Raw genomic sequence first — 461,373 nt, forward strand, 5'->3', positions numbered from 1 at the left:
TGTTCGCTCAAGTGCTTTCGACTTTCAGGGATCGTCGATTATGCTTGTTTGATACCTTTACAGGCATGCCCGATACCGATCCAGGGCATGATTATCATCGCAAAGGCGATTTTGCCGATACCAGTCTAAGCGAGGTAAAAGCACGAGTGGGTGACGCGCCCAATATCGTATATTATGCCGGTTTTATCCCTGAGTCGTTTCAAGGATTGGAGCAGACGCGAATTGCTTTCGCCCATGTCGATGTCGATATTTACCGATCGGTGAATGATTGCTGCGAGTTTATCTATCCTCGATTGGTTAGCGGCGGTTTTATGGTGTTTGATGACTATGGTTTTCCCAGTTGTCCAGGAGCGCGCGCTGCGGTTGACAAATTTTTCATAGATAAACCGGAATGTCCATTGGTGCTGCCTACCGGGCAGGCCCTGATTGTAAAACTCCCGTGACGCATTCATTGAATACAGCAAAACTATGGCCACTATTTTTGATGACGATTTTTTGTTACAGGGCGAGACGGCTCAGGCATTATATAAAGCGACTCAAACCTTACCTATCGTCGACTACCATAGCCATCTGCCCGTCGAGACGATAGCGATTAATCAACCCTTCGCCAATCTTTGTGATATTTGGATACGCGGAGATCATTACAAGTGGCGGGCAATGCGACTCAACGGTGTGCCGGAGCGTTACTGCAGTGGTCAAGCCAGCGATTGGGAGAAGTTTTGGGCTTGGGCCGCAACTTATCCATTGACGCTACGTAATCCGCTTTATCACTGGTCGGCCTTAGAGCTTAAGCAATATTTCGGCATCGAAACGCTATTGATGCAGGACACTGCCGTTTCGATATGGGAACATGCCAACGCTTTATTGGCGGGCAGCGATTTTAGGCCAAGGGCGTTGTTGCAAAAGATGAATGTGGAAGTGTTATGCACTACCGATGATCCGGCCGATACACTGGAGCATCATGCTCGTTTGCGGGCAGAGGGTTTCGAAGTAGCGGTGTTGCCGACTTTTAGGCCTGATGCGGCGCTGGCGATAGCCGACCGATCCCAATTTGGTGCTTGGTTGAATAAGCTATCTTCGATTACCGGAATCGATATAGGTAATTTCGATGCTTTGATCGACGCATTACGTATGCGTCATGATGCGTTTGCCGATGCCGGTTGTTGCATGTCGGATCATGGTCTTGAGCGATGCTATGTCGAGTTGTGCAGTGTTGCCGATATGCGGCGTATCTTCAACAGCTTCTTGTGTAATGCCTCTATCGATCACTTGGATATCGAACGCTGGCGTTCTTTTTTGATGAAGGAGTTCGCTCGTTGGAATCATGAAAAAGGTTGGACCATGCTTTTACATTTGGGGGCCACTAGAAACAATAATCGGCATGTTTTTGAAAGTGTTGGCCCCGATGCCGGTTGCGACTCGATCGGTGATTTCGACCAAGCCTATCGCTTAAATAAGTTTTTGAGTGACCTTGATGCTGAAAAACGCCTGCCTAAGACAGTGCTCTTCAATTCTAATCCGCGCGATAACATGCTGTTTGCTTCCGTCACCGGTAATTTTTTCGAAGACGGCGTTGCCGGAAAAGTGCAATTCGGCCCGGCGTGGTGGTTTCTGGATACCGCCCAGGGGATTTGCGATCAATTGAATGCGTTGTCGCAAGTCGGTCTGTTTGCTCGATTCATCGGTATGGTTACCGATTCCCGCAGTTTTTTGTCATTTAGCCGTCACGATTATTTTCGCCGAGTAGTCTGTAATATGTTGGGTGAAGACGTCAGGTACCGGCTGATACCGGATGATATCGAACAATTACAAACTCTATTGCAGGGCGTGTTTTATAAAAATGCCCGCAAATATTTTGGAGTTAAGTCGTGAGCGAGATGTTGAAAGATCATAAGCTAGTGATCATTGGCGGTAACAGCGCGATTGGCGAATGTTTTTTGGATGCTGCTATGGCTCAAGGTGCGGCATGCGCAGTAATCGGGCGAAGCGATCCGGGCAAAGACCTGCCTTTTTTTGTCGCCGATATCACTTCTTTGGATGAGCTAAGCGTTGCTGCCAATAAGGCGATTGGCTCGCTCGACGGGATCGATACTTTAGTTAATTTCGCTGGTACCCATCATGCACCGATGGATTTTTGCAAGGACGATCCGCAAAAACTGTTGAGTGAATACCACCGGGTTATGGATGTGAATCTGACCGGGGCCTTCTTGGCGACTATGATTTTTAGCAAGCATATGATTGGTCGCCGTCATGGGCACATTTTGCATCTATGTTCAAATGCTTCACGGTTGTCGCTTTACGGTTCCTATGCTTACAACATTTCCAAACATGGGTTGGAAGGGCTAATAAAAACGGCTGCTGCCCAGTTAGCTCCATTCGGGGTTCGTGTTAATGGCGTTGCTCCGGGAACCATCGAAACAGCATTGAATCGTAGCCTACTACGATCGGGAGAGAATGGTGGATACAGCCTTAGGGCGTCGGCGATTCTGGCCCATACTCCAACCAAGAAGTTCGCGACCTTGGATGGGATTGCGGAAACGCTACTCGCTACTTGTATTCCTCAGCGCCATTTGACCGGAAACGTGATCTTCTGTGACGATGGTTACAACATCGAAGGCCATTCCTGGCCAGCCGGCAATGCAGCGTTGTATAGTGGTGAAGAAGCTTTGCAAACGCTGTTTACTCACCTCAATCAAGATTATCCTCATGAACATTGATTCCGAATATTGCATGATCTGTGGCAGTGTCGAATTCGGGCCTGTTTGCGAAAAGTCCGGTTTTCGGTATGTCGGGTGTGCCCGTTGCCGATCGGTTAGGCAGTATCCTTATCCTTCGGATCAAGAGATTGCCGGCTACTATGCTGATTACCAAACTAAGAAATCTGGCGAGTCGGTATATCTGACCGATGCGGGATATGCCTGTTTCAAGCGTGACAAGACATTCACTTTTGCCGATTTAGGCTTAGGAAATGATGCCTTTGCTGGGAAGACGGTATTGGATGTCGGTTGCGGTACAGGACAGTTTCTGCAAATGATGGGGGATTTTCGTGCTGCTTCGGTGCTAGGTATGGATATTTCTCAAGAATGTATTGATCAGGCGCGGGCACGGGAATTGAATTGTGTGTGTGGCGATTTTCTTAGCCTTGGCGGACGCTACGACGTTATTAGTATGTGGCATTTGATCGAACATCTTCGAGACCCTCGCCAATATATCTCGCATGCTTACCGTTTGCTGAACCCCGGTGGTTGGTTGTTGATCGAAACCCCTGTGGTCGGCGTTATCTCTGAAAGTTTTGGTGCGGATTGGCGGTTTTTTATGCCGGTCGAGCATATCAATTTATTTTCTCAAGACGCCTTGTTTTGTCTGTGTGCTAAGGTCGGCTTAGATCTTCGCTCATGGGTAAGATTCGGTAGCGGTAATACTTCCGGTAGTATGCCGGCTTCCAACAAGCGAGCTATGGATATCATTGCTAAGAAACATGGCTTTGGCGATACCCTAGCAGCGCTCTTCATAAAATAATCATATGGACAGTTTTGTGACTAAAGAACCTCAAGATAGCTCAATCATTGTGGTTAGTGCCGGGATTATGCAAATTCCGGCTATCAAGATCGCCAAAGAGATGGGGTTGACGGTGATTGCCACCGACCGTAATCCACATGCCGTTGGTTTCGAATACTGTGATCATGGCATCGTGATCGATTCGAAAGATGTGGATGGTCATGTTCGTTTTGCCCTCGACAATCGGGAAAAATTCAATATCCGGGCGGCATTCGCCGGTTCGGATTGTGCTGTCACCGTTGCCGCGATCACTAATGCGTTGGGATTACCGGGAATACCTCTAGCAGTCGCACAACGTTCGAATAACAAAGTGTTGATGAAAGAACGCTGGCTTCGCGATAAGATTCCGACCCCATTCGGTGCCGAAGTCATGACTCTCGACGAGGCCAAGACGGTGCTTAACCACGTTGGGTTTCCAGCCATCGTTAAGGCGGTGGATAATGCTGCTTCGCGCGGCTCTATGCGGATAGATACCGAAAAGCAGTTGTTGCAAGCACTGGAAAACGCTAAGCAGGCGTCCACTACAGGTACCGCAATTATTGAAGAATATGTTGTCGGTGATGAACAGAGCGTCGAAACCATCGTTTGGAAAGGGCGACATTATCATGTCAGTATTGCCGATCGTATGTTCGGTTACCACCCCTATCATATCGAAACAGCGCATATTGACCCGTCTGTTTTGCCATCGGAGCAGCAGCAACGCATTTTTGAAGTGGTCGATGCCGCCGCCGATTCGCTGGGTATCGATTTCGGGCCGGCCAAAGCCGATATGATTTGGACCCGAAAGGGGCCGATGATTTTGGAAATGCCGGCACGGCTCAGCGGGGGATTTCATTCGCAGTACACAACGCCGCTAAGTTCAGGAAAAAACCCTATTCGAGCGGTGATGGAAATTGCATTAGGACGCGACCTTAATGAGGCGTTTATCCGAGGTACCCGCAACTTGACATCGATTTGTGCCGGTATTTTTCCGCCGAAAGGTCGCATTAATGCCATATTGGGTATCGAAGAAGCGAGAAAAATAAAAGGGGTTGAAGAAATCATTATTACCAAGTCGCCCGGAGATTATATCGAGGATTATGTCGATAACGCCCAGCGCTGTTGTTGGGTTATAGCGGTCGGATCTTCGAAGCAGCATGCTTTCGATATTTTCAATGCTGCGAAAAGTCTTATCCGTTTCGAGGTGACGTGATGACGGTACGATTTATCGCAGAGGTTTCCAGCAACCATTCTCAAGACTTGACGCGTTGTTTCGATTTTATCGATACGGCCGCCGCGGTGGGTTGTACGGCTATTAAGTTCCAGTTGTTTCGTGTCGATTGGTTGTTTGCGGAAGGGGCCTTGCCTAAAAGCGAGGTGACGAAACGCAAGAATTGGGAGCTACCGCTAGACTTTTTACCTGAGCTGGCTATGCGTTGTCAGGAGGTAAATATCGAGTTTTCCTGTACACCGTTTTATCTGGCCGCGGTTGCCGAGCTCGAACCTTATGTAGCGTTTTACAAAGTCGCATCGTATGAATTGCTGTGGGACGATTTATTGATGGCATGCGCCCTTACCGGCAAACCGGTAGTGCTGTCCACCGGCATGGCTACTATGGCGGAGATTCAACATGCAGTCGATGTGTTGAAAAATAACGGATGCGCTGCACCGGTTTTATTGCATTGCACTTCCTCTTACCCGACGCCTTACGCTGAGGCCAATCTCGCTGCGATCGAAACCTTAAGACGAGAGACGAGTTGCGAGGTCGGTTGGTCGGATCATACCGTTGAACCGGCAGTCATCCATAGGGCCGTTCACAAATGGGGTGCTAAGGTGGTCGAATTTCATCTCGATCTGGACGGCGAGGGTGAGGAATTTGCGGCCGGGCATTGCTGGCTACCCGATCAGATCGCTGCCGTAATAAAGGATGTGAATAAAGGTATCGAAGCGGACGGTGATGGCGTTAAGGAACCTGTTCCGTCGGAATTGCCCGATCGTATGTGGCGGGCAGACCCTGTCGATGGCTTGCGGCCATTGAAAGTAACTCGAGACCGATTGAAATAAAGTCAGCCTACCAATGAATGTTCTCATTGTATGCCATGCAGGAAGTAGGGTCGGGCTTGGGCATTTAACCCGGTCGCTAGCCGTTGCGCGTATCGTGCGGCAGGCGTTTGACGTCAGCATTCGCTTTTTGATTCAAGGCGATCCGATCGCACATCCTGAATTGCAGCAATTTGAGCACAGTTTTTTGTCGATTGGCGAGGATTTGACGAAAATGATCGAGAGGCAACTTGATACGTCGGTTCCGCAATTGATTATTTTCGATCTATTTCCAGAGTGGCTACCGACCGATTTAGCGAAACTCTTGAAAAATTTGCGAGCCAAGGCTTGCAAAATCATTGCCGTGGACGGTTTACTCAGTTATCGGGATCATTTGGATCTGATTGTCATGCCGTCTTTCCGTTGCCCACCAGAGGTTGTGAAGAGCCAAGGGACGCCGGTGATATATGGTTGGGATTGTTTTTTGCTGAATGCTAAGGCTTATCCTAGGCTTTGGTGTCGTGGCAGTCATGTGTTGGTTCTGAGCGGCGGTGCGGATGTTACGGGCTTGGGGCAGAGGCTTCCAAGGCTTTTGCTTAATACTTTACCGGATAATACACAAGTCAATTGGGTGACCGGTCCCTATGCTAAGCAACCCGACTTTCCCAAATCATCAACAGTAATGTTTAACAATCATCAGGCGCCCTCCAGTCTTGATGAACTGATGCTTGATGCGCACTATGCCGTTACGGTGTATGGCGTCAGTTTTTTTGAACTGCTCTATTACGGTATACCCACAGTGGTGTTTTCGCCCTATGGCAATAAGGATGATGACGAGCTAGGTCTGATCGCGAAGGAAAATATTGCTTTGGTGGCCCGTGATGAACTTGAGGCACTGGAAAAACTGCGGAACTTGATGGCGGATGATCAAATAGCCTCCGCGTTGTCTATCGCTGCTCAAAATAAAATGGCTGTGGCTAATGGCGGGCGGCTTGTGCAAGCGTTGAACGAGTTATTGGTTTAATGTCGCACGCATATCTTATTTTTCATTTGAATTTGGCTTTCTCGTCGATTCCAACGGAGGCTCGTCCAGAGGTCATTCGCAAGTGTTATTGGCCTTTGCTGGAATTGATCCGTAAAACCAAGGTTCCGGTCGGAATCGAGTTAACCGGGTGGACGCTTAATCAGATAGTTGAGATCGACCCTGAGTGGATTGATTGTTTTCGGAGTATGTTGCGAAACGGGCAATGCGAGTTAATCGGTAGCGGATGGTCGCAAATCATCGGGCCCTTGGTGCCTTACCTGATTAATGTCCGAAATCAAGCATTGGGTCTGGAGGCTTATCGGCAGTTATTGGATGTCGAACCGAACATTGCGTTAGTCAACGAAATGGCCTATTCGACGGGTTTGGTCGACGTTTATGCCGAAGCGGGTTACCGAGGCATTATCATGGATAGGGATAATGTCAGGCTCGCATTGGGGTTGGAACACCGCCCGCTATCTATGATGCCGACGCATGCGCAAGGGTGCGGTGAAGTTTCTTTGCCTGTTTTATGGTCCGATTCGATTTTATTTCAGCGTTTGCAGCGGGTGGTGCATGGGGATATTCCTGTAACGGAGTATACATCTTATATCAAGCGTCGTATCGAGCAGGGCGAAAAGATGTTGCCTATCTATTGTAACGATGCGGAGATTTTTGATTATCGTCCCGGCCGTTTTGCCGCCGAGTCCAGGTTGCACTCGGAAGGGGAGTGGTTAAGGTTCGAAAGAGTTTTGAAACAATTACAAAGCGAGTGCGAACTTAACTGGTTGAGTCCGAGCGAGGCGTTGTCAAAGCAATTTGGCGATGCGGAAAAAAAAACATCCAGGCTCACTTCGATAATCCAGCCCATCCCGGTCAAGAAACAGGCTAAATATAATATTAATCGTTGGGCGGTGTCGGGAAGAGATGATTTGTGGCTAAATACAGCTTGCCATCAATTATTTCAAGCGATGCAGAAAAGCGGCGAGGATTCTTCCGAATGTTGGCGGGAAGTTTGTGAGTTATGGGCTAGCGATCTTCGTACTCACATCACCGACTTGCGCTGGCAAGAAACGCTTGAGCAAATTGCCGGATTGAAATTGAAATGGGCGCTTGCCGATTCTGTGCCTCGAGAGCATCGAAAGCCTCAAAAGATATCGGAATCCGTGCTTATCGAGAGTGATGAGGAAGGGATTTTTCTTACAATAAACACGCCGGCATTGAAATTAGTGCTGAATAAGCGGCGTGGTATGACAATCCATACTTTGGCGTTCAAATCACAGGGCTTCGCTGCACTTATCGGGACATTATCTCAAGGATATTTTCAGACTATTGAATTAGGTGCGGATTTTTATTCCGGCGGGGTTTTGATCGAAATTCCAAGTCAGCATGCCCGGCTGACTGATTTAGAATGGGTAAGCCCTCAGGTTCAGCAGTTTGGTAGCGAATTGTCTATTTCTGCGGTAATCGCTTTTGATCAGGGTAAGTTGCGAAAAACTATTTTGGTGGATACCGTTGCCGAGAAAGTACGGTTACGTTATGAATTCGACGATTGGGAGAGACCATTAGGATCGGTGCGTGTGGGCAAGGTGACTTTGTTGCCTGAAGCATTTACGGGGGATTTGACGATTGAAAGTGTTAATGGGGGGGCTGGAAAGGAGTTGTTTTGTTTGAATCGAAATGTCGATTACGGTAAGGCGGCATCGGTGCTGGTGTCTAGTTCGTCGGCCTTAGCTTGTAGCGATGGCAGAGTCAGTATTCATGACGATATGGGCAATGGGGTCGAGTTGGAATGGCATCCTGCTGTTTCTGCGGCAATCGTAATGTTGCAGCATGTTCACACTCATGGTGCTCATTTGACACGATTATGGTTTTCATTGGCAGAACTGGACGATACTTCTCGCCGAGGCGGACGTTTATTACCCTTTGAGTTTGAAATAAAGCCATTAAAAAAATATTAAAGTAATTTTGTTGATTGACGATAACTCTAGTGAGTTTAGAAACTTCTTTTCAACAATCAAAATAGCATTGTTTCGGATTGAATTTACATCTGAAGCGAGGTGGAGGGTAACATCATGTCAATGGTCATTAATACAAACATCGGTTCGCTGAATAGTCAACGGATGCTGAACAGTACCAATAATTCGCTAAGAACCTCTATGGAGCGGTTGTCGTCGGGTTTGCGCGTAAACTCCGCAAAAGATGATGCGGCCGGATTAGCGATCGGCAATAAAATGACTTCGCAAGTCCGAGGGATGACAGTGGCTATTAGAAACGCCAATGATGGCATTTCGATGGCGCAGACGGCTGAGGCCGCGATGGGCTCGATTACGGAAACCTTGCAGCGGATGCGTGATTTGGCGGTGCAATCGTCCAACACGGGTGCAGTAAATGCTGCCGACCAAGCTAAGTTACAAACAGAGTTTGAGCAACTACAAAGTGAGATCGGTCGAATTATTACCAATACCGAATTTAATGGTAAGAAAATTTTAAATGGCGGGCTGTCCGGGCAGGTCTTTCAAGTCGGTGCCAACACGACTTCAGATAACCGGATTTCGCTTACTGTCAATAATCTATCGGCAGCAGCCTCAACAGGGTTGGGCTCTATACTAATGACATCTGTAGTAATCGGCGGCTCTGCCGGGACGAGTGCAGGCGCCACGGCAATAACGGCCAGTAATGTCGGAGCGGTCATCGATGGTTTGGATAGGGCGTTGAGTAGAATCGATACGTTTCGTTCTACTTTGGGCGCGATGCAAAACCGCTTTACCACGACGATTAGCAACCTGCAGTCTTCGATTGAAAATCAAAGCGCTGCGAGGTCGCGGATCATGGATGCCGATTTTGCCGCCGAAACCGCTGCTTTAAGTCGAAACCAAATTCTGCAGCAAGCCGGAGTCGCGATGCTTTCGCAAGCAAACCAAGCGCCTCAAACAGTGCTCAGTTTGTTGAGATAAAGTGGTAAGATGTCGGATGCCCTTCATCGGGCATCCGAAACAAGGGTGAGTTAGAGGTGGGTTATGAATAATGATATTTCAAATGTCACCAGGCTAGGTTTTACATCTTCACCACAAAGCGACGGCAATGCCGCCAAATTTCAGGCTGTTAAAAACAAGCATACAGAGCAAGTAGTCCCGCCAGATAATGTTCAACGAGTTACTAAGGATTCATTGGGCCGAGAGAAAGAAGCTGACGGTAAACAAACTGATAATTTGATTTCGTTGGAGGATGTCAAGCAGTTGGCGGAGCAAGGGAATAAAGTATTGGCAGAAGCTCAGCGTAATCTGCAATTTAAAGTGGATGAGACTACCAATCAAGTGGTGGTTAGCGTGGTCGACCAAAAAAGTGGCGAGGTTTTACGGCAAATACCCAGTGATGAGGTTTTGGCGCTAGCGAAGCGTTTGAAGGAACTGGATGGCGAGCAAGTGCAGGGCGTGTTTTTGAAGGAGCGGGCGTAGTTTTTATTCAAATTAGGAGTGTGTTATGGCAATCACATCTGCATTAGGTTTAGGTAGCGGAATGGATATCAATGGCTTGGTAAGCCAGTTGGTTAGAGCCGAAGGGCAGCCTGCTTTTAATGCTATCAACCGCCAAGAGTCGTCTGTTAAGTCTCGGCTAAGCGCCTTGGGAACTCTTAAAGGTGCTTTGTCGAGCTTTCAAACAGCGGCGAATAAACTCAAGACAGATGGCTTGTTTAGTAAGCATCAGGCATTTTCATCGAATGAAAACATAGCGACAGCAAAGGCGGGAACTCTTGCCACTGCCGGTAGCTATAGTCTCAAGGTTAACCAGCTTGCGACCTCGCATAAATTGATTACAGGCGACGGCGCCGGTTATTCAGGTTATAACGCCGAAGTGGGCACCGGCGAGCTGACGCTATCAGTGGGCAGTAACGAATTTTCACTTAACATCGGAGCTACCAATAATACGTTGAGCGGTATTCGAGATGCGATTAATAATGCGCAGGATAATACCGGGGTGACTGCAAGTATTATTAGTGTCGACGATGGCTTTAAACTCGTGCTGACCGGCAAAGAAACCGGTAGCGAGAATACGATAGCAATTTCTTCATCGGCTCCGGGGTTAGCGGAGCTGGCCGGCAGCATGCAAGAGCAGCGTGCGGCTAAAGATGCAATCATTGAAGTGGATGGGCAATTTGCCACACGCAGTAGTAATTCCATTTCCGATGTTATATCAGGCGTGACCCTGGATTTAAAGGTTGAAGATCCGGATACCGTATTCGCTTTGGATGTATCGATTGATAGCGAAGCCATTACCGATGCGGCGAATGATTTTGTCAAGGCATATAACGGTCTAATGACTGTGGTCAAGGATTTGGGAAAATACGATGCCGGATCGAACGTGGCCGGCGCGTTGATCGGCGATTCGACTCTGAGAAGTATTCAAAGCCAGATGCGCGGTGATGTATCGAGACCTGTCGATTCCGCCTCGAATGAATCGAATTCTTTAGCATTAATTGGAATAACCGTCGATCGAAACGGTGTCATGTCGTTGAATAATTCAATATTCAGTGAAAAATTGAATGGCAATCTAAAGTCGATCAGCGATATTTTTTCATCTTCCGACGGTATTGCAAATCGGTTAAGCGAACGTTTAACACAGTATTTGCAACCTGGCGGCACCTTGGATTCAAGAACCAAGTCTTTAAATAATCAGCTCAGAGGATTTGAAACGCGCCGAGAAAATGTGCAGGTTAGGCTGGATAATTTGGAGAGTTCCTTGATGAAGCAATTCATTGCGATGGATACGGCGGTTGGGCAATTTCAGTCGACTGGTGCTTTCGTTTCTCAGCAATTGGCGCTGCTTAATAAATAATCAATTAGGATTATAGATAATGAAAGAGGCTAACATGAGACCGAGTATGTACAGGAATAATGTCAATAAATATGCCGCTGTACAGAATGAGGCGGTTTTAGATGATGCGTCCCCTCATAAATTGATTCAAATGCTGATGAGCGGTTTTTTAATGCGTGTAAACGCGGCTAAAGGTGCGATCGATCGCGGCGATTTTGAGGAAAAAAGCATACAGATTTCTAAAGCCATTGCTATTGTCGGCGGTTTGATCGATGGCTTGGACGCTGAGCGAGGTGGAGAAATTGCCGAAAACTTGAGTAGTCTTTACGACTATATGAATAAAAGGCTTTTTCAGGCGAGCTCTGAAAACAGCATTCAAATTCTGGATGAGGTGAGTGGGTTGATGCGTGAGTTAAAAGAAGCATGGGATGCGATTCCGGAAGCCTATCAGCAATAAAAAATGGATTCCGTGGATGTAATGATCGATACTTTGAGCGGTTTTTCAGAGAAAATCGCGCAAGCGATTGGTTGCGAAGATTGGGACGGCCTCAATGATGTTTTAATGCATCGTCAAGAATGTCTCAAAGAGCTATTTAGCGCTCCGATTAAGCCAACACAACGTTCGGCCGTTATTGATTTGATGCTTAAAATTCAGCAGGAAGACAGGTTGTATATGGCGGGCGTGAAAGATCGAAAACAAGCCTTGCAAAAGCATGCGTCTTTGTTAACTCAGGGACGCAAAAGCGTTAAAGTGTATCAAAGTGAACAAGATGAATCGAAGTCGGATTAACTCCGGCTTTTATTTTTGTAGTATATCTCTTCTTTCATCATGTCTTTTACGATCAAAGCGTCCCTCAGAGCCCTTTCATTTTGCGGAACAATGAAAACTTCCTTATGATTGTTGTTGATTCTGATCTTTGAGGTCGGCAATTTTCTTTTTTAATAAAATGGCGGCTTCCAAGTCCGGAGTTCGATCTAGAATATGGTTGAGCATCATTTCAGCGGCATCGGGGATGTGGTTTTCAAGATAGAGATCGGTTAGTTTTAATTGGCATTGAAGATCTTCCGGAAATTGAGATAAATAGGTGTTATAGCTATCGATTGCAATCATCAGTCTACCCAGAATCCTGGCGGATTCAGCGTACAGAGGCAGGTAGATCGGGTTAATTTGAGCAAGGCACTCCAGAGCCATGAATGCATTTTCATCGTTAAGCTGTTTAAGGCTGATTGATGTAATTCTCAGTAATGCTTCTTCGATCAGCGGAGAGTTTTCCAAATTTAAAATAGCATCATAATTATTGAGCGCTTGATTGTCATCCGCTTCCAATTCGGCAATAAACGCTGAAATCAATAAGAGATAGGGTTCTTTGTCGGGTTCTTTGCTGTCGAGTTTCAAAGCATTGTACAGGTCTTTTAATTCGCCCGTTTTTTTGTGATTCAATAAAAGAAGGGCTCTTGTTTTTACTTCCGGTAATCGTGAAGAAGTTCTCGCTTGAGTATTTAGCGGTGTTACGCTATTCGTTAAAAATTCGTCGAACATTTTCGACAAAGATGCTATTTCATTTTTGGTTTCCGGGGATAAATATGCGGTTGGATGGCGCTCAAGCCATAACCTAGCTCGTTTATAGCTTTTGTCTTTGGTCCATTGATTGAATAGCAATGAAAAATCCGGTTTATCAATGAGTTCTTCTTGTCTGGATCGTGTACGGGAAAGAGCGTCTTCGACTTGTTTGATTAGGCGGGTCGAGCCAATTTGGAATGCTTCGTAATAGATACGTCCGATTTTTTTGGTGTACTCCGCATCCCAGTTATCTTTATTCGGTGCGGCGATTTTAAGAAAATTTCGTATCCCAAATCGTTTTACCAGTGCGCTGTAATCGCGATATTTTTGATGTAATCTCTTTTCAATCGTATCCAGATTGCGTTTGTCGCGATAATTTCCGATTTGCCCTTCCTGGTTGTACATATGGTCATTGATTTTTATAGCTTTTTTGGCAAGCGTTTTAATGCCTTTAAGATGATGCAATGCTTTTTCCAATTCCATGGAAATAGCGGCATAGTGCTCGCTTAGTTCCGGCTCCGATAAGTATGGAATCAGACGGGCCGCATACTCGTTCGGTGGAGTATCTAATTCGTCGAGTGTTATTTTTTCCGTGGGGATATGGTCGATGAATGCGACTTTAGCGGCTGTCTCTGCAAGATTGATGATTTTTCGGTTATCGGCCGTTATCGACTGGGCTTGTCGAGAAAGAATGGACAGCGCTGCATAATAATCCTGACCTGTGGGTCTTTTTTCTCCGCAATAAGTTTCGACTTGCAAAGAAGTTAGGTCGTATTTCGGGCCTGTTAGTTGTTCGTTACTGCCTTTCGCGTGTGTGATACCTTCTTTGGTAAAGCATAAATCGAATCCAGCCAGTAAGATTCGACTAAAGCCAAAACGGTGAGCTGTATTAAGCGCTGTATTGGTAACGGTTGGTCCGACGCTATTGATATTTTTTATGTTCAGTTTCGTCTTCCATGGGAATCGTTCGCCTAGGTAAAGGCTTTTGCCGTGCCATTGGTTGATCAGGGTCGGATAAGCGTGATGCGAATGGACAAAAATGGTGTTGTTGCCAAATTTAAACATTTCTTTGCTGACTTCAGCGCTATGCTCATAAGGGTCCACGGAAAAAACGAAATCAGGCTCTATGTTTGCCGAGATTAATTGTCTGGATACACGCGAAACTGAAAAAACCGTCAGTTTGTTTCGGTGCTGTTTTATCCAAGGCAATAGATCAGTTAAGGAAGGGCCGCCGGCCAAGATGATAACGGTTTGGCCGCGATACGCGTCTAGTAAGAGGCTTGCTGGCAATATATTGTCGGCGAGATTTTCCAATTGGCGGACTATAAATGCCTCGCAGCCGATGGCGACATTGTATTGCCAGTGCAACGATTGCAGTATTTCATTTAATTGCCAACTTAACTCGGGATAATCTTGAAGTGTTGCTTGTTGTGCGCCAATTGAATTATGTAGTTTGACCGAATTAATGTAGAAGTAATCGTTGATTTTGAAATCATCGCTTAGTTCTTGCCAATGTTCGAGGGTTGTGCAGGCGATTTCGGGGGGCAAAGTGTCAAACAAGTCTTGTTGCTCAATCAGCTTTAAGATTTCTTCCGGTTCAATAAATATATATCGAGTTCCGGAGGGTATTCCTTGCTGTTGAATGAACTTTGGTAATAAGCCTGAGTCGGTCCCGACAATGATATATAGCGAGTCTTCATTAAACAGTGCTTTACTGAAAGAGGCTTCGAAAACGACTTTTGCGCTGACTTTGTTGAAAGTAGCGCCATTGATGAAATAGAAATACTTGTCGCCGAAAGTATTGACGGCAAGTGTGGCATGTGCTGTGTTTGACAATATCATCGTGGGCTGTTCATGTTGTTTTCGATTTCGTCAGCAATTATAGGCTTGTTTTATTACGCCCTAAGTACAGAACAGTCGTTCGACTTTGTTAGAGGTGTAGTGCTTGTCGAGAACCGCCGTGAGCCCAGTACCTAAATTATCCAAGGGAACTAACTTATAGCCAATCGATTATGGAGTTTAGGTGCTGGGTGAACCCGTCTATTGTAGCTGCCGACATCCTCTCTAACCACTCTCTATACCTTCATAAAATCAGCTATTTTTTAGTATAAAGGGAGTAGCTCAATGATAAGGAGGCTATTGTAGTAACTGGAGAACCGATTGCTTCGATTGGTTGGCTTGGGCTAGCATCGCTGTTCCAGCTTGCTGCAGTATTTGATTTCTGCTTAATGCGGCGGTTTCAGCCGCGAAATCGGCATCCATGATCCGCGACCGCGCGGCGCTTTGATTTTCGATTGAAGACTGTAGGTTGCTGATCGTCGTGGTAAAACGGTTCTGCATGGCGCCCAGAGTTGATCGAAAAGTATCGATCGTGGTCAACGCTTTATCCAGGCCGTCAATAACTAGACCGATAGACACAGCGGTCTTTGGTGTGACGCCAGCGCTCGTTCCGGCTGAACCGCCGATCACTACGGAGGTCATTAGTATAGAGCCCAAACCGGTTGAGGTTGCTGAGGCTAGATTGTTGACGGTAATCGAAATCCGATTGTCCGAAGTCGTGTTAGCACCCACTTGAAAGACCATTCCCGAGAGTCCGCCATTCAAAATTTTCTTACCGTTAAATTCGGTATTGGTAATGATTCGGCTAATCTCGCTCTGTAATTGTTCAAATTCTGTTTGTAACTTGGCTTGGTCGGCGGCATTCACCGATCCCGTGTTAGAGGATTGTACCGCTAAATCTCGCATTCGTTGTATGGTTTCTGTGATCGAGCCCATTGCGGCCTCAGCCGTTTGCGCCATCGAAATCCCGTCGTTAGCGTTTCTAATCGCCACTGTCATCCCTCGGATTTGCGAAGTCATTTTATTGCCGATCGCCAATCCGGCGGCATCATCTTTTGCACTGTTGACGCGAAGCCCGGATGAGAGTCGCTCCATTGAAGTTTTGAGGTTGTTGTTGGTTTGAGTCAGCATGCGCTGACTATTGATAGAAGCGATGTTCGTATTGATTACCATGCCTGACATAGCGATTCTCCAAAATAAAAACGAAATTTAAGAAGTCATTTTGGAGTAAGCGATTGTTATGCCATGTTAATAAATAATTTATTTATCAGGTATTTATGGTTTTAATTGCGGTGGCTTTACGGGTGGGCGGCAAAATATTGACGCCTGGCAAATGGGTTGTTCAGTTTTTCGCCGATTCCGAGCGTTAGCGCTTTTGCAGAATGATCTCTAAAACCAACTTACTGCCGAAATAAGCTAGCAGTAGTAGTACAAAACCAGCCAATGTCCAGCGGATAGCAATTTGTCCGCGCCACCCGTATCGGATTCTGCCTAACAATAAACCGGAAAAAATGATCCAGGCGACGATCGATAACACGGTTTTATGTACTAAATGCTGGGCAAATAAATCGTCGATAAACAAGGCGCCGCTGACCAGCGAGATCGTTAGAAAAAAAAGGCCGGCTCCGATCATTTGAAACAATAACGATTCCATCGCCTGCAGCGGCGGCAGAGAGCGAATGAGGCGTTTAGGCTGGTGACTGCGAAGTTGTCGGTCTTGAATGGCCAAAAGCATGGCTTGTAAAGCCGCGACATTCAATAGGCTAAAGGCGGCGATCGAGGTTAAGATGTGTACGCTCATCGGCCAGTCATAGCGCAAGCTTGTCTGGGCTTTAAAGGGGAAGATCATATCCAAGCCGAGCAGTATCGCAGCCGTCGGAAAGACTGCAATGCCTAGTTTTTCCACCGGTTTATCGAAGGTGGCAAAAAGAATTAACAAGGCGACCAGCATGGATACTAGCGATGCCGTATCAAAAAAACCAAAGTTCAGTCCGCTTTGTCGTTCGATGATGACTAAGGTGTAGGCTCCATGGGCGGATGCACCGAGCCAACCTAAGTAAATCGAAGGTTTTTGTGTATTCTCGGTAACGGTTTCTCGAATCAAAAAGCCGGTTGCGGCTAAATAACCCAAAATGGAAAAGATACCTATGGCTGTTATGTTCATGGTCGCGTTGGCGAGAGATAAGGAATAATCGAAAGGCGATCTTAAAGGGTTATGTTAAACTATCCGACTGAATAGTTCTAACCGATTTGCGTTAGCGAACATCCGTTTGAATCATAAATAAAAGATGCCGATATGTTTGATAATTTAACCGACCGCCTAAGCAGTACGCTTAAAACGATTAAAGGTCAGGGTCGTCTGACTGAAACCAATATCAAAGACACGTTGCGCGAAGTCCGCATGGCGTTGCTTGAAGCCGATGTCGCGTTACCTGTGGTAACCGAGTTCATCGAGCGTGTTAGGGAGGGGGCGCTCGGGCAGCAAGTGCAAACCAGTTTGACGCCGGGACAAGCGATGATCAAGCTGGTTCAGTCGGAGTTGATCAAGGTTATGGGTGAGGAGAATGAAGGGCTTAATCTAAAAGCCAATCCTCCCGCTGTTATTTTAATGGCCGGTCTGCAAGGTGCCGGTAAAACGACCACGGCGGCAAAATTAGGCCGTTTTCTGAAGGAAAAGCATAAGAAAAAAGTCGGCGTGGTCAGTGCTGATATTTATCGCCCGGCCGCGATTAAACAATTGCAAACGCTGGCGGATGATTTGTCGTTGGATTTTTTTGCCAGCGACGCTTCGCAAAAGCCGATCGATATCGTCAATAATGCTTTGGATGCGGCGAAAAAGAAATTTCTTGATGTGCTGATTGTCGATACCGCGGGTCGACTGCATATCGATGATGAAATGATGGGTGAAATCAAAGCGTTGCATGCCGCGATCGATCCGGTCGAGACCTTGTTTGTCGTCGATAGCATGACCGGCCAAGATGCCGCCAATACGGCAAAAGCGTTCCATGATGCCTTGCCGCTGACCGGCGTTATTTTGACCAAGGCCGACGGCGATGCGCGTGGCGGTGCGGCGTTGTCGATTCGCCATATTACCGGTAAGCCGATTAAATTTATCGGTGTCGGCGAAAAAACCGATGCATTGGAGCCGTTTTATCCCGATCGTGTCGCGTCACGTATTCTGGGTATGGGCGATGTGCTCGGTTTGATCGAAGAGATCGAACAAAAGATCGATAAGAAAAAAGCCGAGAAGCTTGCGAAAAAAATTCAGAAAGGCAAGACCTTCGATCTAGAGGATTTACGCGAGCAACTGTTGCAAATGCAAAGCATGGGCGGTGTCGGTTCATTGATGGAAAAGCTGCCGGGTATGAATCAAGTGCCGCAGGGAATGAAGGATAAGGTCAACGATAAAGAGCTGGCGCGTCAAATTGCCGTCATTAATTCAATGACGATGCAGGAACGTCGTTATCCGGACTTGATTAAAGGTAATCGTAAGAAGCGTATCGCGGCCGGTTGCGGCCAAGAATTACAAGACGTCAATCGTGTTTTAAAGCAACACAAAGTGATGGAAAAAATGATGAAGCGATTTAAAAAAGGCAACATGGCCAATATGATGCGCGGTATGCAAAGCAACATGCGCGGCATGAGAATGTAAATTATCCTTCACTTATGCAAAAAAATGCGTAAAATAGGTCGATTAAATTTTTGATTAATGTTTTTTGAGGATTTTAGATGGTAACCATTCGTCTTTCCAGAGGCGGCGCGAAAAATCGCCCTTTTTATCAAGTCGTTGTCGCTGATAGCAGATGTGGTCGTGACGGACGCTATATCGAACGCGTCGGTTTTTTTAACCCATTAGCGCGTGGTAATGAGCAAAAGCTACAATTAGATATTGAGCGTGTTGCTTATTGGCAAGGTCAAGGTGCTCAGCCATCGGATCGTGTTGCCAGTTTGATTAAAACCGCTAAGAAAGCCGTAGCTTAAAATTTGACCGATCGGCAGTATATCCTTGTCGGGGAAATTTCCGGCGTTTTTGGCTTAAAAGGCTGGGTCAAAATTTTTTCTTACACCGAACCGCGGGAAAATATTTTGTCCTATCCGGCGTGGCAGCTAAGAAAAAATGCGGAGATCAAGTCGCTTAAAGTTAAAGAAGGGCAGCGACAAGGTAAAAATGTAGTCGCCCATCTTGAAGCTGTCGACGATCGTGATGTTGCGGAAAGTTTGATTGGTTGGGAAATTTATATCGAACGCGATCAGTTCCCTTCACTTGCAAAAGATGAATACTATTGGGCTGACCTTGTCGGTCTCAATGTCATCACGAAATCGGGTGTAGAATTAGGGGTGATCGATCATTTGTTCGAAACCGGCGCCAATGATGTTTTGGTGGTGAGCGGAGATCGAGAACGTTTGATTCCGTTTTTAATGGGGCAGACAGTCCTGGAGGTCGATTTGAACGGCAAATGCTTGACGGTCGATTGGGATCCTGACTTTTAGTCGGTGGTCGATGCGTTTCGATGTAATTACGCTGTTTCCCGAGATGGTCAAGGCAGCGTCAAAATACGGCGTTACCGGTAAGGCGATAGACAACGGTATGGTCCGGTTGGAGGCTTGGAATCCTCGGGATTATACTCACGACAAGCATCGGACAGTTGATGATCGGCCTTATGGCGGCGGCCCCGGCATGGTCATGAAGTATCAACCGCTATTTGATGCGGTTAGCGAAGCGAAAGAGAATGGCTTTGGCGATCATGCAAAAGTTGTTTATTTAAGCCCGCAAGGCAGGCCCATTACGCAAAGCTTGTTGAATGAATCGATCCATTGTGAGCAATTAATATTAGTTGCCGGGCGTTACGAAGGTATCGACGAGCGTTTTGTCGAAACGGTTTGCGATGAAGAATGGTCCCTGGGCGATTATGTTATCAGCGGCGGCGAGTTAGCTGCATTGATCGTTGTCGATGGGGTCTCGCGTTTATTGCCTGGCGTGCTCGGTGATGAGAACTCGGCCCTTCAAGATTCGCATATGGATGGCTTACTGGATTATCCGCATTTTACACGGCCGGAAAATATCGAAGGCCGAGTCGTCCCGGACGTTCTGCTTAGCGGTAATCATGCGGATATCGAGCGCTGGCGGCTTAAGCAAGCGTTGGGGCGAACTTGGCAGAGGCGTCCTGAATTATTAAAAAACAAGCAGTTGAGTGATGTGGAATACGAGCTGCTGCAAGAGTTTATTGTGGAATTGGTTTAATTAAGGTGTGGTGATGAGCAATATTATTGATGTATTGGAAAAAGAACAATTAAGAAATGATATTCCTGAATTTGGCGCGGGCGATACTGTAGTCGTCAATGTTAAGGTAAAGGAAGGCGATCGCGAAAGAATTCAGGCCTTTGAGGGCATCGTGATTGCAAAACGTAATCGTGGACTGAACTCTGCGTTTACTGTTAGAAAAATTTCTCACGGCGAAGGTGTCGAGCGGGTTTTTCAGACGCACAGTCCTATTATCAGCGATATCAAAGTTAAACGCCGCGGTGACGTCCGTCGCGCCAAGTTGTATTATCTGCGGAACTTAACCGGTAAAGCGGCTCGTATTAAAGAAAAAATTTAAGTCGAGATTTTGTTTTTCCGGCAATAAAAAAGGCAGCCAAGGCTGCCTTTTTTATTGCCGGAAAAACCTGGATTTCCTTGTTTCCACGCTTCAGCATACCGATCTTGCCTAGGCCGCTAAGGTATGGGCTCCCACGGAGGGTCGCTCATCGTTATACATAAATTGTAGGGTACGCTGCGCGTGCCAAAGCCGTGCCCTGACGGTTCGGTTGGCACATGAACATCGCGGGGTTACCATGGTACGCACAGCGTACCCTGCGCGGATCACCTTGCATTAGGTGTGGGATATCCGAGGGTGTTAAGTGACAATAAATTGTATAGAGGTCGTATTGGTTAAGGAGCAAGTAGTAGGGTATGCTGCGTGCACTATGCTAACTATAAACTGTCGAAAATTTTCGTGACTTTCGAGTATTTCGTGGTTCAATCGCTTTTTACAGGCAGTTAATCGATACGACAATTCTTTTAAGAATGGGAGCGCGATATGCCTTTCATCGTTCACTGGGTCAGCGAGTGCCAGGGTGCCAAAAATATTCGAATACTCCAAACGCCTGCCGGAAAACTGTCGGTACAGCGGTGCGGCGAGGTGATTTGCAGTATCGATTGGTTGCCCGGCGGGCCAGTCATGGTTTCCAGCCTCGATAACGACAATAAACAAAGCTTCGATCCGATTGAAAATTATTGGCGTGAACCGAATGCTATCGTGGAACTCAAGCTGTTACGGCGGGGTAGCCCGTTCTTGCAAACCGTTCAAGACGCATTACTCAGGATTCCGTTCGGGACGACGTTGACTTATAAGGATTTGGCTAAAATCTTAGATTCCGCGCCGAGAGCGGTCGGCGGCGCATGTCGGCGAAACGATTATCCGTTGATTGTGCCGTGCCATCGAGTCGTTTCGGTATCCGGCCCCGGCGGCTACTCGGGGCAAACACAAGGCGAGTCGATGGCTGTTAAACTCCAATTATTGGCTTTCGAAGCTTCGTTTAACCAATGAACCCAGGCGATTTGATCGATCAGTTCCTTGATGCGTTGTGGGCCGAGCAAGGCGTTAGCAACAATACCTTGTCTGCCTATGGCAGCGATTTAACTATTTTTGCGCAGTGGCTCAAGACCATGTCGCTGTTGGAAGTGGGGGGAGACGATATTTCTCGATTTCTGGCATTCAGATACAATCAAGGCATCGGTAGCCGTTCAAGTGCTCGGTTACTGTCGACATTGCGGCGTTTTTATGCTTATCAGCTTCGGGAAAACCGGATCAGCGTCGACCCGACCGCATTGATCGATATGCCTTATATCGGCAGAAAATTGCCGTCTTCATTATCGGAAAACGATGTCGAATCCTTGCTTAAGGCGCCCGAAACGTCGAACCCTTTAGGCTACCGCGACAGAACGATGTTCGAAATGCTCTATGCGACGGGGCTTAGGGTTTCCGAATTGGTTGGTTTGCGTTTGGAGCAGGTTAGTCTCCGGCAAGGCGTCGTCAAGATTACCGGCAAAGGCAATAAAGAGCGCTTGGTGCCGTTCGGCGAAGAGGCGATGGAATGGCTTGAAGGTTATTTGAAAACGATACGACCGGCGATTCTCGGAGAGCGGCAAAGCGCTTTTTTATTCGTGACGAATCGAGGCGACGGCATGACAAGGCAGGCGTTTTGGCATATCATCAAACGCCGCGCGAAAGAGGCCGGCATCGTCAAGGAGTTATCGCCGCATACGCTACGGCATGCTTTTGCGACGCATTTGCTGAATCATGGCGCCGATTTGCGCGTCGTGCAATTGCTGTTGGGCCATTCCGATTTATCGACGACGCAAATTTACACGCACATCGCGCGCGAACGACTGAAAGATCTCCACGCAAAATTTCACCCGAGAGGATAAGCCAAGATGGCGCAAAACATTCATCCGACAGCCTGCATTGCAGAAAACGTAAAATTAGGCGAAGACGTCACCATAGGACCCTTCGCGGTCATTGAAAGCGATGTCGAAATTGGCGCGCACTGCCGAATAGGCCCGCATGCAGTCGTGCAACGTTATGTCAAAATGGGCGAAGGCAATATAGTGCATCCGCATGCCGTGCTCGGCGGCCTGCCGCAAGACTTAGGGTTCAACCCCGAAACCGTAACGTGGCTCGAAATCGGCGATGGCAATCAATTTAGAGAGGGCTTTACCGCGCATCGGGCGACCAAGGAAAAGGGCGCGACGCGCATCGGTTCGGGGTGTTATTTCATGAATAACAGCCATGTCGCGCACGATTGCTCGATCGGCGACAACACGATATTCGCCAACAATGTCGCGATCGGCGGCCATGTCGAAATCGGTCGTAAAGTATTCATGGGTGGCGGCGTGGTCGTGCATCAGTTCTGCCGGGTCGGTTCTTACGCCATCGTACAAGGTACGACCGGGCTCAACATGGATGTGATTCCGTTCATGTTGATCGGCGGACGTCCGGCCAAACATTATCGTTTGAATACGATCGGTCTCAGGCGCGCCGGGATTACCGGAGAACGTTACAAGGTGCTCGAAACGGCGTTTCGCCGGCTTCGCAGTAAAAAGAGCCTCGACGATTTGGAAGAAACCGATGAGCTCAAAGAATTGAAAGAATGGTTGGCGGTCAAATCGAAACGTGGTTTGCATGGTTTCGTCGATCTGTCGGTTTGAGTTGAAATGTCGCCCGAGGCTTGAATCGACATGGTTTTCGCCGATTGAAAAGATGTCTGCCGATCAATTGCCGTAACCGATGCTACGAATGTCCATTAATATACCGTTTTCGAAAATCAGCTGTTGCTTGAGTCTTCTCGGGCCGAAGTTGTAGATCCATTCGTCGATAGTGATTTGCTGGTATTCGGATATGTCGAGCGTACCTTGCGGAAAACGAAAACGACTGCCCGAAACGCCTAAACGCTTATCGGCATAGTCGGGTTCGCCGCATTTTATTCGAACATCGCTGATATGGTCGCCGGTTTGGACGATCCGTTGTCCGCAGCGGAAGGCAAAGGCTTCGGGGGCTGAGGCGAACAAAAAGAATCCCAGCAACAAATAAATTTTTTTCATAAATACTCATCGAAACGGAAGAATGTAATTAAAGCTAACGCAAACCGATGAACCGAAAATGAATCGGTAAGGTACTTTTTACGGTTTTTATTTTACACTGTGGCTCGACTTTAAACCTTTTTAGGCGGTAGGAGTATTCGAATGATGTCACTACAGATAGAGCCGGAAACGCCCTATTCGCGCATGGCCTTACCGTATTATTTGACCGGACAGGTCGGCGAAAACGGCACGTACTTAAGAAAATCGCCGGATCATTTCGAGCGATTGGCTATCGAAATTGGCGAACACATTATAAAAAATTATTCACCATGAAGAACACGAAGAAAAAGGCTATAAAATCAAAAGTTTAATTATTTATGTTACCCTGCGGGACGGGTTATTAAACCCGTCCCCAGCGTTTCGGCTTGCTTCGGCCACGGTTGAAACATTCCAGACGGGCCCGCATCCGCTCTTTCCCAGGCTGAAGCTTGGGTGGCTTCAAACCTCCCGGATTGCGCTGCACTCCATCCGGGCTACGCAACTACCCATCTTATATTAACTGCCTACCAAGCTTCCGGCGCCGTAGGATGGGTAGCAGCGAAGCGGAAACCCATCGCTTTGTTTGAGCGTAGGTACGGTTGTGATAACGCTGCCATTTACTAAGCCCGCGATTCGCTTGTTCCCAAGCTCTTTGCTTGGGAATGCAGTACGAGAAGCTCTAGCTTCTCGAAACCGGTAAGCAAGAGCTTAAGTGAAGAGTTTCCCAAGCCGTAGAGGCTGCCAAAGTATTGGCGAACACATCATAAAAAAATGTATTCACCATGAAGAACATGAAGGCAATGAAGAAAAAGACTATAAAATTAAAAGTTTAATTCTTCATGTTACTTCATGATCTTCATGGTGTAATGCGTTATCTAGGTTTATCGTTTGGTAGGCAACATTTTACCAAAGTACGAAAGCAATTTACGCTATGGATCCGGCGGAGTTAACGCTTGAAATAATCGCTAAAAATGCCAACTAGCGAAAGCTCGTTTTTAGCCAGAGGTTTAATAATGGTCAACGCATCCGATAATATTTTAGTGGCCTTAGGTAGGTTGCTTATATTTTCGCGCACTAAAGTATAAGCGCCGAAAAGTGCGACAAAAAAGAATTGCTTCATCAATGAATAATGATTTTTGTTCAGGCCGGCCAATATCGCAATCGATTCTTTCGCGTTTACTCCGCCACGTTGCAGATATTTGAATACCGCATTTTTGAGTAAATCGTTGGACATCACGCCATAAAGCGCGTTAGCAAGAATGTTAAGGTTGGCGTTGGCGTATTGGCGGTCGCGGTAGTACGCTTCGATTTTTTGATAGATTAAATCGGTGTTGTTGAAATCGGGCATGGCCAATAAATGCGCGCTCAATATTTGTATGTCCGAAAATACCGCCGTCAAGCCGCCGCCGGTTAATGGGTGGCGCATGTTTAACGCATCGCCGAGCATGACCGCGCCTTTACGTATTTTCGGCTTGGCCGCCATGTAGTGATTGGGCATGACCTTAAGCCGGTCTTCTTGTAGGGCATGTCGGTAGCTTATCTGCATACCTTCGGGAATGTAAGGCGTAACATTCGCTTCTAAATGCGCCTGCAAAAATGCTTTTCTGGGAAATTGACCGCCTGGAAAGTCGATTAAAAGCCTGACTTCATTGCTTGAAATCGGATAACAAATGAACGGTGTTGGACCCGATAAAAACACATGACCATGTTTGGGCACAGGGGTTTCGCAGTCTTTTAAAATCAAACCGATAAAGTAAGAAGTAACGGTTTTTTCGTTGTTACTGAGAAGCTCTCTAAAATTAGAAAAAAAACCGTCGCTGGTAATGGTTAACGGAGCATAAATAGATTTGATCTCGTTCGAAACTGAGTCGCGGTAATTTACACCGATAATTTCGTTTTGTTCGTTCTCCAATAAACTCAAGGCTTTACCTTGAATTTTTGTAACCGATGAGTTTTGTAAGGCCGAGGCTCTGATTTGTTGCAGAAAGCGACCGTTATGTAAGCCCATGCCATGATTAGGCGATGGATAAGGTATGGTGGTTTGCTCATTGCCTTGCAGCAGCGCATAGCCTTCGACCGGTTGTGCGTCGATGCCGTCTAATAAATGCCCGAGACCTAATTGTTCCAGCGATAATACCGCACCGGGTTGTAAAAGCTCGCCGACAATCCGTTTTTTTTCCTTGTAGCAGTGATCCATCAACGCGATGTTGATGCCCTTGGGCGCAAGATAAGCGGCGATAGTCGCGCCTGCCATGCCCGCGCCGATAATGCAAATGTCGAAATTCGATTCCATCTTTAGTTACTTGATACGCATCATCATTGTTCTAATATCCTTAAATTATAGATCCTACAGTATCGGTTCAGCGCCCAAATAGGGAAAATATTTCTATAATTCGCATAAGTGATCATGCAATTATAGTTAAAGACGCCGGAAATATTTTCTTGGGGCCAGTCGCCTAGCTCGGTTTGTTTCTTCAATAAAACGTGGATACCTTTGTCGATAATCGATTTATCTTGAAAATTGCCTGACAGCAAGGCCAATAGTGCCCAAGCGGTATTGATCGATTGTGAGGTATCGGCTTCGGTATAAACCAATTCGGAACACGATTTGAAACTTTCTCCCCAACCACCATCGGCTTTTTGTTTGCTAACTAAAAAAGCGCAAGCTTTGCTGATGCTGTCGGCTAAAACCGTATCATCGAAATAACCTTTATTGAGCGCTTTGCTCAGAGCTTCTACGGCAAACCAAGTCGCATAGGTAAAGCAAACGGCCCATCCGCCATACCAGGAACCATCGGCCTTTTGTTGCTTAATGATAAAACCGAGCCCTGCGCTTATGGCTTTGCTTATTTCATCGTTTTTATAGGTCGGATAATCTTCTTGACTTTCAATCAGAGAAATTAGGCAAGCGGCGCTGCATTCCGTCCAGGAATAGTCGATCATTATATCGGCAAATACTTCAGAAGGGTTGAGTTTTTCCAGCCATCGAGGCGCGCGCGTCAATTCATAAGTCGACCAGCCGCCATTCGTATTTTGATAAGACAGAATGATGTCGATAGCTCGTTTCATCCGCTGCTCGTCGATAACCGCTTCAACCAGGCCGGAACGGTGTATGGCCAAAGCCGCGCTTAAGCCTTCCGCGGTGCAATCCGACACTGGCCAGCCGTTGTCTGCTGTCGAAAACGGCCAACTGCCGATCATCGGGTGGCGGAAAAACTCGGCATGCGTCGGGTGTTCGGACTTGATTTGCGAGCCTTCGATGAAGCGATAGCTTTTTTCGATGGTTTTCGGAAATCGTTTGCCCAAGTCGCTTTCCAAAATAGCCCGGGTCGCCAGTGCCGTATCCCAAAGCTGTGAGCCGTTGTAACCATTCATTTTCATGCCGTCCTCGGCAACCCATAAATAATCGTACCATCGTTCCACATGGTGTTGAAATCGTTCGGAATCCTTGCCGTAAGCATGCCAAATACAGATCGAATTGATCGCCTTGCTGACCGGACCGATATCGATGTATTGAGTTTGTTGATCTTCGGCGTCGAGGTATTTGAGAATGTAATCGGCCGTCTTTTGTCTGAGCCGGGAGCTGGCGAATTTTTCGTAAGTGTTAGTGAACAAATTCATCCATTTGAGTACGCCCGACGGCTTATAGTAGCGGTCTTTGTCGCATACGGCATCGCGTTGTTTCGGCCAGTCTATTGAGTCGAAGTTTTCATAAAGCTCTTCTCTCAAGCTTAGTATCAGCTCTTTTTCGGGGGCTTGAATCCGGTGCGCCTGGCAATAGGCCATCGGCAGGTACACCATTCGGCAATGGCACCAGTAGCGCGACGGATGCATCGGCAGCCATTTCGGTAGTAACCACATTTCCGGAAACAGGCTGTTAAAGCCGCGCCAATCGTAAAGATTCATCACGGCCAGGTAAAATTTGCCCCAGGAAGGAACACCGGCTGCCCCGCCGTTGTTTTTGATCCAGTTCCGGGCCTTAACGATGGCAGGGTGCTCTTTATCTACGCCGAGAATGCGTAGCGAAACATATTGCATGACCGTACCGAACATCGTCGATTCACCTTCGATATGCATGCCCCAGCCGGCGTCTGAGTTCTGATGGTTGAAAATATAAAGCTTCATCATTTCGCGGTGCGCCTTAGGGAATGGCGTGCCGCTAATATAGGAAGCGATCAATAAGCCCGGCAACAGAAATAGCGGGCCGCCGTAATCGCCGGGCCAATGTCCGTCTTCGCATTGCAAGTATGAAAAATAGTTTATGCCTTTGACGAGCGAATCGATAACGGCTTGGTCATCGGCGTATTTTGCTTGCGGTAAGAGGCCGTCGAAAGGCTGATATTGATTGCTGATTGCGCAATGCCGATAGACCTGGTCGGCGGAATTCGGGTTGATCGACGAATCGAAGCGGAAATCTTCGGCGAATTGTGCGATTTCCTCATCCGAAACAGATTCGGCATTGTGCAAGTGTTGGTCGATTTGATCGGAGGCGGGCTTGAATGCCCAGATATGTCGTCCATGGTCATTCAATAGACGCCATTTTTTCCAAGCGGGTTTTACAGTTAACATGGTTTTTTATTTTTATTACAAAATTGGAAATGAACCTATAAAAAGCATTTTGTCCAAAAAATATACGAAAATCGCGAAGCTATTTAATTGATTTCCTGGAGCGCTCTATTTTCGGTATCGTTGGTTCATTGGCTCGCGCAATTATAGGCTTCAAGTGTGAATATTACCTGAAGTGTTGAGTTTATAGCATACGGAAACCTGCACGCTAAAGAAGGGGTTCTGCATCGTACTCTGCGGGACGGGTTTTTAACCCGTCCTGCTAAATCCTGCCAACGGAAGGGGCAGAAATCGCCACGGCGCCTTTGCGTGAGTAATTATATTTCAACGATTGAATAAAGCGATTCGCACCATCGCAAAGAAACCTTTCAGTTTTTTCCCGAAGCTAGGCGGTTTACGCAGGCGCTCATGACCCGGCAACAACTGGCCTTTGGCCAACTTGCCGATTTTCCGTTTGACGGCCGGGTCGAGCTTGCCGTCGGCGGCTAATTCGAAGAATAAGGCTTTCACATTGCCCAGATCGAAAAAGTCGCGTTGCCATTCCCATTGATAATTGCCGCCGTAACGAAACCACGAGCCGCCGATGCCTTCGACTTGATAAGGCGTTCCGTCATCGCGCGAAGCAGGAGAGACTTGGGTCCATAAGCCTATTACTTCACCGATTTTTTCGTCGATCAGGATGCGGTGATAGGGATAACGCCATTCTTCGAAGCCTTCCATTTGCACACCCAAAGCCCATTCTTCGATTTCTTTACGGCTGCGCGCGACGAATTCTTCATTCGGGCCGATATTCCAACGGTACTCGGCGTCGTCGGTATACATCGGGCCGAGGTGTTTGGGCCAATTGCCTTCTTTTTCGGCGTCCCGGTTGGCCTGAAGCCAGCGTTCGACCATTTCTTCCAGTTCTTCTCTCGGATATGCAGGCATCGTCGCTCTCTATTTTAATTGAATTTTAATGGCTTGGGTCGGGCAATATTTTTCGGCTTGCTTGGCTTTGTTCAACAAATCCAGCGCCGGGTTTTCTTGTAACACGGTCAAGTTGCCGTCGTTATCGACCTGGAACAGTTCAGGCGCCTCGCTCATGCAAGTGGCGTGGCCTTGGCAAAGTTCCCGGTCGATGATGATCCGAAAGGATTCTCCGGTCGGGGTTTTTTCGGCCGTGTCGGCTTCCGATGCTTGGGGCGCGGTATCGTCAATGGCTTGACGTTTGCGGTAACGAACCCGGCACGGCGATACCGGTTGTACCACCATTTGCGTAAAGTCATCTTGATAATGGTCTTTGGCGTCGGTCAACTCGAAGGTATAGCGGCGCAGCAGCACGGCAATGATTGCTTTGAGTTGCAGCATCGCGAACGCATTGCCGGTACATTTATGTTTGCCGCCGCCAAACGCGATCCAGCTGAACGGCTTGGCGTCTTCTTGGCGCGCTTCGGTATAGCGCTCGGGATCGAATTTTTCAGGTTCGGGAAATATTTCCTCGATGCGATGCGATACTCGCGGCGACGTGCAGACATATTTCCCGGCCTTGACCGTGTAATCCTTGAAATGAAAATCCTGCATGACCTTGCGAATCAAGAATATCAGCGGCGGGTGCAGACGCAAGACTTCTTTGATGACATTTTCCAGCAGTGGCATTTCGCGCAGGGATTGAAAAGTGACTTCACCATCCGCGCCGAATAATTGATCCAGTTCGCTCAATACGGCTAGCATGTGCTCGGGCCTGCGTGCTAGCTCAAGCAGGGTCCATGCAGCGGTGCCTGCTGTGGTATGGTGTCCGGCGAAGATCGTGCCGATCAGCATGCCGGTAATTTCATGGGGCGACAGGCTGCTGCCGTCGTCATATCGGGCGTCGATCAAGAGTTGAAAGGCGTCTTCGCTCTTCTCGGTTTTTTGCGCGCGCTTGGCAATGATGCCGGTGACCAGTTCCTGAAGCCTGGTGCGCGCCTTGTCACGGCGGCGGAAGACCGGCAGCGGCAAATAGGGAAACACGAAGGCGAGGGGATTCACGCCTTTTTCGAGATCGTGATAGATTTGGGCGAATTCTTCATTCAATTCATAGCGGAATTCGTTGCCGAGCAGGCAGTGGCTAGACGTGTAAATCGTCAATTCCTTCATGAATTCCAATAAATCGATCTCGCCGCTGTCGCCCCAGTCGGCAACCATTTGCTCGACTTCGGCGACGATAATTTGCGCATAGCCGCGCATTGGTTTATCGCGCAACACCGGCATCAGCATTTTCAGTTGTTGATCCTTTTTATCCGGCGGTGCATCGAAAACCACGCCCTTGCCGAAAATAGGCGTCATGATTTTATAGGCCTGGCTTTGGTCGAGTTGCGTGTCGGGCGCGCGAAAAAACGCCTCGTTCGCCTCGGGGCCGGTCATCAGCACCATGCGTTGATGAAACATGCGGAATTCGCCGATTTCGCCGAGCGTATTTCTAAGCTTCATCATGTAGTTGAAGGGATTCTTGCCGAAGTCGAGCATGTGCCCGATCAGTGGCAACGCGCCGGGCATTTTAGGCGGTACCTTAGTGGAAGAAGCGGGTTTTTCGGAATTGATTGTATTCATGTCTTAGGTGGGAAAAATAATAAATTAACCATGCTAATAGCCGATGATCCGGGATGAGTTGAATTGAGACTGTAGCCTGGCGACAGCAAATGGTACGCGAAGTCTTGTCAGGAGGCCAAAAAACCGAATAAATCTTTAGGGTCGTCTACTTCGGGCAACATGACTATTTCGGTGCCAAACTTTAATTCGGTAGCAAGTTGGTAGACGATGCGAAGCATCGAAAAGTCTTCCAGAGCGAAACCTACCGAATCGAATAGCGTGATTTCTCGATCATTGTCACGCCCGATTTTCGTTCCGCAAACCAATTCCGCTAATTCGGCATGGATCAATCCGGCATCTCCTTGTTGAATTTCGCCTTCGATTAGGCTTTGCTGCGTATATTCGACGACGAGTTTGACTTGTCTTAGCAGTTCCGCCGGTAATTCGGTTTTGCCGGGGCAGTCGCCGCCGATTGCGTTGATATGTGTGCCTAGCGCGATATCTTCAAAAGCGAAAAGTATTTGTCGATGTTTGGCGGCTGTTGCTGTCGTTATAATATCGGCGCCATGCGCGGCTTCGGCGATACTGCCGCATGGCTTCAATTCGAAGGGTCGATTGGCCAGGTTTCGGGAAAACTTGGACATCGCCAGACTGTCGATATCGTAATATCGGACTGTTTTAAGCGCATAGTGCCCGGCGAAAGCGATCGTCTGGAATTCCGCTTGTGCGCCGCTACCGATGATAGCCAAGGATTTGACATCGCTCCGCGCGAGATAACTTGCCGCTAGTACGCTGGTAGCGGCAGTTCTTATCGCGGTTAGCAAGGTCATGTCGCAAAGCATCAAAGGGTAGCCGTTGCCTGCGTCGCTGATTTGGCCGATCGCGGCAACGCTGAGTTTACCGTTTCTAATATTACCGGGGTGTCCGTTGACATATTTAAAGGTATAAAATTCGTTATCGGCACAGGGCATCAATTCAATGACGCCTTGCGGATAATAGGTAGCATGACGCGGCGATAAGTGGAATGAATCCCAGCGGGAAAAGTCCTGTTTCAAGGCCTTAGTCGCTTTTTTAATAAAATGCTCAAGGCCAACATGGCGGGTCATGTCTCGAATGTCGCTTGCGGTTAGAATGAGCATATCGAATCTTGTAAGTGAATGACTGAAATACCTTGATTTGTGTTAGTTTACCGTTCATGAAGATCACTGTTAAATTATTTGCCGGTTTTATTGCCCGACGGCTATTCGGTCGATGCCGAAACATGGCTATTAAAAGAATCAGGGAGGTTGCTGAAGGTCCGTATGCACAGCACCTCCGATCGTGTGTTGGGCAAGCTTCGCTTGCCGCAGTTACGCGTTGAATTCGAGTTTGACGCGTATTCCGAACAGGATGTCGACGGTTTTATGTGTCGGCTTTTACGGCTATATCATCGAGGCGGCGGTTAGTGGAAGGCAAAACTTGCTGAACAGAGGATATTGAGCATCAGTGGCTTTCTCTCACTTAGCGTTAGGTGAGGGAAAGCCCCAAACGTCGGGCGGCAATATAGGGTATCGAGGTCGCCTTGGCTAAGGAACAATCATAAAAATTTGTCATCGATAAGGAGTTAGTACCATGCAAACTATTTTAGTTACCGGAGCCAATCGCGGCTTAGGTTTGGAATTTTGCCGTCAATATGCCGAGGCGGGTGACAGGGTTATCGCGGCGTGCCGGCATCCCGATAAATCCGAAAAACTTCAGGCTTTGGCGGCGAGGCATGCGAGTATTCGAATCGAAGCCTTAGATGTCGCCGATTTTGCGCAAATCGATGATCTATCGGCGCGACTGGCCAATGAAACCATCGACGTTTTGATCAATAATGCCGGCGTTTACGGCGATAAGTCGGGAGGCGGCTTCGGTAATTTGGATTATCAGGCTTGGTCGCATACCCTGCTGGTCAACACGCAGGCGCCGGTTAAAATGAGCGAGGCTTTTTTGCCGCAGCTTCAGCGTAGCGACAAAAAATTGATCGTGGCATTGAGCAGTCAAATGGGGAGCATTGCCGATAATTCCAGCGGCGGCAGTATTTTGTATCGTTCCAGCAAGGCTGCCTTGAATGCCGCGATGAAAAGCGTATCGATCGATTTGATGGATCGCGGGGTGGGTGTGCTGATTTTTCATCCGGGTTGGGTCAGGACCGATATGGGCGGACCGAACGGATTGATCGATGCCGACGAGAGCGTCACCGGCATGCGTAAGATGATCGATGCCTTTTCGCTTCGGCAAAGCGGTAGTTTCATCAAATACGAGGGGTTGACGATGCCTTGGTGATTCGTTGGCCGCTAAGTGGACTGGGCGCCGTGTTTGTGTTAATCGGTGTTCGGATCCTGAGCGAGTTGTAATTCTCGCAATTTCATTAAGGCATAGAGCGTTTCCAGGTGCGGGCAGGGTACGTCTTTTCGCCTCGCGGCATGTACGGCATTGCCGAGTATCGCTTCGGTTTCCATCGGACGGCCTTGTTCGTAATCGAGCAGCATGCTGGTTTTGTAGGGCGGCATCGTGTGCGTGTTGGCGATATTGCGTTCGATGATGTCTTCGGCCAATGTGTGTCTGCAGGCCGAGGCGATCGCGACAACTTCTCGCATGATGCCTCGCACCAAGGGTTCTTGTGTGCTGAGAATGTCTTGAGTCGCCAAGCCTCCGGATAACACCGACAGCGGATTGAATGGCGCATTCCAAACGCATTTTTGCCAGCGCGCGCCGATGATGTCGTCGGTAATTCGGCATTCGATGCCGGCCGCATTGAAAAAGGCGCCAAGCTGTTCGGCTTTGGGGCCAATAGTGTTGGTTAAGCTGCCCAAGGTCAATCGGCCGTAGGCCAAATGAGCTATTTGTCCGGGTCCGGTTCTGTTGCAACAGATGAAAGCCAAGCCGCTGATGATTTCGTTGTCTGGAAAGGCATCGATGAAAGCTTGTTCGGTTTCAACGCCGTTTTGTATAAAGACGATCGTGGTGCTATACGAAACTGCGGGACGGATGAGCTCGAGGTTTTCCGAAACATCGATCGCCTTGGTGCAGAGCACGACATAATCGGCTTGTTCCGGATAGTCTTCGGAATGTTGCAAGACATGGTGCGGCTTGAAGTGCCAGTCGCCCAGGTCGCGGCTTTCGATTGAATAGCCGGATTGTTCGATCAGGTTGAATTCGGACCGGCATACGACCGATACCTCGGCGCCGGCTTTCGCCAATAATGCGCCGTAAAAACCGCCGATCGCGCCGGCGCCGACGATAAGTACTTTAATCGGTTTCATCTTGACTGAGAAATTGTTTTAAAAAAGGCAGCGTCAATTTACGTTTTGCGGCCAGCGTTGCATGATCCAGTCGATCGAGCAAGCGCCACAACGAGGCTAAGTCTCGGGCATAATGATTCAGCAAAAAACGGCCGACCGTGGGATTGATTTCAAAGCCCATTTGTTTGGCTTTAAAGGCCAGAGCCTCAATGCTTTCTTGATCCGACAGTTCCTGAAGTTTTAGAGTCAATCCCCAGTTGAGCCGGGTTTTTAGATCGGGCAGTCGGATGGTCAGCCAATTGGGCGGACAATTCGAAGACAGTATTAACTTAAAGCCACGATCCCGGTGGCGATTATAGAAATTGAAAAATGCGAGCTCCCAGTCCGAGGTTTCGGCAATCGCATCGATATTGTCGAAGCAGACGACTTCGTAATCTTCAAGTCCGCTTAGAATTTCGGTGCTAGGCAAAGCGTCCGCTAAGAAAGAATAGTAAAACGTAGTTTTTTTTAACTCCTGGGCCAATTGACAGCAGGCTTGCAATAAATGGCTCTTGCCCAGGCCAATATTACCCCAAAGATAAATCTGCTGCTCTCCGGTACCGGAAACGCAATCTTTCAGGTGGCCGATAATTTCCCGGTTTTTGCCCGGATAGAAATTGGCAAAGGTCAGATTAAACTTGTGTTCGAAAAGTAACGGTAATTGCTCGGCCATGCATCAAGGCTTTTTTTTATGATAACGAACATAAAGGCTTGCGCCGACAAACAGCATTAAACTGAAGGTCACTTCCAGTAACGCATAAGGCCTTTGTAATGGATTGGCATAAGCTTCGACCGACCCATGGATAAAATAAAGCAAACTAATATAGGCTGCCCAGGCGCAGCTTCTCGCTTTACCCGCAAGCAAACCGCGCATCGGCAATAATAACGGCGAAACGCTCAGCAGCAATACCAATGCGGTAGGCAGTTGATCCGGCGGCGTCAATACGGTAGGCCAGGCCATCAACAAACCAAACAGCCCGAAAAAACCGGCTAAGGCGATGCGGTGATAATGTTTTGCAGTCATTGGCCGGTCTTAGTTATTAGTGTGAGCCATGTCGAGCCGGAACAAGTTATAAAATTTCCAGAACGTGTTCGGGAGGACGTCCGATAGCCGCTTTGCCGTTAGCTAGCACGATCGGTCGCTCGATCAATTTAGGCGTTGCGACCATGCCGGCTATCAAGGCTTGTCGGTCTAGCGAAGGATCGTCCATGCCGGTTTCCTTATACTCGCTTTCGTTGTTACGCATCAAATCGCGCGGCTCGATGCCAAGTAGATTGAGGATTTCGTTTAACTCATCTGCGGTAGGCGGGGTTTTTAAGTATTCGATTATTTCAATATCGAGACCTTTGTCCTGCAGAATTTGCAAGGTTTGACGCGATTTGCTGCAACGGGGATTATGATAAATTTTGACAGTCATCGTTATTGGCCATGCTCCAAGTTTAAAACAATACATGATTACGTAGAGCTTTTAGCCAAATCGACAAGACCCAAGTTGCCCATCATAACGGTATGGATTGCCGGTATCGAGTGTACAGGGAAGAACAATACTGGATCGGGTCTCATCCATATTCATGTGCCGGATAAGATTCCGATTTTAGCTGAAGCTCGTAATTAATCATGAAACATTATGATAACATCATTTATGCGGGCGGCAGATGGGAAACGAAGCGCCTACCTAAAGAGGCCGCTTAGGAACGAGCATGAAATAACTTCGACAACTGTTAGAAGGGGGTTCGGTGGCTCGATTGACAGGTGTCGGCGGCAGGGCAGATTTTTGCTCCTGCAAAATCTGCATTCATGCCATCCTTGGCAATCAGTCGCCGCCGTCAAGCCTACATGGATGTATTCACCCAGCACCTAAATCCAGCACCTAAATTCCATAGCCCATTGGCTATGTTTAATATCATGGCTAATTTAGGTGCTGGATGAATTCCATAGCTCATTGGCTATGGTTAAACTATCTTGGATAATTTAGGTGCTGGGTTCACGGCGTCCTGTCAAGCGAGTCACCGGACCGCCGCAAAGCCTACTACTTTGTAGCAATTATTTTGTGCAAATTCCTTAATTTTTTAAAGAGTAAGGCGCGCCGGCTAAAAGGTTGGGGTTTCGTTGTAATCGATTCGCCGTCCCTGCATTTTTTAACGTACTTAGGACAAAAAGGTAAGTCATTGAATACTCAAGCTATCGTCGACAGGGCAAAACTTTATTGGCGCCTGGCCCGATTCGATCGCCCGATCGGTATATTGATACTCTTATGGCCCACACTGTGGGCGCTTTGGTTAGCCTCGAGCGGTTCGCCGGATTTGAAAATTTTGACCGTTTTCGTGTTAGGTGTCATTTTGATGCGAGCGGCTGGTTGCGTGATCAATGACTATGCCGATCGCGAATTCGATCCTCATGTCGAGCGCACCAAACAGCGCCCGATCGCTACCGGAGAGGTGCGGCCTAAGGAGGCATTGGCGCTCTTCGTCGTATTGAGCCTTATCGCATTCGGTTTGGTTTTATTACTGAATACGATGACTATTTTGCTATCTATTGGCGGTGCTATTCTAGCTGCCGTCTACCCGTTTATGAAGCGCTATACCCATTTGCCGCAAGCCTTTTTGGGCATGGCTTTCGGTTGGGCCGTGCCGATGGCTTATGCCGCCGAAACGCAAAGTTTGCCGTTAGCGTCGTGGGTATTATATCTAGCCGTGATTTTATGGGCCTTGGTTTACGACACTATGTATGCGATGGTCGACAAAGATGATGATTTAAAAATCGGTGTGAAATCGACCGCGATACTATTCGGCGATAAAGATAGGGAGATTATTGGTGGCTTGCAGATCGTTATTTTGATGCTGTTGGTTATTGTCGGTCGATTTGAACAAATGGGCTGGATTTATTATGCGGGGCTAACCGCTGCCGCCGGATTTTCGGTTTATCAACAGAAGCTGATTGTTCATCGCGAAAAAGCCGATTGCTTTAAAGCGTTTCTCAATAATAACTGGTTCGGTTTGGCTGTGTTTACAGGTGTCGTTGTCGATTATTTAATGGGCTAATCGGTGCTCAAGACGATGGATTCGGCCTTTTATTGGGTGTCGAAACTGGTTTGGGACTTATTTGCTCCGGATCATTTGTTGTTGATTTTGCTGACTCTGGTTTGCGGGTTGTTTTGGTCGGGCTACCAACAAATAGCGCTTTATGGGTTCAGTGTCTTGGTTTTCTTATGCTGGTTGATTGCTTTATTTCCGGTCGGTAGTTGGCTGCTGCTTCCTTTGGAAACAAAATTTCCGGCGAACCCGCCGTTGCCGGAGCATTTGGACGGCATCATTATGCTCGCTGGCGCTGAAAAAATCGACGCCAGCTATGCCTGGCAACAGGTCGAGCTAAAAGCTTATTCGGAACGCGCGTTGACCTTCATGCAGATGGCTAGAAAATATCCTGATGCAAGATTAGTCTTTACCGGAGGATTGGGTAGTAAGCAGGATAAGAATTTTCAGGAAGCTGACGTAGCCTCGCAACTTTTCGAGCAGCAAGGCCTCGATGTTGGGAAAATCGAATTCGAACGGCGCTCGAGAAACACCTATGAAAATGCCTTGCTGGGCAAAGAATGGGTAAAGCCGAAAAAAGGTGAAAAATGGTTATTAATCACCAGCGCTTCACATATGTCTAGAGCGGTAGGCGTATTTTGTCGGGTCGATTGGCCGGTCATTCCGTATCCGGTCGATCACTGGACAGTGCCGGGCGAATCGACAAGTCTCGGTTTTGCGTTCGGCGAAAATTTAGAACAATTGACTTATGGCGTCCGAGAATGGCTAGGATTGGCTGCCTATCATATGACTGGTAAAACAAGTGCTTGGGTGCCGGGTACGTGTTCAAATGAGCCATAAACAGTAAAGAAAAATAAAAAATACTTGCAGCAAAAAAAATGTTCTGTATAATTTCGGCTTCTTCGCTGGTGTAGCTCAGTTGGTAGAGCAGCTGATTTGTAATCAGCCGGTCGCGGGTTCGAGTCCCATCACCAGCTCCAACAAATTCAAAGGCTTAGTCGGTTTCGACTAAGCCTTTTTTGTTGTTTTTCCAAAATACTGTCCAAAATTATCACGATCCAGTCGGTTTAACAATTTCCGGCTTGCGGTTGAGCGCAATGTTAGGCATTTAATTTTGCTCTGACTCCAGTTATTTCCTATACCAGCTCCATGCTGGCATAGGGCCTACATGAACGGCCCCGGTGCCGAATTTAATCTACGCTGGGTATCGGTTAATCTTAAAAAGAGCAGTTGAGATCCTCAAGCCACCGTTCGCTCTGAGCCCTGTCGAAGGGTGAAGGGTAGTTTGAGGCTTCACTAGGCCGGTGAAAGTGTTGTAGGTCCTTCATGCTTCGACTTGGCTCAGCACGAACGGTCTACAACACATGCCAACTGCCCTTTTCAGGTTAATTCCTCAAATGGCCGTTGCCATAGGCCACCCACTTGTAGGTTGTCAATTCATCCGGCCCGACCGGGCCGCGGGCGTGTAGTTTGTCGGTGCTGATGCCGACTACCGATCCCAAGCCGTAATCGCCGCCTCCCGATAATCTTGTGGAAGCATTGATCAATACCGAGGCTGAATCAACCTGATGCTCGAATTGTTGAGCCATGTTAAGGCTTTGCGTAACAATGACATCGGTATGCCCCGACCCATAGTGATTGATATGATCAATCGCTTCATTGATGCCGTTGACGATTTTTATTGAAAGTATCGGCGCCAGATATTCGCTATGCCAATCTTCTTCTGTCGCTGGGGCAATGCCTGGTAAGAGCTTTTGTGTCTTTTCGCAGCCGCGTAGCTCGATATTGTTTGCGTCAAATGCCGCCTGAAGCAGCGGTAGCATTTGTTCCGCGCATTTTTGGTCGATCAATAAGGTTTCAAGTGCGTTACAGACTTGAATGCTTTGGCATTTCGAATTGATCGCTAGATCGACCGCTTGAGCAGGGGCCGCGTCTGCCGCGATATAGAGATGACAGATGCCGTCGTAATGTTTGATGACAGGAATTCGGGTACCTTCGGCGATACGTTTGATCAAGTCCTTGCCGCCGCGCGGAATCAACACGTCCACATAGTCGTCCATCATGAGCAGTTCTCCAACAGCTTCATGGCCTGGCATGCGGATAATCTGTATCGCATGTTCCGGAAGTCCTGCAGCTACAGCGCCTTCAATCATCGCATCTGCCAGGAGCATGTTAGTTTGCAGTGCTTCCGATCCGCCTCGCAAGATGACGGCATTACCGCTTTTGATACAAACCCCGGCGGCATCGGTGGTGACATTAGGCCGCGATTCGTAAATGATACCGATGACGCCAAGCGGCACCGATTTTTTAAACACCTGAAGCCCGGCGGGATTGGTATGACCTTCGAGTACGCGATTCAATGGGTCCGGCCTCCGAGCGACTTTATTTAGCCTGGATATCATGTATTGAAAAACTTTATCGTCGATCATCAAACGTTTGACCAATGCATTGGACTGCCCGGCTTGCCGAGCTTTTTCGACTTCTTCGGTATTGACTTCCAAAACTCGGCGTTTAGCTGATTGAAGCGAGTCGACCATTTTTGAAAGCGCAAGATTACGCAGTGACTCTGATGTCGATGATAATTGACGTGCCGCAAGACGGCTTTGTTTGGCAATGGCTTGAACGGAACTGCTATTCACAATGGATCCATGGTTACTTTTTAAAGGCTGAAGGTTAGCAGTAAATCGATAGCGGCACAAAATCGATCAATTTGATTACGAGCTTCGAGTGGCTTTATTTGCTGTTGTTTTCTGAGTTTCTTTGCTCGGTGGCGACAAGTGAAAAGAATTACAAAGCTCAGTGTTGCGGGAGGTTGTGCCTTTTGCACTTCAAATTTCGGCGATGCTTAAGGAGGCGCCGGGGTGATCGGTCCCTCACCTAACGCTAGGTGAGGGATTGGCATAGAGTCTATATGGACGTATTCATCCAGCACCTAAATTCCATAGCCCATTGGCCATGGTTAATTGTCTTAGATAATTTGGGTTCTGGGTTCTGGGTTCTGGGTTCTGGGTTCTGGGTTCTGGGTTCTGGGTTCTGGGTTCACGGCGACTTTTGAGGGTCATCCCGGTGCCGAATTTTGATTTTTCGATGAGTATATTTTGTTTATTTTCACAAGATAAGTTTATTCCCATGGCGGCTCATCACCGCTATAGGCTACAAAGTCTTTATCTGTTGCATAGGTAATAACGCCCGAGCCGACGTTATTAGTTGTGTGGCTTCTTTTGGATGAAGCCGATCCAGTATCGGAAGCCACAGTCGACTTGGGTGCTGCGTCTTGTGATTGCCATTGCGCAAAAAGTGATATGTCTTTATTGCCTGGGACATACCATTTCTTTTGGGCAGGATCCCATCTTGCGCCGAGCGCTTTAGCCGCATCTTTTTGAGCATACGGCACATTCAGGTAAGTTTTTGATTCAGCCATTTTTTTCAGTAAGTACCCTAATGCGCTGTTTTATGCGAAGCTAGTCGGTTTAAAGTTGATTAAACTAAAGAAACGATCGCGTAGATTTGCATACGATTTTTGTATAGGCGACCAAATGCCTGGTAAGACACGAAGACAAAATGCAGCGATGTTCTCCCCTTCGGCCTCTTTAACAACAAAAATAAAATAAATAACGGTTAACACATAAATAAACTCTGACATATTTGCGTCCTGATAGCATTGATTGTTCTTGTAATTTTCCGTCTAAAATGATGATTCGGAATGTGCTTTCATTTCTTGTTGGCGAGTGAATATAGCAGAAGTTACTCAAAATAGGTAAGCGAATGTAATTCAGTTCATCGGGGAAATCAGAGCGGAGGGCAAAATATCACTGGACAATTGCTTGATACGTTTCATAGTTCTCAAATATCTGCTTGAAAATCATATAACCTTTATCCTAATTCTGTCGGTTGGATCCGGGGTAGGCGCTTCCGAGTCGTTCAAGAGATCGCAGTTCGTGGTGTGCTTAAATCAAGCCATAATGAGTTTGAGAAATGTATAGGTGTTAATGCCGGATCAAAACGCATTTCGACAAGATTTAAGGATTTGCTCAAAAATAACTTCTTTATTTTTCAATGTATACCCATCGCAGGTCAAAATTCGGCACAGGGGTGCCTCCTTAGGCACTGCCGAAATTTGAAGTACGAAAGTTATAGAGTAGGTAGGTTCGGTAACTCGATTGAAAGGTGTCGGTGGCTGTCAAGCGAGTTGCCGAATCCGTACCTAAGCACATAGGTTCAGAAAGTTATTTGTCACGAAATCCTTAGTACGAACAGAAGGTGTTAAAACTATTGAAATTTTATGTTCTAGGGTAGAGGTTATGGGTAATTGCGCATTGCCGGCTTGATGTTTTTCACATAATCTACCTGCATTCTGCAATTTTTAACGATAATCGATATAAGCAGCCACTATTATGGATAACAATACCGCTTCAGCAAACGAAGATTTGCTTGGCTATCCCGCAGGGATTGCCAAGGCGGCTCGCGCGGTTCTAAAAAAGGAAGTCAGGCATTTGCAGTTGATTCCGGCTGCAGCGATTAAATTACTTAAACTTACCAACGATGAAAACACCCGGGTAAAAGATCTATCGAAAGTGATCGAGACGGAGCCGGCGTTGGCGGCTAAAGTGCTAAGGATAGTTAATTCGGCGGCATTTTGTCTGCCTAAAAAAATCACTTCGATCAAGCATGCGGTCAATATGCTCGGGTTTTCAGCCGTTAGGCAGGCCGCCTTGGATCAGTTATTTTATAATCGGCTAATCCGGCATAAATCGAAGCAATCGTTCAATCAGATGTTTTTTTGGCAGCATTGTTTGTTCGTCGCATCGATGAGTAAGGCGATTGCCGTAACCTTGAAACATCCCGATCCGGATATGATTTATACAGGCGGTTTGTTGCACGATGTCGGCAAAGTCGTGTTGGAAAGTTACGGGCGTGTGTCTTATAGCGATTATTTAACGGCATACGATAAAAGCGATCAATCGCTGATGGAAAGCGAGAAAACTTTCTTCGGTTTAACGCATACCGAAATCGGTTTAGTTTTCTGCGCGACCTGGAACTTACCGCCTGCGATTACCGCAATGATCGGCTTTCATCACGAAATGCCGTCCGCCGACTCCCCGTATGCTCAATTTAAAACCGAGACCGCGATTATTTCGTTTGCCAATTATATTGCTTGGGTTCAAGGTGTGGGGTCTAGCGAAAAAATTTGTAGTCCGGATTTACAAGAAGAGGTCTTAAAAATTATCGATATCGATAAGTTGAATTTGGAGCAGTTACTTGAACATGTCGATCGCGAAATGGCCAATACCCGGGAGTTTTACGGTATTTCATTTCCCAATATTCATAAACTGAGAGCGACATTGGTGCAGGCGACGATTAAACTCAGCGTCATCGGCAACAAAACCCGGCATGAAAAATCGAATGGGGGCAATGCTGGGGTGGCCTCGAACGGTTCAATTCTAACGATCCCTCACCGGAGTCTCGATCCGGAAGAATTCTTACCGTGGACTTTAGAGGCGATTCAAAGCGATTTCGGTTTCGATCGAGTCATAATGTTAAATATCGACCCGAAACGCCGGGGCTTGATTGCCGCGCATTGGTGGCCGGAGTCGATTCTTGAAGACGAACTGCAACCGTTCGAAATTCCAATCGGTGAAGTCACCGGTAAATTGTTGGATTGCCTGCGCAACAAAAAGCCGGTCTTGATAAGAAAGGACGATAGTCTCGATCGGCAGATGCTTCATCGAATCAATGTCGACGAGTTTATCGCAATGCCTGTCTTACGGCATAACAAGTTGGTCGGTGTACTCTATGCCGATAATTCGTTGAGTGGTCGGGGAATGGATGAAAAGGTTCTCGGTGAAATATTGCCGATCGTTAATGAACTGGGTATCGCGTTGATGAATGCCAAGCAGTATACCTTAGCTAGAAAGGAGTCGCAGATCGATCCTTTGACGCAATTATTTAACAAACGTGTCATCAATGAGTTTTTAGCTCGTCTTTTCGAAAGCGAACCGCAGGTATTAACAAAAATCGCGGTAGGTTTTATCGATGTCGACCGATTTAAGCACTTTAATGATGTATGCGGCCACCAGGCAGGTGACGATGTATTGAAGATTGTTGCGGATATTTTGCGGAGCATGACGCGTCCAGGCGATTTGATCGGCCGCTACGGTGGCGAAGAATTTTTATTTGTGTTGCGCAATACCGATCAAGCTGGCGCATCAGGGTATGCAGAAAGAATACGGGGTGAAATAGAGCAGCGTGGTAAAGTCATGAGCGAGCGGTTTCATGATCATGAACTAACGGTTAGTGTCGGATTGGCTGTGTATTCTCCGGGGTATAAAAGTTATCCTGCGATGATCGAGGCGGCCGATAAGGCGATGTATCGAGCCAAACATAGTGGAAGAAATCGGGTGGTTGTTTATCAGGAGAATATATAACTAAATGATATATATAATAAATTACCGGGTATAATTCTTTTTTGCAAATCTCGAATGATGCTTGATGATGACAAATAATCTCGACTATCGGGCTTCGATATTGATCGCTATCGCTTTGGCTTCTGTGATTGTAATGTTTTTTTTTCCGGCAATTCCCCAAGACCGGTTTTATCATGAGTTTGCCGACCAAAGGAAAATACTTGGTATTAAACATTTTTTGAATGTGGCGTCCAATTTGCCATTTATCTTGGTGGGATTAATCGGTGTTAAGACTCTTTTTTTCGTCGATCGTTCTAAAATCGTCGTTGTCATTTTACCGTATTACATACTGTTTTTTAGCAGCGTAGCCTTGGTGGGATTCGGTTCGATTTATTATCATCTGGAGCCGAATAACCGCACGTTGATTTGGGATAGATTGCCGATGACCTTGGCATTTATATCATTTTTTTCGGTGATTGTCGGCGAGTATATATCTGAAGAGGTCGCATCTAAGTTACTGTATCCGCTACTGTTGACAGGGTTGGCTTCCGTTTTATACTGGCACTATAGCGAGTTGCAAGGCCGTGGCGATTTACGTTTATACGGTCTAGTTCAATTCTTGCCATTACTGCTGATGCCGTTAATATTAGTGATGTATAAACCCCGTTTTACCCATGGGCTGGCCTATTGGATTTTTTTCGGTTTATATGGTGTGGCGAAGGCTTTTGAAGTCGCGGATAGTAGTGTTTACTATTGGTTATATGGTATTAGTGGGCATACTCTTAAGCATTTGCTCGCGGCATTAGGGTGTTATGTTTTTCTTCGGCAAATCGCAGAAAGGCAACGGTTATCTTAATGCACCGTGGGCTAAGAACACTATTGTGGATTGGAATAAATTTTTTAACTCTTAATTTGAATTTAAGGACACTATAATAGATCTCCGAATCGAGTTTTTCCGCCAGGTAACCTAAAGATGTATAAAAAACTAGCTGTAGTCATTTTAATGCTAACCGGATGTTCCTCAACGGCTCAGCAGTACCCGCCGTTTCAGAAATCTGCCGATCAAGCGTCCGATCCGGTTGTTGCGAATCCGATTGCTAAACCCTTACAGCCTAAACAAATCGGTCCCTATCTTGCCGCGTCAGTTTCCGGAGATTATGCCGGGTATAGTGATTTGTGGCGTTTTATCGATGAAATGGTTCTAAAACACGGCTTCAATCGAGACTATTTAAACGGCTTATTTTCACAGGCCAAACGCAAACAATGGACCTTGGATTATTTGCATAAATCGGATCAAGCTTCAAAATCGAGAGCGGAGCCGGCGCCGGGCGGTTGGACGCGTTATCGCGCGAAATTCTTGGATGAACGCCATATCAATAGCGGTGTTTCGTTTTGGATGAAACATGGCGAGAGTTTGCGTCGCGCGGAGGATAAATACGGTGTTCCGGCAGAATATATTTTAGGTATTCTCGGTGTTGAAACCTCCTATGGCGGTTATATTGGAAATCACCGTATCATTGATGCTTTGACGACTTTAGCATTCGACTATAAAAGGCGCGGTGACTATTTTCGGGGCGAACTCGAAAACTTTCTGATTATGGCCGGCAAGGAAGGTTTCGATCCGTCTAAGCCGGTTGGTTCGTTTGCCGGCGCGATGGGCTTGGGACAGTTTATGCCGACCAGTTTTCTAAAATGGGCCGTCGATTTTAACGGTAATGGTCGCAAGGATTTATGGAGCCCTGAAGATGCTATCGGCAGCGTGGCCAATTATTTCGCGCAACACGGTTGGCAATCGGGGCAACCGATTGTGACGCCCGCTAAACTGAACGGTGCGCAAGCTCATACGCTTGAAACCGGTGTCAATCATCAATATACGCTGCCTCAATTCAAGCAAGCAGGCGTTATTCCAGCGCGCTATTGTCAATGCGATGGGCCGCTGCATTTAGTATTGCTGAGAAAATCTATTGGCGATGACTATTGGATTGGTCATCGCAATTTTTATGTCATAACTCGCTATAACCAAAGTTCTTATTATGCGATGGCGGTACACGATTTGGCGATGGCGATCAAATCGCGTTACCGGAAAACGCAAATGGTTTCCCGATGATTGGCAAATGAGTCGTTAAACGGTGAATAGGCTGAAATATTGGTTGGTATTTATCGGTGGATTCTGGAGCTTTGTTTGTGGCGCAACCGATGTCGCCCGCGAAGCCGATTATGCCGAACGAATTACCAAAACCTTGAGTGTCGGCGAAATGGTTTGGCTACAAGCGAATGATCGCAAATTCTTAAGTATCTATACCGAGACCGAATATCCGGACATCAAAGAAGCGGCAATTATATTGCACGATAAAGGCGCGCATCCGGACAGAAAACCATTGATTCATGAGCTTAGAACCGAATTACCGAAACATCGTTGGTCGACGTTAGCCCTACAGATGCCGTTAAGAGAATCTGGGGCCGAGGTGGAAGATTATTTTGACTTGTTTGTCGAGGCGACGGCACGTTTACGAGCGGCGGTAAATTTCTTGGAAAAAAAGGAATACGAAACTATTGCGATCGTCGGTCATGGTATGGGGGCATTGATGGCTTTGCAGGCTTACAATGATTTGCAAGACGATATTAAAGCATTGGCGATAATCGATATTCCGGCAACGCGTAATACAGCCGCTAGAACAGTGGAATGGATTAGGCGGGCCGAGCTTCCGTTGCTTGATCTATTGGTTAGTCGTGAGATACCGAATGAGGCCTTTAGCTCTGCGAAAAGGCGCTTGGCGGCTAAAGACAATACGCATTATCGGCAAGTTAGCATTAACGATGATGAAGCTATGATGGTCAAGCGGGTATATAGTTGGCTAAGGCGCACAATGGAGACGCTTGCATCAGCCGAGAATGACGAAGAAACTGCCGAAAAAGAATCTGCTAAAAACGAAGCCGATGCTCAAGGCATTTAGCCCCTTGGCAAGCCGTCCATGGCTGTGGATGCCTGTTTTAGAGGCATGTGGGAAGGGTTTGAAAGTTTAAAGTTAAGCGCTTCGAACCGGTTGATTAGCCCAAAACCGTTATTTTCGGTAAAGGCCGGCTTGTTGCGCCATAGGCCAAACAAAAAGCTACATCAATTGAATGGCAACCAATACAGTGACGGAAACAAGCTGTAACACCACCATCTTGATCGAACCGCTTCGGTCTTCACTTTTTGTCATTTGTCGAACGGCAACTTTTTTCATGATAATCCCCTTGAACAAGAGTAAATCGAAAATAACATGACCCTTTGAAAAGGAATCTAAAACAGATTACCTCGTAATCCCACAATTCCAAATTCAATTTAAATTAAGCAATATTACTGCCAGTTTTATAAACGAAGCATTGAGCTGGGCGCTAATGGGCTATATTCGTCATTGTATAAGGATTGGAAGTCTTATTGAAACAGCCTAATCGCAAAACTGAGTAGGAATGCTGTGTATCCGATTTGTCTTTTTTGCACCAACATAATGCGCTATTCGATACAAAAGCGTCAAAAGAGGTACTGAGTTTTTGCAAAAATACCGAGGGATAAAGGCGGGTAAAATGTGTGTTATTTCACATTATTGTTATGGCATATCACTCAGTTTTAAAAAAATGTTTTTATACAAATCAACCTGTAATCTCTCTAGTCCCCTAAGTTAAAAGGTTACATGCATAGTGGCATAGATATTGATTAGGAATTGAAGACGTCCGTTGGAAGCAAGGCGACAAACACCATTTGTTAGATTAATTTTGGTAGCAGACCGGCCGTCACAGTGCGTGAATAATTAAATTCCATCTAAGTGACATTAGTCGTAACGATTGCGGAAAGTGATAAATTTAAAGAAGTCCTTTTCCATATTTTAATGGAAAGATTAAGTGTTTACATATTAATGCGATGTCAAGTACTCACGCATTCGTTTAGGAAATAGCTACGAAACCTAAAACGATAAGGATTTGGTCGTAAATAACTTCCCTATTTTACGGAGGGTTCGGTTCCTCGATTGGCAGGTGTCGGCGGCAGGGCAGATTTTTGCTCCTCGGCAATTGCTCCTGCATTGCCCTAATACACGCCATCCATGGCGTAATGCAAAATCTGCATTCATGCCATCCTTGGCAATCAGTCGCCGCCGTCAAGCCTACACGGACGTATTCGCGGCGTCCTGTCAAGCGAGTTACCGAATCCTCAACAAAGCGCATAGTTCCAGGAAGTTATTTATCACGAAATCCTAATAATCAATAAAATAAAACAATGAGGTTGAAAGAATGAAGCATTTGGCACAATCTTTAGCAGTAGTCGGTTTGATAAGCGGCTTGTTCATGACGCCGGCTCAAGCCGCTAGTACATTACCCGTTGAAGGAATCATTTATAAAGTAGAAGAGGGAACAACTTTCGATACTTGGAAAATCGTGATGCAGTCGGCAGGAACATTTAAGGTTAATTTGTTGGCATACGAAAGTACGAGTAACTCGTTGGATGATGCAGTCGACTTAAATGGGGACGGCAGATTTACTTATTTAGATCCGGATACTCATTTTTACTTGGATAATGGTTCCGAAAATCCCCTGCTCAACGCTGCAAATCATTTGGCGCGTTGCGACGATATCAATAATAATTGTAATTCCATAAGCAACGATATTATTACGTTAAATAGTCTAAGCGAGGAAGAAGGCGCGGCAAACGGTTCTATTCATTTTCGCAGGGATCCCGCTTTCGAAGTTACATTGGCCGAAGGTAGTTACCTGTATCTTGTGGCGGATTATCGGTTGACAACCGATGAAGCCGCGGCAGGCATAAATTTAGGTGATTCCATAAGAAACAACGGAGACGATGGTAACTATCGAATCGATTTTAGTTCCGATACGATGGCTTTTAGCCGCTCCGGGAATACGATTACGGTTTCTGCTGTTCCGCTCCCGGGTGCAGTGTGGTTGTTCGGTAGCGCGCTACTAGGTGGCTTGGGAATGGTTAGGCGAAATGCACTTTGGGGATAAACAAAGTGAAAGCTTAATATACATAAGGGGTATTCGACTCCCTAGATAAATGGAAACTTGTGCGGGACGGGTTATTTAGTCCGTCCCAATGTCTCAGTTTGTCCCAAGTAATTCGGCTAGCTTTGGCCAAGGTCGAAACGTTTAGGTCTGGTTTGTAAACCCGGCCCCTGGCAAGGTTCGAAAATATGCGTAATAACAATTAAATCGTCGTCGAGGTTTCCGTTTTACGCAGCAGGTCATGATAGAGTCGGATACGGTCGATATATTTGACTGAATCCTTGCCGGCCGCATAGCCGTATTTCAGGTTTTTGAAATGTCGCCTTTCCGACAGCAGCGGCAATACTTGTTTGATATCGGCCCAGACATTCGGGTTTTTGCCCATTTTTCTGGCCAGTTCGCGTGCATCGTACAGGTGGGCGATGCCGATATTGTAGGCGGCCATCGCGAACCAGATGCGGTCTTCTTCGGCAACTTCTTGAGGAATTCTTTTCAGCAATTGCTGCATGTATTTTGCACCGCCCCGGATGCTTTGTCTGGGGTTGAGCCGGTCATTTACGCCCAGCGATTTTGCGGTATTGTTGGTTAGCATCATCAAACCGCGTACGCCGGTCGGGCTTTTCGCGTCAGGGTTCCATTCCGATTCGCCGTAAGCCTGGGTTGCCAATAGTGTCCATGGAATGTTGTAGTCGGCCGCAACTTGTTTGAAATAAGATTTGTATTTGGGCAGGCGTTTTTTGACGCGTTGCAAAAAAACCGCAGCATCATGGTAGTCGAACAATTCGGCATAGCCGTAATAGCGTTCGTTGATCGCTTTTAGCGTCGAGTCGCTTTGTATGCGCGCGAGCCAATTTCCGATGTATTGCCTGAGAGTTGAGGAATTGTTCGGCAATGCCCAGGCCAGTTTTTCTTCGGATAGCGTATAGGCGTTGATTAGATTAGGAAAATGCAGGCGGTTAACTGTAACGATATTCGATTCGACGACCGTGCAATCGACTGCGCCGTTGGCGACTTGTTCGAGAACTTGCTCGGTCGATAACGTCGTGGTGCTTTGCCATGATAGTTCAGGGTACTGCTGCCTGATTTCGGAGAGTTTTTCATCGCTACGGCTGTCGGCAATGACCAGCAGTGAATGATTCAGCAGGTCTTCATTGGTCTTCGGCAGTTTGCCGCGTTTGTTGCAGACGACTTGTTGTTCGACCGTTTTGTAACTCGGCCCGTACTGGAAATGTTTCGCGCCATATTCGCTAGGGGTCAATCCGGCTGCGGCGATATGGCCTTCGCCGGCCGCCAGCGCCGCCATGATATCGAATGTGTTGTCGTAGACCTTGTATTCGACGTCGATATTCAACGACTGCGCCAATTGTTGCGTCAGTTCGTATTCGAAACCTTGTTGCGTGGCATCGTCGTGGTAATACGTCGTCGGCGCGTGGCGAGTCAAAACGATTAGCTTGCCTTTTTCGCGAATGTCTTCCCAGATACTAACCGGTTTTCGACTCATGTCGGTGTCGTGAACCGGCAATTGGACGAATAGCGGGATGAATAACGCCTGTAGCTTCTTTTTCATAACAGTACCTTTAGAGTGATCAGTCCTTTTCCAACCGGTACTTCAAATCGATCCTTTGCGATTCTCCGGCACGGGTCTGCAGACTAAAATTTTGATTCAATTTTTGTTCCAAAATGACGGCATAGGTATTGGAAAATAGGCCTAATGAAAAACCTAGATATAAATCGGGATTAATGTATTTGCCGAGGCGCACGGCGGTGTCTTCGAGACGCTGTGCTTCCTCGACCTCGAACTGATCGAAGCCTAACTGGTTACTGAGCCACGAAAGTTCGCCGGCTCCATAGTTAATCGCGGCCTTAGCCAGCATGTTGGCTTGCGATTCGCCGGTACGTTGTAACGACCGGCCGGTCAGCAGATAGGCGAGTGCATCGGATTCCGGCATCGGCGGCCGGCTCGATACTTTGGTTTGCGGCGATTTGGCCGGCCCGGTCACGGTCAATACCGCAGTCACATCTTCGCCGGTGGCTTTGCGTGTCGCTTCGAAGTTTAACCATGGATTGTCCACCGGTCCGTTGAATAAAAATTCGCCTTTTGCGATTGTCAAATCCTGGCCGTAAGCCTTGTATCTCGCATCTTTCATCGCGACCCGTCCAAGCATGCGTTGCGTGCCGGGCGAGGAAGTATAACGCAGATTGCCGGTCAGCCGGGTATCCATGCCGTAGCCGGAGAAGCGCACCTGTTCGCCGAGCAAAATGCCGATATCGGTTTGCAGATTTAAAGCGGTTTTTTCCTCCTCGATAATTTCCCGGTTGATGATGATTTCATCGGCACTGGGCGCGATCGCGGTTTCCGGTAATTCGATCAGTTTCAACTCGGCGTTGTCGACGGTGACGTCGCCGGTGACTCGGATTACCGCTTCGCTTTGCTTGACCGTCAGGCGCGGTGAGACGCTGATTTCGGCTTCGGGAATTCGGGCTATTTCGAATTCGCTGCCGGTAATTGATAGTTCCGCCGGAAAACCCGTTTCCGGATTCAGCTCGAAGGTGCCGTCGAGATAGAGCGAACCTTTACCGGAATCGATGCGTCCGGACAAGGCCAATTGTTCGGGTTGTCCCGGTTGCCCCGACAATCTTAGGTTAATATTGTGCGGATGAATGCCGATTTCAGGTACATCGAGTTCGGCATTGCTGAGTTGCAGCAGGCCGCTGATTTCCGGACGTTCGGTGTCACCGGCAAGAGTCAGGTCGGCCGTGATCCGGCCTTTGAGGTTTTCGATATCCTGCACTAGCTGATCGACCAGGTTTAAGTCGGCAATCGACGCTTGCAGGTTGCCTGTCAAAGACTGAGCTTTTGTTGACATGAGTGGTGCGGTTTTGATTTGCGCACTGATGAAGTCATGGCCGGTCAATCCGATGCGCAACTCGGCATCGAGTCGTTCGTCGCCGTATTGCGCTTTCATCCGAGTTTCGGACAAAGCAAAAATATGGGTTTTCTCTCCGTCTCGGGAAAGTTTAAGCGATGAGTTGGCGACTCCGGCTTCGGCATCGGCCGTCAGGCGCGCGCCTCGTTTCAGTAATTTGGCGTTGGCATTGATCGCACCTTCTAGGCTCATGTTTTCGGGCACCCACAGTTTAGCCATGGCCAAATCGATATTGCGTAATTCGGCAGTGGCGCTCAGGCGGCGCTCGATCGAGCCGTCGGCGCTTAGGCAGATCGCCGCATCGGCTTGAATGAGACAGTTTTGCGGCAGGTTGACACCGATATCGTCGCCTGCGAAATCCAGCCGAATCGGCCAAGACCGTTCGAGTTGCCATTGCTTGAGTTGCGCTTGGTCGATGTCGAGTCTTTCCAGTGTTGCAAGCCAGCGTTGATTTCGTAGACTGCCATTGATTTCGGTATCGAGCTTGACGATGTCGGAACTCAATTTCGCGTCGAATTGATGATCGTTCAAAGAGCCCGCACCGTGCAGCTTCAATTCATCGATCGCTTGCCCATCCAACTCTAAGCCTTGCAGAACTAGGTCGAGTTGCGAGTGCTGGCCCAAGGCTTCGGCATAGTCGAGATTCAGCGCTAACTGGCTGAATCTAAAATCTTGGTAACTGAGTTTATTGGCATTTAATTGAGCTTTGACGGCAGGGTCTAAATAATTGCCGCGTACAGTGCCGTTGCCCTTGATCGAGCCGGACAGTCCCGGCCAAACCGCCGCGAGATTGGGCGCATCGATAGAAAAATCGAGATTGGAGCGGGTTTCGGCCAGAATGCCGTCGGCCGTCAGGCGATTAGCGGACGATTGCAGCTGTAGTTTGTCGATTGTCAGGCGCTGCTCGGCGAAAGCGAGTTTGCCTTGACCTTGAATCGGGCTATCGAAAAGCGTGCCATGCAGTTTTTCGATCGTGAGCATGCCGGTCAATTGTTCTTCGGCAAAGCGTCCGGATACGGCGGCTTGAAGATTCAGCGAACCGCTGATGTCGGGCGTAAAATCGCCCGGATCGAGCCGTTGGGCATTCAGGTCCAGCGCGAAATCTATCGCGTCGCGCCACGAAACTTGGCCTTTCAGGTCCAACCGTCCTTGTTTCGGACGTAGAGACAATTGATGTATATCGATCGCTTCGGTACTGCCTTGTCCGTTGAAAATTAGGTCGAACGGCGGCAATTGTTCCATTGCCAGCTTGGTATTCAATTCAATCCGGTAATCGTCCAAGGTTCCGCTCAAGTCGAAACGGCCTTGTTCGGTTTCGACCTGGGGCGGGCCGGATAGCGGCCATTGCAGCTTTTTCCAATCGCCGGTTAAATCGACGCTGATCGGTTCGTCTGACCACGCAACACGGCCGGCAACGGTCAAATGGCCTTGTTTGGGCGCCATTTCCAGCCGTTCGAGCGTCAACGAATCGCTATCGCCATAGCCTGCCAATTGCAATTCGAACGATTCCTGCTCGGCCGACAGTTGTGCGGCCAGATCGATGCGGTAATCGTCCGCGTTGCCGTCGATCGTGAACTCACCCTTAGGGCTTGCGATATCGGCTTTGCCGTCCAGCGGCCATTGCAATCGTTGCCAACGGCCGGAGACCGAAAAGACCGGCACGCTGTCGGCCAAATTGAGCCGGGCCTCGTGATGAAAGCGAAAAGGCCCTTCGGCATGACCGATCAGCATGAGTTCGTTGAGCGTGCCCAGTGCGGTCATTTCACCGTCAATCGCCGGTGTTTCCGGAAGATTCAATTGCCAAGTCAATTGCGCCGATAACGGAAAATCTGCTTGCAGTTCGACTTCCGCGCGTCCGTAAATGGCTGCCTCCGGCATTTCCAGCGCGAGGCCTTTCAGGCGCAACGTATTATCGATCAAGGCGGCGCGCAGACGAAAGCGGTCGATCATGATGTCTTGCTCGCCGCTTCGGTAACGTGTCGCCTGTAAGTCGATATCATCGATTAGGATAGCCAAAGGGATGTTCGGCATCGAAAAAGGCTCGTCATCTACGGACTCGGGAGCCTCGCCCGTTATCTCGATTGATAAGCCGTTCGTTGCAAGCCTGCCGATATTCAGTGTGCCGCTCAACAAGGCCGAGGGCTTCCAGCCGAAAACGAATGTGTCCAGCGTGATCTGTTCGGTTTCGCTACGGTAGACGAGTTTGTTTAGGGTTAGCTCGCCAAGCAGCGTACCGTCGATGCGCTCCACTTCGGCATCGAGTTCGGCGACGCTTAACCCAGTTTGTATTAGCCAGCGGCTGCCCGGTTCAGTGCCGAGTATCGCCAACAGTGCGATCGGTAGACTAAACAGCACACCGATCAGTGTCAGCACGAGCGCCTTGAAAAAAGCTTTTGCGGTCACAGCTGCGATCCCGCCGAGAAATGCACCTGAAACGACGAACCCGATTCATGAAAAGGCACTGCGAAATCGATCCGCACCGGACCGACCGGCGATATCCAGCGGATGCCGAGTCCCGCGCCGATTTTTACATCGATATCGCCGAAATCGTTATGCGCGTTGCCGCCGTCGACAAAGGCCGCAACGCCCCATTGATCGCCTATGAATTGTTCGTATTCGAGGCTCAACACGGACAGCATCTTGCCGCCGATTACCTGTCCGGCCGCATTGGTCGGACCGAGTTCTTTGTATTCGTAGCCTCGTATCGATTGCGCGCCGCCGGCATAATAACGATATGTTGTTGGCAAATCCTCGAAATTACTGACCAAGCTTGCGCCGACATCGCCGCGCATGATGAAGCGCCCGGACCAAGGCACGCCGGTAATCAATCGCGCGCCGGCGCCGGCTTGCACGAAACTCAGCGACGAGACGACCGATTCGTGCGCGCCGGCCAAAGAAAAATTCAAGTGATAACCTTCGGTGGGTCGGATCGGCGAGTTACTGCGCGTGTATTGCAGGCGAACGCCGGGTATCAATAACAAGGCGCTGCTATCGACATCGGCCGATTGGAACGACTCGTAAACGAGATCCAGAAAGCCGATTTGCTGCCAGCCGCTCGGTGCTATGCGTTGCCGTTGTGCCGATACTTTGAACATATTCGAAGTGAATGTATCCGGTTCTTCATGCTTAAAACCCGCACCGAGACTGAAAAAGTCGCTGGTCGGTTGTTGTAGCGGAATGTTATAGCGGCTTTCCGCGGTCGACAGCACTGGCGACAGGTCCAGCGTCGCATTGAAAGTATGTCCGCGCCTATTTAGCCGCCGGTTGGTATAACCTAAGCTGAACAGCGGACCGAAATTCGTGTCGTAACCGACGCCGACTTCGTAGCTGTGTTTTTTTTGAGGATACAGTGCGATGTCGACCGGCACTTTTAAATCGACCGCGTCATCGATACGAGGCCGGATTTCTATGGTTTTGAAATAGCCGCCCGCGGTTAGATTGTTGTAGGTGTTGGCGAGTTTTCGGCTCGAATAAGACTCGTCTTCTTCAAACGGAATAAAGCGTTGAACGAAGTCCAGATTCAGAATGTCTTGATCAATCTTGACTTCGCCGAAGAAATAACGCTGTCCGGATGCGAAATCGAGAATGATTTTGGCGCTGTTGCGTTCGGTATCGACTTTGATCGCGTTTTTCAGAAAGCGGGCGTCAAAATAGCCGCGTTCCTGGGCGAGCGATTGAAAACTGCTTTTGAACGATTCGTAGCGTCCATGATGCAGAATGTTGCCGGTTTTGATTGGGTTTCCGGTGAGCAATTGCTTATACGCCGTATCGAACTCCGCCTCTCCCGTGATACTGATGGCAAGTTCTTCGATGCGCACCGGCGGGCCGCGGGTGATTTTGAATTCGGCGTGCCAGCAGTCTTCGTTGAAGTCCAGTTTTTTTTCAACGCGGGTGTGATAGTAGCCTAGTGCCCGCATCGCTTTATCGATTTCGGTGTCGGCTTGCGCGAATAGGCGATTAATTCGCCATTGCGGTGCGTCGCAGGCTTCTTTCGACAGGCTCAAGAAGGCGCGCACATTGGCTTTTTGTCCGCTGCTGACGCCTGAAATGATGATCTCCGGAGTTTCGGGTTCAAAGACGTCGAACGGCAGCAGGCGTCGCAGCATGGCTTGAAAACCGCTTTCGCTTTCAGGTGTCGTAGCGGCGATGCCGTTGCAAGAAACAAGCAACAATGCCGGGAGACAGAGGCTTTTTCGGCACTTGAAGATGCTTATCATAAAAGTGAAGGCCGAAAATTTCGGCCCATGCTGTCAGGGATTGATTAATCGGACAACGGAAAGACTTCGATCGACTCGGCGGGTTGGGGCGCCGGGTAAGATGGATAAGCGCTTTCTTGAGGGCGACCGGTTTGGTAAAGCCTTTCGCCTTCTTCGAGTAGTTTTTTGCCTTGTTCGATCATGTTTTGGCCATCTTTGACTTGAAGCTCGCCTTGCGCGACCAGTTTCTTGCCTTCGTTAACCGTATCGCGGCCTTCAGCAATTCTTTTATTGCCGTCCTTGACCAGGCGGTTGCCTTCATTCCATTTAATGCCGGCTTCGATAAATGGACCGCCTTGTTTAATCATCAGATCGCCTTTGCTTGGTGCGGGCGTGTTGCAACCGGTCAATTGAGTAGCGAATACCGAAAGTACCGGCAATAGGATCGATAATTTGGTTTTTGACATGACTGGGCCTTTTGATTTGGAAAAAACGAGCCGGTATTATAACGTAATTAAGGAATTAGCGGGTTTCAGGAGGAGGATTCATTCGAAGGGCGAGAGGGATGAAAGCATTTTTGGGTTTGAGCTCAGATAGCGAAATAAAAATCCACTTGATGATTGTTACAATATAACGTATCTTATTGTTTTTTTATGGATCTCTTTGCTGTTTTGCGGAGAAATTTAAGAAATAGTCGCGATAAATTGCCGGTCAGTCTGAATTCATGCACAAATTATTTATATTATTGTTAGTTTCTTTCGCTTCGGTAGCTCATGCTGCCGATGAAAACAAAGCTTCGAAATCCATTATGTTGGATAAAATCGTTGTCAGTTCACCATTGCCGCAATCGGCTTCCGATACCGCTTTACCCGTGACTATTTTGAGCGGCGAAGAATTACGCCTGAAGGCGGGCAGCACGATCGGCGATACCTTGAAAAACGAGCCGGGCATTCATAGCCAATCCTTCGGTCCCGGTGTCGGACAACCGGTCATTCGCGGTCAAACCGGATCTCGGGCGCAAGTCCTGCAAAACGGCCTGGGTAGTCTCGATGCGGCCTCGATCAGTCCGGATCACGCGAACAGCACCGAGGGTTTTTGGGCCGAACGGATCGAGGTATTGCGGGGGCCGGCAACCTTGTTGTACGGCGGCGGCGCGATCGGCGGCGTAGTCAACGTGATCGATAACCGCATACCGGATCGGGTTCCGGACAAATTGATCGAAGGCGCGGCCGAACAGCGCTATAACTTCGTCAACGAAGGTAAGACCACGGCTTTCAAATTGGAAGGCGGCAAGGATTTCTTCGCCTGGCATCTGGACGGAATGTTCCGCGAAAGCATCGACATGCAGATTCCCGGATTGGCTGTCGACGAATCCGCCGAGGCCGAAAGCCATGACGATCATGACGATGAAGACACTTTCAATAGCCGGGGGCGATTGCTGAACTCGAACACGCGAGCGCGCACCGGAACCGTAGGTTTTTCCTTCGTCGGCGATCCCGGGTTTATCGGATTTTCCATCAACCATCTCGACAACAATTACGGGGTGCCGCTGGGTGCGCATGCACATCATGAGGAAGATGATCATGATGCAATGCCGGAGCGTGTGCGTATCGATCTTAAGCAAACCCGCTACGATATGAAAGGTGAAATCAAAGATCCGTTTTCTTTTGCAGATAGCCTAAGAGTTAGGCTCGGCTACAATGATTATAAACATACCGAAATCGAAAACGGGGAGAAGGGCACGGTCTATACCAACACCGGATTCGATAGCCGTCTTGAGCTGATTCAAAAACCTTGGTTACTGTTCGATCACGGCGTGGTCGGCGTGCAAACCAAAAATAGCGAATTCGAAGCAAAGGGCGATGAAGCGGTCGTGCCGCGTTCCGATATCGATTCGTTCGGATTTTTTACAATTCAGGACATTCATGCAGGGCCGATGACTTATGAATTCGGCGCTCGGGTCGAGCAACAATTCATCGATCCGGACGGCCAAAAGCAGAGCTCGCATACGCCAGTCAGCGGTTCGGCGTCGGCGCTCTGGCATTTTACCGATCAAGACTCGGTACGCTTGTCTTTTACCCATGCCCAGCGCGCGCCGGACGTACAGGAGTTGTTTTCCAACGGCCCGCATTTAGCGACCAACAGTTTCGATATCGGAAATGCAGGCTTAGAGGTCGAGGCTGCGAACAATCTGGAATTGGGGCTGCATTTCGAGCGCGACTGGGTTCATGCCGACTTCAATCTTTATCATAACTGGGTCAACAATTACATCGCGCAAATCAGAACAGGCGAGTTTTTCGATGAAGATCATGGCGAGATCGAGGATGAATGCGACGACGGTCATGAATGCTTGCCGGTTTTCCGGGCGCAACAGCGCGATGCGATCTTAAAAGGTTTCGAAGCGCAAGTGACCTTCCCGTTGCTGGAAACGCGTTACGGACATTTGGACAGTCAGTTTTTCGGCGATTATGTGCGGGGGCAATTCACCGACGGCAGCGATATTCCCCGTATGCCGCCTTTACGTTACGGCATGCAACTTTCGTGGGAGCATACGGCTTGGGCCGCGAATGTGCGCATTACGCGCGCCGAAAGACAGGAAAACCCGGGCGACAACGAGACCGAAACCCCCAGTTATTGGTTGTTGAACAGCACGGCGAATTATCGGATTAATGCCGGCGATACCGCCGATTTGTTACTCTTCGTCAAAGCCAGTAACCTGCTGAATCAGGATATCCGTAATTCGGTGTCTTATCTGCGCAATATCGCACCCGAAGCTGGGCGTGCCGTGGAGTTGGGTATTCGCGTCGCATTTTAGACGTTAAGGCCGTATATGCTTCGGATCTTGGTTCTAAACAAACTGCGCACTTCTTCCTCGTTCCCACCGCTCCAGCGTGGGAATGCATACCGATTCTGTTTCGGCAGCCAAAGTATGGATTCCCACGGAAGACCGCTCATCGTTATACACAAATATCGGGACACTTGCTAAACAGAGGTCATCGTATACCAGGGAACGGTGTTGTTTGATAAATCTGCGGATATTGAACGTTAGTGGCTTCGAAATCGCGATCTGGGGATCGCTCCCACAGAGTATCAGGCCCTCCCTTGTGGGAGCGACGCCTACGTCGCGACTATCGAAGCCGATATCGCTCAAGCACCAATAGTCTTTTCGGACGACACGGCAATCTAGCGCTCGGTCGCTACGTTTTGCACAAGTAGGTATTTTATACTTGTATATAAGGGCGAGCGGAGGACCGGGGGAACCAGAAAAACGATAAAAACCCGCGAAGTATATAATCTTATCTAATCCTGATTGCGTATAAGCTTCAGCCTATTTTAAGTCCAAACAAGGTTTTGTGTCGCTACCGCGACGTTTATGTGGAGTCGGTTCGCGGACCGACAGCCGCGATACTTTTCTTTGCTTGTCCAAAGAAAAGTATCCAAAAGAAAAGACACCCGGAGGCCGCTGTATCCTGCGCGCTGGCGATTCTGCCGAGGGTTTTCGGAAGGGCTATCCCTAGCCCTCCTAAAACGAGCGGTATCCCTGCCGCTCCCCTGGCGGGCTGTTCTCGGCAAAATCGCCAGTGCTCGGCGCGGCCTAACGGGGCCCGGGCGGGAGTTCTAAGCCAAAGCAAATTGGCTGAAGGTTCTAAGTAATCAGGTATCTAATTGACTTTAAGCATTCTTGCGGTAAAAGATCACGGATAGGTCGCGAAACAGTTGGCCGAGTTCTATTCGTGTACGCTAGCCGGGAGGAAAAATGAGCCGGATTCGAAGTGTCGAATTATTTTGGTTTTCTATCGGGCTTTTTTGCTCGTCTCAGGCTTGTGCCATAGAGCCCGACATGCAACTTTCGCTCAGCGTCGTCAAAGTGATCGCCCGAGATGCAGCCGGAAAAACTTATATGGGATCCGGCGTCATTATAGCGCCGGGCAAGGTCGCGACCAATTGTCATGTTACGCGAAATGCGGAGCAAATCGTCTTATTTAAATCGGGCCATGCTTATCCGGTATTGAAACAGGCCGCCCTGACGGAATTGGATGCCTGTATTCTCGAAACCGATTCCATTCCTTTACCAGCTGCGAAGCTGGCTTTATCCGCAGGCTACGCGGTTGGAACGCCGGTTTACATGTATGGCTATCCTTTCGCCTTAGGGATGCGCTCCAGACCGGCCTCGATTGTTGCCTTTCATCCTTATCATACCGGTCATGTATTCGAAATCGATGCCGGTTTCATGCAAGGAGCCAGCGGCGGCGGTATTTTTAACGAAGCAGGCGAATTGGTCGGCTTAATGACCTTTATCGGAAAGGAAGGCAATGATTTTCATTTTTATGCGATTCCTGCCGAGTGGCTGGTTAAGGCGGCGCAAGCGCCTTTCGTCGCGATCCATGCTTTCAAAGGGCTTAGCTTTTGGGAGAGCGGCTCTTTCAAGCCTGAAACCGAGCACTGATATCGTAATTATTTCCCCCCTATCGTTCCCACTCTCCAGCGCTTGCTGTTATACACATCTCTTTGAGCTAACCGGCTGGCCATCCAGCGCGGTGGTCAAATCACGCAATCGTCGGAACTCTGTAGGGTACGCTGTGCGTACCATGGCGCCCCGCCAATATTAACCTAAGCCCTTTGGTTTGACTTGGGTAGGGTTTCGGACCTTAGGTACGCGCAGCGTACCCTACAATTTATGTATAACGATGAGCGCAGAGCGTGAATTGCCGGGGGCTGGATAGTTACCTGATATCAGCTATCGAAGCGTGAAAAGGGTGTAATAAAAAGTACGAAATTGCAATATCTTAGGGGTATGTTATATTATAACAATCTATTTAAAGTGAAGATCCTTTCAATGTTGAGTAAACATACTCCATCCAAACTGCCTGTTACGGTTCTGTCCGGTTTTTTAGGGGCCGGTAAAACAACTCTACTTAATCACATTTTGACCAATCGGGACAATCTCAAGATCGCCGTGATCGTTAACGATATGAGCGAGGTCAATATCGATGCCGCGACGGTCAAGAACGAGATCGAACTCAACCGTTCCGAGGAAAAGCTGGTCGAAATGAGCAATGGCTGCATCTGTTGCACGCTACGCGAGGATTTGCTCGTCGAAGTCGGACAAATGGCTCGCGAAGGCCGCTTCGATTATTTATTGATCGAATCGACCGGTATTGCCGAGCCGATGCCGATTGCCGAAACCTTTACGTTTCGTGATGAAGAAGGGCGCAGCCTATCCGATATCGCGCGTCTGGACACGTTGGTGACCGTCGTCGATGCGGTCAATTTCATGCGCGATTACATGGAAGCTCAATCCTTGATGGAAATCGAAGCCGAATTGGGCGAGGACGACGAGCGTAATATCGCCGATCTGCTGGTCGATCAAATCGAGTTCAGCAATGTCATTCTTATTTCCAAGGTCGACCTGATCAGTCGCGACGAACTGGCTAATTTGACCGGGATACTGACCCATTTGAATCCAGATGCGGAAATTATCCCGATGATCATGGGGCAAGCCCCGCTCGCCAAAATTTTGAATACCGGCCGATTCGACTTCGACAAAGCGTCGCAGGCACCCGGCTGGCTACAGGAAATGCGCGGGTCGCATACGCCCGAAACCGAAGAGTACGGCATTGCCAGTTTTGTCTATCATGCCCGTCGCCCGTTCCATCCGGGGCGTTTCTATGATTATCTCCACTACGGCGATTGGAATAACGGCACGCTGTTGCGCTCGAAAGGCTTCTTTTGGCTGGCGTCGCGGCCCGAATGGGTCGGCACATGGTCGCAAGCCGGCGGCATCATGCAGCACGGTTGCGCGGGCCGCTGGTGGGCGTCGGTGCCGAAAAGCGAATGGCCCGAAGCCTATAAAGCCGATATCGAAGCGCAGTGGCAGCCGCCGTTCGGCGATTGCCGCCAGGAATTGGTGTTTATCGGACAGAATGTCGATGCCGTACAAACCCGGCATGAGCTCGATGCATGCTTATTGACCGATGAAGAGCTCGCGGCAGGAGCCGAAGCTTGGCAACATTATCAAGACGATTTTCCGCCTTGGCTGGAAACGGCCGCATCGGAAGTCGAAGAAATCATGTATTGAACGAGGTAAATCATGTCCGCCTTAGCCCAACACCTATTTCGCGCGCCTTATTCGGAAGGGGTGCGGTCCGACGATTTGGCCGATTTGAGCCGAATCTATCAGGATGACGTCAATCTGTGCGTGATCGAGCGCAGCATCGATCCGCGTATCGAGTCGTTCATCGATTCATTACTCGCAAGTCCTCAAGAAATCAGCGAGATTCATAATCTTTCGATCACCGATTTCGATTTCAGCGGCTTGATTCCTCATGCATCGAATATCGACGGCTATCTTGAGTTTTATCGCGACGTGGCGATGCTGACGACGCTGTTTTGCGACTTGTTCGAACTCGAGCGCGTCGGCTTGCGTTTGCGGACCCTCGACCGGCCGATGTGCCCGAAATTCCATGTCGATCATGTGCCGTGCCGCATGGTCTCGACTTACGGCGGTATCGGTACCGAATGGCTCGAAGACCGGGCGGTCGACCGCGCCAAATTGGGCATCAATACGCATGGCTTACACGATAGGCAAGCCGGCGTGATTTTGGACGAATCCTCGACTCATCGAATGCCCGCTTTTTCGGTCGGTCTTCTGAAAGGCAGCAATTGGGCCGGGAATGAACAGCACGGCGCTGTGCATCGTTCGCCGAAACCGAGCGAAGATTGCCCTCGGCGCTTGTTATTGACATTGGATTTTGCCTGATGAAATTTGCTACTGGTATTCCGTCCAGCTATTTATACTGCTGCTTGATTAGTTTGCCGAGGCTTCGTCTTCGTTGATGTTGCTGCCGATCGTCGCTGCAGGAGGATTGATTTATATTGCCGCGACTGACTTCATTCCGGTATTGCATGAACATTCGAGCCTACGAAATCTTTGCGGACAATCGTTCGTATTCGCTTTAGGCATCGGTTTTATGCAAGCGATCGTCGTGCTTGAGGGGAATTTATTGATACCGTGAAAAAGTTAGGCCAAGCTTTAAACCTGCTTTACGCGGAGGCCTGCTTGGATTGCGGCGGTAATCTGTCGTTTGTCGGAGGAAATGAAAACATCGGCTTGCAAGACGATGGCGCTGCCGATGTGTATGGCATCCATTCCTCGAAGTGTGTTGTTTTCTAAGCTGGAAACAGCATGCATCAATACTTGAGGAGACAAATCGCAAATCGCTGCGTCTTCGATGTCGGCCATTAAAAGCGATTTTAGTTGTCGGTATTGAATATCGGTGATTTTGTTGTCACGGTATAAACGACAAAATGCCGAGATGATTTCAGGCAAGGCAATGCCGGATAAACCGATTTCTGTTGCTTTGTCGCACCATTGCAACACGCTATCGGTTCCGTGCTCGCTGATGTAGCGCTTTACAAAAGCTGAGCTATCGAAAAATACGCGCATGATTAAAGTCGATCTAAAGCCCGGCTTCTCGCTCTTCAATAATCATCCGGCTGATCGAAACGCCATCGAGTACTAAGGGTTGGGCTTTTCGACGTCGCCAAGAAGGTAAATCCGCTGTGATTGGGATGATGTCGGCGATGGGTTTGCCGTTACGTAGGACCCGAACCGATTCGCCGGCTTCGACGATATCGAAATACATTTTTGCGTGGTTTCGAATTTCGGTGAAGTTTGCTTGTTTCATGGTTACCCTTATGAATAAAACGTACAAAATAATGCACAGTATAACGATGCTTGACCAAATGACTCAACCCTTGATTTCTTCTTCAGCAATCATTTAAGGAATTCGCACCATGCTGATTCGACTCAAAGGCGGGAAAGTTTACGATCCTGCGCAAGCGCTCGATGGCGAGATTCGGGATATTTATTTCCGAGACGGCGTCATCGTCGACAAACCGGAAGCCGGAGCCGTGATCGATGCCGATTACGACATCGCCGGCTGCGTGGTCATGGCTGGCGCGATCGATATTCACAGCCATATCGCCGGCGGTAACGTCAATACCGCGCGTTTGCTGCTGCCGGAACAGCACCGCAATTTCGTCGCGCGCAAACTCGGTCATCGGTTCAGCACCTCCCGTTGGTCGGCGACCGAAACCGGTTACCGTTATGCCCGCATGGGTTATACCACCGTCGTGGAACCGGCCATACTGCCGATCAATGCCTTGGATGCGCATTTGCAGATGGCCGACATTCCGATCATCGACACGGCGGGGCTCGCGATTCTCGGTAACGATGATTATTTGTTGCGCTTGATGCGTTGCGGCGCGTCTCAATCGCAAATCAACGATTACGTCGCCTGGACTCTGCACGCGACACGATGCCTCGGTTTGAAAGTCATCAATGCCGGCGGAGCGAATGCGTTTAAGTCCAATGCCCGTAGTTTCGATCTGGACGATGTCGTTCCCGAATACGGCGTCAGCTCGCGTCACATTTTGCAAACTTTACAACGTGCCGCATGCGAGGTCGAAATTCCACATCCGGTGCATGTGCATTGCAATAATCTGGGCATACCCGGTAATGTCGATACCGCATTGGCGACGATGGAAGCGGCTCAGGGCCTGCCGATGCATTTGGCGCACATTCAATTCTACGGCTACGGCAACGAAGGAGACCGGGGCTTTTCGTCGGCGGCCGCAAAACTGATCGACGGCTTCAAGAAACACCCGAACATTACGATGGACGTCGGCCAGGTTTTGTTCGGGCAAACCGTCACGATATCCGGCGATGTGATCGCGCAATACAGCCGCAGGAACGATGCTTCGCCGAATAAATGGATCGCTTGGGATGCCGAATGCGAAGGCAGCGGCGGCGTCGTGCCTTACCGCTACAAAGAAACGAGTTTCGTCAACAGTCTGCAATGGTTGATCGGCCTGGAAATCTTCTTGTTGGCCGAGGATCCGTGGCGCCTATTTTTTACGACAGACCATCCGAACGGCGCGCCGTTTACGATGTATCCTTACCTGATCCGCCTGTTGATGGATCGCGATTACCGTTTGCAATGCCTCGAACAATTGAACAGGGACGCGGTTGCGATGAGTCTGCTGAAGGACCTCGACAAAGAATTTACACTCTATGACATTGCAGTGATGACCCGAACCGCCGCCGCCCGTTTGCTAGGCTTGCCGGATCGGGGACATTTGCGGCTCGGCGCCGTGGCCGACATTGCCGTTTACCGCGAACAAGCCGATAAGGCGGCGATGTTTGCCGATGCCGAACTGTTGTTCAAAAACGGCCGGCTGGCCGTGCAAAACGGGACGGTCGTCGAACGATGCAACGGCACGGCACAAGTCGTTCAGCCGCTTTTCGATCACCGTATCGAACGCGATTTGCAAAACTATTACGACCGCTTCTACAACCTCGGTCTAGCCAATTTTATGGTTGGCGACGTCGGTGCAGGGCAGGCTGATAGCGAACGTTTCAGTGCGCATGCCTGCGGCCGTCCTTATTTGGCGGAGAATGCTCGGTGAATCAGGCTTCTTCGAAAGCAATTCAACGGATACCGGTGATCGTGCTGAGCGGTTTTCTCGGCAGTGGCAAAACAACGCTATTAAATCGTCTGCTCCGCGCCGAACCGCATTCGGCCGTTATCATCAACGAATTCGGTTCGACGCCGATCGATCAAGAATTGCTTGCGGAGCATAAGATCCCTTTAACAACGCTGTCTGGCGGTTGTTTGTGCTGCCAAGTGCGTGGCTCGTTGGCGCCGATGTTGAAAAATCTGCGCATGGCTTACGATGCCAAACCGGATAAACCGTTCAGCCGTATTTTTATCGAAACCAGCGGCGTGGCCAGCCCCGAGCCGATTCTCGATACGCTGTTGAACGAGCGCTGGTTGGCGCAGCGCTATCATTATCAAGGCATGATCACGACCGTCTCGGCGCTGGCCGCCGAAACGTATCTGGCGCGTTTTCCCGAAGCCCAAGCGCAGATCGCCTGGGCAGACAAGCTGGTAATGACCCAGGTCGATTTGGCTGCGGCTGCGCAAGTCGAACGGGTGCAAAATCGCTTGAACGAATTGGCGCCGTCGATTGCTTATCTTGAATCGGCACAAGACGCAGGTTTAGCGGAAGCGCTGCTTGATTTCGGTAGCCTATTTCGCCCTATCGCTCAACCTCGGTCGGACGATTTACCCGAGCACGGTTTCAATAGCGTGTCGTTGCAACTGGAACAGCCGGTTGCTTGGACGCGCTTGCAAGCGGTGCTCGAAGAACTGCTGGGTGACTCGCAAAGTACTATCGTCAGAGTGAAAGGCGTGCTTTTTACCGAAGAACACGACGGGCCGATGGCGGTCCATGGCATTGCCGGTAAATTGTTTCCACCGGCGCCTATGCCGCTACGGGAGAATGTCGATAACCGGGGGCGCTTGGTCTTTATCGCCGGCGGTGATATCAAAACCTTGGCCGAAACCGTAATGAACGCGTTGCGGCAATGAGGTGTCCAACGTTTAACCGATCCGGGCTATCAAAATTTATTTCAAGGAATTCATCGATGAACAATCAATCAAGCATCCCATCTTCGGAAAACGCTATCGTCGACGTGCAAGGCATTGCCGACACGCGGCGTATCGCGATTGACAAGGTCGGCATCAAGGCGATTCGCCATCCGATACGGGTCAAGGATCGGTCGGTCGGCGAACAGCATACGATCGGTTTATTCGATATGTATGTTAATTTGCCGCATGACTTCAAAGGCACGCATATGTCGCGCTTCGTCGAGATTTTGAATCAACACGACCGCGAAATCAGCGTCGAATCGTTCGGCTCGATGCTCGAAGAAATGGTGCAGCGCCTGGATGCACAGTCGGGCTATATCGAAATGCAGTTTCCTTTTTTTATCGACAAAGCTGCGCCGGTCAGCGGCGTGCGCAGCTTGCTCGATTATCAAGTGAGCTTGATCGGTGAAATTGCCGGCGGTGAAGTCCAAACGCGCATCAAAGTCGTCGTTCCGGTCACCAGCCTATGCCCGTGTTCCAAGACCATTTCGGACCGGGGTGCGCACAACCAGCGTTCTCATGTGACGTTGACGGTACTGATCAATGACTTCATCTGGATCGAAGAATTGATCGATCTGGTCGAACAAGAAGCTTCATGCCAAATTTACGGATTGCTGAAACGGCCCGACGAAAAATATGTCACCGAATACGCTTACGACAATCCCAAATTTGTCGAAGACATGGTGCGGGATGTCGCCGCCCGGTTGGAAGCGGAATCGAGGATCAGCGCCTATATTGTCGAATCGGAAAACTTCGAATCGATTCATAATCATTCGGCGTATGCCTTGATCGAGCGGGATAAGCGGTAGTTTCTGTTTGGCAGTTAGGAATATGCACAAAATAACTTCTTCAAGCATTACGCATTGTGACGGTTTGATGGCTTGCTTGGACGTCCCAGCGCCTAAATTATCCAAGACAATTAACCATGGGCCAAGGGGGTATGTAATTTAGGTGCTGGGTGAATGCGTCCATAAAGGCTCTATGTCGGCATCCAAGCTGGCCCCTCACCTAGCGTTAGTTAGGTGAGGGGCCGATCATTCCGGTGCCTCCTTAAGCATCGCCGAAATTTGAAGTGCGAAAGGTATAATGCCACTCGTTAAAGCACTTGATTCGTTATAACGTGAAACTGAGGCTCCCGGTATCGGTATGAAGAGATCGAGCAGGTTCTTAATCGGTGTCTGCAGTTCTTAGAAGGAAATGCTATGACATCCGGTGTGTGAAATATGTTTCGGGGATAAATCGGACATGAGTGCGTCCTCTCTCGATCTTAGTGTTTTAATATTTGGTGACTAGGCTTTGGCTTTAGAAAGATCGAAGATATGAATGGGTTTTTTTTAGAAATGTGATAAAAATGGGAAATTTAGATTTATCGATACTTTGTTTTATCGTAACGTTCATGAAGAGCTAGCCATCGTCCCGGCAAATGAAAGTGCGAGGGGCGGCTGGGTGCGGTCACTCGCCCGACAGGTCGCCGTGAATACGTCCATGTAGGCTCGACGGCGGCTCCCTGCCGCCTGTCGATCGAGCAACCGCACCCGCTTCGCGTACTTTCACAGTAAGTTTTTACTTTAATTGGCGCCCCGAACACGATTCGAACGTGTGACCTTCCCCTTAGGAGGGGGACGCTCTATCCAGCTGAGCTACCGGGGCTTTGACGACAAATTTTATCATAACTTTCTAATTAAGTTTCGTTGATTTCTAATGATTTCCCGTTCGAGTTTGGCAATGAAATTGTCGAGCTTTTTTTGGTTTTGGGGTGGTAGGTTAACAAAATAACCTCCAATTCGAGTCTTATTTTTTCGATTAGTTTTGGTAAAGCGGATCGATAGGTCGAAACGAAGTGTTAATTCATTCGGTAACTCGATAAAGCAATCTTTAATGACATCGCCGCGTGCGATGGCAAGTTTCCGATTGTCGGTAATATTGATACAGGCGCCGTTTCTCGAAATATCGAACACGGTTCCAAATAAAGATGTGCTGCTAAGGCATGAAGTAGTCCGAAATTTTAAAGCGGTTGAACGAATAAATATTCTAGGCGCTGTTCGCCTTTGCGGGTAGTAAATCCGCTTCGGAATGCTTGCTTTATAGTGAAAAGGTGCTGAGTCGATAATGTGTAATAGAAAGGCGAGATGAACGCCATTCAGAAACGTCGATAATTTTAGAACCCGTTTTTTGTGAAGAAGTTCGTTTCCCTTGTGTGGTCTAAGTTCGTCGAGAACAAGGTAGCCCTTGTCGGGTTGAAGTGCGATAATCGAGGTGGTGAAAGGCTTTTTCGATCCGCTAAAGGTAATCGTGCATAAATGCGGTGATGCAGCTATTGCATTGATTAGCTTTATAATCTGATCCGGATCGGTTAGAAAATTGGGATTGTCGTCGTTGTTTGATATTCCAATTTCTTGGGGGTGCTTGGTTTTGTGTTGTACAAATAGTTGACGTAACGTATCCAGCATGGCCCGTTTTCAGTTGAATTAAAACGCCGGATTATACTGAAAATAATGTGCCGGAAAATAAGTCCGACTTGGTATTGCCGTCAGGTCCGTAGGTATTGGTCGTTTGCGGCTTTCCTTTAAGGATGTTCAACGATTGTCGAGTATGACGTAGTAAGATTTCAACTGATGCCCCGTTTTGCTCGTTGAGTAATTGGCATTTTTCGGTCGTTTTAATGAGCGTTGTCCAGTTTTCGGTTGTTTGGGACGTATCGGAACCTGCCTGTAAGGCCCGCTCTAAATATTCGCTTAGGCCTGCTCGGGTGTTGGGTAATTTTTCCGTTTCGAGTATTTGCGCAAGTTGCTTGGCAAACAGGTTAAGTTCTTGAGCGAGTGGTTGTTTTTGGCGGGTTATTTCATCGAGCGTTTCGGTAAGCGCAGACTGCTTTAGCGTAATCGCCTCCTGTTGCAGTGCTTGATAAAGTTGTTCCGTTAATGATAAACCATTCACAATGAGTTTTTCAGCGATTGGAAATGTTTGGCTAATAAGGCTCATGGGCTGTCCTCGGTGCTCAATAATTCGAATTGACTGATTTTTTGCGCGATACGTTCCGGATCGATGGCATAGGTGCCTTCAGCCAGTGCTTGTTTGATTGAAGCGACGCGTTCGTTATCGACCACCGGAAGATTTGCAGCTGTGTCTAATGCTCTTTTTATTTGACCGGAATTGGCGGTAATTTCAATGCGGTCGTTATTTGGTTCCGATTGAACTTTTGCGGCGCCGGTTTCAATGCCGGGCTTTGCCGGGCTTTTGGTTGTTGCTGCGTTGGGTATACGACTTGCAATGGGTTCGATAGCCATGACAAATTCCTCAAATAATTGGTTTCAGTATTATTATCGGCAATGTTACCAATTTATTTAGCTTCATGACTTTAAATTATTGAATAATGGAAACTAAGCCGGGCTTGATCACTGTTGCGGTAATCGTGCGACCGGATGAAGCGTTTTTTACTCGAATCGATTGACCTTTAATGCCATCCATCATGGCCTTACCTTGCATGCGTACATTATAACCGGGTGACGAGGCGCTAATGGTTATTCTTTCTCCGCGTTTTATCAAGACAGCATCTGTAACATTGTTAAGAGTAATGACTGATCCTGCCGACAGATTGCGTAACGATTGTTTGTTTTCGACGGATTCGATTCGGCTGAAATAGCCGCCTCTAAGGCGGGCTTGGTTGCGTTTTTCGATGGCTAGCATTTGACGCGTCAAAATCTGACCGCGGCTGACCGGCCGAGTCAGGACTAATACGTCTTGCATGATTTTTAATGAGCCGGTGGTGTAAATCGACCAGGGTTTCGGTCCCTCGCTACAGCGAACGCCGACCGAGAAGCGTCCAGCTCGAAGCGGTTCGTTATGAGCGGTGAAGGCGGTTAATTGGTCTGCGCATTTCGGTAGTTTCAAACGGTTATCCAGCGGCGATATCTGAATGTCGTAGTTGGCGGACTCTCCAAGTTTACCTGTAACAAAATGAGTCACTGTTTGATAGATCGATGCATGCGTTTGATAACGCGGTGCGGCGAACCCGCTATGGTTCGCCGCGAGCATGGCGATTAGAGCAACGAATAGTTTGATGATCATGGTGTTCTGTCGGTTTTATGGCGTTGTTATAAGGCAAGCAGGAATAATGCCAGTCATTTATCTATAAGAAGTTTGATTGAAATTGATTATAATCCGTTCTGGTAGGCAGGAAACGGTGAATACTGGCTGAGGTTATATACCTCGCTCATGTCTCGCCTTGGCTTCGGCATTCGTTGCGATGATATTTACCAATAAGCTTGTTTCTCGCCGAGCCTGCTACTGTCTAAGGTTTTGAGCGCACTCAAATTAAATCTGGCTTCGGCCCCATAATTGGCGCTGAAAAAAGGTATAATTGCGCGCGCAATTTGGTATTGACCTATATTTCAATGCAAACTGTTTTCGATTATACCTTTCGTACTTCAAATTTCGGCAGTGCCTAAGGAGGCACGCTGGTGCCGAATTTTGATCTACGATGATATAGAAACCAATAATTATCGGAGTGATGTCAATGGCTGGAATTTTAGATGGGGTCGATCAGCGTACTCAGCTGGCAGGGCATAATCGCTTTGAGTTATTGCTGTTTAAACTTGGCGGACGACAGCGATTCGGCATCAATGTGTTTAAAGTTCAAGAAGTGATTCAATGTCCATCTTTGACGCAAATTCCGAAATCGCATTCGGTGATTTGCGGCGTCGCGCATTTGCGAGGAAAGACGATTCCGGTTTTGGACTTGTCAATGGCGATCGGTATGAGACCGATAGACCGTGACGAGAAATCTTATGTCATTGTTACTGAATACAACAGAACCATACAAGGCTTTTTAGTGGGGTCGGTAGATAGAATTATTAATATCGGTTGGGGCTCGGTAAAAGCACCCCCTTCGGGCTTGGGTCGGGAGGGTTATTTAACGGCGGTTACCGAGGTCGATGGAGACTTGATAGAGGTAATTGATGTTGAAAAAGTTATGAAGGAAGTCATTGGTTTACGCGAACGAGCCAGTGATGAGGTCATCGATAAAGATGTGTCGGGTGCCGGTGATCGAGTATTAATCGTTGACGATTCGATGGTGGCCAGAAATCAAATCAAAAAAGTTTGCGATCAGCTCAATCTTCAATACGATGTGTTGAAAGACGGCTTGGAAGCGTGGGAGCATTTGTCGGAGTTGATTCAGAATGATGTTGATTTGGAAAACTATTATGCGATGATTATTTCCGACGTGGAAATGCCGCGTATGGATGGTTATACGTTGGCCACCAAGATCAAAAAAGACCCTAAATTGAAGCAAATTTATTTGGTATTGCATACTTCGCTGAGCGGAGTGTTTAATTCGTCGATGGTGCAGAAGGTTGGCGCCGACGAATTTTTGGCGAAATTCGAGCCGGATGAACTGGTCAAAACCATTCAAAAACGTTTGCAGGTTTTTCATGCCTTAAAAGATCAGTAAGTAAGTAACGAGCATGAAATAACTTCGACAACTTCTGGGAGGGGGGGGGCGGTGGCTCGATTGACAGGTGTCGGCGGCAGGGAAAGCCGCCGTCAAGCCTACATGGAAGTATTCACCCAGCACCTAAATTCCATAGCTCATTGGCTATGGTTAACTATCTTGGATAATAATTTAGGTGCTGGGTTCACGGCGTCCTGTCAAGCGAGTCACCGAATCGCCGCAAAGCCTACTACTTGTAGCAGTTATTTTGTGCATATTCCTAAGTGGTCGATTAGCGAATTTTAATCGTTATGCTTGATTCGCAAAATTTGGGTGTAAGCGTTCAAATTCCACCTAGAAAGCGTCTGCCAGCGACTGGGAAAATAGGGATATTAAGTATCTTTAGATTTTATAAGGCCCTTTTCTAATGAGGGATGAGTGCTTATTCGGAAAGTAACCCATGGAAATGACGCAACAGGAATTTAAATATTTTCAGCAGTTTCTCGTTCAAGCATGCGGTATTGTTTTATCCAATAGTAAGCAATATTTAGTAAAAAATCGCTTGTCCGGACTGTTACCGCGATTCGGCTTGAGTTCGTTTTCCGATCTGCTTGCCGTATTGCACAGCGAGTCTCATGCATCTTCAAAAATCAAGGTAGCAGTCATTGAGGCGATGACGACCAACGAAACGTTTTGGTTTCGTGATGAAAGTCATTTTGCCGAATTGACTGGAGCCGTTTTGCCGTCCCTTGCGGCTAAACGGAGCACGATTAAAATTTGGTCGGCGGCTTGTTCTTCGGGGCAGGAACCTTATTCAATTAGCATGTGCGTCGATGATATGATCAAAAACCAAGGCAAATCATTGTCGGTGAGTATTGTCGGAACCGATATTTCGGAAACCGTGCTTAGGCAAGCTAGACAGGCCGTGTATTCCGCGGCGGCATTGTCCAGGGGGGTCGGTGCTATGCAGCAAAAGCGTTTTTTTGTACCGGTTGATGAGGGGTTTCGCGTTAAACCGGAAATTAGCTCACGGGTAAAATTTCAGCAATTTAACCTGCTTAAGCCTTTTTCGGTATTAGGACGCTTCGATGTGATTTTTTGTAGGAATGTATTAATTTATTTTTCCGACGCGTTGAAGCAAGATATTCTAACGCGCATGTCGCAAGCTATCGAACCGGGCGGATTTCTTTTTTTGAGTAGCAGCGAAGTGTTGCCTGCCTCGGTGTCCGGGTTTGAAACGGTGCGCGGCGAACGCGGTCGGTATTATCGAAAAATCGGCTGATGCGCCGGAGAAAAATTGGCAGTCGGATATTTTATTACTTACTTGCGTTTAGGATTTGGTCATAAATAACTTCCCTACTTTCTCATGCAAGGTAAGCAGGTTCGGTAACTCGATTGGCAGGTGGCGGCGGCATGAATGCAGATTTTTGCTCCTCGGCAATTGCTGAGTTACAAGGATGTAATGAATGCAGAAAATGCAGGAGCATTTTTCTGCCCTTCTAACTGAAAAATAGCTTGACAATACATTCAAGGGGTTGACAAGCTTTCCTCTTTCCTCTTTCCTCTTTCCTCTTTCCTCTTTCCTCTTTCCTCTTTCCTCTTTCCTCTTTCCTCTTTCCTCTTTCCTCTTTCCTCTTTCCTCTTTCCTCTTTCCTATAAGACCGGCGGTTAGATATTGCCGGTCGGATTTGTTGGTGGCGTGAAAAATTTGACGTGCTTTTTTATAAGATCATGATAGGTAAATAAAAGTAGCCAGTGGCATGCGATGTGCTTATTTACTAAGTAACAAGTGTGAGAGGCTACTACCATGACAATTAATTTCGATAAAGCATTAGGCATTCATTCCCAGGCATTGGCACTGCGCGAAAAGCGCGGGGAGGTACTTGCCTCCAATTTAGCCAATGCCGATACTCCAGGCTATAAGGCACGAGACCTTAATTTTCAATCGGTTTTAAAAACCGCGATGCCGGATGCGTTGCCGATGGAGCGCACGCGGACCGGACATATCTCGGCAAACAACACGCTCTTGGGCGCTTCTATGATGTATCGCACTCCAAATCAAGCTTCATTGGACGGTAATACCGTAGAAGGTCATGTCGAGCAGGCCAAGTATGCCGAGAATGCAGTGCAATACCAAGCCAGTTTGCGTTTTCTGAACGGTAAATTTTCGGGTTTAACGTCGGCCATTAAAGGAGAATAATCATGAGCTCATTCAGTATTTTCGATATCTCCGGTAGTGGCATGAATGCCCAGTCGCTGAGATTGAATCTAGTCGCTAGTAATATTTCCAACGCCAACAGCGTTAGCAGCAGCATCGATCAAACCTATAAATCGCGGCAACCGGTATTTGCGGCGGAATTGAAAAATATCATGGATAAGCAAAATGCCGCGAGTAAGGTCAATGTATTGGGCGTGGTCGAGAGTCAGGCGCCAGCGGTCATGGAATATGCACCGAATCATCCTATGGCCGATCAGTCCGGCTATATCTATAAGCCCAATGTCAATATCGTCGAAGAGATGGCCAATATGATGTCGGCTTCACGCTCTTATCAAAATAATGTCGAAGTGCTCAATACCGCGAAGGAGCTGGTATTGCAGACTTTACGAATAGGCCAGTAAAAGGAGAAACCAATGTCCATCAATTTTGACGCATTAAAAAATCTGGGCGTTAGAACGTTCGAAGATGCCCCTGTAAAAAAGCAATCGTTAGAGCAGGAGCAATTCTTGAAATTGATGACCACCCAATTGACTCATCAGGATCCCACCAAGCCGATGGAAAATGGTGATTTTTTGGGACAAATGGCGCAGTTCAGTACCGTCAGCGGGATTCAAGACTTGCAAAAATCGTTCGCCGAATTTGCCGGTTCGATCAGTTCGAATCAAGCGCTACAGGCTGCCAGCTTAGTCGGCAGGTCGGTGCTTGTACCCGGTTCGGAAGGCGTATTTTCGCTCAATGATAATATGAAAGGGGAAGTCGAACTGACCGGGCTTACCGATAACCTCATCGTCGAATTTCAAAATCGTAACGGTATCACGGTCAAGCAACTCAATTTGGGGCGGCAATCGGCCGGTAGTGTCGAGTTCGAATGGGATGGCCAATTAGATGACGGGACATTTGCCAATCCCGGTGTCTATCAAATCAAAGCCAGTGCGAGTATCGATAATAAAAATACTGCGCTACAAACCTATGTCAATGCAGGCGTCAATAGCGTCACTCTGGGCAATGGCAGCAACGGTATTCAATTAAGTTTAAACGGTCTTGACTCGGTGAGATTCAACGATGTCAGACGGATTTTTTAGCGTTATTTCATCAGGAGAGCGATCATGAGTTTTGCAACAGGATTAAGCGGCTTGAAGGCCGCATCGACCGACTTGAAGACTACGGGCAATAATATCGCAAATGCAAACACAACGGGCTTTAAAAAATCGCGTGCCGAATTTGCCGATGTTTATGCCAGCAGTTTCGGAGGGGTGCCGAAAACTCAACCGGGTTCCGGAGTACGAGTAACTGAAGTTGCTCAGCAATTTACCCAAGGCAATATCGAATTTACCGAAAATAGTTTGGATTTGGCAATTAGCGGGAATGGTTTTTTTACATTGGCCGATGATGTCAATTCACCGAGACCGACTAGTTTTACACGCAACGGCGCTTTTCAATTGGATAAGAACGGTTTTGTCGTTGATGATCGCGGGCGTTTTTTAATGGCCTATTCGCCGAATGGTACGACAGTCGAGGAAGGTTTCAGTCAAGGTGTATTTCAGCCCCTTTTTATCGATACTTCGCAAGGCTTACCTTCGGCAACTGAAAACATCAATACAAAGATTAATCTCAATGGCAGCTTGGACGCTCCTGCTGTTGCGACTTTCGATCCGACCAATCCGAACAGTTTCAACAATACGACATCGGTTACCGTTTTTGATTCGCAGGGCAATGCTCATACCGCATCGATGTATTTAGTCAAAACCGCGACGCCGAATCAGTGGAATATCCATACTTATGTGAATGGGAGAGGTATCGAGCCGGGCGGTGGCGTTACGGCTGTCGGCGTTACTCCGGCCGCTACACCGATAACCTTTACCGAGTCCGGAATATTGAATTATGTCGGATCGGCAGGAAATACCAGTGTGGACTATGGTCCTATCAACCTTTCATTGATCGACCCGAATATCGAAGTCGATCCGTTGTCGTTCGATATCGATTTTCTCGGTTCAACGCAACTCAGTAGTCCGTTCAGCGTAAACGAATTGAATCAGGACGGTTTACCGGCCGGAAATTTGACCGGTATCGATGTAACAAGCGATGGGGTTATGTTTGCCCGGTTTAGTAACGGTGGGTCAAGGCCGTTGGGTCAAGTTGCAATGGCACGATTTCCGAATGATCAGGGCTTAGCTAAGTTGGGCGATACATCCTGGGGGGAGAGTGCGGTTTCCGGGCAACCAGTGTATGGTGCGGCAGGCGCCAACAATTTCGGCGTCATGCAGTCGGCAGCCTTGGAAAGTTCGAATGTGGATTTGTCCGAGCAATTGGTGCGACTGATTATCGCGCAGCAGGCTTATCAGGCCAACGCGCAAACGATCAGCACTGAAAACACAATCACTCAAACTATTCTGAATATACGGTAATAATTACTAGCAGGAGCCCGTCATGGACCGCAGCCTTTATATCGCAATGAGCGGCGCCAAGCAAACCTTGCTGGCGCAGTCGGCTAACGCCAATAATTTGGCGAATTCGCAGACCGCCGGATTTAAATCCGATTTCGAGCAATTTCGCAGTATGCCGGTATTCGGTCCTGGCTTTCCGACGCGTGTTTATGCGATGTCTGAGAGGCCGGGCGTCGATTTAAGTGCCGGGCCGATGCAAATTACCGGCCGGGATCTGGATGTCGCGATCAACGGCGAAGGCTGGTTGGCGGTTCAAGGTCAGGACGGCAAGGAAGCCTATACGCGGGCCGGTGATTTGCGCTTGACACCGGAAGGCTTGCTACAAACCGGCGCCGGTTTGCCGGTGATCGGTAATGACGGCCCGATTGCAGTGCCTCCCGCTTCCAAGGTGTCAATCATGCCGGACGGCACGATTAACATCATTCCGCTAGGTGAAACGAACGCGGCGAATCAGGTTATCGTTGAACGCATTAAGATGGTTAATCCACCGCTCGACGATCTTGAAAAACAGAACGACGGTTTAATTTATATAAAGAATGGCGGCGTCGCGCAAGCCAGTGCCGATGTTAGGTTAACGCAAGGTGCCTTGGAAGGTAGTAATGTCAGTACGATCGGTGCGATGGTTGCGATGATCGAGCTGGCCAGGAATTTTGAATTGCAAACTAAGGTGATGAAGCAAGTCGATGATAATGCGGGCGTTAGCGCCAAACTGATGCAAATGGCGTAAATTATGCCTGGATCAGATAAAAGAGCCGGTAAAGACGGTAATTCGTCATCATAGGAGGTTATCATGACAGAAAGAGCATTATGGGTAGCTAAATCGGGTCTCGATGCCCAGCAAACACGGATGGCGGTAATCGCCAACAACTTGGCCAACGTTAATACGACCGGTTTCAAGAAGTCCAGAGCGATTTTCGAAGACTTGATCTATCAAAATATTCGTCAAGCCGGGTCGCAAACCAATCAAGGCAACGAGCTTCCCACCGGTTTGCAACTAGGTGCCGGAGTTAGAACTGTCGCTACCGAGAAATTGCATACTCAGGGGAATATGGTACAAACTGAAAACTCCTTGGATGTTGCAATTAGCGGGAGGGGGTTTTTTCAGATTTTGATGCCCAATGGTGACATTACTTATACTCGAGACGGTTCGTTCAAATTGGATTCTTTGGGCCAAATCGTCACGGCCGGCGGCTTGTTGTTGGAACCGGCGATTACCGTGCCGAACGATGCGATCAGTTTGTCGATTACACGGGACGGTACTGTTTCAGTTGTACAACCGGGAAGCCCGGCGGCGGTTCAATTGGGGCAGATTCAAACGGCTGATTTTATCAATTATGCAGGCCTTGAGCCGGTCGGCGAGAATCTGTTTCGCGAAACTGTTGCGAGCGGCCCTCCGGTACTGGGTATCCCCGGTGAAAACGAATTCGGCGCCGTGTTCCAAGGATCTTTGGAAACCTCGAACGTGAATGTCGTCGAAGAACTCGTCAATATGATCGAGACGCAACGCGCTTACGAAATGAATTCCAAGGCGATATCGACGACCGATCAAATGTTGTCCTACGTGACGCAACAACTTTAGGTGATCGTAATGGCGCATTTTAAATGGATAATATTCATATCCTTGTTTGCGGTAGCTTGTACTCCCTTACCGACGCGCGACCCGGCGTTCGCGCCGGTCGAACCCGCCGATTTGCGGGCTCCGGCCCAAAATAGCGGTTCGATTTATCAAGCCAATTACGATATGCGCTTATTCGAGGATCATACCGCCAAACGGGTTGGCGATGTTTTGACAATTCGCTTGGTCGAAAGAACGCAGGCGAAGAAATTATCTGATATGGAAGCTAGAAAAAATACTTCTTTGTCGGTAAAGGCGCCGTTGATCTTAGGAATGGAAGCGGCTCAATTGCTGGGGCATGATGTCGAAACCGAAGTGGCAACAAATCATCAATTTACCGGCGAAGGCGAGGCCAATCAAAGCAACAGTCTAACCGGCGATCTATCGGTAACAGTCGTAGAGGTATTGCCGAACGGTAATTTGAGAGTTCGCGGCGAAAAACGCGTCGCGCTCAATCAAGGCAGCGAATATGTGCGTTTATCCGGCATTGTTCGGCCGGTCGATATCGATGTCGCGAATAGCGTGCTGTCTAGCCGAGTAGCTGATGCGACAATCATGTATACCGGCGATGGAGCGGTTGCCGACGCCAGCAAAATGGGTTGGTTGGCGCGCTTTTTCATAAGTCCGTGGTTTCCGTTTTAACGCATGGAATTTTCCGGTTGTGAGGGCTGGCAATGAAAAAATCAAAGTATTTAATAGTGTTGGCTTTGCTCTGGTTCGGCTTGATGCCAACGGTTCATGCCGAGCGGATTAAGGATCTGGCCTCGGTAGCCGGTGTTAGAACCAACCAATTGGTGGGTTACGGCTTGGTTGTCGGTCTCGATAAATCCGGAGACAGAACCTTATTTACCGGTCAAGCACTGCGCAGTATGTTGGCGCGCTTAGGTTTGACATTGCCGCCGAATATCGACCCCAGGGCGCGTAATGTCGCGGCGGTTTCGGTCCATGCCGAATTGCCGCCTTTTTCCAAGCCGGGGCAAACCATTGACGTGACGGTATCATCGATCGGCGATGCGAAAAGTTTGCGTGGCGGTTCGTTACTGATGAGCCCGTTGAAAGGCGCGGACGGTCAGGTTTATGCTGTCGCTCAGGGGAATCTAGTCGTGGGCGGTTTGAGCGCCGGCGGTTTAGACGGGTCCAAAATTACCATCAACAACCCGGCTGTCGGTCGGATTCCTAATGGAGCAACGGTTGAGAGGGAGGTAGCGACGCCATTTGCCGACGGTCAGTTTCTGGTGTTCAATTTGCATAATGCCGATTTTACCAATGCCAACCGCATGGCCGCAGAAATTAATCGGACCTTCGGGCTGAATACCGCAACAGCGATTGATGCGACATCCGTCAAGGTCAGCGCACCCTCCGATACGTCTCAGCGGGTCATGTTTACCTCGATGGTCGAAAATTTGACGCTTGCGGCAGATGATGCGCCGGCTCGCGTTATTATCAATTCCAGAACCGGAACGGTCGTAATCAACGGAAAAGTGACGGTGCAACCAGCTGCCGTTACGCACGGTAGCTTGACCGTAACAGTTAGTGAAAATCCGCAAGTTGTTCAACCGGCACCTTTTGGTGCAGGCGAAACGGTGGTGGTTCCGCAAACCGATATTATCGTCGAAGAGGAAAATAATCGAATGTTTGTCTTTAATCCTGGTGTTTCGCTCGATGAAATCGTTGCTGCAGTCAATAATATCGGTGCCGCGCCGAGCGATTTGGTCGCCATATTAGAAGCGCTTAAGTCTGCAGGTTCCTTACGTGCGGAATTAATTGTCATTTAGCGGAGGTGGGGCGTGTTGAATCCAGGCAGTGCCGATGTCTATACCGATTTTTCCGGCTTGTCCCGGTTACGAAATCAGGCTAAACAAGAAACGCCGGGGGCGATCAATGAGGTCGCCAAGCAATTTGAATCGTTATTTTTAAACATGGTGTTGAAAAGTATGCGCGAGGCTAAATTGGCCGACAGCATGCTCGATAACGACCAGAGCAAATTTTACCGCGAAATGTACGATCAACAATTGGCCATACATTTATCAGGCAAACCGGGCGTTGGTCTAGCCGATTTAATCGTAAAGCAATTGGGCGGCGAAAAAACCGGCGAAACCGAAAGAATGACGCTTGACGATTATTTGAACAATCCGTTACAGCGATTTCCACCCGCAAATAAGGCTAAGAAGGATGCGTCGGATTCGATGCCGATTTCGTCCGAAGTCAAATCAAGGCTAATAAAAGAAAGCGATCGGCCGATACAATCATTAGAGTCAAAACCCATCGATCGTGAAGGAATAAAATCGCAGGAGCCAATTCGAACAACAAGGCAATTTGTCAAACGCTTGCATGGTTACGCCGAGAAGGCCGCCGCCGAATTGGGTGTCGAACCTAAGGTGCTACTGGCGCAAGCCGCCTTGGAAACCGGCTGGGGCAGGTCGGTGATCAAGCATAAGGACGGCAGCAGCAGTTTCAATTTGTTTAATATCAAGGCGGGATCTTCATGGACGGGCAAGCGGACGAATGTTGCCACATTGGAATACGAAAAAGGTATTCCTCAAAAGCAGATGGCCGGATTTAGATCTTATGATTCTTATCAGGAAAGTTTCGACGACTATGTCCGGTTAGTGAAAAATAGCTCCCGTTACAGTCAAGCATTGAAACATGCAAACAATCCGGGGCGCTACATGCAGGAGCTGCAAAAAGCCGGTTATGCGACCGACCCGCATTATGCGGATAAGGTGATGAGAATTTATCACAGCGATGATGTGGCGAGTTATCAACCGAATGTCGTTGTGGCGATGCAATAATTGAGAACAATGTAATGGTAATAGCAGGGCAATAAGATGAGTGGAATTTTAGGCACAGCAATTTCAGGGCTTATGGCTTTTCAACGCTCGCTGGACACAACTAGTCACAATATTGCCAATGTCAATACCGAAGGCTACAGCCGGCAGCGTACAGAGTTATCAACAATGCCGGCGCAATTTACCGGTGCCGGTTATATGGGCGCAGGTGTCCAGGTTGCCGATATTACCCGGAGTTACGATCAGTTCATTAGCGGGCAGTTACGCTCCAGTGCTTCAGGATTCGGCGAAGCTGATAAATTACAATCGATGGCTAGGCAAGTCGATTTTATTGTTGCCAACGATGAAACAGGGCTTTCGTTTTCATTAAGCGGGTTTTTTAAATCCGTGAACGATGTTGCAGGTGATCCGACATCGATTCCGGTCCGGCAAGTCATGCTCGGAGAAGCAGATTCGCTAGCGAATCACTTTAATATGATGGCGGGGCAATTGGATTCGTTGCGTAATCAAGTTAATGTCGATATGCAATCCATGGTCAATGAGATTAACTTGTTGGCCTCGGGTATTGCCGATTTAAATAAACGCATTGCTTCCAATATAGGCCAGGGTTCCGGAAGTAAAATGCCGAACGATTTGCTCGATGGCCGAGATCTAATGTTGCAAAAATTGGCAAAATTAACCAATGTTTCGGTGGTCGATCAGCAAGACGGTTCGGTTAGCGTATTCATCGGGCAGGGGCAATCGCTTGTATTGGGAATGAATGCATCGACCGTAAGTTTGAAGCCCTCCAATAGCGAGCCAGAGCGCCAGCAAATATTTATCGGCGATCAAAATGTCTCGAAGTTCGTTACCGGCGGACAATTGGCCGGAGTGACGCGTTTTCGCGATGAAATACTCAATCCCGCTCAACAGCAATTGGGCTTGGTTGCTGCGGGCTTGAGCGTACAATTCAATCATATGCATAAAGAAGGCTCCGATTTGAATGGCAATGACGGGCTGGACCTATTTTCGATGGGCACTCCGGAAATTGCTGTAATAGGGGATGATGCTTTTCCCGGAGGCGGTGCCGTCAGCGCGGTTTTCGATCCCGCAACGATTAATCAATTGCAAGCCAGTGATTATCGTCTCGATTATATTGGCGGGAGCTATAGTTTGACGCGCTTGAGCGACAACGTGAATATTCCTATTTCGGGTGCTTTTCCCGAGACGGTCGGCGGTATCGATATTGATGTGACGACCGCCCCAACCGGCGATGCCAGCTTTTTGATCCGGCCGACGTATAATGCGGCTAAAAATATCAAAACCGAAATAAAAGATCCCGCTTTGATCGCAGCGGCGGAGCAAGTACCTCCAGGTGGAACAGCATTGCCGGGCGACAATCGCAATGCATTGAAATTGGCGGATTTGGAGTCGGGTGCCTTCATGACCGGAGGCCGGTCGTTGACGCAGACTTACGGTCAACTGGTATCGCAAATCGGTGTTGCGGCTCATTCGGCTAACGTGAGCCGGTCGGCTCAGGAAATATTATTCAACCGAGCCAACCAAGCGAGAGAAAACCTTGCCGGAGTCAATCTCGATGAAGAAGCGGCTAATCTCATCAAGTATCAAAATTCTTATCAAGCTGCGGCGCAAGCCGTTAATGTTGCGCGCACGGTATTCGACACGATGCTGAACGCGTTCAGGTAGCAGAGGATTAGTCATGAGAGTTTCAACAGTGAATTCCCATCAGTTAAGTCTTAACTCGATGCTTAAACAGAGCGAGCAGCTCAATCAGACTCAGTTAAAGCTGTCATCTGGGAAGACAATTTTGACACCATCGGAAGACCCCGTTGCCGCGGTCAGAATTTTGGATTTTAAACAACGTATCGAACAAACCGAGCAATATCAACGTAATATCGGGACTGCGCGGCAAAGACTTTCTTTAGAGCATATTACGCTAGAAACCGTAACCGATGTGGTTTTTTCGATTCGAGATCTCGCCTTGCAAGGCTTGAATGCTATCAACAGTCCGGAAGAACGGCTTGCGATAGCGGACGAATTGGATAGATTGAACGAACAGTTAACAGGCTTGGCAAACACGAAAAATGCCAACGGCGAATATTTGTTTGCCGGATTGGCATCGCTTGATGCTCCGTTTGAGTATGACAGTGCAGCGACTGCCCCTCCTTTTTATGAATATGTCGGAGACAATACTCGGCGGTTGGTGAAGATCGGCGATGCAAGGCAGATTAGCGACGGCGATGATGGTGCGAGCGTGTTCGGCCCTTCTACACCCGGCGGAGTCGATAATCTGCTCGATATCGTTCGGAAGATGTCGGATGAGTTTAAAGATGATAATCCGCAATCGGCGACCCTGGGAGAAATGGATGTTGCTATGGATAGAATTGCATCCATACAATCATCTGTGGGGATTCGGTTAAACGCGCTGGATCGTCAAGAAATATACAATGACGATATTCTATTGAACATGAAAACGGTATTGTCCGAAACGGAAGACCTCGATTATGCCGAAGCCATTAGTCAATTCAATTTACAAACAATATCGTTACAAGCGGCTCAACAAACGTTTACTAAAGTACAGAGTCTCTCTTTATTCAATTATTTATAGCTTACAGACGAAGTCCAAACTCATTTATACATATCGCTTTAATGCGTTTGCGCTGTATCTTGAGCCTCCAAAAGAGACAGCGATCTGCCCGTATGGGATAATCCTCCTGTTTATTTAGCATAGTAACGTTAATTATCAAAGAGAGCTAACCATAACCAACAGATTATGGAATTTAGGTGCTGGGTGAATACGTCCATGTAGGCTCGACGGCGGCTCCCTGCCGCCGACGCCTGTCGATCGAGCAACCGCACCCTCTCCGGAACCGGTATTGTGTTGAATATCAAAAAATTAGATAAAGAATCCAAATCTACGAACTTTCACAGAAAGGTTTTCATGCGGCGAATTATTCTGCGTCTGCCGGGACGAAATGTCTGGTTGACTCTTCATCTTTACCTGGCGTTAAGCTTGGGTTTGTTATTCGTATTGATCGGGCTAACAGGTAGCCTTAGCGTTTATCGTGAGGAACTGGACGGTTTTTTGAATCCAAGCCTCAAGGTAGAAAACCAAGCCGGCAATTATTTGCCGCTCGATCGCATCATGGCTTCGGTCAAAGAGGCCCATCCGGCAAGGCATGGGCCATGGACATTGGAAATGCCGCAAACGTCGAGCGGCATGGTAACCGCTTGGTATGAAAAACCGCACGAGACTATCGGAGAACTCTATGCGCCATTGATGGTTTCGGTTAATCCGTATACCGGGGAGGTTGTTGCCAGTCGGTTTTGGGGGCGTACGCTAACGACTTGGTTGCACGATCTACACACGCAGCTTCGGCTTGATCGTCGCGGTTGGCGACTGGTCGGCTATCTCGGCTTGTTGTTCGGCGTTTCGATTCTAACCGGAATCTATTTATGGTGGCCGGGCAAAGGGCGATTTTTGCAAGTCTTTAAGATTCGTTATCATTCGGGGATTGTGCGTTTGGCATTCGATCTACATCGGATGATTGGCTTGGTCGGTGCGTTATTGTTACCGATGCTGATCGTTACCGGACTCCATTTGAGTTTTCCTTCCGTGTTGGAAAATTTGACCGGTTCCGATAATTTGGGGCATGGTGATCAAGGCCCCCCGATTCGCAGTACTGCCGTTCCGAATGACAGGCCGGTTACGATGGAAGAAGCTGTGTTATTGGCCCGCGGTCCGTTTCCGAAAGCGAAACTCAGGCGCATCACGACCCCGGCGGGAGCAGTCGGAATCTATCGGGTCGATTTGCGCCAAAATGAAGAAATCAATCGAAGACATCCTTTTACGACCGTGTGGGTGGACCGCTGGAGCGGCCATATTAAGGCGGCGCGCGATCCCTATAGTTTTACATCCGGTCAGGCATTGACCATTGCTATCTGGCCGATCCATACCGGCGAAGCGCTGGGGCCCTGGGGAAGATTTCTATGGTTTATAGTCGGGTGGCTTCCGCTGATACTTTATGTCAGCGGATTGATGGTTTGGTTACGTAGAAAAGGCTGGTTTAGAGACCGACCGGTGAACGTGCCGAATTTTCGCCCTTTGCGGTCTTATGTGCTAAAAATAGGGCAACGCATCGGTTTCGAGGGGAGGCGTTGGGCCGGTTTATTGGTTCGCTATATCGAGCGAAACGAGCCTCAATTTAGAGTAAAAGCGCAAAAGTTATGGCGGCGCTGCCTTGAATTTGGATCCGGGTTATCGAAATAAATAATTTTAGCCCGGAATATAAAGAATCATTCTAAAATCGGCAGTTTAACCATGTAGCCCGGATTGCGCTACGCTCTTTCATATTCTTCATGGTGAAATGCTTTTTCTAAGATCAATGGAAAAACCTTCGTTTAATAATCATTTTTTAGCAGAACATGCCGCCTTACTAGGCGATAGTTATAATCGCTTGCTCGGTAAACCGCTGATTAACGGCATTTGCGGGAGTCAGCAATTTGCCGAAGCTTTGTTTCATGCACCATTCGCCGTGGTTTCGCACGACACCGCCGAAGATCCCGGGTTTAATTATGCCAATGCTCAGGCATTGACCTTATTCGAAATGAATTGGGATGAATTTACTCGAACGCCGTCCAGGTTATCCGCGGAGCCGATCAATCGGCAAGAACGAAGCCGTTTGTTGAAGAAGGTAGCAGAACAGGGCTATATCGATCATTATCAAGGCGTGCGTATTTCGAGTTCCGGAGCCCGTTTCATGATCGAAAATGCCGTGGTTTGGAATCTGATCGATCGACACGGAAACTATAAAGGCCAAGCCGCCTGCTTCAGCGATTGGCGCTTCTTGTAAAGTAAACTTTTCACCGAATCTCAAAGCCGCCCGGCAGATCGATGCCCGCCAGTTCTTCTGTTTCGACATGATCGACCCGTGCCATGATCGGCCCTCTATGACACCAACGCACTAATTTTTCGACCGCCTCGTTGGAGCCGGCCGCGACTACTTCGACTCGCCCGTCCGGCAGGTTTTTCGCGAATCCTGACAGTTGATGCTTCTTCGCTTGCTTTTGCGTGAAGGCGCGGAAATAAACGCCTTGCACCCGGCCCGATACGAGTATTCTGACTTGTTTAGTCATTCGCTAATCCTCCAGCAATAATGAATCTTCGGATTTCTGGCAAAGTCTTCCGGAATCGTCGCCGGCGTAATGTCCTCTGTCACCAGGTCCGATAAAGCCTCGGTATCGAGTTTAAAACGCCTGAAATTGGTCGAGAAATACAGCACGCCGGCAGGCGCCAGCAAGGCTACGGCGTTTTCGATCAATTCGACATGGTCGTTTTGAATATCGAAAACGTCGTCCATGCGCTTGGAGTTGGAAAACGTCGGCGGGTCCAGAAAGATCAGGTCGTATTGACGAGCATAAGGCTGTTTGGCTTCATTAGCCAGCCATTCCAAACAATCGGCACGGATGAATTCGTGATCGCCGCCGGCGACATTCAAGGCCAGGTTCTGCTCTGCCCAGTCTAGATAAGTTTTCGACATATCGACCGTGGTGGTCGATTTCGCACCGCCGACCGCGGCATGCACCGTTGCGCTGCCGGTATAGGCGAACAGGTTTAGAAAACGCTTGCCTTTGGCTTCTTGTTGGATGCGCAGCCGCATCGGACGATGATCGAGGAACAAACCCGTATCGAGATAATCGGCGAAATTGACGCGCAATCGACAGCCGCCTTCCCGGATGACATGGAATTCGTTGTTGTCGCCTTGTTTTTCGTATTGATCGGAGCTTTTTTGCTTGCGCCGTATTTTAAGAAATACCTGTTCTTTCGGGATGTCGAACAAATTTGGAATTTCAGCCAAGACACCGGCCAAGCGTTGGTCAGCCTTGTCCGGGTCTATCGATTTCGGCGGTTCGTATTCCTGTACGACGATCCAAGTCTTATCGCCTTGGTACAGATCTACCGCGACCGCATATTCGGGCAGGTCGGCATCGTAAACCCGGTAACAATCGATCCGGTTTTGCTTGGCCCATTTGCTCAGTTTTTTCAGATTCTTTCTGACGCGGTTCGCGAACATTTCCGCCCCGGTATCGCCGCTGCCGGTCACGCTTTCCGCAATTTGCGCGAGGCGTTCGTCGCGGTTTTTCGGCTTCGGAATGAAAAAGGCCGTATCGGCTATCGTCATGCGCAGCAATTTACATTCGAGCGCGCCGTTATAAAGCGTGATCGGTTTTTGCGAACGAATCCCGAGGCGGAATCCGAGTTCGGGATCGCTGACGATCAGCGCGGCTTGCCAGCCGGCAAATCCGGCTTTCAAGGTGTTTCCGAAATTTTGATAGAGCTCGGCGGTTTCTTCCGCGTTGCCTAGGCGTTCGCCGTAAGGCGGATTACAGACCAATAAACCGGGCGTCCAGCCGGCGGCGGGCCGCGCATCGGCGATCTCGCGCCGTTCCAGATGAATCTTTCCGTTGAATCCTGCGAGCTCGATATGTAGCGCCGCCGCATTCAGGCTATGTCTGCTTTGATCGAAACCGACGATCATGGGCAATGTTTTCAATCCTTCGAATTTACGTCGTTCAGCCTCGTCGAACAGGGTTTGCCAAAGTTCGGGGTCATGCTTTTTCCAGCCGCTAAAACCGTAATGTTTGCGCAGCAATCCCGGTGCAATATCGGCGGCAATCATCGCACCTTCGAGCAAGAGCGTGCCGGAGCCGCACATCGGGTCGATTAGCGAGCCGCTTTGTTGCGCGATGGCGGGCCAACCCGAGCGGATCAGAATTGCCGCAGCCAAATTTTCCTTGATCGGCGCTTTGATGTTGATATCGCGATATCCGCGTTTATGCAAACTCTCTCCGGATAGGTCGATGCTTAATTGCGCCTTTTCGCCGTGCAGATAAACATTGATGCGTAGCGAAGGTTGCTCGGTGTCGACCGAGGGACGTTTGTTGAATTTCGCGCGCATTTGATCAACGATCGCGTCCTTGACCTTGAGTGCGCCGAAATGTGTGTTGTTGATCGCTTTCGAGTTTTTCGCGCTGAACGTGACCGCGATCGAATCGTCCGGCTTCATGTGTTCGAACCAGTTGATTTTTTTGACGCCGCGATACAGGTCGTCCTGGCTGTTGACATCGAAAGTATCGAGTACCAGCAAGACTCGGTTGGCGATGCGCGACCACAGGCAGACCCGGTAAGCCGTTTCAAGCGTACCTTCGAACGCGACGCCGGCAACGGTTTGTTTGATGTTTTGCGCGCCCAGCATGGACAGCTCGTCGGCAAGCAGTTGCTCCAAGGCTTTCGGGGATGTCGCGAACAGTGAAAATGAGGTCATTATTAAGTTAAGTTCCGTATGGGTTCGCACGCGAAAAGTGAGAACTGGGTAATAAAAAGCATAGTCTGAGCGAGTGCGTCGAGTATTTCAATTCCAAATGATCGGCTAAGACGACTAGAATAGCCTGAATAATTGTAAAGCATGCACTAATGTAAGTGGATTTTTTGCTCGTTCCCATCGCTTCAGCATGGGAGTGCATAAGGGTACGGCACGCAAGACCGAAAAATAACAACAAACTGAAGCGGGTTAATAAAACATGAAACCGGATAACCATTATAAACAACTAGGCTGCGCGGAATGTGCGGGCGGGGCCGGACTAGGTTTCGATTTCACGATGGCGTTTCAGCCTATTGTGAATACGACGACGCGGTCGATTTATGCTCATGAGGCCTTGGCGCGAGGCTTGAATAATGAACCGGCAGGTAAGGTGTTCGAGCAAGTTAACGATGCAAACTGCTATCGTTTCGACCAAAGTTGCCGTACCAAAGCAATTAAGTTGGCCTCGGAGTTGAACATGGATACTTTTTTGAGTATTAATTTTATGCCTAATGCGGTTTATCGACCCGAGTTGTGCATAAGAACAACATTGGAAGCCGCCAAAATCTACGGATTTCCGGTTGATCGTATTATTTTCGAAATTACGGAAGGCGAGCAAGTCAAGGATCATGCTCATTTACTCGAAATCGTTCGGTATTATCAATCGCAAGGTTTTAAAACCGCGATAGATGATTTCGGAGCCGGATATTCCGGACTCAATCTATTGGCCGAAATCCAAACCGACATCATTAAACTGGACATGGCCTTGATTCGTCATATCGACCAAGACCGTAATCGTCAAGCTATCGTCAAAGCGATCTTGCAGTTATGCAGTGAATTATCGATCATACCTCTCGCCGAGGGTATCGAAACTTATGAAGAGCTGAGTGTGTTGCAATCTTTTGGTTTGGAATTGTTTCAAGGCTATTATTTCGCGAAGCCGGCATTTCAATCGCTGGCGGCTTTGACGCCGAATGCGTTTGCCGGCCGTTGAACGCAAGGGAGAGCGGATCATAACGTTTTTATCGGAAAAATTTGCCAAATACTCTTCCGCCGAAATGTAGCTAGTAAAGGCAGCACTAAATACGAGTCGCAAAATTAACTTAACTAAGTGATAATCGCATATTTTCGCGCCGTGCTTGGTGTTTCTGTCGTTTGAGAGATTAAGGCCTGCCGTGTTGCATTTATTTAGTTAACGTGACGAACCATGACCCCCATTCAATATATCGATACTCCGCAAAAGCTTGACGAATTGTGCCGGCAAATCGCCAAGGAATCTTGGCTAGCACTCGATACCGAGTTTCTCAGAGAAAAAACTTATTATCCCAAATTTTGTTTGCTACAAATCGCAACGCCCGAATGGGTTGCTTGTGTCGACCCGATCGCTTTGGATGATTTAAGCGCGCTGTTCGAGGCTATCTATAATCCGGCGATAACCAAAGTGTTCCATTCCTGCCGGCAGGATCTGGAAATTTTTTATCAATTGACCGGTAAAATTCCGCAGCCGATTTTTGATACGCAAATTGCAGCCCCTTTATTAGGATTTCAGGAAAATCCCGGTTATGCGATGCTGGTATCGAGTTTTTTGAACATCAATCTCAGCAAGGCCCATACCCGCACCGACTGGACAGTTAGGCCGCTCAGTCAGGCCCAATTACAGTATGCTGCCGACGACGTGATTTATTTATGTCAAATTTATCAGACCATGCTCAAAAAATTGGCCGAGCTCAATCGTTTGGATTGGCTGGAAAACGATTTTGCGATGTTGAACGATCCCGAACTTTACGATATTTCACCGGAAAATGCTTGGCTTAAAATTCGCGGCAAAAATAAACTGACCGGTAAGCAATTATCAATCGTACAAACCTTGGCCGAGTGGCGCGAGCAAACCGCGCAAAAAGAGGATAGACCTCGAAATTGGCTGTTGCGCGACGATATGATGTTCGAGTTGGCAAAGCAGCAACCCGGTACCGTCGAAGAAATGTTGAAAGTCCATAATATCAATGAGCGCATGGTCAACAAGTACGGCAAAGTACTTTGCCAATTGATCAATGAAGCGAAGCAAAGGCCGCCGATACCGCTGCACGAAAATGGCCGATCCCCCAAAAAGACCCAGCAGCAAGAAGCTATTTTGGATATTTTGACGGCATTGGTACGCATTAGAGCAGACGAGAACTCACTGAATCCGGCTATATTGGCTGATCGTAAGGCATTGGAATTGTTATTGTTTGAAGATCCCGAATCATTATTGTTGAAAGGTTGGCGCTATGCAATGGCAGGCCGCGAGTTGATGGGATTATTGAAAGGCGAGCAAGTGCTCGGTATTGATGGAGAAAAAGTCTATACCATCGATAATCCTTGTAGTTGATTATCCACTCTACTTCAAATTTCGGCATTAGCTTATGGAGGTGCTGGGGAATCCAATTGCCATGGCTGGCAGGCTTTTCTGGTTTCCACGGTCCTACGCTCATCTTTATACATAAGTCAAAAATTACTCTTTTACAATCTTAGCTAATGAGACCTCGATAGCATTTATTGTCACTTAACAATCTCGACTTTCCCTCACCTAGCGTTAGGTGAGGGACGTCAGGGGATTGCTCCCACAAAGGGTGACAAAAGCGCTGTGGGAGCGACGCCTACGTCGCGACTATCGAAGCCGCTATCGCTCAAACACCAATAGCCTTTTCGGACGACACGGCAATCTAGCGCTTGGTCGCTACGTATTCCCACGCAGGAGCGGTGCGAGGAAACTGTACTTCAAATTTCGTTGATGCTTAAGGAGGCGCTGGAGGATCCAGTTGCCATGGATGACAGACTTTTTCGGATTATCCGATGTTGGGAGCGACACTCGATGCATAAAATAGTAACTATTTTGCTACGGTTTAGCGTTGCCGTAGTGTTAATCGCATTATTGATGATTCGTGCAACGCCACCCGGGCGGGAGCCGATTCGTATTGGTGTGATTTATTCGCTGACCGGCACGATGTCGGTCAGCGAGGCGCCATTGATCGATGCGATTAACTTGGCGGTCGACGAAATCAACAACGAAGGCGGGTTGCTGGGACGTTCCGTTGCAATGACAGTCGTCGACGGACGATCCGATTGGCAAGTGTTTGCTCATGAGGCCGAGCGACTGATCACGCAAGAGAAAGTCGATGTATTGTTTGCTTGTTGGACATCTGTTTGTCGTAAAGCGGTCAAACAGGTCGTTGAGCGCTTCGATCATCTTCTGTTTTATCCGGTCCAATATGAGGGACTTGAACAGTCTCCCAATATCGTCTATACCGGATCCGCGCCGAATCAACAAATCGTTCCCGGGACCCATTGGGCGCTCGAGCATTTCGGTAGTCGCGTCTATTTAGTCGGTTCGGATTATATTTTCCCCCATACGGCAAATATTATTATTCGTGATTTGATAACCGCTATCGACGGACAAGTATTAGCCGAACGTTATGTGCCTTTAGGCCAACAGAATGTTGCCGCGGTCGTTCGGGACATCCGGCAGCAAAGGCCCGATGTCGTACTCAATACTTTGAACGGCGACACGAATAAGGCATTTTTTGCCGGATTACTGGCTGCGGGTTTGGCTGATATACCGTTGATGTCGTTTAGTGTTAGCGAGGGTGAGATGCAAGCCTGGAGAGGCGATAAGCTCAAGCGGCATTTTACGGTAAGCAGTTATTTTCAATCGATAGATCGTCCTCAAAACAAACGATTCGTTAACGCATTCGGAGCGCGTTTCGGCAAAGACCGCTTGATTGGCGATGCGATGGAGGCGGCTTATGTGAGTGTAAAACTTTGGGCTCAAGCGGTACGTGATGCAGGGTCGGCCGAAGTGGCGCGCGTCAATCGAACTATCTTAAGACAAACGGTGAACGGCCCTTCGGCAATTAGGTCGGTTGATTTATCGACCCGGCATACTTGGAAAATGGTGCGCATCGGGCAGGTGAAGCCCGGAGGGCAATTTGAGCAGGTTTTTGCCACCGAAAAGCCGCTACGTCCTAAGCCTTGGCCGTATTATCGAACTCGGGAGCAGTGGTTCGAGGTGTTGGAAAGCGCGTCATCTAGAGATAAAGCCGGCGCGAGTCAAGGTTTGCAGGCCGATGTCGCATTCGAAGATCAGTCCTTGCAACACAAGGACAGCCAATGATTCTAGGTAAAATCATTCCTCGTTCTTTATTCATTTTTTTGATGGTGTCGCCGTTGCCGTTGGCGGGTTTGGCTTATTTGTTCGTCGGAACGTTCGAGCAAGAATTGACTAGAACGGTCAAGACGCATTTGTCTTCGATTGCCGATAAAAAACAGGATCAAATCGAGGCTTACCTAAACGAACGCTTGGCCGATGCTCAATTTTTAGCCAATATGTCTTTGACGAATCAAGCCTTGGACACGCTTTCGGCTTTATTCGACGGGTCGATTGATTCTGTGCAATATCGAAATGAAATACGCAAGTATCGAAGCGATTTTGTCAGATTTAAAGACAGTAGCGGATATTACGACCTGTTGTTGATCGATAAACTCGGTAATGTCATTTTTTCGATATTGCATGAAGGCGACCTCGGCGCTAATTTAAATTCCGGATTTTTACGCGATACAGCGCTGGCCGAAGCTCAGCGAGGCGCTTTGGCATTGCTCGATACACAAGTGACGCCAGTGGCGCTCTACGAACCTTCCGGAAATAACCCCGCTGTTTTTATCGTCACGCCGTTGCTGCGTGACGGCAGGCCGATTGGAACCCTGGCTTTTCAATTGGATCTCGATCGATTGACTCAAGTTACCGCCGACAACACAGGCTTAGGTGAGACCGGCGAGACCGTGTTGGCGCAGCGTGAGGGCGATCAAACATTGTATGTCGCCCCCTTGAGTCGAATTAGCGAGGCCGCTTTTCGCTATCACGTACCATTGACGGAAACCGCTAGTCCGATGCGATCAGCCTTATCGGGTGAACTCGGTATGGGCGTGACTCAGGATTACGTGGGCGTCGATATCGTTGCGGTATGGCGTTATTTACCCTCCTTGGATTGGGGGATGGTTATCAAAATGGATGTTGACGAAGCCCTTGCCTCGGCTCAGAGATTGCGTTTGTTCACTTGGGGGGCCTTGGTGCTATTGCTTGTTTTGTCGAGTATTACCGCGCTGTGGTTCGGCAGGGCTTTGATTTTGCCGATTCGTAGGGTGACTGAAGTCGCCGGGTTTATTGCCGGAGGCGATATCGATCGAAGAGTGCCGGTTGAAGGCTGGCAGGAACTGAAGGAGTTGGCGGGTAGTTTCAATCGTATGACCGACAGGTTGGCGGAAGATCAATTGCTGTTGGAACTCCGCGTCGATCAGCGCACTGCAGATTTGGAAAGCGCGAACCGGCGTTTGCAGGATTTGTTAACGCTGCATGCCGCGATACTCGATAATGCCGCGCATGCGATTATTGCGACTACACCGGAAGGGATCATTACCGTATTCAACCGTGCTGCTGAAGATATGCTGGGCTATCTGGCGGACGAAGTGATTGGCAAGCAAGACCTCGACATATTTCATGATTCTGACGAGCTAGAAAAGCGGGCCGAGGCGTTTTCCGAACAGTTGGGGATACCGGTAACGCCCGGTTTCGATACGATTATTGTTAAATCGCGTAATAATAAACCCAATGAGCATGAATGGCTCTATCGGCGTAAGGATGGCTCGGCGATTCCGGTTTTGTTGTCCGTTAGCACGATGCGTAATGTCGATCGGATGATTAGCGGTTATCTCGGGATAGCAGTCGATATCGGTAAATTAAAAAAGGTTGAGCAAGCGCTGTTGGATAGCGAAATGCGTTTTCGAACAATTTTCGAAAAAGCCAGTATCGGCATGGCTTTTGCCGATGCCGTGGGTAATTTGTTGCAGGCGAACGATAGTTTGGCTCGTTTTTTAGAATATTCGACGACCGAGTTATCGGATGTCAATTTCGCAAAACTGACTTACGCCGATGACTTGTCGATGGAAAAGGGTTTGGTTGAAGAAATCGTAGAGGGTCGAAGAGACGATTACCGGCTCGAAAAGCGATACGTCACAAAATCCGGACGAGTGGTTTGGGGGGATTTGACGGTAACAGTATTGCGAGACTTACAAGGGCAACCGATCAATTTTATCGGCATGATTATCGATATCAGTGCTCGTAAGGAGTCCGAGGCCGAGTATCGAACGATTCTCGAAACGACACAGGACGGTTTTGCGTTGTGTGACAGTCAGGGCCGTTTTATCGATGTCAATGACGCTTATTGCCGTTTAATCGGCTATGAACGGGATGAGTTGCGGCACATGACAATACTGAATATCGAAGCAATTGAAAGACCCGAAGAAACTCAACAGCATCTCGATAATATTTTTAAAAACGGGGCGGATCGATTTGAAACCCGGCATCGGCATAAAGATGGCCGATTATTGGATATCGAAGTTAGCGTCAATTATTTACCGGTTAGCGGAGGCCGATTGGTCGTCTTTTTGCGCGATATCGGTGCTCGAAAGGAAACCGAAGCGGCCTTAATCGAAGCCAAGCAAAGCGCGGAGGCGGCCAATCGGGCCAAGTCGGCGTTTCTTGCCAATATGAGCCATGAAATTCGCACGCCGATGAATGCCATATTGGGCTTGACGCAGTTGGTTTTGGAAACCGAACTCAATGCCCGGCAGAAAGATTTTCTGCAAAAAGTGCATGCTTCGTCGAAAGCCCTGCTGAGCATTCTTAACGATGTACTCGATTATTCGAAAATCGAGGCCGGGCGTCTTGAAATAGACCGGGTGTCGTTTCGGGTGGAATCGGTACTGACATCGGTCGCCGATCTGTTCGCCGCGCGTATAGAGGAAAAAGGCTTGGAGCTGTTTTTCGAAATCGATTCAGCGACCGGCCGTATCTTGCTCGGTGATCCGCTACGCTTGACTCAAGTGCTAAACAACCTGGTCGATAATGCGATCAAGTTTACCCATGAGGGCGAGATTCATATCAAAGTCGAAGCGATCGAACAGGGCGAGGATTCGCTGTTGTTACAATTTTTGGTTCGCGATACCGGCATCGGTTTGTCCCAGGAAAAAGCCGAGCTTTTATTTCAGCCGTTTACGCAAGCCGATAGTTCGATTACTCGGCAGTTCGGCGGAACTGGTTTGGGCTTGGCGATTTGCAGCAAGATAGTCGCATTAATGGGAGGCACGATCGGTGCTGCCGGCGTTGAAGGCGAGGGGGCTGTTTTTACGTTTACGGTTCGCGTCGGTATCGAAGCGGAAGCGCCGCAAAATCTCGATTTAAGCCGGATCCGAGCTCAGCGGGTACTTGTCGTTGATGATCAATCGACTTCCCGTTTGATACTCGAGTGTTTATTAACCGAGTGGGGGGTGTTCTGCGAAACATCGGATTCGGGAGAAGATGCTTTGCGCCGTATTTATGAGGCGGAACAAAAGAATTGTCCGTTTTCTACGGTGCTGCTCGACTGGCGTATGCCTGGAATGAGCGGAGCCGAAGTAGCCGACCGTCTCGAAAACGATTGTCGTAAGGGCTTGTTGAAACATCCGCTGACAGTGGTCATGATTACGGCTTATGATAAAGAGCAGCTTTTAGCTCAAGCCAATAGAATCCATTTTGATGAGATTTTGACCAAACCGGTAACGCCATCGGTGTTATACGAAACGCTTGCCGGGTATTCCGTGATTCCTAAGCCTGAAGATAAAGCGCTTGGCGCGATTCGCCTCGATGGTGTAAAAATTTTGGTGGTTGAGGATAATGTGCTCAACCAAGAAGTCGTCGTTGAAATTTTGCAAAATCGAGGCGCATCAGTCACGGTTGCCGAAAACGGTCTAGTAGCGTTAGACAAGCTTGAACAAGAAATCTTCGACATGGTGCTGATGGATTTGCAGATGCCGGAAATGGACGGTTTCGAAGCCACTCGCCGAATCAAGGCGATACCGGATTACCGTGCCTTGCCGGTTGTCGTGATGAGTGCGGCGGTAATGCCGGAGGAGCGCGCTCGGTGCCGGCTTGCCGGCGCGGACGACTTTGTCGCGAAGCCGGTCGATCCTAGCGATCTTGAACGGGTCTTGGTTAAATGGCTCAAGGGTTTGAGCGTCAAAGAGGACTCGCACAAAGTAAATTTGGGGTCCGGGGTTGCGAATGCCGTAAAATTGTTTGATTTGCCCGGCTTCGATATTGATCGGGCATTAAGGAGGGTCGATGGTAATGCCGTGTTATTACGCCGGTTGTTGGTCGGTTTTTTCGATGAATACAGCAATTCGCCGGCACAATTCGACCGGCTAATGCAGGAACAGCGATACGACGACGCGACAGCCATGCTGCACACCATTAAAGGGTTGGCCGGGCATTTAGGCTCGGATTCGTTGAGTCTCGCAGCCGCCGCATTGGAAAAGGACATACATGCCGGATCTAATTCCGACTTATACCGGTCATTTATTGTACAACTACAGCAGGCCGTTGACGCGATTGCCAATTCGTTAACGCAGCTTGAAACGAGCGGTGCCCAAAAACCGGATTCCGATGTAAAAGCGATCGCGCAAGTATTAAATGATTTGTTACCCTATGTCGAGGAGAGGGAGTTAATTCCCGAACACATTCTAGATGTATTATCGGTGCTTTATCGTTCCGGCCAGGCCGGCGAAATGCTGAAACGCTTGCGAAAGCAACTCGACAGATTCGACTACAGCGGCGCAATGACCACGATTGAACGACTTTTGACCTTGTTAAAGCAGGATAGTTAAATGATTCAGACGGTGGACGAAACCGGGAAGAAACCGCTCATATTGTTGGTCGACGATGTGCCTGCCAATATTCATGTTTTAGCGGCTGCTTTGAAAGCCGATTACCGTATCAAAATCGCCGTCAACGGTCCTGCCGCATTGGATTTGGCCGAGCGCCACGACAAACCTGAGTTGATTCTGCTGGATGTGATGATGCCCGGCATGAATGGTATCGAGGTGATGCGTGAATTGCGCGCGCGACCGGAAACAAAAAATATTCCGGTGATATTTGTCAGTGCGGATAGCTCCGAACAAAGCCAAGTCGCCGGACTGGATCTTGGGGCCGACGATTATTTAACCAAGCCGGTCGTGGTTCCGGTATTGATGGCTCGAGTGCGCAATATTTTACAACGCAAGTGCGCAGAGGCTCAATTACGCCTGGCGGCGCATGTGTTCGAACACAGCGGCGAAGCGATCATGATAACCGACCGGGACAATCACATTCTTAAAGTCAATCCGGCATTCTCGCGGTTAACCGGATATACGGTGAGTGAGGTTCGCGGAAAAAGCCCCAGTATCCTGGCTTCAGGTAAAACAACTCCCGACGAATATCGCGCGATGTGGCATTCGATCAATGAGGCGGGATTCTGGCAAGGCGAGATTTGGGACAGGCATAAGGATGGCTGCGTCTATCCGAAACTATTGACGATATCGGTCGTGCGCAGCGTATCGGGCTCGGTCGATTATTATATAGCCAGCTTCGCCGATATCAGTGCGCAAAAAGCCACCGAGGAAAAGATTCGCCATATCGCTCATCATGACCCGTTGACCGATTTACCGAATCGTTTATATCTGCAAATCAGTCTGAAGCAGACGATGTTGCTGGTTCGTCGCAAAGAAGAAGAGGCGGCGGTAATGTTTATCGATTTGGATCGGTTTAAGGTTATTAACGATTCGTTGGGACATCAGGTAGGCGACGGCCTGTTGATCGAAGTGGCGCATCGGCTTAAGGAAAGTGTGCGCGATAGCGATTTGGTCGTGCGTTTGGGCGGTGATGAGTTCGTGATTGTATTGACCGATAAAAATGCCGCGCATGCCTCAGCCCATGTTGCCGATAAAATATTAACCGCGTTGTCGAAACCTTATTTAGTTAATGGGATTAATTTACGTACCACGCCCAGTATTGGTATTAGTTTATATCCACATGATGGCGAGACCATCGAGTTGTTGATGAAAAATGCCGATACCGCGATGTATCATGCTAAAGCGGTCGGGCGAAACAATTACCAGTTTTTCCGGGCCGAGATGAAGCATCTCACTAATGACAGATTATTGTTGGAACATAGCCTGCATGAAGCGTTGGAAAAAGGGCAGTTGTATTTACACTATCAGCCGCAGGTTAAATCCGAAAATGACTATGTGATCGGTTTGGAAGTACTGCTTCGTTGGGAGCATCCCGTTTTGGGCAATGTTCCTCCCGATCAATTTATCCCTGTCGCCGAGGAAATCGGCTTGATAGGTCGGTTGGGCGAGTGGGTGCTCAATACCGCTTGTTCGCAATTACGGGATTGGCGCGGTCAAGGTTTCAAGGATGTACGCATCGCGGTGAATCTATCGGTACAGCAATTACGGCAAGCGCATTTGGTCGAACGGGTTGCTAGCGTTTTACGGGCAAACGAATTAGCGGGCGGCGATTTGGAATTGGAAATCACCGAGTCGGCGGCGATGCTAAACCCTGAAGTTGCAATCGAGATTTTCAAGGCTTTACGAAACATCGGTGTGGAACTTGCCATCGATGATTTCGGTACCGGCTATTCATCGTTGTCTTATTTAAAATTATTGCCGATTCAACGCTTGAAATTAGACCGTACCTTTGTCAAAGATATCGAAACCGATCCGAACGATGCGGCTATTTGTTCGGCAACGATTGCCCTAGCTCATGCGCTCGGTATCGAGGTGGTTGCTGAAGGCGTTGAAACCGAGGCGCAGCGAGACTATTTGCTGCATAGAGAAGCCGATATCATGCAGGGCTTTTTGTTTGCCAAGCCGATGCCGGCGGAAGCTGTTCCGGGGTTTTTGAATAGTCTTGGGGCAGTTTAGACGCAACGATCGAGCGACTCCTATCTGATTCGCTCCTTCCTAAGCTCTAGAGACTGTGAAAGTATTCAAAATTATGAAATAACCATGAAGAGCATGAAGTGATATGAAGAATTAGACTGTTGATTTTATAGCTTTTTCTTCATTGTCTTCATGCTCTTCATGGTGAAATATTTTGCAGTTACCCAAGCTCCAGCTTGGGTAACCTGTTCAGGAAGCTCTAGCTTCCCGAGAAACAAGAAAGATTGAACGAGCAAGTCGGGGTTGATTGATAATGTGTGGGGTGTGTTGGCCTCAGGAAGCTCTTGCCCTGAGCCCTTCGGCTGCGCTCAGGAGAGCCTTGTCGAAGGGGGAGCTTCCGGGGCGTCTTTCCCAAGCTGGAGCTTGGGAAAGAGCGAAGTTCGTAGATTTAGACTCTTTATCTAATTTTTCGATATTCAACACAATGCCGGTTCCGAAGAGGGTGCGGTTGCTCGATCGACAGCCGCCGTCGAGCCTACACGGACGTATTCACCCAGCACCTAAATTCCATAATCTGTTGGTTATGGTTAGCTCTCTTTGATAATTCATCCAGCACCTAAATAAGCCATGATTTTGAATCATTGCCAAAGACCTATGGAATTTAGGTGCTGGATTTAGGTGCTGGGTTCACGGCGTCCTGTCGGGCGAGTGACCGCACCCTCCGCTACCGAGAACTTTCATTTGCCGGGGCGATGGCTAGGCCTTCATGTTCTTCATGGTGAAAGATTTTTTATGATGTACTCGCCAATACTTTTACTGCCTCTATAACTTAGGAAACTACTCATAATCCGAAACGGGTGGGCAGGTGCATACTAAATGCCTATCGCCGTAAACATTATCGATGCGTCCGACCGGCGGCCAATATTTGTCGTCATGCTGATGATTGTCGGGGAAAAAGGCTTGTTGTTTGGAATAAGGCAGTTGCCAATCGTCCAATAGCAAGCGATGCGTATGCGGCGCGTTATGCAGCAGATTGTTTTCAGGATCGGCCGAGCCGCTTTCGATATCGGCAATTTCTTGCCGGATTGCAATCAGCGCGTCGCAAAAGCGGTCGATTTCGCGTTTCGATTCGCTTTCGGTCGGCTCGATCATCAGTGTGTCGGCGACCGGGAAGGCCACGGTCGGCGCGTGGAAGCCATAGTCGATCAAGCGCTTGGCGATATCCTCGACGGTGACGTTGCACGTTTTTTTAAAGCCCCGACAATCGATGATGCATTCATGCGCGACGAAACCGTTCTTGCCGGTGTACAAAATCGGATAATGCGGGGCCAGGCGATGGGCGATATAGTTTGCATTCAGAATGGCGGTCAGCGTCGCTTTTTTTAAACCGGTCGCGCCCATCATCGCGATATAGGCCCACGAAATCGACAAGATACTCGCCGAACCCCAAGGCGCGGCCGATACTGAACCGATCGTGCCGTGTTCGTTTTTATACGGGTTGACGCCTTTGACGACAGGATGATCCGGCAGATAAGGTGCCAGGTGCGCGCCGACGCAGATCGGTCCGACGCCCGGTCCGCCGCCGCCGTGCGGAATCGCGAAGGTCTTGTGCAAATTCAGATGCGCGACATCGGCGCCGATTTTTCCCGGGCGGCAAATGCCTGCGAGTGCGTTGAAATTGGCCCCGTCCAGATAAACCTGGCCTCCGGCGTCATGCACAATCGTGCAGATTTCACGAAAGGTTTCCTCAAACACGCCGTGCGTCGACGGGTAGGTGATCATCAACGCGGCCAGCGTATCGCGATACTGTTCGGCTTTTTTGCGCAGATCGTCGATGCTGACATTGCCTTGTTCGTCGCAGGCGAGTACAACTACGTCGAACCCGGCCATCACCGCGCTGGCCGGGTTCGTGCCGTGTGCGGAGGCCGGAATCAAACAAATGTTGCGCTGCCCTTGACCGTTGACTCGATGATATTTACGAATGACTAGAAGGCCCGCGTATTCGCCTTGCGAGCCGGCATTCGGCTGTAGCGAGATCGCGTCGAAGCCGGTCAGATCGCAGAGCATCGCTTCGAGTTCGTCGAATAATTGCTGGTAACCGTGAGTTTGCGATAGCGGCGCGAACGGATGCAATGCATTGATTTCGTGATAAGAAATCGTTTGCATTTCGGTAGCGGCATTCAGTTTCATCGTGCATGAGCCGAGCGGAATCATTGAGCGATCCAGCGCGATATCGCGCCGGGCCAGACGGCGCATGTAACGCATCATTTCGGTTTCGCTGTGATAGTTGCTGAATACCGGATGCTGCAGGATCGCATCGCTGCGGAGTAATGCTTTCGGTATGCAGTCGTCAAGTTGTGCGTCCAAGGCATTGATTTGCGGCAAGTCAGCCGGTTGTGCGGCGAATACTCGCCACAGGCTGCGGATAGTTTGGCGCGAGGTCGTTTCATCGAGCGACAGGCCGATCGCGTTACTGTCGATGAATCTAAGATTGATGCCGGCTTCCTGAGCTTTGGTGACGATGCGTTTCGCACGATTCGGCGTCTTGATCAAAAGCGTATCGAAATAGCAGCGTGTTTCGATGGTAAAGCCGAGCTGTATCAAGCCTTCGGCGAGAATTCGGGTGTAGCGGTGCACGCGACCGGCAATCATACGTAAACCGTTAGGGCCGTGATAAACGGCATAGAATCCGGCCAGCACGGCCGGTAATACCTGGGCCGTACAAATGTTGCTGGTTGCTTTGTCGCGGCGAATGTGTTGTTCACGGGTTTGCAGCGCCATGCGGAGCGCGTATTGGCCGTGCCGGTCTTTCGAGACGCCGATGATTCGCCCGGGAACCGAACGTTTGTATTCGTCGCGCGTGGCAAAGAACGCTGCGTGTGGTCCGCCGTAGCCCATTGGTACGCCGAAGCGTTGCGAATTGCCGACAGCGATGTCGGCTCCGAAATGACCGGGCGGTTTGAGCAATACCAGACTAAGCAAATCGCAGGCGACCGTGACTAAAGCCGATTGCTTGTGTGCGCTGTCGACGATAGGCGTTAGATCTCGGATTTCTCCGGTTGAACCTGGGTATTGCACGAGTACGCCGAAGCAGGTTTGTTTATCCAGGTCGTTGAAGACATCGCCGACGACTAACTCAAAGCCCATCGATCCGGCCCGGGTTTTGAGGACTGCGAGCGTTTGCGGATGACAGTCTCGGTCTGCGAAAAAAGTGCTCGATGAACTGCCGGACAGACGCTTGGACATGCTCATGGCTTCGGCCGCAGCGGTCGCTTCGTCGAGTAATGAGGCGTTGGCTAATTCCATACCGGTCAAATCGATTACCATTTGCTGAAAGTTCAGCAAAGCTTCGAGACGCCCTTGACTGACTTCGGCTTGGTAAGGCGTGTAAGCGGTATACCAGCCCGGATTTTCGAGGACGTTGCGTTTGATTGCGGCCGGCATCGAAGTGTCGTAATAGCCCATGCCGATTAATGAGGTTAAGACCTTATTGCGTTCCTTGATCTTGCGTAGATGTTCGATGACCGCTCTTTCGCTTATGGTTTCGGTTAGGCTTAACGGTTCGAGGTCGACGATATCCGCCGGAACTGCGGCACTGATCAAGTCTTCAAGTGCATCCAGACCTAGGGCTTCGAGCATTTTTTTGAATTCATCGGGATTCGAGCCGATATGGCGGTTGATGAAGCTGCCGCGCATTTCCAATTGGCTCAAAGCGGGGGCGGATGAGGACATGGCTTAACTCCGGTGATAGCGGTGGGGGACGAAAGGCAGATCGCAGACGGTGAGTTTGATCAGATTATTACGGACCCGTGTAAACAGTGTTGCACCGATGACGGCCGCTTCACTGTCAATCAAGGCTAGTGCGATCGGTCTGCCCAAACTAGGAGAAAAACTGCCGCTAGTCACGCGGCCGATTAATTGATCTTCGTTGTCGAAGACCGGCGCATTTTCACGAACCGGCATTTTGGCTTCGACGAGTAAGCCGGCGCGTTGTATTTCGGTGCCGTTTTGCATTTGGTTGAGCAGCGTGCCGGCTCCCGGATAGCTCTGGAGGGTATTTTTGATCAACCAGGACAGTCCGGCTTCGATCGGTGTGGTTTTTTCATCGAGTTCATGGCCGTAAAGACTGAGTCCGGCTTCTAGTCTCAGCGTGTCCCTGGCGCCTAAGCCTGCCGGTTCGACTTCAGGGAAATTCAACAGAATTCGAGCCATCTTTTCCGCGAACCGGTTCGGCAGCGAGATTTCGAAGCCGTCTTCGCCAGTGTAGCCGCTACGGCTTATCATACAGGGTATGGCGTCTATTTCGGTACGACAGGCCTGCATGAATTGCAAGCGGCAGGCTTCCGGTGCCAGTTGTTGTAATACTTGCGAGGCGGAGGGGCCTTGCAGGGCCAATAGGGCATGTTCGGTAAGTTCCTGCAAATGACAGTCATTCGACAGTTGTTTGCGCAAATGCTTAAAATCTTTTTCCTTACAGGCGGCATTGACGACGATCGTCAATTCCTGGCCGAGCCGAGTTATGACGATGTCGTCGATAATTCCTCCGTCCGAGTTTGTTAACACGGTATATTGCTGCCGGCCGGAACCGAGGCGGGAGATGATGGCCGGCGTTAGTTTTTCAAGGCCGATGACGGCTTTAGGCCCTTTAAGTAAACATTGACCCATGTGCGAGATATCGAATAGCGAAGCCTGATTCCGGCAATGCAGATGTTCGTGAATGATCCCTTTGCTATACTGCAAAGGCATTTGGTAATCAGCGAACGGAACCATTTTGGCGCCTAATTCGATGTGTAGCCCGTATAGTGCGGTTTTGTGCATTGTGGTCACTGTCGGTAAAGAGACGGTAGAGTAGGAAGCCATAGTTTAACGCCGCCTTGCGTGTATAACAAAATTCGGTTTTCCGGGAATGGTGCCGTTTGCGCCACTAAATTTAGATATATACCTATCGGAGATCAAAATTCGGCACCGGGGTGCCCGTCAAAGGACGCCGTGAACCCAGCACCTAAATTATCCAAGAGAACTAACCATAGCCAATCGATTATGGAATTTAGGTGCTGGGTGAATACGTCCATGTAGGCTCTATGCCAGCTCCATGCTGGCAAAGCCTTTGCCGAGCACCCCGGCGCCTCCTAAGACACTGCCGAAATTTGAAGTGCGAAAGGTATACTCATCATCGTAGATCAAAATTCGGCGTCCTGTCGGGCGAGAGATAGCATCCTCCCTACCAAACTTTCATTTGTTGGGGCGATGGGGGGTCTTCTTGAGCGTTAGGTTCTGGGTTTACGGCGTTCCTCGACAGGCATACCCCGCATACCTTGAATATGGCGAAATCCTTCAAACTGGGAATTACTGGGGCTACAAGTAAACTGTCGGAAATTATTTTCAGTAAGTGCTATAAAGGTCTATTTTTAGTAGAAGATTTTACGGTAATGAGATAGCGGGATGAATTGAGTGGCTAAAAAATATACACCTGAAAAATTAGTCAGCGGCGTGATCAATTTAGTCACGTTGCCCGAAATATGCCGAAAGATAAACCTGGTAATGGCCGATCCGGACCATAGTCGACAGGACATCGAGCATTTGGTTTCTCAGGACCCTGCTTTGACGATGAGAATATTGCGCATCGTTAATTCGTCCTATTATGCATTGCCTCGAAAGATCGACAGAGTCGATCAAGCGATATCGATTATCGGCGAGGACGATTTGAGCAATCTGATACTGGCGACCTCTGCCACGACGGTACTCAAGCGTTTAGCCAATCCGTTGATCGATTTTCAGGAGTTTTGGAGGCATAGTGTCGAATGCGGCTTAATGGCTCGAGCCATTGCAAAACAGTGTCATCATTCTGATTGTGAAACGCTATTTACCTCCGGTTTATTGCATGATGTCGGAAAAATCGTTTTGTACTATCAAGTGCCTGAATTGGCTCGCGCGGTGTTAGATGAGTCGAAAATGACCGGTTGCCGTATCGAAGAGGCGGAGCAGCGTTTATTGTCGTTTAGTCATGCCCAAGTCGGCGGTGCCTTGGCTAGAGCTTGGAAATTACCCGAAATTCTGTGCCGAAGCGTTGCTTTTCATCATCAACCCAATCAAGCGGAAGCATTTGCGATTGAAGCCGGCATGGTGCATATCGCGAATGTTTTATCGAACCGCCATGGGTCCTTGTCGGTTGATTCGAGTAAAGCTGAAATCGAAGATCTAGGTTTCGACCCGCAGGCTCTCGAATTAACCGGCTTGAGCATGAAAAAGTTGCTCGAGACTGTCGAGGCGGTGCAAGAACAAAGCCAGGAAGTTCAAACAATGATGTGCTCAGGCACCTGATCGTAATGTCAAATACCGGAAAGTTAGTATTCTCATTACCCATCGACAAGTATTACAAAAACAGGTAACAGGTTATGGATAAACAGGAACTCAATATCTTATTGGTCGAGGATAATCGTGTTTATGTCGAGCTCATTAAGAATACGTTGGAAAATGAGACGGGTTACCGTTTGACGATTGCTGAAAATTTGCAAAAAGCGCGCGAGTGCCTTAATGATAAACATCCCGACCTCATGTTGATCGATTTTTTTCTGCCCGATGGGTTGGCAACCGATTTACTTTCCGGTCATGTCGATCATTTGGATTGTCCTGTTGTGATTTTGACCGGGCCGGACGATGCTACGCCGGCGATGCATTCGATGAACGCCGGTGCTTGGGATTACTTGGTCAAAACCGAAAGTGCCTTAGCGGATATAACCCATGTGATTAGACGGGTTATGCGCGATTGGTTGCATTTTCTTGAGAAAAAACAAGCGACCGATATGCAGCAGCGTCTGATGTCAATATTGGAAGCGACACCCGATATGGTGGCTATTTTCGATGCAGACTGTTTCGCTCAATATATGAATTGCGCCGGTAGAAAGCTATTGGGGTTTAGTCAAGATCAAAATTTATCCGAGTTACGCTTGACCGACTTTTACCCCATTGAATGCGCGAAAATCATTCGTTCCGAAGCGATTCCGAATGCAATTCGCAAGGGGCAATGGTGCGGTGAAACCGAGTTGTTGACGCGAAGTAAGGATGCGATTCCGGTATCCCAGGTTTTACTCTCGCATTTTGGGGAATTTGGCGGCGTTGCTTTTTTTTCCACGATCATTCGCGATATCAGCGAATATAAAAGAGTTCAGGAAAAAATCGAGTTTTTGGCCTATCACGATTCATTGACCGGCTTAATCAATCGAACACAATTACATAATGAACTCGAGCGAGAAATTGCAAGGGCGTTGCGGCATAATGAAACAGGCGCGGTTTTGTTTATCGATCTGGATCATTTTAAAAAAATCAACGATACCCTGGGCCATCTTGCCGGCGATTCAGTATTGATGCAGATTGCATTGGCATTAAAAGCCAATGTCCGCCGCGATGATGTCGTGGCAAGATTGGGCGGAGATGAGTTCATTATTATTTTGAGCGGATTACCTATCGACAAAGCAAAGGCGGCTGAAAAAGCGGGAGAAATCGCCGAAAAATCCCGCCAGGACATCGCTAAGATTATTCATGCCGAAAGTCACAGAATTCAAGTGACTGCGAGCATCGGTATTGCATTATTTCCGTTACTCGAAGGCGGTTCGCACGAATTGATTCAACATGCCGATACTGCGATGTATCATGCTAAAGCGCAAGGGCGAAACGGTATCGCTTTTTACAAGCAGGGTATGAGTGATGCGGTGAGTCGGCAATTAAAGCTGGAAGTGGCATTGCGCAAAGCGATCGAGGAGCGCCAGTTTCGGCTTTATTATCAAGCGCAAGTCAATATCGACAGCGGACAGGTCAGCGGTGCTGAAGTGCTGATTCGTTGGAATCATCCCGAACTGGGTATTATTGCCCCCGATGAATTTATTTCGGTATTGGAAAGCAGTGCGTTGATTTCGATTGTCGGTCAATGGGTATTCGAAACCGCCTGTTACCAATTGGCTCAATGGGTCGCTGAAGGTATTTGGAAAGACAATTATCATCTTTGTATCAATATTAGTCCGCGCCAATTCAGAGATACCGATTTTACCGCCGGTATAGAACGAGTCGTGAAAAAAACCGGGGTACCGGCGCATTGCCTGGAAATGGAAATTACCGAAAATATCGTAATTTACGATTTGGACAAGGCCATAGAAATTATGCGGGATCTACATGGTTTAGGTATTCGTTTCTCGATCGACGATTTCGGTACCGGATATTCGTCGTTGCGCTATATCAAACGTTTGCCGGTGAATGTTCTGAAAATCGACCGCACTTTCATTCAGGATATGTGTACCGAGAAGGATGATGCGTCGATCGTCGATACGATTATTGCGATGGCGAGGCATATGGGATTGGAAGTTGTGGCCGAAGGGGTTGAAACTCTGGATCAACTCGAATTGCTCAAATCGTTGGGATGTCCGAATTATCAAGGGTACTATTTTAGTCCGCCGGGCACGGCCGATGAATTCAAGCAATTACTACTAGCCGCATAGAGCCTTTATCAACCATCGGAACGATATTGATAAAGGCTGTAGATACGCTACGCGTACCATAGTGACACCACCGTAGTTTAACGTGCCCTCATGCGTAAATACTTCTGGCAACGTTAGCATAAAAGCGAGGCCGGATGAACGCCCTAAAACGCCTAAAAGCCAAACCGTACCACCAGCGCCAAACCAGTGTCTCGGTAGGCGACTGGCAAGAAGTCCGACGCTGCATACGGTACTCAATAATGCCAGGTTAAAACGACGCTGGGGATTATGGCTTCCATCGGATTTTGTGACCATCTGAGGTCACTGGGTTCAACTGCCGGATGCGGAAAACCTCATGTCCGGTAGTGTGGGAGAGGTAACGGGCGCGATCCCGTTACCCCGACCCTGTGTAGGTGGGTAGATCCAATTGCGCAATTGAAAATCTATCGCCAAGCGCTACGAAATACAGCTATCAATGCGTCAAATTATCGGAATCGAACACCGCTTCTATCGTAGGCGCATCGATAATATTATCCAGCCATTGCTCTAATTCACTTCGACTTGCCTGTGCAATTCGATCATCCGCCCAAGCGGGTAAAGTTTTGAACCGGCGGGAAATTTGGCGCCTTAGCGTATTTTGCTCCGCTTCCAATCTTCCTTTTTCCAAGCCTTTTTCTAAGCCTTTTTCTAAGCCTTTTTCTAAGCCTTTTTCTAAGCCAATACGTTCCACGCTTGATATATATTGCATTTTGCCATGCTCCTCGAGTTCATGAATATTTTGCCACAATTGCCGTTCCAGCTCTTTCGGCAACCTCATCATCCAGTCGATCACCTGAAATAGATCAATGACACGCTGCTTATCCCAACCCCGCTCATAAAGCAAGCGTATCAGACGCCATTTGGCCTGAAAGCGGAAACTATCATCGCCTCGCGTTTGCTGAGTCAAAATATGGGCCGCCGTCACGATCGCAAATGGATTATGCAGAGTCAATAATGTTTCCAAGCGATCATGGTAATCGGTAATCTTTGCAACCGGAAACCGAATCGAAGTCTCGCTGCCCAGTACGCTATAGCCGAAACGATCGGGCTTCCAACTGGGATGCTCGTCCGCCAACACCGCCAAACTTGCCACGGGACGATCATAACGGTCGAAAATCCGGTAATTATAGGTAAACATGCGCTTGGCAAAGCGGGCTTGTTTTGAACCCTGCACTTCGACATGAATATAAACCCATTGCTCATCGCCATCGAGCAACGTCACTTGGACCAATTTATCGACGAAGCGTTTCCCTAGTGTCGCATCCCGAACGACCGCGCGTAATTCTTGATCTAAAAACGTATAGGCCTGATTCCAATCAATCAGATTCGCGGCATCCGCAAAATAAAACGCCATGAATTCCGGAAAGTAGCGCTCGACGGCTTCTTTCCAAGGACTATCGTATTCGTCAGGAGCGGATTCGGTCATAACGCTAAAATTCAAGTGATTCTTGGAATGGTTATTTTACGCCTATTTGGGTAAAAAGAATCAATGCGGGTCATGCCCCGACCTACCCAGCCACGTCTCTAAGGAACGAGCATGAAATAACTTCGACAACTTCTGGGAGGGGGGCGGTGGCTCGATTGACAGGTGTCGGCGGCAGGGCAGATTTTTGCTCCTCGGCAATTGCTCCTGCATTGCCCTAATACACGCCATCCATGGCATTCAGATGCCGCCGTCAAGCCTACTACTTGAAGCAGTTATTTTGTGCATATTCTTAAGCAACCAAATCTAAACCTGATAAAGAAAGATGATGAACATCTGTCCTATTACTAGCGTGTTCAACAGTTATTGCAACAATATTTCCTTTTGAATCGAGATCAAGCAACGTATTCGCATCAAGCTCTTTTGTCTCAACGATATCACTTTCCCGAAACACAATATATAAGGTATCCGTATCGTCAAAATAATTCATTTTCATGGATTATAACTCCGGTCGAAAAAGGTCATGTTACGGCTAACGCCTAATTTGACTTATCCGGCTTACCAGCAGGGATATGCGTTATATTTAGCTCAGTAGGATCGGTAGAAGCGAAGCGGAAACCCATGATGGGAACTGCTTTGTGCTTCGCGAAGCTAGAGCTTCGCGTACGGGTTTCCCAAGCCGGAGCTTGGGAAACAGCGGAAATATATAAGGTATCCGTATCGTCAAAATAATTCATTTTCATGGATTATAACTCCGGTCGAAAAAGGTCATGTTACGGCTAACGCCTAATTTGACTTATCCGGCTTACCAGCAGGGATATGCGTTATATTTAGCTCAGTAGGATCGGTAGAAGCGAAGCGAAAACCATCATGGGAACTGCTTTGTGCTTCGCGAAGCTAGAGCTTCGCGTACGGGTTTCCCAAGCTGGAGCTTGGGAAACAGGGGAAAAACAGTGAGTGTTGGAGATTGAGAGGCAGCGGGGTAGTGGGCTTAGGAAACAGCGGAACGACGAGCGGAGGACCGTGGAAACCGGAAAAACGCCTTTGTTACCAGCATTCCGCCACCGTACCGGTTCCCGTTTCGCCCCTTACTCCCGTATGCGTAAGCGATAAGGTTCCGCAACGTGGATCGGTATGGGTGCCGGTTGGCGCTGCATGCAGTGTGAAAGTTGCCGCCGTGGCAGCATTAATGGTTATGTTATAAAAATTCGCGGTCTGAGCGGGAATGCTATAAATTCCGGGTGTGCCGGTATCATTGGTGGCTTCGCCACAAGTGTTGGCGCCGCCTGCTCCGCCGGCGTCACAATAACTATTCGTCTCGGTAAAATGCCGCTCCATGGCATTAGCCAAGCCTAACAAAGACGCTTTCGCATCGGCCCGCCGGGATTTTCTTACGCTGTCTTGATAACTCGGATAAGCAATTGCGGCCAAAATACCGATCACGGCAACAGTGATCATTAATTCGATTAGCGTAAAGCCTTTTGTGGATTTCTTCATAGCTTCTTTCTCAGAATTTAGACTTGATTGATGCCGTTAAAGCAACTCAGGCCGGGTAGGGCTAAGCTGTAACTCGGCCTGTAGCGCGATCAACGTAATTGCCGCCAGGATTGCCTTCCCGACCCCCCTTCGACCGATTCCAAGGTCGTTTCCAACTCACCGGTGGAACCACTGGTGTATTTATACTCGACTTCGCCGGCACCGACCACGCCAGGCGATTTGATGATACCGACTTTCGATTTTTTACCCGAGGCAGATAATGCCTCATCGTCTCCATCGATTTTTCCATCCTCATTGGTATCCAACAAAGTCACCATGTCGTCCAAGTTGATATAGCCGTCGCCGCTGATATCGAACGGCGTTAAAACGAGGCGGTTACCGGTTAATGCCTCTAATTCCATCAACCAGCTATCGCCGCCATACCCGCACGGCGAGTCGTCCGGAATTAGCGTTACGAAAATAATGCGCCCGGCCCGCAATAAGGCCTGACTGACGACACGTTCGCCGGCCGGGCTGTTTAACGGAAAAGCCAGATCCATGTACCATCCTTGTTTAGTGCTTAGAAAGTTCGTCAGATCAGTGACATTTTTCGAAGTCACTCGGACATCGAAATCACCGAAAACGCCTTCGAAGATGATTTCTTGCTGCTGCAGATCGGCTCGTCCCGAGACCGGATTATTGTTGCAATTACCGGTAGCCCCCGCAGCCTTGACACACGAGTCCCTTACTCCATAAAACGTCTGCATTTGAGGGTTCACAACAGAATTGTCACCAGTTTCAAAATATTTACCGGTACCGAAATAAATCATAGTTCCACCGTTCGGATGCAACCCGGCTTGCGGTTTCGCGGTGATCGGTTGCACCGCGCCGCCGGCATCTTTCGCAACAAAAAGAGACTTGGGCGTGTTTCCTTGCTTGAATCCATAATCCCAATTATTGGGATTGCTGTTACTGACATCGAATTTCCATAAATTGCCGTGCAAATCACCCGCATAAATGGCATCGACGATACGATCGCCGTTCACATCGATCGCGATCGGCGTCGATAAACCGTTCGGATTGGCGGCACTGCCGACACCGGTGTCGAATGACTTGATCAAGGCTCCGGTTTTGATATCGACGATATACAAAACGGCTCGATGGTTCGCGCTGTTGTAGCCGTTGCCGAAAACCGCCGCAAATTCGCCGTTGGCCATTCTGACGATCGAGGCTTGACCAAGAGTAAAGCCAAGATCGGCAAAACCGGTCGTCGTAGAGTTAATTTCCCAGAGGACGCGATTCGCCGAAAAATTGGCTTCTGCAGTCTCGTAAGTACTATCCGATGGACTCAAAAAAGTCGTGTCCAAAGCAAAAATGCCTTTGCCGCCCGCTCCTAAAGTACCGACCAATACATTACGCCACTCCTTGGAGCCGTTATTGTCGACGTCGAAATAGGCATCGCCGGCAATCGGCGAGCCGTCGACAAAATATTGATGGTTGTAGTTAGGGTCGGTTAATGAAGCCAACTTGTTGTCCGCAAACAAAGTATGCGGTACATAGGCGAAGACTTCATTGCCGGCATTGGTTCCTATGATGTTAGCGTTGAAAACATGCAGCATACCGGCATTGCCGCCGATTGCAACTAGCGGCGTTCTGGCCTTGTACGCGGCGCTGCCACGATAAGTCAGATAAGCTTCCCCTTCGGTATCAGATAGTAAGCTATAACCGAAATTGATATCGCCGATGAACCAAGGATCGGAATTGATTAAATCACCCAACAAGCGGTTCGTTCCGATACGGTTTCGAAACGTGCCGCCGTTTTGTATTTCATTGCTTTGATTGCCGCGCAGATAATTAACCTGCAGTGCACTCAATTGAGATTGCTGAGTCGAGCTTAAATTACCGTGAAAAAATTCGACGCCGCCGGGCACACTCGGATTGTAACTGAATATCGATCGTCCGACCGGGCCTTGAGTGGTCACCTTTTGACCGGCATCCCATTCCGGTGTCGGGTTGATGCTGCCGTTCGGATTGATCTTGAAGGCCAAAAACTGACCGGTCCAATCGCGGCTGTCGAACTTGGCTTGATAGACGACGGTATTGGTATCCAGGCGGGTCGAATTAGTAGCGACCGAGGCCGAGGAGCCTTCGGTGCGAGCGACGATACTATTTAAGGTATTACTGAGTTCCGTGGCAAAAGTGTCGGGTTCGGCCGCGCTAAAATAACCACCGCGGGAATTGACTGCGGCATGCAAAAAATCGTTTTGTCGAGCAATGCAATTATCCCCTAAACAATTTGCATCATTGTATTGTGGGTTCCCCCAGTCGATGGCCGTGGCAGAAGCAATTGCGTCAAATGCTGTTACGGGGTCGATTGAACCTGAAACGCCTAGGCCGACCGAAAAAGTAATCATATGTTGCCAAAAAGCCTCATTTATTGGAGTGATCGGTACTAAGTTGTCGAGATCGGTACGCAGATCGCGTTTCCAATAATACATCGCTACGTCTGCTAGAGTGTTGCTCAGGTTGTCTTGAAAAGGATCGGTTGGAGTATAAGAAAAATTGGGGCCATCCGGATTGGTATTTGTGGTGGAATTCGCTGTCGAACCGTCATTGTTATTTGCCCTTGCCCCACTCGCGGCATTGCTGCTTCCTCCCGATGCATTGCCATCGGACATCAGGATCGTATAACTGTGCCGGCATTCTAAATCCTCGCCGCCAGATTGACCGGGGGTCGTACTCCATGGCCCGCTGGAGTCTGTCCGCGAGAAATACTGGCCGGCTCCCTGTAAAGCTGTACGTAGCGGCGTACCTTGGGGCGGAATGTTATTGGTATATAATTCATCATAAAAATCATTCCGACTGCTGCCTGAAAACGGGCGAACGCCTTTGATGACTGTCCCGGTAGCTTGGCCATCAATAGTCGTACTTCCTTTGTTTATCGTGCCATAGCCGACTCGTATCGAATTGGTTTGTGTTGAAAAAGCTTTACCTATTCCAAAGCGCGAGGCGAAAATTCGATTTCGGTGGTAGCTATACCAGTTGGCGAAATTTTGAATTTCTTCATTATAAGTGCAGCTTGGTGCGGCAGCACAGTCAGTTCGGTTTTCGCGGCCTTCCCCTGTGAATGGCGCATTGGCTGATTTGATTTCGGTTAAGGTGTAATGGTTGATGTCGTCCCATAATGCACTGTTGCTGTCGGCAATGGCGGCGCTTAAGTCGGCAATAGCCGGACCGGTATAAGTCGAGTAAACCGCCGGATAAAAAGTTCGTGACTCGCTATCATGATCATCAACTCTATCATCAACCCATCGAGCAGACTGAGTATTGTTTGTTGTTAAGTTACGCGTATCATGTTCCGGAAATAAAGGCCGATTCGGCGCTGCGCTTGGGTCGGCATTGGCCATTTGACTGCCGTCGGCGTTAAGCCAAGGACGATAGGTAATTGCCGGATTATAGTACAGGGTATTGACCAACGACGATCTGTAGGCCCTCCCCATAATAGAGTCACTTGTAAATGAAGGAACTCGAGTTGCATTAGAGTAATCACCATCGCCATGAAGACCGGCCCTTCTCGGGTATACCCACATGATGTAGTCTGTACAGCAGCCCTCATCAAAAAGGTTTGTTAGCCCATCCGGCATGGTCTCAAACTGCATCGACCCCGAATCATCCAAAATGAACATGATATTCGGATCGACACCGGGAGTCAGAAACAAAGGCGTTTGCGCAAGGTCCAGATCCGCCCGGACCGGCATCGATAAAAGTAAGCCGAATAATAGTCCCAATGTCCAATACAACAATGATCTTTTATAAATGCCAATCGTAACGTTCATGATGCTTTACCCCGCCTTGTTAAGACAAGGCCCGTCAAAATAAAAATTTCGTAGGGTACGCATCGCGTACCGTTTCCCAGAGGTTGCGAGTTATAGACTCCCAACAAAGTACGCGATGCCTGCCCTACAGAGTATCAATAGACCGATGGCCTATAACATGCAAATCCACGTTCCCCTATTCCGGCTTTCCGCTAATTGCTTACCGTTCACCACTTACCCAATCCAAACCTTTAACGCTTGTAAGTCGACTGAACTACCACGACCGCTGTTTCTGTTCCGCCGACACCGCGCGCGGTGACGCGGTACATCTCGCTTTGTCCGAAAGAGCCGGCATCGAGGCTATCGCCGCTGGCGACATTGGCCATGCGTTGGATAACGTAACGTGGGTCTTCTGCGGCTTGATCCGAAGCGGCGGCATAAGTTGCGGTATTGTTGGCCCAGCTATCGTAAGTTCCGGGCGGATTGCCGTTGATGGCATATAAGCCGTCGGTGCCGGTCGCCGTAAAATCAGGTAGTGTTGCTTGTGTTAAAACATTTTCGCCCGCTCTCAGTGCCGACTCGGCCGCTTGAAAAGCTATATTTCTATCGCGCATGTTACCGGCCATTTTTTCCTCGAGGCCGGTAGTTTGCATCGCGGTCACGCCGACGATCGTCAGCAATAAGAGCATGATTAAGCTGATTGCGAGCACCGCCCCGGATTGCTTACCCGGCCGATTCGTGTCTTGCATGACGGATAACCGACTTGGATGACTCCATTTATGACTAACTAACTCGGGCCGGACGGTTCTATTCGATTGCAGCTGCGTTTGCCGTTTCGACAGCAAGCGTTTGTCGGTCGAGTGAATTATCGTGCTCATAGCTTCATACCTTAAGGCAAGCGGTTACGCACCGCTATCGTGCTGTTAAAAACCCGCCTCAAGCGCCGGTCCGCAGGTGTCACGGTTGCGCCGTTATACGTGTAGTCTACCGGTTGCGCGGTTAGGTTATCATCAATGGATAGGGCCAATAGACTGATGCGAACACTGGCAACCGTATTCCAGATTCCTGCCGCATCTACCGCATCGGCTGTAATGTACTGGTTTACCGTTCCATCGCCATTAGTGTCAACGCCATAGCTAATATGCATTTCCTCGATACCCTCTACGAGTTCTTGCGCATCCTCCGAATTGATTCTGCGATAGAGGGCAGGTTGATTATTAGGGTTCGTTCTAATGTAATAACTGATTGTTTGAGCCAGAAAAAGCTCACCGCCTTCATAACTCTTTCCTAGTGCCTGAGTAGCATTACCCGGCCCTGGAGCCGGGCAAACATTTCCGGTGTTATGTACAACATTATTGTTATTGGCGGCATTGAAGTTCGTTATTTGAAATACCGCGGCAGCCTCGCAATCGGAAACAATCACGATATCGCAATCGTTCAGGCCAGGGTTGGAGCTTAATTTCAAGTCCGCTGAACCGGGCGGGTTACCTCCCGGGTGCTGCGAGACAGTCGCCCCATTCGGGTTTACCCTGCGAATAGTAATGATATCGGAGCCATTAAGTGGAGATGTAATGCTCGCATCTTCCAACGGATCCCATGTTGAATTCGCATCATCCCATTCAGAACCTTGGACGGGAATCGTGAAGTCATAGAGATAGTTACCTGGATCATTTAGTGTATTCGTAATAGTCGCCGAACGACTTATACATCCCAAATATCCTGCCATGCGAATATCATGCGTTAAAAATTCCAAAGCAAACCTCCCGTTTTCCTGAAGCCTGGAAAGTCCTTCCTGCATGCGATAGGTTTGTTTGGTATTAACGAAAATTTGTAGTACCCCGCCCAACAAAAACGCGCCTATCAACAACGAAATCATGATTTCGACCAGCGTCATGCCGGTTTGCGATGCTTTAAAGCCGGATTCCGGCACGAATGTTTTAACGTTCATGATGCGTAACAGCAAGATTGCAAACGGCAAACCATGAGCCTTGAGAACATGATCGATTGTCCGCAGGCCGGAGTAGATTCGTTTTATTCATAAAATTAACTCGGTTTTTGTATTGAATGGATCATCCGGCTTTTATCATTTGGAAAGCATAAGGCATTGAAATATATGTGACATTAATCGATGCTCTAGTACTCAGTCAATCTTGTCTTGACGGGTAAAAGTAAATCCGTTCGTCCTGAGCCCTTCGGCTACGCTCAGGAGAGCCCTGTCGAAGGATGAGCGGATTTACGCTGAGCTAAACGATTTTTCCCGACATTGTAAAAATGACTGAGTACTAGTACATGGTCATTGTATTTGCCACGGAAGGATTAAGGTTCCGCACCGAGACCGTTATACCGGTGTAGTCCGGATGTAGTGAAACGAAATCCGGGAAGGCGAGGCAAGGGAGTTCCCGGATTTCGCTACGCTACATACGGGCTACGCGCTTCTATTGCGCTGCACGACAGAGACTCTGCGATTCAGGGCCGTAATGTCATCACGAAGCGTTGATCCGATGCGCCCGACCTGTTGTCGTCCCACCAAACCTTGACCGCATAGGTCGTACCGTTGCCATCGCATGCCGGGGCTGCCGATGTTCCGTCTTCGGAGGTGCTATCGATACAGGCCACGCCGACTCCCCCAGGCAACTGATCGGCTAGCGCGGCATTCCATTGTGCGATGTCATAGCCTGCCATTTGGGCCGGCGTACAGGAGTTTGCTTCGCAATCGTTCGCAGTGGCCGCTCCGCTGTTGTATTCGCCGTTGGTTAAAGCGGCCCGGTTAACCCGCATGCGATCCGCTATGTCGTAAGCCAGTTGTGTCGCTTGACTGCGATGATAGGCGCTTTGGTTGTTCCGAAGACCGATTGCCTGTATGCCTGCAAGTCCCAATAATCCAATTGCTAAAACGACCATGGCGATAAGAACTTCGAGTAATGTAAAACCGTTTTTTTTAAACATTTCAAGTATAAGTGCTCTAATAAATTCTGTTATGGGCAAGCGATATCTCGTTGCGTATAGACTCTACCAACATTATTAAGTACTAGATTTATTCCCACATTGCCTATCCTGTCGTCACACACCTTAATCGTTCCAGCTTGAAATGCTCCATTAGCCTGACGACTCTGCCCGGTCGCAATATAAGATATATAATTAGCAACGCTTCCATTGCCAGCCATAGAAATATTGCTTACTTGATTTGTTTGGGTCTTTAAAAGAAGTTCACTTGCGCTGTCATATTCACCGTTATTGTTTTGATCGACAAAAACCAACCATCCACTTGACCAATCGATAGCATTCGTAGTTACACAAGAATTCCCATTTGAGCTTTTACATGCCGTGATACGGGTGCTTCGCTTTATGGCTTCACTTCGTGCTAAATTTAACGAGGTCAATAATTCATTGGTACGTGTCGTCAACCGGTTACTTCGAATCGTTTCCATGAAACTCGGAATCCCCAGCGTCAATATAATCGCTCCGATCGCAATGGTCATCATGAGTTCGATTAGAGTAAATCCAGTGTGTTTCATTAATTGTTCGCCAATAACCGGCAATGTCTAAAAGTAACTTCAGTCCCCCGGCAATTATCGTTCCCACGCTCTGCGTGGGAATGCCTGAGTACCGCTCCAGCGGTACGAGAAGCTAGAGCGTTTCGGTCTTCATTCCCACGCTGGGGCGTGGGAATGATAGGGGGATGTGAATAATTACGTCTAAAATGCTTGCCTGATGAAATGTTGGTACTAAAACTAGTCTATTTCTTGCAAAATGTCTGTGAACTTAAGCATAAATCGGTTTGTTGATGAAAAACCGATGCTCGGTATCGGCAATTCCCCTAAACGCAAAAAAGGCATCCCGACGTTAATCGGAATGCCTTTTGGGATGGCCGGATTGGGGTACTCTAATTATGCAGTGGTGCGATAATATTCGATCGCTGCCGCAACGCCGCTACCGGCTTTGATATCGAAGCCGTTATCGAGCAAGGCCATTTCGACGCCGGCGATGGCGCCGAGCATCGAGACATCGTTCATGTCGCCGACATGGCCGATGCGGAACACCTTACCCGCCACTTCGTTCAAGCCCGCGCCCAGAGAAATATTGTATTTGCTATAAGCTGTGGCGATCACGTCGCGAGCGTCCTTACCGGCCGGAACGACGACCGCCGAAACGGTATTCGACTCAAAGCCGGGTTTCGCACACAATTCCAGGCCCCATGCGGCAATCGCTTTACGCGTACCTTCAGCCAGGCGGTAATGGCGCGCATAAACGTTTTCGAGACCTTCTTCGAGCAGCAGGTCTAGGGCTTTGCGCAGTCCGTACAGCATCGGGATCGATGGCGTGTAAGGCGTGTAACCGTCTTTGTTGCTGGCTAGTTGGTCTTTCAGGTCGAGAAAGGCGCGTCTGCTTTGTGCAGTATCGCAAGCGGCTATCGCTTTTTGGCTGAATGCAACTAGGGCTGCGCCGGCGGGCAGCATGAAGCCTTTTTGCGAGCCGCTGATCGCGCCGTCGACGCCCCATTCGTCCATGCGGAAATCGATGCTGGCGATCGAGCTGACGCCGTCTACGAACAACAATGCAGGGTGTCCGGCTGCGTCCATTGCTTTACGAACGCCGCCGATGTCGCTGGTGACGCCGGTTGCAGTTTCGTTGTGCGTGGCTAGAATGGCTTTGATTTCATGTTGGCTGTCTTCTTTTAGGCGCGCCTCGAGATCGTCAAGCGGAATGCCTTCGCCCCAAGGTCTTTCGATGACAATGACTTCGAAGTCCAGGCGTTTGGCCATTGCTGCCCAGAGATGGCTGAATTGACCGAAGCGGTAAATCAAGACTTTATCGCCTGGGCTCAAGGTGTTGGTCAGGGCGATTTCCCAGCCGGCAGTTCCGGTTGCCGGAAAAATGAAGCTATGTCCGGTTTCGGTTTTGAAGACTTTTTTCAGGTCTTCGAGCAAGGGTTTGAAAAGCTCAGGGAAGATCGGTGAACGATGATCTTCGCTGGGGACATGCATCGCACTGAGAACTTCGTCGGGAATATTTGTCGGACCTGGAACATACAAATGATTACGGCCTGCCATGGTTTATTGCCTCTTTGAATTGAATGGTGAAAAAAGCGGGTTGATTCGTTTCGGGTGGGGCGTTGTTCCGGGAATTGCCGGTATTGCATTCGAGTATTGCAAATTTGCCCATTTTCGCTACGGCAACTGCATTGTAACTATTCAATCCCCCGGCAATTATCGTTCCCACGCTGGAGCGTGGGAACGATAGGGGGATGTGAATAATTACACTGTATTAATTAAAGAACGATGGATGAGTATTTCGATATCGATTCGTTGCCCTAAAAACGAACGCTAAAGGGCTCAATATTGCCATATTTGCAGTTAATCGGCAAGCGTCGGTTGCTGGATGTTGCGGGCAGCAGCGGCGAGTTGAGAAAGTTAAAATTGACAATATCGTTGCCAAAAGTACAATGTCCGATTTATTTTGCGCCCGGTTCGGGTCAAATTTAACCGAATCGAGGGTGATTTCGCCCAGCAAAAATTAACATATTGGAATAGGAAGACACAATGAGCCACACCTTGTATGAAGCGTCCGTGCAACGCGTTCAGCGCTGCGAGCTTGCTGTTCCGGGTTCGAATCCCGGTATGTTTGAAAAAGCGTTGAAAAGCGGTGCGGATTTCATATTTTTGGATCTCGAGGACGCCGTGGCGCCTGACGATAAACTGCAAGCCCGCAAAAATGTCATTGAAGCGATCAACGATTTGGATTGGAAAGGGCACGGCATCACAATTTCTGTGCGCATCAACGGCTTGGATACGCAATACATGGTCCGCGATGTCGTCGATCTGGTTGAGCAAGCCGGTCATAAACTCGACACGATTCTGATCCCGAAAGTCGGCGTTTATGCCGATGTCTACATGGTCGAGGCGATGGTCAATCAACTCGAAATGCAACAAGGCTTGAAAAACCGCATCGGCATCGAAGCCTTGATTGAAACGGCATTGGGCATGGCGAACGTTGAAGATATCGCCCGCAACGGCGCGTCGGGGCGTTTGGAAGCGTTGCATTTCGGTGTCGCCGATTATGCGGCCAGCAACCGGGCAAGAACGACTAATATCGGTGGATTGAATCCCGATTATCCGGGCGATCAATGGCATGCCGCGATCAGCCGTATGACGGTCGCATGCCGCGCCTTCGGTCTGCGTCCGATCGACGGGCCGTTCGGCGACATCAATGATAAGGACGGTTATAAAGCCGCTGCTAGGCGCGCCGCCGCATTGGGTTGCGAAGGCAAGTGGGCGATTCATCCGTCTCAAATCGAATTGGCTAACGAAGTCTTTACGCCGCCTGCGGCTGAAATCGAAAAGGCCAAGCGTATTTTGGCAGCCTTGAAAGAAGCCGCCGCGCAAGGCAAGGGCGCCGCCGCGCTGGACGGGCGCCTGATCGATGCCGCGTCCGAAAAGATGGCCAATAATGTCGTCAAGGCCGCCGAAGCAATTGCCGCAAAAGGCCAGTAAGGAATATGCACAAAATAACTTCTACAAGTAGTAGGCTTTGTGGCGGTTTAGTGACTCGCTTGACAGGACGCCGTGAATACGTCCATGTAGGCTTGACGGCGGCTATCCTTGCCGCCGACACCTGTCAATCGAGCCACCAAACCCCCTTCCAACAGTTGTCTAAGTTATTTCATGCTCGTTCCTAAGCAATTGGAATAGGCCCGCGCCGTTTTTCGGCGCGGGCCTTTCTTTACTTTTTTAAATAGAAAGAGGTTATGCTGTGGATATCCATGAGTATCAGGCAAAAGAAATTTTAACGGAATACGGCGTCAAGATCGCCGATGGCGGCCTGGCTTACAGTCCGGAAGATGCCGTGCAGCGTGCGCGAGAAATTGGCGGCAGTATTTGGGCGGTTAAAGCGCAAATTCATTCCGGCGCCCGTGGTAAAGCCGGCGGTATTAAACTGTGCCGGTCGCATGACGATGTCGCGAAAGCTGCCGAGGAGTTATTGGGCAAACGGCTCGTGACGCATCAAACCGGACCTGCCGGTAAAGTCTGCGGAAGGCTTTATGTAGAGGCCGGCACCGATATCGCTAAAGAATTGTATTTTTGCCTACTCGTGGACCGTAGCTCCGAACGCATCGTCATGGTCGGTTCGGCCCAAGGCGGTATGGAAATCGAGGAGTTAGCGCAAACCAGACCTGAAGCGATTACCAAAATCTACATCGAGCCTTCGGTCGGCTTGCAGGATTTTCAAGCACGGGCAATGGCTTTTGCATTGGGCTTGCCGGTGTCGATGATCAATACCGCCGTTAAAACTATCAACGGCTGTTACCGGGCGCTACGTGACAATGATGCGAATATGCTCGAAATCAATCCGTTAGTTGTGACCGGCAAAGAAGATTTGCTGGCCTTGGACTGTAAAATGGGTTTCGACGACAACGCCTTGTTTCGCCGTCACCGAATCGCCGAATTGCGCGATAAAACTCAAGAAGATCCCCGTGAAATGGCAGCTGCCGATCGCGGCCTGAGCTATGTCGGGCTGGACGGCGATATCGGCTGTATGATCAATGGTGCCGGTCTCGCGATGGCGACGATGGACATGATCAAGCTGGCCGGCGGCGAGCCCGCTAACTTTCTCGATGTCGGCGGCGGTGCGTCGCCGGAGCGGACCGAGAAAGCGTTTCGCTTGGTCTTGGCCGATAAAAACGTCAAGGCGATGCTGGTCAATATTTTTGCCGGTATCAATCGCTGCGATTGGATCGCTGAAGGTGTCGTACATGCAGTCAAGAAAATCGATATGAAGATTCCTTTGATCGTACGTTTATCCGGTACCAATGTCGAAGAAGGACGCCGCATCATCGCCGAGAGCGGCTTGCCGATCATTACCGCGGAAACTTTGGCGGAAGCGGCCGAAAAAGCCGTGCTGGCACGTAATGAAGTAGTGGCGAGAGAGGGCTGAGAGAAGACACATGGCAATTTTAATCAACGAAAATACACGCATTATCGTTCAAGGTTTTACCGGTAAAATCGGCACGTTTCATGCCCAGGACATGATCAACTACGGCTCTAAAGTCGTCGGCGGCATTACTCCGGGGAAAGGCGGTCAATCGCATCTTGGCCTGCCGGTGTTTAATACTGTTAAGCAGGCGGTCGATCAAGTCGGCGCCGAAGCGAGTATCGTATTCGTGCCGCCCGCGTTTGCGGCGGATTCGATCATGGAAGCGGCCGATGCCGGCATCAAATATTGTGTCGCGATTACCGACGGGATTCCGACTCAAGACATGATGAAGGTCAAAAACTTTCTGCGTCGTTTTCCTGAAGACGAGCGCATGATTCTGACCGGTCCTAACTGCGCCGGTACAATCAGTCCCGGGCGTTCGATGCTGGGTATCATGCCGGGTCATATTTACATGCAGGGTAATGTCGGCATCGTTGGACGTTCGGGTACATTGGGTTATGAGGCGGCCGATCAATTAAAACGGCTCGGCATCGGCGTGTCGACTTCGGTCGGTATCGGCGGCGATCCGATTAACGGGAGTTCGCATCGCGATATTCTCGAACATTTCGAGCAAGACCCGGAAACTAAAGTCGTCTTAATGATCGGTGAAATCGGCGGACCGCAAGAAGTCGAAGCCGGTATTTTCGCGAAAGAACACATGACCAAGCCCTTGGTTTCTTATATCGCAGGCCTAACCGCTCCTGAAGGACGTAGAATGGGGCATGCTGGCGCGATCATCTCGGCGGCAGGCGAAAGCGCGGCCGAGAAAGTCGCGATGTTAAAGGATTTGGGCGTTACAATCGCGCCTACGCCTTCGGCGATGGGGGAGACAGTTGCCTCGGTTTTGGCCAAATTGGCATGAACTTGGTGAACAGTAAGCGGTAAACGGAAAGCAGTTATGTGTAGGGTGCGCATCGCGCACCTGGGTCGGGTCTATCGTCGGGTTCGGAGCCGTGGAAAGGTGCGCGATGCGCACCCAACGATGCTAACGCTCACCACCATTAAGATAAGCCGTCACAGAATGAGTAATGCAGGCTTCAGGCTCGAATGTGCCTCAAAAGCTTGCCATCCATGGCACTGGATTCCGCCAGTCCATGGCGGAATGACGGGTTTCCCTTAACTTATACTTAGCGCGGCCACATTTTCTGGTAAGCTAACGCGCTCTTTTGTCCGGTAGCTGCGTTACCTACATGGATGTAGGTAAGGAGCGTGAGCAGGAGCGGAAGCTTGCGAAAACAGTTACATAGCTTGCTATGCGCCTGTTTTCGCGCCTTGCTACCGAACAAAATAGCATTGCCATAAAACCCGAAAACATGACCGCGCGAAGTATAATGGCATTGCACCTAACGCTAGGTGAGGGGAAGCCGTTTCTGTTCGATGTCTGTCAGCATTTTTCGAAGTCAGGCCGTTTCGTCATCGATAATTGCTTATCGGCAAGCTGCCGCTCATAACTCATAATGCCACAGCGGAGTCTTAGTAGATTCCCTGTGGTTTTGTTTTTTACGAAGGATTAATCACGCGTCATGAAACAATCGATGATATATGCGTTGGATTTCGACGGCGTTATTTGCGATAGCGCCGTCGAAACCGCGATAACCGGTTGGAAGGCCGCCGGACGGCTTTGGCCGGATATGACCGAAGACCGGCTTTCGGAGCAATTGATCGACCGTTTCCGGCGAATTCGACCCGCGATTGAAACCGGCTACGAGGCGATTTTGGCGATGCGTTTGATCGATCGGGAAGACGACGACCGAGCGGTTTTAAACGGATTCGAGCGGAATAAACAGAAGTTGCTCGATGAATTAAATGTCGATGTCGATTTTCTGAAGAAACTATTCGGTGAAACGCGCGATAACTGGATTGCGGCTGATTTTTCGGGTTGGATCGGAGTGAATCCATTGTTTCCAAGCATTGCCGATAAGCTTAAGCAACTGAATGAGCGGGCTACTTGGTATGTGGTGACGACGAAGCAGGAGCGTTTCGTCAAGAAAATTTTGAGCGCTAATGAGATTGAACTATCCGGCGACAACATATTCGGCCTCGAAAGAAATAGAAGCAAAGCCGATACGTTAATTGAGATTTTGGAAGGCCATCCGAATCAGCAAATTTATTTTGTCGAGGATCGTTTGCCGGCGTTGTTGACTGTGATGACTAATCCAAAACTTCAGTCGCTAAAGTTGCAACTGGCCGATTGGGGCTATAACACGGCACAGGATAGACAAGAGGCCGTGTACAAGGGTATTGAGCTATTGTGTATCGAGGGTTTTCTTAAGGCCAAATAAGCATCACAATCTCGGTAAATATTCAGTCCTCCTCTTTTCAAAGGGTGGATGCAAAGTTCCAACTTGTTATAATGCAGGGTTAATTAACTCGTGGCTTTGGTTTTAATAATGGTTGCTTTTTGCAATGCCTTACGAATTTTATGCTGTTACCCAAGCTCCAGCTTGGGTAACCTTTTCAGGAAGCTCTAGCTTCCCGACAATCAAGAAAGATTGAAGGAGTGAGTCGGGGTTGATTGAGAGTGTGCGGAGGTTGTTTCGGTCTCAGGAAGCTCTTGCCCTGAGCCCTTCGGCTGCGCTCAGGAGAGCCTTGTCGAAGGGGGAGCTTCCGGGGTGTCTTTTCCAAGCTGGAGCTTGGGAAAGAGCGTGAGGCAAATTTCCTACTTATTTTAATGCAGGGCCGATTAATTAACTCGTGGATTTGGTTTTAATAATGGTTGCTTTTTGCAATGCCTTACGAATTTTGTTAGTTTGACTGGGCAGTTAATGTACTTCGAAGGTAACTATTCGCACCCGCCTATCTTTCCAACGTAGAACGTGGGAACGATTAATTGCCGGGGGGTTAAATAGTTACCTTCAAAGCACTCATTATGTCTTTTTGGTTATCAATCGAAGTATGAGTTTTTAAAATAAATGAAACTTCATTTGAGGAGAATTTAATCGTTTATGCGTATTTACCCTTTCGCCCTTGCTTTTATGATGTCCATGACTACAGCTATTGCCGAACAAAAAGCATCGGTTCTAGCCGCAAATATGAATAACTATACCGTTTACGGTCATGTTGAGGAAGTGGCGTTGATACCAGGCGACATTGAAATTAAGGCGCGCCTCGATACCGGTGCGTCGAGAAGTTCGTTGAACGCTCAAGAGATCGAGTTGATTGAATCGGACGAGCAACCGATGGTGAGTTTTATATTCGATGATCGTAACGGTAATCAATATCCGATGACGCTGCCTTTGGTTGAAAAGATCGGTATCAAACAAGCTAGCGGCAGACAAGAGCGCTATGTCGTCGAAATAGGCTTGTGCGTCGGAGAGCATTATGAAAAAAATCTGTTTACGCTGGCCGACCGCAGTAGAATGACTTATCCCGTATTGGTAGGACGGAACTTTCTAAAGAATTCCGTTTTGGTTAGCTCGAAACATAAAATGACCGCAAAGCCGGTTTGCGAAATTGACGCTTAAGATTTCAGGATAAATAACTCCCTAGAGTTATGAGTTTTGTCGTGCAACCGAACGAGTACTCAGTCAATCTTGTCTTGACGGGTAAAAGTAAATCCGTTCGTTCCGAGCCCCTTCGGCTACGCTCAGGAGAGCCCTGTCGAAGGATGAGCGGATTTACGCTGAGCTAAACGATTTTTACCCAACATTGTAAAAATGACTGAGTACTAGCTTACCCTACATTAAAAATAGGGAAGTTATTCATGATCAAATCCTAGGTTAAGGAACAGGGCCGGCAGTCGAGAGCAAGTCTGAAATTCAAGAATGTTGCGGGTCGAAGTTTATAATGAGGCGTCGTCGATGAAATGTTGGATAATCGCATTAGGTTTTTTACTGGCATCCTGTAAACCCATTTCGGATACTATCGCCAAGGAACCTTATTTATTTCAGTCCGATGATGTCGAATTGGAGGCCGTTGCGATATATCAAGGCAAGGATTCCATTTGGAGTTTCGATTTTTTGCCCGACGGTAAAATCATCTTTACCGAAAGGAAAGGACGATTAAGGATATTCGATCCTAAAACAATGAATACCTCCGATGTGAGCGGTGTTCCTGGCGTTGCTGCGCGCAACCAAGGCGGTTTGCTGGACGTCTATTTGCATCCCCGATTTTCCGAAAACCGGCTTGTTTATTTAACTTATTCAGCCGATGTCGGCGACGGTATGACCACTCGACTGGCCCGCGCGGAACTCGATGCCGACACCTTGGTGAATCTGACCGTTTTGTTTAGCGCGGAGCCTCCGAACAATAGCGATCATCACTTCGGCTCCCGTGTCGTGATGAGCCGAGCCGGCAATTTATACTTGAGTGTCGGCGATCGCGGCGAAAGGGATCAAGCTCAAAATTTGGCTTCTCATTACGGAAAAATATTACGTCTGAAGCAGGACGGTAGCGTTCCGGACGACAATCCCTTTCTAACAGAGCCGGGCGCCAAACCTGAAATATGGAGTTACGGTCATCGTAATGTCCAAGGTTTGACGATACATCCGCGGACCGGAGAGATATGGGCGCAAGAGCATGGCCCGCGCGGCGGCGATGAAATTAATCTTATCAAAAAGGGCCGGAATTACGGTTGGCCGGTCGTAAGCCATGGGCGAGAATATTGGGGGCCTACAATCGGCGAGGGCGTTGAAAAAAAAGGCATGAAATCGCCGATTCATTATTGGGTGCCATCGATCGCACCGAGCGGGCTTAGCTTTTATAGCGGTAAAAAAATTCCACATTGGCAAGGAAGCTTGTTTTCCGGATCGTTGGTGCTGACTCATCTAAATCGGATGGTTGTCGACAACCATGACGTGATCAAGGAAGAACGTTTATTAAGCGCCTTAAATAAACGAGTCCGCGCTGTTAGGCAAGGTCCTGACGAATTGTTATATTTTTCAACCGATGATGGTTCATTAGTTCAAATTCGTCCGGTCGAGCCGGAATCGGATTTGTCCGATGACAAAGCCGATAGTTAACCTAGCTTTTTTACGGTTAATTTGGGTTTGCCAATTATCCAAAAAATCCACTAATCTAGGTAGACCGCCACCGATGACGAGGTTGTGATGCCTGGATTGTCTAATCCTTTTGCCAATTGGAAAAACTGGATCGAACAAATCTTCGATCCGCAGATTCCCGATGCCTTGCTGCAAGAAAAGCTTCAAGAGATTCGGCAGCGTTTGCCGCCGCCGGTGATTTGGTTGCTAGGCAAGACGCAAAGCGGCAAAAGCTCGATAATTCGAGTGCTGACCGGCTCGACTTCCGCCGAAATCGGTAACGGCTTTCGGCCTTGTACGCGCACGGCCATGCTTTATGATTTTCCCGATCCGGAAACCGCGTTTGTTCGATTTCTCGACACGCGCGGCTTGTCGGAGGTTGGTTACGATCCTACCGAGGATATGCATTGGAGCGCAAGTCAGGCTCATTTACTGATCGTCGTGGTCAAGGCAATGGATCACCAACAGCAAAGCGTTGTCAGCGCAGTCAATCAAATTCATCAGGCGCATCCTCGCTGGCCCATCATTGTGGCACAAACTTCGCTACATGAAGGTTATCCGAATCCCGCGATGCCGCATATTCACCCTTACCCGTTTAGCGACGGCAAAATCGCCGGTTCGATACCGCCCGATTTGCGCACTTCGTTATTAAAGCAACGCGACACGTTTGCCGGTATCGATGCCGTGTTCGTTCCGATAGATTTTACCTTGCCGGAAGACGGTTTCGAGCCTGTTGATTATGGTGCCGAGGCTTTATGGCAAGCGTTAGAAGAAGCCTTGCCGCTCGGTTTGCGCGACATGCTCGAGCAGCATCAAGAAATCGGCATGATCAGCGATGTATACAGGCGTGCGGCGCATCCGCATATTATCAGTTACTCGTTATCGGCCGGTATCGCCGCCGCCATTCCGGTGCCGGCCGCGAGTATTGCGACCGTGATCGCGATTCAGGCGAAATTGTTTCATAGTATCGCCAATGTTTATGGGCTGGAGCTGAGTAAGCAAAGTCTCAGCGAAATCGGCAGTGCGATCGGCATTGGCGTCATGGCCGGCATGGGCGGACGCGAGCTTTTGAAATTGATTCCCGTTTATGGGCAAACCGTCGCGCTAGGCGTTTCGGGTCTTTATACCGCAGCGGTGACCTATGCTCTCGGTCAGACGTTGTGTTTTTATTTCGCGCAAACCAAACGGGGCAAAGCGCTGACTCCGGAATCCTTACGCGAAGTATTCAAGACCGAATTCGCGCGCGGCCGTGAAATGTTGCGCGAAACCATGAAACGGGAAGGTTGATTATGCGTAAAGTGTTGCTGTTAATATCGGCTTTTCTGCTGGTTCTGCCATGGTTGGCGCTCGTTGCCGCGGGTATTTATTGGCTTTGGCAAAGCGCTTATTTGACTGAAGCGGTTGCCGGGTTTTGTGTTGTGTATGCGTTGGCTTGGCTGATGATTCGAGGTTTGCGCAAACGCCAGGGACTGCTGGTATTGCCTGACGTGAAACCCGATGATGCTTGGCCGCCGGCCGCGACCGAGATTTGGGCCAAGCTCGATAAAATGGCCGAACAAATCGACCCGAAAGAGTATCCGTTTACCGACAGTTTGCGCATACTGGAACTGGCCAAACGCGTCACGGTCGAGGTCGCCCGTCATTATTCACCGAAACACGACCGGGCCGAACTCGATGTGCCATTGCGGAACATTCTCTACATCGCCGAGCAGGTGTGCCGGGACATGCGGCAAATGCTCGACGAAAAGGTGCCGTTCAGTCATTTATTGACGGTCGGTAACGGCCTGGAGCTTTGGCGCTGGAAGGATCGTTTGGCAAGCGGACACATAGCCTATCGCGTCGGTAAATTGTTATTGAGTCCGATTGCTTCAATTCCGCGCGAATTGGGTCAATTTTTTGCCGGTAAGGCTTCGGCATACCCGAAAGGCATGATCGAGCGCTGGTTGCTGCAAACATTGATTAAAAAAATCGGTTATTACGCGATCGCGATGTATAGCGGGCAAGCGATTCCGCCGCAGATAGATTTTGCCGAATCGGAACCCAAGCTTGGATCAGTGGAGATGACGAAACGGCCGCTACGAATTTTGGTTGCCGGCCAGCTTAAAACCGGTAAATCGAGTCTGGTCAATGCCTTATTCGGCGAATTAAGGGCGCCGACCGATGTTTTGCCGTTGACCGGCGCGTTGACCGTTTACCGCTTGCAGCATGAAGGTACCGGCGATGTCGTTATCGTCGACAGCCCGGGCTATGGGGACCAAGAGCGATGGTTCGAGGAAAATCCCGAGCAGGCTTTCGGCGAATTCGATTTGATTGTATTGGTATGTTCGGCAACCCAGGCAGGGCACGAAGCCGATGCCGAGTTTTTGAGTGCGATGCGAACTTGGTTCGACGAACGCCTAGAGCGAAGGCAGCCGCCGATATTGTTGATCGTTTCGCACATCGATCAGTTGCGTCCGCTACGCGAATGGCAACCGCCTTATGACGTAAGTCATCCGCAAAATGCCAAGGAGCAATCGATTCGCGAGGCATTGGCCTATATTAGCGAGACATTATCGATTCCACTCGAGGATTGTCTTCCGGTTTGTTTAAAAGAGCGTTCCGTGTACAACATTGAAGCGGTTTGGACGGGCATTGCCGAGAAATTACCGGAGAGCCTGCGTGCACAGTATTTACGATGCCTGATAGCAGCCAAGGATAAGGAGAAGTGGGGTATGTTGCGCAAGCAATTGGCTAATGCGGGACGGATTGCTGTTGATCGCGTTAAGAAGATTAAGAAAGGTGAAAAAGGTGAAAAAGGTGAAAGGTGAAAGGTGAAAGGTGAAAGTAGCAGCGTAGCGCAATCCGGGAAGTTCGAAGCCATGCCGTTCCCGTATTCCGCTTCGCTGCACGGGCTACATGCTTTTTCCTCGTTCCCACCGCTCCAGCGTGGGAATGCATACTTAAGCGGAAAGATGAAAGAGAGTAATCAAGGCTAGCGGTTTCGTTTGGGTTAAGTGTTGTTCGGGTAGCGGTTGATATCGGTTTCTTGTAGGCGTTGATTAAGTTCCGGCAGGGCTTTGGATAAGGTCTTGATGTCTTGAGTCGTGAGCCGGAGCAGCGTGACGTATGTTTTGGCTCTGACCGTCGCGGTTCTTACGGCACGATCGTAAAGGGCGTGCCGGCCGATGAAGCTGCCTTTGCGCAGTTCGGCGATATGCACGCGCTGATTGGGGCCAGTATTTTGAAAAACATTGACTTCGCCGTTAACCAAGATATAGACCGAATCCCCCCTATCGTTTTCATTAAAAATCGTATCGTTTGGAAGAAAGCTGACGTAATGTGCGTTTTTCGCGAGTTTTTTTAGTACGTCGCGAGGCAAGCCGCTAAAAATCGGTACGCTATCCAGCCAATCGTCGCGTTTGGCAAGGCTCAACTCCGGCGCTAGGTCCGGTAATTGTTTCAAAGCTTCATCCAGACGTTTTTCCAGGCGCCGATAAATCTTTTCGGACAACTTGCCATGCTCAAAGTCTTCTGTAATCAGCTTCAACGAGTAACGGAGCGCGACTTCTTGAAATAGGCGGTATTCGAATTGAAAATAAAAGTCGTGGAATTGCTTACCCAGTTTTTTGAGCCGCCCTTGCCTTCTTTCCAAACGTTGCCGATAAATTTTTCTGATGATATTGAGCTTGTCGCTATGAAAATGGGGCTCTACTTGCTTCAGCGCCAACAGCGCTTCGTGAGCCATCAAAACCCCGGCCAGATCGTGGCGTATTAAGTTGGCAAAACGAATTTTTTGATAGCGAATTAACCAGTTGAGCGTCCATTCGTATTCGCTTAAAAATTTGATTATCGACATTTCAAAACGCAAGAACGGGTTCACGTTATCCTGGTTTCTATTGAAACGAATCATCTCGTCAATGCTTTTGGCTTTGTCTTTGCGGAGAATATCTTTAAAATTCAAATAAGTATAATAATTGACCAAGCCGATTTCATGGAGTCGTTGTAATTCCCTTTCTTCGACATTAAGTGCATGTAAATGAATTTGTCTGAGTTGCTGGGCTTCCGTCAGCGTCGCATGCGTCGGTGCGATTTTTCTGTTAAGCGATTGCAACACCGAATCTTGCATATCGCTCTCGAGCAAATGCAGCCTCGAAAACGAGTGTAGGCAGTCGTTGACCGATGTGGTTATTTGCTCCATGCCTTCTTGTAATTCGAGCCATTCGTCATCGTTCAAGCGATCGATTTTGAGTGCACGCATCAGGGGTTTGAGCGTCGGGCCGCTCATTACTAAGCTGATCAATACCATGCCGAGCGTCAGTTCTAAGAGTAGACCTTTATCGACGACAGTATCGGGAATCGCAAGCGCCATCGCGATGGCGATGGTTCCCTTTGAGCAACCCCACCACATCATATGGCGGCTATTCAGGTTGATTGCCGGTAAGCTGAATAGGCTCGTAGTCATTGGTATTAAACCATAGACGCTAATCATGCGCGCCGCGAATATCGCCAGGAGTACCCAGATCAATTGTTGCCAATGTATCGCAAATGCAAGGATATCGACGGTCAAGCCGATCAATAAAAATAATAACGAATTCAAAACCAGCGCGATGGAATCCCAACCGGCTTCGATATGGTGGGTCGATTCTCCGGAAAGCCGAGGCATTGCGACACCTTTGATGCAAAGTGCGGTTGCCAGTACCGACATGATGCCCGAGGCATGGAAGTTATGTTCCGCGACGATGAAACTCAAGTAGGCCGCGACGATCGATGCGACTACGACGAAACTCTGTTGACCGTGATACATCCTGACCATCATTTCGCTGATGACCAAGCCGATCAATGTCCCTATCAGCGCGCCGAGCAGGAAGTGTTCAGTGAAATAATAAATCATCGTCGGCGCGTCCATCAGCGCCGATTCGCCGTGAATCACGGCGCCAAGCACAATGTTGAAAAGTACGATCGCGGTCGCGTCATTGAATAACGATTCGCCTTCGACCAGGACAGTAAGGCGTTTCGAGACGCCCAGCTCCTTGAACAGTGCAATAACCGCAACAGGATCGGTAGCAGAAATAATCGAGCCGAACAAGAAGGCCAATATGAAGTCGAGATAAAAGAAAGTATTGAGGCCTGTCGCGACCAACAACGCAGAGATAAGCATGCCCGGTATGGCCATGACTAAAATCGGAAGTAAGTCCTTGATAAGCGTGCGCGCATCCAAGCTCAATGCAGAGAAGAAGATGAGCGCCGGATGAAAGATAAATAGAACCAGTTCGTCGCTGAGATGAAAGCCGCTTGGAATCGGGGCGAAAGGCGTGACCGTGGCCAATAAATTGATCGATACTCCAGTTACGACCAGCATGATGGTATAAGGGAGCGGCAAATGGCGACACAAGCCGGAAAGCAGTAAGGCCAGTATCAACAGCAGCAGGATGATGAATAAGGTTTCGGAAAGCGGCATGCTTGTCGGTGGCGGCCTTGGAAGCTATAAAAAAATGATATTTCAATTTTAGCTGTTTGGCATGGATTAAAGAAGGTGAAAGGGAAAAGAGGAAAGATGAAAGATGAAAGATGAAAGAGGAGTGTTCCGTTGTTTTCCACGCTCAAGAGACTGTAAAAGTATTCAATCTTATGAAATAATCATGAAGAGCAAGAATAATTAAATTTCTGATTTCATGGACTTTTATTCATAAAGTCAACCATTTTTCCTGATTAGCAAGTTTCTTCAGCTAAAGCCCAAAGATCAGCATATCCTTAGCAGGACGGGGTTCGCAAGCCATGCGCGTCAAGCTAAAACGGCCACCCCACATCACGCTCTTTCCCAAGCTCCAGCTTGGGAAAGACACACCGGAAGCTCCAGCTTCCTGAGACCGACACAACCTCCGCACATTCTCAATCAACCCCGGCTCGCTCGCTCGCTCGTTCAATCTTTCTTGATTGTCGGGAAGCTAGAGCTTCCTGAACAGGTTACCCAAGCTGGAGCTTGGGTAACAGCATATTTTAGTTTTTGCGACTACGACTAGCCCCTGCTCGGACACTTGGCTTCGGCAAGCTGAAGCATCTTGCTAATTAGGTCATTTTTTGAGTATAAAGGAAGTAGGATGATTCTTCTCAAACTCGATCGATCGCGACCTGGTTACGGCCGTTTTTTTTGGCCTGATAAAGCGCTCGGTCTGCGGCCCGGATCATCGATTCGAGCGAGTCGATATAAGCGCTTTGGCGACTGCAAATGCCGAACGAGAGTGTTGCCGGTATTCTTAGATGCTGATATTCGAACGCCTTACGTGCTACTTTTTCACGGATGCGTTCGGCTAAAACCAACGCCTGGTTTTCCGAGCTACCCCTCAGCAACATAATGAACTCTTCGCCGCCATATCGCGCCAGTGTGTCTTCGGTGCGCATTTCCTTATTCAGCATTTCAGCCAGGTCCCTCAAAACCTGGTCGCCGGCGGGATGGCCGAATGTATCGTTGATTTTTTTAAAATGATCGACATCGCACATGACTACGGTTAATGCGGTGCGATTGCGCTTACAAAAAGACAGCTCTTCTTGTCCGCGAATCACAAAAGCCCGGCGGTTGGGTATTTGGGTCAGAACATCGGTATTGGCAGCCTGGTATAAAGCTTGTTCAGACTGAGCTTCGCTTGGTTTTTTATAATCAATGCGCATGTAAGTCCCGCCGGCACGGATGCGCGAGAGTAAGGAAATCTTTTCTTTGTCGATTCGCCTTTCATCGATATAGGTGCCATTGGTCGAGCCGTAATCCTCAACCATAACGACGCCGGCTTTGACGATAAAGCCGCCATGACGTCGGGATATTTTGGGGTCAGCGATGATAATATCCGCATCGTGGCCTCGTCCGAATACGTTTTTTTGACGGGTAAGCTTAAATTGTTTACCGATGTGTTTGCCTGAAAGTATTACAAGATAAGGCTCAAGCGGAGCGTTTTCTGTAGTCCGCGAAGACAATGCCGTGTCGATCTGGGTATCCGATTGCAGACTATCCATTCGCGTTCCTCTAAATAAAGTTGTATATGCCGAATTTTATCAGGCACGGACTCCTTGCGCCGGATTATAGCCGTCATACAAATGAATATAATTTGGAGCGTTCAAATAGTGCGGGATTGGCACAGTGCTGCTTACTTAAATTGGGTTTTGATATCATCGATGATTTCGTATTCGCGTTATACAAGCTAATCGATCAATTCATTTTTCATGGTGTTCAAGTATTTTTCGGTTTTTTTAGCAAACCTTGCGAGGGCGGTAAGGGTGGTAGCCAGTGCATTGGTTTGCAGGAAGCTGTGCATCGTGTCGGTTACGCCGCCTTCGCTTTGGCTTTTCTTTCTATCACGCTCGGTACTTCCGTGCCCCTCTGAGGAGATTTGGCTCAAGCTTATGATTTTACTCTTCCTGAAGCGTAACCTAAAGCACATAAAGCGCAAAGCAGAGGTCATTTAGAGCATGAAACTTTAATTCTACTCCCTTTTGATTGAAAAACCGTCTAGGAATAAAAAGGCATGGGATATGTTTATCGAGGACCGCCGTGAACCCGTCCATGGGGGCTTGATGGCAGCGTTCCCTGCTGCCGACATCCTCGCTAGCCACACCCCATACCTTCATAAAGTTAACCATTTTTTGAGTATAAAGGGAGTAAAAAGAGCGGTTGAGGCTTTACCAAGCCGTTGAAAATGTTGTAGACCCTCCGCCACGTCTCGCACTTTCATTTGCCGAGGCGATGGCCAGACCTTCATGATCGTTAGGTTAATATCAAGTCCAGAGATAACATTGTTTCGATCGGCAAAAGATCGCTTACGTACAGATAAAATCACCGGTTTTTCCGTTTGGGTCGATCAAACCCGGTAAGGCGCCGCTTAACCAAAGACGGTGGGTGTTTTCGATGATGTCTTTTAGACCGGGTACCAGTTCGTAATGATCGAGTCGATCCAATGCAACCCAGCAAGCTTCAGAGACGTCGGAATTAGCGATGGGAGTCCGGCTTTCTCCGTCGAGAATCTCGACTAAAAAATCGGCAATGACATAATGAAAATTTTCGATATTGCGTTCGACAAGTGCTACGAGGCTGAGTACTCGGGTATTTTTAAGTCCGGTTTCCTCCTCGATTTCGCGTCGGCAAGCGTCGATCAGTGTTTCGCCCGGTTCCAACTTGCCGCCGGGAATCGACCAAAGGCCTTGTGCAGGAGCTTGATTTCGTCGGATTAACAAAACTTCTCGATGGCGGTTGAAAGCGATGCCGCTTACGCCGATCATGGGGATAGGTAGTGATTTTAATACTTGATGAGTCATAAAAATAACAAGTTACTGACAGTAGTGCCGATGAAGCGTTATAGTGACCAACACTGATTCGGAATTTTTCTAACTCAAAAATTCGATCATGTTTACCCTACCGATGCAATTAGGAGGAAACGATGAAAAAAAGTAATTTTTACAATTCGATCATGCTGTCATCCGTTTGTTTATTCGGCTCTTTGGTTTTCGATACTAACGCAATCGCCGCCGATGCAAAGGCAGGCGAGAATAAGGCGTCAGCGTGTACTAATTGTCATGGCCTGAACGGTATCAGTGTCGATGCTCAATTTCCTATACTGGCCGGCCAACGGCCCGAGTATATCGTGAAACAGCTCAAAGCCTTCAAGAGCGGTTCGCGCGAAGGCCCCATAATGAAGAATATGGCCCAGGGGCTTAGCGATGAAGACATGGCCGATCTTGCGGCTTATTTTTCAAGCCAACAACCTAGAAGTGCTGTTGTCGATCCAAAATTAGCCGAGTTAGGCGAGAAACAATCGGCGATGTGTCTAGGCTGCCATGGCAAAGGCGCAGAAGGGAGAATGCAATTTCCAAGGTTGGCTGGGCAACACCCTGATTACCTAGCCAAACAATTGAAAGCATTCAAGTCCGGCACGCGTAAAGGCAGTCCGATGAATGCTATCGCAAAAAATTTAAGCGAAGAAGATATCGAGGTCTTGGCTGCTTATCTCGGCTCTTTATAAATCAAACTCAATGATTCCCGGGAGGCTGGGGTGCTTAATAGACATTATCTTTTATTGTTAACTATTTTGTTTTCGATTTTTCAGTCGGGTCTGGCTATCGCTAGACAGCCAGAATCCTCCCCTGTGGAAAGCAGATCTAGACAGGTAGGCGAAACGAACCGGCGAAATGAACAAGATCAGGAGCAGAAGAAGACTAAACAAGAGCGCTTCGAAAATATGCGGCGGCGCTATCTCGACGATGCCGCGCTTCCCGAGCGTCGAGTCTATCGTAGGAGTAAGGATAATGCGAAACGTCCAATGAACCGATACGAAGATTTCGAACAAAAACGCGAGCGGCACCGAAAATATAATGAATATATCGAGCAGAATAATCTTGATAAACCGGCTGATCGTTGGCAATCAGGTGCCGAAGAAATTAATAGCGATTAAACGGAACAGTTATGGCGTTAAGCCTTATGGTAAGTCATTATCCAGGGTTACTGAATTCCGGCAATCCCTATTGGAGTAACATCTTTCATTGATCAAAGAGCAAACCGTAGTTTATTTTTGGCTATGTTCGCGTTGATAGTTGAAATTAATACTACATTAATCTCGAAACTTGAATACTGTAGGGTACGCGCAGCGTACCCTATAATTCACTTTGAATTTTTAAGTACTTCCGGTAGTGGTGGGTGTTTTCAACTATTACCGCATACAGAGCCTTATTTTTTTACGCATTTATCGGATGCTATGCGGAATTAAAAACAAATCCGCTTATAGTGCCGATAGACCGGTTGCCAGAAATTTTCTTCGATGCGTTCGAGTAATTGCTCATCGCTAATTTCAAGCGCCAAGTTTTGATTAAGCGCGACTTTGCCTACCGCGAAAGCGATGCATTTGCTCAGTTCCGGTAATTCCGTCAATGGCGGCAATAATTCGCCTTGTCCGGTGTTGGCCAAGGGCGATGCTGCGGCCAGAGTTTCGCTGGCGGCGATCAACATTTCGTCTGATATTCGTCTGGCTTGCACAGCAATAACACCGAGGCCGATTCCCGGAAAAATATAACTATTGTTGCACTGCGTGACATCATAGCGCTTACCGCCGTATTCGACGGGTGGAAAGGGGCTGCCCGCAGCTAATAAAACCCGTCCTTCGGTCCACTCGATAATTTGTTCGGGCGTAGCCTCCACTTGGCGTGGCGGGTTGCTGAGCGGAAAAATAATCGGCCAATCGCAACCTTGAATCATAGTCCGAATCACGGTTTCGGTAAAAATGCCGTGCTGGCCGGAAACGCCGATCAAAACGGTCGGTTTGGCGCATTGAATAACCTCAAGCAATGACGGATAGTCGCTTTCGATTGACCAATCCTCTAGTCGGTTTGGTTCGTGAACCAGTTTTTGTTGAAAGTCCCTAAGTCCTGTCATGCTTTTGGTGAGCAAACCGAAACGGTCGACCATGTAAACGCGATGACGGGCTTCGCGGTCGGACAGTCCCTCGGTCCGCATTTGCGCGATCACCTGCTCGGCAATGCCGCAACCGGCCGAACCGGCTCCGACAAAGACCACGCGTTGCTCGGACAACTTCCGGTTTTTAACTCGGCAAGCAGCCAACAGCGTACCGACCGTGACCGCGGCAGTGCCTTGAATGTCGTCATTGAAGCAGCACAGTTGGTCTCGGTAGCGTTGCAATATCGGCATCGCATTCGGTTGCGCGAAGTCTTCGAATTGCACGATAACATCCGGCCAGCGGTGCTTGACGGCTTGTAAAAAAAGGTCGATGAAAGCGTCGTATTCTGCTTGAGGAATTCTTCTATGACGCTCGCCCATATACATCGGGTCTTGTAATAGTTTTTCGTTATTGGTGCCGACATCGAGTACTACCGGTAAGGTATATGCCGGGCTGATTCCGCCGCAAGCCGTATAGAGCGACAATTTGCCGATCGAAATGCCCATGCCGCCGATTCCTTGATCGCCCAGACCTAAGACTCTTTCGCCATCGGTGACGACAATAATTTTGACATTGCGTTTGGTGGTATTACGCAAAATGTCGTCTATTTGTTGACGCTCCACGTAAGAAATAAACAAGCCTCGGCTGCTACGATAAATATCCGAAAATTGCTCGCAGGCATCGCCGACGGTCGGCGTATAAATAATAGGCAACATCTCCGGCAGATGATCCTGCAGGAGTCGATAAAAAAGCGTTTCGTTATTGTCTTGTATCGAACGCAAATAAATATGTTTGTTGATTGCGTTTTTAAAGCTCGAATACTGGAGATAAGCGCGTTGGACTTGCTCTTCAATCGTTTCGTATCGAGGCGGGAGCAATCCGGTTAAATTAAATGTTTGCCGTTCTTCTTTACTGAACGCACAGCCTTTATTCAGTAAAGGCATTTCCAGTAAAGCGGGGCCTGCATAAGGGATATAAAGAGGAGTTTTCGACATTGCTGTCATAACGGAAGTTTCCTTAGTCAACCTGGCTTTGAATGTAACATGCGCGAAATAATTTGAACAAGTGACACTCGCCCTCCGTGTATGAGTGTTCAAGTTATTTCTTACCTATTGCAGCATGATTATACTCTTAACGACTCAAGTTTCGGCATCCCGGAGTCGAATTCTGATTAACAATCGGTATAGTCCTGTCATGGCATTAGTATTGCATTTTAATTCAATAGACTGTTCACCCTATACGAGAACGACAACTATGAAACAAAATCATTACCCAGTGACCACCGACGACATTAAACGAAATTTCTTTCGCAATTTAGCTAATGTGCAAGGCAAATTTCCTGCATTGGCCAGCACCTTTGACTATTACATGGCCTTGTCCTATACCGTGCGGGATATGTTGATGGCTCGCTGGGTCGGTACGGCGACCGAATATGTCGAAAAAAAATCGCGCACCGTGGCGTATTTGTCGGCCGAGTTTTTGATGGGGCCGCATCTGGCATCGAATTTGTTGAATCTGGGCATGGCCGAACTGGTCACTCAGGCCATGGCGGAATTGGGGCTGAAATTGGACGATTTACTAAGGGAAGAGCCGGAGCCGGGTTTGGGGAACGGCGGATTGGGACGTTTGGCGGCCTGTTTTCTCGATTCGATGGCGACGATGAACATTCCTTCGGTCGGTTATGGAATCCGTTATGAATTCGGTATTTTCGAGCAGGTCATTTTCGACGGTTGGCAGGTGGAAAAGACCGATAAATGGTTGTTTCGCGGCAATCCCTGGGAGATCGTTCGGCCGGAGTGGGCCGTCGAAATCAAATTGGGCGGTCATACCGAACGCTTTGTCGCCGAAAATGGAGAAGCGCGCGTCAATTGGATTCCCGGTTGGTCGGTTAAGGGTGTGCCTTACGACACGCCGATTTTGGGGTACCGCAACAATACCGCGAATACCTTGCGTTTGTGGCAAGCTGTTGCGCCGGAGTCGTTCAATTTCGGGCGTTTCAATCAAGGCGATTATTACGGCGCGGTTGAAGAAAAAGTCTCTTCGGAAAACCTAACTAAGATTTTGTATCCGAACGATGGACCATTGCAGGGCAAGCAGTTGCGTTTGGAGCAGCAATATTTCTTCGTTTCGTGCTCATTGCAAGACATGCTGCGCATCATGAAGACCCAGCGCATCCGCTTGGAGCAATTTCATGAAAAGTTTGCCGTTCAGTTGAACGATACTCACCCCGCCATTGCGATAGCCGAGTTGATGCGATTGTTGGTCGATGAGCACGACATGCCTTGGGATACGGCTTGGAACGTGACGAGACGGACTTTCGCCTATACCAATCACACGCTGTTGCCGGAGGCGTTGGAATGTTGGCCGGTGGAATTGATGGAAAGCTTGCTGCCGAGATTGATGGAGATCATCTATGAGATCAATAGCCGCTTTCTCGAACAAGTCAGGGCGCATTGTCTCGGTGATACTGCCAAAGTCATCCGCATGTCGATGATAGACGAAAATGGGGCAAGAATGGTGCGCATGGCGCACCTGGCTTGTGCCGGCAGTCATGCGATCAATGGTGTCGCCGCATTGCATACCGAACTGCTCAAACGCGATGTGTTGAAGGATTTTTATAGTCTTTGGCCTGATAAGTTCAGCAATAAAACCAACGGTGTGACGCCAAGGCGTTGGTTGGCATTATGTAATCCGAGGCTCAGCAAGGTCATTAGCGAAGCGATCGGAGATACTTGGGTGAGAAATTTGGGAAAACTGCAAGATCTTCAACGCTTTTCGGACGATGCGGTATTTTTAAATCGTTGGGAAGATGCCAAGCGGCTCAATAAACATGATTTCGCGCTGAATCTCTATAAGCGCACTGGTGTCAGCGTCGATCCGGAATCGATTTTCGATGTGCAGGCCAAGCGCATTCATGAATACAAAAGACAGCATTTGAATATTCTTTATGTGATTGCTCTTTACCGGAAGCTGAAAACCGATCCGCATTTCGATATTCATCCGCGCACCTTCATATTCGCCGGCAAGGCCGCGCCCGGTTACCATTTGGCCAAGCTTATTATTAAGCTGATCAATGAAGTGGGGCGCGTCGTCAATCACGACCCGGTGACGAAAGACCGTCTCAAGGTTGTGTTTTTGCCGAATTTTAATGTCACGAACGGTCAGCAGATTTATGCCGCAACCGAGGTGTCGGAGCAAATTTCCACGGCCGGAAAAGAAGCTTCCGGAACCGGCAACATGAAGTTTGCGATGAATGGAGCATTAACTATCGGAACGTTGGATGGTGCGAATATCGAAATTCGCGAGGAAGTCGGTGAAGAGAATTTCTTTTTATTCGGCATGACAGCAGAAGAGGTGCGCTTAACTTATGAGCGGGGTTATGCTCCGAATGACGCGTATCAGCAAGATGCGATTTTGAAAGATGCCATCGATCTGATTCGAAACGGTTTTTTTTCGCACGGCGATACCGGTTTGTTCCGTGATTTGACCGATAATCTGATCTACAGCGATCCTTATTTGGTGTTGGCCGACTTCAATGCGTATCGGGAGTGTCAGGATTCTATTGATACGGTGTATCGCGACAGAACGCGTTGGAATCGGATGTCGGTACTGAATACGGCGAGATCCGGTAAGTTTTCATCGGATCGAACGATTGCCGAATATTGCCGCGATATTTGGAAGGTCGAATCGGTACCGATCGATGTTCCGGAAGTGGACCCATTTAGGCTTGTTTGAGCTGTAAACTGCGCACACTGTCATTCGAAAAAGTCTCGGGCAAAAAAAATGCGGCTAAAAAGCCGCATAAAGGATATTAGAAGGATATAAGCTCTTAAAAAAATAGCAGTATTTGAAAGTTTGCATCTCAAGAGTTGTGCATAGTTTATGCAAGATATCCGGCTTTGAAAATGTGGCAAATTGTCGCGTGGCGGATTGTCGCAGTTTATTTGTTGTCTTTTATTAGGTAGCGGCTCAATGCCGCGAAGTCTTCAAGCGACAAAGTTTCGGCGCGCACGCTCGGGTCGATGCCGAGTTCTGCTATTTGTTGTTCGTCAAGCAGATTCCTTAATGAGTTGCGAATCGTTTTACGGCGTTGAGAGAAGGCATGAACGACAACTTGATTCAAGTCTTCGACCGAATTGACCGAAACCGGGGGCTTTTTATGAGGAATCAGACGGATAATCGATGAGGTTACTTGCGGCGCGGGGTCGAAACTTTCCGGCGGGACGTCGAATAAATGTTCCGCCGCACAATAATAGTGCGTCATTACGCTCAGGCGCCCGTATTTTTTGCTGCCGGGCTCGGCACAAATCCGATCCACGACTTCTTTCTGCAGCATGAAATGCATATCGGCGATGCAGGATGTGCTTTCCAATAAATGAAACAACAATGGCGTGGAAATATTGTAGGGGAGGTTACCGATAACTCTAAGCGGTTTGCCGTCCGTTGCCAGCGCTTGGAAATTGAAACTCAATGCATCGGCGCTATGAATCGTTAAGCGTTCGTTGTCGCCGAATTTCTTTTTCAACAGACTCACTAGGTCGCGGTCCAGTTCAACGATATCGAGCCGGATGGCATGATTCAATAATGGCGCCGTCAACGCACCTTGCCCGGGGCCGATCTCAACCCAGTGTTCGCCCGGACGGACCTGTATATTGCCAAGAATCTCTTCGATGATCGAATAATCGGTTAAAAAATTCTGGCCGAAACGTTTGCGGGCTTTATGCGTCATGGGTAGTGCGGTTTGGGGAAGATGAGGACATTGCCAGTGCCGTTGCCAAGGCATATTCGATGCTGCCCGTGTCGATAGAACCTGTCCCTGCCAGATCGAGCGCGGTGCCGTGGTCGACCGAGGTGCGTACAATCGGTAAGCCCAATGTGATGTTTACGGCGTTGCCGAAGCCTTTATATTTCAACACCGGCAAACCCTGATCGTGATACATCGCCAGTACTGCATCGGCCGTATCGAGATATTTTGGCGTAAACAACGTATCGGCCGGCAATGGGCCAATTAGGTCGAGACCTTGTTCGCGTAGATTTTCCAATACCGGTTCTATGATCTCTTTCTCTTCCAGTCCCAAATGGCCGTTTTCGCCGGCATGGGGGTTTAAGCCGCAGACTAGTATCTTCGGGTTAGCCAGATTGAAGCGCGTCTGCAGATCTTGGGCCAGGATGCGCAAAACGCTTCTTAGCCGGTTATGCGTAATCGCGGCGGCGACATCGGCAAGCGGGAGATGGGTCGTAACCAGTGCGACTCGGAGTCCCGGTGTCGCCAGCATCATGACCGGATGGCCGCCGGTAATGCCTGCAATATATTCGGTATGGCCGCTGAAAGCAATGCCGGCATCGTTGATGACGCCTTTATGTACCGGTCCAGTCACCATGGCGTCAAACAACCCGTCTAGGCAGCCTTTTGCCGCGCGCGTGATTGTTTTGAGGACATAACGGCTATTTTCCATGTTGAGTTGGCCGCATTGCGCCGGGGCACTCATTTTAACCGGCAAGACGCTGATAGAACCTGCCCTTTGTTCGACGAGTTCCGATGACGGGTCGAATGACTTGATCTTGAGTTTAAAACCCAGCGATTCAGCGCGTTGCATCAGCAAATCGGGGTCGGCGATCGCAACGAGTTCGCAGGCATGGCTTTGTTGTGCCAGCATGATACAAAGGTCGGGGCCGATACCGGCCGGTTCGCCGGGGGTGATGGCGATGCGCTTCAATGTAGGGGTTGCGTCCATGGGGTATTTTAGGAAAAAAGATTATTCTACCGTAATCGATTACATTTCGCGCGCTCATGCACTGTTACAACGTGGTCAAAGAATATCTTCCCGGTGCGCACCCTCAAGTCAATTCGTTCCCGCAGAACGATGGGGCAATTTGTGGAAGTTAATTTTGAACTTGTCCTAAGATGTCTTGATCAGCAAAGTTAATTCATTGAGTTTTATACATTCAAACAACAAGTTGTCGACCGACTCTTCGCAATGATCCGTGTATTGGAGCCCGCATTCATTATTGCTGAATTGATGTTTTAACATACCGTGAACGGTGAACGGTTCACCCGATTCGGGGAGATGCATGGTGATTTTTATTTTTTCGCTGACATCAGGTGCTAGTGGTTTTGTAAGTTTGATTCTTATCCCGCTTCGGCTAATATCGATAATGTCGGCGCTTAACGGAAATTCCAGGTCGACTCCGTCATTTACCATGACTCCTGCGCTCAATCCTTTAGGTTTGATTCGGCGATGCGTGCGTCTTTCGGTTGCCATGTGGTTCCTTTGATTTGAAATAAGTTAAAATTAATTGCTTGTATAGTTCAAATTGATAAAAATGCAAATCCGGAGCTAAAAATTATTGCCTAATCGGACGGATTCACGGCGTCCTTTGACGGGCAACCGGGGCCGAATTTGCATCTACGATGGGTATAACTTTACACAACAACACAAATGATAGGATGATTAATCATGCAAAAAACCGATGAAACGCCTCTTTGGGTATTTTTGGCCTTTTCAAGTATAGAAACACGTCGAGGAGCTTTGATTTTACTCTGGAGCTCGCTGTTGTTTACTGTTTACTGCATACCCTGGGTAACTCTCTTTCAAGGCCACGAGTGGGTCGAAACTCTATTTTTGATCGATGATTGGAGTTGGGTGGCGATGATGTTACCGATGTCGGTTTGGTATTGGTTGTGTTTACGGTGGGTTGATAAAAAAAATGGTTGGGTTATTTGAAGCCCACACCGGCTTTGTTGTTCATTTGCCGTCTGTTCGCGTAAAATCTTCAATAATTCAATTGAGACGGGAAATACGATGAAACAGGTTTTAATAGTAGCGTTCTTTTTGATTTCCTTGTCCGCTCGAGCGGACGATGCCAAAAACGAATGGCATGACACCACGCTGTCCGACGCGACGATCAAGAAAATTCAAGAGTCGCAATATCATTATAAAAAATGTATTGCCAACGAATTACAAGTTACTTCGGCAAAGCCGCAAGATGTCAGAAAAGGTACCGAAGCCATCGTTAAGAAATGCGAGAATGTTCTGGCCGATATGAGAAATGTGTATCTCGAGGAAAAAGTACCTGAAGTGATTGCCGACCGGCATTTAAAGCAAATGCGCATTCAAACCACGCGCGATGTGCTCAGAGAAATGATGTTCATCGAATCCGCGCGAAAAGCCGGACAACAATAATCAAATCAGTACGGATGTTATGAATACGACCTATACGATAGATTTAACCCTAAAGCCGACCACCTTCGATTTATGGCATGTTTGTTTGGCGGGAACGGTGGCTTTATTAGCGATTTTGCTGATCGTGTTGTTAATAGTTATGTTGATCGGAATCGCCAGAGGTAGAAAAAAACTGCTTGAGGAAGTCTTACGCGAGTCTGCCGCCTCGCTGGCCGAAACCGTCAAGATACCCGAGCCTGAAGTCAAAGTCGTCGAGAAGATCGTCGAAGTCGAAAAAGTCGTTCAAGCGCCGGCACCGGAGCCGGTCGTATTAAAAGAAGCGACGCCGGATGCGGCGTTACAATTGTTGAGTTTATTACAAAAAGAAGCACGCTTCATCGACTTCATTAAAGAAGATATTACCGCTTACAATGATGCCGATATCGGTGTGGCCGCAAGGGTTGTTCATGAAGGTTGCAATAAGGCGATCAACGAACACTTTAAACTCGTGGTCATCCATGAAGGTCAAGAGGGTAATAAAGTGTCTTTGCCAAAAGGATTCGATGCTGCTTCGATTAGACTGACCGGCAACATTATCGGCGAAGCGCCCTTTACCGGAACATTGATCCATAGAGGTTGGCAAGTGACCGACATTCGCCTGCCTAAATTAACTGCTGGACATAATGCCAAGATTATTGCACCGGCCGAGGTAGAATTATGAAAAGTTTGTTCGGACATTTACGCTCGGAAAATCCCGGAGAGGGAGCGCTTAATGCGGACGTGAATCAAAATGAATCAAACGAAGATAATCCACTGGAGGACAGCAATGACGAGCAAGCCTCGGTCGAGCATTCCGGGCCTCGTTTTTCGGTTGGAATCGACTTGGGAACGACGCATTGCGTGTTGTCTTATGTCGATTTAAGTCAAAGCGATGAGGATGGTCATGCTCAAGAAGTCATGGCGATACCTCAGTTAACTTCGCCGGGTGCGGTCGAGGAATTGATGCAGTTGCCGTCTTTTTTATATCAGGCGCATCATTCCGAATTGGCGGAAGGCTCGACGGCTTTGCCTTGGACCTCGAAGCCTGAATTTTTAGTCGGCGAGATCGCGCGCAGTTTAGGGAGTAAAGCCCCGATTCGACTGGTTTCTAGTGCCAAAAGTTGGTTGTGTCATGCCGGAGTCGATTGTAAGGCACCAATTTTGCCGGCTGAGGCGCCTGAAGAAGTCGAGCGGGTTTCGCCTTTTCAAGCGACCGTCGCCTATTTACAGCACATACGCGATGCCTGGGCGCAACTGCACCCCGATGCGCCGTTGGCAAGTCAAGACTTGACAATTACGGTGCCGGCGTCGTTCGACCCTGCGGCTCGCGAATTGACTGTCGAAGCGGCGCGCTTTCTCGGTTTGGAACAAGCGCTCTTGCTCGAAGAGCCACAATCGGCATTGTATAGCTGGATCGAAAGAAGTAACGGAGAATGGCGAAAGCAAACCGAAGTCGGCGATATTTTATTGGTTATCGATATCGGCGGCGGTACGACCGACTTATCGTTGATCGCGGTTACCGAACAGGACGGTAATTTAGAACTCACGCGAGTCGCGGTCGGAGACCATATATTGCTCGGTGGCGATAATATGGATCTAGCCTTGGCTTATACCGTCAAAGCCAAGCTCGAAAAGGATGGTAAGCGTTTGGAATCCTGGCAAATTCAAGCCTTGACCCATGGCTGCCGCGAAGCGAAAGAAAAGATTTTCAACGATCCATCGTTGGATGTGATGCCGTTGGTCGTTCCAAATCGCGGTTCGTCGTTAATCGGGGGTTCGTTGCGTACCGAATTGACTCGCGATGAAATCAATAATGTGTTGGTAGAAGGTTTCTTTCCGCGAGTCTCTGCGGCCGACCGTCCGATCAGCCGTCCTCGTGGCGGTTTGCGTACGGCGGGCTTACCTTATGCGCAGGATGCCGGTATCACACGGCATTTGGCGGCGTTTTTGGCCAAACAACTTAACGCAACCGACGACTTAAAAGATATCAATCTACCAGAGCATGCATCGTTTTTGCATCCGACTGCTGTGTTGTTCAATGGCGGCGTCTTGAAAGCCGCGCCGCTGGCTGATCGCTTGATGGAAGTCCTAAACAGTTGGTTGGTTGGCGAACAAGCGCCCGAAGCGCGCTTACTCGAAGGCGCCGATCTCGATCTGGCGGTCGCTCGCGGTGCGGCTTATTACGGTTTTGTGCGCAAAGGTAAAGGCGTCCGGATTAAAGGCGGCACGGCGGCTTCTTATTATGTAGGTATCGAAAGCGCAATGCCTGCGGTGCCCGGTATGCCGCCCGAAATCGAAGCGCTTTGTATCGCGCCGTTCGGCATGGAAGAAGGCACTGAAGCAGCACTGCCCGATGACGAATTCGGATTGGTCATCGGCGAACCGGTGCGTTTCCGTTTTTTCAGCTCGAATACACGCCGCGAGGATCAAGTCGGTACCCGGCTGGAGTATTGGACCGATGAAGAGCTCGAAGAGTTGGATGAAATCGAGATTACCTTGCCTGAAGAAGGCAGAAGAGTCGGGGAGGTTGTTCCTGTGCATCTGACTTCGGCTGTGACCGAAGTCGGTACCCTCGAATTGCATGCGGTCTCGCGCCAGGACGACAAGCGTTGGAAAGTGGAGTTCGACGTTCGGGCCGGCGAAGAGGATTGATTCAATTCGGGTATGGGTTCCCACGGAGGACCGTGGGAACCAGAAAATTATCTCGCACAGAGGCGCAGGGGCGCCGAGAAAGCATCTCACTCAATGTAATGGATAAATTTGCCTCAATGCCCTTTGGCGGCAGAGGTCTAGTAGCAACGAACAAGCTTCAACTCTCTGCGACCTTGCGCCTCTGCGCGAGAAACGAAGTAAAGCCATTTATAACGCTTTAACAAATAACGAGAACGTGCAAAAACAAAATCCTAAATTTATGGTCGGTATCGATCTCGGCACGACGCATACGGTCGTAGCCTTCGCGCGCGCCGATCAAGCAGACTCCGAAATCCGAATTTTCGATATCGAACAATTGGTCGCGCCGGGCGAAGTCGCGGCGCGGCCGTTGCTGCCGTCGGTGCGCTACCATCCGGCCGAGGGCGAATTGTCCGAGGCAGACTTGGCGTTCTTGCCGAACGAAGACAAGGCCGTGATCGGCGAAGCGGCGCGCGTGCTCGGCTCGAAAACGCAGGGCCGCTTCGTGACTAGCGCGAAAAGCTGGCTGTCGCATCCGTCGATCGATCATACCGCGGACGTTTTGCCGTGGGGCGGTAGCGACGACATTTCGAAAGTGTCTCCGCTCGAGGCCAGCGCGAGTTATCTGGCGCATATCCGCAGCGTCTGGCGGCACAAATTTCCGGACGCGCCGCTCGAAGATCAGGATATCGTCATAACCGTCCCGGCTTCGTTCGACGAAGGTGCAAGGTCTCTGACGATCGAGGCCGCCAAATTGGCCGGGCTCAAGCGAGTCAAATTGCTCGAGGAGCCGCAAGCGGTTTGTTACGACTGGCTCCGGCGTCATGACGGCAGTATCAAGCAGGAATTGGCCGACGTGCGTTTGTTGTTGGTTTGCGATGTCGGCGGAGGCACGACCGACTTGACGCTGATCAAGGTCGAACCGGCCGAACCGGAACCGAAACTGACGCGGATCGGCGTCGGCGATCATTTGATGCTCGGCGGCGACAACATCGATCTGGCGCTCGCGCATCTGGCCGAACAACGCATCACTGTCGGCGACAAGCGTCTATCGGCGGCCGATATGTCGCAATTGATCGAACAATGCCGCATCGTCAAGGAAAAACTCTTAGCCGACGAGGCGCCGGAACAACTCGGCGTCACGTTGCTCGGTGGCGGTTCGAAACTGATCGGCGGCACGCGCTCGGCGATGTTGACGCGCGTTGAAGTTCGGAGCATCGCGTTGGATGGTTTCTTTCCGTTATCGGGCTTGAATGACTTACCGGACCGCAAGCGCAGCGGAGTCGTAGAATTCGGCCTGCCTTATGCGGCGGAACCGGCGGTCAGCAAACATATCGCAGTGTTTTTGAAATTGCATAACCAAGCCGCGCTCGATGCTTTGAACGGCGAGGGTGCCGTGCCGGATGCCTTGTTGCTGAACGGCGGAGTGTTTCGTAGCCGCCCGCTGACCCAGCGGATTCTCGATTTGATTGCATCCTGGCGAGGAAATGCGCCGAGACTTTTGGAAAACAAACATCCGGAATTGTCGGTTGCGTTGGGTGCGGTTAGCTACGCGCAGGCAAGGCGAAATAAACAAGTCCGTATCGGCGGCGGTGCGGCGCGCAGTTATTTCTTGATTGTCGATACCGAGCGCGGCGAACAGAAAGGTGTCTGTATCTTGCCGCGCGGCAGCGAGGAGGGGCACGAGGTCGTCTTACAAGACCGGCAATTCGCGTTGCGATTAGGGCAGCCTGTGCGATTCCATCTGGCTTCGACAACGGGCGACACCGAATATAAGCCAGGCGAGTTGGCTGTAATCGACGATGAGCGTTTTCATTCGCTGCCGCCGCTGGCGGTCGCGTTGTCAGACGAAGAGAGGTCGCTTGAAACCAAACAAGCAAAATCGTCTACTTCCGAAGTGACTGTACAATTGGCCGTCATGCAAACTGAAGTCGGCACGCTGAAGATTCAGTGCGTTTCAGTGCAAGACGCAAGCAAGCGTTGGGACGTCGAATTTCAAATCCGCAAAAAAGCGGATGCGGGTGTGCAGGCCGAATTGCCGGCGCAATTCGACAGGGCGGTCGAGTTGGTGCAGGCGGTGTTCGGTTCCAAGTCCAAACAAATTAATCCGAAAGCGGTCAAAAGTTTGCGTGCCGATCTCGAAAAACTGCTTGGTTCTCGCGCAGATTGGGAAACGCCGTTATTGCGAGGCTTGTTCGGCGCTTTGCTCGACGGTATCAAATACCGCAAACGTTCCGAAAATCACGAACGGGTTTGGTTAAGCCTGACCGGTTTTTGTCTGCGCCCAGGCTTCGGTTATCCGCTCGATGATTGGCGCGTCGAACAATTATGGAAGATTTACGATCAATCGATACAGTATGTCAACGAAGCGCAAATCTGGAGCGAGTGGTGGACGCTCTGGCGGCGCGTCGCCGGCGGCCTCGATGCGGCCAAGCAGGAAAAGATATTTGCCGACATCGGCAAATATCTGAATCCGGCTTCGGCGCGGCAGTCGGCCGTCGCGAAACAGCTCAAAACACGCGCTTACGACGACATCGTGCGCCTTGCTGCCGTGCTCGAACGCTTGTCGGTCGATAAAAAAATTCAACTCGGTGAATGGCTGTTGAAACGTTTGCAAAGTCCGGGCGAGTCCGAGCAAACCTGGTGGGCGGTCGGCCGAATCGGCGCGAGGATTCCGTTTCACGGTAGTAGTCATAACATCGTACCGTCCGTGACGGCATCCGACTGGCTCAAACAGATCATGCGAATCGACTGGAAGAAAACGCCCCAGGCCGGATTTGCTGCGACACTGATCGCGCGCATGAGCGGCGATAGAAGTCGTGATATCGACGACGCGTTACGCCTCGAAATCGTCGAGCAATTGAAAGCAGCCAAGGCGCCGACGTCGTGGATTGCGATGGTCGAAACGCTGAAGGAACTCGACGAAAAAGAAGAGAAACAAATCTTCGGCGAAGCCCTGCCGCCGGGTTTAAAGTTGATTGGTTGATTCAAGAAATATACCCGTCGTAGATTAAAATTCGGCGCCTGGGTGTCCGCTAAAGGACGCCGTGAATACGTCCAGTAGGCTCTATGCTGGCAAAGCCTTTATCGGACGCCCAGGCGCCTCCTCTGGCACTGCCGAAATTTGAAGTGCGAAAGGTATAATTTCGCGCAGAGACGCAGGGTTCTTTTTCGGATTCTCACGGTCCTCCGTGGGAATCCATACGTTGGTTGCCGGGGTAAGAACGGTATGCATTCTCACGCTCGAGCGGTGGAAACGAGGAAAAACTCCGCGCCCCTGCGGGAGTAAAAAAATCAGGATAGGCATTGAATCCAAATAGATAGGAGCACCAGCATGGGGTTTTGGAACAAGCTGTTCGGCGAATTCGTCGATGTGATTGAATGGACCGACAGTTCCAGTGATACGATGGTATATCGCTTCGAACGCTTCGGCAACGAAATCAAATACGGCGCGATGCTGACCGTCCGCGAGTCGCAGACGGCGATACTAGTCAGCGAAGGACGCGTGGCCGATTTTTACGAGCCGGGTTTATATCAGCTCGAAACCCGTAACATGCCGATTTTAACCACGCTCGAAAGCTGGCCACACGGTTTCAAAAGCCCGTTCAAAGCCGAAGTCTATTTTTTCAACATGCGCCGCTTCACCGATTTGAAATGGGGCACGAAGAATCCGATCATGCTGCGCGACAAGGAATTCGGGCCATTGCGGTTGCGCGCGTTCGGCACCTATTCGGTCAGAATTAATGAACCGCTAGCGTTCATTAAGGAAATCGTCGGTACCGGCGGGCACTTCCGCACCGACGATATCAGTTCGCAATTACGTAATCTGATCGTATCGCGCTTTTCCGACATCATCGGCGAATCGGGCATTCCTGCCTTGGATCTGGCCGCGAATTATGACGAGCTCGGTGCTTATATCACAGAACGCATTGCGCCGGAATTTTCCAAATACGGGCTCGAAGTATTGCAGTTGTTGGTAGAAAACATTTCACTGCCGCCCGAAGTCGAAAAGGCGCTCGACAAACGCACCAGCATGGGCATCATCGGCGATCTTCACCGTTATACGCAATTCCAGGCCGCCGAGGCCATGGCTGCGGCCGCGCAAAATCCGTCAGGCGGCGCTTCCGAAGGCATCGGCATGGGCATGGGTTTCGCGGTCGCGCGCGAATTGGGTAAGTCGCTCTCCGAACAGCCATCTACTCAGCAAGCCACGCCGCCGCCGATTCCGACTTCGACGGTCTATTTCGTTGCGATAGCCGGACATCAGGAAGGCCCCTACGCGCTAAAAGTCATCGAGCAAAAAGTCCGCAGCGGCGAAATCAATCGCGACACCTTGGTTTGGAGCGCTGGAATGGCGGAATGGAAGCCAGCCGGTCAAGTGCCTGAGTTTTCCGCGGCGTTTGCTCATGTGCCTCCGCCGTTGCCGGGGTGATTCGTGAGTAGTCAGCAGTGAGCGGTTAGCAGAGAAAGGTGAAAGGTGAAAGGTGAAAGGTGAAAGGTGAAAGGTGAAAGGTGAAAGGTGAAAGGTGAAAGGTGAAAGGTGAAAGGTGAAAGGTGAAAGGTGAAAGGTGAAAGGTGAAAGGTGAAAGGTGAAAGGTGAAAGGTGAAAGGTGAAAGGTGAAAGGTGAAAGGTGAAAGGTGAAAGGTGAAAGGTGAAAGGTGAAAGGTGAAAGGTGAAAGGTGAAAGGTGAAAGGTGAAAGGTGAAAGGTGAAATCGGCGCTTGACAAGCGATTTAAATGCTGCATCATTTTATCGCTTATCGCTTATCGCTTATCGCTTATCGCTTATCGCTTATCGCTTATCGCTTATCGCTCACCACTAACATTGGATTGCTATGAATAGTTGCCGTGCCAAAATTTAAGGCGTCTTTAAAACCCGGTGTCGAGCGTTTTCCGTGCGGGCAGTGCGGCGCGATTTTGAAATATGCGCCCGGTACCGAGCATCAGGTCTGCGAGTATTGCGGATTCGAAAATCATATCGAGCCAAGCGCCGCGCCGATTCAGGAATACGACCTGCAGCAAGCGTTGCGGCAGTTGGCTCAACCCCAGGCTGAGACGCTTAAGGCGCAGATTCATTGCGACGAATGCGGCGCCGGGTTTCAGTTCGATAGTCATATTCATGCCGGCGAATGCCCGTTTTGCGGTACGCCGATCGTGACGACGACCGCGCAAGCCAAGCCGATTCAGCCGAAATCGCTGCTGCCGTTTGCAATCGGCGAAGCTGAAGCTAAACAGCATTTTCAACGCTGGATCGCGAAGCTATGGTTCGCGCCGAATGCAGTTAAAAAATACGCCCGTAGCGATACCAAGTTGACAGGGGTTTATTTGCCTTATTGGACTTTCGATAGCGACACCGAGACCGATTATGTCGGTGAACGCGGTGATGTCTATTACGTCACGGTACCGGTTCAAGTGGTACGAAATAACCGCACCGTCACCGTTATGCGACGAGTGCCGAAGATACGTTGGACGCCGGTTTCGGGTCGCGTACGGCGTTTTTTCGACGATGTATTGGTGGGCGCGAGCAAGTCGCTGCCGCGTAAGATTCTGGATGCTTTGCAGCCTTGGGATCTCTATAACCTGATGCCTTACGACGAAAAATATTTGAGCGGTTTTCGTAGTGAATATTACCAAATCGAAATCGATGAAGGCTTCGATGCGGCTAAGCAAATCATGGATAGTGTGATTTACCGGGATATCGCGCGCAACATCGGCGGCGATCATCAGCGTATCCATCAGGCAAGAACGAGGCACGACAAAACGACTTACAAGCATTGTTTGCTTCCGGTCTGGTCGGCGGCGTTTCGCCATCGGGATAAATCTTATCGTTTTGTAATCAACGGTCGGACCGGCAAAGTGCAAGGCGAGCGGCCTTATAGTGGGTGGAAAATAGGCTTTGCGGTGCTAGCCGCGCTGCTGACGGCTGCCGGTATTTATTATTATCTCGATGCCAGCGGCATGCTACAGAATATTCAGCAAAGCGATTATGATGTCGCGCCTTATCATCAGCAATGGTGAGGTGATTTAGAGGGGGCTTGGAATCATGAAGACGGCGAATGGGTGGGCTGTCGAAAAAAAAGCCATTTTAGCTAATGTCTGTGTTCCCGCTTTTTAATCCCAAAATATCTTGGAAATTGTTTGTGATCATAGCTATAGAGCGACAGGCGTAGGGTGCGCATCGCGCACCTGAGTCGGGAAATAATGGGTTCGGCGCCGTGGAAAGGTGCGCGATGCGCACCCTACGGCTGCCGAAATTTCAAGTGCGAAAGGTATAAATACCCTCAAGACAAAGGTTTTTCGGAATCAGGCAAACAATTTTGCGTTAAATGAGGGTTGCGATTACAATCATTCTATGTTTTAAGTTTCATTTAATTTAAATCTATTGGGTGAAAGAGCGCCGAGTTCAAAAATAACAATGAATAATGCATACATCGGTCGCACAGTCAGCGAAACTCCGTTTCAACTCGAACTACTTGCGGCAAAGACAAGGCAAGCGATAGCTTGTGAATTCAGCAACGCGTGTCGACTCGGTAGCGATACCGATAACGATGTTCAGATAACTGGAGACGGGGTTTTACCCCGGCACGCCAAGATTTTTGTTAGTGAAGATAGCGCATTATTCATTGCTGCGATCGACGATGCGCCAATTACCGTTAATGGCACGCTTGCAGACAAACCATTGATGCTGAATAACGGAGATTGGCTTTTATTCGGTTCCACGCCTTTTCAAATCAAGTTTCAATCCAGTCAAGCCGCTGATGAGGTTTTGTCCGGCGACGATGCATCGGCCGGCATTGCACTAACCGGAAAGTCGGTGCTGACGATAGGCCGATTACCTCAATGCGATATTACGATACCTTCGCCGTTGGTGTCCCGCGAACATGCCAAATTAACCAGGGAGCCTACGGGATGGATTATCGAGGATTGCGGCAGCACCAACGGAACCTTTGTCAATGCGGTGCGAATCAGCGGTAAGCAACCGGTGATAGCCAATGACTGGTTGAGCTTTGCCGCATTCGACTATCGGTTCGACGGGCATGCTATTTTTCCATCGAACCAAGACGGTCAAGTCAAGATAGAAGTGTATCGGTTGACCAAAGAGGTCAAGGAATCGTCGGGCCAGGCTAAACGTTTGTTGGATAGCTTGAGTTTTGCGATTCATCCGGGCGAATTCGTCGGTATTTTCGGCACCAGCGGTTCGGGTAAATCGACGCTGTTGGATGCGCTGAATGGTCGACGTCCCGCCACCAGCGGTGAGATTTTATATAACGAAATCGATTTGTACGGCGCGTTCGATTTGTTTCGTGCGGCGATCGGTTATGTGCCTCAGCAGGACATCGTGCATCGTAAAATCGTTATGCAGCATGCGTTGAAATTTACCGCTAAACTGCGTTTGCCGCCCGATACCTCGGATATTGAAATGGATGAAAATGTCCTGAAGGTGCTTGAAAAGGTCGGGTTGGCCGAGAAGGCGGGATTGGCTGTCGATACGCCGACACCTTTGAGCGGCGGCCAACTGAAACGCGTCAGTCTGGCGGTGGAATTGGTCGCCAATCCGAATGTGTTATTTCTGGACGAAGTGACTAGCGGGTTGGATGCAGGTACCGATAAAAAAATGATGCAATTGTTTCGGAGTTTGGCCGAGGACAAAAAAACGGTTGTTTGCGTGACTCATACGCTGGAAAATATCGATACCTGTCACCTTGTCTTATTACTGCACCAGGGGCGTTTGGTTTTCTATGGACCGCCTCAAGCCGTGATCGGTTATTTCGGGATCGATCGCTTATCCGATGTCTATGAACTGCTCGAAAGTCGATCGGCTTCGTATTGGGCAGATAAATACCGAGCCTCGAATTTTAACGATACTTATGTCGAGAAGCGTTTGAAACTATCGGAGCAACACGACAATAAAGATGTTCTAAAATCAAACACGCGACCGACGAATATCAAATGGTTGCAGAGTTGGCGCCAAACCAAAACGTTAATGTCGCGTTATTGCGAATTGATTTTGTCGGATCGTAAAAATCTACTAATTTTAATCTTACAGGCGCCGTTGATCGCGTTGATCGTCAGTTTGGTATTCGAGATGGACGATCAGATAGCTCTGCGAGCGGCCAAGCAAAGCCAGATTCTGTTTATCATGGTGTTGTCCGCGATTTGGTTCGGTTGTCTTAATTCCGCACGGGAATTAGTTAAGGAGTTGCCTATTTATATTCGCGAACGCTCGGTAAATTTAGGCTTGGGGCCTTATATCGTTAGTAAATTGATTCCGTTATCGTTGCTTTGTTTTGTGCAATGCTTCTTATTATTAGGCGTGATCGCGTTATCGATATCGGTGCCGGGCGATCTGGTGCAACGTTTTTTGATTTTGTTCGCATCCGGCATGGCGGCGACCACGATGGGTCTTTGCGTGAGCGCCTTTGTCAATTCCAACGATAAAGCGGTTGCGACGGTGCCGATTTTATTGATTCCGCAGGTCATTTTATCCGGTGCAGTGGTCAATCTTGAAGGCGCCGGGCTCTGGATAGCTAAAACATCGATGATTTCTTATTGGTCTTTCGATGCGATGAAATTGACGCTCGGCGAGGAAATTCGGTCAGTCAAGGATTTTACCGGAAGCACGGTCGTATCGATCGCAGGAAGCACAGGGAGCGATTTGGCGGCGATTGCCGGATTGGGTTTATTTTTTCTGATCGCGACGGCAATAGGTCTGAAACTCAAGGATGCTAAAAAATAACCGAAGCCGATTTGAACGTATATGAATGAAACAGCACAAGAACAGCCCCGTACCTGCCCCAAATGCGATCACCCGGATTCGGCCGATGCGATCGCGCAAAATAAATACCGGTGTACGCAATGCCAATACGAAATAGCGCATATCGATACCGCGCCTAACGGCTCGATACGCGGTATTTTCGGTTGGTTGAAAGGCGTCGGCGATTTGATTGGCGATCGCTATATTATCCAAACAGTGCTGGGAAAAGGCGGTTTTGGCGCGACTTATCTGGTCGAAGACCAACGCGTGAAAGGAAAACGTTGGGCTCTCAAGGAAATTCCAGAGATGCTGTTCGATGAATATGAAGTCTCGTTGTTGAGCAACCTCGATCATCCCTCGATTCCGATCATTGTCGACCGTTTCAATGAAAAAGGTATGGTTTATCTGGTGTTGAAATTCGGCGGAAGCCGAACGTTGGCCACCGAATGCAAGCGGCTCGGTAGAATTGTCTTTAAGGACCTGAAGGACTGGGTCATTCAGGTCGGGCAGGTGCTCGAATATCTGCATTCGCGAAATCCGCCGATTATCCACCGGGATTTGAAGCCGGAAAACGTGTTGCTGGACGATGAAAATAGAATCATGCTGATTGATTTCGGCATCGCCAAGGAGTCGTCACCCAACGAAATGACCCGCACTTTGGGAAGAGCCGCCTCGTTCGGTTTCAGTCCGCCCGAACAGGTCATGGGCACCGGTACCGACGTTCGGTCCGATATTTATTCATTGGCGGCCACGGTTTATTTTGCCGTGACCGGTCAAACACCGGTCGCGGCGCATGAAAGGGTGTCCGGTAAAACCCTTACGCCTCCCAAACAAATTGCGTCCGAATTGCCGGATGCCATTAACAGCATGATTCTCAAAGGTTTGAGTCTCAATGTCAACGAGCGCCCGCAGACCGTGGCGGAATTCATCGGCGTATTTTCAGCCGGCAGCCCAGTTGACGAGGAGGCTTTGCTGTCTGGTAAAACGGTGCAAATTTCGGATCTGCAATTCGGGCCGGTTATTAAGACCCAAGGGAATCGTTCGCAGCCGATCCCAAGTTCAACGACTCACTATGCCGAAGCCGACAATAGCTCCATAAAAAAGCTGGCGCTTGTGCTTGTCGTTGTCGTAGTGCTGTTTTCTGCGTTTGCCGGCGGTGCCTATTGGCTGTTTTTCAAAGACGCATCGGATGAGGCGCCGATTGCGATCGTCGGACCCGAACCCGAGTCTTTACCGCGTGAGACCGGAATTGCCGAAGAGACGGTTCCTGCCGCAATGGATTCGCCGTTTTCCGCTCCCGCCGTCGTCGCGGAGCCAGCCGTGCCTTCGGCAACGAAGCAACCGGCCGACTCTGGTTTGTCGGCGCTGGAAATATTGAATAAACGCAGGACCGTTCAGCCGGAATCCGATAGCAAGTCTTCGGTCAATAAAGCTTCGCAAACACTCGATTCGAATCGCGTTGTTCAGCAAGCAAGCACGCCTCCAAAACCGGTTGCACGGCCGAAGCCGAAGCCGAAGCCGAAACCGCAACCTAAACCGATAGCCAAAACCGAACCCAAGGAAGATAATTCCGGCTGGGTTATTATTCCGGGACAAACACAAAAAATACGTTAGGCGGGCATTCCGGAACCGAAATTTCACTAGCAAAGGGTATAAAAAGGTTAGTCGTTGTTTATGGGGGAATCGGACATTGAGTCCGATGGGTAAAACACTACTTTATAATGAGGAGTCTACGTCATGATGAAAAATTCAAGACAAACGCAACAGACCGGCAAAAAACGGTTTAACGGGGCAGGAAGCTTTATAGTACCTGTTTTGGTTTTAATGCAAGCCTTGTTTCTTGCGGGGCCTGCGAATGCCGGCGGCTACGGATTTGCTGCGCCCGGCGGTTACGGCGTTAAGGTCTATCGGGTAAATTATGCCTTGTATCCGTTTGTACAATTGTATATTCGGACTTTCGATCAAAACATGCAGCCTTTGGTGAATCTCAATGAAATGAATATCGGACTGATGATCAAAGGCAAAAGCTACGATCCGATGAAACGCCAATACGGTATTCAAAGCATACGCAATCGAAGTGAGGCGACACGTTCCGTTTTAGTAATCGATGCCAGCAAGTCGATGGCGGGAACGGCATCGGAAACTGCGCTCAGAGCCGCTGCCCGCTTTATCGACAGTAAACGGCCCCAGGATGAGGTGGCGATCCTGGCGATACGAGATACCAAAGAAGGCTATGATCTGGTGTCTCAATTCGAAAGAGATGCGGGCGCCCTTGCCAGAAGGTTGGCTGATATTCGAATCGATGGTATGAAAAGCCGTATTTACGATAGCATCGGGGCGGCGATTCAGATGTGCGGCATGTCGGCGCAAGGATCTTCGGTAGATCCTTCGGCCGATAATGTTATTGCTTCGTGTTCGGTTGTCGTTTTTTCCGACGGACGAGACGAAGGCAGTGCGCTTTCTCGCGAAGAGCTGAATGGCCGAATTACTTCGATGCGGATTCCCATACCCGTGTATTCGCTTGCTTACGGCAAGAGTTCAGTGGACTATTTTAGAAATCTCGAATCCATATCGAAAAATTCGTTCGGCATCTATTATTCATTAGGTGAAACCTATGACAAGATGCAGCGCATCGTCGAAGAAATCCAAAACATTCTACAAAGTGACTACGTCGTGACTTTTCGTTCTTATATTCCGGTTGACGGCGAGCAGCACTCGTTCAAGGTCGGTATCGAATATCCGACAGGTAGCGGTAAATATTATTACGACAATGGCCAATTCGAAGCGATAGAGCCGCCGCCTATCCAAGCGATTGATAACTATCTCAACCTATTAAATCAAAAAATTCCGCGTCTGCCGGATAACGATCCTTTTTACAACAGGCCATCCGTTCAGTAGCAGCGCTAATCTAATGAGGATTTCATCATGAATCATGCGTTCCCTAAAACAGCCCTAAGTGCGGTTGTATGCGCCAGCCTGATCACGGGATGTGCGACTACCCCGGAAAATCAACAAGCGATTGGTGCGGGGTTAGGCGCGGTGGCAGCCGGGTTGACGACCGGTCTGTTGACCGGTAATGTCGGCTACGGTTTAGCGGCGGCGGCCGGCGGCGCCGCACTCGGTTGGGGCGCCGTCAAATTAGCGCAATACAGTTCGCAACAGGTGCGCAGTCCTGCCGAGGACCAATCGCTATACGGGTTTACGCCTGCCGCCAATACCGTGCTGGTCCGTTTGAATAAAGGCACGGCTTCGCCGGATACTGTGACGCCAGGGCAGCAAGTCATGGTTGCCAGCGATTATTCATTATCGGTACCGCAAAATCAAAGCATAGCCTCGGTCGAGGAAACCTGGACCTTAAAAAAGGACGGGAAGGTGATTTTCGAAGCTCCGCCTCAAAATGTGCAGCGTTCCGCCGGCGGTTATGCCGTCAATGCGACGATTCCGATACCTAAGAATGCATCGGCCGGTACTTATGTCGTCGAAACCAAAGTTCAAGCCGGCACCAGCAGCGATATCAATCAGGCCGTATTTATCGTTCAATAAGTGCTACTCCCTTTTGATCGAAAAACCGTCTAAGAAAAAGGTATGGGATATGTCTATCGAGGACCGCCGTAAACCCATCCATGGAGGCTTGACGGCAGCAATCCCTGCTGCCGACATCCTCGCTAGCCACACCCCATACCTTCATAAAGTTAGCCATTTTTTGAGTATAAAGGGAGTAATGTTCCGCTTGCGGATAATGAAAAGAAGTGCGCCAAGGACGATAGCAGGGGTGTTTTTTTATTTGCTGATCGGTGGCTGTTTGATTTTAAGGTCGGCTTGGGCAAATTGCTCCGGTGAACAGCAGCATTCCGCGAAAGCCGCCTATCGCATAGAACAGGAATGGCCGTTAAGGCCGAGCCAAGACATTGTCAATCAATATTTGCAAACCCTCGGAGAGCGTCTTCTTCCCCGAAGCGGGCCTTGGCTAACGCGGTTTAAGCCAATCGATTGGCCGGCTTCGGGATGGCGCTTTTTTACAGTCAGGGATAGCTCGGTCAACGCGTTTTCGATTGGCGACGGACGCACTTATATCACCGAAGGCAGTTTTCATTTCGTCAAGAACGAAGCCGAACTCGCTGCGATATTGGCTCATGAAATGGGGCACCAGTTAGCCGGTCATTTTTGTCTTCGGCCAGGTCGATCTGTCAAAGAGCATAGGCAAATAGGCACGCTGGTGCAAATCATCGATATCGATAGAGAGATCGAAGCGGATGCGATCGCATCGGATATCTTGCAGGCAGCCGGTTTTCCGCCCGACGTTTTGCTGAATGTCATTGATCGCTTGCCGGTAAAAGGCGACTCACAGCAGCATCGAACTCGGCTAAATAAACTATCGAAGCGATTGGAGCCGGGAGTCAATGATGATTTTTCAAGTTCCGCAGAGTTTTTTCGGATCAAGCAATTATTATCCGATTAGAGAGCGAACATGAAATTCGATCTATTTAAACGATTTATTCATGACCAAGCCGAAAAATCCGATAGGTCGAGTATTCAATTTAGTTGTTTTACTCATCCGGGTAAAGCTAGAAGCAATAACGAAGATAGTTTTTTAATGCTGCCTGAAATGGGTATTTGGGCCGTTGCAGACGGCATGGGCGGACATAATTGCGGAGAAGTTGCCAGCGCGGTCGGGTTAATGACCTTGCATCGCGAGTTGGCTTCCGGAGCAAAATTGATCGAAGCTATTCAACGCGCGCATCTCGAAATCAAGGAGCAAGCTTTCAAAGATGCAGAAGCCCAAGGGATGGGAATGACCTTGGTCGCGGTACAAATAGAAGAGGGGCGTTATCAAATTGCCTGGGTCGGTGATAGCCGCGCCTATCTCTGGCGGAATAATGGGTTAAGGCAATTGACCAAGGATCATAGCTATGTACAAATGCTGATTGATCAAGGCTTAATCGATGAAGAAAGCGCCAAGATCCACCCCTATAAAAACGTTATCACACAAGCGATCGGCAGCTCCGACAAAGAAGTCGTGCAAGTGGATGTGGTCGAGGAAAAACGCGAGAAGAAGGATATTGTATTACTTTGCAGCGACGGCTTGACCGGTCAAGTGCCCGATTTAACAATCGCGACCATACTTTCCGGGGAAGAGAGCTTGGATAATAAGGCCGAGCAGCTTTTGACAGAAGCGTTGGCGAATGCGGCCGACGATAATATTACATTGATTTTGTTGGCGGAATCCCAGACGAACTGTCCGTAAAACCCTAAAGGCTGTCGTTGTATACCTTTCGCACTTCAAATTTCGGCAGTGCCGAATTTTGATCTACGATGGGTATAAAGTTAAATTTACAATAATTCCTTTAACTGATGGAAAGGAACCGGCTTGCCGAACAAATAGCCTTGCACGGTGTCGCAGCCGTATTGTTTGACATAGTCGTATTGAGTTTCGGTTTCGACGCCTTCGGCTACGACCTTTAAATTCAGATTGTGCGCCATTGAGATAATGGTTCGCACGAGCGTTTCGTCATCGGCGTCATGTCCCAGGTCATGCACGAATGAACGGTCGATTTTCAGCGTATGTAGCGGAAGTTGTTTCAAACGGCTCAGTGATGAATAAGCGGTGCCGAAATCGTCGATGCTTAGCTCGATGCCCAGTGTACAAAGCTGCTCCAAAATTGTACAGGCGTCTATACTGCCGGGGCCAAATAGGCTTTCGGTAATTTCCAGCTCCAATTTGTCGCCGGGAAAGCCTGTTCGTTGCAAGATTCCGGAGATTACTTCGACAAGGTCTTCGCGAATGAACTGGGCCGGAGACAGGTTGACCGCGAGCCGTAAATCGGCTTCGCCGCCGGTGCAGCACGCGAGCATTTCGCGGCAGGCGTTTTCGAGCATCCATTCGTCGATTGCAGCGATTAGGCCGCATTCTTCGGCCAGCGGAATGAATTCCGAAGGAGCGATTGGGCCTTCTTCAGAATCGTTCCAGCGCGCGAGCGCTTCGACGCTGACGATCGCAAGACTGAGCGTGTCTCTTCTGGGTTGATAATGGATGTTGAATGCGCCCTCTGCAATCGCTTTACGCAACTTGTTTTCGAGAGCCAGACGGCGCACCGCGCGATCATTCATGTCGGACGAGAAGAACGTAAATTGATTGCGGCCCCGGTCTTTCGAACGATACATCGCGGTGTCGGCATTTTTGACGATAGTTTCGGCGTGGTTGCCGTCTTCCGGAAACAGGCTGATGCCGATGCTGGTCGTGATGTGCAAACTGTATCCCTCGATCGGTATCGGTTCGGCGATCGCAGCGATCAGTTTGCTCGCCACTTCGGCGGCATCGGTGCCTTGGCGAATTTGCGTGAGTAAAACCGCGAACTCGTCGCCGCCGAGACGGGCCAGTGTATCGCAGTCTCGAATGCAGGCCAGAAGGCGTTGCGAAACTTGCATGAGTAACTTATCGCCGACCGCATGTCCCAGCGTGTCGTTGATCGTTTTGAACCGGTCGAGATCGAGAAACATCACGGCGAGCCTCTGTCCGTGGCGCCTGGCCTGGTCGATAGCGAGCTTCAAATGGTCGTCGAAAGTGATACGGTTAGCCAAACCGGTCAGCATGTCGTGATAAGCTTGATGTTCCAATTGACGAGTCAATTCGGTTAGTTCGAGCGTGCGTGCTTCGATTCGTTCCTCCAATTCATCGCGCGCCTTCTGCAGTTCGCGGTCACGCAACTGGATTTGCCTCAGCATATCGTTAAAGTCGTCGACTAGCGTGCCGATTTCGTCCGATGAGATTTTTTCCGCGCGCAATCCGTAATCCTGGCCCTCCGAGACGCGGCGAGCGGTCTCGGCGAGTTTTAATATCGGCTCCGAAACCAGTCGTTGTAGGCGGCTAGATAGCAGGAGGGCGGTCGACAGCGACAGCAATAATACGCCTAAGGCAATGATCAGGTGGAATGTTTGGCGCTGTTCCCAATGACTTAGATCCGAAATCAGCAGAATGTTGCCGATCTGATGACTGTCGAGCAGTATCGGCGAAACGACGAAAAAATTCCCGTCGATGCGGCCGGTTTCTTCGGCGGGAAAGGCGGGAGGAATGCTGTGCTCGTCGCGATCGAAGTGAGCGAACATGACGCCATCGCTCGAAAACAACACTGCAGAAACAATGTCTGCTTCATTCTTGAGACTCGCGAGCGTTTTGTCTGCCGATTCCGCGTCGCCGAACGTCAACGCCGCAATCGAGTTATGGCCGATGACGCCGGCTTGAGCCTGCAAACGCTCAAATATCGCGCTACGCATCGACAGCCAATCGTTTACAGCAAAACCGACGGCCGACAACAACAATGCGCAACTACTGGTCAGCAGCAACATCAGCATTAGTTTTTTTCTGATTGAATTTTTACCGAAGAGCTTCATGGCTTCAGGGGGCTTCGTCGACGATTGTCGCCAATTTCAATAATTGCGAACTCATTTTCAGCCCGGCTTGGCGCGATCGGGTGAGATTAATTTCAAATCCGATGCGCGTGTCGTCTCGCACTAGGCTGATCATGATGTCGCTTCCCGCGTGCAATAATGAGTCGGATTCGGTCAGGTCGGCGATCGTCAAGAGTGGAATGGTCGGGCCGAAACGGGCTTCTTTGAGGTAGCTCCGGAGTTCATTATGAGCGATCAGCAGAATGTGACAAGAGTCGTTCTCGTTTAGGCTGTCGACTCGGGTTATCGAAACATGGCGTCCGCTAACCATTTCTCCTTGAATCAAATCGACTGCTTGATGGATCGGATTGCTGCGATAGAGACAAAGCAATAGCTGTTCGTCCTTGCTTTCGAATGCCTCGGGCGGCCATGAGACGAAACGAGCAATATTCAGGACGAATGCAGCCTTGATACGGTTGACCCTATCGGATTGGGGGTCCGCAGCGGCATTGGCAGTGAACAAGAGCCACGCGAACGCGACAATCAGCTCGATACGAGGCCGACAAAGGCGAGGGCTCGTCTTAAAACCGTGGAATTGGGTCTTGATGCCGTTTCTGATCGGTTGCTCAGTCAAGGATCAAAACTCCATTTAAGTTGCCCCCAGATTTCGCGTTCGCTTCGCTCGGTGTTGTACTGTGTGCCGAAATCAGCTGCCGGATCGAAGACCCGGGTGTCGAACACATTATCGATTCCGAAGGCATACGAAAGGTTTTGTGTAATACGGCCGGAGCCGAAAACATTTGCGATCAAGAATTCTCTCGAGTCGTCTCTTCTGAAGGCATTGGTGTCCGGACGGTTGCTGGTATAGAACAGCGAAAAACCAAGATTTTGCCGCTCATAGTAATTGTAATTCAGATTGAAACTGCCGTTCCAAGAGGCGAGATAGGGCACGTTGCCCGTACCCCGGTCCTCGGCCTGCAGATAGGAACCGCTCAAACGCAGATTTATAGCATGGATCGGTTGCATGTGGAAAACCGCTTCGGCGCCGTGTTGCTGCCATGTGTCGGGGCTGTTGCGAAAATATTCGTCCGCACCGTTCGGAGTTGGTGTTTCATGGATGTAATCATCAACCTCGTTATAGAACAGCGTGACGTTAATATTGGCCTGTTCCCATTGATAGAGATAACCGAGTTCCAGCGATCGTATGCGTTCAGGATCGGGCACCGGCGCGACGAAGTCGGTGCCTTCCAACACCTTCAGATATTCGCGAAAGGTCGGTGTGCGAATCGCCGTTCCATAGAGCAGTTTTATGGTTTGATGGTCGGTCGGCGTATACACGAGAGCCGCGCGGTAATTAAAGAAATCGCCGAATTCGTCGAAGCGGTCGTAGCGTCCGCCGAGCGTCAAATCGAGTTGTGATGCGATGCTCCATACGTCCTGTACGTACACCGCAAAGTCGTCATTAGTGACATTCGGATTAGTCAATAAGCTTCCGGTTTCCGGTGTATCGAAAAATCCGCGATCGAAACGGAAACGGCGCTCGAAGTCCATATTCGTTGCTTCGGTTCGCAACCAATTGAACCCGAGTGCGAATACATGATCGTCGAAAAGGCGTTTGAAACCGGTCACTGTAGCGCCGGCCATTGCAGCATTTTGATGTTCTTCGTAGCCGAGTTGTTGCGTCTGCTGTTCTTTTTCGAACTCCCGGGCTCTATCCCAGTTGTAGAAAAAATTCGCCTGTATTTTGCCGCCATCGAGGTTGCCGGCTTCATAGAGCGCGGCCAGTGTTAGCGAATCTTCTTCGATAAAGGCATTCTGCGTATCAGGAATAAACAGGAACGGAGTGTTATTACGATAATAATCGGCGGTCAGCGTCAAGCCTTCGAATGGAGCCGCCTTCAAAAACAGGTTCGCATAATCCTCGTCGAGGGGTTGCAATGTTTCGCTGCCAATGAAGCTATTGCGGTCGCTTCTGAACGGAGCATCCTGCTCTAAATAACTGCCGAAGACCTGTAACTGTTTGCTGTTGTAAAGCAGCGTGCCTTTGCCGCGCGCATTACTGCCGCCTTCGGCAGTCGCTTCGATGCGTGAACTCTCGGCGAATTTGCGCGTCGTGACCGAAATGATGCCGCCGTAAGCATTGGCTCCATAGAGCGTCGACGCAGGTCCTAGAATGATTTCGACTTTTTCGATTTTTTCCAATGGAAAGTTGTCGCCGAGTGAGAAATTGCCGTAATAGACATGCTGCCTGCGGATGCCGTCGACCATTAGTACCAGTTTGTCGTTAAAGCGGTCCAGCAAGCCGCGCGCCCAGATTGCTCGGTGCCTTTTGCGATGTTGATTAAGTTGCATTCCGGGGACGAAGGCAAGGAGATCGTCGAGACGCCGGATGCCGAGTCGGACGAAGGAATCGCGGTTGAAGCTATAAACGGTGCCCGGTGCCTTTGAATATTCTGTAGGTAACAGCGACGCGGCATTGAACACTTCAATATCCATCAATTCCTTGAGCGACATGCCGGTCAAGTCGGCTTCGTCGAGGTCTTTGTCCGAGTCGGCTAAGGCGCCGGCATTCGTGAGCAACATCAGGGTAAATAGTCGCGCGCGAGCGTTGAAAAACCTTCCAAAGCGAAAAACGAGCGGCGGATATTCCCTGTTCTCAGAAAGCGGTGGGGGCAAGCGGAAATTCATCTTTATTCTTAACGGCCTTTTAATGCTTTAGAGTCGAGAGAAGCTATCGCAGTAAGGTCAACTCGGTCGATTGCTGAATAAAAAGTCATTTTACAGGCATAGGAAAGCTGGGTGGGCACCGAAAAATAGTTGCGGGGCAGCATTCCGGAGGTTGTTTTATTCGGGCCGAGGTGTTTTCTGTTCCGGTTGAATAGCATGATGCGGACCGTTCTTCGAACCGCCGAGTGAGAGACTCCGAGCAGTTCATGATTCGAATGTGAATGCGGTATGAGTTTAAGCGAATCATCGTTTGCATTGAAAATAGAAAGATTGTGTCATGTTTAGTATTTTTTGATGACAGCATGGTCGATTGGTTCGAAGCGTCAATGATTTTAGATTGTTAAGTATAGTATTTACTGCGAAATTTAAAATAGAAAATGCAATCCAATGATATATAAGGTTATTCTACGTCTTAATTGTGTAAAAAATCTTACGACTAGATTGAAGGCATGAGGTGTGTGTTTGTCGGAGGCGTCTATTCCTTAAAATCGATCCAGCACTAAAATATGTGGAAATTAGGTACTGGATGAATCTAACCATGGGGACTTGGTAGGAGCTTCCTGCTGACAAGCCCCACTTTTTTGCTATGTTCGCGTTAGCAGTTGAAGCAGTTCTCTTATCTGCTAAATAAGGCAGTTAGGAAATAGTCAAAATAATTTTTTTTGATGCACCGGTAAAGCTAAGAGCTTTAAGGATTTCGTGAAAAATAACTTCCTGGAAATATGAATTTTTTCAATCATTAGGCAATGAGACCTCGATACCATTTATTGTTACTTAATACTTTCGGCCTCGAAATCACAATCAGGGGATCGCTCCCACTTAGCGTCCGCTGCTCTCTTTGGGAGCGACGCCTTCGCCGCGATTATCGGAGCCGTTAACGCTCAAACACCAATAGCCTTTCCGAATAACGCAACAATTTAGCACTCGGTAGCTACTTTTGCACAATAGATATATTTATACTTGTGTATAACGGCGAGAGCACCAGCTTGGGAAACACGCCCGGGAAGCTCCAGCTTCCTGAGCAGGTTGGAGCTTGGGTAACAGTATTAACCAGGACTGGAGGTCGAGATGCGCATTTCAGATCGTAGATCGATTATAAATCCAGGGCTCGGCAATATACGGAATGATAGAGGATACCCTTCCTTGCCGCCGACACCTTTTTTACCCTCAAATTGGGAATTGCTGCAATCGGGAAACCGAACCTGCCTACTCTACGAACATTAAAAATAGAAAAGTTATTTTTGACCAAGTTTTAAAATTTTTATCGCCGCGAATAAATCTTCAAAAGCCGATTCGTTTTCGGTGTCGATCTGTATAGTCATGTTTTGTTCCGGTTCCGTTAATGGCTCGTCCGAGCCGATTTGTAGTTGCAAAATAGATGGGGTGGCTTCGGAGGGGTCGTTGCGTTGCTGTTGCCTAGACTCGATCCGCTCGATTAAGGTTTGTAGGCTTGCTTTAAAATCCAGGATGAGTAGCGGAGCATCGATTTTTTCGGCTAATACAATAAAGTCCGCGCGTTGAGCGTGTTTAAGAAAGGTGGCGTCGACAATGACGCTGAACCCTTCGTTCAGGATGGCATGAGCCGTATCGATCAAGTGCCGATAGGTAATGCGACCGGCTTCGGCGTTATAAATGCCGCTTCCCGTTTCGGAGTTCGTTGATTCTTGCGGAGCGAAACCATACAGGCGTTTACGCTCGATATCCGATCGCAGGTGGATTGTGCCAAGCTTTTCCGACAATTTTTCGGCAAAAAAGGATTTGCCGGACCCCGAGAAACCATGCGTGATTAATAACATTGGACCTGATGCTTGTATATGACGTTCGGCCAAATCGGCATAGGCTTGGTATTCGGCGTGTATGCTATTGCGGTTGCTTGGGTCGGAATCTTGTTGCATTCTCAACAATGCTACCTTGGCGCGAACCAAGGCTCGGTAAACCAAATAATAGCGCAGCAAAGCCAAGCCTTGATAATCGCCGGTTTGTTGTAGATAACGATTGAGCAGTCGCCATGCTAATAGTTTGAATTGGCGGTGAATCAAGTCCATGAAGATAAAGGCTATTTCGCTGGAGACATCGATCCAGCGCAGCATTGGATTGAATTCAATACAATCGAAGGGTGTCACCTGACCGTCGAACAGCGCGATATTGCCTAAGTGCAAATCGCCGTGACATTCCCGGATAAAGCCTTGGCGTTTACGTTGACGCATGAGTTCGGCCTTCTGTTGCCATTCGTTTCGAGTCCAGGCATGCAGGCTTTTCAGTCGGCGAATTTCCGCTATGTCGTCCAGCAACGGTTCTATGTGTTGAAAATTTTCTTCACTCCAATGTTTGATATCGTCCGGTTCGCCATAAGGCGATTCAAGACTTGCCGTTTCGGTGTCGGTATGAAATCGGCTGACGATTGAGGCGATGCCGTCGATATCATCGGTTGTAAGCAGGCCGTTTTCGGCGCGCACACTCATGAGTCCTTGTTGATCGAATTGCCGCATTTTTACAGCATATTCGATTGCCATTCCTGTCCCTCCCATCTCGGGTTTTTTGGCGTTCCCAGTTATCGAAACGACGTCCAAATAAAGCGATGACGCAAAGCGGCGGTTAAGCCGTAATTCTTCAAGGCAACAAAATCGACGTTTTTCGAGGGTTGAAAAATCCAGAAATCCGAAATCAACCGGTTTTTTAATTTTATAAGCGAATTCGCCGGTCAGCAGTATCCAAGAGATATGCGTTTCCAATAATTTAATCGTTGCGGTTTCGTGAGGATAGGCTTGACCATCGAGAAGGGAGTGGATTAAACGTGTGTCAATGGTTTTCGAATTCATGGTTAAGCCCGAAGCAGTTTTTTCTGTATGATACCGTTTATTCGCATCGTAGATCAAAATTCGGCACCGGGGGCCCATCAAAGGCCCCTCACCTAACGCTAGGTGAGGAGCCGGTCACCCCGGTGCCTCCTTAGGCACTGCCGAAACTTGAAGTGCGAAAGGTATATATCAAGCAGGACAATCCTTTGTCTTTGTCGGTGCGAGGTTGAGGGTTTGTTCGAGATTAATGTTTACTCGGGGCAAATGCGTTTTTTACTTCTTTTGTGATCGAAGACCGTGTAAGAATAAACCTTGGACTTGGCAGTTTAATCATGAAGCACATGAAGTCTTTCAACTTTCGCTGAAAATCTTGGAAACGGAGCGCTAGCGAAGTGAAGATTTTTAGTCCCCGATAGCCGTAGCGCCGGGTGTTTTGCCGGAGTCTGCGCGAATAGCGCAGGCGGAGGCAAAATACAAGGCATCGCGACACGGCGTAAAGCCATTTGTGGGAGTGCTACGGAGCCGCATCGAGTTGACGATGATGTGGCGTAGTGGCACGGACGCAGGGCGAATCGGGGCCGCCGAAGGCAATAATCGCCAAGTCATTTTTCGCTGCTGAAATCGGACGGACCCCATTTCAGCTTTCGCGAAAAATCTTGGCGCGCTTGTGATCCCCAAAATGGGACTTGCTGGAATGATTGGCTTCGGTTGACATTGTTTGTTGCAACAAGCATTATCAGCCGAATTTATTTTAATTAAGACTCACATGAGTAACGACACGTTACAAATTCGTCGTATCGGTATCGATACGTATCATGAAAACGTTGCCTATTTAAACCGGGAATGCGCGTTTTACCGAGCCGAGGGGTTTCAGGCATTGTCGAAAATCAAGGTTTGCGCGAACGGCAATAAACTGTTGGCAGTACTCAATGTCGTGGACGATAGCTCCATCGTGCATTCCGGCGAGCTGGGTCTTTCTGAGCAAGCTTTTCAAAAACTCAATGTTGACGAAGGCGCATTAGTTACGGTTGAACATGCCGAGCCGCCCGTGTCGATGGATGCTGTTCGACGTAAGATTAACGGCGAGCGCTTGAGTCAGGATGATTTTACTAGTATTGCCAAGGATATTGCCGAGACACGCTATTCTAAAATGGAAATGGCTGCTTTTTTGGTCGCGACCGGTCAAAACAATCTCGACCGAGACGAACTCCTATATTTGACGCGAGCAATGCTGGATTCTGGCGAGCGCATGAATTGGCACGAATCGCTGGTGGCCGACAAGCACTGTATCGGCGGCATACCGGGTAATCGAACTTCGATGTTGGTCGTGCCTATCGTCGCCGCACACGGCATGTTGATCCCGAAAACGTCGAGTCGGGCGATTACGTCGCCGGCCGGTACCGCCGATACGATGGAAGTTTTAGCCGAAGTCAATTTATCTCCTGAACGTTTACACGATATTGTGCGCCAGGAACGCGGCTGTCTAGCATGGGGCGGTACCGCGAAGCTGGCGCCGGTCGACGATCTGTTAATTTCGGTCGAGCGCCCGCTCGGGATCGACTCACAAGGGCAAATGGTAGCCTCGATTCTATCGAAAAAATTGGCGGCGGGTTCCACGCATTTGATCGTCGATATCCCGGTCGGGCCGACCGCAAAAGTTCGGCACATGCGTCAGGCGCTTGCTTTACGCAAGTTATTCGAGTTTGTCGGCGACCAGCTCAATATTCACTTGGAAGTCATGATTACCGATGGTCGCCAACCGGTCGGACGCGGCATCGGGCCGGTACTCGAGGCCCGCGATATCATGCAGGTGTTGGAAAATAATCCCGATGCGCCATTCGATTTGCGCCAAAAATCGCTGCAATTAGCCGGAAGAATTATTGAATTCGATCCCGATGTTAGAGGCGGGCAGGGCTATGCGATTGCGCGGGATATTCTCGATTCGGGCCGAGCAATCGCCAAAATGAACGATTTGATACAGGCTCAAGGCGCAAAAACCATAGACTTTACGCCCGGTATTTTATGTCATGAGGTTTGCGCGGATAAGGCGGGTATCGTGACCCATATCGATAATTTTCAAATGGCCAAGATTGCCCGTATTGCCGGCGCGCCGATGGATAAGAAAGCCGGCGTCGATCTGTTGAAAAAAATCGGCGAAAAGGTACAGAAAGACGAGCCGATTTATCGTGTCTATGCAGGTTTTTCGGCGGATTTCAAATTCGCGAAAACGCTAGCGACCGATGATAATGGTTATCGTATCGGCGTCGAGGGACATGTATTGAAACCGTTGGTGGCTTTCTAGATAATATGCTGATACTGGCCTTCCCCGATTATTGCGCACCAGCCGAGAGGCTGGCTTGTAGGCTTAATGCGCCGTTCGAGCTCATTGAGTTGCACCGCTTTCCCGACGGCGAAAGTTTGGTTCGGCTTCCGGCTGTCTTGCCCGATCATGTTATCGTTTGCCGAAGTCTCGATCGGCCGAATGACAAGCTGGTCGAATTAATGCTGTTTGCCCGAACGGCTAGAGAATTGGGAGCTAAGCGAGTTACCTTAGTAACGCCATACCTTTGTTACATGCGACAGGATATTGCTAACCGCCCCGGTGAGGCAGTTAGTCAACGCATTGTCGGCCGGTTGTTGGCTGATTTATTCGATGATGTTCTAACGGTCGATCCGCATCTCCACCGTATTTCTCATTTAAATCAAGCGATTCCGCTTGCAAATGCGGTTTGTTTGTCCGCTGCCGGCGCAATTGGCGATTACTTGAGCAATCGGTTCGAAGATGCGATTCTGCTCGGTCCGGACAGCGAATCCGAACAATGGGTATCCGGTATTGCCGCACAAATCGGTTTTGACTATGCGGTAGCCGATAAAATCAGACGCGGCGACCGAGAAGTCGACGTTACCTTACCCGATAAGGAGTTTAAGGATAAACTTGTCGTTATCATCGACGATATGGCCAGCACAGGAAGGACACTGGCTCGAACGATCGGTTTATTGCAAAATGCCGGTGCGCGTGCCGTTTATGCCGCGATTACGCATCCGTTGTTTTGCGGCGACGCCGAGGCGCATATTCGCGCGGCAGGCGTCAAAGAAATTTGGAGTACGGACAGTATCGAACACCCGACATCTTGCATCAAGCTCGATGCGTTGTTGAGTGAAGCGGTCCGGTCGATTTTATAGTCCCAGTTGCATTAACAATAAGGTGATTTCATGCCGACTAAAAAAACTTTGGATAAAACCAAACTCGATCAAATCGTTCTCGATGCACGCCGCGGTCAGGCCGAACGGGAAAAGGGTTACCGCGAAAAAGCGCTGAAAATGTATCCGTGGATTTGCGGCCGTTGCGCGAGGGAATTCGATCACAGCAATGTCAGGGAATTGACTGTGCATCATCGCGATCACAATCATGATAATAATCCGGCGGACGGCAGTAATTGGGAGTTATTGTGTCTGTATTGCCATGACAACGAACATGCCCGCTATGAGCATGCGCATTATAATACCGGTTCAGCCAAAGACAACGGTAAAACTGCGACTTTCAATCCTTTCGCGAATCTCGAGAGTTTGTTGAAAGGAAAGCAGTAACGCAGGCTGCTTTGCAAGTTGGCCGGAGCCCGGCTGTCTCTATCGCACTTCAAGTTTCGGCATTAGCGTCCTTGCTTTGCGATGTTTCGAAAGCGCCTTTTTGTTCGGGTAAGGCTTGCACTGGTTAAGGCAATTTCTTTAAATACTCCATGAGCTTCATGGTTAAATTACCGAATTTAGGATAATCGGTTCACCTTGTCGAGAAACCCAGTCGGTTTTTAACCACCATACCATGTTTAAAAAATTCCTAAGCAAAATGACTTCGGCTCAAGCTAAGCAGGATGCCGGTGAGTCGTTGCTCGTTGAATATCGATGGCGGGTTGAACAAGGTCTTATCGAGTATGATCCGGCCCAGGTCGAGGCATTGCATTATCTTCAGGAAATGCTGGATAAATTGACATCCGAAAATCGGTCAGGATTTTTGAGGCTGCCTTCGACGCGCGGAAAACTTTGCAAGAATTTGTATATCTACGGCGGCGTCGGACGAGGCAAGTCGATGTTGATGGATTTATTTTACGACCATTGTCCGATTCAGGAAAAACGCCGGGTTCATTTCCATACGTTCATACTGGAAGTTCATGAGTTTTCTCATCGTTGGCGTCAGGAAAAAAAACAGGACGTCATTCATTCGCTGGCCGCTGAAATTAATGCCTCGACAAAACTGCTTTGTTTCGACGAGTTTCATGTGATTGATGTCGCCAATGCCGTTATTTTGGATCGTTTGTTCAGCCGTTTATTCGATCTCGGTACCGTCGTTGTGACCACTTCAAACCGGCATCCCGATGATTTATACCAAGGCGGATTAGTTCCGGAGCTGTTTTTAAAGTTCATCGAGCTGTTGAAGGCTTCGGCAGATGTCGTTGAGCTCGTTGCCAAACATGATTATCGCTTGACTCGTATTCACGGCGCTGAAAAAACCTATTTTTACCCGCTTGACGAACACGCGGCTTCGGCTTTAGAGCAGTGTTACCGCGAAATGACCCATTCGGCACCGCTAAAGCCTTACAGTCTTAAGGTGTTGGGTAGAAATGTCGTACTGAGAGCCGCTCATGGCGATGTGGCGTTGACCACCTTTGATGAAATGTGCCGGCAGCCTTTAGGGCCGGCCGATTATTTGAAAATCGTGCAAGCTTTCAGGGTCGTGATTGTATCCGGCATTCCGAAATTCGGTTTTGATAATCACGACGAGGCCAAGCGTTTTTCGACATTGGTCGATGCTTTGTATTTTCATAAAGTCATTCTTATTTGCAGTGCCGAGGCTCCGGCTAGAGAGCTCTATGACGAGAACATACGCGCATTTTTCCTGAAGCGTACTGTTTCGCGATTGATCGAAATGCAGTCAGATTATTATTTAAAGCGGTGAGGAGTAAGCAGGAAAGAGGAAATTAGGACTTGACAAGCGTATAAAATGCCGCATCATTTCGCTAACCGCTAACCGCTAACCGCTAACCGCTAACCGCTAACCGCTAACCGCTAACCGCTAACCGCTAACCGCTAACCGCTAACCGCTAACCGCTAACCGCTAACCGCTAACCGCAAATTAAATCTCCCAACTTGCAATAACTTTAGTCAATTACTCATTGGAATATAAGGAAATTTGTCTCGATTTATAGCAATTCAAGGCATCAAGTCATTAAATTTACAGAAAAAATGATGACTTTTCGGCAATATGGATGTTCAAACTCCTGTGATATAATCGCGCTTTAGCTAAATCGTATCGATGCTTCCATTCCTCTTCATGAATTTAAAGACTTTTACGCGCCTTTTTATACTGTTTCTGGTTGTTTCCCAAGCGGTTAAAGGCGACGATGGATTTGTGGTCGATAATATTCAGGTCAATGGCTTGCAGCGAATTTCTGCGGGGACCGTCTACAATTATCTTCCGGTCAATGTTGGCGAGTTTTTATCGGAGGATCGAATTCCTGAGGCGGTTAGAGCCTTATTTAAAACCGGATTTTTCAAGGATGTTTCGCTGGCGAGGGAAGGTTCGACGCTGATCGTCAATGTTACGGAGCGGCCATCGATCGCTAAAATCATCTTCGAAGGCAATAAGGATATTAGCTCCGAAGACTTGCTCAAGGCATTGAATAATATTGGGCTTGCCGAGGGCAAGGTATTCAATCAACAAATGCTCGAGAAGGTCGAGCAAGAATTGAGCCGCCAGTATTTTAGTCACGGTAAATACGGCCTTAAAATCGATACCGAAGTTTCTCCGTTAACCCGCAATCGTGTGGGTATTCGCATCAACATTTCTGAAGGCCGAGTAGCGAAAATCAAGGAAATCAATATTGTCGGCAATCGATCCTTCGACAACGACGATTTGCTCGATAATTTCGAATTGAGCACGGGCAATTTATTGTCGTTTTATACGAAAGACGATCAATATTCCAAACAAAAATTATCGGCAGATCTCGAGCGGCTGCGCTCATATTACCTTGATCGCGGCTATATCAATTTTTCGATTGAATCGACGCAAGTTGCCATTACCCCTGATAAAAAAGAAATCTATATCACCGTCAACGTCAAGGAAGGCGATGTGTTTATGCTGGAGCAAGTCAAAGTCGCCGGTAATCTGATCATCGATCCCGAAGAAGTGGTTAAATTGGTGCAAGTGGGCCCGGGCGAAATTTTTTCCCGCAAGAATGCGACCGAAACTTCTAAAGCGATTTCCGATCGCTTGGGCGATGAAGGTTATGTGTTTGCGAATGTCAACATGGTGCCTGAAATCAACGATGTCGATAAAACGGTTGCGATGACTTTTTATGTCGATCCGGGTAAACGCGTCTATGTCAACCGGATTAATTTCAAGGGTAATACCAAGACGCGTGATGAAGTGCTGCGCCGAGAAATGCGGCAAATGGAGTCGAGTTGGGCGTCGACGAGAAAGATCGAGCGGTCGAAGGTGCGTCTCGAGCGTTTGGGATATTTCGAAGAGGTGAATGTCGAAACACCGCCTGTTTCCGGCACTGCCGACCAGATCGATGTCAATTATTCGGTCACCGAAAGGCCGGCCGGTAATTTGACGGCCGGTATCGGTTTTTCGCAAGTGCAAGGTATTATCGTTAATGCTAATGTTTCCCAGGATAACGTTTTCGGTTCCGGTAAGCGGCTTAATTTAGCGTTTAACAACAGTGATATTTCGACCAATTATCGCTTCGGTTTTTACAACCCTTATTTTACCTTGGATGGCGTTAGTCTCGGCTACGATATCGGTTACCGGACCACCGATGCGCAGCAGGCGAACATCTCCAGCTATTTGACCGACGTGGCGAATGCCGGCGTGAATTTCGGTATTCCGTTGAGCGAATTTAACCGGTTAAATTTCAATGTCGATCTAAGGCATACCAAGCTCAAGTCGACGTCTTTCTCTGCGAATGAAGTCAAAAATTTCATAGATCCGGGCTGCGTTGAGAGGACGGACTGTAAGGATAGCGATAGCGAGTCCTACCTTACGCTGGCGCCGTCGATAGGCTGGACCTACGACACACTGAACCGGGCGATCTTTCCGACCGACGGCGGCCAGTACCGACTATCCGCGTTAGGCACGGTGCCGGGCAGCGATTTGGAGTATTACAAAGTCAGTTATAAGCAGCAGCAATACTTCCCGCTCGCGAAGGATTTAACGTTTAGTTTAAGTGCGGAATTGGCTTATGGCGACGGCTACGGTAAGACCGACGACTTACCGTTTTTCGAGCATTATTTTGCCGGCGGCGTGCGTTCGGTGCGCGGCTTTAACGACAATACCTTGGGTCCGCGAGACAATCGGGGACGACCATTCGGCGGTTCGACCAAAGTAACCGGCAGCGCCGAGGTGTTTTTTCCGATTCCATTCATGAAGGATCTCAAGTCGGTTCGGCTCGGGACTTTTCTTGATGTCGGTACGGTTTCCGACAGCCCTAGCAATATCGGAGAAGATATGCGTTACTCGGTAGGCATATCCGGAGAATGGTTGTCGCCGTTCGGCGCGATCGCGGTCAGTGCAGGTAAACCACTGAATCTTAAAGAAGGCGATGACGAGAGAATCTTCCAGTTCTCTTTCGGTTCCGGATTTTAACCCTGCTTTAACATTTGTCGTACATAAGACATTGAATATTAAGGTAATAAAAATTTTATAGCACTACAAAGCCATTTTTGGCGCGTTTTTTAATTCTTATGCTTCAATAATTTAGACCGTAGGTACTACATTTGTTAAGGCTGGGTTAACAGAAGTATATTTTTGGTTTAAGCGGGTTATCACCTATAATTTGGCGGTTACATCGCAGGTTTGTCCGTTTATGGACACTATTTTTAATTTAAATTTACGAGTTCGATAATGAAAAATAAATTTGTTTTATTTTTGGGTTTACTGTTGAGCGCCAATATGGCTTGGGCGGATTTGAAAATCGGTTTTGTCAATATTCCGGCAGTTTTGGAAAAGGCGCCTCAGGCTGAAAAAGCCAAAAAACGTTTGGAGCAAGAATTTTCTCCGAGGGACAAGCAGCTTGTTGCTCAGCAAAACGATATCAAGAATCTTGAGGAAAGATTGAACAGGGATGCAGCGGTCATGGGCGATTCCGAAAGAAGAAATCTGGAAAAAGACATTCTTAATAAACAACGCGAATTTAAAAGAAGCCAGCAAGAGTTCAGTGAAGATTTCAATATTCGCCGCAATGAAGAGCTGGGCAAATTACAGCGCAAAATTGTCGAAGCGATCCGCGAATTGGCCAAGAGTCAAAGTTTCGATTTATTGCTGACCGAAGGGGTTATTTATGCGAGCGAAACGGTCGATGTCACCAATCAAATTCAGCAAAAACTGTCTGCAATGCCTGATTAATTCAGGCGTTATGAAAGTAAAAGGCTAAAGTTGCCGGAATCACCTATCAACCAATAATAACACTTTATCATTCATGTCTATCAAGCTAGATATTTTACAAATTCAAGAGTTTTTACCGCATCGCTATCCCTTTTTATTGGTCGATAAAGTGGTCGAATGTGAACCCGGTGTCAGATTGTTGGCCGTTAAAAACGTGACTTACAATGAACCCTTTTTTCAAGGGCATTTTCCGCATTTGCCCATAATGCCCGGTGTGCTGATTTTGGAAGCGTTGGCGCAAGCGACCGGCTTGTTGGCGTCGGAAACAGATCCTAATTTGGGAAAAGGTATGACTTATTATTTGGTGGGTATCGATAATGCTAGATTCAAGAGACCGGTGAGTCCCGGCGACCAATTGATGCTGGAAGCCAAATTCGTTAAAAGTAAACGCAATATATGGTCGTTCGATTGTCGAGCCGAAGTGGAAGGCGAATTTGTCGCCAGTGCCAACATCATGTGTGCCGCAGCGGTGGATTGATTTTGATAGATACAAGAGCAGTCATACACGAACGTGCCCAATTGGCCGATGATGTCAGTGTCGGTCCTTACTCGATCATAGGCCCGGATGTCACCATTGGCGCAGGTACGGTTATAGGGCCTCATGTGGTCGTCAATGGCCCGACTAGTATAGGCAAGGGTAATCGGATTTATCAATTTTCCTCGATAGGTGAAGATCCTCAAGATAGAAAATATGCTTCCGAGGTAACCCGGCTTGAAATAGGCGATAGGAATGTCATTCGAGAATTCGTGACGATGCATCGAGGGACTTTGCAGGACCGCAGCGTAACGCAGATCGGTTCGGATAATTTGTTCATGGCTTATACCCATGTCGCACATGATTGCGTGATCGGCGATCACGTGATCATGGCTAACGGCGCGTCGTTAGCTGGTCATGTGCATTTATGCGACCACGCAATACTAGGCGGTTTTACGCTGGTCCATCAGTTTACCCAAATCGGACAATACAGTTTTTCGGCGATGGGTAGCGCGATTACGCAGGACATACCGCCTTTCGTGATGGTTGGCGGTCGTCCAACGCGCCCGCATGGCATCAACTCGGTAGGTATGGAGCGCAATGGCGTGTCGCCGGAAGCCGTTCGGCAAATCAGAAAAGCCTATAAAATTCTTTATAAAATGAACCTAAAGCTCGAGGATGCGATCGAGGAAATGGAAGGCATGGCCGGCGATAGCGACGAGTTGTCGACCATGGTCAGTTTCCTGAGGAACGTGACTCGGGGCATTCTACGATAACCGTGCAAAGAGTTGCCGGAGTCGACGAAGTCGGTCGAGGATGTCTAGCCGGTGCCGTATTCGCGGCGGCTGTCGTTTTAGACCCGAATAAGCCGATTGCTGGTTTGAAGGATTCGAAGAAGCTTTCCGAAAAGCAACGTGAAGCACTAGCGTTGACCATCAAGCGGGATGCGCTATGTTGGTCCGTGGCGCGGGCGGAACCGAGCGAGATCGATCGCATCAATATTCTGCACGCGGCGCTGCTGTCGATGGCGAGAGCGATCGCGATGATCGATCCGGTTCCCGATTGGATTATCGTGGACGGCAATCGCTATCCCCCGATCGATTTACCAGGAGAGGCCATGGTCAAAGCCGATTCGCAGGTGCCGGAAGTTTCCGCGGCTTCAATCTTGGCCAAAGTCGCTAGAGACAGAGAAATGCTGTTTTTGGAGCGACTTTATCCGGGCTATGGTTTCAATTTGCATAAAGGCTATCCGACCCCGCTGCATCGGCAACAATTAATGCAGTTGGGTATTACGCCGTTTCACAGAAAATCTTTCGCTCCGGTAAAGGCCTTGATTAAATAATTTTAGTCTCGCGCAGGGGCGCGGAGATTAAGTTATAGCTATCACACTCAAATTTCAGCATTAGCTTATAGATGCTGTTATAGAACCTAAATGGGCTTATTCACCCGGCTCCGAAATAAGGTATAAAATCTATTTCGCGTTATTAAGTTCATGGCTAGCAGAGCTTAAGCTCCCTCAAATCTCCGCGCCTCTGCGCCGCGCGATAATACCCCATCCACATGCAACCTTCATTCGTTCATCTTAGACTTCATACCGAATTTTCCCTGGTCGACGGCATTGTTCGAATCAAGCCGCTGATTAAAGCCTTGGCCGACATGAACATGCCGGCCGTCGCAGTCACCGAACAATCCAATCTTTTTTCGTTGGTCAAGTTCTACCGAGCAGCACTTGGGCAAGGGATAAAACCCGTTTCCGGCGCCGATGTGCACATCTTCAATCCAGACGATCCGTCATCGCCTTATTGCTTAACGCTGTTGGCTAAAAACCTTAATGGTTATACGACGCTGACCGAATTGATTTCAAAGTCCTATCAGGAGGGGCAGCATCAAGGCGTGCCTATGGTGCAGCGTGAATGGATCGCCGACAATCATAATGGGCTGATCGTCTTATCAGGAGCCATGAGCGGCGATATCGGCAGGGCCTTGTTGGCGGAAAATGTCGACGAGGCCAAACGCCTGGCCGAGGGATGGAGTCATTTATTCGAAGATTCCTTTTATCTCGAGTTGCAACGTGTCGGTAAAGCCGAGGAAGAACGCTATGTGGCGGCGGCTGTCGATTTAGCTCAACAAATGGATTTGCCGGTCGTCGCGACTAATGATGTCCGGTTTATTCGTCCGGAGGATTTCGATGCGCATGAAGTCAGGGTGTGTATTCATCAAGGACGGGTTTTGGATGACAATCGGCGGCCGAAAGATTATACCAATCAGCAATATCTGCGTAGCAGTGAAGAAATGCAGGAGCTGTTCGCCGATATTCCCGAAGCCTTGGAAAATTCGGTCGAAATCGCCAAGCGATGTAATCTGGAGTTGACCCTCGGCGAAAATTATTTACCCGACTTTCCGGTTCCGGAAGGTATGACAATCGATGATTATCTAATCGAAGTGTCCCGCCAGGGGCTCGAAGAACGCTTTCAACAACATTCGGCTTTCGGCTCAGGTAGCGAAGAAGAAAACCGCCGGGTTTATCACGACAGGCTCGAGACCGAGCTGAAAGTGATTACGCAGATGGGGTTTCCGGGCTACTTTCTGATAGTTGCCGACTTCATCCAATGGGCCAAGAACAACGCGATTCCGGTTGGGCCGGGCAGGGGGTCGGGCGCGGGCTCGCTGGTTGCTTATGTATTGAAAATCACCGATCTCGATCCGATCGAATTCGACTTATTATTCGAACGCTTCTTGAATCCGGAGCGGGTTTCGATGCCCGACTTCGATGTCGATTTCTGCATGGACCGGCGCGATGAAGTCATCGACTATGTTGCGCGGCATTATGGTCGCGACCATGTTGCGCAGATCATTACCTATGGTTCGATGGCGGCAAAAGCGGTAGTGCGCGATGTCGGCCGGGTGCTTGGCTTTTCCTACGGCTTCGTCGACCGCTTGGCGAAACTGATTCCGTTCGAAATCGGCATGACGCTGATCAAGGCGCTGCAGGATAGCCCCGATCTCAAGCAGTTGTACGAGAACGAAGAGGAGGTCAAAACGCTGATCGACATGGCGAAATCGCTCGAGGGGATTTCGCGTAATGCCGGTAAACATGCCGGGGGGGTAGTCATTTCGCCGACCAAGTTGACCGATTTTACGCCGCTTTATTGCGAGCAGGGCGGCGGCAATCTGGTCACGCAATTCGACAAGGACGATGTCGAGGCTGTCGGTCTGGTCAAGTTCGACTTTTTGGGGCTTCGGACGCTGACGATCATCGATTGGGCGCTCGAGACGATCAATCGAAAAAAACAGCAAATAGGCGAAGCTATCGTCGATATTAGCACGATTCCGCGCGACGATTCGGCCTCCTATGAACTATTGAAGAAAGCGCAGACGACCGCGGTATTCCAGTTAGAGTCGCGCGGCATGAAAGAGTTGATCAAAAAGCTCAAGCCCGATTGTTTCGACGATATCATCGCCTTGGTGGCTTTGTTTCGGCCCGGTCCGCTCGAGTCTGGCATGGTCGACGATTACATCAACGTCAAGCACGGTGCAAAAGCCGAATATGCCCACCCCATGTTGGAACCGATTCTTAAATCGACCAACGGCGTTATTCTGTATCAAGAGCAGGTCATGCAGATCGCTCGTGAACTGGCCGGCTATACCCTCGGTGGTGCGGACATGCTGCGTCGCGCGATGGGTAAGAAAAAACCCGAGGAGATGGCCAAGCAGCGCGAAATTTTCACAGAAGGTGCGGTCGCGAATAACATCGAGGAAAGCGTCGCGACTTATATCTTCGATTTGATGGAAAAATTCGCCGGCTACGGTTTCAATAAATCGCATTCGGCAGCCTATGCCTTGGTCGCTTATCAAACCGCCTGGCTGAAGGCGCATTATCCTGCCGAGTTTATGGCGGCGGTGCTGTCTTCCGATATGGACAATACCGATAAAGTCGTGGTGTTGATTGAAGAATGCCGCGAAATGAAATTGGCTATTTGCCCGCCCGATCTCAACGAATCGAATTATCGTTTCACGGTCAACGACAAAGGTCAAATCGTGTATGGAATCGGTGCAATCAAGGGGGTTGGCGAATCCGCGATCGAGGATTTATTAAAAGAACGCGAAGCTAACGGATCTTTTGCGGGGCTGTACGATTTATGCAAGCGCGTTGATTTGAGGAAGGTCAATCGTCGTGTGCTTGAGGCATTGATTAGGGCGGGTGCGTTCGATCGGATTGATGCCAATCGAGCGGCGCATTTGGCGGAATTGCCTATTGCGTTACGGGTGGCCGAACAGTACGGCAAGATGGCCCAAACCGGACAAAACGACTTGTTCGGTTTGGGCATGCCCGATGAGGACGATAAGATACAGGAGGACGTCTATACGACTCAAGCCGAGCCTTGGACCGAATCGGAGCGATTGGCCGCGGAAAAGCAGACCTTAGGCTTGTTCTTGACCGGACATCCGATTACGCAATACGAATCGGAATTAAAGCATATCGTGCATGGCAAGATTGCTAAGATCTTGGGTGATGTCGAGCGCACGCGAGGCAAGATGGAGGCACGCACCGCAGGATTGGTCGTGGAATTACGGACGCGGCAAAATAAAAACGGCAAAACGATGGGGTTTGCGACCTTGGATGATCGGTCCGGCCGTCTTGAATTGGCAATCTTCGGCGATAGTTACGAAAGATACCGCGATTTATTGTCCAAGGATGCGTTGCTGGTCGCAGAGGGCGGTGTTGCGATTGACGATTTTAGCGGCATGCTGAGGTTGACGGTCGATAAACTATACAGTATTGAAGACGCACGTAATCAATATGCCCGATGTCTTGCATTGCAGTGGGCGAATACCGATGAAGAGAGCGATGCGAGGTCGTTCGTTGATAAGCTCGATGAGACGTTGCAACCGTTCAAAGGCGGCTCTTGCCCTATTGTACTTGCTTATCGTTCCGTAACAGCCAAGTCATCGCTACAATTCGGCGATAAATGGCGCGTGCATCCGTCCGATGAATTGGTCGTTCGATTAAAGCGTTTGTTGGGGGCGGATGGCGTTGAGGTTAGGTATAGGTGAAAGGTGAAAGGTGAAAGGTGAAAGGTGAGCCCCTTTTTCTGGATGTTTGGGGGGTATACTGGAAATCGTTCAGTTTCATTGAAGTTAGGATTTGGTCATAAATAACTTCCCTATTTTTAATGCAAGGTAAGCGAGTTACCGAACCCGCTACAAAACTTTTATAGCTCCAGGAAGTTATTTTTCACGAAATCCTTAAGGGCTGCCGTGGCTCCGGGACTTTATGTGCTAATGCCGAATTTTAGCTGCGATATAGAAATCACGGTTGCCAAAGGCTTTGGCCCGGCAACCGTGAGTTTAAAAGGGATTAATGTTTAGGCGTCTGATTCGCTTTCGGATTTAACAACGGGTTTGCTGTCGGTATTGTTGTCCGGTTTAGCGGCGGTAGCGTCCTGTTCACGGCGAGGCTTCTCGTCTTGTGTTTTAACCACTTCTGCCGATTTCGGGCTTTCATCGGCTTGAGTCGGAACATTCGGTCCGCTGGTTTCGCTCTGTTGTGAGGATTCCGGTTTTCTGTAATTCGGGTTCCGAGGGCGGCGTCGATTCGGGCCTCTTCTTCCATTTCTGGATGGCGATTTTTTTACCGGTTGTTCGACAGCTTCATTCGTAGTTTTGTCCGGCTCAACCGGTTGTTGAGCGACTTCTTCGGTAATGGTCTCTTTCTGTTCGTCAGGTTTTGTTTCACGCTTATTGACGGGTCTTTTAGGTCGGTTGTTTCGACTTCCCGGTCCACGTTTGTTATCGCGTTTTTTGCCCGGCGTTCTTTCTTCGCCTTCTTTTCGCTCCTGTTTTTTGGCTGGCTGGGGCATGGCCGGCGTTTCTTCTTTACCGCCGACCAATTTTTGCCAAAAGCGCTTAATCAGGCTGGCCGAGGTGTTGCGGTTTTGTACCGGCGCAGGTGCATCGGGTAGAAATTCCTTAATAGCCGCTTGTTCGGCTTTAGGTTTGATCTGTTGCGCGAATTCAGGAAGCGGAATATCTTCTTCCTTAATTTGTAGATAGCTAGGTTTTTCCTCGATCGCATCCTTGGCTTTGATCCGGTCGATCGTGTAAGCCGGCGTTTCCAGGTGTTTGCTCGGCAGAATCACGATGCCGACTTTTAATCGAGACTCGATCAATTCGATAGCTGGCCGCTTTTCATTGAGCAGGAAAGTCGCGCTTTCGATCGGCAAATGCGCGATGACTTTTTCGGTGCCGGGTTTCATCGCTTCTTCTTCCAGTACCCGCAACACTGCCAACGCGACCGATTCGACATTACGAATCGTCCCTTGGCCTTTGCAGCGAGGGCAGATCAGTTGCGTAGATTCACCTAGCGAAGGTCGAAGTCGTTGTCTAGACATTTCCAGCAAACCGAATCGCGAAATCCGGCTGGTTTGTATGCGAGCGCGATCGATTTTTAACGCATCGCGTAAGCGGTTTTCGACTGCGCGTTGATTTTTATTAGCCATCATATCGATGAAGTCGATAACGAACAAACCGCCCAAATCGCGAAGCCGTAGCTGACGAGCGATTTCATCGGCGGCTTCAAGGTTGGTATTCAAAGCGGTTTCTTCGATGTCGCTGCCTTTGGTCGCGCGTGCCGAGTTAATATCGATCGAGGTCAATGCTTCGGTATGATCGATCACGATCGAGCCGCCGGATGGCAGCGATACTTCGCGTCCGTAGGCGATTTCGATTTGCGATTCGATTTGATAGCGACTAAACAACGGTACCGAATCCTGATAGAGTTTCGCTTTGGACAAAAAGTGCGGCATGACCTGTTTCAAAAACTTTTGCACCAGGTGAAATGCTTCTTCCTTGTCGATCAGGATTTCATCAATGTTACCGCGTAGATGGTCGCGTAAGGCCCTGATGATGACATTGCTTTCTTGGAATATCAAAAAAGGTGCCGAGTGCTCGCTAGCCGAACGCTCGATCGCTTCCCAGAGTTGTAATAGATAATTCAAGTCCCATTGCAGTTCTTCGGCGCTCTTGCCGCATCCGGCGGTACGGACGATCAGGCCCATAGTGTCGGGAATCTCCAGCGCCGTCATAACTTCACGCAATTCATTTCGCGTATCGCCTTCAATGCGCCTGGAAATACCGCCGGCTTTCGGGTTGTTCGGCATCAATACCAAATAGGTTCCGGCGAGGCTGATGTAGGTGGTTAATGCCGCGCCTTTGTTTCCGCGTTCTTCTTTTTCGATTTGAACGACGATTTCTTGGCCTTCCTTGATTTGATCTTTGATCGATGCTCGTCCGCCTTCGGAGGTGTCTCCTTCCGCGCGTTGCCGGAAGTTCGGAGCGATTTCTTTAAATGGTAAAAAGCCGTGTTTTTCGGAGCCGTAATTCACGAAAGCGGCTTCTAGGCTGGGTTCGATACGGGTAATAATGCCTTTGTAAATGTTTGACTTTTTTTGTTCTTTTGAAGGGACTTCAATGTCAAAATCATAAAGTTTTTGACCATCTACCAAAGCGACACGCAGTTCTTCAGGTTGCGTGGCATTGATAAGCATTCTTTTCATTTAAGGTATCCTTGATTATTCCTGCTTAATTATTCCTGTCCCATGGTTAGAATTTTTTTAAGACATTCAGGTTGCACATCGGCGTTAGACCTTAGTATGGGCTGTTACGATGCCGCGGCCTTTAGGGTCGGGACGGATATTTGTGCCGTCCTATGATTGGCGGTCTCGCTTGCTTTCGTTCATTCGTTTAAGTTATGAAAAGCAAAAGAATATGCATTGTTTATTCAGCATGATTTATTCGATGCGAATAGATGTGCGCAAGCCTGTCTTCTTGTAAAATCCTTCCTAAACAGGAATTATTATATTTCGCTCATCACGGGTCGAACGATAAAACCCAAAATTCCAATGACTGAACAGTCGTTTAGTAACTGTTCAGCGAATAATTTTTTAGGGCTCCTAATCGCATAAGGCGGACGGAGCGTTTATTTTAGTTGTATAAACTGGCCTAATATATCAATGTTAACGGCACTCATCAATTTAAAGAATCATGTCATAAAATATACTGGTATCATTATTCGATGAAACCAGTACAGCAAGAAACGCATTCAGGCGTTCAATTTATTGAAGTTTTTGAAGAAAACTGCGATCAACGGCTTGATAACTTTTTGATTGCCAAGCTGAAAGGCGTGCCTAAAAGTCGGATTTATCGGATTGTTCGAAAGGGCGAGGTGCGCGTCAATAAGGGCCGTGTGGATGTAAAATATCGCTTAAAGGAGGGCGATGTCGTCAGAATTCCACCGATACGCGTTGCCGAGACCGAAAATGACGCATTTGTACCGCAATCATTAAGACACAGTCTAGAGCATGACATTTTGTATGAAGACGATGTGCTGTTGGTGCTCAATAAGCCGTCCGGTTTTGCCGTGCATGGCGGTAGCGGACTGGATTCTGCGGTCATCGAAGGGCTTAGGCAATTAAGACCTGCTGCGCCGTTTCTAGAGTTAGTGCACCGCTTGGATAGGGATACTTCCGGTTGTTTATTGATTGCGAAGAAAAGGAGTGCTTTGCGAAAACTGCATGAACTGTTTCGCGGCGACGATATTCAAAAAACCTATTTGGCCGTGTTAGCGGGTCGTTGGGCGCGAAAAAAGTTGGTGGTTACAGCCCCGTTGCAAAAAAATGTTAACAAAGGCGGCGAGCGTATGGTCGAAGTGAGTCGATCGGGAAAAGAAGCCGAAACTTTTTTCCGACGCATTAAGCTATTGCCTAATGCGACTTTGGTCGAAGCGTCACCTAAGACCGGACGAACACATCAGATTCGTGTTCATGCCGCCTGGCTAGGCCATCCCATCATCGGCGACGAGCGTTATGGCGACTTCGACGTTAATAAGGCGTTCAAAAAATTGGGTTTTAAGCGAATGTTTTTGCACGCTTACCGATTGGAATTCGTCCACCCTGTTACCGGTCAACGATTGCAGATTACCGCGCCCGTGCCGAAGCTAATGGAAGCATTAATTAACAATAATGATAATGACTAAGGAATATGCATAAAACAACTTCTCGAAACAGTAAGCTTTGTGGAGGTTCGGTGACTCGCTTAACAGGACGCCGTGAATACATCCCTGTAGGCTTGACGGCAGCTGTCCCTGCTGCCGACACCTGTCAATCGAGCCACCGACCCCCCCTTCCAACATTTGAAGAAGTTGTTTGATGTTCGTTCCTAAACGCTTTGATTTGATTATTTTTGATTGGGATGGAACACTGGTCAATACGATCGATTGGATCGTGCATTGTTTGCAGGATGCCGCTGTTCGTTGCCGTTTTGAGGTGCCTGAGGATCAAGCGGCAAAGGATGTGATCGGATTGAGCATCGATAATGCTGTTCGCCAGCTGTTCCCGGAAGCCGATAAGGACGCCAGGAATACGTTTATCGAGCATTACGGCAGGGCGTTTTTTGCCAAGCAGCTGAGCCGAGCCGATTTGTTTAAGGGCGTGTTCGATATGCTAAATGTCCTGAGAACCAATGGTTATCGATTGGCGGTGGCTACTGGAAAGGGTCGGAAAGGCTTGCAGAAGGCTCTCATGCAAACCGGTACCGAGCATTTGTTCGACATCACTCGTTGCGCCGACGAAACCGCGTCCAAGCCGGCTCCTGTCATGTTGCAAGAAATCATCGATTGCCTCGAAATTCCGGCCGAACGAGCCTTGATGGTCGGCGATTCGATTCATGATTTGCAAATGGCTCGTAATGCGGGAATTGTTTCGGCGGCCGTTGCTTGCGGTGCGCATAGTCCGGAACTGTTACGGCAATACGGCCCTCTATTTAATTTGGCACAAACATCACAATTACTGAAATTTATTTGAGGTTAACAAGTGGAAAGCAATAATGACAGCCAGGCCGTTTCTAAATCGGAACGGAAAGACGGTTGGGAGCGGGAAACGATAGAAAAATTAGCTTTTGCGGCGATAACGGAACAAAGAAGAGCAAGGCGCTGGGGCATTTTTTTCAAAATGCTGACTTTTTTGTATTTGGTCGCCATTTTTGCGGCAATTATGTTTCCAAAGTGGAAGGACGACATCGGGATGGGGTTGGACATTAAGGGGCATACCGCGGTGATCGATGTGGTCGGCATGATTGCCGAGGATAAGGATGCCAATGCGGGCCGCATTATCAAGGGGCTGCGTCAAGCCGCGAAAGACAATAGTACGCGCGGCATCATTCTGAATGTCAATTCACCGGGTGGGAGCCCTGTGCAATCGGACTATATCTTTCATGAAATCAGGGAATTGAAGAAAGAATATCCCGACTTGCCGATTATATCGGTCGTGGGGGATATCTGTGCGTCCGGCGGCTATTACGTCGCTTCGGCAGCCGATAAAATTTATGTGAATCAAGCCAGCCTGATCGGTTCGATCGGCGTGTTGATGAATGGTTTCGGCTTTGTCGATACGCTCGATAAGCTGGGGGTAGAACGACGTCTACTAACGTCCGGGGAACATAAAGGTATGCTCGATCCTTTTTTACCGGTAGATGAAGAAGAAATTCAGCATATGCAGAAATTGCTCGGCCAAGTGCACCAGCAATTTATCGATGCGGTAAAAGAAGGACGAGGAACACGTTTAAAGGAGACTGACTTGATATTTTCCGGTATGGTTTGGACCGGGAAAGAGGGGGTTGAATTGGGCTTGGCCGACGATTTCGGTAGTGCTAATTATGTTGCCAAGCATGTTATCGGCGCCGAAAAATTGGTTAATTTTACGCCGCCCGAGCGCTTACTCGATAAGTTGGCGGGTAGAATCGGTGCGTCGTTCGGTAAGTCGCTAGGCGTCTTTAGCGAAAAAATGCTGATTCAATAACCTTTTATTCAGTAAGGGTTCAGATGAACCCTTTAAGCTCGGTCTACTTCATTGCCTTGGTCGCTTTTAAGGCAAATGCGAATATTAATTTAAGGTGCTGGATTAGCAATGACAAATTTAATCAAAGTGGTATTGATGGCCGCATTATTACCTGTCTCGGTTTCATTCGGGGGCGAACTTATGGTCGCGATGGTAAGTTTGGATGAAGCGACCAAGCAAGTTCGTCAGGATAGCAGAGTCAAAGTGCTGGGGGCTAAAACCGAATCGATTGAAGACCGAAAGGTTCATGTCATCAAAATCCTGACACCCGACGGCAGAATACAATATCAGCGTATCGATGCCGAAACAGGGCGATTATTAGGTAGGGATAGGTAAAAGGGAGTGACTGATGCGTATTTTAGTCGTTGAAGACGAATTAATTCTGTGCGAACAAATCAAAAAATTTTTGACCGATAAGGGCTTTGCCGTCGATACGGCTAATAAAGGCAGTGACGGTTATTATTTGGGTAAGGAATACCCGATCGATGCGGCCATCGTTGATATAGGTCTTCCCGATTTTTCAGGTATCGAATTGATTAAACGTTTGCGTAAAGATGAGGTGGTTATCCCAATATTGATCTTGACCGCAAGAAGCCGCTGGCAGGAAAAGGTGGAAGGCCTTGAAGCCGGCGCCGATGATTATTTAGTCAAACCTTTTCATTACGAAGAATTGTTAGCTCGTCTCAATGCCTTGATTAGGCGCTCCGGAGGCAAGGCCCATCCTGTTTTAAAGCACGCGAACATCGAGTTGGATACTGCCGCACAAGAGGTCAGGGTATCCGGCGAGAGGCTCGAATTGACCGCGTTTGAATACAAAGTGCTTGAGTACCTGATGTTTCGTAAAGGCGAAGTCATATCAAAGTCGGTATTGACTGAACATATTTATGAAGAGGATTTCGATCGGGATAGTAATGTGATCGAAGTCTTTATTGGTCGTTTAAGAAAAAAGCTTGATCCCGACGGGACAAGTAAGCCGATCGAAACATTGCGCGGGCGCGGTTATCGTATCCCACAAGAGTAGGGCTAAGCAGGCTGTTGCTTGCATAATTTTTCATCCGATATGAGTAAAAAAACGAAAACAGCCTTCGTATGCGAGGAGTGCGGCGCCGATTATCCTCGCTGGAACGGGCAATGCACGGCCTGTGGAGCCTGGAATTCCATTAAAGAAGTGCGGCTGGGTGCAGGCAAATCCGAGCGGAATAAAAGAACGGATGGCTATTCCGGGATTAGGTCGTCCGTGCAAGCATTGTCCGATGTTGATTTGGCTCAGGCGGAGCGACTGTCGACCGGGATTTCCGAGTTCGATCGAGTTTTGGGAGGCGGTGTTGTCAGAGGCAGCGTAACGCTGATCGGCGGCGCGCCGGGAGCCGGAAAGAGTACCATATTGCTCCAGGCAATTGCCGATATGGCCCGACGCGGGATTGATGTTCTCTATGTTTCAGGCGAAGAGTCTTTGCAGCAAATCGCCGAGCGGGCCCACCGACTGAATGTGTCAGGCGAGCGGATCAACATGCTCGCGGAAACTTCGGTGCAGAACGTGTGCGATGTGCTGGACGAAATCAATCCGCAGGTTTTAGTGGTCGATTCGATACAGGTCATGTATACCCAAGAGACCGACTCGGCACCGGGTTCGGTCTCTCAAGTTAGGGAGTCGGCAAGTTACCTGACTCAATATGCCAAGCGGCATAATGTTTCGGTGTTTTTGGTCGGGCATGTCACGAAGGATCAGTCGTTAGCGGGGCCGATGACGCTCAGTCATATTGTCGATACCCAAGTGGTCTTGTCGTCGACTAACGATGCTCGATTTAGAGTGCTTAGAGCCGATAAGAATCGTTTCGGTAGTGTTGGCGAATTGGGTTTTTTTGCGATGGACAGTACCGGTCTCAAAGAGGTTAAAAACCCTTCCGCGATGTTTCTAAACCGGGCCGAAAAGCCGTCCTCGGGCAGTGTTGTGACTGTGTTGTGGGAGGGGACTCGGCCACTGTTAGTTGAAATTCAAGCATTGGTCACCGAGTGTCAATACGGAAATCCACGACGCTTGGCAGTAGGCTTCGATCAGAACCGTTTGGCGATGTTGCTGGCGATATTATCGAGACACGGCGGTATATTTACCGCCAATGATGAAATTTATGCGAATGTGGTCGGCGGCATCAAGGTTACCGAAACCAGTTCCGATTTGGCGATTGTGGTCGGGATCGTATCCAGCTTGAAAGATAGAATCATTCCGCATGATACATTTTTTTTCGGAGAGCTGGGTTTGAATGGCGAAATTAGACCGGTTGCGAACGGTTTGGCGCGAATCAACGATGCGGCCAAGCACGGCTTTAAGAAGGCGGTGGTTCCGAAGAGTAATGCCCCTAAAAAAGCTATCGAAGGTTTAAGGATTTACCCGGTTGCTAATTTGGCCGAGGCATTGGATGTATTAGGTGAGGTTGAATGCTAATACTCCCTTTTGATCCAAAAACCGTCGAAGAATAAAAGGTATGGGATGTGACTATCGAGGGCCGCCGTTCACCCAGGCGCCGAATTTTGATCTACGACGAGTATAAAGGGAGTAACTTGTTCTGCGCGCTTATAGCCTGGAGGCTACTCAAGGCTCGAGCTCGCTCAGCGCAAGTAAGTCTCGTTCCAATAATTCACTATCGCCAAGGTTCAATTCAACGAGGCGTCTCAGGTGTGTGATGCTATCGATGTCGATGTGTTCGCATTTAAATCCGGCAGTGTCATCGACGATATGCGATATGCTTAGCGCCATTGCAATGGTGTAGTCCTCGGAAAGGCTGAATGTGAGCATATAAATCTTATCCAAGTCGCCTTGCCACGGGCCATCGAATCGAAGCAGGCAACCCTTCAATGAAAGGTCGACCAGTCTGCACGGCTGTTTTATTTCGTCGCAGCTCAATTGTGCAGGGGTGTCGTAAAAAATACGATGATAACGGCGTTTGTCGGTGGGTGAGGTGGTCTTCATTTATTTGGATTTTGAAAAAACTGTAGGGTGGTATTATCGATGACAATCAGGTCGTTGTTATTCAGTTTTACGGTTTTATCGCCCAAGGGCTGATTATTGATCGTCATGCTCGAATTGTTTTCCAGCGACGAAATGAAGTAACCTTCTTTTCGTCGGGCGATAACGGCAATTCCTCCGCCGTTTCGTCCTAACCGAGTCATGGCTTTTTTCATGGGGAGAATTCTTCCGATATGCTGTCCGTCCATGACCTGAAGGTTAGCTTCGGGCAGGTTCAGGTTTTGCCCGATTTCTTGATTCAGCTGGCTAACCTCGGGGCTTTCGTGCTTGGGTATTTCAGCCACCGACTCTGTGGTATTGAATATCAGGGAATATTTTCCAAGGGTAATGCGGTCGTTATTATTAAGAAGGGATTCTTTAAGCTTTTCGCCATTGACGATCAATGGAAAATCATCGTTGAGTTGTTTGATTAGGCAACCGTTTTGCTTAATGATCGCGGCAGCATGTGCTGGAGCTACCGCCAAGCTGTTGAGTGTCAGATCATTGCTTTCGTCGCGACCGATATGCATAACGCCCGATTCAAACAATACCGAATCGATCGCTTTATCTTTGAAAAAAACGGTGAATTTTGCCATGGTATCCGCGAGTACTTAACTATCAGACATAAAGTATAGACCGTATTAATTCTGTTGCCCAAAAAATAGTGTTAATGATGACCTGTCTTGAACGGAAGAAATTTGACTTGTGTGACTGAGTTTTTGTTACGTTTGATGATCTCCACCGGATAGCCGTGCAATTTTAAGCTGGTTCCCGGTTCCGGGATGGTTTCCATGAACTCGATAATCAATCCGTTGATTGTTTTAGGGCCTTCGGTAGGGAGCTCCCAATTGGCGATGCGGTTTAATTCCCGTACGGTCAAGCTGGCATCGACCAGGTAACTGCCGTCGGATTGCTTGAAGACACCCAAGTCCTCGTTGACCAATTCGCCCACGATTTCTTGCAATAAATCTTCTAGTGTAACTAGCCCTAAAACATCGCCGTACTCATCTACAACCAGTCCGATACGGATCCTTTCGTTCTTGAAATATTGCATTTGCGTGTGTAAAGGCGTGTTTTCAGGAATGAAATAAGGCTTGATAAGGTTTTTGGTAATATGTTGCTTGTCGAATTCAGGCTGCTGTGTGAACGACAGCGCCGTTCGTAAATGCAAAAAGCCGAGTACTCTATTGATGCTTTTTTTATAGACGGGTAAACGAGTATGTTTGCTATTTTGAAGGACCTCGATAATCGTTTCTATAGGGTCTTCTAAGTCGATGCCGATGATTTCATTGCGCGGCGTCATAACATCTTCGATCGTAGCGGACTCCAAGTTCAAAATACTCAGCATCATGTTGTGATAACGGGTGGGCATTAAGCTATCGGCCTCCGACACGATGCTTCTAAGTTCTTCTTTATTAATGGTTTCTTGTCTGTTTATTGAGACATGAATGCCGAATATTCTAAGTAATAGGTTGCAGATGAGATTGACGACCCAAACGATCGGATAAAATATTTTTAATAACGGTACATAAATCCATGCGGATAGAAAAGCCAACGATTCAGGTCTGATCGCGGCTAAAGTCTTTGGCGTCACTTCGGAAAAGATTAAAATGGCCAAGGTCAGCGCGCCGGCGCCGATGGCAATGGCCGATTCACCGCCCAAGCGAATGGAAATGACGGTAACAATAGAAGAAGCTAGGACGTTAACGAAATTGTTACCCAATAATATTAGTCCGATCAGGCGATCGGGACGCTTGAGAAGTTTGTGAGCTTTAGTTGCCCCGCGATGGCGTTTTTTTACCAAATGTTTCAGCCGATAACGGTTGAGAGTCATTAGGGCTGTTTCCGATCCGGAAAAAAACGCAGAGAGTAAAAGAAGAATTGCCAGTGTGCCGAAAAGTATACTAAGGGGAATATCGTTCAAGGGGGTACTCTAATTTTAAAAAACTGCTTTAGTTTCTCTAATAAGGAAATTTTGTCAAGTCTGAAACCGATGTTTTTGTTTTTTGCGCCCATGGGTTTGAAATCTTGACGATACAGCTTAGTTCGAACTGAAAAATCGTGTAATTTAGTAATGGTGGGCTTATGTTTGTCGAGGTGTTCATTGGGTGGGCTTAAACGCATAATTGCTAACTATACCATCGAAGATCAAAATTCGGCACCGGGGTGCTCGATCCCTCCTTAGACACTGCCGAAATATGAAGTGCGAAAGGTATAAACAAAAAATGTATAGGATTTTTTTACAATGGCTTGGTTTTAGATGGTGCAATTCATATCGTTTGCCATGAATTGTTAAGGATTTTTTATCAAAATAGGCTAATCTTCTTACCGCATGAAGATGATTTTTTTGGCATCATGCGAAAAAACCTTCATTCTACGTATTTTCTAGTCCAAATTTTAGAGCGCGGGATACTCGCGCAAAGATAGACGGATATTTCAGGTAAAAAAAGAATTATGGCTTGGCCGTGTATTTTATTGATCGATGACAATCAAACCAGAGCGCTTCAATTCAAAGCGGTATTTGAATTTATGGAGCATCGGGTGGAAATGGCTCTTCCAGTCGCTATTACCGAGGGTATCGAACGTTGCGGCGAAGATTTAATTGCCGTTTTTATTGGCGATTCGATCGATAAGCAAGCTTCGGTTATAAAATCCGTTTTGGAGAAGACCGAGCGAGCGCCGGTGGTTTTGTTGAAAAATAAGAATGTTGCCGGGGCGCTGCCTACGGCAGTCGAAGATATGCTGTTTCAACATTTGGAATGGCCGATCACTCATGCCGCATTGAAGAAATTATTAGATGAAATATTAGCTTCGATCTATAACGGACAAATACCCCGCCATGCCCTTGATCGACGGGTTTACGACCGGCGTTTATCGTCGAAGCAACGTCTCAAAGGCAATAGCAAGGCGATTGTCAATGTGTGTAAACTCATTGATCAAGTTGCCGAGTCCGATGCGACAGTATTAATTCTGGGCGAATCGGGTACCGGTAAAGAAGTTGTCGCTAGGACTGTACATGACTGGTCGCTACGCAGCAAACAGCCATTCGTGCCGATTAATTGCGGTGCAATTCCGGGCGAATTGTTGGAGAGCGAGCTATTCGGGCATGAAAAAGGCGCTTTTACAGGTGCGTTGTCGACCCGGCAAGGCCGTTTTGAATTGGCCGAAGGCGGTACGTTATTTCTCGACGAGATCGGGGATATGCCGATGGCAATGCAAGTCAAGCTATTGCGAGTACTGCAAGAGCGGACATTCGAACGGGTCGGTAGCAATAAAACAATGCATTGTAACGTTCGTATCATTGCCGCGACGCATCGAAAATTGGATGACGAAATTAAAGAAAATCGATTTCGGGAGGATTTGTTTTACCGGTTGAACGTTTTTCCGATCGAAATGCCGGCATTGAGAGATAGGGCCGAGGATATACCTTTATTGGCAAAGGATTTGATAGCGAGAATGGCATCCGAAAATCGCGGTTCCGTGCGTTTGACCGATACGGCGATAGCGCTATTAATGCAACATCAATGGCCGGGTAATGTGAGGGAGCTGGCTAATTTGATCGAAAGACTCGCGATAATTAAGCCGAACGGTTTAATTGACGCAGAGGATTTGCCGGAAAAGTTTCAGCATTATGTGGTACCGGAGAACATAAAAATCGTTACGGAAGAGACATTCGAGCCGGAAGCGGTTCGCAAGAGTAACGACCCGGTGGGAGAAACCTCGGGAGTCCTTCAATTACCGAAGCAAGGTATCGATTTGAAGGAATATTTAAGCGACATGGAAAGCGATTTAATCCGTCAGGCTCTGGAAGAATGCAACGGCGTGGTTGCGCATGCCGCCAAGCGCTTGAAAATGCAGAGAACGACGCTAGTCGAAAAGCTTCGTAAATACGACCTGCAACGATAAAGTCGACAGCTTTTTGACGAAGGGAATGAGAGTCTGATGATAAGTCATTGAATATAAATATGAAATAAAGTGGTCCGTATTTTGCATTGAACTGATTGAGCCATCCGGAGCAATCAGTTTATGTCTTCATCAACGATTTCACAATCCCACAACAAAACCGAACAACTCGCCGATGCCTTTCGACTTTTTAACGAGTTGTCTCAAGATTTGACGGTTTCCTATCAAAATTTGGAACGGCAAGTCGCAAAGCTGAGTGACGAGTTAGCTGCAGCACGTAGCGAGAGACTTAAAACGCTATTGGAAAACGAGAAAATCGCGGCCCGTTTACGGCAAATACTCGCCGCTTTACCGGCCGGTATTTTGATTATCGATCCTTCCGGCAAAGTCGCCGATTATAATCCCACAGCGCTCGACTATTTAGATGAGCCATTATTGCAAAGGCCGTGGTCTGAAGTCGCCGGGCGCAGTCTTAAAGCGGTTTCCGAGAATCCCCACGAGCGACAATTGCCGAACGGTAAGCGTGTCGGCTTGAGTTATAACGCATTGACTGAAGGCGCGGGACAACTGGTCTTGTTATCCGACGTAAGCGAAATGCGGGCCCTGCAAGATTTGGTCGATCGGCAAAATAATTTATCGGCCATGGGGGAAATGATCGCGAGCTTGGCCCATCAAGTCAGAACGCCGTTATCAACCGCTATTTTGTATGCTTCGCAAATGTCAAGGCCCGGTTTAAGTGAGAACAAACGGCAACAATTTTCAAGCAAGATTCTCGAGCGCCTGCATTATTTAGAAAGACAGGTAAACGATATGCTGATTTTCGCGAAGGAAGGGCGTTTGTCGATGGCGACTTTCGCGCTGCATGACTTGCTCGGCAATGTCGAAGACTCAATGGCGGACCGCTTGGCGGCCTGCAACTCTGTTGAATTTAGCATCAACAATGAGGCGGGTTTCGAGATATTGACAGGTAACGAGCCGGCGTTACGTGGTGCGATTATGAATTTATTGAACAATGCCCTTGATGCCTGTGCCGGACAAGGTGTTGTTACGTTGACGGTGGTTCGGTCTTCGCGACAAAAACTTATCTTTACCGTTCGCGATACCGGGCCGGGTATTGAAAAAGCTCTTTATAAAAGGGTCTTTGAACCCTTTTATACCACAAAAAGCAGCGGCACAGGTTTAGGGCTTGCCGTTGTCGACAGCGTCGTTAGAGCGCATCACGGCAAGGTGAGTTGCGACTCGGTGCCGGGTATGGGGACTGTGTTTGAATTGGAATTGCCGATTGCCTGGGAGACGAAACCGGCGTTACCCGGTGGGTTTTCAGGAAGGCAAGCTAAGTTCGAGGAGTTATATGATGAAGCAATATGATGTATTGATTGTCGAAGATGATCCCGATCTATGCGAGGCGCTTTCGGATACGCTAGAACTTGAAGGATACCGGGTGTTAGCGGCGCATAATGGAACGGAAGCATTGGCAAAACTCGGGCGTAACAGAGTAAAGTTGGTTGTTAGCGACGTGCAAATGCCGGTGATGGACGGCTTCGAGCTGTTGCGCAACATACACGCTCTGCATCCGGGGCTTCCGGTATTGTTGATGACGGCTTATGGAACGGTGCCTAAAGCGGTAAGGGCGATGCAGGAAGGTGCAGTCGACTATTTGGTTAAGCCTTTCGAGGCTTCGGCTTTAATCGATAAAGTTGCCGCATTTGCTGTTGCCGATGCGCCGGCTGCGGATTTTACGATAGGGCAGGATCCGGCGATGCAAAAACTTTATCGTTTGATAGAGCGCGTTGCGCAAACCCATGTCACGGTGCTGTTGCAGGGAGAAAGCGGTACCGGTAAGGAAGTTGTTGCACGCGCCATACACGAGCAATCGCCGTATCGCGGCGGGTCCTTTGCCGCGGTCAATTGTGCCGCAATTCCGGACAATATGTTGGAAGCGATGTTGTTCGGCTACGAAAAAGGCGCTTTTACCGGCGCGGTGCAATCGATGCCGGGGAAATTCGAGCTGGCTCAGGATGGCACATTGCTGCTGGATGAAATAGCCGAGATGGATTTGGGTTTACAAGCTAAATTACTGCGCGTCTTACAGGAAAAAGAAGTGGAACGCATCGGTAGTCATAGAAAGATTGAATTGAACGTCAGAATTTTGGCGGCAACCAATCGAAAATTGAAGCAATCTGTCGAGCAGGGCTTATTTAGGGAAGATTTATATTATCGTTTGAGTGTATTTCCACTGAGGATACCGGCATTACGAGAGCGCCCCGGCGATATTGTGCCGTTGGCTATCGAGTTGTTGCGGCGTCATGGTTTCGACGCGGCATGTGAGGCCGTTTTCGATCGTGAAGCAATAGATAAAATGCAAGCTTATTCATGGCCGGGTAATGTAAGAGAACTGGAAAATGTGATGCAGCGAGCGTTGATTTTAAAAAGCAGTAAGCGAATCGTAGTAGAAGATTTAATCTTCGAGGAGAATGTAGATCTGCATGCCATGTCTGAAACCGTCATTGAAAACGCTTGTGTCGATAGCTCCGAAGACACGTCTTCTTTAGGCGATCAAGTGCGTTCGGCTGAGGAAAAAATGATCCTGCAGACGTTACTGACCGAAAACGGTAGCCGTAAAACCACGGCCGAAAAATTGGGTATTAGTCCTAGAACACTACGCTATAAAATTGCCAGAATGAAAGAATCCGGCATTGCTATTCCTTGTTCGGCCTGATGGCTCGAATAATGCTAGTTCTTTTGGAAGTCGTGTCGAAATAATTGAGAATGGTCATGAGTGAGATGAATGTCAATCAGGTGCTGGCACAAATGCGTCAGATGTCTATCGAGGCTGGGGCGGGTGTAAAGCCGCAAGCGTTGGAAAGTAGCGATCAGGCTAACTTCGCTTCGTTGTTGAAACAATCGATCGACTCGGTGAATACGCAGCAAGCAACAGCGAGTGCGATGTCGACAGCATTCGAAACCGGAGAATCAGATGCCAGCTTGGCTGAAATGATGGTAGCCATGCAAAAAGCCAGCGTGTCTTTTCAGGCCATGGTTCAGGTTAGAAATAAACTGGTCGATGCCTATAAAGATGTCATGAATATGCCGATATAGACAGGCAGTGAATTAAGATGAGCGAGCAAGGTGCAAATGAATTAGTCGGAACGTCCACTCCTCATGCAAGGGAAGTGGACACCGGTAATCCGTTGTTGAAAGGTTTGACTGGGCTGACAATGGCTCGTCAGATAGGTTTGATGCTCGGATTTGCTTTCAGCGTTGCCGTGGCCGTGGCGATCGTGCTGTGGTCGCAAGAACCCTCCTACAATTTATTGTTTGCCGGCATTGCCGAAAAAGATGCGGCGGAAATTATCGAGGCCTTAGATAAAGAGGGCGTTAAGTACAAAGTCGAGTCCGGTTCGGGAGCAATCATGGTCCCGGGGGCCGATGTTCGCGAATTAAAACTGAGACTGGCTGCCCAAGGCTTACCGCGCAGTACCAGCTTAGGTTACGAGCTACTCGATCAAGAGCAAGGCTTCGGTACCAGCAAGAATATTGAACAAATGCGTTTTCAGCGAGCATTGGAAGGTGAAATTGCGCGAACGATCATGACTATTCAAAGTGTTAAGGCGGCAAGGGTGATATTGGCGATGCCAAAACAGTCGGTATTCGTTAGGCAGCAGAAAAAACCCAGCGCCTCAGTCATGGTCAACCTATATCCCGGCAGAACCTTGGATAAAGGGCAAATCGAATCGATTATTCATCTAGTCGCTTCCAGCGTTCCCTTAATGGAAGCAGGGCAAGTGACGGTCGTCGATCAAACCGGGCGTTTACTCAATGCTAAAGGAACCGATTCCGATATCTCACTGACTTCAAAGCAGTTCGAATACAAGAAAAATATCGAAGAACATTTAATGGCGCGCATCGAAAATATTTTGACGCCATTGGTCGGCGCCAACGGTTTACGTACGCAAATATCGGCCGATGTCGACTTTTCCGTGACCGAAAGAACCCAAGAAATGTTTAACCCCGACCTGCCGGCGCTACGAAGTGAGCAGACTCAAGAGGATCTTAGTTCCATGGGAGCCATTCAGGGTGTGCCGGGGGCGTTGACTAACCAGCCGCCACCCGCCGGTATAGCGCCTGAAGTGGCAGCCGGTGAAGGTGCCGAAACGCCGGCGGAATCGTCAGGGTCTTCTAGCAAGAGTGCCACACGGAATTATGAACTCGATAAAACTATTACTCACACCCGTCTTGCCAGCGGTGTGCTCAAACGGTTGTCGGTGGCTGTGGTTGTCGATAACCGTTCTGTCGTTCGCGAAGATGGGAGTATCGCTAGCGAACCTTATCCTCAAGAAGATATCGTTCGCCTGAGCAACTTGGTCAGACAAGCGGTCGGTTTTGATAGTAGCCGCGGCGATCAAGTGACCGTATCCAATGTCGCATTCAAAGTGTCGGATGAATTCGAAGCATTGCCCGATGCGCCTCTTTGGGAGCAAGCTTGGATTATTGACGCCTTGAAACAGTTGGCGGCTGCGGTGGTTATTTTATTTTTGATTTTTGGCGTTCTAAAGCCGACCATGCAAGGGTTGATAGGCCGTACTGAAGAAGAACGGAAAGCCGCGGCATTAGCGCTGGCAAAAGCGGAAGCCGAAGCTATGGGCGGCGCTGTTGCATTCGACGAAAAAGGGGTGCCGTATGCGGTGCCTGCCGATGAAGCGGCAAGGCAGCAACTTGGCATGTCATCGGAGACCGAAGATCTGTTGTTATTGGAAGCACCTCAGAGTTACGAGAAACGATTGGAATATGTACAAAAATTGGTTGACGAAGACCCTCAATTAGTCGCGCAAATCCTTAAGAATTGGGCCAAGCAAGATGTCTGATAAGGAACTCGATTTAACTCAACCGCAACGGGCCGCGCTACTACTTTTAGCAGTGGGACAGGATCGTGCATCGGCGGTGCTGAAGCACATGGGGCCTAAAGAGGTGCAACTGATCGGGTCAACGATGGCGGGGCTTGGCGCTATTTCACCGGAAATGGTGGATGGCGTGCTTGAAGAATTCATTACGCGAATCAAGGATGAAACCGGCTTGGGAATTAATTCGGACGAATTTATTCGCAATATGCTGACTGGAGCCTTAGGCGCCGATAAGGCAGGGAGCATCATCGATAGGATTTTGCTCGGCGCCAACAGCAAAGGGATTGAGCAGTTGAAATGGTTGGATACGCGCTCGATAGCCGACCTCATCCGTTTGGAGCATCCGCAGATTGTTGCGATCATTTTATCGCTGTTGGATAGTGACCAGGCCGCCGATGTTTTAGCTTTATTACCGGAAAACATGCGTTCGGATATTCTGATGCGTATTGCGACGATGGAAGGTATACAGCCTGCGGCATTAAAGGAATTGGATGAAATCATGGAAAAACAATTGACGGGCAGCGATGGCATGAAATCGTCATCGGTCGGCGGCGTCGATACCGTGGCCAATATTCTGAACTTCATGGAAGGTTCGGTTAGTGAGCAGATCATGGAAGATATCAATGATAATAATGCCGTGTTGGGGCAGGAAATCATGGATAAGATGTTTGTCTTCGAGGATCTCTCGACAGTTGACGATAGAGGGATTCAGACGCTATTGCGAGAAATATCGACCGATCGGTTGCTACTGGCATTGCGTGGTGTCGATGACAGTTTGAAAGCCAAAATATTCGGCAATATGTCGCGTCGAGCTGCCGAAATGCTGAAAGACGATTTAGAGGCGGCGCCGCCGGCGAGACTCAGCGAGGTCGAATCGGCGCAGAAAGAAATACTCGGAATCGCGAAGAAGCTGGCCGATGCCGGAGAAATTATGTTAGGTAGCGGTAGCGGCGATGAGCTCGTCTAAACTGCCGGGTTTCACCGATGACGAACTGGATGCGTTGCGCCTTTGGGACATGCCCGATGTGTCGGGACGCGAACGCGCGAAATCTAGCGAAGGGAGTAAATCGCGCAGTCCACTGCTGACCGTTCAAGATATTGAAGCGATGCAACAGCAAGCCTATGAGGAAGCCTTCGCTAAAGGCAAAGAAGAGGGTTTTACGCAGGGTTACGAAGAAGGGCGGTCGAAAGGTTACGAGGAAGGTTTGAAAAAAGGGTATGACGAAAACGTGGATCGACTGCGCGAACAAGGTTTGCAATTAGCCGAAATATTGGAGACGCTCAGCGAACCTTTAAATGCACTGGATGAAGAAGTTGAAAAAGAGCTGGTGGATTTATCGATAGCGATAGCTAAACAGCTGGTTCGCCGAGAAATTAAATCGGATCCGGGGCAAATTGTGGCCACGGTTAGAGAAGCCGTCAATGTATTACCTATCGCAACGCGGGAAATAACACTAACTTTACATCCTGAAGATGCGGAATTGGTACGATCGGTGTTTTTGTTGAACGAACGTCCGGCGCCTTGGGATATCAAAGAGGATCCTCTGCTCAGTCGCGGCGGTTGCCATGTGGATGCGGAGCAGTCTCATGTGGATGCCTCGGTCGAAAGACGTCTGGCGGCCGTTATTGCTCAAGTGCTTGGTGATGAGCGGATTAGGGACGAAACATCATGAGGTCTACGCTAGATCGAAACGAGATTTGGCTTGGTAAGTTAAAACCTTACGCCAAGCGGTTGGTTCAGCCTCCGGAACTGATCGTCGAAGGCAAGTTATCCAGAATGGTTGGGTTGACACTCGAAGCTGTCGGTTGTAGGGCGCCCATCGGTTCTCGTTGTCAAGTGCAAACCAAAACGGGCAGGGTTATTGAAGCCGAAGTCGTCGGTTTTTCCGGCGATCGCTTATTTCTAATGCCGACAGGTGATCCTTATGGTTTGGAGCCGGACTGCCGCGTCATTCCGATGAACAAGGAATATTTGGCTAGAGTCGGTTTTAGCTTGCTGGGTCGAGTATTGGATGGGGCGGGTAATGCTCTGGATGGTAAGGGACCTTTGAAGACCGATGCGCAAGTGTCGTTAACCGGTGTTCCGGTCAATCCGCTTAGCCGAAAGCCGATTCGCGAAGTGCTCGATGTCGGTGTCAGAGCGATCAATGCTTTGTTGTGTGTAGGGCGAGGGCAAAGGATGGGCTTATTTGCCGGAACCGGCGTCGGCAAGAGCGTTTTGTTGGGGATGATGACTAAATTTACCAATGCCGACGTCGTCGTGGTAGGGCTTATTGGTGAACGGGGGCGTGAGGTTAACGAATTCGTACAAAAAATTCTGGGTGCCGAAGGGCTTAGTCGCTCTGTCGTTGTCGCGACGCCGGCAGACTATCCGCCATTGATGCGGGCGAATGGAGCGTTGCTGGCGACCAGTATTGCCGAGTATTTCCGCGATCAGGGTTTGGATGTTTTACTGCTGATGGATTCGTTGACTCGTTATGCTCAAGCCCATCGAGAAATCGCGCTCGCAATCGATGAACCGCCTGCTACTAAAGGTTACCCGCCTTCGGTATTTGCTAAGTTGCCTCGGTTAGTTGAGCGGGCAGGAAACGGCGATGAAGGAGGCGGTTCGATTACGGCTTTTTATACTGTATTGACCGAAGGGGACGATCCCAACGATCCTGTAGCCGACTCGGCTCGCGGCGTATTGGATGGGCACATCGTGCTAACTCGAGAGCTGGCGGAGTCCGGGCATTTTCCCGCGATCGATATCGAGGCATCGGTCAGTAGGGTTTTGCCGGATATCGTCGATGACGATCATTTACGAATGGTGCGCAAATTGAGAGGATTGTATTCGCTGTATCAGCAAAACAGAGACCTCATCAGCGTCGGCGCATACAAGCCCGGTTCAAATCCGAATATCGATTTGGCGATTGAGAAAATATCGGCAATTAGGAATTTTTTGCAACAAGACATGAATGAACCGGTGGACCTGAGTCGAAGTATCTTGGAATTGTCCGATTTGCTTGGGAATGAGGGTGAAAGGTGAAAGGGGAAAGGGGAAATTAGAGCTTGACAAGTGATTAAATGCCACACTATTCACCGCTAACCGCTAACCACTCCCTTTGTCAGGATAGTTGTTCAAGTTATTTGATGCGCGATTCTTAGCTACGGTAGTTATCAATAAAATGAAAAAATCCGAACGCCTGAAAACGATTGTCGAGTTGAATGTTGCCCAGGAAAAAAAAGCCTTGGAAACATTCGGGCAAGTGCAAAAAAAACAAGTTCAATTGCAAATGCAGCTCGATCATTTGATTAATTATCGTCAGGAATACCAGGAAAAATTCGACGCTTTCTGTAAAACCGGCGCTAGGGTCGGACAATTGCTGGAGTTTAGGTCTTTTTTGGATAAACTCGATCAAGCGATTAACGGACAAGAGCAAGCGCTGCATTCATTGGAAACGGAACTAAGTCGGGTGCGCGGAAATTGGATAGGACTGCATAATCGAACTAAGAGTCTTTCGAAATTATTTGACGCGGCGCAAGCCGATGAAGTTAAACAATTAGATAGGCGCGAACAAATCGAACAGGATGATAGAGTGGCTTCAGGGCGGCGCGGCGGCACGAAAAATGCTGGATAAATCCGTAACAGTTAAGAGGAAGAGTATATGAACGCTTTAAATTTATTGACGATGTTATCCGGTTCGATCGGCAAAGAAAATTTAAGCCGGCTTTTTCAAGGAGAAGATAAGGCATCCGGTGACTTTGCCGAAACCTTGATGACTCAGATCGGTTTGCTTTCGCAACCCGAATCGCAGGAAAATTTAACGTTGCCAATGATTGATTTAGCGGAATTAACCGAAGAATTAGCGCAGTTGACAAGTTTTGATTCCGAACGAATGAGTTCTTCGACCATGCAAGAAATTGCCGGTTTGTTGGGCAATAAATTGCCGTCCTCGGAGCATTTTGATCAAGAAATCGATCTAGAGAAAACGATGCAGAAGTTAAGCGAGGTACTCGCTCATATTGAGGCCGCGACCGAGTCGTTGACTAATTCGACTGGTATGCCCGGCAATGTCGAACGCGCCGTAACGGATGAAGCGAAGTTGCTCGATCATTCTGCTGAGGAAACCCCAGCTGCCATTCCGTTAACGACAATGCCTCTGAATATTATCGAAAACCCGGATAAGACGATACTGGCGGTCGATGCGAATACTAAGCTACCGCTTGAGGATCAGAACGATACCGGGATTACCGATAGTGAAGGAAATATTCCTAAATTAATCAAAAATATATTACAAAACGGAGAGGAGCTGAGCAATGGCAAGTCGCTGATCGAAGAACAGCGTCTTGCTGGGGAAAGCAAAGTATCGACTGACGGAAAGGCTGTTGACCTGCATGCCAAGACCGATTCCAAAACCGCAAGTATTGAAAAAAAATTAGCGCCTTCTACGGCTGTTGAGAAACCGGTTCCGAAAATAGCGTTGGATATGGCTCAATTACACCGGCAAATTGCCGGTCAAACAAAAATCGAAGCACCGGCAATGAGCAAGCCGATGGCGCATCCCGAATGGGGCCAGGAGCTAGGCGAACGGATTGTTTGGATGAATAATCGGGCCATGCCGTTTGCCGAACTTAAACTAAATCCTCAGCATCTCGGGCCTATTTCAATTCGTATCGATATGAATCAAGATCAAACTACAATCGCATTTTCCGCTCAACAAGCTGCGGTAAAAGAAGCCATAGAAGCCGCGATCCCGAAGTTACGTGAAATGATGGGGGTTCAACAGTTGAATGTAGCTGAGATTAGCGTGACTCAAGCTTCGCTTAACGAACAAACTAAGTTACCGGGATTTGGTCAAACCGCTCAACATCAAAACGAAGGTGGACAAAAAAATAGCCGTGGAACCAGGCCTTTTGAAAACTCGGGCAGTGCGGCTAATGCTAGCGAAGATGTTGATAATGCAAATGCGGTAACCAGTTCAGGAATATTGAGTATTTTTGCATGATGGGAGTGTAATTTGTTAATCCTAAAGAGCACGGTTGGCGTGTCTTTTAGTACGCCATGCTTCGACTTGGCTCGGCGCGAACGGTTATCTGTTTTTTCCTAGAAATGATTCTGCCGTATCATGCTCCAGTCTTAATTGTAAAAGCTGTGGGAAATGGTCGTTGTTTTTAATTTATAATTCAACGCCTTATGTCAGTAGGCATTGCATTTGATAAGGCTGGATTAAGGGAATGAATAAATTTTCGATTTTTGCTCTCGATTGCTCGGAAATTATTTAAGAAATCGGGTAATGTTCTTTTCAGAGATAAAAAATTTATTCAATTTCAAGAGGATATTTATATGGATTCTCAGCTTCTAACTCAACAGCGCGCACAATTTATTGACCGAGTGCATCAGGAATTTTTAGTTATGACAGGCTACGGTGCACATGTTCATGTCAATACACATGGCATTTTGATGTTATTCAATCAATTTTTAAACCAACAAAGACCGGAGAGAGAATTTATCAGAGCAGCGATTAGTTCTCTGAAGCGGAAATAATTTTCCAGTCTTATTCTTCGCGCTGTCAGGGCTACTTTTCGATGCTTACAAGGAAACCGTTGGTAGACTAGCACTCAGTCAATCTTGTCTTGACGGGTAAAGGTAAATCCGTTCGTCCTGAGCCTGTTGAAGGATGAATGGATTTACGCTGAGTTAAATAATTTTTATCCGAAATTGTAAAAATGACTGAGTATTAGTCATGAATTGGCAGTCGACGCTTACAGCGTAATCGGCACGGTTTCTGTGATTAGATAGACTCAAGCTTTAACCGCTACGCCAAATAGAAAAGAGTAACCAAATTCCGCCCAATAATGCGCCGACGAAAGCGGTCAAACCGATCAACGATGAGGCACCGCCTTCAACGGTCGAGACAATAGAGCTGCCGATAATCATTGCCGCAGTAACTAAGCTGACGGAAATTCGATTGACCACACGGTCGAGCTCCTTGCCCAGCCATTCCGGTCGCGTGATGTCCAATCGAACGCTCAACGCACCTCGTCGCAAATCCTCCATAATTCGGTGCATATCTTCCGGTAACTCGCTTAGCATTTCAACGAGTCCGGCCGCCGATTTAAAACCGCGACGCGCCATGGCTTCGGGATTGTACCGGAGTAGAAACGCCCTTTTGAGTAGCGGTGTTGCCGTCACGACCAAATTAAATGACGGATCGAGTTGTCGTCCCAAACTTTCCAATGTAATGAATGTTTTGATTAATAATGTCAGATCGGCCGGCAAGTTTAGCTGATGGTCGCGTAGTAAATTCGTTAAATTAAATAGCAACTCTCCTATGTGCAGGTCTTTCAATGGGATATCGTGGTATTGGTCGATAAAATTGTCGATTTCCAGCGTTAATGCGTCTTTATTTGCCATCGACTTATCGGCCCATTTCAAAAGAATTTTGACGACGATATCCGGATCGCGCTCCACTAAACCGTGCAACAGATTGACGACTTGATTCCTCCGTTCGTCGGTGAGTCTGCCGACCATGCCGAAATCGATAAACGCGATGCGATTGCCGGAAAGAAAGAAGCAATTCCCGGGGTGAGGGTCGGCATGAAAAAAACCGTCTTCTAGAATCATTTTAAGCACCGCATCGGCACCGGTTTTAGCCAATTTTTTCCGGTCTAAATTTGAGTAATCGATGCGATCGATATCATGACCCGAAATGCCGTCGATGTATTCCTGAACATTCACGCGCTCAGAAGTCCATTGCCAATATACTTTGGGAATGATGATAGTGCGGTTTTTTTTAAAGTTGGCGCGCATGCGTTCGCTATTGCGCCCTTCGATGGCCAAATCCAGCTCTCGGCGCATCGATAATGTGAATTGACGTACGATTTCCTGTGGATTATAACGACGCAGATCCTTGATTTCCCGAGCTGCAACCTCGGTCATTTGGTTGAGTAGGCGCAAATCCGCTTCGACGGTAGGTCGTATGCCGGGACGGCGGATTTTGACAATAACCTGAGTGCCATCCTCCAGCGAAGCTTTATGAACTTGGCCAATCGAAGCGGCTGCTATCGGCGTTTTGTCGAAAGTTGCAAAGACTTCGTGCGGCGGGGCGCCCAGGTCTTCCTCTAGCTGTGCCAAGATTTTATCGATCGGTGCCGGACGGGCTTGGTCCTGCAGTTTTTCGAACTCGGCAATCCAGGTAGGGCTGAACAAGTCGGGGCGAGTTGCGAAAATCTGGCCCAGTTTCACGAAAGTAGGGCCCATTTCTTCCAGAACTCGACGAATGCGTTCCGGTGGTTCCATACTGGTCAATTCGTCGATTTCATGCCAGTGCAAAACATGGCCGGCGCGCTCAACAAGACCAACAATGCCGAGTCGGCGGACAATATCGCCGAAACCATAGCGGATCAAAATCGAAGTGATTTCATGAACGCGTCCGAAATCTCTAGCGACGGAAAAGGTTTCCAATATCATTATGTTGGTATGCTGACGGTTAGGTGGCGGAAATGAATGTCAATATGGGAGAGGGATATCTCGGTAAGTCAATGGTTCATAATTTATATAGTTAGCAGTTAGCAGTTAGCAGATCGTTAACTTTGGGTTGAAATTCATGTCTGCGTCAAGTTCATATATACCCGTAGTAGATCAAAATTCGGTGCCGGGATGTCCGCCAAAGGACGCCGTGAACCCAGCACCTAAATTCCATAGGTCATTGGCAATAATTTAATATGATGGCTAATTTAGGTGCTGGGTGAATACGTCCATGTAGGCTCTATGCCGACCCCTCCTCCGGCACTGCCGAAATTTGAAGTGCGAAAGGTATACAAAGAACATGAATAATCGGGAGATTCATATTTGTTATAAAAGTTTCATAAGCCATCGGTCGTAACTTTATCGGCCATATGAATAGCCAGCCAAATCGTGTCGCTGTTTCGATCGGTCCATTCTACCCGATGTAAGGTATGCGCCGGGATTAATAAATAATCTCCGGGATTTAAAACAATATCTTCGGGGCGGTTTTTATAACGTAGTTTCGCTTGCCCTTGAAGGAGCAGTACCCACTCGTCCCAGTCTTGATCGTACCAATGGCCGGCTTTTGTCGAGTGATTCCTAGAGACAATCCGCTCAATGCAGACATGATCGGTTTTTAACACGGTTTCGAAGAGTTCTTCGGGTAATCGACTTGGAATGTTTGCGAAAATATTGGAATAGCTTACGGACATCGTTAATATGATTCCAGTCAAAAAGCGATAAATATAGCAAAGGTGAAAGGTGAAAGGTGAAAGGTGAAAGGTTAAAGGTTAAAGGTTAAAGGTTAAAGGTTAAAGGTTGCTGTTTGCTGTTTCCCAAGCTCCTGCTTGGGAAACACTTGCGCGAAGCTCTAGCTTCGCGGTGCAAAAGTTAATGTGGGGGCGGGGTAAGCAACCTCGATTTAAACGGTCAAGTCTATACTTTTTTACCGAATGCCTCGAGGCCTCTCAATACGGTAATGCCAAAATTTGGAGTGCGAAAGGTGTATATTTTAGCCGTCGATAAATTTTAGGTGGAAGACTGAGCGCTAATTATTGTCGCTGATTTGAAGTTATACCTTTCGTACTTCAAATTTCGGCAGCGCCTGAGGAGGCGCCTGGGTGTCCGATAAAGGCTTTGCCAGCATGGAGCTGGCATAGAGCCTACATGGACGTATTCACCCAGCACCTAAATTAGCCATCATATTAAATTATTGCCAATGACCTATGGAATTTAGGTGCTGGGTTCACGGCGTCCTTTAGCGGACATCCAGGCGCCGAATTTTGATCTACGATGGGTATACAACGATCATCAACCAACACAGAGAGGTAGTATCATGAATTTAAAAGATATTGATTGGCAAGCGGGATTTGATAAGGGTGTTGTCGGAATGCGATGGGCTTTAAGGGGCCTGGATAAGCTTAAGTGTCTCGACTTTATCGCGCCTTTGTTGTTACGTCTTTATCTCGTTCCGGTACTCTGGATGGCCGGGTCGAAAAAATTCGCCAATTTTTCCGATACGGCGGCATGGTTTGGTGATGAGCAGTGGGGATTGGGCTTGCCATTACCTTATTTGCTGGTATTCCTAGTAGCATTGATCGAAGTATTGGGATCGGTTTTTTTGTTGATCGGATTCGGAGTCAGATTGATTTCATTACCGTTGATGATCGTAATGGCGGTGGCGGGAGTTCTGGTGCATCTCAAGAACGGCTGGCTCGCGATTGCGACCGGTTCCGGATTATTGGCAACCGACCGTACGATCGGTGCGGTAGAGCGACTGGAACAGGCCAAATCGATCTTACAGCAATACGGCAATTACGACTGGCTGACTGAAAACGGGGCCTTCGTCGTATTGAATAACGGAGTCGAATTTGCCGCAACTTACTTTATTATGTTGTTGGTATTGTTTTTTATCGGCGCCGGACGGTATGTCAGCATCGATTATTGGCTGGCGGCAAAATACTCAGAGGAATAGCTATATGTTGATTAAATCCAAAGCGGTCGTCTCGGAAAACGATGTGACCGACCGGACAGTTTTCGAAGCCCGCAGAAGCATTATTAAAGCCGCACTGACGTTACCTTTGGCGGGAGCGCTACCGAGTATTTCGGAAGCCAAAAACAAAATATATACCGAGGTTCCGGTCGGCCCCTATTCGGCGGATCTTGAGCCGAATAAATTTGAAGATGTCGCCAACTATACTAATTACTATGAATTTTCGACCAATAAGACCGACTCGACAGTCCTGGCGCGGCGCTTGGTAACAAGGCCTTGGTCGGTCGCCGTCGAAGGCGAAGTCGAAGCGCCCGGCGTCTACGACTTGGAGGATATTCTCAAGGCCAATCCCTTGGAACAGCGAATTTACCGATTCAGATGTGTCGAGGCTTGGTCCATGGTTGTGCCGTGGATCGGCTTTCCTTTGGGGAAAATGCTGAAACAGTTCAAACCGACCTCGAAAGCTAAATATGTCGAATTTACGACATTATATAAACCCTCGATCATGGTCGGTCAGAAAAGTAGTGTATTGGAATGGCCTTATGTCGAGGGGTTGCGTATCGACGAAGCAATGCATCCCCTAGCCTTCATCGCAACCGGAATGTACGACGACGTTTTGCCGAATCAAAACGGCGCTCCGTTACGTCTGGTCGTCCCGTGGAAATACGGATTTAAGAGCATCAAGGCAATCGTCAAGATTCGCTTTCAAGAAGACATGCCAAAAACGGCCTGGAATAAAAGCGCACCGCATGAATATGGTTTTTTTGCCAACGTCAATCCAGACGTGTCGCACCCGCGTTGGAGTCAAAGCCGCGAACGCGTTCTCGGCGCAAGTATTTTCACACCAAAACGCAAAACCGAGTTATTCAACGGGTATGGCGAAGCCGTCGCGTCTTTATATGCGGGTATGGATTTGACGAAGAATTTTTAACCCTAAATTCGAGATGAAGGATTGCAAGCGGCATTCCTGCTGCCAGCATCCTCGTTAGGTACTTTTAGTTCCTTGATGTTTTCCGTTAAAAGGGCGGGCGTTGCTCTCAATGGAATCAAGGCATCTCGGCCGGGCGTGTAAACACGTAATCGGTTTTTTCGGCCTTGGCATGACAACCGGCGCATTCCTGCGCGAAATTGGCGTTATCACCGTAAGGTTTCAGTTCCTTGCCGACCCAGCGCGCATAGCCCCAGCCTTGAGTCGATTGGTATTTTTTGCTGTCTTTGATCATGAATTCGAAATGTTGCACATCGCCTGGAACGGTTGCGGCTTCCCACAACGGGTGCTGTCTGTCTTTCCAGACCAGTTTGGCCAGTATCGCGCCTTCCGGCCACGGATTGATATTGCCGCTGCGGGCGGCTTTGACTGCGATGCTATTGCCGAGAATTCCCCGCAGCGAATGGTTATCGGTCCGGTGAGCGACACCGATGAATTGCCAGTTTTGGTAATTTTTCGGCATTTCGATGCCGTTCGGCGTGGTTGCCGGTTGTTTAGTTTCGGCATAAGCGCTGAAAGATATCGACAGGCTGATGGCGATCGTTGAACACAGTCGTAATGGTAATGTGTATTTCATGGATTATTCCTCTTCACGTTGGTTGATATTTGATGATCTTAAAAAGCATTTCACCATGATGATCATGAAGAATAAGAAGCAAGTTCAGTAACTTCTTATTTGTTGGTAGTAAGCGGTAAGCTTATTCTAAATTTGCTGCCTTTGTTTACATGGGATTCTACCTCAATCTTACCGTTGTGGTTTTGGATGATTTTATAGGATAGCGATAAACCCAATCCGGTTCCTTGCCCAACCGGCTTCGTCGTAAAAAACGGGTCGAAAAGTTTAGAGCGGATTTTTTCAGGAATACCTTTGCCGGTGTCTTCGATTTCAATCCAAATGCGGTCTTTTTCGGTCCCGGTTCTTATATAAATAGTACCGAATGTTTCGATGGCGTGAGCCGCGTTGACCAATAAGTTCATGAAGACCTGATTCAACTGTGCGCCAATGCATAGATAAGGTTCTAATCCGGTATATTCCTTGACAATTTTCGCTTTGTATTTGAGTTCGTTTTGAATGATATTCAAAGTCGCGTCGATGCCGGCCTCGATGTCGAATCGTTCCATTTCCTGCTTGTCGATTCGAGAGAAATCTCTAAGATCTTGAACGATCTTACGCGCGCGCGTCGCCCCTTCGATCGATTCGTCGACCAGATCCGGCAAGTCGGTTTTTAGATAATCGATATCGATTTTTTTCTTGAGCCGATGATAAGCAAGAACTTCGCTGTTATCGGCGGGCAGTTCTCGAGCAAGATTTTCGGCGGTCTCCGAAAACTGCAGGATATCGTTCAGGTATTGTTTCAGGCTATTGAGGTTGGAAAAAATATAACCTAACGGATTGTTGATTTCATGAGCGACACCGGCAGCTAGTTGCCCGATCGAGGCCATTTTTTCGGATTGAATCAGATGGGCTTGGGTTTCTTTTAGGCGAGCATTCAGCCGGACTTGTTCGTCTTTTTCCGCTTCCAAGGTTTTGTTGGTATTGAGCAACTGCTGCGTTCGTTCCTCGACTTGTTCCATCAATAGCTGATTGATACGGGCGATTGTGATTTCGGCATTTTTTTGATTGGTAATATCCATGCCGCAGCCCATGAGTCCTGCAAAACTGCCGTTTCTTCTGATTCGCGGGACGCCGGTTTCCAGGATCCAGACAATACTTTCATCTTCTCGACGCAAGCGGTACTGAATTTTGAATTTTTTTAAGTCGGACGCGGCATGGGCATAGGTGTCCGCAACTTTATCACGATCGTCGGGATGAATCCTATCCAACCATTGCGAATGGTTGCCGGAGCCAAAGGGGATATTGAATTTTTTATGCCGGTAACGATTGCAGAAGACCGGAATGTTTTTGGCATTGGAAATCCATATCAATGCCGGTAAATTATCGGCCATTTCCTTGAAGCGGTCTTCGCTTTCCCGTAAGGCCGAATAGAGATTGCTTTGCATGATAATGCCGGCTTGGTCGATCTTGGCCGCATCTGAAATCGGCTTGCCGAGAATGCAATCGGCCATTTTTTTATCGGTGCCGAGTATGTGCCGGTATAGCCAGTCGAAAAGAAAATCGAGTAAGTGATGCAGTAAAAAAGATGCGTTGTCCGGTTTCTGGTTGCGCGCTTCGACGATTGTTTCGACAAATTGTCGATGTTCGTTTTTGTGCGATGTGAACAATGCTTGCTCGAAGTCCGATTGTTGCATCAATTTCTCTTCTTCGTCGAAATGATAGCGTGTGTAATCGATCAAGTCGTCGAGAAGTTCGGTGATTGTATCGGGGGCATGGCCTAAGGCTACGGCTTCGTCGAGGCGGTTGATCAGCTCTAAGAGTCGGCGGTGCTGATTGTCGACGCTGGCTATGCCTAATTTAAGACTATCGTTCCAAGTTAAAATGTTGTCCATATTAGTTGAATCGGTTGACTAGGTGAGATGATGAATCGGGAACGATATTGAGAAAGTGTCCAATTATACCTTTCGCACTTCAAATTTCGGCAGTGTCTTAGGAGGCGCCGGGGTGCTCGGCAAAGGCTTTGCCAGCATGGAGCTGGCATAGAGCCTACATGGACGTATTCACGGCGTCCTTTGACGGGCACCCCGGTGCCGAATTTTGATCTCCGATAGGTATAATATTCTCTCATTAGCGGTATAGCCTAAATTTTCCGGTTCCCACGGTCCTCCGTGGAAACCCATTCCTTGGCTGCCGAGGTAAGGTCGGTATGCATCCCCACTCTAGGATTGTTGCAAAATATGCCGTGCGAGCTATATGTCGCTTTGGCTTTTTTGAAGTATAACCTAAAGTTGAATTATTTCGTTCGTTTGGCGTAGACTGGCGAAAGCGTATCGGAGCCAGCGACTCATTTCATGGGCGGTGGCTATACTGAATGTTTGAATCACTTTCTAAGGCCATGGCTCAATACGACGAAAGCAGTCAAAAACTGACGATCAAGCTGGTTTATTACGGCCCGGCCCTCAGCGGCAAGACGACTAATTTAATGCGTCTGCACGATATTTTAACGCCCGATATGAAAGGCGAGTTGATGATCATGGAAACCGCCGACGACCGAACCTTGTTTTTTGATTTATTGCCGTTGGGTTTTCGCGCGCCGTCCGGTTTATTGATCAAATTCAAGGTTTACACGGTGCCGGGACAGGTGATACACGACAGTACGCGCAAGGCCGTGTTGTCCCGGGCCGACGGCGTCGTGTTCGTTGCCGATTCGCAGCGGACGCAAAGCGTCAATAACGGCGAGTCGTTTGAAAATTTAGCCGCGAATGCCGCGCGCGTCGGGCTCGATTTTCAGCAATTGCCGTTGGTCGTGCAGTTCAACAAGCGCGACTTGCCGGCAATTCTAAGCGAACAGGAAATACTGGAACGTTGGGAAAAAGCCCCTTGGCCGGTCTTGTTTAGTTCTGCATTGACCGGAGAAGGCATCATCGAGACCTTCAAGGCTTTGTTGACAGTCGTATATCTAACCTGCGATCGGCTGTACCGCTTGCAATCGGATCATGGTCTCGATTGCGATAGCTTTATCGCGCAAACGTTGGGCGGTTCATTATCATCGGCAAAAGGTTGAGACGATGTACGACTTTCAATCGGGGGGCGATTTCGAACGCGATTTGAATCTTGATGAGCTCTTAAAAGGTATAGACAAGAGCCGCTTGATTTCGGCATTGAATGTCTTATTGGACACGACGGTCGGCGTCGTGGACGATACAGGCGCAAGCGTAATCGGCGACAACAGCTCGAAGACGGTTGACAAAGTGCCGTTGCATGGCGAGTTGGAACCTGTCGGTTTTTTGCAGACACGAACCGCCGTCCCGCCCGAGCGTTTGCGTGCCGCGGCCGATTTGATGCAGCTGATATTGCGCTGCAATGCGCGCTATTTGTTGGCATCCGATATTCATCTACAAACTCAGCGCGACGATTTTGAGGAGTTACAGCGCAGAAATGTGGCCTTACAAGCGTCTGAAGCGCGCTACAAAAAACTGTCCGAAAGTTTGGAAATCCGCGTCAAAGAGCAGGTTCAAACGATCGAAAAGGCGCATTTGAAGCTTTACCGGAATGAAAAGCAGGCTTCGGTGGGCCGTTTGGCGGCCGGTGTCGCTCATGAAGTCAATAATCCTCTCGGCTTTATTCGCAGCAATGTGGCTACCGCCGAATCCTATCTGGAATCGTTTTACGAGTTCAATACCATGATCGATAACGGAGTACCGCCGGAGGCCTTACGAAAAGCTTGGAGTGATCGAGAATTGCCGTTATTGCTCGACGATTTCAAGGATTTGATGAATGAAAGTCTCGAAGGTCTCGATCGTATCGCTAAGATCGTTATTGCATTAAAGGGTTTTTCGCGTATCGATCAGACCGAAACCGAACGAGCCGATATCGATACGATCGTTCGGCAAATCTGCCAGGTTGCCGAATCGCAATGGCGACAAAAAGCGAAACTCGTTTTGGAGCTGTCTTCGGAAACGCCGATTCAATGTCAAACCGCGCAATTAGGCCAAGTCGTATACGGGCTGCTGGGTAATGCGGTAGATGCGATCGAAAAAAACGGCATTATTCGTATCCGCACCGCTGTTCGAAACGGGGTTGTCGTGCTCGAAGTTCAAGATAACGGACGTGGCATTCCAGAGACGGTTTTGGCGCATGTATTCGAACCGTTTTTCACGACCAAAGAGGTAGGGCAAGGGACTGGGCTAGGCTTGACCGTTTGTCATGATATAGTCAAGGAGCACGGCGGCACGATCGATATCGTGAGCCAGGTAGGTAAGGGGACTCGGGTAACGGTTAACTTACCTGTGCAGAATGCTATTCAGTAATCTAATTGAGTCTTAATAATGTCGTTTTATGCCTCATTGTTTACCGGTGGCCAAAATACCGACGCCACGGACGAGCAAAACGATACGCAGCAAGCATCCAAGTCGTACGGTATCTTACTGGTCGACGACGAACCCAACGTACTTAGTGCGTTACGGCGCGTGTTCCGTCAGGAGAACTACCGCGTCGAAGTCGCCATGTCCGGCGACGAAGCTTTACATACGCTCGCGAACGGTCAATTTCAACTCGTTATTTCCGACTATAAAATGCCGGGGATGAATGGCGCCGAATTGCTACGGCGCGTCAAAATGCTTCATCCCGACATTATTCGGATCATGTTGACCGGCGAGGCCGATACAGGCGCGGTGCTCGGCGCGATCAACGAAGGCGCTGTCTATAAATTCATTCTCAAACCCTGGAATAACGACGATTTGCGTATCACGGTCGGCTTGGCGTTGGAACAGTACGACCTGATCGAAAAAAATAAAAAGCTCCAGCACGACAATGTTAATCAAACCAAGGAGATTAAGCGGCTCAGCAAGCTGGCAGTGTCCGATAGCGCCCAAATTGCGATCATGCTGCATAAAAAACAGTTGCTCAGCGACCGGCAACTTCAAGAGTTATATAAAATCAAGCAAACTCGCAAAGATCCGATGCTCAAATTAATATTGGAGCGCGACTGGGTGGCCGAGAAAACGATTCGCAGCATTTTACGTAAGGAACTGCTCATCGAAGAAGTCTCGCTGCCGGAATTTCAGGTCAATCCCAGCGCGGTCGAGCTGCTGCCGCGTTCGGTGTGCGAACAGCATTGCGTATTGCCGTTGAAAGTCGATCAACGCCAATTGTTACTGGTCATGGCCGACCCGCTCGATATGGGTTTACAGGCGGAATTACGCTTCATGACCGGCTTGACGATTGAAACCGTGATGGCCGATATTGCCGCGATCAAGAAAAAAATCAATGCCGTTTATGGCGACGAACCGAGCTTTGGCGATATCGAAACCATTGTTTCGGCCCTCGATCCGTTCGAAACGATCGAAGTCGTCATCGATCATGAAGACGATATTTCGCTCGAACAATTGCTGCAGGAAACGGCCGAACCGCCGGCAATACGCTTGGTCAATTCGATCATCATCGAAGCGATACGTCTAAAAGCCAGCGATATCCATATTCAACCGCGAACAAAAAGCATCGTCGTTCGTTACCGAATCGACGGTATATTGTTCGATAAGATATATATTCCGAACCAATTGCACAATCAACTCGTTTCGCGCATCAAGGTCATGGCGGAGATGGACATCACCGAGCGGCGTAGGCCTCAGGACGGACGGATTACCGTCAAAACGCCGATGCGTATCGTCGATCTTAGAATTTCGACCCTGCCGGTCATTAACGGTGAAAAGGTCGTGATGCGAATTCTGGACAGAAACGCGCAGATTCAAAGTATCGATAATCTTGACGTTGAGGAATCAGAACGGGAGAAGTTGCTGCATCTGATCAACAAACCGCAAGGTATCGTACTCGCGACCGGGCCGACCGGCAGCGGCAAGACGACTACGCTTTATGCCTTACTGCAGCACGGCGTGACACCGACAAAAAACTATATAACGATCGAAGAGCCGGTCGAATATTTTCTCGATTCGGCCGGTCAAGTCAATGTGCGAGAAAAGATCGGATTGACTTTTCCGATGATATTGCGGGCCATTTTACGGCAAGATCCCGATGTGATTTTGTTAGGAGAAATCCGCGATCTCGAAACCGCCGAAGTGGCGTTTCAGGCAGCTTTAACCGGTCATTTGGTGTTTTCGACACTACATACTAATTCCGCACTGGCGACGGTGGCAAGGTTGATCGATATAGGCTTGAAACCGTTCATCGTCGCCAGCGGGCTGGAAGGCGTGATCTCTCAGCGGTTGGTGCGCAAGCTTTGTACACAGTGTCGGGAAGCCTGCTCGCCCGACCCTGAAGCCATGCGCATGCTCGGTCCATTATTCAATACGAACGCTATCGATGTATACCGAGGCAAAGGGTGCGAACACTGCAGCAATACCGGCTATAAGGGCCGGGTTTGCTTGATGGAGATTTTGGCACTCAACGAAGCCATGCGCGATTTGATAACTGCACAGGCTAGTTTCAGCGATTTGAGAACCTTGGCGGTTGAAAACGGCTATCGAACGTTGATTGAAGATGCGTTCGATAAGGTTGTTGCGGGTACGACGACCTGTGAGGAAATATTGCGCGTTCTCGGGCCGCAGAGTTTATCCTGAGTCGTACGTTGAAATAAAGGACTACGATAATCATCAACCTAGAAAAAACATTTCACTTTGAAGATCATGAAGAATAACCAGTCAATTCAATAGCCCGCCATGCTTTTGCAAAATAATTTCGCTCTCCTGAAAGGCTGCGAAAAGTTAATGAATATCTTATTGTAATACTCTAATAACTTCATGTACCTCAAGGTTAAATTGCCGAATTTAGGCTTATAGGAATTTATTTATGACTGACCTCGAATCGCCATCGGAGCGAGTGCTCTTACTCGTCGACGACGAAATCAATATCCTCAAAGCTTTGAAACGGTCCTTACGTAGAGATGGCTATCAAATTTTGACAGCCAATAGCGGTGCCGAAGGATTGGAATTATTGGGTCGACAACGTGTAGGCGTTATCCTTTCCGACCAGCGCATGCCGCACATGACCGGCGCCGAGTTTTTAAGCGAAGTCAAAGTTCTGTACCCCGACACGATGCGCATCATGTTGTCCGGTTATACCGATTTGGAGTCGGTTACCAATGCGATCAATGAAGGGGCGATTTATAAATTTTTAACCAAGCCGTGGGAAGACGATTTGTTGCGGGACAATATCCGTATTGCGTTCGAACATTATGAAATGGCTTTAGACAATCGGCGTCTGACCGCCGAGTTGCAACATGCCAACGAGGAACTCCAGCAATTCAACCGGGAATTGGAGCGCCAGGTCAAAGAAAAGACACGAGAAATTATACGCAATGTCAATCTGCTGCCGGTCTCGCAAGAGATCCTCGAGCATTTGCCGGTAGCTGTGGTCGGTATCGATGAACAAGGCATGATCGCCGTCGCGAACCGCGAGTCGAACAGATTGCTTCGTGGTTCGTCCCTAGGCGGACTTGTCGGTTTGCAAGCAAGCGAGGTAATGCCGTCGGAAGTCATGGGCTGGGTAGGTCAATGTTTCGGCGGTGCTTTACCGGATAATAATGCCGCACGGATCTTAACTCTAGGAGGCGTCGAGATGACGGTCTCGGTGCGGCCGATGGTTTTTTCCAGCGGCGCCGGAGGGTCCATTGTTGTGTTAACCCAGGTTTAAGTTATGATCTCCAATGATTTCGGTTACCGGTTCAAAGATTAAGCCGATCTCACCGGAAGAGCATTGTTACAAACCACGCTTGGTATGGGAACGCCGGCAAATTAAAAAACCGTAGGGTACGCTACGCGTACCAAAGCCGTGCCCGGGCGGTTCGAATAGACAGCGAAGTTTGTACGTGATAAAGAATGCTTATCGGTTAAATAGCCTACCCCTCACCGGGATGTTTGTTAAACCATTAAAATCAATAAATTCTTGTCAAAAGATGTAAAGAATTGAGGTATAAGAGGCTAAAGCAAGTTTTGGAGACGCTATGCTGTTCAATGAAAATAAGCAATTGCAATGGATTAACGAATTGTATCAATTGGGTCAATCCGATTCATTACAAGAAAATCCCGGTCAATTTTACCGAGATATCCTTCGCTTTATTTTGGAAGGGCTCGATGCCGATACCGGTTCGTTAATCATGCTTGACAATGAACGCTATGTCATCAAATCCGGAGTCGGATTGCCCGAAGCGTGTATCGGACGGCCGATATCGGATCAAAGTGCCGTCATTCGTTGGGTGTTGGATAACCGGCGCGCATTATTGCTCAAAGGTAAAATCGATCAAGATCCCCGCTTTAAGAATCATGGTCCGAGATCAGATTCGCGTATTCCGGCGGCGGCCCTCTGTTGGCCTCTGATTTTGGGACAACGCTCGATCGGTACGATTTGCGTAAATAAATTAAATGAACCTTCGGCATATACCGAAGCAGATCTGGAAAGTGGCCAATTAATGGCCAATGCGATCGCGCTGGCGATCGACAATATGCTGCTGAACATCGACCGACGCAAGCACATTCAAGAACTGGCCGGTGCTAACCGCCAGTTGCAGATTATCCGGCGACGCTATGAAGAGTCGGAAAAACGTTTGCATGACATCCTAAATTCATTGGACAGTGTGGTTTGGTCGATGGAGCCCGGAACATTGAAACTCCTCTATTTGAACGATGCGGCCGAGGACATTTCCGGCAGACCGGTCCGGGATTTTTTCGAAAGTCCGGATTTATGGTTGTCCATCGTTGATCCTAAGGACAGACAAAACGTCGAAAACCGGTTAGCCGATTTACCCGCGACCGGTTCCCATAAGCTCGCCTACCGTATCATACGTCCCGACGGCGAACAGCGCTGGCTGTATCAATCGATGCGTTATGTTCGCGATGAAAACGGAGAGCCGCTACGTATCGACGGTATCACGGCCGATATTACCGAGCATAAAAAGGCCGAAAACTTGCTAAAACAGCGTAATACGGAATTACAGCAAGCATTGACACAACTTCAAGAGCTGCAGCAGCAATTGATGCAATCGGAAAAAATGTCGTCAATCGGTCAGTTGGCGGCCGGTGTCGCTCATGAAATCAACAACCCGATCGGCTACATCAATTCCAATCTGACAGCTTTGAAAAACTATATAGAGGATTTACTCGAGCTGGTGGAAATGTATGAAAATCTCGATTCGGTTTGCAGCGATGCGGAACGGGTCGGTCCGTTACAGGCATTTAAACGGCAGATCGACTTGCCTTTCTTGAAAGAAGACGTGCTCGACTTGTTGAACGAATCGCGGGAAGGTGCGGATCGGGTCAAAAAAATCGTGCAGGATCTCAAGGATTTTTCTCATGCCGGCGGAGACGACGACTGGCAATGGGCGGATTTACAGGCTTGTTTGGATAGTACGTTGAATATCGTGCATAACGAGACCAAATACAAAGCGGACATTACAAAGGAATACGGCAATCTTCCTCGGGTCTGGTGTTTGCCGCATCAACTTAATCAGGTGTTCATGAATTTATTGGTTAACGCCGCGCATGCCATTGAAGACAAAGGCACCATCACGATTCGTAGCGGGACCGAAGACGGCGGACGGGTATGGATCGAGATTACGGATACCGGCAAAGGCATTGCGCAGGAGCACATTACTAAAATTTTCGACCCGTTTTTTACGACCAAACCGGTCGGTAAAGGAACCGGCTTAGGGCTTTCGGTTTCGTACAGCATCATTAAAAAACATGACGGCGAAATTCGATTGGACAGCCGAGTCGGCGGAGGCACCACGTTTCGGATTGTGTTACCGGTAGAACGTAACACGCCGGGCAAATGAATGCCGAGTCCATTTCTTGACGCTAACGTATTTCGATAGATCCTATCATCCTAAATCGGCAATTTAACCATGAAGTCCATGCAGTCTTTCAATGGCTTGTCCTAAAGCTTTGAATGACCTTTCAGGAGAGCGAAACTGTATTGTAAAAGCATAGCAAGCCAGCTTTAACATTTTCCAATCCTTAAGGTCATGGGCGCTGCATTAAAAAAATTCCACATCGCCCGACTCAGGGCTTTGCGGTGCTTTTTCAATTAATCCTTGCTCAAGTAGTTCTTCATAGACGCGGATTTGGTTTCTGCCGTGCTCCTTAGCATAGTACAAGGCCTGGTCGGCGCAGGCGATCGCTTCGGACGGGCTGTCTTGATTCGTGACTTGCATGATGCCGATGCTTACCGTCACATGCCCGAGTTGCGGAAACTCTTGGTTCTCGATGTTTTTTCGCAAACGTTCGAATACAGATTTGGCCTCTTTCATTTCATAAGCTTGTAGCAAAATCACGAATTCTTCACCGCCAAAGCGGTATATCAGATCTTCGTCGCCGCGAATGTCGCTTTTCATTTGCCTGGCCACTAAGATCAACACTTCATCGCCGAATAAATGCCCGAACCGGTCGTTTACGGCTTTAAAATGATCGATGTCGACAACGCCTAGCCAAAAGCCAAGCGGGTTTTTTTCGCGTTTGATCCGGCGCCGGCAGTTTTTTTCATTGTTTCGGATCAGGATACTGATGAGCTCTTTGTCGAGGGTTTCCCGGTTGAGTAACTGAGTCAATTTGTCCCGTTCATTGTTGTCGATCAATTCCAGATAATTGGCATAGACCTTGAGCAGGCCGTGAGCATAACGAAGAATATCCAAATCGGGCGTTTTCTTGCATTCTTGGATCAAGACGGCAAAGACATCGTTGTTATGATCGATTGCCGGGTAGATGTAGTGCGTGACTCTTCCGTCTTTGTCTAAAACTTGCTCTAAACTACTGAGTGAAACGGTGGCTTCAATGCCCGCGTTCAAGTGCTCGGGAATACAATGTGTTTTAGCATATTTTCCTGCGGTATCGATTACGCTATTGACCGAATAGGCGAGCATGCCAAGCACGATTTTGGGTTTTGCTTCGATGACTCTATACAACCGAAATTCTTGTCCTGTCGTCAGTTCATCCAATGTTTTTAATAAGCTTTTTTCGATGATTTCACGGTCGTGATGCCGGGTCATTTCGGCCAAGCTATCGATGATCTGAATGGTGCTGATTTTATTCATCACTGGGCTCGTCGGTTAATTTCGGGGCATTTGATGCTCTTTCATGTCGTACTGTGGCATCTATGACTAAAGAGCTCAATATTTTTACTTGGCAGGATGAGGTTTGTAACCCCGTTCCGCACGAAGTATCCATGCTCTAGCAGCGTAGCCCGGATGGAGCGTAGCGCAATCCGGGGCGTTCGAAGCCACGCCATTCCCGTATTCCGCTTCGCTGCATACGGGCTACGTGCTTTAATAGCGTACCCTACAATTTATGTATAAAAAACGAGCTTAGAGCATGCGGAGTATTTGGGGTAAGTTGTTTATTACCATATCCTTAGCGCTGTTCATCACAAAAAATATAGCGAAAAACACTTCTGCGGGACGGGTTATTTAACCCGTCCCCAACGTTTCGGTTTGCCCTAAACATTTCGGCTGACTTCGGCCAAAGTCAAAACGTTTAGGACGGGGTTGCAAACCCCGTCCTACTAGGGCACATATGTAATCTATGGACGAGCCTCTTGCATTGCGCACAGCGTACCTACATCGACTTGGCGTAGTATTAATTGCAACTATTAACGCGAACATAGCCTAAATTAAGGCTTATTTGCCGATATTCATTCGGTCGTATTCGACGCGATGCCTAAACGTGTTCCGGTTGAAGAATTAACGATGAGTTCAGGTATCGAATGTAAAGGCAGAGTTTTGGAGACGCCGCCGAGTTTCACCGCTTCCTTGGGCATGCCGTATACGATGCAGGAGGCTTCGTCTTGCGCGACGGTGAACGCGCCGGCATCGAACATTTCTTTCATACCCTTCGCGCCGTCGTCTCCCATGCCGGTCATGATGATACCGACGGCGTTCGGGCCGGCTGATTGGGCGCAGGAGCGGAATAAAACGTCCACGGACGGCCGGTGCCTGCTGACCAACGGCCCGTCCTTGACTTCGACGCGATATTGCGCGCCGCTACGGCGCATTAGCATGTGTTTGCCCCCGGGGGCGATCAGAACTTGTCCGGGAATGACCCGGTCGTTGGTTTCGGCTTCCTTGACGGAGACTTGGCAAAGGCCGTCAAGTCGCTTTGCGAAGGCAGCGGTAAATGCCTCGGGCATGTGCTGTACAACTACCAGTCCCGGCGAGGTTCGAGGGAGCTTGGTTAGTACAAACTCCAAGGCCTGAGTTCCGCCCGTCGAAGTACCAATGGCAATCACCCTATCGGTCGTTTCCGATAGGGGCTTTAAATGCGAAGGGGCGATGACTGCATCGGCATTTTGTTTCGGTTTGGGCTCGGTACTTGACGGCATGCTTTTTATTTTACCAACCCGGGCATGGGCCGCGGCTTTCACTGCATCGATAATCAGCGTGTTGGATTCTTCAAGGAAGTGGCGTAGGTTGACCTTGGGCTTAGTGATGATGTCGACCGCTCCGGCACTCATCGCCTGCATGGTCACTTCGGCGCCTTTTTCGGTTAAGGTCGAGCAAATAACGACCGGAGTTGGGTGTTCGTGCATGATTTTCTTGAGAAAGGTTACGCCGTCCATACGCGGCATTTCGATATCCAACACGATCACGTCCGGCCATTCCTTTTCCATTTTTTGCAGGGCAAAAATCGGGTCAGGCGCCGATCCGATAACTCTGATGCCGGCAGTGCCTTCGAACAATTGTGTAAGGACCTGTCTAACAACCGCCGAGTCGTCTACGATGAAAACTTTGATGATATTCATGCTTTGTATTTTATATTTATAAGTGGTTAGGCAAAAACCAGTTGGTTGCCTTACCAAAATTCCACGTCCGATTTGATTTTTTCTTGTGCATCGATGCGTTTTTTCCAAAAAGAGCGCTCTTGTTTTTCCAGTTGTTGTGTGAGCGCGGTTTCGATGGTTTTGACGTATACCGAAAAATCGCTACTGACGAAATGAATGCTACGGCCTACTGTGCCTCCGAAGCTCGCCGCCAGTATCGGTATTTTTTCTTGTGCCAAGAATGTTTTGATAAACTCGATGTTGACTTCTCCGACGGATAGTTTATCGGTTTTGTCGCTACGTAAGTGTAGTACATTGCCGCCACCGAAACATTTGGCTTTAATTCGCGATTTTTTTGCCCCCTTTTTCATCATATCGTTGATCAAAAGCTCCATGGCATAAAGTCCGTAACGGCCTTCCTCGGTTTCGATAATCGGACGGCTTCGGGAATGATGCTGATAGGCGAGTAAAAAGTGATTCATCCCCGCTATTTTGTTGACCGGATCGAAGAGGCATGCAGCGACGCAAGAACCCAGCAGGGTCGATATTAACTCGCCGTTGGTGCTGACATAGTATTCGCCGGGTTCGATAATCACGCGGCGAGTTTCCTTATAAGGTTGAACGATCATTTTTTCTGAAAATCGACGGTTTGATCATTTCCAGATCGCAGGTTACTCGATGCAGGCTTTCGGAGTGGCTGATGAAAAAATAGCCGCCCGGTTTCAGCGCTTTGATTATGCGCTCGACAACCGCTTTTTTGGTATTTTGATCGAAATAAATCAAAACATTGCGTAAAAAAATCACGTCGAAGTGTTTGGTAAGCTGGTTAGGTAGCGATTGCATCAGGTTGATTTGCTCGAAGTGCGTTCGGTCGATCAACGACTCGTCGACCCGAAAAAAGCCTTCTTGCGAGCGCACGCCCCGCAAACAGTATTTTTTTAGTAAGGCGGGGTCCATTTGTTCCAAGCGGGCCATCGGGTAGATGCCGTTTCGAGCGATGTCGAGTACGCGCGTGCTCAAATCGGAACCTAGTATAGTCCATCTCTTTCGACCCAATGTCTCCGCCAGAATCATAGCCAACGAGTAAGCCTCTTCCCCTGATGAACAAGCCGCGCTCCAGGCGTTAAAGTTTTCTCCTTGCCAAGATTTTAAAAGAGTTGTTCGCAAAAATTCGAAGTGTTTGGGTTCGCGAAAAAAATAAGTTTCATTAGTGGTTAAAAAATTAACCATGATTTGAAATTCATCGGCAAATTCGGGTTTGCTCAGTAATCGAAAATATTCCCCGTAGCTAGTCAGTCCATGAAAATGCAGGCGTTTGGCGAGCCTTCCGGCAACCATGACTTTTTTTTCGGGGGCTAAATAGATGCCTGCGTGCTCGTAAATTAAGCGCTGGAAGCAATCGAATTCTTTTTTAGTAATAGGTGAAATGCTAATCTTTGTATCCTTGAGTCATGCGCTAATCGGTCATATCTCGTCATGAAAGAACGTTGATTGTATTGTGTGCCGTAAAACCATACTATAATTGATAACTTAACAGTGCCAAAAAAGGAAGTATTTCATGTCTTTTTCCGATAACACGCCAAGTATTGCCGCAAACGGAAAATTCGCCTTCTATAGCATGCCAACAGGTTTGGGTTTGCTTGGGGGAGGGGTAGCTGTCTGGCAAGGCGCATTCAATCTCGTCGGCTTTATCGCAATGGGAATTCTTACGGCAACCGGTTTCGTTATTGGGTTGACATTGTTTAAGCGTCAACAAGAGAGTTTGAAGCGCTTGGATGACCAGTGGAAAAGCGATGAAAGCGCCAAGCTGAACGACGCAAATGCATATTCGATCGAGTTGGAAAAGCTGATTATGGAGGTTGTACCGATCGTTATTCGTCAAGTCGGGACCTCCCGTGCTCATACCGAGCAGGAAATTACCACGTTATCGGTTCAATTTTCAAGCATGGTTTCGCAAATCGACGCGTTAAGCGGCCTGACGCAACAAGGTCATCAGGAAGATCATATCGATTCCTTGCTTAGCGGAAGCCGCACGACTTTGGAAGGCGTTATCCAAAACCTTAATCAGATCAATCAGGCTGAACGGGTCATGATCGATCAGGTTAGAGAGCTATCAACGTACACCAATAGTCTCGATAGTATGGCGCAAGAAGTTCGTAAAGTCGCCGAGCAAATCAATTTGCTGGCTTTGAATGCCGCGATCGAAGCGGCCAGAGCCGGAGAGCACGGGCGCGGTTTTGCGGTCGTTGCCGACGAAGTTAGGAAGCTGGCAGGCTTTTCATCGACGACCGGCGAAAGAATTAGCCGGACGGTCAATGAAATTATTGCTGCGATGAATGCAACGTTGAGAACGGCCGAGTCGTCGACGGAAAGCGACGAACAAAATATTTATTCCGCCGATCACGCGATCAACCAAGTCCTGTCCGATATCAAATCGACTTTGACGGCTTTTAAAGATGATGCAGTCGAATTAATGGATAATAGCGCACAAATCCGCGATCAAATTTACTCGGTTTTAACAGCGCTTCAATTTCAGGATCGAGTCACTCAGATGCTTGATCATGTCGAACATAATTTAGAGCACCTGCAAAAAGCCGTTGAAAAAACTCAAGGAGTCGGGGAGATGCGTCATGCCGATATGATTAGCGTCGAACAAACCCTGTCGACAATGGAGTTGAGTTATACGATGCCCGAAGAGTTGATTAATCATGCTTCGGCTACGGCTTCTCATGACCGGTCGACCTATTCAGACGATCTTACTTTTTTCTAATTCAAGGAGAACTTCTAACATGGCAAAAACGATCATGATTGTCGATGATTCCGCCTCTATACGGCAGGTTGTCAGCATTGCGTTGAAAAGCGGCGGTTACGACGTTTTAGAGGCGTGCGATGGTAAAGACGCGCTTAACAAACTGAAAGGGCAAAAAATTCATCTGATTATCACCGATGTCAACATGCCGAATATGGACGGTATTACGTTTGTGCAAGAAGTCAAAAAATTATCGGATTATAAGTTTACGCCGATGATGATGTTGACTACCGAAGCCGCCGAAGATAAAAAACAGGCCGGGAAGGCGGCCGGTGCTAAGGCGTGGTTGACTAAGCCGTTTCAGCCGCAGACCTTAATGACGGCGGTATCGAAATTGGTTTTACCTTAGTCAGAGTATGGATTTGTTAAGCGATAGAATCTCTGCTACCTTTCATCCTAAAATGATCATTGTGAGACTTCACCAAGCCGGTGAAAGTGTTGTAGACCGTTCATGCTTCGACTTGGCTCAGTACGAACGGTCTACGATATATGCCAACTGCTCTTTCTAGGTTCATTCATTGTCAATATAAATGTCCGCTTTTCACCGTCAGTTACCGGGAGCATGCCTTTGGCCATACAAGTCAGCGAAAAAAACGGTATAACGATTATCGCGATACAAGACGATATGACTATCTATACCGCGAGCGAACAAAAAGCCAAGCTCTCGAAATATTTACATTCGGGCCGCGAGCTGCAGATTAACTTGGCTGGCGTTTCTGAAATGGACAGCGCAGGCTTGCAGCTTTTGTTATGGCTCAAGCAGGAAGCGGGCCAGAATGCGATTAACTTGAGTCTGGTTAAGCATAGTCAGGCAGTTGTCGAAGTGTTGGAGTTGTTGAATTTGACGGGGCACTTCGGCGATCCGGTAATTATTTCGGCCAATTGGAATGCATCATGAGCGAATTAGACGCGGCAATACAGACTTTCGTTCAAGAGGCGGACGAACTGCTGGCCGAAATGGAATTGGCATTGCTTGGCCTGGAAGATAACCCGGATGATAGCGAAAGCATCAATAGCGTATTCAGAGCAATGCATACGATCAAAGGCAGTTCGGGCTTGTTCGGGTTCGATTCTATCGTCGCTTTCGCTCACGAAGCCGAAACGGTCCTGGATCAAGTCAGGCGAGGCCAACGAGCGATTGATGGTGCGTTGATCTCGACATTACTGAATTGTAAGGATCATACTTCCAAACTGATCGAGCATTGTTTAACGGAGGCGGAACAAGAGTTGCCGCAAGAATTGAAGCTGACGGGCGAGTCTTTAATCAAGCAATTAGGCGGGGCTACGACAAAGCCACAAAGCATGCCGGTTGAAGCAGGCTCGAAGAACGGGACTTCCGAAACGTCTGAAACCGAGGGTGATACGAACGGAAACGATTGGGTGATTCTTCTGGAATTCGGACCCGATGCCTTGCGTAATGGCATGGATCCGTTATCCTTTATTCGGTACTTAAAAACGCTAGGAGACATCGTCGATATCTTGACTTCGACACCGGATTTACCGATCGGCGAGGCTATGGATCCGGAGAGCTGTTATCTGCATTTTAAAATCGTATTTCGGGGTAATACCAATAAACAGGCAATTGAAAGCGTTTTCGAGTTTGCCGAGGACGACTGCGAAATTAGAATTATCCCGCCTCATTCGCAAATCGAGCATTACCTAAGTCTGTTGGCCGAACCGTCCGACGAAGACGGCGCTCAGGTCGAACGCTTGGGTGAAATGTTGATAAACATCGGCGCATTGACACCGAAGGAAGTCGCCAAGGCTTTACAGCGGCAAAGCGAAGATAAAGCCGAATCGCCCGAACAGGCGAAACCGATTGGCGAGATTTTGGTCGAGCAGCAACTGGCTGAACAGCCGGTTGTCGAACAAGCGCTCAAAAAGCAGCAAAATGTCAAACAAAAAATAGCAGCCGAAGCCAACTATATTCGAGTCGACTCGGAAAAGCTCGGTAAATTGATCAACTTGGTTGGCGAATTGGTGATTTCCGGTGCGGCGATGCGCATGATGGTGGACCGGCACGGCTTGAGCGATGTCGAAGAAGTCGCGGTCAGTATGAACGATCTTGTCAGCGAAATTCGCGATACTGCGCTCGAACTCAGAATGGTCGCGATCGGCGAAACATTTTCACGATTTCGGCGCGTGGTGCGTGATGTCAGTAACGAGTTGAATAAGCAGATTGAACTTAGAATTACCGGCGGCGAAACCGAACTCGATAAAACCGTCGTTGAGAAGATCAATGACCCGTTGACTCATTTAATTCGCAATTCACTCGATCACGGCATCGAAATGCCGGAACAGCGTAGGGCGGCCGGCAAGCCGGAACAAGGCACCGTACATCTCAATGCCTATCACGATTCGGGACATATCGTCATCCAAATCGCCGATGACGGTGCCGGGTTGAATGACGAAAAAATTAGAACTAAGGCCATTGCCAACGGTTTGATAACGGCAGATCAAGTATTGACCAAGCAAGAAGTTTTTAACTTGATTTTCGAGGCCGGTTTGAGCACGAAGGATGAGGCGAGTAATTTATCGGGACGCGGCGTCGGCATGGATGTCGTGCGCCGCAACATCGAAGCGCTAAGAGGCTCGGTGAGTCTTGATAGTGAACCGGGTCAGGGTACGACGGTCACGATTCATTTGCCGTTGACCTTGGCGATTATCGACGGTTTCATGGTCGAAGCCGAACAAGAGTGTTACATCATCCCGCTCAGCATGGTTGAGGAATGCGTTGAAATGAGTCCCGAAGAATGTGAAATCGACGAGATTCAACACTATGTCAATTTGCGAGGTGAAGTGATGCCTTATTTGAGGCTTGGCGATTATTTCAATAATCGCACACAGCATAGCAATATTCACCGGGAAAGCATGGTCGTGGTACGTTTCGGCCAGACTAAAGTCGGGTTCGTGGTCGATAAACTGCACGGCGAGCATCAAACGGTCATCAAACCGCTAGGTAAGGTCTTCGAGCAACTAAAAGGCATCAGCGGCGCGACGGTATTGGGTAGCGGCGATGTGGCATTGATTTTGGACGTGCAAGGTTTGGTGCAGTTCGCGACAAGAGATAAGAGTCGTGCGTCAATCGGTTTAGCCGGTTGAGGAATGCCCCGCCAATGTATACCCATCGTAGATCAAAATTCGGCACAGGGGTGTCCGTCAAAGGACGCCGTGAATACGTCCATGTAGACCCCTCGCCTAGCGTTAGGTGAGGGGTCGAACACCCCGGTGCCTCCTTGGGAACTGCCGAAATTTGAAGTGCGAAAGGTGTATCATCAGTAAAGGAGCTGATTTATGAGTAATTTAGTCGTCAAAGGAAAAAGCGGTCAGGAGTTAGCGGCGGGGTCGGCCGATCAATTTCAACAATATTTGACTTTTTTGGTCGGTAAAGACAATTTCGCGATCGGCATTCTGGACGTCAAGGAGATTATTGAAATCAGCAATATTACCCGCGTGCCAATGACGCCTGATTACATCAGAGGCGTGATCAATCTGCGAGGTAATGTCGTGCCGGTAATCGATTTATCTGCGCGTTTGGATCGTCATCCGAGTGAAATTTCCAAACGCAGCTGTATTGTTTTGGTCGAGGTCGAAACGCATGGCGAAGCCCAAGTCATCGGCATGTTGGTCGATCAGGTCAATGAAATTCTCGATATTCCGCAAGCCAATATTCAGCCACCTCCCGATTTTGGCGCCGATATCAGAACCGAATTTATTCAGGCGATGGGTCGGGTGGACGATAATTTTATTATCTTGCTGTCCATTAACCGAATTCTCTCGATCGACGAACTGTCGCAATTACAGCATGTTGTTAAGTCGCAAAACAGCGCCTCGCAAACCGATACCTCGGAATTGGCATAATTTTCACGAATAGGGACTCATCTCATGGCTATCAATGATCTAAAAGTAAAAACAAAAATATTAAGCGGTGCCATGTTGTTAGTGGCGATAACGGTCGTTTTCGGCATTTTGGCCCAGGTCTATATGGGGCGTGTTTCCGGCGCGTTGTTCGGCATTACCGACCATGATGCCAAAGCGGTCGAATATGCGACCGGTGTCGAACGAATGGCTCTATTGACGATCATGGAAGAAAAAAATTATTTGTTGTTCGAGCGGGACGAGATTCATCAACGTGCCGAAGACAATGTGAAGCAATTGTTCGGCTATCTGGACAAAGTGGATGAAGTCGCCAAACAATTCGACAATAAGAGTTTATTGGAGCAATCCCAAGTCGCTCGCCGAGATACGACCCGTTATGCCGAGGAATATCGAAGAGGGGTGGCGGCGCTGAAAAACAACCGGGATGCAGTTCGGCAGATGGTTGATCGAGGTGAAATCGTCATTAATTCCGCTGCACAATTCATGGTCATGCAACGCAACGCCTATACCGATGCGATGGGACAAGGTGCCGATGCTCGAACCCTGGATCAATACGTGCAGCGCTATATCCTAACTACAAATATTCGGATAGTAGCTAACCAAATCATTCGCTTTGAAAAAGAAGAGGTGAATTATAAGGATCGAAAAGGCTGGAATCAAATGACTGTGTTGTTGCCGCAATTGATGCGCTTATATGACGATCTGCAGCAAATCACCACTGCGCAAGCAGAATTACGCTTGATCGAGGATGCCCGCCGCGCGACGACAGAGTATCGGCAAGCGGCGGAAAGTTGGATCAAAAATGACGACGAATTGAAGCAGATTCTGCAGCGCATGGAAGAACTAGGGAATACCGTGATACAACAAGCCCAGGATGCAGAAAGTGCGGGTGTTGCGCAACTAGCTGTGGCCCGCGACCAAGCCAATACTTTAGTCCAGGAAGCGAATATGATCATCATTGGCACGATTATCATTGCGGTAATTTTAGGTGTGATGATTGCCTTGTTCCTTGCGTCGCTGATCACGAAACCGATTATTAAAGGGGTTATTTTTGCGCAATCGTTGGCGGAAGGCGATTTGACCACGACGCTCGATATCGACCAAAAAGATGAAATCGGAATCTTGGCGGATGCCCTGAAATCGATGAGTCGCCAATTCAAGGAGGTCGTGCAAGGGGTACGTTTGAATGCCGATGGTTTGGCTAGCGCCTCTCATGAGATTAGCGCGACCGCTCAAACCTTGAGCCAGTCGGCGATGGAACAGGCTTCTAGCGTCGAGCAAACGACGTCATCGGTCGAGCAGCTCAATGCATCGGTTCAGCAGAACGTCGAAAACGCCAAGGTGACCAATGACATGGCAAATTCTTCGGCGCGCGATGCGGCATCCGGCGGTGAAGCGGTCAAGCGGACCGTTTCCGCTATGAAGGAGATAGCCAGCAAAATCGGTTTGATCGAGGATATTGCTTACAAGACCAACTTACTGTCGTTAAACGCGGCGATCGAAGCCGCGCGAGCCGGGGAGCACGGTAAAGGTTTTACTGTCGTTGCGGCCGAGGTGCGTAAACTAGCCGAGAACAGCCGCGTGACCGCACTCGAAATAAATGAGTTGGCGACCAAGAGTGTGAGTATCGCGGAAGAAGCCGGTAAATCGCTTGAAGACGTCGTGCCGAATATTCAAAAAACGGCGGATTTGGTCGAGGAAATCACAGCATCATCGGAAGAACAAGCGCAAGGCATCAGCCAAATCAACGATGCGATGAGTCAGTTAGATCAAGCCACGCAACAAAACGCTTCGTCTTCGGAAGAATTGGCCGCGACGGCGGAGGAAATGAGCGGTCAAGCGGAACAGTTACAGCAAGCCGTAGCGTTCTTCAAGGTCGATAATGTGGCGACGAATAGCGTTAATGTCAGAAAGGCCTCGATGCATAATAAACCTTCCGTATCTCGACCTGTTGCAAAAGCTACTATATCTAACCCTCGGCCTTCGGGAGGAGTATCGAGCGCCGATCCCGATTTCAAGGATTTCGAAAAGTTTTAGCTTGTTTGTTACCATGAAGATCATGAAGGAAAGAGTATTGAGCGCTTTATGAACCGTTCAGATATCACGGATGAACTTATTAAATATACTCATCGTAGATGAAAATTCGGCCTCGGGGTGCCCGTCAAAGGACGCCGTAAATACGTCCATGTAGGCTCTATGCCAGCTCCATGCTGGCAAAGCCTTTACCGAGCACCCCGAGGCCTCCTCCGGCACTGCCGAAATTTGAAGTGTGAAAGGTATAAATTCAATGTAGTCACACAGCGTTTTCAAAACCAGTTAATGACTAAAAAATATCAAAACGATGGCGGGACTGGAGTGCAGGCTTCGCCTGCACTCCAGTGGTGTAATTATTTACACCCCCTATCGTTCCCACGCTCCGGCGCTCATCGTTATACATAAATTGTAGGGTACGCTGCGCGTACCAAAGCCGCGCCCTGACGGCTCGGTTGGCACATGAACATTGCGGGGTTACCATGGTACGCACAGCGTACCCTACGCGGATCGCTCAGCGCTAGGTGATCCGCGAGTGTTAAGTGACAGTAAATGGTATCGAGGTCTCATTGGCTAAGATTGCAAAAGGGTAATTTTTGACTTATGTATAACGATGAGCGCAGAGCGTGGGAACGATAATTGCCGGAGGACTGAATAGTTACCCAGTGGTAATATTGATGACACAGGCTGTTAATGGTTGGTCACTCAATTAAATTAAAAACATTGTATCTTCAAGTTCTTCATGCTCTTCATGGTAAAAAATAAGTGACATTTTTTGGAATCAGCACCCGTTTATATAGCTTTTGTTCACCCGAGAGTTTAGCGGGGAAATTTGGGTAATCTTTTGAAATACTTTATGAGCTTTATGGTTAAACTGCCGAATTTAGGCTCATGCTTTTTGGGTGAATATCGTTTTAAAGCTTAGGTTTGCTGCTTAAACGGCAGATGCTTTTCGGCCTGCAAGCGGTATTTTTGGATTTCAGCGGTTTCCCATTCAAGAAAATCGTCGATGGCAGAGGCAAAGCGCCGGTCTTTGATCCAGTGTGCCGAATAGGTGTAAACCGGCTCGAAACCGCGGGCGATTTTATGCTCGCCTTGCGCGCCGGAATCGAAGCGTTTTAGATTATTAGCCAGGCAATAGTCCAGTCCTTGATAGTAGCAAGCTTCAAAATGCAAACTATGATAATCCTCATTACATCCCCAATAGCGTCCGTAAAGCGTATCGTTTCCGATAAAACTGAGCGCTGCGCCTATGTAGTCGCCGTCTTTTACGGCAACGATCAATAGTAAATTTTGCGGCATCGTTTCGGCGATTTCCAGAAAAAATCCGATGTTCAGATAAGGCTGCATGCCTCGCTTGAAATAAGTCATTTGATAGAAGCGATAAAAAGCCTCCCAGTCCTGCTCCGATATATCTTTTCCGGAAATTTGCAGAAATTGAACGGATTGTTCCGCAATGCGCCGGCGTTCGCGTTTGACTTGTTTGCGCTTGCTCGCCGAAAAGCCATCGAGATAGTCGTTAAAATCCCTGTATCCTTGATTAAACCATTGGAATTGAATGCCGGTCCTAAGACTCAAACCTTCGGACACAAGTTGTTCGGCCGTGGGAAAATCGGGAAACAGACAATGCCAGGAAGAAACGCCGGTATCGGCGATTGTTTCTTTTATGTAAGAAGCAATGAATGAGACGATGCGCCGTTGGTCCGCGCCGGTTTTGATCGCGATACGCGTTCCTTGGCAAGGCGTGAATGGGATAGCGGTTAGCCACTTCGGATAATAAGCCAAGTGGTGGTTATGATAGGCTTCGGCCCACTGATAGTCGAAGACGTACTCTCCTCGCGAATGAAATTTAAGGTACAAAGGCATTAATGCGACCGGCTCGTTTTGTTCGTAAATCAACAAATGCCGGGGCTGCCAGCCGGTTTCGGTGCTAGCCGAACGGCATTCCAAAGCCGATAAAAATTCATGGCGCAAAAAAGGGTAGTTTGGGCCAGCTAAACTATTCCATTGGTCTCGGTCGATTTGAGTAAGGCTGTCGAGCTGAATCGCTTTCATGAGGCAAAAAATAGCATGAAGTATGTCGAATAGTGGAGTTCATTTGTCATTCAGCCATTCCGATGCATGATTAACTCACCATTTAGGCGATAGGGAAAGGTGCGATATGAACTTTATTAAAAGATTATTTATTTTGTCGGTTTTGTTGAGTGTTTCGGCTTGCGCGCGACAAGGTTTTTATCGGCAGTATGACGGGCCGGTGGTTGTCGAAACAGGACGGTCTGTCAGTTATGTTGTCGAGCGTCCTTATCCGGTTTATGTACAACCAAGAAGGACGGTCGTCAAGACGATCGATTATCGACCGGCACACAATTCGGGAAAATATGTTCCAAGTCACAGGTCGGCTCCTAAAGCGTATCAAAAACCGCAGATAAGGTCTCGACAGGCTGTTCGTGTGCGCACTGCCGAGCCTCGCGCTGCCCGCCCGGCTTATAAAGCAGGAAATAGCTCAAGGCCGGAAAGAGTGGTTAACTATAAACCAAAAACCGAATCAACGAGACGGGCATCTTACGATCGACCGGAACCCCGGCGTTCGCGTCAAGCTTCCCGATCAGAACAAGTTTCCGGTGAGCGAGGCAAAAGAAGAAAAGCCGATAGAGATTTCAATAGCCGAGACGAGCGTTCGAAAGACAGTCAAAGATCACGCGACTATACTGAAATGCGGCAGCGGGAGCCGGAACGAAATACCGGTGCGAATGACCGGGCTCGGCGATAGCGACCTGTTGGGCCATTCTCAGAATAACTAGACAACAGCGGATTTCGTTAGTCAAACCGAATTATCTGATTATTCTACCCAATCAGGATGCATCATTAAGGGGGCAGTACTTGAGTCATTGCCATAAAAGCCGAAAACATGACCGCGCAAATTATAATATACCCTTAGATCAAAACTCGGCACAGGGGGCTCGTCAATGGCCCAGCACCCCGAGGCCGAATTTTCATCTACAATGAATGAGTATACTATCGCTAAGAAGACTTTTTTAAATGCCGTTTACGGTAGCGGTTGACGCGATATTTTTCATGGAAATAGCGAACAGAGCTGAGCAGCGATTGTTTATTGATCGCTTTACGGGAGCGGATCATGCTGTCATGCGGTAATGACTTCAACGGTACATGATGCCGTTCGATGTGCTGGCTGAGAACAGAAAATAAATTATAGTCTTCCAAAACCCGGCGACGGGCTTCAATAATGTAGGGTAATCGTTTTTCGTATTCGTTGTTTTCGATGGCGTTCTTAATGATGCGGTAGGATTTTTCTACATCGAAAATATCGATATAAAAGAAACTTTCCTTTGGAAAATAATCCTCGACATTAGTACAGCCGTAGTAAAAGGGGAGCGTAAAGCCTAAAAACGCATCGGCCAGTTTTTCGGTCCAGTGATGGTCTCCGACGAAATTTTCAATCGCGATATGATAGCGGTAAGCATCTAGCGCAACGGCTTTATCATCCATATCGCGAACACCGTGACCGAATATCTCCAGTTCCGGGAGCCGCTCTTTGAGCGCCTGAGTGAATCGATAGCGTTGGTTATGCAGCGTATGTTTTTGCTGTTTGCTGGAGCAGACCGTTGAAATGGTCTGGCTTTTGTCAGGCTGCATGGACAAGAGCCGGTCATAAGGTATTTCGCTGTTTTTGCCTATTCCGTAGAACCAAATCAACGCCGGTTGCGAATATATTCTATTGCGATGCGGTAAAGCGAATTCCTCCTGGCTCGTCAAAACATAATTGAATTGGGATGTATAAGGACTTCCATATACTTTAATTGTGGAAGGCTCGGTTGTAATTAGTAGCGTGTGTTGTTTAGGACAATGCAGCTTTTTAACGCACGAAGAAAATCGTTCTCCGCCGACTTTAGGCAAGTCGTCATAAACGACAAGCCAATCATAATCTTGCAAATCAGGGTCGAAATTAAACTGGCAACGTCCCCAAAAAAATGAGTTCCCAGGTAATTGCCTGGTAAACATGCGGTGTTCTGCCTTGGTTAAAAATTTAACGACAATGGGGGATTGCGGGATAGATGGTTTCATGATCGTTAGATTTTATTGAATTGAAAGGTTGGCTTTTAAAAAATGGCATTGAATAGAGGGCATGTAGGGATATTACTCTATAAATTATGGAATTAAAAAATCATCAATTATACTTATTCTCCACGAAATTCGAACCTTTTGCCTTATAAAGATAATTAATCTCAATAGGTTTAATTTAGAACGATCAGGAATAACGAATTTGAACAAAAAGGTTAAAACTTGTTGGGTATTGACGCTGGGAATACCCGGAATGGACAATCAATCGCTCGGCTTGGCCCAAGCATTAGGTTTGGAAATCGAACAAAAGCGGATTTGCTTGACTTGGCCATTGCAGCATCTGCCGTCGCGTTTTTGTTTTTCGCCATTGCGTTTTTTAGGGGCGGGTAGTTCGGACTTCAGTCCGCCCTGGCCCGATGTCGTGATCGGCACCGGTCGACGTACGGTGGCCGTGGCTCTAGCAATAAAAAAAGCCAGTGGCGGCAAAACCTTAAATATTCGAATACAAGATCCTTACTATGCCTACGATAAGTTTGATGTCATTGTTGCGCCGAGACATGATGGCTTGTCGGGATCCAATATCGTGAACAGCATCGGCGGACTCCATACGATTACACCGACTCGTCTCAAACATGCCGCCGAGCATTTTGCGTCGCAATTTGCCGACCTACCGCGGCCTTTACTTGCCGTAATGGTGGGGGGATCCAATAAATGCTATCGAATTACGGAGCAAATTGGTAGACAGCTCGGTGCGAGGCTAGCGGCATTGTCAAAAGAAACCGGAGCGGGCATTTTATTGACGACTTCCCGGCGCACCGGCGCCGACGTCGAAGCCGTGTTGCGTGAAGAGCTGAGCGATACGCCTTCGTTTATTTGGGACGGTTCTGGGGAAAATCCGTATTTGGGCTTTCTAAGCTTGGCGGATGCGATTTTGGTGACCGCCGATTCGGTCAATATGGTTTCCGAAGCGTGTACGACCGGAAAACCGGTTTATATCATAGGACTTGAGGGCGGCTCGGATAAATTCAATCGATTTCATCAAATCATGGAATCGGAAGGCTATACCCGGTCTTTTAGAGGAAAGCTGGAAAACTGGACTTACACGCCGCTCGACGATGTCGGCAATGCAGCGAGGGAAATCGGTCGGCGGTTGAACATGAAAGCCAACTCAAAAATTGACTAACCTTAATCTAAAAAGATCATTTGAGACTTCACCAAGCCGGTGAAAGTGTTGTAGACCCTTCATGCTTCGACTCAGCTCAGCACGAACGGTCTACAACACATGCCAACTGCTCTTTCTAGGTTTAATGAAGATATATGGGGTGTATCTAGCGAGGATGTCGTTAGAAGGCAGCTGCCGTTAAGACCCGTAGATGGGGTCATCCAGCCCTTATGTTCTAAATGTTTTAGTTGCCGGAACGAATTGCGATTATTTGGGGCTGGATTCCTCGACAGGCATACTTCTCACCCTAAATCCGACAGTAAATGCTCTAACTGGGTATTACTGTCAAGTTAATGTTATTTTTCATGACTCTAGTCTTTTTTGATTGAGTGCTTGCTTTAAGTTTCGCGAGAGTTCCGTCGCGTAAAACAGAGCAAACCGATCAGCCCGCTCACAAAAAGCCAGCTTGCTGCGGGAATGGGTACGGGGTGAACGATAATATTCGAAGATTGATAACTATAAGCAATTTCGTTAATGCCTATGCTATATCCATCCGGCCCGAATAAAATAAGAAATCCGACAGACGATACGGCATTGACAAAAATGTCCAACCCATCGTTTCCAGTAACTAGCGGTGTTCCGGCCAAAATGTTGGTATCGGTTTCTAAATCGAACACGCTAAATTCAACATTGCCTTCGCCGCTCCCGTAAAATCCAAGAAAAAAACTCTCCAGCATTAGGGTAGTGTTCTCTTCGGTTACCGAAAGTTTCAAAGCACAGTTTTCACCGTGCCAACAAAACGCGGCGCCTTTTCCGGAATAGCCATCATTAAAAACGATAAGCTCTCTAAACCAATCATTGTATGGATCCCAGTCTAATGATACAGGCCCATTGCTGCCGAAACCCGGTGCCTCTTTCTCAATAATCGTCCAATCGGCAAGTCCCATATCTTCAACTTTTACGATGGTGGATGTCGCGTTAGCAACATTGATAGGGATCAAAAAAATCAGCAATACCAGGCTTTTCCACAGATTGGAAAATGAGTTACTTAAGAATATTGAAAATTTCATAAAATACTCAACTTGATTTCATTTAGGCGAAGACCAAAAACCTAACTAAGAAAAAAGCAATTATCAGGCCTAAAAAATTATGTGTTTGATATGTAGTGTATCCATCGTTCCCAAACTCTACGTCATTGCCATTAAATTAAGCCGTCATCTTTAGGCTCTTACTCGTTTCTACCGCTCCAGCGCAGGAAAACGATCTTGCCTCGGTAGCTAAGGTTTTGGTTCTCACGGAGGACCGTGGGAACCAGAAACGGCTGTCATCCGGCAGATGGATTCGATTCCGGTAATCCCTACAGGAATGGCGTGTTTGCGTAAACTAACATAATGGCAGTGCTCCTCTACGTGGGAATGCACCCTAAAACGCTTTGCGGTTCGTGGACTCAGTTTGGAGAAATTAATTTTTACCGCATCTTTAGGTAACGACCTAAAGATCTTCTCATAGCTAAATAATGCAATTTTTAGGCCTAAAAAAATAAGTACTTGATATGTAGGCGTATGTTTTACCATGAGAATTGGATGTTCGTGAAGATGTAAAAAATCCTGACAGAATGAAGTGTGTTATTGAAATCCAAAGAGTCAAATCCGAGAAAAGGTGTGTTTAAAACCCATAAAAATCAAACTAAGTCACTGGTTGAGAGTGGAGGAGTATATGGAGAGTAAGTATTCAGTCCCCTCAACTCCCCGAGAACTTTCATCATCCGGGGTGATTGCCAGTCCTTCATAAACGTTAGACGGAAAAGAGAGTAAAAAAAGAATGTGTAAAATATTTCGACAAATTTTTTACATATTTTGAAAGCAGTAATGATTTTCCTGATTAGCAAGATGCTTCAGCTTGCCGAAGCCAAGTGTCCGAGCAGGGGGCAGTGGTAGTCGCAAAAACTAAAATATGCTGTTACCCAAGCTCCAGCTTGGGTAACCTGTTCAGGAAGCTCTAGCTTCCCGACAATCAAGAAAGATTGAACGAGCGAGCGAGTCGGGGTTGATTGAGAATGTGCGGAGGTTGTGTCGGTTTCAGGAAGCTCTTGCCCTGAGCCCTTCGGCTGCGCTCAGGAGAGCCTTGTCGAAGGGGGAGCTTCCGGGGGCTTTCCCAAGCTGGTGGAGCTTGGGATAGAGCGTGGTGTGGGTTGGCAGTTTTTAGCTTGACGCGCATGGCTTACGAACCCCGTCGTGCTAGGGGCATGCTGATCTTTGGGCTTTAGCTGAAGAAACTTGATAATCAGGATGATTTTTATCGGTGGATAAACTCAGTGGCATACTTAGGGTTTCGTGATAAATAACGCCCTGGAACTATGCGCTTTGTTGAGGGGGGGCGGTAACTCGCTTGGCAGGACGTCGTAAATCCAGAGACTAAATTCCATAGCCTATTGGCCATGATTGATTACATAGATAATCTAGGTGCTGGGTAAATGTAATTATTCAGTCCCCCGGCAATTATCATTCCCACGCTGCAGCACTCGCCGTTATACACAAGTATCGGTAAACTTGCTAAACAGAGTTCGTCGTATACCTGGAAACGGTGCTGTTTGATAAATCTGCGGATATTGAGCATCAGTGGCTTCGAAATCGCGACGAAGGCGTCGCTCCCACAAGGGGCGGATGCTCTGTGGGGGCGATCCCCAGATCGCGATTTCGAAGTCGGGAACGTTGGGCGACACAAAATGGTATCGAAGCCTCATTAGCTAAGATTGCAAAACAGTTATTTTTGACTTATGTATAACGATGAGCGCTGTAGCATGGGAACGTAAGGGAGTGTAAAGCATTACGGGTAAATACGTCCTGTCGGGCGAGTGACCGCACCCACCATAGCTCGCATTTTCATTTGCCGGGTCGATGACCTGGCCTTCATGAACGTTACTATAAGTTACTGCGATATCACGAATCCCGGATCCAATAGTTCTTGATACACCTTCAGTGTTTCCGAACACATTTTATCCAGCGTGAAGAGCGAATTAGGCTGAATCGTATGCGGTTCGCCGTGGAGCAATTTTTTTGTGGCATCGGAGGCTTGTTGAATATTCCCGACTTCAATATTACCTTGCGGAAATAAAAGATCCAGTTGCTCTTTGACGCCTCCATGACTATAAGCAATGACGGGAACGCCGAGACTTAAAGCTTCAGTAACGGTGCGGCCGAAGGATTCCGGTTCTTTCGATAGAGAAAACACGGCTTTAGAGATGGCGATGATGTTTTGTAAATCGCTGCGATGACCAGTAAGCGTGACGTTATCGCCGAGTTGCGTTTCGTTGATCAATTGTTCGAGCGTTTGCCGGTATTCGGTTTTCTTCGGATCGGTTTCGCCGACGATCAATCCGTGAAAGTGTAAGTTCAATTGTTTTAATTCGGAAAGAATGGCAATGAAGTCTTCGATGCCTTTACGCCTCGATAATCGCCCGGCAAACGTTAATAGAGGCTTCCCTTCAGTTTGCGGATAAGTGCTAAACCATTCTTTTAGCCAAGACTCATTCGGTCGGTAATCCGGATTATAAATAGATGTATCGACACCGCGATAAATTACCTTGATCTTGCCGGAGGCGACATTGGGGTAGGAATGCAAAATATAATCGCGCATCATGTTAGAAACTGTAATGATGCGCTCACTCCTAGTCATGATTGCGCTATAGCGGTTAACCGAATGTTGTCCATGAAAAGTCGAGACCAGTTTCGGTCTTTCATGGGCCGGCATACTTTTCCAAGCCAGATAGACCACCCAAGCCGGGAGTCTCGATCGAACATGAACGATATCCGGTCGGATTTCGCGTATAAGTTTTTTGAACCATGGGATATATTTTAGCGTCGATAGACTTTTCGCGCCGATATCGGCTTCGATATGCCGGCTGCCCTCGTCGATGAGTTGTGGGACCATGCGCCCGCCTGCAGAAACGACGATCGATTCGTGACCTTGCTCTACTAAATAATGGCCTATTTCAAGCGTACCTTTTTCGACGCCGCCGCTGTTTAATGCGGGTAAAACCTGGATTACCGTGATTTTTTTATTCGACATGAAGGGGCTAATTATAATTATCGAACGCCGTTATCGTTTCGATCGGCAGTTTTTGCCCGAAGTGTACTGTGCCTGCCGTTAATGCTCAAGTATAAGGTGCGTCGGTTGACCGGAAATAACGTGCGAATGCTAAATTTCGTTTGCTTTGGGAAGTTTTTCGTTGGGTTGCGATTTCGAGATTGTCATCGTTCCTTTGAAAGCAAAACTTTTCTGTTTTTCTTGTTTATCTGTCTTCTTTTTTATATCGGTGGCGCTATCGATAACGATACGGCACGCGGAGAATCCAATTAACAGATCTTCCTGTAAAACGACTCGCTTAAGCTGCCCGTCGGTTTTCAATGCTTTTGAACGGACCCAGAATTTATTTACAGGGAAGCCTTCTTTTGATAATGACGCCAATCCCCAGCCCGATAAGTACTGGCTGTTGTCTGATTTCGGTTCTTCATAGAAGTGCTTTAATCGAAAATATGGATAGGGGCTAGGAGTGTTATTTTGCCCTAAGACAATTGCACTGCCTTGTATCGATAGAAGAGTCAATTCGCGGTTAATATGAGCAGTCCCGGAGAATTCCGATATGAGCGTTTCTTTTAGTTTGTTGTTTTTTGCTTGCTTAATCGTGAAGACTTGTCCAAGAAAGGCATCGGGTTCCTCCGCTATTGCATTGAGAATAAGTGGGTCCGATTTTCCGGGAGAAACGATTTTGATAACATTGGTTACCGGTTTGTTGATTGCACCATCGGCACTAATCTCTATCGAATAGTCCCCCTCGACCGATTCGCAGCCGGTAGCGAGAGCGGCGGATTTGGCAATATCCATGGCGCTATCCAAGAGCATTAGGCTTGTTAATTCCTCGGTCTTAAGGTTTATGGCAGTCATTGCTGCAGGACCTTTGTCAAATAGGCTCGGTGCTTTTAGAGGCCCCCCGTCTGCCTGAGTTATTAGGCTGTAGCCTAAAGTTGTTGCGAATAAGATGAGGGGGGAAAGCTTCATGGTTCGGGCCTATCGATTAATGCGAATAAAGATGAGCGTGTATGAAATAAATTATCAAGTCGTTGTTCCGTTTTTTTACAGGGAAAAGTGAGAGTCTGCTTTAGCTGTACTGAGCTTCATTGTGACGATGTTGATTAGGCCGCCTTCTCATCAGGCTTTTCTTAAATTTGATCAGATATCAATAAAAGGGCGGGGACATTCAATTTTCCGCTTAAAATTTACATCTTAGAGAGTAGGAAGTCGGTGGGTTAGGAGGGTTTCTTGGTTAACAATCTTATTATGCCCTCTTTCTTTTCAAAGAGGGCATAAGTCCACGAAAAGCTACGGATTAAGCTCATCGACCGGATCACCGGGGATTGCTGATTCGACGGTAATATGGCCTTGTTGTGAAATAAAATCCGTATTGTTATAGCCGGTTGTATCGATTGTAATTCGGCATGATGTGGGGAGGGTCAATAAATCCCTAACTAAGATTGTTCGCCCTTGATCATTACTATGGCGTTGAAATTTAATGCGTTCCCAGTATTTTGAATGGGGGAATTTTTGATTGGAAAGCGAGCTCATGCCCCAGCCGATGTTAGTGACGTACTCCTCTTGTATTTCATCAGAAGAGTTGTTGCTAAAATTGGTTATGGCTAGTGTGCTAAATCGATGAGTTACCGAAATGAAATCTCTTAACTCCAAATTTCCGGTCATTGACATCATTTCACCAGCTCCGTCAAATGTATATATAGCCCGGTAAATATCGATTGGAGTGAATTCATACGAGGTTGGGCCTCGGGTGCTAACTACATAAACACCTGATGCATCGGGCATATTTTCATAGTTTGCGCCAGCTAATAAATAGGTCGTATTGCCGGGAAGTTTGGCTGATACCATGTTGTTTTGCTTTCGTTGGTCGTCAGCCCCAGTCGCAAATAAGGTAATTTGATATTTGCCCCTCATGATAAAACAACTGCTTGCATTTATTTTGGCGTTCACGATGTCCATAATGCCTTCATACAAAGAAACAGCGGTTTTTTCCTGTGGCGATAGTACTACCGGCGTTGTTACATCGGAATCGTCGGTAATATTGGCTTCGGAAGTAGGTTCGGACTCATCGGCAGTGGCTTCGCCAGGCATTAAGTTAAGCTCAGTTACAATTTTTTCGTCGGCAGTTGAGCCAAGCTCCTCCGTATAGGCAAGGTTAGATAAGCCAAGTAAAAAAGCAAAGCTAGCCATGAGAATAGCGTAACGTTTCATAAATTTCCCAAAATATTATTGTTTTAGTCAATCTATAAAATTTTTGGTTTTATAAATTGCATGGGTCCTAGGGCAATCTCATTATCGGTATTAACAACCGATATACCGGTAGGAAAAAACAGTGTTTAGTCAATAAATAGTGCTAGTTTATCCGGTAAGAGAATTACAATTATTTTATAGAAAAAAGTATTAAATTATTCTTGCTTATTGGCTAAGTTCCAGTATCTGGAGCTCAAATAGAGCCATGGCTGAAAAGCGTACTATTACCTCAATATTCCAATGTCCAATACCGATATTTTATGTCTGAAAGGTGTGTATATACTGAAATAAATTTAAAAAACAAATAGTAAATTACAAGCCTATTCGATCGGTTATAGTTAAGTATGCAATTTAATATTTATGCTAGTAGATATAGCTATTGATGCTTGACTTTATTAAAACCACCCGGTTCAGTACCGAGTGGTTTTAATTCAGTCGTTAAGTTAATAATTAATTGCCAGCAGTAGTGACCAAGCTGCAGCTATTCAGTTCGGTATCAGGTGCGCTAGGAGTCACCTGAGAAACGGTCAAATTACCGTCTTGCCAGAACAGGCCGGGTTGACTGTAACCTACAGTTGACAGCGTAATGCGGCATGCGCCGACACCCACTAAACGGTCTTTTTGGAATACGGTACAGCCTTGTTGGCCGTTGTCGCGAACCGCTTTGGATTTTTGCCACCATTTGTTGACCGGATAGCCGGATTTTGACAGGACTTGCAAGCCGTAATCATAGATTTCATAAAATTCACCCGGACCGTAAGTGTTGCCGTGGTAAAAGTCTTTGATGGCAGCGCTATAGAATGTGTCAGGTCTTCCGTTTTGGCCTGCAACTCTTAAAGAGGTTCTTTCGTTGACCATCAAGTTATTAAGATGGTTGTAAGTGTATCTTCCGCGCAGGCTATCTACGGCAACGTTGTTCAAGATCCCAGCAATTGGAGCTTGTGTGACGTCGATGTTTTGACCAAAACCGGGAACCGGTGCTTGCAGGGCTGCTTCAAGTCTTACGCCGTTAAAAGAATTGACTTCGAGTTGATTGAAAGTGTGGCCGTCGACATAGGCGCTGACCGGCACCGAAAAAGGCGTGCATCCTTTTACATAAACAAGCGCTTCGGTGGCTTGCATGAGGCCTTCGTAAAGAGCGAAAGCCGCTCTTTCAGTGTCTCTCATATTGGTCATATTCAACAGAGGGGCTGCAGGTCCATTGTTGTATATGGCAGGAGCACCTGGAGGGTTGGCGCTGGCCAGAGTTGAAATGCCGAGCAATACGGCTGCTGCTGTGGTGGTGATTTTAGTTTTCATAAAAAACTCCTTTATTTTTTAAAGTATTTTTTGCCATGGTTGTTAAAATAATTGTTATATGTATGGCAATCGTTTTGGTTTTAACGAACACGAGCTCTATTCAATAAATGAATATTAAATAACAACTATCGATCAATCATTTTGTAATTTAATACCCATAAAGCTCGATTAAGGCAGAAAATACCGCCCGGTATTAAATCGGGCGGTTATAGGCTTGGTTATGGCGCCTGAATCAAGCTGCAGCCATTCAGTTCGGTATCAGGAGCGCTTGGAGTCACCTGAGAAACGGTCAAATTGCCGTCTTGCCAGAACAAACCGGGTTGACTGTAGCCTACGGTTGACAGAGTGATTCGGCATGCACCAACACCCACTAAACGGTCTTTTTGGAATACGGTACAGCCTTGTTGGCCGTTGTCGCGAACCGCTTTGGATTTTTGCCACCATTTATTCACAGGGTAGCCGGATTTCGATAGGGTTTGTAAGCCGTAATCATAGATTTCATAGAATTGGCCCGGCCCATAAGTGTTGCCATGGTAAAAGTCTTTGATGGCAGCGCTATAGAATGTGTCAGGTCTTCCGTTTTGGCCGGCAACTCTTAAAGAGGTTCTTTCGTTGACCATCAAGTTATTAAGATGGTTGTAAGTGTATCTACCGCGCAGGTTATCTACGGCAACGTTGTTCAAGATCCCAGCAATTGGAGCTTGTGTGACGTCGATGTTTTGACCAAAACCGGGAACCGGTGCTTGCAGGGCTGCTTCAAGTCTTACGCCGTTAAAAGAATTGACTTCGAGTTGATTGAAAGTGTGGCCGTCGACATAGGCGCTGACCGGCACCGAAAAAGGCGTGCATCCTTTTACATAAACAAGCGCTTCGGTGGCTTGCATGAGGCCTTCGTAAAGAGCGAAAGCCGCTCTTTCAGTGTCTCTCATATTGGTCATATTCAACAGAGGGGCTGCAGGTCCATTGTTGTATATGGCAGGAGCACCTGGAGGGTTGGCGCTGGCCAGAGTTGAAATGCCGAGCAATACGGCTGCTGCTGTGGTGGTGATTTTAGTTTTCATAAAAAACTCCTTTATTTTTTAAAGTATTTTTTGCCATGGTTGTTAAAATAATTGTTATATGTATGGCAATCGTTTTGGTTTTAACGAACACGAGCTCTATTCAATAAATGAATATTAAATAACAACTATCGATCAATCATTTTGTAATTTAATACCCATAAAGCTCGGTTAAGGCAGAAAATACCGCCCGGTATTAAATCGGGCGGTTATAGGCTTGGTTATGGCGCCTGAATCAAGCTGCAGCCATTCAGTTCGGTATCAGGAGCGCTTGGAGTCACCTGAGAAACGGTCAAATTGCCGTCTTGCCAGAACAAACCGGGTTGACTGTAGCCTACGGTTGACAGAGTGATTCGGCATGCACCAACACCCACTAAACGGTCTTTTTGGAATACGGTACAGCCTTGTTGGCCGTTGTCGCGAACCGCTTTGGATTTTTGCCACCATTTATTCACAGGGTAGCCGGATTTCGATAGGGTTTGTAAGCCGTAATCATAGATTTCATAGAATTGGCCCGGCCCATAAGTGTTGCCATGGTAAAAGTCTTTGATAGCAGCGCTATAGAATGTGTCAGGTCTTCCGTTTTGGCCGGCAACTCTTAAAGAGGTTCTTTCGTTGACCATCAAGTTATTAAGATGGTTGTAAGTGTATCTACCGCGCAGGTTATCTACGGCAACGTTGTTCAAGATCCCAGCAATTGGAGCTTGTGTGACGTCGATGTTTTGACCAAAACCGGGAACCGGTGCTTGCAGGGCTGCTTCAAGTCTTACGCCATTGAATGTTTGAACTTCGAGTTGATTAATGCCGTTGCCGTCAGAGTAGGCCGATACGGGCACCGAGAAAGGCGTGCATCCTTTTACATAAACAAGCGCTTCGGTGGCTTGCATGAGGCCTTCGTAAAGAGCGAAAGCCGCTCTTTCAGTGTCTCTCATATTGGTCATATTCAACAGAGGGGCTGCAGGTCCATTGTTGTATATGGCAGGAGCACCTGGAGGGTTGGCGCTGGCCAGAGTTGAAATGCCGAGCAATACGGCTGCTGCTGTGGTGGTGATTTTAGTTTTCATAAGAAACTCCTTTACTTTAAATTTAAAGTATGGTTGCCATGATTGTTATGGTAATCGCCGCATCCATGGCAAATGCGGTGATTAAAAGAGCTAAGTGCTCAATTTTATTAATTTATTTTTTCTGAGATTAATTTCCGGCTGATCCAGGCTGATAATCTGTATTACGCTTGAATGCCTTCGATTTCATTGTTTACATTACGCTAACTTTCTGCGCCAGGAAGTCACCAGTCCGATCATTGCTGTGCCCATCAGCCAAATAGCGCCTGGAACAGGTACATGGCTAACTGGTGCCGAGCATGAAGTGCAACTAGTGCCCATTACTTCAAAAAGATACGGCGATCCGTGTGCTCCAAGTGGATTCCAATAAGCGGCATAATACTGGCCGTCATGGCCGGCACCGTTATAAGACCATTCTATAGGAAACGACAGGCTTTCATTGCTGAGAAAGAGCCAATAGGCTGTGTTTGGTTGTAAAAGCGCGGCTTCATTGGGATCTTGCGAAGGTGCGTCGAACCAAACGTCATTGCCGCCAAAGTGTTCCAGCTGCACAAAGCTGTCGGGAATCGATAAGTCGAACAGCTTGTCTCCGGGAATGTGAGAATCCCCTCCCAAAAAGTTGTTGCTATAAACAGCTAGCGATATGCCGTCGTTTCCGGACGAATCCTTAAGAGAGACTAAGTCGCCTGAAAAGTGACCGCCGGACGCTAAAGATAGGCGGACGCTGTCTAATAAGCAGCCATTAGGGCAGTTAAAAGGATCTACCGTAAATCGGCCGGCTGCCCAATCAGGTTCGCCGCCCTCAAAAAAGGGCGCTACAAGCGATTCGCCGCCGGAATATCCAAAAGGGAAGGTGTCGTAGATAGAAACTGATGCAGAAGCGGTACCGGCAAAAAGGCCCAGTGCAACGGCAGCGCTTAATTTTTTTAACGGTGCTTTAATTTTCAACATAATTACCTCTAATATGTTTGAAATTAAGTGCGGCCAGACTATCTGATGGAAAATGGAGAGTATCAGACTCTTGGCTTTCCGCCCCCGCCTCGCGACGGGTAAGGCTTTTAACTTAATCGAGCTAAAAAATCCCTAGTGATTCAAGTTGTCTGGCTCGAGCAATTAAATGTGAGTATCGCCGAACCGTCCATAATCCAGGCATTATCCCAAATGCCTCATAAATTATTCGTTAGTTTCGTTAAAAAGCGCTTAAGGTAGAAAGTATTTCATACGTTAAATGCGCTTTGGCTTGCCATATAGTAGGTGCTTGTAATTGACAAGGTATTTTTTTGTTTTCGCATAAAACACGTGCATAGAGCGTGCCATCAGTCGATTTTGTTCTTTCAAGGCATTGAATTGTCAATTAAATAAAATGCATTTTGTGACGGAAGGCGCGTTTATTTTGGAAGCTTCATTTCGTGATGTAAAAATTATTGACAGTTTTATGTCTTAACAAAAGCTTAAAACGATTAAATCCGCCAAACGCCAAGAAAAGAAAATATGCATTGTTAATGAGAAGTATCAGCGTTTGTAGGGAAAAATTTGTAAGCAACTGAAAGACAAGGAAAGTATGGGGCGTCATTACAGGCTGTTTTATTCTTTGGGGCGCTTAGGCTTGCCGAAGGGCTGGGGGAAAAGGATGATGTAAAAAATTTTGACGAATGATGCAATAAATTGATCCAACTTAAAAACTGGATCTTATTTTGCTTGTAAAAGAATAAAGACGGATGTTAGTCGGTTTGTTTTTTTGCCTATCCGTTAATAAATTAATGTACGGAAAAACAGATACATATGAATGGCGGGGTATTTTTGGGAGTCTTGAAAGGCTAAATGATTTGCTTTGAGGTAAGTGTTAAATATTCTGACATAAGGCCGTATAAGAGAGGCTTATCTCGATACGGATAAAAGATTTTGACTCGTAAGGGCTTGGTTATTTCATAGTATTGAAATAGGTTATCATTGGCCTTGGGGCTTATCTTTTATTAACCTCAGCTTTAATTGCACCCATGGTTTATAATCTGCCCGAATCTATATAGCCAGGACTGTTCAATGGATTACTCAATTGCCAAGTACGCGCCTGAATACCATCCCTTTCTTAGTTATCTACAGCACCAAGATAAATTGACCGATGCCGAGCTAAAAAAGGTCGATCGGGTCATGCAGTCGACGGTGGCCGAAACCTTGCCGCATTTATTGATTAAGCTCGGTATTTGTTCGGAAAGCGATATCGCGGAAGCTTTTGTTGTAACGCATGACGTAGAAAAAGTCGGGGTCGAGGATTACCCGCTTGAAACGCCTCTGCCCAATCATGTGTCCCTGCGATTTCTGAAACAATTTCATGTAATCGGTTTGCGCAATACCGATGATGCAATTCATGTTGCGGTAATGGATCCGGAAAATCGCTTTGTGTTGGATGCGTTGCAACTGGCTACCGCTAAGCCGATTATTGCGAAAGTCGGAGTGATGTCGGAAATCGATGCCGCGCTCGAACTGCAATACGGCGAAGGTAAATCGCAAATGGATAAGCTATTTGCCAATCTCGAGACAGACGAGATCGGCGAAGAGGATCTGGAACACCTTAAAGATATGGCGAGTGAAGCGCCGGTGATCAAAATGGTTAATCTGATCATGCAGCGCGCGATTGAGAGCCGAGCTTCTGATATCCATATCGAGCCGTTCGAACAGCGCTTGAAAGTCCGCTTACGCGTCGACGGCGTGCTGCAAAATATCGATGCGCCGCCGGTAACATCGACCGCGGCCGTGCTTTCGCGCATAAAAATCATGGCCAAGCTCAATATCGCCGAGCGCCGATTGCCGCAAGACGGCCGAATCAAGCTGCAAATGCTGGGCAAGGAATTGGATTTGCGGGTCTCGACGATTCCCACCTTATATGGCGAAAGTGTCGTAATGCGCCTATTGGATAAAGAGGCGACGGTATTGGATTTTAAAGCCCTCGGGTTTGCGGGTAGGCAATACGAAAAATTTATCGAAGTATTGAGTCAACCGCACGGCATTATTCTGATTACCGGGCCGACCGGCAGCGGTAAATCAACTACCTTATATACAGCGCTTAAACAACTGAACACGGCCGAGCGTAAAATCATCACCGTCGAGGATCCGATCGAATATCAATTGGAAGGCATCAATCAAATTCAAGCCAAGCCGCAGATAGGATTGAATTTTGCCGCGGCGCTACGGTCCATCGTCAGACAAGACCCCGATGTAATCATGATCGGCGAAATGCGCGATATCGAAACCGCACGAATAGCCGTGCAATCGGCGTTGACCGGACATTTGGTATTGTCCACTCTGCATACCAACGATGCGGCAGGCGGTGTGACGCGTTTATTGGATATGGGCTTGGAAGAATACCTGCTGAGCTCGACGGTCAACGGAATTTTAGCGCAACGCTTGGTCAGAAAACTTTGTCCTCATTGTAAAACCGCTTATTCGGTCGATTCCGCATTGGCCGAAGAATTGAAGTTGAGACATTTTCAACCGGACGGCGATTTGGTCCTCTATAAAGCAACCGGCTGTCAGGCCTGCAACGGCCTAGGATATAAAGGGCGGATGTCGATCATCGAATTTTTGGTGATGACCGATCCCATTCGTCGATTGATCATGGCGCATGCGGAAGCCGGGGAAATTCACCGGTTGGCAATTGGCGAGGGAATGCTTACCATGTATGAAGACGGGTTGGTTAAAGCCTTGCAGGGCTTGACCACTCTGGAAGAAATTTTACGCGTGACGACGGAATCCTGATGGCACTCTATGCGTATAAAGCCGTAAACAATAACGGCGAAGTTGAAGAAGGTTTGCGTGAAGTCCCCGACGAAGGGGTTTTGATCGCCGAATTGCAAACGGAAGGTTTTATCCCGCTTCACGTTTCTTTATCGAAAGGCAGAACATTTCTCGGGTTAAGACTGGGGGCTAAACAGCTTAGGCTGTCGCAAAAAGAGGTATTGATGTTGACCGGCGAGTTGGCCACCTTGCTGGATTCGGGACTACCTCTCGACAAATCGCTTTCGGTGTTAATCGATTTGACCGAGGAAAATGAAAAACTGAGCAAATTGCTCGCGCGCGTATTGGAAAAAGTCAAAGGCGGGACGTCTCTTGCCGATGCCTTGCAGAGTCAAGCCGGCGTGTTCTCCAAATTTTATCTGAATATGATACGAGCCGGAGAAGCGGGCGGTAATCTGGGCGGCGTCTTGGTGCGCTTGGCTGACTATCTCGAGCGTTCGCGGGAGCTTAGGGATACGGTGAGCACCGCACTGATATACCCGATCATTTTAATGGTCATGTCGTTTGCGTCGTTGTTTGTGATGCTAACTTTTGTCGTGCCTCAATTTACCGAGATGTTCGAAAGCGCCGGCCAGGCATTGCCGGTGCCGACTCAGATTGTCGTGGGCTTGGCCAATTGGCTACAAAACTACTGGTGGTTATTGTTGGCGATAATAGTATCGGCCTATATTTATATGAATCATCAACTTGCCGAGCCTGCGTCTCGAAAAGGGTGGGATGCCCGGTTTCTAAAAATGCCGTTGGTGGGCAACATTTTGCTCGCGATGGAAACCGCCAACATTACCCGTACGCTCGGCACGCTGTTAGGAAACGGCGTATCGATCATCAGCGCGTTGACGATCGTCCGCGAGACCGTGTCGAACTTAACGCTGGTAGACGCGGTCAGAGATGCCGAAGAGCAGCTCAAACAAGGTCGTCATATGTCCGATGCTTTACTCGACAAGGGCGTTTTACCTAAAATGGCGATGCAAATGATCCGGATGGGGGAAGAAACCGGTCGTTTGGAAGAGATGCTGTTGCGTGTCGCGACGATTTACGACAAGCAGCTCAAAGTATCGATACAGCGTATGTTGGCGCTATTGGAGCCGGTGTTGATCATAACCTTAGGGCTCATGATTGCCGGTATCATTATTTCAATCTTGTTGGCAATTTTGAGTGTAAACGATTTGGCCTTTTAGGAAAAAAACATGAAACGATTGGGAATAAAACAATTGGGAATAAAACGACTAAGGAATATGCACAAAATAACTTCTACAAGTAGTAGGCTTTGCGGCGGTTTGGTGGCTCGCTTGACAGGACGCCGTGAATCCGTCCATGGAGGCTTGACGGCGGCTATCCCTGCCGCCGACACCTGTCAATCGAGCCACCAAACCCCTCCAGCAGTTGTCAGAGTTATTTCATGCTCATTCCGAAGAATTAAAAACAGCGGTTTTACCTTGCTCGAATTACTCGTGGTATTAGGCATTATTGCGATGTTGGCCGGTGTTGTCGGTCCGCAGGTCATGAAGCATATGGGGGCGTCGAAAACCAAGACCGCCATCGTTCAAATCGCTGATCTTTCAGCCGCGCTCGATATGTATAAGCTCGATGTCGGGCGTTATCCGACCACCGAACACGGTTTGCAGGTGCTGATCGAAAAACCTAATGACGTGGACCGTTGGAACGGTCCGTATTTACGGAAAAACCGGATTCCTTTGGATCCTTGGCAACAACCTTATTTTTATAAATCGCCTGGCGAGCATGGCAAATTCGATTTGTATACGTTCGGTGCCGATCAAAAAGAAGGGGGCGAAGGCGAGGATCAAGATATTGTCAGTTGGCAATAACGTTGCCCGGTGAGTATTTATTCGAGGTTGCCGGCGTCCTTTACAAAGATAGGATCGTACCCAGCGAATCGCGGGTTCACGATGATCGAACTGGCCGTAGTGCTGTTTATCATGGTGCTGGCCTTTGGCGCGGTTGGGATATCGATTTCATCCGGCAACGATGCCACGACGATTAAAACGGCGGCGCGAGATATGATTTCGGCCCTGCGTTATGCGAGAGGGCAAGCCTTGATGCTCGGCGAAGAGACGACCGTGACGATCGATTTCGGCGACAACACCTATTATATAAGTACTCGCGATAAGGTTTACCAGATTCCGCAAAATATCCAAGTCAGGCTTGTGACGGCGGAAAGCGAGTACAGCCAGGACGGTCGAGCCAGTGTCCGTTTCTTCGGCGATGGTTCTTCAACCGGCGGACGGCTGACGATGGAATTGGAGCAATGGGTGTGGCGCATCGAAATCAATTGGTTAACCGGATTGATCGATCTGACCGATGCCTAAGGAATATGCACAAAATAACTTTCCGAAACAGTAAGCTTTGTGGAGATTCTGCAGCAATTCCCAATTTTGAGATCAAAAAGGGTGTGGGGTATGCTTGGTGGCATCTCCCTGCCGCCGACACCTGCCAATCGAGCCGCCGAACCCCCTTCCGACATTTGATGAAGTTATTTCATGCTCGTTTCTAAGCAGCAAGGTTTCTCATTGATGGAAATACTTGTGGCCTTTGCAATTATGGCGATGGCCTTAGGTGTTTTGCTTCGGATTTTCTCGGGCGGTATCAATACCGCAATTGTTGCCGACGATTATTCGTCGGCCGTGCAAATCGCGGAATCTTTAATGGCGCGAGCGGGCGTGGAAACGCCGCTGCAAGCCGGTCAATTTTCAGGTACGGAATTCGACCGTTATGAATGGCTAGTTATCATCCGTCCGGCCGATTTTCAACTGCAACCTTCCGGTAATCAAAACGAATTGCCGCTATTGTATCGCATCGATGTTAGGGTTAGTTGGTCAGAAGAAGGTGCCGAACCGCGCGTTTTTGAATTAAAAACGCTACGTTTAGGACAGGCGGAAGCCGCAAGCAGTCGATAGCCGCCCATGTCTAAAACTCATTGCACATCGAAAAGCACTCATCACGAAGGTCGTGACAGCCAAGATGCTGTTACAATTCCAGCAGGGACTTTTTCACCGTTCCCTCGGGCCACGCTAACGGTTTCGAAGAATCAAGCCGGTTTTACTCTAATAGAAATTATGTTGGCCATGACCTTATTGAGCGTCATGATGGTCTTGCTATTCGGTACGCTCAGAATCAGCGCGCAAAGCTGGGAGGCGGGCGAGGGTAAAGTGGCTCAGAGCGGCGAAGCCGCGTTGGTCTATCAATTTTTTCGCAGGCATTTGGGCGTCACGCAACCGTTGTGGCAAGACTTTAACCCCGATCAAGAACGAGCCTTTTCGTTTGTCGGCAGAGCCGATGCCCTTCAGTTCGTATCGCCGCTTCCGGCCAGTGCAGCTCGCCCCGGCTTGCAGATGTTTAGCGTGTATTTACGGCAAATGGGCGGCGGTAAGTGGTTGACTGTTTCGGTTCAACCCTTCTTTCCGGAAGCGGAGGAGCAAGCGGCGCAGGATGAAGGTGTCGTAATTCTTAAGCATGTGAACTCTTTCCAGGTCAGTTATTTCGGGATGGACCCGGTTTCCGGAACGAACGGGTGGCAGGATGAGTGGGTGGATAGAGAAGCGTTACCGCGTTTGGTCAGAATTAGGATTGTCCGCGACAACGAATTATATTGGCCGGACATGTTTATCGCCTTAAAAGCCGCGGCGGATACCGCCGTCGGTCCCGAATTTTCGGACGTCATTGACCAGGGGTTCGATTAATGCGGCAAAAGGGTTTGGCATTGGTGTTGGTGCTTTGGGTGCTGACGTTGTTAACGATCATGGCCGGAAGTTTTGCGCTGAGTATGCGCCGGGAATCGTCTATAATGTTCGGTATGAAGACTAGGGCCGAGGCCCAAGCTTTTGCGGAGGCCGGCATTGCGGTGGCGGAATTGATGATGCTGGAAGAAGACCCGCTAAAACGTTGGGATGCCGACGGCCAAATTTATGAATTTAGTTTCGATGAGGCCGTGATTCGAGTCCGCATTCTTGCGGAAAACGGCAAGGTTGACATTAATCGGGCGGAATTGGATTTGTTACTCAAACTTTTGAGGTACGCACCGATAGAGGTCGATATGCAAACGCGGGTCGCCAACGCCATTATCGATTGGCGCGACCAGGATGACGAAGCACGAGAAGACGGCGCCGAGAAAAAAGAATATCAAGCGGCCGGCTTGAGATATGCCCCTCGTAACCAAGCATTCCAGTCTCTCGAGGAATTGCAAATGGTTTTAGGCGTGGATGCCGTGCTCTATGACTGGTTGGAGCCGTTTATTACGATCGACTCCGGTCAAGCGAGTGTCGATCTTGACAAGGCTTCGGCGGAATTGCGATATATGCTGGAAAGCGAGGACGACTTTGCCGTCAAGCCGATAACGGGCGAATCCGATGCCGAGAATGCCGTTCCTAGGGTCAGATCTTTTTCGCCGACTGAGCAGGGTGGCGAGATGCCGGGAGAATTCGAAATGCTGGGCGACGAGCAAGCGCAGCCCGGTACGCAGTCAAGCGGCGCGTTGACTATCGTTTCGGAGGCCATGGTCGGCGAGGGCGTCACGGCGGGTTTAAAGGTTTTGGTTAGGCGTTCGGATAACCCGGGCGAACTTTTTTCGGTGGCTCGATGGCAACCGATACATTCCAAAGTCCACTCTTTATTCGCCTATGAAATGGAAAATTATTGATGAGGGCCAAGCGCCGTGGCTTGCATAGGTCACGGTCAAAACGTGTAGAAGGGGTTTACAAACCCTGCTTGCCAAGGCCTACGGTTGATAGATGCCGAGCCAAAGCTCGTAACGGAAAAGACGCAAAATAACTTCCCCCTTTGAAAAAGGGGGATTGAGGGGGGGATTTATTTAAAAACCCAGTCCCGCCAAGGCGTCATTCCGCCAGGGATTGGCGGAATCCAGTGCCACGGATGGCAATGCAGGGCTTCATCATTGCGGGACGGATTATTTAACCCGTCCTGCCAAGGCCGTAGGGTGCGCATCGCGCACCTTTTCACGGTACCGTGCCTGACGATAAGTCCCGACCCAGGTGCGCGATGCGCACCCTACTATTGATGGACGCCGAGCCAAAGCTCGTGTAACGGAAAAGACGTATTATTGTCATTTTTTTCTTATAACCTAAGCTGTTTATGTAACACGGACAAATCGACTTTCATGAGACAGCTCGCCAGTCTTAACTTTAAATGAACAGTTCGTATTTTTACCCACTGAAACTCAACTAGAAACAAAACATGACCAATGCTGAATCTTGATGCGAACATTGATCTGGATGTAAAAAAGTTTTTTCGTTGGTGGGGAAGCGAGCTTTCTCATTTATTGCCTGAAGAGATCAAGAAAATTCTTGATCAGCAACAAAGTAAACTGATTTTACGGCCTCATGCCTCCACATTCTCGTTAACCTATGAAGTCGGCGAAGCGTGCGAAAACCTTGGCGAATTTTCAAGGGATGCGGCGGGAGTCGAGGCGATCAAGAAAATTTTGGCAAAAGATGCGCGCTACGAGAAAACCCAATTCATCGTGCGGCTTGCGCCTTCCGATGCGATTAGCAAGGAACTGACCTTTCCGATTGCCGCAGCGGAAAATTTACAGCAAGTGATTGCTTACGAAATCGATCGCCTGACCCCTTTTAACAAAGATCAAGTTTATTTTTCGGTCAAACTGGTCGAAAAAAACAAGCAGGCCGGCATCGTACGCCTCATTTTGGTGTTGACGCCAAAGGACAAATTGGATGCCGTATTGGATGAATTGACCGCATTGACGCTGCATCCGTCGCTAATCGACTACGAACCGGTAAGCAATCAACCGGAATCGGACGTCTCCCATTATAATCTCTTGCCGGAACACCGCCGGGAAAACAAAATACCTTGGCACAGCTATGTACACGGCGGTTTGGTCGCGTTGTTTTTTTTACTGCTAACCGTCGCGATGGTCTTGCCGGTTTGGTTGGAAAGCCGGGCTGTAGCGGCTCTCAGGGACGACATTGCGGTTATCGAAAAAGAAGCGAGAGTCGTTGAAAACATTCAATCGGAAATCGATACCATTATTGCGCGAGCACAACAATTGATCGCCAAAAAAAAGCAGTCGCCGGCAATCGTCGATATATTGAACACCCTCAGCGAATTGATAGAAGACGATACCTGGCTCAATTATTTGCGTTTTAACGAAGGTCGGCTACAGTTTCAAGGCCAATCGCCGGCTGCATCGGCACTCATCTCAAAATTGGAAAAATCGGAGTTATTTGTCAATGCCCGTTTCGTGTCGCCGGTCACTCGGGATAGATTGAGCGGTTTAGAGCGTTTTCAGCTATCCGTGGACATTAAAGCTAGGAGCGATGATGACACTACTCGATAAATACCCGCCGCAACGCCTAGCCGCCGTAGGCTTGTTGATTGCGGTCGTATTGATGGTGATCGGCTTTCTGGTGGTGCCCTTGATCAATGCCGCCTTGGACTTACGCGAAGAAAAACACGAGCTGCTGTTTCGTTTGGACCGCTATCAACGGATAACCGACAGAAAAGAAGCCGTGGCAGCCAATGTCGAAAAAATCAAGCAGGCCAATGCTGCACAAAGTTTTTTCAGCCGACACAAATCGGAGGCCCTGGCTTCCGCGGAATTACAGCAGTCGGTTAGAGCCGCGATTGCCAATGCCGGCGCCGAATTGATTAGTACTCAGGTTTTACCGAGTAAAACCGAAGGCCAATATAGTCGAATCGCGATAAAAATCAGAATGAACGGCGATATGGAAGCATTCCGCTCGGTTTTGCTGCAACTCGAATCGGCCGTGCCCTTCATAATGATCGACGACCTTGATATCCGTCCCGAACGAGGCAGGCGCAACCGGATAACCCGAAAGATCGAGCCTAGCAATAAAATGAACATCAGCTTTCAGGCTTCCGGCTTCATGGGTAAAGAGCCATGATCAATCCGGCATTAGTCAAATTACTGGGCGCTGCCTGCGCGGTTTTAATCGTTATTATTGCCGGCGAATGGTGGTATTGGGGGCAGGCGAACGGCATACCGGCCGGCGAAGTCCAAACCTTACCGACAGACTATGAGGCATTGGCGTTTCCGCAATTTCAAAGCGATCGGCAGAGCGAAGACCGATATAACGATTTGGTCAGTCGCCCGCTATTTATCGAAGGCCGGCGCCCGGCGCCCGAACCGGAACCGGAAAGAGAGTCGGAAACGAGTTCGGAAACCTTGGATTGGGAGCTGACCGGTATCTATACTGTTCAGCAGAAGCCCCATGTATTGTTACGAAGAATCAAGCCGCTACCCGATCAAAAAAACCATAAAAAAATGCCCGTGGAAGAAGAGGTCGACGGTTGGCGCTTAGTTGAAATTTTACCGGATAAAGCGATATTCGAAAGAGGCATGGAGCGGCAAGAATTGATTTTGAGAAAACCGAAACAAAAAGAACCGCCTCCCGGAAGACGCCCGCTTAAACCGCCACAGCGTCCGGCAGTGCCGCAGCTACCGCCGGCAGCTCCTCAAGCAACGCCGGACAACGGCTTAAGTGAACCTGATTCAGCAACAACTACACAAGATGAATAAAGTAAACCGAATCCACGCGACTGTTTTGGCATTGTTAACCCTATCGGTTACCGGGTGTGAATTGTTAGGCCCTCAGACCCGGCAAAAATTGTCTTTGCAGCAGCCCAAAGTCGACGACCTCGAAGCGCACCAAAAGTTTTTCGAACAATTGGGGGAAGAAACCAAAGCAGAAGATAAAGACAAGCTGCATGCCGAAATTTATCCAGGTTCCGGCCGTCCGGTCGGCGATACGATCGGGCGGCCGGGGCCGGCCAGAGGTCCGGGTTCTTTTAGTTTGAATTTCGACGAAGCTGACCTTGGCGAGGTCGCGAAGGTCATTATCGGCGACATTTTGGGGAAGAATTATGTGTTGAGCCCTAAAGTCGCCGGCAAGGTCACCCTGCAAACGACCCAGCCGTTGACCCGCGAGCAAGTGCTGCCGACGCTGGAAATGTTGTTGAGCATGAATAGCGCGGCCTTGGTCAAGGACGAGGGCGGCGTTTATCATATCGAACCGGCAGCCGATGCCCTCTATACCTCGGCCTTGTCGCTGGCCGATCGGCGCGGGCGTGTATTGCCGGCCGGTTATCAAGTCAGCGTCATTCCGGTCAGGAACGTCGGCGTCGACAATATCGTCGAAATACTCAAGCCGCTGATGCAAGAAAAAACCCTGTTGCATGCCGACCCTTCCAGAAACCTGTTGCTGGTGGGCGGCACCGCGGCCGAGTTGTTGCGCGTACAAGAAATCGTCGGGATTTTCGATGTCGATATGATGCGCGGTCGGTCGTTCGCGCTGTTTCCGTTGACGCATGTCGACCCGCCGACCTTGATCGAAGAACTGGAACAAATTTTCGATAAAAAAGCCAAGGAGGATGAAAGCCAATTTTTCCGCTTCATCGCGATCGAGCGCATGAATGCGATTCTGGCGATCACGCACCAATCGCGTTATCTGAGCGACATCGAAAACTGGATCATCCGGCTTGATCGGGCGCAGTCGGCGACCGGCGGCGGCGTCAATGTCTATAAAGTACAGCATGTAGATGCCGTGCAATTAGCCGCGACCCTGAGCGAAATCTACGGCGTCCCGGCTTCCCAAGTCGGCATGGGGCAGGCTTCTGTCGCGGCGGGGCGAAGATCGGTGGAAGTCACCAGTCGTCCGCAACAGAGTGGCGGACTAGGAGGGCGAAGCAGCCAGATTCGCCAAGTACAACGTCCGATGCAAACGCCCGGCATGGCTGCAGGTACCGGGGTCAAGGTCAAGGGCGTCGAGGACGTGCGCATCATCCCCGACGAAATCAACAACTCGCTCGTGATCGTCGCGACCGCGCAGGAATACAACGTGATCAAAGGCGTGATCAAGCAATTGGACGTGATGCCATTACAGGTCTTGATCGATGCGACGATTGTAGATGTGACTTTGACGGATAGGTTGCAATACGGCATACGATGGTTTTTTGAACATGGCGATGGCGCTGTTAGTGGAGGCGGGGCTACGAGTATTGTTGATACTGTTACTCCAATTGCTTTAGGCGCGGTATCGGGCGGATTCGGCTATGCTTTTTTGGCAAAGGATGTTAAAGCGGTTTTGAACGCAGAAGCCTCTAAAGGCAATACCAATGTCATTGCATCTCCATCATTAATGGTGCTTAATAATCAGGAAGCGTCGATACAAGTCGGTAGAGAGATATCGCTGAGAACGGGCTCGACAACCCCTGTTGGTCCTGGCGCAGGGGGGTTAGATGCTGCGCTTATTCAAACCCAACAATTGCAGCAGCGGCAAACCGGCGTCAAATTGAAAATCAAACCCCGGGTCAATGCCGGCGGTCTAGTCATCATGGAAATCGAGCAGAGTGTAGAAAATGTCCTCATAGGTGAAGCAAATACTAGTACCACAGGCAATCCGGACATACAAACCCGAGAAATCATGAGTTCGGTCGCGGTACAAAGCGGTGAAACACTTGTGTTGGGTGGTCTAATACAAGAGGATAATGGTTTTGGAAAAGCGGGGGTTCCTTGGTTGCATGAATTGCCGCTGATTGGGGCTTTATTTGGTAGTACATCTTATGATAATACAAAAACCGAATTGGTTATCCTATTGACCCCTCGAGTCGTCACCGGACGCCAAGATGCTAGATTGGTCACCGACGAATTCAAGCGCAAACTGACCGGCATTTACCACATCGAACCAATCGAGTAGGCTGCGCATCGCGCACCTTGCCACGGTGCCGAATCCAACGAAACGTCGCGGCACCGAATCCGGTGCGCGATGCGCACCCTACATTTAACGAAATCATTTATTTGTGGAGGATGGTATGGCCGATTATCGGCGCTGTTATGTGCCAGGAGGAACCTATTTCTTCACGGTGGTTACAGTCCGTCGCGCGGAAATTTTGGCAAACGACCGGGCAAGGGATTGTTTGCGTAACGCGATCCGCTATTGCCGTTCGGAGCTACCCTTTCAAATCGATGGATTGGTAATGTTGCCGGATCATGTTCATGCAATATGGACAATGCCGGCAGACGACTGTGATTATTCGAAACGTTGGGGTATTGTTAAAAAACGCTTCACACAAATTTGGTTGGAATCTGGCGGCCCGGAGCAAACAATCAGCGCTTCGCGTTTACGCAGACGAAGACGCGGCATTTGGCAGCCGCGTTTTTGGGAGCATCTCATACGCGACGAACGGGATTACCACAATCATTTCGATTATCTGCATTTCAATCCGGTGAAACATGGTTTGGTTGAGAATGTGGTTGATTGGCCGTATTCATCGTTCCATTATTGGGTAAAACAAGGCGTTTATACTGCCGATTGGGGGTCGAGCGCTAAAGAGCATGAGGTGCTCTCAAGCATACAATGCGAAGGTGAATAACCGTAGGGTGCGCATCGCGCACCATTTGACGGCGTCGAACTCCATTACACAGTACCAGACCCAGGTGCGCGATGCGCACCCTACCTTTAACGAAATCATCGCGAAGATATCCATGCCTAATCGCCCCTATCCCGAAATAAATTACGGTAAGCGTGCTTAATTGTTATAAAATAATGAGTTTTTCAACGACTCGATATTTTTCAATGGTAATCGGCGATTAAATTATGCGATGTCCCTTTTGTTCGGCGCAAGATACCCGAGTGATCGATTCCAGATTGGCGAATGAAGGCGATCAAGTCCGAAGGCGCCGCGAATGCTCGGTCTGTAAGGAACGTTTTACGACTTTCGAACAGGCCGAGTTGAGTCTGCCGCGCGTGATCAAACGAGGCGGCGCAAGAGAGCCTTTCGACGAACAAAAACTTCGCGCCGGTATGTTGCGTGCCTTGGAAAAGAGGCCGGTGGACAGTGATGCGATCGAGCAGGCCATTAGTCGGATCATCAAAGAGTTGGCGACGAAAGGCGAGCGCGAGATAAAGGCTCATGAATTGGGTGAAAAAGTCATGAAGGAGCTCAGCATGCTCGATCATGTCGCCTATGTCAGATTCGCTTCGGTCTATCGAAGTTTCGAGGATGTCAGCGAATTTACCGATATGATCGAGCATTTGAAGCGGCAATAAGATGACTTCAGTGTGGCATCCGGACGAATTTTACATGGCCCGGGCGATTCAATTGGCGCATAACGGCCTGTACACGACGCAACCGAATCCGCGTGTCGGTTGCGTGTTGGTCAAGGATGGCTCGATTATCGCCGAAGGTTGGCATGCTCGGGCCGGCGAAGGTCATGCCGAAGTCGAAGCGCTCAAGCGAGCGCAAAGTCCCGAAGGGGCGACGGTTTATGTTACCTTGGAGCCTTGCAGTCATCACGGGCGCACCCCGCCTTGTTGCGAGGCCTTGATCAAAGCCGGCGTAGTCCGAGTTGTTGCGGCCATGCAAGATCCTAACCCTCTGGTTTCCGGTCGAGGTTTGACGAGATTAAATGACGCCGGTATCGATGTGCGCTGCGGTGTTTTGCAAAACGAAGCGATGAAACTGAATCCGGGCTTCATTAAACGCATGCAAACGGGTTTGCCGTTTGTACGCGGCAAGTTGGCGATGAGTTTGGACGGACGCACCGCGATGGCTTCCGGCGAGAGTAAATGGATCACTTCGGATCAATCCAGAGCCGATGTACATCGATATCGCGCCCGCAGTTCGGCGATTTTGACCGGTATCAATACGGTGTTGGCCGACGATCCGGCCTTGAATGCGCGGGTCGAATTCGAAACCCTGCAGCCGGCCAGAGTCGTGCTCGATACCCGTCTTAGGATGCCGCCGACTGCGCGTTTATTGACATTGCCGGGCCGCAATGTGCTTGTGACTTGTTCCCAGGACAGAAGTAAAATCGATGCGCTGCAACAATTAGGCGCAGAAGTGTATTGCGTTGCCGAGCGAAGCGGCAAGGTCGATTTGTCCGCCGTGATGGATTTGTTGGGGCGATTGCAGTTTAACGAGATATTTATCGAAGCAGGCCCGACCTTGAGCGGGGCTTTGTTAGCCGAAAATCTTGTAGACGAATGGCTCATCTACATGTCGACTAATGTATTGGGTGATGAAGGCCGAGGGTTGTTCCGTTTGCCGGGGCTTGAAAAAATGGCCGATAAAAAACATTTAAGCGTATGCGATATCAGACAAATAGGGCCGGATATCAGGCTGACGCTGAAGCCGGATTGAAAACACGTAGCCCGTATGTACTGTAGTGAATTACGCGAAGTTCTTTGCCTAGGCCTCACTGCCATTAAGTTAAGCCATCACGGAATTAAGTAATGCTTGTATCCAGGATCTACTTTGCCTCAAAAGCTTGCCATCCTTGGCACTGGATTCCGCCAGTCCATGGCGGAATGACGGGCTTCCCTTAGCTTAATGGCAGTGGTGCCTAGGCCTCCCGGATTTCGTTTCACTTCATCCGGGCTACTACGCCTTTTTAAGCAAGTCGGTCGAGCCAAGTATTGCACAACGGCCTAAAATGCGTTTATCTTTTCACTATTCACTATTCACTATTCACTATTCACTATTCACCGCTCCCCTATGTTTACAGGTATTATTCTGGCAATCGGCAGCATTGCCGCGATCGAACCTAAAGCCGGCGATTGCCGACTTAAAATAAGCACCGGCAAGTTGCCGCTGGCCGACGCTCAATTGGGTGATAGCATTGCAGTCAACGGTGTTTGCCTAACTGCGGTCGAGTTGGGCCGGGATTATTTTTATGCCGACGTATCGAACGAAACGTTGGCGCGCACGACCTTGAAAACGGCTAGGGTGGGCACGCGGGTCAATCTGGAATTGGCATTGATGCCGTCGACACGCATGGGCGGGCATATTGTTAGCGGTCATGTCGACGGTATCGGTACGGTACTCGATAAACACTCCGACGGCCGCTCTTATCGTTTTCGCTTCAAGGCGCCGGACAATCTGGCGAAATATATCGCTGAAAAAGGTTCGATTTGTATCAACGGCATTAGCTTGACCGTCAATGAAGTCGACGGCGCGGTGTTCGGCGTCAATATCGTGCCGCATACTCTACAGGAAACGACGCTTGGCGATACCGAAGCCGGTGATAAAGTGAATCTCGAAGTCGATTTGCTGGCCCGCTACCTGGAGCGCTTGATGGCCGGCGATTCGGCGGCGCGCTGCAAGGGCGGCGTGACCGAACAATTATTGAAAAGCAGTGGTTTTCTAAACTAAATGAATACAATCGATGAAATTATAGAGGACCTGCGCCAGGGCAAAATGGTTATTATCATGGATGATGAAGACCGCGAGAACGAGGGCGATCTGGTCATGGCGGCGACTTTTACTCGTCCTGAGGATGTCAACTTCATGGCCCGCTACGGGCGAGGTTTGATATGCCTGACTTTAAGCCGGGAACGTTGCCGGCAGTTGCGCTTGCCCTTGATGGTCAATGAAAACAAGACTGCGCATTCGACCAATTTTACCGTGTCGATCGAGGCGGCTAAGGGCGTTACGACCGGCATTTCGGCGGCCGACAGAGCGCGCACGATCCAGGCTGCGGTCGCGTCCGATGCGCGCGCCGAAGACTTGGTGCAGCCCGGTCATGTCTTCCCGTTGATGGCGCAGTCCGGCGGTGTATTGAATCGCGCCGGTCATACCGAGGCCGGTTGCGATTTGGCGCGTTTGGCCGGTGTGGAACCAGCTGCAGTGATCGTCGAGATTCTAAACGACGATGGCAGTATGGCTAGGCGGCCGGATCTCGAGAAATTCGCCGAGCAGCATCAGTTGAAAATCGGTACGATAGCAGACTTGATCCATTACCGCATTCAACATGAAAATACGCTCGAGCGTATTAGCGAATGCGATTTTCCGACCGAGTTCGGCGATTTCCGTTTGTATGCGTATCAGGACCAAAATGACAATAAGCTGCATTTGGCCTTGGTCATGGGGCAGGTGGCGGGCGACGACCCGGTTCTAGTTCGAGTGCATGGCCGTAATTTATTGGACGATTTGTTTTCGTCGAAACGTAATGAAAATAGCGTATCCTTGCGCGATGCGATGCGGATTATCGCCGATGAAGGGCGAGGCGTGATTGTCGTGATTCGGCAAAACGAGGACAATAAGTCGTTAGTTGAGCATATTCACCAGTATCAAATGCAGGATAACGGCGTGGTGAATCCGGCATCGACAGACAGCGTCGGCGATTGGCGCTCGACCGGAACGGGGTCGAGAATCCTTGCGGATTTAGGCGTGCACCGCTTAAAGGTGATCGGCACGCAGAAAAAATATATCGGTTTGGCGGGCTTCGATTTGGAAGTCGTCGATTATGTGGGTAAGAACGGTATTTAAATTTAGTCGCGACGAAGGCAGAGCGCTCTTCATTCCCACGGAGAACCGCTCATTGTTATACATAAAATGTAGGGTACGCTGCGCGTACCAAAGACGTGCCCCTGCCGGCTCGGTTGGCACATGAATATTGCGGGGTTACCATGGTACGTACAGCGTACCCTACGCGGATCGCCTAGCGCTAGGTGAGGGATGGCCGAGAGTGCCAAGTGACAGTAAAGGGTATCGAGGTCTCATTTCCTAGCTCTCACGGGGGTATCCGCTCATCGTTATATATAAATTGTAGGGTACGCTGCGCGTACCAAAGCCATGCCCTGGCGGTTCGGTTGGTACATGAGTATCTTGGGGTCACCATGTTACGCACAGTGTACCTTACGGGGCTACCGATCCTACTTCGGCAACCCATATATTGGTGTCTACGAAAGACAGTTAAAACCGGAAAATAAGTCATGCTTGCTTTAGGCTCCTGTGAGTCTCAAAAGCATGCCATCCATGGCACTGGATTCCGCCAGTCCATGTCGGAATGACGGGTTTTTCATCATTCCCGCGCGCCGTTAAAACGGCGATTACGGATCTCACGGCAATGTGTGAGAAGTTAACGGAAACGGTCTTGACAAGATCGTTTCTATCGAAAAACAAGAGAAAGAGAGTTTAGATGTCGGCTATTAAAACCTATGAAGGCCATTTGTCAGTAAAGGGCGGGAAGTTTTGCATCGTTGCATCCCGCTTTAACAGTTTTATCGTCGAGCAGCTAGAAGCCGGCGCTATCGATGCGTTGGTCCGTCACGGCGCCAATCGAGACGATATTTGTCTGGTCAAGGCGCCGGGTGCATTCGAACTGCCGATGGTGGTGCAACGCATTGCCGCCGGTAAACAATACGATGCGATCATTGCCTTGGGCGCGGTGATCCGAGGCGGCACGCCGCATTTCGAATATGTCGCCGGCGAGTGTGTCAAAGGCTTGGCGTCGGTTTCGCTGCAATACGATGTGCCGGTCAGTTTCGGCGTGTTGACGGTCGATACGATCGAGCAAGCAATCGAGCGTGCGGGAACCAAGGCCGGTAACAAAGGCGCGGAAGCGGCAATGTCGGCATTGGAAATGGTTAATTTGTTCCAGCAGTTGGAAGCCTGATGAGTCAAGCGCGTACCAATGCGAGAAAAGCCGCCGTGCAAGCGTTGTATCAGTGGCAAATGACCGGTCAAAACCTCAGTGCGATCGAAATGCAGTTTTTGGAAGAAGAGCGCTTGAAAGATGCTCAAAAAAGCTATTTCAACGAATTGTTTCATGGCATTCCGAAAAGCCTCGATGTCATCGACGAAACGTTGACGCAATTCGTCGATCGTCCGGTCGAGGCGATCGATCCGGTCGAGCGGGCAATTTTGAGAATCGGCGTGTATGAGCTATTGAATCGGCTCGACATGCCTTATCGTGTCGTACTTAACGAGAGTATCAATCTAGCCAAATGCTTCGGTGCCGATGGCAGTCATCGTTATGTCAACGGCATACTCGATAAAGTGGCTCAACAAAAACGGGCCGTGGAAATTCAAGCAAAGAATAAAAAAGCCTCGGATGCCAACGGCTGAATTTGACCTGATCGAGCGATTTTTCGCCGGGAAAAAATCGTTGAATGCGGTAACCGAGTTAGGCATCGGCGACGATTGCGCATTGTTAAACGTGCCGGCCGGTTGTCGATTAGCGGTAACCGCCGATACGATGGTCGAGAATGTGCATTTTCTGGCCGGTGCCGATCCATGCGATTTAGGTTATAAATTGCTGGCAGTCAATTTGAGCGACTTGGCCTCGATGGGTGCCGAGCCGATTGCCGTAACCTTGGCGTTAACATTGCCTGACGTCGACGAATCCTGGCTCGAACGATTCGCCGAAGGTTTTTTCGAATTGGCCGCTCATTACCGCATCGATCTGGTCGGAGGCGATACGACATCCGGTCCGTTGACGCTAACGGTACAGGCCATGGGCGTCGTTCCGGAAGGGCAAGCTTTACGGCGCTCGGGCGCGCGTCCCGGCGATGGTATCTATATGACCGGTAAGCTCGGCGATGCCGGGTTAGGTTTAAAAATTGCCCAAGGTGATTTTTGCAATACTCAGCGGCATGATTCGCTCGAACGATTTAACCGGCCGAAGCCGCGTGTCGAGGAAGGGCTGGCATTACGCAATATCGCGGGAAGTTGTATCGACGTGTCCGACGGTTTGGCGCAAGATTTAGGTCATATTTTGAAACAAAGCAGCGTCGGCGCTTGTCTCGATTGGGAGAGTTTGCCGTTTTCGGGTGCTGTTAAGGCTTATATCGAGACAACCGGCGATTGGACTATGCCGCTACGTGCCGGAGACGATTATGAATTATGTTTTACCGTGCCGGCTGATAAAGCGGCATCATTGACAGGAAGCTATACGCGTATCGGCGTTATCGAGGATAGCCCGGGACTGAGAATTCATCGTCTCGGCACGACGGAATTGTTGAGGGTACAAGGTTTTGAGCATTTTTCTCACTGAAAAGATAGGTAAAAATCAATTAACGGCTAAGACAATATTGACCGATCCGGTGTTGTTTTTGGCTTTCGGTTTCGGTTCGGGCTTGTTTAAAAAAGCGCCCGGAACGATGGGAACGGTGGCGGCCATTCCGGTTTGTTGGTTGTTTGCGCTTGCCGGTAATTATTTTTATTACGCTTTGACGCTGGCGGCCGTGATCGCGGGTGTCGGAATTTGCGGAATGGCCGCTAAGAAATTAGGCGAACATGATTTCGGCGGTATCGTCTGGGACGAAGTTGCAGGCTTGTTGGTAACGATGTTTTGGGTGCCGTTTAGTTGGCCGGCGTTGCTTGTCGGTTTCGTGTTGTTTCGGTTGTTTGATATAGTGAAGCCCTGGCCGATTATCTGGGTCGATCGCAAGGTAAGCGGGGGCTTAGGTATCATGCTCGATGATATTTTGGCCGGCATTCTGTCCGGGGTTATTCTTTTGATTATCGTGGATATGGGCTGGTTATAAGTTTTATTGCGAGGCGTTGGCTGGGCTGTCGAAAAACGCCATTTTAGCTAATTTCTGCATTCCCGCTTTTTAATCTCAAAATATCTTGGATATTGTTGGTGATCATAGGCTATAAAGCGACAGGTGTAGGGTGCGCATCGCGCACCTGGGCGGGACTTCCCGTCGGGTTCGGCTCCGTGGCAAGGTGCGCGATGCGCATCCTACGATGCTTTCACGGCTGTATTTTCGGTTTGATGGCGGCATAAAGTCGTTTAATTCTCTTAAACCTCACAAATAACTTGCCAAATTCAAAAATGTGTTTATAATGTACCAAATCAATCGCGGGGTGGAGCAGCTTGGTAGCTCGTCGGGCTCATAACCCGAAGGTCGTAGGTTCAAATCCTGCCCCCGCTACCAGATTAAAAAAGGCCCCTTTTGGGGCTTTTTGTTTTTTGGGCGTTTGGATCGTTGGTTGTTTAACGAATATAGACTTTAAGGAAGAGCCATTGGCTCTTTTTTTATGTGCGTAAATAAGTGAGGAAAAATGAAGCAGGCACCTGAACATTTGGTTAATTTGATTCAGCCGATTGTTGAAGGCTTGGGTTATGAGTGCGTCGGGATTGAATATAATCCGCATCCTCGTAACGGCTTATTACGAATTTATATCGACAACGAGCAAGGAATTTTAGTGGAAGATTGCTCGAAAGTCAGTCATCAGGTCAGCGGGATGCTCGATGTCGAGGATCCAATCCAGGGTAATTATCAACTGGAAATATCGTCTCCGGGTGACGATAGGCCGCTATTTTCTATTCAACAATTCGAGCGCTTCATTGGGCACATGGTCTCGGTTAACTTATTTAAACCGATTGAAAAGCGCCGCAAAATTTCAGGCGTAATTCAATCAATCGACAATGACACCGTGTTTATCCAGGAAGGCGATCGGGTTTACGAGATTCCATTTCAAGCGATGAGTAAGGCGCGACTGGTGCCTGAGTATTTAATTAATAAAGGAGTGCACAGTGGCAAATAAAGAAATTTTATTGGTAGTGGATGTTTTTTCGAATGAAAAAGACATCGATAAGGAAATCGTTTTCCAGGCAGTCGAGTCTGCGCTTGAAGCGGCAACGATAAAACGCTATGGTAACCAAATCAAAGCGCGCGTTTCGATCGATAAAAAAACGGGCGATTATACGACGTTTCGCAGATGGGAAGTCGTCGAACCGGATGATGATTTCGAAAACGGTCTCGAATTTCCCGATGCCCAGATTTTGTTGGACGATGCGCGGCAAAAAAATCCCGACATCAATGTTGGAGATTTTTTCGAGGAAGAAATCGAGTCGGTCGAATTCGGACGAATTGCCGCACAGACCGCCAAGCAAGTGATGATTCACAAAGTTCGCGAAGCCGAGCGCAGCAAAATTGTCGAAGCCTATACCGATAGAGTCGGCGAATTAATTACCGGCATCGTTAAGCGTATAGAAAAAGGCAGCGTTTACTTGGACCTTGGCGGGCATGTCGAAGCCTACATCACCAAAGAAGATATGATCCCGCGCGAGTCGTTTAGAATCGGGGATCGGGTTAGAGGTTATCTTAAAGCGGTTCGCTCGGAACCGCGTGGACCGCAATTGTTTGTGACTCGCGCAGCACCGGAGTTGTTGGTTGCGTTGTTCCGTTTGGAAGTTCCCGAAGTCGGTGAGGGTATGATCGAAATCAAGGGTGCGGCCCGAGATCCGGGTTCGAGAGCCAAAATAGCGGTCAAGGCAAACGATCCTAGACTCGATCCGGTCGGCGCCTGCGTCGGTATGAGAGGCTCACGCGTTCAAGCGGTATCGAACGAGCTTGCCGGCGAGCGTATCGACATTATTTTATGGCATGAAAGCGAGGCCCAGTTTGTTATCAATGCAATGGCGCCTGCCGAAATCGAATCGATCGTAATCGATGAAGATAAGCACAGTATGGACTTGGCGGTTAGTTCGGATAATTTGTCTCAGGCGATAGGCCGAGGCGGTCAGAATGTTCGCTTGGCAACCGAATTGACAGGGTGGGAGCTGAACGTGATGGATGCGTCGAAAGCGCAAGAAACCAGCGGTGCTCAAGCCAATATAACCAAACAATTATTTATCGATCAATTAGGCGTCGACGAAGAAATCGCTACGATTTTGGTCGAAGTCGGATTCGATTCGATTGAAGAGATTGCTTATGTTCCGGTTAATGAAATGCTGGAAATTGAAGAGTTTGATAAAGAACTGGTCGACGAATTAAAAGGTCGGGCAAAGGACGCGCTGTTAATTAGTGCAATTGCATCGGAAGAAAAAATCGAGACGGCAGAACCTACGCAAGAACTGCTGGAGATGGAAGGCATGGATGAGGCCTTGGCTTATGAGTTAGCAGGCCAGGGCATCGTAACGTTGGACGATCTCGCGGATCAGGCGGTTGATGATTTACTGGATGTAACCGGTGTGGATGAAGAAAGAGCGGCAAAATTAATCATGAAAGCGCGTGAGCGATGGTTTGCCGAGGACCAGGGCGAATTAGGATAGGGGGCAAAATATGAGTGATAAAACAGTAAGGCAGTTAGCGGAGGTAGTGGGTATACCTCTAGAGCGATTATTAGAGCAACTGAAAGAAGCCGGATTATCCGTGCATGCCCCTGATGACGTAATTAGTGAAGATGAAAAAGTTAAGTTGCTGGCTCATTTACGTAAGCGGCACGGTAAATCGACAGGGGAGACGGATGCCGCTCCGAAACGCGTAACGTTAAAGCGTAGGACGGTCAGCGAGCTGAAGCAAAGCAGCGCTCCGGGCAGCTCGGCAAAAACCATCAGTATCGAAGTTCGCAAAAAGAAGACCTACGTTAAACGCACTGAAGTCGCGCCCGTAGGTGATGAACCGAAGGAGTCGGAAGAAATCAAAAAAACAGCGGAACAGGTTCAGGCAGAACCGACGCCGGTAAGCACCGAGCAGCCGCTGGTTAGCGCTGTAACGGAAGAAAAAGCGGTCCAAGGCGAAGAAGAATTATTCGAGCGGGAGCAGCCGGTTGACGAAGCAGCTACGGCAGAGGCTTCTCAGGATGATATGGGTGTAGCCGAATCCGAAGCGACCGATAAAGAAGCGTTAACCGAAGCTCAAGCCATTGAGATCCGCAAGGAAACCGAGCGAAAAGCTAGACTTACAGAAACCGAAAGAAAAAAAGAGGAAGAGAAAAAACGTCGCCTCGAAGCTGCGGTAGAAAAAAATGCCGAAAAAGTGCGGCAATTAGCAGCAGCCAGAATGGAAAGTCAAAAGAAAAAAAGACAAGGAGGACAAGCTGCCGGGAAAGGTAAGAAAAAAGGCAAACAAAAGGACAGGAGCGGTGCTCAGGCCGATTTAAAGCATCAATTCGAGAAACCGGTTGCGCCGGTCATCAGAGATGTCACTATTCCTGAACATATTATCGTTTCCGATTTGGCGCAAAAAATGAGCGTCAAGGCCGCCGAAGTCATCAAGCAATTGATGAAAATGGGTATGATGGCAACGATTAACCAGAGTATCGATCAGGAAACGGCGGTGCTGCTAGTCGAGGAAATGGGTCATAAAGCCATCATGCAAAGCGATGACGATTTGGAAGCCGAAATTTTGGCAGCTCTGAAGGAAGAGAGTAGTCAGGAAATGTCTCGCGCACCGATCGTTACCATTATGGGGCATGTCGATCACGGTAAAACTTCCTTGCTGGACTACATCCGTGAAACTCGCGTGGCCGCAGGTGAAGCAGGCGGTATTACCCAGCATATCGGAGCTTATCAGGTTGTTACCGATCACGGTTCGGTAACCTTTTTAGATACGCCGGGGCATGCCGCATTTACCGCGATGCGTGCTAGAGGCGCCGAATTGACCGATGTGGTTATTGTCGTAGTCGCGGCGGATGACGGTGTGATGCCTCAGACTAAGGAAGCTGTCGAGCATGCGCGTGCGGCCAATGTGCCGATCATCGTCGCGATCAATAAAATCGATAAGCCGCAAGCCAATCCGGAAAAGGTTATGCAGGAAATGTCCACGATCAATGTGGTGCCCGAGGAATGGGGCGGCGATGTGCAGTTCATCAAGGTTTCGGCTAAAACCGGCGAAGGCATCGATGATTTGATCGAAGCGTTGATTTTGCAGGCCGAGATTTTAGAATTGAAAGCACCCTCGGAAGGGTCGGCTTCGGGTATCGTTGTCGAGTCCAGGCTGGATAAAGGCCGTGGCGCGGTTGCAACGATTCTGGTGCAGCGCGGCATGCTGGAAAAAGGACAATTCGTTTTGTGCGGTCATGAATACGGTCGTGTCAGGGCAATGTTTAATGAGAACGGTAAAGCCGTTAAAGAAGCCGGTCCGAGTACCCCGGTTGAGATTCTAGGTCTGTCGGGCACCCCGAATGCCGGCGACGAATTTTTGGTCGTGCAAAACGAGCGTGCGGCGCGGGAATTGGCCGAGCATCGTGAAGATAAGAGCAAAATCAGCCGCATGGCCGCGCAGCAAGCCGCTAAATTGGATCAAGTGTTCTCAAAAATGGCGACCGGCGAAACGGCTAGTTTGAACTTGGTGATTAAAACCGATGTTCAAGGTAGTTTGGAAGCCTTGCGCGAATCTTTGATCAAGCTGTCCTCGGATGAAGTCGAGGTTAAGGTCGTTTATGGCGGTGTCGGCGGCATCAACGAAGGCGATGTAAATTTGGCTCTGGCTTCCGGCGCGATTTTGATCGGCTTTAATGTTCGTGCGGACACCGCCGCGCGTAAATTGATTGAAGAAAAGGATGTCGATTTACATTACTACAGTGTAATTTATCAGGCGATCGATGAGGTGAAAAGTTCGATCAGCGGCATGCTGGCGCCCGAGATCAAAGAAAATATCGTTGGTTTGGCCGAAGTCCGGGATGTGTTTCGTTCGCCGAAATTCGGTGCGGTGGCTGGCTGTATGGTCGTCGAAGGTTTTGTCAAACGTAACCTGCCGATTCGCGTATTGCGTGAAAACGTCGTTATTTACGAGGGGCAACTGGAATCGTTACGCCGCTTCAAAGACGATGTTGCCGAAGTTAAAATGGGCATGGAGTGCGGTATCGGCGTTAAAAATTATAACGATGTCAAAGTCGGAGACCATATCGAGGTTTTCGAGCGTGTTGAAGTGAAACGGGAGTTATAAACGCCATGGCCAGAGAATTTAGCCGTAGCGCACGGGTTTCGTCCCAAATCCAAAAGGAGCTGGCGCTGATTCTACAGCGAGAGTTTGACGTGAAGCGGGTAGGATTCGTTACGGTTAACGAGGTTGTTATCAGCAAGGATTTGGCCGTTGCCAAGATCTATGTCACGGTGCTTAATGCCGACGATCAGGGGAAAAAAGACAGTATTAAGTCTCTGAACGATGCGACGCCCTTTATTAGAAGCGAATTGTGCAAGCGCATGCGCTTGCGCAATATACCGGAGTTACGTTTTTATTATGACGATAGCTTTGAGACCGGTATGCGCGTGGCCGAATTATTGAGCGAATCGAAGGATAAAAAAGAGGATTGAGCGGAATGGCAAAGCGTAAAAACGGGCGCGATATTCACGGGATATTGCTGCTCGATAAACGCCTCGGTGTTTCGTCGAACAGAGCCTTGCAGGAAGTCAAGCACTTGTTCAATGCGAACAAGGCCGGGCACACAGGCAGTCTTGATCCTTTGGCATCGGGATTATTGCCGATTTGTTTCGGCGAAGCGACCAAGGTTTCCGGGTTCATGCTCGATGATGACAAACGTTACCGGGTGGTTGTTCGTTTGGGAGTGGTTACCGATACCGGAGACGCGGAAGGTCAGGTGATTAAAACGTGTCCGGTACCGTCTCTATCCGATGATGAGATTCTGGCTTGTCTGGAAAACTTCGTAGGCGATATCGAACAGGTGCCGCCGATGTATTCGGCGCTTAAGCTCAACGGCAAAAAACTTTATGAGTTGGCCAGGCAAGGCAAGTCCGTCGAACGCAAGGCTCGTCCGATTACAATATACAAAATCAATTTGTTGGATCGTCAAGAGACGCTTCTGACGTTGGATGTTTGGTGTTCGAAAGGCACTTATATCAGAACCCTGGCGGAAGATATCGGCGAGCGTCTCGGTTGCGGGGGAACGGTTATCGAACTTCGCAGGCTGGCTTCCGGCCGCTTTGTCATCGACGAAGCAAAGTCGATCGAGCAATTGCAGGAAATGAGCGAAAACGAACTGCTGAATTGCTTGGTTCCGGTCGATAAACCGATTGAATCGATACCTGCCGTGGATTTGTCCGAAGAACAGGCAAATTCAATCAAGCAAGGGCAAAATTTGACGCTTAAAAATTCGTTGGAGGGTCCTGTGCGAATGTACACGGGACGGCAATTTTTAGGTTTGGGCGAAATGTTAATGGATGGTAAACTGGCGCCTAAAAAAATATTTAATATGAGTCCTTCTTAATATACTTCGCGCGGCCACATTTTGCTGTTACCCAAGCTCCAGCTTGGGTAACCTGTTCAGGAAGCTCTAGCTTCCCGATAATCAAGGAAGATTAAACGAGCGAGTCGGAGTTGATTGAGAATGTGCGGAGGTTGTGTCGGTCTCAGGAAGCTCTTGCCCTGAGCCCTTCGGCTGCGCTCAGGAGAGCCTTGTCGAAGGCTTGCCCTGAGCTTGTCGAAGGGGGAACTTCCGGGGTGTGTTTCCCAAGCTGGAGCTTGGGAAAGAGCGTACATGAGTCCTTCTTATACCTTTCGCACTTCAAATTTCGGCAGTGCCAAAGGAGGCGCCGGGGTGTTTGGCAAAGGCTTTGCCAGCATGGAGCTGGCATAGAGCCTACATGGATGTATTCACGGCGTCCTTTGACGGGCACCCCGGTGCCGAATTTTGATCTCCGATGGGTATAATATACTAATTTCCGAATAGTTTTGTTTCTGCACCCTATTGCGGAAACACATTATCCTGGCATCGAACTCGGTGCTTTGTATTTTTTATTAACAATATTAATCTTATAGGGGTTAAACAGAAATGCCATTTACCGCGGAACAAAAAAAAGCAGTCGTTGAAGAATATCGTTTGAGTGAAACCGATACCGGATCTCCGGAAGTGCAAGTCGCATTGCTGACGGCGCACATTCTTCATTTGACGCCGCATTTTGCCGAGCACAAAAAAGACAATCATTCCCGTCGCGGTTTACTGCGGATGGTTAATCAGCGCCGCAAGTTGTTGGACTATTTGAAAAAGAAGGATATTAACCGTTATCGGTCATTGATCGAGCGCTTAGGATTGCGTAAATAATAATAAAAAGAACGGCCTGAAATTACTATTCAGTGCCGTTCTTTCATTTGTAAGGATTTGGTCATAAATAACGTTCCTATTTTTGGAGGGTTCGGTTGCTCGATTGGCAGGTGTCGGCGGCAGGGAAAGCCGCCGCCAAGCCTACAAGGACGTATTCACGGCGTCCTGCCAGGCGAGTTACCGCACCCTCGACAAAGCTCATAACTCCAGGAAGTTAATTTTCGCGAAATCCTAAGTAAAGCAATAAACCGATTTTGATAACAACCCTTAACCTATAGGAACCGTATAGTGAATCCGATTCGGAAAGAATTTCAGTATGGCGATCAGCTCGTTACACTGGAAACCGGTGAGATAGCTCGTCAGGCGGACGGCGCTGTAATGATCGACATGGAAGGAACCACCCTTCTAGTGACAGTCGTTGGAAAAAAAGAAGCAAACAGCGGCGGAGATTTTTTTCCATTGACTGTCAATTATCAGGAAAAATCCTTTGCCGCGGGTAAGATTCCAGGCGGCTTTTTTAAACGAGAAGGCCGGCCGAGCGAAAAAGAAACGTTAACCTCCCGCCTTATTGACCGTCCTATCCGCCCCTTATTTCCGGATGGCTTTACCAACGAAGTTCAAATTATCGCCACCGTTCTTTCACTGAATCCCGACATCGATCCTGAAATTCCTGCCTTGATTGGAGCTTCCGCAGCGTTATCGATTTCAGGGTTACCCTTCAACGGTCCAGTCGGTGCGGCGCGAGTGGGTTATAAAGAGGGTCAGTATTTATTGAATCCGACGCCTTCTTTGTTGGCTGAATCGCAATTGGAATTGGTTGTTGCCGGTACCGAACATGCGGTGCTAATGGTCGAATCCGAAGCGCAATGCTTGTCCGAGGAAGTGATGCTCGGTGCCGTGTTATTCGGGCATGAGCAAATGCAAACGGCAATTGCAGCGATTAAAGAACTTGCCGCTATGGTTAACAAAGCGCCGATGGCGTGGCAACCGGAGGCTGCTAACACCGAGCTGGAATCTTTGGTTATAGCTGAAGTGGAAGCCGGAATTAAAGCGGCTTATCAAGTCCCTGAAAAACTGGTCAGACAAGAGCAACTGAAAGAAATTCGAAATGCTGCTGTCGATAAGTTGACGGCTGATGAGCAATATAGCGAATCCGACATTCGCGGTATCATCGAAAATCTCGAAAAGAAAATCGTACGCGGCTCGATTCTTGATGAAGGCAAGCGTATCGACGGACGTGACCTGAAAACGGTTAGACCTATTTCAATTCGTACCGGCGTATTGCCGAGAACTCACGGTTCGGCGTTGTTTACCCGGGGCGAAACGCAGGCCTTGGTTGTCGCGACTTTGGGCACCGAACGTGACTCGCAGATTATCGATGCTCTGGAAGGCGAATATCGCGAAAGTTTCATGCTGCATTATAACTTCCCTCCTTATTGTGTCGGTGAAACCGGTTTTGTCGGTTCTCCGAAACGCCGGGAAATTGGTCACGGTCGCTTGGCAAAACGCGGCGTTCAAGCTGTATTGCCGAACATGGATGAATTCCCTTATGTCGTGCGCGTCGTTTCCGAAATTACCGAGTCGAACGGTTCAAGTTCCATGGCGTCGGTGTGCGGCAGTAGCTTGGCGCTGATGGACGCGGGCGTGCCGATTAAGGCGCCGGTTGCGGGTATCGCGATGGGTTTGATTAAAGAAGGCGATCAATTCGCAGTCTTATCCGATATCATGGGTGATGAAGATCATTTGGGCGACATGGACTTTAAAGTCGCCGGTTCAGAGGAAGGCGTAACCGCGCTACAGATGGATATCAAGATCGACGGCATTACCGCCGAGATTATGAAAGCCGCACTCGAACAAGCCAAGCAAGGCCGCTTGCATATTTTGGGCGAAATGAACAAAGCGTTGTCCGAGACTCGCGGGCAAATGTCCGATTTTGCGCCGCGTATTATTTCGTTCAAAATCGATCCTAGCAAAATCCGCGAAGTCATCGGTAAAGGCGGTGCAACGATTCGCAGTATCACCGAACAAACCGGTGCAAGCATCGATTTGACCGATGACGGCGTCGTCAAAGTCGCTTCCGTCGATAAACAAGCCGGAGAAGAAGCACGTCGTTTGATCGAGGAAATTACCGCGGAAGTCGAAGTCGGAAAAACCTATGAGGGCAAGGTTGCCCGATTGATGGACTTCGGCGCATTCGTGACGATTCTGCCGGGTAAAGACGGTTTAGTGCATATTTCTCAGATTTCGGACGAGCATGTCGACAAGGTTAGCGATAAGCTATCCGAAGGCGATGTCGTCAAAGTCAAAGTGCTGGAAATCGATAGACAGGGTCGTGTCAGATTGAGCATGAAAGCTGTTGATATCGAAGAGTAATTCGTAAGAAAAACTGACGAATTGAAAAGGGCCCTAACGGGCCCTTTTTTATGGCCTACTGAATTGCCAAGGTTTCAATTAAGGGTAAATTCATTTGCCAGGACGATTCGATGGCTTCGATATAAGCCGCGGGTGTCGAGCATCAGTGGGTGGTGTGAGGGGCGATGAAGGGGGGCGCTCGCTACTACAGAGGATGACGGATACACTGTGGGAGCGATCCCCAGATCGCGATTTCGAGGCCGAGAATTCCAAGTCACATTAAATGGCATCAAGGTCAAAAAGACTAAAATATGCTGTTACCCAAGCTCCAGCTTGGGTAACTTGTTCAGGAAGCTCTAGCTTCTCGTCAATCAAGGAAGATTGAAAGAGCAAGTCAGGGTTGATTGAGAATGTGCGGATGTTGTGTCGATCACAGAAAGCTGGAGCGTGGGAAAGAACGTGAACAGAGATTGGCGGAATCCCTGGCCTGGGATGGCAATGCGTAGCTTCTTCCCATCAATATTAGTGCATACAGAGTCTTTTTTATTCCAGAAATTCATTGGTTAGTCTCCGGGCCAAGCTCCAAATTAACCGTTCGTTTTTCAATAAAGCTCGGGCGAACGGTAATTTGGAGTGTTCAATCGGGCCTGTTTAGCCAACCTTAAAAATGTAGTGTCCATGGTCTAAGGTATTGAATTATAGAATAAAATCAGCCTTTATCATTTGTAGTGACTATGGGTTGTGCCATTGCATATTATCATTAATTTTCAATTCCTTATGCTCGCCAAATGGTAAGGCTGGGTTAAGCCAAAAGACAGGTTTTGCGATTCAAGTCGGAAAAACCGGATCATTCATGCCATTGCTATTTCCTTGAAAATGGCGTAAAAACTAAGCTCCATCGTTGATGGTTACTAGGCGGGGCTGCTTTGTCCCTCTTAATTGTCCGGATTAAAAAACTCAGTAGGGGTGTTAATAATAACTCAAGATTTCCGCTACTGATTCCTGACAAGAATAATTTGTATATTTAGGAGAGTCACATGAGTAAATCTTTAAAAATTGCTTTATTTTCTGCGCTGTCGTTAACTGCGGTAGGCGTTGCTCAGGCCAATGACGTTTTTAATAAAAATTGCGTAGCTTGTCATGCCGGCGGTAAAAACGTCATGAATCCGGATAAAACTCTCTCATCTGAGAGTTTGGAAAAAAACGGCGTGAATTCTTTGGATGCAATCAAAAAACTGGTTTCAGAAGGCAAGTCCCCAATGCCGGGCTTCGCCTCGACTTTGAGTAAAGAAGAAATCGAAAGCGTTTCGGCCTATGTGCTGGAACAGGCTAAAAAAGGCTGGTAATTGTCAGGAAGGTCGGGGAGCGCTCCGCGCGCCCTGGCCAATGCAAATCCAAAAAATTGATGCTTTTTGTATCGTAACGATTGATGTGTCGTTGCGTGAGACAACCCATTAAATAACTTCTTATTTTCCATGGTGGAATGCTTTTTCTAGGATCAGGCACCCTTTCAAAATCGCTCAAAGAAACAACTCTTGCAGGAGCGACGCAGCAATTCCCAGTTTGAGAAATTTCTCCGTGTTCAGGGATACCCCACACCCTAAATCCAGTGAGAATGCTCAAACTGGGAATTGCTGGGGTAAGGGCATAAGTTGAATCTTGCGCAAATATTCTGAATACTATAAATTGCCGCCTTTCCAGGCTACCTTTGTTTTGTATGAATCCGATTTTGATTTCTATCGCTTTGTTGGTTTGCAGTAATGTGTTTATGACATTTGCCTGGTACGCGCATTTAAAGGAGCTGAACGGTAAACCGTGGATCATTGCTGCAATGTTGAGTTGGTCTGTGGCCTTGTTTGAATATTTGCTTCAAGTGCCGGCGAATCGGATCGGTTATCAGGCATTGAATATCGGACAACTAAAAATCATGCAGGAAATCATTACCTTGAGCGTGTTCGTGCCGTTTGCATTTTTTTATTTGAAGGAACCTTTGAAACTCGACTACCTCTGGGCGGGCTTATGCATTTTGGGTGCGGTGTTTTTTATGTTCAGAGAAAAACTGTTTTCGTGATTAGGATTCGGTCATAAATAATTTCCCTATTTTTGAAGGGTTCGGTTGCTCGATTGGCAGGTGTCGGCGGCAGGGCAGATTTTTGCTCCTCGGCAATTGCTCCTGCATTGCCCTAATACACGCCATCCATGGCGTAATGCAAAATCTGCATTCATGCCATCCTTGGCAATCAGTCGCCGCCGTCAAGCCTACATGGACGTATTCACCCAGCACCTAAATTCCATAGCCTTTTGACTATGGTAACTATCTTGCATAATTTAGGTGCTGGGTTCACGGCGTCCTGCCAGGCGCAGGCGAGTTACCGAGTCCTCGACAAAGCTCATAATTCCAGGAAGTTATTTTTCACGAAATCCTTAGACGGAATTAGTACTTCCAAAACCTTATTTCAATTCCCAGGCGGAGCCCGTGCATTCTTTATATATCGTAGTCGATCGCCTGGAAGACTGGGCGCCTTATTATCCGAGTAGCGACCTTGTTACGGTCGAGGCTTATCTGACATTGCCGGAAAGTAAAAAAGCCGGTAAGACACAGGTAATCAATCTATGCCGAGATTATGATTACCTCGGCACCGGTTATTATTGTTCGCTGTTGGCCGAAGCGCGGGGCCAACGGGTAATTCCGTCGATTCGCAGCATCAACGATTTGGCCAATCATCATTATTACCGTCTTTACGATAATAATCTCGATAAATACTTGAGTAAACATCCGGCAGGTTACGGGCAACCCGATACGGAATATTTCGGGATAAAAATTTTCTTCGGTAGGGTGTCTTATCCGCCGCTTGAAAAATTGGCCAGGCGTTTGTTTGAGCTCTATCCCAGCCCGATTTTAAATGTCGAATTCAAGCGAGGCGAACGTTGGGAAATCGTTGGGATTACGCCGGGCAATCTAGCCGAATTGAATGAAAACGAACAAAATCAATTTGCGGAAGCGATCGATGCCTACAGCCGTAAGATTTGGCGCAAACCTCGTTCGCGTAAACGGTTTCGCTTCGAAATGGCGATTCTCTACAATCCGCAAGAGGAGTTTCCGCCGAGCGATACGAAAGCCCTGAAAAACTTCATCAAAGCCGGAAATGAGTTGGGTTTGGATGTCGATCTGATCGATAAAAACGATTTCGCGCGGCTTTTGGAGTACGATGCCTTGTTTATCCGCGAAACTACAGCGATCGATCATCATACCTACCGTTTTGCCAAACGGGCGGAGAGTGAAGGTTTGGTGGTGTTGGACGATCCCGATTCGATTCTGAAATGTGCGAATAAGGTATTTTTGGCTGACTTATTGAGTGCGCATGGTGTTCCGACGCCGAAAACGCAGTTGATCATACGCGACAAGCCGTTGGATTTCGACGAATTGGAACAGCGCTTCGGTTATCCGCTCGTACTCAAGATTCCTCACGGTTCGTTTTCGCGCGGCGTGGTAAAGGCGCATGGCCGCGACGAGTTGGAAAAACAGTGCCGCGAATTATTCAAAGAGTCCGCCATATTGTTAGTGCAGGAATATGTGTTGACCGACTACGACTGGCGAATCGGTTTTTTGAACAACCGACCGATTTATGCCTGTAAATATTTCATGGCGCGCGGACATTGGCAGATCTACAACCATAGCAGCGATAAAGCCAAAGGCAAAAGCGGAGGCTTTGAAACGCTCGCTGTCCACGATGTGCCGAAGGATGTTATCAAAACAGCGACCAAAGCGGTTAAACTGATCGGCAACGGATTTTACGGCGTCGATATGAAACAAGTCGAAGGCCGTAACGTGATTATCGAGATCAACGATAATCCGAGTATCGATAGCGGTGTTGAGGACGATTATTTGGGCGAGGATTTGTATCGCATCATCATGGAGGAGTTTGTCCGCCGATTGGAGCGTAAACATAGTGCTTATGCTTGAGACGGGAAAATTCAAGCTGGCTTAGGATTTCGTGATAAATAACGTCCGGGAACTATGAGCTTTGTTGAGGGTTCGGCATACCTTTCGCACTTCAAATTTCGGCAGTGCCTAAGAAGGCGCCGGGGTTCTCGGCCCCTCACCTAACGCTAGGCTAGGGGCTGGCATAGAGCCTAATGGATGTATCCACGGCGTCCTTTGACGGGCCCAGGTGCCGAATTTCGATCTACGATGAGTATATGTTCTGTGGGAGCGATCCCCAGATCGCGATTTCGAAGTCGTGTGCTTTAGGTAACAAAAAATGATGTCGAGGTCGCAATAGCTAAGAGGTAAGTAGCGTAGCCCGGATGGAGCGTAGCGCAATCCGGGAAACTCGGAGCCACGCCATTCCCGTATTCCGCTACGCTGCATACGGGCTACGTGCTTTAATAGCAACTTGGGAAAGAGCGGATATGGGTTGGCTGTTTTTAGCTTGATGCGTATGGATTCGGTAGGAGCCGAAATTGGTTACGCGCAACGTACCCAACGCGTCCCTTATTATTTTCAGCAAACTGGATGAGTACATTATGCCGATCAATTACGACTTGGAATGCTTTTCCACAGACTATTTCGACGCACGCGACAAGTTTCTGTCCGCCTGTTCTATCCAGCCAGGGCATTTGAGGCGTTTTCAGCATTCATTGTTAGCCGGCGACAATCAACCGTTGTCGACCGAGGTGTTTTGGCTTGGTGAAGAACAGGTTAGTAAGGTGTTGGTCATTATCAGCGCGACCCATGGCGTCGAAGGCTTTTGCGGTTCTGCAGCGCAAATCAATTGGCTCAGACACGCACCGATGCCCACTGGCGATACCGCAGTGTTGTTCGTTCATGCCTTGAATCCATTCGGCTTTGCTCATTTGCGCCGCGTCAACGAAGATAATGTCGATTTGAATCGGAACTTCATCGATTTTTCCGATAGCCCTGTCAATCTAGGTTATCGAGAATTGGCCGATGTATTGCTGCCGGAGCATTGGTCCGACGCGAACGAAAAAAGCGTATTGCAAACAATCAACGATTACCGGAAGCTTTACGGTCAACGCAAGACCGAGGAAGCGGTCAGCAGCGGTCAATACGAGTATCCGCAAGGCTTGTTTTATGGCGGCGTTACTTCCACTTGGTCGAGACAAGTGGTCGAAACCGTGATGCGCGAATTTGATTTGGCGAATCGGCAACGAGTCGCGATTGTCGATATCCATTCCGGGCTCGGCCCCTATGGTTATGGTGAAGTTATTTCGGATCATCCGCCTGGCTCCAAAGCTGCGACATTGGCGAAACGGTGGTTCGGCGACAGCGTCACCGAGCCAGCGCTAGGGACATCGACTTCGGTGCCGAAGCTGGGTTTGCTCGATTATGCCTGGCATAAGGCTCTGGGTGATCGCGGCTGTTATATCACGTTGGAATTCGGCACTTATTCGCTCGATGCGCTGTTCCAGGTGTTGCGCAAAGAAAATTATTATTGGCACAGAAATCCGGAAACAAGGCAGCTTAATCATCCGATACGGCAACAAATCCGGGATTATTTTTATCCGGACAAGAGAGATTGGCAGGAAATGGTGCTGTTCCGTAGCGAGCAGGTGTTAACGCAGGCGCTCGAAGGATTGGCGGATAATGACTGATTCTGCAATCGCCGAAGAAACGCCGAAAATCGTGTTTCGTAGCGCGGTCAAAAATGACGTTCGGCAATTATTGGCGATTGAAAATGCTTGTTTTACCCAGGATAGATTAACCTCGCGCAATTTTCACTGGATGCTGGAAAGAGCCAATGCCGATATCATCCTGGCCGAAATCGAAGATAAAGCAGCGGGATATGCACTGTTGCTGTATCGCAGAGGCGCATCGTTGGCGCGGCTTTATTCGTTCGCGGTGTTACCCGAATACCGCGGGCTCGGTATTGGCGTGGGCCTGCTCAATCACTCGGAAGCACGCGCACGAGAGCGCGACTGCGTGTATTTGAGGCTCGAAGTTCGTCCCGATAATCAACAAGCGATCGCGTTGTACCGAAAACAAGGTTATCGGCAATTCGATACCAAAGAAGATTATTATGAAGATCACAGCGAGGCGCTGTGCTTCGAGAAACGAATCATCTATCCGCATCCGGAAACCCGCCTGACCGTGCCGTTCTACCGGCAAACGACTGATTTCAGCTGCGGCCCTTCCGGCTTGTTGATGGCGATGGCGGGACTGAATCCGGACATCGAATTGTCGCAGGCGCATGAACTGCAAATTTGGCGCGAATCGACGACGATTTTTATGACCTCCGGACACGGCGGATGCGGACCTCACGGTTTGGCTCTGGCGGCTTGGCGGCGAGGTTTTGCGGTCGATGTGTATCTGAGTCATCAAGATGTGTTGTTTATCGACAGCGTGCGCAGTCCCGAAAAACGCGAAGTTATCAGTCTAGTGCAAGAGGATTTTTTGCGCCAGCTCAAGCAAACCGACGTGCGTATGCATTTCGATAAAATCACGCTCGAAGCATTGACCGGGCATCTGGATGCGGGCCATATTCCATTGATTTTGATCAGCACTTACCGGATCAATCGCAACAAAGCGCCGCATTGGGTAGTCGTGACCGCACATGATCCGCACTTTATTTATTTGCATGATCCCGATGTCGATACCGAGCAGCATGCCAGCGAAGCGGATAACTTTTATGTGCCGGTGCCGAAAGCCGAATTTTTGGCGATGTCCCGCTTCGGGCGCAGCCAGCTCAGAGCCGTCGTGATCATCGCGCGGCGCGAATGACTAGAGGACTAGAGGAAAGTTATGACCAGCGATCGCCCTATCAGGCACTGTTTAACCGTTTGCCTTGCGCAATCCTTCGATTTTCCGGCTTTGCGCGAGAAAATGTTGATGTCGGGGCGAGTCAAGGGGTTTAGAAACTCCTTGGTTGTCGACTATAAAAGCGGCTGCTCGATCGTATTCGCTTACGGCGTCGCCGTGCATTGGAACGTGAGTTTGGACGAGCAGCGCAATCTTCATGATTTGTTACTAGACTTCGCGATCAAGCCCGATGCCGAGCCGCAGGAAGACAATTTCAGCTACGAAACGAACTCCGAAAAATACCGGATACAAAGCGATCATATCGAACTGATCGATGCCGATCAGATGGTGCTCTTGGCAGTGTCCCATGCAATGGCTCAGTCGATCAAACTGGCCGCATTCGAAAGCCATGCGATCAATACGATCCGCGAAACCAGTCATTTGCCCGAATCTTTGGCCAGGGAAGGGAAGATACAACTCGGCAGAAAAGCCACCGCGATGATCCGAGGGCAATTATTTCTGACCAAGAGCGATATTATTTTGAATTACGATCTGCTCGATACGCCCGAGTTCTTTTGGGAGCATCCGGAATATCAAGGAATTTATTCGATGGCGGCCAATTATCTCGAAATTCAGCCGCGCACCGAAGTGCTGTCGAAAAAACTCGAGACGATACACGAATTGTTGGAAATGCTGGCCGACGAGCAAAAACATCAGCATTCGTCTTTTCTCGAGTGGATCATTATTTATCTGATCGCGGTCGAGATCGTGATGTCTTTGGTAGACAGGTTTTTTTGATGCATCGGTAAGATACTCTAAACCACTGCCCTAGTTAAATATTTGAAATGGCAGCAGTTGGTTCGCGAGCCGATTTCAAAAAGGCGCCACCCCATTATCCTAGAAAAAGCGTTTCACTATTTATCGTTCCCACGCTCTGCGTGGGAATGCCGCTTTAGACGCTCCGCGTCGACTGCGGCTGTTAAGTTGGATTGAGAAATTGTAGAGAGCGTATTCGTGCTCTTGCCTGTATTATCGATCGCTAGGGACGCAGAGCGTCCCGGGATGCATTCCCACGCAAAGCGTAGGAACGATGAATATCCTATGTGGGAGCGATCCATTGATCGCGATTTCCAGGCCGAAAATTGGCTAGCAAAGGGTATAGAGTCAAGCCCCTTTATGATCTTCACTGAAAATCGGCAAGGATTTCAGCAATGCGACTACGCCGAAAATCAAGGTCGCATAGATCAACGTCGATTTGATATAGGCCGGGTAAAAATTCGCCATTTTGCTCAGTTTTTCAGGCCAGTCCAATGCATCGTGACGGCCGGACAACAAATAGAAGCTGAATTCGGAAATCAAAAACGCAAGCGTCGTTGCCGCGAGCAGAATTGCGAATTGTTTCAATAGCACCGAAGGGCTCAGCTCTTTGAATTGGCCACACATTTTGCCGCCAAACCAGACTGCGGCATAGGTCGGAATCAAAAAGACATAGGCCGGTGAAACGCAAAAGCTACTGACGCCGAAGAATTGAATCACGACAAAATCGATCAATGCTGCTTCGGCCAATAAAACGGCAAAAAAACGGTTGCCGCCGAACCAAAGCCCGGCCAGAAAAAATACCGCTAAAGAGGCGTCGGGGAGTTGAAAAGGCGTGCCGATATGGCTAGAGCGCGTGGCCGCCATCAACAACATCAAAGCGATCGCGCCGGGTTGAATCGGTAGGTTTTGGACAGGTAAGCGTTGTGCGATATTCATCGTCATTTCTCCAGGAAAATTAAGTTTTAGATATTATAGCGAATCGAAACGAAAAAGTTTCGATCGACTGTGTTATAGGTATCGACCAATTGATATTGTTTATCCAGCAGATTATTCAATTGAGCGCTGACGGTCCAGTTTTTATTGATGTGATAGGCCGAGCGTAAATCGATGGTCGCATAACCGCTGACTTTGGTCGTGTTGGCGGCATCGTCGTAGCGATAGCCCTCGGCTAATAGGAAAGCACCGACGTCGACGGGCCCGAACGATCTGGATAAGTCGAATGATAACATTCTATCGGTGCGGCGTGGCAGACGATTATTCGTTTCCCGGTCGACCGGACGTAGCAAATTCATGCCTAGTTTGGCGTTCCAACCGAAAATTTGTGTGCCGATTTCGGCTTCGAGACCGTCGACTTGGGCCTTGCCGATATTTTCGGCGGATAAGCTAAAATTCGCCGGATCAAAGACATAGACGATCAAATTATCCAGGTTGGTATGATAAGCGCGAATCTCCCACTGTAGCCAGTCATGGTTGCCCGCGAGTCCGACTTCGACCGATTTCGATTCTTCGGCCATCAAGTTGGGGTTGCCGAAGCCGGGCCAATAGAGTTGGTTGAAGCTTGGAGCCTTGAAACCGTTGCCGAAATTGGCGAATGTACTGATGCCGTAATCCCAATTGGCGCGCCAGCCGATGCTGCCGGTGACGAAGTCGCCGAAGGCTTCGTTTTCATCCCAACGAATAGAACCATTGAGATAATGGTTGTCGAAGAATCGTCCGTGCCATTCGCCGAATACGCCGACATCGTAACGCGATAGCTCGGTATAATCGGTCGTGCTATTCGCTTCATCCAAACGGTAATCGGCCCCGAGCGTCAGTTGATGATCGTCCGACAATTTAACCGCATTTAACCAACTGGCATTCCAACGCGTGCTGTCGAAACGGCTGAAAAACGAGCCGTCCGGGCTGAAATTGTCGGCATCGTCTCGGCTTTGCCCTAACCGTAAGATCGAGCGCCAGTTGTCGATGACATCGATGGCGCCACTCAGGCCGATGACCTGATTGACGAATTCCATTTTATTCGGGGTTCCGTCGAAGTCGTTGCGTCCTTCCGAGCGCATGTAGGTGGCTTCCATCTCGGCATTGTTATCGAAGCGGTGGCCCAAGCGCGCATTGAGTCCGGTATTGTAGAAACCGTCTTTATCGGGCTCATCCACCCCGGCAGTCGGTTGTCGCGCATCGAAGCCTTGCGAATTGAAATGCGACGCGCCGAGGGTATACCAACTATTTTGATAACGCCCGCTGATCGTGCCGGAGGCCTTGGCGGTATTAAACGAACCGCCGCCGGCATCGATCGTGATCGTCGGTTTTTCTTCTTGTGCGCCTTTACGGGTGAAAATTTGGATAACGCCCCCCAAGGCTTCGGCGCCCCAAAGGCTGGACTGCGGACCGCGAATGATCTCGACGCGTTCGATTTGATCGATCGGCAATAGTTCGAATGGCGAAGTGCCGGAGGTTACCGAACCGAAGCGGATGCCGTCGACCAGGACCAACACATGGCCGGAACCTGTGCCGCGTATGAAGACGCTGGAGTTTTTACCGTATCCGCCTTGTTGCGTGATATCGAGGCCGGTTGAGCCTCTTAGCAATTCCGGCAAGGTGTTGACCTGGAGGCGTTCGATGTCTTCCCGCGTATATACGGTGCTGGCGGTTGCCAGATGGTCTTTGGGACTGTCCGACCGAGTTGTCGTGATCAGCATTTCGGGTAAATGTAACGGCGTCTCGTCCGGAGTTGAGTCGGCCAAGGCTGAAATAGGGAAGCCGGTGAATAACAGTGGGCTTAGATAGAATATTCGCATGATGTCCTCTGCGCCGCCCGCGCATGAAAGGTTGTAAAATTACAACGCAAGGGCGTGCGGCGAAAAGGCGGAGCATGGCTCGACCGTTTCGTTAACAGCCCTCCGCTGTATCGAATCGCTATCGGGCCGGTCTCCGGGCTTATAAGTGGCCATTGGCCTGAATCATCGCCTTCCCATGTCATTGCACACAGTGGCAAATTGATGATTCTTTACTTATCTACCGTTGCGGGGGCAGCGCCGGCTTTGGCTTGATGACCTGACCGGCTTCCCGTTTAACCCCGCCCTAGAATCGACAGGTCGATTCTAGGGCGGGGCACCTGAAAGCAAGGAGGGCATTATAGGGATTTGCCGGCTGAATGCAAGTGCAAGAAAAATATAGAGGATTAAATCTATTTATTGGGCAGGACGGAGTTTGCAACTCCGTCCCTAAGCGTTTCGACCGTGGTTAACGCGACTCAAAACGTTCGGGGCGGGTTACATAACCCGCCTCGCGTGGTGGCCATATCCTTATTTCATCTGCAGTTTCAATCCGGCACTGCAAAAAAAGACGCGATCGGAATGCCGCCCCATCAATTGTGCGGCTTTGCCCGATAAATCGATGAACTGCCGGGCCAAGCGATTGTCGGGCATGACACCGAGACCGACTTCGTTATGAATCAAGACCAATTCGGCGGGAAGTCGCAACACGGCGTCCAATTCCTGCAGGATGTCGGATTCGGGAATTTGATGGTATAAGGCGTTGTTCAGCCACATCGTCACGCACTCGACCAATACCGGGCGGTCCAAGCCTTGCAATGCGGCGAGCAGTTTGACCGGTTCCTCGACCGTAATGAACGAATCCTCCCGGCGCTGTTGGTGAACGGCCACTCGGGCCTTCATTTCGTCGTCGAAAAATTCGGTCGTCGCCAGATAATAAGGCTTTTCATCCCCGCATTTCTGCAAAATATAGTCTTCCGCCAAACGCGATTTACCGCTTTTGACGCCGCCGATGAATAAAGTCTTCATGATGGCTCCTGTAAGGCTTCCAGGATCAATGACAAATCCAGATTGGCCTCGACCCGGTCGGCAAAGCCTTGAATTTGGGCATTGCGGTATCCGGCGTAGTAATAACCCCGATAATCGGTATGTAGGGCTTTGAAATAATCGGTTCGAAATGCGTCGTTGTCGAATATGCCATGCACATGCGTGCCGGCGACAGCGCCATGCCGATAAAACAGCGGGTATTGAGTCATGCGCCCGCAATGAATTTCATAGCCATTCAACGCCGGATAGTCGAACAGATCATAGCTTCCTCGCCGGACGATCTTGGGGTGTTGATAAAGCACCTCATCATCGATATAACCGAATCCGGATTCGCTGCCGGGCAGGTCATGCTCGATAGCCTCCGGGTCATTCAGCATTCGGCACAGCATCTGGTAACCGCCGCAAATACCGAACACCGCTTTGTCGAAACGCTCGATTTCGGCGAACAAGCCTTGTTCCTTCAGCCATCTCAAATCGCGCAGTACGGTTTTGCTGCCCGGCAACAGCACCATATCGAAGCCGCTCAAGGGGCGGTAGGCTTGAATCAATTCGACATGCAGCTCTTCGTCGGCCATTAACACGTCCAGATCGTTATAATTGCTCAAACCCGGATAGGCGATCGCAGCAATGCGAATCTTGACGTCGTTCAGGCGTTGCCGGTAATTATTGAGCGATTGCGAATCTTCCATGTCGATATTGAGCGGCTCGAACGGCAATATGCCGAGCACCGGTACACCGAAGCGCTCTTTAATGATCGTTTCGCCGTCGTCGAAAAAACGCCGGTCGCCACGGAATTTGTTGATGACGACGCCGATCAAGTTTTCGCGCATGATCGGATGCATCAATTCCAGCGTGCCGTAAATCGACGCGAAGACGCCGCCGCGTTCGATGTCGGCGACTAGAATGTTTTTCGTGCGAAAGGTATTGGCGACAAAGCTGTTCGATAGGTCTTTATGCAATAGATTGAGTTCGACCGGAGAACCCGCGCCTTCGGCGATGACTAAGTCATGGGTCTGCCGGAGCGTCGTGAAGGCTTGTTCGACCTGTAACTTAAGGCCGCCTATCGAATCGTAATAGTCCGCGATAGTTTGATTTTGATGAACCAAGCCGTTGACGATCACTTGCACCGAACCGTTGCCGTGCGATTTCAGCAGCACCGGATTGAATAAATGATTCGGTTCGACCCGCGCGGCTTCGGCTTGCAGGCATTGAGCGCGGGAGATTTCGCGGCCGTCCGGGGTCACCGCCGAATTGTTCGAGACGTTTTGCGCCTTGAACGGCGCGACGCTGAGTCCCTGGTCTGCAAAAATCCGGCATAAGGCCATCGCTATCGTGGTTTTGCCGGCGTCCGAGCTGGTGCCGAATATCGCTAAAGGTTTCATAGATTGAGATAGTGAATGTAGGTGTATTGATGGCTGTATTGAAATTTATGCAAAGAGCCATGATCGACGCGGAATTGAAAGGCGGCGGCGGGCGACAGCTTCAAGATATGAGCCAGCAGGGCGCGAATTACGCCGGCATGGGTCACGACGACGGCTTGCGAAAGGCCAGTCTCGATGAGTTCCTGCCAAAAACTGCCGGCACGGCGGCATAAACCGGTAAAGCTTTCTCCGTTCGGCGGCGGGACGTCGACGAAATTTTGTGTCCAATGGTTTAGGACTTTTGCGTCGATTTCATCGAAAAACACGCCTTCCCAATCGCCGAAATCCAGCTCCAAGAGCCGTTCGTCGGTGACGACCTCATCGGATAGAGAATCGGCCAATTGTTTGCAACGGCTCAGTGCGCTGCTATAAAACCGGCAATCTTCGGACAGTTCAGGCAATTTTTGCCGAAGCGCTTCGGTCTCCTGGGCAAAGCTGTCCGCCAGGGCAATGTCGGATCGTCCGTAACACAAGCCTTGTGCGGCAGCGGTTTGGGTATGGCGAATCAAATATATGTCCATAGGATTTCGTAATAAATAATGTCCAGGAGCTATGAGCGCTGTTGAGGGTTCGGTAACTCGCTTGACAGGACGCCGTAAATACGTCCGTGTAGGCTTGACGGCGGCTTTCCTTGCCGCCGACACCTGCCAATCGAGTTACCGAACCCTCCGTAAAATAGGGAAGTTATTTACGACCAAATCCATAGCCCGCCGAGGAAAAGATAAAAAACGGTTTCGGTAATTTGTTGGCTAGCCCCCAAGCAATCGCCGGTATAGCCGCCGATATGGCGATGAAAATAGCGGCCGAGCCCTAGCGTAATCAGCGCCATCGGTATCAGCGCCGTGAGTGCTGAAGGCGGTAGAAGCAGAAGAGGCAGTATTGCCGGTATGCCGGCCAGTAGTAAGGTTTTCGCATCGGGCTTGAATACCGCGCCGGATGACTTGCTAGGTTGCGTACGGGCGTAATCGTAGCGGAACATCAAATACAACGGAAACCAGCGGCTGAGACTATGTCCCGCCAACAAGGCGATAGGAACCTCATTCATCGGTAAACCGGCCAAAAGCCTGAATTTTAACAGCAACAGCAACAATAAGCCGAGCACACCATAGACGCCGATCTGCGAGTCTTTCATTATGTCCAGAATGCGCTGTTTGTCATAGCCGCCGCCGAAACCGTCGCAGACATCGGCAAAACCGTCTTCGTGAAAAGCCCCGGTAAGCAAGATGCCGGCGATCAAGGCGATAACGACCGCAATGTCTTGCGGCCAGACTTGCAAAGCGATCCAGAAAACCGATGCGGAAAACCCGCCGACCAACCAGCCGATCAACGGTAGATAAGTACAGGCAAAGGACAAGCGTTGATAATCAAGTTTGGCCGGGCAGGGCAGCCGAGTATAAAAGCCGACGGCCAGAAGAAAATCGTGTAATGAAGGCATGGAAAGTTTTGCTTGAATTAGGCGGGATGTGTCCTTGGCATGTCTAATTCTACTCCCTTTTGATCGAAAAACCGTCTAAGAAAAAAAGGTATGGGATGTGTCTATCGAGGACCCTGAATACTAAGAAAGTTTTCAAACTGGGAGTTGCTGCAATTTCAACCCCCATCCACGCCCGCTTCGGCAAAGCTGGCCATTTCGTTCAGCATCGCAACCGCCGAGGCTATCAAGGGATAGGCCAGTGCCGCGCCCGAGCCTTCGCCTAGGCGTAATTCAAGATCAAGCAAGGCTTGCGCGCCAAAGTGATCGAGCAGCGCTTGATGGCCTTGTTCGTCCGAGACATGGCTGAATACGCAATAATCCAAGACCTCGGGATGGCATTTTGCCGCGGCCAATAATGCACAGCCGGCGATAAAGCCGTCGACGACGATCAACATACCCCGTTCGGCGGCTTTCAGATAAGCGCCGGTCATCATCGCGATTTCAAAACCGCCGAAGATGGCTAATACCTGTAATGGGTCATGTATGTTTGGATGTTGTGCCAAGGCTTGATTCAATACCGACAATTTATGGCCGAGTTGCGCTTCATTCAATCCCGTCCCGCGTCCGACGCATTGCGCCAGCGGCAAGCCGGTCAAGCAATGCATCAACAGCGAGGCGGACGAGGTATTGCCGATGCCCATTTCGCCGAAGCCGATACAATTGCATCCGGTCCGGTGGCGTTCCTGTACGATGTCGGCGCCGGCCTGTATGGCTTGGGTGCATTCGCTCTCGGTCATTGCCGGCGCATCTAAAAAATTACGCGTGCCTTTGCCGATTTTGGCATCGATTAATTTAGAGTGGGGGCTGAGTTTGGCATTGACGCCGGCATCGACGATCCACAGGTCGAGGCCGTTGTGCTTGGCGAAAACGCTGATGGCGGCCCCGCCTGCCAAGAAATTAGCGACCATTTGCGCCGTGACGCTTTGCGGATAGGCGCTGACTCCGTTTGCTGCGATGCCGTGATCGCCGGCAAAAATCACGATAGCCGGGTTAATCAGCGTTGGCGATAGCGTGTTCTGTATCAAACCGATGCGTAGCGCCAGTGCTTCCAAACGGCCCAGCGACCCCAGGGGCTTGGTCTTTTGGTCGATTTTGGCTTGCAGCGCGTCGGTGAGCTCGGAGTCTACCGGCTTGATCAAAAAGTGAGTTTGCATGGCTTGTTCCAGGCGTTTTCAAATAAACAATCGTTCAATTCCAAGCGCGATGCCCACTGTTCTTGTTGCAATAGCGGCTCGTCATAAAAGTGCTCGACATGGCCCAGACATAAAATCGCGAACGGTTGGCTGTCATCGGGCATCGTCAATAATTGCTTCAGCGCTTCCGGCTCGAACATCGATACCCAGCCCAAACCCAGCCCTTCGGCCCGGGCGGCCAGCCACATATTCTGGATTGCGCAAGATAACGAGGCCAAGTCCATTTCCGGTAGGGTGCGCCGGCCGAAGATATGCTCTTCTCGTCGGTCGCTCAACGAGGCGATGAGGATTTCGGCGCATTCCAGGATGCCTTCGACCTTGATGCGCATGAATTCGTCTTCGCGCTCCTCTAAGGCGCGGGCGGTTTGCAGGCGCTCCAGCTCGACCAGATCGTGTATGGCTTCGCGTAAATCCGGGCGGGTAATGCGTATGAAACGCCACGGCTGCATGAAGCCGACGCTCGGGGCATGGTGCGCCGCCGCGATGATGCGCGCCAGCCTATCGGGCTCGACCGGGTCGGGCAAAAAATGGCGCATATCGCGGCGCTCGTAAATGGCGCGGTAAATGGCGGCACGTTCGGCGTCGGAATAGCGATGATCAGGCATGGGCGGCGTTTCGGTGTTGTACGAGCAGGTCTTTAAAAACGAACGGGTCTTTGGGTTGGCTCAGGGCGGCCGAGCGATTGCTGTAGCGGTGTACGAGGCGCGACAGCCAAAAACGCAATGCGGCGGCTCTGAGCATGCGGTTGCAATGCTGATGTTCGATTGCCGATAAAGGCCTTAGGGTTTCATAGCCTGAGAGCAGCGCGGTTAATTTTTGCGTATTGAAAATACCGTCGTCGCAGCACCAGTCGTTCGCGCTGACCGCGATATCGCGTAGCCAGTGGTCGCTGCAGGCGCTGTAGAAATCGAGTATGCCGCTGATTTGTCCGTCGGCGAATAAGGCATTATCCCGAAATAAGTCGCCGTGAATCACGCCGGCGGGCAGGGTCTGTTGTTCGTGCTTCGCCTGAAATTGCAGTTCGCCCAGAATCAATTCGCGGTCGTCGGCGGACAGTTGACTCTCGACTTGCTCGAACAAGGCTTTGATCGACAAAACGTCATGATGGCTTGTGATCGGAAAGGAATAATCACGCGTGTCGAGATGCAGCCTAGCCAGTTCTGAGCCGATTTGCCGGCATTGATCGGGTGTGGGCGAAACGATGGATCGGCCGGCCAAGCGTTTACAGACCAGTGCCGGCTTGCCGTTGAGGTTTCGCAATAGCCGGTTTTGTTGGTCGGCCTGCGGATTCGGATACAGCGGGTTACGTGTCCCTAAGCGTTGCATCAGTTCGATCACCGGGGTCAGTTCCTCGTCATTCTGAGCTTCGAACAAGGTCAAGACATAGTTGCCTTGCGTGGTCACGACCGCATAATGACTGTTTGCGATACCTTCGGGAATGCCAGCAGAATCGACTACCTGGCCGAGATCGTAAGCGCCGAAAAAGGCGTCCAGTTGTGCGAATGTGACTGAGGTATAAACGGACATCGGTTGATCAAGACAGCAAGAAACCAACGGCCAATAGGCCGAGGATCGTGAAATCAATGGGTGTTTTCATGGACAATGCTTTCGATAGCGTGGTTTTAGTGACCGGCACGATGGCATCGCCCAGCGCCGGTTTGGTTTTTAGTCGGCCATGGTACATCGCATCGCCGCCCAATGCCACGCCCAAGGCACCCGCCATCGCGGCAATCGGCCGGCCGGCATTGGGGCTTTCCAGTTTATCGGCGTCCCGCCATAAGCATTGTAAAGCCCGTTTTTTATCGGCCGACACTAAAATAATCAATAAGGCCGTCAAACGGGCCGGAATAAAGTTGGCGAGATCGTCGAGTTTGGCGGCGATTCGGCCGAAATGAAGATAGCGGTCGGTTTTATAGGCGATCATCGAATCTAAAGTATTGACGGCTTTGTAAACGGCCAAGCCCGGTAGGCCGAATAAGACCAGATAAAACAGCGGTGCGATGACGCCGTCGCTGAGGTTTTCGGCCCAAGTTTCAATCGCCGCCTTATAGACCTCGCTATCGCTCATCGTTTCGGTATCGCGGCTCACCAGGTAACGCAAGGCTTGCCGAGGCTGCCGTGCGGTCAAGAGTTCCGATACGCTGGCATGCAGCATGTGCATCGCCAGGCCCGTCGATGCGATGACGGCCAAAACGGGTAGGGCGAGCCAATAGGGTAAAGCTTGGCAGGCGTAAACGATCGAGAGGCTTACGATCAGGGTCAAGGTAAATAGACTGGCGACCAATATCGTGCCCGATAGAATAGTGTCGCGGTAATAACGCCGTTCATACCCTTCGATAAAGCGGCCCATCAGCACGACCGGGTGGGTCGTGCGGAATTCGCCGAAACGCAGGTCGATCAAATAGGCCAGCGCCGCCAATTCAAACATGTTGCAAACACTCGGCAAGCCGGGCGATCGATTCGGCATCTTTAACCGCGAAGCGCACATGGCGTTTATCCAGGCCTTCGAAATTGTCGCACACGCGAATCAAGATTCGCGCCTTTTCCAGGTGACGCTGCAAGGCTTGGCCGTCGATTTTCGCCAAACGGGCGAGGATAAAATTGGCTTGACTCGGATACACCCGGTCGAACAGGTTGGAACCCTCCAGTACTTGTCTCAATGATTCGCGAAGCCGTGTCGTTTGCCTGCGCGTGTTGTCGGCGAAGGTATCGTTAGAAAGGGCTTGTTGCATGTAGGCAATATCGAAACTCGACAGTTTCCACGCCGGTTCGAGTTGTTTCAGTTTTGTGATTGCCGTTCTCTCGGCGGCGACGAAACCGATGCGGACGCCGGCGCTGCCGTAAAATTTACTCAAGGACTTGATCAGATAAAGGTTCGGAATTTGCCCTATCCTATCGCTGATACTTGCCGTGGAAGCGGTAGGGCAGAAGTCCAAAAAAGACTCGTCGATTAGGATCGTGCATCGAGCGGCTTGCCATTGGGTCAGTAAATCGTGCAGGTCGTAAAGCGTGCCGTCGGGCGTGGCCGGGTTGACGAAAATGACGGTGCTGTAGGGCGGAATTTCCGTCTGTTCAAAACGACCGAAACGGTCGATGCAGTGAATTCGGCAACCTAATTGCCGAGCGATGCGCGCATATTCGACGTACATCGGCGTATAGAGTACAACTTCCTCGGGATGGAGCCTGCGTAATAACGCAAAAATCGCCGCGCTCGCGCCGTTGAAGGGTTCCAGGTCGGCAGGATCCGGCAACGGGTAGCGATGACGAAGCACCTCTTTCAAGGCGCTGTAATCCGGATCGGCGTAAGGCGACGGGTCGAATTGCAAGGTGCGCCAGTCGATGGCCTGAACGGGATTGATGTTGGCTGAAAAGTCCAAGACCTGATCCGACCGGCAGCCGATGCGTTCGGCAAAACTGTAAATATTACCGCCGTGTTTCATTCAGCAATGCGAGTTGTACGAAGTCAAAAGCCGGTTATTTTAAACCAAACAGGGCGTCGGGGGTGAGAATATCGGCGGGAATCCCGCCGTCGCAGCAGCCCAATCAACTGCTATCCTTCAAGAAGGTGCGCCGGGCGATAAAAATCGCCGACAACGGCATCGCCAATCCCAGGAACATCACGATGAAAAATAAGCTGCCTAATTGGCTGTAATCGGCGGCGGTGACGACCGAACCGGTTGTAGGGTCTTTGATTTCGCGGCTGATCACGAACACTTGATTGAGCGCCTTGGTCAGCAATTGAGACAGCGAAAGCGCCAAGTTGACGAATGCGGCCATGACTGCGAAATAGGTCGCCTTGAGTCTGGGAGGTGCGGAGTTGGCGATCCAGGCCAGCATCGGAATCATCGCGATCTGTCCGAGGGGAGATTCCAGCGCGGTATCGATCAAGGCAATGAAGCGCGCATCGACCACGCCCCCTGTATGGGCCTGCGTCCATTCGTGAAAACCGTAAAACAGCGCGATGTTCGGTAAATACAATGCACTCAACGCTATCGTCAAGACCGCAATCACATGGGTGATCGGGCGTTCGGCCATGAAGCGCCGGAATAGAAACATGCCGAACAGAGTCAGTCCGCTAGTGACTAACGATAGTTGCGCAAGAAACTGTTGATCGAAGGCGAGCACATCGATCATCCACCACGTTTCTCCTGCGCCGGTCGTCGGCACGGCCCGAAAGGCGAATATCACGAAAGCGATGCCGTACAGCTGATTGCGCTGGGTGGGTTCCAAGTCCAGCGTCAGACGCCAAATCAAAAACATGACGATAGCCAGCGAACCGATGAAGACGATTGCATCGCTATTCGGAATATCGCTCAAGCCCATTAAGACCGCGAACAACACGAAACCGAGTCCGCCGCCGAGAATCCACCAGTTGATTTCGGGCAATTCATCTTCGGGTCGGGCCAGTAATCGGTTAATGTCTTCGCGTTCATAACCTTGCGCCGCCAAGCGCCATTCTTGTTGAGATCGCAGATAGGCGGACAGCAATACCCCGGCTATCGAAATCAAGGGTATGACCAAGGCCCAACGGTAAACCGACAAATACACCGCCGCTTTTTCGGTTTCGCTCATCAAGTGTACGTCATCAAATAGAATGACATTGGCGGCCGCGACCAGCATCGTCCCGCCGATAATGGCGACCCGGCCCAAGGTCTGCATCGTCGTATGCGCTAATTTGATTTGCGCTTCGGGTAGCGGCCTGCCTTGTTCGTCGAAACGCGGTACCGCTTCGACCGTCATCGCATCGGCCACGGTATCCTGTACGACATAACCGATCGGCGCCAGCAATACCGATAAGACAAACCAGGTTTCGGCAGGCAGGATGTGCGTCATGTAGTCCCGGTCAGCCAAGAGATTGATCATGATCAGTAAGCTAGCAGCGATCAGCGCCGCGCCGAGATAGATCAACTTGGTTTTATGCCGCCACAGTAAATCGACCAAATGGCCAACCGGCATTTTCAGCGCCCACGGCAGCATCACCCAGAAGCCTAACATGGCCAAAAACTCGGCCGACAAGCCGAGATATTCCTTGACGAAAAAGGTTCCGACGATGCCGGTCAAGCCGGAAACGCCGGCTGCCAGATAGACCATTAACGGCGGGACGTAGCTAAGGCGCATTTGTCGAGCCAGATCGTAAACATTGCGGTCTAGCCAGTTTTGCCATTGGCGGTTCGGTTTTGTATTCATAAGTTCATTGTCGATGAGTGAGGCGTTACGCAATGCTTAATCCTAACCCGGACTAGTCCGGAGCCAAAGCGGAAATCGTTTTCGCCATAGTGTTATGACTTCGATACCGTTGTGCGTTTTTTAGCATTGTCGTCTTCGACGATCGAAAGTGTTAAGTATACCTATCGGGCGAGTGACCGCACCCAGCCGCCCCTCGCACTTTCATTTGTCGGGGCGATGGCTAGGCCTTCATGAACGTTACTTTGAAACCGCTTCGCACCCATCTTGGTTTTTATGATTAAATGCGTTTTTACTTATGCTATTAGGTCATTGTCTATGAAACTCCGAATCTTGGCTAAGAAGCCGCTGTTATTTTCGATCATGATTATCGCTATCGTTGCCGGTTGCGCGTTTCAAAAACCTGATTATCTGACTATGATCAGTACTGAAGAACTCAATCGAATCATGCAAAATGAGTCTATTGTTTTAATCGATGTTCACATTCCCGAACAGCAGCATATCAAGGGGACTAATCTTTTCATTCCTTACAACGAGGTTGAGCAATATCAAGATAAATTGCCTGCCGATAAAAATACCGCTCTTTACTTGTATTGCGAAGGCGGGCCTATGGGCAATGCTGCCGCGCGGTCTCTTTATGAATTGGGTTACCGTAATTTATACAATCTTGAAGGAGGAGCTAAAGCTTGGCGGCAAGCGGGGTTGGCGTTTGAATGATGTGAAAGGTGAAAGGTGAAAGGTGAAAGGTGAAAGGTGAAAGGTGAAAGGGGAAAGGTGAAAGGTGAAAGGTGAAAGGTGAAAGGTGAAAGGGGAAAGGTGAAAGGGGAAAGGGGAAAGGGGAAAGGTGAAAGGGGAAAGGTGAAAGGGGAAAGGGGAAAGGGGAAAGGGGAAAGGGGAAAGGGGAAAGGGGAAAGGGGAAAATAGGACTTGACAAGCGCATGAAGTGCCGCATCATTTCACTATTCACTATTCACTATTCACTATTCACTATTCACTATTCACTATTCACTATTCACTATTCACTATTCACTATTCACCTCCAACTCCCCAGCGCTTTTTTTAGCTCGGCCTCGGCGCGTAATGCGTCGAAACGTGCTGCGATATCGCGCGAATGCGCTTTGTCGCGCGCGACTTCGGCCTCGATATAACGCGTGACCGTGGCGGCGCCGGCTTGGCGTTGTTGGTTGACCAAGCGCAAGGCTTCCTCGGCCGATGCGATAGCCGCACGCGTCACATTGAGGCGTGCCAACGCTTCCCTGAATTTCAAATGCGCGGTTTTGACTTCATTTTCGATTGCGAGCTTGGTCTGGGTATGCGCTTTTTGCGCTTCGTTCAATTGATGCTCGGCTTTTTTAACGGCTTCGCTGGTACCGAAACCGTTAAACAAATCCATTTCAACCATGACGCCGGCCGTGACATTGTCGCGGTTAGTGGAAAAATCGATATTCTTGCTGTCCGAGCCGTAGCTGACATACGCATTCGCGCGCGGCAGATGCGCGCCTTTGGCCGCGCTCAATTTGCGTTCGGCGATTTCGACTCGTTTGTAAGCCGCGGCGATTTCCGGGCGCTCCTTGATGGCGCGGTTCAGTAAATCGTCGAACGATTCATGATTTTCCGGAATTTGCAGCGCCGCCGAGACTTGTTCGAATTCGAATGCTTCGTCGGCATTGAGACCGAGCAGCGTTTTGAGTCCGGTCCGAGTCAGTTCGATCGCATTCGCGGCTTGAATCTCGGCGTCTTGGGTTTCGGCCAATTGCACTTCCAACGATAAGACATCGGATTTCAATAGCGCGCCGGCTTCGTATTGGTTTTTGCTTTGCCGCAGTTCACTGTCGACCGCCTTGATCGAATTCAAAGCGACTTTATGCGCCTCGGAGCTTGCCAGCAGGCCGTAATAAGTCGAGGTTACCGCTTCGATCAATTGATTGCGGACCGCCGACTCTTGCAATTCTGCTGCCTCAACGCCGAGTTCGGCGGCCTTGGCCGCTTGATAGTCTTGACCGCCGCGAAACAGCGAATAGGTCGCGACGACTTCGGGCCGGTAATTATCGGTTCCGCCCGGTTGATTGAAATTGGTAGAACCGTCGAGATTCAGCCGCCGCTGAGATATGATCATGCCGAACGCGCGCGAGGGATTGTCAGTATGCTCGTAAGACATGCGTATTTGAGCTTGCGGGTAAAACGCGGCGAATGCTTCGCCCAATTGCGCTTGAGCTTGGCCGATACGCTCATGAGCGATTTGCAGATCCGGATTGTTTTGCAATGCCAGCGATATGGCGTCTTCCAAGGTATAAGTCGGTCGGCGTTCGAGTTCCGAAGATTGTGCGTAAGCCCGAGCTTGCGGCAGTATTAGTAAGCAAGCCAGAACGGCTGTTTTGGTCAATTCAAGCATAATGGCTTTCCGTTGAGGTAATTGGAATCATGCCGGCTAGTATATAAGAAAATACTAATATTATATAGAGTTCGGAACAAACCGATAATACCGTAACGTAAACTGCTGATGTCAAGGATATCACTCGGCTTCTATTCTCGTCGGCGACGCTAGGATGTTACTAATTTCAATGACTATTTTTTCCGGAGAGTCGCTAAAATCATCGTGTAGTTCGTAAAACGCTTTTTCGAGTAGAAACAGGTCGATCAGACCGCGCGGAGTTGCATTTTTTGCAAACAAGTCGCTACTGCTTACCGCTTTATCATAGGCGGCGAGGAAAGTGCGTTTAACCTCGGTCTCCCAGTCGCGCATCATGGGTTCTAATTTGGCGATATCATTGGGCCGTTCAATGCTGGCGAGCGTCATGGCTTTATGGGCCGCATGGTTCAAGGATCTTAGCACATCCGCCACATCTCTTAACGGCGAATGTTTTCGATGTTGTCCGGCGCGTAATGGCGCCGGATCGCTCTCAAAGTCGGTAAATAAGAAATCGTTTTCGGTCAGTAGCACATGCCCCAGATTAAGATTTCCATGATAGCGGATTTTAATTCCTTTTGCCGGTTCGGAAAGACAAGCGTTCATTCGTTCAATTAGCGCCTCGCGTTGTTCGAGTAAAGGGCGTAGCGCCGTTTGAACTGTTTCATCAAGCTCGTTCAGGCGATGTTCGAGTAAATCCAGCGTTGATGCTGCTTCGGTTTGCGCTTGCCGCACCCAGTCCGATAGGTCGTCGTCGCTGACCGGCTCGGGATCGAAAGCGGGAGTATCTGTTACCGTGCCCAATGCATGATGCAGTTCGCCGGTGCGCCGACCGAGCGTTTGAATGAGCATGAGATAAGCGCTATGCTTCTCTGCGGCAAGACACGGCTCAGGTTCTGTCGTGAGGCATTCTTCCAGAAATCTTTCCAAATAATCGAGCGTGTAGCTCCAACCGTCGCCCTGGTTCTTGACATAGCCTTGCAACACGGCAAGGGTCATGACACCGCCATTCTCGTCCCGATACTCGATGAAACCGGCGATGGGCGGCGTATTACGGAATTTTACCGTATTGCTCAAAAAGCATCCTATTTCAATTTCCGGATGGCGTCCGATTTGAAGACGTCGATAACCTTTCAAAAATAACCGATTGTTCAGGGCGACGGTCGTTTTATTATCTTTCGTATGAGGCGGATGTGCGGCTAGTTTGTCCGTCTTTTTTCCAGCGCATTCGTCAAATGCATCGGTCGGTGAACAGTGGATGACTCCTTGTTCGCAGGCGATTGTACGGTCGGCGCCAATGGCCTGGACAAGTGCTTGGCAAAATGCCTCGTCTGCAAATGCATCGCCTAAAATGCCGACTTGAGATTGCTGGCGTACTTTAGCCACGGTGAAAGGCGTTAAGTCATGTAAGCGTTTCTGATCGTGATTCTCCCATGCCAGCGCGAGCGGTAAAAAACAATGAAAAGGCTCTACGGACTTGTGTTCGATACGGGCTAGGGTGAGTAGCCAGGTATTGTCTTCCGGTCCCCATTCGGCATAATCGCTAATATGCACACGGTCGAGCGATTCGCTGCTGATTTCACGATGCCAGTTTTGTGCGGCGACAAAGCCCGGTAACGCGTTTTCTTCGAGTTGAGTGCGCGCCTTTTCGGACATGGCAATACGCCAGGATTCGTCTTGGTTTCGAAAAAAACTGTGCCAGCCGTCGAATAGCACTAGCGTCGGTAACTCCTCGGGTAATAAGTGTTCTTCGTGCCAAGCCGGCACGTCTTCGCTACGGGCCAGCCGGAACCAATAGTAATTATAGCCGGGCAGGGTAAGCAGGTACGGTAATTCGCCGATAGGCGGAAAAGTCGTGTGTCCGAGCATTTCCACCGGCACGCATCCTTTATAAGCCGAAAGATCCAATTCGACCGCCTGCGCGGCTCGCGATAAGTTGCTGACGCATAGGATGATATCGTCTTCGTATAACCTGAGATAGGCGAGGATTTTTCGATTGCCGGGGTGTAAAAAAACCAGTTCGCCGCGTCCGAATGCCTGGTGGTTTTTGCGCAAAGTTAAAACATGCTTCATCCAGTTGAGCAGCGAAGAGCGGTCGCGCAACTGCGCCTCGACATTGACCGCCCCATAGCCATAGATCGGGTCCATGATCGGGGGCAGGTACAGGCGTTGCGGGTCGGCGCGGGAGAAACCGCCGTTACGATCCGGACTCCATTGCATGGGGGTCCTGACGCCGTTGCGGTCGCCAAGGAAAATATTGTCTCCCATGCCGATTTCGTCTCCGTAATAAATGATGGGCGAGCCCGGCATGGATAGCAGTAAGCTGTTCATCAGCTTGATTTTATCCAGCTCGTTATCCATCAGCGGGGCCAGGCGGCGCCGAATTCCGACATTCAAGCGCGCTCGAGGGTCGCTGACATAGATTTGATACATGTAATCGCGCTCCTTGTCGGTGACCATCTCCAGGGTCAATTCGTCATGATTGCGCAGGAATATGGCCCATTGACAGTTTTCGGGAATGGTCGGAGTCTGCCGCATGATGTCCACGACGGGGTGGCGGTCTTCTTGCGCGATAGCCATGTAAATTCGAGGCATGAGCGGGAAATGATAGGCCATGTGGCACTCGTCGCCGTCACTGAAATAATCCCGGACATTTTCCGGCCATTGATTGACTTCGGCGAGAAACACGCAATGCGGATAGTGTTCATCGACAATCGCCCGCATTTGTTTGATCACGTCATGCGTTTCCGGTAAGTTTTCGTTGTTGGTTCCCTCTCGAACGCATAGATAGGGAATAGCGTCCAGGCGCATGCCGTCAACGCCTTGATCCAACCAGAAGCGCATCAATTTGATGACGGCTTTGACGACCTGCGGGTTATTGAAATTGAGATCCGGCTGGTGAGAAAAAAAGCGATGCCAGTAATAGGCATGAGCCTCATCGTCCCAAGTCCAATTCGAGTTTTCGGTATCCTCAAAAATAATTCGCGTTTCGGGGAATTTTTGGTTGGTTTCGCTCCAAATATAAAAGTCGCGTTTGCCGGAACCCGGCGGCGCTTTTTTCGCAGATTGAAACCACGGATGTTGGTCCGATGTGTGATTGATAACCAGTTCCGTGATGACCTTGAAACCGCGGCGGTGGGCTTCTTTCATGAAACGCTTGAAATCGTCCATACAGCCGTAATCGGGATGAATGTTTCGATAGTCGGCTATGTCGTATCCGTCGTCGCGCAGCGGCGAAGGGTAAAAAGGCAGTAACCAGAGCGTGTTTACCCCGAGATCTTGCAGGTAATCGAGCTTCTGTAGCAATCCTTCGAAATCGCCCATGCCGTTATTGTCGCTGTCGAAAAAGGCCTTAATGTGCAGTTCGTAAATGACAGCATCTTTGAACCACAACGGGTCGTTTTCCCAGTCCGGTTTGTCGCCGTTTAACGGTTGTTCAAATTCACTGCCTTCTGTTTTAGTCATGGCCTTTTCCTGCAGTAGTAAAAGGGGAGTCAAAACCAACGCCCCGACGCTTACCGGTAAATATAAAACAGCCGGCGATTCGGCTCAATGCGGTTAATGACAGTTTAGCACGCGCGTCTTTATCCTAACGCGCTCGGTTGCCCTTCGCCTAGCGTTAGGTGAGGGGCATCGCTATCACAAAGGGTGATTAGTACTGTGGGAGCGATCCCCAGATCGCGATCATCGAAGTCGAAAATGCCGAAAAACGCACAACGGAATCGAAGTCGCAACGCCCAAGCTCCGAAAAAAAGGCGGCTAACCGTTGCAGGCATCGGAAGAGATATTTCGGGTTCCCACGGCCCTCGGTGGAAACCCATGCCTTGTCAGCCGAGGCAAGATCGGTATGCATTCCCACGCTGGAGCGGTGGGAACGAGGAAACGTAAACGACGGCGTCGCTCGCACAAAAGATTCCAACAAAAAATTGCCGGACGGTCATAAATAAAAGCCATGCGGATTTTGAGTTTTTTGTCCATACCTGCCAGTGATACAATACAACTTTCCAACCACGCCATTACCTAGGATGTCAGTGGATTCCGAACTCTCCCCCTTTCTCGACGATGCGTCGCCCGAGCGGCTGCGCGAAATTCCCTATAACTATACCTCTTTTTCCGACCGCGAAATCGTCATTCGATTGCTCGGCGAGGAAAATTGGCAGATCATCGAATCGCTTCGCGACGAACGCATGACCGGTCGTTCCGCGCGGATGTTGTTTGAAGTGCTTGGCGATATCTGGGCGGTTCAGCGAAACCCTTATCTCGAGGACGATTTGCTGAACAACCGCAAACGCCGTAAGGCTCTGCTCGACGCCATGCGCCACCGTCTTCGGCAAATGGAAAAACGCCATGCCGAATACGAAAACGAATATCCGGACCGGGCCAGACGAGTGGCGTTGCTGATCGAAGCGACGCATCAGGCCGTGAACGAATTCGAGGCGCATTTCGATCGCACCCGCGAAATGCGCAAAAAAGCACTGGCTGCGTTCTCGAAGCATACGCATAAAGACAACATCGGTTTCGACGGATTTGCCCGCGTGTCTCATGTAACCGATGCGACCGACTGGCGGGTCGAGTATCCGTTCGTCGTGTTGTATCCAACTAGCGAAAAAGAAGTCGGCCAATTAGTGCGCGATTGCATCAAACTCGGCCTGACCATCATTCCTCGCGGCGGTGGTACCGGCTACACCGGCGGTGCGGTTCCGCTGACGCCTTACTCGGCCGTAATCAATACCGAAAAATTGTTGGACATGGGGCCGATCGAACCGCAATCCCAATTACCGGGCGTCGAGCAGACTTATGCGACGATACATACCGGTGCGGGCGTCGTAACGCGGCGCGTAATGGACATGGCCGAAAACGCCGGCTTGGTGTTCGCCTGCGACCCGACTTCGGCCGATGCTTCGTGTATCGGCGGCAATGTCGCGATGAACGCCGGCGGCAAAAAGGCCGTGCTGTGGGGGACCGCGCTGGATAACTTGGTATCCTGGCGCATGGTGACGCCGGACGGCAATTGGCTCGAAGTCGAGCGTATCCATCACAATTTCGGCAAGATTCACGACCAGGAACTTGTTACCTTTGCCTTGAAGCGTTTCGATGCCAAAGCCAAGGAATTGTTGTCCGAAGAGCGGCTCGAGATTCCCGGCGCGACATTCCGCCGGGACGGCTTGGGCAAGGATGTGACCGATAAGTTTCTCGGCGGCCTGCCTGGCATACAAAAGGAAGGCTGCGACGGCATCATCACTTCGGCGCGCTGGATATTACATAGAATGCCGGCCTATACGCGCACGTTTTGCTTGGAGTTTTTCGGCCAGGTCCGCGATTCGGTGCCGGCCATCGTCGAGATTCGGGATTTCCTGGCGGCCTTGCCGAAAAGCGGCAACGACCGGGTGATGCTGGCCGGGCTCGAACATTTGGACGAACGTTATGTCAAGGCGGTCGGCTATGCCGGCAAGGCCAAGCATCGCGGCCGGCCGAAAATGGTGTTGATCGGCGACATCGTCGGCGATGACGATCATCAAGTCGCGTTGGCGGCTTCGGAAGTGGTTAGGCTGTGCAATGCACGCGGCGCCGAAGGCTTCGTTGCGGTCAGTCCCGAATCGCGCCGGACCTTCTGGCTCGACCGGGCGCGTACTGCAGCGATCGCAAAACATACCAACGCCTTTAAAATCAATGAAGACGTCGTGATACCGCTACCGCGCATGGGCGATTATTGCGACGGCATCGAACGCATCAACATCGAATTGTCGTTGCGTAACAAACTGCGCTTGTGCGATGCCTTGATCGATTTGTTCGAAGGCGATCTGCCCTTGCGTTCCTATGAGGACAGCGTCGATAAAACCGATTTGATCGGCGAACGGCGTGGCCATGCCTTGATGGTAGTCGCTGAAGTTCGCGAACGTTGGCAATGGCTTTATGACAATTTGGACTTGCCGTTGCTGCAGGCCGAAGCTTTATTTTCCCAATACGGCATCGTTGTCGGCGAACTGACCAACCTTGCCGAGCAGCCGACCTTGTTTCATCGCCTGCAGGATTATTCGCTGCGGGTGTCCTGGAAACAGGAATTGTTGCCGCGTTTAAAAGAGATTTTCGAAGGCGACAATTTTCGGCCGGTCGTCGAACGCATCGAAGCGGTGCATAAAGAGGTGTTGCGCGGAAGGGTATTCGTGGCTCTGCACATGCACGCCGGCGACGGAAACGTGCATACCAACTTGCCGGTCAACTCCGATAATTATGAGATGCTGCAAGAAGCCAACGCGGCGGTGGCGCGTATCATGGCCTTGGCGCGCTCTTTGGGCGGCGTGATTTCCGGCGAACATGGCATCGGTATCACCAAATACGAATTTCTGACCGACGAGGAGCTGGCCGGCTTCCACGATTACAAGCAGAGCATCGACCCGGAAGGCCGCTTCAATCGCGGTAAATTGATGCCCGGTTCCGATCTGAGTTCGGCTTATACGACCTCGTTTAATCTGATGGGCTTCGAGTCGCTGATCATGCAGCAAAGCGACATCGGCGCAATCTCCGATTCGGTCAAGGATTGTTTGCGCTGCGGTAAATGCAAGCCGGTCTGTTCGACGCATGTGCCGCGGGCGAATCTATTGTACTCGCCGCGTAACAAAATTTTGGCGACGTCGCTGTTGATCGAGGCTTTTCTGTACGAGGAGCAGACCCGGCGCGGCATTTCGATCACGCATTGGAAGGAATTCGAAGACGTATCCGATCATTGCACGGTGTGCCATAAATGTTTCAATCCGTGTCCGGTCGATATCGATTTCGGCGATGTGTCGATGAATATGCGCAATCTGTTGCGCAAAATGGGCAAGCAAAGCTTTAATCCGGTCAAGACCGCGGCGATCGCGTTTTTGTCGACCGGACGGCCGAGCAGCGTCAAGCTAATGCGCAAACTATTGATCGAATGGTCTTATAAAGCGCAGCGCTTGGGTAATTTTTTCCTCAGGCCTTGGGGCAAGGCGCAGCTCAAGCGCCCGCCGTCGTCGACCGGCAAGCCGGAAATGAAAGAGTATGTGATTCATTTCACGAACCGGAAAATGCCCGGCAAGTTGCCATCGAAAACGTCCAGAGCCTTGCTCGGCATCGAAAGCGATCAAATCGTGCCGATCATCCGCGACCCGAACAAGACCCGGACCGATTCCGAGGCGGTGTTTTATTTTCCCGGTTGCGGTTCCGAGCGCTTGTTTTCGCAAGTCGGCCTAGCGACGCAGGCGATGCTTTATGAAATCGGCGTGCAGACCGTGCTGCCGCCGGGCTATTTGTGCTGCGGTTTTCCGCAGCGCGCGGCCGGTCAATTCGACAAGGCGCAGCAAATCACGACCGACAACCGAGTGTTGTTTCACCGGGTCGCGACCACGCTGAATTATCTCGATATCAAGACCGTCGTGGTCAGTTGCGGCACCTGTCTGGATCAGTTAGTCGATTATGAATTCGAAAAGATTTTCCCCGGCTGCCGCATGATCGACATTCACGAATATCTGCTTGAGAAAGGTGTCAAGCTGGAGGGTGTCAACGGCCGTCGTTATCTATACCACGACCCGTGCCATAGTCCGATGAAACAACAGGACGCGATGAAGACCGTCAACGGATTGCTCGGCGCGCCGGTCAATAAATCCGAGCGTTGTTGCGGCGAATCCGGAACCTTGGCAGTCGCGCGCCCCGATATTTCGACACAGGTGCGTTACCGTAAATCGGTCGAGTTGCACCGCGACACCGCGAAACTGCGCGCCGACGATTATGATGGTCCGGTCAAGATGTTAACCTCGTGCCCATCCTGTCTGCAAGGCTTGCAGCGTTACAAGGGCGATGTCGATCAGCTTGAAGTCGACTACATCGTCGTCGAAATCGCCCGGCATGTTCTCGGCGAGAATTGGATGAAAGGCTATATCAAGCAAGCGGCCAAGGGCGGGATCGAGCGGGTGTTGGTTTGATTTTGGTGAGCGGTTAGCAGTAAGTAGGGGGCAGATAGCAGGGAGCTGATGGCAGTCGTTTCCGCGAGACGTGTTATTCAACCCGTCCCCAGCGTTTCGGTTTGGCCTAAACATAAACATCTCGGCTTGCTTTGACCTCGATCGAAACGTTTAGGACGGAGTTGCAAACCCCGTACTGACATGGAGCTCTACGGCAAAGGGTGAATAGTAATGTGGGAGCGATCCCCAGATCGCGATTGTCGAAGACGGTAATGCCGAAAAACGCACAATGGTATCGAAGCCGCAACTTTCAAGCCTCGAAAAAGAGCGGCTAAGCGTTGCAGGCTTCGAAAAAGATAAAGACAACTTAAACGACGCCGGCCGTCCCTCACCTAGCGTTAGGTGAGGGACGACGAAGGCGTCGCTCCCACAAAAGATTTTTCTCCTGCGTGATGAGTTGTTTAACCCGCCCCCAACATTTCAAACGGGGTTGCAAACCACTTTCTTCCAAGGGCCTGCTAAGAATGGATGTCACCTGCGGTGTCTGAAATAATGAATTCAGCGTCTTAAATCGAACGCCTGCCAAACATTGTCGATCAGCAGTTCGATCGGTTGGTATTCGATCTTATAGGCCATTTTTTGGCAATCTTTGATCCAAAAACCCAGATACAGCCAGTCTAGTTTCAATTGCTTGGCCCATTCGATCTGCCAGAGCACGGCATACATGCCGGGGCTTAAATGCGAGAAATCCGGGTCAAAAAAGGTATAGACCGCCGATAGCGCGTTATCAAGCCGGTCGACGGTCGCGACTGCGATCAATTGTTCGTCAATCAAAAATTCCACGAAAAAAGTATTGCACCAGCGGCTGCCCAAAAAATGTAAATATTCCTCCGGGCTGGATTTGGCCATGCTGCCGTCGCTATGGCGGCTGTTTTGATAGCGTAAATACAAATCGTAATGCGCTTGCTCGAATTGGGCCGGTTTAATGACGGTTTGCGTGTTTTGGTTTTTCTTTAAGCAGCGCTGTTGATTGCGTTTGGGTTTGAATTGGGCTACCGGAAGTCGGGCAGGGGTGCAGGCTTGACACTGCGGGCAGCGAGGGGCGTAAACATAATCGCCGCTACGACGGAAGCCGCGCTCAATCAAGCGCGAGTAGAATGCGCTGTTGAGTTCGAAGGAAGGATGCACGAATGCCGAGCAGGCAATCCTGTCGTCCAGATAACTGCACGAATGTTTCTCGGAAAGAAATAATGGTATCGTGGTCGTCAGTTTTGCCATGCGTCTGTCGAAGGTTTTGCCGGGCAATAGCGTTTAAGCAATTCGGAAAAGTCGGTACGGGCGATTTCCTCAGCGCCCAGGCTCAGCAAATGCTGAGTTTGAACTTGGCAGTCGACGAGTCGATAGCCCCATTGTTTTAATTGTCCGGCCAAGGTCACGAAGGCGACCTTGGAGGCATCAGTTCGCTTATGAAACATCGATTCGCCGAAAAAAACTTGACCGATTGCGACGCCGTACAGGCCCCCGGCCAGCTCGCCTTCGAACCAAGTCTCTACCGAATGAGCCAAGCCTTGATGATGTAAATCTTGATAGGCTTGCATCATTTCATCGGTGATCCAAGTCCCTGAAGACGCTTGGCGCGGCTCGGCGCAGCAAGCCATGACTTGGTCGAAGGCACGGTCGAATGTAACGGTAAAAAGTCCTTTACGCAAGGTTTTGGCAAGGCTGCGTGAGATATTGACTCGGTCCGGAAACAAAACCAATCTCGGGTCGGGCGACCACCAAAGGATTGGCTCGCCGGGGTTGTACCACGGAAATATTCCGTTTCGATAAGCATTGAGCAGACGTTCGGTAGACAAACACCCGCCTAGCGCTAGTAAGCCGTTAGGTTCTTCGAGGGCTTTGTGTAACGGAGGGAACGGCTGATTCGAACGAAACGGGTCGAGTACGGTCAATTGCATGGTTTCATGGTTTTATCGAATGATTGTCCTTAAGGTTCCGTCGGTTTTTTATAGTTCCCATGTTCTGCGCTCATCCTTATACATAAATCGTAGATATACCTTTCGCACTTCAAATTTCGGCAGTGCCTAAGGAGGCGCCGGGGTGCTCGGCAAAGGCTTTGCCAGCATGGATGCTGGCATAGAGCCTACATGGATGTATTCACGGCGTCCTTTGACGGGCCCCTGGTGCCGAATTTTGATCAACGATGAGTATACCGTCTTGCCATCTTAGCTAATGAGGCTTCGATACCACTTTTTGTCGCCCAACGTTCCCGACTTCGAAATCGCGATCTGGGGATCGCTCCCACAGAGCATCCGCCCCCTTGTGGGAGCGACGCCTCCGTCGCGATTTCGAAGCCACTGATGTTCAATATCCGCAGATTTATCAAACAGCACCGTTTCCAGGTATACGACGAACTCTGTTTAGCAAGTTTACCGATACTTGTGTATAACGGCGAGAGGAGGGCCATGGGAACCAGAAAAACTTTCCATCCATGGTACTGGATTCCGCCAGTCCATGGCGGAGTGACGAGTTCATTCATCAATCGAACGAAACCCAAGATTGCCGTATTACTCCATTTCGTCCAAGTATTTCTCGGCATCAAGCGCCGCCATGCAGCCTGCTCCGGCCGAGGTAATGGCTTGTTTGTATACGGCATCCATCACGTCGCCGGCCGCGAATACGCCCGGTACGCTGGTTGCCGTCGCGTTGCCTTGCAGGCCGGTTTTAACCTTGATGTAACCGTGTTCCATCTCGAGTTGGCCTTGAAAAATGTCGGTATTGGGCGTGTGGCCTATCGCGATGAATACGCCATGCACATCCAATTCCTTGGTTTCTTCGCTCTTGGTACTTTTGATTCGGATACCGGTCACGCCCATGTCGTCGCCGAGCACTTCGTCGAGCGTATGATCCCATTCGATCACGACATTGCCGTTTTTCGATTTTTCGATCAGTTTGTCGGACAGAATTTTTTCCGAACGGAATTTGTCGCGGCGATGCACGATTGTCACTTGCGAGGCGATGTTGGACAGGTATAGCGCCTCTTCGACTGCGGTATTGCCGCCGCCGATCACTGCAACGGGTTTGTTTTTATAGAAGAAACCGTCGCAGGTCGCGCAGGCGGACACGCCTTTGCCCTTGAAGGCTTCTTCGGATTCCATGCCTAAATACTTGGCCGAAGCCCCGGTTGCGATGATTAATGCGTCGCAGGTATAAACGCCGGAATCGCCGGTCAGTTTATAAGGGCGGGCCGATAAGTCGGCGGTATGGATATGGTCGAAAACGATTTCGGTGTTAAAGCGCTCGGCATGCTTGCGCATTCTTTCCATTAATTCGGGGCCTTGCAAGCCTTCGACATCGCCGGGCCAATTGTCAACGTCGGTGGTTGTCGTCAATTGACCGCCTTGTTCAAGGCCTGTGATCATAACCGGATTAAGATTGGCGCGTGCCGCATAGACGGCTGCAGTATAACCGGCGGGGCCGGAACCCAAAATTAAAAGGCGGCAATGTTTGGTGTCGGTCATTAAAATGTCTCCTGCAATTGAGCTATATCGAAAATAGTCCGATTATAACTGTCCGAATAACTTCTGTCTGTAATGCTAATGAAGAGCTTATTTGGTGGGATAAATTTCAATGACTTATCATTTGGTTAGCAGTTAGCAGTTAGCAGTTAGCAGTGAATAGTGAATAGTGAATAGTGAATAGTGAATAGTGAATAGTGAATAGTGAATAGTGAATCGGCGCTTCGATGTATGGCCGGCTATTTGCTTTCCATTGTCCTGATGAAAGCGTTCGCTTCGTTGATCGATTGTTCCATTGCGGTAATTAACGCCGAAACGTCCGATTGTATCGACCCCAATTCGCCTTTGAGCGAGGCGATTGCCTGCGCGTTCAGATTATGCTTTAAGTACATCACCTGATCCTTGAACACCGACAAGACCGGCTCGATTCGGGATTCGGCTTGTTTCATCGCATTGATGAGTTGCTGATAATGCACTTTCGTCGCATCGAGTTTTTGCTGGCTGTTTCGTTTCAGCGCGGCGCTGCTGTATTCTCCGATTTCCTGTTCCCATTCGCGGAATAGCGCGCCGGATACGTCCTCGATGTCGCTGATACGTTTGTTGACCTCTTTGGCTTTTTTTACGCTGGCTTCGTATTCGCCGTTAAGATTTTTATAAGTGGATTCGAGATTGCCGCCTTTAAAGTCGGTCAATGCGGTAAATTGCTCCAGCGCGGTTTTAAATTGTTCCTTGGTTTCCTCTTGGGTGTCGCGGGCTTTCTCGACGCGGTGTACCATAACATCCCGTTTCGGAATGCCGATTTTTTCGAGGCCACTGTAATACAGGCTCGAGCAGGCCGACAGGCTCATGAATACCATAGCGGCGATCAAGCGATATAAAACGGTCATAACTATCTCCATTAATGGGTTCTTTTTCGGTGTTTCATTTAAGGCTACCTCTACCGGCCAAGCCACTTTGCGCCATTATATTGAAAATACAAAGGAATTGATAATACGGTATAATTTGCCGTTTTTATCCCATCTTTATTTATTGAACATCCATGTCAGAGTTACTTTCAGAACTGAGCCGCAGACGTACCTTCGCGATTATTTCCCATCCCGACGCCGGTAAAACCACGATCACCGAAAAACTACTGCTGTTCGGGGGCGCGATTCAGTTGGCAGGTTCCGTCAAGGGGCGCAAAGCGGCGCGCCATGCGACTTCGGACTGGATGGAAATGGAGAAAGAGCGGGGTATCTCGGTCACGACCTCGGTGATGCAGTTTGAGCATAAAAACAGCATTATCAATCTACTCGATACGCCAGGACACGAAGATTTTTCCGAGGATACTTATCGTACCTTGACCGCGGTCGATTCGGCGTTGATGGTGATCGACGTCGCGAAAGGCGTCGAGGACAGAACGATCAAGCTGATGGAAGTCTGCCGCCTGCGCACGACGCCGATTTTGACCTTTATCAATAAGCTGGACAGGGAAGGGCGCGAACCGATCGAATTGCTCGACGAAGTCGAAAGCGTCTTGCAAATCGAATGCGCACCAATGACCTGGCCGATCGGCATGGGCAAGCGATTCAAAGGCGTTTATCATCTGTACAAGGACGAAATTCATTTGTTCAGCCCGCAGCATGGCGGCAAGATCGCCAAGGCCGAAGTGATCAAAGGGCTCAATAACTTTCATCTGGACGATTTGCTGAAAGATCAGGCCGACGAATTGCGCGAGGAAATCGAGCTAGTCAAGGGCGCCAGCCACGAATTCGATATGGACAAATATTTGCGCGGAGAGCAAACGCCGGTGTTTTTCGGTTCGGCGATCAACAACTTCGGAATTCTCGAATTGCTCGACGCATTCGCGGAGTTCGCGCCGGCGCCCTTGTCGCGAGAGACCGAACAGCGGGAAGTGCGTCCTGATGAGGATAAGTTCACCGGTTTCGTTTTCAAGGTTCAAGCCAACATGGATCCCGCGCACCGCGACCGCATCGCGTTTTTACGCGTTTGTTCCGGCAAGTTCGACAAAGGCATGAAGATCTATCATGTTCGTGCCGGAAAAAATGTCCAGGTCCCCAATGCGCTAACCTTCCAGGCCGACAGCCGCAAAAACGTCGAAGAAGCCTATCCGGGCGACATCATCGGCTTGCATAATCACGGCACGATACAGGTTGGCGATACCTTCACGCAGGGCGAAACGCTCAAATACGGCGGTATTCCGTATTTTGCGCCGGAGCTTTTTAGGCGCGTCGTGCTGAAAGATCCACTACGCGCAAAGGCTTTACAAAAAGGCCTGATCCAATTGACCGAAGAGGGCGCGACGCAGTTGTTCAAACCGCTCAAAAACAACGACTTGATACTCGGCGCGGTCGGCGTGCTGCAGTTTGATGTAACGGCACACCGCTTGAAGACCGAATACAATGTCGAATGCGTCTATGATAACGCGCCGATTTCGACGGTGCGCTGGGTCAGTTCCGATAAGCCGGCCAAGCTCGAGGAATTCAAGAAAAAAGCATTCGAGAACCTCGCCGAAGACGGCGGCGGTTTCTTGGTTTACGTTGCCAGTAGCCGCGTCAATTTGCAATTGACCGAGGAGCGTTGGCCGGATATTAAGTTTAGTGCGACGCGGGAGCTATGACATCGCTTGGGATTTGGTTGAAAACAAAATATGAAATTCGCCATTCAAATCAACAGTAGTCCCACTGAGTCAAGCAGTGCCTATCATGCTTACCGATTTGTTTGCTCAGTATTGGCCGAAGGGCATTCGGTATTTCGCGTATTTTTTTATCATGAAGGGATTTACCATGCCTTCAATTGTGCGATGCCTCCCGACGACGAACTTAATTTTCCGAAACTGTGGAGTGCGTTGGCAAAACAATACGCTATCGATCTGGTAGTTTGCATTTCCGCTGCGCAAAGGCGTGGGTTGCTACATGCCGACGAAGCTAGCCGAGTCGGCAAACAGGATAACGATTTAGCCGACGGTTTTCGTATTTCCGGCCTAGGACAATGGGTCGAAGCAACCCTCGAAGCGGACCGTTGCATCGTGTTCGGGTAGTTTATGCATAAGAAATTTCTGTTTGTCTTGCGTAAACCTCCTTTCAATGGAGTCTCGGTGCAAGAGACGCTAGATAGCGTATTGACGATCGCGGCATTCGATCAAGCGGTTAGCCTATTGTTACTGGACGACGGCGTTTTTCAACTGAAGAATGGGCAGCAGCCGGAACGCTTTGGCATGAAGGATACCGCGGCTGTGTTTGGCGCGTTAGAAATTTACGATATTCACGATATCCGGGGCGAAGTCGAGTCGTTGCAGGAGCGCGGCTTGAAGCCGGGCGACTTAAGTTTGCCGGTGCGAGAGATCTATCGCAAAGATGTGGCTGCGTATATGAAAGAATTCGATGTGATTCTTGCGGGCTAATTTCATCGGACCATCGCTGCGAACACGCCTATAAAGTAACATGGGCAAGCGCCGTGACGCTGGGGCATCTAGGATGGGGTGCTGCGGAGTGTTCTTCGATCGTAGAATGCGCACTGCGCACCCTTTTCTTCTAAAAATGATATTTAAGCTGAAAGCGTACGTGGTCGTCGGCGCTGAACATGATTAACGGGTCGGTGACCGGGATTCCTCGGAATAATCGGACTTGAAGGTCCGCAGTCCAGTCGTTGCCGATGCGCCTACTGGCTTCGATGTTGTATATTTTGGAGTTTTGAGTGCGGTCGAATATGACGCCGGCAAGCAGCTGGGTGTTTTGAATATCGTTAAAGCCCAGGCGGACTGCGGCTAAGAAGTCGTCTTGAAATAGGGCTTGTTGGGTCAATGCCTGAAAGTTATTGTAACCTCGGCTGTCGTACATGTATTCGGTTATCAGCCCTAGGTCGACGCCCGATTCGAAGAGGTCGAAGAATGTATATTCGACCCCTCCAGTCGCCGCGTAGAATCGGTCGCCCTGACCCGAGCGCATTAATGCTTCGAGCTTCCATAGCCAGCTGCCTTTGATCGTTTGAACATCGATGCTGGTTTGATTGATGTTTTCATAAAGCGGGATGATTCGTTCAATTTCGCCTAACTGATTAAAGCGAGGGAGCATCGTCGGTTGGCGGGCGGTGCCGTAAAAATGAGCGAGTCCGACATCCCAATCGCCGAAGGAATGAGAATATCTCCCGGCGTAAGCCAAGTGTTTTTCGACGCCTTCTCTTTCAAATTGGGCGTCTCCGACTGAGGTCACCGGGTGCGTTCTTAAACGGCCCTCGTGTCCGGCAAAGGTTCTTTCGCGGAAACCGGTCAGTAAAAACAAATCGATGGTGCCCCAGTCTTGAATCAAGGCAAGATTGATCATCGGTTGGCCGAGTTTTTGTTCGCCGTCGATGTTTTCGACAAAGTCGGCTTGATTGATGATGTCGATCAGATGAAAGCCTTCGGTGACGCCCCAAAATACTTGACGGAAGCCGACTCGTAGTTCCCAGTCGTAGGCGGCTTTTAGCCACGTTAATTCGCGGATGTCGAAATGGGTGCGGCGGCTGTCGTGTTGCGAGTAACGATAAAAAGGCGAGAAAGCAAAGCTTTGCGATCCATTATCCCAGCTGCGATAGATTTCTGGGTTTATCGCGCCGGAAATATAGTGGCTATGTTGTTGATTGTCTTGCGGGGTTTGAAAAAAACCCAGGCTTTCCACTTCGGCATAGCCGGAAATTTCCCAATCGGATATCAAGTCGTTAAAAAACGATTCGTCGCCCGATGCGCCGATCCGGTTTTCTTCGAAATTCCTAGGATACGAGTTCTTGGTAGGCTGTTGGGGCGCGATTAAATCGTATTTTTTGGGTTCGCCGCTTGAGACTGTATCATTCGATGGTGCGAATGTAATCGGGTTTTGTTCCCGGGCTAAAGCCGCTGTGTCTGTTAGGATGATCCGATACGAGCCGTGGGCGTTTGAATCCGTATCCGTATCGAGAGTGTATCCGTGTGTGCCGGTTTGATTTTTTAAATCGAATACAAGCCGGAGCTTGTTTTTATTGTGAGGCGAGCTGCGTAAGCGTTGAAAATACGGATGATCGGATGATGGCTGGCTAAGTGGTGCCGAAGGTTTCAAGTCTTTTAAATCGAGTACTAGGCGAGGCGGATTGTCGAGTAGAAATGCCTTGAATTCGGGTGTTTTCCGGTTCCCACGCTCTTCCGTATGAACGATGCTAAGATCTATCACGGCTTGACGGGGTGCCGATTGATAGGCAATCGAATCCAACACTATTTGTTGTGCATCAGCTTCCGAAAATGCCAAGCAAGTTGCCAAGCTAATATATTTAAGTCGGGTGTTGTGCATAAGATTTTTAGTGTTGTTGCCTAATAGACTTCTTGGGTGCTCTTGTATTGTAATATTTCAGCCTCCTGTATTAAAGCCGGTTAGTAGCCGGGTTTTTTCCAAGCGGAAGCTTGGTAAATAGCAGGATAACTTCCACCTCCCACATGGTTCTCATGCAGAACGCTCATCGTTGTACATAAGTCGTGTATAACCATCTTGCCATTTTAGCCAATGAGGCCTCGATATCATTTATTTTTGCCTAACGCACTCGGCTTTCCCTCACCTAGCGTTAGGTGAGGGACGATCAGGGGATCGCTCCCACAGAGTATCCGACCCCTTGTGGGAGCGACGCCTTCGTCGCGATTTCGAAGCCACTGCCGTTCAATATCCGCAGATTTATTAGATGAGCGCAGAGAGTGGGAATAATATACGCAAATGGGTTAAATAATGGCGCTAATGCGTTAATTGTATGCAATTTCCTAACATCCTCGACGAAGTATAATTGAAAACTAGCGCGCGCGCTTTAAAGTATTTTGATCGAAATCGCGCTCGGTGAGTCCGGTGCGAAATTCGATGCTCTCAATCAATAGGCTGGTACTTTTGCCGTTTTGATGATTGGTCATCAACATATCGTGTGCTCGCCAGTATTGGTCGAGGTGTTGACGATAATCTTTGTTTTCTAGCGTCTTCAATAGGGCGTTTCTTCTGTCGTAATATTCGACTTTTAATGGGATATAGCGATCCTTGTCTATCCACGATATCTGCCGGGTATATCCGGAATGTTCATATTGAGGATCAAGTTCGACAACGAAGCAATCAATGCTGTCTACTGCTTCGTCGCGAAGGTAGCGGTACTCATACTTCGGAATTTCAAACGATGTCAAATCCTCGAATGCAAATTCGCTGCCGAGAAAGGGGCCCGATTTGTTGTTCGACGAAATACGTCTAACTCTTCTCAATGCCGGTAAATATAGCCATTGATCGTCCGGTTCGAGCGCATGGGTATAACTTAAAAAAGCCGTTCCTCGCACATCGCCCGGGCTATCGAAAATAGTCAGGCTTTTGTCACCGTCGCCGGTGACTTCTAACGTGTTGATTCTGAGTAGGCGAACGGCTTCGCCCCCGCTTCGGGTTCTTAGGATCATTTTCATTTCGGCTTGGCTGTCTTGCCAGCCTTTATTGCGTTTGACCATTTCTTCGATGATTTGCAAGCCTTTTTCTTGATCGTTTTGCGCTAGACACTGCGATGTAATGAAGAAAAGACCAAGTAGTAAAAGTATGTTTTTCATTTTTAATGCCAAGGTGAGTTTTTGAATAAATCCCCTTTGCTCGCTAAATTCGGCGCTGGGGGACTCGTCAAAGATCCGGTATCAAAATTACCGAAGATTATTAATGATAGTCCATGACCGATGGAATTAAGTTGCTAGGTAACGCCATCTTTAGCCGACCGGACCTGGTTGCCTTGTTCTCCGAGAAGAGCTCGTTCGTGTCGCTTAAGGATAGGGTGCTTTTTATACCGCTGTCAGGAATTTTTACACTGAAGTAAGCAATGAAACCGCTTCTGTTTTTTTGCGGATGCTGATAAATCTGTCAGGTAGTGTAGGCAACGAATAATTTTAGCTCGGGGTAGGAAGGGGTAGATTAGCTAAATAAATCTCCCTTTGTCAAAGGAAGATGTCAAAATATCAACGGGTTTGAAAAACAGGGCGCTCAATATTCATAGGCGCCAACTTAAGGAAAAAGCGCGTCATTCCGCCAGGGATGGCAATGCGTAACATTCCATCTATGTTCCCATCGATATGGACAACCCATGGCGAGATAGAACAAATTGATCATAGGCAAACCATGGCCTGTCCTTAAAATTGTAAATGTAGCCTCGTAAACTTAATGTAGTTGCCGACCTCGTGCCTGGGAAGGGAAGGCCGTCGCGCGGGCGAGTTGAGAATGGAAGGCATACTTGCGGACTGTCGTTTGTATTCAGTGGCTCCTTGAAAAAGAGGGGATGAGGAGATTTTTAAAATAAATCTCCTTTGTCATAGGGGCTCGGCGGGACGGGTTATTTAACCCGTCCCCAACGTTTCGGTATGCCCTAAATGTTTCGGTATACTTTGGCTATACTCTAAACGTCCTTGGTAAGGGGTAAAGTATTAAATAAACCCGCCCCCTTTTTTGAAAAAGCTTTTTGGCCGAAGCATTGCTGCGGTAGAATCGTCGGACGCATCTAACCAGACAGAGGAGATACTGCATGCATCTCGCTATCCAGCAATATCAGCCCGCCATCGCCGAACTGTGCCGGCGTTACCACGTTCGCAAACTGGAGGTGTTCGGTTCTGCCGCGCGCGGTAGCGATTTCGACCTAGCCTTGAGCGATGCCGATTTTTTGGTGGAATTTGCCAGCGAAGGACAAGCGCCCTCCTTGCATACCTTTTTTGGCTTACGTCGGGAACTGGGGCAACTTATTGGCCGTGAGGTGGATCTGGCCGAAACCGCTGCTCTCCGCAACCCTTACGTGCGCGCCAAAATCGAACAAGGCCGAGAGTTGGTTTATGCAGCGTGATGCCCGCGCCTTTTTGTGGGACGCCTGCTCCGCAGCCGAAGCCATTCTGGAATTTGTGGCCGGTAAATTGATTTGAGTGATTAGCTAGACTAGGTGCTTTTAAGGAGAATGTAATGCAAACTGTAAATATGTTACAAGCCAAGTCTTCTCTGTCCCGCTTAGTAGAAGCCATTGAGCAAGGGCAAGAGCGTGAAATAGTGATTGCGAGGAATGGCCGCCCAGCTGCTAAGCTTGTTCCGATAGATACTGCGCCATCCGGGAAGCGGATTGGAGTAGCAAAAGGCTTGTTCGTGGTGCCGGACAGCATTGATACACATAACGACGAAGTGGCTCGGTTGTTCATGGGCGAGGTGCAAAATTGAATCTGCTGCTGGATACTCACGTTGCACTATGGGCTTCACGGATAACTCAAAACTGTCACAAAATGCGCGTGATTTGATTGCATTGCCCAAAGCAACCGTTTGGGTCAGCGCGGCGAATGTCTGGGAAATTGCAATCAAGCACTCGCTAGGTCGAGGCGACATGCCGGTTTCTAGCCGAGACGCGATGCGCTATTTTCAGGAATCTGGATATCGCTTCCTCGCTGTTGAGGCGGAACATACGATAGCGGTCGAAGAACTGCATTTACATCACCAAGACCCGTTCGACCGCATACTTATCGCTCAGGCGCTCGGAGAACCGATGCGTTTAATGACTCACGATACCTTGGTAGCGCTCTATAACGACACAATTATCAAGACTTAAATTTGATTAGAGAAAAAGGCAGAAAAGGGGGCCGGGTCTGAGGTATCCCCACAAAACGCTCGTTCCCACGCAGAGCATCACTGCCATTAAGTTAAGGGAAACCCGTCATTCCGCCATGGACTGGCGGAATCCAGTGCCATGGATGGCAAGCTTTTGAGGCACATTAGAGCCTGAATGCAAGCATTACTTATCTCTGTGACGGCTTAACTTAATGGCAGTGGCGCAGAGCGTAGGAACGATGATAAAAAATAAATATATCTATCAACCAATTTTCAGCCAAAAAATTGTTTTATTTGGCTATTTCGTGGGGATACCTCAGGGGCCGGGTAAATTATTAATTCAACCTGACCCCTTTTTCTGACAAACCTGTTTCCTTATTTATCTGTGCCGCGCTCTCAGGCAGGTTCAAGAGCAGCTATTAGCAAAACGTAAGGTAGATCAAATTATGAGACGTACGAATGTTAAGGCAATTTTATTGCCGGGTTAACTTAGTGGTATTAAGGGCTGGTCCATTGTTTGTTAAATTTTATCAATTGTAAATAATAAGCCTCCTGTCAACCGCGTAAATATAGATCATGAATCAAAATATTAATGCAGCAAAAAATAAATAGTTCCGACTTAATTTTCATTCAACTTTTGGGGATAGTTAAATGCGTTTAATTAATTTTAGATATTGCAAGATAAAGATACTTCTCGGCGCTGCTATGATGGCGAGTGGATTTGTCGTAAATGCAGCGAAGTATGATGTCCATGACTTAGAAAAAGACAACTTTTTTTCATTGGACGAACCGATGTTCGATGGTAGAACTCAAGATTTTTTATCGGAACCTGAAGGCTTTGAGAAACAAAATGAATTGCATATTCGGCAAGAAATGCTTTCTATTCTCCAAAAAGCTAATAATAATCAGTTGGCTGAAGCAAAAAAGCAAGTCCAGGATTTAATCAATAAAAACCCTAATGTCGTCGATTTATTTATGTTGAAGGCGGCGATTGAGCTAAAAGAGAAAAATTTTCCTTCAGCTAAAGCGAGTTTAAGGCAAGCTTTAAATATCGACAAAAGCAAACAGGCTGCAATATTAGGTTTGGCTTCGATTGAATATCAGGAAGGAAATGTTTCGAAGGCAAAGCAGTTTATAGAACAAGCTCTTGCAGCTAATGATAAATTGGCTGATCCATATTTGTTGTTGTTACAAATCGAGGCTGATAATAATAACCCCGACAACATAAAGGAGGTAATCGATAAAGCGCTGAACAAGATTAAAGGGAGTGTTGATGAAGAAGCGAAGATGATTTTGAATGCAAGTAAATTTTATGTTCGTATAGGACAGTCGCAGAAAGCTTTGTCGCATGCTCAGAATTTAGTCGATCGTCATCAAGATAGTACAGTCGCATTGTCGCTATTGGCGTCAATTCAAATAATGAGTAATCAAGGCGATGAGGCTATCAAGACTTTACGAAAAATAATTAATATTGACCGGCAAGATGTGCGAAGCCGGATGCTTTTAGCAAACATACTAGTTAGGAGAGGAGAAGAGGGGGCTGAAGTCATTGATTTGATGAGGCAGGCGTCCGAAATATCGCCAAAAAATCTTCAGCTTAAGATTCAGTCTGTCGACTTGATGATTCAATTGCAACGTTTCGATGAGGCGTTGGCTATTGCTAAGCGCGTAGCAGAGGTTGTGCCTAAAAGCGGTCTTGGCAAGTCTATGGAGGGTGATGTTTATTTGGCGCAAAGAGATCTTGAGAAAGCTTATGCCGCCTATTCGGAAGCTTACAACATGCAGCCTAATGAAAAGTTGCTAGGAACGATAGTGGATCTTTTGGGTACTCAAGGAAAACAAGATGAAGCGTTAAGTTTGCTCAAAAGCGAATTGCAGAAAAACGATAAAAATATGATGGCACATATAAGAATGGCCGGATTTGCGCGGCAACGAGAAGATTATGCTGAGGAGGAAAAGCATTATAAGGCCGCTTTAAGTGTTCAGCCCGAAAATCCATTTATACTCAACAATTTAGCATGGCTGTATTACGAGAAAGCTAATCCGAAAGCGCTTGAGCTTTCCCGAAAAGCATTTCAATTAGCGCCGAAGAATGGTGATATCGCCGATACTTTAGGGGTAATATTATTACAGCAAGGCAAAATCGATGAGGCTGCGGTTGTGCTCGAAAAAGCTGTTGAATTGAAATCGGACGATTTGAATATCAAATACCACTTAGCAAAGGCTTATGTAGCCGAGGGAAATCGAAAAGAAGCCGAAAAGATTTTAATAGAGCTTCTTCAGACTGATGCTATCTTTGAGTCAAAAGAAAAAGCAGGGCTATTGCTGGAAGAAATAAAAAAGCATTAAAAACATAAAATAAAACGAAAGAAAAAAGCCCTCGTTATGAGGGCTTTTGTTTTTCTGTATGGTAAAAGCAACTAAGAATTAAGCGGCTTTTTTGCGTAGTTTTGCACCGAAACCCAATAAACCCAAACCTAAAAGTGCGACGGTTGAGGGTTCTGGAACGGCTTGGAATGTAACGCTGCCGTCGTGGTTACTAGTAATGGTGATACCTTCTGGATTTCCATTGCCGTCATCTCCAAATGGAGTGACGGTTGCGAGAGCGGGGTTAGTATTTTGATCGACGATAAAGACGATTTCGAGCGGTGGAACTTGCTGCCAAGCATCGTAAAAAGATGTGCCGTCAGCCAGACGGAACAGATCCTCAAATCCGGCGTCGACATTTGTAAAATCAACAAGGCCTCTAAGCTCCAGGTTAGCACCGCCGGTTAAGGCGCTGCTAGTTACTTCTAAATCCATGAAGTTGTTAAAAGTCGTTCCGTCGAGAGAGTAGAGCATTTCGATAGTTCCGCTGGTATAGTTCAGCGTTGGAAAGGTGCCTGCAAAGCCGTTGACAGTACCTGCCAAATTGGTGAAAGAAAAGCTGAGTATCCAGTCGTCACCAAAGCCGTTATCGGCAAAGCCTGTTCCGCCAAGAGTTTCGCCAGGGTTAAGGGAAGTAATGCTATTGAACGGTAAAGTACCAACGGCCAGTCCGCCGGATGTGATGATGCTGTCGCCGACTTGAATTCCAGCAACAGGGTTGCTGAAAAAGATATCGGTGGACGATTGATATTTAACCGTCATTTCATCTTTCAGGGATGTACTTGTAGCATTGACTTTAGTCGGCGGCGCGGTATCGGGAGCAAAATTAACGCCATTGTCGATGTAGAACTGACCGGCTTGCGCTGTCGAAGTCCCGGCAGCAATCAGAGCGGATACTGCTAATAGTTTAAAGTTCATGGTTTTTCTCCAAAAGTTATAGAATTGTCTCAAGGTAAAAAATTGGCACTGCATAGTACTATGCGGTCTGTCAGTATTAAGCAGGATCCATGCCTGAATTTTTATATCATTGATAATATGGGTATATATCTAGTTGGATGTGGTTTTGGTTGATCGCGGCAACGCAGATTGTAAAAAAAATCGACATATTTGCCCAATTGGTTGTTAACTTACATAGCAAGTTGTAATTTGTTGAAATTGAAAGAACGATCTTTAGGCGGTTATGCTTTGGAATACTAGTGATTTAAAGTTCAATACAGGTTACGGTCAAAAAACCGTAAATTTGCAGTCGCATATGACGACTTACATCGAGTTAGGGCAGGGGGTTCCTTTAATCCTGATTCATGGATTTCCCTTCGATAGTCGGCTTTGGTTTCAAAATTTAGAGATCCTCTCCGCTAAGTTTAAGGTCTATGCAATCGATTTATGGGGATTTGGGCAAAGTTCGCGTAATGTAAAAAAACCTGACTATCGTCTTTATTCCGAGCAATTGCTTGCATTTACTAATTATCTTGGATTACAACGCGTTCATTTAGTTGGGCATTCGCTTGGGGGTGGTGTTTGCATCAAGTTTGCACAAGATCATCGAGATCGTATTGATAAGTTGGTTTTGGTTGCGAGCGCCGGTTTGCCGGTAAAGCAAACATTTACGGTCCGTTTTATGAAATGGCCGGGTGTTGGCGAATGTATGTTGAATTTCCCGGGGGGGTTTGTTCGAAAAAAAATGTTGATCGATTATTTTATATACGATCAAGGTATTTTGACAGATGCTGTGTTCGAAAGTTTGTTTTTGAGTCATCGGATAGCGGGAACGACGTGTCAGATTTTGTCTGTCATGCGTAGTGATTTTCCCAATGCGTTGGAACAAGAGATTGCGCGGCTTGCGTCATTTTCAATTCCGACCCAGTTGATATGGGGACAGCACGACAAGAGTATTCCTGTTGAAATAGGTCTACAATTTAAGGCAATGCTGCCGGTAGCGGAATGGCATGTGCTAGATAAGTCCGGCCATCTTCCGCAATTAGAGCAGGCGGAATATTTTAATCGGGTAGTGTTAAATTTTTTGACACCGCCGCATAATGAGGGGGAATAGGGGATAACTATGGTCGAATTCAATTATGACGAAGCTTTTTCCCGCAATATCGGTTGGGTGACGCGAGAGGAATTCAAGCTGCTAAAAAATAAAAAAATTGCTGTCGGCGGTTTAGGCGGTGTCGGAGGGAGTCATTTGATTGTATTGGCGAGGATGGGAATAGGCCGTTTCCACATTTCCGACTTGGATACCTTCGAACTTGCCAATTTTAACCGTCAATACGGCGCGTCCATGAGTACTTTGGGGCAACCGAAATCGGAAGTCATGGAACGGACGATTCGAGATATCAACCCGGAGGCCGAAATCGTCAATTTCAAACAAGGCATTACGCTTGAAAATCTGGACGATTTTTTAAAGGATGTCGATATTTACGTCGATAGCTTGGATATTTTTGCGTTGGACATTCGGCGTGCCGTATTTGCACGTTGTTATGAGTTGGGGATTCCGACGATTACCGCCGCGCCGATGGGTATGGGGACGGCAATGCTGGTGTTTATGCCGGGGAAAATGAGTTTCGAGCAATATTTTGCGCTGGATGGTTATTCGTTTGAAGAGCAAATCATGCGCTTTGTAATCGGAGTGTCGCCGACTGTGATGCAAAGGAAATACCTGGTAGAGCGGACTTCGGTCAATTTTTTGAAGAAAAAAGTGCCGTCGACGCCGATGGGTATTGAGTTGGCTGCCGGCGTGGCTTGTACGAATGTATTGAAAATTCTACTAAATCGAGGCGATGTTATTTGCGCGCCTTGGGGTTTGCATTTCGATGCCTATCGTAATCAGTTGAAAAAAACTTGGCGACCCGGCGGCAATCGCAATCCGTTGCAGCGCTTGATGTTTTGGCGGCTGAAGCAATTGCTTGGGGTGGAATGATGTATTGGCGTTTTCAGTTTCGACTAATCTATTATGTATCGTTGAAATATTACGCCATGTCCAAATGAAGATTACTATTTGCGTTAAGCTGTCCAAGGCTCTGAAGTTTGTTTCCCGGCGGGTATAGGCCTTTAGTAGAAGCAATTGACTAATCGGTTCGTTTTTTGAAATGTTTAGGAGAAGTTGAGCATGCGCAATGACACAAGCGTATCGCGGTCGATGTTGTTTATAGTCGAGCGTCCTTGGATAACGGTAGTGTTTTGTTTTGTTATCGTGCTTATTTCGGCGCTAGGGATGCCCCGCTTGACGTTCGATAACGATTACCGGTCTTTATTCGGCGAAGACAATCCTCAATTGCTGGCGTTCGATAAAATTCAGTCGACTTATAACAAAAGCGATAATGTGTTGTTTGTAATCGCGCCATCCGGTAATGATGTCTTTACTCCGGAGGTATTGTCGGCAATTGCGCTATTAACCGAAAAAGCATGGCAACTGCCATTTTCGAGTCGAGTCGATTCGATTACTAACTTTCAACACACGAGCATCTCGGATGGCGAGTTGGTCGTTGCTGATTTAGTGCTGGATCCCGGTGATATCAGTAGTAGCGACTTAGGCGAAATTAAAAAGATCGCGCTTAATGAACCCTTATTAGTAAACCGTTTGGTGTCTCGACAAGGGCATGTGGCGGGTGTGAATGTGACTGTTCAGTTACTCGAATTAGACCCGATGGAGGTTACTGAGGTGGCGGCGGCAGCACGAGGCATGGCCGAGGAAATTAAGACTTTGTACCCGAAGCTTGAGATTCATTTGACCGGCATGGTAATGATGAATAATGCGTTTGTCGAGTCTACATTGGCTGATAGTCAAAAGATGACGCCGATTATGTACGGCATGATTATATTGGTATTGCTACTTTCCTTGCGCTCCTTTAGCGCAACCTTCGGTTCGATTTTGCTTATCATTTTTTCCCTATTGGCGGTTATGGGATTTTTTGGATGGTTGCGTTGGCCGATTACACCGGTATCGGTAACGGCGCCAACCATTATCATGACAATGGCGGTGGCTGATTGCGTTCATCTCTTAGTGGCGATGCTTCAGAATATGAGGCAGGGACAGGCTAAAAAAGAAGCACTGTTAGATAGTTTGAAAATCAATTTTAAGCCCATGTTGTTAACGAGTATAACAACTGCGATCGGGTTTTTAAGCATGAATTTTAGTGATGCGCCGCCTTTTAGGGATTTGGGTAATATTGTGGCATGTGGGGTACTTGTTGCCTTTTTGTTAACAATGACTATCTTGCCAGCAATAATGATGATTTTGCCGGTGAGGGTAAAGCGCTGTGATGCATCAAAACAAAATTGGATGGATAAATTGGCTCTGTGGGTTATTCGGCGGCACAAGTTTCTTTTGGTAGTCAACGGCGGATTGGTTTTGATATTGACGTCAATGGTGGCGCTGAATGAGTTGAATGACGAGTTCGTCAAGTATTTCGATGAAACGGTCGAATTTAGGCGCGCTACCGATTTTCTCGATCAAGAAATGGGTGGGTTTTATACTATCGAGATTGCTTTATCGGTCAGTGAAGAAGGCGGCTTGAATGAACCCCTGGTTCTGGAAAAAGTTGAACAATTGAGTCAATGGTTACAGCAACAGCCCGAAGTGTTGCATGTAAATAGTATCACCGATACCTTTAAGCGTTTGAATCAGAATATGCACGACGGTAGTCAGGACGAATATAAACTGCCGGCTGCACGAGATTTGGCGGCACAATATTTGTTGATGTATGAAATGTCCTTGCCGTACGGTTTAGATTTAAATGACCAGGTTAACATCGATAAATCCGGAACTCGGATGATTGCAACATTGAAAAGCTTGAGCTCAAATGAAATGTTAGTTGTGGAATCGCGTTTGCATAATTGGTTGAAAACTAATATGCCTGATATTGATGCCGAAGTTGCTAGCCCGGTTTTAATGTTTTCTCATATTGGCAAGCGGAATATTGCCAGCATGATGGGAGGGACTTTACTGGCATTGGTGTTGATTTCCTTCATTTTGGTTGGCGCATTTCGGTCGTTTAAATTAGGTTTGTTGAGCTTAGTGCCAAACTTAGCGCCTGCCGGTGTTGCATTTGGCGTTTGGGCTTTGATAGATGGGAATGTTGGGCTCGGTTTGTCGATTGTGACGGGAATGACGTTGGGAATTGTCGTCGATGATACTGTGCATTTCATCAGTAAATATCGTCATGCTAGGGTTGAGCGAGAGGCCTCCTGTGATGAGGCGGTGCGTTATGCTTTTTCAACGGTAGGCAGTGCAATGTGGGTCACTTCGGTGGTTTTAATTAGTGGGTTCGCTGTCTTGAGTTTTTCGCATTTTACAGTGAATTCGGACATGGGTTTATTAACTGCAATTACAATAGGAATTGCTTTGTTCATGGATTTGTTATTGCTCCCGCCCATTTTAATGGGTCTGGATAGGAAGTAAATTGATCGTTGCTTTCGGTTACGAATTGTTCGTCTTACGCTGATTTACACACAGATAAGGGAAAACTATTTTCAATGTTACACACTGCTGCTAACCCTAAGGCCTTACAACAGATCCACATTGATGTCGTTCGTAATGCCACCGACGATTTTAATTTATTTCACGATGCGGAATATTGGCGGCGGATTCGAAATAATCCGTTTAAAGGGCCGATCGCTTTGGGATTTCAATTGGAATCGATGGTCGAGCACGAGTTTGTGCGCTATCGGCAAGGTACTAATGAAAATGAATTGATCGACGAATACAATTTACGTTTTAGTAATTATCAATTTTCCTTCGTCAATGCGGTTAAGCCCGGGCAGGCGGTTGACATTGATATCAAGAAGCCTCAATTCAATCCGGATGGGGAGGGCATTCTCAGTCATCGCGTCAGTGTGAAAGCCGACGGTCAATTGGCTTTGGTGGGTTATAAGAAAGAATCTTCAGCGCCGTTGTTTTTAAATAACCCGGAGTCTCTTCAATTCGATGGCTTAAATCGTTATCGGGACCGCAGTTTTTTGACGCCGAGCGGTTTTTTTCTGAAGCGTAAGTTTATGAATGTCAGTAATGCGAAAAATTTTTTGTGCGGCTCTTTGGCGGATCAGCGGCTTTATTTCGATGACATAACGGACACGGCGATTTTCCCTGAAATTTTTCCATGCAGTTTGATTTCATGCGCGCTGTTGGAGAAGGCAAAAATGGAATCGCTCGATTTTGAGAACCAACCGATGGTTTATACCACACATAAAATCAGTATCGACCGTAAGGTGTTGTCGACTATTTCGAGTAACGATGTCTTGAATATTTTGGTTAGGCGCGTTGATGACTTTGATAAAACGGCTCAATCGGTTGATGCGGAGTCTGTTCAGACTTACGAATGTTATGGTTTGGTCGAGGATGGGCTTATCTTATTTAGAGGATTGATCGGACTGACATCGTTGGATAGTATTTTGAAAAGTATCGGCGGTGCGTGACCTTGCGAATTTTTACGTTTTAATACCAGGCAGTTTTAGCTGGGTACGATGCTTGCTTTGATCCATTGATACAATTCTTTCAAATCGGGGTGCATGTGCGTCAAAGCCGATTCGGTGGTTATAAAGTAAGGGGCTCTTGTTCCATGGTAGTCGATATCTTGACCGGCTCGCTGAAACATAATCCCGGAACGGTGCATCAGGCGAGGCAAAAACGGCTCCATCATCGCGAATACGCTTGTCCGCTCGGTCGTTTCGGTGAGTACGGTAGCCGCTAAAAAGCAGGCAACGGCAATCAGGGAAAAAGTTCTTTGTTCTTGCCGAGAAAAATCAAGCGAGCTTGGTTCACCGAACCGGGTTGAATGTTCGCCCGGACGGCGTCTGAATATTCCGTCGACAGCGAGTCTTGAGATTTCACAGACATGTTGCCGGTCGAGCGCTAATTGTTCGATAAAGCTTTCGTCTAGACTATTCAGGCAATGTTTTTCAAAAGGTAGAGGGTCTTTTTTGCGGTTGTCGAAAGTTGGTACCAGGCGCACGCAACCGGCAGGTAAACCGCTATTTTGATGAATGATTAGGCAGTGTTTCGAGCGTTCGTCGAATTCGTCATATTCGAGTTCTTCCTTGTTCGGTTTTTCGTAATGAAATTCTTGGCAATAAACCCGGTAGCGGATTCCGAATGCCAAGTTTTTTTGTACTTGAGTCTCCGCGAGCTCGACTGAAAAGTAGCGCTCGAAGTTGTCTACTAAGGATTGTTTTTCATTATTATCCATTTACAGTCTCCGATTAGAGAGAGGCGCCATTAAATAAAATTTCCTGAGTGTCATTGTGTTTGCTTAAGTCACGGAAATGTCATTATTATCGTTTATTTTGAAAAGCACGTAAGCTTTAAGTTGGTTTGGAGAAGGAATTAACGGTATTTTCCGTTTGTTTTTATGCTCAGGCTTATTTCTAACTGTTTGCTTGTAGCGCCAGTTGAGTGGTTTGTCTTAACTTTTTTGTTTGATCTTGCTTGATTATATACAAATATCTAAAAGTTCTAGCTTTTTTCTATTTAGTGTAGAGGTCTTAGCAATTTTTTTGTTTTTTAAGCTGAGCTTAATAAGATAGGTTTATCGTATATCCTAAAATCTAGGCTTGGTACGAATTAGCGGTCGAAGCTGTTCTTATGCCTGAAATGCGAGGCCTTTAGGATCCTTTCTAAAGTTTAAGTTGGAAACTTCTTTGTAAGGCGCTATTAAGCCTGTATTCTAGCGAAAAGGATTGTTTGGGTTTTGCAAGGAGAAAAATAGATTGGCATAGTCAATGATATTGGACGAGCGGAGCGTGTTGATATGCGCAATAGGGGCTCATCTCTGGAAAGCTTTGTTGCTACATTTTGTTAATTTAGACTGCGCTACCCGGAAAAGTCTACGCTTTCGTCGCTGTTATAGATTTTGAAAGTTATTGGTGGTTCAATCTAGTTTTAATATTAGCAGATACTTTATTTCTTGCTTTTAGGCGTAAGATTTGATGCTTCGCCCAATTTCAAGATAGTTTCAAAGATTTATTTTTTAAAGCCCGGTACTGCTGTAAGGTGTATTTTATGATGTTCGATGATTATTTTGACGTTTATCTTGCCGATAACGATGAGTCAAAGCAGATCCATTACAATATCCGTTATCAAGTTTATTGTGAGGAGATGGGGTTTGAAAAAACATCAAACGGTGCCCAATTAGAAATGGATGAGTGGGATAAGTATTCGGTTCATTTAATAGTGAAAAATAAATTAACCGGCCACTTTGTCGGTGCTATGCGATTAATCTTACCGGAGCTAGGCTATTTGCCTCTGGAAAAACATTGTAGGCTTAGCAATGGGGTTATCAAGTCGGATTTACATAGATCGGTGGAGATATCCCGGTTGTGCGTAATTAAAGAAATTCGGCGGCGTTCCAGTGATGGCGAGCCACCGACAGGATTGACTGAAAAACATGGCGCGAATGATGACGTTGATTACTTGTGTAATCAACGTCGTTTGAGCCGTAGTGTCATATGGGGTATGTTCCGTGCCGCATCTTTGTATTGTGCTGAAAATCGAATTCACAACTGGTATTTTTTAACGACAAAGATGTTATATCGCTTGATCACTAAAGAAAATTTTAAAATGGATCAAATCGGCGATTCGTGTGAATTAAATGGGCAGCGTTTCCCTTATAGAATTCATATGAATGAGATTTTGCAAAATCCAATTTGGAATCAAGGGTTTCAATCGCACTACAAATATTACTCGGCGAAGGATAATGATGTTCTTAAGCAATGTGCTTGAGTTCAATTATTTGTTGTTATGCGTGTGGTTTTGACTATAAGCTAGACGTCGGATGTGAAATTTTCTAAGTCGTAGAAGGGATGCTGCGCGTACCTATGTCGTCATCTACCGAATCCCAACGTAATCCTAAGCGTTTCGACCGTGGCCAAAAGCAAATCAAAGCGTTCGGGACGGGTTGAGTAACCCTCCCTGCGTGAAGCTAGAGCTTTGGAGCGAGCAAAGTGATGGATAGCTTTTTCATCGCCAGATCGCAGCAAGATCAATGTTGAAACTGTAGTCGTGAATTGTGAATTCAGCTTTTTCATCTGAATAATCCCCTTTTTTGATAAATCCTTGTGCATCATTACGATAGACTTTTGCTAGACGGTTCTCTGGATAAACAAGGATGTAGTAGGGTGGCCCTTCACGCTGATAGAGATCACGCTTTATGATCTCGTCTCGTTTTACGCTGGTTGAAGATACAACCTCGATGATTAGATCCGGCGTTACCAAGACTTTTTCGTCGATATCCTGACAAATCACCATGACATCGGGTCTTACGACAGTATCATTGGCTATTTGCCAATCGGTTTCCAACAAGATAGTACATCGATCGGAACAGTTGGTTTTCTGGTTTTTAAGGCATTCTTGATTGATGTTACTATGTTAAAAGCAACTATTTGGTGAGTAACTGAGGGCGATGGAGTCATCGTATAAGGCATGCCTTCGATTAATTCCCAATTGCCTTCCCATTGTTGATAGTCGTCAACAGTGTAATGTTCTTGATAGGCTAAAGGCATTTTATACTCCTAAAACAAGCAGCGTTCGCTGTTACCCAAGCTCCAGCCCTCATCGTTATACATTAAGTCATAAATTATTCTTTTGCAATCTTAGTCAATGAGGACTCGATTCCCTTTATTGTCTCTCGGCCTTCCCTCACCTAACGCTAAGTGAGGGAAGATCAGGGGATCGCTCCCACAGAGCATCCGCCGCCCGCTGTGGGAGCGACGCCTTCGTCGCGACTATCGAAGCCGCTAACGCTCAAACACCAATAGCCTTTCCGGACGACACAACAATTTAGCGCTCGGTCGCTGCTTTTCGCACAATAAGTATACTTATACTTGTGTATATCGATGAGAGCTAGAGTTTGGGAACGAGGCTGAGTTACGCTACGCTAAAACCCGACCTACCTGGCTGGTCTGCGGTGTCAGGCCCTATAAATACGAATACGCCCAGTTACTCCAACAGCGCTTCTAAACTTTCAGCCGTTAAGATTCGTTCAGCCCAGTTTTCGAGTTGTTCGGTGTCGGCTTGCTCGATTTTATGTGCCGCCCAGCTAGGGAATTCGCCGTACTTCAAGCGGATCTGTTTACTCAACAAGCGAACGGCCTCTTTTTTCTCGCCAATTTTCTCGCCTTTTTTCTCGCCTTTTTTCTCACCTCTTTTCTCGCCAATTTTCTCCCCTTCTTTTTTCCATTGTAATGTCCAATCGGTCAAGCGTTCGGCTAACATGGCATTTACCTCGGTCAGTTCTTGATATTCAGGTATGGATTTTTCTTTGAATTTTACGCGCAATAATCGGCTTAGCCAAATAGCAAAGGAGCGTCGAATCGGTTGGTACCGCGCTGCTTTGAGCTTATGCTGCAAAAGCTGGATATGTTCCCTAAGCTCGTCGGGCGTGGAACACCACTCCAAGGCGATTAAATGCCCCACTAAATTATCCGGGTGTGCTTGGCTATAGCCTTTCGGCGTGGCATTTTCTTGCAGTAAAAAATAGCTCAGCTTCGGTGTGTAGGCTCGAAGAGCCGGATGCACCGGGTCGATTAATGCCGATATTTCGATGGGCCCGCTCCAGTTGGACGTGCCATTGTAAATGACGATTGGTAAAACAGGCGGCAGTTTATCGCCTTTCTTTAAGGCTTGCGTGCGAATGATATCCTGATACAGCAGGCCGGTATAAGTCATGATCCGATTGGCCATAAAATAATCGTCGCTGGATTGAAATTCCAACAACAAATAAAGATAAAGCCAGGTGTCTTTGAATTTCAATCGCCAGATACAATCATCATGGCGTTGGCGCAAGTCGTCGGTAGCAAAGCTGGCTTTGACCGGGTCCAGGGTTTTAAAGTCTATGCTGTCCAGCCATTCGGGTTGCACAAAACCGGTGATGAGATCTTGTACGATTCGCGGATGGCTAAACAATAACTTATAGCCCGTATCATGCGGCATTGTATCTTCTGCGCCGTGGTATTTAGATGGTGCCGATTTCTTTGCCATAGGTATCGTTTAAGCAATCAAAAGGTAAGTATTCGGTCCTCATCTTTGGAAAAGATGGGCTAAGGGACATTTTTTTAAATAAATTCCCCTCAATCCCCCTTTGTCAAAGGCTATGTTCGCGTTAGCAGTTGAAACGGTCCTCTTTCCTACTCTAAATAAACCCATTAGGAAATAGCCAATGATTGCTTTCCGATACACTGAGCGTAGCAGAGGGTACGATTACTCGCTTGACAGGACGCCGTGAATACGTCCATGTAGGCTTGACGGCAGCTCCCTGCTGCCGACACCTGTCAATCGAGCAACCGTACCCTCCTTTCAACCATTGGCGTGATATTGAAAAAAGGAAAGTGACTAAGAGTTGTATCCTTGGGTTTCATGTTGGCTTTCAGTTCATAAAGTATCAACTATTAACGCGAACATAGCCTTGTCAAAGGGGGAGGTCATGTCTTTAGCCCTTCACCGACTTCGCAAACATACTGCGAATTATTTCCCAGCTTTGCCCTTCAACGCATGACTCGCCAAGTTTTTGCCTAAATCCCAGATCGTGCCCGGGACTTGATGGGTTGCAGCGATGGTTTGGTCGAAGGCATTGACGATATGATCGCGGTCTTTTTGCGTTAAGGTCAGCGGTGGCAGCAGTTTGACGACGTTCATGCCGTGTCCGGCGACTTGGGTTAGAATCCGGTGATCCTTGAATAGCGGGATCGTGATCATTTGACAGAACAGCCCTTTGTTGGCGGCTTCCAGCATTGCCCAGGCGGCTTTTAACGTCAGGCTTTTCGGTGCGTGGAATTCGATTGCGATCATCGAGCCTTTGCCGCGCGCTTCTTTCAAGAATTCGTATTTTGTCGACAGTGCATTCAGGCTGGCGATGATGTCGTTGCCGACTGTCGCGCTTTGTTCAACAAGATTTTCCGATTTGATGACTTCAAGCCCGGCCAGTCCTGCGGCCATCGCCATGTTGTTTTTGGAAAAAGTCGAGCCGTGCACGACTGCGCGGTCCATGCGATTGAAGACGGTGTCCATGATGTGCTGCGTCATCGCGACTGCGCCGACCGGGACGAAACCGCCTGATAGGGCTTTGGACATCAGGATCATGTCAGGTTTAGCGCCGTAATGATCGATCGCCCAGAATTTACCGGTGCGGCCGATACCGGTTTGGATTTCGTCGGCGACGAATAGCGTGCCGTATTTTTTACAGAGGCGTTCGACTTCGATCAAGTAGTTGTCGTCGGGCAGGTTGACGCCTTTGCCTTGTATCGGTTCGACGATGAAGGCCGCGACGTCTTTATTGCTTAGGGCTTGTTCGAGTGCCGCTAAATCGTTGAACGGTATCGCGATGCAGTCGGGCAGGAGCGGGCCGAAGCCTTCGCGGAAGATCTTTTCGCCGTTCAGCGAAAGTGCGCCCATTGTTAAGCCGTGATAACCGTGTTCGCAATAGACGATTTTCGAGCGTTTGGTGGTGTAGCGCGCAAATTTGATCGCGGCCTCGACCGCTTCGGTGCCCGAGTTGCAAAAAAACATTTTTTCGAGATTTTCCGGCGTCGTCGTCAAGATTTCTTTGGCCAGTAAGCCGCTCAATATTGAGACGTCTAGCTGTACTAGGTTGGGTAATTCGAGAGTCAAAGTTTCTTGTAATGCACTGATCACGGTCGGGTGGTTGCGGCCAATCGCGAATACGCCGAAGCCGCTTAACAGGTCGAGATATTCGTTGCCTTGTTCGTCGTAGAGATATTGGCCGACCGCGCGTTTGTAATTGCGGTCGTATCCGATTGTTTTTAAAACGCGAACCATTTGATTGTTCAAATGTTTTTCATGCAACTCAAATTTATCTTCACTGTGTTGCGCTAATAGCTCGGCTATGCTGAAAGACATAAAAAGACCTCTAAATTTATATTTTGTGCCGGCTGAACGCAGGCAGCACGATTAACGTGCAAATGATGGTAAAGGAAATGCCGATCGCCAGTAACAAGCCCATGCTGGATGTGCCTGGATGAGGCGTGAAGGCAAGACTGGAAAAACTGCATAAGGTTGTTAAAGAACTGAATAAGACGCCTCGTGCGGTGCTGCTTTGCAGTAGGTCGACGCCGTTCGACCAGTGGCTGTGCAGTCGGTGCACGACATGAATGCCGCTGTCGACGCCCATGCCCATCAGCAGCGGCAGGGCGATGATATTGGCGAAATTAAACGGATTGTTGAGCAAGACATTGGTCGCTCCGGTCAATAAGGTCGCAAGCAGAAGCGATCCAATCATCAATAGCGTATCGCGGATGTTTCTCGTAATGATCAGCATCAGCACGACGATCGCCGCGAATGCGCAAGCGAAGGCTTCGACAAATGATTGTATGATCGCGTTGCCTGAGGCTTTATCGATAATCGGTAAGCCGGATACGCTAGTATCGATGCTTTGTACGTCATTGACGAAGGCTTGCCGGTGACTGGCAATGTTCAGGTTTTTATCCGGCGTGATCATGATTTTATAAAGGCCGGTTTTACTTTGCCAATGGTCGCTTATGTAAGGCGGTAGGTCTTCCAGGTCGTAAGTTTGGGCGGTCAAACTGATGCTCAAGCGCTGCATCGTATATGGTAGTAGGCCCAATATGTTTTGTTCCAATTGGCTGTATTCGGCATCCGGTTGGGGTTGTCGGTCGGCAAATTCGATATAGCTGTTGATCCGTGCGAGTAGGGTTTCCAGTACCGGAATCGGGACGGAGGTCGTTGATTCATCGATGGCTTTTTGTAGCGTAACGGCGAACCGAATTGCGGCATCGCGCTGATCGTTGGCAAGCAACGGTTTGCCGAATTGTTTGAGTTGGGCGCCGAGAATCATGTCCAGCTCTTCGATTCGATAGAGTTTGTCCTCTTGATCGCTGGCGACAAAGCTCGATAGGGTGAGCGCTTCATGAATCGTCGGCAAGGCGCGCAACGCTTCGGCGCGTCGGTCGGCCTCCGCTAGGCTGTCTGCAAGGCCGGTTAGCGAATAAGGCGATTCATTGCGTGACGACAAGAGCTCTTTGAATGTCGAGGCCGATTCGCGGCTGGGGTCGCGTAAGTTGAATGTGCTGGAATCGAACTCCAATTGTGTAAGTACTGCGGCCGAGGCAATGGCAAGCAGTACGCTGACGATTCTGATCGCTTTGGCATGACGAAACGGAAAATGGGCTATGACCGATGATAGTTGCGAGGATCTAAACGGGGCTGTTTTACCCAGCGGCATGACTTTCAATAAAGCAGGTACGATCGATAATGAAAGCCCCAGGCCGATGAACATGCCGGCGCTGGAAATAATGCCTAATTCGGATACGCCGGAGTAGTCGGTCGGAATGAATCCGAGAAAGCCGATTGCGGTGGTCAATGCGCATAAAAACAACGAGAAACCGATGCTGTTGATGCTTTCGGTAATTGCGCCTTCATTGTTCATGCCTGCAGCACGGCATTCTCTGTAGCGTAGGCACAAATGCGTGGCGTAGTCGACGCCGAGTCCGATATACAAAACGGCAAAGGCCACTGAAATAATATTTAAATGTCCGACCGCGATCGTGGCGAAGCCGGCAGTCAGAATCAGGCCCATGATCAGTGCGATCAATGTCGTCAAGAGTAGTTTGACGGAGCGGAAACTCAACCATAGCGAGGCACAAACGAGAAGCAGCGATAATATGCCTGAAATAATCGCGCCTTCACTGACCGTTTCGAGTTCTTCGTGTTGTAAAGCGGTTTCGCCGGTAATTCGAATGCGGACTGCAGGGTTTTCTTGCATGATCGATTGACTTACGGATCGCGCGGCCGAAAGTGCATAATCGGCGGGCATGATGTCGGTAAAAATCAGTTTAGGTTTGGCAATGACGATCGAGCGTTTAGACTCGGTGTTGAGTCGGTGGTCGGCCAGTAGGTTTTGCCAGGATAAATATCGAGGGTTCTGATTGAGTCGACGGTCGATTGTGTCGTCTATCGCAGTCAGCAGCGGCGTAAGATTCATCGGTAACGACTTATCTTTTTCCTCGAGTGCTTGGCGAATGATTTCGAATAAGCCTTCCAGGTTGTAGTGTTGCGCGAGATAACCGATGAACGGTTGAGCATCGGTCAGTTTTTTCGACAGGTCGTCTAATTCGTCAAGGCTGAGAAATAATAAAGCGTGTTGCTTAAAAAATGCATTATCGGTAGGTATTATTGCCGACTCGAAGTGTTCCTTGTCTCGGCTTAGACGCTGCGCGAGTTCGGCTGCGGCCTGCGAGATTTGTTCCGGAGTTTCGCCGTCGACCACCAGCATGATAGCGGCGGCATCTTCGGGAAAGGCTTCGTTTAGACGAAAGCGATTGATCTGAAAGGGTAAATCCGGCGACAACATTTGCGTCGTATCGGTATTGAATCCGAGGTTGTTGATCGTGTAATGCAGACTAAAGCCGGACAAAGTCGTGGTCAGAATCAGCAAAGTCCACGGAAAACGTAAGACTTGGCGGTCCCACCATAGTAATAATCTGTGAATAAGGGTGTCGTGATGCTGAGTCATGCCGGCGGTGCGCGGATTTTTTAGTTAACGATTGATGGCAGCCAAATCGATGCGGCCTGTTTCAATGTTTTTTGCGATGCATGAAAGTGCCGGCCTAATTGTATCAGGCTTGGTAATTCTAAGGGATGTTTGATGAGATGGTTAAGTAGTTTGGCGATTTTGACTTCGCCGTCTGGGTTCAAGGCGTGCGCGACGGCTTTAGGTAGACTCATATCGGCGGGGTCTGCGATCGATCGAATGGCCAGGAAATCGATTCGGTGAGCCTTAGCGACTTTGGCGATAGCAACGCTTTCCATGTCTAGGGCGGCGGCACCTGTTTTTTGATGGAGCTCTTGTTTGTCTTTACTTGTGGCGACAAGCGTATTGCTGGAAGCTAGGCTGATATGCGCGACAGGGGTAAACGCGTTTAATAGCGCTTGTATTTCAGCAAGCCAGGGAGAGCGGATATCGATGCTTTCCAAGTCATCGGCAATGAGCTGCTCAGGCAAGGTTAGATCGCCTGGGCGCAAGTCAGGGGCGAGCGCAGCGGCACAACCCCAGCTTATGAGGCGTTCGGCGCCTTGATCGAGCAGTTGTTCAGCGGCTTGCTCGGCATTTTTCGGGCCGGCGCCGGATTGAATGATAAGGATATTTTCGGCGATGACGTGACAGCACCCTTTCTTCGGTTTGTCCGAAGTCAGGGTGCTTAGTTCTTCCGGTAGGGCGGCAATAATCCCCGTGATCACGAGTTATTGATCGCGTTACGGTATTTGGCCAGGGCCCACAATGGGAAGAATTTGTCGTAGCCGTGGTATTTCAAATAAAACACTCTTGGAAAACCGGGAGCGGTAAAGCATTTGTCGTTCCAGCTACCGTCGGTCAGCTGGGTTTTCATGAGAAACTCGACGCCGGCTTTGACTTCCGGGCTGTGTGCTTCGCCTGCCGCAATCAAGCCGATAACGGCCCAGGCGGTTTGAAACGCAGTGCTGAAGCGATATTTTCCGCGAAAGTTTTGTTCGTCATGATAACTGAAGTTGTCCTCGCCCCAACCGCCATCTTCGCGTTGCACGCTTTTCAGCCATTTTGCCGCATTGACATACATCGGATCGGTTTTAGGGACATCGGTTTGCTCAAGGCCCAATAATACAGACCAGGTACCGTAGATATAGTTAGTCCCCCAGCGCCCGAACCAGGAGCCGTCCGCTTCTTGTTCGCTACGAATATAATCGATGGTGCGTTGCAGTGCCGGACGGTATTCTTCGTGGCCTTTTGCAACGCGTGCTATTAGCATCGCGCAGCGCGCGGTGACGTCGACCGTGGGGGGGTCGAGTAATGCGCCGTGGTCGGCGAACGGAATTTCGTTCAAGTAATAATAGGTATTATCGACATCGAATGCGCCGTAGCCGCCGTTTTCCGATTGCATGCCGACGATCCATCGTGTCGCACGGTGTATCGACTCGTCCAACTCAGGCAGATTAGAATCGGCCATGGCGAACGCAACCAGTCCGGTGTCGTCGACATCGGGGTAGTGTGGATTGGCGTATTGAAATGCCCAGCCGCCGCCTTCCAATTCAGGTTTGGATACTTGCCAATCGCCCGGTTCGTGCAACAATTGTTTGGATTTGAGCCAATCATAGGCGCGAACCAATGCGTCACGGTTACCGTTTTTGTCGACTTCTTGCAAAGCCATGGCTGTTAGGCCGGTATCCCAAACGGGAGACAGGCACGGTTGGCAATAGGCGTCGTGTTCGTTGATGACCAGCAATTTGTCGATCGCTTTTCGAGCCGTAACGACCAGTTCATGATCTTTCGGCATGCCGAGCAGTAACATCGCTTCGTAAGCATTGACCATGGCCGGGAAAATTCCGCCCAAGCCGTCTTCGCCGTTGAGGCGTTCAATAAACCAATCTTGGGCTTTATCGAGCGCTTTTTGGTGCATGCGTTTCGGAATCAATGGGCGAGTCACACGGCCGAGTTGATCCAAGAACAGAAAAAATTTGTTCAGTGCGGTCCGTTCCGGAAAATAATGTTTTTCCTTGTCCGGATGAACGACGAAAAGTTCCAGGATGTCGACTTTATTCGGGTTCTTCGCCGTCGCTTTTTCTGAGCACAGTACGAACAGCGGCACCATGACCGTTCTGGACCAATACGAAACCTTGTCCAAATGGAACGGAAACCATTTCGGAAGCAGCATGATTTCGACCGGAATGTAAGGCACGCCACGCCAAGGCAGTTGTTCGAATATCGCCAGTGCGATACGCGTGAACACATTGGCGCGAGCGGCTCCCCCTTGACTTAGAATATAGCTTTTTAGCTTTTGCATGTGCGGCGCGTCTATCGAATCGCCGGCCATTTTCAGTGCATAATACACCTTGACGCTGCCGCTGATGTCGCCTGGGCCGCCGGGGAACATCGGGTAACTGCCTTCCTCGGATTGGCGCGATCTTAGATAATTGGCAATCTTGGCTTGCAGTACTTCGTCGATTTCGCCCAAATAGTGCATCATCATGATGTATTCGGACGGAATCGTGCAATCGGCTTCCAATTCGAAAATCCAATGGCCGTCTGGTTGCTGCAGCTTTAGCAGGTAATCCTGCGCCTTGCCGATGGCTTTGTTTAAATCGTTAGGCTTGGCGATGATGGCCGTGGCGGAGCTGGACAAGTCGCGCGTGTTGGTCTCTGTAGTGGCGTCGGTGAACATAATGCTTCCTTTATAGTGCTGACTTAGCTTTCAGGGATTGTGGGTGGTAAGTCCAATCGGGCGATTCGAGCCCGCGGCTGGTCAGATTAAACAATAAGGACAGCAGCCGGTTGCTGCGCCCGGTAAGACGAGTTGTTAGAATGGTTGCCTTGACACTGTTTCGGGTGATTTTGACTTGATTCGATTGTTTAAAGTCCAAGTGCTGCTTGATTTTTCGCAAGGTCAGGACCGCCATGCCAAGCGCCCATAAACAGAAGTTTCTAATGCCGGTTTCGTGCGACGGAATCAGCTGTGTATAAGCGAGTGCATTACGCAGGTGTCCGTGTGCGATGCTGATTAGGTGTTCAAGGCCTTTTCGGAAGTTCTCGTCATCGGTTTCCGGCGTTAACGTCGATAAATCGAAACCGGTCTCGTCAAAAATATCTTGAGGCAGCCAGCAAACGCCGCGGCCGGCGTCGTCCCATATATCCTTGAGGATGTTGGTCATTTGCAGACCTTGTCCGAACGATACCGAGAGTTCGAGTAGTCGCTCTCTATGAGCCGCAATCTCGGGCGAGTAATGGCAAAACAGTTTGGCGAGCATTTCGCCGACGCAGCCGGCTACGTAATAACAGTAGTTATCCATGTCGGCCATGGTCGGCAGTCCATTGCTTAGATTTTGCGCCTGAAAGATCGGCATGCCTTGTGCCATTGTTTCGACGCAAGTTGCCAGCGCCTCAATCTGTTGCGGATCGAACGAATGTGTGATTTGAATGACGCGTGGCGTCAGGTCGATCAGCGTATGTTCGGCCGGAATGGTTTGCTCCGACAATAAAGGGGATAGGTCGGCGGCAAAATCATTCGCACCATGACCGGTTTTGACGGTTTCGATAAAACGTTCGCAGAATATTTTTTTTTGGTCGGGGCTTAGAGAGACTTCGTCCTCAACTGTGTCCACAATTCGGCACAGCAGATAGGCATTGGCTACCGGACGGTAGAGGTTATCCGGAAGTTGCGGAATAGTCAGCGCAAACGTTCTGGAGACGCCTTCAAGCAGCAGTGCCTGAAATTCATCGTCGGATAGGCCGGTTAATGACTCCGGTTTGTCCAGAGTTGGTTGTAATGCGCTCATGATTATTTTCTAAGATTTCGTCTTGATAGTTTTGGATACAGACTTAATTTAACGGCAATGATAGACTGTTTGTTGGTATTTTGCAAAGCAATGTTGTTTTCTAGCCAATATGAGTAAAATTCTATGCTCCAGCTCTGTTATATAGAATAAAAATCAACTATTTAAAAGTTTGTGTTGTATTTTTGCAAATAGTCTGCAATGTGCTTCGGTTTGGCGCTTAAGGCGATAAAATTATGCTAAAACTGGAGTCGATTCCGAAAAGATAGTATTCTACTTGTAAATCTATAAATGATTGTATTCTATAAGGACTTGTATTTCAGGTGTGTTGTTTTGATTCGCCGGATGTCGTTTTCAAGGAAGGATGCATGATGTTTTTGACCTGTTGCAAGCATGCAACAGGTCGTTTTTCGGTTTTATGAGGCTCGATTATGATCGGCCTTGCTTGTATTCAGTCAATATGGAGGATATGCCCGTGGGTGTGCCATTACGTCAGCAGTTAGCAGTTGGTAGTTATCTTATTAAGCAAAAACTGAAAGGGGCTAAAAAGTATCCTTTGGTTTTAATGCTCGAGCCATTGTTTCGATGCAATTTGGCTTGCGCAGGATGCGGAAAGATCGACTATCCGGATGATATTTTAGATAAACGTTTATCGGTCGAGGAATGTTTGCAAGCGGTCGACGAATGTGGTGCGCCAATGGTTTCGATCCCCGGTGGCGAACCGTTAATTCATAAAGATATGCCGGCAATTGTCGAAGGCATCGTTGCGAGAAAGAAATTCGTTTATCTCTGTACGAATGCGCTGTTATTGAAGAAGAAGATCGATGACTATAAGCCTTCTCCATATCTGACCTTCTCCATTCATTTAGATGGTAATAAAGAAAGACACGATGCATCGGTTTGTCAAGACGGTGTTTTCGATAGAGCGGTTGAAGCGATCAAGTTAGCGCTCGATAAAGGCTTTAGAGTCACGATCAATTGCACGCTGTTTCAAGGAGAGAATGCGAAAGAAGTAGCCGAGTTTTTGGATTACGCGATGGAGTTGGGTGTCGAAGGCATTACGATTGCGCCGGGATTCAGTTACGAACGTGCGCCGCAACAAGATATCTTTATCAAAGGGCGCGATGTCAAGGAATTATTCCGGGGCATTTTCAAGATCGGTAAGAATCGTAAATGGAAATTGAATCATTCGTCGCTCTATTTAGACTTTTTGGCCGGTAATCAAAGCTATAATTGTACACCATGGGGCAATCCGACCCGCAATGTATTCGGGTGGCAAAAGCCTTGCTATTTGTTATCCGACGAAGGTTATGCGGAAACCTTCCAGCAATTGCTCGATGAAACGCCTTGGGAAAAATACGGTACTTCGAAAAATCCGAAATGCGCGAGTTGCATGGCGCATTGCGGCTACGAGGCAACGGCCGTAGAAGACATGATGAAAAACCCGATTAAAGGTCTATTGACAGCGATCAGGGGGCCTAAAACCGAAGGCGACATGGTTCCAGAGCCGGTTCCTGTTTATGCAAATGAAAAACCGGCTTCTAGTCTCTCCGGCATTCCTATTACTGTCGAGGCGATGGATTCATAAAGCAGGTTCGAAGGGTGTTCATGCCGGCATTGCGCCGTTATACCCGCCGTGAAGCGGGTATTCAGTGCTAGGGATGGCAAGGCCAATACATCCCTTTAACCACCTGCGGGACGGGTTATTTAACCCGTCCCCAACGTTTCAATGGGCTTCGGCAGGGTCAAAACGTTTCGGACGAGGTTGTAAACCTCGTCCTGCCAAGGTATGACGGGACTTGTGTATAACGATGAGCGCTGGAGCGTGGGAACGATAGCGGGATGTGAATAAATACACAAATTCCAAGAAAGCTTGAGCGCCGTAGGGTGCGCATCGCGCACCTTTCCACGGTGACGAACCGACAAGAGCCCGCCCCAGGTGCGCGATGCGCACCCTACACCTGGCGCTTAATAGCCTATGAACACTAACAATTTCAAATATATTTTGAGTTTAAAAAGCGGGTACACGGCAATTAGCTAAAAGCGGCTTTTTTCGACAGTCTAGCGAAAGAGTATATCTTCTTTACGGCCGGCAAAGCATGCCGGAAATCAATGTTTTCGGAGTTTTTATGTATCAAAGTCTAATAATAAATAAAATATCGGGTCTTTTTTTGCTTTTTTTGTTGGGCTTAACCGAAGTTTATGCCGAGGATATTCTTAGTGCCAGGGAGGTTGTTGAAAATTTTCAAGCCGAGTTAATAGATGTTATGAAAAGCGGTAAGGAGCTTGGTTATGAAGGTCGTTTCGATAAGCTTGAAAAGCCGGTAAGTGAAAGCCACGATTTAAATATGATTGCAAGAGTCGTGGTCGGGCGCGAATGGGAGAATATGTCGTCGGATCAACAAGAAAAATTTATCGAGGTGTTTAGTCGATTCAGCGTTGCGGCTTATGCGCACAATTTTAAGGAATACTCCGGCGAATCTTTTAAATTCGAATCGGAGGAAGAGACCGGAAGGGGGGGTATTATAGTCCATACTTATTTGGTCATACCCGATGATAAGGATGTTAAATTCGATTATATGTTGAAGAAAAAAGGTAATAGCTGGAGAATAATAAACATCATTGCCAATGGTGTTAGCGATTTGGCTTTAAGGCGTTCGGAGTATGGCAGTATCTTGAAACGTGACGGCTATGACGTGCTGATCGAAAAAATCAGCGAAAAAATCGATCTTTATTCAAAACAGTAGGTTTTTATGGGTATTTTGGGTGGCAAACTTCAGCGAATGGTTGTCGTTTTTCTTTGTGCTCAAGCTTACGGGTTAAGCGGCTGCTCGACGACGGCGAGTCAAGATTTATCGTTGTCGGAAGTCGACCCTTACGAAGACATAAACCGTAAGGTATATGCTTTTAATATGACGGTTGACGAATATGTCGCCGAACCCGTCGCCAATGCTTATAAAGCCGTGACGCCGAATGTTATGCAGGCTGGAGTCAATAATTTTTTCGGCAATCTAAAAACCATCAATACCGTTATCAACGATGTTTTGCAGGGTAAGTTTCAGCAAAGCGTCGAAGATTCCGGGCGTTTTTTGGTGAATTCCACAATGGGTCTGGGCGGTTTACTCGATATCGCGACCGACATGGGATTGGAGCATCATGAAGAAGACTTTGATCAGACCTTCGCGGTCTGGGGGGTTCCGCAGGGTTCTTATTTAATGCTGCCTTTTTTAGGACCCTCGACCACCCGGGGCATTCCCGGGTCGGTATTGGATACTGCAGCGAACCCGGCGACCTATGTTGGAATGCCGGTGCAAGCATTGCAAGTGTTGGAAGTTGTCAATGCTAGAGCTAATGCTGACGGTGCGCTGAAATTCATTGATGAAGCGGCATTGGATCCTTATGTGTTCACCCGAGAATCTTATCTTCAGTGGCGCAATAATCTGATCAACGATGGAAATATTGAAATCAATGACGACTTAGATAAAGCGCTGCTAGATTTTGATGAGGCGTTGTTTGACGAAGTGAATGATGCTGAGCTGGAATCTGAAGGATCACTCGACAATATGAAGCCTATAGCGGTGGAGGATGCTTCGGAAACAGTCAAGGCGAAACCGATACCGAACCAAGGATTTTAGGCGTTTCAACCCGCCTCGAGCGCTTTGGATTGCCTTGGGCATAGTCGAATCTGAGGTTCGTGCTAAAAGTGAAGCAGCGAGTGAACTTCGTATGCGTCAAGCTTTTCACGGCCTTTGAGAAAATCCAATTCAACGACAAATGCACAGGCTTCAACGGTTGCGCCCAGTTTCTCGACCAGTTCGCAACTGGCCTTGGCGGTTCCGCCTGTTGCCAACAAATCGTCTATCAACAAAACACGGTCACCGGTTTCAAACGCATCGCTATGTGCTTCCAGTGTCGCCGATCCGTATTCCAAGTCGTAAGAAACGCTTTGTACGTCATAGGGTAATTTTCCCGGTTTTCTGAGCGGTACAAACGGCAATCCCAGTTCCCATGCGACCAATGCGCCGAATATAAAGCCTCGTGCTTCCATGCCGGCTACTGCTGTAATGTCTCTTTCCAAGAACGGATGCAGTAGATGGTGGACTGCAAGTCTTAATGCAACAGGGTCTTTGACTAGCGGTGTAATATCTTTGAAGATAATGCCGGGCTTCGGAAAGTCCGGGATGTCTCGGATTTTTTCTTTTAATTTGTTCATAGTTAAAATATAGGGTACTTATCGCGTATATTTTTTTAGGAAAAAGCTATCCCGAACGTTTCGGTCGAGTTTGGGGTGGTGCTGAAACATTCGGGACGGGTTATACCTTTCGCACTTCAAATTTCGGCAGTGCCTAAGGAGGCGCCGGGGTGCTCGGCAAAGGCTTTGCCAGCATGGATGCTGGCATAGAGCCTACATGGATGTATTCACCCAGCCCCTAAATTCCATAGCCCATCGGTCATCCTAAAAAGAGCAGTTGACATGTGTTGTAGACCGTTCGTGCTGAGCTAAGTCGAAGCATGAAGGGTCTACAACACTTTCACCGTCTTGGTGAAGCCTCAAACTACCATTTACCCTTCGACGGGCTCAGGGCGAACGGTAGTTTGAGGGTATCAACTGCTCTTTTTAGGGTCATGGTTAATAGTCTTACTAATTTAGGGGCTGGGTCCTTTGACGGGCCCCCGGTGCCGAATTTTGATCTACGATGAGTATAAATAACCCGCCCCGCGCGTATCCCAAGCGTGGGAAAGGCACATACTGCTTACAAAATCACGCGCAAAATTGCTCGATGCTCTGCAGAATCCCTTGGGTATCCAATCCGCAAAAACTCAGTAATTCCTCGCGCGTGCCTTGTTCGATGAAGGCGTCGGGCAGGCCGATGTTCAAGACCGGCATCACGATTCTTTGTGCCTGCAGAAATTCGTTGACCGCGCTGCCGGCGCCGCCGGCGACGACGTTTTCTTCGACCGTGACGATGACATCGTGACTCTTGGCCAGTTCCAGAATCAACGCTTCATCGAGCGGCTTGACGAAGCGCATGTTGACGACAGTCGCGCCGAGCTGCTTACCGACCTCGACCGACGGCGCAACCATGCTGCCGAAGGCGAGCATCGCGATACGCCCGCCTTGGTGGCGAATTTCGGCCTTGCCGATCGGTAGGGCGGTCATGGCGCAATCGACCGGCACGCCCGGGCCCTTGCCGCGCGGATAGCGTACCGAAGCCGGGCCTTTATGAATATAACCGGTATAGAGCATCTGCCGGCATTCGTTTTCATCGGCCGGCGCCATGATCAGCATATTCGGCAAGCAGCGCATATAGGTGTAATCGAAACTGCCGGCATGGGTCGGGCCGTCCGGGCCGACTAAACCGGCGCGGTCCAAGGCGAATAAGACGTCCAGATCCTGCAAGACGACATCATGTATCAATTGATCGTAGCCGCGTTGTAAAAAGGTTGAATAAATCGCGACGACCGGTTTACCGCCCTCGCAGGCCAGGCCCGCCGCCAAGGTTACGGCATGCTGCTCGGCGATGGCGACATCGAAATAGCGCTTCGGAAAGCGTTCGGAAAATGCGACCAAGCCCGAGCCTTCGCGCATTGCCGGGGTGATGCCGCACAGGCGCTCGTCTTGCTCGGCCATGTCGCAGAGCCATTGGCCGAACACCTGCGTATAAGTCGGGTGCGGAGAAGGGGCCGATTTCGGCAGGCAATCCCGGCTCGGGTCGAAGGCCGGTACGCCGTGATAGGCAAGCGGGTCTTTCTCGGCCGGCGCATAGCCTTTACCTTTCTTGGTGACGATATGCAAAAAGCGCGGGCCGGAAATCTGTTTCAAATTCTCCAGCGTTGACACCAGCATGTCCAGATCGTGGCCGTCGATCGGACCGATATAATTGAAACCCATTTCCTCGAATAAGGTGCCCGGCACGATCATGCCTTTCATGTGCTCCTCGGTCTTGCGCGCCAGTTCCCAGACGCTCGGCATGTTGCTGAGGACCTTCTTGCTTTCTTCGCGTACCGAAGAATAAATCTTACTCGACAGAATCTTAGTCAGATAATTATTCAACGCGCCGACATTCGGCGAAATCGACATATCGTTATCGTTCAGTATCACCAGCAAGTTCGCGTCGATCGCACCGGCATGATTCATCGCCTCGAAGGCCATGCCGCCGGTGATGCTGCCATCGCCGATGATCGCGACACAGTGCTTATCCTCGCCGCGCAAACCGGATGCGATCGCCATGCCCAAGGCCGCGCTGATCGACGTGCTCGAATGGCCGACGCCGAAGGCATCGTATTCGCTCTCGGAACGGTTCGGAAACGCGCAAATGCCGTCGCGGGTGCGGATCGTCGTCATGCGCTCCCTGCGCCCGGTCAGGATCTTATGCGGATAGGCCTGATGGCCGACATCCCAAACCAATTGATCGCGGGGCGTGTCGAACACGTAATGCAGCGCCACGGTCAGCTCGACCGTTCCCAGACCGGCCGAGAAGTGTCCGCCGGAAATACTGACCGTGTGAGTTAAAAACTCGCGTAGCTCTTTGGCAAGCGGTTTTAATTGGTCCTTCGGCAGTTTTCTAAGGTCGGAGGGAAGCTTGATGCTGTCTAGTATGGGGAAATTTCCTGTGATTTTCATGAATAAATCGATTCCTTATTGATCGGCACGGACGCGGTTACCGACTGATTATGCAGATTAATATCCTAGTATTCAAGTCGGGAATTAATGATCCCGCTGAATAATATAAAGCGACAAGTCGCGAAGCAAGTCGGCCTCGGACCCAAATCCGCTCAAGCTTTCGATGGCTTGCTCATGAAGCTCCTGGGCTTTTTGCTTTGCTCCGGCCAAGCCGAGTAAGGCAGGGTAGGTCGGCTTGTCGTTGTCTTTGTCCTTGCCTTGGGTTTTGCCGAGTGTTGCGGTATCGCTCTCTTCGTCCAAAATATCGTCCTTGACTTGGAAAGATAGGCCGATGCATTTTGCGTAATGATCGAGGCCTTCGGCTTGTTTCGGGTCGATATCGGGCTTGGTTAATGTTGCCATGTTGACGCTGGCTCGGATTAAGGCTCCGGTCTTGTGGATGTGCATATTTTCAAGCTGAGGCAGGGTCAGCATCGTGCCGACCGATTCTAAATCGATGGCTTGGCCGCCGACCATGCCTTGAGAACCGCTAGCCTTGGCCAACATGGTAATCATTCTTAGACGGCTTTCGGCATTGGCTCGGATGGTTGGATCGTCCGCCAAGACCTTGAATGCCAGTGCTTGCAGTGCATCGCCGGTCAGAATGGCGGTCGCTTCATCATAAGCGATATGGCAAGTCGGCTTTCCGCGTCTGAGGTCGTCGTCGTCCATGGCCGGCAAATCGTCATGTATCAACGAATAAACATGAATGAATTCAACCGCACAGGCCGCTCCGTCTAAATCTTCCGGTGCAATGCCCAAGGCTTTTCCTGTACAGTAGGTTAGCATCGGGCGCATGCGTTTACCGCCGTCCAACACGCAATAGCGCATCGCTTCGTGTAATTTAGTCGGTATTTGTGTTTCGCTTGGCAGTCGGGCTTCCAAGGCTCTTTCAACTCGGTTTTGACAAAAGGTCAGATAGTCTTTCAGTGCGTTACTCATCGGTGAAGGGCTCCAGAGTTTGAGTGCCGTTTTTTTCCAGTAAAATCTGAACTTTCTGTTCGGCTTCCTGCAAGGCTTTCTGGCAGGTTCGAGTCAGGGCGACGCCGCGTTCAAATGATTTTAACGAGTCTTCCAAAGATAGCTCACCTTGTTCCATTTGCTCGACGAGTTGCTCAAGCTCGGCTAGGGACTCTTCGAATAAATTCGTGGTTTTTTTTTTCGGCATGTAGATAAAATAGTAGGTAGAAATTGGGCGATGGAATCAAACCGGCCATTATATATGAAATTGGATAATGAGTGATTAGGAAGTATGAGTAATGATTACAATGCAGCCGCGATAGAAGTATTAAGCGGCTTGGAACCGGTCCGAAAACGGCCGGGTATGTATACCGATACGACCCGACCGAACCATCTGGTGCAGGAGGTAGTCGACAACAGCGTCGACGAAGCGATAGCAGGGCATGCCGATAATATTAATGTCATATTATACAAAGACGGCTCGGTATCGGTTAGTGACAATGGCCGCGGGATGCCGGTCGACATTCATCCGGAGCAGGGTATTCCCGGTGTCGAAGTGATCTTGACGCAACTGCATGCCGGCGGGAAGTTCTCGAATAAAAATTATCAGTTCTCCGGTGGTTTGCACGGTGTCGGTGTTTCGGTTGTTAATGCCTTGTCGGCTCATTTGGAGATTGAAGTTAAGCGGAGCGGTAAGGTGTATCGCATGACCTTCGCCGACGGCGAAAAGCAAAGCGATCTGACCGAAATGGGCACAGTGGGCCGCAACAATACCGGTACGGCGGTCAAGTTTTGGCCGAATGAAAAATATTTCGATTCGAGCAAGATTTCGGTCAGTAAGCTCAGGCATGTATTGAGAGCGAAAGCGGTATTATGCCCGGGTCTCAATATTACTTTGCAATCCGAATTTACTGATGAGCAATGGCAGTGGTGCTACCAGGACGGCTTAAAGGAATATTTACTCGATCGTGTAGGGGATGCCGAATTTTATCCCGAACCGCCGTTCATGGGCAAAATGACGTCCGATCATGAAGCGGTCGAATGGGGCATCGTGTGGACGGCGGATAGTTTGCCGGAAGCGATTACCGAAAGTTATGTCAATCTGGTGCCGACCGCGCAAGGGGGCACGCATGTCAATGGTTTGCGGGCCGGCTTGACTGAAGCGATGCGCGAATTTTGCGATTTCAGAAACCTATTGCCGCGAGGCATCAAGGTTTCTCCGGAAGATGTCTGGGAGCATTGCCATTTTATTTTGTCGGTCAAATTGGAAGATCCTCAGTTTTCGGGACAAACCAAGGAGCGTTTGAGTTCGCGCGAATGTGTCGCGTTCGTTTCGGGTGTTGCGAAAGACGGTTTCAGTCTTTGGCTGAATCAGCATCCCTCCGAAGGCGAAAAAATTGCCGAAATTATTATAGCCAGCGCGCAAAAGCGATTGAAATCCGCCAAGAAAATCGTTCGTAAGAAATTGACCTCGGGACCGGCGCTACCCGGTAAACTAGCCGATTGTTCCGGTCAGGATATCGGCCGATCCGAGTTGTTTTTGGTTGAGGGCGATTCGGCCGGCGGTTCGGCCAAACAGGCGAGAGACCGAGAGTTTCAGGCAATCATGCCGCTACGGGGGAAAATCCTAAATACCTGGGAAGTCGATTCGAGCCAAGTCATGGCGTCTCAGGAGGTTCATGATATCGCGGTGGCTCTGGGTATAGAGCCGGGTTCGGATGATTTGCGAAGCCTGCGCTACGGCAAGGTATGTATTTTGGCGGACGCGGACTCGGACGGTAATCATATTGCGACATTAATTTGCGCATTGTTTTACCAGCATTTCAAGGCGCTGGTGCAAGCCGGTCATGTTTTCGTCGCTATGCCGCCGTTGTATCGGGTCGATATCGGCAAAAAAGTCTTTTATGCGCTCGACGAATCCGAGCGCCAAGGCGTTTTGGATCGAATTAAGGCAGAGAAGTTGAAAGGCCAGATCAATGTTCAGCGTTTCAAAGGCTTGGGCGAAATGAACCCGAGCCAACTTCGTGAAACGACGATGAACCCCGATACCCGCCGGCTCGTGCAATTGACGGTTGCCGCCGATGACGACACCAGCGAACAATTGGATTTATTATTAGCCAAAAAACGTTCGCCGGATCGCAAGCATTGGCTCGAAACCAAAGGGAATTTGGCGGATTTGTGAGTCGTATGGAGAGCAGTAAGTTTTGATAGGCGTTTAACCTAAGATGGGTAGAGCGAAACCCATCATGGAACATCATGAGAGCCATTCCAACAAATCGCGGGTTTGGTAAATGGCAGCGTTTCCATAACCGCGCCTGCGTTCAAACAAGACTGCCGAAGTATATATAAACGTACCGAGCAAGCGCCCGGCACAGTAAAGAATAGCCATGGCCATTAAAAAAACCGAACTCTACTCCTCCCTTTGGGCTAGCTGCGACGAACTGCGCGGCGGTATGGATGCCAGCCAGTACAAAGACTATGTGCTGACCCTGCTGTTTATGAAGTACGTCTCCGACAAGTACAAAGGCGACCCTTACGGCATGATTGTGGTGCCGCAAGGTGCCAGCTTCGACGATATGGTTGCGCTAAAAGGCGACAAAGAAATCGGCGATAAAATCAATAAGGTTATCAGTGCGCTTGCTGAAGAGAACGACCTCAAAGGCGTCATCGACGTGGCCGACTTTAACGATGAAGACAAGCTCGGCAAAGGCAAAGAAATGGTTGACCGACTAGGTAAATTGGTCGGTATTTTTGAAGGCTTAAACCTGGCTGATAACCGCGCTGATGGTGACGACTTACTTGGCGATGCCTACGAATACCTGATGCGCCACTTCGCCACCGAATCGGGCAAATCCAAAGGGCAGTTTTATACGCCGTCGGAAGTCTCGCGCATTCTCTCTAAAGTCATTGGTATTGATAGCAATACCCCGCAAGATGCCTCCGTGTATGACCCTACCTGTGGCTCAGGCTCGCTATTGTTAAAAGCCAGTGATGAAGCGCCGCGTGGTTTGAGTATTTTCGGCCAGGAGATGGACAACGCCACTAGCGCTTTGGCACGGATGAACATGATTCTGCACAACACCGCTACCGCTAAAATCTGGAAAGGCAATACCCTCTCCGACCCGCAGTGGAAAGACGCTAACGGCCGGCTTAAAACCTTTGACTTCGCTGTCGCCAACCCGCCGTTCTCCAATAAAAACTGGACCAGCGGCATCAACCCGCAAGAAGATGAATTCGACCGTTTTACCTGGGGCATTCCGCCGGAAAAAAACGGCGACTACACTTTTCTGCTGCACATTATCAAAAGCCTGAAAAGCACCGGCAAAGGCGCGGTCATTCTGCCCCATGGTGTCCTGTTCCGTGGTAATGCCGAAGCGCGCATTCGTGAAAACCTGATTAAACAAGGCTACATCAAAGGCATCATTGGTTTGCCGGCCAACCTGTTTTACGGCACCGGCATCCCTGCTTGCATTATCGTGATCGACAAAGAGCACGCGCAAGCAAGGAAAGGCATTTTTATGGTCGATGCCAGCAAAGGCTTTATCAAAGACGGCAACAAAAACCGTCTGCGCAGCCAGGATATTCACAAAATCGTTGATGTTTTCACCAAACAACAGGAACTGCCACGCTACGCCCGCATGGTGCCCATAAGCGAAATCGCCGCGAATGATTACAACCTGAATATTCCGCGTTACATTGATTCCAGCGAGCCGGAAGACCTGCATGACTTAAGTGCCCATTTGCAGGGCGGTATTCCCAATGCCGATATCGATGCTTTGGAACGTTATTGGCAAGTCTTCCCCAGTATTCGCGCCAGCCTGTTCGAACCCGTGCGCGAAGGTTATTGCCAAGCGCTGGTCAAAGCCAGCGAGGTGAAAAGCACCATTCTCAATCACCAGGAATTTAAAAGCTTTGCCGCAGCGAGCCTTGTGCCCTTTACCGATTGGTCTGAGCGCGCCAACTTAAAAGCCATAGAACCAGGTGAACAGCCAAAACAGATCATTCACCGCATTAGTGAAGACTTGTTGGAAAGCTATTCCCGCAACTCACTGCTCAGCAAATACGACATTTACCAGATTTTGATGGATTACTGGGCGGATACCATGCAAGACGATGTCTATGTACTGGTTCAGGATAGCTGGCCCGCAGGTAAGGTGCTGCGCGAATTGGGGGTTAAAAAGGGCGAAAAACTCAAAGAAACGCCGGATTTGGTGATTAACAAAACCAAATACAAAGCTGAATTGATTGCACCGGCCTTGATCATCGCCCGTTTCTTCTTCAGCGAACAGCAACAAGTGGATGCCATGCAAGGCGCACTCGATAGCGCCGGCCAAGAACTGGAAACCTACTTGGAAGAAAACAGCGGCGAAGATGGTCTGCTGAGTGAAGCGCTGAACGATAAAGACAAAGTCACCAAGGCCACGGTTACCGAACGCTTGAAGCTGGCAGCAGATCCGGAAGAAAAGGCCGCCCTTAAACAGGCCAAGAAATTGTTCGATGCCGAAGCGGAGTCCAAAAAAGCCCTGAAAGAGGCGCAAGACGCCCTCGACCTGGCGGTATTTAAGCAGTATCCCAAACTGAGCATCGACGAGATCAAAGCCCTGATTGTTGAAGATAAATGGCTGGCGACACTGGAAAGCAACATTGTTGCCGAAATCGAACGAGTGACGCAGCAACTGGCCAATCGAGTGAAAGAATTGGAAGAGCGCTATAGCGAGCCGTTACCGGCTATTAGCCAATCGGTAGAGCAGTTTAGCGACAAAGTAGCAGGGCACCTAAAAGCCATGGGCTTGGAGTGGTCGGTATGAGTGAATTAAACTTCACCGGATTAAACCATCTGGTGGATGCCATTGCCCGCCAGATTGAGCAAGCCCGCAGCCAAGTTCGTCAAGCGGTAAACATTGCCATGGTACAAAGTTATTGGGAGATTGGCCGCCTGATTGTAGAAGAAGAGCAGCAGGGTGAAAGCCGTGCGGCCTATGGCAAACAGCAGTTACAACAGCTTTCACAGCAATTGACAGCACGTTTGGGCAAAGGCTTTGACGTTGGCAACCTGCGTAATATGCGCCAGTTTTATCTAGCTTTTCCAATTCACGACGCAGTGCGTAGTGAATTAAGCTGGACACACTACCGAGCCTTAATGCGTATCGACAATCCAGCCGCAAGGGATTGGTATCTGCAAGAAGCGATCAGCCAAAGTTGGAGTGCTCGCGCACTAGAGCGCCAAGTTAGCGTGCTTTATTACGAGCGCCTGCTGGCCAGCAAAGACAGAGCACAGGTCGAGCAAGAAGCCAAGGCTAACACCCAGCCACTGGCCGAAACAGCACAAGACTATCTGCGTGATCCTTATATTCTCGATTTCCTCAACCTGCAAGACAAAACCTACCAAGAAAGCGAACTGGAACAGGCCATTATCAGCAACCTGCAACAATTCCTGCTGGAACTGGGCAAGGGCTTTGCCTTTGTCGAACGCCAGCAGCGCATCCGCTTTGACGATGAAGACTTCTACATTGATCTGGTGTTTTACAACTTTAAGCTGAAGTGTTTTTTGTTGGTGGACTTAAAATTGGGCAAGCTCAAGCATCAGGATATTGGCCAGATGGATATATACAGGATGTATGGTATGTCGCGGTGGCAGGGATGCCAAGGAGCGACTACTTATGTGCGCCAGTATGACGAACAGCGCAAAGGCGACGACGATAACCCCACCATCGGCTTGGTGCTATGCAGTGAGAAAAGCGAAGCCGTAGTGAAATACTCGGTACTGGCGGATCAGAAACAACTGTTTGCCGCCAAATATTTGCCCTATTTGCCGACAGAAGAAGAGCTGAAACGGGAGCTGGAACGTGAACGCGAACGAGCGATGGCGCAACTGCAACAGAAGAGGTTAAACGATGAGTGACCAAGTTGCAGAAGTGAATTCAAAGTATCTGGTGGAAGCAGCTTCGAATGCAATTCCGATTGGCTATAAGCAAACGGAAGTGGGGGTGATACCAGAAGATTGGGAAATACATTGTCTTGGTGAAGTGATGAATCTAATCAATGGGTGTGCCTTTAAGCCATCTGATTGGAAATCCTATGGTACACCTATCATACGTATACAAAATCTTAATGATTTTGAAGCACAATTTAATTTTTTTGATGGACAAATTGATGGCCGACATATCATAAAGCCAGGAGATTTACTATTTGCGTGGTCTGGAACATTGGGCACTTCATTTGGTGCAAGAGTATGGAAAGGGCCTGTGGGAGTCTTGAATCAGCATATATTCAAGGTGGCTCCAAACAACCAAATCATCACCCAGAATTTCTCATTACTGGCTTTGAGGCAAGCTCAACAACTGATTGAGAGAGAAGCGCACGGATTTAAGACATCATTTGTTCATATTAAAAAGTCAGACCTAACCAGCGTCAAGCTAAAAATTCCTCGGGATCTCAAAGAACAAAACGCCGTCGCCAATGCCCTATCCGATGTCGATGCCTTAATCCAAGGACTAGAAAAACTGATCGCCAAAAAACAGGCCATCAAAACCGCCACCATGCAACAACTCCTCACCGGCCGCACCCGTCTGCCGCAATTCGCCCTGCGCGAGGATGGCTCGACAACAAATTCGTCTGGAACGAATTTGGACGCCGAAACCGGCGGCCCAAAGGGCGAAGGCCAGGACGGCCTTCGCAAAGGCACTAAGCAAAGTGAGTTGGGGGAGATACCGGAGGATTGGAAGGTTGTTAGTATCGCCGAACTAGGCCAAGTAGACCCTGAAAATCTAGGGTCTACAACTGCACCTGATTACGAATTTAATTATGTGTCACTAGAACAAGTAGAAAGAGGTGTTCTCTTAGGAACAATAAAGACTATTTTCAGAGATGCGCCATCTAGGGCTAGACGAATTCTAAAGAAAGGGGATGTTTTGGTTTCAACTGTGAGGCCAAATCTGATGTCTCACTATTTTGTCCAACATGAGGATCATGACTTAGTTTGCTCGACAGGATTTAGCGTGGTCAGATTTTTTGAGGAAAAATTGTACCCAGGATATTTGTATCAACACCTATTTTCTTCCGTAATCAATAATCAAATAGAGATGTTGATTTCGGGATCAAATTATCCTGCGATCAACAGTGGAGATGTCAGGCAACTAAAAGTTCAGATTGGCGGTGTAGAAGAACAAACCGCCATCGCCACCATCCTGTCCGATATGGACGAAGAAATTCAGGCACTGCAACAACGCCTGAACAAAACCCGCCAAATCAAACAAGGCATGATGCAGGAACTGCTGACGGGTAAAACACGATTATTAAAAGGAGAAAATGCATGATTGATCCTCAGGAAACCGAACTTGATGAGGAGTTGGATTCTCCTGGTGCTGACGAGGAATCAGAATTCCTGGACCCAGTTATGGAGCCGTTCAATCCATCTGAGATAGATATAGTGGTTGAACCTAAGTCCCTCGACGCGCTGATAGAACGTATTCAACATGATGAAATTGACATGAATACGGATTTTCAGCGTCATGCTGACTTGTGGGATAACCGTAAGATGAGCCGATTGATAGAGTCTATATTAATCAGATTTCCGCTGCCTGCGTTCTATTTTGATGCGTCTGAAGATGACAATTGGTTGATTGTGGATGGGCTCCAGCGGCTATCATCTATCCGTAAGTTCGTTATTGATAAGAAATTACGCCTGAGTGGTTTAGAGTTTCTCATCGACTTAAATGGTAAAACCTATGACGAGTTACATCGCACTTACCAACGCCGAATTAAGGAATGCCCGGTCACCGTGTACATGATAAAGCCCGGTACGCCAGAGAAAGTTAAATACTCCGTTTTTCGGCGGATTAATACCGGCGGGCTAACGCTAAATAATCAGGAGGTTAGAAACGCACTTGCCAAACCAGAAGACCGTCGTTTTCTAGAAGAATTAGCTTCTAACACGCTCATGACAACGATGCTTGGTAATCTCTCAAAAAGAATGCGCGATCAAGAGTTAGTGTTGAGGTTTTGGGCGTTTTTTAATTTTGATTATCTTGATAAGCACAATAAGAAGGAGATGGCTTCTTTTTTGGACAAGGCCATGGAAGACCTCAGAAAAGGCGGAATCGATCATAAAGAAGAAATTAAAAGCATGTTTTTACTTGGGCTAGAACGCTGTTATAAAATTTTCGGTGACATAGCTTTTGAGAAAGACCCCGACGGAAGCAAAAATAAACGTTCAAAAAATTCAGCTCTTTTTGAGGTTTGGATGGTCGAGTTGGCAAAATTATCCGATGAAAAATTCCAATCTTTGCTTTCTAACAGAAACCAGCTGAACGACATGAATACCAGACTGTTGCTAGAGGATGCAGATTATTATAAGTCAATCACTTATTCTACGCAGAAAAAGGATCATGTAGAAACACGCTATAAAAAGGTCAGTAACCTGATATCTGAGGTGTTAAATGATTGAGTTTATCAATATAAAAAACTTTAAAACCCTGCTGAATGCTAGTTTTCCTCTTGATTCATTAAATTTGTTTTCGGGCCTGAATGGCATGGGTAAATCGACGCTAGTACAGAGCTTGCTGTTACTGCGTCAATCACACGAGCGCAATACCCTTAAAAGCAAGGGTCTGCTGCTGAATGGCGATTACGTCAATATCGGCACTGGCAAAGACGCGCTTTCCAGCTTTAGCGAGCAAGAAAAGATTATCTTCACCGTTAAATGGGATGAGAAAGAACATCCAGCACTATTTGAGTTTGACTATCAGCACGATTCGGATCTTTTACCGCTACGAAAATCAGGCATCGATGACGATTCAGAATCGTTGAGCTTATTTAATTCCAACTTTCAGTACTTAAGCGCGGATAGATTAGGCCCGCAAAGCCATCACCAACTATCAGAATTTCATATTCGGGACTTGAAGTCTCTCGGTCATCATGGCGAGTATACCGTCCACTATATTGCAGTTAATGGATCAAAAGAGCTAGACATTGGAGCCTTGCAACATCCTAAGTCGGTTTCAAATACCTTATTAGCTAATATTGAAGCATGGATGTCGGATATTACACCCGGCTTGAAGATTAAGGCTATTGCCCAGCCGCAGTTCAACTCGGCAAGTCTTAGTTATTCATTCAATCAGGGCAAGGAGACTACCGAAGAATTTAAGCCTCAAAACGTTGGTTTTGGTTTGAGCTATGTACTGCCGGTTGTGACTAGCATATTGGGCGCATCACAAGGCGACCTGTTGGTCATTGAGAATCCGGAATCGCACCTGCACCCCGCAGGCCAATCGCTTATGGGCAGGTTATGTGCCATTGCCGCAAAAAACGGTGTACAGCTTATTGTTGAATCCCACTCGGACCATTTTCTCAACGGTATACGCGTTGCAGTGAAGCAGAAGGTGGTTGCTGCCAGTGATGTGAAGGTCTTCTTCTTGCAGCGTGATGTCCACAATTCAGTTCATGCTTCCGAAGTGATGTATCCAAATATTGATGATGAAGGGCGCATAGACTGTTGGCCAGAGGGCTTCTTCGACCAATGGGATAAGGAGCTGGATCAGTTGTTATGAGCAATGGAATTGTGCTGAACCATCACTCTTTACCCTTTAGCTGTAAAGAGGATGCAGATAAAGGAATATTGGCTTTCTTTAACGTACTTAGAGTCTGCCGAAAGGCCGGTTTTAAAATCTTGCTCGTCGATGAGGATCAAGACAAGTCACTGATGGGGCTGGAACTGGCCAATGGATACTTTGTACGCAATTGGTATGCCTCGACAAGTAAGTCTGTGGAGCTTACTGACTGGTGTCGGTTTCTTAAATCCCTTGAAACGAAACAGCCGCTCTTTGAAACCGTGGATATTGAAAGCGTTGGTGATAGGGTCGAGGTTGGGTTGCCTGGAGAGTCTTCTGGTAAACCTGTGTTGTTGGCCGCATTCTATTTTGAGACCTTTCTTGCCAGTTTTACGGCATTAGCTACCTGGGTCGATAGTCATATAAAAGTGTGGGTTTTCGATCTTGACACAACACCAGAGCAAAGGGATGAAACCGTTTTAAACCTCAGTAATACTGCGAGTCTGGAAGCACATGGCGAGGAGCTAAAGCAGCGTCGTAACGCTTTATTGGATACAGCGAAAGATATTTGGCTGCAAAGAATGCATTTATTTCCTCATCTCACATTACTTCCTAATCAAATCGGAACGGTCCTGCAAAGTTGGTCTGCTCGGCAAGATATTCTAATTAAGGCTCGTGATGCGCTAAACGTGTTGGAGTCATTTTGTGATAAATGGCTTTCAGATGAGTATGTTGAGTACCGCCATGAGTACTTAAGATACTTGGGATTAGCCGCTGAAGTAAGTGGTGAATCTGACAGTGTTAACAACGATCCCAAAAAGAAGAAAGAGCGCATGTTCTGGTTAGATGATGGACGGCAGGTCTACTGTGAGAATCATGTAAAGCTATCTGATGGATATCGTATGCATTTTTATGCCGATGCCGAGAAAAAGCGGATATATGTGGCGTATTTAGGTCCGCATTTAAGTTTATGAACAAGGTGTAGGCTATGTTAAAAACAGAATTACTGGAAATTATTGCCAATGGTGAAAACTCAGGAGTTGAGTTTAAGCGTGATGATATTCGCCCTGAACAGCTTGCTAAAGAAGTGGTTGCCATGGCCAACTTTCAAGGTGGTCGGGTTCTGCTTGGCGTGGACGATGACGGCACGATTAACGGGGTGCAAAGGGAAGATCTTGAAGAATGGGTGATGAATGTTTTTCAAAATAAAATTCACCCAATGATCCTGCCTTTTTACGAAGAAGTGAAGCTGGATAATGGCAAACGGGTTGCTGTCATCAGTTTTCCTATGGGTATTTCTAAACCTTATGTGGTTCGCCATGCAGGCAAAGAAGAAATCTACATCCGCATCGGCTCGACTTCGCGGCAGGCCACCCGAGAACAGCAGATGCGCCTGTTTGAACTGGGCGGCATGTTGCATACCGAATTGATGCCAGTACCTCGAACCGATATAAACAGTCTGGACGACGCACGTTTACTGAATTATTTACGTGATATTCTTAATGACCCCGATATTCCGAAAACGCCCGATGCATGGCGGCAACGCTTGCTTGGGCTGGGTTTTATCACCGAGGCCGGTGAAAATACCTGCTGTACCATCGCTGGATTGGTGCTATTTGGCAAAACGCCACGCCGCCACCTTAAACAGGCCGGGTTACGTGCGTTTGCTTTTCGAGGCAAAGATAAAGAATATCAAGCATTACTGGACGATCTAATAGACGGACCAATGGTCGGTCGTTGGGATAGCCATGGCGCAAGCAAAACCTTACTGGATGGAGGCATTATTGAGCGTTTCATGTCGGCCATGAAGCCCTTTATTTCTCAGGAAGCCGCCCGGATAAATCAGGATTTGAGACGAGAGACAACATGGTTTTACCCTCTCGAAGCCGTTCGTGAGTCTTTGATTAATGCACTTGCCCACCGCGACTGGACACGCTTTGTTGAGATTGAAGTAGCCAGTTATTCCGACCGGCTGGAGGTTATTAGCCCCGGCGCTTTACCAAACTCGATGACTGTGGAAAAAATGAAGGCTGGTCAGCGCTCGCCGAGAAATACCATAGTTATGGAAGTTTTACGTGATTATGGTTACGTCGATTATCGCGGCATGGGTGTAAGAACAAAAATTGTACCGTTGACGAAAGCACTAACAGGCAAAGAACCAGAGTTTGAATCAACAGAAGACTATTTAAAAACAGTTCTATATCGATAACTAAGGATAAGGTATGAGTAACGTCGGCCAGCGCGAACGCATTAACCAAAACCGTATTGTTCAGTTTTTTCAAACTGACTTGGGCTATCGCTATTTAGGTGGTTGGCAGGATCGCGCCAATAATAAAAATATTGAGGTCGATATCCTTGTCGATTGGCTAAAAAGTCGCGGTGTGAGCGAAGCCTTGATTAATCGCGCCATTCGCCAGTTGGATACGGCGGCAGCGCTGGGCGAAGGTAAAAAACTCTACTACGCCAACAAAGAGGTCTATCGCTTGCTGCGTTATGGCGTAAAAGATAAAGAAGGCGCAGGCCATCAGAATGAAACGGTATGGCTGATTGATTGGAGCAATCCTGAAGCCAATGATTTTGCCATTGCCGAAGAAGTCTCCATTAAAGGCGAGAACAAAAAACGCCCGGACATCGTGTTGTATGTGAATGGTATTGCTTTAGGCGTAATAGAGATGAAACGCTCATCGGTTTCGGTTTCTGAAGGTATCCGCCAAAACCTTGATAACCAGAAGAAAGACTTTATCCGCAATTTCTTTACCACCATGCAATTAGTGATGGCAGGCAACGATACTCAAGGCCTTCGCTACGGCGCGATTGAAACGCCGGAAAAGCATTATCTGGAGTGGAAAGAAGACGTCGCCAATCCATACGATCATAAGCTGGAGTTTCATCTGAGCCGCGTTTGTAGCAAGCAGCGCTTTTTGCAAATTATCCACGACTTCATTGTATTTGACGCTGGCGTAAAGAAAACCTGCCGTCACAATCAGTTCTTTGGCATTGAGGCGGCCAAGCGCCATATTGCTCGACGTGAGGGCGGGATTATTTGGCACACTCAAGGTTCGGGCAAAAGTTTGACCATGGTGTGGTTAGCCAAGTGGATACGCGAAAACGTAAAAGATGCCCGCGTGCTGATCGTGACCGACCGCACTGAGCTCGACGAGCAGATTGAAAAAGTTTTCACCGGTGTTGAGGAAGATATTTATCGCACCAAAAGCGGTGCCGACTTGGTGGCGACACTCAATCAACCCAACCCTTGGTTGGTGTGTTCTTTGGTACACAAGTTTGGGCGACAGTCTGACTCGGAAAATGATGCCGCGACCGATGAGTTTATTGCAGAGTTAAAGCAGTCTCTGCCATCCGATTTCAATGCCAAAGGCGACCTATTTGTGTTTGTGGATGAGTGTCATCGCACCCAATCGGGCAAGTTACACGAAGCGATGAAATCGATTCTGCCGCAGGCCATGTTTGTTGGCTTTACCGGTACGCCGCTGATGAAAAAGGACAAGAAAAAATCCGTAGAGGTGTTTGGGCCTTACATTCATACCTATAAATTCGACGAAGCCGTGGCCGATGGCGTGGTACTGGATTTGCGCTACGAAGCGCGAGACATCGACCAGAACATCACCTCACAGAAAAAGGTGGATGAGTGGTTTGAGGCGAAAACCCGTGGCTTATCTCGATTAGCCAAAACACAGCTCAAGCAGAAATGGGGCACCATGCAAAAGGTGCTGTCCAGCAAATCGCGCTTGCAGCAGATTGTGAATGATATCCTGCTGGACATGGATACCAAGCCGCGCCTGATGGACGGGCGCGGCAATGCCATGTTGGTGTGCTCCAGTGTGTATCAAGTTTGTAAGGCCTATGAGATGTTCAGCCAAACCGATTTGGCAGGCAAGATTGCCATTGTTACCAGTTTCCAACCTACCGCTGCCGGCATTAAGGGTGAAGAAACCGGTGAAGGCTTAACGGAAAAGCTGTTCAAATACGACACCTACCGCAAGATGTTGGCGGATTATTTCGAGCAACCTGAAGAGCTGGCAGCCAGGCGCGTGGGGGAGTTTGAAAAGGAAGTCATAAAACGCTTCGTGAATGAGCCAGGGCAAATGCGCTTGCTGATTGTGGTCGATAAGCTCTTAACCGGCTTTGATGCGCCTTCGGCAACGTATTTGTATATCGACAAGCAAATGGCCGATCACAACCTGTTTCAGGCGATCTGTCGGGTAAACCGTTTGGATGGTGATGACAAAGAATACGGTTATATCATCGATTACAAAGACCTGTTCCGCTCATTGGATAAAGCGGTATCGGATTATACGGAGGGCGCATTTGACGGCTACGACAAGGAAGATGTCGCCGGGCTATTAAAAGATCGTTTAGAGCAAGCCAAACTCGATTTGGATAATGCGCTGGAAATGGTACGCGCTTTATGTGAGCCGGTAAAAGCCCCGCGGAATACCGAGGATTACATTCACTATTTTTGTGGCGAGTCAGGATCGAATCAGGATGAATTGACTGATAAGGAGGCGCTTCGTTTAACTATGTACCAGAACGTGGCCAAGCTGCTGCGAGCCTTTGCCAATATCGCCAACGAAATGGCCGATGCCGGATATTCTGCACAAGACGTTGAGGCAATCCGGTCGGAAGTCGTCCACTTTGAAAAGGTTCGCGACGAGGTAAAACTGGCCAGCGGTGATTTAGTGGAGATGAAACGCTTTGAACCCGCGATGCGCCACCTGTTAGATATGTATATTCGGGCTGATGATAGCGAAACCTTGATGGACTTTGAAGAACTCGGGCTCATCGAGCTGATTGTCGAAAAAGGCGCCGATGCTTTGGATGCTTTGCCGGAGAGTATCCGCAAGAACCGAGAAGCCATGTCTGAAACCATCGAAAACAATGTGCGTAAAACCATCGTGGATGAAAATCCTGTTAATCCGAAATATTACGAACAGATGTCTGTTTTATTAGATGAATTGATTGAGTTACGCAGACAAAAGGCCATTGAATATCAGGAATATCTGGAACGAATTTGCGAGCTGTCTCGCAAGGTCATTCGCCCGGATCAAACGACTTCGAATTATCCGCCTTCCATAGACACCAATGCCAAGCGAGCTTTCTACGATAACTTTGGCAATGATGAAGTATTGGCAACGAAAATTGATACTGCGATTCGTTACACCAAAAAGGCTGATTGGGCGGGTGATCGTTTTAAAGAGCGTGAAATTGCCAATGCTATCAGGGAAGAAACGGCTGGTTATAACGTGGATATTCAAGGCGTAATGGAACTGGCCAAGGCGCAGAAAGAGTATCAGTGATGGCAATGATTGAAATCGGTTCGATTACGATGCAGTTGAATCGCAAGGCAATTAAAAATCTGCATATCAGCGTGTTGCCGCCTGATGGCCGCGTGCGGGTGTCTGCGCCAGTATCCATGACGGATACGGCTATTCGTATGGCGGTGATCAGTCGCATTCCCTGGATCAAAAAACAGCAAAGTGGCTTTGCCAAACAACCCCGCCAGTCTGACAGGGAAATGGTGAGTGGCGAATGTCACTACTTATGGGGAAAACGCTATCGGCTCAATGTCGTAGAGCGGTCCGGTAAACATGAAATCAAGTTGGGACGTGGTTGGTTGCACCTGTATGTCAGTACGTCTGCGACGGCTGAAAACAGGGCTTTGGTATTGAACTCGTTTTACCGAGATGCGTTAAAGAAACGAATCGCTGACTTATTGACTGTTTGGCAAAGCAAAATAGGCGTAGCCGCTGCCGATTGGGGCGTTAAGAGGATGAAAACCAAGTGGGGCAGCTGTAACACGCAAGCAAAGCGTATTTGGCTGAACTTAGAGTTGGCGAAGAAGCCGCCCGAGTGTTTGGAATATATCCTAGTGCATGAGTTGGTGCATTTGCTTGAACGTACACATAATGAACGGTTTAAGGCCCATATGGAAAAGCTTCTTCCTGACTGGCGTGAGCGTCGGGACTTGTTGAATCGTATGCCATTGGCACACAACGACTGGGTTTACTAGGCAATTACGCGGAGTTACAAATGGTTTGCGTAATTATGCATGTGGCGCGTATGCTCAGTATATTTCCGGAAGCTATTTCCAACCACATCTTCAATATTGCAAGGAGTATGATTGCCAATGCTAATTGTGCTGATATTCTATTTGACAATTCGTTATAATCGAAATGAATGGAATAAATGAGCCAATGACAAGGACTTTCGCTTCTATTGTTAACCAAATGGTGAGCCTGTAAATGTTTGGATTTACTTCGGATCATTCCGCTTCGGGAACGGCTAGCACAATCATCAATAAGCCGGTGGATGATGTGTTTAATTTTATCGGGGTCGATTTTTTTAAAAATTATCCTCGGTGGTCGCCTGAGGTCATCGAATGCGAATTACTGAGTGATCCGCCCTTACGTTTGAATAGTCTTGCCAGGCAAGTGCGAATCGATCAAGGTCAAAGAAGCGAGTCGACTTTTAAGGTAACTTGCTATGATCCGCTTACTAAATTGACTTTTGAAGGTGTTTCGAATCCCTATCGTTGTTTTTATGATTTTAAGCCCGGGCGAACGCCGGAGCAGACCGAGGTCACATTTACTTTTGAGTTATTGAGGCTCGAGCTTTTCATGCTACCGTTTGAAAAGCTGATTCGTATTGCTGTGAGAGAGGGCGCGATCCGAACGGTTCGAAATCTCAAAACGTTAATAGAGTCTTAGGGGTGTAGGGTACGCTATGGGCTCTCTAAAGTTTATGAATAACGATGAGCGCAGAGCGTCACTACCATTAAGTTAAGCCGTCAAAGAATGAGTAATGCTGGCATTCAGGCTCGATGGGATTCAAAGGCCTGCCATCCATGGCGGAATGACAGGGTTAGTTTATACCCATCGTAGATCAAAATTCGGCGCCTGGATGTCCGCTAAAGGACGCCGTGAATACGTCCTTGTAGGCTCTATGCCAGCTCCATGCTGGCAAAGCCTTTATCGGACACCCAGGCGCCTCCTCAGGCGCTGCCGAAATTTGAAGTACGAAAGGTATATTGCTAAGGAATCCGGATATTTTTTGAGTCAGGCGGTGGGGATATCGAACATGAAATTTCAAATAGAAAAAGATCCGGGGGTTATTCCTCTCATTCTTACTCAAATTTTGGACGGGTGTGTTAATGGTATTACCTTGTCCGATCCCGATTTGGAAGATAACCCGATCGTCTTCGCGAACGAAGTTTTCGAAAAAATCACCGGTTACAGTTGTGATGACATTATTGGAAAAAACTGCCGGTTCTTGCAAGGAAAAGATCATGATCAACCGGAGATTGAAATCTTGCGTGAGGCGATCAGGAATCAACGAGCAGTTGAGGTCAAGCTAAAAAACTATAAAAAAAACGGCGATCTTTTTTACAATCGTCTTTCTGTTACCCCCTTATTCGATAACGAAGGTCGGTTGATTTATTTTCTGGGTGTTCAATACGACATTACCGAACAAATACATGCGCAACATGAGATCGAAAGATTGAATAATTCTTTCGACTTAAGGCGCTCCGATTACCTTAGTCAGCAGTCTAAGCGAGGAACTGTTAAGCGTTGAATACTCAAACGTGATCGATTCTTTCAAAAAACAAACAGCTATGCGATATGGGGAAGCTAATGAGCAATGAGGTTGACATGACGTGTGCCGACATTTATCCGAAAATATCTATGGATATTTCGGTGCCGGATAAAAAAAGCTTCAACTTACCACGATCGACAAGGAGGCCGCATGTTTGCGTTTGACTTATCAAAGCCGTTGATCGGCAAAGCTGATATAGGTCTCGAAAAAACCGTTGCTGACGTGTTCGATTATGTCGGCTTTCATTTTTTTGATAATTATCCAAAATGGGCCTTGGAAGTTATCGAATTTGAGGTGCTGCAGGAACAACCCATCGGAGTCGGTTCGAGAGCCAAGCAAGTTAGGATAGAGCAAGGGCAAAAAGTAGAGTCGACCTTCGAGATCACCGAATTTATGCCTTTGCAAAAATTTGCGCTGGAATCGGTAAACCAAGAGTTTCGTGAAGTTTATACCTTCAAGAAAAATGAAGAAAGTGATTCCACCCGATTAGAAATTAGCTTTGAGTTGTTGCATGTCGATTTCTTCATGAGGCCGTTTGAAAAGTTGATTCGCGTTGCCATTGAGGAAGGCTTGCAAAATTCGCTGGAAAACATCCTAACACTGCTGTGTGGGCATTACGGTGGATCGGAACCGGTTTGATGAAGGTTATTGAACAATGGCGTCATCCCACACTTAATGTTCCAATTGTAAAATTTATCTAGGAGTATAACCATGGCTTTTATCGCTGAAAAAGATCCGGGATTGATTCCGCAAATTCTATCGCTGATTCTGGATGAATGTATTAATGGCATTACGCTAGCCGACCCCGATCTTGAGGACATGCCGATTGTTTATGCCAATAAAGCTTTTGTAGCGGTTACCGGTTATTCGCAGGAAGAAGTGATCGGACGCAATTGTCGATTCTTGCAGGGCGATGACCGAAACCAAGAAGAAATAAAGAGGATTAAGGAGGCCATTAATGAACAAAAGCCGGTTGAGGTAGTACTGCGAAATTATAAAAAAAATGGAGATTTATTCTATAACAAATTTAAAATAATTCCATTATTCGACAGGAGCGGCAAGCTGATTTATTTTCTCGGCGTGCAATACGATATTACACGGCAAATCGTTGACGAGGAAACTATCAATAATTTGAGAAAACAGCTAGAAAGTCTGTAATATTTTGATTAATTAAGATTTATTTGGGCAATCGTCTAGAGGCTTATCCAGCAAGACTTTCGGTATGGGGTGTTGTATGTGTTTTATTATAAAGGTGCGTCATGAACGTTGCGGATAGTTCTTTACCGGTTACCGAGCAAGATTTGCCTCTCAATGAAATCTTTTTATCATTGGCGCTAGTAGCCTTTGTGTTATTAATTTTCATGGAAGGATTGAAACCTTACCAGCGGTTCGATCGGAAAGTCGCGAAAAATTCGGTGCTGACGAATACTACGGCTTTTTTATTCAATAATATTATTTTAACCACGTTAAGAGCGTCCTCGCTTTTTTTTGTGGCTCAACAGTTTTCGAATTATGGCGTATTGAGCGGATTGTCTAACGGTCCGATTAAATGGGTGCTGTCGTTTTTGCTCTTTGATCTTGCGATTTATGCTTGGCACTATGCAAGCCACAAATACGAATTTTTATGGCGTTTCCATAAAATACACCATAGTGATAAAACCTTTAATGTAACGACCGGTTTTCGCTTTCATGTATTCGATTTGTTTATTGAAATCGTCATGAAATGCCTGTTCGTCATTGTTTTCGGTGTGGATGCTTACGTTATACTCGCGATCGAATTGATCGAGCTGTCTTTTATTTTCTTCCATCATTCGAATCTGTCCTTCGATAAAGAAGATTTATTGTCGAAAGTTATTATTACGCCGGCCTTACATAGAACTCATCATTCAGCACTACGCAGTGAACATGACAGTAATTACGGCATCGTGTTATCGATATGGGATCAATTGTTTGGGACTCGAAAGGAATTGGTTCCTAAAAAGATCGGTCTCGATCTAATCGAAGCCGATAATTTTATACAGCTGTTTTTCTTGGCATTCATTACCGAAAGACACGTAGCCAAACTATTAGGTTTGATTCCGAAAGGAAGAAAATAAAATTATTTTAGCGATTTTGTGTTCCCAGGTAGGTGGCCCAACCCAGGTGCTTTATAGCCAAGGTTGATCTCGCCTACTCCCTTTTGATTGAAAAACCGTCTAAGAATAAAAAGGCATGGGATATGTCTATCGAGGACTCCAGCCCCTAAATTATCGAAATTCGATCCAGCAACTAAAACATTTGGAATTTAGGGGCTGGATGAACCCGTCCATGGGGGCTTGACGGCAGCGTTCCCTGCTGCCGACATCCTCGCTAGCCACACCCCATACCTTCATAAAGTTAACCATTTTTTGAGTATAAAGGGAGTAGTATTGCAAGCGGGCGCCGGAAATAAAAAAGGGCGGAGTGTATCCGCCCTTGATGCATTGTTCAAGAATAACAGTGAGTCATTACGGCGTTAAGCCTTCCCCTACGGTAATCACTTTCAATGCGTTGGTTCCGCCCTGTACGCCGGTCAGATCGCCTTTGGTGATAATGAATTTATCCCCATTTTGCGCTTGATGGCGTTTTCTTAGCTGTTTGACGATTTCACGGTTCACTTCGGCATGATCCGGTTCTTTCAAGTGTTTGTCGAAATAGAACGGAAATACGCCTCGATAAAGCGTTACCTTGCCTAAAGTTTTTTCCTGACTGCTAAATGCGAAAATAGGAATTCCCGAACTGATTCTGGACATCCATAACGGTGTCGATCCGGATTCGGTCAATGCCGCTATGCCATCAATTGTCGTATGATTCGCCATATACATCGCCGACATCGCGATTGCTTCATCGATACGCTGGAATTGCGTATCCATACGATGCTTCGAAACTCGAACGCTCGGTTGTTTTTCGGTTTCTTCGCAAACCCTTACCATCGCTTCGACCGCTTTGACCGGATATTTACCGGAAGCGGTTTCAGCTGATAGCATGATAGCATCGGTGCCGTCGACGACCGCATTCGCAACGTCGAAAACTTCGGCGCGAGTCGGAATCGGGTTTTCGATCATCGATTCCATCATTTGCGTCGCAGTGATCGCAATACGATTCAGTTCGCGTGCGCGGCTGATGAGTCGTTTTTGTGCGGCCGGAAGGTTAGCGTCGCCGATTTCGACGCCTAAGTCGCCACGAGCGACCATTACCGCATCGGATGCCAGGATAATTTCATCCATTGCGTCCATCGCTTCGGCGCGCTCGACCTTAGCGACGATGCCGGCATGGCAACCTTCCGCCAGCAGCAATTCGCGTGCTTCGTTCAAGTCCGCTGCGCATCTAGGAAAAGATACCGCAACATAATCGCAATCGATTTTCGCAATCGTTTTGATGTCTTCCTTGTCTTTTTCGGTCAAAGCAGCGGCGGAAAGCCCGCCACCCATCAAATTGATGCCTTTGTTGTTGGACAGGTCGCCGCCGACGACTACTTTGCAATTGACGCGTTTGCCGTCGGTATCGACTACGTCTAATACCACTCGTCCATCGTCCAACAGTAAACGACTGCCGTTGCGCACTTCGCGAGCCAGCGGTTCGTAAGTGATGCCGACTTGGGTATTATCGCCGTCGTTCGGTCCTAAGTTGATGTCCAGGGCGAAATTCTGGCCTTCATCGAGCCATACTTTCGTTTCTTTGAAACGCGCTATGCGTATTTTAGGGCCTTGCAGGTCGCCTAAGATGCCGACACGGCGTCCGGTTTTGCGGCTTAATTCGCGAACTTTGTTGGCTCGGTCAATATGGTCTTGCGCCGAGCCGTGCGAGAAATTCATGCGAACCACGTCGATGCCGGCTTTGAACAAGTTTTCCAGGACCCCGGGTTTATCCGTTGCGGGGCCCAAAGTGGCCAGTATTTTGGTTCTTCGTAACATTAGTGCCCTTTATTTTGCGTTGCACAAGGCAACAGTGGTATCCAGCATACGATTCGAGAAGCCCCATTCGTTGTCGTACCAAGCCAAAACTTTAACGAAGTTGCCTTCGGTGACTTTGGTTAATGACGATTCGTAGATGGATGATGCAGGATTGTGATTGAAGTCGATAGAAACCAGTGGCTTGTCGTTATAAGCCAAGATGCCGTTCGATTTTTCCGAAGCGGATTTCAGGATGCTGTTGATTTCATCCACGCTGGTGTCTTTTCCGGCCGTAAAGCATAAGTCGACGACCGAAACGTTAATGGTCGGTACGCGCATGGCGAAACCGTCCAGTTTTCCGGCCAATTCAGGCAGAACCAAGCCGACAGCTGCGGCAGCACCTGTTTTGGTTGGTATCATCGATTGTGTTGCGGAACGAGCGCGGCGTAAATCGCTGTGATAAACATCGGTTAATACTTGGTCGTTGGTGTAGGCATGAATTGTGGTCATCAAGCCGTGTTTGATGCCGATGCTATCGTTCAAGGCTTTTGCTAATGGCGCCAGACAGTTGGTGGTGCACGAAGCATTGGAAATGATCGTGTCGGAAGCCTTTAACGTATCGTGGTTGACGCCGTAAACGATTGTGGCGTCGACGTCGTTACCGCCGGGGGCCGAAATGATGACTTTTTTCGCACCTGCGGTGATATGAGCGGAAGCTTTGGCTTTGCTGGTAAAAAAACCGGTGCATTCATGGACGACGTCGATCCCGAGTTCGGCCCAAGGCAGTTTGGATGGATCGCGTTCGGAAAGTACACGAATTCTGTCGCCATTGACGATCATGTAATCGCCGTCGACACCGACTTCACCGGGGAATTTTCCGTGCGCGGTATCGTATTGAGTGAGGTGAGCATTGGTAGCGGAATCGCCCAAGTCGTTAATTGCGACAACTTGGATTTCACCGTTGCGGCCAGATTCATACAATGCACGAACGATATTTCGTCCAATACGACCATAGCCGTTGATTGCGACTTTAATTGCCATATAAGTTCTCCGGTAATGTGAGGTTGATTTTTTCGGTGGGCGCCAATCGGTTTCCGATCAGCGTACGGCGTGAAAGTATAGCAAAATTAGCTATATTCCGTCCATGTATAAAGGGCTTTGTTTCCTTAGGATAACACAAATCCCCCTTGTTGCTAATGTCGAAAGTTTCGGTAGGTTTTATGAATCTTCGTTAAACTCACGTCGCATTCAAAGCTAATTTTTTGATTGCGGGTAATCATCGACTTTTTCGGAAATTACGGAGATGCATAGCATATGAAGCGTAGAGAATTTATAAAAAAAGCGAGCGTAAGTACGGTCGCGGCAAGTACTGTAACATTGACGGGTACTAAAATTAGTAAGGCCGACACGGTTTTTAAATGGAAGTTGGTTACGGCTTGGCCGAAAAATTTTCCAGGCTTAGGGCATGGAGCTAATTTATTGGCGCAAATGATCACCGAGATGAGCGGTGGGCGAATCAACGTCAAAGTCTATGGGGCTTCGGAATTGGTGCCTGCTTTTGAAGTGTTTGATGCGGTTGCTAATGGAACCGCAGAGATAGGCCATTCCGGATCTTATTATTGGAAGGGTAAGTCGGAGGCGGCGCAGTTTTTTTCGGCGGTGCCTTTCGGCTTTACGGCTCAAGAAATGAACGCTTGGTTGTATTACGGCGGCGGTTTGGAGTTGTGGCAAGAACTTTACAAGCCGTTCGGTCTGATTCCGGTGCCGTCCGGAAATTCGGGCGTGCAAATGGCCGGATGGTTCAATCGGGAAATTAAATCGGTAGCCGATTTGGATGGATTGAAAATGCGTATTCCAGGTCTGGGTGGCGAAGTTTTGAGGCGCGCAGGCGGTACTACGGTTAACTTGCCGGGTGGAGAAATATTCACGGCTTTGCAGTCACATAACATCGATGCGACTGAGTGGGTCGGACCTTATAACGATTTGGCTTTCGGTCTGCATAAGGTGGCCAAGTTTTATTATTACCCAGGTTGGCATGAACCGGGCTCGACGATCGAGGCTGTTATCAACCGAAAATCCTTCGACGCATTGCCGAAAGATTTGCAGCAAATTGTAATGACGGCGTGTAAGGCTGCAAATATGGATATGATAAGCGAATACACGGCACGTAATAATCAAGCCTTGGATACTTTAATCAACAAGCACAATGTATCGGTATTGCCCTTGCCTGAAGATGTGTTGAAAAAACTCAAGCAGATTTCGGACGAGCTTATTGCTGAAATGGCCGGAAAGGATCCTGCGGTCAAAAAAGTGTACGATTCGGTTGTCGGTTTCAGAAGTCAAGTTGCGCGTTGGACCGAGATTTCGGAGTTGGCCTTTTTGAAAGCGAGAGCGCTTTGATCGATAAACCTATAAAAAGCATTTCGCCATGAAGATCATGAAGATCATGAAGAATTATAAGTTAATGCAATAGCTTGCCATGCTTTTGCAAAATAGCTTTTCTCTCCTGAATGGTTACCAATGTTTTTTAATACTTAATTAAAGAACCTCATGTGCTTTATGGTTAAACCGCCGAATTTAGGTTCAACAGCATTTTGTGGATTCGTTGCCCTGTTATATTGTCGGCATTGCGATGTTCGTTTGGGCGTGTTTGACGCATTCGAACATCAATTCGTCTAAGGCTTCTTCAGTCGAATAGTTGCCATGGTGCAGGCCGTATTCGAAGTGTGGGCAGTAATGCTTGATTTCGCCGTGTATCGTTATCGGAATTTTTGATTCGGGGAGCACGATGACAATTTTGACAATACCTTCGCTTTCTTCGGGTAATGGAGAGTTCAGGCGAATTTTAATGCCGGTATAGCTAATGTCGATAACGTCGCCGTCAATTTCAATCGGGGCCTCTCTGACTCGGTCGATGCTGACATGGGCTTTTAATTCCTTGACCGATATTCTTGGGTGTTTGCGTTGTTCGTTGTGCATGTGAAGTGTGAATTAAAAATTGTTGATGCTAAGGATTTCGCGAAAAATAACTTCCTGGAGTTATACGCGCTTTGTCGAGGGTTCGGTAGTTCGCTTGGCTGGACGCCGTGAACCCAGCACCTAAATTATCCAAGAATGTTAACCATAGCCAATGAGCTATGGAATTTAGGTGCTGGGTGAATACGTCCCTGTAGGCTTGACGGCGACAATCCTTGCCGACGACACCTGCCAATCGAGTTACCGAGCCCTCCATAAAAAAGAGAAATTATTCATAACTATATTCATCATAGATGAAAATTCGGCCTCGGGGTGCCCGTCAAAGGACGCCGTAAATACGTCCATGTAGGCTCTATGCCAGCTCCATGCTGGCAAAGCCTTTACCGAGCACCCCGAGGCCTCCTCCGGCACTGCCGGAATTTGAAGTGCGAAAGGCATAAATCCTAGGGATGTTATTTCTGGTCATGATCTTTGCATCTAAGGTTTCTCGGTTTTTAATAATTTGTAAATCATTGATAATAAATAGTTATGTACCCGAAATGCTGTTTAAACGGTTTTCGATTTTTTGTTTATATTTCAATAAGTGAATAGTTTGTAATTCCGATGCGTTTTCAAGGCCTAAGTTTGCGAGCGGTACGTCGATATCGCTGATGTGAATAGGATATCGCTGATTGGATTGCCTAAATTCCAGAATATATTCCGCCGCCGCTGAAAGGGCGCGCTTACCGTAAGTTAGTGTCGAAAACTCTTTTTCGTTGCAATAAAGCGTGTAGGATGCCGAGTGTTCTCCTGACACGCGAATATCCAATTCGCGAGTCAAGTTTATTCTGTTTGGAACACTCGGAGTATATTTTAAGATGGTACTGGGATTGTGTCGGATTTTATAGTGCTCGATTAAGAGGCTGTCGTCAAAGAAATATCGGTTCAGAATATTATCTAGAAAATGTTGATAACGGCGCAACAAACCATCGATCTTTGCGGAAGGGTAGTGCTGGCGAAACAGCGCGCCTTTTTCGTCCAGTAAATAAAGCTGTATACCTGTTTTCGTGGCAGTATGAAATACTTGAATCGTGTTTGCTTTATTCAATTTTAATAATTCGGGTATCTCGCTTTCTTCCAGACAAAAAGGGTCGATATGCGTCGGGCTGAAAACCCCTTGGGCTTGGCTTAATTCGTTTAACAGTTCTTGACGAGTTCCAATGCTTCGATAATGTAGAGTTCTGTTTTTTCTCTGAAAAATATAATAATCTTTTGCTCCTGCCAGGATGTAGCGGGGCGATTCGTCAGGACTTGACTGGCCGAACCAACTGATTAACGTTTGGAATACGCTTTGAGCTCGTTGGCTAATGCTATTGGCGCGTGCCGAAGTATTACAAATAACTTTGACATCGCTTTCTGCGATTGGAGGGCGATGATTGTTGAAGATGTCGGTGAAGGTGTCGAATAAACCGTCCAGTCCGTGGGCGCGGCTTGCGGTGACTTCTCCCCAGTTCGAAATGGAAACCCGATTTACCGATTGAACAAACGATTGACGGCTCTTGCCATAACTAAAAGGGTCGTAGCGTTCGCTCATGACTAGGCGTCCGTCATTGCGTTCGCCCTCAGGTTCCGTTCCGATATTGATGAACAATAGCGAGCTTTGACATTGGTTAGGTTGTTTATAGCTAGGCAAATCGAGGTGTAATTTATCGAGTCTGCTGCTAATGAAGTCATGCAATTGTTCGGTCGTGGTTTGGAGTTCGTTCGTTGAGAGTGAGAGTGTTTTACTGTCGAGGTTAAGTTTCAGTTTTTTATGGTATAGGCCGTTTACAATGATCCATGCCAGCAATTCAATTAAACTCCAGGTGTTTTTTATCGGGCTTTGTTCGGCAAGATTGTCCGCAGTAACATGACCAAGATATAGGCTCCAGCCGCTTTGATTATCGGCGAAGCTAGTTTCTACGAGCGATAATTCCTGTTCTTTGATTTGGAGTGCCGAGCGGGTTGTAATAAACTCGATTTTGCCTGGTTTTTTGTCCAGAAAGGAATGCAGTTTGCGGCCTATCAGTTTCAGATCTTCATTGTCTTTCAAGTTACTTTGAACATGCTGTCCGGCAAAATTTAAAATCATACGATAACAGCCTGCTAGATGACGCAGAATAATGTCATGTTCACGGGTGGCTTTCAGTATGTTCCATGATTGTTGTCGGCTGATTTCAGGCAGCAAGGTTTCCGGCCACTGCCACCGATGCGCAATATGCTTGATGAATTCGGTGCGATAGAGTTGTTTTTGTGGGTCTTGTTCGGTATTGGCAAAGCCCATGATTTTAATGTATAGGCTATGTCTAATCAGTTCCAGGCGTGCGCGATTAGCGGGCGAGCTAAGGTAATTCTCGAGTTTTTGATAAATCAATAGATAGGGGTCGAGATCTTCGAGCGAGAATTCTCCGCCGTGAACGGCTTTTTTCATTTCCGAACAAAGCCATTGAGTATTGGGATATTCGCTTGCGTAACATTCCATCAGCATCAGTTTTAGCAGCGATTTATGCGGCGACCCGATCGCTTTATAAATATGCCAGAGCGTGACGGTGATGAATTCTTCGGGAGGAGCGTTTTCCAGGCTGCCGAAATCGATGACTTCCAGTTCCGAGATGAATTTGTTATCGAGTAAATGACTGATATAGCCGGTATGATGATGCTCTTCTTGCGGAGGCACGAGCCACCAAGCCGGCGATCGGCCTGCAATATAGACAGCAGTACGATAAAATTCCTCTAATAATAAATAGTGTTGGGTCTTTCCGCTACTTTCATCGGAAATAGGGATATCTTGGCCGCTTTTAAATTTTTCATGATCGATTAGGAAAAAATGAACCTCAAGGTCCAAAGACATAGCCCACTCCTCGATCGCGGTTGCTTTCTGCTGAAGTTCTTCAAGGGCCGAAGGGGGCAAGGCCGGGTCGTGGCAAAGCCAAATATCCATATCGCTGGTTTTTGTGAAGGCAATGCTGCCGACGCTGCCCATCAAAAACAAGCCTAGAATTGGATGATTCGCCAAGGCGCGCGTTTTGTATTGGTAGCTTCTCGAAAATTGAGCGGCATGCAGTAGAACTTGGCGTGTCGGTGAATAGTCTAGAATACCGGCTGGGGTTTCAGAAGAAATAAAACCGGGCAATAACGGTACGTTTTGATGAAACAGCAAGGGAAGTAATTCTAAAAAGACTCGTTGACGCGGTTGTAAAAAACTTTGAATGCGTTTTTGCTGAAGCAAATGTAAATTTTTGAAACGCTGGAGAATCGCTAGCAAATCTTTTTTGCTGATATCTTCTCCGGGCGAACCAAGGCGAATCGGTGTGAGATGTTTTTTTTCAACCATGTTGTCGTGAATGGTTAGCGATTGACAGGCATATTGTTGTCTTCTATTTAGCAGTGCGACAAAATTTGTGGGATTTTTGAGGCGCGGAAGCCGCCGTTACGTGAAAGGTTTCGTACTGTTATAACTTTAGGTTATACTCTTTGATAGTCAAATTTCGGTCCGGGGCGAATATTGATTTTGCATTACGCCATGGATGGCATTTAGTAAGACAACAATAGAAGGCGCATTAGGCGACAACTAGTCTGATACAGGGCAGCGAAAAATGCTCCTCGGCAATTGCTCCTGCATTGCTCTAATACCGCCATCCTTGGAGTAATGTATTTTCTGCATTCATTACATCCCTGCGTAGCCATGTCCTAATGCCTCAATTTGAAATGCGATAGACATAAAGATCAGTGGCTTGCCTTGATCTTTCGGCTATGCTTTTCCATTCACCATTCACCATTCACCATTCACCATTCACCATTCACCATTCACCATTCACCATTCACCATTCACCATTCACCATTCACCATTCACCATTCACCAGCATTCAAGCATTCCCTGCAAGTTCGGTTCTCGCTTTGCTAATGGCCTCCCTAACGGTATCCGGCGCGGTTCCGCCGATATGCTTTCGGGCGGCGACCGAGCCTTCTAAAGTTAATACGTTAAAGACGTCTTCGTCAATGCAGTCGGAAAACTGTTGCAATTCCGTAAGCGTTAGCTCAGACAAGTCGCGTTGGGTTTCGACGCCGAGCCGCACGGCTCGGCCGACAATTTCATGCGCATCTCGAAAGGCCAGGCCTTTTCTGACCAGATAATCGGCCAGATCGGTCGCGGTCGCGAAGCCTTGTTTCGCGGCGCGGTACATTTTGTCTTTTTTTGCGCTCAAGCGGGGCACCATGTCCGCGAATGCGCGCAGGCAATTGATTAGGGTGTCGGCAGTATCGAACAACGGTTCTTTGTCTTCTTGATTATCCTTATTATAGGCTAGGGGTTGGCTTTTCATTAGCATCAACAGCGACATCAAATGTCCGGTGACGCGCCCCGATTTGCCGCGGACCAATTCCGGAACATCGGGGTTTTTCTTTTGCGGCATGATAGATGAGCCGGTGCAGAAAGCATCAGGAATATCGATGAAATCGAATTGGGCGCTGGACCATAACACCAGTTCCTCTGAGAAGCGCGATAGATGCATCATGATCAAACTGCCCGCGGCACAAAATTCGATTGCGAAATCGCGGTCGCTGACCGAATCCAGCGAATTAGCCGACGGTTCGGCAAATTGCAACAGTTGCGCGGTCATGTGTCGGTCGATCGGATAGCTGGTGCCAGCCAATGCCGCGGCTCCCAACGGCATGATATTGATTCGTTTTAGGCAGTCGGCTAAGCGCTCGTTGTCGCGCTTGAGCATTTCGAACCAAGCCATCAGATGATGTCCGAAAGTGATTGGTTGCGCGACCTGTAAATGGGTAAAACCGGGCATGATCGTGTCCGCTTCGCGTTCGGCAAGGTTCAAAATGGCATTTTGCAAACGGGTCAGTTCGGCGCGGATGCGCTTGATTTCATCGCGCAAATAAAGCCTAATGTCTGTCGCGACCTGATCGTTGCGGGAGCGTCCGGTATGCAGCTTTTTGCCGGCAATGCCGATCATATCGGTCAGGCGAGCTTCGATGTTCATATGAACGTCTTCTTGTTTGACGGACCAATTAAATTGGCCTTGCTCGATTTCGATGCCGATTTGTTGGAGGCCCTCTATGATCGCATCGCGTTCGTTTTCGGTGAGGATGCCGATTTTGCCCAGCATTGTTGCGTGAGCGATCGAACCTTGAATGTCTTGCTGGGCCATGCGTTTGTCGAAGTCGACCGAAGCGGTGAAGATTTCTACAAAGGCGTCGGTGGCCTCGGCAAATCGGGCGCTGGATAGTTTTTCGGAGTTAACGTTGGTCATAAGTTTCGGTGCTGAAATTGTAAATAGCTCATTATATGCGATACGCAGGCTTTCGTTGTTCTGAAAATTGTTGATTCGCCCCATTTGCGTATATGTGAAGAAAAAGTTTTCAATAGGGCATGCGTTCTGTAAGTGCATAGAATTAAAGTGAGTTTTTTAGGTCGAGCAAGGCTTTGTCTGCCGAAAGTGAAACTCGCTAAGGATTGTGCTTGTCGGACAGGTTACAATGTGCATTTTTAGTTGAATATTGGGTGTTGTTTTGGCAAATCAAATCATTCGTATCGCAACTCGCAAGAGTCCCTTGGCCTTATGGCAAGCCGAACATGTCGCCGATCGGTTGAAGCGGGCTTTTCCTGGACTCGAAACCGAATTGGTCACGATGACCACGAAAGGCGACAAATTGTTGGATGCGCCATTGGCTAAGGTTGGCGGCAAAGGCTTATTTGTCAAGGAGTTGGAGCAGGGGATGTTGGAAGGCAGGGCCGATATTGCCGTGCATTCAATGAAGGATGTGCCGGTGGAATTTCCGGATGGCTTGCATTTGTCGGTGATTTTACAGCGTGAAGATCCTACCGATGCCTTTGTGTCTAATCACTATGCTTCGCTGAGCGAGCTGCCCGAACGACCTAGAATAGGGACTTGCAGTTTGCGACGACAATGTCAAATCAAGGAAAGATTTCCCAATGCCGAAATATTAACATTGAGAGGTAATGTCAATACCCGATTGGCCAAGCTCGATGCGGGCGAATTCGATGCGATCATTCTTGCCTCGGCCGGGCTGATTCGCTTAGGTATGCAGCATAGAATCGCCGCGCGGCTCGATCCTAGCGAAAGTCTGCCGGCCATCGGGCAAGGCGCGATCGGGATCGAATGCCGAAGCGACGATACAGTTATCAACGAATTATTAAGTCGGCTACACGATCCGGAAACCCATATTTGTGTATCGGCCGAGCGTGCAATGAATGCTCGATTAAAAGGCGGCTGCCAAGTTCCGATCGCCGGTTTTGCGACCTTGCAATCGGATATTCTTTACATGCGAGGTTTGGTCGGCGATCCGGACGGTAGTGTGATATATCGCGCCGAACGAAGCGGGCCGGCCGAACAGGCCGAGCAGATCGGTGTGTCGATTGCCGAAGAGTTATTGGCTAACGGCGCCGATAAAATTTTGCAAGCTTTGTTTTAGATTAATGACGAATGCAAAACCGTTTTCAGTGCTGGTGACTCGCCCGGTTCATCAGGCGCACAATTTGGCTCGAATGATCGAGAATCGTGGTTGGCGAGCCGTGCGCTTTCCAGTACTCGAAATTGCTCCGCTGCCTTGTTCGACGGGCGGATTCGAAAAGCTTGAAAGGCTACAGTATTTCGATTGTGTAATCTTTGTCAGCGCTAATGCGGTAAATTTTGCGCTGCAAGCGAATAATGGCAAAATAGCCCCGTTTAAACAGTGTAAAATCGCTTCTGTTGGAAAAGCCACGGCCAGAGCTTTGGAGTCTGCAGGACTCGTCGTGGATTGGGTGCCTGAGACTGGTTTCGATAGCGAAGCTTTATTGACACTGCCTTATTTTCATGAGGTTGAGGGCCGCTCCTTTTTAATAGTCAGGGGCGAAGGCGGTCGGGAAAAACTTGCCGATACTTTGCGCGAAAGAGGTGCGACCGTTGAATATTGGGAGGTCTATCAAAGAATTCGACCGCAATCCGATGTTCAGCCGGTGGTTGATTTGTTAAAACGCGGAGAACTTAGCCTGGTCACGGTAAGCAGCGGTGAAGCATTGCGCAATCTTGTGGATATGTTAAGTTCTTACGCAAAGCCGGAATTGATCTCCGTCCCGTTAGTCGTTATCAGCGAAAGAATGAAATATCTTGCCGAGGATATCGGCTTTAAAAGAATCGCTTTAGCCTCCGGTCCGGATGACGAAGCGATTGTTCAAAAAGTAACTACTGTGTGCAATGGGGAATAGTGTGGCCGAAGTGACTGAAAATCAAGAGCGGGAAGCGGAAGCTGAAACGGATACGAAAACGGCGAATAGCAGCGAAAAAGTACACCGATCCCGAAGTGGATTTTGGCTGGCGGTGATTGTTTTTTTGGTTATCCTATCGATCGTTGGCATAGGCTTGTTTTTATTTGCTCAGTTAAGACAGCAGCAGGAGACGCTTGGCGGTGAAGTCTCTAAAGGAGATATGCAATTATTCGAGTTGACTAAGCAAATCAGCGGCTACCAAACGCAAATTGCCGCGATTCAATCGCATTTGACGACGATCGAATCAGATTTGAAAGCGAAAGATAGGTTGATTAACGAATCCTTAACCGAGTTTTCTCAACTGCAGTCCGAAAAATTGGAAGCGATACGTACCGATTTGAATACTCGAATTCAACAGGTTCAGCGCCAATTGGGTAAAACGCGTGGCGATTGGTTAATCGCCGATGCCGAGTATTTGCTTAGCGTCGCAAATCAGCGCCTGCAGTTGACCGGCGATGTCGAGACTGCTCGTGAAGCATTGCAAGCGGCGGATCAACGTTTGCGTGAAAGCGGCGATGCGGCCGCCTATAAAGTACGCGAACAAATTGCCAAAGAAATTGCCGAATTAGGTAAGGTGCAACTGCTCGATATTGTCGGGGTTTATTCGTCAATCAGAACATTAGAGACCGAAATCGGTAAGTTGTCGTTGATTAAACCTTATTCAGGTAAGCCTCTGACGCCGTCTGAAGAAATACACGATCATGCTCAGCATACCGATGAAGAGCACGACCTTCTGTCGAAAGCGTTAAAAAGTTTGCAAGGAGTGGTAACGGTGAGGCATACCGACCAGCCTATCACTGAAATTATTACGCCGGAGGAAGCGCAGTTCACTCGCCAACAATTGCGTGTCAAATTAGAAATGATAAAAATCGGTTTGGTGCAGCAAAACGAAGTTTTATACAAGGCCAGTATTGCCGATGCAAAGGAATGGGTTGCCGAACATTTTACAAGTAATTCGATCGCCAGAAACTTCGTGGCCGAATTGGATAAGCTCGAAGCGATTAGTTTACATAGTCAATATCCCGATATCAGTCATTCACTAAAAATGCTACGCGATATCACCAAACTAAGAATCGAAACCGATAAGGCTTTGTCGGCTCCTGAGCCATCCTGAATATAACAACGGGTACATTATGAAAAATATTATTTTTTTTCTGGGCTCGCTGTTTATCGCCATCGCGGTCGCTTTTGGGATACACAGTTGGTTTTCTCGCTACGACGATCCGGGCTATGTCTTGATTGGTATCGGCAATTGGTCCTTGGAAACGTCTTTGGTGGCGTTAGGTGTAACGTTAGTCATTGCCTTTTTTCTGTTCTATATGTTTTTTCGCCTTTTGGGCTGGTTGCTTCGGCTACCCGGCAAGGTTAAATCTCATGGTCAAAGTGTCAAATACAACCGATCTCAAGAAGCTTTGATCGCAGGCTTAGTAGATTCGGCGGAAGGAAATTGGGAAAAAGCCGAAAAAATTCTGATCAAACATGCATCGCATAGTGGCGCGCCATTGATTCATTATTTGACTGCGGCACGCGCCGCTCAGTCGCGCGGAGCTGTTGAAAAGCGCGATGAATATCTAAGAATTGCCGCGGAGCGATCGCCGGGCGCCGATATTGCGGTTGGTTTGACCCAGGCGGAAATGCATTTGTCGGAGCAGCAGTTCGATCAAGCGCTCGACACGCTGAAAAAACTACACTCCATCAATCCCGCTCATGCCAGTGTTTTGAAGCTGTTGCATCAGACGTATCGCCAATTAGGGGACTGGGAGGCGATACGCAAAATTATTCCGTCGATGAATAAAAGTAAAGTGTTGATGGAAACCGAAATCAAACTGCTGGAAGCCGAGGTTTTTAGCGGCTTGTTGAGGCAGGCGGCGGAAAACGGCGATTATACCAAGATTCAAGAAGTCTGGCAGGAGGTGCCTGATTATATTAAGCGTATACAAGGGATTCCCGCTATTTATTTTGCCGGTATGATCGATGTTGGTGCGGGCGCCAAAATAGAGGACGAACTAGCACGCTCGATTTCCGAGGATTGGGACGAAACTTTGTTGGTATTGTTCGGGAGCGTTCAATCCAACGAACCTCAAAGGCAGCTTAAAACCGCAGAAGGTTGGCTTAAGGCCTATCCCGATAATGCAGTTTTGTTGAGGGTTCTCGGTAAAATCAGTAAACGTTGTAAAGAAACGGATAAGGCTGGGCAATATTTGGAAAAAAGTATTGCCTTGGAACCTTCGGTTTCGGCTTATCAATTGTTAGCAGACTTATTGACCGAAAAAGGCGATAAAAATTCGGCGCTTGAATGTTACAAATGCGCTCTCGACTTGGCATCCGGCGAAGTGGCGCGCCAGGTAGAAAATATTACATGATAACCGGTTGAAAAAACGGTAATTGGAAATTTTTGCGGCTTCAGAAAAGCTCTCATCATCCATCCTCCGCCCCGAACGTTTTGATTGGCTTTGACCAAAGTCGAAACGTTTAGGACGAGGTTACAAACCCCGTCCTGCCAATGAGCTTAAAATGGGTAGTTTGAGGCTTCACTAAGCTGGTGAAAGTGTTGTAGACCCTTCATGCTTCGACTTGGCTCAGCACGAACGGTCTACAACACATGCCAACTGCTCTTTATTACTGTGAAAGTTCGTAGATTTGGACTCGTTATCTAATTTTTCGATATACAAAAGTTCAGCAACGAAAATGTCGGTTCCTAAGAGGGTGCGGTTGCTCGACCGACAGGCGTCGGCGGCAGGGAGCCGCCGTCGAGCCTACATGGACGTATTAACGGCGTCCTGTCGGGCGAGTGACCGCACCCTAATTATCCCCTCGTACTTTCATTTGCCGGGGTGACGAAAGCTTCTTCATGATCGTTAGGATGAAAGTATTATGGTCTAACCGGCTAAGAAAAAGAGGTGAGCATACCCATCGTAGATCAAAATTCGGCACCGGGGTGTCCGTCAAAGGACGCCGTGAATACATCCCTGTAGGCTCTATGCCAGATCCATGCTGGTCCCTCACCTAGCGTTAGGTGAGGGGCCGAACGAACGCCCCGGTGCCTCCTCAGGCACTGCCGAAATTTGAAGTGCGAAAGGTATAAAAACCATTATGCCGTTTCAGAATAGCTTTCATCATCCTGGAAAAAGCATTTTGTCCACGAAACACACGAAAATATTCATATAGTTATACTTTTCAAGTCGTTCACCTACATAGGTGATTCTGAAAATTTATGTAACCGCAGATTAATTTCGTGTATTTCGTGGGCTGAGTGCCGAATTTAGGATTAATCGAATTAGTACCCTCACTTTTTTCCGGAATGTTAAGGCTAAACATCGTGCGAGTTATTTATTCCGCCGTTTTTTATTTATTATTGCCGCTGATTTTTGGGCGATTGCTTTGGCGGAGTATCAAGGCGCCCGAATACCGTAATCGATATTGGGAGAGGCTTGGGCTGTATCGGCGCAATTTCGAAGGTCCGTTTATTTGGTTTCATGCCGTATCGGTCGGTGAGGCCGAGGCAGCTTTTCCGTTAATTAAGCGCCTTCAGCAAGATTATCCTGAAAAAAAGTTTCTGATAACCACAACCACACCGACCGGATCCGCGCGTATCCAAGCTGTTTTGGCTGATTCCGTCGCTCATGTTTACCTTCCTTACGATACGCCCTGTTCAGTCGCGCGGTTTATTGCTGCATTCAGACCCGAGATTGGGGTCATTATGGAAACCGAAATTTGGCCCAATCTATTTGCAGCCTGCGAAGCAAAGGGTGTTGCAATATGTATTGTCAATGCTCGATTGTCCGATAAATCCGCGCGCGGTTACGCCAAAATTCCGAGCCTGATTAAACCGGCACTTGCTTGCGTTAGTCAAATTGCCGCTCAAACAAAGGAGGATGCCGAACGATTCGTGTCGATCGGTGCGGAACGAGAGCGTATTCAATCGGTTGGCAATCTGAAGTTCGATATCGACATCGATTCGCAATTCCTGGACCGAGGTAAGCAACTAAAGCAGGAATACTTCGCCGGGCGCTTTGTTTGGATTATCGCCAGTACGCATAAGAACGAAGAAGCGATTTTTTTAAGCCTTTATCCGAAGCTCAAAGCCTCGATACCTGAGTTGCTCCTATTGCTCGTCCCTCGTCACCCTGAAAGGTTTTCCGAAGTCGAGCGTCTGATTGTCAGCAATGATTTAAAGCCGATAACCCGTTCGTCCGGATTGAAATGTGCGGATGAAACCGACGTATTCTTATTAGATAGCATGGGCGAATTGAAGTTGTTTTATGCCGCTGCCGATTTGGCTTTTGTCGGCGGTAGTATGGTGCCGGTCGGAGGGCATAATATTTTAGAGCCGGCGGCACTTGGAGTTCCGGTGATGTTCGGCCCTTACATGGATAATTTCAGAGAGATTCAATCCAATGTGTTAGCCGTTGAGGCTGCGGTTCAATGTTTCAACGAAGCGGAAATCCTGTCTAATGTTGATTATTTCCATCAAAATCCAACGGCGCGTGATGCATTGGTCCAAAAAGGATTGCAATTTGTAGCAGATAACAAGGGAGCTATGGAGAAGATTGTGATCTTGATCGGTTCGTTAATCGGACGTAATAAAGGTGAAAGGTGAAAGGTGAAAGGTGAAAGGTGAAAGGTGAAAGGTGAAAGGTGAAAGGTGAAAGGTGAAAGGTGAAAGGTGAAAGGTGAAAGGTGAAAGGTGAAAGGTGAAAGGTGAAAGGTGAAAGGTGAAAGGTGAAAGGTGAAAGGTGAAAGGTGAAAGGTGAAAGGTGAAAGGTGAAAGGTGAAATCGGCGCTTGACAAATGATTCAAATACTGCGTCATTTTTACCGCTTACCGCTTACCGCTTACCGCTTACCGCTTACCGCTTACCGCTTACCGCTTATTCTGTGGTCTAATGATATTAATAATAAATGGGGAACATACATGCTCAAACAAGAATTAGTGGACGAACTCAATATTTTGCTGCATTACAATCTGACGACGACACTCGAGGGAATCAAAATCCATAAGGATGCCGATGCCTCTGTAATCGATGCAGTAGCGCGTTTGTACCAAAAGGGCTTAGTAACGCAAGCAGATGGCGGATATTTGACCGACCTTGGTCGAACGGCAGCCGAGCATGCGCAAGCTTGTCATATTATTCTTACCTCCGGTTGAGGTTATTGCTTACGGGTTTTCGGGAGGCTTAAACGATGAAAGTATTTTTATTATTCTCCGGTAGCGGCACGATGGTTGTGATGACGGATCGTTCGCAAGTCGACGATCAGTCTTTTTTAGCGGTGCTGGCAGGCAAGGGCGTCGAAAAGTTTGTGGCCTATGAAATTCCGGTGCCGTTAGCCAGAGAGCGTTATGGACATCATTTCGAAAAGGCCGAACAAGAATTGAGTGCGGATCGTCCTTTACGAGTGCTCGATTATAACGGCGAACGCGCAATGCGTTTGTTTCGATTCGCTGAATTGGGCGCTGTGCTCATGCATGAGCCGGAAGGATATACGGAGCAAAAAAGTTTTTGATGGCCCCGTCTCTTTTTTTTTCAAATGCGCTTGTCGCTTATGTATGTCCTACAAGGCTAATTTCTCACGCCGATTGACTCGAAGTCTGGTGATTTGATTGCGGTTCTTGTATAGTTCGCCGCTTTTTTCCGGATATAAACTATGGTGGAAACCGATGTCGTCGTAATCGGTGCGGGCGCTTCGGGGTTAATGTGCGCCATCGAAGCAGGTAAGCGCAAGCGCAATGTGAAAGTGTTGGAATTAGCCGCAAAGCCCGGTAAAAAGATTCTGATGTCCGGAGGCGGACGCTGTAACTTCACCAATTATTCGGTTGAGTCGGACAATTATATTTCACATAATCCGCATTTTTGTAAATCGGCCTTGAGTCGATTTACACAATGGGATTTTCTGGATTGGGTTCAGCGTTATCGCATCCCTTATCACGAGCGAGAATTCGGTCGTCTGTTTTGTAACGACAGCGCTAAGGATATTCTTAACATGCTGTTGACCGAGTGCGATTCGGTCGGTGTCGACATTAGTTTGAATACCCACATTGAAGCCATTGAGCATCGTTCCGATGGACAATTCCTGATTAACACCAAGCTGCAAAATTATTTATGCCGTTCGCTAGTGATTGCTACCGGCGGTCTGTCGATTCCTAAAATGGGAGCGACGCCTTTCGGCTATAAAGTCGCCGAACAATTCGGTATTAAAGTTTGGCCGACCTCGGCGGGCTTGGTTCCGTTTACGCTGCAACCGGACGACAAGCACCGATTATCCGAACTTTCCGGTATCGCACTGTTATGCCGGGTGAGTTGTTTAGAGCAAAGTTTTACCGAGAATTTGTTGTTTACCCATAGGGGATTAAGCGGTCCGGCGATGCTGCAGATTTCCAACTACTGGCGTCCCGGACAGTCATTGACGATCGATTTGTTACCCGAGACCGATCTTGCCGAGCATCTTTGGCAGCTTAAAACGACAAAGTCTAAGGCCGCGTTAAAGACCGTGCTAGTCGAATTGTTGCCGAAACGTTTAATCGCCTGTCTAATCGAAGAAAAGTTGCTAAACAGTAATATGGCGGATTTATCGACTGCTAAAATCGATGTTATTACTGACTGTATCAGCCATTGGACGATCAAACCGAACGCGACGGAAGGCTACCGCACCGCCGAAGTGACGATTGGCGGCGTCGATTGTAACGCAATTTCATCGAAAACGATGGGCTGCCATGATGTGCCGGGTTTGTATTTCATTGGCGAAGTGCTCGATGTGACCGGTTGGCTCGGCGGTTATAACTTTCAGTGGGCATGGTCGTCGGGTTGGTGTGCCGGGCAATATGTTTAAACGGCTTGAAACCGATGATATCGTCCCCATAGTCCCGGATAATGCATCCATCGTAACGTTCATGAAGGCCAGGCAATCACCCCAGCAAATGAAAGTGCGAGGCGGGTTAGAGTGCGGCCACTCGCCCGACAGGACGCCGTGAACCCAGCACCTAAATTATCAAAGATAGTTAATCATAGCCAATGGACTATGGAATTTAGGTGCTGGGTGAATACGTCCATGTGGGCTCGACGGCGGAATCTGATTGCCATGGATGGCATGAATGCAGATTTTGAATTACGCCATGGACGGCGTGTATTAGGGCAATGCAGGAGCAATTGCCGAGGAGCAAAAATCTGCCCTGCCGCCGACGCCTGCCGGTCGAGCAACCGCACCCTCTTCGGAACCAACATTGTTTTTCATATCGAAAAATTAGATAAAGAGTCCTAATCAACGAACTTTTACAGTAAAGATTATTATTGTTTAACCCATCATGAAAAAGTTGTTCAACAAAAGTTTAATCACGAACTTGCTGGCGGTTTTGATCGTTGTTACCGGTTATGTGTGCCCGGTACAGCAAGATTTAATGAAAGCGATCGGTTTTTTTGCATTATCGGGTGCGATTACCAATTGGTTAGCTGTGCATATGTTATTTGAAAAAGTGCCGTTGTTATATGGCTCCGGCGTTATCCCTAATCGCTTCGAGGAATTTAAATCGTCGATCAAGCTGCTGATGATGCAACAGTTTTTTACCGTCGAAAATGTTGAGCAATTTATCGAGAAAGAAGAGCAGGAGGGCGGCAAGGTATTGAATTTAGAGCCGATACTGAATGCAGTCGATTATGATCGGGTTTACGAGGGGCTGGTGGCTTCGATCATGAACTCTTCGTTCGGCGGCATGCTGATGATGATGGGTGGAGAAGACGCATTGAAGCCGCTCAAAGAGCCTTTTACCGAGAAAATGAAGCTCATTTTAACTGAAACGGTTGATTCGGAGCGATTCAAAGAAGCTTTACATCATAGTTTGGACGCTCATAAGATTGGCGAGGATATTGTCGACAAAATTGAGACTGTTATCGATAAACGCTTGAATCAATTAACGCCTCAGCTAGTCAAGGAAATCGTGCAGACCATTATCCGCCAACACTTGGGATGGCTTGTGGTTTGGGGCGGTGTTTTCGGCGGCTTGATCGGTGCGGCATTCAGCTTTATATGATCATGAGCGACATTCAGTTACATTATGAAACCTTCGGTGAAGAGAGCGCGCCGCCAATGGTTATCTTGCACGGCTTCTTAGCATCGTCTCGCAACTGGAGGCAAATTGCCAAGCGTTTGTCCGAGCGTTTCCGTGTTTATGTGCCGGATCAGCGCAATCATGGCGCATCGCCCCATGCCGAGAGCATGAACTATCCGCTGATGGCATCCGATCTGGCGACATTTATGGATCGTCTGAATTTAGAATCGGCTACCTTGCTTGGACATAGCATGGGCGGCAAGACCGCGATGTGGTTCGCGCTCAATTATCCCGAGCGGGTGTCGCGTTTGTTAGTCGCGGATATTGCGCCGGTCGCTTATCAACACAATTTCGATCGTATTATCGAGGCGCTTGACCGCTTGCCTTTAGCATCGCTTTCGAATCGTAAACAGGCTGACGATTTTTTGTCTGAGGCGATTCCCGATATTGGCTTCAGGCAATTTTTATTGCAAAACTTGATATTGCGGGATGGACAGTATGCTTGGCGCATCAATCTGGATTATTGCCAACAGTCGGCCGATTATATCGTCGGTTTTCCTTCCGTTGAGGGAGTGGCGGGTTTTGTCGGAGAGGTATTGTTCATAACCGGAGAAAATTCCACTTATTTTCGGCCCGAAGCCGTTCCGGCGTTGTTTCCTAACGCGGCTGTCGCAACAATTGCGAATGCCGGGCATTGGTTGCATGCCGAACAGCCCGATCACTTCGTCAAGGTAGTCGAGGATTTTGTCATGGATCAGTTTAAATAATCCGCCTAGTTTGCCGATACTATCTGTATATGGATAAAAACGACCGGGTTATGAATATGAAACTTTTTAGTGGGTTGATTGTATTATTATTAATTGTTTCGACTGCAAAGGCTTATGCAGAGTTTTACGAAGTGCCGATGATGGATGCAAAATGGGACGTTGAAAGCGGTCAATCGGAGTGCCTTCTTAAACAAACCGTCCCCAATTATGGCGTAGCGGTGTTCAGTCATCGTTCCGGGGCTGCGTTAAAATTCTCATTGCAGGAAAGACGAGTTAAGGCCGATATCATTAAGGCGAATGTCATCGAAGCAACAGCACCTTGGATACATAACGAGTTAGCGTCACCTAATCATGCGGTATATTTGGACGGTGCTGCGCATGGCCGAGATTTTGATCGACTCAGTGTGTATGGAAATGCAGCAGAAGATATGCTCGATGCATTATTGCGAGGTAACGCGCCGACCTTTGTCTACGTGCGGGCATCGACGGTCTTAGATATGCGCGAAATTAGGGTATCGGTATCGCCGATTAAGTTTTTGGAAAGCTATGATGATTTTGTTCAGTGTCGGGAAAAATTGTTACATAGTCGTTCAAGAGTAGTTTATTGAAAATTTTCCCTAGGATTTGGTCATAAATAACTTCCCTATTTTTAATGCAAGGTAAGCAGGTTCGGTAACTCGATTGGCAGGTGTCGGCGGCAAGGAAAGCCGCCGTCAAGCCTACACGGACGTATTCACTCAGCACCTAAATTCCATAGCCCATTGGCTATGGTTAATTAACTTGGATAATTTAGGTGCTGGGTCCACGGCGTCCTGTCAAGCGAGTTACCGCCCCCGCTACAAAACTCATAGCTCCAGGAAGTTATTTTTCACGAAGTCCCTATAGGATTATTTTTGATTAAATAAGCATCAGTATTGAATCTAGCCGGCATTTGACAATAAAAAAATTCCAGTCATGCTTGATTGCCGAGGGTGATCAGTGTGCTATTGGTTAATAATTGTCCAAGAGTATTAAAAACGGGTTAAAATGCTCTGCGAATTAAGTTAGACTTACTGAAAAGTATTGGTATAGTGTATTCATAGTTTATTTAGGCTAGCTAAAAATAATAAGGAGAAAGCGGATGTCGAAAGGGCAAAATTTGCAGGATAATTTTTTAAATACACTCAGAAAAGAGCATACCCCTGTATCGATTTTTTTAGTGAACGGAATCAAGCTGCAAGGTCGTGTCGATTCGTTCGATCAATATGTCATTATGCTAAAGAACACGGTCAGCCAAATGGTTTATAAACATGCCATTTCAACGATCGTTCCAGGAAAACCCGTAAAAATCACCCGTGATAACGAACTCATTGAAGATTAACGATACAAGGAGCGCTTGATTGTTTGAGCGTCCAAATGCCGGTGAACGGGCCGTGCTCGTTCACCTCACATTACATACTTCACCCGAAGACCTTTCGGAATTAAAAGAATTGGCTAAGTCGGCGGGTGCCGATCCGGTTTATGTGTTGACCGGCAGCCGGCAAAGCCCCGATTCGAAATATTTTATCGGTACCGGCAAGCTTGAGGAGCTCAAGCAGGCTATTAGCGATTATTCGGCCGATATCGTCTTGTTTAATCACCCTTTGTCACCAAGCCAAGAGCGCAACCTCGAAAAAGCGTTGGAAGTTCGTGTGGTCGATCGCAATGGTTTGATCTTGGATATTTTTGCGCAGCGGGCGCAGACTTTCGAGGGCAAGCTTCAAGTCGAATTGGCTCAATTGCGGCATTTATCCACTCGCCTAATTCGCGGCTGGACGCATTTGGAGCGGCAAAAAGGCGGGATCGGCTTAAGGGGACCCGGTGAAACACAGCTTGAGACCGACCGCAGGCTTTTGGGGGTTCGGATCAAACAAATTCAACGCCGCTTGAATAAAGTTGCCAAACAGCGACATCAAGGGCGAAGTAAACGTAAAAAAGCTGAAGTTCCATCGGTTTCGTTGGTCGGTTATACCAATGCGGGGAAGTCGACGCTATTCAATACGATGACCGGCGCGGAAATTTATGCGGCCGACCAGTTATTTGCGACGCTCGATCCAACTTTGCGCCAATGCGTATTGCCCAATAATGCCGAAATTGTCTTGGCCGATACCGTCGGATTCATTCGGCATTTACCTCATGAGTTGGTTGCCGCTTTCAGATCGACATTACAAGAAGCTAGCGAGGCAAATCTACTTCTGCATGTGATCGATGCTAATGCCGAAGACCGCGATGAAACTATAGCCCAGGTTAATCAGGTTTTAGAGGATATCGAAGCGGATGAAATCAGACAGCTGCAAGTGTTTAATAAAATTGACCTCTTGCCGGATATTGAGCCGCATATCGATAGGGATGATGAAGGTAATGCTCTGAGAGTCTGGTTGTCGGCCGAAACCGGTGCAGGCATTGATTTGCTGTATCAGGTGTTAGCCGAAATTTTTGCTTCCAGCAAAGTGCGACGACAGATCAATCTTTTGCCAACTCAAGGCGACGTTCGAGCGAAGCTTTTTCGTTTAGGAACGGTCCTCGAGGAAGAAGTGAGCGATACGGGAGGATGGGATTTACTAGTCGAAATCGATAAAAAGCATTTGGGTGTTTTGAAATCGCTTGATAAGTTGGAGGCGTAGTATGAATATTCTTATCTCGATAAGTTGGTTTGTACAACGGCGGTTTTTTTAGGATAATCGCCGACTTGATGATTACCCATAATCCAAATGTTTTTGCTCTCTTCGTGTTCGCGGTCTTTATCGGAAGCAGTCAATAAAACTAAGCGTAAAACGTGAGAGCCAAAAATAATTTTTGTTTAAATTTATAGGTTTATTAAGTGATTGAAGCGGTTGCGAATGTTGATTTTTCGTATCTCCGATTTTTTATTTTACTGTAATAGACGTCTTTTTAATGTTTAATTTAAGAAAATCCAAATGGAGCATAGCTATGTCCTGGAATGAGCCTGGCGGCGGTAAAAAAGATCCTTGGAGCGGTCGTGGAGGAGACGATAAAGGTCCTCCGGATCTGGATGAAGCGATCAGAGCGCTTCAGGAAAAAATCGGCGGAATTTTTGGCGGCGGTGGCGGTGGCGGTAGTTCACCGGGCGGATCGATGAAAGGTTTCGGGTTTCTTGTTGGAGGCGCTGTCGTTCTATGGGGCCTAAGCGGCTTTTATATCGTCGATGAAGGTAATAACGGTGTCGTTACGCGTTTCGGTAAATATACCGAAACGACGCAAGCCGGTTTGAATTGGCACATTCCTGCTCCGATCGAAAGCGTCGAATTAGTAAATGTCAGACGGCAACGTTTTATAGAAGTCGGTTATCGTAGTGGCGGCTCTCAACAGACTTTGGGGTCGGTGCCGAAAGAAGCATTGATGTTGACTAAGGACGAAAACATCGTCGATGTTCGTTTGGCTGTGCAATATCAAGTCAAGGATGCGAAGGATTTCCTGTTCAACGTCGTTAGCCCTGAGATCACACTAAAACAGGTGACCGAAGCGGCTCAGCGTGGTGTGGTTGGGTCGAGTAAAATGGACTTTGTCTTGACCGAAGGACGTACCGAAATTGTGGCGCAAATCAAGGAGGAAATTCAGGATGTCATGGATTCTTATGAATCGGGTGTCCAAATAACCAGTGTCAACTTGCAGGATGCTCAGCCGCCTGAGCAAGTTCAGGGTGCGTTTGAAGATGCGATCAAGGCTCGAGAAGATCAGCAGCGTTTGATCAATGAAGCGGAAGCATACTCGAACGATGTGATACCGAAAGCGCGCGGCGCCGCGGCAAGAAAACTGGAGGAAGCCGAAGGTTATAAGCAGCAGGTGATAGCTCGTGCGGAAGGTGAAACCAGTCGTTTCTTGGCCTTGCTCGGCGAGTACAAAAAGGCTCCTGAAGTGACGCGTAATCGCTTGTACATCGAATCGATGCAAAGTGTATTGACCCATTCGAATACCGTTTTCCTCGATGTAAAAGGCGGTAATAATTTGATGTATTTACCCTTGGATAAATTGATTAAACAATCTCCAACGGAAGAATCCGCGCCAAAGCCTCAAACCGGCAGCGTGACACAAACTAGGCCGCTCGAGCCGGTTTTTCGAACCACTACTCGCGGTCGTGAAGGAAGGGGACGCTAATGACTTTGAATAAACTTTTAATCGGTGTGGCCGCAATCCTATTCCTTGGATTGATGTCTATTTTTACCGTATCGGAAACCGAAAAAGCCATTAAATTCAAGTTGGGTGAAATCGTCAAAGACGATTATGAGTCCGGCATCCATTTCAAATGGCCAATCGTCAATAATGTCAAAAAATTCGATAGTCGTATTCAAACGATGGATACCACGCCGGAGCGTTTTTTGACTGCCGAGAAGAAAAACGTAATCGTCGACTCTTTTGTTAAATGGCGTATCGGTAATGTCAAGGCGTTTTATACGGTAGTCGGCGGCGATATTAATCAAGCCAATTTAAGACTGGATCAAATCATCAAGGATGCCTTTCGTAGCGAATTCGGTAAACGCGATATCACGCAGTTGGTCGCGACCGACCGTAAAATCATTCGGGAAATCTTGATTGATAAAACCAGAGAGATTGCGGCGGAGTTGGGTCTCGATATCATCGACGTTCAAGTTAAGCGTATCGATTTGCCGGCCGATGTCAGTAGTTCCGTATTCAGAAGGATGGAAGCCGAGCGTGAGCGGGTAGCCAGGGAGTTTCGCTCTCAAGGTTCCGAGGCTGCTGAACGCATTCGATCCGATGCCGATAGACAACGTGTCGTGATTCTTGCCGAAGCCTTTAGAGAAGCCGAGAAGCTGCGAGGCGAAGGCGATGCGATTTCAGCCGATACTTATGCTAAAGCGTTTACAAGAGATTCGGAATTTTACAGCTTTTATCGTAGTATCAATGCTTATAAAGATACCTTCAGTGATTCCGACCGATTGATGGTCATAGATCCGGAATCGGAGTTCTTTAAGTACTTCAAGTCTCAGAAATAAAAATTGGTAAATTTTAATGTTCAATCGTTTCGATTGGACACTTGACAACGCTAACGCTCCGTCTTGACGGGGCGTTTTGTTTGAGTGGATACGTAAAAAATGCAACAAAAAAATACTTGGCTTTTGCCCGACGGTATTGAAGAGGTCTTGCCGGCTGAAGCTAAGCACCTGGAAAATCTTAGGCGCAAGTTGTTGGATGTCTTTTCGTGTTGGGGATATTCGCTGGTCATTACGCCAATGATCGATTATTTGGATTCTTTGTTGACCGGGTCCGGTCATGATTTGGATCTCCAAACTTTTAAATTAACCGATCAGCTGAGCGGTGAAATGTTGGGTATTCGTGCCGATATGACGCCGCAAGTTGCACGTATCGATGCGCATAACCTTAATAATTGTACGCCTGCTCGATTATGCTATGTCGGAACGGTATTGCACACGCTTGGGGATCCGTTGGAAAAAACCCGGAGTCCCATGCAAATCGGTGCGGAACTATACGGTCACGAAGGCCGTGAGAGCGATGTCGAAGTGATTTCGTTGATGTTGGAAATGTTGGCGATGTCCGGTTTGAAAAATGTTCATCTCGACTTGGGGCATGTCGGTATTTATCGAGCCTTATCGGAACAGGCTGAATTGACCGATGCCGACGAAGCAGCATTGTTCGACGCCTTGCAGCGAAAAGCGCGGCCGGAAATTCGAGAACTCATCGAAGGATTGGCTCTCGATGAACGCCTGAAAGCAATGTTGCTCAAGCTGCCGGAACTCAATGGCGGTTACGAAATACTCGAGCAAGCGCGAGCCGTGTTTGACGATGCCGGCGATGCCGTAAAACAGGCCTTGGCAGATTTGCAAATGATTGCCGATCAAATGGCGGCCGCTTTTCCTGATTTACCGCTGAGTTTCGATTTGGCCGAACTCAGAGGATATCGTTATCATACCGGTGTCGTGTTTGCGGCTTTCATGCCGAGCGTAGGGCGAGAGATAGCTAGAGGCGGACGCTACGACAATATTGGCGAAGTCTTCGGTAGAGCGCGTCCTGCAACCGGTTTTAGCGCCGATTTAAAATTATTATCGGTTTTGAGTAAAGACATTATTCCGCTTGAGCAACCGGAAATTATTTTTGCCCCCGCTTCCGAAGACAGGGAGTTGGCCGAAAAAATTCGGGATTTACGTGCCGAAGGCCGTACCGTCATCCGTGAATTACCCGGACAGACCGGAAACTACAAAGAGCTTGGATTTACTTCGATCTTGGAAAAAAATAATACCAATTGGATTGTTAAGGCTATCGCTTAATTTTGGAATCATCATGGGAAAAAATGTTGTAGTTATCGGCACTCAATGGGGTGACGAAGGAAAGGGTAAACTGGTCGATTTGTTAACCAATCAAGCGGATGCGGTCGTCCGTTTTCAAGGAGGCCACAACGCGGGCCATACCTTGGTCATTCAAGGCCAGAAAACCGTATTGCATCTGATACCGTCCGGTATTCTGCGAAAAGACGTGCAATGCATGATCGGTAACGGCGTGGTATTGGCGCCGAATGCGCTGCTGGAAGAGATTGAAATTCTCGAGAAAGCCGGCATTTCGGTCAAGGATCGCTTATTGATTAGCGAAGCCTGTGCGTTGATCCTGCCGATTCATGTCGCGATCGATCAGGCCCGCGAACTGGCGCGCGGAAACAAGGCCATCGGCACGACCGGGCGCGGCATCGGACCGGCTTATGAAGACAAAGTCGCGCGAAGAGGTTTGCGCGCCGGTGACCTATTCGATGTCGGCAGCTTCAGCGACAAACTAAAAGAGTTGCTGGATTATCACAACTTCATGCTGACAAATTATTATAAAGTCGATGCGGTCGATTTTAACCAAGCACTCGACGAAGTTCTGGCTCAAGGCGAACAACTCAAGCCGATGTTGGCCGATGTCGGCGACGTCCTCTCAAAGTATCAAAACGTTGGTAAAAAAATATTGTTCGAAGGCGCACAAGGCGCATTGCTCGACATTGACCATGGAACCTATCCCTATGTGACATCGTCGAATACGACGGCCGGTGGCGCCTCGACCGGAACCGGCGTCGGTCCGTTGAATCTCGATTATGTATTGGGTATTACCAAGGCTTATTCGACACGGGTCGGCAACGGTCCTTTCCCAACCGAATTAATGAACGATGTCGGCGAGCATCTCGGGGTGAAAGGTCATGAGTTCGGCGCGACGACCGGACGCAAACGCCGAACCGGTTGGTTTGATGCGGTATCGATGCGCAAATCTGCGCAATTGAACAGTTTGACAGGCATTTGCCTGACTAAGCTCGACGTGCTCGACGGCCTCGAAAAAATCGGCATTTGTACTGCTTACAAATTGGATGGCGAAGTCACCGAAACCGCTCCGTTAGGCGCCGACCGTTATCAGGCTTGCGAAGCGATCATCGAGGAAATGCCGGGCTGGAGCGAAAGCACCGAAGGTGTGACCGAATACGATAAGCTTCCCGAAAACGCGAAAGCCTATATCAAACGCATTGAAGAATTGGTCGGCGTCAAAGTAGCGATCCTCTCGACCGGTCCCGACCGCGACGAAACCATCATGCTCGAGCATCCGTTCAGCATCGATTGACACAAAGCTCCACACAGAAACGTCCGGTTTATGCCGGGCGTTTCCGATGATTCCATCGGCAAGACTGAGCGCCCCCCTGCTCATTTACTCCCTATATATCCATCGTAGATCAAAATTCGGCACCGGGGTGCCTCCTAAGGCACTGCCGAAATTTGAAGTGCGAAAGGTATATTCAAAAATTAGCTATAACATTAGGATTCGGTCATAAATAACTTCCCTCGACAAAGCTCATAACTCCAGGAAGTTATTTTTCACGAAATCCTTAGCTAATTTTATAGCTAACGTTCGTAAGTTCCCACCCATTCGGCCTTGTCGAGAATATGTCCTTGCATCGCCTGTTCAAGTTCGGCTTTGGTTGGCTCATTGAGGTCAGGTAGCTCGATATCTAAGGCATAGAGTTTATGAAAATAACGATGCCGGCCGATCGGCGGGCACGGGCCCCCATAGCCGGTTTTTTTCCAATCGTTCTTGCCTTGCAAGGTTCCTTCGGGCAACGCATCGACGCTAACGCCTTGCGGAAGTTCCAATGCTGTGGATGGGATGTTGTAGAGCACCCAATGCACCCAGGTCATTTTCGGCGCCTTCGGGTCCGGTGCGTCGGGGTCGTCGATGATCAGCGCCAGTGTTTTGGTGTTTGCCGGTATTCCGGACCAAGTTAATGCCGGAGAAACATCGTCTCCGTCACAGGTAAAAGTTTTGGCAATCGGACCGTGTTCATTGAAATCGGGTGATTGAAGTTTAAAGTTCATGGTTTGGGCTCCTTCGGCGGCGAGATCGGAAATACTAGCGGCAAGTAAGCTCGATAGAAAAAGCAAGCGTAATGATGCGGGAATATATTGTTTATGCATCGCGAATCTCCTTGTTATGTGGAATTCTTAACGCCGAACATAAACCGCCGGCTCGAGTCTGGCAAGCTTTTCGTTAACTCGGAGCCTGTCAAGGTTTTTCGATTGCAAAAAAATTAAAAAATGACTTGACCGTTACCGGCTTATACACACCAAGCGCATTATGCGATTTCCGGACCTAAAATCATAAATCAATGACTTACAGAAACCCGTATTGTTTCGTAAGTTATTGATTTAATGAAAATATACAGGCTGTATAAAAAATGATCAATTTAACAAAACTGTAATAATTACGGGGCATCGAAGTATTCATCATCAAGATACACACAGAGTTATCCACAGGTTTTGTGGGTAACTGGAATTAACTAATCAACAGTGAGGCTTAGCCGATTTTCGTGAAATGATTTTAAGAATCGCGCGTAATTCGTCATTATCCTAAAAAGAGCAGTTGGCATGTGTTGTAGGTCGTTCGTGCTGAGCCAAGTCGAAGCATGAAGGGTCTACAACACTTTCACCGACCTGGTGAAGCCTCAAACTACCGTTCACCCTTCGACAGGGCTCTCCTGAGCGTAGCCGAAGGGGCTCGCCTGAGCGTAGCCGAAGGGCTCAGGGCGAGATAGTTTGAGACGCTCAAATGATCTTTTTAGGTTAAAAGCTTGCCATTCATGGCACTGAGTTCCGCCAGTCCATGGCGGAATGACGGGCTCCCCTTAACTTAATGGTAGTGATGGAGGGCCGAGGGGGATGAGGAAAGGTATTTTTAATGCGTTTGCCTTGAGTTTAAGCACCTTTATCATAGAGTAAGCTAGATACAGTCGGCGAAAATCAGAGGACGATGTCGGGTTCGTCTAAAGCATGAAAAAACCGAACAATAGGTATGCTAAACTTCACCATAACAACTCGCATAAAGCTCAAACCGTGCCATGAAAGAAAAATATATCAACCTATTTACCGACTTCGGTTTCAAAAAAGCGTTTGGAAGAGGCCGGTAAAGAGCACTTGATCAGCTTTTTAAATACCCTGCTGCCGGAAAAGCACCAAATCCATGAGTTGCAATTCAATCAAAATGAGCGCCAGGGTGCGACGGCTTAAGACCGCAAAGCGATTTTCGACCTAAGCTGTATCAGCTCGGCCGGCGAATACTTCATCGTGGAATTGCAAAAGGCTAAGCAGAATTTCTTTAAAGATCGTAGCGTATTTTATTCCACGTTTCCGATTCAACAGCAAGCCGAGCGAGGTGACTGGAATTTTAAGCTGGCTGCGTTTTATGCGATCGGCATCCTGGATTTTGTCTTTGATGAAGACGAAAGCCAAGGCCGTCACGAAGTCGTGCATCGGGTTCAATTGAAAAGCCAGCACCATCAGGTTTTTTACGACAAATTAACCTTTATTTATTTAACGCTACCCAATTTCACCAAAACCGAGGATGAACTGGACGAAATTCCACCAAGGCTGCGCGAAAGGGTCTTTCTGAGTCTATTCGAAAAAGCCCGGCTAGATGAAAAACGCAACTTAGCGATCAGAATGATCCGCCGGGAGATGAGCGATGAATACATAGTCGAACTGACTGGGCTCAGCATGGATGTTATTGCCGAAATACGTGCTAACTTTGCGCATTTCATTTCAGATGAACCCTTATAAAAGTCGTGGTCAAGCGCATTAAAATAACTACCCATTAATAAGTAAAAGGATCGGGTTCTGAGGTATCCCCTCAAAACGCTCGTTCCCATGCTCTGCGCTCATCGTTATACATAAGTCAAAAATTACTGTTTTGCAATCTTAGCTAATGAGGCTTCGATACCATTTTTTGTCGCCCAACGTTCCCGACTTCGAAATCGCGATCTGGGGATCGCTCCCACAGAGCATCCGCCCCCCTGTGGGAGCGACGCCTTCGTCGCGATTTCGAAGCCACTGATGTTCAATATCCGCAGATTTATCAAACAGCACCGTTTCCAGGTATACGACGAACTCTGTTTAGCAAGTTTACCGATACTTGTGTATAACGGCGAGCGCAGAGCATGGGAAATATATACTCGGCGCTGCCGTTTGCTATCTTTATCGGGCCGATTAAGTCAATTTCTTGTATTTGATCCGGTGCGGATTGTCGGCATCGGTGCCTAAACGGCGATGGCGGTCGGCTTCGTAATCGGCGTAATTGCCTTCGAACCAGACCACTTGGCTGTCGCCTTCGAAGGCCAGCATGTGTGTCGCGATCCGGTCTAGGAACCACCTGTCATGCGAAATGACCACGGCGCAGCCGGGGAAGGCCAGGAGCGCTTCTTCAAGTGCGCGCAGGGTTTCCACGTCGAGATCGTTAGTTGGTTCGTCGAGCAGCAAGACGTTGCCGCCGCTTTTCAATAGCTTGGCCAGGTGCACGCGGTTGCGTTCGCCGCCGGACAAATCGCCGATGCGTTTTTGTTGGTCGCCGCCTTTGAAGTTGAAGCGGCCGACATAGGCGCGCGATGGCGTTTCGTATTTACCGACCGTGATGATGTCGAGGCCGTCCGAAATTTCTTCCCAAACCGTTTTGTTCGGGTCTAGGTTGTCGCGCATTTGATCGACATAGGCCAGTTGTACGGTTTGACCGATTGTTACGGTGCCGGAGTCGGGTTGTTCAAATCCGGCCATCATACGGAACAGCGTCGTTTTACCGGCGCCGTTCGGGCCGATGATTCCGACAATCCCGCCCGGCGGGAGTTTGAAGCTCAAGTCGTTAATCAGTAATCTATCGTCGAATCCCTTGTTGATGTTATCGGCGTGAATCACGATATCGCCGAGGCGAGGGCCGGGTGGAATATAAATTTCTTGGGTTTCGTTACGTTTTTGCGCTTCTTGCGAAGATAGTTCTTCAAAGCGCGCCAAGCGAGCCTTGCTTTTCGCATGGCGGCCTTTCGGGTTGGAACGTACCCATTCCAATTCGGCCTTCATCGATTTCATTCGGGAAGATTCCTGGCGTTCTTCCAGTTCCAAACGTTTTTCTTTTTGTTCGAGCCAGCTCGAATAATTGCCTTCCCAAGGGATGCCTTGTCCGCGATCCAGTTCCAAAATCCAACCGGCGACGTTGTCGAGGAAGTAACGGTCATGCGTGACCGCGACGACGGTGCCGGAGTAATCGTGTAGAAAGCGTTCCAGCCATGCGACCGATTCGGCATCCAAGTGGTTGGTCGGTTCGTCGAGCAGCAGCATGTCGGGGTTGGATAGCAACAGTCGGCATAATGCGACGCGGCGTTTTTCACCGCCCGATAGTTTCGTGACATCGGCGTCCCAATCCGGCAGGCGTAGCGCATCGGCAGCGATTTCCAGCTTACGGTCTAGTTCCCAAGCACCGGCCGCTTCGATTTTATCTTGGAGTTCGGCTTGTTCGGCCAGCAGGGCATCGAAGTCGGCATCGGGGTCGGCAAAGGCGTTGCTGACTTCGTCGAATCGGGTCAGTATCGCTTTGATTTCCGCTACGGCTTCTTCGACGTTGCCGCGCACGGTTTTGTTAGGGTCGAGTTGCGGTTCTTGTGGTAAGTAACCGATATGAATGCCTTTTTGCGGGATCGCTTCGCCTTCAATATCTTTGTCGATTCCCGCCATGATGCGTAATAGCGTCGATTTGCCCGAGCCGTTCAAGCCCAGCACCCCGATTTTGGCGCCGGGGAAGAAGGATAGCGAAATATCCTTTAGGATATATTTTTTGGGCGGGACAATTTTGCCTACCCGGTTCATTGAATATATGTATTGAGCCATTTTGTGATGGATTTCCGGTGTGTGAGTGGAATGTAAGTATTCAGCCCCGCTGGCAAATTACTGCAATTCAGGTGTAATTGTTAGCCTCCCCCTTGAAAAAGGGGGATTGAGGGGATTTATTTAAATAATCTCCCCTAGCCCCTCTTTTTCAAAGAGGGTGGACTGAATACTTACGAAGGGACTGAACAATTACAATGGAATTGGTCGTTCCTTATTATTTCACGTTATCGATGAATTTTTAAGTGTCGTTAAATAGACTAATCCACGTTCGCCTTCCTTCATGACTTGTGCATGGTTCCATTCGAATATCGGCCGGCAAAGAAAGGCAAAGCGGTTCATCCACGGTTTGCAGGTTGCGACGTGCCAATCGAATTCGAGCCGAGTCGACTCGGCATTGCCCGAAACTCGGCAATGTCCCGATCCAACCAAGTCGCCTTGAACCTTCACCGCGAGGTAGCGATGCTCAATGGCGCGCGTAACGGTCAATTCAATGACTAATCGGTAGGGCAGACGTGTTTTCCAATAAATGCGCCGTTTATTATTGGGAATCTTCGATGCGCCGGACGAGATGTTTTCGACCGAATCGACATATCTCCACCAATCCGGCCAAGTTTCGGGGCGGATCAGATAGAACCACACCGTTTCGATAGGCGACGGAATGAGCCAAGTGGTGCTTAATGAAAAGTCGGGCATAATGACAAGCTCCGGTGCCGCATTTTGGTCTACGATCGGTATAATCTCTGATGCTGGATGGATTTAGAATAAACTGAAAAAATGAAATTTTCCTATAGTGTAACGGGTTATACGACTTGATAATGATATGTTTTAACCCAGTTTCGGCCAACATGAGCTTACGTTTCCAACTAATTGTCAGAATTTTGTTTTTATTCGTCTGTATTTTGATACTGGGCGGTTCGATCGCGATTTGGCGGGCTCGGGAGGCGGTCACTGAAGAAGTCGGCTCTTCTCTAAACCTGGCATTGCAATTGGTTAAATTCGGATTTTCGAAACCGGCCTCCGCAACCATGAAGGAGTCGGATTGGATTTATTGGCTTAGCGCTTTACGAGAAACACGCCATTTGGATATCCGCGTTCAGCAACCGACCGGTGAAACGATTCAAGTGACCCGTTCGCTGCAAAGTGAAGACCAGCCCGACATGCCTCCGGGTTGGTTTGTAAGTTTGGTTACCGCCGATTATGCCGAAACGCACTATCCAATCGTGATGGCCGACGGCAAGGCATTGATGCTGATTATTCAGCCGAATCCGATGGATGAGACTGTCGAGGTTTGGCATGAAACGGTCGCTTTTTTTATTACCCTGTGCTTATTGATTATATTGATCTTTTTGGCGGTACACCAAACCTTGCATAAAACCCTGCGATTTATCGATACGATCGTCGACGGTGTCAGGCGTATCGAAACCGGACAGTATCGGGAAGTGTTGCCGAGGTTTTCGATTCAGGAATACGATAGTATCGCCGGGGCGATTAATCATATGGCCGGTGTGCTCGATAAGACTCGTGAGGAAAATCGCGCCTTAACCAAGCATTCGTTGAAAATTCAGGAAGAGGAGCGCCGGCGTTTATCGCAGGAATTACATGACGAATTGGGTCAATCGTTGACGGCAATCAAGGTCATGGCGGTCACTGCTGCGCATGAAAAAGCCGATACCCGTCAAATTACAGAGTCGATCAGCCATATCTGCGATCATTTGATGGCTATCGTACGCTCGATGATGCATCAATTGCATCCATTGATTTTGACCGAATTAGGCTTGAAAGCCACGCTCGAAGATATGGTCAACCATTGGTCGGAAAGAAACCCTTGGCTGAATTTGACCATTGAGTGTCCGGACGAGTTGGATTCGCTTGATCAAAATGTTGCGATACAGATATTTCGTGTCATTCAGGAATGTTTGACCAACACAATCCGTCACGCCGAGGCCAAACACGTTAAAATAGTACTGGAAATTTTAGGCGAAAATCGTGATTGTTTGCATTTGGAGGTGGCCGATGACGGGCGCGGTTGCGATATCAATCGGATATCGTCAGGATTCGGGCTCAGAGGCATTCAAGAAAGGATTAAGTCGCTCGATGGCGAGCTGAGCGTCCGCTCGCAACCCGGTCAGGGCATGGCAGTTAGCGCAACGATACCTATTCTATGAAAAGTAAAATCAAAATTATTTTAGTCGACGATCATGCGGTTGTGCGCGCGGGGTTTCGAATGTTGCTCGGGACGCGGGATACGATCGAAATCGTTGCCGAGGCCGATCGAGGGGAGCAGGCGATTCAATTGATGCAGGAACATGCAGTCGATGTCGCCGTGATGGATCTATCGATGCCCGGCCTAGGCGGACTGGAGACGATACGGCGTATTTGTCAACGCGATAGTAAGGCTAAGATTTTGGTGTTTAGCGTGCATGATGAACAGGTCTATGTTAATCGAGCCATTGCGGCCGGAGCCAAAGGCTATATCAGTAAAAACAGTGCGGCGGCCAATCTTGCGATGGCAATAGAGCATATCGCAAATGGCGAAATTTACATCGAAGATGGTCTGCTCAAGGATCAAACCGGAAAGTCGGATGTGATGGATTACCATGCAATTATCGAGGCGTTTTCGGCCCGGGAATTCGATGTATTCCGCTTACTTGCGAAAGGCATGACGGTACACAAAGTTTCCGAAGAGCTTTGTTTGGGCTACAAAACGGTCGCCAATTACGGCACGCAAATTAGAAATAAGCTCAAAGTTTCGACGCTGGCGGAACTGGCGCACATCGCGGTGATTTTGGGCTTGATGAAAAATTGAGCGGTTTGAGTTTCCTCGTTCCCACCGCTCTCCAGCAAGGGGCAGGATGCTCTGTGGGAGCGATCCCCTGATCGCGATTTCGAAGTCGGGGACGTTAGGTAACCATATAATGGTATCGAAGTCACATTGGCTAAGAAGGCAAAACGGTATTTACGATTTACTCATTCCTATCGCTCCAGCGTGGGAATGTATACCGATCTTGCCTCGGCAGCCAAGGTATGGGCTTTCGCTCTTTTCCAAGCAAGAGCTTGGGAAACAGCAGGGGAGCAATGGATCAACCCCAATCCCCAAAGCTGAGCTATCCCCGAGCTATTTAATTTAACGACTGCCGAGCAGTCATTTTTTCAACCCGATTTTTAAATTTATGTTCGAACTCTATCTCGATAGCGCCGATACCGTGCAAATTGCTCGCTTTCATGACTGCTTGCCGGTCAAGGGCGTGACGACTAATCCATCGATCCTTGCCAAGTCCGGGGTCGGTTTAAATCAATTATTATTGAATTTGGCCGAATTGATAGGTCCCGAAGCTCGTTATCATGTTCAGGTCGTCAGTTCGACCGTCGACGGTATGGTCGAGGAAGCGAAACGCTTACAGGATTTACCTTACGATATTGTCGTGAAAGTGCCGGCCAACGAAACCGGTTTAGCCGCAATCAAAAAAATCAAAGCCGATGAGATAGCGGTTCTGGCCACGGCTATCTATAGCGTCCAGCAAGGCTTTTTAGCGGCTTTGTGCGGAGCGGATTATCTGGCGCCCTATGTCAATAGAATCGATGCGATGGGCGAGAATGGGCCGCAAGTGGTTGCCGATTTACAAAATTTGCTCGATCGCCAAAAATTGTCGTGTAAATTGTTGCCGGCTAGTTTCAAGAACACTCGGCAAGTACTCGATGTGTTAAGTGCGGGGGTGAGCGCTATTACTCTGCCGATCGAGATTGCCGAACAAATGCTGGGGCATCCGGCGGTGAGTCCCGCAGTCGCGCAATTCGATGTGGATTGGAGGAATGCATTCGGCAATCAACTGTCGTTTGAAAGTTGACGCATGAATCCGGCGTTATGCGCGCACGTTGACGTTGTTCTATTTTATTTTCTTGGCAGGACGGGGTTTGTAACCCATACGCATCAAGCAAAAAACTTCCGCTCTTTCCCAAGCTTCTGACGCCGTAGATGGGTTTCGCTCCGCTCTACTCATCCTACCTTAGCAGCCTATCAAACTTTCAGCGCCGTAGGATGGGTTAAATAAACCGTTCCGCAGAGGCGTTGCGATCGGTAACATCTTTGGTTCTGCAATTCAATCAAATCGGAGAGACGACAATGACGATGAATTGGCAAGCAATCGCCGAGCAAATCGAACAGGCGACCGGGCGGCCTTTTTCGGTAACGGAAGCCCGTCCGGTCGGCGGCGGCGATATCAATGAAGCTTACCGTTTGAGGAGTGAAGAACGAACTTATTTCGTAAAATTGAATCGTCCGGCTTCGGTCGATATGTTTGAGGCCGAAGCCGAAGGCTTAAGAGAAATAGCTGGCACGCGGACGATAAGGGTGCCCGAACCGGTCGTGTGCGGGCAAACCGAGCAGCGGTCGTTTTTGGTTTTAGAACATATCGAGTTCGCTTCTTCGAATTCTCGTTCCGAGCGCCAATTAGGGCGGCAATTAGCGTTACTGCATAGTGCGGAGCGGCCTTATTTCGGATGGCATCGAGACAATACGATCGGGAGTACGCCACAACCGAACGGCCGTTACGACGATTGGCCGGGGTTCTGGCGCGAGCAGCGTTTGGGCTTTCAGTTACGATTGGCGGCGAAAAACGGTTATCGAGGCCGGTTGCAAAGCCAAGGCGAGCGACTTTTGGCGGATATGGATGCCTTGTTTGACAATTACCGAACTAAGCCGTCTTTGTTGCATGGCGACTTATGGGGCGGAAATGCCGCTGTCGAGGCCGGCGGGGCGCCGGTAATTTTCGATCCGGCCTGTTATTACGGGGACAGCGAGGCAGACTTGGCGATGACCGAGCTTTTCGGCGGGTTTAGCCGGGATTTTTATGCGGCTTATCATGAGGTTTTGCCGGAAGATCCGGGTTATAGGGTTCGAAAGACTTTTTATAATCTTTATCATATTTTGAATCATCTTAATTTATTCGGTTCGGGTTACTTGAGCCGCGCCGAAGCGATGATCGGGCAAACATTGGCCGAAATTTAAGGTCGTTTAGGCTAAAAACTCCATGAAAATAGCGTAGGTCGGGTTAGCGCTAGCGTGACCCGACCTAACCGGCTGAGAGTTTGGACGTTGCCCGTATGCAGCGTCAGCGGAATACGGGACATTCGTGGCCTCGCCCATCCCGGATTGCGTTACGCTCCATCCGGGCTGCTGTGCTAAAAATTCCATGAAAGGTGCCTGAAAGGAATCGGCATTACAATGTCCCACAACTTAAACGGAATATGCCGTATTAGGTTTCAGCTTAATTTTCAAACTCTGTTCATCTTTATTTTTTAAGGAGTCAACAAGCATGGCAAAAATCAGTAATTTACGCGTAGGCGAATCATTGGTAGGCGACGGCAACGAAGTCGCACACATCGATCTGATTATCGGCCCACGCGGTTCGGCTGCCGAAACCGCTTTCGCAAACTGCCTGACAAACAACAAAGACGGTTTCTCCAGCTTGCTTGCTGTTGTTGCCCCTAACTTGATGGTAAAACCTGCGACCGTAATGTTCAATAAGGTCACGATCAAAGGTTCCAAGCAAGCCGTCCAAATGTTCGGACCCGCTCAGCGCGGCGTGGCGATGGCGGTTGCTGATTCGGTCGAAAGCGGCATTATTCCTGCCGACGAAGCCGACAATCTGTTTATTTCGGTAGGTGTTTTTATCCACTGGATGGCTGAAGACGACGCCAAAATTCAACAATACAACTACGAAGCGACTAAAGAAGCAATCGAGCGTGCCGTTGCCGGTTCTCCAACCGCTCAGGAAGTGGTTTCGGGCAAAGCGACTGCGACGCATCCATTTGCGGCAAATTAAGGAAAAAGTTGACCGTTTCCGGCCGGGATGGCGGGACAAATCGACAGGATAGCCGGTTTGCATTGACTCGAAGGATAATGTGAAGGATCCACATAGTAAGATTCGATGCCATGGATGGCTCCCCCTCTCTTAATCCACTACCATTAAGTTAAGCCGTCACAGAATAAGTCATGCCGGCATTTGAGCTCGATGTGCTTCAAAAGCCTGCCATCCATGGCGGAATGACGGGTTTCCTTAACTTAATGGCAGTATCCTCCTCGCAATCCAAACGATAAAAGACGAGAACTGCCCGATATTCGGTTAAGTTTTAGTGTTTCGGTAATGTAATCCCGCCTTCCTCGACGATTAGCGCTTTTTTCAACATGTCGCTGGCCGACGGGTATTTTTCGTAAATGTCTCCGATCGTTTTGTAGTAAGCAATCGTATCGAATGGCTGCTTGGCTTGCTGTTCGGTGATGTCTGCCAGTATGGCGCCGAATTCCGGCGTTGTGGTAACGACGCGCAAGCCTTTGACGATGCTTGTGGCCGAATCAACTAATACCAGATTGAAAGGCAGATAGCCCGGGCCGGTTGCGACAGTTTCATCGCCGGCTAAGTGAATTGTGAAGGCTAGGTCCGACCATTCCAGAAAATTATCGATCTTAAACAAAAAAAACAGCGCATCGTTCTCGGTAAACAGGCCGAACGAACACGAGCCATTCAAAAAGGCATCGATTTGTTGTCGATTCAGCGAAAAATTAAAGGTCAGCACCGGGGTGCCGTTGACCAGAATTACGCTCATGCCTTCGTCAGGTAAATTGTGATCGAATCGTTCGCCGACCGTTAATTTCATAATATCCGACATATCAGGATTTCCGAGCATGCGTGTAGAGGTTATTGAATAGGCGGATTGCAACCAGAATCAGCGCTTGCGTGATTTGTGTGGCAGGTACCCGGCTTGGGTTTTCCGAGGCATAATCATCGACTGCTGCGTTCATAAATGCAATGAGCCCGGATTGCGGAGTTTCATCGTGTGTTCTTGAAATCATTCTTTGTTGCAACGAGTTCCGGATTTTTTCGTCCATGTCTTGATTTTTCTTCACGGCTTGCAATTCGGTATCGAGTAGCATCGCTTGTTTTTGAAGCCAATCGATATCGAGTTCGTTTTGCGCGGGCAGTGGGCCGAAGGCTTTTTGAAATACGCAGAGCAAGTCGAAGCACAAATCCATGAATAAATGCGCCATGTCTTGATTCTGCTCGGCAATGATGCCGGGAAAAATACCGAACAGCATCTGCGCGAGCATAGTCTGGTCGGTTTGGAAGTCGGCCATGATTCCTCTGCCGGTTGTCTCGTCGATGCTTTTGGCGTATTCGAGGGCTTGATAAAGCTCTCGGTCTGTCAGTGCTTGCATGATTTTTTCCGATAATGAAGTTTGTTGCGGAATGATATCATTTTGATGCGAGGCAATAAAAATGCGCAGAGTTCTTGGCATTTATTCGGCGCTAAATCTTACTGTGAAAGTTCGTAGATTTAGACCAATTATCTAATTTTTCGATATACAAATCTCCGTCCTGGCAATTCCGGTTCCGAAGAGGGTGCGGTTGCTCGATCGACAGGCGTCGGCGGCAGGGCAGATTTTTGCTCCTGCAAAATCTGCATTCACGCCGTCCTTGGCTTTCGAGCCGCCGTCGAGCCTACATGGACGTATTCACCCAGCACCTAAATTCCATAGATCATTGGCTATGGTAAACTATCTTAGGTAATTTAGGTGCTGGGTTCACGGCGTCCTGTCGGGCGAGTGACCGCACCCTCCCCACCAGAGAACTTTCATTTGCCAGGGCGATGGCTAGGCCTTCATGAACGTTACTTAGGATTTCTGACAAATAAACCTAAAAAGAGCAGTTGACGCGTTTTTTCCTTTGTAGGGCGGATTATTTTTCGTTCGCTTACTGCGTACCCAAACTCAGCGTCGCAGTGATGCCTGGCTCTTTCCTAACCGGATTCAGTTCTGTCGCGAGTAGGAATATCCGGTTTCCGGGGATACCGCCTTCGGCAATCAGGTAGTTTTGTATTGCTCCGGCACGGCGTACTGCTAAGTCGTTTAGTCGTTGTTGATCGGGTTCCAAGGTCGCCTCGAGCGTTTTCCGAGCGATCTCATAAAAGTCGCCTTGTTCGGGATTTTTCAATCTCGGTCTGCCGAAGAGCGTGTAGTCGGCCAGCATCGGAAATTTTTCGATGAAAAGTTGTGCCAGCAAACGCTGTTCCTCGTCTTCGGATAGCGTGACATATTCCGCGCGGATTCTTCTACCTTCCGCTCTGAGTTCTTTCGCTCTCATTGATTTCAGTTGATCGTTAAGCGCTTCCGAGCGCAGCGCTGGCCAGTCCAGAGCCTCGAAAGCGGCGCCTTTGATTTCCAATCTGAGGGCTAGTCTGTCTTTCAATGCCTTGGCCAATGCGTCGAGCTTGGCTTTTTCGGTCTCTGTGATTTTGGTGCTGCCCGGTTCGAAAGTGATAGCGCTTAAATCCTGTTCCGCGTCGAACATCGATGCGATGGCTCTGAACGGTGATGTGGCGATGTTTCTTATGAGGTTGCCGAGCGCTCTCATCACTAACGAGCCGACGCTGAATTCCGGATCATCGAGACTTCCGGTAATAGGTAAGTCGATATTGATTTGCCCTTTGGAGTCTTTCAACAATGCGATCGCTAAATTCAACGGTAGCGATACCGCATCGGGGTTTTCGACTCTCTCGCCGAGCGTGAATTGATCGATGAACAGATTGTTCTGTGCGTTGAGTTTGCCTTGGTCGATCGTGTATTTGAGATCCAGCGACATTTGACCTCTTTCGATTTTATAACCGGCAAATTGAGCCATGTAGGGCGTGACTAGCGGCAACGGCATGTCCTTGAAGTTGAGTTCGATCGCTGAATCGCCGCTGTCCATTTGATAATTGCCGGCAATTCCGACACTGGCCAAATCATAAACCTTGCCTTGCAGCGACAGCTCGGCGGTAGCGTCGGGCTGGGACGAAATGCCGGACAAGACGCCATTAAGATTATTCATTTGTGTGACGAAAGGCAGTATCAGCGAGTAGTCGGCGAAGTCGGACAAGCCTCTTTTGACTTCGATTCGGCCGATATGGTAATGGATTGGGCTGTCGGATTCGGATTCGGTTTCGGGCTGTCCGGTTTCCGGCGTTTCGGTCGCTAAGACGATATCGTTGAAGTTCGTCGTTCCGTCTTTTTTGATCAATACGCGAATGTAAGGCCGATCGAAGCGGATGTCTTCAAAAATGAACCGGTTAGCCGCTAGGTCAATCGAAATACTGCCGAGATCAAGCTTGAGCCATTTGACGAAGTCCCGGCGTTGAACTTGATCGCGAGTTAACAGCCTGTCTATATGAGCATCGCCTTGAAATTTCAAGTCCAGCTCGTCCTGTTCATCGATTGCCAATAAAGCCTGACCTTGAGCGGAAAAATCGCCTTCTATGAGGTCCAAACGAACATGACTTTCCAAGTAGGGTTGGAAGGTTTTTAGCGCGATCGCATCGACTTTGAGTTCGAGGTCGGCCCATAGCGGGGTAGGGGCTAATCGACCTTCGATGTTGATCGAGCCGGTTTCATTGACTTTCGTGTGTAAACGAACCGGTGATTTTTGATCGGTTTGATCCGTTAGGTGCTCGATGCCGACGGTAAGTTCGGACAAAGTGATAGGAGCCGGTGTTTTTTGAGTTTTGTCGGTAAACGCGATTTGATAGCCATCGATAGTAAAAGAGTCTAGTGCGAAGCGCCAGGGTTTATTATCGGGTGCCGGTATCGGATCGGTTTTTTCGGTGCTTTCGTCACCGAATAGAGCTAAATAGTTGAATTGACCGTCCGGATTAAGCCAGGTTTTCAGCTTCGCGCCTTTCGATGTCAGCGACGCGATATGGATGCGCTGTTTGGTGGTATCGGCCTTAATGCCGCTAGCTGCTATTGCCGGAATGTTGATGAGTTCGATATCTTGCCCGTCAGCCCCGAATTGGAGTTCGCTAAGATCTATTTTACCTTTTTCGATTTGAACGGCCATGTCAGGAGCTATCGTTACATCGGCTGCAATCGTTAAACGGCTCAATTCGGCTTCGAGCATTTCGGTATGCGGCTTGAAGGCCATTTTTAGTTTGTTGAGATCGAATCGGCTTTGATCTATATTCAGTTTGAGACCTTGTTCATTGCTTTCGGCTGTATAGACGGCATCGAAAGCCATTTTATGCGCTGATAGTTCCGGGATGTCGGCGGAAGGCTTGGAAGGTTTCAGGTTGAATGTGTCGAGTGTCAGTTTAGCGGTATCGGTGTTGACTTTTAATTCACCATTGGCTGTTGTCAGTGTGAAGTTAGTGCCTAATCCGACGGATTTAACGCTAATATCGGCTCTTTGTCCCGGTTCCGTGGGGATATTTAGGCTGAGATTATCGACGCTGAGTTGGTTCGGTGTCGTAGTCTTGAGCGTTATCTCGTCATTGGACATCGTCAGCTCGTAATTAGCATCGAACTTGAGTGATTTAGCCTCGATATCGGAGTTTTGGCCGGGTTCTGCGGCGATTTTGAGTTTGAGATTATCGGCGCCGAACCGGATGGGTTTGATTGCTGCGGTTATACCGTCCTCTTCGGTATTCAACGTATAGTCGAACGAAAGATTCAGTTCGCCGTCGTCGATTTTGATATCGTCGATTTCCTGTAAAAAAAGCTGTCCGATTCGAGTTAATCCGACTTTTTCCAATTTAATCGAGCCTTGCGATTGTAGGGGCTTGAGTGTGATCGAGCCTTGCCAATCGAGCGTAGTACTCGAGTCCGAAATAAAAGAAAATTGCAGCGGGGCAGGTTCGGAATCGACCGAATTGAGTTCGCTCAGCGATAGGTTAATTGAGCCGAAAGTTTCTTTTTGCGGTTCGGCCAGTTGAAGATCGTCCCAAAGGACAGATCCTTCCAAAACGGCTAGGCCGCGGAGTCGGAACGCAAATATTCCGGTATCTTCTTCAATAGGTTGTTCTTCCGGGTCCGCTTCGGTCAAATCAGCGAAATTGAATATGTCTTCAGAGTCTTTGGCGATTCTGACGAAGGGTTCGGTCAAGGAAACTTTCTCGATGATAGGCTTAAAATGCGTAATTGAATCGAAGCCAGCGATATCGATATAAAGGTCTTTGAATGACGCGAATGTTTGTCCGTCGGTTTCTTTCAATTCGAAGCCGTTGACAGCCATTTCCAGCGTGAATGGATTGATCGATAGTTTTTCGACAGCGGCCTCGCGTCCGATTTCCTGGTGGATGATTTTAGGGATTTGGTTTTTCAGAACGGCCGGCACGATCCAAAAGCCGGCGAGGGCATACAATGCAAATAAGATCGAAAGGCCTGCAATGGTTTTGGTCCGGTTTCGTAATCCATTTTGTATCCGTTCTAATAAAACAGCGGTATTCATTCGGCCTCCGCGTCGCCATGAAAAATATAGTGGTGGTCGTTATTTTATACCTCAAAAGAGGATTGGGGGGAGGAATATAGTGAAAGAGGAAAGAGGAAATTAGGACTTGACAAATGGAAGGGGAATCGCATCAGCTCACTGCTCACCGCCATAATGCGGATGGACGAAACCGTCCATCCTTTCCGGTAGGGAAGATTAGGTTAGATTGTGGTAACCGGTTTCTTCGTGGGTTGCGATATCCAGGCCTTGTTGTTCCTGGTCTTTGGTGACTCTTAAACCGATCAGTAGATCCAGGACTTTCAAGATCAAATAACTAAAAAAACCGCTCCAGAGAATCGTGACGCCGACCGCCAGCGCTTGCACGCCGACTTGATCCATGATCGAAACGCCTTCGTCCAAACCCAATCCGCCTAAACTGGTGGCAGCGAAAACGCCGGTCAAAAGGGATCCGACGATGCCGCCGACGCCATGAACAGGAAATACGTCGAGCGAGTCGTCGATTTTCAGCTTTCGCTTCATGAATTGAGTGGCGACAAAGCAGAGAGCGCCTGCAGTAACGCCTATCACCAATGCGCCTGCGGGACCGACGAAGCCGGAAGCCGGCGTTATGGTGCCGAGGCCTGCGACCATACCGGTCACGATGCCCAATGCGCTGGGTTTGCCGAATTTGATCCATTCGATGAACATCCATGTTAAAGAGCCGGCTGCCGCACCGGTGTGCGTTACCAGGATCGCCATGCCGGCTGAACCGTCGGCGGTCAACGCACTGCCGCCATTGAAGCCGAACCAGCCTACCCACAGCATGCCGGCGCCGGTTAGCACCATCGTCATGTTATGAGGCGGCATCGCAGTAGTCGGGAAACCTCTTCGATTACCGAGAACCAAGGCCGATACTAGGGCCGCAACGCCGGCATTGACATGAATCACAATGCCGCCGGCGAAATCCATGACGCCCAAGTCGGCGAGCCAGCCGCCGCCCCAGATCCAATGACATATCGGCACATAAACCAGCAGCAACCACAAGGAGCTGAACCAGAGAATGGCTGAAAATTTCATGCGCTCTGCGAAACCACCGACGATCAATGCCGGCGTAATGATTGCAAAAGTCATTTGAAACATAAAGAAGACGGTCTCCGGTATGTCGCCGATTAGAGAATCCGTGACCAGGCTGGGCACGAAAAACTTATGGGTGCCGCCCAGGACTTGTTGCAAATCTCCGCCGTCGTCGAAAATCAGGCTATATACGCCTGCAAGCCATAGCAGCGAAACGATGCAGGTGATTGCGAAACATTGCGTTAGCACCGATAGCACGTTTTTGCTTCTGACGAGTCCGCCATAGAACAGGGAAAGCCCGGGCAGAGTCATGAAGAGCACTAATGCGGTGGAGGTTAATACCCATGCGGTATTGCTTTGATTGAGTTCGCCTGCCGCGGCAAGTTGCGGTAGGCCGAACAGTAAAATGGAACTGTTCAGTTTGTTAAGGGTCATGCTGTCCTCGTTAATTATTATAAGTTTTTAGTGGACGCGCGCGGAATTGTCGGTACCGGGAATAAATCATATCCAGGTACCGAATAGTTTGAGGCTTGCTCGTGAGCTTAACCCAGTCTTAACTAATGTGGTGCCTATGGTCTAAAATATTGAGCTATATAAGTTAAAAAATCATGCCGATTTTTACCCAGCTTTTACAAAGAAGGCTGGGTTGATATTGTCGTGCATAATGTTTATTTTATTTAACTTTCAATGTTTTATAATAGGCATCTCTTAAAGCAGGGTTAAATGGCGTCGCTGCCGGTTTCACCGGTTCGGATGCGAATCACTTGCTCCAGACTTGTCACAAAAATCTTGCCGTCACCTATCTTCCCGGTATTAGCGGCTTTGACAATGGTTTCAATGGCCTGATCCAGAATTTCATCGGAAACGGCAATTTCCAATTTCACTTTGGGCAAAAAGTCCACGACATATTCCGCGCCGCGATAAAGTTCGGTATGCCCTTTTTGGCGCCCGAATCCTTTGACTTCGGTGGCAGTAACTCCCGCAACGCCGATTTCCGATAAGGCTTCTCTGACGTCATCCATTTTGAATGGTTTGATAATCGCTGTAATTAATTTCATATTGATCTTCCAGAGTGGTTAAGTTGCTATCGTATCCCTTTCGGGGTTCGGTTTAAGCCGCAATCATAGTTAAATATCCTAATAGTTACAATTTCATAAGGCTTAATCCGATGCGGGGCGTTACTTTTTCCGAAAAAAACGGGCGCATTGCGCGCCCGTTATTACTAGGCTAACGTGTTAGCGTTTGCTGCCTTCAGTCGTAAACTCGGGGTAAGCTTCCATGCCGCACTCGGAGAAATCGACGCCTTTGTATTCTTCTTCTTCGCTGACGCGGATGCCCATCGCTAGCTTGATTAAGTACCAAGTCAGTAGGCTGCTGAAGAAAACGAATCCGAATATTGTTACGATGCCGATCAATTGGGCTGAAAAGCTGGCTTCTTCATTGGAGAAACAGACTGCGATCAACCCCCACATGCCGACGACGCCATGGACCGAAATCGCGCCAACCGGGTCGTCGATTTTGAGTTTATCCCAAGCCAGGATCGAGAAAACGACGATGACTCCTCCGACTGCACCGATGACAGTGGCCAATAATGGCGATGGCGTCAACGGCTCAGCGGTGATTGCAACCAATCCTGCCAAAGCGCCGTTCAGCGTCATCGAAAGATCGGCCTTGCCGAACATGAAGTGTGCGGTTAATAAGGCGGCAACAAGTCCTCCGGCAGCCGCCGTGTTGGTATTGACGAATACCATGGCAACCGAGTTGGCTTCGCCGATGTCCGAAATTTTTAATTCAGAACCACCATTAAATCCGAACCAACCCATCCAAAGAATGAAGGTTCCAAGAGTTGCCAGCGGCATGTTACAGCCTGGAATTGGGTTGATCGAGCCGTCCGCTCCATATTTTCCTTTACGTGCACCGAGTAATAATACTCCCGCCAATGCCGCGCTCGCGCCACACATGTGAACCACGCCGGAACCGGCAAAATCGAGAAAGCCCAGGCCATCGAGAAAGCCAGCACCCCATTTCCAATAACCTTGCAGCGGGTAGATGAAGCCGGTCATTACGATTGCGAATGCCAAGAATGACCACAGTTTCATGCGTTCGGCAACGGCGCCGGAGACGATTGACATTGCCGTGGCTACAAACACGACTTGAAAGAAAAAGTCGGCCATTTTCGAGTAATAGGTTTCTCCTCCGCTGCTCATTACGGCCTCGGTCGTATGGTCATCACCGAGCAGGAAGCTGATGCCGGGCCATACGCTGTTGACCGCTTCATCAGGGTACATGATGTTGTAACCGACCAGCATGTACATGATGCAGGCGATAGCAAACAAGGCGATGTTTTTGGTTAAAATTTCGGTGGTGTTTTTGGCTCTGACCAAACCGGCCTCGAGCATCGCAAACCCGGCCGCCATCCACATGACCAGTGCGCCGCTCATCAAAAAATAAAATGTATCGAGCGCGTAACTTAATTCAACTAATTTATCCACTTTCGATCTCCTCGTTAACGATGTTATAGAGCTTCTTCGCCGGTTTCACCGGTTCGGATGCGGACGACTTGCTCGAGATTGCTGACAAAAATTTTGCCGTCGCCAATCTTGCCGGTATTGGCTGCTTTGGAAATGGCTTCTACAGCCGCTTCGAGCTGGTCGTCGCCGATGGCTACCTCGACCTTGGCCTTTGGTAGAAAGTCCACGACATATTCCGCGCCGCGATACAATTCCGTATGGCCTTTTTGGCGGCCAAAACCTTTAACTTCCGTTACGGTGACTCCTGAAACCCCTATTTCGGATAACGCTTCGCGTACATCGTCCAGCTTAAAGGGCTTAACAATTGCTGTTATTAATTTCATATCTCTATGCCTCTTGTTAAGTTACGAACTCGAATTTGTTTAAAGCACGGAGCGTGCCATAAAAGCCAAGGATGTTATTAACCCAAGATTTGGGCATTTGCCTTAACAGGAGTTATTGTTTTGTGTCAATGTGGTGCAACTTGCTTTAAACTGTGCACCATAATGATGCTGAGAAGGGAGGGCGATCGATGAGTGACGTTGTTTTTATAATTGAGATCAATCAGTTGCTTATATGGCATGTGACGTGCTTAAAAATAGTGTGTAGCGATTTCGAAAGCCGGTTTCATTTATTTCCAGCAATCGTTTTGAGGTCCAGCAAACCTCCTGCCGTTATTTGAAGAAGTTATTTCATGCTCGTTAACATGGAGCAAAAGGTTCCTTTTTGATTTGCTCGTCGATCAATGACCGGTTATTGGGGAGAGGCTATAAAACTTTTCCGGGCGGCTATATTGCAACTCAAAATAATGATATCGTTATCGCGAAATATTCTTAGCAATTTATATATAACAATCAACCTAGGAGACAACTTACATGTCTGTAGAAAATGTACTTAAAATGATTCAGGAGCACGATGTTAAATTTGTCGACTTTCGCTTTTGTGATACGCGCGGCAAAGAACAGCATGTGACTTTTCCTGCTCATGATGTGGATGAAGACCTCTTTGAAGAAGGCAAGATGTTCGATGGTTCCTCGGTTGCGGGCTGGAAAGGCATTAACGAGTCGGACATGATTCTGATGCCCGATCCAAGCACGGCAGTGATGGATCCGTTTTATGACGATAACACGCTGATTCTACGTTGCGATATCATCGAGCCGAACGACATGCAGGGCTACGAACGCGATCCGCGTTCTATCGCGAAACGCGCAGAAGCTTATCTGGCGAGTACCGGTATAGGTGATGCGGCTTTCTTCGGTCCTGAAAACGAATTTTTCGTGTTTGACGATGTGCGTTGGTCGTCCGATATTTCAGGCGCTTCATACAAGATTGATTCTTCCGAGGCCGGTTGGAATTCCGAAAAAGCTTATGAAGATGGAAACATGGGTCATCGTCCAAGCGTGAAAGGCGGTTATTTCCCTGTTCCTCCGGTCGATTCTTTGCAGGATATGCGTTCTGCGATGTGTTTGATTCTCGAAGAAATGGGCATGGTTACCGAAGTGCATCATCACGAGGTCGCAACAGCCGGTCAATGCGAGATCGGTGTTAAATTCGGTACTTTGGTTAAAAAAGCCGACGAAGTGCTGGATTTAAAATATGTCGTAACCAATATTGCGCATGCTTACGGTAAAACCGCGACATTCATGCCGAAACCTCTGGTAGGCGATAACGGTAGCGGTATGCATGTTCATCAATCCTTGGCCAAAAATGGTGTCAATCTATTTACCGGCGACTTATACGGTGGCTTGTCGGAAACCGCGTTGTACTACATCGGCGGCATTATCAAGCACGCCAAAGCATTGAACGCATTTACCAATGCCTCGACGAACAGCTACAAACGCTTAGTTCCAGGTTTCGAAGCTCCGGTAATGTTGGCGTACTCTGCGCGTAACCGCTCCGCTTCGATACGTATCCCTTTTGTCAGCAATCCGAAAGGCCGCCGTATCGAGGTGCGCTTCCCTGATTCGACTGCAAATCCTTATTTAGCGTTCTCTGCAATGCTAATGGCGGGTTTGGACGGTATTCAAAACAAAATTCATCCAGGCGATGCGATGGATAAAGATTTGTACGATTTACCGCCGGAAGAAGAAAAAGCGATTCCGCAAGTTTGCCATGCCTTCGATCAAGCTTTACAAGCATTGGATAGCGACCGCGAATTCTTGAAACAAGGCGGCGTGTTTACTGATGACGCCATCGACGGTTATATTGCGTTGAAAATGGAAGAGGTGACCCGTCTGCGGATGAGCACGCACCCGGTTGAATTCGATATGTATTACAGTCTGTAATACAGAATCGAAAATATAACTATAAAACGCCCCATTATGGGGCGTTTTTTGTTTGGGCGCACCAAAAATGCCGGTCAATGGTTTTCGCTAATCTCGTTTTGCACCGGAAATGATGGGGTAAGGTGAAAGATGAAAGATGAAAGATGAAAGATGAAAGGGGCGTGGGTAGGGAATCAACTGCCATTAAGTTAAGGGTAACCCGTCATTCCACCATGAGCTGGCGACCGTTCTGGTTTCTGTGGTCCTCCGTGGGGACTCATACCGTAGCTGCCGAGGCAAGATCGGTATGCATTCCCACGCTGGAGTGTCACTGCCATTAAGTTAAGGGAAACCCGTCATTCCGCCATGGACTGGCGGAATCCAGTGCCATGGATGGCAAGCTTTTGAGGCACATTAGAGCCTGAATGCAAGCATTACTTATCTCTGTGACGGCTTAACTTAATGGCAGTGACGCTGGAGCGTGGGAACGAGGAAAGGGTGAAAGATGAAAGGGGCGTGGGTAGGGAATCAACTGCCATTAAAAGTTAAGGGTAACTCGTCATTGCGCCATGGACTGGCGGAATCTAACGCCACTGATGGCGGCTATTCTGGTTCCCTCGATCCTCCGTGGGGACTTATACCGTAACTGCCGAGGCAAGATCGGTATGCATTCCCACTCGGGAGCGTGGGAATGAGGAATAAATCGTCATCCCCCGCGTGAGTGCCCATCACAAGATATGGTCTTAGATTCGTCGATTATCTATCTAAGTTCTTTGGTCTAATATTTGCTTAAATATCAGTAAAGTATTCGTTTTCCCTGTATATAGTTTTCTTCCTTGATTAACCGATAAGCTCATGACTTTAAAAAACCGTGTATAAAAAGATTCTCGAACACTTAAATGAAGCGGTTTTGCTATTCGATCGGCAGCTTAAACTGACTTACATCAATACCGCCGGTGAGATTCTCTTCGCCGATAGTGCTCGACATTTGTTGGGTAATAGTGCCATAGAGTTATTCAAGACGATCGATTCGGAGCAAAGGTTGGATCTGGAGCAATGCCTGCGTATGGATGAGCCCTTAGTCGATCGTGAATTGACTCTGGATATCATGAATCAGAGCATTACGGTCAATTTTAGTGCGACGCCTGTGATCAATGATGATCAGGTTACGGAGGTTATTGTCGAATTGCAGCAATTGGATAGGCATTTACGCATTTCTAAGGAAGAACAACTGATTGCTCAGCAAACAACCGTTCGGATGTTGGTTAGAGGTTTGGCTCATGAAATCAAAAACCCTCTTGGAGGGTTAAGAGGTGCGGCGCAGTTGCTGGATCTTGAATTGGATGATCCTGAGCTTAAGGAATACACTCAAATCATTATTGCCGAGTCGGACCGGTTGCAAGGTTTAATGGATAAAATGCTCGGGCCTAATAAGCTACCGAATAAAGCGCTATTAAATATTCATGAAGTTGTCGAGCGGGTTAGGCAATTGGTGCTTATTGAAGCGAACGGAAAACTGAGCGTTATTCAGGATTACGATCCTAGTATTCCGGATGTTTTTGCTGATAAAAATCAATTAATTCAAGCGGTATTGAATATTGTCCGAAATGCCGTACAGGCGATGGAAGGCAGCGGAATACTGACTTTAAAAACCAGAGTCTGCCGACAAATGACGATCGGTCGCAAGAGAAACAAACTGGCTGCGAGAATCGATATTATCGATACCGGTCCCGGAATCGATAAAGAGATGATGAGCAAGGTCTTTTATCCGATGATTACCGGTCGGGCCAGTGGTACAGGGCTGGGATTGTCCATCGCACAGTCTTTGATCAATCAACATGACGGCATGATCGAATGCGATAGTCAGCCCGGTCGTACCGTATTTTCTATTTATTTACCCCTGGAGAATCACCATGAGTAATTCGGGCATGGTTTGGGTCGTCGACGACGATAAATCCATCCGCTGGGTATTAGAAAAAGCCCTGCAAAAAGCCGCGATCGAAACCCGTTCGTTCACAAACGGTAATGTGTTGCTCGAGTCTTTAAAATCCGAGGAACCGGACGCGTTGATCACCGATATTCGCATGCCCGGCATCGATGGCCTGCAGTTGTTGAAGAGCGTGCAAAGTAGTCATCCGGATTTGCCGGTCATTGTGATGACCGCACATTCCGATTTGGAGAGTGCGGTATCGGCATTTCATGGCGGGGCCTTCGAATATTTGCCCAAGCCGTTTGATATAAAAGAAGTCGTTGAGGTCGTTCGCCGCGCATGCGAGCATTCCAAGCAGCGACAGGAATCAATACAGAACAACCATGTTGTTGAATCGACCCCGGAAATTATCGGTGCCGCACCGGCGATGCAAGAAGTATTTAGAGCGATAGGTCGATTGGCCCGGTCCCACATTACGGTGATGATCAATGGCGAGTCCGGAACCGGTAAGGAATTGGTGGCCAAGGCTTTACATCGTCATAGTCCAAGAGCGAGTAATCCGTTTATTGCGTTGAATATGGCCGCGATCCCTAAGGATTTGATGGAATCCGAATTATTCGGACATGAAAAAGGTGCGTTTACCGGTGCTCAAGCGCGAAGGTCGGGGCGATTCGAACAAGCCAATCACGGAACGCTGTTTCTGGACGAAATCGGCGATATGCCCGCCGAACTGCAAACGCGCTTGCTGAGAGTGCTGGCGGACGGAGAATTTTATCCGGTCGGTGCGCATTCATCGGTTAAGGTCGATGTTCGGATCATTGCCGCGACACACCAAAATCTTGAAGCCTTGGTCGCTCAAGGCCGGTTTCGCGAGGATTTATTTCACCGCTTGAATGTTATTCGTATTCATATCCCGCCGCTTCGCGATCGCCGAGAAGATATTCCGTTGCTAATGCAGTATTTTTTAAGTAAAGCCGCGGCCGAATTGAATACCGAATTAAAGGTGCTTAAGCCTGATGCCGAACAATTCTTGAAGGCTCTGGAATGGCCGGGTAATGTACGCCAGCTCGAGAATCTGTGTCGTTGGCTGACCGTAATGGCTTCGGGTCGGGAAATTCATAAGAATGAATTGCCGCCGGAATTGCTGCATAGTCGGGAGGAGTCGGGCGGGGCGGATGAGAATTGGCAAGGGGTATTGAAGAAAAATATCGAGTACCAATTGCATAAGGGCGATCATGAGATTGCCAAACATACGATACCGGTAGTCGAAGCCATTTTGATTAAGTCGGCATTAGATTTTACCGGCGGAAAACGTCACGAAGCGGCTAAGCTTTTGGGTTACGGGAGGAATACGCTGACTCGTAAAATCAAAGAGTTGGAAATCGAAGAATAATCGGTAATCTGATTATGTAGAGCAGGCTCGCTAACCTGCGTGTTCTAGCTTGGGAATGCCGAAACCGGAAGCTTTATATCTGGTAAGGACGTAGCCCGTATGCAGCGCTAGCGGAATACGCGAAATTCGCGGCCTCGCCCATCCCGGATTGCGCTGTGCTCCATCCGGGCTACGGTGCTGTTTTTATACCTTTCGTACTTCAAATTTCGGCAGTGCCTGAGGAGGTGTCTGGGTGTCCGATAAAGGCTTTGCCAGCATGGAGCTGGCATAGAGCCTACATGGACGTATTCACGGCGTCCTTTAGCGGGCACCCAGGCGCCGAATTTTGATATACGATGGGTATATTGTGGATGAACCATGCGGAAACGTTTGGGGCGGGTTGAATAACCCGCCCCGCGCGGAAATACTGACAATTCATGCCAGTATGATAACGTTTTAAAACATTATTTTTTAGCTTAGCCTTTTAGCAAGTCTTTGACTTTAGCCATGATTCCGGTCGGATCGATGCCTTGGTGCGGGAATTGCTCCCACAAGCCGCCGCAGCCTTCTTTATGCGTCGCGATATGGGCAAATTTAGGCGTGAAACCGCGTTCCAGTAACCATGAGCCATAGCGACTACCCAGACCGGTTTTGCGGTTGAACGATTCGACGACCAAAACCATCGGCGATTTTCCGACTTTGGCCAGCATGTCTTCGTCGATGACGTTCAATGTCGGTTTGTTGATCAAGCCGACATCGATGCCTTCTTTTTTCAAACGTTCAACTGCATCCAACGCGCGGTATAACGATTCGCCGAAGCTGACGACATAGCCTTGCGTGCCTTCGCGGATGACTTCGTCCTTGCCGGAAACGAATTGGTAATTGCCGCCGAAGAAATCGTTCCCATCGCTATCCAGGATCGTGGGTACCTTGGAACGGGTAGAGAAGACGAAACGCAGACCCGGGTTGAAGAAAATAGTTTCCAAGCAGGCTTTCATTTGGTTCGGGTCGGCCGGGAAGTACAGATTGGTGTCGTAACCGTCGCTCAAACCGTTGTCGGCAAACATGTTGTTTAAACCGAAATGGCAGGTGTTGTCGGCCATGTCGTCGATACCGGAATGCGAGAAATGACATAACACGTTGGAATTGTTCAAGCGTGCCATCGTGATTTCGGAAATACACATTTCCAGGAAAGCACTGAATGTGCCGAAAATACCTTGTTTACCGGCTTCCATACCGAAACCGGCCGCTGCGGAAAAGTTGCCGCGTTCCATGATGCCGGAAGAGATGAAAATCTCGGGGTAAGCATCATGAATTTTCTTTAAACCGCAAGAACCTTCAAGGTCGCTGTCGATCACGCGAACTTTATCCAGACGTTCCGCTTCTGATAATCGGCCCAAAATCCCGACAGACGCATCGCCGAAGACGTTGCGGTTGGCATCCCATTTATCGCTGGAGCCGAGGAATGTGTAGTCTTGTTTCGGTGCTTGGATGGACTTTAAATGTTCAACAGCGGCTTGCTGACCGTTGGCTTCCAAGTATTCCAGCGCCAGTTTCACCGAAATGACATCGTGACCGTGGGTCGAGCCTTCCAAACCTTTGATGCCAGGGCACATCGGGCGGTGATTGATGACCGCGACAGGACCTTGGGTATTGATCGCGGTGACGATGCGGTGGTAAAGGTCGTCGAGGTCTTCGCCGTCGCCTTCTAGTACTTTAACGCCATGGCCTTCCAGTGTTTTTGCGGTGCTGCATCCGCCCAAATAATGGGAAGGGTGGCCGGCGATCGTGACATCGTTATCGTCGATAATGAGTTTCACGTTGAGTTGTTGAGCAACGGCAAGGCGCGCAGCCTCCGCGTCGTTACCTTCTTGTTGCGAGCCGTCGGAACCCAAGCAAAATAATGTCTTGCTAGGGTTTGCAATCGCCACGCCGTTGACGTAAGGCCACATGTGACCTAAGCGACCGGAGCTGAATTTTACGCCGGGTGTAAAGCCCAATTCAGGATGGCCCGGTAGGTGAGAATGCGCTTCACGGTAATGCATCAGCTTTTCGGCCGGTAAATCGCCGTTTAGCGTGGACATCAAGTATTGGGTGGCAACGCGGTGACCTGCTTCATCAAAAAAGACAGGAACAAATTTGTCGTCGTTGCCGCGAAACAGAGCGTCCAGAATCATGACTTCAGGAACCGTATCGAACGGGCCGCCGGTGTGTCCGCCAACGCCTCTGGCGGCGCCGGTCGCTGTGAAAAAAACGATCGCATCGCGGCATAATTGAATATTGGCCTGCAGAGCCGATTTTTGTTCGGCGGTCAGTTTATTGCTGCTTGGATCGAGTGAAATGCGCTGATAAGCGCCGAGATCGATTGGAAATTTAGACATAGTTATTTTTCTTTTCGGTTGGGTTAATAAACGTGCTTTGAACCTAGAAAAAGCATTTTACCATAAAGATCGTAGGGAATAAGTCGTTAATTCAATGGCTTATTCTGCCTATGCAAATCGTTTTTTCCTAAAAGGTTATTTAAGATTTTATAGGGCAAGCCGTTTAAAGGCTTCATGTGTTTCATGGTCAAATTGCCGAGTTTAGGTTGAAAGCGCTCTCTTTATAAAAAACAATTAATCGAATGGTCGAGGTGCAATTTTTCTGATTCCCATTGTCCTCTGTGCGAATCCATGCGTTGGCTGCCGAAACTTGATCGGTATGCGTTCCCACGGAGGACCGTGGGAACGAGGGAAACGGCGAGCAAAACTTATAGCTCCAGGAAGTTATTTTTCACGAAATCCAAAACGTTTCCATAGCGTCATGCATTTCGGTCTCTCACCTAGCGTTAGGTGAGGGACCGAACACCCCGGCGTCTCCTTAAGCAACGCCGAAATTTGAAGTGCGAAAGGTATAGATAAGAATTTAGTTTTATATGTTTTGGCCTGTCTAATGAATGTTAGTGTTTCGCCGTATTCAGATTTCGTTAATCTAGCTTCGGTTTTGACATACCGCCGTCCGTGTCTTCGGCAGCCTTGAATTCGGGCTATTCTGAGCCTGATTTTTAATTGCCTAAAAATCAATTTCGAAAGTATAACTCGTAGGCAAGCTCAACAAAACACTTTCGCAAAAAATGTCGGCTCAATCGTTTCGAACCCAAGTTTGATTTTCACGCTCGGTATAGCGGTCTCTTGCCAGTAGCAGATAAAAAGAAGGGATGACGAAGAGCGTAAATAGAGTTCCAACGCCGAGACCGCTAGCGATGACCAAGCCGATATCGAAACGGCTTGCAGCGCCCGGGCCGGAGGCGATCAGTAAAGGGACCATCGCGACGATCATCGATACGGTGGTCATTAAAATCGGCCGGAGCCGAATTTTTGCCGCTTGTTCAACTGCTTCGCGCTTGGTCAATCCTTCGTGGATCTGCAATTGATTGGCGAATTCGACGATTAATATACCGTTCTTTGCAATTAATCCGATCAACGTGATCAAGCCGACTTGCGTATAAATATTAATCGAGGCAAAGCCGAGCATGATGAAAGCCAGGGCGCTGGCGATCGAGAGCGGGACCGAAATTAGAATGATCAAAGGGTCGCGCCAGCTTTCGAATTGCGCAGCCAACATTAAGTAAATGATCAACAGCGACATGAAAAAAGTCACAACTAGAGCGCTGCCTTGTTGGGCATATTGTCGGGAACTGCCGGTATAGTCGTAACTATAACCGCGCGGAAACAATTCATCGGCTTGCTGTTCCAAATAGTCCATGGCATCGCCGAGTGTTACGCCGGGCGCCATCATGCCCGATACGGTCAGGCTATTGAGTTGTTGAAATTGCGTTCGTTTACTGGGTTCGACCGATTGTTCGATATGCACCAGCGATGATAGCGGTACTTGGCCGCCTGATGCGGTACGCAAATAATAATGCTCGAACTTACTGGTATCGAGGCGCGATAAATCGTCGACTTGCGGTATCACTTTATAACTTCGTCCTTGCAGGCTAAAGTGGTTGATATATTGCCCTCCGAGTAAAGATGCTAGGTTGCTGCCGATGTCTTGCATCGTCAGTCCCAAATCGGCTGCTCGATCGCGGTCGATGACCAAAGTTGCTTTCGGTCGGTTGAAATTGACCTCCTTCATCAAAAAATTGAAGCGCCCGCTTTGTGTCGCACGATCCACCAAAAGGTCTGCTACTTGGTCAAGCGATGCGTAATCGGCATCGGTAACGATTACGAATTGTAGCGGAAGGCCGCCTCCCGAGCCCGGTAAGCTTGGCCGCGGAATGACCGCGGTTTGAAAGCCGGCGATGGTGTTGACCTTGGCCTGCAATTCCGGCTGTATCGCCATTTGCGAACGTTTGCGCAATGTGGTCGAAGGCATTTTAAAGCCGCCGAATACGGTGTTGTTGCTGCCGCCGAAGCCGAGCAACATAAAGCTTTCGTTATATTCCGGTATCGATTCGAACTGTTTGATCAGCTCTTCGGCATAGGTTTCGTTGTAGTTTAAGGTTGCAGTTTGCGGGCCGGTCGCCATGACGAACAGTATGCTTTGATCTTCGGTCGGTGCCAGTTCTTTTTGCGATAGACTGAACATGAAATAAATGCTGATCAACACCATCAGCGCGAAGGCTATGATCATCGATGGGGTTTCCAGTAGTGGATGCAGCAATTTCCGGTAACGTTCGGACCAATCATTAAAGATTGCTTCGACCGCATGTTCGAAACGGCCAGCCTTGCCTTGATCCTTCAGGATTTTGGAGCTCAGCATCGGTGCGAGAGTGAGTGCAACGATGCTCGAAATGACCACCGCACCGGCTAGGGTAAAAGCGAATTCGGTAAACAAGGTGCCGACCAAGCCGCCCATGAAGCCGACCGGCAAATAGACCGCAACTAGCGCCACCGTTGTCGCGATTACCGGAAGAACCAATTCGCGCGTGCCTTCGATGGCCGCTTCGAATTTGGATTTGCCCAATTCGATATGGCGATGCACGTTTTCGACGACAATGATTGCGTCGTCGACGACTAGACCGATGCCCAGCACCATTGCCAGCATGGTGAGCAGGTTTACTGAAAACCCCATGAGTAGCATCAAAAAAGTGCCGCCGATTAATGATAGGGGGACTGTGATCGATGGAACCAGTGCGGCACGAATCGAGCCCAATGATAAATAAATGATCAATAAGACGATGATCAATGCTTCGGCCAGCGTGCGAAAGACTTCGTTGATCGAATCCTGGATAAAACGGCTCGCATCGTAAGGTAGCAGGATATGCATGGCTTCAGGCAAGTCTTTTTCAATTTCGTCCAGCATATCGCGGACGGCATAGGCAACCGTCAGCGGGTTGGCCCCGGGTGCTTGTTCTATACCCATGAAAATCGCGGTCTTGCCTTTATACCAGTTGACCATGTCGTAATCTTCGCTGCCCAATTCGGTATCGGCAACATCGGATAGCCTGATTAGCGTACCGCCGCGATTGCCGACGATCAGATTGCGAAAATCCTGTTCGCTGACGACATCGGTTGTCGCGCTTAAATCGACCGTAACGAAATTTCCCTTGGTTTGACCGGCCCCCGACAAGTAATTGTTCGAGCGCAACACATTCGCAACATCCTCGGCAGTTACGCCGAGCGACGACATGCGCTTGGGATCGAGCCAGATACGCATCGCAAAGGTTTTATTACCGAGTACATTGGCTTTCCCGACGCCCGGTATCGATTGGATTTTCGGTTTAACGACGCGAAGCATGTAATCGCTGATTTGCGAAGGTTTCATCGTATCGCTATATAACGCGACATACATCAATGCAGTCGTATCGCCGACTTGCGATGTAATGACCGGGTCTTCCGATTCGGCTGGTAAGACATTGCGTTGACTTGCTACTTTCGCTTGAATTTCGGCTAACGCGGCATTCGGGTCGTAGTTAAGGCGCATGTGCGCTTCAATCGTCGAAACGCCTTGGCGACTGTTCGAGGACAGATAATCGATGCCGTCGGCCTCGGCGATGGCCTGCTGTAGAGGCGTGGTAATGAAGCCTTGCACTAAATCGCTGCTAGCGCCGGGATAGGATGTGGTAACCGTGACGACGGTATTTTCGGTTTCGGGATATTGTCTGAGCTCCAGCGCCGTGATGGCTCTCAAGCCGAGTACTAAGATTAATAGGCTGACAACGCTGGCGAGGACCGGCCGTTCGATGAAAAGGTCGGTGAACTTCACTGTGAAATCTCCCGTTCGCCAGGGGCGGGTTTATCATCCAACTTAACCGGCATGCCGTTACGTAATTTGACTTGGCCGGCGCTAACGACTCGTTCGCCAAGCTTCAAACCGCTAATGATTTCCACGCGGCCGGCGCGTGTTTGCCCGGTTTCGATTTGCCGGTTTTGTACGATCAGGTCTTGCTCGCCCGGTTCGATCACGAATACCGAATTGCCGTACGGGTTATAGGTGATCGCGGTATCCGGTAGTGTCAGTACCTTGAGTGCTTGGTCCGATAAAATGTTGATTTGTGCGAACATGCCCGGATGCAGCAGTTTTTCGCTGTTGTTTAGCATGGCGCGAACTTGCGCGGACCGCGTGCCTTGGTCGATCAGCGGACTCACGGCGCTGATTTCGCCGTTGAATTCTCGGCCCGGGTAAGCTTGTACGGTCGCAATAACTTGGCGGCCTTTAACGAGTCGATGCAGATAGCGTTCGGGGACGGTAAAGTCCAAATAAATCGGGTCCAGTTGTTGCAAAGACACGATTGCCGAACCTTCCGTTAAGTATTGGCCGAGGTTGACTAGACGAATGCCGAGTTTTCCGGTGAAAGGTGCGCGAATACGTTTTTTGTCAATCAGTGTGCGTTTAGCATAAACGGCCGCGGCGGTTTCGTCGAGTAGGGCATGGTTCTGATCGTAATCGGATTGGGAAATGAAATTTTTATCTATTAGCTTTTCGCTCCGCTCGAAGCGGACCTTGGCGAGCCGCATTTCGGCTTCGAGTCCTTGTAATTCTGCGCGATCGGTCGACGCATCCAGTTCCAACAGCAATTGTCCCTTTTTAACCAATTGGCCGGAATCGAAATGAATCGCTTCGACTTTGCCGGCGACTTCGTTGCTAACATCAACACCGGCAATGGCGGTTAAGCTTCCCACTGCGGACAATGTGGAAGGCCAGATTTCCTGGGTGACTTCGGTGGCTGCAACGACGGCAGGCGGCGGAGGTTGAAATCGGCCGGCTTCTTGATGAAGTTGGTAAAACTTCAGTCCGAAAATGCCGCCAAAAATCAACACGGAAAATAATAATAGAATCAGCAAACGTTTGAGCATGTTAGTTTTAATACCGAATCGATGGGAATGTGGAGGCAAAACCAGTACCTAAATTATTCAAGATAGTCAATTATAACCAATGGTTTATGGAATTTAGGTGCTGGGTGGATGTGGATTTTTCAGGAGCAATAATCGACCGAGCACCCCGGCGCCGAAATTTTCCTCGTTCCCACCGCTCCAGCGTGGGAATGCATACCGATTTTGCCTTGGCTGCCACGGTATGGGTTTCTACGGAGGACCTCTCATCGTTATACATAAATCGTGTATTATTATGATCTTGCCATCTTAGCTAATGCGACCTCGATGCCATTTATTGTCACCTAACGTTCATGAAGGCCCGGCAATCGCCCTGGCAAAGTGTGGGAGAGAGTGCGGTCACTCGCCCGACAGGACGCCGTGAATACGTCCATGTAGTCTCGACGGCGGAATCTGATTGCCATGGATGGCATGAATGCAGATTTTGCATTACGCCATGGATGGCGTGTATTAGGGCAATGCAGGAGCAATTGCCGAGGAGCAAAAATCTGCCCTGCCGCCGACGCCTGTCGATCGAGCAACCGCACCCTCTTCGGAACCGGCATTGTTGTATATCGAAAAATTATGCCCATCGTAGATCAAAATTCGGCACCGGGGTGCCCGTCAAAGGACGCCGTGAATACGTCCATGTAGGCTCTATGCCAGCACCGCGGTGCCTCCTTAGAGCCTGCCGAAATTTGAAGTGCGAAAGGTATATAACGACGAGCAGAGGTTCGTGGGAACCGGAAAACCATGATGGCTAGCGGTTATCAAGTTCCTTTATCATTTGTCGGATCCGATTTAGCAATTGTTGTTGCTGTGTCGTCGGCAATCGTTTTAGGTCACGTTCGAATTCAGTAAGTCCGTAATCCGCTGTTTCATTGCTCGAATTGGATAATTGTATGCCGCAATCGGCGAGAACGCGAGTGATGGGTTCGCGTGCGTCATCTAGCGGCATCGCCCCCGACAATATTTTTTTGAGCATGGTATGGATGCGCACAAAAACAGATTTTCCGTTTAGTAACGCCTCGGCAAATGCTTGTGCATGCTCGTCGTTATAGGCTCTTCGTCTCGAATCCGAAAATGTGCGCATTTCAATCGTGACGAACGCTTGATTATCGATTCGATAATCGAAGTCGAACGGTTGATTTTGAGATGTAATTAGACTGTTGGAATCGGCTATGAGTTGCAATTGATTCGCCTTGCAAACGATTTCAAGTCTGATCAAGTCATATAGCCCCCGTTTCGGTAACGGCGACCTCGCTAAAGTGTATTCAAGGTTAGCTAAGCGGTCCCAGTCGCGATGGTAACTCCATGTGTGGAAGTCCTCAGCTACTGCTGTTTGTAAAGACAAAGCGACAATGCATAGAGTCTGTAAAAAATGCTTAAATAATAGAGTTTTAAGTTTCATTGAGCAATAGGCCCTAAAGCTTTGATAAAGAACCTTAGGATACACTAAAACTCGAATCGAAAGCTAAATCGAGTAAAGCCAATTCAATGCTCGGCAGGACGGCGGTTGAAACCCCGTTCTAAACATTTCGAACGTTACCAAAGCTAGCCGAAATATTTAGGGTACAACGAAATGTTGGGTACGGGTTAAATAACTCGTACCGCCGAGGTAGCTCGTATTCCGCTACGCTGCATACGGGCTACGCCAATATCGAGGCTATGTTCGCGTCAACCTAAATTCGGTAGTCAGTCCACGAAAATCATGAAATACACGAATCCCTTGACTACCCATTGGGTGAGCAACTTGGAGAGTATAGCTAATTGAATGTTTTCGTGATTTTCGTGTATTTCATGGACAAAAATGCTTTTTATATAAGATTAATGCAGTTTATTGTCGGCTAATTCGCTTTCCCGTCGGAGCATCGATATCGATCGCTTTGTCGGGTCAATTCATCCGCCGGCATGGGGCGCGCGAATAAATAACCTTGAGCGATATTGCAACCTTCGCGTTCAAGAAATTGAGCTTGCTCCTCGGACTCAACGCCTTCCGCGACGGCTTCCAGCCCTAGGTTTCGAGCTAGCGAGATGATAACCCGGACGATGGCCTCGCCGTGTTCATCGCGGCCGATGTCCTGCACGAAGGATTGATCGATTTTTAACCGGTCCAGCGGGAGGTTTTTTAGATAAGCCAGACTGGAATAACCGGTGCCGAAATCGTCAATCGATAGCGAGATACCTTGTTGACGTAAATTATCCAAAATGCGCATGGCTTGCTCCGGTTGGCGCATGATCATCGATTCAGTCACTTCCAATTCCAGATGCTTGGCAGGGATATTGACTCTCTCCAAAGCTGCGGATATTTGGCCTGCGAGATCCTCCCGGTCGATTTGTTGCACCGATAAATTGACCGATGCGAGAGGAACGTCAAAGCCATCCGCTTGCCACTCGGCCATTTGTCTGACGGCTTCATTTAAAACCCATTCGCCGATTTCACCGATGATACCCATGTCCTCGGCTAACGGAATGAATTGGCCTGGCGAGACTAAGCCTAATTCTGCGTGTTGCCAACGCACTAATGCCTCGACTCCCGCAAGCGTACGGTCGAGCAAATTAATTTGAGGTTGATAATAAAGTAAAAGCTCGTTTCGGGCGACTGCGCCGCGCAGAGCGTTCTCCATGATCAAGCGCTCGAAAGCGCCGGTAGTTAGGCCTGATGAAAAGAATTGATATGTATTACGGCCTTGTTGTTTGGCTTGATACATCGCTAGGTCGGCATGTTTCAGTAGTGTGTCGACGTCTTTGCCGTCTTGCGGAAACAGTGCGATGCCGATGCTGGCGGTCACGGTTAACGTGTGGTCATCGATGAACATCGGCCGGTTAAAAATTTGCAATAATTTATGTGCGACGATGACCGCGTGATGCGCGGTGGAATCGTCTTCCAACAGCAGAACGAATTCGTCGCCGCCTAGTCGGGCCAGCGTATCGTCGGCTCGAATCGCTTGTTGCATACGTTCGGCGGCTTCTTTCAATAAGTCGTCGCCTACCGGGTGACCCAGAGTATCGTTAATTGTTTTGAACCGGTCCAGATCAAGAAATAATACGGCCAGGTTCTTGTTTTCTCGTTGCGCATGGATCAAGGCATGCCCGAGGCGGTCTCTGAATAAGGTGCGATTAGGTAGGCGTGTTAATGCATCGTGATGAGCCAGAAAGTCGAGTTGCGCCTGGGCTTCCTTGACCGAGCTGATATCGTTGAACACGCCGACAAAATGCGTGGTAGTGCCTTCGCTGTTTTTGACCGCACTGATAGTCAACCATTCCGGATAAACTTCGCCGTTTTTACGCCGATTCCAGACTTCGCCGCGCCAATGGCCTGTGCCTAATAGTGTATTCCACAACTCGAAAAAAAAAGACCTGTCTTGGTGGTTTGATTTCAGGATGCGGGGGTTTTTGCCGAGCACCTCGATCTTGGTATAGCCGGTGATTTGTTCGAAGGCCGGATTAACGGCTACGATATTGGCATCGATGTCGGTAACGATGATGCCTTCGCCGGTCGATTCAAAGACCTGGTCGGCGAGACGAAGCTTTTCGAGATAGCGCTTGCGTTCGTCGCGTAGTTCTTTTTCTTCCAACGCATGCCGGATCGCGGCGCCCAAGCGAGCAGGACGGTCTTTCAACACATAATCGAAAGCGCCTTTTTGCAAGGCATCGATCGCGATTTCCTCGCCGATACTGCCGGAAACAACCACGACAGGAATATCGTTATCGCGGTTATGTAGCAGTTCCAAGACTTTGAGTCCGCTGAATTTCGGTAGACACCAGTCGGTTAAAATCAAATCAGGCCGGGTATCGAGCGCTTTCAGAAAGTCCTGTTCGTTTTGTACCCGTTGCCAATCGAAATTTAATCCGTCATTCTTCAGTTGTAATACCATCAGTTCGGCATCGACCGGGACGTCCTCGACGATCAGAATGCGCAATACTTCGTTACGTTCCATAAATGATTTAGTCATTTTCTGCCTCAGGTTTAGAGGTAACTCCGAGCGGCGGCCCGATATTTAGACTTAACCAATAGTTTTCGATTTGCTTGATGACTTCGATAAAGCCGGAGAACGAAACAGGTTTGACGAGATAGGAATTAGCGCCGATATCGTAAGATAAAGCCCGGTCGCCTTCTTCGCGTGATGAAGTCAAAATAACGACCGGTATGCGTTTGATCAATGGTGCGGTTTTGATTTGCTTGAGTACATCGAAGCCGTCGATACCCGGCATTTTAAGATCAAGCAGTATCAGATTTGGTAACGGATAACGCTTTCGGTCGCCGTAGTCGCCGCGTCCGAATAAATAATCGAGCGCTTCGCGGCCGCTTGAGGCCGTTTCGATTCGGTTGATCAGCCGGGCTTCATGAAAGGCGTCCAGTGCTAATTCGATATCCATGCGATTATCGTCCACTAACAATATAAAGGCCTCATTATTCATAACGATTCTCATGCTTTAATTGGCGACGGGAAGCCGAACACTAAACGTGCTGCCGTTGCCGGGGGTGGATTCGACTTCTACCGAGCCGCCCATCATGCGTGCCGATTTGGCGACGATGGCGAGACCTATCCCTGTTCCCGGGTATTCGTCTTCACTGTGCAGGCGCTGAAAAACCTGAAAAATTTTATCATAATACTCAGGTTCAATACCTATGCCGTTATCGGTCACTTGAATGATGACTCGGCCGTTATTATTACGCGACGAGATTGTGATTTTGGGCGGAATATCCGGTTTACGGTAAATCAACGCATTATCGAGTAAGTTGGATAATATTTGCCCAATTAAAGTGACGTCGCCGATTGGTGACGCCAGCGGTTCGATGATTTCAAGCGAGGCTTGAGTCGCCGTCATGCGTTCGGCAAATGTTGCCGATAGTTGTTTCAGCAACGGCGATAGATCTATAGGGCTCATTTGTATGGCGCGCCGCCCGGTGCGAGAATATTCCAGTAGGTCCTCGATCAATTGACTCATACGGTTTCCGGCTTCGATGACGTTATCGAGATAATGGCGGCCCTCGTCATTGAGCGCATTGCTATGCCTGCGTGCCAGAATTTGCGCAAAACCGTTAATGGCACGCAGTGGTGCGCGTAGGTCGTGCGAAACCGAATAGGAAAACGATTCGAGTTCTTTATTGGCTTGTTCCAGTTCGGCCGTGCGTTCGCTAACTCGTCGTTCCAGATATGCATTCAGTCTGAGCACTTCCTGTTCCGCTTCGATTCGTTCGGTGATGTCCAAGCAGTAGCCCAGATAGCCGACAAAATCGCCTTTGTGATCGTAACGAGGCACGCCGTCGTCGATAATCCATCGGTATTCCCCATCGTGACGCCGCAAGCGGTAAACGATAGAGAATTTTTCGCGCTTGTCGAAAGACTCATTATAAACTTGCACGCAACGATCGTAGTCATCGGTATGCACGCCTTCGGCCCAGCCGAAACCCCATTCTTGTTCTAGCGTCCGTCCGGTGAATTGACGCCAGGGTTCGTTGAAATAGTCGCACATTTTATCGAGGCGCGCCGACCAAATGAGTACGCGCCCGTTATTGGCAAGTGAACGGTAACGCGTTTCGCTTTCTTTCAATGCAATTTCGGCGGCCTTTTGATCTTCGATCAAGCTTAATAATACCAAGCGCTGTCGGTCCGATTCTTTTAACAATTGTTCGGTTTCGGTTCGTGCCGCATGAGTGGCTTGTTCGGCTTGTTTTCGTTTGGTGATATCGATCACGATCGCGACCGTCCAGTTCGGCGACCGACCTTGTTCCCATAACGGCGAAACCGTTAAATTGACCCAAACGCTGTGACCTTTTTTATGGATATAGCGTTTTTCCATTGAAAATTCGCGAATTTCTCCGGCCAGAAGTCGCTGCGTTTTTGCGTTGTCGTCTGCTAGGTCTTCGGGGTGCGTGATGCTTTGATAGGTTAGGTGTTCCATTTCATTGCGGGTATATCCGACAATATCGCAAAATCGTCGATTGATTCGCATGAAGCGGCCGGTGCGTATGTCGATCTGAGCAACGCCTGCCGCGGCTTGCTCGAATAAGGTGCGAAATCGCGTCTCGCTTTCGCGAAGTTCTGCAGTATCGCGGTCGCGCCGAAGCCTTATTATCATTAGTGAACCGAGCATGACAACCGCTAAAGGGTAGATGGTCAAAACCGGTAAGGCGATATCTGCGAGGACCTGTATTGCGGTGGAATAAGGAAGAACCAGCATCAAGGCTAGCATCAAAACATGCACTAAAAGCCCGAATAGCCAAAGTTCGCGCCCCGATATTTCGACGAGCGGCGATGGCCGAAAATGCCGCCAAAGTATGCCGGCGAGTCCCGATACGATAATGACCGAAACTCCGGTCCATGTTGCAATGCCGCCTTGATAGAGACGTAATGCCGCTGTTCCGGCCATGGCAACGGCGGTCGGGATGGTGCCGAAGAACAGACCGGAAATACTTAACAGTACCGACCGAGTATCGAAGATGATGCCGGGTTGATAATACCAAGGCGTCAGCATGATGACAGTACCGATCAGGGCAAGTCCTGAGCCGATTAAAATTTGCCCGACTACATTCGGTTTAAATAAGAAGCGACCGGCCGACATGTCGAAGGCCAGCGCGATCGTCAACAATAATGCGGCATTTTGGAGTATTGCTAGCGCTCCGGAGACAATCATGGTTTGAGTTCCGGTTTTGACGCGGAGTAGCGCGTCGGTTCGCCAAGTCGGGTTAGTAGGGCGTTGACTTCTCGTTTCAAGTCCATGATCCTCGACTCCCTGTCTAAGGTGACGGTGTGCCAGCGGCGCAGTTCGTGCAATTGTCGGTTAAGTTTTTGAGTATCCAGTGCTCTTTCAATCGCAATCGCGGCTAAATGCGCAAAGGTATTGATTAACTGTCGCTCGCTTTCGGTTGCGTGGCGCGGCGTTCGGTAATAAGCCGCGAAAGTGCCGAGTACCTTGCCGGTCCCGGAAAGAATCGGTGTGGACCAGCAGGCGCGCAAACCATGATCGAGAGCGAGGTGTTTATAATTTTTCCATAGCGGGCTTTCGGCGATATCGTCGACGAATACCGGTTGCTTAGTAAAAGCAGCCGTGCCGCAGGAGCCGACCGAAGGCCCGATTTCAATGCCGTCCACGGCTTGGTTGTATGCGTCAGGCAGGCTCGGTGCCGACCCATGCCTAAGATGTAAGCCGTCCGCATCCATCAGCAAGATCGAGCACAGCATGTCGGGGCTGTGCTGTTCTATATTGCGCGCGATATGTTTCAGTATTGTCGTTAGCGGTCGCCCTTCGGCGATTTGCTCCAAGGCGTTGTTAGCTGCGGCGAGCAGAGCTTGCTGTTGTTTGAGTTCGCTGATGTCTCGGGCGATGCCGAGAACGCCGATGAGTTTTCCGTTGGCATCGTACATCGGCGTTTTCGTGGTTTGCACCCGAATATTGCGCCCGTTTCCCGAAAAAGTCAGTGTTTCTTCGTTCGTGACCGGCTTTCCAGCGGCTGCCGCAGCGAGGTCGTTCGCACGGAAGTTGTTCGCTGTTTCCGAGTCGACAAAGTCGTAATCGGTTTTGCCGATAATTTCGGATACAGGGACTCCGAATAATTTTTCGATAGCCGGATTGCAGGCCAGGAAGGTACCGCTATGATCTTTTAGCCATACAAAATCGGGTATCGTCTCGAAGAGTGTTTTTAATCTATGTTCGGCTTGTTTACGCGCGGTTTCGCGTTCGAAATTATCCAATGCGAAAGAAATATCCTGAGCCATTTCTTCCAATAAAGTGCGCATTTGCCGGTCGAAAATATGCGTTTCGGCGGCATAAAGGTTGAATACCGCGACCAATCGGTTGCCGCAACGCAAGGGTAGAGCAACCGATGCGCCGATGCCGTATTGCCGGGCCAGGTCGTGCCATGGCGCGGTTATCGTGTCGTTAAGAAAGTCCTCGCAATAATAAGGGCGTCCTTTGCGTATGACGCTGGCGGTCGGCCCCCTGCCTTTCGATGAACCGGGGTCGATCACGATTTCGGTTTGACGGATATATTCATCGAGCGCGCCGAAACTGGCTACCGGTTCGATTCGACCGGATATGTCGTCGATGCGGCCGATCCAAGCGCCAAGATAACCGCCGTATTCGACTGCGATGCGGCAGAGGCGCTGAAAAAGCTTATCCGGATCGCGAGTTCTTACGATCGCCTGATTGGTTTCGCTGAGTGTTGCATAGGCTTTATTGAGGCGCTGTATTTGCTCTTCGGCGGCTTGTCGAGCGCTAATGTCACGAATAAAGCTTTGTCGGTAATGATTGCCGTCGATCTCTAAAAGGCTGCAACTGATTTCGACCGGAAAGATATCGCCGTTTTTGTGTAATTGTAACGTTTCGAACAACGCTCCGTCCTTCGTGTCGGTGTGCGGCCAGATGTTTTGGATGGCGGACTGAAGATGCGACGGCGTTAAGTCGCGGATAGTCATCGAGCACAATTCGTCGATTTCGTAACCGTATGCCGTTGAGGCGGCATCGTTGGCTTCGACGATGCGTCCTTCTAGATCGGTTAGTAAAAAGATATCGCGCGCCAGTTTAACCAGCCTGTCATAATGGCCGACAATTGCTGCCCGGTCTTCCAGTTGCCGTTGCCGGAATAAGGTAAAGCGCATTTGTTGACTGCGCCAGAGCAGCAAAACGGCAAGACCTCCGGCGCCAACTGCAAATATGACCACCAGAAAAATCAATTTTGCCCGCAGTTTCAACGGTTTCAATATTGCATCGGCATTACTTTCTAATAAGACATGCCAAGGCATGCCGGAAATCGGTTGAAATGTTGCCAATACTTCCGTGTTGCGGTCATTGATGCATACGCAGAAACCGGTGCCGTCAAGTACAGCTTGGGTAGCGGATAAGCTTGCTTGGCTTAACGGTTTGCGGAGTGTGTGAGGAGTGTTGGCTATCCAATCGGTTTTGTTGAGATAGACCGCTTCATCGCCTTCTCGGCGTACTAACAATAATTCCGAATCGGCGGAAATGGCTGACCATTCATTGAGGGATTTATAGACCTGTATAGTCGGATCGGCGCTCAATACCATCATGACAAAGGTTTTATGCAGCTCGTTGACAATTATCGGTGCGATGAATTCGAGACGATATTGATCGGGTGCGGATCTGAGGCGATGTATGTCGTTGATCGCCAGTTGCCGGGATTGTGTAGAGGCGATAATGGCTTTTTGCAGAGCGGCCGAGGTTTCGATGGCTTCGCCGGTTGAGAATAAAGCCAGTCCTTTTTTTGTATAGAGCGTTACGCCGACCCATTCTTTGGTTTCGAGTAGAGCGTCGAAATAGCTTTGTAGTCTGGCTTCAGAGGTTTTGTCTAGTTGTTCGGAAACGGGCGTGTCGATTGCTAAAAACGGCGGATGGGATTGTATCAGTTTAATGTCTTGACGGCGTTCGACTAACCAGTTTTCGATCTGGCGGGTCGTGAGTTTAACTATGCTCGACTGTATGGAGAATTGTCGTGCGGTAAATTCCTCGGCATGTTGGCGATGTACCAAATAGCCGAAGCCGCCAATCACGACTGTCATTAAAATGTAAACGGCAATCAGTAAGCTGGCACGGAATCCGAAAACTCCGGAGCTTGCTTCATGCCGGGATGGTAGCTTAAGCCTCAATAAAGCATAAAGGAGAAGCGCGGTCATTAATACGAAGGCCGTGCCTTTCCAAGCTTGAATGCGTACCAGCAGAGTTCTGTTGGTGATGAGTAAGTCGACTAGCCAATCCGAAGTCAATATCCAAAAGCCGGCGAAAGCCAAATACAGGAATGCAATGATGGCTGCTTTTGAAAGTCGTTGGCGCACTGTCATGTTCCTATAGTGAGCTCATAAAATCGGCGTTGACTAAGGTTGTTATTGACGCAGATGGTAAGGATGAGAGTTTGTTTTTATCAATTAGCACTTAGGATACAGGTTAGTCGAAAAAAAACAAATTTTGGGTATAGGGGCCTAAGAGTCACTGCCATTAAGTTAAGAGAAGCCTTTCATTCCGCCATGGATGGCAGGATTTTGATGCGCATTCGGGCTTGAATGCCAGCTTAACTTAATGACGTTGGCGGGTTGGTGCGGCGCGATAATTTGACCGCTTCTGTGAATAATGCTGTTTAAAGTGCGACTTTGGTGCGCAAATAAGAAACAATTGCACCTGGTTGGTACAAATAGTTGCTTTATTGCAACAGCGATTATTGCTTGCCTAGCGGCGACGGGTTTTATAAAAAGCCTGGGAAACGTTTTTAATATGATGAAATCTAAGGATTAAATAGCTTGTTGTTAATGGATGGATTAAGTGTTTACCAAAATATATGGATTTTGGCAAGTGCTTTGCTTCGAACAAAGTGACTATGAAAAAAGTGGCGGGGTGATGGTTGCAGCTCTAGCCGGTTTTTGACTATTTTTTGATACTTCTGTGAGGATAAGTCCATGACTTTAACGATGAGTACTTCCATGAGTTTTTTTGAGGCGGTAGCTAGTTGGCCGATGATCACTTCATTCGACCTGGCTGGATTTACATTATTGATGTTTTTTATCATTTTGTCCGCCATTGAGGCGCATCGTCCTCGAAAGAAATTGCCGAAAAGTAATTTAAAAAACTCTTATCGAGTTAATATCACTTTATTATTGTTCAACAGTTTGGTGTTGTCGCTATTGTCGGTTTCATCGTTGCTGGTCGTGGCCGAGAATTTTTCCGGTGCGGGTATTTTGAGCGGAATGTCGGATTCATTGATGAAGGCCGCGTTGTCGTTACTTTTGCTGGATTTGGTATTTTATCTTTGGCACAAGGCTTGTCATGACTTTGATGTTTTATGGCTATTTCATAAGGTCCATCATAGTGAGCCGTATCTGAATGCCTCGACCGCATATCGTGTGCATATTTTGGAGATATTGGCCGCTACATTCATTAAAGCAGTGAGTATCGTGTTTTTCGGTTTCGATAAAGCCAGTGTATTGGCTTACGAATTGTTGATGATGCTGTTTGTTATGTTTCATCACGCAAATATTGCATTTTCTCGAGAAAAAGACCTAGGGTATTTATTCATTACCCCCTATCTGCATCGGGTTCATCACTCGACGGTTCGAGCTGAGCATGACAGAAATTATGGCGCGGTGTTTTCGATTTGGGATCGTCTGTTTGGAACTTTGATCGAGTTGGAGCCTAAACAAATTGGACTGAATGGTCGAGCGCCGCTGACTTTTTTCAAATTGTTAAAGTTTGGTGTGACGCAGGAACCCAAGGCGACTCCAGTCGATGAGATGCCCGAGGCCATGCCGATGATTGCCGAGGCGGCTTATTTCAGAGCCGAAAAGCGCGGTTTTGAGCCGGGTAATGAAATGCTTGATTGGTTGGAGGCGGAACGCGAAGTCGTACGGAATGTATATGCCGGAAATGCCATCAAAAAACGCTTCCGGTTTGATATAGGGGCCTTGTTGAAGCTAAGCTTCAAAAACAATGGGGCCATGCAGAGTTGATCGAACCCGAAAGTATCGTTTCCTCGTTCCCACGCTCCTGCGCTTGCCGTTATACATAAGTCGTAGATACCGTCTTGCCATCTTGGCGAATGTGACCTCGATACCCTTTATTGTTGCTTAACGTAACCGACTTCGAAATCGCGACGAAGGCGTCGCGCCCACAAGGGGCTGGATGCTCTGTGGGAGCGATCCCCAGATCGCGATCTCGGAGCCACTGATATCCAATATCCGCAGATTTATCAAACAGAACCGTTTCCAGTTATACGATGACCTCTGTTTAGCAAGTTTACCGATATTTGTGTATAACGAAGAGCGCTCCTGCGTGGGAATGCATACCTATGTTGCCTCGGCAGCCAAGATACGGGTTCCCTCGGAGGACCGTGGGAACCAAAATAATCAATGATTAGGCATAGCTTCCGGTCATGTCCTGGCCGATACTTCCTTCGTTACTTTTTTCCTTAACGCCATTGATCTTGTCGGTAATCAAGGTTTGCATTTCGTTGAATAATTGTTTTAGGTAGCGTGCGAACCGAGATAGCAAAACTTGTGCTTCTACCTGTAATTTGTGAATTTCGATAAAGATGGAACCGGCTCGTTGTTGGAACGGGCTGACAATTTTGCCTCGCCAAAAAAACTTGATTTCTCCAGGCGCTGCTTGCCAAATCTCCTTGAGGTCGTCGCGAGCGTTTTTAATCGGCCACAACACTTTTTGGTCGATCATATGAAGAATTTCGTCGGTCAAATGTCGATAATTGCCGTTAAATTGGCCGAGCATCTCGCTATGGCGGCTTGCCAGTGCGTTCAAGATGTTTTGATAATATTTCAATACATCGACTTTGGCATCGTTCAGCTTCCGTGTGCCGGTTTCCAGGATGTTCATCGCGAAATAGTCTTTTGCGGTTACGGGCAATGAACGGGCGACTTCGAGCAGATCTTTGATTTGTGCAAGTTTCGCTACCGTCGATGCGCCTAGCGCTCCCCCTTGTAGAAGGCGACGGTATTCGGCGATTTTCATCCATATTAAACTTAGCAAGGAATGCTGAGCGATATTAAGAGCCGCTTCCAATTCGGCTAAGCGGCTACGGCTTTCCGATAAGGATTTTTCCAACGACTCCACTGTTTCGGATTTCGTTTGTAGAGCCTGTGTTAAAATTGAAACTTGCTGTTCAAGGTGTGCTAACTGGCCGAGCAATTCGCTATGCTCGTTATTCGGATTCAATGACATTGTTTTCCCCTCTTGGAATGAATGGCCTATTTTTATTAATTGAGTGTTTTTTTCGGCCAGCGGAACTTATTAACAGTTAAATGATATAAAGTCAATTATCGATATCTGCCGATATCGGGGTTAATCGATTTGTTCCATGGATGTGAGTAGTCACTGCAATTTGACAGCATTGATGGATTCAACGTACTTTTGTTAATCTTTTTCTTTGTGTGAGATGTGCGGAATTTAATGATCCGACTTGTCAATATTCTTTGAGTTAAACTTAGGTATTAGATGTATTAGTCCTTATAAAATCAATAGTTTATTTTTTGGTCAGGAGGCATGTGCCGAATGGTTACTAAATTTTAGAGCAACACAGTGAGTAATAACGATTGTAATGAACCGATACGACTAGGGCTTATGCCCCCGTTGACAGGATTAGTCGGGATCTATGGTGACGAAATAGTTCGTGCCGCAAGGATTGCTTGCGGCGAAATCAACGAGCGGGGCGGAGTGCTTGGGCAACCTTTGCAGTTGATCGTCGAGGATGATGGTAGTTTGCCGGAAACAGCGGTGCAAGCAGCTATCAAGCTTGTCGACGAGCATCGTTGTTCGGCGATCATCGGTAATCTGCTGTCGAACTCCCGGATTCTGGTCGCGACTCAAGTCGCCGAACCGAGAAGAATACCTTATCTCAATTTTTCGTTTTACGAAGGTAGTATCTCCGGAAGGTATTTCTTTCATTTTGCGGCCTTGCCTAATCAGCAAATCGATAAAATGATCGCTTGCATGGCCAAATATTATGGTCAGAAAATGTTTTTCGCGGGTAATAATTACGAATGGCCAAGGGGTTCTATCGATGCTGCGAAACGCGCTTTGACGGAACTGGGCGGAACGGTGGTCGGAGAGGAGTATTTGTCGATCGGCGTGTCATACCGTGAGATCGACGATTTGTTAAAACAAGTTGCTCACTCGGGAGCTGATGTTTTTGCACCATATTTTGCCGGCATCGATCAAGTCAAGTTATTAAACCGCTTTTCGGAATTAGGTTTAAAAAACCGTATGACGGTTGTTATGGGGCATTTCGACGAGATCATGGCTTCAAGGTTGCCGGCCAATGTGCGCGAGGGCTTTTATTCGTCGAATACCTATTTCATGAGCGTGGATACGCCGGAAAACCGTAATTATTTGGCGAGGCTTGAGCAAATGCCTGACATCGACGGTCTTTGGCCCTACGGTAACGGTATGCTGACCAATTTCGGCGAGGCCACCTATTTATGCGTGCAAGCCTTCGCCAAAGCTGCAGAGGTTGCCGGATCGGTGTATCCCGAAGCCTTGGTTGCGGCACTGGAAAGCGTGTCCATTAAAGGCCCGCAAGGACGCGTGCAAATGGATGCGAATACTCACCATGCCTATGTCAATACCTATCTATCACGTTGTACCGCTGAGGGTTCGTTTAGAATTATCGAAAGTTTCGGCCTCATACCTCCAGTAATCCCTGATCGTTATAGAATGCAAACACGACAACCGGCCGAAGCGGGTAAGGTCGACTCGGTCTCGCAATTAATTACCGACGATGCCAAGCAATTAATGCAAAAATTGAGTACCGCTTGGGATATCTTGTCAATCGCCGATATGGCGATTTTGGCGACCGACGAATTCGGTATCATCGTCGAAGCCAACACGAACGCTTGCCAGGTATTCGGGTATTCCAGCAAAGAATTAATTGGGCTTTCGGTTCATCTGTTGTTGCCGCCGCATTTGCGCGAACGGCATGTCGAGTTATTTCGCTTATTCGTCGAGAGCGAAGAAACCGAGAGGCGCATGAGTGGACGTAGTCCGGTAACAGGCTATCGTAAAGACGGCACTTTTTTTCCTTTGGAAGCCTCGATCGCTAAATTTCGTCAGGACGGGCATTGGCTGTTAGTCGTCACGATGCGCGATATTACCGAAAACAAACGAGTTGAAGACGAAATTTTATGGTCTGCAACGCACGACGCTTTAACTGAATTGCCGAACCGAAGACTTCTTCGAGAAAGGCTGGCGGATGCTTTACAACGATCGCGAAGGCAAGGTACCAACGTTGCCTTGTTATTTGTTGATCTCGATAATTTTAGTCTAGTCAATAATATACATGATCATAAGGTTGGCGATCAGGTGCTGCAAACGACCGCAAGGCGCTTGATGGAAATTGTGAGGCCCGGTGATAGCGTGGCGCATTTGTCTGCCGATGAATTTGTCGTGCTTTGCGAGCAATTAGAAAATCCGACAATGATTTCAACGCTCGCCGAACGGATCAATGAAGCCTTGAGGCAGCCAATAGACCTCAATGGCAATCAGGTATCGGTAACAGCCAGTGTCGGTATCGCGGTAGGACAAGGCAGCACACATTCGGCCGATGACTTGTTGCGTTCCGCTGATACGGCGATGTCTGAAGTTAAAATGCTGGGTAAGGATAGCTGGTATTTTTTTAACGACAGCTTACAGGAAAAAGTGCGCTTGAGGTTGTCGATTACGCAAGGTTTGCGAATGGCGATCGAGCGCGATGAATTTTCCCCCCGATTTCAACCGATTGTCTGCGCCGCAACCGGGCGCATCATAGCGGCTGAATTACTGCTGCGCTGGTTTCCATCGACCGGTGAAGTTTCTCCGGCTATTTTCATACCGATTGCCGAGATGGCCGGCCCTATCCTCGCGATCGGCAACTGGGTATTTCGGGAGGCCTGCCGGGCTGAAGCCGAATGGCGTCGACGATGGGGTGATAATGCGCCCTCTTATATTTCGGTTAATGTTTCGGCAAGGCAGTTGGATGAGGAGTCGCTTTCCGATCAATTTGCCGAAATCATTCGTGAAACCGGCGCCGAACCTTCGAGGATATTGCTCGAAATCACCGAAACGTCTTTGATGGCCGATGTCGAAACGAATCTACGCATGTTACGTCGTCTTGCCGATCAGGGTTTGCGTGTGGCGGTCGACGATTTCGGAACCGGTTATTCCTCGTTGGCGCAATTAATTAGGCTACCGGTTAGCGTACTAAAAATCGATAGGGCCTTTATCGACGGCTTGGAGAATCATCAAGAAAACCGTTTAGTGACGCAGGCTATCATCGGCTTGGGGCGGGGTTTGGGTCTAAAAATGGTTGCCGAAGGTGTTGAGAATGAATTGCAGTTGAGAGAACTACGCGCACTCGGTTGTGATTATATTCAAGGCTATTATTTTTATCGGCCGCTGGATTGGAATGCCTATGTCGAGACCGTCGAGCGCGAAATCGAAACCAAAACGCCCGATGCTCCGTCGCCGTTATTTTTTGTGCTGTATGTCAGCCAAGCTGTTCGACCGATGCCGGAAAATGAAATCGAAGCTTTATTGGAGCAGACCCGGCAGTTTAACAAATTAAACGGTATTACCGGTTGCTTGCTGCATCGGGATGGTTGGTTCATGCAGCTCATAGAGGGCTCGCCTGAAAAGGTGATGGCTTTGACCGAAAAGATTAAATTGGATCCGAGACACAAGGATATGCAGGTGGTTATTCAAGGGCCGGAGCGGAGACGTCTTTTTCCTGAATGGAGTATGGGCTATCGCGAAGTAGATCAAGCGAATGACGAACCAGACTTTAGCTCTTGGCGAAAGCGAGTCATCGGTTTCGAGGAACTCGCCGAGGACGCCAAGATTTGTTACGAATTCATTACTTCATTCAAAACACGCACGGTTTAGGCAAATTTGAGGGTTATTGGAAATGCCGCAAGAGATGCAAGCGATAGAAATCGTCGCTCCGGGTAAGTTAGTAGAGACGCATCGCCCACTGCCGACTCTATTAGCCAATGAAGTGTTGATACGCGTCGAGGCGGCAGGTGTCAATCGTCCCGATATCATGCAGCGCCAAGGTTTATATCCGCCGCCGCCCGGCGCATCCGATATTCCCGGGCTGGAAGTGGCTGGAACTATCGCGGGTTTGGGTGATGAGGTGCGGCATTTGCAATTAGGCGACCGTGTCTGCGCCTTGGTGACCGGCGGCGGTTATGCGCAGTATTGCACTGCCGCAGCCGAGTTATGCTTGCCGATTCCGAAAGGGATAACGGCAATTCAGGCGGCCGGACTGCCGGAAACTTTTTTTACGGTTTGGAGTAATTTATTCGATCGCGCCGGACTTCAGTCCGGCGAAACCTTGTTGGTGCATGGCGGCGGCAGCGGAATCGGCGTCACGGCGATACAAATGGCCAAGGCCTTCGGCGTTCGTGTGTTCGTGACTGCGGGATCGTCGCGTAAATGCGCGTTTTGCCGGGAATTGGGTGCCGATGCCGCGATCAATTACCGCGAACAGGATTTCGTCGAAGAAGTATCGGCGTTGACTTCCGGTAGAGGCGTCGATGTGATTTTAGACATGATCGGCGGCGATTATTTTCCGCGCAATCTCAAATCCATGGCATTCGATGCCAGGCTGGTGCAAATCGCGATTCAAGGCGGACCGAAAGCCGAAATCAATTTATTGCAAGTTTTTTTGAAAAGATTGACGATTACCGGTTCGACCTTGAGAGCCCGCGATAATGCCTTTAAGGCGGCGATCGCCGGAAAGCTGCGCAAGCACGTTTGGCCGCTCTTGGAGTCGGGTGACATTCATCCGGTTATCGATACGGTGTTACCGTTGGCCGAAGCGGCGGGGGCACACGCATTGATGGAAAGTAGTCGGCATATTGGAAAAATCATTCTTACGGTATAAACAACAATGACTTATGCAAATTTAATTTCCGTCGATCAATTAGCCGAGCATATCGGGGCTCCCGGCTGGGTCGTTTTCGATTGTCGGTTTTCGTTGGCCGATACCGAAGCCGGTGGCAAAGCTTATCGGCAAGGCCATATTCCATGCGCCCGTTATGCTCATCTCGATCGGGATCTATCGTCCGGAATCACGGGTTTAACCGGTCGCCATCCATTGCCGGATTTTAACTCGTTATGTAAAAAGCTGGGGGACTGGGGCGTATCAAACGCCAGTCAGGTCGTGGTTTACGATGATGCCGGCAGCGCCTTTGCCGGCCGCTTGTGGTGGTTACTGCGTTGTTTGGGGCACGATCGGGTCGCGGTGCTCGATGGCGGGATTCAACAGTGGAAAAAAGGCGCTTATCCGACCACGACAGCATTGCCTTCGATTCAACCCGCATTGTTTAGGCCTTATCTAAACGATTCGAATTGGTTCGATGCGGAGCAAGTGCAAAACGGGTTAGCTCGAAAATCGATCAAATTGATCGATGCCAGGACGCCGGAGCGTTTTTCGGGGCGTCAAGAGCCTATCGATCCGGTTGCGGGGCATGTGCCCGGCGCGCTGAATCGTCCTTTGCAATATAATCTGCAAGCGGACGGGCGTTTTAAGACGGCGCAAGAGCTGCGCGATGAATGGTCTGCATTGATCGGTGCCACACCGGCCGAACAGGTCGTACATATGTGCGGTTCCGGCGTGACCGCCTGTCATAATTTATTGGCGATGGACATCGCGGGTTTCGCCGGCACGAAGCTTTATGCAGGATCTTGGAGCGAATGGATACGTAATAAAAATCGCCCAGTTGCGACAGAGTCTACTTAATACCAATCGCGAACTATTTTTCCAGTTCCTGTAAAATCACTCCGAATAATGACAGGACGTAAATATTCAGTCCACCTTCTTTTTATGCTGTTTCCCAAGCTGGAGCTTGGGAAACAGCGGAAACCGTCCTTTTACCTTCGATCCAGCCAAGCCGCGATACAGGAATTTTAGAGAGGAAAATTATTTTTTATGAGTGCCACGACTCTCAGGATAGCCATTGCACAAAGCAATTTTCGGGTTGGCGATATCAAAGCCAATACCGAAAAGATCATCGCGCAGGCACTAGATAGCCGCGACCGGCTAAAAGCCGATATTGTCATTTTTCCGGAACTCTCGGTAACCGGTTACCCGCCGGAGGATTTGTTGCTGAGGCCGGATTTTATTGCCCGGGCGCAGCATGCCGCGACAGCCATAGTCGAAAATGTGCAAGGCATCGATGTGGTTTTCGGCTACCCCGAGCAATCCGACGGCAAGTTGTTTAACACGGCGGTTGTGTGCAGGTCGGGAGAGATTCTCGCGCGCTATCATAAGAATGTTTTGCCGAATTACGGTGTATTCGACGAACAGCGTTATTTCTCTGCCGGTTCCGAGGTCGCGTTATTCCATCTGAAAGGTTTGACTCTGGCATTGACGGTTTGCGAGGATGTTTGGCAACCGGGCTTGATTGCCAAAAACCGACAGGCCGGCTCGGATATCGTATTGACCTTAAATGCTTCGCCTTTCCATGCAGGTAAGATTCATCAGCGCGAGCAGGTCGTCTGCGATCAAGTCAAAGCTGCCGGAGTTCCTTTGGTTTATGTCAATTTAATCGGCGGACAAGACGAATTGGTTTTCGATGGTGCGTCATTTGTTGTCGATAGCGACGGTGCAATCGCGTTTCGCGCCGAGGAGTTTCGCGAGCAGCTCAGTGTCGTCGAATTTACCGGCAAGCAACCGATTAAATCGATATGCGCCCCAATTTATCGGCCGGTGTCGAGCGAATATCAGGCTCTGGTCTTGGGGATTCGCGATTATGTCAGTAAAAACGGCTTTAACGGGGCCTTATTGGGTTTATCCGGAGGCATCGATTCGGCGCTGGTACTGGCATTGGCAGTCGATGCGCTCGGCGCCGATAAGGTTGAAGCGGTGTTGATGCCTTCGCGTTATACGCAAACGATGAGCAACGAAGATGCCGAATCGGAAGCCAAGGCGTTGGGTGTGAACTATCACATGATTCCTATCGAACCGGCTGTTACGGCTTTTAACGAGATGTTGGCCCCGATATTTGCCGGCAGCGCCAAGGATACGACCGAGGAAAATATTCAGGCTCGTTGTCGGGGCGTAGTGCTGATGGCCTTGTCCAATAAGCAAGGTAAATTATTGCTGACGACCGGTAATAAGAGCGAGATGAGTGTCGGCTATGCGACGCTTTATGGCGACATGGCCGGCGGATTCGCGCCGATCAAGGATGTGCCGAAGCTGTTGGTCTATGCGTTGGCGCGTTATCGTAATTCGATTTCGAAAGTCATTCCGGAGCGAGTGATAACGCGACCGCCGTCGGCGGAATTGGCGCCGGATCAGGTCGATCAGGATTCATTGCCGCCTTATGAAGTTCTGGATCCGATTCTGGAACGTTATGTCGAGTTCGATCAATCGGCGGACGAAATTATTGCCGCAGGATTTGCCGCGGAGCATGTCGTCAGAGCGATTACGCTAGTCGATCGCAACGAATACAAGCGTCGGCAATCGCCGCCCGGTATTCGGATAACCCCTCGAGCCTTCGGTCGCGACCGGCGTTATCCGATTACATCCGGTTACAAAGGTGTTTGAAATAGCGAAGAGATGATAATGACGAATAATAAAAGTGCATTTCACATAGTCTTGTTTATGTTATTAATAATGCGAGTCTCATTTGTTTCGGCGCAGGATCGTTTTCAAATTGAATTGATTGTATTCGGGCAAGACATGCCGACGACCGAATTGTTCGATCAAACGCGCAGCGGGATACAATGGCCGAGTCAGGTCGTCGAAGTGTCGGCATTGGCTCAGGCCGCCACGGAACAAAAATCGTTATCCCATGTCTACGCTACGCTTTCGCGTTATTCAACGTATCAGCCGATCGCCCACTATGCATGGATTCAAGCCATCGATGTAGACAGTGCCGGCGATGCGGTTCGAATTCAGGATGCCGCTAATGTGTTGGACGGCTTCTTTCAGCTCGAACGAGGCGATTTTTTGACCGTGACATTAGATCTTGAGTATCAGCCCGATCCCGAGCGATTTTTTAGATTGACCGAATCAAGGCGAATTAAGTTTGATGAAGACCATTATTTCGATCATCCGAAATTCGGCGTGATATTAAAGGTGAAAGGTGAAAGGTGAAGTCGGCGCTTGACAAATGGTAGAAAAGTCACGTCATTTCGCTATTCACCGCTTGTGTTTGGGCTTGAAGAATAAAAAATAATCTCCATAATACAGTTTAAGTTTTGGAATCGAGCCGCGTTCGCTATGAATAAACCGGATTTTGCATGCCTATAGGGAATGGGCGAAGTATAATACGCGACTTTTGCAAGCTCTCGTCAGTCGATTGAGGGCTTTTTTTGTTTTCGATTTGGTGATTAAATAGCCACCACTTTTCTCCGTTGTAATGATGGGGTGTTTTTTTAGATGTACATACAATGACGCAAAAATTATATATTCAGACCAACGGTTGTCAGATGAACGAGTACGATTCCGATAAAATGCGGGATGTACTGAAAGCATCTCACGGTCTGGAGTTGACCGACAAACCCAACGAGGCCGATGTTTTATTACTCAACACTTGCTCGGTGCGCGAAAAAGCTCAAGAAAAAGTCTTTTCGGCTTTGGGCGTATGGCGGCCGTTCAAGGAACTGAAACCCGATGTCATCATCGGCGTTGGCGGTTGCGTGGCGAGTCAAGAAGGCGAGGCGATACAAAAGCGCGCGCCGTTCGTCGATATTGTCTTTGGTCCGCAAACCTTGCATCGATTGCCGCAATTGCTTGACGAAGCTCGAAACAAGCATAAGCGTGTCATCGACATCAGCTTTCCCGAAATCGAAAAATTCGACGCCTTGCCGGAACCGCGTGCCGAAGGTCCTAAAGCTTTCGTATCGGTGATGGAAGGCTGCAGCAAATATTGCACGTTTTGCGTTGTTCCTTACACACGAGGCGAGGAAATCAGCCGTCCGCTCGACGATGTGATTGCCGAGATCACGATTTTGGCGAAGCAAGGTGTTCGCGAAGTCAATCTGCTTGGACAAAACGTCAATGCCTATCGGGGGCTGATGGCGGACGGCGATATTGCCGATTTCGCGCTTTTACTCCACCATGTCGCGGCGATCGAAGGCATCGACCGGATTCGTTTTACGACGTCGAACCCGGTCGAATTCAGCGACAGCCTGATTGAAGCCTATGCCGAAATTCCGCAATTGGTCGATCATCTCCATTTACCGGTGCAGAGCGGCAGCGATGCGATTTTGAAAAAAATGAAGCGCGGTCATGTGCGCGACGACTATTTTGAGATTATTCGCAAATTGCGCGAAGTTCGCCCGAATATTTCTCTATCTTCCGATTTCATCATCGGTTTTCCGGGCGAAACCGATCGGGACTTCGACGATACGATGGATTTGATCGAGACGATAGGCTTCGATCTTTCCTACAGTTTTATATATAGTCAAAGGCCCGGTACGCCCGCTGCCGATTTGCCGGACGATGTGCCTCTCGAAGACAAGAAGCAGCGTTTGCAGCGTTTGCAAAACCGCATCAATGAAATGGCGGCACAAATTTCGGCGAGTATGGTCGATACCGTGCAAACGGTATTGGTTGAAGGTCCGTCAAAAAAGAATCCGTTACAAATGCAGGGTCGAACCGAAAATAACCGTGTCGTCAATTTCATCGGTCATCCTCGATTAGCAGGGCAATTCGTCGACGTGTACATAGCCGAGGCTTTGCCTAACTCTCTTCGTGGGCGTATGGTCGAATCTTCGACCGCAAAAATAACTGCGGTGGCTTAAGCAATTGATGTCATCTCAAGAAATTACGCTGTTGCCGGCCGATAACAGCAGACTCTCCAATTTTTGCGGTCAATTCGATTGCCATCTGCGTCAGATCGAGCAGCGCATGCTGGTGGAAATCGCCAATCGAGGTAATCATTTCAAAGTCAGCGGTGAAGAGCAGGCGGTCAAAGCGGCTTGCGCGGTGATGCATAAGCTATTTGCCAGCACCGAACTTGAATTGTTGACTCCCGAGCAAGTGCATCTATCAATGCAGGATGCCAGCATCGACGAAGCCCTCGAGGCGGTCAAGGCTGAAACGGCGGCTCAATATCAGGTGACGGTCAAAACCAAGCGCGGCGTGATCAAAGGCAGGGGCGCTAATCAACAAAATTATTTAAAAAAAATCACGACTCACGATATCAATTTCGGCGTCGGTCCCGCAGGAACCGGGAAGACTTATTTAGCGGTCGCTTGCGCGGTTGAAGCCTTGCAAAACGAAAAAGTTCGCCGAATCATTCTGGTTCGTCCTGCTGTAGAAGCCGGCGAAAAACTCGGTTTTTTGCCCGGCGACATGGCGCAAAAAGTCGATCCTTACTTACGTCCTCTGTACGATGCTTTGTATGAAATGCTCGGCTTCGAGCGCGTCGAAAAATTGATCGACCGCGATGTCATTGAAGTAGCGCCGTTAGCCTTCATGCGCGGCAGAACCTTGAACGATTCCTTCATTATTCTCGATGAAGCGCAAAATACGACCGTCGAGCAAATCAAGATGTTTTTGACGCGGGTCGGCTTCGGTTCGACCGCCGTCATTACCGGCGACATCACGCAAATCGATTTGCCTTCCGAAAAAATGTCGGGATTGCGCCATGTGTTGAAGGTATTAGAGAATGTCGAAGGCATTAGTTTTACGTTTTTCGGCGCAAAAGACGTCGTTAGGCATCCGTTGGTACAGCGAATTGTTCTTGCCTATGAGGCCTATGAAAAAACACACCCGAATCCTTGATGAACAGCATTGAAATTCAACAAGAGACCACGACGGACGCTGTCCCGGATAGTGGTCAATTGCAAAATTGGGTAGACGCTACGCTAAAGGATTATCCCGACGATACCGAGCTGGTGATCCGTATCGTGGATAAGCTAGAGATCAGTCAACTCAACGAACACTATAGAGCAAAACCAGGCCCGACCAATATTTTGAGTTTTCCTTTCGACGCGCCGGACTATATCGAATCCAATCTATTGGGAGATTTGGTCGTATGCGCGCCGGTCTTGGCCGAAGAGGCACTGGAACAACATAAGGCCTTGGATCATCATTGGGCGCATATCATCGTGCATGGAGTCCTGCATTTGCTGGGTTACGATCATGTCGAAGATAACGAAGCCGAATTAATGGAAGCGAAAGAAATCGAAATATTGGCACAATTGAACATCGATAATCCGTATAACGAGGCAAACGAGGTATGAACGACGAACCCTATCCGAGTCAGACGCCGCAAAAAAGTTGGATCGGCAGACTAGGACAACTTTTAAGCGGCGAACCGCAAGATCAGGAAGATCTTCTTGAGATTTTACGGGAAGCTCGCGAAAAACATTTACTAGGCCCTGATGCGTTGGCAATGATTGAAGGCGTACTTCAGGTTTCGGAAATGCGGGCACGGGATATTATGATTCCGAAAGTGCAAATGGTCGTCGTGCCGAGGGATGCCGACTTGAAAACCATTTTTCCGTTGGTGCTCGAACACGGTCATTCGCGTTTTCCGGTGATTGAAGAGGACCGCAGTAAAGTGGTCGGCGTTTTGTTGGCAAAAGATTTGCTGCCTTATGCGCTGACCGAGACCGTTCATGATGTCAAAGTCGAGGAATTGATGCGTCCGGTCAGCATCGTGCCGGAAAGCAAGCGCTTGAATGTGTTGTTGAAGGAGTTTCGTACTAATCGGAATCACCTAGCCATCGTCGTCGACGAGTACGGTACCGCGGCAGGCTTGGTGACGATAGAGGATATACTCGAGGAAATCGTCGGCGATATTGAGGACGAGCACGACCAGGAGCCCGATGAGGGTTATATCGTGCAGCGCAACGAAAACGAATATATGGTCAAGGCGTTGACGCCGATGGATGACTTCGATGAATTTTTTTCCTCGGGATTATCAAGCGAGGAATACGATACGGTCGGCGGCTTTATCGTGACCAAGCTCGGACACCTTCCGCAAAAAGGCGAAAAAGTGATCGAAGGCAAGCTCAGGTTCGAAGTAGTCCGAGCGGACAGCCGGCGAATTCATTGGCTAAAATTGAAATTGCTCGAAGAAGAGGAAGAATAGGCGGGTAATTTACCCGCTCCGAACGTTAGGGTTTGCTTTGGCCATGGTCAAAAAGCTTCCGCTCCTGCGCACGCCCCTTACCTACATCCATGTAGATAACGTAAGGACGGGTCGGCAAGCCTGTGGAGTTATGGGGTCAGGTCTTGAATTTTGCAAATACGTGCCTGCATAAAGCGAGACTTGATGCAAATTTTAAGACCTGACCCTGTGTGGGTTCTTCTGTGTGGTGACCCTGTGTGGGTTCTTCTGTGTGGTGACCCTGTGTGGGTTAAGACCTGACCCCGTGTGGGGATGAATAACTTCAGAAGAGAGGCCATTCGGCGTTAATCAAGTGGCAGAGTTGTTGAAGCCTGAATACCTTCGCCAATTAGGCTAAGTAATGCATTAGCTCCATTAGTTAAAGTTGAAGAAGTAAAGATCGACAACTCTGACCTTTTGGTTTCTTAAAGCTTGTTAAACCACAAAAACCGTTTTTTATCCGGCTATACAGCCTTACAATCGCTTAACAAAATTTGTTCTGTCGCGGTATCGTCGGCGGCAAGGAATTTCAAAATGCCGGAATCGCCTTTCGTATGCCAACGAAGGCTTTTTTGCTCGTCCAATGCAATATACAGCGCGCCGGAAGCTGCTTTCCGAATCTGCATTAAACTTAGCAAGCCCTGGTAATAAAGGGCGGCGAACGATTCCCCGGATTGTAAGTTTAAATAAGCGACCTGCAATTCGGTGTCGGGATGGCAGCGATAAACGACTATCTTGCTTCGCCAGCCGATACCTTCGATGATGCCGGTTGTAACCGGTGTGCCGTCAAAATGTAAGGGATCTAAGGAATCACGCTTAATTTGTTGTGCACAAGCCGTCAGTAATACGGTAAAACTGATCACGAAAAGAATTTTACTCATAATGAATCTCTAGTTGTGAATGGATGGGGTGACAGTCATCCTGATAGAGACGAATACCCCGCAGCCTCTATACGCACATGCCTAAATTTTTAGTACGATAGCTATACTATAATATTTTAATTGCCCTTCTTGCGGGTTTATATGCAAAATACCGGTTCCAGTGGGTAAAGCTTTAAAAAAATCCTAGCAAACTTGAGAGAAAAGTATGATGAGACGATGGATTGCTTTTGCGTTATGCAGTGTGCTGATAGGGTGTGCAACTGAGGCTAGCCGAGAGGAAAACGACGACGAGCAACAATTCAGGTGGGACAATATTGCCTGGCAATTAGAACACTTTATCGGGCCGAACGGCGAAACGACAAGCGTTAAAGATGGTACGATTATCGATGCCTTGTTTACGAAAGGTCAATTATCCGGAAGTGGCGGTTGTAATCGTTATTTTGGGAAATTTGAGATATCAGAAGAATCTAAATTAATGGTCAGCCCGATCGGCTCAACGATGATGGCCTGTTCAGAGATTATCAACGAACAAGAGCGCCGCTATTTCGATTGGCTCGCTAAAGTTGGCGGCTATCGCTACGATGAAGAAGCTCGATTACTGACGCTTTTGGACCAAGAAGGAAATTCATTATTGGTGTTCAAAACAAAAACCCAGCCGACGCTGGAAAAAAACCAATGGCAGGTATCCGGCATCAACAATGGCAAGGGTGGTATCGTGACGGATAAAAATTCCGCTTTAGCGAATGCGTATTTTGCCGATGGTACTGTCCAAGGCAAAGCGGGTTGTAATCGATATTCGGCGGCTTACACAAAGCAAGATGAAGAACTCAGAATCGATTCTGCGCAGACGACTCGAATGTTTTGTGCAGAGGATGGCGTCATGGAACTCGAAGCGAATTTTTTGAATGTTATGGCTCGGGTCGTCCGTTATGAAATCGATGGCGATCGACTAAAACTTCTCGATAAGGATGGGGCGTTGTTGATTGGCTTTGTCAGAAAATAAACTTTGAACATCCTTTTTCAGGAAGTTATTTATACCATTTGCTAGCCGAAATTCGGAACTGGGGTGTCCTTTGACGGGCGCCCCGGTGCCGAATTTTGATCTACGATGGGTAATCTTTCGATCCTTGGAGTAATGCCGGTCCGCTTCTCAAACCGCCTTTTTAATTCTCTCCAGCGCGTTCTCCAAGTTTTTCATGCTGGTCGCGATCGAGATTCTGACGTGGCCGGAGCAGCCGAAGGCAGAGCCAGGCACCAGCGCGACGCCGGCATGTTCGATCAGGTATTCTGAAAAATCCAAGTCATCTTTGATGTTGTCCATTTTGGCGATTGCCTGTTCTACGTTCGGGAATACGTAGAATGTGCCGTCGGTTTCAAGGCAATCGATGCCGTCGATTTTGTTCAATTCCGATACGACGAAATCATGACGTTTCTTGAATTCGGTCATCATCATGTCGATGAAGCCTTGATCGCCGGTTAGTGCGGCTTCTGCGGCATATTGCGAAATCGAGGTCGGGTTGGAAGTACTTTGCGATTGAATGGTGCCCATTGCTTCGATTAGGTTGGCTGGCCCTGCCGCATAGCCGATGCGCCATCCGGTCATCGAATAGGCTTTAGAGACGCCGTTCATTACGAGGGTGCGGTCGTAAAGTTCCGGGCAAGCGTTCAGAATATTGACGAAGCTGCCTTTTTGCCAAAGGATATGTTCATACATATCGTCGGTCGCGATCATAATGTCCGGGAATTCTTTCAGTACAGTGCCGAGCGCTTTTAGCTCGTCGAGCGAATAGGCGACGCCGGTCGGATTCGACGGGCTGTTGAGGAAAATCAGCCGGGTCTTGTCGGTAATCGCCGCGCGCAGTTGTTCCGGCGATATTTTAAAGTGCTGCGCCTGTGTCGTTTCGATGACGACCGGTACGCCGCCGGCTAACAGCACCATGTCTGGATAAGAGACCCAGTACGGCGCAGGAATGATCACCTCGTCGCCTTCGTTCAACAGTGCTTGCGTCAGGTTGTAAGAGCTCTGCTTGCCGCCGCACGAAACCAGAATTTGCTTGGCTTGGTAATCGAGGCCGTTGTCTTTTTTGAATTTGTCAATAATTGCTTGTTTCAGGCTTGGCGTGCCGCCGACCGGAGTGTATTTCGTAAAGCCTTTGTTCATCGCTTCGATTGCGGCGGCTTTGATATGATCCGGTGTGTCGAAGTCCGGTTCGCCGGCGCCGAGGCCGATAATGTCCTTGCCGGCGGCGCGCATTGCGGCGGCTCTTGCTGTGATCGCCAGTGTAGGTGAGGGTTTAACGGATTGAACTCTACCGGAAAGTTTTATGCTCATAAGTACCTGTCAAATCAATGTAAAAGTAGAGATGATTATACTCTATGTATAATAGCTGTTGAAATTCCATTAGAGAGTGAGTGTGTGAAAAAGGCATTTAATATTCAAGGCCGTTTTCAACCGGCGGGCGACCAGCCGGTGGCAATAAACCGATTGGTCGAAGGATTGAACGACGGCGAGGTGCATCAAACCTTGCTCGGCGTGACCGGCTCGGGCAAGACTTTTACGATTGCCAATGTGATTGATCAAGTACAGCGTCCGGCGATGATTTTAGCGCCGAATAAGACATTGGCCGCGCAATTGTACGGCGAGATGAAGGAGTTTTTTCCGGAAAATAGCGTCGAGTATTTCGTGTCGTATTACGACTATTATCAGCCGGAAGCCTATGTGCCGGCTTCGGATACCTTCATTGATAAAGATGCTTCGCTGAATGAGCATATCGAACAAATGCGTTTATCGGCGACCAAGGCGCTGATCGAACGCGAGGATACAATCGTCGTCGCGACCGTGTCGGCGATTTACGGTTTGGGTGAACCGGAATCGTATTTTCAAATGGTTTTGCATTTGGTGCGCGGCGATTTGATCGATCAACGCGCGATCGTCCGTCGTTTGGCTGAAATGCAATATACGCGTAATGAAACCGAATTGCGCCGCGCGACCTATCGCGTGCGCGGCGAAGTCATCGATATATTTCCGGCAGAATCTGAACAGGAGGCGCTTCGTATCGAGTTGTTCGATGATGAAATCGAGCGACTGTCGCTGTTTGACCCGTTGACCGGCGAAATTAAGCAGCGTATTGCGCGTTACACGGTCTACCCAAAGAATCATTACGTCACGCCAAGGGATCAACTATTAGCAGCAGTTGACGCGATTAAGATCGAACTGAAAGAGCGGTTAGCGCATTTATATTCACTGAACAAATTGGTTGAAGCGCAACGTCTGGAGCAGCGGACTTTATTTGATCTCGAAATGATCATGGAAGTCGGTTATTGTTCCGGCATCGAAAATTATTCGCGTTATCTGTCCGGTCGCGGCCCGGGAGAGCCGCCCCCGACGATGTTTGATTACTTACCGGATAATGCTTTGGTCATTGTCGATGAAAGTCATGTGACGATTCCGCAGATCGGTGCGATGTATAAAGGCGACCGCTCACGTAAAGAAACCTTGGTCGAATACGGGTTTAGATTGCCGTCGGCGCTCGATAACCGCCCGTTGACCTTCGAAGAGTTTGAAGCAAAATCCAGGCAGCGAGTTTATGTTTCGGCGACGCCCGGACCTTATGAAAAAGCACATTCCGGTGTCTTTGTAGAGCAGGTCGTCAGGCCGACCGGCTTGCTTGATCCGGAAATCGAAGTTCGGCCCGCGACGACTCAGGTCGATGATTTATTGTCGGAGATCAACAAGCGGGTCAAGGTCGATGAGCGCGTGCTAGTCACGACGTTGACCAAGCGCATGTCCGAGGATTTGACCGAGTATCTGGCCGATCACGACGTTCGCGTGCGTTATCTGCATTCGGACATTGATACGGTTGAGCGGGTTGAAATTATTCGCGATTTGCGGCTCGGAAAATTCGATGTGCTGGTCGGTATCAATTTGCTGCGCGAAGGCTTGGATATTCCCGAAGTTTCGTTGATCGCGATTTTGGATGCCGACAAGGAAGGTTTCTTGCGTTCGACCGTGTCTTTGGTGCAAACGATAGGCCGCGCGGCGCGCAATGTACGCGGTAAGGCGATCTTGTACGGCGATAAGATCACGCGTTCGATGCAACAGGCGATCGACGAAACCGAGCGTCGCCGTGAAAAGCAAAGCCGGTTTAACGAGCTCAACCATATCACGCCGACAACGGTATTCAAGTCGGTTAAGGATATTTTGGAAATCGCCATTCCGGGCGCCGGCTTTCAACCGGTTGCGAAGGCCGTAGCCGTGACCGAGCCCGATGCGGACTATAAAGCGATGACGCCGAAACAAAAAAGCAAGAAGCTCAAACAGATGGAAGAGCAAATGTATAAGCATGCTCGGAATCTGGAGTTTGAAGAAGCTGCGCGTCTTAGGGATGAGATTAAATTATTGCAGGAGATTTATGTTAAAGGTTAAAGGTTAAAGGGGGCAAGGGGCAAGAGTATTGGTGGGTTTAGGATCGCTGCCCTTAAGTTAAGGGAAACTCGTCGTTCGGTGATGGATGGCAGTCTTTCTATACCTATCGCACTTCAAATTTAGGCATTAGCGTATGGAGGCGTCGGGGTGTTCGGCAAAGGCTTTGGCAGCATGGATGCTGTCATAGAGCCTACATGGACGTATTCACCCAGCACCTAAATTATCCAAGATAATTAACCATAGCCAATGAGCTATGGAATTTAGGTGCTGGGTTCACGGCGTTCTTTGACGGTCACCCCGGTGCCGAATTTGATCTACGATAAGTATGCTTATTCTGTGAAGGCGCTTAATGGCATGGGGTTTAGTGGGTGATGGTTTATTTGTTGTGTTTTTGGGAGGGTAGGCAATGAGGTTTAAATTAGGTTGCGATCTCGAATATCAGGTTGATTCCTTTAGTACGTTTATTTTTAATTTTCGAATCGCGCAGATCGACTGCCAAAAGATTATTAGCGAACATCTGCAATTGAATCCTGTTATTCCTGTTGATGAGTTTGCGGCGCCCGTTCTAGAAAATCGATATTTCAGAGTCAATGTATCGGCAGGAACGAATTTGCACGTTTCGTATCGGGCAGAAGTTGAAATGTCGCACTTTTACGGTG

Annotated in this window: 366 protein-coding genes, 3 tRNA genes, 2 pseudogenes and 2 riboswitches (2 of these 373 cut by a window edge); of the genes and pseudogenes, 236 read left to right on the top strand and 135 right to left on the bottom strand. The window is 48.6% G+C overall.

Annotation, left to right across the window (positions count from 1 at the left end):
• From ACINK7_RS03590 to fliT, 13 genes are all read left to right on the top strand, one after another.
• Positions 1 to 443 carry the 3' portion of a TylF/MycF/NovP-related O-methyltransferase gene (locus ACINK7_RS03590; protein ID WP_404359930.1) on the top strand. It extends 217 nt beyond the left edge of the window, so 443 of the gene's 660 nt are visible here — the last part of the coding sequence; its start codon lies beyond the left edge, outside the window; it ends in the stop codon at positions 441 to 443.
• Between the two features lie 25 nt (positions 444 to 468).
• A complete protein-coding gene (gene uxaC / locus ACINK7_RS03595) occupies positions 469 to 1,872 on the top strand; it encodes a glucuronate isomerase (RefSeq protein WP_404359931.1) in 1,404 nt (467 codons plus the stop codon).
• Positions 1,873 to 1,877: 5 nt separating this feature from the next.
• Complete coding sequence (locus tag ACINK7_RS03600) at positions 1,878 to 2,717, top strand: SDR family NAD(P)-dependent oxidoreductase (RefSeq protein ID WP_404361408.1); 840 nt, start codon at positions 1,878 to 1,880, stop codon at positions 2,715 to 2,717.
• Positions 2,707 to 3,519 carry a class I SAM-dependent methyltransferase gene (locus ACINK7_RS03605; RefSeq protein WP_404359932.1) on the top strand — a complete coding sequence of 271 codons (813 nt, stop codon included), beginning with the start codon at positions 2,707 to 2,709 and terminating at the stop codon, positions 3,517 to 3,519. Before ACINK7_RS03600 ends, ACINK7_RS03605 begins: the two co-directional genes overlap by 11 nt.
• 16 nt (positions 3,520 to 3,535) lie before the next feature.
• Positions 3,536 to 4,750, top strand: a complete 1,215-nt coding sequence (locus tag ACINK7_RS03610; protein WP_404359933.1) for an ATP-grasp domain-containing protein — start codon at positions 3,536 to 3,538, stop codon at positions 4,748 to 4,750.
• Complete coding sequence (locus ACINK7_RS03615) at positions 4,750 to 5,601, top strand: N-acetylneuraminate synthase family protein (protein ID WP_404359934.1); 852 nt, start codon at positions 4,750 to 4,752, stop codon at positions 5,599 to 5,601. The genes ACINK7_RS03610 and ACINK7_RS03615 overlap by 1 nt, the downstream gene beginning before the upstream one ends.
• Positions 5,602 to 5,614: 13 nt before the next feature.
• Complete coding sequence (locus ACINK7_RS03620; protein ID WP_404359935.1) at positions 5,615 to 6,601, top strand: hypothetical protein; 987 nt, start codon at positions 5,615 to 5,617, stop codon at positions 6,599 to 6,601.
• Complete coding sequence (locus ACINK7_RS03625; RefSeq protein ID WP_404359936.1) at positions 6,601 to 8,559, top strand: hypothetical protein; 1,959 nt, start codon at positions 6,601 to 6,603, stop codon at positions 8,557 to 8,559. The genes ACINK7_RS03620 and ACINK7_RS03625 overlap by 1 nt, the downstream gene beginning before the upstream one ends.
• A gap of 114 nt (positions 8,560 to 8,673) precedes the next feature.
• Positions 8,674 to 9,555: a flagellin gene (locus ACINK7_RS03630; protein WP_404359937.1), complete on the top strand. Its 882-nt coding sequence runs from the start codon at positions 8,674 to 8,676 to the stop codon at positions 9,553 to 9,555.
• 63 nt (positions 9,556 to 9,618) lie between these two features.
• Positions 9,619 to 10,056: a flagellar protein FlaG gene (locus ACINK7_RS03635; RefSeq protein ID WP_404359938.1), complete on the top strand. Its 438-nt coding sequence runs from the start codon at positions 9,619 to 9,621 to the stop codon at positions 10,054 to 10,056.
• Positions 10,057 to 10,081: 25 nt separating this feature from the next.
• Entirely contained in the window at positions 10,082 to 11,434 is a 1,353-nt protein-coding gene (gene fliD, locus ACINK7_RS03640) for a flagellar filament capping protein FliD (protein ID WP_404359939.1), read from the top strand.
• 46 nt (positions 11,435 to 11,480) lie between these two features.
• Entirely contained in the window at positions 11,481 to 11,870 is a 390-nt protein-coding gene (fliS, locus tag ACINK7_RS03645) for a flagellar export chaperone FliS (RefSeq protein WP_404359940.1), read from the top strand.
• 3 nt (positions 11,871 to 11,873) lie between these two features.
• Entirely contained in the window at positions 11,874 to 12,203 is a 330-nt protein-coding gene (fliT, locus tag ACINK7_RS03650; protein WP_404359941.1) for a flagellar protein FliT, read from the top strand.
• A gap of 102 nt (positions 12,204 to 12,305) precedes the next feature.
• On the opposite strand, the gene ACINK7_RS03655 is transcribed toward fliT, so the two are convergent.
• From ACINK7_RS03655 to ACINK7_RS03665, 3 genes are all read right to left on the bottom strand, one after another.
• Positions 12,306 to 14,810: a 6-hydroxymethylpterin diphosphokinase MptE-like protein gene (locus ACINK7_RS03655; protein ID WP_404359942.1), complete on the bottom strand. Its 2,505-nt coding sequence runs from the start codon at positions 14,808 to 14,810 to the stop codon at positions 12,306 to 12,308.
• Positions 14,811 to 15,110: 300 nt separating this feature from the next.
• Positions 15,111 to 15,986, bottom strand: a complete 876-nt coding sequence (locus ACINK7_RS03660) for a flagellin (RefSeq protein ID WP_404361409.1) — start codon at positions 15,984 to 15,986, stop codon at positions 15,111 to 15,113.
• A 193-nt stretch (positions 15,987 to 16,179) separates the two neighbouring features.
• Positions 16,180 to 16,977: an inner membrane protein YpjD gene (locus tag ACINK7_RS03665; RefSeq protein WP_404359943.1), complete on the bottom strand. Its 798-nt coding sequence runs from the start codon at positions 16,975 to 16,977 to the stop codon at positions 16,180 to 16,182.
• Between the two features lie 132 nt (positions 16,978 to 17,109).
• Between ACINK7_RS03665 and ffh the strand changes: the two genes are divergently transcribed.
• The 8 genes from ffh to lpxA (ACINK7_RS03705) all read left to right on the top strand — a co-directional run bounded on the left by ffh (position 17,110) and on the right by lpxA (ACINK7_RS03705) (position 23,064).
• Complete coding sequence (ffh, locus tag ACINK7_RS03670; protein WP_404359944.1) at positions 17,110 to 18,465, top strand: signal recognition particle protein; 1,356 nt, start codon at positions 17,110 to 17,112, stop codon at positions 18,463 to 18,465.
• Between the two features lie 77 nt (positions 18,466 to 18,542).
• Positions 18,543 to 18,794 carry a 30S ribosomal protein S16 gene (rpsP, locus tag ACINK7_RS03675; protein WP_014147255.1) on the top strand — a complete coding sequence of 84 codons (252 nt, stop codon included), beginning with the start codon at positions 18,543 to 18,545 and terminating at the stop codon, positions 18,792 to 18,794.
• Positions 18,795 to 18,797: 3 nt separating this feature from the next.
• Positions 18,798 to 19,304, top strand: coding sequence for a ribosome maturation factor RimM (gene rimM / locus ACINK7_RS03680; RefSeq protein ID WP_404359945.1), 507 nt, complete (start codon positions 18,798 to 18,800; stop codon positions 19,302 to 19,304).
• 10 nt (positions 19,305 to 19,314) lie between these two features.
• The gene (gene trmD / locus ACINK7_RS03685; protein WP_404359946.1) at positions 19,315 to 20,055 is read left to right on the top strand and encodes a tRNA (guanosine(37)-N1)-methyltransferase TrmD; all 741 of its coding nucleotides are present in this window, start codon (positions 19,315 to 19,317) and stop codon (positions 20,053 to 20,055) included.
• Positions 20,056 to 20,068: 13 nt separating this feature from the next.
• Entirely contained in the window at positions 20,069 to 20,413 is a 345-nt protein-coding gene (rplS, locus tag ACINK7_RS03690) for a 50S ribosomal protein L19 (RefSeq protein ID WP_014147258.1), read from the top strand.
• Between the two features lie 480 nt (positions 20,414 to 20,893).
• Entirely contained in the window at positions 20,894 to 21,403 is a 510-nt protein-coding gene (locus ACINK7_RS03695) for a methylated-DNA--[protein]-cysteine S-methyltransferase (RefSeq protein WP_404359947.1), read from the top strand.
• Entirely contained in the window at positions 21,400 to 22,284 is an 885-nt protein-coding gene (gene xerD / locus ACINK7_RS03700) for a site-specific tyrosine recombinase XerD (RefSeq protein ID WP_404359948.1), read from the top strand. Before ACINK7_RS03695 ends, xerD begins: the two co-directional genes overlap by 4 nt.
• A gap of 6 nt (positions 22,285 to 22,290) precedes the next feature.
• Positions 22,291 to 23,064 carry an acyl-ACP--UDP-N-acetylglucosamine O-acyltransferase gene (gene lpxA, locus ACINK7_RS03705; RefSeq protein WP_404359949.1) on the top strand — a complete coding sequence of 258 codons (774 nt, stop codon included), beginning with the start codon at positions 22,291 to 22,293 and terminating at the stop codon, positions 23,062 to 23,064.
• Between the two features lie 63 nt (positions 23,065 to 23,127).
• On the opposite strand, the gene ACINK7_RS03710 is transcribed toward lpxA (ACINK7_RS03705), so the two are convergent.
• Positions 23,128 to 23,457 (bottom strand): DUF2845 domain-containing protein, encoded by a 330-nt coding sequence (locus ACINK7_RS03710; protein WP_404359950.1) that lies wholly within the window; start codon positions 23,455 to 23,457, stop codon positions 23,128 to 23,130.
• A 141-nt stretch (positions 23,458 to 23,598) separates the two neighbouring features.
• Between ACINK7_RS03710 and ACINK7_RS03715 the strand changes: the two genes are divergently transcribed.
• Positions 23,599 to 23,769: a hypothetical protein gene (locus ACINK7_RS03715; RefSeq protein ID WP_404359951.1), complete on the top strand. Its 171-nt coding sequence runs from the start codon at positions 23,599 to 23,601 to the stop codon at positions 23,767 to 23,769.
• 652 nt (positions 23,770 to 24,421) lie between these two features.
• Here the strand turns inward: ACINK7_RS03715 and ACINK7_RS03720 are convergent.
• From ACINK7_RS03720 to ACINK7_RS03740, 5 genes are all read right to left on the bottom strand, one after another.
• Positions 24,422 to 25,768, bottom strand: coding sequence for an FAD-dependent monooxygenase (locus ACINK7_RS03720; RefSeq protein WP_404359952.1), 1,347 nt, complete (start codon positions 25,766 to 25,768; stop codon positions 24,422 to 24,424).
• Positions 25,769 to 25,791: 23 nt separating this feature from the next.
• Positions 25,792 to 28,044: a terpene cyclase/mutase family protein gene (locus ACINK7_RS03725; protein ID WP_404359953.1), complete on the bottom strand. Its 2,253-nt coding sequence runs from the start codon at positions 28,042 to 28,044 to the stop codon at positions 25,792 to 25,794.
• Positions 28,045 to 28,365: 321 nt separating this feature from the next.
• Positions 28,366 to 28,968: a nuclear transport factor 2 family protein gene (locus ACINK7_RS03730; protein ID WP_404359954.1), complete on the bottom strand. Its 603-nt coding sequence runs from the start codon at positions 28,966 to 28,968 to the stop codon at positions 28,366 to 28,368.
• Between the two features lie 9 nt (positions 28,969 to 28,977).
• Positions 28,978 to 30,609 carry a cytochrome P450 gene (locus ACINK7_RS03735; protein ID WP_404359955.1) on the bottom strand — a complete coding sequence of 544 codons (1,632 nt, stop codon included), beginning with the start codon at positions 30,607 to 30,609 and terminating at the stop codon, positions 28,978 to 28,980.
• Positions 30,610 to 30,716: 107 nt separating this feature from the next.
• A complete protein-coding gene (locus tag ACINK7_RS03740; RefSeq protein WP_404359956.1) occupies positions 30,717 to 31,727 on the bottom strand; it encodes an ornithine cyclodeaminase in 1,011 nt (336 codons plus the stop codon).
• Between the two features lie 78 nt (positions 31,728 to 31,805).
• Between ACINK7_RS03740 and ACINK7_RS03745 the strand changes: the two genes are divergently transcribed.
• Both ACINK7_RS03745 and ACINK7_RS03750 read left to right on the top strand, forming a co-directional pair.
• On the top strand, positions 31,806 to 32,033 hold the full coding sequence (locus tag ACINK7_RS03745; protein WP_404359957.1) for a hypothetical protein: 228 nt from the start codon (positions 31,806 to 31,808) through the stop codon (positions 32,031 to 32,033).
• Between the two features lie 166 nt (positions 32,034 to 32,199).
• Positions 32,200 to 32,895, top strand: a complete 696-nt coding sequence (locus ACINK7_RS03750) for an SDR family oxidoreductase (RefSeq protein WP_404359958.1) — start codon at positions 32,200 to 32,202, stop codon at positions 32,893 to 32,895.
• A 38-nt stretch (positions 32,896 to 32,933) separates the two neighbouring features.
• On the opposite strand, the gene ACINK7_RS03755 is transcribed toward ACINK7_RS03750, so the two are convergent.
• Genes ACINK7_RS03755 through arsC form a run of 4 tightly spaced genes read right to left on the bottom strand, consistent with a single transcriptional unit; the run spans position 32,934 to position 35,311 of the window.
• The gene (locus ACINK7_RS03755) at positions 32,934 to 33,875 is read right to left on the bottom strand and encodes a ketopantoate reductase family protein (RefSeq protein ID WP_404359959.1); all 942 of its coding nucleotides are present in this window, start codon (positions 33,873 to 33,875) and stop codon (positions 32,934 to 32,936) included.
• Complete coding sequence (gene hda / locus ACINK7_RS03760; protein ID WP_404359960.1) at positions 33,862 to 34,566, bottom strand: DnaA regulatory inactivator Hda; 705 nt, start codon at positions 34,564 to 34,566, stop codon at positions 33,862 to 33,864. The genes ACINK7_RS03755 and hda overlap by 14 nt, the downstream gene beginning before the upstream one ends.
• A gap of 3 nt (positions 34,567 to 34,569) precedes the next feature.
• Positions 34,570 to 34,917, bottom strand: coding sequence for a DUF2069 domain-containing protein (locus ACINK7_RS03765; RefSeq protein WP_404359961.1), 348 nt, complete (start codon positions 34,915 to 34,917; stop codon positions 34,570 to 34,572).
• Between the two features lie 46 nt (positions 34,918 to 34,963).
• Positions 34,964 to 35,311, bottom strand: a complete 348-nt coding sequence (gene arsC, locus ACINK7_RS03770; protein ID WP_404359962.1) for an arsenate reductase (glutaredoxin) — start codon at positions 35,309 to 35,311, stop codon at positions 34,964 to 34,966.
• Positions 35,312 to 36,062: 751 nt separating this feature from the next.
• On the opposite strand from arsC, the gene ubiA reads away from it, so the two are divergent.
• The 3 genes from ubiA to ACINK7_RS03785 all read left to right on the top strand — a co-directional run bounded on the left by ubiA (position 36,063) and on the right by ACINK7_RS03785 (position 37,906).
• Complete coding sequence (ubiA, locus tag ACINK7_RS03775) at positions 36,063 to 36,935, top strand: 4-hydroxybenzoate octaprenyltransferase (protein WP_404359963.1); 873 nt, start codon at positions 36,063 to 36,065, stop codon at positions 36,933 to 36,935.
• A gap of 15 nt (positions 36,936 to 36,950) precedes the next feature.
• The gene (locus ACINK7_RS03780) at positions 36,951 to 37,766 is read left to right on the top strand and encodes a YdcF family protein (RefSeq protein WP_404359964.1); all 816 of its coding nucleotides are present in this window, start codon (positions 36,951 to 36,953) and stop codon (positions 37,764 to 37,766) included.
• Between the two features lie 64 nt (positions 37,767 to 37,830).
• A tRNA-Thr gene (locus ACINK7_RS03785) sits at positions 37,831 to 37,906 on the top strand.
• A 405-nt stretch (positions 37,907 to 38,311) separates the two neighbouring features.
• Here the strand turns inward: ACINK7_RS03785 and ACINK7_RS03790 are convergent.
• Both ACINK7_RS03790 and ACINK7_RS03795 read right to left on the bottom strand, forming a co-directional pair.
• Positions 38,312 to 39,565 (bottom strand): glutamate-5-semialdehyde dehydrogenase, encoded by a 1,254-nt coding sequence (locus ACINK7_RS03790; RefSeq protein ID WP_404359965.1) that lies wholly within the window; start codon positions 39,563 to 39,565, stop codon positions 38,312 to 38,314.
• Between the two features lie 482 nt (positions 39,566 to 40,047).
• Positions 40,048 to 40,347 (bottom strand): DUF5710 domain-containing protein, encoded by a 300-nt coding sequence (locus ACINK7_RS03795; RefSeq protein WP_404359966.1) that lies wholly within the window; start codon positions 40,345 to 40,347, stop codon positions 40,048 to 40,050.
• Positions 40,348 to 41,320: 973 nt separating this feature from the next.
• Here ACINK7_RS03795 and ACINK7_RS03800 point away from each other — a divergent pair.
• From ACINK7_RS03800 to ACINK7_RS03820, 5 genes are all read left to right on the top strand, one after another.
• Positions 41,321 to 43,351 (top strand): HDOD domain-containing protein, encoded by a 2,031-nt coding sequence (locus ACINK7_RS03800; RefSeq protein WP_404359967.1) that lies wholly within the window; start codon positions 41,321 to 41,323, stop codon positions 43,349 to 43,351.
• Between the two features lie 64 nt (positions 43,352 to 43,415).
• Positions 43,416 to 44,186, top strand: a complete 771-nt coding sequence (locus ACINK7_RS03805; RefSeq protein ID WP_404359968.1) for a ceramidase domain-containing protein — start codon at positions 43,416 to 43,418, stop codon at positions 44,184 to 44,186.
• Positions 44,187 to 44,303: 117 nt separating this feature from the next.
• Positions 44,304 to 45,437, top strand: a complete 1,134-nt coding sequence (gene mltB / locus ACINK7_RS03810) for a lytic murein transglycosylase B (protein WP_404359969.1) — start codon at positions 44,304 to 44,306, stop codon at positions 45,435 to 45,437.
• Between the two features lie 22 nt (positions 45,438 to 45,459).
• A complete protein-coding gene (locus ACINK7_RS03815) occupies positions 45,460 to 46,284 on the top strand; it encodes a DUF3530 family protein (protein ID WP_404359970.1) in 825 nt (274 codons plus the stop codon).
• 1,315 nt (positions 46,285 to 47,599) lie between these two features.
• Positions 47,600 to 48,328: a VPLPA-CTERM sorting domain-containing protein gene (locus tag ACINK7_RS03820; RefSeq protein WP_404359971.1), complete on the top strand. Its 729-nt coding sequence runs from the start codon at positions 47,600 to 47,602 to the stop codon at positions 48,326 to 48,328.
• A gap of 199 nt (positions 48,329 to 48,527) precedes the next feature.
• Here ACINK7_RS03820 and mltF read toward each other — a convergent pair whose 3' ends face one another.
• The 4 genes from mltF to ACINK7_RS03840 are packed head-to-tail and all read right to left on the bottom strand — an operon-like array spanning position 48,528 to position 55,915.
• Complete coding sequence (gene mltF / locus ACINK7_RS03825; protein ID WP_404359972.1) at positions 48,528 to 49,892, bottom strand: membrane-bound lytic murein transglycosylase MltF; 1,365 nt, start codon at positions 49,890 to 49,892, stop codon at positions 48,528 to 48,530.
• A 19-nt stretch (positions 49,893 to 49,911) separates the two neighbouring features.
• Complete coding sequence (locus tag ACINK7_RS03830) at positions 49,912 to 53,655, bottom strand: translocation/assembly module TamB domain-containing protein (RefSeq protein ID WP_404359973.1); 3,744 nt, start codon at positions 53,653 to 53,655, stop codon at positions 49,912 to 49,914.
• On the bottom strand, positions 53,652 to 55,469 hold the full coding sequence (locus ACINK7_RS03835) for an autotransporter assembly complex family protein (RefSeq protein ID WP_404359974.1): 1,818 nt from the start codon (positions 55,467 to 55,469) through the stop codon (positions 53,652 to 53,654). The genes ACINK7_RS03830 and ACINK7_RS03835 overlap by 4 nt, the downstream gene beginning before the upstream one ends.
• 44 nt (positions 55,470 to 55,513) lie before the next feature.
• On the bottom strand, positions 55,514 to 55,915 hold the full coding sequence (locus ACINK7_RS03840; RefSeq protein WP_404359975.1) for a hypothetical protein: 402 nt from the start codon (positions 55,913 to 55,915) through the stop codon (positions 55,514 to 55,516).
• 257 nt (positions 55,916 to 56,172) lie between these two features.
• Here ACINK7_RS03840 and ACINK7_RS03845 point away from each other — a divergent pair, with 257 nt between their 5' ends.
• The 5 genes from ACINK7_RS03845 (at position 56,173) to ACINK7_RS03865 (ending at position 62,464) form a co-directional block, all read left to right on the top strand.
• The gene (locus ACINK7_RS03845) at positions 56,173 to 58,263 is read left to right on the top strand and encodes a TonB-dependent receptor (protein WP_404359976.1); all 2,091 of its coding nucleotides are present in this window, start codon (positions 56,173 to 56,175) and stop codon (positions 58,261 to 58,263) included.
• Between the two features lie 942 nt (positions 58,264 to 59,205).
• Entirely contained in the window at positions 59,206 to 59,895 is a 690-nt protein-coding gene (locus ACINK7_RS03850; protein WP_404359977.1) for a serine protease, read from the top strand.
• 390 nt (positions 59,896 to 60,285) lie between these two features.
• Positions 60,286 to 61,527 (top strand): zinc metallochaperone GTPase ZigA, encoded by a 1,242-nt coding sequence (gene zigA, locus ACINK7_RS03855; protein ID WP_404359978.1) that lies wholly within the window; start codon positions 60,286 to 60,288, stop codon positions 61,525 to 61,527.
• A gap of 12 nt (positions 61,528 to 61,539) precedes the next feature.
• A complete protein-coding gene (locus ACINK7_RS03860; protein ID WP_404359979.1) occupies positions 61,540 to 62,208 on the top strand; it encodes a DUF1826 domain-containing protein in 669 nt (222 codons plus the stop codon).
• A gap of 76 nt (positions 62,209 to 62,284) precedes the next feature.
• Complete coding sequence (locus ACINK7_RS03865) at positions 62,285 to 62,464, top strand: hypothetical protein (protein WP_404359980.1); 180 nt, start codon at positions 62,285 to 62,287, stop codon at positions 62,462 to 62,464.
• 17 nt (positions 62,465 to 62,481) lie between these two features.
• Here the strand turns inward: ACINK7_RS03865 and ACINK7_RS03870 are convergent, their stop codons facing one another.
• Together ACINK7_RS03870 and ACINK7_RS03875 are read right to left on the bottom strand one after the other, a co-directional pair.
• On the bottom strand, positions 62,482 to 62,895 hold the full coding sequence (locus tag ACINK7_RS03870) for a type II toxin-antitoxin system VapC family toxin (RefSeq protein ID WP_404359981.1): 414 nt from the start codon (positions 62,893 to 62,895) through the stop codon (positions 62,482 to 62,484).
• Positions 62,896 to 62,908: 13 nt separating this feature from the next.
• On the bottom strand, positions 62,909 to 63,136 hold the full coding sequence (locus ACINK7_RS03875) for a type II toxin-antitoxin system Phd/YefM family antitoxin (protein ID WP_014147323.1): 228 nt from the start codon (positions 63,134 to 63,136) through the stop codon (positions 62,909 to 62,911).
• A gap of 109 nt (positions 63,137 to 63,245) precedes the next feature.
• Here ACINK7_RS03875 and ACINK7_RS03880 point away from each other — a divergent pair, with 109 nt between their 5' ends.
• The 3 genes from ACINK7_RS03880 to folE2 are packed head-to-tail and all read left to right on the top strand — an operon-like array spanning position 63,246 to position 66,753.
• Positions 63,246 to 64,919 carry a formylmethanofuran dehydrogenase subunit A gene (locus ACINK7_RS03880; protein ID WP_404359982.1) on the top strand — a complete coding sequence of 558 codons (1,674 nt, stop codon included), beginning with the start codon at positions 63,246 to 63,248 and terminating at the stop codon, positions 64,917 to 64,919.
• The gene (locus ACINK7_RS03885; RefSeq protein WP_404359983.1) at positions 64,916 to 65,884 is read left to right on the top strand and encodes a CobW family GTP-binding protein; all 969 of its coding nucleotides are present in this window, start codon (positions 64,916 to 64,918) and stop codon (positions 65,882 to 65,884) included. The genes ACINK7_RS03880 and ACINK7_RS03885 overlap by 4 nt, the downstream gene beginning before the upstream one ends.
• Positions 65,885 to 65,940: 56 nt before the next feature.
• Positions 65,941 to 66,753 (top strand): GTP cyclohydrolase FolE2, encoded by an 813-nt coding sequence (gene folE2, locus ACINK7_RS03890; RefSeq protein WP_404359984.1) that lies wholly within the window; start codon positions 65,941 to 65,943, stop codon positions 66,751 to 66,753.
• Between the two features lie 764 nt (positions 66,754 to 67,517).
• On the opposite strand, the gene ACINK7_RS03895 is transcribed toward folE2, so the two are convergent.
• The 5 genes from ACINK7_RS03895 to flgA all read right to left on the bottom strand — a co-directional run bounded on the left by ACINK7_RS03895 (position 67,518) and on the right by flgA (position 70,012).
• Positions 67,518 to 67,594: transfer RNA gene (locus ACINK7_RS03895), tRNA-Arg, on the bottom strand.
• Between the two features lie 17 nt (positions 67,595 to 67,611).
• Positions 67,612 to 68,394, bottom strand: coding sequence for a flagellar brake protein (locus ACINK7_RS03900; protein WP_404359985.1), 783 nt, complete (start codon positions 68,392 to 68,394; stop codon positions 67,612 to 67,614).
• 31 nt (positions 68,395 to 68,425) lie between these two features.
• Positions 68,426 to 68,926, bottom strand: coding sequence for a flagella synthesis protein FlgN (locus ACINK7_RS03905; protein WP_404359986.1), 501 nt, complete (start codon positions 68,924 to 68,926; stop codon positions 68,426 to 68,428).
• Positions 68,923 to 69,231, bottom strand: a complete 309-nt coding sequence (gene flgM, locus ACINK7_RS03910) for a flagellar biosynthesis anti-sigma factor FlgM (protein WP_404359987.1) — start codon at positions 69,229 to 69,231, stop codon at positions 68,923 to 68,925. The genes ACINK7_RS03905 and flgM overlap by 4 nt, the downstream gene beginning before the upstream one ends.
• 76 nt (positions 69,232 to 69,307) lie before the next feature.
• A complete protein-coding gene (flgA, locus tag ACINK7_RS03915; protein WP_404359988.1) occupies positions 69,308 to 70,012 on the bottom strand; it encodes a flagellar basal body P-ring formation chaperone FlgA in 705 nt (234 codons plus the stop codon).
• Positions 70,013 to 70,460: 448 nt separating this feature from the next.
• On the opposite strand from flgA, the gene ACINK7_RS03920 reads away from it, so the two are divergent.
• From ACINK7_RS03920 to ACINK7_RS03990, 15 genes are all read left to right on the top strand, one after another.
• Entirely contained in the window at positions 70,461 to 71,396 is a 936-nt protein-coding gene (locus ACINK7_RS03920) for a chemotaxis protein CheV (protein ID WP_404359989.1), read from the top strand.
• 439 nt (positions 71,397 to 71,835) lie between these two features.
• Positions 71,836 to 72,657, top strand: a complete 822-nt coding sequence (locus ACINK7_RS03925) for a CheR family methyltransferase (protein ID WP_404359990.1) — start codon at positions 71,836 to 71,838, stop codon at positions 72,655 to 72,657.
• Between the two features lie 525 nt (positions 72,658 to 73,182).
• Positions 73,183 to 73,575, top strand: coding sequence for a flagellar basal body rod protein FlgB (gene flgB, locus ACINK7_RS03930; RefSeq protein WP_404359991.1), 393 nt, complete (start codon positions 73,183 to 73,185; stop codon positions 73,573 to 73,575).
• Positions 73,576 to 73,577: 2 nt separating this feature from the next.
• Positions 73,578 to 73,994 (top strand): flagellar basal body rod protein FlgC, encoded by a 417-nt coding sequence (flgC, locus tag ACINK7_RS03935; protein ID WP_404359992.1) that lies wholly within the window; start codon positions 73,578 to 73,580, stop codon positions 73,992 to 73,994.
• A 12-nt stretch (positions 73,995 to 74,006) separates the two neighbouring features.
• On the top strand, positions 74,007 to 74,675 hold the full coding sequence (locus ACINK7_RS03940) for a flagellar hook assembly protein FlgD (RefSeq protein WP_404359993.1): 669 nt from the start codon (positions 74,007 to 74,009) through the stop codon (positions 74,673 to 74,675).
• A 24-nt stretch (positions 74,676 to 74,699) separates the two neighbouring features.
• On the top strand, positions 74,700 to 75,998 hold the full coding sequence (gene flgE / locus ACINK7_RS03945; protein WP_404359994.1) for a flagellar hook protein FlgE: 1,299 nt from the start codon (positions 74,700 to 74,702) through the stop codon (positions 75,996 to 75,998).
• Positions 75,999 to 76,020: 22 nt separating this feature from the next.
• Positions 76,021 to 76,764 carry a flagellar basal-body rod protein FlgF gene (gene flgF, locus ACINK7_RS03950; RefSeq protein ID WP_404359995.1) on the top strand — a complete coding sequence of 248 codons (744 nt, stop codon included), beginning with the start codon at positions 76,021 to 76,023 and terminating at the stop codon, positions 76,762 to 76,764.
• Positions 76,765 to 76,827: 63 nt separating this feature from the next.
• Positions 76,828 to 77,616 carry a flagellar basal-body rod protein FlgG gene (gene flgG, locus ACINK7_RS03955; protein WP_404359996.1) on the top strand — a complete coding sequence of 263 codons (789 nt, stop codon included), beginning with the start codon at positions 76,828 to 76,830 and terminating at the stop codon, positions 77,614 to 77,616.
• A 9-nt stretch (positions 77,617 to 77,625) separates the two neighbouring features.
• Positions 77,626 to 78,294, top strand: a complete 669-nt coding sequence (gene flgH / locus ACINK7_RS03960; protein ID WP_404359997.1) for a flagellar basal body L-ring protein FlgH — start codon at positions 77,626 to 77,628, stop codon at positions 78,292 to 78,294.
• A gap of 32 nt (positions 78,295 to 78,326) precedes the next feature.
• Entirely contained in the window at positions 78,327 to 79,427 is a 1,101-nt protein-coding gene (locus tag ACINK7_RS03965; protein ID WP_404359998.1) for a flagellar basal body P-ring protein FlgI, read from the top strand.
• A gap of 12 nt (positions 79,428 to 79,439) precedes the next feature.
• Entirely contained in the window at positions 79,440 to 80,444 is a 1,005-nt protein-coding gene (gene flgJ, locus ACINK7_RS03970) for a flagellar assembly peptidoglycan hydrolase FlgJ (protein WP_404359999.1), read from the top strand.
• Positions 80,445 to 80,480: 36 nt separating this feature from the next.
• Positions 80,481 to 82,127, top strand: coding sequence for a flagellar hook-associated protein FlgK (gene flgK / locus ACINK7_RS03975; RefSeq protein WP_404360000.1), 1,647 nt, complete (start codon positions 80,481 to 80,483; stop codon positions 82,125 to 82,127).
• Positions 82,128 to 82,140: 13 nt separating this feature from the next.
• Entirely contained in the window at positions 82,141 to 83,049 is a 909-nt protein-coding gene (flgL, locus tag ACINK7_RS03980) for a flagellar hook-associated protein FlgL (RefSeq protein ID WP_404360001.1), read from the top strand.
• A 333-nt stretch (positions 83,050 to 83,382) separates the two neighbouring features.
• Positions 83,383 to 84,711 (top strand): PepSY-associated TM helix domain-containing protein, encoded by a 1,329-nt coding sequence (locus ACINK7_RS03985; protein WP_404360002.1) that lies wholly within the window; start codon positions 83,383 to 83,385, stop codon positions 84,709 to 84,711.
• Positions 84,712 to 84,826: 115 nt separating this feature from the next.
• The gene (locus ACINK7_RS03990; RefSeq protein ID WP_404360003.1) at positions 84,827 to 85,294 is read left to right on the top strand and encodes an MEKHLA domain-containing protein; all 468 of its coding nucleotides are present in this window, start codon (positions 84,827 to 84,829) and stop codon (positions 85,292 to 85,294) included.
• Between the two features lie 10 nt (positions 85,295 to 85,304).
• Here ACINK7_RS03990 and ACINK7_RS03995 read toward each other — a convergent pair whose 3' ends face one another.
• Entirely contained in the window at positions 85,305 to 85,577 is a 273-nt protein-coding gene (locus ACINK7_RS03995; RefSeq protein ID WP_404360004.1) for an acylphosphatase, read from the bottom strand.
• Positions 85,574 to 87,766, bottom strand: a complete 2,193-nt coding sequence (gene rlmKL / locus ACINK7_RS04000) for a bifunctional 23S rRNA (guanine(2069)-N(7))-methyltransferase RlmK/23S rRNA (guanine(2445)-N(2))-methyltransferase RlmL (protein WP_404360005.1) — start codon at positions 87,764 to 87,766, stop codon at positions 85,574 to 85,576. Before rlmKL ends, ACINK7_RS03995 begins: the two co-directional genes overlap by 4 nt.
• A gap of 256 nt (positions 87,767 to 88,022) precedes the next feature.
• Here rlmKL and ACINK7_RS04005 point away from each other — a divergent pair, with 256 nt between their 5' ends.
• The 5 genes from ACINK7_RS04005 (at position 88,023) to ACINK7_RS04025 (ending at position 98,614) form a co-directional block, all read left to right on the top strand.
• Complete coding sequence (locus ACINK7_RS04005) at positions 88,023 to 88,796, top strand: EAL domain-containing protein (protein ID WP_404360006.1); 774 nt, start codon at positions 88,023 to 88,025, stop codon at positions 88,794 to 88,796.
• A gap of 213 nt (positions 88,797 to 89,009) precedes the next feature.
• Positions 89,010 to 90,170, top strand: coding sequence for a ribonuclease D (rnd, locus tag ACINK7_RS04010; protein WP_404360007.1), 1,161 nt, complete (start codon positions 89,010 to 89,012; stop codon positions 90,168 to 90,170).
• A gap of 483 nt (positions 90,171 to 90,653) precedes the next feature.
• On the top strand, positions 90,654 to 91,952 hold the full coding sequence (locus ACINK7_RS04015) for an urea ABC transporter substrate-binding protein (protein ID WP_404360008.1): 1,299 nt from the start codon (positions 90,654 to 90,656) through the stop codon (positions 91,950 to 91,952).
• Positions 91,949 to 96,535: a PAS domain S-box protein gene (locus tag ACINK7_RS04020; RefSeq protein ID WP_404360009.1), complete on the top strand. Its 4,587-nt coding sequence runs from the start codon at positions 91,949 to 91,951 to the stop codon at positions 96,533 to 96,535. The genes ACINK7_RS04015 and ACINK7_RS04020 overlap by 4 nt, the downstream gene beginning before the upstream one ends.
• The gene (locus ACINK7_RS04025) at positions 96,536 to 98,614 is read left to right on the top strand and encodes a putative bifunctional diguanylate cyclase/phosphodiesterase (RefSeq protein ID WP_404360010.1); all 2,079 of its coding nucleotides are present in this window, start codon (positions 96,536 to 96,538) and stop codon (positions 98,612 to 98,614) included.
• A 795-nt stretch (positions 98,615 to 99,409) separates the two neighbouring features.
• Here ACINK7_RS04025 and gcvP read toward each other — a convergent pair.
• Together gcvP and gcvT are read right to left on the bottom strand one after the other, a co-directional pair.
• The gene (gene gcvP / locus ACINK7_RS04030) at positions 99,410 to 102,304 is read right to left on the bottom strand and encodes an aminomethyl-transferring glycine dehydrogenase (RefSeq protein WP_404360011.1); all 2,895 of its coding nucleotides are present in this window, start codon (positions 102,302 to 102,304) and stop codon (positions 99,410 to 99,412) included.
• A 3-nt stretch (positions 102,305 to 102,307) separates the two neighbouring features.
• The gene (gene gcvT / locus ACINK7_RS04035) at positions 102,308 to 103,432 is read right to left on the bottom strand and encodes a glycine cleavage system aminomethyltransferase GcvT (RefSeq protein ID WP_404360012.1); all 1,125 of its coding nucleotides are present in this window, start codon (positions 103,430 to 103,432) and stop codon (positions 102,308 to 102,310) included.
• Between the two features lie 591 nt (positions 103,433 to 104,023).
• On the opposite strand from gcvT, the gene ACINK7_RS04040 reads away from it, so the two are divergent.
• Together ACINK7_RS04040 and ACINK7_RS04045 are read left to right on the top strand one after the other, a co-directional pair.
• On the top strand, positions 104,024 to 104,893 hold the full coding sequence (locus ACINK7_RS04040) for an HDOD domain-containing protein (protein WP_404360013.1): 870 nt from the start codon (positions 104,024 to 104,026) through the stop codon (positions 104,891 to 104,893).
• A gap of 74 nt (positions 104,894 to 104,967) precedes the next feature.
• Positions 104,968 to 107,061, top strand: coding sequence for an EAL domain-containing protein (locus ACINK7_RS04045; RefSeq protein WP_404360014.1), 2,094 nt, complete (start codon positions 104,968 to 104,970; stop codon positions 107,059 to 107,061).
• A 451-nt stretch (positions 107,062 to 107,512) separates the two neighbouring features.
• Here the strand turns inward: ACINK7_RS04045 and ACINK7_RS04050 are convergent, their stop codons facing one another.
• The 10 genes from ACINK7_RS04050 to ACINK7_RS04095 all read right to left on the bottom strand — a co-directional run bounded on the left by ACINK7_RS04050 (position 107,513) and on the right by ACINK7_RS04095 (position 118,844).
• Complete coding sequence (locus tag ACINK7_RS04050; RefSeq protein WP_404360015.1) at positions 107,513 to 108,505, bottom strand: Rpn family recombination-promoting nuclease/putative transposase; 993 nt, start codon at positions 108,503 to 108,505, stop codon at positions 107,513 to 107,515.
• Between the two features lie 289 nt (positions 108,506 to 108,794).
• Positions 108,795 to 108,998 (bottom strand): DUF2283 domain-containing protein, encoded by a 204-nt coding sequence (locus tag ACINK7_RS04055; protein ID WP_404360016.1) that lies wholly within the window; start codon positions 108,996 to 108,998, stop codon positions 108,795 to 108,797.
• Positions 108,999 to 109,041: 43 nt separating this feature from the next.
• Positions 109,042 to 109,245, bottom strand: coding sequence for a hypothetical protein (locus ACINK7_RS04060; protein WP_404360017.1), 204 nt, complete (start codon positions 109,243 to 109,245; stop codon positions 109,042 to 109,044).
• Between the two features lie 304 nt (positions 109,246 to 109,549).
• The gene (locus ACINK7_RS04065) at positions 109,550 to 109,999 is read right to left on the bottom strand and encodes a type IV pilin protein (RefSeq protein WP_404360018.1); all 450 of its coding nucleotides are present in this window, start codon (positions 109,997 to 109,999) and stop codon (positions 109,550 to 109,552) included.
• A gap of 89 nt (positions 110,000 to 110,088) precedes the next feature.
• Positions 110,089 to 113,814: a pilus assembly protein gene (locus ACINK7_RS04070; protein WP_404360019.1), complete on the bottom strand. Its 3,726-nt coding sequence runs from the start codon at positions 113,812 to 113,814 to the stop codon at positions 110,089 to 110,091.
• 230 nt (positions 113,815 to 114,044) lie between these two features.
• Complete coding sequence (locus ACINK7_RS04075; protein ID WP_404360020.1) at positions 114,045 to 114,671, bottom strand: PilX N-terminal domain-containing pilus assembly protein; 627 nt, start codon at positions 114,669 to 114,671, stop codon at positions 114,045 to 114,047.
• An 11-nt stretch (positions 114,672 to 114,682) separates the two neighbouring features.
• Positions 114,683 to 115,741, bottom strand: coding sequence for a PilW family protein (locus ACINK7_RS04080; RefSeq protein ID WP_404360021.1), 1,059 nt, complete (start codon positions 115,739 to 115,741; stop codon positions 114,683 to 114,685).
• Between the two features lie 518 nt (positions 115,742 to 116,259).
• Positions 116,260 to 116,739 carry a type IV pilus modification protein PilV gene (pilV, locus tag ACINK7_RS04085; protein WP_404360022.1) on the bottom strand — a complete coding sequence of 160 codons (480 nt, stop codon included), beginning with the start codon at positions 116,737 to 116,739 and terminating at the stop codon, positions 116,260 to 116,262.
• Between the two features lie 29 nt (positions 116,740 to 116,768).
• On the bottom strand, positions 116,769 to 117,308 hold the full coding sequence (locus ACINK7_RS04090; protein WP_404360023.1) for a GspH/FimT family pseudopilin: 540 nt from the start codon (positions 117,306 to 117,308) through the stop codon (positions 116,769 to 116,771).
• 372 nt (positions 117,309 to 117,680) lie between these two features.
• Positions 117,681 to 118,844 carry an aminotransferase class V-fold PLP-dependent enzyme gene (locus tag ACINK7_RS04095; protein WP_404360024.1) on the bottom strand — a complete coding sequence of 388 codons (1,164 nt, stop codon included), beginning with the start codon at positions 118,842 to 118,844 and terminating at the stop codon, positions 117,681 to 117,683.
• A gap of 489 nt (positions 118,845 to 119,333) precedes the next feature.
• Between ACINK7_RS04095 and ACINK7_RS04100 the strand changes: the two genes are divergently transcribed.
• The 8 genes from ACINK7_RS04100 to ACINK7_RS04135 all read left to right on the top strand — a co-directional run bounded on the left by ACINK7_RS04100 (position 119,334) and on the right by ACINK7_RS04135 (position 129,550).
• Positions 119,334 to 120,284 carry an HpcH/HpaI aldolase/citrate lyase family protein gene (locus ACINK7_RS04100; RefSeq protein ID WP_404360025.1) on the top strand — a complete coding sequence of 317 codons (951 nt, stop codon included), beginning with the start codon at positions 119,334 to 119,336 and terminating at the stop codon, positions 120,282 to 120,284.
• Between the two features lie 259 nt (positions 120,285 to 120,543).
• Positions 120,544 to 121,725 carry a malate--CoA ligase subunit beta gene (locus ACINK7_RS04105; protein WP_125218353.1) on the top strand — a complete coding sequence of 394 codons (1,182 nt, stop codon included), beginning with the start codon at positions 120,544 to 120,546 and terminating at the stop codon, positions 121,723 to 121,725.
• Between the two features lie 10 nt (positions 121,726 to 121,735).
• Positions 121,736 to 122,626 carry a succinate--CoA ligase subunit alpha gene (gene sucD / locus ACINK7_RS04110; protein ID WP_404360026.1) on the top strand — a complete coding sequence of 297 codons (891 nt, stop codon included), beginning with the start codon at positions 121,736 to 121,738 and terminating at the stop codon, positions 122,624 to 122,626.
• 661 nt (positions 122,627 to 123,287) lie between these two features.
• Positions 123,288 to 124,046 carry an HAD family hydrolase gene (locus ACINK7_RS04115; protein ID WP_404360027.1) on the top strand — a complete coding sequence of 253 codons (759 nt, stop codon included), beginning with the start codon at positions 123,288 to 123,290 and terminating at the stop codon, positions 124,044 to 124,046.
• Positions 124,047 to 124,748: 702 nt separating this feature from the next.
• Positions 124,749 to 125,228, top strand: a complete 480-nt coding sequence (locus ACINK7_RS04120; protein WP_404360028.1) for an ATP-dependent zinc protease — start codon at positions 124,749 to 124,751, stop codon at positions 125,226 to 125,228.
• 336 nt (positions 125,229 to 125,564) lie between these two features.
• Positions 125,565 to 126,725 (top strand): PQQ-dependent sugar dehydrogenase, encoded by a 1,161-nt coding sequence (locus ACINK7_RS04125; RefSeq protein WP_404360029.1) that lies wholly within the window; start codon positions 125,565 to 125,567, stop codon positions 126,723 to 126,725.
• Between the two features lie 87 nt (positions 126,726 to 126,812).
• Positions 126,813 to 128,030: a GTPase family protein gene (locus ACINK7_RS04130; RefSeq protein WP_404360030.1), complete on the top strand. Its 1,218-nt coding sequence runs from the start codon at positions 126,813 to 126,815 to the stop codon at positions 128,028 to 128,030.
• Between the two features lie 2 nt (positions 128,031 to 128,032).
• Entirely contained in the window at positions 128,033 to 129,550 is a 1,518-nt protein-coding gene (locus ACINK7_RS04135) for a GTPase family protein (RefSeq protein WP_404360031.1), read from the top strand.
• A 182-nt stretch (positions 129,551 to 129,732) separates the two neighbouring features.
• Here the strand turns inward: ACINK7_RS04135 and ACINK7_RS04140 are convergent, their stop codons facing one another.
• Positions 129,733 to 132,180, bottom strand: coding sequence for a cation:proton antiporter (locus ACINK7_RS04140; protein ID WP_404360032.1), 2,448 nt, complete (start codon positions 132,178 to 132,180; stop codon positions 129,733 to 129,735).
• Positions 132,181 to 132,830: 650 nt separating this feature from the next.
• Positions 132,831 to 133,727, bottom strand: a complete 897-nt coding sequence (locus tag ACINK7_RS04145; RefSeq protein WP_404360033.1) for a diguanylate cyclase — start codon at positions 133,725 to 133,727, stop codon at positions 132,831 to 132,833.
• Between the two features lie 26 nt (positions 133,728 to 133,753).
• Here ACINK7_RS04145 and ACINK7_RS04150 point away from each other — a divergent pair, with 26 nt between their 5' ends.
• Positions 133,754 to 134,095 (top strand): hypothetical protein, encoded by a 342-nt coding sequence (locus ACINK7_RS04150; RefSeq protein WP_404360034.1) that lies wholly within the window; start codon positions 133,754 to 133,756, stop codon positions 134,093 to 134,095.
• 433 nt (positions 134,096 to 134,528) lie between these two features.
• On the opposite strand, the gene ACINK7_RS04155 is transcribed toward ACINK7_RS04150, so the two are convergent.
• Entirely contained in the window at positions 134,529 to 134,987 is a 459-nt protein-coding gene (locus tag ACINK7_RS04155) for an NUDIX hydrolase (RefSeq protein WP_404360035.1), read from the bottom strand.
• Between the two features lie 158 nt (positions 134,988 to 135,145).
• On the opposite strand from ACINK7_RS04155, the gene ACINK7_RS04160 reads away from it, so the two are divergent.
• Together ACINK7_RS04160 and ACINK7_RS04165 are read left to right on the top strand one after the other, a co-directional pair.
• Positions 135,146 to 135,727 carry a c-type cytochrome gene (locus ACINK7_RS04160; RefSeq protein ID WP_404360036.1) on the top strand — a complete coding sequence of 194 codons (582 nt, stop codon included), beginning with the start codon at positions 135,146 to 135,148 and terminating at the stop codon, positions 135,725 to 135,727.
• Positions 135,728 to 135,757: 30 nt separating this feature from the next.
• Entirely contained in the window at positions 135,758 to 136,156 is a 399-nt protein-coding gene (locus tag ACINK7_RS04165; protein WP_404360037.1) for a hypothetical protein, read from the top strand.
• A 308-nt stretch (positions 136,157 to 136,464) separates the two neighbouring features.
• On the opposite strand, the gene ACINK7_RS04170 is transcribed toward ACINK7_RS04165, so the two are convergent.
• Entirely contained in the window at positions 136,465 to 138,156 is a 1,692-nt protein-coding gene (locus ACINK7_RS04170) for an NAD-dependent malic enzyme (protein WP_404360038.1), read from the bottom strand.
• Positions 138,157 to 138,406: 250 nt separating this feature from the next.
• Here ACINK7_RS04170 and ACINK7_RS04175 point away from each other — a divergent pair, with 250 nt between their 5' ends.
• Positions 138,407 to 140,887 (top strand): glycogen/starch/alpha-glucan phosphorylase, encoded by a 2,481-nt coding sequence (locus ACINK7_RS04175; protein WP_404360039.1) that lies wholly within the window; start codon positions 138,407 to 138,409, stop codon positions 140,885 to 140,887.
• A 205-nt stretch (positions 140,888 to 141,092) separates the two neighbouring features.
• On the opposite strand, the gene rsmA is transcribed toward ACINK7_RS04175, so the two are convergent.
• From rsmA to ACINK7_RS04190, 3 genes are all read right to left on the bottom strand, one after another.
• On the bottom strand, positions 141,093 to 141,881 hold the full coding sequence (rsmA, locus tag ACINK7_RS04180; RefSeq protein ID WP_404360040.1) for a 16S rRNA (adenine(1518)-N(6)/adenine(1519)-N(6))-dimethyltransferase RsmA: 789 nt from the start codon (positions 141,879 to 141,881) through the stop codon (positions 141,093 to 141,095).
• Positions 141,871 to 142,887, bottom strand: coding sequence for a 4-hydroxythreonine-4-phosphate dehydrogenase PdxA (gene pdxA / locus ACINK7_RS04185; RefSeq protein ID WP_404360041.1), 1,017 nt, complete (start codon positions 142,885 to 142,887; stop codon positions 141,871 to 141,873). Before pdxA ends, rsmA begins: the two co-directional genes overlap by 11 nt.
• Positions 142,888 to 143,052: 165 nt before the next feature.
• Entirely contained in the window at positions 143,053 to 143,415 is a 363-nt protein-coding gene (locus tag ACINK7_RS04190; RefSeq protein ID WP_404360042.1) for a PilZ domain-containing protein, read from the bottom strand.
• 195 nt (positions 143,416 to 143,610) lie between these two features.
• Between ACINK7_RS04190 and ACINK7_RS04195 the strand changes: the two genes are divergently transcribed.
• The 13 genes from ACINK7_RS04195 (at position 143,611) to ACINK7_RS04255 (ending at position 161,024) form a co-directional block, all read left to right on the top strand.
• Positions 143,611 to 143,877, top strand: coding sequence for a hypothetical protein (locus ACINK7_RS04195; RefSeq protein WP_404360043.1), 267 nt, complete (start codon positions 143,611 to 143,613; stop codon positions 143,875 to 143,877).
• A gap of 78 nt (positions 143,878 to 143,955) precedes the next feature.
• A complete protein-coding gene (locus ACINK7_RS04200) occupies positions 143,956 to 144,336 on the top strand; it encodes a hypothetical protein (protein WP_404360044.1) in 381 nt (126 codons plus the stop codon).
• A 19-nt stretch (positions 144,337 to 144,355) separates the two neighbouring features.
• The gene (locus ACINK7_RS04205) at positions 144,356 to 145,036 is read left to right on the top strand and encodes a DUF2760 domain-containing protein (RefSeq protein ID WP_404360045.1); all 681 of its coding nucleotides are present in this window, start codon (positions 144,356 to 144,358) and stop codon (positions 145,034 to 145,036) included.
• Positions 145,033 to 147,006 (top strand): Hsp70 family protein, encoded by a 1,974-nt coding sequence (locus tag ACINK7_RS04210; protein ID WP_404360046.1) that lies wholly within the window; start codon positions 145,033 to 145,035, stop codon positions 147,004 to 147,006. The genes ACINK7_RS04205 and ACINK7_RS04210 overlap by 4 nt, the downstream gene beginning before the upstream one ends.
• A gap of 259 nt (positions 147,007 to 147,265) precedes the next feature.
• A complete protein-coding gene (locus tag ACINK7_RS04215; RefSeq protein ID WP_404361410.1) occupies positions 147,266 to 150,010 on the top strand; it encodes an Hsp70 family protein in 2,745 nt (914 codons plus the stop codon).
• A gap of 348 nt (positions 150,011 to 150,358) precedes the next feature.
• Positions 150,359 to 151,456 carry an SPFH domain-containing protein gene (locus ACINK7_RS04220; protein WP_404360047.1) on the top strand — a complete coding sequence of 366 codons (1,098 nt, stop codon included), beginning with the start codon at positions 150,359 to 150,361 and terminating at the stop codon, positions 151,454 to 151,456.
• Between the two features lie 416 nt (positions 151,457 to 151,872).
• Positions 151,873 to 153,042: a primosomal protein N' (replication factor Y) - superfamily II helicase gene (locus ACINK7_RS04225; protein WP_404360048.1), complete on the top strand. Its 1,170-nt coding sequence runs from the start codon at positions 151,873 to 151,875 to the stop codon at positions 153,040 to 153,042.
• Between the two features lie 397 nt (positions 153,043 to 153,439).
• Positions 153,440 to 155,761, top strand: coding sequence for an ATP-binding cassette domain-containing protein (locus ACINK7_RS04230; protein ID WP_404360049.1), 2,322 nt, complete (start codon positions 153,440 to 153,442; stop codon positions 155,759 to 155,761).
• Positions 155,762 to 155,782: 21 nt separating this feature from the next.
• On the top strand, positions 155,783 to 157,393 hold the full coding sequence (locus tag ACINK7_RS04235) for a protein kinase (RefSeq protein ID WP_404360050.1): 1,611 nt from the start codon (positions 155,783 to 155,785) through the stop codon (positions 157,391 to 157,393).
• A 123-nt stretch (positions 157,394 to 157,516) separates the two neighbouring features.
• On the top strand, positions 157,517 to 158,677 hold the full coding sequence (locus ACINK7_RS04240; RefSeq protein WP_404360051.1) for a VWA domain-containing protein: 1,161 nt from the start codon (positions 157,517 to 157,519) through the stop codon (positions 158,675 to 158,677).
• Positions 158,678 to 158,704: 27 nt separating this feature from the next.
• Positions 158,705 to 159,322, top strand: a complete 618-nt coding sequence (locus ACINK7_RS04245; protein ID WP_404360052.1) for a hypothetical protein — start codon at positions 158,705 to 158,707, stop codon at positions 159,320 to 159,322.
• 196 nt (positions 159,323 to 159,518) lie between these two features.
• Positions 159,519 to 160,238 (top strand): M48 family metallopeptidase, encoded by a 720-nt coding sequence (locus ACINK7_RS04250; protein ID WP_404360053.1) that lies wholly within the window; start codon positions 159,519 to 159,521, stop codon positions 160,236 to 160,238.
• Positions 160,239 to 160,247: 9 nt separating this feature from the next.
• Positions 160,248 to 161,024, top strand: a complete 777-nt coding sequence (locus ACINK7_RS04255; RefSeq protein ID WP_404360054.1) for a PP2C family protein-serine/threonine phosphatase — start codon at positions 160,248 to 160,250, stop codon at positions 161,022 to 161,024.
• 86 nt (positions 161,025 to 161,110) lie between these two features.
• On the opposite strand, the gene ACINK7_RS04260 is transcribed toward ACINK7_RS04255, so the two are convergent.
• The 4 genes from ACINK7_RS04260 to ACINK7_RS04275 form a co-directional block, all read right to left on the bottom strand.
• Positions 161,111 to 163,129, bottom strand: a complete 2,019-nt coding sequence (locus ACINK7_RS04260; protein WP_404360056.1) for a putative bifunctional diguanylate cyclase/phosphodiesterase — start codon at positions 163,127 to 163,129, stop codon at positions 161,111 to 161,113.
• A gap of 43 nt (positions 163,130 to 163,172) precedes the next feature.
• Positions 163,173 to 163,799: a YfiR family protein gene (locus ACINK7_RS04265; protein WP_404360057.1), complete on the bottom strand. Its 627-nt coding sequence runs from the start codon at positions 163,797 to 163,799 to the stop codon at positions 163,173 to 163,175.
• Positions 163,796 to 165,748 carry a TonB-dependent receptor plug domain-containing protein gene (locus tag ACINK7_RS04270; protein ID WP_404360058.1) on the bottom strand — a complete coding sequence of 651 codons (1,953 nt, stop codon included), beginning with the start codon at positions 165,746 to 165,748 and terminating at the stop codon, positions 163,796 to 163,798. The genes ACINK7_RS04265 and ACINK7_RS04270 overlap by 4 nt, the downstream gene beginning before the upstream one ends.
• Positions 165,749 to 167,127: 1,379 nt before the next feature.
• The gene (locus ACINK7_RS04275; RefSeq protein WP_404360059.1) at positions 167,128 to 168,711 is read right to left on the bottom strand and encodes an AAA family ATPase; all 1,584 of its coding nucleotides are present in this window, start codon (positions 168,709 to 168,711) and stop codon (positions 167,128 to 167,130) included.
• A gap of 745 nt (positions 168,712 to 169,456) precedes the next feature.
• Between ACINK7_RS04275 and ACINK7_RS04280 the strand changes: the two genes are divergently transcribed.
• The 10 genes from ACINK7_RS04280 (at position 169,457) to dnaE (ending at position 182,660) form a co-directional block, all read left to right on the top strand.
• A complete protein-coding gene (locus ACINK7_RS04280; protein WP_404360060.1) occupies positions 169,457 to 170,992 on the top strand; it encodes a thymidine phosphorylase family protein in 1,536 nt (511 codons plus the stop codon).
• A 5-nt stretch (positions 170,993 to 170,997) separates the two neighbouring features.
• A complete protein-coding gene (locus ACINK7_RS04285; RefSeq protein ID WP_404360061.1) occupies positions 170,998 to 171,873 on the top strand; it encodes a ribose-phosphate diphosphokinase in 876 nt (291 codons plus the stop codon).
• 30 nt (positions 171,874 to 171,903) lie between these two features.
• Complete coding sequence (locus ACINK7_RS04290) at positions 171,904 to 172,278, top strand: YajD family HNH nuclease (RefSeq protein ID WP_404360062.1); 375 nt, start codon at positions 171,904 to 171,906, stop codon at positions 172,276 to 172,278.
• Positions 172,279 to 172,510: 232 nt separating this feature from the next.
• Positions 172,511 to 173,641, top strand: coding sequence for a cell division protein ZapE (zapE, locus tag ACINK7_RS04295; protein WP_404360063.1), 1,131 nt, complete (start codon positions 172,511 to 172,513; stop codon positions 173,639 to 173,641).
• A gap of 375 nt (positions 173,642 to 174,016) precedes the next feature.
• Complete coding sequence (bamA, locus tag ACINK7_RS04300) at positions 174,017 to 176,332, top strand: outer membrane protein assembly factor BamA (RefSeq protein ID WP_404360064.1); 2,316 nt, start codon at positions 174,017 to 174,019, stop codon at positions 176,330 to 176,332.
• Between the two features lie 258 nt (positions 176,333 to 176,590).
• The gene (locus ACINK7_RS04305; RefSeq protein ID WP_404360065.1) at positions 176,591 to 177,091 is read left to right on the top strand and encodes an OmpH family outer membrane protein; all 501 of its coding nucleotides are present in this window, start codon (positions 176,591 to 176,593) and stop codon (positions 177,089 to 177,091) included.
• 73 nt (positions 177,092 to 177,164) lie between these two features.
• Positions 177,165 to 177,608, top strand: coding sequence for a 3-hydroxyacyl-ACP dehydratase FabZ (gene fabZ, locus ACINK7_RS04310; RefSeq protein WP_125218394.1), 444 nt, complete (start codon positions 177,165 to 177,167; stop codon positions 177,606 to 177,608).
• Between the two features lie 2 nt (positions 177,609 to 177,610).
• The gene (gene lpxA / locus ACINK7_RS04315; RefSeq protein ID WP_404360066.1) at positions 177,611 to 178,381 is read left to right on the top strand and encodes an acyl-ACP--UDP-N-acetylglucosamine O-acyltransferase; all 771 of its coding nucleotides are present in this window, start codon (positions 177,611 to 177,613) and stop codon (positions 178,379 to 178,381) included.
• Positions 178,382 to 178,383: 2 nt separating this feature from the next.
• Positions 178,384 to 178,947, top strand: coding sequence for a ribonuclease HII (gene rnhB / locus ACINK7_RS04320; protein ID WP_404360067.1), 564 nt, complete (start codon positions 178,384 to 178,386; stop codon positions 178,945 to 178,947).
• Positions 178,948 to 179,165: 218 nt separating this feature from the next.
• Positions 179,166 to 182,660 carry a DNA polymerase III subunit alpha gene (dnaE, locus tag ACINK7_RS04325; RefSeq protein WP_404360068.1) on the top strand — a complete coding sequence of 1,165 codons (3,495 nt, stop codon included), beginning with the start codon at positions 179,166 to 179,168 and terminating at the stop codon, positions 182,658 to 182,660.
• Positions 182,661 to 182,971: 311 nt separating this feature from the next.
• Here dnaE and ACINK7_RS04330 read toward each other — a convergent pair whose 3' ends face one another.
• The gene (locus tag ACINK7_RS04330; RefSeq protein ID WP_404360069.1) at positions 182,972 to 185,161 is read right to left on the bottom strand and encodes an Rne/Rng family ribonuclease; all 2,190 of its coding nucleotides are present in this window, start codon (positions 185,159 to 185,161) and stop codon (positions 182,972 to 182,974) included.
• A 518-nt stretch (positions 185,162 to 185,679) separates the two neighbouring features.
• Between ACINK7_RS04330 and rluC the strand changes: the two genes are divergently transcribed.
• The 6 genes from rluC to radA all read left to right on the top strand — a co-directional run bounded on the left by rluC (position 185,680) and on the right by radA (position 190,940).
• The gene (gene rluC, locus ACINK7_RS04335) at positions 185,680 to 186,639 is read left to right on the top strand and encodes a 23S rRNA pseudouridine(955/2504/2580) synthase RluC (protein WP_404360070.1); all 960 of its coding nucleotides are present in this window, start codon (positions 185,680 to 185,682) and stop codon (positions 186,637 to 186,639) included.
• Between the two features lie 172 nt (positions 186,640 to 186,811).
• Positions 186,812 to 187,465, top strand: coding sequence for an HAD-IA family hydrolase (locus ACINK7_RS04340; protein ID WP_404360071.1), 654 nt, complete (start codon positions 186,812 to 186,814; stop codon positions 187,463 to 187,465).
• Positions 187,466 to 187,474: 9 nt separating this feature from the next.
• Positions 187,475 to 188,458: a signal peptide peptidase SppA gene (sppA, locus tag ACINK7_RS04345; RefSeq protein WP_404360072.1), complete on the top strand. Its 984-nt coding sequence runs from the start codon at positions 187,475 to 187,477 to the stop codon at positions 188,456 to 188,458.
• A gap of 108 nt (positions 188,459 to 188,566) precedes the next feature.
• Entirely contained in the window at positions 188,567 to 188,833 is a 267-nt protein-coding gene (locus tag ACINK7_RS04350; protein ID WP_404360073.1) for a PepSY domain-containing protein, read from the top strand.
• Between the two features lie 13 nt (positions 188,834 to 188,846).
• Positions 188,847 to 189,518 carry a response regulator transcription factor gene (locus ACINK7_RS04355; RefSeq protein ID WP_125218403.1) on the top strand — a complete coding sequence of 224 codons (672 nt, stop codon included), beginning with the start codon at positions 188,847 to 188,849 and terminating at the stop codon, positions 189,516 to 189,518.
• Positions 189,519 to 189,557: 39 nt separating this feature from the next.
• A complete protein-coding gene (gene radA, locus ACINK7_RS04360) occupies positions 189,558 to 190,940 on the top strand; it encodes a DNA repair protein RadA (RefSeq protein ID WP_404360074.1) in 1,383 nt (460 codons plus the stop codon).
• A 147-nt stretch (positions 190,941 to 191,087) separates the two neighbouring features.
• On the opposite strand, the gene ACINK7_RS04365 is transcribed toward radA, so the two are convergent.
• The 3 genes from ACINK7_RS04365 to ACINK7_RS04375 form a co-directional block, all read right to left on the bottom strand.
• Positions 191,088 to 191,465, bottom strand: coding sequence for a PilZ domain-containing protein (locus ACINK7_RS04365; protein WP_404360075.1), 378 nt, complete (start codon positions 191,463 to 191,465; stop codon positions 191,088 to 191,090).
• Entirely contained in the window at positions 191,462 to 192,097 is a 636-nt protein-coding gene (locus ACINK7_RS04370) for an FHA domain-containing protein (protein ID WP_404360076.1), read from the bottom strand. The genes ACINK7_RS04365 and ACINK7_RS04370 overlap by 4 nt, the downstream gene beginning before the upstream one ends.
• 71 nt (positions 192,098 to 192,168) lie before the next feature.
• Positions 192,169 to 193,425 (bottom strand): HlyC/CorC family transporter, encoded by a 1,257-nt coding sequence (locus ACINK7_RS04375; RefSeq protein WP_404360077.1) that lies wholly within the window; start codon positions 193,423 to 193,425, stop codon positions 192,169 to 192,171.
• A 530-nt stretch (positions 193,426 to 193,955) separates the two neighbouring features.
• Here ACINK7_RS04375 and ACINK7_RS04380 point away from each other — a divergent pair.
• From ACINK7_RS04380 to ACINK7_RS04430, 11 genes are all read left to right on the top strand, one after another.
• A complete protein-coding gene (locus ACINK7_RS04380) occupies positions 193,956 to 195,407 on the top strand; it encodes a sigma-54 dependent transcriptional regulator (protein WP_404360078.1) in 1,452 nt (483 codons plus the stop codon).
• A 120-nt stretch (positions 195,408 to 195,527) separates the two neighbouring features.
• The gene (locus ACINK7_RS04385) at positions 195,528 to 196,772 is read left to right on the top strand and encodes a sensor histidine kinase (RefSeq protein ID WP_404360079.1); all 1,245 of its coding nucleotides are present in this window, start codon (positions 195,528 to 195,530) and stop codon (positions 196,770 to 196,772) included.
• Entirely contained in the window at positions 196,759 to 198,123 is a 1,365-nt protein-coding gene (locus tag ACINK7_RS04390) for a sigma-54-dependent transcriptional regulator (protein WP_404361411.1), read from the top strand. Before ACINK7_RS04385 ends, ACINK7_RS04390 begins: the two co-directional genes overlap by 14 nt.
• Before the next feature lie 56 nt (positions 198,124 to 198,179).
• Positions 198,180 to 198,503: a flagellar hook-basal body complex protein FliE gene (gene fliE, locus ACINK7_RS04395; protein WP_404360080.1), complete on the top strand. Its 324-nt coding sequence runs from the start codon at positions 198,180 to 198,182 to the stop codon at positions 198,501 to 198,503.
• A gap of 17 nt (positions 198,504 to 198,520) precedes the next feature.
• Positions 198,521 to 200,269, top strand: a complete 1,749-nt coding sequence (gene fliF / locus ACINK7_RS04400; RefSeq protein WP_404360081.1) for a flagellar basal-body MS-ring/collar protein FliF — start codon at positions 198,521 to 198,523, stop codon at positions 200,267 to 200,269.
• On the top strand, positions 200,262 to 201,272 hold the full coding sequence (gene fliG / locus ACINK7_RS04405; protein WP_404360082.1) for a flagellar motor switch protein FliG: 1,011 nt from the start codon (positions 200,262 to 200,264) through the stop codon (positions 201,270 to 201,272). The genes fliF and fliG overlap by 8 nt, the downstream gene beginning before the upstream one ends.
• A complete protein-coding gene (locus ACINK7_RS04410; protein WP_404360083.1) occupies positions 201,259 to 201,978 on the top strand; it encodes a flagellar assembly protein FliH in 720 nt (239 codons plus the stop codon). The genes fliG and ACINK7_RS04410 overlap by 14 nt, the downstream gene beginning before the upstream one ends.
• The gene (fliI, locus tag ACINK7_RS04415) at positions 201,975 to 203,333 is read left to right on the top strand and encodes a flagellar protein export ATPase FliI (RefSeq protein ID WP_404360084.1); all 1,359 of its coding nucleotides are present in this window, start codon (positions 201,975 to 201,977) and stop codon (positions 203,331 to 203,333) included. Before ACINK7_RS04410 ends, fliI begins: the two co-directional genes overlap by 4 nt.
• A gap of 139 nt (positions 203,334 to 203,472) precedes the next feature.
• Positions 203,473 to 203,925, top strand: a complete 453-nt coding sequence (fliJ, locus tag ACINK7_RS04420; RefSeq protein WP_404360085.1) for a flagellar export protein FliJ — start codon at positions 203,473 to 203,475, stop codon at positions 203,923 to 203,925.
• Between the two features lie 27 nt (positions 203,926 to 203,952).
• The gene (locus ACINK7_RS04425) at positions 203,953 to 205,293 is read left to right on the top strand and encodes a flagellar hook-length control protein FliK (protein ID WP_404360086.1); all 1,341 of its coding nucleotides are present in this window, start codon (positions 203,953 to 203,955) and stop codon (positions 205,291 to 205,293) included.
• 338 nt (positions 205,294 to 205,631) lie between these two features.
• A complete protein-coding gene (locus ACINK7_RS04430) occupies positions 205,632 to 205,832 on the top strand; it encodes a hypothetical protein (protein ID WP_404360087.1) in 201 nt (66 codons plus the stop codon).
• Positions 205,833 to 206,096: 264 nt separating this feature from the next.
• Here the strand turns inward: ACINK7_RS04430 and ACINK7_RS04435 are convergent, their stop codons facing one another.
• Complete coding sequence (locus tag ACINK7_RS04435; protein WP_404360088.1) at positions 206,097 to 207,758, bottom strand: ABC1 kinase family protein; 1,662 nt, start codon at positions 207,756 to 207,758, stop codon at positions 206,097 to 206,099.
• A 395-nt stretch (positions 207,759 to 208,153) separates the two neighbouring features.
• The gene (locus ACINK7_RS04440) at positions 208,154 to 208,507 is read right to left on the bottom strand and encodes a cupin domain-containing protein (RefSeq protein ID WP_404360089.1); all 354 of its coding nucleotides are present in this window, start codon (positions 208,505 to 208,507) and stop codon (positions 208,154 to 208,156) included.
• Between the two features lie 623 nt (positions 208,508 to 209,130).
• Between ACINK7_RS04440 and ACINK7_RS04445 the strand changes: the two genes are divergently transcribed.
• Positions 209,131 to 209,769 carry a DoxX family protein gene (locus ACINK7_RS04445; RefSeq protein WP_404360090.1) on the top strand — a complete coding sequence of 213 codons (639 nt, stop codon included), beginning with the start codon at positions 209,131 to 209,133 and terminating at the stop codon, positions 209,767 to 209,769.
• Positions 209,770 to 209,773: 4 nt separating this feature from the next.
• The gene (gene msrP, locus ACINK7_RS04450; RefSeq protein ID WP_404360091.1) at positions 209,774 to 210,718 is read left to right on the top strand and encodes a protein-methionine-sulfoxide reductase catalytic subunit MsrP; all 945 of its coding nucleotides are present in this window, start codon (positions 209,774 to 209,776) and stop codon (positions 210,716 to 210,718) included.
• Positions 210,719 to 210,833: 115 nt separating this feature from the next.
• Here the strand turns inward: msrP and ACINK7_RS04455 are convergent, their stop codons facing one another.
• Positions 210,834 to 211,352: a cytochrome P460 family protein gene (locus ACINK7_RS04455; RefSeq protein ID WP_404360092.1), complete on the bottom strand. Its 519-nt coding sequence runs from the start codon at positions 211,350 to 211,352 to the stop codon at positions 210,834 to 210,836.
• Between the two features lie 95 nt (positions 211,353 to 211,447).
• The gene (locus ACINK7_RS04460) at positions 211,448 to 213,223 is read right to left on the bottom strand and encodes a bacteriohemerythrin (RefSeq protein ID WP_404360093.1); all 1,776 of its coding nucleotides are present in this window, start codon (positions 213,221 to 213,223) and stop codon (positions 211,448 to 211,450) included.
• Positions 213,224 to 213,702: 479 nt separating this feature from the next.
• On the opposite strand from ACINK7_RS04460, the gene ACINK7_RS04465 reads away from it, so the two are divergent.
• The 5 genes from ACINK7_RS04465 to ACINK7_RS04485 all read left to right on the top strand — a co-directional run bounded on the left by ACINK7_RS04465 (position 213,703) and on the right by ACINK7_RS04485 (position 221,115).
• Positions 213,703 to 214,395: a GTP-binding protein gene (locus ACINK7_RS04465; protein WP_404360094.1), complete on the top strand. Its 693-nt coding sequence runs from the start codon at positions 213,703 to 213,705 to the stop codon at positions 214,393 to 214,395.
• A 4-nt stretch (positions 214,396 to 214,399) separates the two neighbouring features.
• The gene (locus ACINK7_RS04470; RefSeq protein WP_404360095.1) at positions 214,400 to 215,641 is read left to right on the top strand and encodes a sensor histidine kinase; all 1,242 of its coding nucleotides are present in this window, start codon (positions 214,400 to 214,402) and stop codon (positions 215,639 to 215,641) included.
• A gap of 18 nt (positions 215,642 to 215,659) precedes the next feature.
• Positions 215,660 to 217,906 carry an ATPase, T2SS/T4P/T4SS family gene (locus ACINK7_RS04475; RefSeq protein ID WP_404360096.1) on the top strand — a complete coding sequence of 749 codons (2,247 nt, stop codon included), beginning with the start codon at positions 215,660 to 215,662 and terminating at the stop codon, positions 217,904 to 217,906.
• A 229-nt stretch (positions 217,907 to 218,135) separates the two neighbouring features.
• The gene (locus ACINK7_RS04480) at positions 218,136 to 218,978 is read left to right on the top strand and encodes a response regulator (RefSeq protein WP_404360097.1); all 843 of its coding nucleotides are present in this window, start codon (positions 218,136 to 218,138) and stop codon (positions 218,976 to 218,978) included.
• Between the two features lie 310 nt (positions 218,979 to 219,288).
• The gene (locus tag ACINK7_RS04485) at positions 219,289 to 221,115 is read left to right on the top strand and encodes an ATP-binding protein (protein ID WP_404360098.1); all 1,827 of its coding nucleotides are present in this window, start codon (positions 219,289 to 219,291) and stop codon (positions 221,113 to 221,115) included.
• Between the two features lie 201 nt (positions 221,116 to 221,316).
• Here the strand turns inward: ACINK7_RS04485 and ACINK7_RS04490 are convergent, their stop codons facing one another.
• The 4 genes from ACINK7_RS04490 to ACINK7_RS04505 form a co-directional block, all read right to left on the bottom strand.
• A complete protein-coding gene (locus ACINK7_RS04490) occupies positions 221,317 to 222,369 on the bottom strand; it encodes a GGDEF domain-containing protein (RefSeq protein ID WP_404360099.1) in 1,053 nt (350 codons plus the stop codon).
• A gap of 596 nt (positions 222,370 to 222,965) precedes the next feature.
• Positions 222,966 to 224,072, bottom strand: coding sequence for a chemotaxis response regulator protein-glutamate methylesterase (locus ACINK7_RS04495; RefSeq protein ID WP_404360100.1), 1,107 nt, complete (start codon positions 224,070 to 224,072; stop codon positions 222,966 to 222,968).
• A gap of 50 nt (positions 224,073 to 224,122) precedes the next feature.
• A complete protein-coding gene (locus ACINK7_RS04500; RefSeq protein ID WP_404360101.1) occupies positions 224,123 to 224,719 on the bottom strand; it encodes a chemotaxis protein CheD in 597 nt (198 codons plus the stop codon).
• Positions 224,700 to 225,524 carry a CheR family methyltransferase gene (locus ACINK7_RS04505; RefSeq protein WP_404361412.1) on the bottom strand — a complete coding sequence of 275 codons (825 nt, stop codon included), beginning with the start codon at positions 225,522 to 225,524 and terminating at the stop codon, positions 224,700 to 224,702. Before ACINK7_RS04505 ends, ACINK7_RS04500 begins: the two co-directional genes overlap by 20 nt.
• Before the next feature lie 124 nt (positions 225,525 to 225,648).
• On the opposite strand from ACINK7_RS04505, the gene ACINK7_RS04510 reads away from it, so the two are divergent.
• The 6 genes from ACINK7_RS04510 (at position 225,649) to ACINK7_RS04535 (ending at position 232,815) form a co-directional block, all read left to right on the top strand.
• Complete coding sequence (locus ACINK7_RS04510; RefSeq protein ID WP_404360102.1) at positions 225,649 to 226,860, top strand: methyl-accepting chemotaxis protein; 1,212 nt, start codon at positions 225,649 to 225,651, stop codon at positions 226,858 to 226,860.
• A gap of 19 nt (positions 226,861 to 226,879) precedes the next feature.
• Complete coding sequence (locus ACINK7_RS04515) at positions 226,880 to 227,248, top strand: response regulator (RefSeq protein WP_404360103.1); 369 nt, start codon at positions 226,880 to 226,882, stop codon at positions 227,246 to 227,248.
• A gap of 213 nt (positions 227,249 to 227,461) precedes the next feature.
• A complete protein-coding gene (locus ACINK7_RS04520; protein ID WP_404360104.1) occupies positions 227,462 to 227,797 on the top strand; it encodes a lipid asymmetry maintenance protein MlaB in 336 nt (111 codons plus the stop codon).
• Positions 227,794 to 230,001 (top strand): chemotaxis protein CheA, encoded by a 2,208-nt coding sequence (locus ACINK7_RS04525; protein ID WP_404360105.1) that lies wholly within the window; start codon positions 227,794 to 227,796, stop codon positions 229,999 to 230,001. Before ACINK7_RS04520 ends, ACINK7_RS04525 begins: the two co-directional genes overlap by 4 nt.
• A 192-nt stretch (positions 230,002 to 230,193) precedes the next feature.
• A complete protein-coding gene (locus ACINK7_RS04530) occupies positions 230,194 to 230,760 on the top strand; it encodes a chemotaxis protein CheW (protein WP_404360106.1) in 567 nt (188 codons plus the stop codon).
• Positions 230,761 to 230,784: 24 nt separating this feature from the next.
• Positions 230,785 to 232,815, top strand: a complete 2,031-nt coding sequence (locus ACINK7_RS04535) for a methyl-accepting chemotaxis protein (protein ID WP_404360107.1) — start codon at positions 230,785 to 230,787, stop codon at positions 232,813 to 232,815.
• Positions 232,816 to 233,730: 915 nt separating this feature from the next.
• Here ACINK7_RS04535 and ACINK7_RS04540 read toward each other — a convergent pair.
• Positions 233,731 to 234,864, bottom strand: coding sequence for a GNAT family N-acetyltransferase (locus ACINK7_RS04540; protein WP_404360108.1), 1,134 nt, complete (start codon positions 234,862 to 234,864; stop codon positions 233,731 to 233,733).
• Positions 234,865 to 234,970: 106 nt separating this feature from the next.
• On the opposite strand from ACINK7_RS04540, the gene ACINK7_RS04545 reads away from it, so the two are divergent.
• Positions 234,971 to 235,579 carry a hypothetical protein gene (locus ACINK7_RS04545; protein WP_404360109.1) on the top strand — a complete coding sequence of 203 codons (609 nt, stop codon included), beginning with the start codon at positions 234,971 to 234,973 and terminating at the stop codon, positions 235,577 to 235,579.
• 251 nt (positions 235,580 to 235,830) lie between these two features.
• Here the strand turns inward: ACINK7_RS04545 and ACINK7_RS04550 are convergent, their stop codons facing one another.
• A complete protein-coding gene (locus tag ACINK7_RS04550; protein WP_404360110.1) occupies positions 235,831 to 236,892 on the bottom strand; it encodes a glycosyltransferase family 10 domain-containing protein in 1,062 nt (353 codons plus the stop codon).
• A gap of 199 nt (positions 236,893 to 237,091) precedes the next feature.
• Here ACINK7_RS04550 and ACINK7_RS04555 point away from each other — a divergent pair, with 199 nt between their 5' ends.
• The gene (locus ACINK7_RS04555; RefSeq protein ID WP_404360111.1) at positions 237,092 to 238,072 is read left to right on the top strand and encodes a mitochondrial fission ELM1 family protein; all 981 of its coding nucleotides are present in this window, start codon (positions 237,092 to 237,094) and stop codon (positions 238,070 to 238,072) included.
• Positions 238,073 to 238,449: 377 nt separating this feature from the next.
• Here ACINK7_RS04555 and ACINK7_RS04560 read toward each other — a convergent pair whose 3' ends face one another.
• From ACINK7_RS04560 to ACINK7_RS04595, 8 genes are all read right to left on the bottom strand, one after another.
• Positions 238,450 to 239,121: a hypothetical protein gene (locus ACINK7_RS04560; RefSeq protein ID WP_404360112.1), complete on the bottom strand. Its 672-nt coding sequence runs from the start codon at positions 239,119 to 239,121 to the stop codon at positions 238,450 to 238,452.
• A gap of 1,858 nt (positions 239,122 to 240,979) precedes the next feature.
• Positions 240,980 to 242,119 carry a glycosyltransferase family 4 protein gene (locus ACINK7_RS04565; RefSeq protein WP_404360113.1) on the bottom strand — a complete coding sequence of 380 codons (1,140 nt, stop codon included), beginning with the start codon at positions 242,117 to 242,119 and terminating at the stop codon, positions 240,980 to 240,982.
• A 129-nt stretch (positions 242,120 to 242,248) separates the two neighbouring features.
• Complete coding sequence (locus tag ACINK7_RS04570) at positions 242,249 to 243,109, bottom strand: hypothetical protein (RefSeq protein WP_404360114.1); 861 nt, start codon at positions 243,107 to 243,109, stop codon at positions 242,249 to 242,251.
• Positions 243,110 to 243,430: 321 nt separating this feature from the next.
• On the bottom strand, positions 243,431 to 244,351 hold the full coding sequence (locus tag ACINK7_RS04575; RefSeq protein WP_404360115.1) for a hypothetical protein: 921 nt from the start codon (positions 244,349 to 244,351) through the stop codon (positions 243,431 to 243,433).
• Positions 244,352 to 244,840: 489 nt separating this feature from the next.
• Positions 244,841 to 245,689 carry a hypothetical protein gene (locus tag ACINK7_RS04580; protein WP_404360116.1) on the bottom strand — a complete coding sequence of 283 codons (849 nt, stop codon included), beginning with the start codon at positions 245,687 to 245,689 and terminating at the stop codon, positions 244,841 to 244,843.
• A 218-nt stretch (positions 245,690 to 245,907) separates the two neighbouring features.
• Complete coding sequence (locus tag ACINK7_RS04585; RefSeq protein ID WP_404360117.1) at positions 245,908 to 246,750, bottom strand: hypothetical protein; 843 nt, start codon at positions 246,748 to 246,750, stop codon at positions 245,908 to 245,910.
• Between the two features lie 218 nt (positions 246,751 to 246,968).
• Positions 246,969 to 247,811 (bottom strand): hypothetical protein, encoded by an 843-nt coding sequence (locus ACINK7_RS04590; RefSeq protein ID WP_404360118.1) that lies wholly within the window; start codon positions 247,809 to 247,811, stop codon positions 246,969 to 246,971.
• 195 nt (positions 247,812 to 248,006) lie between these two features.
• Entirely contained in the window at positions 248,007 to 248,759 is a 753-nt protein-coding gene (locus tag ACINK7_RS04595) for a hypothetical protein (RefSeq protein ID WP_404360119.1), read from the bottom strand.
• 25 nt (positions 248,760 to 248,784) lie between these two features.
• Positions 248,785 to 248,874, bottom strand: a riboswitch (cyclic di-GMP riboswitch).
• Between the two features lie 974 nt (positions 248,875 to 249,848).
• Here ACINK7_RS04595 and gspE point away from each other — a divergent pair.
• From gspE to ACINK7_RS04770, 35 genes and pseudogenes are all read left to right on the top strand, one after another.
• Entirely contained in the window at positions 249,849 to 251,561 is a 1,713-nt protein-coding gene (gene gspE, locus ACINK7_RS04600; RefSeq protein WP_404360120.1) for a type II secretion system ATPase GspE, read from the top strand.
• Positions 251,561 to 252,778: a type II secretion system F family protein gene (locus ACINK7_RS04605; protein WP_404360121.1), complete on the top strand. Its 1,218-nt coding sequence runs from the start codon at positions 251,561 to 251,563 to the stop codon at positions 252,776 to 252,778. Before gspE ends, ACINK7_RS04605 begins: the two co-directional genes overlap by 1 nt.
• Before the next feature lie 216 nt (positions 252,779 to 252,994).
• Entirely contained in the window at positions 252,995 to 253,426 is a 432-nt protein-coding gene (gspG, locus tag ACINK7_RS04610) for a type II secretion system major pseudopilin GspG (RefSeq protein WP_404361413.1), read from the top strand.
• A 9-nt stretch (positions 253,427 to 253,435) separates the two neighbouring features.
• Positions 253,436 to 253,927, top strand: coding sequence for a GspH/FimT family pseudopilin (locus ACINK7_RS04615; RefSeq protein ID WP_404360122.1), 492 nt, complete (start codon positions 253,436 to 253,438; stop codon positions 253,925 to 253,927).
• Between the two features lie 171 nt (positions 253,928 to 254,098).
• Entirely contained in the window at positions 254,099 to 254,515 is a 417-nt protein-coding gene (locus tag ACINK7_RS04620; protein WP_404360123.1) for a prepilin-type N-terminal cleavage/methylation domain-containing protein, read from the top strand.
• Positions 254,516 to 254,521: 6 nt separating this feature from the next.
• Positions 254,522 to 255,298: a prepilin-type N-terminal cleavage/methylation domain-containing protein gene (locus ACINK7_RS04625; protein WP_404360124.1), complete on the top strand. Its 777-nt coding sequence runs from the start codon at positions 254,522 to 254,524 to the stop codon at positions 255,296 to 255,298.
• Positions 255,298 to 256,254, top strand: coding sequence for a general secretion pathway protein GspK (locus ACINK7_RS04630; protein ID WP_404360125.1), 957 nt, complete (start codon positions 255,298 to 255,300; stop codon positions 256,252 to 256,254). The genes ACINK7_RS04625 and ACINK7_RS04630 overlap by 1 nt, the downstream gene beginning before the upstream one ends.
• 561 nt (positions 256,255 to 256,815) lie before the next feature.
• Positions 256,816 to 257,928 carry a PilN domain-containing protein gene (locus ACINK7_RS04635; RefSeq protein ID WP_404360126.1) on the top strand — a complete coding sequence of 371 codons (1,113 nt, stop codon included), beginning with the start codon at positions 256,816 to 256,818 and terminating at the stop codon, positions 257,926 to 257,928.
• The gene (gene gspM, locus ACINK7_RS04640) at positions 257,909 to 258,496 is read left to right on the top strand and encodes a type II secretion system protein GspM (RefSeq protein WP_404360127.1); all 588 of its coding nucleotides are present in this window, start codon (positions 257,909 to 257,911) and stop codon (positions 258,494 to 258,496) included. Before ACINK7_RS04635 ends, gspM begins: the two co-directional genes overlap by 20 nt.
• Complete coding sequence (locus ACINK7_RS04645) at positions 258,493 to 259,131, top strand: hypothetical protein (protein ID WP_404360128.1); 639 nt, start codon at positions 258,493 to 258,495, stop codon at positions 259,129 to 259,131. Before gspM ends, ACINK7_RS04645 begins: the two co-directional genes overlap by 4 nt.
• Entirely contained in the window at positions 259,124 to 261,307 is a 2,184-nt protein-coding gene (gene gspD / locus ACINK7_RS04650) for a type II secretion system secretin GspD (RefSeq protein WP_404360129.1), read from the top strand. The genes ACINK7_RS04645 and gspD overlap by 8 nt, the downstream gene beginning before the upstream one ends.
• A gap of 115 nt (positions 261,308 to 261,422) precedes the next feature.
• A complete protein-coding gene (locus ACINK7_RS04655; protein WP_404360130.1) occupies positions 261,423 to 261,983 on the top strand; it encodes an REP-associated tyrosine transposase in 561 nt (186 codons plus the stop codon).
• Between the two features lie 224 nt (positions 261,984 to 262,207).
• Positions 262,208 to 262,660, top strand: coding sequence for a transcriptional regulator NrdR (gene nrdR, locus ACINK7_RS04660; RefSeq protein WP_404360131.1), 453 nt, complete (start codon positions 262,208 to 262,210; stop codon positions 262,658 to 262,660).
• A 1-nt stretch (position 262,661) separates the two neighbouring features.
• The gene (gene ribD, locus ACINK7_RS04665) at positions 262,662 to 263,753 is read left to right on the top strand and encodes a bifunctional diaminohydroxyphosphoribosylaminopyrimidine deaminase/5-amino-6-(5-phosphoribosylamino)uracil reductase RibD (RefSeq protein ID WP_404360132.1); all 1,092 of its coding nucleotides are present in this window, start codon (positions 262,662 to 262,664) and stop codon (positions 263,751 to 263,753) included.
• Between the two features lie 354 nt (positions 263,754 to 264,107).
• Complete coding sequence (locus tag ACINK7_RS04670) at positions 264,108 to 264,764, top strand: riboflavin synthase (RefSeq protein WP_404360133.1); 657 nt, start codon at positions 264,108 to 264,110, stop codon at positions 264,762 to 264,764.
• A complete protein-coding gene (ribBA, locus tag ACINK7_RS04675) occupies positions 264,765 to 265,880 on the top strand; it encodes a bifunctional 3,4-dihydroxy-2-butanone-4-phosphate synthase/GTP cyclohydrolase II (RefSeq protein WP_404360134.1) in 1,116 nt (371 codons plus the stop codon). It abuts the gene before it with no gap.
• A gap of 652 nt (positions 265,881 to 266,532) precedes the next feature.
• Positions 266,533 to 267,009, top strand: a complete 477-nt coding sequence (gene ribE / locus ACINK7_RS04680) for a 6,7-dimethyl-8-ribityllumazine synthase (RefSeq protein WP_014149346.1) — start codon at positions 266,533 to 266,535, stop codon at positions 267,007 to 267,009.
• Positions 267,009 to 267,461 carry a transcription antitermination factor NusB gene (gene nusB, locus ACINK7_RS04685; protein WP_404360135.1) on the top strand — a complete coding sequence of 151 codons (453 nt, stop codon included), beginning with the start codon at positions 267,009 to 267,011 and terminating at the stop codon, positions 267,459 to 267,461. The genes ribE and nusB overlap by 1 nt, the downstream gene beginning before the upstream one ends.
• Positions 267,448 to 268,389, top strand: a complete 942-nt coding sequence (gene thiL / locus ACINK7_RS04690; RefSeq protein ID WP_404360136.1) for a thiamine-phosphate kinase — start codon at positions 267,448 to 267,450, stop codon at positions 268,387 to 268,389. The genes nusB and thiL overlap by 14 nt, the downstream gene beginning before the upstream one ends.
• Complete coding sequence (locus tag ACINK7_RS04695; RefSeq protein ID WP_404360137.1) at positions 268,370 to 268,882, top strand: phosphatidylglycerophosphatase A; 513 nt, start codon at positions 268,370 to 268,372, stop codon at positions 268,880 to 268,882. Before thiL ends, ACINK7_RS04695 begins: the two co-directional genes overlap by 20 nt.
• Before the next feature lie 319 nt (positions 268,883 to 269,201).
• Positions 269,202 to 269,278, top strand: a tRNA-Met gene (locus tag ACINK7_RS04700).
• A 127-nt stretch (positions 269,279 to 269,405) separates the two neighbouring features.
• Positions 269,406 to 269,891, top strand: coding sequence for a ribosome maturation factor RimP (rimP, locus tag ACINK7_RS04705; protein WP_404360138.1), 486 nt, complete (start codon positions 269,406 to 269,408; stop codon positions 269,889 to 269,891).
• Positions 269,881 to 271,401: a transcription termination factor NusA gene (gene nusA, locus ACINK7_RS04710; RefSeq protein ID WP_404360139.1), complete on the top strand. Its 1,521-nt coding sequence runs from the start codon at positions 269,881 to 269,883 to the stop codon at positions 271,399 to 271,401. Before rimP ends, nusA begins: the two co-directional genes overlap by 11 nt.
• Positions 271,402 to 271,411: 10 nt before the next feature.
• Positions 271,412 to 271,730, top strand: a pseudogene (locus ACINK7_RS04715) (translation initiation factor IF-2 associated domain-containing protein); the annotation flags it as partial.
• A gap of 500 nt (positions 271,731 to 272,230) precedes the next feature.
• Positions 272,231 to 274,018, top strand: a pseudogene (infB, locus tag ACINK7_RS04720) (translation initiation factor IF-2); the annotation flags it as partial.
• A 5-nt stretch (positions 274,019 to 274,023) separates the two neighbouring features.
• On the top strand, positions 274,024 to 274,386 hold the full coding sequence (gene rbfA / locus ACINK7_RS04725) for a 30S ribosome-binding factor RbfA (protein WP_404360140.1): 363 nt from the start codon (positions 274,024 to 274,026) through the stop codon (positions 274,384 to 274,386).
• 5 nt (positions 274,387 to 274,391) lie between these two features.
• Positions 274,392 to 275,297 carry a tRNA pseudouridine(55) synthase TruB gene (gene truB, locus ACINK7_RS04730; protein WP_404360141.1) on the top strand — a complete coding sequence of 302 codons (906 nt, stop codon included), beginning with the start codon at positions 274,392 to 274,394 and terminating at the stop codon, positions 275,295 to 275,297.
• A gap of 564 nt (positions 275,298 to 275,861) precedes the next feature.
• Positions 275,862 to 276,131 carry a 30S ribosomal protein S15 gene (gene rpsO / locus ACINK7_RS04735; RefSeq protein WP_341328054.1) on the top strand — a complete coding sequence of 90 codons (270 nt, stop codon included), beginning with the start codon at positions 275,862 to 275,864 and terminating at the stop codon, positions 276,129 to 276,131.
• Positions 276,132 to 276,419: 288 nt separating this feature from the next.
• The gene (pnp, locus tag ACINK7_RS04740; protein WP_404360142.1) at positions 276,420 to 278,504 is read left to right on the top strand and encodes a polyribonucleotide nucleotidyltransferase; all 2,085 of its coding nucleotides are present in this window, start codon (positions 276,420 to 276,422) and stop codon (positions 278,502 to 278,504) included.
• 1,016 nt (positions 278,505 to 279,520) lie between these two features.
• Positions 279,521 to 279,829 (top strand): c-type cytochrome, encoded by a 309-nt coding sequence (locus ACINK7_RS04745; RefSeq protein ID WP_014147433.1) that lies wholly within the window; start codon positions 279,521 to 279,523, stop codon positions 279,827 to 279,829.
• Positions 279,830 to 280,200: 371 nt separating this feature from the next.
• On the top strand, positions 280,201 to 280,554 hold the full coding sequence (locus tag ACINK7_RS04750) for a DMT family protein (protein ID WP_404360143.1): 354 nt from the start codon (positions 280,201 to 280,203) through the stop codon (positions 280,552 to 280,554).
• A 405-nt stretch (positions 280,555 to 280,959) separates the two neighbouring features.
• Positions 280,960 to 282,447, top strand: a complete 1,488-nt coding sequence (locus ACINK7_RS04755) for a RimK family protein (RefSeq protein ID WP_404360144.1) — start codon at positions 280,960 to 280,962, stop codon at positions 282,445 to 282,447.
• Between the two features lie 563 nt (positions 282,448 to 283,010).
• Positions 283,011 to 284,099 carry a M14 family metallopeptidase gene (locus ACINK7_RS04760; protein ID WP_404360145.1) on the top strand — a complete coding sequence of 363 codons (1,089 nt, stop codon included), beginning with the start codon at positions 283,011 to 283,013 and terminating at the stop codon, positions 284,097 to 284,099.
• Entirely contained in the window at positions 284,092 to 285,225 is a 1,134-nt protein-coding gene (gene rimI / locus ACINK7_RS04765) for a ribosomal protein S18-alanine N-acetyltransferase (RefSeq protein ID WP_404360146.1), read from the top strand. The genes ACINK7_RS04760 and rimI overlap by 8 nt, the downstream gene beginning before the upstream one ends.
• A gap of 21 nt (positions 285,226 to 285,246) precedes the next feature.
• Positions 285,247 to 286,041, top strand: a complete 795-nt coding sequence (locus tag ACINK7_RS04770) for an RMD1 family protein (RefSeq protein WP_404360147.1) — start codon at positions 285,247 to 285,249, stop codon at positions 286,039 to 286,041.
• A 366-nt stretch (positions 286,042 to 286,407) separates the two neighbouring features.
• Here the strand turns inward: ACINK7_RS04770 and ACINK7_RS04775 are convergent, their stop codons facing one another.
• The 12 genes from ACINK7_RS04775 to ACINK7_RS04830 form a co-directional block, all read right to left on the bottom strand.
• The gene (locus ACINK7_RS04775; protein ID WP_404360148.1) at positions 286,408 to 286,998 is read right to left on the bottom strand and encodes a hypothetical protein; all 591 of its coding nucleotides are present in this window, start codon (positions 286,996 to 286,998) and stop codon (positions 286,408 to 286,410) included.
• Between the two features lie 26 nt (positions 286,999 to 287,024).
• On the bottom strand, positions 287,025 to 288,857 hold the full coding sequence (locus tag ACINK7_RS04780) for a TonB-dependent receptor domain-containing protein (RefSeq protein ID WP_404360149.1): 1,833 nt from the start codon (positions 288,855 to 288,857) through the stop codon (positions 287,025 to 287,027).
• A gap of 106 nt (positions 288,858 to 288,963) precedes the next feature.
• Positions 288,964 to 289,193: riboswitch (cobalamin riboswitch) on the bottom strand.
• 171 nt (positions 289,194 to 289,364) lie between these two features.
• The gene (locus ACINK7_RS04785) at positions 289,365 to 289,862 is read right to left on the bottom strand and encodes a bifunctional adenosylcobinamide kinase/adenosylcobinamide-phosphate guanylyltransferase (protein ID WP_404360150.1); all 498 of its coding nucleotides are present in this window, start codon (positions 289,860 to 289,862) and stop codon (positions 289,365 to 289,367) included.
• A complete protein-coding gene (locus ACINK7_RS04790; RefSeq protein ID WP_404360151.1) occupies positions 289,859 to 291,262 on the bottom strand; it encodes a cobyric acid synthase in 1,404 nt (467 codons plus the stop codon). The genes ACINK7_RS04785 and ACINK7_RS04790 overlap by 4 nt, the downstream gene beginning before the upstream one ends.
• Positions 291,259 to 291,822 (bottom strand): alpha-ribazole phosphatase, encoded by a 564-nt coding sequence (cobC, locus tag ACINK7_RS04795; protein WP_404360152.1) that lies wholly within the window; start codon positions 291,820 to 291,822, stop codon positions 291,259 to 291,261. The genes ACINK7_RS04790 and cobC overlap by 4 nt, the downstream gene beginning before the upstream one ends.
• A gap of 167 nt (positions 291,823 to 291,989) precedes the next feature.
• Positions 291,990 to 292,736: an adenosylcobinamide-GDP ribazoletransferase gene (cobS, locus tag ACINK7_RS04800; RefSeq protein ID WP_404360153.1), complete on the bottom strand. Its 747-nt coding sequence runs from the start codon at positions 292,734 to 292,736 to the stop codon at positions 291,990 to 291,992.
• A gap of 155 nt (positions 292,737 to 292,891) precedes the next feature.
• Positions 292,892 to 293,929: a nicotinate-nucleotide--dimethylbenzimidazole phosphoribosyltransferase gene (cobT, locus tag ACINK7_RS04805; RefSeq protein ID WP_404360155.1), complete on the bottom strand. Its 1,038-nt coding sequence runs from the start codon at positions 293,927 to 293,929 to the stop codon at positions 292,892 to 292,894.
• The gene (gene bluB, locus ACINK7_RS04810; protein ID WP_404360156.1) at positions 293,911 to 294,573 is read right to left on the bottom strand and encodes a 5,6-dimethylbenzimidazole synthase; all 663 of its coding nucleotides are present in this window, start codon (positions 294,571 to 294,573) and stop codon (positions 293,911 to 293,913) included. Before bluB ends, cobT begins: the two co-directional genes overlap by 19 nt.
• Entirely contained in the window at positions 294,566 to 295,495 is a 930-nt protein-coding gene (locus tag ACINK7_RS04815; protein ID WP_404360157.1) for a homoserine kinase, read from the bottom strand. The genes bluB and ACINK7_RS04815 overlap by 8 nt, the downstream gene beginning before the upstream one ends.
• 7 nt (positions 295,496 to 295,502) lie before the next feature.
• Positions 295,503 to 296,396: an adenosylcobinamide-phosphate synthase CbiB gene (gene cbiB, locus ACINK7_RS04820; RefSeq protein ID WP_404360158.1), complete on the bottom strand. Its 894-nt coding sequence runs from the start codon at positions 296,394 to 296,396 to the stop codon at positions 295,503 to 295,505.
• Positions 296,389 to 297,408 (bottom strand): aminotransferase class I/II-fold pyridoxal phosphate-dependent enzyme, encoded by a 1,020-nt coding sequence (locus ACINK7_RS04825; protein WP_404360159.1) that lies wholly within the window; start codon positions 297,406 to 297,408, stop codon positions 296,389 to 296,391. The genes cbiB and ACINK7_RS04825 overlap by 8 nt, the downstream gene beginning before the upstream one ends.
• A gap of 103 nt (positions 297,409 to 297,511) precedes the next feature.
• Positions 297,512 to 299,155: a hypothetical protein gene (locus ACINK7_RS04830; protein ID WP_404360161.1), complete on the bottom strand. Its 1,644-nt coding sequence runs from the start codon at positions 299,153 to 299,155 to the stop codon at positions 297,512 to 297,514.
• 315 nt (positions 299,156 to 299,470) lie between these two features.
• Between ACINK7_RS04830 and ACINK7_RS04835 the strand changes: the two genes are divergently transcribed.
• Positions 299,471 to 299,869 (top strand): rhodanese-like domain-containing protein, encoded by a 399-nt coding sequence (locus ACINK7_RS04835; RefSeq protein WP_404360162.1) that lies wholly within the window; start codon positions 299,471 to 299,473, stop codon positions 299,867 to 299,869.
• 316 nt (positions 299,870 to 300,185) lie between these two features.
• Here the strand turns inward: ACINK7_RS04835 and ACINK7_RS04840 are convergent, their stop codons facing one another.
• Both ACINK7_RS04840 and treS read right to left on the bottom strand, forming a co-directional pair.
• Positions 300,186 to 301,544, bottom strand: a complete 1,359-nt coding sequence (locus ACINK7_RS04840) for a TolC family protein (protein WP_404360163.1) — start codon at positions 301,542 to 301,544, stop codon at positions 300,186 to 300,188.
• 120 nt (positions 301,545 to 301,664) lie between these two features.
• Positions 301,665 to 305,024, bottom strand: coding sequence for a maltose alpha-D-glucosyltransferase (gene treS / locus ACINK7_RS04845; RefSeq protein ID WP_404360164.1), 3,360 nt, complete (start codon positions 305,022 to 305,024; stop codon positions 301,665 to 301,667).
• 560 nt (positions 305,025 to 305,584) lie between these two features.
• Between treS and ACINK7_RS04850 the strand changes: the two genes are divergently transcribed.
• Positions 305,585 to 309,502: a DUF3683 domain-containing protein gene (locus ACINK7_RS04850; protein ID WP_404360165.1), complete on the top strand. Its 3,918-nt coding sequence runs from the start codon at positions 305,585 to 305,587 to the stop codon at positions 309,500 to 309,502.
• Positions 309,503 to 310,039: 537 nt separating this feature from the next.
• Here ACINK7_RS04850 and ACINK7_RS04855 read toward each other — a convergent pair.
• The 4 genes from ACINK7_RS04855 to ACINK7_RS04870 all read right to left on the bottom strand — a co-directional run bounded on the left by ACINK7_RS04855 (position 310,040) and on the right by ACINK7_RS04870 (position 313,886).
• Positions 310,040 to 310,759, bottom strand: a complete 720-nt coding sequence (locus ACINK7_RS04855) for an arginyltransferase (protein ID WP_404360166.1) — start codon at positions 310,757 to 310,759, stop codon at positions 310,040 to 310,042.
• Complete coding sequence (aat, locus tag ACINK7_RS04860; protein ID WP_404360167.1) at positions 310,747 to 311,439, bottom strand: leucyl/phenylalanyl-tRNA--protein transferase; 693 nt, start codon at positions 311,437 to 311,439, stop codon at positions 310,747 to 310,749. Before aat ends, ACINK7_RS04855 begins: the two co-directional genes overlap by 13 nt.
• A 609-nt stretch (positions 311,440 to 312,048) precedes the next feature.
• Positions 312,049 to 313,002 carry a thioredoxin-disulfide reductase gene (gene trxB, locus ACINK7_RS04865; protein WP_404360168.1) on the bottom strand — a complete coding sequence of 318 codons (954 nt, stop codon included), beginning with the start codon at positions 313,000 to 313,002 and terminating at the stop codon, positions 312,049 to 312,051.
• A 236-nt stretch (positions 313,003 to 313,238) separates the two neighbouring features.
• Positions 313,239 to 313,886, bottom strand: a complete 648-nt coding sequence (locus tag ACINK7_RS04870) for a DUF2959 domain-containing protein (protein ID WP_404360169.1) — start codon at positions 313,884 to 313,886, stop codon at positions 313,239 to 313,241.
• Between the two features lie 152 nt (positions 313,887 to 314,038).
• Here ACINK7_RS04870 and ACINK7_RS04875 point away from each other — a divergent pair, with 152 nt between their 5' ends.
• Genes ACINK7_RS04875 through tusC form a run of 3 tightly spaced genes read left to right on the top strand, consistent with a single transcriptional unit; the run spans position 314,039 to position 316,402 of the window.
• Complete coding sequence (locus ACINK7_RS04875; RefSeq protein WP_404360170.1) at positions 314,039 to 315,619, top strand: peptide chain release factor 3; 1,581 nt, start codon at positions 314,039 to 314,041, stop codon at positions 315,617 to 315,619.
• 30 nt (positions 315,620 to 315,649) lie between these two features.
• Positions 315,650 to 316,039: a sulfurtransferase complex subunit TusD gene (gene tusD / locus ACINK7_RS04880; protein WP_404360171.1), complete on the top strand. Its 390-nt coding sequence runs from the start codon at positions 315,650 to 315,652 to the stop codon at positions 316,037 to 316,039.
• Positions 316,040 to 316,042: 3 nt separating this feature from the next.
• The gene (gene tusC / locus ACINK7_RS04885) at positions 316,043 to 316,402 is read left to right on the top strand and encodes a sulfurtransferase complex subunit TusC (protein ID WP_404360172.1); all 360 of its coding nucleotides are present in this window, start codon (positions 316,043 to 316,045) and stop codon (positions 316,400 to 316,402) included.
• A 130-nt stretch (positions 316,403 to 316,532) separates the two neighbouring features.
• Here tusC and ACINK7_RS04890 read toward each other — a convergent pair whose 3' ends face one another.
• Both ACINK7_RS04890 and ACINK7_RS04895 read right to left on the bottom strand, forming a co-directional pair.
• A complete protein-coding gene (locus ACINK7_RS04890; protein ID WP_404360173.1) occupies positions 316,533 to 318,299 on the bottom strand; it encodes an AMIN domain-containing protein in 1,767 nt (588 codons plus the stop codon).
• Between the two features lie 488 nt (positions 318,300 to 318,787).
• Entirely contained in the window at positions 318,788 to 319,567 is a 780-nt protein-coding gene (locus tag ACINK7_RS04895) for an outer membrane lipoprotein-sorting protein (protein WP_404360174.1), read from the bottom strand.
• A 956-nt stretch (positions 319,568 to 320,523) separates the two neighbouring features.
• Here ACINK7_RS04895 and ACINK7_RS04900 point away from each other — a divergent pair.
• From ACINK7_RS04900 to ACINK7_RS04915, 4 genes are all read left to right on the top strand, one after another.
• A complete protein-coding gene (locus ACINK7_RS04900) occupies positions 320,524 to 320,835 on the top strand; it encodes a nucleotidyltransferase family protein (RefSeq protein ID WP_404360175.1) in 312 nt (103 codons plus the stop codon).
• 113 nt (positions 320,836 to 320,948) lie between these two features.
• Positions 320,949 to 321,197 (top strand): type II toxin-antitoxin system Phd/YefM family antitoxin, encoded by a 249-nt coding sequence (locus tag ACINK7_RS04905; RefSeq protein ID WP_404360176.1) that lies wholly within the window; start codon positions 320,949 to 320,951, stop codon positions 321,195 to 321,197.
• Positions 321,198 to 321,225: 28 nt separating this feature from the next.
• The gene (locus ACINK7_RS04910; protein ID WP_404360177.1) at positions 321,226 to 321,579 is read left to right on the top strand and encodes a type II toxin-antitoxin system VapC family toxin; all 354 of its coding nucleotides are present in this window, start codon (positions 321,226 to 321,228) and stop codon (positions 321,577 to 321,579) included.
• Between the two features lie 650 nt (positions 321,580 to 322,229).
• Positions 322,230 to 323,927 (top strand): tetratricopeptide repeat protein, encoded by a 1,698-nt coding sequence (locus ACINK7_RS04915; protein WP_404360178.1) that lies wholly within the window; start codon positions 322,230 to 322,232, stop codon positions 323,925 to 323,927.
• A 78-nt stretch (positions 323,928 to 324,005) separates the two neighbouring features.
• Here the strand turns inward: ACINK7_RS04915 and ACINK7_RS04920 are convergent, their stop codons facing one another.
• Positions 324,006 to 324,863, bottom strand: a complete 858-nt coding sequence (locus ACINK7_RS04920; protein WP_404360179.1) for a PEP-CTERM sorting domain-containing protein — start codon at positions 324,861 to 324,863, stop codon at positions 324,006 to 324,008.
• A gap of 262 nt (positions 324,864 to 325,125) precedes the next feature.
• Between ACINK7_RS04920 and ACINK7_RS04925 the strand changes: the two genes are divergently transcribed.
• The 4 genes from ACINK7_RS04925 (at position 325,126) to ACINK7_RS04940 (ending at position 330,359) form a co-directional block, all read left to right on the top strand.
• Positions 325,126 to 325,995: an alpha/beta fold hydrolase gene (locus ACINK7_RS04925; protein ID WP_404360180.1), complete on the top strand. Its 870-nt coding sequence runs from the start codon at positions 325,126 to 325,128 to the stop codon at positions 325,993 to 325,995.
• 9 nt (positions 325,996 to 326,004) lie between these two features.
• Positions 326,005 to 326,865, top strand: coding sequence for a ThiF family adenylyltransferase (locus ACINK7_RS04930; RefSeq protein WP_404360181.1), 861 nt, complete (start codon positions 326,005 to 326,007; stop codon positions 326,863 to 326,865).
• A gap of 558 nt (positions 326,866 to 327,423) precedes the next feature.
• Complete coding sequence (locus ACINK7_RS04935) at positions 327,424 to 329,346, top strand: RND family transporter (protein ID WP_404360182.1); 1,923 nt, start codon at positions 327,424 to 327,426, stop codon at positions 329,344 to 329,346.
• Between the two features lie 74 nt (positions 329,347 to 329,420).
• Positions 329,421 to 330,359: a hypothetical protein gene (locus tag ACINK7_RS04940; RefSeq protein ID WP_404360183.1), complete on the top strand. Its 939-nt coding sequence runs from the start codon at positions 329,421 to 329,423 to the stop codon at positions 330,357 to 330,359.
• Between the two features lie 35 nt (positions 330,360 to 330,394).
• Here ACINK7_RS04940 and ACINK7_RS04945 read toward each other — a convergent pair whose 3' ends face one another.
• A complete protein-coding gene (locus tag ACINK7_RS04945; protein ID WP_404360185.1) occupies positions 330,395 to 331,129 on the bottom strand; it encodes a PEP-CTERM/exosortase system-associated acyltransferase in 735 nt (244 codons plus the stop codon).
• A gap of 812 nt (positions 331,130 to 331,941) precedes the next feature.
• Here ACINK7_RS04945 and ACINK7_RS04950 point away from each other — a divergent pair.
• Positions 331,942 to 332,661, top strand: a complete 720-nt coding sequence (locus tag ACINK7_RS04950) for a PEP-CTERM/exosortase system-associated acyltransferase (RefSeq protein ID WP_404360186.1) — start codon at positions 331,942 to 331,944, stop codon at positions 332,659 to 332,661.
• 237 nt (positions 332,662 to 332,898) lie between these two features.
• On the opposite strand, the gene ACINK7_RS04955 is transcribed toward ACINK7_RS04950, so the two are convergent.
• The 8 genes from ACINK7_RS04955 to ACINK7_RS04990 form a co-directional block, all read right to left on the bottom strand.
• The gene (locus ACINK7_RS04955) at positions 332,899 to 333,240 is read right to left on the bottom strand and encodes a Uma2 family endonuclease (protein ID WP_404360187.1); all 342 of its coding nucleotides are present in this window, start codon (positions 333,238 to 333,240) and stop codon (positions 332,899 to 332,901) included.
• Positions 333,216 to 333,440 (bottom strand): hypothetical protein, encoded by a 225-nt coding sequence (locus ACINK7_RS04960; RefSeq protein WP_404360188.1) that lies wholly within the window; start codon positions 333,438 to 333,440, stop codon positions 333,216 to 333,218. Before ACINK7_RS04960 ends, ACINK7_RS04955 begins: the two co-directional genes overlap by 25 nt.
• Before the next feature lie 436 nt (positions 333,441 to 333,876).
• The gene (locus ACINK7_RS04965; RefSeq protein WP_404360189.1) at positions 333,877 to 334,869 is read right to left on the bottom strand and encodes an Rpn family recombination-promoting nuclease/putative transposase; all 993 of its coding nucleotides are present in this window, start codon (positions 334,867 to 334,869) and stop codon (positions 333,877 to 333,879) included.
• A 531-nt stretch (positions 334,870 to 335,400) separates the two neighbouring features.
• Positions 335,401 to 336,792 (bottom strand): aspartate aminotransferase family protein, encoded by a 1,392-nt coding sequence (locus ACINK7_RS04970; protein WP_404360190.1) that lies wholly within the window; start codon positions 336,790 to 336,792, stop codon positions 335,401 to 335,403.
• 16 nt (positions 336,793 to 336,808) lie between these two features.
• Positions 336,809 to 339,424, bottom strand: coding sequence for an MMPL family transporter (locus ACINK7_RS04975; RefSeq protein ID WP_404360191.1), 2,616 nt, complete (start codon positions 339,422 to 339,424; stop codon positions 336,809 to 336,811).
• Between the two features lie 20 nt (positions 339,425 to 339,444).
• Positions 339,445 to 340,149 (bottom strand): phosphorylase, encoded by a 705-nt coding sequence (locus tag ACINK7_RS04980; protein WP_404360193.1) that lies wholly within the window; start codon positions 340,147 to 340,149, stop codon positions 339,445 to 339,447.
• On the bottom strand, positions 340,146 to 342,104 hold the full coding sequence (gene shc / locus ACINK7_RS04985; RefSeq protein WP_404360194.1) for a squalene--hopene cyclase: 1,959 nt from the start codon (positions 342,102 to 342,104) through the stop codon (positions 340,146 to 340,148). The genes ACINK7_RS04980 and shc overlap by 4 nt, the downstream gene beginning before the upstream one ends.
• A 10-nt stretch (positions 342,105 to 342,114) precedes the next feature.
• Positions 342,115 to 343,215: a phytoene/squalene synthase family protein gene (locus ACINK7_RS04990; protein WP_404360195.1), complete on the bottom strand. Its 1,101-nt coding sequence runs from the start codon at positions 343,213 to 343,215 to the stop codon at positions 342,115 to 342,117.
• A 472-nt stretch (positions 343,216 to 343,687) separates the two neighbouring features.
• On the opposite strand from ACINK7_RS04990, the gene hpnH reads away from it, so the two are divergent.
• From hpnH to ACINK7_RS05005, 3 genes are all read left to right on the top strand, one after another.
• Positions 343,688 to 344,800, top strand: a complete 1,113-nt coding sequence (gene hpnH / locus ACINK7_RS04995) for an adenosyl-hopene transferase HpnH (protein WP_404360196.1) — start codon at positions 343,688 to 343,690, stop codon at positions 344,798 to 344,800.
• Positions 344,801 to 345,341: 541 nt separating this feature from the next.
• A complete protein-coding gene (locus ACINK7_RS05000; RefSeq protein WP_404360197.1) occupies positions 345,342 to 345,959 on the top strand; it encodes an ABC transporter substrate-binding protein in 618 nt (205 codons plus the stop codon).
• A 6-nt stretch (positions 345,960 to 345,965) separates the two neighbouring features.
• On the top strand, positions 345,966 to 346,847 hold the full coding sequence (locus ACINK7_RS05005) for a VacJ family lipoprotein (protein WP_404360198.1): 882 nt from the start codon (positions 345,966 to 345,968) through the stop codon (positions 346,845 to 346,847).
• Positions 346,848 to 346,909: 62 nt separating this feature from the next.
• Here ACINK7_RS05005 and ACINK7_RS05010 read toward each other — a convergent pair whose 3' ends face one another.
• From ACINK7_RS05010 to ACINK7_RS05025, 4 genes are all read right to left on the bottom strand, one after another.
• A complete protein-coding gene (locus tag ACINK7_RS05010) occupies positions 346,910 to 347,425 on the bottom strand; it encodes an adenine phosphoribosyltransferase (protein ID WP_404360200.1) in 516 nt (171 codons plus the stop codon).
• Between the two features lie 549 nt (positions 347,426 to 347,974).
• The gene (gene dxs, locus ACINK7_RS05015) at positions 347,975 to 349,837 is read right to left on the bottom strand and encodes a 1-deoxy-D-xylulose-5-phosphate synthase (protein WP_404360201.1); all 1,863 of its coding nucleotides are present in this window, start codon (positions 349,835 to 349,837) and stop codon (positions 347,975 to 347,977) included.
• Positions 349,838 to 349,921: 84 nt separating this feature from the next.
• Complete coding sequence (gene ispA, locus ACINK7_RS05020; protein ID WP_404360202.1) at positions 349,922 to 350,818, bottom strand: (2E,6E)-farnesyl diphosphate synthase; 897 nt, start codon at positions 350,816 to 350,818, stop codon at positions 349,922 to 349,924.
• A complete protein-coding gene (locus tag ACINK7_RS05025; protein WP_014149516.1) occupies positions 350,811 to 351,044 on the bottom strand; it encodes an exodeoxyribonuclease VII small subunit in 234 nt (77 codons plus the stop codon). Before ACINK7_RS05025 ends, ispA begins: the two co-directional genes overlap by 8 nt.
• Positions 351,045 to 351,128: 84 nt before the next feature.
• On the opposite strand from ACINK7_RS05025, the gene parE reads away from it, so the two are divergent.
• Positions 351,129 to 353,018, top strand: a complete 1,890-nt coding sequence (gene parE / locus ACINK7_RS05030) for a DNA topoisomerase IV subunit B (protein ID WP_404360203.1) — start codon at positions 351,129 to 351,131, stop codon at positions 353,016 to 353,018.
• A 72-nt stretch (positions 353,019 to 353,090) separates the two neighbouring features.
• Here the strand turns inward: parE and ACINK7_RS05035 are convergent, their stop codons facing one another.
• A complete protein-coding gene (locus ACINK7_RS05035; RefSeq protein WP_404360204.1) occupies positions 353,091 to 353,225 on the bottom strand; it encodes a hypothetical protein in 135 nt (44 codons plus the stop codon).
• On the opposite strand from ACINK7_RS05035, the gene ACINK7_RS05040 reads away from it, so the two are divergent.
• The 14 genes from ACINK7_RS05040 to ACINK7_RS05105 all read left to right on the top strand — a co-directional run bounded on the left by ACINK7_RS05040 (position 353,224) and on the right by ACINK7_RS05105 (position 370,091).
• Positions 353,224 to 355,644 carry a type I restriction-modification system subunit M gene (locus ACINK7_RS05040; protein ID WP_404360205.1) on the top strand — a complete coding sequence of 807 codons (2,421 nt, stop codon included), beginning with the start codon at positions 353,224 to 353,226 and terminating at the stop codon, positions 355,642 to 355,644. The two genes, ACINK7_RS05035 and ACINK7_RS05040, sit on opposite strands and share 2 nt — an antisense overlap.
• On the top strand, positions 355,641 to 356,738 hold the full coding sequence (locus ACINK7_RS05045) for a YhcG family protein (protein WP_404360207.1): 1,098 nt from the start codon (positions 355,641 to 355,643) through the stop codon (positions 356,736 to 356,738). Before ACINK7_RS05040 ends, ACINK7_RS05045 begins: the two co-directional genes overlap by 4 nt.
• Positions 356,731 to 358,152, top strand: coding sequence for a restriction endonuclease subunit S (locus ACINK7_RS05050; protein ID WP_404360208.1), 1,422 nt, complete (start codon positions 356,731 to 356,733; stop codon positions 358,150 to 358,152). The genes ACINK7_RS05045 and ACINK7_RS05050 overlap by 8 nt, the downstream gene beginning before the upstream one ends.
• Positions 358,149 to 359,282 (top strand): DUF262 domain-containing protein, encoded by a 1,134-nt coding sequence (locus ACINK7_RS05055; protein ID WP_404360209.1) that lies wholly within the window; start codon positions 358,149 to 358,151, stop codon positions 359,280 to 359,282. Before ACINK7_RS05050 ends, ACINK7_RS05055 begins: the two co-directional genes overlap by 4 nt.
• Positions 359,275 to 360,384 (top strand): DUF3696 domain-containing protein, encoded by a 1,110-nt coding sequence (locus tag ACINK7_RS05060; RefSeq protein WP_404360210.1) that lies wholly within the window; start codon positions 359,275 to 359,277, stop codon positions 360,382 to 360,384. Before ACINK7_RS05055 ends, ACINK7_RS05060 begins: the two co-directional genes overlap by 8 nt.
• Positions 360,381 to 361,358, top strand: a complete 978-nt coding sequence (locus tag ACINK7_RS05065) for a hypothetical protein (protein WP_404360211.1) — start codon at positions 360,381 to 360,383, stop codon at positions 361,356 to 361,358. The genes ACINK7_RS05060 and ACINK7_RS05065 overlap by 4 nt, the downstream gene beginning before the upstream one ends.
• A gap of 14 nt (positions 361,359 to 361,372) precedes the next feature.
• Positions 361,373 to 362,593 (top strand): RNA-binding domain-containing protein, encoded by a 1,221-nt coding sequence (locus tag ACINK7_RS05070; RefSeq protein WP_404360212.1) that lies wholly within the window; start codon positions 361,373 to 361,375, stop codon positions 362,591 to 362,593.
• Positions 362,594 to 362,606: 13 nt separating this feature from the next.
• Entirely contained in the window at positions 362,607 to 365,699 is a 3,093-nt protein-coding gene (locus ACINK7_RS05075) for a type I restriction endonuclease subunit R (RefSeq protein WP_404360213.1), read from the top strand.
• Positions 365,699 to 366,412: a M48 family metallopeptidase gene (locus tag ACINK7_RS05080; RefSeq protein ID WP_404360214.1), complete on the top strand. Its 714-nt coding sequence runs from the start codon at positions 365,699 to 365,701 to the stop codon at positions 366,410 to 366,412. The genes ACINK7_RS05075 and ACINK7_RS05080 overlap by 1 nt, the downstream gene beginning before the upstream one ends.
• A gap of 232 nt (positions 366,413 to 366,644) precedes the next feature.
• The gene (locus tag ACINK7_RS05085; RefSeq protein WP_404360216.1) at positions 366,645 to 367,109 is read left to right on the top strand and encodes an SRPBCC family protein; all 465 of its coding nucleotides are present in this window, start codon (positions 366,645 to 366,647) and stop codon (positions 367,107 to 367,109) included.
• Between the two features lie 370 nt (positions 367,110 to 367,479).
• Complete coding sequence (locus tag ACINK7_RS05090; RefSeq protein WP_404360217.1) at positions 367,480 to 367,974, top strand: PAS domain-containing protein; 495 nt, start codon at positions 367,480 to 367,482, stop codon at positions 367,972 to 367,974.
• Positions 367,975 to 368,145: 171 nt separating this feature from the next.
• The gene (locus ACINK7_RS05095; protein WP_404360218.1) at positions 368,146 to 368,634 is read left to right on the top strand and encodes a hypothetical protein; all 489 of its coding nucleotides are present in this window, start codon (positions 368,146 to 368,148) and stop codon (positions 368,632 to 368,634) included.
• Positions 368,635 to 368,706: 72 nt separating this feature from the next.
• Entirely contained in the window at positions 368,707 to 369,153 is a 447-nt protein-coding gene (locus ACINK7_RS05100; protein ID WP_404360219.1) for a PAS domain-containing protein, read from the top strand.
• Positions 369,154 to 369,254: 101 nt separating this feature from the next.
• A complete protein-coding gene (locus ACINK7_RS05105; protein ID WP_404360220.1) occupies positions 369,255 to 370,091 on the top strand; it encodes a sterol desaturase family protein in 837 nt (278 codons plus the stop codon).
• Between the two features lie 390 nt (positions 370,092 to 370,481).
• Here ACINK7_RS05105 and pyk read toward each other — a convergent pair whose 3' ends face one another.
• Both pyk and gap read right to left on the bottom strand, forming a co-directional pair.
• Positions 370,482 to 371,927 carry a pyruvate kinase gene (pyk, locus tag ACINK7_RS05110; RefSeq protein WP_404360221.1) on the bottom strand — a complete coding sequence of 482 codons (1,446 nt, stop codon included), beginning with the start codon at positions 371,925 to 371,927 and terminating at the stop codon, positions 370,482 to 370,484.
• A gap of 9 nt (positions 371,928 to 371,936) precedes the next feature.
• Positions 371,937 to 372,947 (bottom strand): type I glyceraldehyde-3-phosphate dehydrogenase, encoded by a 1,011-nt coding sequence (gene gap, locus ACINK7_RS05115; RefSeq protein WP_404360222.1) that lies wholly within the window; start codon positions 372,945 to 372,947, stop codon positions 371,937 to 371,939.
• A gap of 273 nt (positions 372,948 to 373,220) precedes the next feature.
• On the opposite strand from gap, the gene ACINK7_RS05120 reads away from it, so the two are divergent.
• A complete protein-coding gene (locus tag ACINK7_RS05120) occupies positions 373,221 to 374,306 on the top strand; it encodes a TRAP transporter substrate-binding protein (RefSeq protein WP_404360223.1) in 1,086 nt (361 codons plus the stop codon).
• Positions 374,307 to 374,519: 213 nt separating this feature from the next.
• On the opposite strand, the gene ACINK7_RS05125 is transcribed toward ACINK7_RS05120, so the two are convergent.
• From ACINK7_RS05125 to argH, 3 genes are all read right to left on the bottom strand, one after another.
• Positions 374,520 to 374,885 (bottom strand): PilZ domain-containing protein, encoded by a 366-nt coding sequence (locus ACINK7_RS05125; RefSeq protein WP_404360224.1) that lies wholly within the window; start codon positions 374,883 to 374,885, stop codon positions 374,520 to 374,522.
• Positions 374,886 to 375,408: 523 nt separating this feature from the next.
• Positions 375,409 to 378,234, bottom strand: a complete 2,826-nt coding sequence (locus tag ACINK7_RS05130; RefSeq protein ID WP_404360225.1) for a class I adenylate cyclase — start codon at positions 378,232 to 378,234, stop codon at positions 375,409 to 375,411.
• 532 nt (positions 378,235 to 378,766) lie between these two features.
• Positions 378,767 to 380,164, bottom strand: a complete 1,398-nt coding sequence (gene argH, locus ACINK7_RS05135) for an argininosuccinate lyase (RefSeq protein WP_404360226.1) — start codon at positions 380,162 to 380,164, stop codon at positions 378,767 to 378,769.
• A 259-nt stretch (positions 380,165 to 380,423) separates the two neighbouring features.
• Here argH and hemC point away from each other — a divergent pair, with 259 nt between their 5' ends.
• From hemC to hflX, 13 genes are all read left to right on the top strand, one after another.
• Positions 380,424 to 381,347, top strand: a complete 924-nt coding sequence (gene hemC, locus ACINK7_RS05140) for a hydroxymethylbilane synthase (protein WP_404360227.1) — start codon at positions 380,424 to 380,426, stop codon at positions 381,345 to 381,347.
• A gap of 4 nt (positions 381,348 to 381,351) precedes the next feature.
• Positions 381,352 to 382,122: a uroporphyrinogen-III synthase gene (locus ACINK7_RS05145; protein WP_404360228.1), complete on the top strand. Its 771-nt coding sequence runs from the start codon at positions 381,352 to 381,354 to the stop codon at positions 382,120 to 382,122.
• 1 nt (position 382,123) lies between these two features.
• On the top strand, positions 382,124 to 383,296 hold the full coding sequence (locus ACINK7_RS05150) for a uroporphyrinogen-III C-methyltransferase (protein WP_404360229.1): 1,173 nt from the start codon (positions 382,124 to 382,126) through the stop codon (positions 383,294 to 383,296).
• 19 nt (positions 383,297 to 383,315) lie between these two features.
• Positions 383,316 to 384,545: a heme biosynthesis HemY N-terminal domain-containing protein gene (locus ACINK7_RS05155; protein WP_404360230.1), complete on the top strand. Its 1,230-nt coding sequence runs from the start codon at positions 383,316 to 383,318 to the stop codon at positions 384,543 to 384,545.
• A gap of 956 nt (positions 384,546 to 385,501) precedes the next feature.
• A complete protein-coding gene (waaA, locus tag ACINK7_RS05160) occupies positions 385,502 to 386,782 on the top strand; it encodes a lipid IV(A) 3-deoxy-D-manno-octulosonic acid transferase (protein ID WP_404360231.1) in 1,281 nt (426 codons plus the stop codon).
• A gap of 191 nt (positions 386,783 to 386,973) precedes the next feature.
• Entirely contained in the window at positions 386,974 to 387,330 is a 357-nt protein-coding gene (locus ACINK7_RS05165) for a TIGR02647 family protein (RefSeq protein WP_404360232.1), read from the top strand.
• Positions 387,331 to 387,365: 35 nt separating this feature from the next.
• Entirely contained in the window at positions 387,366 to 387,686 is a 321-nt protein-coding gene (locus ACINK7_RS05170) for a hypothetical protein (RefSeq protein WP_404360233.1), read from the top strand.
• 141 nt (positions 387,687 to 387,827) lie between these two features.
• The gene (locus ACINK7_RS05175; protein WP_404360234.1) at positions 387,828 to 389,009 is read left to right on the top strand and encodes an NAD(P)/FAD-dependent oxidoreductase; all 1,182 of its coding nucleotides are present in this window, start codon (positions 387,828 to 387,830) and stop codon (positions 389,007 to 389,009) included.
• Positions 389,010 to 389,481: 472 nt separating this feature from the next.
• A complete protein-coding gene (locus tag ACINK7_RS05180) occupies positions 389,482 to 390,204 on the top strand; it encodes a DUF445 domain-containing protein (RefSeq protein ID WP_404360235.1) in 723 nt (240 codons plus the stop codon).
• 2 nt (positions 390,205 to 390,206) lie between these two features.
• Positions 390,207 to 390,989, top strand: a complete 783-nt coding sequence (locus tag ACINK7_RS05185; RefSeq protein WP_404360236.1) for an alpha/beta fold hydrolase — start codon at positions 390,207 to 390,209, stop codon at positions 390,987 to 390,989.
• 29 nt (positions 390,990 to 391,018) lie between these two features.
• Positions 391,019 to 391,597 carry a hypothetical protein gene (locus ACINK7_RS05190; protein WP_404360237.1) on the top strand — a complete coding sequence of 193 codons (579 nt, stop codon included), beginning with the start codon at positions 391,019 to 391,021 and terminating at the stop codon, positions 391,595 to 391,597.
• 512 nt (positions 391,598 to 392,109) lie between these two features.
• The gene (gene hfq, locus ACINK7_RS05195) at positions 392,110 to 392,349 is read left to right on the top strand and encodes an RNA chaperone Hfq (RefSeq protein ID WP_125220321.1); all 240 of its coding nucleotides are present in this window, start codon (positions 392,110 to 392,112) and stop codon (positions 392,347 to 392,349) included.
• 19 nt (positions 392,350 to 392,368) lie between these two features.
• On the top strand, positions 392,369 to 393,631 hold the full coding sequence (gene hflX / locus ACINK7_RS05200) for a ribosome rescue GTPase HflX (protein ID WP_404360238.1): 1,263 nt from the start codon (positions 392,369 to 392,371) through the stop codon (positions 393,629 to 393,631).
• Between the two features lie 11 nt (positions 393,632 to 393,642).
• On the opposite strand, the gene ACINK7_RS05205 is transcribed toward hflX, so the two are convergent.
• Positions 393,643 to 393,765 (bottom strand): hypothetical protein, encoded by a 123-nt coding sequence (locus tag ACINK7_RS05205; RefSeq protein WP_404360239.1) that lies wholly within the window; start codon positions 393,763 to 393,765, stop codon positions 393,643 to 393,645.
• A 173-nt stretch (positions 393,766 to 393,938) separates the two neighbouring features.
• Here ACINK7_RS05205 and hflK point away from each other — a divergent pair, with 173 nt between their 5' ends.
• The 4 genes from hflK (at position 393,939) to ACINK7_RS05225 (ending at position 398,582) form a co-directional block, all read left to right on the top strand.
• Positions 393,939 to 395,123 (top strand): FtsH protease activity modulator HflK, encoded by a 1,185-nt coding sequence (gene hflK, locus ACINK7_RS05210; protein ID WP_404360240.1) that lies wholly within the window; start codon positions 393,939 to 393,941, stop codon positions 395,121 to 395,123.
• Positions 395,123 to 395,980 carry a protease modulator HflC gene (gene hflC / locus ACINK7_RS05215; protein ID WP_404360241.1) on the top strand — a complete coding sequence of 286 codons (858 nt, stop codon included), beginning with the start codon at positions 395,123 to 395,125 and terminating at the stop codon, positions 395,978 to 395,980. Before hflK ends, hflC begins: the two co-directional genes overlap by 1 nt.
• A 99-nt stretch (positions 395,981 to 396,079) precedes the next feature.
• On the top strand, positions 396,080 to 397,270 hold the full coding sequence (locus ACINK7_RS05220; protein WP_404360242.1) for an ATP phosphoribosyltransferase regulatory subunit: 1,191 nt from the start codon (positions 396,080 to 396,082) through the stop codon (positions 397,268 to 397,270).
• 13 nt (positions 397,271 to 397,283) lie between these two features.
• Positions 397,284 to 398,582, top strand: coding sequence for an adenylosuccinate synthase (locus ACINK7_RS05225; RefSeq protein WP_404360243.1), 1,299 nt, complete (start codon positions 397,284 to 397,286; stop codon positions 398,580 to 398,582).
• Positions 398,583 to 398,860: 278 nt separating this feature from the next.
• Here the strand turns inward: ACINK7_RS05225 and ACINK7_RS05230 are convergent, their stop codons facing one another.
• Positions 398,861 to 399,430: a YbhB/YbcL family Raf kinase inhibitor-like protein gene (locus ACINK7_RS05230; RefSeq protein ID WP_404360244.1), complete on the bottom strand. Its 570-nt coding sequence runs from the start codon at positions 399,428 to 399,430 to the stop codon at positions 398,861 to 398,863.
• 1,146 nt (positions 399,431 to 400,576) lie between these two features.
• Between ACINK7_RS05230 and ACINK7_RS05235 the strand changes: the two genes are divergently transcribed.
• Complete coding sequence (locus tag ACINK7_RS05235; protein ID WP_404360246.1) at positions 400,577 to 401,068, top strand: PD-(D/E)XK nuclease family transposase; 492 nt, start codon at positions 400,577 to 400,579, stop codon at positions 401,066 to 401,068.
• A 426-nt stretch (positions 401,069 to 401,494) separates the two neighbouring features.
• On the opposite strand, the gene ettA is transcribed toward ACINK7_RS05235, so the two are convergent.
• On the bottom strand, positions 401,495 to 403,159 hold the full coding sequence (gene ettA, locus ACINK7_RS05240; protein ID WP_404360248.1) for an energy-dependent translational throttle protein EttA: 1,665 nt from the start codon (positions 403,157 to 403,159) through the stop codon (positions 401,495 to 401,497).
• Between the two features lie 219 nt (positions 403,160 to 403,378).
• Complete coding sequence (locus ACINK7_RS05245) at positions 403,379 to 403,852, bottom strand: SRPBCC family protein (protein WP_404360249.1); 474 nt, start codon at positions 403,850 to 403,852, stop codon at positions 403,379 to 403,381.
• A gap of 152 nt (positions 403,853 to 404,004) precedes the next feature.
• Between ACINK7_RS05245 and ACINK7_RS05250 the strand changes: the two genes are divergently transcribed.
• From ACINK7_RS05250 to fae, 5 genes are all read left to right on the top strand, one after another.
• The gene (locus ACINK7_RS05250; protein WP_404360250.1) at positions 404,005 to 405,324 is read left to right on the top strand and encodes a sensor histidine kinase; all 1,320 of its coding nucleotides are present in this window, start codon (positions 404,005 to 404,007) and stop codon (positions 405,322 to 405,324) included.
• Positions 405,321 to 405,965 (top strand): response regulator transcription factor, encoded by a 645-nt coding sequence (locus tag ACINK7_RS05255; protein ID WP_341327802.1) that lies wholly within the window; start codon positions 405,321 to 405,323, stop codon positions 405,963 to 405,965. Before ACINK7_RS05250 ends, ACINK7_RS05255 begins: the two co-directional genes overlap by 4 nt.
• Before the next feature lie 364 nt (positions 405,966 to 406,329).
• On the top strand, positions 406,330 to 407,004 hold the full coding sequence (locus tag ACINK7_RS05260; protein ID WP_404360251.1) for a transaldolase family protein: 675 nt from the start codon (positions 406,330 to 406,332) through the stop codon (positions 407,002 to 407,004).
• A 281-nt stretch (positions 407,005 to 407,285) separates the two neighbouring features.
• The gene (locus ACINK7_RS05265; RefSeq protein ID WP_404360252.1) at positions 407,286 to 408,164 is read left to right on the top strand and encodes a fructosamine kinase family protein; all 879 of its coding nucleotides are present in this window, start codon (positions 407,286 to 407,288) and stop codon (positions 408,162 to 408,164) included.
• A 307-nt stretch (positions 408,165 to 408,471) separates the two neighbouring features.
• Entirely contained in the window at positions 408,472 to 408,981 is a 510-nt protein-coding gene (fae, locus tag ACINK7_RS05270; RefSeq protein WP_404360253.1) for a formaldehyde-activating enzyme, read from the top strand.
• A gap of 307 nt (positions 408,982 to 409,288) precedes the next feature.
• On the opposite strand, the gene ACINK7_RS05275 is transcribed toward fae, so the two are convergent.
• The 7 genes from ACINK7_RS05275 to glnK all read right to left on the bottom strand — a co-directional run bounded on the left by ACINK7_RS05275 (position 409,289) and on the right by glnK (position 418,321).
• Entirely contained in the window at positions 409,289 to 409,843 is a 555-nt protein-coding gene (locus ACINK7_RS05275; protein ID WP_341327806.1) for a hypothetical protein, read from the bottom strand.
• Positions 409,827 to 410,453 (bottom strand): hypothetical protein, encoded by a 627-nt coding sequence (locus ACINK7_RS05280; protein ID WP_404360255.1) that lies wholly within the window; start codon positions 410,451 to 410,453, stop codon positions 409,827 to 409,829. Before ACINK7_RS05280 ends, ACINK7_RS05275 begins: the two co-directional genes overlap by 17 nt.
• Before the next feature lie 454 nt (positions 410,454 to 410,907).
• Positions 410,908 to 414,414 carry a DUF748 domain-containing protein gene (locus tag ACINK7_RS05285; RefSeq protein ID WP_404360256.1) on the bottom strand — a complete coding sequence of 1,169 codons (3,507 nt, stop codon included), beginning with the start codon at positions 414,412 to 414,414 and terminating at the stop codon, positions 410,908 to 410,910.
• 195 nt (positions 414,415 to 414,609) lie between these two features.
• Positions 414,610 to 415,902, bottom strand: coding sequence for an ammonium transporter (locus ACINK7_RS05290; protein ID WP_404360257.1), 1,293 nt, complete (start codon positions 415,900 to 415,902; stop codon positions 414,610 to 414,612).
• 284 nt (positions 415,903 to 416,186) lie between these two features.
• Positions 416,187 to 416,525: a P-II family nitrogen regulator gene (locus tag ACINK7_RS05295; protein ID WP_014147352.1), complete on the bottom strand. Its 339-nt coding sequence runs from the start codon at positions 416,523 to 416,525 to the stop codon at positions 416,187 to 416,189.
• A gap of 177 nt (positions 416,526 to 416,702) precedes the next feature.
• Positions 416,703 to 417,959, bottom strand: coding sequence for an ammonium transporter (locus tag ACINK7_RS05300; protein ID WP_404360259.1), 1,257 nt, complete (start codon positions 417,957 to 417,959; stop codon positions 416,703 to 416,705).
• A 23-nt stretch (positions 417,960 to 417,982) separates the two neighbouring features.
• The gene (gene glnK / locus ACINK7_RS05305; protein WP_014147354.1) at positions 417,983 to 418,321 is read right to left on the bottom strand and encodes a P-II family nitrogen regulator; all 339 of its coding nucleotides are present in this window, start codon (positions 418,319 to 418,321) and stop codon (positions 417,983 to 417,985) included.
• Between the two features lie 531 nt (positions 418,322 to 418,852).
• Between glnK and glnA the strand changes: the two genes are divergently transcribed.
• The 3 genes from glnA (at position 418,853) to ntrC (ending at position 423,564) form a co-directional block, all read left to right on the top strand.
• Positions 418,853 to 420,262 carry a glutamate--ammonia ligase gene (glnA, locus tag ACINK7_RS05310; RefSeq protein WP_404360260.1) on the top strand — a complete coding sequence of 470 codons (1,410 nt, stop codon included), beginning with the start codon at positions 418,853 to 418,855 and terminating at the stop codon, positions 420,260 to 420,262.
• An 850-nt stretch (positions 420,263 to 421,112) separates the two neighbouring features.
• Positions 421,113 to 422,162, top strand: a complete 1,050-nt coding sequence (glnL, locus tag ACINK7_RS05315; RefSeq protein ID WP_404360261.1) for a nitrogen regulation protein NR(II) — start codon at positions 421,113 to 421,115, stop codon at positions 422,160 to 422,162.
• Positions 422,155 to 423,564, top strand: a complete 1,410-nt coding sequence (gene ntrC, locus ACINK7_RS05320) for a nitrogen regulation protein NR(I) (protein WP_404360262.1) — start codon at positions 422,155 to 422,157, stop codon at positions 423,562 to 423,564. The genes glnL and ntrC overlap by 8 nt, the downstream gene beginning before the upstream one ends.
• A gap of 455 nt (positions 423,565 to 424,019) precedes the next feature.
• On the opposite strand, the gene ACINK7_RS05325 is transcribed toward ntrC, so the two are convergent.
• From ACINK7_RS05325 to ACINK7_RS05360, 8 genes are all read right to left on the bottom strand, one after another.
• Positions 424,020 to 425,924, bottom strand: a complete 1,905-nt coding sequence (locus tag ACINK7_RS05325; protein WP_404360263.1) for a transketolase C-terminal domain-containing protein — start codon at positions 425,922 to 425,924, stop codon at positions 424,020 to 424,022.
• Between the two features lie 739 nt (positions 425,925 to 426,663).
• Positions 426,664 to 429,732 (bottom strand): efflux RND transporter permease subunit, encoded by a 3,069-nt coding sequence (locus tag ACINK7_RS05330; RefSeq protein WP_404360264.1) that lies wholly within the window; start codon positions 429,730 to 429,732, stop codon positions 426,664 to 426,666.
• On the bottom strand, positions 429,729 to 430,823 hold the full coding sequence (locus tag ACINK7_RS05335) for an efflux RND transporter periplasmic adaptor subunit (RefSeq protein WP_404360266.1): 1,095 nt from the start codon (positions 430,821 to 430,823) through the stop codon (positions 429,729 to 429,731). The genes ACINK7_RS05330 and ACINK7_RS05335 overlap by 4 nt, the downstream gene beginning before the upstream one ends.
• A 775-nt stretch (positions 430,824 to 431,598) precedes the next feature.
• Entirely contained in the window at positions 431,599 to 432,249 is a 651-nt protein-coding gene (locus tag ACINK7_RS05340) for a hypothetical protein (RefSeq protein WP_404360267.1), read from the bottom strand.
• A 436-nt stretch (positions 432,250 to 432,685) separates the two neighbouring features.
• Positions 432,686 to 434,794 (bottom strand): EAL domain-containing protein, encoded by a 2,109-nt coding sequence (locus ACINK7_RS05345; RefSeq protein WP_404360268.1) that lies wholly within the window; start codon positions 434,792 to 434,794, stop codon positions 432,686 to 432,688.
• Positions 434,787 to 435,260 (bottom strand): response regulator, encoded by a 474-nt coding sequence (locus ACINK7_RS05350; protein ID WP_404360269.1) that lies wholly within the window; start codon positions 435,258 to 435,260, stop codon positions 434,787 to 434,789. The genes ACINK7_RS05345 and ACINK7_RS05350 overlap by 8 nt, the downstream gene beginning before the upstream one ends.
• 15 nt (positions 435,261 to 435,275) lie before the next feature.
• On the bottom strand, positions 435,276 to 437,480 hold the full coding sequence (locus ACINK7_RS05355) for a PAS domain S-box protein (RefSeq protein ID WP_404360270.1): 2,205 nt from the start codon (positions 437,478 to 437,480) through the stop codon (positions 435,276 to 435,278).
• Positions 437,477 to 440,635 (bottom strand): GAF domain-containing protein, encoded by a 3,159-nt coding sequence (locus ACINK7_RS05360; protein ID WP_404360271.1) that lies wholly within the window; start codon positions 440,633 to 440,635, stop codon positions 437,477 to 437,479. Before ACINK7_RS05360 ends, ACINK7_RS05355 begins: the two co-directional genes overlap by 4 nt.
• Positions 440,636 to 441,250: 615 nt before the next feature.
• On the opposite strand from ACINK7_RS05360, the gene ACINK7_RS05365 reads away from it, so the two are divergent.
• Entirely contained in the window at positions 441,251 to 442,297 is a 1,047-nt protein-coding gene (locus tag ACINK7_RS05365; RefSeq protein ID WP_404360272.1) for a sterol desaturase family protein, read from the top strand.
• A 403-nt stretch (positions 442,298 to 442,700) separates the two neighbouring features.
• Here the strand turns inward: ACINK7_RS05365 and ACINK7_RS05370 are convergent, their stop codons facing one another.
• The gene (locus ACINK7_RS05370) at positions 442,701 to 443,522 is read right to left on the bottom strand and encodes a hypothetical protein (RefSeq protein WP_404360273.1); all 822 of its coding nucleotides are present in this window, start codon (positions 443,520 to 443,522) and stop codon (positions 442,701 to 442,703) included.
• 357 nt (positions 443,523 to 443,879) lie between these two features.
• On the opposite strand from ACINK7_RS05370, the gene ACINK7_RS05375 reads away from it, so the two are divergent.
• The 9 genes from ACINK7_RS05375 to ACINK7_RS05415 all read left to right on the top strand — a co-directional run bounded on the left by ACINK7_RS05375 (position 443,880) and on the right by ACINK7_RS05415 (position 455,389).
• Positions 443,880 to 447,215 carry an EAL domain-containing protein gene (locus ACINK7_RS05375; RefSeq protein WP_404360274.1) on the top strand — a complete coding sequence of 1,112 codons (3,336 nt, stop codon included), beginning with the start codon at positions 443,880 to 443,882 and terminating at the stop codon, positions 447,213 to 447,215.
• Positions 447,216 to 447,237: 22 nt separating this feature from the next.
• Complete coding sequence (locus ACINK7_RS05380; protein WP_404360275.1) at positions 447,238 to 448,218, top strand: NAD(P)H-quinone oxidoreductase; 981 nt, start codon at positions 447,238 to 447,240, stop codon at positions 448,216 to 448,218.
• Between the two features lie 6 nt (positions 448,219 to 448,224).
• Positions 448,225 to 449,076 (top strand): sulfurtransferase, encoded by an 852-nt coding sequence (locus ACINK7_RS05385; protein ID WP_404360276.1) that lies wholly within the window; start codon positions 448,225 to 448,227, stop codon positions 449,074 to 449,076.
• A gap of 189 nt (positions 449,077 to 449,265) precedes the next feature.
• Positions 449,266 to 450,885, top strand: a complete 1,620-nt coding sequence (locus ACINK7_RS05390) for an NAD+ synthase (RefSeq protein ID WP_404360277.1) — start codon at positions 449,266 to 449,268, stop codon at positions 450,883 to 450,885.
• A gap of 18 nt (positions 450,886 to 450,903) precedes the next feature.
• The gene (locus ACINK7_RS05395; protein WP_404360278.1) at positions 450,904 to 451,437 is read left to right on the top strand and encodes a CsiV family protein; all 534 of its coding nucleotides are present in this window, start codon (positions 450,904 to 450,906) and stop codon (positions 451,435 to 451,437) included.
• Between the two features lie 296 nt (positions 451,438 to 451,733).
• Positions 451,734 to 453,089 carry a tRNA (N6-isopentenyl adenosine(37)-C2)-methylthiotransferase MiaB gene (gene miaB / locus ACINK7_RS05400; protein WP_404360279.1) on the top strand — a complete coding sequence of 452 codons (1,356 nt, stop codon included), beginning with the start codon at positions 451,734 to 451,736 and terminating at the stop codon, positions 453,087 to 453,089.
• Between the two features lie 7 nt (positions 453,090 to 453,096).
• Positions 453,097 to 454,074, top strand: coding sequence for a PhoH family protein (locus ACINK7_RS05405; RefSeq protein ID WP_404360280.1), 978 nt, complete (start codon positions 453,097 to 453,099; stop codon positions 454,072 to 454,074).
• Positions 454,074 to 454,535 carry an rRNA maturation RNase YbeY gene (ybeY, locus tag ACINK7_RS05410; protein WP_404360282.1) on the top strand — a complete coding sequence of 154 codons (462 nt, stop codon included), beginning with the start codon at positions 454,074 to 454,076 and terminating at the stop codon, positions 454,533 to 454,535. Before ACINK7_RS05405 ends, ybeY begins: the two co-directional genes overlap by 1 nt.
• On the top strand, positions 454,532 to 455,389 hold the full coding sequence (locus tag ACINK7_RS05415; protein WP_404360283.1) for an HlyC/CorC family transporter: 858 nt from the start codon (positions 454,532 to 454,534) through the stop codon (positions 455,387 to 455,389). Before ybeY ends, ACINK7_RS05415 begins: the two co-directional genes overlap by 4 nt.
• A gap of 482 nt (positions 455,390 to 455,871) precedes the next feature.
• Here the strand turns inward: ACINK7_RS05415 and ACINK7_RS05420 are convergent, their stop codons facing one another.
• Positions 455,872 to 456,288 carry an MliC family protein gene (locus ACINK7_RS05420; protein WP_404360284.1) on the bottom strand — a complete coding sequence of 139 codons (417 nt, stop codon included), beginning with the start codon at positions 456,286 to 456,288 and terminating at the stop codon, positions 455,872 to 455,874.
• A gap of 205 nt (positions 456,289 to 456,493) precedes the next feature.
• Between ACINK7_RS05420 and ACINK7_RS05425 the strand changes: the two genes are divergently transcribed.
• On the top strand, positions 456,494 to 457,291 hold the full coding sequence (locus tag ACINK7_RS05425; RefSeq protein WP_404360285.1) for an META domain-containing protein: 798 nt from the start codon (positions 456,494 to 456,496) through the stop codon (positions 457,289 to 457,291).
• Positions 457,292 to 457,438: 147 nt separating this feature from the next.
• Here the strand turns inward: ACINK7_RS05425 and ACINK7_RS05430 are convergent, their stop codons facing one another.
• On the bottom strand, positions 457,439 to 458,620 hold the full coding sequence (locus ACINK7_RS05430; RefSeq protein ID WP_404360286.1) for a pyridoxal phosphate-dependent aminotransferase: 1,182 nt from the start codon (positions 458,618 to 458,620) through the stop codon (positions 457,439 to 457,441).
• A gap of 84 nt (positions 458,621 to 458,704) precedes the next feature.
• Between ACINK7_RS05430 and uvrB the strand changes: the two genes are divergently transcribed.
• The gene (uvrB, locus tag ACINK7_RS05435) at positions 458,705 to 460,714 is read left to right on the top strand and encodes an excinuclease ABC subunit UvrB (RefSeq protein ID WP_404360287.1); all 2,010 of its coding nucleotides are present in this window, start codon (positions 458,705 to 458,707) and stop codon (positions 460,712 to 460,714) included.
• A gap of 406 nt (positions 460,715 to 461,120) precedes the next feature.
• Positions 461,121 to 461,373, top strand: partial view of a transglutaminase family protein gene (locus tag ACINK7_RS05440; protein ID WP_404360289.1) — the 5' portion only. It continues 590 nt past the right edge of the window; only the first 253 of its 843 coding nucleotides appear in the window; it begins with the start codon at positions 461,121 to 461,123; its stop codon lies off the right edge, out of view.

Origin of the sequence: Methylotuvimicrobium sp. KM1, assembly GCF_044788715.1 — a bacterium.
Lineage (GTDB): Bacteria > Pseudomonadota > Gammaproteobacteria > Methylococcales > Methylomonadaceae > Methylotuvimicrobium.

Bases quoted from the DNA above. Each gene is read 5' to 3' on its own strand.
- uxaC (WP_404359931.1), top strand. From the start codon at position 469: ATGGCCACTATTTTTGATGACGATTTTTTGTTACAGGGCGAGACGGCT.
- ACINK7_RS03600 (WP_404361408.1), top strand. From the start codon at position 1,878: ATGTTGAAAGATCATAAGCTAGTGATCATTGGCGGTAACAGCGCGATT.
- ACINK7_RS03605 (WP_404359932.1), top strand. From the start codon at position 2,707: ATGAACATTGATTCCGAATATTGCATGATCTGTGGCAGTGTCGAATTC.
- ACINK7_RS03615 (WP_404359934.1), top strand. From the start codon at position 4,750: ATGACGGTACGATTTATCGCAGAGGTTTCCAGCAACCATTCTCAAGAC.
- ACINK7_RS03620 (WP_404359935.1), top strand. From the start codon at position 5,615: ATGAATGTTCTCATTGTATGCCATGCAGGAAGTAGGGTCGGGCTTGGG.
- ACINK7_RS03625 (WP_404359936.1), top strand. From the start codon at position 6,601: ATGTCGCACGCATATCTTATTTTTCATTTGAATTTGGCTTTCTCGTCG.
- ACINK7_RS03630 (WP_404359937.1), top strand. From the start codon at position 8,674: ATGTCAATGGTCATTAATACAAACATCGGTTCGCTGAATAGTCAACGG.
- ACINK7_RS03635 (WP_404359938.1), top strand. From the start codon at position 9,619: ATGAATAATGATATTTCAAATGTCACCAGGCTAGGTTTTACATCTTCA.
- fliD (WP_404359939.1), top strand. From the start codon at position 10,082: ATGGCAATCACATCTGCATTAGGTTTAGGTAGCGGAATGGATATCAAT.
- fliS (WP_404359940.1), top strand. From the start codon at position 11,481: ATGTACAGGAATAATGTCAATAAATATGCCGCTGTACAGAATGAGGCG.
- fliT (WP_404359941.1), top strand. From the start codon at position 11,874: ATGGATTCCGTGGATGTAATGATCGATACTTTGAGCGGTTTTTCAGAG.
- ACINK7_RS03660 (WP_404361409.1), bottom strand. From the start codon at position 15,986: ATGGTAATCAATACGAACATCGCTTCTATCAATAGTCAGCGCATGCTG.
- ACINK7_RS03665 (WP_404359943.1), bottom strand. From the start codon at position 16,977: ATGAACATAACAGCCATAGGTATCTTTTCCATTTTGGGTTATTTAGCC.
- ffh (WP_404359944.1), top strand. From the start codon at position 17,110: ATGTTTGATAATTTAACCGACCGCCTAAGCAGTACGCTTAAAACGATT.
- rpsP (WP_014147255.1), top strand. From the start codon at position 18,543: ATGGTAACCATTCGTCTTTCCAGAGGCGGCGCGAAAAATCGCCCTTTT.
- trmD (WP_404359946.1), top strand. From the start codon at position 19,315: ATGCGTTTCGATGTAATTACGCTGTTTCCCGAGATGGTCAAGGCAGCG.
- rplS (WP_014147258.1), top strand. From the start codon at position 20,069: ATGAGCAATATTATTGATGTATTGGAAAAAGAACAATTAAGAAATGAT.
- ACINK7_RS03695 (WP_404359947.1), top strand. From the start codon at position 20,894: ATGCCTTTCATCGTTCACTGGGTCAGCGAGTGCCAGGGTGCCAAAAAT.
- xerD (WP_404359948.1), top strand. From the start codon at position 21,400: ATGAACCCAGGCGATTTGATCGATCAGTTCCTTGATGCGTTGTGGGCC.
- lpxA (WP_404359949.1), top strand. From the start codon at position 22,291: ATGGCGCAAAACATTCATCCGACAGCCTGCATTGCAGAAAACGTAAAA.
- ACINK7_RS03710 (WP_404359950.1), bottom strand. From the start codon at position 23,457: ATGAAAAAAATTTATTTGTTGCTGGGATTCTTTTTGTTCGCCTCAGCC.
- ACINK7_RS03715 (WP_404359951.1), top strand. From the start codon at position 23,599: ATGATGTCACTACAGATAGAGCCGGAAACGCCCTATTCGCGCATGGCC.
- ACINK7_RS03720 (WP_404359952.1), bottom strand. From the start codon at position 25,768: ATGGAATCGAATTTCGACATTTGCATTATCGGCGCGGGCATGGCAGGC.
- ACINK7_RS03725 (WP_404359953.1), bottom strand. From the start codon at position 28,044: ATGTTAACTGTAAAACCCGCTTGGAAAAAATGGCGTCTATTGAATGAC.
- ACINK7_RS03730 (WP_404359954.1), bottom strand. From the start codon at position 28,968: ATGCCTGCATATCCGAGAGAAGAACTGGAAGAAATGGTCGAACGCTGG.
- ACINK7_RS03735 (WP_404359955.1), bottom strand. From the start codon at position 30,609: ATGAATACAATCAATTCCGAAAAACCCGCTTCTTCCACTAAGGTACCG.
- ACINK7_RS03740 (WP_404359956.1), bottom strand. From the start codon at position 31,727: ATGCTCATTCTAACCGCAAGCGACATTCGAGACATGACCCGCCATGTT.
- ACINK7_RS03750 (WP_404359958.1), top strand. From the start codon at position 32,200: ATGCAAACTATTTTAGTTACCGGAGCCAATCGCGGCTTAGGTTTGGAA.
- ACINK7_RS03755 (WP_404359959.1), bottom strand. From the start codon at position 33,875: ATGAAACCGATTAAAGTACTTATCGTCGGCGCCGGCGCGATCGGCGGT.
- hda (WP_404359960.1), bottom strand. From the start codon at position 34,566: ATGGCCGAGCAATTACCGTTACTTTTCGAACACAAGTTTAATCTGACC.
- ACINK7_RS03765 (WP_404359961.1), bottom strand. From the start codon at position 34,917: ATGACTGCAAAACATTATCACCGCATCGCCTTAGCCGGTTTTTTCGGG.
- arsC (WP_404359962.1), bottom strand. From the start codon at position 35,311: ATGACTGTCAAAATTTATCATAATCCCCGTTGCAGCAAATCGCGTCAA.
- ACINK7_RS03780 (WP_404359964.1), top strand. From the start codon at position 36,951: ATGGATTCGGCCTTTTATTGGGTGTCGAAACTGGTTTGGGACTTATTT.
- ACINK7_RS03795 (WP_404359966.1), bottom strand. From the start codon at position 40,347: ATGGCTGAATCAAAAACTTACCTGAATGTGCCGTATGCTCAAAAAGAT.
- ACINK7_RS03800 (WP_404359967.1), top strand. From the start codon at position 41,321: ATGGATAACAATACCGCTTCAGCAAACGAAGATTTGCTTGGCTATCCC.
- ACINK7_RS03805 (WP_404359968.1), top strand. From the start codon at position 43,416: ATGATGACAAATAATCTCGACTATCGGGCTTCGATATTGATCGCTATC.
- mltB (WP_404359969.1), top strand. From the start codon at position 44,304: ATGTATAAAAAACTAGCTGTAGTCATTTTAATGCTAACCGGATGTTCC.
- ACINK7_RS03820 (WP_404359971.1), top strand. From the start codon at position 47,600: ATGAAGCATTTGGCACAATCTTTAGCAGTAGTCGGTTTGATAAGCGGC.
- mltF (WP_404359972.1), bottom strand. From the start codon at position 49,892: ATGAAAAAGAAGCTACAGGCGTTATTCATCCCGCTATTCGTCCAATTG.
- ACINK7_RS03835 (WP_404359974.1), bottom strand. From the start codon at position 55,469: ATGATAAGCATCTTCAAGTGCCGAAAAAGCCTCTGTCTCCCGGCATTG.
- ACINK7_RS03840 (WP_404359975.1), bottom strand. From the start codon at position 55,915: ATGTCAAAAACCAAATTATCGATCCTATTGCCGGTACTTTCGGTATTC.
- ACINK7_RS03845 (WP_404359976.1), top strand. From the start codon at position 56,173: ATGCACAAATTATTTATATTATTGTTAGTTTCTTTCGCTTCGGTAGCT.
- ACINK7_RS03850 (WP_404359977.1), top strand. From the start codon at position 59,206: ATGAGCCGGATTCGAAGTGTCGAATTATTTTGGTTTTCTATCGGGCTT.
- zigA (WP_404359978.1), top strand. From the start codon at position 60,286: ATGTTGAGTAAACATACTCCATCCAAACTGCCTGTTACGGTTCTGTCC.
- ACINK7_RS03860 (WP_404359979.1), top strand. From the start codon at position 61,540: ATGTCCGCCTTAGCCCAACACCTATTTCGCGCGCCTTATTCGGAAGGG.
- ACINK7_RS03865 (WP_404359980.1), top strand. From the start codon at position 62,285: ATGTTGCTGCCGATCGTCGCTGCAGGAGGATTGATTTATATTGCCGCG.
- ACINK7_RS03870 (WP_404359981.1), bottom strand. From the start codon at position 62,895: ATGCGCGTATTTTTCGATAGCTCAGCTTTTGTAAAGCGCTACATCAGC.
- ACINK7_RS03875 (WP_014147323.1), bottom strand. From the start codon at position 63,136: ATGAAACAAGCAAACTTCACCGAAATTCGAAACCACGCAAAAATGTAT.
- ACINK7_RS03880 (WP_404359982.1), top strand. From the start codon at position 63,246: ATGCTGATTCGACTCAAAGGCGGGAAAGTTTACGATCCTGCGCAAGCG.
- folE2 (WP_404359984.1), top strand. From the start codon at position 65,941: ATGAACAATCAATCAAGCATCCCATCTTCGGAAAACGCTATCGTCGAC.
- ACINK7_RS03900 (WP_404359985.1), bottom strand. From the start codon at position 68,394: ATGCTGGATACGTTACGTCAACTATTTGTACAACACAAAACCAAGCAC.
- ACINK7_RS03905 (WP_404359986.1), bottom strand. From the start codon at position 68,926: ATGAGCCTTATTAGCCAAACATTTCCAATCGCTGAAAAACTCATTGTG.
- flgM (WP_404359987.1), bottom strand. From the start codon at position 69,231: ATGGCTATCGAACCCATTGCAAGTCGTATACCCAACGCAGCAACAACC.
- flgA (WP_404359988.1), bottom strand. From the start codon at position 70,012: ATGATCATCAAACTATTCGTTGCTCTAATCGCCATGCTCGCGGCGAAC.
- ACINK7_RS03920 (WP_404359989.1), top strand. From the start codon at position 70,461: ATGGCTGGAATTTTAGATGGGGTCGATCAGCGTACTCAGCTGGCAGGG.
- ACINK7_RS03925 (WP_404359990.1), top strand. From the start codon at position 71,836: ATGGAAATGACGCAACAGGAATTTAAATATTTTCAGCAGTTTCTCGTT.
- flgB (WP_404359991.1), top strand. From the start codon at position 73,183: ATGACAATTAATTTCGATAAAGCATTAGGCATTCATTCCCAGGCATTG.
- flgC (WP_404359992.1), top strand. From the start codon at position 73,578: ATGAGCTCATTCAGTATTTTCGATATCTCCGGTAGTGGCATGAATGCC.
- ACINK7_RS03940 (WP_404359993.1), top strand. From the start codon at position 74,007: ATGTCCATCAATTTTGACGCATTAAAAAATCTGGGCGTTAGAACGTTC.
- flgE (WP_404359994.1), top strand. From the start codon at position 74,700: ATGAGTTTTGCAACAGGATTAAGCGGCTTGAAGGCCGCATCGACCGAC.
- flgF (WP_404359995.1), top strand. From the start codon at position 76,021: ATGGACCGCAGCCTTTATATCGCAATGAGCGGCGCCAAGCAAACCTTG.
- flgG (WP_404359996.1), top strand. From the start codon at position 76,828: ATGACAGAAAGAGCATTATGGGTAGCTAAATCGGGTCTCGATGCCCAG.
- flgH (WP_404359997.1), top strand. From the start codon at position 77,626: ATGGCGCATTTTAAATGGATAATATTCATATCCTTGTTTGCGGTAGCT.
- ACINK7_RS03965 (WP_404359998.1), top strand. From the start codon at position 78,327: ATGAAAAAATCAAAGTATTTAATAGTGTTGGCTTTGCTCTGGTTCGGC.
- flgK (WP_404360000.1), top strand. From the start codon at position 80,481: ATGAGTGGAATTTTAGGCACAGCAATTTCAGGGCTTATGGCTTTTCAA.
- flgL (WP_404360001.1), top strand. From the start codon at position 82,141: ATGAGAGTTTCAACAGTGAATTCCCATCAGTTAAGTCTTAACTCGATG.
- ACINK7_RS03985 (WP_404360002.1), top strand. From the start codon at position 83,383: ATGCGGCGAATTATTCTGCGTCTGCCGGGACGAAATGTCTGGTTGACT.
- ACINK7_RS03990 (WP_404360003.1), top strand. From the start codon at position 84,827: ATGGAAAAACCTTCGTTTAATAATCATTTTTTAGCAGAACATGCCGCC.
- ACINK7_RS03995 (WP_404360004.1), bottom strand. From the start codon at position 85,577: ATGACTAAACAAGTCAGAATACTCGTATCGGGCCGGGTGCAAGGCGTT.
- rlmKL (WP_404360005.1), bottom strand. From the start codon at position 87,766: ATGACCTCATTTTCACTGTTCGCGACATCCCCGAAAGCCTTGGAGCAA.
- ACINK7_RS04005 (WP_404360006.1), top strand. From the start codon at position 88,023: ATGAAACCGGATAACCATTATAAACAACTAGGCTGCGCGGAATGTGCG.
- rnd (WP_404360007.1), top strand. From the start codon at position 89,010: ATGACCCCCATTCAATATATCGATACTCCGCAAAAGCTTGACGAATTG.
- ACINK7_RS04015 (WP_404360008.1), top strand. From the start codon at position 90,654: ATGCATAAAATAGTAACTATTTTGCTACGGTTTAGCGTTGCCGTAGTG.
- ACINK7_RS04020 (WP_404360009.1), top strand. From the start codon at position 91,949: ATGATTCTAGGTAAAATCATTCCTCGTTCTTTATTCATTTTTTTGATG.
- ACINK7_RS04025 (WP_404360010.1), top strand. From the start codon at position 96,536: ATGATTCAGACGGTGGACGAAACCGGGAAGAAACCGCTCATATTGTTG.
- gcvP (WP_404360011.1), bottom strand. From the start codon at position 102,304: ATGTCCTCATCCGCCCCCGCTTTGAGCCAATTGGAAATGCGCGGCAGC.
- gcvT (WP_404360012.1), bottom strand. From the start codon at position 103,432: ATGGCTTCCTACTCTACCGTCTCTTTACCGACAGTGACCACAATGCAC.
- ACINK7_RS04045 (WP_404360014.1), top strand. From the start codon at position 104,968: ATGGATAAACAGGAACTCAATATCTTATTGGTCGAGGATAATCGTGTT.
- ACINK7_RS04050 (WP_404360015.1), bottom strand. From the start codon at position 108,505: ATGACCGAATCCGCTCCTGACGAATACGATAGTCCTTGGAAAGAAGCC.
- ACINK7_RS04055 (WP_404360016.1), bottom strand. From the start codon at position 108,998: ATGAAAATGAATTATTTTGACGATACGGATACCTTATATATTGTGTTT.
- ACINK7_RS04060 (WP_404360017.1), bottom strand. From the start codon at position 109,245: ATGAAAATGAATTATTTTGACGATACGGATACCTTATATATTTCCGCT.
- ACINK7_RS04065 (WP_404360018.1), bottom strand. From the start codon at position 109,999: ATGAAGAAATCCACAAAAGGCTTTACGCTAATCGAATTAATGATCACT.
- ACINK7_RS04070 (WP_404360019.1), bottom strand. From the start codon at position 113,814: ATGAACGTTACGATTGGCATTTATAAAAGATCATTGTTGTATTGGACA.
- ACINK7_RS04075 (WP_404360020.1), bottom strand. From the start codon at position 114,671: ATGAGCACGATAATTCACTCGACCGACAAACGCTTGCTGTCGAAACGG.
- ACINK7_RS04080 (WP_404360021.1), bottom strand. From the start codon at position 115,741: ATGAACGTTAAAACATTCGTGCCGGAATCCGGCTTTAAAGCATCGCAA.
- pilV (WP_404360022.1), bottom strand. From the start codon at position 116,739: ATGTTTAAAAAAAACGGTTTTACATTACTCGAAGTTCTTATCGCCATG.
- ACINK7_RS04090 (WP_404360023.1), bottom strand. From the start codon at position 117,308: ATGAAACACACTGGATTTACTCTAATCGAACTCATGATGACCATTGCG.
- ACINK7_RS04095 (WP_404360024.1), bottom strand. From the start codon at position 118,844: ATGGCAGGCCGTAATCATTTGTATGTTCCAGGTCCGACAAATATTCCC.
- ACINK7_RS04100 (WP_404360025.1), top strand. From the start codon at position 119,334: ATGAGCCACACCTTGTATGAAGCGTCCGTGCAACGCGTTCAGCGCTGC.
- sucD (WP_404360026.1), top strand. From the start codon at position 121,736: ATGGCAATTTTAATCAACGAAAATACACGCATTATCGTTCAAGGTTTT.
- ACINK7_RS04115 (WP_404360027.1), top strand. From the start codon at position 123,288: ATGAAACAATCGATGATATATGCGTTGGATTTCGACGGCGTTATTTGC.
- ACINK7_RS04120 (WP_404360028.1), top strand. From the start codon at position 124,749: ATGACTACAGCTATTGCCGAACAAAAAGCATCGGTTCTAGCCGCAAAT.
- ACINK7_RS04125 (WP_404360029.1), top strand. From the start codon at position 125,565: ATGAAATGTTGGATAATCGCATTAGGTTTTTTACTGGCATCCTGTAAA.
- ACINK7_RS04130 (WP_404360030.1), top strand. From the start codon at position 126,813: ATGCCTGGATTGTCTAATCCTTTTGCCAATTGGAAAAACTGGATCGAA.
- ACINK7_RS04135 (WP_404360031.1), top strand. From the start codon at position 128,033: ATGCGTAAAGTGTTGCTGTTAATATCGGCTTTTCTGCTGGTTCTGCCA.
- ACINK7_RS04140 (WP_404360032.1), bottom strand. From the start codon at position 132,180: ATGCCGCTTTCCGAAACCTTATTCATCATCCTGCTGCTGTTGATACTG.
- ACINK7_RS04145 (WP_404360033.1), bottom strand. From the start codon at position 133,727: ATGGATAGTCTGCAATCGGATACCCAGATCGACACGGCATTGTCTTCG.
- ACINK7_RS04150 (WP_404360034.1), top strand. From the start codon at position 133,754: ATGCCGAATTTTATCAGGCACGGACTCCTTGCGCCGGATTATAGCCGT.
- ACINK7_RS04155 (WP_404360035.1), bottom strand. From the start codon at position 134,987: ATGATCGGCGTAAGCGGCATCGCTTTCAACCGCCATCGAGAAGTTTTG.
- ACINK7_RS04160 (WP_404360036.1), top strand. From the start codon at position 135,146: ATGAAAAAAAGTAATTTTTACAATTCGATCATGCTGTCATCCGTTTGT.
- ACINK7_RS04170 (WP_404360038.1), bottom strand. From the start codon at position 138,156: ATGACAGCAATGTCGAAAACTCCTCTTTATATCCCTTATGCAGGCCCC.
- ACINK7_RS04175 (WP_404360039.1), top strand. From the start codon at position 138,407: ATGAAACAAAATCATTACCCAGTGACCACCGACGACATTAAACGAAAT.
- rsmA (WP_404360040.1), bottom strand. From the start codon at position 141,881: ATGACGCATAAAGCCCGCAAACGTTTCGGCCAGAATTTTTTAACCGAT.
- pdxA (WP_404360041.1), bottom strand. From the start codon at position 142,887: ATGGACGCAACCCCTACATTGAAGCGCATCGCCATCACCCCCGGCGAA.
- ACINK7_RS04190 (WP_404360042.1), bottom strand. From the start codon at position 143,415: ATGGCAACCGAAAGACGCACGCATCGCCGAATCAAACCTAAAGGATTG.
- ACINK7_RS04195 (WP_404360043.1), top strand. From the start codon at position 143,611: ATGCAAAAAACCGATGAAACGCCTCTTTGGGTATTTTTGGCCTTTTCA.
- ACINK7_RS04200 (WP_404360044.1), top strand. From the start codon at position 143,956: ATGAAACAGGTTTTAATAGTAGCGTTCTTTTTGATTTCCTTGTCCGCT.
- ACINK7_RS04205 (WP_404360045.1), top strand. From the start codon at position 144,356: ATGAATACGACCTATACGATAGATTTAACCCTAAAGCCGACCACCTTC.
- ACINK7_RS04210 (WP_404360046.1), top strand. From the start codon at position 145,033: ATGAAAAGTTTGTTCGGACATTTACGCTCGGAAAATCCCGGAGAGGGA.
- ACINK7_RS04215 (WP_404361410.1), top strand. From the start codon at position 147,266: ATGGTCGGTATCGATCTCGGCACGACGCATACGGTCGTAGCCTTCGCG.
- ACINK7_RS04220 (WP_404360047.1), top strand. From the start codon at position 150,359: ATGGGGTTTTGGAACAAGCTGTTCGGCGAATTCGTCGATGTGATTGAA.
- ACINK7_RS04230 (WP_404360049.1), top strand. From the start codon at position 153,440: ATGAATAATGCATACATCGGTCGCACAGTCAGCGAAACTCCGTTTCAA.
- ACINK7_RS04235 (WP_404360050.1), top strand. From the start codon at position 155,783: ATGAATGAAACAGCACAAGAACAGCCCCGTACCTGCCCCAAATGCGAT.
- ACINK7_RS04240 (WP_404360051.1), top strand. From the start codon at position 157,517: ATGATGAAAAATTCAAGACAAACGCAACAGACCGGCAAAAAACGGTTT.
- ACINK7_RS04245 (WP_404360052.1), top strand. From the start codon at position 158,705: ATGAATCATGCGTTCCCTAAAACAGCCCTAAGTGCGGTTGTATGCGCC.
- ACINK7_RS04250 (WP_404360053.1), top strand. From the start codon at position 159,519: ATGAAAAGAAGTGCGCCAAGGACGATAGCAGGGGTGTTTTTTTATTTG.
- ACINK7_RS04255 (WP_404360054.1), top strand. From the start codon at position 160,248: ATGAAATTCGATCTATTTAAACGATTTATTCATGACCAAGCCGAAAAA.
- ACINK7_RS04260 (WP_404360056.1), bottom strand. From the start codon at position 163,129: ATGCTGATGTTGCTGCTGACCAGTAGTTGCGCATTGTTGTTGTCGGCC.
- ACINK7_RS04270 (WP_404360058.1), bottom strand. From the start codon at position 165,748: ATGTTGCTCACGAATGCCGGCGCCTTAGCCGACTCGGACAAAGACCTC.
- ACINK7_RS04275 (WP_404360059.1), bottom strand. From the start codon at position 168,711: ATGAATTCGAAAACCATTGACACACGTTTAATCCACTCCCTTCTCGAT.
- ACINK7_RS04280 (WP_404360060.1), top strand. From the start codon at position 169,457: ATGAGTAACGACACGTTACAAATTCGTCGTATCGGTATCGATACGTAT.
- ACINK7_RS04285 (WP_404360061.1), top strand. From the start codon at position 170,998: ATGCTGATACTGGCCTTCCCCGATTATTGCGCACCAGCCGAGAGGCTG.
- ACINK7_RS04290 (WP_404360062.1), top strand. From the start codon at position 171,904: ATGCCGACTAAAAAAACTTTGGATAAAACCAAACTCGATCAAATCGTT.
- zapE (WP_404360063.1), top strand. From the start codon at position 172,511: ATGTTTAAAAAATTCCTAAGCAAAATGACTTCGGCTCAAGCTAAGCAG.
- bamA (WP_404360064.1), top strand. From the start codon at position 174,017: ATGAATTTAAAGACTTTTACGCGCCTTTTTATACTGTTTCTGGTTGTT.
- ACINK7_RS04305 (WP_404360065.1), top strand. From the start codon at position 176,591: ATGAAAAATAAATTTGTTTTATTTTTGGGTTTACTGTTGAGCGCCAAT.
- fabZ (WP_125218394.1), top strand. From the start codon at position 177,165: ATGTCTATCAAGCTAGATATTTTACAAATTCAAGAGTTTTTACCGCAT.
- dnaE (WP_404360068.1), top strand. From the start codon at position 179,166: ATGCAACCTTCATTCGTTCATCTTAGACTTCATACCGAATTTTCCCTG.
- ACINK7_RS04330 (WP_404360069.1), bottom strand. From the start codon at position 185,161: ATGAAAAGAATGCTTATCAATGCCACGCAACCTGAAGAACTGCGTGTC.
- rluC (WP_404360070.1), top strand. From the start codon at position 185,680: ATGAAACCAGTACAGCAAGAAACGCATTCAGGCGTTCAATTTATTGAA.
- ACINK7_RS04340 (WP_404360071.1), top strand. From the start codon at position 186,812: ATGTTCGTTCCTAAACGCTTTGATTTGATTATTTTTGATTGGGATGGA.
- ACINK7_RS04350 (WP_404360073.1), top strand. From the start codon at position 188,567: ATGACAAATTTAATCAAAGTGGTATTGATGGCCGCATTATTACCTGTC.
- ACINK7_RS04355 (WP_125218403.1), top strand. From the start codon at position 188,847: ATGCGTATTTTAGTCGTTGAAGACGAATTAATTCTGTGCGAACAAATC.
- radA (WP_404360074.1), top strand. From the start codon at position 189,558: ATGAGTAAAAAAACGAAAACAGCCTTCGTATGCGAGGAGTGCGGCGCC.
- ACINK7_RS04365 (WP_404360075.1), bottom strand. From the start codon at position 191,465: ATGAAGACCACCTCACCCACCGACAAACGCCGTTATCATCGTATTTTT.
- ACINK7_RS04370 (WP_404360076.1), bottom strand. From the start codon at position 192,097: ATGGCAAAATTCACCGTTTTTTTCAAAGATAAAGCGATCGATTCGGTA.
- ACINK7_RS04380 (WP_404360078.1), top strand. From the start codon at position 193,956: ATGGCTTGGCCGTGTATTTTATTGATCGATGACAATCAAACCAGAGCG.
- ACINK7_RS04385 (WP_404360079.1), top strand. From the start codon at position 195,528: ATGTCTTCATCAACGATTTCACAATCCCACAACAAAACCGAACAACTC.
- ACINK7_RS04390 (WP_404361411.1), top strand. From the start codon at position 196,759: ATGAAGCAATATGATGTATTGATTGTCGAAGATGATCCCGATCTATGC.
- fliE (WP_404360080.1), top strand. From the start codon at position 198,180: ATGAGTGAGATGAATGTCAATCAGGTGCTGGCACAAATGCGTCAGATG.
- fliF (WP_404360081.1), top strand. From the start codon at position 198,521: ATGAGCGAGCAAGGTGCAAATGAATTAGTCGGAACGTCCACTCCTCAT.
- fliG (WP_404360082.1), top strand. From the start codon at position 200,262: ATGTCTGATAAGGAACTCGATTTAACTCAACCGCAACGGGCCGCGCTA.
- ACINK7_RS04410 (WP_404360083.1), top strand. From the start codon at position 201,259: ATGAGCTCGTCTAAACTGCCGGGTTTCACCGATGACGAACTGGATGCG.
- fliI (WP_404360084.1), top strand. From the start codon at position 201,975: ATGAGGTCTACGCTAGATCGAAACGAGATTTGGCTTGGTAAGTTAAAA.
- fliJ (WP_404360085.1), top strand. From the start codon at position 203,473: ATGAAAAAATCCGAACGCCTGAAAACGATTGTCGAGTTGAATGTTGCC.
- ACINK7_RS04425 (WP_404360086.1), top strand. From the start codon at position 203,953: ATGAACGCTTTAAATTTATTGACGATGTTATCCGGTTCGATCGGCAAA.
- ACINK7_RS04430 (WP_404360087.1), top strand. From the start codon at position 205,632: ATGGATTCTCAGCTTCTAACTCAACAGCGCGCACAATTTATTGACCGA.
- ACINK7_RS04435 (WP_404360088.1), bottom strand. From the start codon at position 207,758: ATGATATTGGAAACCTTTTCCGTCGCTAGAGATTTCGGACGCGTTCAT.
- ACINK7_RS04440 (WP_404360089.1), bottom strand. From the start codon at position 208,507: ATGTCCGTAAGCTATTCCAATATTTTCGCAAACATTCCAAGTCGATTA.
- ACINK7_RS04445 (WP_404360090.1), top strand. From the start codon at position 209,131: ATGAATTTAAAAGATATTGATTGGCAAGCGGGATTTGATAAGGGTGTT.
- msrP (WP_404360091.1), top strand. From the start codon at position 209,774: ATGTTGATTAAATCCAAAGCGGTCGTCTCGGAAAACGATGTGACCGAC.
- ACINK7_RS04455 (WP_404360092.1), bottom strand. From the start codon at position 211,352: ATGAAATACACATTACCATTACGACTGTGTTCAACGATCGCCATCAGC.
- ACINK7_RS04460 (WP_404360093.1), bottom strand. From the start codon at position 213,223: ATGGACAACATTTTAACTTGGAACGATAGTCTTAAATTAGGCATAGCC.
- ACINK7_RS04465 (WP_404360094.1), top strand. From the start codon at position 213,703: ATGTTTGAATCACTTTCTAAGGCCATGGCTCAATACGACGAAAGCAGT.
- ACINK7_RS04470 (WP_404360095.1), top strand. From the start codon at position 214,400: ATGTACGACTTTCAATCGGGGGGCGATTTCGAACGCGATTTGAATCTT.
- ACINK7_RS04475 (WP_404360096.1), top strand. From the start codon at position 215,660: ATGTCGTTTTATGCCTCATTGTTTACCGGTGGCCAAAATACCGACGCC.
- ACINK7_RS04480 (WP_404360097.1), top strand. From the start codon at position 218,136: ATGACTGACCTCGAATCGCCATCGGAGCGAGTGCTCTTACTCGTCGAC.
- ACINK7_RS04485 (WP_404360098.1), top strand. From the start codon at position 219,289: ATGCTGTTCAATGAAAATAAGCAATTGCAATGGATTAACGAATTGTAT.
- ACINK7_RS04490 (WP_404360099.1), bottom strand. From the start codon at position 222,369: ATGAATAAAATCAGCACCATTCAGATCATCGATAGCTTGGCCGAAATG.
- ACINK7_RS04495 (WP_404360100.1), bottom strand. From the start codon at position 224,072: ATGAATATCATCAAAGTTTTCATCGTAGACGACTCGGCGGTTGTTAGA.
- ACINK7_RS04500 (WP_404360101.1), bottom strand. From the start codon at position 224,719: ATGATCGTTCAACCTTATAAGGAAACTCGCCGCGTGATTATCGAACCC.
- ACINK7_RS04510 (WP_404360102.1), top strand. From the start codon at position 225,649: ATGTCTTTTTCCGATAACACGCCAAGTATTGCCGCAAACGGAAAATTC.
- ACINK7_RS04515 (WP_404360103.1), top strand. From the start codon at position 226,880: ATGGCAAAAACGATCATGATTGTCGATGATTCCGCCTCTATACGGCAG.
- ACINK7_RS04520 (WP_404360104.1), top strand. From the start codon at position 227,462: ATGCCTTTGGCCATACAAGTCAGCGAAAAAAACGGTATAACGATTATC.
- ACINK7_RS04525 (WP_404360105.1), top strand. From the start codon at position 227,794: ATGAGCGAATTAGACGCGGCAATACAGACTTTCGTTCAAGAGGCGGAC.
- ACINK7_RS04530 (WP_404360106.1), top strand. From the start codon at position 230,194: ATGAGTAATTTAGTCGTCAAAGGAAAAAGCGGTCAGGAGTTAGCGGCG.
- ACINK7_RS04535 (WP_404360107.1), top strand. From the start codon at position 230,785: ATGGCTATCAATGATCTAAAAGTAAAAACAAAAATATTAAGCGGTGCC.
- ACINK7_RS04540 (WP_404360108.1), bottom strand. From the start codon at position 234,864: ATGAAAGCGATTCAGCTCGACAGCCTTACTCAAATCGACCGAGACCAA.
- ACINK7_RS04545 (WP_404360109.1), top strand. From the start codon at position 234,971: ATGAACTTTATTAAAAGATTATTTATTTTGTCGGTTTTGTTGAGTGTT.
- ACINK7_RS04550 (WP_404360110.1), bottom strand. From the start codon at position 236,892: ATGAAACCATCTATCCCGCAATCCCCCATTGTCGTTAAATTTTTAACC.
- ACINK7_RS04560 (WP_404360112.1), bottom strand. From the start codon at position 239,121: ATGAAATTTTCAATATTCTTAAGTAACTCATTTTCCAATCTGTGGAAA.
- ACINK7_RS04565 (WP_404360113.1), bottom strand. From the start codon at position 242,119: ATGTCGAATAAAAAAATCACGGTAATCCAGGTTTTACCCGCATTAAAC.
- ACINK7_RS04570 (WP_404360114.1), bottom strand. From the start codon at position 243,109: ATGAAGCTTTCCCCCCTCATCTTATTCGCAACAACTTTAGGCTACAGC.
- ACINK7_RS04575 (WP_404360115.1), bottom strand. From the start codon at position 244,351: ATGAAACGTTACGCTATTCTCATGGCTAGCTTTGCTTTTTTACTTGGC.
- ACINK7_RS04580 (WP_404360116.1), bottom strand. From the start codon at position 245,689: ATGAAAACTAAAATCACCACCACAGCAGCAGCCGTATTGCTCGGCATT.
- ACINK7_RS04585 (WP_404360117.1), bottom strand. From the start codon at position 246,750: ATGAAAACTAAAATCACCACCACAGCAGCAGCCGTATTGCTCGGCATT.
- ACINK7_RS04590 (WP_404360118.1), bottom strand. From the start codon at position 247,811: ATGAAAACTAAAATCACCACCACAGCAGCAGCCGTATTGCTCGGCATT.
- ACINK7_RS04595 (WP_404360119.1), bottom strand. From the start codon at position 248,759: ATGTTGAAAATTAAAGCACCGTTAAAAAAATTAAGCGCTGCCGTTGCA.
- gspE (WP_404360120.1), top strand. From the start codon at position 249,849: ATGGATTACTCAATTGCCAAGTACGCGCCTGAATACCATCCCTTTCTT.
- ACINK7_RS04605 (WP_404360121.1), top strand. From the start codon at position 251,561: ATGGCACTCTATGCGTATAAAGCCGTAAACAATAACGGCGAAGTTGAA.
- ACINK7_RS04620 (WP_404360123.1), top strand. From the start codon at position 254,099: ATGCTCGTTTCTAAGCAGCAAGGTTTCTCATTGATGGAAATACTTGTG.
- ACINK7_RS04625 (WP_404360124.1), top strand. From the start codon at position 254,522: ATGTCTAAAACTCATTGCACATCGAAAAGCACTCATCACGAAGGTCGT.
- ACINK7_RS04630 (WP_404360125.1), top strand. From the start codon at position 255,298: ATGCGGCAAAAGGGTTTGGCATTGGTGTTGGTGCTTTGGGTGCTGACG.
- ACINK7_RS04635 (WP_404360126.1), top strand. From the start codon at position 256,816: ATGCTGAATCTTGATGCGAACATTGATCTGGATGTAAAAAAGTTTTTT.
- gspM (WP_404360127.1), top strand. From the start codon at position 257,909: ATGATGACACTACTCGATAAATACCCGCCGCAACGCCTAGCCGCCGTA.
- ACINK7_RS04645 (WP_404360128.1), top strand. From the start codon at position 258,493: ATGATCAATCCGGCATTAGTCAAATTACTGGGCGCTGCCTGCGCGGTT.
- gspD (WP_404360129.1), top strand. From the start codon at position 259,124: ATGAATAAAGTAAACCGAATCCACGCGACTGTTTTGGCATTGTTAACC.
- ACINK7_RS04655 (WP_404360130.1), top strand. From the start codon at position 261,423: ATGGCCGATTATCGGCGCTGTTATGTGCCAGGAGGAACCTATTTCTTC.
- nrdR (WP_404360131.1), top strand. From the start codon at position 262,208: ATGCGATGTCCCTTTTGTTCGGCGCAAGATACCCGAGTGATCGATTCC.
- ribD (WP_404360132.1), top strand. From the start codon at position 262,662: ATGACTTCAGTGTGGCATCCGGACGAATTTTACATGGCCCGGGCGATT.
- ACINK7_RS04670 (WP_404360133.1), top strand. From the start codon at position 264,108: ATGTTTACAGGTATTATTCTGGCAATCGGCAGCATTGCCGCGATCGAA.
- ribBA (WP_404360134.1), top strand. From the start codon at position 264,765: ATGAATACAATCGATGAAATTATAGAGGACCTGCGCCAGGGCAAAATG.
- ribE (WP_014149346.1), top strand. From the start codon at position 266,533: ATGTCGGCTATTAAAACCTATGAAGGCCATTTGTCAGTAAAGGGCGGG.
- nusB (WP_404360135.1), top strand. From the start codon at position 267,009: ATGAGTCAAGCGCGTACCAATGCGAGAAAAGCCGCCGTGCAAGCGTTG.
- thiL (WP_404360136.1), top strand. From the start codon at position 267,448: ATGCCAACGGCTGAATTTGACCTGATCGAGCGATTTTTCGCCGGGAAA.
- rimP (WP_404360138.1), top strand. From the start codon at position 269,406: ATGAAGCAGGCACCTGAACATTTGGTTAATTTGATTCAGCCGATTGTT.
- rbfA (WP_404360140.1), top strand. From the start codon at position 274,024: ATGGCCAGAGAATTTAGCCGTAGCGCACGGGTTTCGTCCCAAATCCAA.
- truB (WP_404360141.1), top strand. From the start codon at position 274,392: ATGGCAAAGCGTAAAAACGGGCGCGATATTCACGGGATATTGCTGCTC.
- rpsO (WP_341328054.1), top strand. From the start codon at position 275,862: ATGCCATTTACCGCGGAACAAAAAAAAGCAGTCGTTGAAGAATATCGT.
- ACINK7_RS04745 (WP_014147433.1), top strand. From the start codon at position 279,521: ATGAGTAAATCTTTAAAAATTGCTTTATTTTCTGCGCTGTCGTTAACT.
- ACINK7_RS04750 (WP_404360143.1), top strand. From the start codon at position 280,201: ATGAATCCGATTTTGATTTCTATCGCTTTGTTGGTTTGCAGTAATGTG.
- ACINK7_RS04760 (WP_404360145.1), top strand. From the start codon at position 283,011: ATGCCGATCAATTACGACTTGGAATGCTTTTCCACAGACTATTTCGAC.
- rimI (WP_404360146.1), top strand. From the start codon at position 284,092: ATGACTGATTCTGCAATCGCCGAAGAAACGCCGAAAATCGTGTTTCGT.
- ACINK7_RS04770 (WP_404360147.1), top strand. From the start codon at position 285,247: ATGACCAGCGATCGCCCTATCAGGCACTGTTTAACCGTTTGCCTTGCG.
- ACINK7_RS04775 (WP_404360148.1), bottom strand. From the start codon at position 286,998: ATGAATATCGCACAACGCTTACCTGTCCAAAACCTACCGATTCAACCC.
- ACINK7_RS04780 (WP_404360149.1), bottom strand. From the start codon at position 288,857: ATGCGAATATTCTATCTAAGCCCACTGTTATTCACCGGCTTCCCTATT.
- ACINK7_RS04785 (WP_404360150.1), bottom strand. From the start codon at position 289,862: ATGAAGACTTTATTCATCGGCGGCGTCAAAAGCGGTAAATCGCGTTTG.
- ACINK7_RS04790 (WP_404360151.1), bottom strand. From the start codon at position 291,262: ATGAAACCTTTAGCGATATTCGGCACCAGCTCGGACGCCGGCAAAACC.
- cobC (WP_404360152.1), bottom strand. From the start codon at position 291,822: ATGGACATATATTTGATTCGCCATACCCAAACCGCTGCCGCACAAGGC.
- cobS (WP_404360153.1), bottom strand. From the start codon at position 292,736: ATGCCTTCATTACACGATTTTCTTCTGGCCGTCGGCTTTTATACTCGG.
- cobT (WP_404360155.1), bottom strand. From the start codon at position 293,929: ATGCAAACTCACTTTTTGATCAAGCCGGTAGACTCCGAGCTCACCGAC.
- bluB (WP_404360156.1), bottom strand. From the start codon at position 294,573: ATGCCTGATCATCGCTATTCCGACGCCGAACGTGCCGCCATTTACCGC.
- ACINK7_RS04815 (WP_404360157.1), bottom strand. From the start codon at position 295,495: ATGTCCGTTTATACCTCAGTCACATTCGCACAACTGGACGCCTTTTTC.
- cbiB (WP_404360158.1), bottom strand. From the start codon at position 296,396: ATGTTTGAATTGGCGGCGCTGGCCTATTTGATCGACCTGCGTTTCGGC.
- ACINK7_RS04825 (WP_404360159.1), bottom strand. From the start codon at position 297,408: ATGAAACACGGCGGTAATATTTACAGTTTTGCCGAACGCATCGGCTGC.
- ACINK7_RS04830 (WP_404360161.1), bottom strand. From the start codon at position 299,155: ATGAATACAAAACCGAACCGCCAATGGCAAAACTGGCTAGACCGCAAT.
- ACINK7_RS04835 (WP_404360162.1), top strand. From the start codon at position 299,471: ATGAAACTCCGAATCTTGGCTAAGAAGCCGCTGTTATTTTCGATCATG.
- ACINK7_RS04840 (WP_404360163.1), bottom strand. From the start codon at position 301,544: ATGCTTGAATTGACCAAAACAGCCGTTCTGGCTTGCTTACTAATACTG.
- treS (WP_404360164.1), bottom strand. From the start codon at position 305,024: ATGACTAAAACAGAAGGCAGTGAATTTGAACAACCGTTAAACGGCGAC.
- ACINK7_RS04850 (WP_404360165.1), top strand. From the start codon at position 305,585: ATGTCAGTGGATTCCGAACTCTCCCCCTTTCTCGACGATGCGTCGCCC.
- ACINK7_RS04855 (WP_404360166.1), bottom strand. From the start codon at position 310,759: ATGGCAAAACTGACGACCACGATACCATTATTTCTTTCCGAGAAACAT.
- aat (WP_404360167.1), bottom strand. From the start codon at position 311,439: ATGCAATTGACCGTACTCGACCCGTTTCGTTCGAATCAGCCGTTCCCT.
- trxB (WP_404360168.1), bottom strand. From the start codon at position 313,002: ATGACCGACACCAAACATTGCCGCCTTTTAATTTTGGGTTCCGGCCCC.
- ACINK7_RS04870 (WP_404360169.1), bottom strand. From the start codon at position 313,886: ATGACCGTTTTATATCGCTTGATCGCCGCTATGGTATTCATGAGCCTG.
- ACINK7_RS04875 (WP_404360170.1), top strand. From the start codon at position 314,039: ATGTCAGAGTTACTTTCAGAACTGAGCCGCAGACGTACCTTCGCGATT.
- tusD (WP_404360171.1), top strand. From the start codon at position 315,650: ATGAAATTCGCCATTCAAATCAACAGTAGTCCCACTGAGTCAAGCAGT.
- tusC (WP_404360172.1), top strand. From the start codon at position 316,043: ATGCATAAGAAATTTCTGTTTGTCTTGCGTAAACCTCCTTTCAATGGA.
- ACINK7_RS04890 (WP_404360173.1), bottom strand. From the start codon at position 318,299: ATGCACAACACCCGACTTAAATATATTAGCTTGGCAACTTGCTTGGCA.
- ACINK7_RS04895 (WP_404360174.1), bottom strand. From the start codon at position 319,567: ATGAAAAACATACTTTTACTACTTGGTCTTTTCTTCATTACATCGCAG.
- ACINK7_RS04900 (WP_404360175.1), top strand. From the start codon at position 320,524: ATGCATCTCGCTATCCAGCAATATCAGCCCGCCATCGCCGAACTGTGC.
- ACINK7_RS04905 (WP_404360176.1), top strand. From the start codon at position 320,949: ATGCAAACTGTAAATATGTTACAAGCCAAGTCTTCTCTGTCCCGCTTA.
- ACINK7_RS04910 (WP_404360177.1), top strand. From the start codon at position 321,226: ATGGGCTTCACGGATAACTCAAAACTGTCACAAAATGCGCGTGATTTG.
- ACINK7_RS04915 (WP_404360178.1), top strand. From the start codon at position 322,230: ATGCGTTTAATTAATTTTAGATATTGCAAGATAAAGATACTTCTCGGC.
- ACINK7_RS04920 (WP_404360179.1), bottom strand. From the start codon at position 324,863: ATGAACTTTAAACTATTAGCAGTATCCGCTCTGATTGCTGCCGGGACT.
- ACINK7_RS04925 (WP_404360180.1), top strand. From the start codon at position 325,126: ATGCTTTGGAATACTAGTGATTTAAAGTTCAATACAGGTTACGGTCAA.
- ACINK7_RS04930 (WP_404360181.1), top strand. From the start codon at position 326,005: ATGGTCGAATTCAATTATGACGAAGCTTTTTCCCGCAATATCGGTTGG.
- ACINK7_RS04940 (WP_404360183.1), top strand. From the start codon at position 329,421: ATGTTACACACTGCTGCTAACCCTAAGGCCTTACAACAGATCCACATT.
- ACINK7_RS04945 (WP_404360185.1), bottom strand. From the start codon at position 331,129: ATGGATAATAATGAAAAACAATCCTTAGTAGACAACTTCGAGCGCTAC.
- ACINK7_RS04950 (WP_404360186.1), top strand. From the start codon at position 331,942: ATGATGTTCGATGATTATTTTGACGTTTATCTTGCCGATAACGATGAG.
- ACINK7_RS04960 (WP_404360188.1), bottom strand. From the start codon at position 333,440: ATGCCTTTAGCCTATCAAGAACATTACACTGTTGACGACTATCAACAA.
- ACINK7_RS04965 (WP_404360189.1), bottom strand. From the start codon at position 334,869: ATGCCGCATGATACGGGCTATAAGTTATTGTTTAGCCATCCGCGAATC.
- ACINK7_RS04970 (WP_404360190.1), bottom strand. From the start codon at position 336,792: ATGTCTTTCAGCATAGCCGAGCTATTAGCGCAACACAGTGAAGATAAA.
- ACINK7_RS04975 (WP_404360191.1), bottom strand. From the start codon at position 339,424: ATGACTCAGCATCACGACACCCTTATTCACAGATTATTACTATGGTGG.
- shc (WP_404360194.1), bottom strand. From the start codon at position 342,104: ATGTTCACCGACGCCACTACAGAGACCAACACGCGCGACTTGTCCAGC.
- ACINK7_RS04990 (WP_404360195.1), bottom strand. From the start codon at position 343,215: ATGAGCGCATTACAACCAACTCTGGACAAACCGGAGTCATTAACCGGC.
- ACINK7_RS05000 (WP_404360197.1), top strand. From the start codon at position 345,342: ATGTATCAAAGTCTAATAATAAATAAAATATCGGGTCTTTTTTTGCTT.
- ACINK7_RS05005 (WP_404360198.1), top strand. From the start codon at position 345,966: ATGGGTATTTTGGGTGGCAAACTTCAGCGAATGGTTGTCGTTTTTCTT.
- ACINK7_RS05010 (WP_404360200.1), bottom strand. From the start codon at position 347,425: ATGAACAAATTAAAAGAAAAAATCCGAGACATCCCGGACTTTCCGAAG.
- dxs (WP_404360201.1), bottom strand. From the start codon at position 349,837: ATGAAAATCACAGGAAATTTCCCCATACTAGACAGCATCAAGCTTCCC.
- ispA (WP_404360202.1), bottom strand. From the start codon at position 350,818: ATGAGTAACGCACTGAAAGACTATCTGACCTTTTGTCAAAACCGAGTT.
- ACINK7_RS05025 (WP_014149516.1), bottom strand. From the start codon at position 351,044: ATGCCGAAAAAAAAAACCACGAATTTATTCGAAGAGTCCCTAGCCGAG.
- parE (WP_404360203.1), top strand. From the start codon at position 351,129: ATGAGTAATGATTACAATGCAGCCGCGATAGAAGTATTAAGCGGCTTG.
- ACINK7_RS05040 (WP_404360205.1), top strand. From the start codon at position 353,224: ATGGCCATTAAAAAAACCGAACTCTACTCCTCCCTTTGGGCTAGCTGC.
- ACINK7_RS05035 (WP_404360204.1), bottom strand. From the start codon at position 353,225: ATGGCTATTCTTTACTGTGCCGGGCGCTTGCTCGGTACGTTTATATAT.
- ACINK7_RS05045 (WP_404360207.1), top strand. From the start codon at position 355,641: ATGAGTGAATTAAACTTCACCGGATTAAACCATCTGGTGGATGCCATT.
- ACINK7_RS05050 (WP_404360208.1), top strand. From the start codon at position 356,731: ATGAGTGACCAAGTTGCAGAAGTGAATTCAAAGTATCTGGTGGAAGCA.
- ACINK7_RS05055 (WP_404360209.1), top strand. From the start codon at position 358,149: ATGATTGATCCTCAGGAAACCGAACTTGATGAGGAGTTGGATTCTCCT.
- ACINK7_RS05060 (WP_404360210.1), top strand. From the start codon at position 359,275: ATGATTGAGTTTATCAATATAAAAAACTTTAAAACCCTGCTGAATGCT.
- ACINK7_RS05065 (WP_404360211.1), top strand. From the start codon at position 360,381: ATGAGCAATGGAATTGTGCTGAACCATCACTCTTTACCCTTTAGCTGT.
- ACINK7_RS05070 (WP_404360212.1), top strand. From the start codon at position 361,373: ATGTTAAAAACAGAATTACTGGAAATTATTGCCAATGGTGAAAACTCA.
- ACINK7_RS05075 (WP_404360213.1), top strand. From the start codon at position 362,607: ATGAGTAACGTCGGCCAGCGCGAACGCATTAACCAAAACCGTATTGTT.
- ACINK7_RS05080 (WP_404360214.1), top strand. From the start codon at position 365,699: ATGGCAATGATTGAAATCGGTTCGATTACGATGCAGTTGAATCGCAAG.
- ACINK7_RS05085 (WP_404360216.1), top strand. From the start codon at position 366,645: ATGTTTGGATTTACTTCGGATCATTCCGCTTCGGGAACGGCTAGCACA.
- ACINK7_RS05090 (WP_404360217.1), top strand. From the start codon at position 367,480: ATGAAATTTCAAATAGAAAAAGATCCGGGGGTTATTCCTCTCATTCTT.
- ACINK7_RS05095 (WP_404360218.1), top strand. From the start codon at position 368,146: ATGTTTGCGTTTGACTTATCAAAGCCGTTGATCGGCAAAGCTGATATA.
- ACINK7_RS05100 (WP_404360219.1), top strand. From the start codon at position 368,707: ATGGCTTTTATCGCTGAAAAAGATCCGGGATTGATTCCGCAAATTCTA.
- ACINK7_RS05105 (WP_404360220.1), top strand. From the start codon at position 369,255: ATGAACGTTGCGGATAGTTCTTTACCGGTTACCGAGCAAGATTTGCCT.
- pyk (WP_404360221.1), bottom strand. From the start codon at position 371,927: ATGTTACGAAGAACCAAAATACTGGCCACTTTGGGCCCCGCAACGGAT.
- gap (WP_404360222.1), bottom strand. From the start codon at position 372,947: ATGGCAATTAAAGTCGCAATCAACGGCTATGGTCGTATTGGACGAAAT.
- ACINK7_RS05120 (WP_404360223.1), top strand. From the start codon at position 373,221: ATGAAGCGTAGAGAATTTATAAAAAAAGCGAGCGTAAGTACGGTCGCG.
- ACINK7_RS05125 (WP_404360224.1), bottom strand. From the start codon at position 374,885: ATGCACAACGAACAACGCAAACACCCAAGAATATCGGTCAAGGAATTA.
- ACINK7_RS05130 (WP_404360225.1), bottom strand. From the start codon at position 378,234: ATGGTTGAAAAAAAACATCTCACACCGATTCGCCTTGGTTCGCCCGGA.
- argH (WP_404360226.1), bottom strand. From the start codon at position 380,164: ATGACCAACGTTAACTCCGAAAAACTATCCAGCGCCCGATTTGCCGAG.
- ACINK7_RS05145 (WP_404360228.1), top strand. From the start codon at position 381,352: ATGACGAATGCAAAACCGTTTTCAGTGCTGGTGACTCGCCCGGTTCAT.
- ACINK7_RS05155 (WP_404360230.1), top strand. From the start codon at position 383,316: ATGAAAAATATTATTTTTTTTCTGGGCTCGCTGTTTATCGCCATCGCG.
- ACINK7_RS05165 (WP_404360232.1), top strand. From the start codon at position 386,974: ATGATTCAAATACTGCGTCATTTTTACCGCTTACCGCTTACCGCTTAC.
- ACINK7_RS05170 (WP_404360233.1), top strand. From the start codon at position 387,366: ATGAAAGTATTTTTATTATTCTCCGGTAGCGGCACGATGGTTGTGATG.
- ACINK7_RS05175 (WP_404360234.1), top strand. From the start codon at position 387,828: ATGGTGGAAACCGATGTCGTCGTAATCGGTGCGGGCGCTTCGGGGTTA.
- ACINK7_RS05180 (WP_404360235.1), top strand. From the start codon at position 389,482: ATGAAAAAGTTGTTCAACAAAAGTTTAATCACGAACTTGCTGGCGGTT.
- ACINK7_RS05185 (WP_404360236.1), top strand. From the start codon at position 390,207: ATGAGCGACATTCAGTTACATTATGAAACCTTCGGTGAAGAGAGCGCG.
- ACINK7_RS05190 (WP_404360237.1), top strand. From the start codon at position 391,019: ATGGATAAAAACGACCGGGTTATGAATATGAAACTTTTTAGTGGGTTG.
- hfq (WP_125220321.1), top strand. From the start codon at position 392,110: ATGTCGAAAGGGCAAAATTTGCAGGATAATTTTTTAAATACACTCAGA.
- hflK (WP_404360240.1), top strand. From the start codon at position 393,939: ATGTCCTGGAATGAGCCTGGCGGCGGTAAAAAAGATCCTTGGAGCGGT.
- hflC (WP_404360241.1), top strand. From the start codon at position 395,123: ATGACTTTGAATAAACTTTTAATCGGTGTGGCCGCAATCCTATTCCTT.
- ACINK7_RS05220 (WP_404360242.1), top strand. From the start codon at position 396,080: ATGCAACAAAAAAATACTTGGCTTTTGCCCGACGGTATTGAAGAGGTC.
- ACINK7_RS05225 (WP_404360243.1), top strand. From the start codon at position 397,284: ATGGGAAAAAATGTTGTAGTTATCGGCACTCAATGGGGTGACGAAGGA.
- ACINK7_RS05230 (WP_404360244.1), bottom strand. From the start codon at position 399,430: ATGCATAAACAATATATTCCCGCATCATTACGCTTGCTTTTTCTATCG.
- ettA (WP_404360248.1), bottom strand. From the start codon at position 403,159: ATGGCTCAATACATATATTCAATGAACCGGGTAGGCAAAATTGTCCCG.
- ACINK7_RS05245 (WP_404360249.1), bottom strand. From the start codon at position 403,852: ATGCCCGACTTTTCATTAAGCACCACTTGGCTCATTCCGTCGCCTATC.
- ACINK7_RS05250 (WP_404360250.1), top strand. From the start codon at position 404,005: ATGAGCTTACGTTTCCAACTAATTGTCAGAATTTTGTTTTTATTCGTC.
- ACINK7_RS05255 (WP_341327802.1), top strand. From the start codon at position 405,321: ATGAAAAGTAAAATCAAAATTATTTTAGTCGACGATCATGCGGTTGTG.
- ACINK7_RS05260 (WP_404360251.1), top strand. From the start codon at position 406,330: ATGTTCGAACTCTATCTCGATAGCGCCGATACCGTGCAAATTGCTCGC.
- ACINK7_RS05265 (WP_404360252.1), top strand. From the start codon at position 407,286: ATGAATTGGCAAGCAATCGCCGAGCAAATCGAACAGGCGACCGGGCGG.
- fae (WP_404360253.1), top strand. From the start codon at position 408,472: ATGGCAAAAATCAGTAATTTACGCGTAGGCGAATCATTGGTAGGCGAC.
- ACINK7_RS05275 (WP_341327806.1), bottom strand. From the start codon at position 409,843: ATGCTCGGAAATCCTGATATGTCGGATATTATGAAATTAACGGTCGGC.
- ACINK7_RS05280 (WP_404360255.1), bottom strand. From the start codon at position 410,453: ATGCCAAGAACTCTGCGCATTTTTATTGCCTCGCATCAAAATGATATC.
- ACINK7_RS05285 (WP_404360256.1), bottom strand. From the start codon at position 414,414: ATGAATACCGCTGTTTTATTAGAACGGATACAAAATGGATTACGAAAC.
- ACINK7_RS05290 (WP_404360257.1), bottom strand. From the start codon at position 415,902: ATGACCCTTAACAAACTGAACAGTTCCATTTTACTGTTCGGCCTACCG.
- ACINK7_RS05295 (WP_014147352.1), bottom strand. From the start codon at position 416,525: ATGAAATTAATTACAGCGATTATCAAACCATTCAAAATGGATGACGTC.
- glnK (WP_014147354.1), bottom strand. From the start codon at position 418,321: ATGAAATTAATAACAGCAATTGTTAAGCCCTTTAAGCTGGACGATGTA.
- glnA (WP_404360260.1), top strand. From the start codon at position 418,853: ATGTCTGTAGAAAATGTACTTAAAATGATTCAGGAGCACGATGTTAAA.
- ntrC (WP_404360262.1), top strand. From the start codon at position 422,155: ATGAGTAATTCGGGCATGGTTTGGGTCGTCGACGACGATAAATCCATC.
- ACINK7_RS05325 (WP_404360263.1), bottom strand. From the start codon at position 425,924: ATGTCTAAATTTCCAATCGATCTCGGCGCTTATCAGCGCATTTCACTC.
- ACINK7_RS05335 (WP_404360266.1), bottom strand. From the start codon at position 430,823: ATGCTCAAACGTTTGCTGATTCTATTATTATTTTCCGTGTTGATTTTT.
- ACINK7_RS05340 (WP_404360267.1), bottom strand. From the start codon at position 432,249: ATGAAACTTAAAACTCTATTATTTAAGCATTTTTTACAGACTCTATGC.
- ACINK7_RS05345 (WP_404360268.1), bottom strand. From the start codon at position 434,794: ATGACTAAATCATTTATGGAACGTAACGAAGTATTGCGCATTCTGATC.
- ACINK7_RS05350 (WP_404360269.1), bottom strand. From the start codon at position 435,260: ATGAATAATGAGGCCTTTATATTGTTAGTGGACGATAATCGCATGGAT.
- ACINK7_RS05355 (WP_404360270.1), bottom strand. From the start codon at position 437,480: ATGATTGTCTCCGGAGCGCTAGCAATACTCCAAAATGCCGCATTATTG.
- ACINK7_RS05365 (WP_404360272.1), top strand. From the start codon at position 441,251: ATGACTTTAACGATGAGTACTTCCATGAGTTTTTTTGAGGCGGTAGCT.
- ACINK7_RS05370 (WP_404360273.1), bottom strand. From the start codon at position 443,522: ATGTCATTGAATCCGAATAACGAGCATAGCGAATTGCTCGGCCAGTTA.
- ACINK7_RS05380 (WP_404360275.1), top strand. From the start codon at position 447,238: ATGCCGCAAGAGATGCAAGCGATAGAAATCGTCGCTCCGGGTAAGTTA.
- ACINK7_RS05385 (WP_404360276.1), top strand. From the start codon at position 448,225: ATGACTTATGCAAATTTAATTTCCGTCGATCAATTAGCCGAGCATATC.
- ACINK7_RS05390 (WP_404360277.1), top strand. From the start codon at position 449,266: ATGAGTGCCACGACTCTCAGGATAGCCATTGCACAAAGCAATTTTCGG.
- ACINK7_RS05395 (WP_404360278.1), top strand. From the start codon at position 450,904: ATGACGAATAATAAAAGTGCATTTCACATAGTCTTGTTTATGTTATTA.
- miaB (WP_404360279.1), top strand. From the start codon at position 451,734: ATGACGCAAAAATTATATATTCAGACCAACGGTTGTCAGATGAACGAG.
- ACINK7_RS05405 (WP_404360280.1), top strand. From the start codon at position 453,097: ATGTCATCTCAAGAAATTACGCTGTTGCCGGCCGATAACAGCAGACTC.
- ybeY (WP_404360282.1), top strand. From the start codon at position 454,074: ATGAACAGCATTGAAATTCAACAAGAGACCACGACGGACGCTGTCCCG.
- ACINK7_RS05415 (WP_404360283.1), top strand. From the start codon at position 454,532: ATGAACGACGAACCCTATCCGAGTCAGACGCCGCAAAAAAGTTGGATC.
- ACINK7_RS05420 (WP_404360284.1), bottom strand. From the start codon at position 456,288: ATGAGTAAAATTCTTTTCGTGATCAGTTTTACCGTATTACTGACGGCT.
- ACINK7_RS05425 (WP_404360285.1), top strand. From the start codon at position 456,494: ATGATGAGACGATGGATTGCTTTTGCGTTATGCAGTGTGCTGATAGGG.
- ACINK7_RS05430 (WP_404360286.1), bottom strand. From the start codon at position 458,620: ATGAGCATAAAACTTTCCGGTAGAGTTCAATCCGTTAAACCCTCACCT.